Genomic DNA, 452358 nt, shown 5'->3' with positions numbered 1-452358 from the left:
CTGTCGGAGTCGCCCCCTCCTGGTCGCAAGCGCGACCTGTCCTCCCCGCGCGCCTTCGCACGCAGGGAGATGACGGTGGCGCTGGCCGACTATCCAAAATGCGCCCTCTCATGGCGGCAGGCGCCCAATGTGGGTACCGACGCGGACGCGGTGCGATATTGGGACCAGACGCGGGACTGACGCCGCACTCACCTCTCCGTTCGCGAAGGCGAACGGGGAGGACCGGCGGGAGCGTCAGCGAGCGCCAGGTGGGGGCGACGCGGTGTTTGACGCTGGGTCCGGTCATCACCCCTGTCTGAGTCGCCCCCTCCTGGTCGCAAGAGCGACCTGTCCTCCCCCGCCTTCGCGCGCAGGGAGGTGACTCCGGTCCCCCTCACGGAAACCGGTTTCGCGCTCACGCATTGTTACATCCGCCATGGCCAAGCCGGTTTTGCCGCGCTAGATCATGTTGCATCTGCGAGCGGGCCAACCCGCCGAACTTCTCCAAGCTCAGGGGCTAAAGATGACTCAGTGGGTGTACGGCTTCGGCGGCGGGTCCGCCGATGGCGATGCGTCGATGAAGAACCTTCTCGGCGGCAAGGGCGCGAACCTCGCCGAAATGTCTTCGCTGGGGCTGCCCGTCCCGCCCGGCTTCACCATCACGACCGAAGTCTGCACCTATTTCTACACCAACGGCGAGACCTATCCCGCCGATCTGGAAGACCAGGTGAAGGCCGCCCTGGCCAAGGTCGAGGCCATCGTCGGCAAGACCTTCGGCGATGTCGAGAACCCGCTGCTGGTCTCGGTTCGCTCGGGCGCGCGGGCGTCGATGCCGGGCATGATGGATACGGTGCTGAACCTGGGTCTGAACGACCAGACGGTCGAGGGTCTGGCCAAGCTGTCGGGCGACCGGCGCTTCGCCTTCGATTCCTATCGCCGCTTCATCACCATGTATTCCAACGTGGTTCTGGGCCTCAGCCACGATGACTTTGAAGAAGTGCTGGACGCGCACAAGGATCGGCTGGGCGTCAGCGTCGATACCGACCTGAAGGCCGAGGACTGGGAACGGATCGTCGTCGACTACAAGGCCGTGGTCGAACGCGAACTGGGCCATCCCTTCCCGCAGGATCCGCGCGACCAGATGTGGGGCGCGGTCGGCGCCGTCTTCGCCAGTTGGATGAACGACCGGGCGAAATTCTATCGCCGTATGCACGACATCCCCGAAAGCTGGGGCACGGCCGTCAGCGTCCAGTCGATGGTGTTCGGCAATATGGGCGAGACCTCGGCGACCGGCGTGGCCTTCACCCGCAACCCCTCGACCGGCGAGGCGCGGCTGTATGGCGAATTCCTGATCAACGCCCAGGGCGAAGACGTCGTCGCGGGGATCCGCACGCCCCAGTCCCTGACCAAGATCGGCCGCGAGGAGATGGGCGAGACCGCCCCCTCGATGGAAGAGGCCATGCCCGAGGTGTTTGGCCAGTTCGTCACGGTGGTGAACACCCTGGAGAGCCATTACCGCGACATGCAGGACATCGAGTTCACGGTCGAACAGGGCCGGCTCTGGATGCTGCAGACCCGCAACGGCAAGCGCACCGCCAAGTCGGCGCTGAAGGTGGCCGTCGATCTGGCGGCCGAAGGGGTGATCAGCCAGGAAGAGGCGATCAGCCGGGTCGAGCCGTCGGCGCTGGACCAACTGCTGCACCCGACCCTGGACCCGGACGCGGCCCGCACCGTGGTCGCCGCCGGCCTGCCCGCCTCGCCCGGCGCGGCGACCGGCAAGATCGTGTTCGACGCCGACGAGGCCGAGCGGCTGGCCGGTCTGGGCGAAGCGGTCATCCTGGTGCGCGAGGAGACTAGCCCTGAGGACATCCACGGGATGCACGCCGCCCGCGGCATCGTCACGGCGCGCGGCGGCATGACCAGCCACGCGGCCGTGGTGGCGCGCGGCATGGGCCGGGCCTGCGTCTCGGGCGCCGGCGAGATCCATATCGACGAGGCCAAGGGCGTCTTCACCGCACGCGGCCGCACCTTCAAGGCCGGCGAGATCATCACCATCGACGGCTCGAAGGGCGAGGTGCTGGACGGCGCCGTGCCCATGATCGAGCCCGAACTGACCGGCGACTTCCAGACCCTGATGGCCTGGGCCGACAAGGTGCGTCGCCTGAAGGTGCGCGCCAACGCCGAGACCCCGCTGGACGCCAAGACCGCGCGCGGCTTCGGCGCCGAGGGCATCGGCCTGTGCCGGACCGAGCACATGTTCTTCGACGACACCCGGATCGCCGCCGTGCGCGAGATGATCCTGGCCGACGACGAGGCGGGGCGCCGCACGGCCCTGGCCAAGATCGCGCCGTTCCAGAAGTCGGACTTCGTCGAACTGTTCGAGATCATGGCCGGTCTGCCGGTGACGGTGCGCCTGCTGGACCCGCCGCTGCACGAGTTCATTCCCCACACGGACGAGGACATCGACGCCCTGGCCGCCTCGTCGGGCATCGACGCAGAGAAGCTGAAGCGCCGGGCCAAGGAACTGCACGAGACCAACCCCATGCTGGGCCACCGCGGCTGCCGCCTGGGCGTGGCCTATCCCGAGATCTACGAGATGCAGGTGCGGGCCGTGCTGGAGGCCGCGCTGGAGGTGAAGCAAGCATCTGGTTTGGCGCCGATCCCGGAGATCATGCACCCGCTGGTCGCCCTGGGTCTGGAGATGAAATATCTGCGCGAGCTGACCGACCGCACGGCCAAGGCCGTGTTCGCCGACGCCGGCGACAGCGTCGACTATCTGGTCGGCACCATGATCGAACTGCCCCGCGCCGCCATCCGCGCCGGGGACCTGGCCGAATACGCCCAATTCTTCAGTTTCGGCACCAATGACCTGACCCAGACGACCTTCGGCATCAGCCGCGACGATTCGGGGCGGTTCCTCCAGGCCTATCTGGACAAGGGCATCTTCGAGACCGATCCCTTCGTGCGTCTGGACCAGGACGGCGTCGGCGGCCTGATCGAGATCGCGGCGGAGCGGGGTCGCGCGGTGCGGCCCGAGGTCAAACTGGGCATCTGCGGCGAGCACGGCGGGGATCCGTCGTCGATCGCCTTCTGCGAGAAGGCCGGCCTCGACTACGTCTCCTGCTCGCCCTACCGCGTGCCGATCGCCCGTCTGGCGGCGGCCCAGGCGGCGCTGAATGTGGAGCGTGAAAAGGACCGCTGATCCGTCAGCCAGGGTCTGAGCCAGGGGCGGCGTCGCGAGGCGCCGCCCCTTTTCGTTGCGCGCCACAAAGTCGCCAGTCTTGATGGAACACAGTATGTGTCTCAGCGCGCACAGACGGCGTCATGTGAATTCAGCCTATGGAACAGACGACGACGCCCCCCATTTAAACACTCGCTGGATGGGGCTGATGATCGAACCGGTCATCACATCTAGGAGTTAATAAGAAACAATGCGTAACATTCTTCTCGCCGCTGTCGCCGTCTCTGCAATCGCCGCGCCGGCCTTTGCTCAAACCAATCCTGAGCCGCGTGGATACGGTTCGCTTGGCTACACTCATCTTGAAGGCGACAATGCAACCACGGGCGCCGTCACCGGTCGTCTGGGCGTAAACCTGAACCGTTACCTCGCGCTGGAAACCGAAGCCTCGGTCGGCGTCAAGGACGACGACTTCACGGTCGCGGGCGTCGACGGCACGATCAAGCACGAGTGGGACGCCGCCGGTTATGTGGTCGGCAAGGTCCCGGTCTCCGACAAGCTGGAGCTGTTCGCGCGCGGCGGCTACGGCCACACCGAGCTGAAGCAGGAGTTCCCGGGCGCCAATACGGACGTGGGCGGCGACAGCTGGAACTACGGCGCCGGCGCCAACTACTACCTCGACGGCGTGAACGGCGTGCGGGCCGACTGGACCCGTCGCGACTACCGCGACGACGCGGGCAAGGCTGACGCCTATTCGGTCAGCTACATCCGCCGCTTCTGATCTATACGATCAGGCGAAATGACGAAGGCGCGCTCCGCAAGGGGCGCGCCTTCTGCATTGTGGTCTAGGCGAAATCGCCGGCTAAGGCCCAGCGTTGCGAGCCTTCGCCGAACGGACGCACGAACCAGTCGCGGTACTGCTCGAAGGTCTCGATGATCTTCTGACGCAGATCCGGCGTGTTGACCGCCTCGCCGCGCTGACGTCTGAGGGCCGCGACGCAATCCACGACCAGATTCTGATGGGCCGAACCGCCCATGCTCTTCAGCACGGCGGCGATATCCTGAGCCAGGCTTTCCAGCACCTTCTTCGGTGTCGTCTGAGCCATCTGGGAACTCCCCTGTTCTCGACAAAGAAAGGCGTCGCAAAAACCCGTACAGGATTCAAGCGTGGCCTGAGCAATTATCTTCTCAAATCAGGATTAACCTGGCGTAACGCCGGTCAAACTTTTTGGTTCTCCGACCCTGGACGCGTTTCGGCGCCAACACCGTCAGACCGAACGCCGACGACGAATAGCGGCCTAGGGCGATCCGGAATCGAGTGAAAACCAATCATAAGTTGCATGGATTAAAATTTCAGATATCGGTGTTCTCAACAATAATGGGGAGGACATCGCTATGCGTCGTTTCGGACCACTGGCGCTCGCCGCAGGCCTGATCAGCCTCGGCGGATGCGGAACCATGGGGATGCAAGGTCGGGCAGCCTCGCCTTATGACAGTCTTCCGGCCGTAACCTCGATGACCGAAGCCCACCATTTCGGACAGCAGCTGATCGGCTATTATGCGCAAGGGTTCGAGAGAGCGAACGGCCAACGCCGGATGTTCAATATCGGCATATGGGCCGCCACGACCTATACGACCGGCGCGGCAGGGCTGGGCGCCCACGCCGACAACATCTTCCTCGGCGCCCTGACCGGCACTTCGCTGGGGGCATTGGAGCCCTTGGTGAACGAGGGCGGCCCCGAGGCCTGGGTCAACGCCCTGGGCAAGACGGCCTGCCTCAGCCGGGCGGCCATGACGGGGATGGACGCCAAGACCCTTCAGGCCATCGCCCTGATCGAGCAGCGCGTGGCGGGCGGGATCGCCACGGACAAGGAGCGCACCGCCCTCGCCGTCTATCGCGGCGCCTATATGAGCGTTGGGAACGGCTATGACACCGTCTATTCCGAGTTCCTGACCCGTCGGACCGGTCGGGCGATCTCGAAAGAGGGGATCGAGGCCTTCATGAACAATGCGAGGGGCGAGGCGTCCCGGCTAAGCCAAGGCGCCGCCCCGCCGCCCCCGCCGCCACCCCCGCCGCCGGGGGCCGTTGGGGTCCTGGCCGTGGATAAGGCGCTGGCCGACGCCGCGGCGAACAACGCCGCAGAGCGCCTGGACGCCATGAACACCGCAGCAATCCAGCAGATCGACACCTGCCTGAAAGCCGCCTGACCGCGCCCCGCTCGCCTAGCCGCGCTTGCGCACGAACACCGTCCCGGCCGAATAGCCGGCGCCGAAGCTGCAGATCAGGCCGGTTTCGCCCGGCGCGAAGCCGTCGTTGTGCAGGTGGAAGGCGATGATCGAGCCGGCCGAGGAGGTGTTGGCGTAGTCGTCCAGGATGATGACGTTCTCATCCGACGTCGGTTCGCGGCCCAGCACCTTCTTGCCGATCATGGTGTTCATGTTGATGTTGGCCTGGTGCAGCCACAACCGCTTCAATTCCTGCGGATCAAGGCCCAGTTCGCCGGCGTGATCGACGATCATGTCCGACACCATCGGCACCACGTCGCGGAAGACCTTGCGGCCCTGCTGGATGAACAGCTTGTCGTTCTGGACGCTGTCGTCGGCGACCGGCGAATCCATCTGGTCGGTGTCGCGGGCGTTGCGGTTCAGGAAGCCGAAATTATTGCGGATATTGTTCGAGAAGACCGTCTTCAGCCGCGACCCCAGCACGTCCCAGCCGCCCGGTCCTGCGGTCTCTGACGACTCCACGATCACCGCCGTGGCCACGTCGCCAAAGATGAAATGGCTGTCGCGGTCGGTGAAGTTCAGGTGGGCCGAGCAGACCTCGGGGTTCACCATCAGCACGGCCTTGACCGAGCCGCCGGCGATGAAGTCCGCCGCCGTCTTGATGCCGAAGGTGGCGGAAGAACAGGCCACATTCATGTCGAAGGCGAAGCCCTCGATCCCCAGGGCCTGCTGGACCTCGATGGCCATGGCCGGATAGGGGCGTTGCATATTGGATGCGGCGCACAGAACGGCGCCGATCTCGCTGACCGGCTTGCCCCAGGCCTCGATGGCCTGACGCGCGGCCTTGACCGCCATCTCGGCCAGGATCGACATTTCCTCGTTGCTGCGTTCCGGCAGGCTGGGGGCCATGCGCTCGGGGTCGATCACCCCGGCCTTGTCCAGCACGAACCGCTGTTTGATGCCCGAGGCCTTTTCGATGAACTCGGGCGAGGAGTGCGACTTCGCCTCCAGCTCGCCGGCCTCGATCTGGGCCGCGTGGCGGGCGTTCCAGCCGTCGGCCCAGGCATTGTAGCTGTCGACCAGTTCGGCGTTGGAGACCGATTGTTCGGGGGTGAAGAGGCCGGTTGCGGCGATGACGGCGTGTTGCACTTAGTTTCTTGTCCTATCGCTCGGCCCACGGGGCCTCGCTGCTTGAGGACCGTCCTCACACTCGGCGCGCTGCGCCTCGCTGCGTGAGGAGGGTTTCCTTTACGAACGCCTCAATAGGACGGCGGCGGCCTGCGGTCGAGACTGGCGATGATCCCGGCGGCCCAGCGTTGAATCTGACCACGCGGCGCCTTGGGCGGCGGCTGGTCACGGGCGGCGATCAGGGCCTGGACCAGATCCTCGGCCTCGCAGGGCCAGCCCGTCGGCGTGACATAGAGGGGATAGTGGATCAGGGCGGCCAGGATCAGATGATCGACGGTCGCGCGCCGGGTGCGGCGCTCGAAGCCCAGCCGGTCATCGGTCAGGCCCCAGCCGGCGTAGAAGGGCCGACCATAGACCGACACCGCCTTGCCCCGCATCAGGGCCTCGAACCCGGTCAGGGAGGTCAGGGTCGCCACCCGGCGACAGGCGTTCAGGCAGTCGATGATGTCCAGCCCGTCCGCGCTGGCGTCCACCGAGGCCAGGGCCGAGGCCTCCAGCCGACCCGGCCGGTTGCCGGCCAAAACGTCGGGGTGGTTGCGATAGACCAGGAAGGCGTCGGGATGATCGGCCCGCGCGGCCTCGACCAGGGCGGAGTTGGTGGCCAGGTCGGGTTCGCAGCCCAGCAGGATCGACTTGTCGTTTTCGACCTGGCCGACGACCAGCAGGATGTCGCGATCCGCAGGCCAGTCGGCCGGCGCCTGGCCCTTCAGATTGTATTTCGACAGGCCCGCCTCGACGATGCGGGTCCGCAGGGCGCCGGCGCGGGCCAGCTGCTCCGGCGTCGCCTCGGTCGTCTCGATCAAGGTCTCCAGCCGCGACGGGCGCGACGGGTCGTAATAGACGCCCTGGTCGTCCAGGGCGACCGACAGGGCGCCAACGAAGTCCGACCCCAGGCCGCGCGACCGGATGAAGCCGTCCTCCATGCGGACGGTCGGGCCGCTAAAGTCGGCGGCGGCCTGACGCACGGCCTCGCTCTCCTTGCCCGCCCACCAGATCAGCCGGCCGTTGGTCGCGGCGGCATGGGCGGCGGCGCGTGACGGCGACATGAAATAGCGCATCCGCGCCTTGGGCGAGTTCAGCAGGCGGCGCACCGGCGGGCGTTTGGCCGGGGCGAAGCCGACGGCGGACCAGGCCCCCGCCAGACGGTCGGCGCGGTCACGGAGCGCAATCAACCGCTCCAGCGCCTGTTCGGCCTCGCACCGCTCGCCGGTGACGGGATCGACATAGCGGCTGTAGGCGATCAGGGCGGCGGCGGCGACCTGTTCCACCGTGCGCGCCACGCCGCGCCGGCCGGTGGCCACGGCGTCGGTCGTCAGCCCCCAGCCGGAATAGAAGGGCGCCCCGAAACAGCGCACCGGCAGGCCGCGCAACAGGGCCTCGAATCCGAGCGCAGAGGTGACGCAATAGACGGCGTCCACCGCCGCCAGCAGGTCGGCCGGCCGCACATCGGCGTCCACCAGGGTGACGCCGGACAGGTCCGTAACGCAGCCGCGCTTCCTGCCCGCCGCCACGGCTGGGTGGCGTTTGACGATCAGCTGGGCGTCGGGTTCGTCACGCCGGGCGGCGGCGACCATGGCGTCGAAACTGTCCTGGGTCGCCAGGCCGTAACCGATGGAGGCGTCGCCGAAGGTCTGGTCCACGATCAGGACGCGGCGGCCGGGCCGCAGCAGGCCGGGGTCGAGCGGCCCGCCCATATTGGTCTTCGACACGCCCGAGACGACGATCCGGTCGATCAGGGCGCGGGCGCGGGCGGTCATGGCGGCGTCGCACCAGGCGTCGGCCGTCTGGATCAGATGTTCGAGCCGGCTGGGCCGGGTGGCGTCATAATAGACGCCCAGATCATCGACGATCAAACTGAGGCTGGCCGCCCCCGCCTCCCCTATCCCGACCGAGCGCAGGAAACCGTCTTCCAGCGCGACATAGGGCCGGTTGTTCGCTTCCGCCCAGCGACGACCGGCGGCGGCGGTTGGCTTCATGCCCCAGCCCAGCACGGCCTGGGCCTCGGCGCCCGGCAGGCGACGCAGGTCGTAGTCGGACAGGAAGACGTCGAGAAAGGGGACCTTCAGCACGCCGGGCGCGCAGACCCAGGCGGGAGTTTTGGCGGCGATGTCCGAAACTGGGGTCAAGGCGGGTCCGACGATGAAAGACTGAGTCTAGATATACCTAAAGCCGCCCGCCCTTCCCTTCTCCCGTTGGGAGAAGGTGGCCCGAAGGGCCGGATGAGGGTCGGCCGGTGGGCCAAGTCGCACGGTCGCCCCCTCACCCTTTCGCGCAAGGACGACGGCTTCGCCGCCGTGCGCTCAAGCCCTCTCCCGCCGGGAGAGGGAGGCGGTTTTGATCAGCCCGCGATCTGGCCGAAGTCCGCCACCTGCCCCATCACGTCCCGCACCTGGCCCAGCAGCTTCAGCCGGTTGTCGCGTTCCTCGGCCACGTCGGAGTTGACCAGCACATCCTCGAAGAACCGGTCCACCGGGGCGCGCAGGCCGGCCAGGGCGGTCATGGCGGCGGCGAAATCCTCGGTCTCCAGCGCGGTCTCGACGGCGGTGCGGGCGGCGGCGACGGCGAAGGCCAGGACGGTCTCGGGCTCGGGCTGGTTCGGCAGGCCGGTCTGGACCATGCCGGTGGGGACAGGTCCCTTCTTTTCCTCGGCGCGCAGGATGTTGGAGGCGCGCTTGTAGCCGGCCAGCAGATTGGCCCCGTCGTCGGTGGCGAGGAAGGCGGCCAGCGCCTCCACCCGACGCACGATGCGGACGAGGTCGTCGTCGGCCTTCCCAGCAATGGGGGCGAAGACGGCGGCGACGAGGTCGTGGCGCTGGCCCTGGTCGCGGAGGAGGACGGTCAGGCGGTCGGCGAAGAAGGACACCAGTTCTGCGGACCGTGAGACAGCCAAATCGAACTGCTCATCGACCATCCGATTCACTTCATCTTCGGACACGGGGAGTTTTACTTGGCGAGCGGATATGGCGTTCCCGTGAGCCTGCAGAAGCAAGGCCATTCTTTCAGCCACCAACCGGAAATCAGCGATAAAGGGAGCCGTTAGCAGCTTGGACATGCGAAGAGGCATGCCGTCGCCCAGTCGCATCCGCACCCCGTTCTCCAGCACCAGCCGGATCACGCCCAGCGCCGCTCTCCGCAGTGCGAACGGGTCCTTCGACCCCGTGGGCTTTTCGTCGATGGCGAAGAAACCGACCAGGGTGTCCAGCTTGTCGGCCAGGGCGACGGCGACCGTGACGGGGGCGGTCGGGACCGTGTCGGCGGGGCCTTGCGGCTTGTAGTGGTCGCGGATGGCGTCGGCGATGCGGTCGCATTGCTCACGCCCCCACCCGCGGTCGGCTTCGCCTCCCGGTCCCTCCCCATGAAGGGGAGGGAGAGGATCGGGCGCGGCTTCTCCCTCCCCTTTATGGGGAGGGACGGCGGAGCGCAGCGAAGCCCGGGTGGGGAAGTTCGTTGCGGTGCGGGCGTAATAGCCGCCCATGATCCCCTGCAGTTCCGGAAATTCGCTGACCATGCCCGACAGCAGGTCGGCCTTGGACAGGCGGGCGGCCATCTCGGCTTCATCCGCGTCGGCGCCGACCAGGGGCGCGATCTCGCGGGCCAGGGCGGCGATCCGCTCGACCCGCTCGGCCAATGTGCCCAGTTTGGCGTGGAAGGTGACGCCGGACAGTTTGGCGTTCCAGGCGTCGAAGCCGACCTTCTGGTCCTCGTCCCAGAAGAAACGGGCGTCGTTCAGGCGGGCGGACAGGACGCGGCTGTTGCCGGCGGCCAGGGCCTTGCCGCCGTCGGTCGCCTCGACATTGGCGACGACGAGGAAGTTGGGGGCTAGCCCCTCTTTCGAGGCATCGCGGACGGCGAAATACTTCTGATGCACCTTCATCGACAGGCGCACGACCTCGGGCGGCAGGGCCAGGAACTGCGGGTCCATGTCGCCCAGGATCGGGGTCGGCCATTCGGCCAGGCCCGCAACCTCGTCCAGCAGGCCGTCGTCATCGACCAGCACCAGACCGCGCGCGGCGCAAGCGGTCTTGGCCTGTTCCAGGATACGCAGCTTGCGGTCGGCCACGTCCAGCAGAACGAAGTTCTTCTCCAGCTGGGTGCGGTAGTCGACGAAGTCGCTGACCTTCAGCAACTGGCCCGAACCGAGGAAGCGGTGGCCCTCGGTGATCGCATCGGACGGGATGCCGTCGATCTCGAACGGCACGACCTTGCCGTCAAACAGGCACAGGATGCGCTTGATCGGGCGGACCCAGCGCAGGGTGCCGGAGCCCCAGCGCATCGACTTCGGCCAGGGGAAGGTGCGGATGACCTGGTCCACCGTCTCGGCGACCAGATCGGTGGTCGCCCTGCCCTTGGACGACAGGACGGCGAACAGGACGCCGTCACGCTCGGTCAGTTGATCGCGGGTCAGGCCGGTCTTGCGCAGGAAACCTTCCAGCGCCTGTTCCGGCGCCGAGGCGCGCGGGCCCTTGACCTCTTCCTCGCGGTCGGGCGTGGCGGCGGGCAGGCCGTCGATCACCAGGGTCAGACGGCGCGGCCCGGCATAGGTGGTCAGCGCGTCCCAGGTCAGGCCGGCGGCCTTCAGCCGGTCGGACACCATGCGCTCCAGGTCGCGCGCGGCGCCCTGCTGCATACGGGCGGGGATTTCTTCGGAGAAGATTTCGAGGAGGAGTTGGGGCATCAGGGTCTCAAATCTGTCCGCTCATCCCGGCGAAAGCCGGGACCCAGTTCTGTCGCGAAGCACGATGTCTGGGATTGCGATCAAGGCCGAACCGGGAGTCATCAAGACGCCCAAAGCACTGGGTCCCGGCTTTCGCCGGGATGAGCGGATTGAAAATGCGGGTCATGCCTCGGCCCGCTCCCGTTCCACATAGGCCAGGGCGCAAGCTTTGCAGAGTTCGCGGATGCGGCCGATGTAGCTCTGGCGTTCGGCGACGGCGATGGCGCCGCGGGCGTCCATCAGGTTGAACAGGTGGCTGGCCTTCAGCACCTGGTCATAGGCCGGCAGGACCAGGGGCTGGCCCTGGGGTCCGGTCATGGCCAGAAGTCGCGAGACCTCGGCCACCATATCCTCGAACCGGCGCTTCAGACCGTCGACGTCATAGCCGTGAAAGTTGGCTTCCGACTGCTGACGCTCGTTTTCCAGGAAGACCTCGCCATAGGTCAGGTCCTCCTTGGTGAACTTGAGGTCATAGACGTTGTCCACGCCCTGAACATACATGGCCAGACGCTCCAGCCCGTAGGTCAGCTCGCCCGACACCACGTCCACCTCGATGCCGCCGACGCCCTGGAAATAGGTGAACTGCGTCACCTCCATCCCGTCGCACCACACCTCCCAGCCCAGGCCCCAGGCCCCCACGGTCGGGTTCTCCCAGTCATCCTCGACGAAGCGGATATCGTGCAGCTTCGGATCGATCCCAATCGCCGCCAGCGACCCCAGGTACAGCTCCTGAAGATTGTCCGGGTTCGGTTTTAATATCACCTGGTATTGGTAATAGTGTTGGAGGCGGTTCGGGTTTTCGCCATAGCGGCCGTCGCCGGGGCGGCGGCTGGGCTGGACATAGGCGGCCTTCCACGGCTTGGAGCCGAGCGCGCGCAGGACCGTGGCGGGGTGGAGCGTGCCGGCCCCGACCTCGATGTCATAGGGCTGGAGAATGGCGCAGCCCTGCTCGCCCCAATAGCGGTGCAGGGTCAGGATCAGATCCTGGAAGGCGAGCGGCTCGGTCGAGGTGGTCAAATCGGGCTCGGGAGGGGCTGGAAAAAGGACGGCGGACCATAGGGCCCGGCGCCGCGCGCTTCAACACGCGCTGGGGATTTATGGCTCAGACGGCGGCGAGCCGGGTCGCGGCGACCCAGGCCGTGGGATGGGCGGCGCTGAGGGCCGCAGCAGCGGCTGCGGCGTCTTCACGCGACAGGCACAGTCCAAAGACGGTGGCGCCTGAGCCGGACATCCGCGCCAGGGCGACGCCGGGCGCGGCCGCCACCGCCTGGACCGCATCGGCGATGGCGGGGGTCAGGGCCTCGGCGGGGGGCTGAAGATCGTTGCGGAGCCCCGCCAGCCAGTCGATGACCGCCGCCGGGCTCCAGTCGGCGGGCGGCGCGGGCCGGTCGGCGGCGCGGGGCGGACCGACGTCATAGGCCCGATAAACGGCCCCCGTGGGGGACGGGACGCCCGGATTGAACAGCACGGCCCACAGCGGCGGCAGGCGCGGTTCGTCGGTCAGGACATCGCCCCGGCCCTCGGCCCAGGCGGTGCGCATCCGCAGGCACATGGGGCCGTCGGCGCCGATCGCCCCCGCCACGGCCTCCAGGGCCGCGTCGTCGAGGTCCAGCCCCAGGGCCTGACGCGCCAGTTTCAGCGCCGCCCCGGCGTCGGACGAGCCCCCGCCCAGGCCGGCGGCGATGGGCAGACGCTTGTCCAGCGTGACCTTCAGTGGCGGTTCGCCGGTTCCTGTCGCCCCGCCCAAGGCGCGAAGGGCGCGCAGGATCAGATTGTCAGGCTCGGCCGCCAGGCCTGCGCCGAACGGGCCGGTCACGCTCAGCGACAGGCGCTCCGCCGGTTCGACCATCACCCGGTCGCCGACGTCCGCGAAGGCGACCAGACTGGACAGCGGATGATAACCGTCGGCGTCCACCGGGCCGACGTGCAGGAACAGATTGATCTTGGCCGGAGCCAGGGCCGAAAGCGGGGACATGGAGCAGGTCTTAGCGGCTTGGGTTGGGGTCAAAATATCAAATCCAGGCCCGCCGCACTGCTGTCCGGTTTAGATAACGGACAGGGTGCATCGGGTTGAGTCTACTCGTTTCCTGACACTTGCCGGTGATCGGGACACGAAAGAACCCACGCCACGCGCCATCATAATAGCGTTCTGCACGAACTTCCGAAGCATGCTCCCTAGTCTGAGTTCGACCGCCTTGTGGACGAACATGGCGCGGACGCTCGTGGCGGCTCCGTTTCCAAGGACTCTGAGCGTGAACCGAACATCGGCGCGACAGGCCTAAAAGGACGGAATGGAGCGAGCCCCCCGCACCCCGCACCCTGCTGCAACTCACCCCAGGGCTTCGAACTGATCCACCAGCCGTTCCAGCCGCTTGCAGCCCACGCTCCAGAAGGCCGGATCGCGCGGGTTCAGGCCGAAGGGCTTCAGCGCCTCGACGTAGGTCTTGGCCCCGCCCCCGGCCAGAAGGTCGCGGTACAGGGGGGTGAAGCCCGTCGGATCGGCCCGCCGCGCCTCCATCAGGGCCGCCACCAGCAGGTCGCCGAAGGCGTAGGCGTAGACGTAGAAGGGCGAGTGGACGAAGTGGCTGACATAGGCCCACCAGTGCTCGTAGCCGGGGTTCAGCGTCACCGCCGGCCCCAGCGAGGCGCCCATTTCGGTCAGCCACAGCTCATTGATCCGCTGCTGCGACACCTCGCCCTTCTGCCGCTCGTCGTGGAAGCGGGTCTCGAACCGGTGGAAGGCGATCTGGCGCACCACGGTGTTCAGCCCGTCCTCGATCCGCCCGGCCAGCAGGCCGCGCTGCTCGCGCTTGGGCGCCGTCGCCAGCAGACGGTCGAACGTCAGACCCTCGGCGAAGATGGAGGCGGTCTCGGCCAGGGTCAGGGGCGTATCGGCCAGAAGCGTGCCCTGGTCCGCCGCCAGGGTCTGGTGCACCCCGTGGCCCAGTTCGTGGGCCAGGGTCAGGACGTCGCGCCGCTCACCCATCCAGTTCAGGAAGACATAGGGATGGCGGTCGGCGGTGACCGGGTGGGCATAGGCGCCCGATTGCTTGCCCGGTCGGGCGCGGCCGTCGATCCACGGCTTGTCGAAGAAGCCGGCGGCCCGCTCGGCGAAGTCGCCGCCCAGGTCCGAGAAACTGTCCAGCACGATCTCGCGCCCCTGGCTCCAGGTGAAGGCGCGCGGGGCGGTGGTCTCGATCGGGGCGTTGCGGTCCCAGTGGTCCAGCCGCGCCTTGCCCATGGCCTTGGCCTTCAGCGCATAATAGCGGTGCGACAGCTGCGGATAGGCGGCGGCGACGGCCTCGGCCATGGCGTCCACCGCCTCGCCGTCGACCTCATTGCCCAGGTGACGGCCGTCGGCGGGCCGTTTGAAGCCGCGCCAGCGGTCCTCCATCGCCTTGTCGGCGGCGACGGTGTTCAGCACCAGGGCCAGGGTCGGGGCGCGGGCGGCCAGGGCCTCCGACAGCCCCTCGGCGGCGGCCTTGCGGCGCGCGGGCTTGGGGTCCGACAGCCGGTTCAGGGCCTCGGCCAGGGTCAGGCTTTCATTGCCCGCCTTCGCCCTAAGGGCCGCCAGCTGTTCGTCGAACAGGCGCGGCCATTGGGCCGTGATCGGGCCGCGTTCGGCGATGAAGGTCTCAAGCTCGCTCGACAGTTCGTGCGGCTTCATCGCCCGCACCCGCCGCAGCCAGGGCCGCCAGCGCGCGGCGCCTGCGTGGGCCTGAAGCGCGGCCTCAAGCGCGGCGTCGTCGATCTGGTTGATCTCCAGCGTCAGCCAGACGGTCGGGGTGGCGATGGCGGTGATCTTCTCACGCACATCCGCCTCGAACCCCTGCGCCCCCGCATCGTCGCGCGCCGTCGAGGCCGCCAGGAAGGCGTAGGCGCCCAGGGCCCCCAGCACGTCCGACGCCTGTTCATACAGGCTGATCGCCCGATCCAGCGCGGCGCCCAAGGCAGCTGGATCGCCCCCCTGCCCCGCCAGCCGGCCTTGCAGGCCGTTCATCTCGTCCACCAGGGCGCGGGCCTTGGCCAGATCGGCGGCGATCCGAACGTCGTCGCGCGAACCATAGAGGTCGGTCAGGTCCCATAGCGGGGCGTCGATGTCGGGGGTCTTGAAGGGGGCGTTCATGCCTGCCTTTGTGGGGGCGCGGCGAGGCCGATGCAACGGCCGGAAGCCGCCAGACGGCGCGCGCGGATCATCGCAAGGAGATCGCCTCACCCGGAGATCCCTCATGACCTACCGTATCGAAGCCCTGCCCCTGGCGCCCTTCGCGCCCTATTTCGCCATGTCCGATAAAGAGTTAGCCGCCGTCGGCGCGCGCCGCTGGGTCGCCGACGCCCCCGGTCGCGCCCCCTGCCGGGTCAGTCTGCGCGACGCCGACGCCGGAGAGGCGCTTGTGCTGGTCAATCACGCCCACCTGACCGATCCGACCTCGCCCTATCGCGCCGCCGGGCCGATCTTCGTGCGCGAGTCGGCGGTGGAACAGGCGCCGATCACCGGCCCGGCGCCCGAGATGCTGCGCAAACGGCCGCTGTCGCTGCGCCTCTATGACCGGCGCAACATGATGCTGGAGGGGTTGGTGATCGACGGCGCCGACTTGGACGCGCGGCTGGCCCAGGCGTTCGACCATCCGGCCCTGGACCAGGTCCACATCCATTTCGCCCCGCGCGGCTGCTATCTGGCGCGCGCCTGTCGGGTCGAGACGACGCTTCCCTGAACGCCACCGCTTCGGTTAGATGGCGCGCTCAGGTCGGTCGCCCACTCGGGCTCCGAGCCGAGCGAAGGGGCGCGTCATGACCACCGAAGCGGCGAATATTCTCGGCACGGGCTGGGGCGGGACCACGCCGGACGGCGACCGCCGCCGCATCGCCATCGTGCGACTGACCGTCGGTCTTTTGCAGGGTATCGTCCTGTACCTGCTGCTGCGCGCCACCGAGGGCGACAGCGCCAGCTGGTCGCAACGCCATCCCGACCTGTTCGCCCCATCCCTGCTGACCGCCCTGTTCCTGCCCGCCGTCCTGCTGACCGGCGTCGGCAAGCTGCGGCTCTGGGTCTTTGTCGTCTGGAGCCTGATCGCGGGGGCGGCGCTGGCCTTCCTGGCCTGGCACGACATCGCCCGCCAGGCCGACGGCGCGCGCGAGGCGACCTTCCCCCTGTTCGTCGCCGCCGCGGCGGCCCTGTTCATCGCCCACCATCTAGTCGTGCCGGCGGACCGTGAGCGTCGGCTGGTTGCGCCCTTCGCCGCCTATTTCGACGCCGCCTGGATGGCGGGGGTGCAGGGGGTGCTGTCCGTCGGCTTCGCCGGCGCCTTCTGGCTGTTGCTTCTGCTGGGAGCGGCCCTGTTCAACATCATCGGGCTCAGCTTCCTCAGCGACCTGCTGCAAGAGAGCTGGTTCTCCCTGCCCCTGACCGGCCTGGCCTTCGCCACAGCCGTGCATCTGACCGATGTGCGCGACGGCCTGATCCGGGGCGTACGGACCGTGGCCCTGATGCTGTTGTCCTGGCTTCTGCTGGTGATCACCGTGTTGGTCGGCGGCTTCCTCGCGGCCCTGCCCTTCACCGGTCTGGACGGCCTGTGGCAGACGGGCAGTGCGACCGCCCTGGTCCTGTCGGCGGCGGCGGCCCTGATCGTGCTGATCAACACCGCCTATCAGGACGGCCGCCCCGACCATCGCCCCCCGGTGGTCCTGCGCTACGGCGTCCGGGTCGCCTCGGCCCTGATCGCGCCGCTGATCGGCCTGGCCTTCTGGGGACTGGCGCTGCGGATCGGCCAGCACGGGCTGACGCCGGATCGGATCATCGCCACGGCCTGTGCTGTGATCGGCGCGGTCCATGGTCTGGGTTATCTGTTCGCCGCCGTCCGCCCCGGCCCCTGGATGAAGCCGCTGGAGCCGACCAACATCCTCGCCGCCGTCCTGTCAGTCGCCCTCATCCTGGCCCTGTTCAGCCCCTTGGCCGACCCCGCGCGGCTGTCGGTTGCGGATCAGGTCGCGCGGCTGGAACGCGGGGCGGTTAAGCCTCAGGCCTTCGACTATGAGTTCCTTCGCTTCGACAGCGGCAAGGCGGGGCTCGCGGCGCTGGATCGGCTGATGCGGTCGCCGGATGCGAAGACAGCCGAACTGGCGCGGGCGGCCCGTGTGCGCGTGGATCGGGAGCCCTATCCTGTTCCGGACCAGGCCGCACGTGTGGCGGACATCCGCATCCAGCCCGTCCCCGGCCAAACGACGCCGCCCAGTTTCACCGCCCAGCTGGATCGTCAGGACGCCCTGATGTACGCCTGCACCAGCGATAGACCCTGCCGGCTGCGCAATTTCGATCTGGACGGCGACGGCCGCATGGAGGTTCTGCTGGCGAACTCCAGCGCGATCCTGGCCTTCGCCCAGGACGCCCAGGGACAATGGTCGCAAAGCGGAACCTATGTCGCCGCCTGCGCGCCCCCATCGCCCGATGAACTGGCGAAGGCTTTCGCAGAAACCTTCGCCGTCGCCCCCGCCCGCCTGCCGGATCTGGTCGTGGGCGGTCAGAGACTGCAGGCCCAGCCCAAGATCAGCTGCCCGCCGCCGACGCCCCGTTAACCCCCCGCTCACCACGCCCTCTCACCCGATTTTCACCTCGTCCCCCTAGAAATCGTCCCGAAACGGGCCAGTCCGATCCACGGGCGGCCCCTCGGTGATGACAAGGGACGCCCCATGGCCAAGACCGTTCTGGTGGTCGACGACGATCCGACCCAGCGCCGCCTGTTGCAGGCTGTGCTCGAACGCGACGGTCACGCCGTGGTCCATGCGGCCGGCGGCGGCGAGGCCATCGATCGGATGACGCGCGGCGGCGGGGCCGATGTGATCCTACTGGACATGGTCATGCCCGAGATGTCGGGTCTGGAGTGCCTGGCCGAGCTGCGCAGCGCAGGCTTGACCACCCCGGTCATCGTCCTGACGGCCAACGGCGGCATCGACACCGTGGTCAAGGCCATGCAGGCCGGGGCTCAGGACTTCTTCGTCAAGCCGGTCGGGCCCGAACGCCTGCTGGTCGGGGTGCGCAACGCCCTGAAGCTGGATCAACTGACCGCCGAGGTCGGCCGGCTGACCAAGCGGGCCCAGGGCCGCGCCAGCTTCGACGACATCATCGGCGACAGCGCCCCCATGCGGACGGTCAAGGCCTTCGGCGCCCGCGCGGCCAAGTCCTCCATTCCCGTCCTGATCACCGGCGAGAGCGGCGTCGGCAAGGAGGTCATCGCCCGCGCCCTGCACGGCGCCAGCGACCGGGCCGGCAAGCCCTTCGTCGCCGTCAACTGCGGCGCCCTGCCCGCCAATCTGGCGGAATCCATCCTGTTCGGCCACGAGAAGGGCGCCTTCACCGGCGCCGTCGACAAGACCCTCGGCAAGTTCCGCGAGGCCGACGGCGGCACCCTGTTCCTGGACGAGATCGGCGAACTGCCGCTGGACCTCCAGGTCAAGCTGCTGCGCGCCCTGCAAGAGAGCGAGATCGATCCGGTCGGCGGCAAGCGCCCCGTGAAGATCGACGTCCGCATCGTCTCGGCCACCAATCGCGACCCCGCGCAACAGGTCAAGGACGGCGCCTTCCGCGAGGATCTGTTCTACCGGCTGAACGTCTTCCCGATCGAGGCCCCTTCCTTACGCGACCGCCGCGAGGACATCCCGGCCCTGGTCGATCATTTCATCGCCCGGTTCAACGCCGAGGAAGGCAAGCGGATCATGGGCTGCGCGCCCGAGACCCTGGCCATGCTCCAGGCTTTCGACTGGCCCGGCAATGTGCGCCAGCTCGAAAACGCCGTGTTCCGCGCCATCGTCCTGGCCGACTCGCCCTTCCTTCAGCCCTATGATTTCCCGTCGATCTCGGGCGTCGTGGCGCCGATGCCGGAGGCGGCGACGGCTGCGCCCAGAACCGAGGCTCCGTCCTACGCCGACCTGCCCCCCCTGCCGGAACAGCCGATCCGCATCCTGGACGACCGCGGCCATCTGCGTACCCTGGAAGACATCGAACGCGACCTGATCCAGCACGCCATCGAGGTCTACGCCGGCCACATGAGCGAAATCGCCCGCCGCCTCGGCATCGGCCGCTCCACCCTGTACCGCAAGGTCCGCGAACAAGGGTTGGAGGGGCAGCTGAAAGAGGCGGGGTGAGCGTCAGCCTCCTGATTCCAGCCGCTTCAGAAACGCCTTCACACTCCCCTCGCCGTCATCCTCGGGCTTGACCCGAGGATCGGGCGCCCAGCCGCACAGACTGGGGTAGAGGTCGACCCACTCAGGGTTCGTCCGCTCGATCAATTCGAGCTTCCACACGCGATTCCAACGCTTCAGCGCCTTCTCTTTGTGGATAGCGGCCGTGACCAGCTCGAACTGCTCGTACCAGACCAGCAGACCGCAACCATAGCGACGTGCAAAGCCTTCGAACGCGCCGTTCCGGTGTTGATGGCCGCGTTCATACAGGTTTGAGGTCATGCCGATGTAAAGGACGCCGTGTGGACGGCTGGCCTCGATATAGGTCGCGATGAAAGGTCGGCGCTCACTCATCAACGCTGAGTTGCGGACAACCCGATCCTCGGGTCAAGCCCGAGGATGACGATCTATTAGAGATCTTTTGGCTTCCTGCCCCACCGCCGCTTCGGCTCCTCGCCCTTCGCCTTGGCGGTGATCTCCTTCAGCTTGCGGCCTTGCATGGCCGACAGGGCCTGACCGGGCGCGCCCTTTTCGGGGTCGGCGAAGGCGCGGCCGTGGGTCTTGACCCGTTCGCCGACCGAATCGAGGAACTCACCCTCCCATTCGGACAGAGAAACGCCCGCCTTCTCTGCCGAGCGGCGGGCGCGTTTCAATGCGTTGAGCGCGGCCCGTTTCGCCGCTTCGCGCTGAATCTCAAACGGACTGGGTAGCGGCTTCTTGGGTGCGCTATCGCCCTTAGGGCTGCTTGAGCGCGTCTTCGGTGCGCTATCGCCCTTCGGGCTGCTTGAGCGCGTCTTCGGTGCGCTATCGCCCTTAGGGCTGCTTGAGCGCGTCTTGAATCCGCTACCGCCCTTCGGCCCGCTTGAGCGCGAAAGGCCGCCGCCTGGCTTGAAGGGGGTGCGCTTCAAGCCGGGTCAGCCTCAGATCTCGCCCAGAGCCGACATATAGAGGTCCAGGATGGCGTCCTCTTCCTGGCGCTTGGCCTTGTCCTGCTTGCGGATGCGGATGACCTTGCGCAGGATCTTGACGTCGTAACCCTCGCCCTTGGCCTCGGCGAAGACCTCCTTCATGTCGGTCATGACGGCCTGTTTGTCTTCCTCGAGGCGCTCCAGGCGCTCGATGATGGTGCGCAGCCGGCCCTGGGCCGTCGCGGTGAGAACGTCGGGACCACCGTCGAACGAGGCGTCGTCAGCCATGGGGAATACTCCAGAAATCAGGCGCGGACGCTAACCATGCCGCAAGGCGCGACTCAACCGCGAACACGAAAAAGGCCGCGGACAAAGCCCGCAGCCTGTGGATCGTCAGCAAAACACTGCGTGCGCACGCCGCCAACGCGGCGCGCAAACAGACGCAGCTTAGCCTTGCTTCGCCTTGAAGCGCGGGTCGGTCTTGTTGATGACGAAGACGACGCCCTTGCGACGCACGACCTTGCAGTCGCGGTGACGGGTCTTCAGGGACTTGAGCGAGCTGCGGACCTTCATGGTCGGACGTCCTGAGAGAAGCCAATAAGAAAGCCGCTGATCCGGGCGGATCGCGGCGGAGGCGGTCGTATAGAGAGCGGTCTTTCGAACGTCAACCCGCTACAAGGGAAATGAGCGGAAAAGCCAATCCCTGCCTGCCCGGCGGTCACTTCCCCACCCCGTGCTCAAGTAGCCCAAAGGGCGATAGCACCAAAAAACAGCTGGAGGCCTGACCTCCGAGTCGAACGGAGGGTTTCCGGGGTTGCACCCCCGTTGCGTCGCCACTCCGCCATCAGGCCGTCAGAGGACACTGCGCCGATACGACGCCGTTCGACGGCGCGTCGATCAAATTGAGGGTTAATGACGCCAAAGAGGGAGTCGCACAGCGCCCCTTTCGCCCCACAGGCGCTTTGTAACGCGCAGCTCACATTCGCGCGTATGTCATTTCCCCTATCGGCTCCGGGGCTGTAGTCTGAATCTCATGCGCTTTTCCTATCGTCTGCTCCTGATCGTCTCGGTCGCCGCCTGTGCGCCAATGCTGCCGGAACCGCCCGTCAGCCTGCCGACGCCCCAGCCGCAACCGGCGCCTCAGGCCGTCGTCCCGACGCCGACGCCCCCGGCGCCGCCCCTGGCCGCCTATGACCAGGAAGGGTTCGAAGGCTGGAAACAGGGCTTCCTGGCCCGCAAGGGCGGCGCCCGTCGCGCTGAGTACGAACGCGAACTGGCGGGACTGGCCCCTGACCCCTCGGTGGTGCGGCTGGACCGGAACCAGCCCGAATTCTCCAAGCCGGCCGGCGCCTATGTCCAGAACGCCGTGACCGCCTCGCGAATCGCCCAGGCCAAGCAGCGCATCGACCGCGTGCCGTGGCCGGTGGTTCAGAAGTTCGGCGTGCCGTCCGAAATCCTGGTCGGGGTCTGGGCCCAGGAAAGCGCCTTCGGTCAGGTTCAGGGCGACTATGACGTCATCCGCTCGCTGGCGACCCTGGCCTATGACGGCCGCCGCCGCGACTGGGCCGAGGCCCAGCTGAAGGACGCGCTGGACATCGTCGTCGACGGCCGCCGCGAACGCGCGGGCCTGAAGGGCAGCTGGGCCGGAGCCATGGGCCAGACCCAGTTCATGCCCGACAACTATCTGCGCCTCGGCGTCGATCAGGACGGCGACGGCAAGGTCGATATCTGGACCGACGACGCGGACGCCCTGGCGTCGGCCGCCAATCTGCTGGCCCAGGCCGGCTGGAAGCGCGGCCAGGGCTGGGGCTACGAAGTCGTCCTGCCCGCCGGCTTCAACTACGCCGAGGCCGAAGGGCCCAGGCACAACTGGACCTATTGGGCGGCCAAGGGCGTGCGCCTGGCCCAAGGCGGAACCCCGAACGGCGCCGAGGCGGTCGAGGACGCGACCATCCTGCTGCCCCAGGGCGCCAACGGCCCGGCCTTCCTGGCCCTGCCGAACCATTATGTGATCCGCAGCTACAATAACTCGGTCAGCTACGCCCTGGCCATCGGCCTGACGGCGGACGGGATCATGGGCAAGCCGGGCCTGACCAAGGCCTGGCCCAACGACGCCTCCATGTCCCGCGACCAGAGGATCGGCGCCCAGGCGGCCCTGACGCGGCTGGGTTATGACACCAAGGGGATCGACGGCGTGATCGGCTCCAACACCCGCGCGGCCCTGCGTCGCTGGCAACAGGCCAACGGCCGCATCGCCGACGGCTATCTGACCGCCGCCCTGGCCGACGAACTGATCCGCAAGACGAACTGAGGCTTCGGCTCACCTCCCCGTTCGCGAAGGCGAATGGGGAGGACAGGCGGGAGCGTCAGCGAGCGCCAGGAGGGGGCGACTCGGTGTCTGACGCTGGCGTGGTCATCACCACTGTCGGAGTCGCCCCCTCCTGGTCGCTGCGCGACCGGTCCTCCCCGTTCGCCTTCGCGAACGGGGAGGTGAGGATAAGCCTCAGGCCGCCTTGTCCCAGTTCAGCACCACCTTGCCCGACTGACCCGACTTCATCGCCTCGAAGCCTTCGCGATAGTCGGCATAGTCCAGCCGGTGGGTGATCAGCGGGCTCAGGTCCAGACCCGCCTTCAGCAGGCCCAGCATCTTGCGCCAGGTGGTGAACATCTCGCGGCCGTACACGCCCTTGATCGTCAGGGCCTTCAGGATGATCGCGCCCCAGTCGGTCTCCATCGGCTTGCCGGGGATCCCCAGCATGGCCATGCCGCCGCCCATGATCAGGGTGTCGACGCACTGTTTGAAGGCGATGGGCGAACCCGACATTTCCAGCGCCACGTCGAACCCGACCTTCAGGCCCAGCTCCTTCATGACGTCGTGGATGTCTTCCTTGGTCGTGTTCACGGTGCGCACGCCCGGCGCCACCTTCTGCGCCAGCTCCAGCCGGAAGTCGTTGATGTCGGTCAGGACCACGGTGCGCGCCCCCGCATGACGGGCCACGGCGGCGGCCATCATGCCGATCGGGCCTGCGCCGGTGACCAGGACGTCCTCGCCCAGCAGGTCGAACTGCTGCGCCGTGTGCACCGCATTGCCGAACGGATCCAGGATCGAGCCGATCTCATAGGGCACGTCGTCGGGCAGCTCGATGACATTGAAGGCCGGGGCCACCACGAACTCGGCGAAGGCGCCCTGGCGGTTGACGCCGATGCCGCGCGTCTTGGGGTCCAGGTGGAAATGACCGGCGCGGGCCGCTTCGGAGTTCAGGTCGATGACATGCCCCTCGGCCGAGACGCGCTGGCCGATCTTCAGCGGGCGATCCACATCCTTGCCGACGGCGACGATCTCGCCGGCGAACTCGTGGCCGGTGATCATCGGGGTCGGGACGTTCTTCTGGGACCACTCGTCCCAGTTCCAGATGTGGATGTCGGTGCCGCAGACGGCGGTGCGATGCACCCGGATCAGCACGTCTTCCGGCCCCGCCTCGGGGATCGGCGCGTCGATCAGTTCCAGGCCGATGCCCGGCGCGGTCTTGGCCAGGGCCTTCATTGTTTCGGCCATGATGGCGTCTCCCTCAAGCAGTGTTCAATTCGCCGCGCCCATCAGGTGCAGCGTAAACTTGGTAGCTGTCTCCCGCTCCGCGTCACGTAGCAGGCCGACCAACTTCTCAAAATCATCGCCCATCGCCTCCGCAGAAGCATCGGCGTTGAACCAATTCAGCGTGACCGGACCATCCAGCAAGCCCGTCAGCGTGTCCCAAAGCGCATCAAGATTTCGGCCGAACGATTGGGGCACGCCTTCGATCTGCGCGAACGCTTCGTAGAAGTCTGCGACAGTCCTAATAGTCAGCCCATCCATGTGCGCTTCCACCATGATTTGGGGCCTCAGATAACCCCCAGCTCCCGGCCCGCCTGCGTAAACGCCGCAACCGTCCGGTCGATCTGCTCGAACGAATGCGCCGCCGACATCTGGGTGCGGATCCGGGCCTGGCCACGCGGCACGACCGGGAACGAAAAGCCGATCACATGGACGCCCAGCTCCAGCGCCCGCGCCGCGAAATCCTGCGCCAGCTTGGCGTCGCCCAGCATGACCGGGATGATCGGATGCTCGCCGTCCAGCAGGGTGAAGCCCGCATCGGCCATGGCGTTGCGATAGCGGTGAGCATTGGCCGACAGGCGGGTGCGTAACACGTCGCCCTCCGACCCTTGGGCGATGCGGATCGCCTCCAGCGACGACCCGCACACCGCCGGCGCCAGGGCGTTGGAGAACAGATAGGGCCGCGCCCGCTGTTTCAGCAGTTCGACAACCGACTTCTTGGCGCAGATGAAGCCGCCCATGGCGCCGCCCAGGGCCTTGCCGAAGGTGCCGGTGACGAAATCCACCTCGACCCCGTGATAGGCGAACGAGCCACGCCCCTGCGGACCCAGGAAGCCGGTGGCGTGGCAGTCGTCCACCATGATCAGGGCGTCGTACTTGTCGGCCAGCACCCGGATCTCGTCCAGTTTGGCGATATAGCCGTCCATCGAGAAGGCGCCGTCGGTGGCGATGATGATGTCGCGGGCGCCGGCCTCGCGGGCCTCCTTCAGCCGTGTCTCCAGCTCGTCCATGTCGGAGTTGGCGAAGCGATAGCGTTTGGCCTTGCACAGCCGCACCCCGTCGATGATCGAGGCGTGGTTCAGGCTGTCCGAGACGATGGCGTCATTCTCGCCCAGCAGGGGTTCGAACAGGCCGCCGTTGGCGTCGAAGGCGGCGGCGAACAGGATGGCGTCCTCGAAACCCAGATAGTCGGCGATGGCCGCTTCCAGTTCCTTATGGATCTCCAGGGTGCCGCAGATGAAGCGAACCGAGGCCGTGCCCGCGCCCCATTTCTGCTGCGCGGCGATCCCGGCTTGGGTCACGCGCTCATCGCCCGCCAGGCCCAGATAGTTGTTGGCGCAGAAGTTCAGCACGTCGCGGCCCGCGACCTGAATCACAGGCCCCTGGCGCGAGGCGATGATGCGTTCGGGCTTGGTCAGGCCCTGGGCGTCGATCTCGGTCAGTTCGCCGGCGACGCGGTCATAGAAGCTCTGGGTCATGCGCCGCGACCTACGCCGATTTCGAGCGGGTTTCCACCCGTCTTAAGTGGCCATCTGGGGATCGGCCTCGGCCCGGATCGGGCTGACGCGGACCTTGCCGCCGCAGGGCTGGAAGGCGAAGTCCAGGCTGACCGTCGCCGTGTCGTTCGGCGCCGTGACGCGCAGGGTCGCCGCGCTCGGACAGGTCTTCTGCATCGTCTCGTCCGGCACGACGCTCCACGCCATCTCGAAATAGGCCTTGGACCGGGGCGCCAGTTCGACCGGCGTCGGCGCCTGGCCCTGGCGGAAATAGCTGCCGGGGCTCTGGTCGGCCCGGATCGTGGTCAGGGGCCGCCCCTGCCCGTCCAGCAGGGTCACGCCCGGATAGCCGGTCAGGCTGCACGCCTGGGCGCCGATGTTCTGGAAGCTGAAGTTGCGCACCCGATTGCCCGCGCCGGCGTCGCCACCCTCCGCCGCCAGCTTCAGCTGCGGCCCCTTGCACGGCGTGGACGCAGGCAGGACGCCGCCCGGCGCCGGTGTGGTCGTCTGTCCCGGCAAGGCTTGAGGAACCGGCGCCACAGTCGCCACCGGCCGCGCGCATTGTTCCAGCACAGCCACCCCGACCTCCTCGTTGGGACCAAGCCGGCTCAGGGTCGCCTTCTCCTGGCCGTCGCGCGGCGCAGTCCACCATTCGACGCCCGAGCCGACATAGCGGGCGCCGCTGGCGGCCTGGACTGAGCGCAGATCATAGGTCTGACCCTTGTACGCCAGCTGCGCCGTCGCCGTGTCGGGATACCGCGCCTCTACCATCGCCCCGCTCTCACAGGCGTAGCCGACAGCCGGAGCAGTGGACGCAGGCGCCGGCTGGGGCTCGACCGGAGCCGTCGGCTGCTCCGGCTCGGCCTGCTGACACGCGGAGACCCACGTCAGGGCGGCGATGGCGACGAAAGCGGTCAGGCGGCGCATCATGGTCAGGTCTTCCGTTCGGGTGATCAACGGTCAAGCTGACGAAAGGCTCCCGACCGCGCAAGTCGGCCGCGCCTCCGGGTGGAGACGCGGCCGGTCCTGGATCGTTAAATCAGCCGCGCAGGAAGGCCAGCAGATCGGCGCTCAGCTGATCCTTGTGCGTATCGGTCAGGCCATGCGGCGCGCCCGGATAGACCTTCAGTTCGGCGTGGGGGACCAGTTCCTTCGACGCGCGGCCGGCGCGGTCGATCGGCACCACCTGGTCATCGTCGCCGTGGACGATCAGGGTCGGGCGGTCGAACTTCTTCAGGTCTTCGTTGAAGTCGGTCTCCGAGAAGGCCTTTATCGAGTCATAGGTGTTCTTGAACCCGGCCATCATGCCCTGAGCCCAGAAGCTCTGGATCATGCCTTGCGACACCTTGGCGCCGGGGCGATTGAACCCGAAGAAGGGACCCGAGGCGAGGTCGAGATACAGTTGCGACCGGTCGGCGACGCTGCCGGCGCGGATGCCGTCGAACACCGCCATCGGCAGGCCGTCGGGATTGGCCTCGGTCTGCAGCATCAGCGGCGGCACCGCCGAGATCAGGCCCAGTTTGGCGACCCGGCCCGTGCCGTGGCGGCCGACATAGCGGGCGATCTCGCCCCCGCCGGTCGAGAAGCCGAACAGCGAGACGGCCTTCAGGTCCAGATATTCGATCAGCTGCGCCAGATCGTCGGCGTAGTGGTCCATGTCGTTGCCGCCCCACACCTGGGTCGAGCGACCGTGGCCGCGACGGTCATGGGTGATCACCCGATAGCCGTTGGAGGCCAGGAAGAAGGCCTGGTTGTCCCAGCTGTCCGAGTTCAGCGGCCAGCCGTGGCTCAGGATGACGACCGGGCCGTCCTTGGGCCCCCAGTCCTTGAAGAAGATGTCGACGCCGTCAGTGGTGGTGAAGGTGGTCATGGGCCTGCTCCGCTCTGATCTCTGGAACGGGCCAACCCCGTTCGACACAGGCAGAGTGACACCAGTAGCGAAGATCAGAAATAGAAACGATTGAAACTCATCGTTGCCGATCAGTGACCGTTCTTCGGCGTCTCCATCAGCTCGATCAGCACCCCGCCCATGTCGCGCGGGTGCAGAAAGACGACCGGCGTCCCGTGCGCACCGATGCGCGGCTCGCCCGTGCCCAGGATGGTGACGCCCTTGGCCCGCATCTCGGCGACGGCGGCGTGAATGTCGGTGACCTCGAAACAGACGTGGTGCTGGCCGCCCTTGGGGTTCTTGGCCAGAAAGCCGACGATGGGGCTGGTGTCGTCATAGGGTTCGATCAGCTCGATCTGGGCCGTTGGGGTGTCGATGAAACAGACCTTCACCCCCTGTGCGGGCAGGTCGAACGGCTCGCCGATCTTCGTTGCGCCCAGAATGTCGCGATACAGTTTGATCGAGTCCGCGATGGAGGGCGTGGCGACCCCGACATGGTTCAGGGCGCCGATCATGGCTTGTCCTTTGCGGGCGCGGGCTGGGCGTAACCCAGCCGCTGGTTCAGCTTCTCGATCAGGTCCACCGCCGTATCGGCGATGGCCGAACCGGGCGGATAGACGGCGGCGGCGCCCATATCGAGCAGGGGCTGGACGTCGGACGGCGGGATCACCCCCCCGACCACGATCATGATGTCAGGCCGACCCAGCCGTTCCAGCTCGGCCTTCAGTTCCGGCACCAGCGTCAGGTGCCCCGCGGCCAGAGACGAAGCGCCCACCGCATGGACCCCCTTGTCCACCGCATCGCGCGCAGCCTCGGCCGGGGTCTGGAACAGGGCGCCGGCGGTGACGTCGAAGCCCAGGTCGCCGTAGCCTGTGGCGACCACCTTCTGGCCCCGATCGTGCCCGTCCTGGCCCAGTTTGGCGATCAGGATGCGCGGCGGCCCGCCGTCATTCTCGACGAAGGTCGCCACCATCTCGCGGGCGCGGGCGAAGCGAGCGTCAGACCCCGCCTCCCTGGCATAGACGCCCGACACGGTCTGGACCGTCGCCACATGGCGGCCGAAGGCGGCCTCCAGCGCGTCCGAAATCTCCCCCACCGTCGCCTTGGCCCGCGCCGCCTGCACCGCCAGCTCGAGCAGATTGGCGCTGCCCCGCGCGCCCTCGGTCAGGGCCGCCAACGCCGCATCGGTCGCCGCCTGGTCCCGCTCGGCCCTCAGCCGTTTCAGCTTGTCGATCTGGGCCGCCAGCACCGCCGCATTATCAACCTTCAGCATCGGAATATCGTCGACGACGGGGTTCAGATATTTGTTCACCCCCACCACCGTCTGCTGGCCGGTGTCGATCCGGGCCTGGGTCTTGGCGGCCGATTCCTCGATCCTCAACTTGGGGATGCCCGCCTCGATGGCCTTGGCCATGCCCCCCAGGGCCTCGACCTCGGCCATGTGGGCGCGGGCCCGTTCGGCCAGTTCGTGCGTCAGCCGCTCGACATAGAAGCTGCCGCCCCACGGATCGATGACCCGCGTCAGCCCCGTCTCCGACTGCAGCAGGATCTGAGTGTTGCGCGCGATCCGGGCCGAGAAGTCGGTCGGCAGGGCCAGGGCCTCGTCCAGCGCATTGGTGTGCAGGCTCTGCGTCTGCCCGCCCGCCGCCGCCATGGCCTCGACCATGGTGCGCGGCACATTGTTGAACACGTCCTGCGCCGCCAGGCTCCAGCCCGACGTCTGGCAGTGGGCGCGCAGGGACAGGGACTTGGGATCGACCCCGCCCTCTTTCCGCACCGCCTCGGCCCACAGCAGGCGGGCCGCCCGCATCTTGGCCACCTCCATGAAATAGTTCATGCCGATGGCCCAGAAGAAGCTCAGCCGCGGCGCGAACCGATCAATGGCCATGCCCGCTGCTGTGCCCGCCCGCAGATATTCGATCCCGTCCGCCAGCGTATAGGCCAGCTCGATATCCGCCGAGGCCCCCGCCTCCTGCATGTGATAGCCGCTGATGGAGATCGAATTGAACTTCGGCGTCTCCTGCGCCGTCCAGGCGAAGATGTCGGCGATGATCCGCATCGAGGGCTCGGGCGGATAGATGTAGGTGTTGCGAACCATGAACTCCTTCAGAATATCGTTCTGAATGGTCCCGGTCAGGGCCGCGTGGGGCACGCCCTGTTCTTCCGCCGCGACGACATAGAGGGCCAGGATCGGCAGCACCGCCCCGTTCATCGTCATCGACACCGACATCTGGTCCAGCGGGATCCCGTCGAACAGGGTCCGCATGTCATAGATGCTGTCGATGGCCACGCCGGCCATGCCGACGTCGCCCTTCACCCGCGGGTGGTCGCTGTCATAGCCCCGGTGCGTCGCCAGATCGAAGGCGATGCTCAGCCCCTTCTGCCCCGCCGCCAGATTGCGACGATAGAAGGCGTTCGACTCCTCGGCGGTCGAGAAACCGGCGTACTGGCGGATGGTCCAGGGATTGCCCGCATACATGGTCGGATAGGGCCCGCGCACGAAGGGCGCGAACCCCGGCAGGCCGTCCTGGTGCCCCAGCCCCTCCAGCGCCTCGGCGCCGTATGCGGTCGCCACCGTCAGCCCCTCGGGCGTCGCCCACGGATCACGCGTCGGTCCGTGCCCGGTCGGCTCGAAGGTCAGGGCGATCTTGCTGAAATCGGGGAAGCTCCCAAAAGCGCTCATTGACCCGCCTCCTCGAACGCCGCCGCAAATCGGATCGGCGTCAGGGGGTCGCACACCCGCTCCACCGCCGCCCCCGCCTCACCGCCCGCCTCGACCGGAGCGGAACGCACGTCTGCGTCCACATATTTCGTCACCCCGATGATCTGGGCCACGCCGTTCTTCAACGCCGCCTCCCTCAGGGCCCGGGCGCGGGCGATGCGCGGCTGGATCACCGACCCCTTCAGGGCTTCGACCAGACCGCCCTCGGCCTCGATCATCTGGAACTCGGCCCAGCCGGCCTCGGCCAGATCCCGCGTCCGGGCGTCCAGATACCAGCTCCCCGCCGCCGGATCGTCGACCCGGCCCAGATTGGCCTCCTCCATCAGCACCAGCTGCGTGTTCCTCGCCTGCCGCCGAGCGAAAGCGTCGGACCGCCCGGTCGCGCGGGTGAAGCCGTCCAGCACCACCACGTCCGCGCCACCCACGGCGCCCGCAAACCCCGCCGCCGTCAGCCGCAGCAGATTGGGCCAGGGATCGCGCGCCGCCAACATCCGCCGCGACGACCGCGCCTCGATCACGGCCGGCGCCTCGACCCCGAAGGCCCGCGTCAACGCCGCCCAGATCAACCGCATGGCCCTGAGTTTGGCCAGGCTGTCGAAATATTCCGCATCGACCGACAGGCCGACCACCGTCCCCGTCAGCGCCGCCTCGACCGACATCCCCGCGTCCACCGCCGCCTTCGCATGGGCCACGACGCTGGCGGCCGCAAAGGCCAGCTCCTGCGCCGCCGATCCGCCCGCCTCGTGCGCTACACGCCCGCTGGCCATGAAGAAGCTCGCGTCGGGATAGGCGCCCGCATGGCGCGCCGCCGTATTGGCCGCCAGGCTCAGATGCTCTTCCACCGAACGCGGCGCCCCGCCCGCCTCGGCGAAGGCCGAGACCGGGTCCATGTGGAATCTCAGCTGGGCGCGCGGCGATCCCTTGGCCACGACCGCCAGGGCGTTGGCCGCATCCGGCCCGTCGATCCCCGCATCCAGCGCCACCGGCGCCAGCTCCAGCGCCACGCCTTCCAGCGCACGGCCCAAGGGCGCGGAATCCGCCAGCACCCGCCCCTTCAGCACCACCGAGGCGGCGCCGTTCTCCAGATCGGTCAGGACGGCGGCGTTGACCGCCTCGGGATCATCCCCCTCGACCAGGGTCCGCAGATCCCAGGCCCGGCCTTCGGAGTCCGACGGACGCGGAGCGAAGATGGGCTGGACGCCGGTGGCCCCGGCATACAGCGGTCGCGTCACCAGCTGGTCCGCGTCGAGGTGCATCAACGCCTCAATCGGCCGGTCCTTCAGCGCCTTCTGGGCCGCCTCGCGCCATTCGAGGGGGGTGGGTGTGGGGAAGGTCATGCGCCCGCCCCCACACACGCCGTCATCCTAGGCCTTGTGCCTAGGATCCATAGACTCGGTCGAGGACGGTGCGCACAGACGGACACCGAGCGTATGGATCCTCGCCACAAGGGCGAGGATGACGACGGAGAGAGTGGCGGCGGACCCACGCTCCGCATCACCCGAACTCCACCAGCACATCATCCGCCGCCACCGGATCCCCGTCCTTGGCCCCCACCGCCTTCACCACCCCGTCGCGCTCCGCCTTCAGGATGTTCTGCATCTTCATCGCCTCGATAATCGCCACCGTCTCGCCGGTCTTGACCTCCTGCCCCACCACCACAGGGATCGACACCACCAGCCCCGGCATCGGCGACAGCACCATCTTCGACGTATCCGCCACCGCCTTCTCCGGCAGGCGCGCATACAGTTCGGCGACATGCGGCCGCAGCACCCGCACCCGCGCCCGCGCCGCGCGGTGGCGGATGTCGAAGCCGTCGGCCACGCGTTTGACCTCGGCGGTGAAGGCCTCGCCGTCCAGCTCGGCCTTGAACTGGGCCAGGCCCGGCCGCCAGTCGATGTCCGACAGGCGGATGTCGCCGCCGCCCGTCAGGGTCAGGATCATCTCCTCGTCCTCGTCATAGGACAGGCCGACGCCGTGCGGAGTCTTGTCGATCATCACGATCCAGTCGGTCCGGTCCGACGGGTCGCCGTCCTGTTCGGCGATGACCTCGTGCATGGCCAGGGCCGAGGCGATCAGGATGCGTTCCTGCTCCACCGTCGGGCGCAGGCCGTGGAAGCCGTCCGGGAATTCGTCCTTGATATAGCTGGTCGACAGTTCGCCCGACTTGAACCGGTCCTGGTCCATCACCGCCGCCAGGAAGGGCACATTATGCCCCAGGCCCGACAGGTGGGTGTCCTCCAGCGCCCGGGCCATGCCCGTCACCGCGTCCTCGCGCGTCTCGCCCCAGGCGCACAGTTTGGCGATCATCGGGTCGTAGAACATGCTGATCTCGTCGCCCTCGCGGACGCCGGAATCGTTTCGGACCGTATAGTCGCCCTGATCGCCCTCTTCCGGCTGCTCGTAGCGGACCAGCCGCCCGATGGACGGCAGGAAGCCGCGATACGGATCCTCGGCATAGATCCGGCTCTCGATGGCCCAGCCGTTGATCGACAGGTCCTTCTGTTCGAAGGCCAGGGTCTCGCCCCAGGCCGACCGGATCATCTGTTCGACCAGATCGACCCCGGTGATCAGCTCCGTCACCGGATGCTCGACCTGCAGCCGGGTGTTCATCTCCAGGAAGAAGAAGCTCTTGTCCTGACCCGCCACGAACTCGACCGTGCCGGCTGAGTCATAGTTCACCGCCTGAGCCAGGGCCACGGCCTGCGCCCCCATGGCGGCGCGGGTGGCCTCGTCCAGCAGGGGCGAGGGCGCCTCCTCGATGACCTTCTGGTTGCGGCGCTGGATCGAACATTCGCGCTCGAACAGATGGACCACATGGCCGTGCTTGTCGCCCAGCACCTGGATCTCGATGTGGCGCGGGTCGATGATGAACTTTTCCAGGAAGACCCGGTCGTCGCCAAAGGCGTTCAGCGCCTCGGCCTTCACCGCCGCAAACCCCTCGGCCATGTCGGCGTCCGAATGGGCCACGCGGATGCCCTTGCCGCCGCCGCCGGCGCTGGCCTTGATCATGATCGGATAGCCGATCTCGTTGGCGATCTTCACCGCCTCCTCCGGCGTCTCGATCAGCCCCATATGCCCCGGCACGGTCGAGACCCCCGCCTCGGCCGCCAGCTTCTTGGAGCTGATCTTGTCGCCCATGGCCTCGATGGCCTCGGGGTTCGGGCCGATAAAGGCGATGCCCTCGTCCCTCAGCCGCCGCGCGAACCCGGCGTTCTCAGACAGGAACCCGAACCCCGGATGCACGGCCTGCGCCCCCGTCTGGCGCACCGCCTCGACGATCTTGTCCGCCAGCAAATAGGACTGCGCCGCCGGCGCCGGCCCGATCAGCACCGCCTCGTCAGCCATCTCGACCGCCAACGACCCGGCGTCCGCCTCCGAATAGACCTGAACGGTCTTAATGCCCATGCGGCGGCAGGTCTTGATGATCCGAACCGCGATCTCGCCCCGGTTGGCGATGAGGATTTTGGAGAACATGGCTATACTTCCTCTGCCAAGCGATGGGGAATGCGATGGTGACGGCGGACAGCCTGATCGGCTGCTACATGATGGCCAATCGGATGCACGGCGTCGTCTATATCGGCGTCAGCAGCCAGTTGATCACGCGTATCGGCCAGCATCGCGCGGGCGTCATTGACGGCTTCACCAAGCGCTACGGCCTGAAACGCCTGGTCTGGTACGAGTTCCACGAGACCATCGTCGGCGCGATCCAGCGCGAAAAAACGCTGAAACACTGGCCGCGCGACTGGAAGGCCAACCTGATCGAGCGGACGAACCCGCACTGGAACGACCTGTTCCCCGGCCTGGTCCGCGCATCGGGGGCGGAGCCTGACCCGGACGCCTATCGAAACTGGACGCCCCCGGAGGAGTAATCCCCCCCTCCAAAAGCCGTCATCCTCGGGCTTGTCCCGAGGATCCAGACTCCCGGTCTTCGAAGGAGCGCACCAGCCGATGACGCGGCGCCCGATCATGCTCGACCCGGCGCCGCGCGGCCGACGCCCGTGAGGCCGGTGGTCCACGCTCGATACCGGGAGTCTGGATCCTCGGGACAAGCCCGAGGATGACGACCGGGGGGTGATGGGCGAACGAGCGGGCTCCGACCGCCCCCAACGGGCTATATGATGAAATCCACTCATAGGAACGGCGTCACCTTCGTCTTCAACACCGCCACGAGCTCGGGCTGCATGAAGGCGTAATCATCCGGGATATCGAGGCAGACGACACGCGCATTGCGGAGCTGCGGCTTGAACCGCCGCGCCAGCTTCGCCCGGTGCTGCTTCTCCATCACAAAAATGATGTCCGCCTCCTCGACCATCTCCCCCGTCACCAACTCCTCGGCATCCGGCGCCAACCCCGCCGAAGCCACTTCGACATTCGGCCAATTGGCGAACACCTGTTCAGCTGTGGGGCTGCGCAGCCGATTGCGCGAGCAGATGAAGAGGACGTGTTTCATCAGCGACAGCGGGCCATGGTTTGGCGAGGAGGACGGCCGCCGACGCCGCCCCGGACGCCTATCGAAACCGGCCCCCGCCCGAGGCGTGACCCTCCCCTCCCCCCCGTCATCCTAGGCCTTGTGCCTAGGATCCATAGACTCCGTCGCGGCCGGGGCTCACCGGCCCACACCGAGCGTATGGACTCTCGGGACAAGCCCGAGGATGACGAATTGAGGGATGACGTCCGACATCCGGACGAAACATCAAGGCGACGCAACACACGCTCCCCCACCCCCGTCATCCCCGCACCCCTAACCGTCATCCTAGGCCTCGTGCCTAGGATCCATAGACTCCGTCGAAGCCGGTGCGCACCGGCCCCCACCGAGCGTATGGATCCTCGGGACAAGCCCGAGGATGACGAATTGAGGGATGACGTCCGACATCCGGACGAAACATCAAGGCGACGCAACACACGCTCCCCCACCCCCGTCATCCTAGGCCTTGTGCCTAGGATCCATAGACTCCGTCGCGGCCGGTGCGCACCGGCCCACACCGAGCGTATGGATCCTCGGGACAAGCCCGAGGATGACGGAAAGGGGGTGGCGGACAAACGAACGACCATCACAGCGGACCATTGCCGTGCGTCACCCAGGCGTTCCCCTGGAACCGATCCTTGTAATCGACCTCAGCACAGGCCCGCACCGTCTCGACGCCCATGCGGCGGCAGGTCTTGATGATCCGAACCGCGATCTCGCCCCGGTTGGCGATGAGGATTTTGGAGAACATTCAGGTGTCCTTACGGCTAAAAGCGGCCAACCAAACGGCTAGGCTTTCAGAGTCAGTATCGGGTGTTGCGATATAGAGGGGCAGCAGCGCGAGAACGGCTTCACGGTCAGCTTCGGCCCAGGTCGCGAAATGAGACCTCTCCAGCTTTTGGCGCACGACATCGCCACTGGTCATCCAGCCAGCGTAAGGCTCGCGGATCACTCGCCTCAAAAATTCGGGCAGTATCCGAGCAACTATCTTTTCCGACATTATGGTTGTCGTGGCGCGCCATATCGTGAGGTCGATATCTGTGTTGGACCATTCCTCGGGACGTGAAGCGTTCATTCGGATCAGCCGTTCGCTGTCCTCGTTTCGGGAGCAATAGATCGCCGCCGGATCAATATCGCCGAGCGTCCCCATCACAGCGGAATATTATCGTGCTTCTTCCAGGGGTTCTCCTGGACCTTGTTCTTCAGCGTCCGCAGCGCCTTCACCAGCCGCCGCCGCGTCCCATGCGGCATGATGACGTCGTCGATATAGCCCAGCCCCGCCGCCACGAACGGATTGGCGAACCGGTCCTTGTACTCCGCCTCGCGCGCGGCCAGGGCCGCCGGATCGCCGGCCTCCTTGCGGAAGATGATCTCGACCGCCCCCTTGGCGCCCATGACCGCGATCTCGGCGGTGGGCCAGGCGTAGTTGACGTCGCCGCGCAGGTGTTTCGAACTCATCACGTCATATGCGCCGCCATAGGCCTTGCGCGTGATCAGGGTCAGTTTCGGCACGGTCGCCTCGGCATAGGCGAACAGCAGCTTGGCCCCGTGTTTGATCAGGGCGCCGTATTCCTGCTTGGTCCCCGGCATGAAGCCCGGCACGTCCACCAGGGTCACCAGAGGAATGTCAAAGGCGTCGCAGAAGCGCACGAACCGCGCGGCCTTGCGGCTTGAATCGATGTCCAGCACCCCCGCCAGCACCTGGGGCTGGTTGGCGACGATCCCGACCGTCTGGCCGTCCAGCCGGCCGAAGCCGCAGATGATGTTCTTGGCGAAGTCGGCCCCGATCTCGAAGAAGTCGGCCTCGTCGACCACCTTCAGGATCAGCTCCTTCATGTCATAGGGCTGGTTCGGATTGGCCGGGATCAGGGTGTCCAGGCTCGGCTCGTCCCGCTCCGGCTCGTCATAGCTCTCGCGCACCGGCGGCTTTTCGCGGTTCGACAGGGGCAGGAAGCCGATCAGGCGGCGCACCTCCGACAGGGCCTCCAGGTCGTTCTCGAACGCCCCGTCCGCCACGCCCGACTTGCCGGCATGGACCCGCGCCCCGCCCAGGTCCTCGTGGCTGACCACCTCGTTGGTGACCGTCTTCACCACATCGGGGCCGGTCACGTACATATAGCTCGTGTCCTTCACCATGAAGATGAAGTCGGTAATGGCCGGCGAATAGACGTCGCCGCCCGCGCACGGCCCCATGATCACGCTGATCTGGGGAATGACGCCGCTGGCCAGGGTGTTTTGCAGGAAGATGTCGGCGTAGCCGGCCAGGCTCTCGACCCCCTCCTGGATCCGCGCCCCGCCGGCGTCGAACAGGCCGATGATCGGCGCCCCGGTGGTCAGGGCCATCTTCTGCAGCTTGACGATCTTGGCCGCATGGGCGCCCGACAGGCTGCCGCCGAACACCGTGAAATCCTTGGAGAAGACATAGACCAGACGCCCGCCAATGGTCCCGCGCCCCGTCACCACCCCGTCGCCGGGGATGCGTTGCGTCTCCATCCCGAAGTCGTGGCTGCGGTGTTCCACGAACATGTCGGTCTCCTCGAAGGAGCCCTCGTCCAGCAGAACGTCGATGCGTTCGCGCGCCGTCAGCTTGCCCTTGGCGTGCTGTGCGGCGATACGCTTTTCCCCACCGCCCAGTTTGGCGGCGGCGCGACGACGCTCCAGTTCTTCAAGGATGGCTTGAGTCATGATCGGTTTCGGCCTTGTGTTCGAATGGCAAGGCGTGGCGCCTTCATCGCAAATTGGCAAACGCAACTTTGCAAAAGGTGCGGAACTGCGCGGACTTGCAAAGGCGGGAACGATGAACTGCAAACTTGCGAATGGCTGAGAAGCTTTTTCTGGGCGCCAAACTGCGCAAGCTGCGCGAAGCGCGCGGCTGGACGCTGGAGGCCTGCGCCGAGCGTCTGGGCCTGTCGCCCTCCTATCTGTCGCAGATCGAGACCAATCAGCGCCCGGCCACCGCCCGCGTCCTGATCGCCCTGACCCGCGCCTTCCATATCGACGCCAGCCTGTTCGATCTTGAGGGCGACGCCCGCCTGATCGCCGACCTGCGCGAGGCCACCACCGACATCGCCGGCCCGGTCAGCGGCGGGGCCGAACCCCCGACGGCGGCCGAGCTGAAACAGGCCGTCGCCAACACCCCCCGCCTGGCCCACCAGTTCCTGGCCCTGCACCAGGCCTTCCGCCAGCTGGACGAGCGGGTGAAGGCGCTGGACGACACCCTGGGCCGCGACGAACTGGGCGCCCGCGTCGCCCTGCTGCCCTATGAAGAGGTGCGCGACTTCTTCCACTACCGCGACAACTACGTCGACGGCCTGGACACGGCGGCCGAGGCCCTGGCGGCGGCGGTCCCCCAGGACGGCCCGATCGAACGGGCGCTGGAGACCCTGCTGGCCGACCGGCACGGGGTGCGCACCGTCTATGTCGCCGGCCAGGAGGCCCTGCGCCGCTACGACCCCGCCAGCCGGATCCTGAGCCTGGACGCCTGGCTGCCCGGCGCGACCCGGTCCTTCCAGCTGGCCCACCAGCTGGCCCTGTTGTCCTTCCGCGACCTGATCGAGACCGAGCTGGACCAGGCCGCCTTCCGCACCCAGGCCGCACGCGACGTGGCCCGCGTCGGCCTGGCCAACTACGCCGCCGGCGCGCTTCTGCTGCCCTACCGCGCCTTCCTCGAGGCGGCGCGGGCCGAGAAACACGACATCGACCGACTGCGCACCCGCTTCCAGGTCAGTTTCGAACAGGTCTGCCATCGGCTGTCGAACTTGCAACGGCCCGGCTGGCGCGGCGTGCCCTTCTATTTCGCCCGCGTGGACATGGCCGGCAACATCACCAAACGCCACAGCGCCACCCGCTTCCAGTTCGCCCGCTTCGGCGGCGCCTGCCCTCTGTGGAACGTCCACGAAGCCTTCGCCACGCCCGACCGGATCGGGGTCCAGCTGGCCGAGATGCCCGACGGCTCGCGCTACATCTCCATTGCCCGCAGTGTGTCCAAGCCCAGCGGCTCCTACCTCGCCAACGACCGCCGCTACGCCCTGTCCCTGGGCTGCGAGGTCGAACACGCCGGGTCCCTGGTCTACGCCGCCGGCCTGGACCTGAACGGCCCCGCCGCCCGGATCGGCGTCAGTTGCCGCATCTGCGAGCGCACCGACTGCACCCAGCGCGCCTTCCCGCCCCTGGACCGCGCCCTGCACGTGCCCGAGAACGAGCGCGGGGTGGTGCCCTATGTGCTGGATGGACCGCGCCCGGACCGTTATTGATCGGGGCATGACCTCCCATCCTCCCATCGGCGTCGCCGTCGTCGGCTACGGCCTGGCGGGCCAGACCTTCCACGCCCCCCTGATCGCGGCGACCCCCGGCCTGACCCTGACCGCCGTCGTCTCGTCGCGGCCGAATGCGGTCCACGCCGACCTGCCGGACGTCGATGTCCTGCCCAACCTGGACGCCGCGCTCGCCCGCGACGACATCGGCCTGATCGTCGTCGCCACCCCCGACGCGCTGCACGCCGAACAGTCGATCGCCGCGCTTCAGGCCGACAAATCGGTGGTGGTGGACAAGCCCTTCGCCGCCACCCTGGCCGACGCGCAAGCCGTCGCCGCCGTCGTCGCCGATGCGCCCGGCGTGTTCAGCGTCTTCCAGAACCGCCGCTGGGACGCCGACTTCCTGACCCTGCGCCGCCTGATCGCCGGGGGTGAACTGGGCGATATCGCCGTATTCGAAAGCCACTACGACCGTTTCCGCCCCACCGTCACCGACCGCTGGAAGGACCAGCGCGACGGCGGCGTCTGGGCCGACCTGGGCCCGCACCTGATCGACCAGGCGGTGCAGCTGTTCGGCCCGCCCCTGGCCGTCTACGCCGACCTCCAGGCCCAGCGCGTCGGCGCCACCGCCATCGACTACGCCCACGTCCTGCTGCGCTACGACCGGCTGCGGGTCATCCTGAACATGAGCCACCTCGCCGCCGAGGCCAGCCTCCGCTACGTCGTCCACGGCACAGGCGGCAGCTTCATCAAACACGGCCTCGACGCTCAGGAGAGCCAGTCCAAAGCCGGGCTCCGCCCCGGCCACCCCGACTGGGGCCTCGACCCCTCGCCCGGCGTCCTGACGAAACAGATCGACGGCCAAACCCTCCGCACCACCCCCACGCCCGAACGCGGCGACTACCCCGCCTTCTACGCCGCCATGCGCGACGCCATCCGGAGCGAAGCGCCCCCGCCCGTCCCCGCCGCCCAGGCCCTGACCGTCATGCGCATCCTCGACGCGGGCTTGCGCAGCGCGGCCGAGCGGCGCGAGGTTTCGCTCTAGCCTTCACCTCCCGTCACCCTTCGCCAGCGAAGCAATCGCACGCGCCGCCCCCCACCCCACCCCCGTCACCCTCGGACTTGTTCCGAGGGCCCACGCCGGATGCGATCCGGAAAGGCGGGACAGTGCGACAACCCTAAGCGTCGTTGCGGCGGATAGGTGGGCCCTCGGAACAAGTCCGAGGGTGACGGAAGGTGGGGTGCGTATGCGCCCCCCTAGAGCGTGATTCCTTCACACGGAACCGTATCCTGAGTTGACGAGGTAGTTCGCACATTCGGCGGGGCTGAAGAGATTGATGATCTCTCCGGCCTTTCGCCACGTGGCTTCAATGGTTCTGGGCTGGGCGTTGCGCATGAGGTGTTTGAGCTTGGCGAAGACCTGTTCGATGGGGTTCAGGTCGGGGGAGTAAGGGGGCAGGAAGATCATGTGTGCGCCTTTGGCCCTGACAGCGGCGCGGGCGGCCTTGCCCTTGTGACTGCCGAGGTTGTCGAGGACGACGACGTCGCCAGGCGACAGGGTCGGAGCCAGTATTTTCTCGATGTAGACGAGGAAGATCGCACCGTTGATCGGACCATCGATAACCCAGGGCGCGTCGATCCGGTCATGGCGCAGGGCGGCGATGAAGGTCAGGGTTTTCCAGTGACCGAAGGGCGAGTGGCCCTTCAAGCGTCGCCCCCTCGGCCCCCAGCCGCGCAAGGGCGCCATGTTGGTCTTGACCCAGGTCTCGTCCAGGAACACCAGTCGCGACGGGTCGATCCGCCCCTGATGCGCCTTCCAGCGTGCGCGGCGGCGCGCGACGTCAGGCCGGGCCTGCTCCTCAGGCAGCAGTGTTTTTTTTGAAGCTCAGTCCTTCAGCGTGCACGAACACCCACACCGCTCGAGGGCCGGTCTTGATCCCGCGCGCGGCAAGTTCGGCCGTCAGTCCTCTGAGCGTGAACGGCCCTGAGGCGATGCGGGTGCGCAGCCATTCGGCGCAGTCTCCTGACAGCGTGCGAGGCTTGTGGCCGCCGACCTGGCCCGGCGCCACCGAACCTGTCTCTCCAACTCGCTTCGTCCACTTGGACACGCAAGACGGACTGATCCGAAGCGCCGCCGCGATCTCCCGGTGTGTCTCGCCCTCCGCCTTACGCGCCAACGCTCGCTCACGAAGATCCATCGAATAAGGAGCCGTCATCCGGGCTGGCCTCCCATCCAGCACGGATGTTGAATCAGATCACCGCAAACTTGGGAATCCCGATTCCGTCAAAGCGAGCCATGCTCTAAATGATGCGTGGGATTCCCACCCTACCGCGAGTTCATCCACCCGCCTCATTCCCGCCCCAATCCGCTACGCATGTAGCGCTACAAATGTAGCGTCAACAGCCACGGGAACAGCCTCATGATCGAATCCCTGCCCCGCCGCGAACGCGAGGTCTTCGAGACCCTGTGTCGGCTCGAGAAGGGCGCCGCCGCCGCCGTCCGCAACGCCCTGTCCGACCCGATCAGCGACTCCGCCGTCCGCACCCTGCTGTCGCGGCTGGAGGCCAAGGGTCTGATCGAACGCGCCCCTGGCCCCGACGGCTATGTCTACAGCCCGGTCCAGCGCACCGAGGCCGTCGCCGCCGGCGCTCTGCAACGGATGATCGACACCTTCTTCGCCGGCTCGGCCGCCAGCGCCGCCACCGCCCTGCTGGGCCTGGGCCAGAAGCTGACGCCGCAGGAAGCCGCCGCGCTCGAGCGCATCATCGACGAATCCGTGGAGCGCGAGTCGTGACCTGGGCCCTCCTCCTTTCGCTGCTGGTCAAGTCCAGCCTGATCGCCGGCGCCGGCCTGGTCTGTTCGCGTCTTCTGGCCCAGCGGCCGGTCGACCGGGTCGACATCCTGCGCGGCGTGACCTGTCTGCTGCTGGCCCTGCCGGTGATCATGGCGGTCCTGCCATCGCTGAAACTGGCCCTGCTGCCCGCCGCCGAGCCTCTCATCACGCCCCAAAATCTGCCCATGTGGCAGGGCGAGGTCGGCCCCGTCGCCGGTGTCGAAATCTCCGGCGCCCTGCCCTGGCCCACCCCCGCCCTGATCGTCGGCCTGGTCTGGCTGATCGGCGTCGCGGCGGTCGCCGGACGGCTGCTCTTGGGCCTGCACACCCTGGACCGTTGGACCCACGAAGGCCGCCCCGTCAAATGCCCCGCCTGGCGCACCGCGCTGGACACCCAGACCACCGGCCAACCGCCGCGCCTGATCGCCAACGACCGCCTGTCAGGTCCGCTCAGCTGGGGCGCCGCGCCCGGCGTCATCCTGGTCGATCCGACCAGCCTGGCCGAACGCCAGGCCGCCCCCGCCATCCTCGCCCACGAACTGGCCCATCTGCGGCGCAAGGACTGGGTCTTCCTGGTTCTGTCGCGGCTCAGCCTGGCCCTGTTCTGGTTCAATCCCCTGGTCTGGGCCCTCCACCTCGACCTGGTCGCCCGCACCGAAGAGGCCGCCGACGCCGACGCCCTGACCACCGTGGACCGTCAGGTCTACGCCCGCGCCCTGGTCCGCCTGGCCGCCCATCCCGTCCCCCGCTCCATCCCTTGCGCCGCCAGCCCCATGGCCGCCGACGCCCGCACCCTGAAGACAAGGATCGCCTGCATCATGTCGAACACAAACGCCCGCCGTCGCCCGCTGACCGTCGCCCTGACCGTCGCCGCCCTCGCCGCCGTCGCCACGCCTCTCGCCGCGCTCGAGCTGAGCCGCCAGGACTACGCCAGTCCGCCCCCGCCGCCTGAAACGCCCGAGCCGGCCCAACCTCCGGCCCCGCCCGCCCCGCCGGAACCGCCCGCACCGCCGTCCCTGGTCGTGCCGCCCGCGCCTCCCGCGCCTCCGGCTCCCCCGGCGCCCCCCGCTCCCCCGGCGCCGCCCGTCTTCCGCTCAAGCTACAGCTACACCTACAGCGGCGGCGTCCCCTCGCCGGAAGCGGAACGCGCCGCAGCCGACGCCCGCGCCCAGGCTGAGCAGGCCCGCGCCCACGCCGCAGAGGCCCGTCGCAACGCCGCCGAAAGCCGTCGCCAAGCCGAAGAAAGCCGCGCCCGGGCCGAAATCGCCCGCATCGACGGCGCCCAGGCCCGCGCTCACGCCGCCCAGGCCCGTGTCCGGGGCGAACAGGCCCGCGTCGAAGGCGAAAAGGCGCGGCGCATGGGTGAGCAGGCCCGGCTCCAGGCCGCCAGCGCCCGCGTGGACGCCCGCCGCCAGATGGCCCTGGGCGCCGAACAGATGCGCAAGGGCGCTCAGGAGATGCGAGCCGAAGCCGTCCGCCTTCGCGACCCCGCCTACCGCGCCCGTCAGATCGCCGACAACCGCTCGCGCGGCAACCGCATCACCGACGCCGAACTCCTCGCCGTCGCCGCCACCCTTCCCGCCAAAGCCGACGAAATGGACCGCGACGCGGACCGCATGGCGCAAGACGCGCGCCGCGCCGACTGAACTGGGCCCGCCCCCTACGTCCACCGCTCCACATCCGGCTGAAGGCCAATCAGCGCCAGCCCCATCCTCCCGTCACCCTCGGACTTGTTCCGAGGGCCCACCTTTCCGCCGCAGCGACGGTTAGAGCAAACCCACGGTCCCGCCGTTCCTGACCGGGTCCGACGTAGGCCCTCGGAACAAGTCCGAGGGTGACGGGCGGGGCGAGGGTGACGGGCGGGGGAGATAACGGACGGGGCGCGGGTGACAATCGGGGCTCACGCCCCCTGCGTCCACCGCTCCACATCCAGCTGAAGACAGATCAGCGCCAGCCCCATCTTCCCGTCACCCTCGGACTTGTTCCGAGGGCCCACCTTTCCGCCGCAGCGACGGTTAGAGCAAACCCACGGTCCCGCCGTTCCTGCCCGCGTCCAGCGTAGGCCCTCGGAACAAGTCCGAGGGTGACGGGCGGGGCGAGGGTGACGGATGGGGGGGATAACGGACGGGGCGCGGGTGACAAACGGGGCTCACGCCCCCTGCGTCCACCGCTCCACATCCGGCTGAAGACCGATCAAGGCCAGGCCGGCGGCGATGGATTCGAACTCGCCGCCGGTCTCGATCCGCTCCGTTCCGAACCGGCGATGGAACATTGTCCGCACGGCCGGGGTCAGGGAGGTGCCGCCGGTCAGGAAGACCCGGTCGATCCCCTCCGGCGCCAGGCCCGAAACGCGCATCGCCTCCTCCAGCGCCTCATCCAACGCGGTTTCGATGGCGGTCAGTTCGGGCGCGATCCAGGTCTCGAACTCGGCCCGCGTGACCGGCTTTTCGATCCGCACATCGCCGGCCACGAACGAAAAGTCCGCCGCCTCGGCCGCCGACAGATCCTGTTTCAGGGTCGAGACCGCGCGGTACAGGGCATGGCCGTGATTGTCGTCCAGCACCTCGATCAGCCGGTCGATCTTCTCGGGCTCCAGCGAGGTCGTGGCCAGGCCCCGGATGTCGCGCATGTCCCGCGACGCCCGCAGCAGGGCCAGCTGATCCCAGCGGGCGAAGGCGGAATAATAGCGCTGCGGCACCGGCAGGGTCTTGCCCACACTGGCGTAGAAACTGCCCTTGCCCAGTTCCGGCGAGACCAGATTGTCGATGATCCGATAGTCGAAGGCGTCGCCCGCCACCCCGACCCCCGACCGCGCCAGGGGCGTGGACTTCAGCCCGTCGGGCGTCCGTTCAAAGCGGATGATGGAAAAGTCGCTGGTGCCCCCGCCGAAGTCGGCGACCAGCACCGTCGCATCCTGCTTCAGGGTCCGCGCGAAATAGAAGGCGGCCCCGACAGGCTCATAAGCGTAGCGCACGTCCTCGAAACCCAGCCGGCGAAACGCGGTCTCATATCGCTCCAGCGCCAGGGCCTCGTCCGGCCGCGCCCCGGCGAAGGTCACGGGCCGGCCCACGATGACGCGCGGCGGCAGGTCGGCCATGGCCGCCCCCGCGTGCTGACGCAGCTTCAGCAGGAAGGCCGCCAGCAGGTCCTCGAACGTATAGCGCCGGTCGTGAATCCGCGTCTCGGTGAAGGCGGCGCTGGCGGCGAAGGTCTTGAACGACTGGATGAAACGGGTGTCGTGCGGATCGTCGACATAGGCCTCGATGGCCCAGGGCCCGGCCTCGACCACCCGCTCGGGCCGCCCCTCGCCCTCGGCCGCATGGAACTGGAAGCTCAGGGCCGAGCGGAAGGTCGAGCTTTCGCCCCCCTCCACCGCAAACTGCACCAGCACGGCGCCCGTCGTCGGGTCCGCCACCGCGACCACCGAATTGGTCGTGCCGAAGTCGATGCCGATCGTCAGCGGTTGTGGCGTGGTCATGACCCGGCTCCTTGAAGGGCGGGCTTCCTACAGCGTCCTCGGGGATTATGAAACTAGCCTTGGTGCGTCGTTGGGCACGAGGCCGAGATCGTCGCTCCATATTCGCAACGCCGCTGATGATCCGCGCCCTGCCCGACCAGCCAGAACACCGCCGTCCAGACCAGCAGCGAGACGATCAACGCGCCGCCCCAGCCGATCACCCGCCAGTAGGTTCGGCTCGCGTCATCCGGATCACGCTCAATGTCAGGGCCGCCCATGCCGACCTCCGATCGAAAACCCTTCCCTCCATTCGCCTGCCGAGCGAGTCTCTCAATCCGGGAAGATGCTTAACCGGCGCAGGACCTGTGGATTGGCGCCGCTGTAATCCGGCCGCGGTCTAGGTCTGCGCCTTGGCGTGTCGCGCCAGCACGGCCTCGGCCTGGGTCAGGTGCAGGCGCTCCACCATCGCGCCCCCCACCCGGATCGCGCCCCGCCCTTCGGCCTCCGGCGCGGCGAAGGCCTCGACCACGGCGCGGGCCTGGGCGACCTCCGCCTCAGACGGCGAGAAGGCGGCGTTGGCGGCGGCGATCTGCGAGGGGTGGATCAGGCTCTTGCCGTCAAACCCATACAGCCGCCCCTGCGCCGCCTCGACCGCCAGGCCGTCCACATCCTCGATCCGGTTGAACACCCCGTCCACCGCCAGCAGCCCATGCGCCCGCGCCGCCACCACCAGGGCCGCCAGCCAAGGCTTGAACGGCTCGCGATCCGGCGCTGCGCCCGTCCCCAGCGCCTTGGCCAGGTCGTTGACCCCCAGCATCAGCCCGTCCAGCCGCCCGCCCGCCGCCGCAATGTCGTTCAACGCGATCAGGCCGCGCGGCGTCTCGATCATGGCCCACAGCGCCGCCCCTGGCGCACGAGCCGAGATCGCATGGACCGTCTCCACCGTCTCCACCTTAGGCGCGACGATCAGGCCGGCGCCCGCCTGGGCCAGGGCGTCCAGATCGTCCTCGCCCCATTCGGTGTCCAACCCGTTGATCCGCACGCCCAGCCTCGGCCCGAAGCCCCCCGCTTTCACCGCCGCCACCGCCGCCGCTCGCGCCTCGACCTTGGCCTCGGGCGCCACGGCGTCCTCCAGGTCCAGAATGGCCACGTCGCAATCCAGCGTCCGCGCCTTCTCCACCGCCCGCGCGTTCGACGCCGGCAGATACAGGACGCTGCGGACCAGATCGCCCCGCATCAGACCCGCCCCGTCACGGGCACCAGCGCCCCGGTCATGGCCCGGCTCTCGGGCGAGGCCAGGAACAGGATCACCGCCGCCAGATCGACCGGCGCCACCCAGGTCGCCGGATCGGCGTCCGGCATGTCCTTGCGGTTGGCCGGGGTGTCGATGATCGAGGGCAGGACCGCGTTGACCGTCACCGCCGTCGTTTTCAGCTCCTCCGCCAGGGCCTGGGTCAGGGCGTGAACCCCCAGCTTGGCCGCCCCATAGGCCCCCATGCCTGCGCCGGGCTTCAGCGCGGCGGCCGAGCCGACATTGACGATCCGCCCGTCGCTCGCCGCCTTCAGATACGGCAGGGCCGCGCGGCTGGCGTTCAGGGCGGTGGTCAGGTTCAGCGCCTGCATCCGGTCCCAGGCCGGCGCCGCATCCTCCGTCGTCTGCCAGACGAAGCCGCCGGCGATATTGGCCAGCACGTCCAGCCGCCCGAACCGGCTGATCACAGAGGCCACGGCCCCCTCAGCCTGGGCCGCGTCGGTCAGGTCCACCCCGCCGATCTCCAGCACCCCGGCCGGGACCGGATGACCCTCGGCATGGTCGATGACCGCGACCGCCAGCCCCGCCGCCTGCGCAGCCTCCAGCACGGCCCGGCCCAGCATCCCGTGCCCGCCGGTAATCACCATCACCCGCTGCATCATCTCGTCCTCCATCCCTTCCCCCTGTTTCCGCTCAACCGGCGGCGAAGACCTTGGCCATCAGCCGCTCCAGCCCGGCCTGATCCACGGCGTCGAAGGCGGCCGGCGTCGTCGCATCCACGTCGAACACGGCGATCAGGTCGCCCGCCGCGTCCAGCACCGGCACGACGATCTCGCTGGCCGAGCGGCTGTCGCAGGCGATATGGCCGGGGAAGGCGTGAACGTCCTCGACCAGTTGGGTCCGCCGCGTCGCCGCCGCCGCCCCGCACACCCCGCGCCCGAAGGCGATCCGCAGGCAACCCAGCGTCCCCTGATACGGCCCGACCACCAGCTCGTCCGCCCCATCCGGCGTCTTGTCCGGCGCCACCACATAGAAGCCCGTCCAGAAATAATGATCGAAGGCGTCGGCCAGCATCGAGGCCACGGTCGCCATCCGCGCCGTCGCATTGGGCTCCCCGTCCAGCACGGCCAGAATCTCGGCCTCGACCTCGGCATAGCGGTCCGCCTTGTCGGCGGGGCGGTCGTCGCGGGCGACATAGGACATGGGCGGCTCCTTCGATTCGGAGCCGATATAGGCGGCGGGTCGCCCGGAAGCGAGCCTCGGCCCAGAAAGGTCAATTTCTTAAATATCAGAAATCGCACAACAAGGTTCGAAGACCCCGAAATTGGCGCTTGCTGTGGCGCCCCTTTGTCGCAAAACATCGTTAACCATGTTTGACGGTCTGACCTGTCGGCGCCTGCGCGCCGCCCTGCGTCGCGTCGATGAGTGGACTTTCGGGAGCGACAGGAACGTATGGGGGAGTACGACAATGCGGATCGCGGTCCGTCCCGGCTCCAGCGGCATCGCATGCCCCTGGCCGGCGGCGCCGTGGCGGTTCTGGTCCTGCTGATCGCCGTCCTGCTGCTGGCCAGCTGCGGCGACGGCGCCCCCGCCTTATGGCGGCGTGGCGGCCAGAACGAGGCCGCACTGTCCTGCCCCCGCCCGGCCTCGGTGACGGGGTCCGAGTTCAATGCCCAGGAGGCGGGCCTGCGCCATCTGCGCCGCGCCGCCTTCCGCGGCGACGTCTTCGCCCAGTTGGAGCTGGGCGCGCGCTACGCCGCCGTCCGCGCCACCGACAAGAATATCGAAGACCCGATCGAAAGCTCGGTCTGGTACGCCATGGCCCTGGCCAATGACGAGGGCTACGCCCCGATCAACGGGGTCGACCGCAAGGGCGGCCTGTTCGGCGGCGGCCTGCGCCCCCTGTCGAAATACGACGACTGCCGCGCCTTCGAACGCCACCGCGCCTATCAGGTGCTGGACCGCCAGCTGTCGCGGATGAGCCGCGAGGAGCAGGAGGCGGTGCGCGACCGCGTCATCTACATCCTGTCCACCCAGGACGCCGAGGGCTACCGCACCCTGGCCCGCCTGCACGACGGCCTCTACGGCCCGTTCGGCGAACCCGCCGACAATCGCGAGGCCCGCGAGGCGCTCGGCCGCAAGCCCGACGGCAAGAGCCTCAATCAGCCCCGCTCGCACGGCGGCTACTGGGCGGCGGTCAACCTGTTCCAGCGCAACGACGTAGACGCCTACCTCTACAACTATCTGGCGGTCCAGACCGGCGACGTCGGCGCCTATGTGCTGATGAAGGACTTCGAACGCTCCTCGCCCGGCCGCGCCCAGTACGCCGGCTTCGTCGAGGCCAAGGCCCGCCAGTGGACCCCGCCGTTCGAATTCTACCCGCTGGAGGCCCCGGCCTCGGGCGTGCCCTTCTCGGACGAGAGCCGCCCGCGCGGCGACGCCTATGAATACGCCCTATCGCGGCTTCAGGGCGAACTGCCCTTCGTCCATGTCGGCCGCGCCCTGCGCTATCTCGGCGTGACGCAAGAGGTCGTCGCGGCCCCCGAACAGCTGTCCCGCCAACAGATCGAGGCCTTCGAAGCCATGATCGGCCATGCGACCGAAAGCCGGCTGTCCCCGGTCGAACGGGTCCGCGCCATTCAGCTGGCGGCGGTCAACGGCTCGTCCGAGGCCCAGCTGGTCCTGGCGGTCATGTACGCCGAGGGGATCGGCCTGCCCGCCGACTACGCCCGCTCGTTCAAATGGTTCAGCGAGGCGGCCCGCCAGGGCAGCCCCGAGGCCAAGTTCGCCATGTCCACCTATTTCGCCCTCGGTGTCGCCGGGGTGGCGGATCAGGACAAGGCCGACGCCGTCGCCTTCCGCATCGAATCCGCGCTGTCGGGCTTCGGCCCCTCGGCCTCGCGCCTGCAGGCCCTGCTGTCCCAGGTGTCCCGCGCCCAACAACAGCGCCGTTAACAGGGAGGGTCTGGTCGCATGAACATCCGCTCGCTCGCGAAAGTCTCGCTCCTCGCGGCCTTCGCCCTATCCACCCTTTCGGCCCTGCCCGACCCGGTTCAGGCCCAGGTCGCCGCAAAAGTCGAGGCCCAGACCCGGCCCAACTTCGGCGTCCTGCTGGACCCGCCGACCCGCAGCCGGCCGCGCGCCCATCGCCGCTACGACTACGGCCGTTATCGCGGCCCCGACTGGCGTCCCCTGCCCCGCCCCCCTCATCAGGAAGAGGTCGTCCTGGTCGATTGCGGCGGCAATCCCGGCTCCGGCGCGATCGAAAGCGCGGTCCAGCGCGTGCGCCCCGGCGGCACCTTGATCATCCGGGCCAAGGCCGGCGCCTGCGTCGGCTGGCTGAACATCGACAAGCCGATGACCATCATCGGCGACAGCGGCTTTGATCCGCGCCGCTGGGATGCGGCGACCCCGACCCTCCAGGCGCCGGATGGCCTGCCCTGCCTGACCGTCGCCCCCGGCGTCCGGGTCGAGGTGCGCGACCTGGTCTTCGCCTCGCCCCGCGCCGGCGACGCCGCCTGCGTGGTCGGCTACAACGCCGAGATCGTCATGAGCCGGGTCGGCTTCCGCCACGCCGGGGACGAGGCCGCCATCTACGCCGACGGCGGCCTGCTGGACCTGCGCGACGTCCTGATCGACGCCCGCACCGTCTCGGCCGCCATCGTCGCCGACGGCGCCGCCGCCACCCTGTACGAACTGGCCATCACCGGGGCCCAGTCGGGCGTCGATCTGACGCCGGGCTCGGGCGCCCCCTCCACCCTGACCTCGGTCACCCTGCTCGGCTCGGACCAGCCGAACAATTTCGGCCCCCGCGCCATCGGCGTCATCGTCCGATCCTCGCGCGACTACGGCCAGGTCGCCATCAGCAACGCCAAGATCTGCGGCTATGTCGAGGGCGTGGCGGTCGAGGGCGCCTCGGTCTCGGTCTCCAACAGCCGGATCTGCAAGGGCGACAAGGGCGCCGTCCTCTATAACGGCGAGCTGCTGTTCGATCAGAACCGCGTCCGCGTGAACCAGGTCGGCGTCGCCGCCGCCTCGGGCCGCGCCGTCGTCACCGGCAACAGTTTCGCCGGCGTCCGCGACGCCATCTACGCCGAGGACCGCGCCAACATCGAAGCCCACGACAACCGCGTCTGGTCGCGCGACCTGTGCCGCCCCCGCTTCGAAAGCCGCTACCGCGACCGCTACGCCCCGTCCTGGGGCAATCGCAGCCGCGATTACGAGTGTCAGCAAACCCCCTACCCCCGCGACTGGTGGGAAGCCGAGGACGGCCAATACTACGACCACGGCTACGCCCTCGACGGCTACGACCGCTACCAACAAGGCTACGGCTGGTACGACCGCGACGGCCGCTACATCCCCGACGACCGCTACCGCGGCGACGCCCGCTGGCGCCGCAACGGCTGGTTCTAGGGCGCAGCGCGCTCAAGGCTCGAGAGCGAATTCGCGGCTAAGACCCCCTCCACCACCGCGCAAAGCGGGGAGGAGACGCACAGACCACCTGTCTCCTCCCCACGCAGTGGGGAGGTGGCTCGACGCGCAGCGGCGAGACGGAGCAACTGTGTTTGTCAGTGGGTTGCGATCCTCCATTCGGAACGGTCGCGGACGACGGCGTTGAGCAGGGTCATCAGCTTGTTGATCAGGGCGACAAGGATGACCTTTCCGGGTTTTCCCTTTGCGGCGAGGCGCTGTTTCATAACGGCCAGGACAGGGTTGTGGCGGGCCCCGATCAGGGCGGCCATATAGGCGACGTTGCGGACCACGGCGCGTCCGCCTCGGATCATGCTTCGGCCCTTCAAGGATCCGCTCTGGCGGTCATAGGGGGCGACGCCGACGAGGGCGGCGATCTGCTTGTGGCTCAGCCGACCAAGTTCGGGCAGGTGGGCCATCAGGGTCCAGCTCAACACCGGGCCGACGCCGGGGACCGAGCGCATCAACCTGTCGCGTTCGGCCAGGTCGGGATCGGCGGCGACGGTGGCGGCCAGACGCTTCTCCAGCAGCACGACGTCGGCCTTCATCCGGTTCAGGCGGCGGGCGGCCATGCGGCGCAGCATTGGGTCGCGCACCTGTTCGACCTGATTGCGGACCCGAACCTGTTCCTCGCACAGGGCGCGGCGGGCATCGACCAACTCAGCCAGAGCCTGGGCGCGGGCGTTGGGCTCCACCGTCCGTCCCGGCAGGGTCTGGACGAAGCGGGCGATCAGTTGGGCGTCGATCAGATCGGTCTTGGCCTTCAGGCCCAGAACACCCGCGAAGGCGCGCACCCGACCGGCCTCCACCCGCCGCACCGCTAGGCCGGCCTGCGTCAAGGCCTCGACCAGGTCCCGTTCGTAGCCGCCCGAAGGCTCCAGCCCGACGGCTTCAGGCCTGATCGTTTGGAGTTGGTCGATCAAGGCGCTCCAGCCCGCCCGATCATTGCTCACCGACCAGACCTCGCCCGTCGTCAGGGCGACATCCAGCCTCGCCTTGCTCACATCAATGCCGACAAACACTCTATCCTGTGTCATCTTGCGACCCTTCCTTGCCAGTGCGGGATCCTCGTCCCGTGCAACTGTTCGGGTTTGGAAGATCACAGCCTGACCCAGGCTCCGTCACGGTCTCTCGACCAGGGGGTATACGGGTTCAAGGCCGCGGCGGGCGGCTGCGTGAACAGCCGCCCGCATCCACATTCAATCACAATGCCAACACACAAGGGGCTCTTCGACGCCGCACCGCGCACAATGACGCTGCCTCCACACACTCACCTCCCCGTTCGCGAAGGCGAACGGGGAGGACAGGCGGAAGCGTCAGCGAGCGCCAGGAGGGGGCGACTCGGTGTGTGAAGCTCTTGGGGTCATCACCGCCGCCGGAGTCGCCCCCGCCTGGTCGCAAGCGCGACCTGTCTTCCCCCCGCGCCTTCGCGCGCGGAGAGGTGAGCGCGCACAATGACGCTGCCTCCCCCTCAACGATTTCAACGCCCTAACAGAATCTCACCCCCCTCTTCTAATCACCCCTCAAACCTCCCGCATAATCCTCTCATCCCCGCCGATGGGGAGGGCGTCGGATCCAGCGCCCTGACGGCGGCGGGGCTGTGGTCGAGCGATGAAGCCGGTGGGGAGGAGACCGCCGGGGTCCTTAGGGGCGGCGATGGATGCCGTCTCCTGCTCGCCGCACGCCTAGGAAAGCGGACCGCTGTCGACCTTCGTCGGCATGTCCGCCCCGGCGAAGCCGTCGCAAGGCGGCCCGCCGATCCGGCAAGGCTCTAAAAGGAGGGCCGCCAGCCGGAGTGCGTGTGGAAAACGACCGCGTGGGACGACGACTGCGCCGAAACGGTACTTAAAACTCAAAACCCCGGGTGCAGACCCGGCGTCCCACGCCCTCCCCGAACTTCGCCCCAAACCGGCGAAGGCGAAGACGCATGCCCCACGCGACACTGCGTCATCTTGTCAGACGCGCCGCCGCCCCCCACTTGAAACCCACCCCAAAATCGCCCCCCCGCCCGCGACAGGAGCCTTAATGCCGCATGCCGACAGCCTGATCCTCACCCTGGTCGGAGGATTCGTCCTCGCCTTCGTGTTCGGCATGTTGGCCAATCGCCTGAAACTGTCGCCCCTGGTCGGCTATCTGGTCGCGGGCGTCGTCGTCGGTCCCTATACGGGCGGCTTCGTCGCCGACACCCAACTGGCGCCCCAGCTGGCCGAGATCGGCGTCATCCTGCTGATGTTCGGGGTCGGGCTGCACTTCTCGCCCAAGGATCTGATGCAGGTCCGCAAGGTGGCCATCCCCGGCGCCCTGGTCCAGATCGGCGTCGCCACGGCCCTCGGCTGGGCCCTAGGCCGGTTCGTGCTTCAGCTCGGCGACGTCGAGGCCCTGTTGATGGGTTTCGCCCTGTCCGTCGCCTCCACCGTGGTCCTGCTGCGCGCCCTGGAAGAGCGTAAACAGGTCAAGGGCGAGATCGGCCGCATCGCCGTGGGTTGGCTGATCGTCGAGGATCTGGTCATCGTCATCGCCCTGGTCATGCTGCCGATGGTCATTCTGCCCGTCGGCGCCCAGACCGATCTGGCGGCCCTGGGCCTGAATGTCGGCTGGACCCTGCTGAAGGTCGTGCTGTTCGTCGTCGCCATGCTGGTCCTGGGCGGCAAGCTGGTGCCCTGGCTTCTGATCCGCATCGCCCATACCCGGTCGCGCGAACTCTTCACCCTGGGCGTCCTGGCCATCGCCCTCGGCATCGCCTGGCTGGCCTATTATCTGTTCCACTCGTTCGCGCTCGGCGCCTTCCTGGCCGGGCTGGTGATGAACGCCTCGCCTCTGGGCCATAACGCCGCCGAACGGTCCCTGCCCCTGCGCGACGCCTTCGCCGTGCTGTTCTTCGTCTCGGTCGGCATGTTGTTCGACCCGATGATCCTGGTGCGTCAGCCCTGGGCCGTGCTGGGCGTGCTGGGCATCATCATCATCGGCAAGTCGGCCGCCGCCCTGGTCATCACCAAGGCCTTCAAACTGGACCGCCCCATTGGTCTGACGGTGGCGGCCGCCCTGGCCCAGATCGGCGAATTCTCCTTCATCCTGGCCGCCCTGGGGGTCAACCTGGGGGCGCTGAGTCGCGAGACCCACGACCTGATCCTGGCCGCCGCCCTGCTGTCGATCTCATTGAATCCCTTCGTCTTCCTGTTCACCGACCGGATGGGCGGACGGCCCCGCCCCCCCGCCGCCGGCTCGCCCGAGGCCCATCAGGCGGCGATTGATCGCACCGCCGACCGGGCCGGCCCCAATCCAGCGACGACGTAAAACTCTCCTTGGCCTGAGGGGGCGATCATCGTTAACTGGCGCCATGGACACGACGACTTCGGCACAGGCGGTACTCCACTACGGCGACGGCGAGTTCGCCGTTCTGAAACCCGGACGGTTCGTCCGCTGCGCCGTCACCGAACGGCCGATCCCGCTGGAGACCCTCCGCTACTGGAGCCCCACCCGGCAGGAGGCCTATTACGGCCCGGCCGAGTTCATCGAAGGGACGAAGGCGGGGTGATCGGGCGCCGCTCCCTGTTGCTGGGCGTCGGCGCAGCCTTCGCCGTCCCGCACAGACTGGGAGCCTATGTCCCGGCTCCAGGCGAACTCAATCTGGCCCTGAACGGCGCCTGGCGTCAGGGCGGTTACGCCCTGGGCCGCACCGAACCCGGCGCCCTGATCTTCGTGGACGGCGAGGCCTTGTCTACCGCGTCTGCCGACGGCCTCTTCGTCGTCGGCTTCGACCGCGACGCCCCCGCCGCCGCCGAGATCGCGGTCCGCTCCGGCGACCGCACCACCCGCCGCGTCCTCGACATCGCGCGCCACGACTTCCCCTCGACCCGCGTCGACGGCCTGCCGCCCGCCACCGTCGAGCCCAGCGACCCGGCCCTCTTGGCCCGTATCCAGCAGGAACTGGCCCTCAAGACCGAAGCCTTCGCCAGCGACGCCGAGGCCGACGATTTCCGCGACGGCTTCATCTGGCCGCTGGAGGCCTATCGCATCTCCAGCGAATGGGGCGCTCAGCGCGTCCTGAACGGCACGCCGGCCCGGCCCCACTACGGCATCGACCTCGCCGCCCCCGCCGGAACCATGATCCGCGCCCCCGCCGACGGCCGCGTCATCTTCGTCCGCCCCGACATGCATTTCGAAGGCGGCCTGACCCTGATCGACCATGGACAAGGCCTGATCAGCGCCTATCTGCACCAGTCGCAGCAGGACGTCGCCGTGGGCCAGATCGTCCGACGCGGCGATCCCCTGGGTCGTGTCGGCATGACCGGCCGCGCCACCGGCCCGCACCTGTGCTGGCGCCTGAAGTGGCGCGCCCGCAACCTGGACCCCTCCCTCCTGGTCGGCGCCCACGCACCCTGACGCCGATCAGAAGACAACCGTAACGCTTGCGTACGTAAGGATAACTTCGTAATCTCACCGCTCTTTTCGGCGGGGGGGTCCGGATGTCACTGCTGCGTTCGCTGAACGTCCTGGTGGTCGATGATCACGACCACATGCTGGCCATCGCCGCCGCCATCTTGCGCGCCGCCGGCGTCCGCAGCGTTCACGAAGCGACCGACGGCGCTGCGGCGCTCGACATCCTGGGCGCCAAGCCGATCGATCTGGCTCTGATCGATTACAACATGTTCCCGCTGGACGGCGACGAACTGACCCGCCGGGTGCGCAGCGGCGCGGACGGCGCCAACATCTACCTGCCCATCATCATGATGAGCGGCCATGCCGAAAAGAGCCGCATCCACGCCGCCCGCGACGCCGGTGTGACCGAGTTCCTGGCCAAGCCGTTGACCGCCAATTCGATCATCGAGCGGATCAAGTCCGTGATCCTGAACCCCCGCCCCTTCGTCCAGATCGACACCTATTGCGGCCCCTGCCGTCGCCGCAAGGAGGCCGCCAACTACGACGGACCGCTGCGCCGCGCCGTTGACGCCGACCGGTCATTCAGCGCCGCATAGACCTTGTCGGGCCAGCGCCGGTGGACCCAGAACCAGTCTTCCGGAACCTCGCGAACCCGGTCCTCGACGAAGCGGTTCACGGCCTGAACCCCCGCCAGGATGTCGGCGTCACGGTCTCCGGTCTCGGCCACCCGGATCGGCTCATGCGCCGTCACCCGGAACCGCACCCCCGGCAGACGCACCACCGACAGAGGCTGGATCACGGTGTCGAACTTCAGCGCCAGCCGCGCCGCCCCCGGCGAGGCGTTGACCGGCTGATCGAAGAACTCGACCTCGGGCCCCTGATTATATTTCTGATCGACCAGCAGGGCGATCGAATCCCCCCGCTTCATCCCCGCCATCAGCTCGCGCGTCCCGTCGCCCTTCGGCGCGAACAGGCGGATGCCGTACCGCTCGCGGCTCTGGCGGATCAGGGCGTCGACATAGGGATTGTTCGCCGCCCGATAGGTCACCTGGCACGGCAGGCCCGAGGCCATGATCACCGCCGCCATCACCTCGAAGTTGGCCAGATGGCCCGAGATCAGCACCGCCGCCTTGCCGCTGTCGCGCAGGGCGTGCAGCCGCTCCATCCCCACCACCTCGACCCGCCCGCCCTCGGGCGTCAACCGGTCCATCACCGCCAGCTCGGAGAAGGTCCGGCCCGTCCGGTCCCACTGCTCCAGCGCCAGAGCGTCGCGCTCTGCGTCGCCCATGTCCGGGAAGGCGATCCGCAGATTGCGCATCACCGTCTTCTGCGTGCCCGTCTTCGGCCCCAGGGTCCGCAGCAGCCAGCCGCCCAGGCCCGAGGCCCGCTCCACGCCCAGGAAGCGCAGGAAACCAAACAGCGCCTGGAAGCCGAAGGCCTCCAGGCGCCAGATCAGATCTTGTCGCATGTCTCTTGCGCTGCCGCCCTTGGGGCTGCTTGAGCGCGTTTTCTTACCAGGCAATCGTCAATCCACCGTCCACCACAAGGGTCTGCCCCGTCACATAGGCCGAAGCAGGGCTGCACAGATAGACCGCCGTGCCGGCGATTTCATCCGGCTGGCCGATCCTTTTCAGCGGCGCGGGCTCCGTCACCGTCTTCAGCAGCTCGGGGTTCTCCCACAGATATTTGGCGAAATCGGTCTGGACCAGGCCCGGCGCGATACAGTTGACCCGCACATTCGACGGCCCCCACTCCACCGCCAGGTTCCGCACCAGCTGCATATCCGCCGCCTTGGAGATATTATAGGCCCCGATCAGGGCGTTGCCGCGCAGCCCTCCGATGGACGAGATCACCAGGATCGCCCCGTCCCGGCGCTCCACCATCTGGGGCGCGACCATCTGGATCAGCCAATGGTTCGAGATGACGTTGTTCTGAAGGATCTTCTCGAACTGATCGTCGGCGATCCCGCCCATCGGGCCGGCATAGGGATTGGTCGCAGCGTTGCAGACCAGGATGTCGATCCGACCAAAGGCGGCGTTCGTCTCGTCCACCAGCCGCTGCAGATCTTCCTTGGAGGCGATATTGGCGGGCACCGCGATGGCCCGGCCTTCGCCGTACTTGCCGTTGATCTCGGCCGCGACCTCGTCGCAGGGGCCGGCCTTGCGCGACGAGATGACCACCCGGGCGCCGTGTTCGGCCAGCCGCTCGGCGATCGCCTTGCCGATGCCCCGCGACGAGCCGGTGATGATGGCGACCTTGCCGGTGAGATCGAACAGTTCCATTGCGTTTCCCTTGGGTTCCGCCGGGTTATTTGCACCCCGGCTCTAGCCGAACGACATTGATAGCCTGATACTCAGGCGATTCCATCCGGGAGTGGCCACCGCCAGCCGATGCGTAACCTGACCACGGGCTTTTTGTATTTCGCCTACCTGTTCCTCGGCATGACCGTGGGCGCCTTCCTGTGGCGTGCGGGCCTGGGGGCCGGCGCGGGCGTGGCGGGCGCGCTCGGAGCCCTGGGGCTGCTGGGCGCCTTCCACGGCATCGTCACCGGCATGGTCGCCCGTCGCGCCCTGAAGAAGGAGATCGACCAGGTGCGCGAGGCGCACCGGTTGCTCGCCGATGCGATGGAATCGACCCAGGGCGCCCTGACCGAACTGGCCCACGCCATCGAAAGCGGCGCGTTGTCGGACACCGACGCCCTGACCGGCGAGGTGCGGATGCTGGAGACCCTGGTCCAGCAGATGAGCGACAGCATCGACCATCGCCTATCCAGCGCGCCGAACGTCGGCGTCGAGACCTTCGAAGGCCGCCGTCTGGCCCAGTCCAACGTCCTGCTGCGCACCATCCATGAGGCGCTGAGCGAGGGCCGGGTCGATCTGTACCTCCAGCCGGTCGTCTCCCTGCCCCAGCGTCGGACCATCTTCTACGAGAGCTTCACCCGTCTGCGGGATGCGACCGACCGGGTCATGATGCCGGCCGAATATCTGTCGCTGGCCGAGGGCGAGGGCCTGGTGCCGGCGATCGACAATCTGCTGCTGTTCCGCTGCGCCCAGATCGTGCGCCGGCTGGCGCGCCAGGACCGCAAGGTCGGGGTCTTCTGCAATGTGGCCCTGACGTCGCTGGGCGACGAGACCTTCTTCCCGCGCTTCCTCGACTTCCTCAATGAGAACCGCGACCTGAACCAGGCGCTGATCTTCGAGCTGGGCCAGGCCAATTTCGACGCACGCGGCGCCATCGAGGCCCGCAACATGGCCAAGCTGGCCGACCTCGGCTTCCGCTTCTCGTTGGACAAGGTTCAGACGCTGGACCTCGACTTCGCCGATCTGCAACGGGCGGACGTCAAGTTCATCAAGGTCTCTGCCGACCTGCTGATCGAACAACTGCTGGACCTGGACGGCGGGGCGCCACTGCGGTCCATGCCTGACATCCAGGCCGCCGACTTCGCCGGCCTGACCCGTCGTTACGGCGTCGAGGTGATCGCCGAGAAGGTCGAGTCGGAACGCCAGATCGTCGACATCCTGGAACTGGACGTCGGCATGGGACAGGGCCACCTGTTCGGCGAACCCCGCGCCATCAAGGAAAAGGTCCTGGCCGAAACCGACCCGCCGGCCGACTTCCTGCGCTCGACCCTGCGTAGCGCCGAACAGCGCCGCCGGTTCAGCTGACCAAGCTTCTCCCGCAAGGGGAGACGGGCTAAGAGGGCGTCATGACCCTCCCCCACGCTCTGCCTCACCTCGGCGCTGTCGCCGGCGACTACGACATCCTGCTCTGCGACGTGTGGGGCGTGATCCACAATGGGCGCGAGAGCTGGGCGGCGCCGTGCGAGGCCCTGATGCGGTTCAACCGCGAGGGCGGGCATGTGGTGCTGATCTCCAACTCGCCCCGCCCCGCCTCGGACGTGATCGCCCAGCTGGACGGACTGGGCGTGCCGCGCGAGGCGTGGAAGGCCTTCGTCACCTCCGGCGACGCCACCCGCGCCGAACTGGCCAAACGGGCGCCGGGGCCCGCCCTGCTGCTGGGACCTGAGCGCGACGCGCCGCTGTACGCCGGACTGGACCTGGACGTGGCGAGCGACGCCGCCGAGGCCGCCTTCGTCTCGGTCACCGGACTGGTCGACGACGAGACCGAGACGCCCGAGGACTATCGCGAACGCCTGACAGTCGCCGCCGCGCGGGATCTGGAACTGATCTGCGCCAACCCCGACCGGGTGGTTCAGCGGGGCGACAAGCTGATCTACTGCGGTGGGGCGCTGGCCGACCTGTACGAGTCGCTGGGCGGCCGGGTCGTGATGGCGGGCAAACCCTATGCCCCGATCTATGATCTGGCGATCAAGGAGGCGCAGGCCCTGCTGGGGCGGTCGGTCGATCGGTCGCGCGTCCTGTGCATCGGCGACGGCGTCGTCACCGACGTCATGGGGGCCAACGCCCAGGCCCTGGACTGCCTGTTCATCGCCCAGGGCATCCACGGCGACCAGGCCAAGGGCGAGGACGGGGCGCTGGATCCGGCCCGCGCCGGGGCGCTGTTGAAGGCTGAAACAACATATGCGCGGTACGCAGCGCTCGAACTGTCCTGGTAAGGCTCGCCATTTTGTCGCACCGCAGCTAAAGCCTGATCCATGGTCGAATTGGTACAGCAGCATCCGTCCGGTGGTTACATCCTGGACGAACTTCACGTCGGCATGGCCGCGGAGAAAATCGTCATCGCGACGGAGGATCGGATCCGGCTGTTCGCCGAGGCGTCCGACGACTTCAACCCCGTCCATCTGGACGAGGGCTTTGCGTCCAAGACCGCCTATCGCGGCCGGATCGCCCATGGCCTGCTGAGCGCCTCTTTCGGATCGGCCGTGGTGGGAACCATCCTGCCGGGCGCCGGGTCGATCTATATCTCCCAGACCCTGGCCTTCCATCAGCCGGTGCGGATCGACGACGTCGTCCGCATCCTGATCACCGTGATCGAGGTCGAGGCCGAGAGCGCCCGGGTCAAGCTGAGCTGCGAAGGCTTCGTCGGCGACACCATGATCATGGACGGCGTCGCGGTCGTCCGCGTGCCCCGTCGGCGCAAACCGTCCCAGCGCTGATGCAGATCGTCCGCGACTGGCGCGACGTGCCGGACGTCCTGAAGGGCGCAGCGGTCGCGGTCGGCGCCTTCGACGGCGTGCATCGGGGGCACCAGGCGGTCATCGCGGGCGCAAAGGCCGCCGCCGAACGACTGGGCGCGCCCCTGGGCGTGGTCAGCTTCGATCCCCATCCGCGCCGCTGGTTCCAGCCCGAGGCGGCGCCGTTTCGCCTGATGACGGCGGACCAGATGGCCCAGGCCCTGGCGCCGCTGGGCGTGGACATCCTGTATCTGCTGCCGTTCGACGGCGAGATGGCCGGCATGAGCGACGCGGACTTCGCCGAACGGGTGTTGGCGCGCGGGCTGGGCGTCCGCCACGCCGCCGTCGGTTTTGACTTCACCTTCGGCAAGGGCCGGTCCGGGTCGCCCGAGGCGCTGCGGACCTATGGCGAGCGGCTTGGCTTCACCGTGTCGGTGGCCGAGCGGCTGGACGACGCCCACGGGCTGAAACTGTCGTCCAGCGCTGTGCGCGAGGCGCTGAAGGCCGGAGACATGGACCGGGCCGCCGCCATACTGGGCCGCCCCTTCGCCCTCCAGGGCGAGGTGATCCACGGCGACAAGCGCGGCCGCACCATCGGCGTCCCCACCGCCAATGTGGCCTTGGGCGATTACATGCGGCCAGCCTATGGGGTCTATGCGACGCGCAGCCGGCTGGCCGACGGCCGGGTCATCGATGGCGTCGCCAGCCTGGGCGTGCGGCCCATGTATGCGCTGGAGACCCCGCTGCTGGAGGTCTGGCTGTTCGACTTCGACGGGGACCTGTACGGCCAGATCATCGAGACGGAACTGGTCGCCTGGCTGCGCGGCGAGGAGAGCTTCGACGGGCTGGAGGCCTTGAAGGTCCAGATCGACGCCGATGCGGCGGCGGCGCGGGCGGTTCTGGCTTCCTAATTTCCGCTCATCCCGGCGAAAGCCGGGACCCAGTGCTTTGGGCGACGAGTGGCGCCTCCAAATTCCGCTTGGCGTCCTACGCACTGCCTCGCGAAAGAACTGGGTCCCGGCTTTCGCCGGGATGAGCGGGACTAGAGAGGGCGCAGGTCCGCCGCGAACCGTTTCCAGTTCTGGACATAGTGTTCGGCCGACATCTGCAGCACGGCGATCTGATCGGGATCACGTTCGCGCACCACCTTGCCCGGCTGGCCCACCACCAGACTGTTGTCGGGAATGATCTTGCCTTCGGTCAGCAGGGCGTTCGCGCCGATGATGCAGTTGCGGCCGATCTTCACCCCGTTCAGGACCACCGCCCCAATGCCGATCAGGCTGTAGTCGCCGACCTCGCAGCCGTGCAGCATGGCCTGGTGGCCGACGGTGACGCCCCGGCCCAGCGTCAGGGGCGAGCCCATGTCGGTGTGAAGGACGCTGCCGTCCTGGATGTTGCTGTCAGGACCCACATTGATCGGCTCGTTGTCGCCGCGCAGGACGGCGCCGAACCAGACGCTGGCGTTGGGGTGCAGAATCACCTTCCCAATCACCGATGCGTTCGGCGCCACCCAGTATTCGCCTTGAGGCGGGAACTGAGGTTTGCTGTCGCCTAAGGCGTAGATTGTCATCAGAATGCCGCCTAATCTTCGAAAATTGAGGGCTTTAACAGATTTCTAACCACGATAGCATCTAACTGTTGATGCGATTCGTGGGTCGCCATTTCGGCCCCGGATCCGAAGCCGGATCAAGCCCGATCCGGTCAGTTGTCGGGGCTTTCGCTTGGCGCGTTGGGATCCTGGTTCGGTTGTTCGGCGGCGGGTCCATCCCGTTGCAGACGGCCCGGCCGTTGATCCCGGTGGTCGCCGTGACGCGGGCCGCGACCTTTTCCTCCCCAAGACCAGCCAAGGCGGAACCCGTGTGGGTCCGCCTTTTTTCATGCCCTGGAGGCGTCCATGACCAAGCGTGCGGCAATGAAGCGTCAGTCCCGTGAGAGCGGTATTCTCGACTCGCGGGAGTTCATCGAGGAGTCGAAGGTTCGCCGACTCCATGGCCCTCACAACGAACGATCGGGGTGGTCGCCCCACCCGTCGAACGACGACCGCGAGCAGGGCTATCTGAAGACGCTGAAGCCGAAGTCGGTGGGTCAGACCGAGCTGATGGAGGCCATCGACGCACACAATCTGGTCATGGCCCTGGGCCCGGCAGGCACGGGCAAGACCTATCTGGCGGTCGCCAAGGCGGTCGAGGCGCTGGAGGCCGGCAAGGTCGGCCGTATCGTGCTGAGCCGCCCCGCCGTCGAAGCCGGGGAGTCGATCGGCTTCCTGCCCGGCGACATGGAGGACAAGCTGGCCCCCTATCTGCGCCCGCTCTACGACGCCCTGTCGGACCGGCTGTCGATGAAGCGGGTCAAGGCCCTGATGGCCGAGGGTCTGATCGAGATCGCCCCCATCGGCTATATGCGCGGCCGCACCCTGAACAACGCCTTCATCGTCGTCGACGAGGCCCAAAACTGCACCTACGTCCAGCTGAAGATGCTGCTGACGCGGCTGGGCTGGCATTCGACCATGGTGGTGACGGGCGACCCGCAGCAGTCCGACCTGCTGCCGGGCATTTCGGGTCTGGCCGACATCTCGGCCCGGCTGGAGGCCATCGAGAACATCGCCGTGGTGCGTCTGGCCGAACGGGACATCGTGCGGCATCCGCTGGTGGCCTCGATGATCGGGGTGCTCTGAGCCAAAACTCGCGCGTCGGTTTCACCGCGACGACGCGAGCCAAGATCACAGAAGACGCCTGACGAGGGGCCGGGGATGAGAACCATCGCCGGCCCCTCAGTCGTTCGCACCCGTCTGGAGCCGCTTATTTTGCGCCTCAGGCAATTGTGTCCAAATCGACGCCATATGGATAAGGCTTAAACGTCAGCATTGGCGCCGGCTCACGCAGAACCGTCGAGCGAGACACAGGCGCATTATTCATCCGCCTGAAAGAAAAGCACAAATTCTGGTTTCGATGACCGCATGGATCCCGCACGGCTGAAACGACATGTGAACACGTAAGTTTCAGACCCGCGCCAAATCATGTCCATCTCGTGTTGTGAACGCTCTCAATCCATGCTTACCTAGGTGTGTGAGGGGCCGAAGAGCCTCCGCACAGGGAGCGGAAGATCATCGGCCATAGCGGTCGATGAACCTTGGCGTCATGCACGCCATCCGCAAACATGGTCGAAAAGCCTGCTGCCGCAGGCGATGCTGTCGGCTGTCCGCCGCCATCATGGATTGTGTTCGTCGTCTCCCAACTCTTGTCCTGACGGTGGTTGCCGTCACGGAGTCGGTCTTGGGGGATGTTTTGAAGTTTCGTACGCCGTCGCTGATCAGCCGTCTCGCCTTGGCCGTGGCCATTGGAGCGGCCCCGCTTGCTGCGCTTGCCCGTTCGCCTGAAGGCGTGACCGTCGCCGCCCCCGCTGCCGCAGCGGATGTGGCCGCGCGTGCGGACGCCCTGCTGGCGCAGATGACGCGCGACGAGAAGCTTCAGCTGATCCACGGCTATTTCCCGCCCATGGCGGAGCGCACGCCCGGCGCGCCCCTCGCCGACATGATCCCCTCGGCCGGCCATATCCCCGGCATTCCGCGCCTGGGCATACCGACCCTGCGCGAGAGCGACGCCAGCCTGGGCGTCGCCAACCAGGTCGAACAGCGCAAGGGCGACGTCGCCACCGCCCTGCCCTCCAGCCTGGCCACGGCCGCCACCTTCGATCCCGAAATCGCCTATGCCGGCGGGGCCATGATCGGGTCCGAGGCGCGGGCCAAACGGTTCAACATCCTGCTGGCTGGCGGCGTGAATCTGACGCGCGACCCGTGGAACGGCCGGAATTTCGAATATCTGGGCGAGGATCCGCTGCTGGCCGGGGTCATGGCCGGGGACCATATCCGCGGCGTTCAGTCCAATCAGATCGTCTCCACGATCAAGCATTTCGCCTTCAACTCGCAAGAGACCGGGCGGATGATCATGGACGCGCGGCTGGACGAGGCGTCCCTGCGCGAAAGCGATCTGCTGGCCTTCCAGATCGCCATCGAGCGGGGAAGTCCCGGCTCGGTCATGTGCGCCTACAACAAGATCAACGGCGACTGGGCCTGCGAGAACGACTTCCTGCTGAACCAGGTGCTGAAGCGCGACTGGGGCTATGACGGCTGGGTCATGTCGGACTGGGGCGCGGTCCACTCGACCGAGAAGGCGGCGCTGGCGGGGTTGGACCAGGCCTCGGGCCAGGAGTTGGACCGGGCCCTGTATTTCGAGGCGCCGTTCCGCGCCGCCCTGGACGCCGGACGGATCCCTGAAGCCCGGCTGGACGACATGGTGCGCCGCCTGCTGGTCGGCCTGATCGAGACCGGAGTGCTGGACGCGCCCGTGGTCACGACCGAACAGCCGATCGACTACGCCCGGAACGCCGAGGTCGCCCAGCGCGCGGCCGAGGCCGGGATCGTTCTGCTGAAGAACGAGGGCGGGGTCCTGCCGCTGGCCAAGACGGCGAAGCGGATCGTGCTGATCGGCGGCCATGCCGATGTCGGCGTCCTGTCGGGCGGCGGGTCGTCCCAGGTGCGGTCGGTCGGCGGGGCGCCGGTGGAGATCCCGCTGACCTCGGGGGCTGCGGCCTCGTTCGCCCGGATCACCTGGCATGCGTCGTCGCCGCTGAACGCCATTCGCGCCGTCGCGCCGGACGCGACCGTCACCTATGTGGACAGCAAGGATCCGGCGGCTGCGGCCGCTGCGGCGCGGGCTGCCGACATCGCCGTCGTCTTCGCCACCCAGTGGACCACCGAGGCCCAGGATGTCGAAACCCTGTCGCTGCCCGACGGGCAGGACAGCCTGATCGCGGCCGTGGCGGGGGCCAACGCCAAGACGGTGGTGGTGCTGGAGACGGGCGGGCCGGTGCTGATGCCCTGGCTGGAGAAGACCCCGGCGGTGATCCAGGCTTGGTACCCCGGCCAGCGCGGCGGCGAGGCCATCGCCCGCATCCTGTTCGGCGAGGTCAATCCGTCCGGCCGCCTGCCGATCACCTTCCCCGCCTCGGCCGACCAGGCGCCGCGTCCGACCGCGCCCGGCCTGGCGGAGATGAAGGCCGTGGACGCCGCCGCCGCTTCAAATCCGGGCGCGCCACAGGGGGCCGAACTGCAGCCCTTCGCCGTCGATTATCCGGAAGGATCGGACGTCGGTTATCGCTGGTACGCGCGCGAGGGCCGCAAGCCCCTGTTCCCGTTCGGACACGGGCTCAGCTACACAAGCTTCGCCTATTCCAACCTGGCCGTGTCCAGCACCGACGGGGTCAATGTCAGCCTCGATGTGACCAATACCGGCGACCGCGCCGGGGCCGAGGTTCCGCAACTGTATGTCGCCTCGGGCGATCAGCCCCGACGCCTGGCCGCCTTTGCGCGCGTGACCCTGTCGCCGGGCGAGACGCGCCGCGTCACCCTGGCGGCCGAGCCACGCATCCTGGCCGAATACGACGCGGCCCTGCCCGGCTGGCGCATCGCGCCGGGCGACTACCGCATCACCGTCGCCCGCGACGCCGCCGCGGCGGGGTTGAGCGCAACGGCCACGCTTTCAGGGTCGACCATCAAGCCTTGAACCAATGCCGCACAACAAAACGCGGCGCCAATGAGGAGGGAGAACGAGATGAGAATCCACAAGAGGCCCATGCTGGCGGCCTTGATGGCCAGTTCGGCGCTCGTCGCGCCGGCCTATGCCCAGGTCGCGGAACAGGCGCCGATCCCGGCGCCCCAGGACCCGACCGAGGTCGGCGAAATCATCGTCACCGGCATCCGGGCGTCGCAGACGCAGTCGATCAACGTCAAGCGCAACGAGACCGCGCTGGTCGATGCGATCTCGGCTGAAGACATCGGCAAACTGCCTGACGTCACCGTCGCCGACGCCCTGCAACGGATCGCGGGCATCCAGATCCGCCGCACCGCCGGCGAAGGCTCGACCGTCAATATCCGCGGCCTGCCGCAGGTCGTGACCCTGCTGAACGGCGAACAATATCTGAGCCCCGGCAACCTGGGGAGAGCCGAACCGAACCTGAACGACGTGCCGTCGCAGCTGATGAGCTCGATCGTCGTGTTTAAGTCGCAGGACGTAACGAACGCTCAGTCCGGGATCTCGGGTACGATCGACCTACGCACGCGTCGCCCGATGGACTTCAGCTACGGCACGACCGTCACGGGCGCGGCCGAATACCAGACGGGCGAACGCACCCGCCAAGACGACTATCTGGTCAACGGTCTGCTGAACTGGCGCGGCGACCGGATGGGCGTGATGGTCTCCGGCGTCATGAGCAAGTCGAACCTGGGCAGCAACTACGCCGGGGTCGCGGGCAGCCTGTTCGGCAGCAACGACTGGGGCGGGTCGGGCAACGCCTGGCTGGCGCCGCACGGCTACGAAATGTTCAACCGCGTGGTCGAGCGCGAGCGGGTCGGTCTAAACGCCGCCTTCCAGTTCGATATCGAGGACGGCATCCGTCTGACGGCGGAGGCCTTCTATACCAAGCAGGACGAGTATAACCGCGCCGCCGGCCTGAACGTCTCCAACCGCTGGAGCGGCTTGGGTTGGCTGACGCCGACGGAGTCGACCGACACCGGTCTCGGCTGGCTGGACGTCGAGGAATATGACGTCGATGCTTGGTGGGTGAACTCGTTTACCGTCAACCGGGTCACCAACAACGAGTCCAAGAACTTCAACCTCGAGCTGGACTACGACAAGGGCGGCCCCTTCACCTTTAACGCCAGGGCTGTCAAGGCGGACGCCTCGCTCCTGAGCATGAATGGCCAGGTGCAGGGCGATCTGTCGAACTGGCAGTACGGTTCGGATCGGGCTTTCACCCTGTTCCGCCAGGGCGCGGACCGCACGCGAGGCACCTTCTTCCCTGCCTCGATCGCCTCGCTTTATCCCGCCTCTCAATATTCCAACAACGTCGTCGGCAGCCAAGGCGGCCGCTACATCAACCCGAACCCGTTCGGTTATGGGGCTGACCCGCAACTGCACATCGACACCGGCGGCTCAAAGCTCGCCTGGAGCGGATTCGAAAACAACATCGTCGGCGGCCTGGGGAATGTCCCGCTGAGCCAGTACATGTCGAACCTCGACTCCTATACGGTGGGCGCCTATTCGTCGGAAGGCAACCAGCGCAACAACTCGGATCTGACCGTGGTCCGGTTCGACGGTTCGTACGAGTTCCAGGAAGCGCCGGCTTTCGGCTTCCTGACCCGCGTCGACGCCGGCGTCCGCCACAGCGGCCGCGAGGTCGAGATCACCAACTTCCACCTATTCTCGGACTTCTACGCCGGGCAGGGCGCGGGCAACCAGGCAGGTTGTTCAGCACAGTGGAAGGCCATCGACGTCGTGATGGACAACACGCAGTGCCAAGCAGGGGAGTTCGTCTCCAACCCCGGCTTCAACTCGGCCCTCGCGGTCGACGCGACTCCCAGTAGCTGCACCGCCGGCACGGTCTCAAACACCCCGACCTGCTTCCAGGGCTATACGGTCAACCGGCCGACATTGCTGCGCGAGAACAACAACACCTACTTCCTGACCGACTTCGGTTCGGTCGCCTCAGGCATTCCCGGGGTGTGGGTGGCGGATCCGCGCGACTTCGACGATCCCCGCGCCTTCCAGGAGCGGGTGTTCGGCAACGCCTTCGACGTGATCATTCCCGGCAACTCGTATGACGTCGACCTCTATGAGGACAGCGCCTATGTGAACGGGGCGATCGAGTTCGGCCAACTGCACGGCGACATCGGCGTGCGGATGGTCCGCACCGAGCTACGCGTTCGTCAGAACCAGACCGGTGACGTGCGCGCTTATGGCGACACGAACAACGACATCGGAGATACGATCGCGAGCCGCAGCTACACGGACTGGCTGCCGTCGGTGAACATGGCCTATGACTTCAGCGACAAGCTGCGTCTGCGAGCCGCCTACGCCAAGACAATGATCCCGCTGGATCTGGGAAGTTACGGCGGCGGGGTCACCATCTCGACCGCCGATTCCAACGGCCCGACACCGTCAGATCCGACGGCTCCGCCCCGCGGCATCCGTCGCGTGACCGGCGCCACCTTGGCCGGCAGCCCGGACCTAGATCCATGGCGTTCGAGCAACTTCGATCTAGCGCTGGAGTACTATTTCGGTCCCGCGACAATGTTCAACATTGCGGCCTTCCGCCTGAACATCGACAGCTTCGTCCGTCGCGGCACCGTGACTTGCGGCGCTGAATACCCGGACGGCGACGGCGTTATCCGTCGTTGTGTGGACGTCAACCGTCCCCTCCAGGGCGAAGGCGGTGAATTGCAGGGCATCGAGCTAGGCGCGAAGATCGGCCTGTCCGACTTCATCGACACGCCGATCTGGTCTGACTTCGGCTTCGACGGCAGCTACACCTTCTCCGATAGCTCTTCTAACGACGTAGCGTTGAACGGAGATCTTCTGCCCTTCCAAGACAACTCCGAGCAGTCTCTGAACGCCGCCGTCTGGTATCAAGGCGACAAGCTTCAGGCCCGCGTGGCCTGGAACTATCGCACGCCGCGCTTGAACAGCACATTCGGAAGCATTCCGATCTATCAGGACACGTCGCAGTACGTGGACGTCAACGTGACCTATGACGTCAACGAGATGGTGACGGTTTACGCCAACGGCTCGAACGTCCTGGGCGAAATCGAGGAATACTACCTCGAGTTCAAGGACGGCGCGAAACAGTTCCACAGCCGCAACGAGTTCGAGCCGCGTTACACCATCGGCGTGCGCGCTCGTTTCTGATCTCTTTCCTGAGCAGACTGGCCGGCGGCATTCGTGTCGCCGGCCTCTTTTTTCGCGTATTGGTATTCGGCCATGGATGAGATCGACGATCCTCGCATCCGTTCTGTCGTCATCATCGGCGGCGGCACCGCCGGCTGGATGACGGCTGCGGCCCTGGTTCAGCATTTCCGCACCACCCCGCTGAAGATCACGGTGGTCGAGTCCTCGGACATCGGCACGATCGGCGTGGGCGAGGCGACCATTCCCACCATCCGTCGGTTCTACGGGCAGCTGGGGCTGCGTGACGACGACGTGATGCGCGCCACCCAGGCGACGTGCAAACTGGGTATTCGTTTCATCGACTGGTCCGGCCCCGGCTCGGACTTCATCCATCCCTTCGGCCTGTACGGTCAGGACGTGAAAGGGATCGGGTTTCATCATTACTGGCTGAAACAGCGCCGCGCGGGCGATGCCGCGCCGCTGGCGGCCTATTCGCTGGGCGCGTCGCTGGCCGCCGGCGGCAAGTTCACCCTGCCCTCGCCCAATCCGCCGTCGCAGTTGTCGGTGTTCGACTGGGCGCTTCATCTGGACGCCGGCCTGTTCGCCCAGCATCTGCGCGCCTATGCCGAGGCCGGTGGCTGCGCCCGGATCGACGCCCGGATCCGCTCGGTCGAGCTGCGGCCCGAGGACGGTTTCGTCCGCGCCCTGACGCTGGACGACGGGCGCGAGGTCGAGGGCGATCTGTTCGTCGACTGTTCGGGCTTCAAGGGCCTGGTGATCGGCGAGGCCCTGGGCGTCGGGTTCGAGGACTGGGGCCGCTGGCTGCCGTGCGACGCCGCCTATGCGGTGCAGAGCGAGAACCGGCCCGGCGACGCGCCGGCGCCCTTCACCCGCGTCACCGCTCGTTCGGCCGGATGGCAGTGGGGCATCCCGCTGCGCCACCGCGCCGGCAACGGCCTGGTCTTTTCCAGCGCCCATCTCAGCGATGATCAGGCCCTGGCCGAGCTTATGCCCCATCTGCTGGGCGATCCGCTGACGGAGCCGCGTCGCATTCCCTTCCGCCCCGGTCGGCGGTCGCAGGCCTGGGCCAAGAACTGCGTCGCCATCGGCCTGTCATCCGGATTCCTGGAGCCGCTGGAAAGCACCAGCATCGCCCTGATCGAGACCGGGATCGAACGGCTGAAGGCCCTGTTCCCCGACCGCCGCTTCGCCCAGCCGATCCTCGACGAATTCAACGATCAGACCGCGCGCGAAATGGAGCGGGTCCGCGACTTCATCATCCTGCACTACAAGCTGAACCGGCGGACCGACACGGACTTCTGGCGCGACTGTCGCGAGATGGCGATCCCCGAGACGCTGGAGCGCAAGATCGCCCTGTGGACCGCGCGGGGTCAGTTCGTCCGCTATCGGTGGGAGATGTTCCACCCGGCCAGCTGGCTGGCCATCTATGACGGCTTCGGCCTGTACCCGGACCATCATGATCCCGCCGTGGACGCCATGGACCTCGCCTATCTGGCGCGCAGCCTGGCCGAGATGCGCGCCAATATCGCCGATCTGGTCGCTCGCACCCCCGACCATGCTCAATTCCTGGCGGGGCTCGATCCCGCCGCCCCCGCCTCAGCCGCATGAGACCCGACATGGACCAGCCCCGCCGCCCCCTGAAGAAGATCTGCATCGTCGGCGGGGGCACCGCCGGCTGGGTCGCCGCCGCCCTGATGGCCGAACATTTCAAAGGGCGGATGGCCGAGATCGAACTGGTCGAGTCCGACGATATCGGCACGATCGGCGTCGGCGAGTCCACCGTGCCGCCCTTTCTGGAAATGCTGAAGCGGCTGGGGATCGACGAGCGCGACTTCATCCAGAAGACCCAGGCCAGTTTCAAACTGGGCATCCAGTTCGAGGACTGGACGCAGAAGGGCGAGAGCTATTTCCACCCGTTCGGCGCCGTCGGGGTTCCGGTGGATATCAGCGACTTCTATCCGGTCTGGTTGAAGGCGCGGATGAACGGCTATGACCGACCGCTGATGGACTTCGCCGCAGCGGCGCGGATGGCGGCCCAGGAGCGGTTCATGCTGCCGTTCAAGGCCCAGCGCACCCCGGTCGGAGGCGCGTCCTACGCCGTTCACGTCGATGCGAAACGGGTAGCCCGCTATCTGCGCGACTTCGCCGAGGCGCGGGGCGTCAAACGCACCGAGGGGATCGTCGAGGATGTGATGACGCGGCCCGACGGCTTCGTCAGCGGCCTGAAGCTGAAATCGGGCCAGACGGTCGAGGCGGACTTCTTCATCGACTGCACCGGCTTCCGCGCCCTGCTGATCGGCAAGACCCTGGGCGTCGGCTATACGGACTGGTCCGAGTGGCTGATGTGCGACCGGGCCATCGCGGTCCAGACCGAGAATGTCGGCCCGCCCAAACCCTATACATTGGCCCAGGCTCAGGATTGCGGCTGGCGCTGGCGGATCCCGCTGCAACACCGGACCGGCAACGGCCATGTCTTCTGCAGCCGCTATATGTCGGACGACGAGGCGACGGCGCGCCTGTTGGCGCAGGTCGAAGGCCGGCCGGTGGTCAATCCGATGGTGGTGCCGTTCAAGACCGGGGTGCGCGAGAAGATCTGGGACAAGAACGTCCTGTCGCTGGGGCTGGCCAGCGGTTTCATTGAGCCGCTGGAATCGACGGCCATCCACCTGATCTATCGCGGCATGGACTTCCTGTTCCGGCTGATGCCCGACCTGGACTGCGATCCGAACCTGGCGGCCGAGTATAATCGGCGGATGACGGTGGACTATGAGGAGATCCGCGACTTCATCATCCTGCACTATGCCCTGACGCGACGGGACGACACGGCCTTCTGGCGGCAATGCCGGGACATGGTCCTGCCCGAAGGATTGCAGCACAAGCTGGAGGTCTTCCGCACCAACGGCAGCCTGGTCGAGGCGCTGGATCCGCTGTTCCGCAATGTCAGCTGGTATGCGGTGATGGACGGCATGGGGGTGAGGCCCCGGTCCTATCCGCCGCTGGTGGACCGGATCGATTTCGCCGGTCTGACCGACGAGATGGACCGGGCCGCCGATATTCTGAACGCCTTCGTCTCCGACCTGCCGACGCACCAGGCCTTCATCGACACTCATTGTCCGGCGCCGTCCGTAGAGACGCCCGCGCCGCTGGCGGTTCCGGCCTGACATCGGCGCGCTTGCCTTGGCGCAAACAAGCCTGACAGAATGGCGCTGGGGATAAGGGATCAGAGTTTGCGCCGCGCCGTCACCATCAAACACGTCGCCGCAGAGGCGGGCGTTTCGCTGCAGACCGTGTCGCGGGTCATCAACAACGAGCCAAATGTGCGCCCCGTGGTGCAGGAGCGGGTGCGCGCCGCCGTGGCCAAGTTGGGCTATGTGCCCAGCCTGGCGGCGCGGCGGATGGGCGGTTCGCGGTCCTATCTGCTGATGGCGCTGAACGACCGGGACAGGACCATCGAGGGCTGGAAGTCCGGCGAGGGCACCGACTGGGTCGATCAGATGCTGATGGGCGGCATGTTGAAGTGCGAGGCCCATGGCTATCGGATGATCTTCGAACTGGTCGACACCCATTCCGACCACGTTGATGCGGCCGTACGGGGGGCCATCGCCGCCCTGCACCCCGACGGCGTCATCCTGACCCCGCCGCACGGCGAGAACCCGGCCATCACCGGCCTGCTGAGCCGGCTGGGGCTGCCCTTCGCCCGCATCGCCTCCCTCGCCGAAGGAGACGGGTTCGCGGTGTCGATGGACGACGCCAAGGCGGCCGCCTTCTGCGTCGATCATCTGCTGGGCCTGGGCCATGTCCGCATCGGCTTCATCACCGGCAGCGGGGAATACGCCGTCAGCGGGGCGCGGCTCGAGGGCTATCGCCAGGCCATGACGGCCTCGGCGCACGGTCTGGACGAGGCGCTGATCGCCTGGGGCGATTTCTCGTACGAGTCCGGCGTCGCCGCCATGGAAACCCTGTTGGCCCTGCCGTCACGCCCCACCGCTGTTCTGGCCAGCAACGACCGTATGGCCCACGCCGCCCTATGCACGGCCAGACAAAGGGGGTTGGCGGTCCCCGGCGACCTGTCGGTCATCAGCTTCGACAACACGCCCCTGGCGCGGTTTGCCGACATGACCGCCGTCATTCAGCCGATCTCGGAAATGAGCGCCGTCGCCGCCGAACTTCTGATCCGCACGACGGCCGGCGTCACGGACCTGCCCCGGCAAAGCATGGTCGATTTCGGTTTCGCCTCAAGGGGCTCGACGGCGCCGCCGAAGACCTGAACCGTCGTCCGAGTTTACGGCGGTTAATGAAACGTACACGGCTTGAATGTCTTTCATCCGCCGCCTCAACGTCATGTATCAGCATTCCCAGCGTCGCCTTGGCGACATGGCCGCCGGTTACTGACCGCCGTTCAGGCCAACTTGGGGAAATACGATGGCGAATGAATTCAAGACGCGGCTTATGGCGGCGGCAGCGATAACCGGCGTGATGGCGGCGGCGCACGGGGCCCAGGCCCAGACGGCGGAACAGGCGACGCTGGACGAAATCGTGGTCACGGCCCAGCTGCGCGAACAGAAGACCATCGAGGTGCCGTTCGCCCTGACCGCCTATTCGGGCCAGTTCCTGGCGGACCTGGGCGTTCAGGATTTCGAACAGCTGTCGGCCTTCGTGCCGGGCTTCCTGGTGCAGAACCAGTCGCCGAACAACCCGGGCTTCGTGATGCGCGGCATCACCTCGGACGACGGCGCGGCCACGACCGAACCCCGCGTGTCGGTGTTCCAGGACGGCGTGTCGATTTCCAAGTCGCGCGGCTCATACGTCGAACTGTTCGACCTGGAGCGCGTCGAAGTGGCCAAGGGTCCGCAGTCGACCCTGTACGGCCGCGGCGCCCTGATCGGCGCGGTCAACCTGGTCCAGAACCGCGCCCAACCCGGCGAGACCGAGGCCTATGCCAATATCGAAGCGGGCAATGAAGACTATCGGATGGTCGAGGGCGCGCTGAACCTGCCGGTCGGCGAGACCGCCGGCCTGCGTCTGGCCACCCGGCTCAAGACCCGCGGCGGCTCGGTCGACAACCTGCTGGGCGGCGACGACTACAACGCCATCGAGACCAAGGCCGTGCGTCTGTCGGGCGCCTGGGAGCCGTCGGACGCCATGCGGTTCGACGTGATCGGCAACTATCAGAACGACCACGCCTCGGGCACTTCGTTCAAGTCCATCGCCTATGAACCGGCCGATGCCAACACCGGCGCCGTCCTGGGCGGCAAGGAACCCTGGGAGGGCGCGGCCCTGACGCCGGGCGCCGATTTCGACGGCGGCAAGTCGCTGGGTCTGGACCGCGAAGTCTGGGGCGTGACGGGTCTGGCCCGGATCGACCTGAACTCGGCCTGGAGCCTGAACTCGACCACGGCCTACCGCGAGTTCGACAACTACGAGACCTTCGACGCCGACGGCGTGTCCCTGCCCATCCTGACGGCGGCGGAAGAGACCCACGGCGAACAATGGAGCCAGGATCTGCGTCTGGGCTTCGACAACGGCGGTCGCCTGAGCGGTTTCGTCGGCGCCGGCTGGTTCCATGAAGAAGGCTATCAGCGCGGGGTCGCGCAATACGACGAGCGTCTGCTCCTGGCCCAGTTGTCCGGGGTTCTGGACGGATCGGCGACGACTGTCGGCGACAACACCCTGCCGCTCTCGGCCTATTCTACCGTGGCCAGCAACGTCCTGGCCTCCATGCTGACGCCGCTGGGCGCCGGCGCCTACGCCACCGCGATCGCCGCCAATCTGGACACGAACCATATCGAGGCCTCGATCAACAGTTCGGAACTGACGTCCTACGACGTCTTCGCCGACGCCACCTACGCCTTCACCGACCGGTTCGAGATGTCGGCGGGCGTGCGCTACACCCGCGACGACAAGACCACGGGCTATGCCAGCTCGGTCGAGAGCCGCTCTGCCCTCGGCGCGCTCTTGGCGATCCAAACGGGCGCCGTCACGGGGACCAACGCCCTGAACCTGATCGCCGCCTTGGCCAATCCGGCCTATCAGAGCCTGCCTGCCAGCGCCGTTCCGCTGTTCGGCCTGACGTCGCAGCCGACCGCCAACAACGGCGACTTCTCCTACTATGACTCGGAAGACGACGGTGTGACCTGGCGCGTCACGGCGCGCTACGAACTGACCGACAACGCCAATATCTACGCCAACTATGCCCGCGGTCGTCGTCCGGAAGTGATCAGCGCCTCGGCCCCCTCCACCCCCGGCGGCGCGCCGACCTTCAGTCCGGTCGATGCCGAAACCGTCGACAGCTACGAGATCGGCGCCAAGTCGGCCCTGCTGGACGGACGCCTGCGCGTCGATGGCGCGGTCTTCATGTACAACTACGAAAACTTCCAGACGACGGTCCAACAAGGCACGCAGTTCATCACCACCAACGCCGGCGAGGCCAAGTCCTACGGCTTCGAAGGTCAGGCCAACTTCGCCGTGGCGTCGATGCTCGACCTGTTCGTGACCTATGCCTACAACCACTCGCGCTTCGAAAACGGCATCTACGACGGCAACAGGTTCCGCCTGTCGCCGGACAACGCCGCCTCGATCGGCGCGACCTGGCGCCTGCCGGTCGCCGGCGGCGAGATCGAGGTCCAGCCGACCTACAGCTGGCAGTCCAAGGTCTTCTTCGACAACGACAATGACCGTCCCGATCTGCAAACAACCGCGAGCGGCGCCTTCGTCGCGGACGTCGTTCAGGACGAATATCAGGACGCCTATGGCCTGCTGAACCTGCGGGTTCGCTATACGCCGGCCATGGGCGGCTGGGGCGTCGAGGCCTTCGGCGAGAACATCCTCGACGAGGAATATATCAAGGACGCCGGCAACACCGGCGACGCCCTGGGCATGCCGACCTTCATCGCCGGCCGGCCCGCGTCGTACGGCCTGGCGTTCAAGCTGAAACTGTAAGGATCGAACGATGAATCTGGATCGCCGCAGTCTTCTGGGTCTGCTGGGCGCGGGGGCGGCGACGCCCGCCGTCGCCCAGGCCGCCCATGCCGGTAAGGTCGCCTTCCTTCACGGGGTGGCCAGCGGCGATCCGGATCAGCATTCGGCCATCTTCTGGACGCGCGTCACCCCGGCCGATCCGTCGGTCGGGGAGATTGCAGTGGTTCTGGAAGTGGCCCACGACGCCGGCTTCACCGACATGGTGCGCCGTCCCGCCGACCTGACCGCCAGCGCCGAGCGTGACTTCACCGTCAAGCACGACCTGCACGGACGCGGCCTGGAGCCGGGTCGTGAGTATTTCTATCGCTTCATCGCCAATGGGGTGACCTCGCCGGTCGGGCGGGTCCGCACCCTGCCCCACGGCCACACGCCCGACGTGGCTCTGGCCGTGGTGTCCTGCCAGCTTTATCCCGGCGGCCTGTTCAACGCCTATGAGGCGATCTCGCAGCTGGAGCGGTTGGATGCGGTCGTCCACCTGGGCGACTACATCTACGAATATGGCGCCGCGCCGAATGACTACGGCATGGCGACGGGCGCGCCGTTGAACCGGGCGCCGCAGCCGCCCCACGAGATCGTCAGCCTAGCCGACTATCGGACGCGCCACGCCCAGTGCAAGACTGACCCCGATCTGCAAGCCGCCCACGCCCGCGCCGCCTTCATCTGCGTGTGGGACGACCACGAGGTCGCCAACGACACCTGGATGATGGGCGCCGAAAACCATCAGCCGGCGACCGAGGGCGACTTTGCGACGCGCAAGGCGGCCGCTCTGCGTGCCTATTACGAATGGATGCCGATCCGCGAGGCCAAGGCCGGCGGCATGAAGGAGGCGATCAACCGCAGCTTCCACTTCGGCGACCTGGCCAGCCTGCATATGGTCGAGACCCGGCTGCTGGCCCGCAACGAGCAGATGGATTTCGCCAATCTCCCCAAGACCGCCGACGGCCGTCCCGACCTCGCCGCCTTCGAGGCCCAACGTCAGGAGCCTTCGCGCGATCTGTTGGGCGACAGCCAACGCCGCTGGCTGGGGGATGCGATGGCTCAGTCCAAGGCCGCCGGTCGCCCGTGGCAGATCCTGGGCAACCAGGTCGTCATGGCGCGGGTCAAGGGACCGAACATCGAACAGATGCTGCCCCCGGCCCAGGTGGCCCAGATGGTCGCCGGCTTGCCGGCCGACATCCGCCCCCAGGTCGAGGCCGCGATCCAGCTGTTCAAACTGGGCCTGCCGTTCAATCTGGACAGCTGGGACGGCTATCCGGCCGGCCGCGAGCGCCTGTACGAAACGATGAAACAGGCCGGGGTCGAGCCCATCGTCCTGGCCGGCGACAGCCACGCCTTCTGGGTCAACGAACTGTACGACAACGGCGGCCAGCGCCGGGCGGTCGAGTTCGGAACCTCGTCCATCTCCAGCCCCTCGCCGGGCGACCACGTCGGCGGCCTGCCGCTGGGCCTGGCGCTGGAAGCCGCCAACCCCGAGGTCAAATTCTGCGATCAGTCGGCCAAGGGCTATGTTCTGCTGACCTTGAACCGGGATCAGGCGGTCGGCGAGCTGCGCGCCGTCTCGACCATCCTGGCCAAGCCATATGAGAACAAGACCGTGAAAACCTATCGGCTGGCGCGGACCGACGCCGGTCTGGGTCCGTTGGAAGACGTCACCGCACCCGCCTGATCGAGGCCACCGCCAGGGTCGCCCCGCCGAAACAGGCGGTGGCGGCCAGGAACAGGCTGCGGAAGTCCAGACCCAGGGTCTCCAGCAGGACCAGGGCGATCAGGGGCGCAATCGCCTGGGGCAGGGTCACGGCCAGATTGATCAGGCCCAGGTCCTTGCCCCGGTCCTCGACCGACGGCAGGACATCGGTCATCAGGGCGATATCGATGGCGCCATAGCAGCCCTGGCCCACGCCATAGAGGGCGAAGGCGACGACGACGGCGGTCCAGTCCTGAGTGGTCGCCATGACCGCCGCCGCAATGGCCAGCAGCACCCCTCCGGTGATGGCGAGCGGCTTGCGCCGCGTGATCCGCGAGCCGCCCATGGCGACAATGGTGCTGACCCCGACCACCCCGACCACGGCGATGGCGGTCAGCAGCGAGTGGCCGGCTTCGGCCGAGCGTCCGGGGAAGAGGCGCGGAAAGCCGATGGCGTCGGCGATGTAGAAGAGCAGATAGAAGGCCACCAGCGAATAGCCGGTGACGACCAGGAACCGATACGACCAGGCCAGGGTGAAGTCGCGAACGGCGAAGGGCGCCATCAGGCTGGAGAGCGAAAACCCCGACAGGGGCGCCCGCCCCCGGTCGGCTGGCACGGGATCCTCGCGCGACAGCAAGGCGAAGGGGATGGTCGCGACCAGAACGACGGCGGCCAGGGTCGCGAACCGCGCCACCTCGCCCTGCGGCCCCCAGGCCATGACGACCGAGCCAATCATGGCGGCCAGCGGATAGCCCATGCCCATGACGGCCGACATGGCGCTGCGCCGGTTTTCGGGCACTCGATCCGCGAACAGGGCGATCAGCGGGGCCAGCAGGATGTTGAAGGTCAGCTGGAAACAGACCAGGCCCAATATCAGACCTAGCGGGGTAGAGGACTGTTGTATGACGACGTAGCTGCCCACCGTCAGGACGGCCCCGATCACGATCCAGGGGCGCCGCCGGCCGTGCCGCGACCGGGTCCGGTCGCTGAGGGCGCCGCCGATGATATTGCCGATCCCGGCCGCCATACAGCCCCAAAACAAGGCCTGACTAAGTAGCGCGCCCTTGGTTTCCCCGTCGATCAGGCCGGCGTGCAGGGGCGCGAGCACCTGAAGCAGCGGCGCCACCCCGATGAAGGCGCCGATATAGGCGACGGCGTAACCGATCAGGAAGGCCGACCCGACCGGCCGGGGAGACGCGCCGGCGGTCATGCTGCGGGTCTCAGGCCCTGGCGGCCCGCGCCGTCTCGACACCCAGAGCGCGCAGGGCGGCGGCGGCGATATGGTCTGCGTTGAGCCCGGCCTGGGCGTACATGGCGGCGGGCGCGTCCTGATCCTGGAAGACGTCGGGCAGGTTCAGGGTGCGGACCTTCAGGCCGCGATCCAACGCGCCTTTCTCAGCGAGCAGTTGCAGGACGAAGGCGCCGAAGCCGCCCATGGCCCCCTCCTCCACCGTGATCAGGGCCTCGTGCTCGCGCGCCAGACGCAGGATCATGTCAGCGTCCAGCGGCTTGGCGAAGCGGGCGTCGGCGACGGTGGCGGACACGCCCCGCGCGGCCAGCAGATCGGCGGCCTTCAGCGACTCCTGCAAGCGCGTGCCCAGGGACAGAATGGCGACGGACGTGCCCTCGCGCACGATCCGGCCGCGACCGATCTCGAACGGGGCGGCCAGTTCCGGGATCTCGACGCCGACGCCGTCGCCGCGCGGATAGCGGAAGGCGCTGGGGCGGTCGTCTATGGCCAGGCTGGTGGAAATCATGCCCGCCAGCTCGGCCTCGTCCGCGGCTGCCATCAGCACCATGCCGGGCAAGGCGCCCATGAAGCCGATGTCGAACGACCCGGCGTGCGTCGCCCCGTCGGCGCCGACCAGACCGGCCCGGTCCATGGCGAACCGCACCGGCAGCGACTGGATCGCCACGTCGTGAACCACCTGGTCATAGCCGCGCTGGAGGAAGGTGGAATAGATGGCGCAGATCGGCTTCATCCCGTCCGCAGCCAGACCGGCGGCGAAGGTGACGGCGTGCTGTTCGGCGATGCCGACGTCATAGGTCCGCTCGGGGAAGGCCTGGCCGAACAGGTCCAGACCGGTGCCCGACGGCATGGCGGCGGTAATGGCCACGATCGAGGGGTCGATCTTGGCGTGTTTGATCAGTTCGGTCCCGAACACCTTGGTGTAGCTGGGGGCGTTCGAAACGGACTTGGCCTGTTTGCCCGAGACCACATCGAACTTGACCACGGCGTGCAGTTTGTCGGCGCTGCTCTCGGCCGGAGCGTAGCCCTTGCCCTTTTGCGTGACGACATGGACCAGAACCGGCCGGTCCTCAATGGCCGCCGCCTTCTTCAGGATGGGGACCAGGTTTTCCATGTCATGCCCGTCGATGGGGCCGACGTAGTAGAAGCCCAGTTCCTCGAACAGGGTGCCGCCGGTGACCATGCCGCGGGCGTATTCCTCGGCCTTCTTGGCGGCGTTGCGGAAGGGGCGCGGCAGATGCTGGGCGACCGAACGGCCCAGGCGGCGGACGTTCTGATAGGCGCCGCCGGACACAAGACCGGCCAAATAGGCGCTCATCCCCCCGACCGGCGGGGCGATGGACATGTCGTTGTCGTTCAGGATGACCATCAGCTGACCATTGGTCGCCTCGGCCGCGTTGTTCATCGCCTCATAGGCCATGCCCGCGGACATGGAGCCGTCGCCGATGACGGCCACGACCTTGTTCTTCTCACCCTTCTGATCGCGCGCGGCGGCGAAGCCCAGAGCGGCGCTGATCGAGGTCGAGGCGTGGGCGGCGCCGAAGGGGTCGTATTCGCTCTCGCTGCGCTTGGTGAAGCCGGACAGGCCGCCGGGCTGGCGCAGGGTGCGGATCCGGTCGCGACGGCCGGTCAGGATCTTGTGCGGATAGCACTGGTGGCCGACGTCCCAGATCAGGATGTCCTTGGGCGTCTCGAACACATGGTGCAGCGCCGTGGTCAGTTCGACCACGCCCAGGCCGGCGCCCAGGTGGCCGCCCGTGACCGAGACGGCGTCGATGGTCTCGGCCCGCACTTCTTGCGCCAACTGCTTCAGCTGGGCGATGTCGAAGCCCCGCATGTCGGCAGGAAACTTGACGGTGTCGAGAAGCGGGGTGTCGGGCATCAGCCGGGAAAACCTTGAAAGTCTAATCGATCAACCCCTGAGGGAGATCGACGTTTCGTATCAGGACCGGCGCTTTAGCACAAAGTCCACGCTCGCCTTGAGGATTTCCGCCTCGTGACCGAAGGGCTCAAGATGGGCACGGGCCTGGTCGGAAAGATGCGCGACCCTCTGTCGCGCGGCGTCGAGGCCTAGCAGGGTGACGAAATTGGTCTTGCCCAAAGCCGCATCCTTGCCGCCGGCGGCCTTGCCCATTTCCTCGGGCGAACCTTCCGCATCCAGAAGATCATCAACGATCTGATAGGCCAGGCCGACGTCGTGGGCGAAGCTGATCAGGGCGTGCTGATGCTGGGCCGAGGCCTCGGCGATGATCAGCGGAATCTCGAAAGCGTAGGCGAACAGGGCGCCGGTCTTCAGCCGCTGCATCCGGGCGACCCCGCCCAGGTCGTCGCGCACGCCCAGCAAATCGATCATCTGGCCGCCGGCCATACCCCGCGCGCCCGAGGCCATAGACAGCCGCGCCGCCAGCTCGCAACGAACCGCCGCGTCGTCGTGGGTGTCCTCGTGCAGGATGATGTCGAAGGCCGCCGTCTGAAGCGCATCGCCGGCCAGAACCGCCGTGGCTTCGTCATAGGCGCGGTGGACGGTCGGGCGACCGCGCCGCATGTCGTCGTCGTCCATACAGGGCAGGTCGTCGTGGACCAGGCTGTAGGCGTGGACGCATTCCAGGGCGCAGGCGGCGCGCAGCACCGACCGCTCGTCGATGTCGAACAGCCGCGCGGCCTCCAGCGCGAAGAAGGGTCGCAGCCGTTTGCCGGGGCCCAGCGCCGCATAACGCATGGCCTCGGTCAGGCGGGCTTCGGGCCCCTCGGCGCGGGGCAGTAGTTCGTCGAGCGCCACGGTCACCAGATCGGCGACCTCGGCGACCCGGTCGATCACCGCCTGCTCGGGCGAATTGGCGGCCAGGATATGGTTCAAAACAGACGCCCGCCCAGCGGCAGGTCGCGAGCCTCGCCGACCACCCACAACCCGCCGTCCGCGTCGGGGAAGGCTTCAGCCGTGACGATCCGGCCGACGGTGCTGTCGATGTTCATGACGTCGTCGAAGGTGATGGTCTGCGTCATTCGAACGACGCCGCCTCGACGCCCTTGGCCTGGCCGTCGGGGCCGACCACAATCTTTTCGACGCGCAGTTGCGCCGCCTTCAGACGGGCCTCGCAATGGGCCTTCAGCTTGGCGCCCTCCTCGTACAGGGCGATGGATTCCTCCAGCGGCGCCTGGCCCGATTCCAGGCGCGAGACGATGGTCTCCAGGCGCTGCAGGGCGTCTTCGAAGCTGAGGTCGGCGGGGATGGCGGCGGCGGTATCGGTCATGGCGCGGACCCTAGAGGGGGTCGAAGCCTGCATCAACGGTGGATGCGGCTATCGCTTCTCGTAGCGGCGCTGGGACCAGTATTTGAAGCCCTGATTATGCACCAGTTTCCAGCCGTCGGCCTTCAGCCGCGCGCCGACCATGTGATTGAAATAGCCGTGGGCGAAGACCAGCACGTCCTGGCCGGTTTCGGCGCGGGCGATCAGTTTGCGCGCGGCCTGTTCGGCGCGGACCTCGGCCTGGGCGCGGGTTTCCTGGCCGCCGTGGTGATCGAAGGCGTGCCACCAGAAGCGCGACACCACGCCCCACCATTTCGGCGACAGCTTGATCCAGTCGGGGATCGGCGGCGGCGGCAGGGGCGCTTCGATGAACAGGACGTCCGACATCACCTCGCGCCCCGCAGCGACGGCGGCGGCGGTTTCCTGGGCCCGCTGACGGGTCGAAGCGTAGATGGCGCCGGCGCCCTGGGCCGTGGCCACCAGTTCCGGCGGCGGGGTCTGGCCGGCCAGCAGGCCGCCGATCTCGTATTTCGCCCACCAGTCGCCGTACTGACGCGCGGTGATCAGGCATTTGCGCGATAGAGCCGGCTCGCCGTGGCGCGTCAGGGTGATGGCGCCCGGCCGCACGCCGACCAAGGCGCGTGCCGCAGACCCGCCGGCCGGCTGGGCGGCAGAGTCTTCGGTCGAATCGAGGGATAGGGCGGGGGATGACATGGCGATCGGACGGGCCTTAAGTTTCAAGGCGTTGTACGTCCTATTCCTCCCCGAGCGCGGCGACATGTGCGACCGACGAGCGGCCTAGTCCTTCAAGGTCGTAACCGCCCTCGAGCGCGGACACAACCTTGCCCGAACATGTCTGCGCGCCGCCTGTCGGCGGTGACGCGCGCCTCGCCCCATTGTAGAGCCGGATCATGACCGAGACTCTGATCCGCCCTGCCCGCCTCGAAGACGCCGAAGCCCTGGGCGCCCTGGGTCGCCGGACCTTCATCGACACCTTCGTGACCGGTTTCGGCATCCCCTATCCAGAGATGGACCTTAAGGCCTTCCTGGACGCCAGCTTCGACCCCGAGCCGACGCGAAAGAAGCTGGCCGAACCGGGCTGCGCCTGGTGGGTGGCCGAGCGGGACGGCGAACTGCTGGCCTTCGCCAACGCGGGTCCCAACGGTCTGCCCCATCCCGAGGCCAGAGCGGAGCATATGGAGCTGCGGCGTCTGTATGTGTCGAAGGCCGCGCAGGGTCTGGGGCTGGGCACGAAACTGCTGACCCTGTCGCTGGACTGGATGGAGGCCCACACCCTGGGCCCGCTGTGGATCGGCGTCTGGAGCGGCAACGAAAAGGCCCAGCGCCTGTACGCCGCCTATGGGTTCGAGAAGGCGGGGGAGTACGAATACCCGGTCGGCGCCTGGCGCGACCACGAGTTCATCTTGCGGCGCGGATAGACTATGGTGCGGGCATGACCCGCGCCGAACTGCTGGAAAAGCTGCGCGACCTGAAGCCCTGGCTCGAGGAGCAGGGCATCGTCAACGTGCGCCTGTTCGGCAGCTACGCTCGGGACGAGGCGGGGCCGAACAGCGACGTGGACCTGCTGGTGGATACTTCCAAGCCCATGGGCATCGAGTTTCTGACAACAGAACGCCTGCTGGCGGAAAGACTGGAGACGCCGGTCGAGTTCTGTTCCTGGGAAGTCATGCGGCCCTATGTCAGGACGAAGGTCGAGAAAGACCTGATCCTTGTCTGACGAAGCCGACGCGAACCTCATCGCGGAGATCCTGGACGCCGCCGGTCGTGTAAAATTCTACATCGCATCTGAAGGCCGGGAGGGCTTCATGCGTCAGACGCTGGTTTACGACGCCGTCTGCATGAACTTGTTGCGGACGGGAGAATGCGCACGTTTCCTGAGCGACGGCATAAAGACTCGCCTGCCAGACATTCCGTGGCCCGACATCGTCAATCTGCGGAATCGTGTGGCGCACAGCTATGAGACGCTGAAGCCGGACGTTCTATGGCTGATCGCCAGCGTAAGCCTGCCAGAACTGGACCAGGCGCTCCGCAGCCTGGGCGACATTTAATGCTCCTGCCCTTCTTCACCGCCCTGCGCGACGCCAAGGTTCCGGTGTCGATGAAGGAATGGCTCCATCTGATGGAGGCGATGGATCGCGATCTGGCCGGGCGTGAGATCGAGGCCTTTTATCATCTTTCGCGCGCGGTGCTGGTCAAGGACGAGAAACACTATGACCGGTTCGACCAGGTGTTCGGGACCGTGTTCAAGGGCGTGGAATCGGTCGGCGCGGGCGAGGATCTGACCACCGAAATCCCCGAGGACTGGCTGCGGCTGCTGACCGAAAAATATCTGACCGACGAGGAGAAGGCGCAGATCGAGACGCTGGGCGGCTTCAACAAGCTGATGGAGACGCTGAAACAGCGGCTGGAGGAGCAGAAGGAACGCCATTCCGGCGGATCGAAATGGATCGGCACGGGCGGGACCAGCCCCTTCGGTCACGGCGGCTATAATCCCGAGGGCGTCCGTATCGGGGGGCCGGGTCAGCATGGCCGGGCGGTCAAGGTGTGGGAGAAACGCGAGTTCCGGAACCTGGACGACACGGTCGAGCTGGGCACCCGCAACATCAAGGTGGCCCTGCGTCGCCTGCGCCGCTTCGCACGCGAAGGGGCGGCCGAAGAACTGGACATCGACGGCACCATCGACGGCACGGCGCGCCAGGGCTGGCTGGACATCCAGATGCGGCCCGAGCGGCGCAACACGATCAAGGTCCTGCTGTTCCTCGACATCGGCGGCTCGATGGACGGCCATATCAAGCTGGTGGAGGAGTTGTTCTCGGCGGCCCGGACCGAGTTCAAGAACCTGGAGTTCTTCTACTTCCACAACTGCCTGTACGAAGGTGTCTGGAAGGACAACCGGCGGCGTCACACCGAGCGGATCGCGACCTGGGATCTGTTGAACAAATATCCCGGCGACTGGCGCGCCATCTTCGTCGGCGATGCGACCATGTCGCCCTATGAGATCACCATGCCGGGCGGTTCGGTCGAACACTGGAACGAAGAGGCCGGGGCGATCTGGATGCAACGCGCCCGGCGGCAGTGGGAAAAGTCCGTGTGGCTGAACCCGGTGCAGGAGCGGTATTGGAACTATACCGCTTCCGTCGGCCTGCTGCGCGAGGTGATGGACGACCGAATGTTCCCCCTGACGCTGGAAGGGCTCGACAAGGCGATGCGGGCGCTGACAAGGTAGGGTTCGCGTCCGGGGCGAAACGCTCCGTGGATAGTGCCCGCGGATAGTGAAAAGGCCTGAGACATGCTCGCCGCCTTCGCCCTGCTTCTTCTGGCCCAACAGGCCGCCCCGGCTGTGGTCTGGGAGGCGCCGCCCGTCGCCGAAGCCCCGCCGCCACGCCCTGCCCACAATGTCCCGGAATGGGGCCTCGCCGATCCCTTCGGTTATGAGCGGGCGCGGTGCAGCCCGCAGCTGCGGGGCGAACGGTCGCTGGAGGTGTGTCAGGCCGAGGTGCGGGCCCAGCTCGCCCTGGCCCTGGGCCCTGATCTGCCCGACGCCCTGCGTCCGGCAGGCATGGCGGGCGAGTGTCAGATGACCCAGGCGGCCGAGCCCGGCGGCTCGCCTTACGGACTGCAATGCGGCCCCCAGTCGCGCGCGCCGACAGATTCGCCTCTGCCCAAGGAGATGGATTGCCGCCCCCGGCCCGAACGCGGCGGCTTCAGCTCGGAATGCCGCCCGGTCGGGGCGACGGAGGAAAAAGGGTTGAAGCTGAAGTTGTGGGGCGACGACTGACCAAACGAAAACGCCGCCCGCTTTCGCGGACGGCGTCTGACGTATCAGGATCTTGTCGCGTCAGTTGCGATTGTCGCGGACGGTGTCCTTCACCCCGCCGACGGCGTTCTGGACCTTGCCTTCGACCTGATCGGCCTTGCCTTCGGCCTGCAATTTGGAATCGCCGGTCATCTTGCCCGCGCCTTCCTTGATTTTGCCGCCCATATTCTTGGCGGAGCCTTCGATACGGTCATGATCAGCCATGGGAACTCTCCTTTGCGAGCGGCGCTGCCATAGCGCCGTGACGTGCAGGAAGAACGGGATGGCCGAGAGGCTTGTTCCGTAAGGCTCAGCTTGCGCGGCGCAGCCAGACCGCGACAGCCCACGCGTGGGCGTCATGGCGCAGGCGCGACAGGGCCACGTTCGGCTCCAGCCAGACCAGGGTGTGATCGTCTTCGCATTTGGCGTCCGGGTTCTCGGCCACGACCGATGCGGTCCAGAAGCCGCCGACATTGTAGAGCGGCTCGCCATTGCTCTTCAGATGATACTGGCCCGCCTCGGCGATGCGGTTCAGGGGCGTCACCGAAAGGCCCGTCTCCTCGACAAACTCGCGCACCAGGGCCTCGACCTCGGTCTCCTCGCCGTCCACCGCCCCGCCGGGCAGGTCGAAATAGGCGCCGGCCGGTCGTTCGACCCGGACGCAGGCGATCAGGCCGTCACGCTCCACCACGCCGAAGGCCGTGGCGCGGTGGCGATAGTCGAGAGCGGGATTACGAAGACCGAACTGGAGCATGGCGAATGTCCGACCTCAGAGGTCGAAGGCCAGCCTGGCGCGCACGCCCTTGTGGGCCGAGTCGAACTCGACGGCCGAGCGCAGGCCCGAGGCCATGGCCGAGATGATCTTGCCCCCCAGGCCGGTGCCCTTGGGCGTGCCGTCGCCCAGACCGGGACCGTCGTCCTCTACGGTCAGTATGGCGCGATGTTCGCCGTCGGGCTTCAGGCTGATGCGGATCTCGCCGCCCTGCCCCGGCTGATAGGCGTATTTGACCGCATTGGTGACCAGCTCGGCGACGACGACGCCCAGGGACACGGCCTGGTCGGTCGTGACCCACATGGGGGCGGCGTCCACGACCAGACGGGGCGAGCCTTCGCCTGGGCCGAGCGACTTGGACAGCTCGTCCATCAGGCCTTCCAGATAGTCGTCCATAGCCACCCGGCTCATGTCCCCCGAGTTGTAGAGACGGCGATGGACGTGAGCCACGGCCTCGATCCGGGCCTGGCATTCGCGCAGGGCTTCGCGGGCGCGGTCGTCGTCGATGTGCCGCATCTGCAAGGACATGAAGCTGGACACCAGTTGCAACGAGTTGCCGACGCGGTGATTGACCTCGCGCAGCATGGCCTCGGCGCGGTCGCGGGCCAGGCGGATTTCCTCCTGCGCGATCTCGTTCTCACGCTCCAGACGGCGGCGCAGCAGGGCGTCATCCAGCGCGGACCGCAGCAGGGAGGTGAAGTCCTCGGACACGTCCTTGATCACATAGTCGGCAGCGCCGGCCCGCAGGGCGGCGACGGCGATCCGGCCGTCCTGGGCGCCGGTCACATAGACAATGGGCGGCGGCGCGGTCAGCGCCAGGATGTCCGGCAAGACGTCCAGCCCGTCGCGCGTCGGCATGTAATGGTCCAGGGCGCAGACGTCGTATTCATTGGCCGCGAGCAGCACCAGGCCCGCGTCCCCGTCAGGGGCGCAGGTCACGGCGTAACCGTGACGGCCCAACTCCTTCTCGACCAAGCGCGACAAGCCGCGATCATCGTCGATGTAGAGCAGGCGGATGGCGCCCGAGGTTTCGATCACTCGATCTCCGGCGCCTGCATCACGGACAAGAACAGGCCCAGCTGGCGGATTGCGCCGGCGAAGGACTCATAGTCGACAGGCTTGGTGATATAGACGTTGCAGCCCAGATCGTAGCAGCGCTGGATTTCGACCTTGTCGTCGGTGGTGGTCAGGACGACCACGGGGGCGCGCTTCAACCGATCGTCGGACTTCACCCGTTCCAGAATGTCCGTTCCCGACATGTCCGGCAGATTGAGGTCCAGCAGGATCAGCAGCGGGCCGTTGGCCAGTATCTCGGGGCTGAACAGATAGTCGAGCGCCGCCCCGCCTTCATCGAAATGCTTGATCTCGTTGTTGATGTTGGCGCGGCGAATGTTTTTCTCGATCAGCTTGGCGTGACCGTGGTCGTCCTCGACCATGATGATTTTGACGGCTTGCGTCACAATACGCCTCCGGGTTCGGACAGGATCAGTCGTTTGGGGAATTTCAGCAAGAAAGTCGAGCCCTTGCCAAGCTCGGACTCCACATCGATCGTGCCGCCGATACGGCGCACGCTGTTGCGCACGAAGGCCAGGCCCAGGCCCTCGCCGGCGCGGTCCTGTTTGCCGGAGCGGCGGAACAGTTCGAAAATACGCTCATGGTCGCGCGGGGCGACGCCGCGGCCGTTGTCGGCGACCCGATAGACGACCCAGCCGCCGGCGACCTCCTCGCCGGAGACGACGATCTCGCCGGGACGGGTCGCATCCAGATATTTGACGGCGTTATCGATCAGATTGCCGAGGATCTGCTCCATCGAAAGACGGTCGCTGTCGACCGAGGGCAGGTCTTCTACGACGATCCGCGCGCCCGAAGCCTCGGTCTGGTGGTGGACGCTGTCGGCGATGTTCTGGGCCATGGCGGTCATGTCCAGGGTCTCGGGCAGCAGGTTCCGCCGTCCCTCGCGCGACAGTTTCAGAATGGCGTTGATCAGCCGGTCCATCTTTTCAGTCGAGGCGCGGATGAAGCCGATAGCCTCGGGCATGTCCTCGCGAACCGCCATGACGACGTCCTGCGCCACGGGCCGTTCCGTCTCCGCCTCGGCGATGGCCTTGTCGATGATCTTTCCGGCCTGCTCCAGTTCGGAGGTGTAGCCCATCACATTGACCAGGGGCGCGCGCAGGTCGTGGCTGACGATATAGGCGAAGCGCTGGATCTCGTCGTTGGCGCGCGTCAGGGCGGCCGTGCGGTCCCGCACCGTGTCTTCCAGCCCCGCGTTCAGGGCGTCCAGCTCTTCACGGGCCCGCTGAATTTCGGCGACATAGCGACGAACGACCCAGGCCGACAGCAGCGCCAGAACCACGACCAACAGCCCCGCGATGGCGTTCATCGCCACGGTCAGGACGCCAAGCCGCTCTGACGTTCGCGTGCGCTCGGCGATGCGGCTCGACTTCAGGGTGTCGAACGCATCGATCGTCGCCCGCAGTTCATCCATATAGCGTTTGCCCTGTCCGGATCGCACCAACTGGATCGACTGGCCGATGCGGCCGGCTCGGGTCAGGGTCAAAGTCCTGTCCATCTCGCCGAGCTTGGCGTCGGCGAGGGCATGAATGCGCGTCACATAAGGCTGAAGCGATGGGTCCTTGGCAGCGCCTTCGTCCAATAGCGTCAACGCGGGGCCCAGTTCGCCACGCGCCGCCTCAAACGGCTCCAGAAAATCGCTTCGGCCCGTCAGAAGAAAGCCCCGTTGGGCCGTTTCGGCGTTCAGCATGGCGATCAGGGTAGTGCGTGACGCCCGGCGCATCTGTTGTGCGTTTTCGATGGCGTCGTTGATCGTGGCCGTCCGCTGGATCATCACGAAGCTGGCGACATTGACCGTCAGCAGCAGAACGAACGCCAGGGTGAGGAGCGCGGCAATCGAGCGCACCAGCGACGGCGTCCGCACGAAGTCGCTGAAACGCGACCAGTTCTGGCTTGAACGAGGTGTCATGGCGCGGAGCATTAACGGCGTGACCACGCACGTCAAACGCCTGTCGCACGAAACCTGCGGGCGTTTGGCGACTTACGGTTAAGATGGTCGCCTTGGACACTGCGGGGGGCAGGTCGAACAAGGGGAGCAGACAATGATCTGGTGGTGGTGGTTTTTGCCGACGGCTGCGGCGCTGATCGGCTTTGTCGTGTTGATCCGGGGCCTGAGGGCGCTGTTTGGGGGCAAGCCCGTGCGGGGCGTGGCGGGCTCGCTGTTCGGGGGCGGCGCGCTGTGGGCGGCGTCGCTGGCGGCCCTGTTCGGCATGAACCTCCAGACCTACGAGCGGCTGACCTATGAGCGTCCGGTGGCGACCCTGGCTCTGCGCCAGATCGGGCCGCAGTATTACGAGATCAACCTGACGCAACCGACGCCGTACGGACAGACAGCCGACGCCGGCGCTCTGTATCCGGTGCACGGCGACGACTGGCGGATTGAGGCCCAGGTTCTGAAGTGGAAGCCGTGGGCCAATGTCATGGGGCTGGATTCGCAGTACCGGCTGGACCGGCTGTCCGGCCGATATCGCACCGTTGAACAGGAGTTGCACGGCGAGCGCAGCGCCTATGACCTCGCGGCGGCGGCGTCTAACGCCCGCAACGGCGCCGTGCCCTTCAAGGTCGAGGCCTGGGACGCGATCCGCAAGTACCGCCCCTATGTCGACGCGGCGGACACCCTGTATGGATCGGCGGCCTATATGCCGATGGCCGACGGCGCTCGATACGAGGTGTGGATCACCCAGTCGGGCCTGGTTGCGCGACCGATCAATGATGTGGCGCGCAACGCCTCGGCGGGCGGTTGGACGGTGGCGAATTGAGCCTCAGTCCTGGCCCTTAGACCTGGCCAAGGGTCCGCAGCTTGGCGCGGGGGTGAATCTCGTTCTGACTCATGACCACGGTCTGCCCCCGGAACCGCTCGATGATCGAACGGACATAGGGGCGGGTCTGCGGGCCGGTCAGCAGGACGGGATTCTCGCCGGACATGGCGATCCGTTCGAAGGTGTCGCGCACGGAGCGGATGAAGTCCTGCAGCCGTGACGGCGCCATGGCCAGTTGCTTCTCCTCGCCGCCGCCGATCAGGCTCTCGGCGAAGGCGGCTTCCCATTCGGGCGACAGGGTCACGATCGGCAGGGCGCCGTCGCCGCCCTGATGCTGCCAGCACAGTTGGCGGGCCAGCCGCGCACGGACATGTTCGACCAGGGTGGTGACGCTGGAGCTATGCGGAGCCGCCTCGGCCAGACCTTCCAGGATGGCGGGCAGGTCGCGGATCGAGACCTTTTCACGCAGCAGGGACTGGAGCACCCGCTGAAGTGTGGTGACGGTGACGACGCTGGGGATCAGTTCCTCGACCAGCTTTTTCTCTTCGACGCCCAGTTCCTTCAGCAGCTTCTGGGTCTCGCTGTAGGACAGCAGGTCCGCCATATTCTCCTTGAGGATCTCGGTCAGGTGGGTCGTCAGCACCGTCGAGGGATCAACCAGCGTATAGCCGTGGAAGGTGGCTTCTTCGCGCAGGTTCTCGTTGATCCAGGTGGCGGGCAGGCCGAAGGCCGGCTCGCGCATATGTTCGCCGGGCAGCTCGACCTGACGGCCCGAGGGGTCCATCGCCATCAGGTGGCCCAGACGCACCTCGCCCTGCCCCGCCTCCATCTCCTTGATACGAATGGCGTAGCCCTGGGTCGGCAGGCGCATATTGTCGAGGATGCGAACCTGGGGGATGACGAAGCCATATTCCTGCGCCAGCGAGCGGCGCAGGGCCTTGATCTGATCCGTCAGGCGCCGGCCCTCGAGATCATTGATCAGGCTGAGCAGGGAGTAGCCCAGCTCGATCTTCACCTCGTCGATGGTCAGGACGTTGCTGATCGGCTCCTCGACCTCCTCCTTGGGCTTGGCGGCGGCGGCGATCTCCGCCTCAGTCGGCTGGGGCTTCAGCCGGTTTCGACCAAGACGCCAGGCCATGAAGCCTGAACCAATCGCCAGGGCGGCGAATGGAATCAGCGGCATGCCGGGGATCAGGCCGATCAGGCCGGCCGCGCCCGACACCACGCCCAGCGAGACCGGGTTGGTGGCCAGCTGGGTCACCATGGCCTTGTCCGCCGTGCCCTCGACGCCCGCTTTGGACACCAGGAAGCCGGCGGCGATCGAGATGATGATGGCCGGCACCTGGGTGACCAGGCCGTCACCGATGGTCAGCTGGACATAGGTGTTGGCGGCCTCCATCGCCGGCATACCGTGCTGCAGCGTGCCGATCAGGACGCCGCCGATGGCGTTGATGAAGGTGATGATGAGGCCGGCGACGGCGTCGCCGCGAACGAATTTCGAGGCGCCGTCCATGGCGCCGAAGAAGGTTGATTCCTGTTCCAGCTCCTTGCGGCGCAACTTGGCCTGGTCTTCAGTGATCAGACCCGACGACAGGTCGGCGTCGATGGCCATCTGCTTGCCCGGCATGGAGTCCAGGGTGAAGCGGGCCGAGACTTCGGCGATCCGGGTCGAACCCTTGGTGATGACGACGAAGTTCACCACCAGGATGATGGCGAAGATGATCACCCCGATGATGAAATTCCCGCCCATCATCAACTGACCGAAGGCGTTGATGACCTGGCCGGCGCTGTCGTGGCCTTCCTGGCCGTGGGTCAGGATCAGGCGGGTCGAGGCCAGGTTCAGGCCCAGGCGAAACAGGGTCGAGACCAGCAGCACCGTCGGGAAGATGGCGAAGTCCAGCGGCCGCTTCATCATCACGGCCGTCATCAGGATCAGCACGGACGAGACCAGCGAGATCGCCAGCAGCAGGTCCAGAAGCATTTTCGGGACCGGCAGGATCAGCAGCATGATCACACCGATCACGCCAACCGCCATCAGCACTTCGCCGCGATTGACCCAGCTGAGAACGTCGCGCCCGGTGGGGCGCGCCATGCCGTCCTTCATCATCAGGGGCGTATCAGTCACGGCCCAGCGCCTTCAGGGCGCGGCGGGCCGCCTCGGCGATCACGGCGTCGCGCTGATCTTCGGTCGCCTCGGTCGCGCCGGTGAAATAGGCGGCGATTATGACCGGCGAACCGCTCAGCGGCGTCAGCATGGCGACGTCGTTGGCCGTGCCGTTGGCGCCGCTTCCTGTCTTGTGGGCGACGGTCCAGCCTTCGGGCGCGGCGGCCTTGATCCGGTTCGCACCGGTCGGCGAGGTCGTCAGCCAGCCTTGCAGCAGGGCGTCGTTTTCCGGCGTCAGCCGATCACTGAATGCCATCTCGCGGATATTGGCCAGCGTCTGTTCGGGCAGGCAGGTGTCGCGCGGATCGTTGGGCAGGGCGGTGTTCAGGTCCGGCTCCAGGCGCGAGATGACGGTCGTGGTGTCGCCGAACGTCGGCCACCACGAACGCCATACGGCGATTCCACCCATTTCGCGGATCAGGATGTTGGCGGCGGGATTGTCGCTGACTTCCACCGCCGCCTGCATCAGTTCTCGGATCGTCAGGGTGCGGCCGACGGCCGCCTCGGTCACCGGCGCATGGGGGACCATGTCGGCACGGGTGATCCGCACGGGACGATCCAGCTGTTCCTCGTCGCGCTGCACCCGTTCCAGGGTTGCTGAGGCCAGGAAGGGCTTGAAGGTCGAGCAGAAGGGAAACCGCTCCTGGCCGCGCCACAGCGTGCGGCGGCCGGCGCCCACGTCCAAAGCGGCGAGACCCAGGCGGCCGCCATGGCGCGCCTCGAGATCGGAGAGGAAAAGATCCGGTTGCGCCTCGGCGGGGATCTCGGCCTCACGACGGGGCGAGCAGGCGGTCAGGGCCAGGCCCGCGCCGAAACCCAGGCCGCCTGCGATCAAGGCCCTGCGATCCACGCCGCCGCTCATGCTCAGGCCGCGTAGCCCGAGGCCGATACGCCCGACTGCGGCGCGGGAATGGTGGTGCCCTCATCGGCGTATTCGTTCAGCTTGTTGCGCAGGGTGCGGATCGAGATGCCCAGGATGTTGGCCGCATGGGTCCGGTTGCCCAGGCAGTGGGTCAGGGTGTCCAGGATCAGGGTCTTTTCCATCGCCGCCACCGTCTGGCCGACGAAGCTGCGCGTCACCGCATCGGCGGCCTGGGCCGCACGCGCCGCCACACCGCCGCCATAGGGATTTTCGTGCCCCGTCGAGGCCGCGCCCACCATGCCCGAGGTCGGGGTCAGGGGCTGGCCGTCCGGCAGGCGGATCGCATCGACGTCAATCTCGGGCCCGGTCGCCAGCAGCACCGCGCGGTGCATGGCGTTTTCCAGCTCACGGACGTTGCCGGGCCAGCGGTGGGCGCTGATCGCCTGGCGCGCCCGCGCCGACAGCGGCCGGACCGGCACGCCGTTGGCGGCAGCGTATTTCTTGATGAAATGCTCGGCCAGAACCCCGATGTCGCCCGGACGCTCGCGCAGGGCCGGCAGGCGCAGATTGACGACGTTCAGCCGGTAAAGCAGGTCTTCGCGGAAGGTGCCTTCCGACACGGCGCGGGCCAGGTCGCGGTTGGAGGTGGCGATGATGCGGATGTTGACGGGCACAGGCTTGGAGCCGCCGACGCGGTCGATCACCCGCTCCTGAATGGCGCGCAGCAGCTTGGCTTGAAGCCGGGCGTCCATTTCGCTGATTTCGTCCAGCAGCAGGGTGCCGCCGTCGGCCTCTTCGAACTTGCCGATGCGGCGCGCGACGGCGCCGGTGAAGGCGCCCTTCTCGTGGCCGAACAGCTCGGATTCCAGCAGATTGTCAGGAATGGCGGCGCAGTTGACGCTGATGAAGGGACGTTCCGACCGGCGCGAATTGTCGTGCATGTAGCGCGCCATCACCTCCTTGCCGACGCCGCTTTCGCCGGTGATCAGGATCGAGGCTTCCGAGCGCGCCACCTGGTCAGCCAGTTGCAGCACCGCCTTCATCGACGGGTCGGCCGAGATCATCGGCTTCTCGTCGTCAGCGACGGCGGCCAGAACGGCGGCGATCAGTTCCGCGTCGGGCGGAAGAGGAATGAACTCCTTGGCCCCGGCCTTGATGGCGGCGGCGGCCTCTCGCGCATCGGCATCGACACCGAAGGCGACGACCGGGACCGTGATCCGTTCGGCCTCGTTCGCGGCGATCAGGGCTGCGATGTCGAGCTGATAATCGACCATCAGAAGGTCGGCGCCCTGCCCTCGTCGCAACTGCTCGGTCGCTTGGTCCGTACGCTCGACGTGGCTGACCTTGGCGCCGTGCGCCATGGCCATCTTCACCGCCGAAGCGAGCTGTCCGCTCAGTCTGCCTACCACTAGAAGACGCATTGTTCTTCTCCTCTAAACTTTCATCCGGGTCGCCGTCGTTCAGCCGCGCAGAGCCTGCGCGGTGTCGCCTCAGCTCCCCGAGTCCTCGGTCTTGATGATTTCCGTCATGGTCACGCCCAGCCGATCGTCGACGACGACGACCTCGCCGCGCGCGATCAGGCGGTTGTTGACGAAGATGTCGATGGCCTCGCCGACCTTGCGGTCCAGCTCCAGCACCGAACCCTTGTTCAGCTTCAGCAGCTGGGCCACCGACATGTGCGACTTGCCCAGCACAGCCGAGATGTTCACCGGCACTTCGAACACCGTCGCCAGATCGGCGGCGGTCTTGTCTCCATGGTCATCGACCGTGGCCAGGGCGGTGGAGTCCGGGAACTCCTCGAGCGAAAGATCGTCGGAGGCCATCAGAAATCACTCCGGTCAGCATTGATTGGGGGTTCGGCGTGCCCGGCCTCGGAGGCCAGGGCGGCGGTAAGGGCTTCAGCAACGCGCTGGGCGGAACCTTCAGGATCATGGTCGGCGCGACCGTCGGCCCATTCCAGCTGGAAAGCCGCCGCGCCCATGCCCGGCTCTTCGCGGAAGGCGACGACGCCGGTGAAACCGCTGTCGGCGCAGGCCCGCTCGATCTGAGCGCGACCTTCGTCGTCCAGACCGGCGGCGCGCACGACCAGACGCGGCGAAGCGTCAATCTCTTGCGCCAGCGCCTCGAGCGCAGCGCGCAAAGGGGCCTGTGGGAACCGCTCCAGCGCCGCGCCGCCGATGGCGCGGGCCGCCGCCAGGGCCAGATCCGCAGACTGCTCGCGGTGGGCCTGAGCCACGCCGCGCAGCGAAGGCATGGCGGCCGCGACGCCCTGGGCGATGTTGGTCAGGGCCATGGCGCGAATATTCTCGATCTCGGCCAGCGCCTGTTGGCGGGCCTCCAGCTTGGCGTGCGCCACCAGCGCATCGACCTCGGCCGGCAGATAGCTGCGCTTGGCCGGCTTCCAGGTGCTCTGGCGCACCACCGAACCATCGGCGTCGAACTCTGTATCGAAGGCGAAGGGCGTACTCATGTCAGTAGATCAACTCGTCTTCGGCGCCTTGGCCGGCCAGCATGATTTCGCCGCGCGCCGCGAGATCCTTGGCGACCTGCACCATGGCCATCTGAGCGGTGTCGACGTCCTTGAGGCGGACCGGACCCATGGATTCCATGTCTTCGCGCATGATCTTCGAGGCGCGTTCGGACATGTTGGAGAAGAACATCTCGCGAAGAGGCTCCGACGCGCCCTTGAGGGCCAGGCCCAGCGAGTCCTTGTCCACCGCCCGCAGCAGCGTCTGCACGCCGCCGGGGTCCAGCTTGGACAGATCCTCGAACACGAACATCAGGGCGCGAATCCGTTCGGCGGATTCGCGGCTGCGCTCTTCCAGGGCGCCGATGAAGCGCGCCTCGGTCTGGCGATCGAAACTATTGAAGATGTCGGCCATCATCTCGTGGCTGTCGCGCTTGGAGGTGCGCGCCAGGTTCGACATGAATTCGGTGCGCAGCGTCGCCTCGATCTTGTCGAGGATCTCGCGCTGAACCGGCTCCATCCGCAGCATCCGCTGCACGCATTCCAGGGCGAAATCTTCCGGCAGAGCCGTCAGCACGCGGGCGGCGTGATCGGACTTCACCTTGGACAGGATGACGGCGACGGTCTGGGGGTATTCGTTCTTCAGGTAGTTGGCGAGGACGGCCTCGTTCACATTGCCCAGCTTGTCCCACATGGTCCGACCGGCCGGACCGCGGATTTCCTCCATCAGACCTTCGACGCGGTCTTTGGGCAGGAAGGAGGACAGCAGCTTCTGCGTCTGTTCGAAGCTGCCCACGACAGCGCCGGAGCCCGCCAGCCCCGAGACGAACTCGATCATCAGGGCTTCCACCGCTTCTGCGGTCACGGAACCCAGGGTGGCCATGGCCTGGGAGATCTCCTTGACCTCCTCGTCGTCCAGCCTTTCCCACAGGGCCGTATGGTCCTCGCCGAGCGCCAGCAGGATGACGGCGGCCTTCTCCGGCCCCGTCAGCTTGTTGGGGTCGTCAATAGAGTTCTTCTTGGTGACGAGCTTGGCCATCAGCCTTCCGCCACCCAGGTCCGCAGAATACCGGCCGCCTCATCGGGATGAGCCGCGACGAAATCCGCGACCTTCTTAACCGACGAGGCCTTCACCTGGCCCTCGATCCGGGCGATGTCGATCTTCTGGTCCATCTCGTTCGGGGCCGGGAGCTGGACCAGTTTGGGCTGGCCATCCGCGCCGATGACGGTGGTCGTCACCATCTCGACCGGCGTGCCGTCAGGACCGGGAAGCATTGCAGGGGCCGGCCCGCCGCCCGCCGTCTTCAACAGCGGACGCAGCACGAAGAAGATCAGCAGCAGGGCCACCACGGCCAGGATGGCCAGTTCGATCAACCGCATGATGTCGGTACGCGAGAAGTCGATCAGCGGCGCCTTGCCCTCCAGACCGCCGGCAATGCCCGTGTCGTGATTGAAGCGGACGTTGATCACCTCGATCTTGTCGCCCCGCGCCTCGTCGATCCCGGCGGCGGCGGCCACCAGCGACTTGATCTGGGCGATTTCCTCAGCGGTGCGCGGCGCATAGGTCGGCTCGCCCTTGCCGTCGGCGGCAGGGGTCCACTTGCCATCGACGGCGACCGCGACCGCCAGCTTCTTGACCTCGCCGGGCTCCTTGGTCGTGGTCGTGGTCGTGTTGGAGATTTCGTAGTTGGTCGTCTCGGCGTTTTCGGCGCTGGTCGCGCCGGCCGGGGTATTGGCAGGCGGTGCGCCGCCGGGGATGTTGTTGGCGGCCGTCACGCCGCCGTCGTTCTGGCCCGTGGTGTCCGAGGATTGCGAGCCGTTGGCGGTGGTCGAACGCACGACCTGACCATCGGGATCGAACTTCTGCTCCTGGGTGGTGGACCGGCTCTGGTCGATGTCGGCCGTGACCTGGACCCGCGCGGCGCCGATGCCGACGACGCCCTCGACGATATCCTTGATGCGGGCCTGCAACTGGGACTCGGTATTGCCCTTGGCCTCGGCGGCCGAGGCGGAAGAGAAGGTTCCGTCATCGGAGCCGGCCGCCAGGGTGCGATTGTTCTGGTCCGCGACGGTGACGCGGTCGGGCTTCAGGTTCGGCACGGACGAAGCCACCAGGTTGCGGATCGCCCGCACCTGATCCGGCGTCAGGTCCCGACCGCCCAACCCGACCAGGACTGCGGCGGTCGGCTCGCCAGCGGCTGCGGTGAACATCTCGCGACGCGGCATGGTGATGTGGACCCGGGCGGCGGTGATGCCCCGCATCGACATGATGGTGCGCGACAGCTCGCCCTGCAGGGCGCGTTGCTCGTTCAGCTGTTGCTGGAACTCGGTCTGACCCAGAACCGACTGATTATCGAAGATTTCGTAGCCGATGGACCCAGAGGTCACGAGCCCTTTCTCGGCGATCAACATCCGAGCCGTGCCAACGTCGTCGCGATTGACCATCACGGTCGAGCCGTCGCCCTTGGACACGTATTTGATGCCCGCCTGTTGCAGAGCGGCGGTGATCTCGCCGGCCTCGCGCAGATCGAGGTTGGAATAAAGCAGGGCGTCCGGCGCCTGCCCCATGCGCAGCATGACGGCGACCAGCACGGCGGTCACGCCTGCGGCCACGCCGAGAACCGCCGCCAGACGGCCGATCCCAAACTTCTGCAACGCCGCCGTAAAGCCGCCCACGCGTTCCCGCCCCAAACTCGCGGAAGACACTGACGCTCCGCTAGGCAGAAAATGCCGCCTGGATGGTAAACGTCACGTTAAGAGACGTTTACGCGGTGTCCTCGAGAACCGTGGTTAACGCCTGTTCGTTCTCGCTCTTGTGATCCCGAGCCGAGAACCTGAACGCCGACTCGGGCGTATGCTCCGTATACGCCCTCGTCAGAAGGGCATGGAGGAAGCTCATGACGGTCTGGTCCCACGGCCCCAATCGCTCTTCGACGCGTTTGCGCACCGCCTTAGGCTATATTGCTGCTGCAGTGGTCTCAGTCGGCGTATGGGCGGTTCTCGCAGGCCTCATGGCCTGACGTCGTTCGCCTTTTGGAGTTCCGGAAGGACCGCAGGCGCACCCGACGGAAGGGGAGCCGAAGGGTTTCTCAACCAGGACACGACGTCGCGATAGACGATCTCGGCGTCAAGGTCGCGGTTCAGCAGATGCCAGCCGTCAGGATACCAGGCCGTGCGCAAGTCGCCGCCTTCCGCCTCGGCGCGTTCGAGCGCGACCCGCATAGGACCCTTTTTGACGATCTCGTCGTGCGCCCCGTACATCAGGATGGCGTCACCGCGGATACGCCCCAGGCTAAGCGACGAGGCCTCCATCAGATCAACCAGACCATAGAGGGTGTCGAAGCGGGTGGAGAGAATACTCATCGGATCACGCCCGTTGCGGATCAGTTCCAGCGTATTGCTGGAGGCGTGAATGTCACGGGTGATGAACTCGGGCGGCTCCAGCGCAACATCACCGAGGGCGCGCGCGGCGATGTTCAGGGCTGCGCTGTTCAGCGGTCCCTGGGTCGACCAGCCCCACACCCCCGGCGCCAACAGCACCAACCGGTCCGCGTCGGGCGGATGGTCGGAACCGAAGGCGACGGCCGCCACCGATCCCCCCATGCTTTCGCCCACCACGGCGATGACTGCATCTGGATAGCGGGCGCGAGCCAGGGCCGTGATCTCACGCAGATCGTCCGTCATCCGCCGCTGTCCGGCCCAGACGCCCCGCCCCGGCGCAGCGCCGAAGCCGCGCTGGTCATAGGACCAGGTCTCGATCCCCTGCTCGGCCCACCACGGCCCCGCCAACCGGAAGCTGGCGTCGTGATCGTTCATGCCGTGCAGAGCCACGATCACCGCCCACGGCGCCCGATCGGCCGGTCCCCAGCGCAGATACGGCAACCGCGCCCCGTCGGACATGACCAGGGCGCGATCCTCGACGTGAGCGCCGGCGAAACCCGGCGGCGGCGTCATGGGCGGCTGGACATGGGGCGTGGCGCAGGCCGACAGGGCCAGCGCGACGATGAGTGGCAATCCCCTGAACCGCCCATCCCCGCAAAAGCGGGGACCCCGTGCTTTGGGCGAAAGGCGACTGCGCCAGTTCAACGTCATTCGTCCCACGCACAGCCTCACGAAAGAACTGGGTCCCCGCTTTCGCGGGGATGAGCGGAGCGCTTAATCCTCGATGTCATCCTCGACGACCGGCGGACGGCGGCTGAGAGCCAGGGCCGTCTCTTCTTTGGTCGCCTGACGCAGGCGGGTCACGCCGCGGAAGTCGTCCGGATCGACCGGCTTGCCCTTTTTGGTGATGGTCAGCTTGCCCTGACGCATCAGGCCCAGGGCCGTAGCCCGGACCTTGGGCAGCATACGCTGCCACTGCTCGGGCTGTAGCGCCTTGGCCACTTCTGCCGGCTCGATGCTCTTGCCGGGCTCAAGCGCGGCTATTTTGTTCAGGATTGCGGTTTCGATGGGATCGCTCATTTCGCCTATATGCGAGACCAGAAGTAAGGCCGAGTCGTCATGCCGAAGAAAATCACCGTCACCGAGGGCGAATTCGCCGGCTGGCAGACCTATGACCTCCACGACACTTTCGACGTGGTGGTCGGGCCCTTCTATGGCCGGCTGGACCCAGACGGCCATATGCGCTGCGCCTTCCGCGCCGAGCAGAAACACATGAACGCCGGCGGACGGATGCATGGCGGCTGCCTGATGACTTTCGCCGACATCGCCATGTTCCAGATCGCCTATCAGGAGATGGAAGGCGCCTCGGGCGTCACGGTGCAGCTGGATTCCACCTTCATCGACGGCGCCTATGTCGGCGAACTGATCGAGGCGACCGGCCAGGTCACCAAGGCGGGCAAGAGCCTGATCTTCGTGCGCGGCCAGATCAATACGGGGGAACGGCTGCTGATGACCTTCTCGGGCGTGATCCGCAAGTTCACGCCGCGCGGTTGAGCCGCACGATCAGGGCCATAAGCAGGGCGAATCCGGCGGCGGGCCAGAGGGCCGCCAGTCCCAGATAGCCGAAGGTAAGGGCGCCCAGCACCGCCCCGAAACTCAGGCCTGCCCATAGGGCCAGATAGGCTTTGTAGGCGTGTCGGTCTGCGCCCTTTACCGCGCCTGCCAGGGCCTGCCCCAGCTTGACCAGGGTTCCGGTCATATAGGTCAGGCTGACCCCGACCTCTCCGTTTCTCAGGAAGACCGAGTTCTCGGCGCCCATAGCCATGACCATCAGGCCGACGGCGGCAGGGGTCAGCCCCGCGCCCGCAAGAGCAGCGGCCAGGGCCAGCAGCAGGCCTTCGAACATCAAGACCCGGCTGCGCGACTGCGCCCCCTCTCCGCCCGCGACCAGGGCGCCGAGAAACGAGCCCAGCACGAACAAAGCCAATATGGCCGCCAGATGTGCGGCCGCCGGCCAATGCCCCTCGGCGAGGTTGGCGGCCAACCGCGTGGAGTTGCCGCTCATGAAGGAGACGAAGGCGCCGCCAAGGTGCAAAAAGCCGAGGCTGTCCACATAGCCGGCCAAGCCCGCCAGAAGCAGGGCCAACCAACGATCCGACGGCGTCAGCGATCGCAAGGCCGCTCAGACCCCCGCCTTGGCCGCCGGACGCGCCCGACAGGCGTCGAACCAGCGATGCAGGTTCTCGAACTCGGCGGGCGGCCGATAGCGGACCATCCGTGCGAAATCCAGGCCGACGGCGGCGACGATGTCGGCGATGGTGAACCGGTCCAGGGCGATGAACTCGTGCTGGGCCAGGTGTCGATCCAGGGTCTTCATGAACCGCTCGGCCGACAGTCGGTTGTAATCGGCCACCTGCGGGATCTGCACCGCCTCCAGCGCCGCGAGAGCCGGGTGCGAATGGCGTACATTCAGCATGATCGGATTGGACAGATAGAATTCGCAGCGACGCGTCCACATCTCGACCACCGCCTGTTCGCGCGCGTCGCGGCCGAACAGGTTCGGCTCCGGATACAGGGCCTCCAGATAGCGGCAGATGGCCACCGACTCCGAAATCGTCGTGCCGTCGTCCAACTCCAGCGCCGGCAGGTGCGGCACGCCGACCTTGTCGCGGTACTCGGCCTTCTTGTGATCGCCGGTCAGGATGTCGATCTCGATCAGTTCGACATCCTCGACGCCCTTTTCCGCCATGGCCCAACGAACCCGGCGCGGATTGGGCGCGCGGTGCGAGGTGTAGAGCTTCATGGCGACGTCTCCGTTGTTTTGGGAAACGCTACTGCCCGAACACCGCCGCTGGCAAGGCGCCGACGATGGCGGCGCTCATCAGGGTGGCCATGAAGCCAGCGAACAAAGCCTTCCAGATCAGGCCCAGAACCTCGTGACGCCGTTCAGGCATCAGCACCGACAGCCCGGTCACGGTGATCCCCACCGAACCGATATTGGCGAAACCGCACAGGGCGTAGGTCATCAGCATCCGCGTCCGCTCGCTCATCGCCTCCGCGGGCAGCTTGCCCAGGTCGATGAAGGCCACAAACTCGGTCAGGGTCAGTTTGACCCCCAGCAGCCAGCCGCCCAGCGCGGCCTCGCGCGCATCGACGCCGATCAGCCAGGCCAAGGGTGTGAACAGGACGCCCAGGATCCGCTCGACCGTCAGCGGCTCGCCGAAGACGATGAAGCCGCCCAGCATGATGTTGACCAGGGCCACCAGGGCCACGAAGACGATCAACACCGCAGAGATGTTCAGCACCACCATCAGGCCGTCCGACGTGCCCTTGGAAATGGCGTCGATGCTGCTGTCGTACTTCAGCGCCGAGTCATAGCTGATCGACTGGATGGCTTCCTTGTCCGGCTCGGGCACGATGATCCGCGCCAGCAACACCCCGGCAGGGGCCGAGACGATTGAGGCGACCAGGACGTGGCCGGCGGCGTTGGGCAGGGTCTGGGACAGGATGCTGGCGTAGGCGACCATGGTCGAGCCAGCGACCGTCGCCAGGCCCACAGTCATCATCAGGAAGATCTCGGACCGGCTCAGCTTGTCGAGATAGGCCTTGATGACGATGGGGCTCTCGATCGTGCCCAGGAATATATTGGCCGCCACCGCCAGGGCCGAGGCGCCGCCCAGGCCCATGGTGCGCTGGAACAGCACGCCGAAGCCGCGGATCAGCCACTTCAGGATCTTCCAGTGCCACAACAGGGCCGACAGGGCCGAGATGACCATGATCAGCGGCAGGACGTTGAAGGCGAAGGTGAACAAGGCGCCCTCGTTCTGAACCGCATAAGGCTGATCCCCCCCGGCCAGATAGCCGAAGACGAACCGCGTGCCCTGGGCCGTCGCGACCGCCAGGCCGTCGATAGCGCCCGTCACCGCCGCCAGAACGGTGCGCGACCCCGGAATGGCGAACAGGGCCAGCACCAAGGCGGCCTGAACCGCAACCGCGCCTATGGCGAGTTTCCACGGGAAGTCCCGCCGGTTCTCGGAGATGGCCCAGCACAGAGCGATGATGACGACCAGGCCGCACAGGCTCTGGAGGTTCAGAAGACTGAACATGAAACGGCGATCCCTGCCCGGCCCGCGCCGGTTTCATCCGCTTCAAGGACAAAGTGACGCGGCTGACAAGGGGCGCACGAAAAAGGGCGGCGCCGAAGCCCCGCCCTTCTCCACCTTAGACAGGTCGAACAGGCTTACAGCTGGCGACGCACCAGCTTGCCGTAGGTGTCCATCAGGTCCAGCGACAGGGCGCCGGGGGTGAAGCGATAGTCGCCCACCTCGGCCACCGGCGTCACCTCGACGGCGGTGCCGGTCAGGAAGCATTCCGAGAAGTCCGACAGTTCTTCCGGCAGGATGTCGCGCACCACGACCTCGATCCCCTTGGACTTGGCGATCTCGATCACCGTCTGACGGGTGATGCCGTCCAGGATGTGTTCGACCTTGGGCGTGTGCAGCACACCGTCCTTGACGAAGAAGACGTTGGCGCCGGTGGCCTCGGCCACATAGCCGCGCCAGTCCAGCATCAGGGCGTCGGCGAAGCCGTTCCGCTCAGCCGTGTTCTTGGACATGGTGCAGATCATGTACAGGCCGGCCGCCTTGGCCGTCGTCGGCGCCGTCGCCGGATCGGGGCGACGCCACTTGGACCATTCCAGCTTCAGGCCGCGCGCCTTGACCTCAGGGTCGAAATAGCTCGGCCAGTCCCACACGGCGACCGCCAGGTGAACCTTGTTGTTCAGGGCCGAAACGCTGGTCTGTTCCGGGCCCAGATAGGCGACCGGGCGCACATAACAGTCGGTCAGACCGTTCTTGGCGCAGGTTTCGTTACAGATGGCGTCGATTTCGGCGACGCTGTAAGGTATCTCGAAATCGAGCAGGTTCGCGGACCGCTTCAGGCGCTCCGAATGCGGCGTCAGCTTGAAGATTTCGCCGCCGTACATACGCTCACCCTCGAAGACCGACGAGCCGTAGTGGAGGGCATGGGTCAGAATGTGCGTTTTCGTTTCCCGCCAGGGCACGAATTCGCCGTCCATCCAGATCCAACCATCACGATCGTCGAAAGGAACCAAGGCCATTGAAACACGTCTCCCGCAGAATTGCCGGTGTTAGAGCCGCCCGAATCGTTCAGGTCAACGCCCTGATCGCGGGGAACGTCGCATGAGCATCACCGAATATCGTTCGCAAGGCCGTTCAGGCCCCATCGCCGGCCCCGGCGTCGGGCGCCACCTGCTGATCGTCGATGACGACGACCGCATCCGCGAGCTGCTGAAGGAATACCTGTCGCGCGAAGGCTATCGCGTCACCGGCGCCGCCCACGCGGCGGCAGCCAAGCGGATGATGGAGCTGATCGAGTTCGATCTGGTGGTGCTGGACGTCATGATGCCGGGCGAGAGCGGCCTGGACCTGACCTCCTGGGTTCGCGCCAAGGCCGAAACCTCGAAGACGCCGGTCCTGCTGCTGACCGCGCGCGGCGATCCCGAAGATCGGATCGAAGGCCTGTCGCGCGGCGCCGACGACTATATGTCCAAGCCGTTCGAACCGCGCGAACTGGTGCTGCGGATCGAAGCCATCCTGCGCCGCACCGGCGGCAAGCCCATCGGCCCGCGCGAGATCAAGCTGGGAACCGCCGTGTTCGACATGGAGCGGCTGGAGCTGATCCGCGACGGCGCGCCCCAGCGCTTGACCGAGGCCGAGGCGCAACTGCTGAAGACCCTGGCCCTGCACGCCCACGCCCCCGTCGAACGGATGAGCCTGTCGCCCGATACGGCCGACATCACCGGCCGCGCCGTCGATGTTCAGGTCACCCGCCTGCGCCGCAAGCTGGAAGCCGACCCCAAGAACCCGCGCTACCTCCAGACCGTGCGCGGCGTCGGCTATATGCTCGCGCCCGACTGAGCCGGCGACGAACACCATGCGGCTGCTGCCCGCCCAACTGTGGCCGCGCTTTCTGAAGCGGCGCCTGCCGACCTCGCTCTGGGGCCGGTCGCTGCTGATCATCGTCCTGCCGGTGCTGGTCATGCAGGTGGTGGTGACCTGGATCTTCTTCGACGCCCACTGGCAGACGGTGACCGCGCGCCTGTCCGAGGGCCTGGCCGGCGACATCGCCTGGGCCGTCGAAAGCTACGAAGATGATCCCAGTCCGCGAAACCTGGACCGGCTGGCCGACCGCGCCGAACGCTCCATGTCCCTGTCCATTGCGTTGCAGGAGGGCCGCAGCCTGCCCACCGAACAGAGGCGCGGCCCCATCGGCGTGGTTGATCGGGTACTGGACCGGGCGTTGGCGGCGCGGCTGGACCGCCCCTACTGGTTCGACACCACTCGCTACCCCGCCTATGTCGACATCCAGGTGCAGGAGCCGCAGGGCGTGCTGCGCATCATCGCCCCCCGCGAACGCGCCGTGGCGACCCAGGCCCACATTTTCGTGCTGTGGCTGACCGTCGCCACCGTCCTGCTGATGGGGGTGGCGATACTGTTCATCCGCAACCAGGTCCGCGCCATCGAACGTCTGGCAGACGCGGCCGAGGCCTTCGGTCGGGGCGAGACCGTGCCCCGGTTCAAGCCGCACGGCGCGCGCGAGGTCCGGGCCGCCGCCGTGGCCTTCCTGGCCATGCGCGATCGCATCCAGCGCCATATCGACCAGCGCACGGTCCTGCTCGCCTCGGTCAGTCATGACCTGCGCACGCCCCTGACCCGGCTTCGGCTGGAACTGGCGCTGGCGCCGCCGTTCAAGCGCCAAGCCGCCATGCGCGGCGACCTGGACGAGATGGAGCATATGATCGACGAATATCTGGACTTCGCCCGCGGCGAGGCCGGAGAACCACCCCAACCGGTGTCGATTCCCGACCTGCTGAAGGCCGCCGGCGAGGACGCGAAACGCGCCGGGGCCGAGGTCGAGCTGGAGGTCGCCGACGGCCTGACCGCCTCGCTGCGTCCGCTCGCCTTCAAGCGCGCCCTGGTGAACCTGGCCGGCAATGCCGCCGCCCACGGCGAGCGGGTGCGCCTGTCGGCCCGGTCCCTGACCTCGGGCGGGCTGGAGATCACGGTCGAGGACGACGGTCCAGGCCTTCCCGAAGATATGTATGACGAGGCCTTCCGCCCCTTCTCGCGGCTGGACGAGTCCCGCAATCAGAACCGCAAAGGAGTCGGCCTGGGCCTGGCCATCGCCCGCGATGTGGCGCGCGGCCATGGCGGCGACGTCACCCTGGATCGCAGCGACATGGGCGGACTGAAGGCGATCATCCGGGTGCCCGGCCAGGTCTCGATCGTCGCCCCCTCTAGCGAAACGTCGCCATAAGGGGCATCTTCAGTTCCGACAGGGCATGGAGACAAATACGATGCGTAAACTCGCCTTCTTCGCCCCCCTGGCCGCGACCCTCGCCGTCGCCGCCATGGCTCAGGCGCAAAATCCCACCGTCAACGTCACGGTCGGCCCCCAACTTCAGCGTGAGATGGAAAAGCTGGGCGACCGCGAGGTCAACGAACAGATCGCCGGCCTTCAGGCCGAGGTCGCCAAGGCCCTGGCGGAACGCTACCCCGGCGCCACGGCCAATCTGGTCCTGCTCGATCTGAAGCCGAACCGGCCGACCTTCGAACAGATCCGCCAGACCCCAGGCCTCGACCCGATCCGTAGCATCTCCATCGGCGGCGCCGCGATCAAGGGCGAAATCGTCACCGCCGACGGTCAGTCCCGGCCGGTGGAGTTCTCTTACTTCTCGCCGAACATCAACGATGTCTGGGGCTACAGCATCTGGCGCGACGCGGATCGGGCGTTCGAACGCTTCGGCGACCGGATCGAACAAGGCCGTTACTAGGCTCCCTCTCCCCGCGGGAGAGGGCTTGAGCGCCCGAGAGCGTAGCGATCGGTCTTGCGCAAAAGGGTGAGGGTTGCGGTGGTGCGAATTGGCCCACCGGCGGTCCCTCATCCGGCCCTGCGGGCCACCTTCTCCCCAAGGGAGAAGGAAATAGTCCTCAGCCCATCTCGCGGTTTCGCTTCACCGCCGCCGCGACCGTTTCATCCAGCATGACGCCCAAACGGCCGTCTTTCGCCATTGCGTCCAGCCCGGCTCGCGTCGAGCCGCCGGGCGAGGCGATCCGGCCGATCAGGGTCTCAAGCGCGTCCTCGCCCATGGAGTCCGCGGCCGACCGCAGGGTGGCGCGGGCCAGGATGTCGGCCGTCGTCGCGTCCAGCCCGGCCGCCTCGCCGGCGCGGGCCAAGGCCTCGGTGAAGGCGTAGAAATAGGCGGCGCCCGACCCGGCCACAGCCGTCGCCGCGTCCATCAGGGTCTCGTCCGTCAACACGACCGTCTCGGCCATCGGCTCGAACAAGGCACGCCCCAGCGTCCTTGCCCGGTCGTCCGCCGACCAGACCGAAGCTACGCCGCGCCCGCGCGACACGCCGGTGGTCGGCATCACCCGCACGATAGGCCAGCCGCCGATCCCCTCCGCCAGGGTCGGCGCCGTGACGCCGGCCATGACAGACAGGATCACGGTCTGGTCGCCGAGGAAGGGCAGCAGCGGCGTCATCACCTCGCGCCACATGGCCGGCTTGACCGCCAGCACGATGACGCTCGCCTCGACCAGGGCCTCCAGCGGCGGATTGATCCGCGCGCCTTGAACCCGCGCAGCATCGGACGCAGGCTTCTCGGAAGGCGTGAGAATAATCAGGTCGGCGGCCGCCACGGTCTGCGTCAGCAGCCAGCCTTCCAGAATGGCCGAGCCCAGACGGCCGCAGCCGACCAGGACGATGGGCCCTTCCACCGACATCAGGCGTTGCCGACCGTCTCGAACAGGCAGGCGTCAATCGCCTCCTGCGGCTTCTTGTTGCCGCGCACCATGAAGTCGAACGCGGGATAATAGCGATCCGCCGCCTCGATGGCCGCGTCGATCATTGAAGCCGCCTGGGCCAGGGTCGGACGCTCGCCCATCGGCAGGGCCAGCGAATGACGGAAGACGATCTCGCCGTCATCGGCCCAGACCTCGAAATGGCCCATCCAGGTGCGTTGGTTGATCAGGCCGACCAGTTCATAGGCGGCCGTCTTGCGGCTCTTGGCCACCTTCAGGTCCAGGGCGCAGCACAGTTGCAGACAATCCCCCTCCGGACGCCAGGCGAACCAGAGTTCGTAATCCTTCCAGTCCCCCGCCAGCGCAAAGGCCAGGTCGCCGTCGTCGGTGCGGTCAAAAGGCAGGTTCTCGGCCGTGAGAACATGCTCGACGACCTCCAGCGGGTCGAAGGGCACGTCCGTTTCCTCGGGCCGGGCGATGTCCATCAAGTCTCTCGATTCGCGGTGCGGCCGCGAGAATCGCGGCCGTTAACAGAGTGGTAAGCCTGTTCGCGGATTCGGCTCAACCGGCTGCGTCCCCGAGTTGAGTTCCATCTGTGGACGTTCCCGCTTTAGGCTTGCCGGCAGGCTTCTTCGTCGCCTTCAGTTCGGCGATTTCAGCTCGCAAGGCGGCGATTTCATCTCTCAGCACGTCGAACTCGTCGCGGCGGACCAAGTCCATCTCGGCGGCGATCCGGTCGGCCTGAGCGCGCCAGGCGGTTTTCGCCTCTTCACCGGCGGCCTGGGCCAGGCCCATGGCGCCGGTCGTCAGCTTGGCGAATTCATCCAGAAGGGGATTGCGGGTCTGCATCGAAGGCTCCGACTCAAACGTCGTTAAGACAGGATCACCAATCATGGTGAACGAAACCTTTCTTTCTGCTGCTTCGGAGGCGCCATCAAGGCGTCGTGATGCGTCTTCACAGGCGACGGCGGCGGCGGCGCTTGCTAAACCGCCCTTTGAGACAGGCCAGCACAGGAACGCCCCTTGCCCTTTCCCGAATTCGATCCGGTCCTGATCCATCTTGGACCGCTTCCGATCCGCTGGTACGCCCTGGCCTATGTCGCGGGCATCGTCCTGGGCTGGTGGTACGCCGCCCGCCTGATCAAGACCGAACGCCTGTGGACGCCGGGCAAGCCGCCGATCAACACGACCCAGCTCGACGACCTGGTGCTGTGGATCGTGCTGGGCATCATCCTGGGCGGACGTCTGGGCTACGCCCTCTTCTACAAACCGATCATGTACGCCCAGCTGTTCACCGGCCAGACCCTGGGCGAGCGGTTCGAGCTGTTCCAGCTCTGGACCGGCGGCATGAGCTTCCACGGCGGCTTCCTGGGCGTCTGCCTGGCCATCGTTCTTTATTCCCGCAGCCAAAAGATCGACATGCTGCGCCTCGGCGACGTCGTCGCGCCCGTCGTGCCCATCGGCCTAATGTTCGGCCGCCTGGCCAACTTCATCAATGGCGAGCTGTGGGGTCGTGAGACGACCGTCCCCTGGGCCGTGCGCTTCTGCAACGCCCGTATCCAGCAGATGTACGGCTTCTGCCCCGCCGGCGACGCGCCCCGCCACCCCAGCCAGCTCTATGAGGCCGGCCTGGAGGGGATCGTCCTCCTGTCCATCCTGTCGCTGGGCATCTGGAAGTTCGATCTGCTGAAGAAGCCCGGCTACATCACCGGTCTGTTCCTGGTCGGCTATGGCGTCTGCCGCGCCGCGCTGGAGAATGTGCGCGAGCCCGACTACGGCATGCCCGACTTCCCCCTGGGCCTGACCATGGGGATGATGCTGTCCATCCCGATGATCCTCGTCGGCGCCTGGCTGATCTGGCGCGCCTGGAAGCGGCCGCCCGTCTCGGCATGAGTTCGGCAGAAACCCTGAAGACCCGGCTAGCGCGCGAGATCGTCCTGACGGGGCCGATGACGGTCGCAGACTATGTCACCCGCTGCCTGCACGATCCCAAGGGAGGGTATTACGCGTCGCGTCCCGCCCTGGGTGAAGGCGGCGACTTCATCACCGCCCCCCTGATCAGCCAGATGTTCGGCGAACTGATCGGCCTGTGGGCGGTCGAGACCTGGAACCGCCTCGGCGCGCCCGAGCGTTTCCGCCTGGTCGAGGTCGGCCCCGGCGACGGAACCCTGATGAGCGACGCCCTGAGGGCCGCCCGCCTGGTTCCGGGCTTCCTCGAGGCCTGCGATCTGATCCTGATCGAGCCCAGTGGTCCTTTGCGCGATCTCCAGGCCAAGGCCCTGGCCGGCGCCGACCTGTCGCCCCGTTGGGTGCGCGACCTGACACGGATCGAAACCGACGCCCCCGTCATCCTGATCGCCAACGAGGTGCTGGACTGCCTGCCCGCGCGCCAGTTCGTCCGCACGGACGGCGGCTGGGCCGAGCGCCGCATCGGCGTCACCGACGACAACGACCTGATCTTCGGCCTGACCGCCATCTCGGGCGGTTTTGAAAAGCCCGCCTTCGACATCGCCCCCGGCGGGATTTTCGAGATTTCCGAACAGCAGGCCATCTTCGGCCGCGACCTGGCCCTGCTGATGAAGGCGGCCTCAGGCGCAGCCCTTCTGATCGACTACGGCCGCGCCCGGCCCGAGGCCGGCGACACCCTCCAGGCCCTGCGCCGCCACCAGAAGGTCGATCCGCTGGAAAGCCCCGGCGAGGCCGACCTGACCCAGTGGGCCGACTTCCCCCGCGTGCTGGAGGCCGCCGTCCGCGCCGGCGCCGACGTCACCGGCTGTCTGGGCCAGGGCGAGTTCCTGCGTCGTCTGGGGATCGAAGCCCGCGCCGAGCGGTTGAAGTCGGGACGGCCCGACGCCGCGCCCGTCATCGACCGCCAACTGAACCGCCTGACCGCAGAGGACCAGATGGGAAGCCTGTTCAAGGCCGCCGCGATCTTCTCGCCCCGCTCGCTGATCGTGCCGGGGTGGGAGCTGTGAGCGACCTCGCCCCCATCACCCATCCTCTGCTGAGCGCCGCCGGGATCGACCACGGCTTCTTCACCCGCGCGGGCGGCGTCTCGACCGGCATCTACGAAGGCCTGAACGCCGGCGTCGGCTCGAACGACGCTCCTGCCGCCGTGGCCGAGAACCGCCGCCGCGTCGCCGGTCATTTCGGCGCCGACGCCGATCATCTGAACGGCTGCTACCAGATCCATTCCGCCGTCGCCCGCGTCGCCGAAGCCCCCTGGCATGGGGACCGGCCCGAAGGCGACGCCGTCGTCTCGGCGGAGCCCGGCCTGTTGTGTTCGGTCCTGACCGCCGACTGCGCGCCCGTGCTGATGGCCGATCCTGAAACCCGCATCGTCGCCGCCGTCCATGCCGGCTGGAAGGGTGCCCTGGGCGGCGTGGTCCATTCCGCCGTCGTCGCCATGGAGGCCCTGGGCGCGGATCCGCGCCGCGTCCTGGCAGTGGTCGGCCCCTGTATCGCCCAGGCCAGCTATGAGGTCGGCGTCGACTTCCAGGATCGTTTCGCCCACCACGACCCCGGCAGCGTGCGCTTCTTCCGCCCCGGCGACACCGACGACAAACGCCAGTTCGACCTGCCGGGCTTCGTCCTGTGGCGGCTACAGCAGGCCGGCGTCGGCCAGGCCGTCTGGACCGGCCACGACACCTGCGCCGACGCGGATCGCTTCTATTCGAACCGCCGGGCGTTTCAGCAGGGCGAACCGGATTTCGGGCGGTTGATCAGCGTGATCGGGGTTTAACGCAGAGCGCACACCCTCATCACCCGTCATCCTAGGCCTTGTGCCTAGGATCCATAGTCTCGTTTGAAGACGGTGCGCACTCCCCTGGCACCGGGAGTATGGATCCTCGCCACAAGGGCGAGGATGACGACGTTAAGATACTCGACAGCCCGTTCGCCTGCGTTAGCAGCTGACGAGGATGAGACTCAGCCCGCCTGAGCCAGCTCCGGCACGCGGGTCACTTCCCGCCAGGCGTGGGGCGCAGCCAGAAGCGCGCGGACCAGCTTGTTATTCACAGCGTGACCGGCCTTATAGCCTTCGTATCGACCCAGCAGGGGCGCGCCCAGCACGTACAGGTCGCCAATGGCGTCCAGCGCCTTGTGCCGCACGAACTCACGTTCCATGCGCAGACCGCCGGGGTTCAGGATCTCGTCGCCGTCGATGACCACGGCGTTCTCCAGCGAACCGCCGCGCGCCAGACCGGCCTGACGAAGGGCCTCGACCTCATGGGCGAAACCGAAGGTGCGGCAGGCCATGATCTCCTTGCGGAAGGTCGGCTCGTCGACGACGAAGTCGATCACCTGGTTGCCGATCACGGCCGAGGGGAAGTCGATCTCGAACCGCATCTCGTAACGGTCGCACGGCAGCAAGGCCGCGTGCTTGTCGCCGTCGGTGACGTGAACAGTCTCCAGGATCTCGATATAGCGCTGCGGCTGCGCCTGGGGACGGAAGCCCGCCCGGTCCAGCAGTTGCACGAACTCCAGCGCCGACCCATCCAGAATCGGCAGTTCCGGCCCGTCCACCTCGACCACGGCATTGGAAACACCCAGGGCGCAGAAGGCGGCCATCAGATGTTCGATGGTCGACAAACGCACGCCGGCGGCGTTCTCGATCATGGTGTTCAGGCGGGCGTCCACGACGGCCTCGCCCGACACGGGGATACGGTTGTCGCGATCCGTGATGTCGGTGCGCACGAAGACGATGCCCGTGCCCGCTGCTGCGGGACGAACAGCCAGCCGCACCCGGCGGCCGGTATGCACCCCTACGCCAGCGATGATCGCCGGCGCGACGATGGTGCGTTCGTGATGGTCGTTCCTGACCGGCAAACTCAAACTCGCTTCAACCTGTGCGCTCCGCCTCGTTGTGCGGATTGCGCCTCACAGCCGATCTAGCGCGGGGCGCTCAAGCTCGAAATGAAAGTCGGGTTTCGGATTGTTTCGTTCCGGGATTCCCGCGCCCCGGCCATTCGCCAAAGAAAACGCCCCGGAGCCTGAGCTTCGGGGCGCGATCTTCAGAATTTCAGTCGGTCAGTTTGCGAGCCGGCGGAGAAAAGAAGGGATCTCCAGATCGTCATCCGCCTCGCTGGTCATCGGTTGCGACGCCGTCTGCGGCTGGTCCGAAGACCGCATCTGAGACGTCGGACGGGGGCTGTAGGTCGGCTCGGGCTGGGGCTGAGCGCGCTTTCCCCGTCCGAACAGGCTCCAGCCGCTGCGGCGGTGATCGCGGTCGTCATAGTCATCGACGGCCGGTTCGGGCGACCGGGCCTCATACAGGTCGCCCTGCGGCTCAGGCGCGCGGGCGGTCTGGGCCGACGGCGCACGGGTCGTCTCATATTCCTCCACCCAGGGATCGACGATCGGATCCAGGGCGCGCGGAGCCGGCTCCGCGACGCGGATCACCGGCTCGGGCCGGGGTTCCGGCGCGGGAGGGGCCTGAAAGGTGGGGACGACGGGCGCCGGCTCGATGCGCGGTTCGGGGCGGGCGTCAAAACGGGGCTCGGGCGCGCGTTCGGCGCGGGCCGGCTCGCGATAGGATTCGCGGGCGGGCTCAGCCGCAGGACGCGACGCCTGGGTTCCGTACAGGCCGCCGGCCGAACGGCGGGCGCCATGATCGGCCAGGGGCGCGGATTGGGGTGCAGCCGGAGCCGACGGCTCGGCGCGTTGCACCATGCCCTCGTCCATGCCGGTGGCGACCACTGAGACACGGATCTTGCCGTCCAGCGCCGGGTCGAAGGCCGCGCCGAAGATGATGTTGGCGTCGCCGTCCACCTCGGCCGAGATGGCGTTGGCGGCCTCGTCGACTTCCAGCAGAGTCATGTCCAGACCGCCGGTGATGTTCACCAGAACGGCCTTGGCGCCCTTCAGCGACGTCTCGTCCAGCAGCGGGTTGGCGATAGCGTTCTGAGCGGCCAGCAGAGCGCGATCGTCGCCCGAGGCCTCGCCGGTGCCCATCATCGCCTTGCCCATTTCGGACATGACGGCGCGCACGTCGGCGAAGTCCAGGTTGATAAGGCCCGGCAGGATCATCAGGTCGGTGATCGAACGCACGCCCGAGTGCAGCACCTGATCGGCCATGCCGAAGGCGTCGGCGAAGGTGGTGCGTTCGTTGGCGACGCGGAACAGATTCTGGTTCGGAATGACGATCAGGGTGTCGACGTAACGCTGCAGCTCGGCGACGCCCGCGTCGGCCAGGCGCATGCGGTGACGGCCTTCGAAGGTAAAGGGCTTGGTCACGACGCCGACGGTCAGGATGCCGCGATCACGCGCGCATTTGGCGATGACGGGCGCCGCGCCGGTGCCGGTGCCGCCACCCATGCCACAGGTGATGAACACCATGTGCGCACCTTCCAGGTGCTGATGGATCTCGTCGGCGGATTCCTCGGCGGCGTTCATGCCGACTTCGGGGTGGGCGCCGGCGCCCAGGCCCTGGGTGATGGTCTCGCCCAGTTGAATGCGACGATCCGTTTTGGCGAAGCTGAGGTGCTGCGCGTCCGTGTTGGCCACGACGAACTCGACCCCTTCGAGGCCGGCGTCGATCATATTGTTCACGGCGTTGCCGCCTGCGCCGCCGACGCCGAACACGACGATGCGGGGCTTCAGTTCAGTGTGTTGCGGCTTGACCAACGAGAGCGACATAATTTTTCCGACCTTCCGAGCCCTGGACCCTTCACACCAAAGCGAACCCCCCGCCGAATCGCTTTGGTTATGAGCGCGTTAATGATTGCGCCCACGAGGGTTAAGAGAAGGTTACGGCGATAATGTGAGTCGGGCGTCGGGACAGCACAAACTGCGAGCTTGGCCGCAGATTATAGGCGAAATTGATAAGGGGCGCCCCCTAAGAGCCGCCCCTCACCCCGTTCAGATAGATGTTCGCTTAGAAAGCAGTGTAGGACAAACCGAAGTAGAAGCGACGGCCGTAAGGATCGAAGTTGCTGTACAGCGTCGATCCGAGCCACGGAGCCTGCGACTTGTCGAACACATTCGTCACACCAGCCCGCAGGAGCAGATCGTCGCGGACCTTATAACGGACGGCGAAGTCGTTGCGCGCAAAGTTTCCGGTATCGAGCGTATCCAGAGGACGGCTGTCCGTATTTCCGCCGGAAACAAAGTCCCGCAGCTTCGTGATGTTCTGAGCCGACTGCCAGTCCGTGGTCCACGTCATAGCAAGAGCATCGGTCGGCTGCCACGTCAGGCGCGTGGAGAAGCGAACCCGCGGATAGTAAAGATAGCTTGCGGATTCGACGTAATAGGCGGGGTTCGTGATGTCAGTGAAGTTCTTCTGAGTGATCAGGTAAGAGCCGCTCACATCGACCGAGACCCGGCCGAAATCGCGACCGAAGGTTTCCGCCGTGTCGATGCCATAGCGGAGCTTGAAGTCCAGCCCGCGAACTTCACGCTTAGCGTAGTTCTGGGGCGCGGCGATGAAGCCCCCGATCGGATCGCCGGAAGGCGCCCCCACCTTGAAGACGTCGAACACGTCGCCCGTATTGGGGTTGGCGCGGTAAATGTTGCCGCACGCGAAGGTGTTCAGCGTTGGACCATCCACACACTGATTGGCCAGCACTTGAGCCGAAACCGACTGGATGACGTCATCGATCTCGATCTCATAGTAGTCGAGCACAGCCGAGAAGTTCGGGATGAACCGCGGCTGAATGACCGTAGAGAAGGTGAACGAAGTCGAGGTTTCCGGCATCAGCTCGGGATTACCGCCGTTCACGCCCGCGATGCCCGACGAATAGGTCGGCAGATAGTCATCGGTCGTGGAAGGCGTGCTGCCCGCGAAGTCATAGGTCAGGCCCCGTGCTGCCGCCAAGGTCGCGCAGTTGGCCAACCGATTGGTTCGCTCCTCTGCGGTGCGAGCCGCAGAAGTGATTTGGCGCGTATCGCAGGGATCGACGAAGCCGTTGGCAAACGTCTGGTTCAACGGCGAGTTGGTTTCGGACAGCGCAGGAGCGCGGAACGAAGTATTGTAGCTCGTCTTGAACGTGATGTCCTGAATAGGACGATAAACGAGGTTCACGCCATAGACGTCGCCGGTGCCGACGTTCGAGTAGTCGAAGTAGCGGTACGAACCACTAAGTTCAGCGAACTCGCCGAGACGGCTATTCTTCAACAACGGGATCGAAATTTCAGAGAAGCCTTCATTCGAGTCGTATTCCGACGGCAGGAAGTCGCCGCCGGTGTTCAACTGCAGGTAGCGACCATTGGTTGACGCCGAACGCCCCAGACCCTCTGCACTCTCCTTGCGGTACTCATAGCCGACTGCATAGCCCAGCGGTCCCGCACCAAGCACGTCCCAGAGCAGACCTGAGGTCGATGCGATGAAGTTATGTTCCTCGTTCTTCTCATCAAGGAAGATCGAGGCGCTGACGTAATCGAGAGCTTCAGCAGACTGATTGCCGTTGCCGAACACGTTCAACGGCTTGCAATCCCTCACCTCAGGGTCTGTGGCGGCAAGAGTCGCGCGCGGATCGTTCGGATTATAGTTAGCGACAGCGAGGCCTTGAGCGGCCAACAGCTGAGCCCGGCACACGATCTGACCATTTTGGCCGTTTACCTGCCCGAGCGTGTCGACAACGGCGTCCAGCGCGAGCGAAGTGCGCAGGATGTCCATGCCGTTTTCTTGGTTGTAGTTCTCCATCTTGCCGTAGGTGTACGACAGGTCCCAGTCCATCGACTTGATAAAGCCGACATTGTCATAAGAGCCGTGGAGCGCTGCAACATACCGCTGCAACTGGCGCTCGTTCTCTTGCGAGCGGTCAACGCCAAACGCGGCATGGCGCGCGTAGTTGCGCGTCACGTTGCCTGTCACCGCGCCGGGGTTGGTCGCAGTCGGAGTGCCGTAGGTCGCGACCTGGTTGTTCTGCAAGGCCGCGCGAACAATGGCCGGCAGGAAGGCGTTATCGTCGATGCGCGTAGAGAACGACGACGAACCCAGGATCGGCTGAACGGCCGTGGCTGAATAGGTATTCGAGATGTAGACGTCGAAGAAACTAGGCTGAGTGACCAGATACGTTTGCTCATCAACATATTTGGCTTCGACGTAAGCCGTTATGTTGTCGGTGACTTTAAAGTTGGCACCTAACTGAAAGCGAGCCGACTCAGATTCTGGCGTGCGGCTGAAGCCCGAGAAGCTCGTATTGGCGTTGTCGCCGTCTCCGCCGAGATTGTACGGGCGGTTGATGCCGGTGTTGCCGATCCGCGTGCCCAGGTTGATCAGGCGAGCCGTGCCGCCGTCATACCAGTAAGTCTTGGCGGGATCGATGGAGTAGCAGTTCGCAGATGTGAAGCTGGTGCAGTTCGCCAGCGGCACGTTTGGATTGGTCAGGTTGCTGGGCTGTTGGCTGTTGGCCACCACAGTGACGCCCCAGCGCGGGCGCCCGACATAGCGCGCGTCATAGAACAGCGCCTGGTCAACGATACCGTCCGAAGGCAGGCCAAAGGTCGTCGAAGTCGGATCTGCATCGACCCCGAGAACCTGGCGACCATCGTTCAGCCAGGCGATATCCGAACCAACGATTTCATTGATCCGCTCGTACTCACCGAAACCATACACATTCAGACGGTCGTCAAGCAGGTTCTTGCCGCCAAGGATCGAAATCCGGCGCGTCAGGGGCGCATCCGAGTCATCACCAGCGATCTGACCAATGTTGGCGTCGATTTCCAGACCTTCAAAATCCTTACGCAGCGTATAGTTCAACACGCCCGATACGGCATCAGCACCGTAAACCGAGGATGCGCCGCCGGTGATGATCTCGATGTTTTCAATCAGCAGACGCGGAATAGTGTCGACGTCCACAATCAATTGACCGACCTGGGAACCGACTTGGCGGCGCCCATCAATCAGAGTCAGCACACGGCTCGTACCGAGCGAGCGGAGGTTGGCCGCAGACAGGCCGCCCAAGTTCAACGAGCCGGTCGTATCGGACGGCACCAGCGAGTTCGACAGAGCCGGAATAGTGGCCAGATAGTCGATAACGGTAGGCAGGCCGGTTTCCAAAAGTTGGTCGCGGCCCACGATGATAATGGGGCTGGGAGAGTTGATCGGATCCCGTCGGATGCGCGACCCGGTTACGACGATTTCGTCAACGGCGTCAGCCGCTTGGTCGGACTGAGCACCCTGTGCCGGTTCGGATTGAGCGAACGACGGCGCGGATACGGCCAGCACGCCGGCGAGAATCGTCGTCCCGAACAGAATCTTGCGGTTGGAAATCATAGTGATGGAAAGCCCCCAGCAAAAACGCTCCGGCGAATGCCGATGCGAACATGAAGGCTTTTTAACAAGAAGATGGCAGACAGCCACCATCTCGGACACATTTGGACCAAGTTCAGGCCGGTGTGTATCTTGTCGGTCACAACTACGCAAACCGTGATACACGAAATACGATGCCTAACCCCGGTCATGAACGGTCGATTTCGGCAGATTAATCCATTTTTTGGATCTTATCTGACAATATTTTTTTGACTTCGGCGCCAACGAAAGAATAATATATCGTCGCAATCCGACCACGAACTTGCCGCGATACGGAGCGATTTTGACACGGTTCCTTCGGCACGCACTTGCCACTAACGCAAGGCGCGGGGTCGCTCCACTCGAGCTGGCGTTAGACTTCGACGTCGCAATGGGCCTGTAAAGGCGACCTACAGGTTATCCCGCAACCACCCGGCCACACGCCCCACCACATTGCCACGATGGATCCGCGGCGCATCCGCCGCCGTGATCTGCCGCGCCATCAGCTTGCGCGCCGACACCGCCTCGCGGGGCCCATAGGCCGCCCGCAACAACACCCCCGCGGTTGCGCAGAACGCCGGACCCGACGCGGCATCGGCCAGATGGGGGGCGCGTTGGGGTTTTCCCAGGCGGACCGGGCGGTCGAACACCCGCACCGCCAGTTCACGCACGCCGTTCAGCTGGCTGGCGCCGCCGGTGAGGACCAGGCCCGCGCCGGGCTCAAGCCCCACGCCGGCGTTCTTCAGCCGGTCGCGCAGCAGCTCCAGCGTCTCTTCGACGCGCGGGGCGATGACGGTCTTCAGCATGGCGCGGGGGACGATGACCGGGCCGGCCGAGGCGTCCTCGCCGCGCGGCGGGGCCTCCAGCATTTCGCGGTCTTCATTGGCGCTGGCCATGGCCGAGCCGTGCAGGGTCTTCAGCCGTTCGGCGCCGGCCTTGGACGTCGACAGGCCGCGCGCGATGTCGGAGGTGACATGGTCGCCGCCGACGTTCAGGCTTTCGATGTGCAACAGGGACCGGCCGCCCCAGACGGCGGCGCTGGTCGAGCCGCCGCCCATGTCGATGCAGACGGCGCCCAGGTCCATCTCGTCCTCTTCCAGCGCAGCCAGGGACGAGACGACGGGCGCGGCGGCCACGCCTTGCAGGTCCAGGTGCGCCAGCTCGAGGCAGTGGCTCAGGGTGGTGAAGACGTTCTCGGCCATGGAGACGACCAGCAGGTCGAGCCCCAGCGAGCCGCCGCGCATCGAACGCGGATCATGGACGCCGCGCGCGCCGTCGACCGACCAGGCGATGGGCAGGACGTGGATCGGGCGACGGTTGGGCAGGCGGATCTGGGCCAGGGCCATGCCGATGGCGCGCGCCAGGTCGGCGTCCCCGACCGGATTGGCGCCCAGGGACACCCGGGCCTGAACCCGGTGGCTGGCCATCTGGCCGATGGCGGTGGTGACGACGACGCCGGAGACCGGGCTCTGGGCCGCGCGCTCGGCCCGTTCGACCGCGTGGCCGATGGCCTGGGCCGCCTCATCCATATTGATGATGGCCCCGCCCTTCACGCCCTTGGACTGGACATGGCTGGCCCCGGCGACGCGAATGGTGCGGTCGGCGTGGCGCACGCCGTCAGGCTTCATGATGAAGCACGAGACCTTAGACTGGCCGATATCCAGGGCAGCGATCACGGGGGCGCGGCCGGCGCGGGGGTCCATGCCCCGGCCCTGGTCGTTCGCCGATCCGCGCTGCTTTCCCGCCATATCGTACTGGTCCTTTAAGCGTCGGCGGCGGGTCGCACGGCGACCTCGTCCGGCGTTCTGAGATCGACCCGGGCGAAGCCGAGGTCGAGCAGGCGTTCGCGCTGATCCAGCGCGTCGAGACGGATCAGGGCCGCCTCCTGTTCAACGGCGGGCAGCTGGATCAGGCTGCCGTCCTTCAGGCGCAGGTCCCAGCGGCGCTCGTCCACCCGCACCAGGGCGTCGATCCGGCTCATCAGGCGCGGACGTTGCGCCAGCAGGGGCAGAACCTCGCCGGCGGCCAGATCCGCGCCCTTGCCCACGACGAGAGGCAGGGTCGGATAACGGCGAGCGTCGGCGCCCTTGATGACCTGGCCGCGCGAGTCGATGACCTTGATCTGACCGCCCTCCTGCCAGACGGCGAGGCGATCATGTTCCTTGATTTCAACGATCAGGGTGTCGGGCAACAGGCGCACCACCCGCGCCTCCTTGACCCAGCCGACGCCCTGCACCCGGTCGCGGATGGCGTCCAGGTCCAGACTGGTGATCGGTTGGCCGGAATACAGACCCAGCGCCTGCTGGATGGCCGGCTCGGCCTCAGCCGAGGCGCCGGTGATATGAACCCGCTTCAGGGACAGGCCCATGCTGGCCGTCATCCCGTCGATTCCGTGGGAGACCGACTGGCCGATCCGCTCGGCGCGCGCGCCGGTCGCCAGAACCCCGACGACCAGCAATGCGCTGGCGCCCAGGGCGATCATGACGGTGCGGGGGGAAACATCGATACGGCCGATGGCGGCCATCTTGCCGGGGATGGCGGACACGGGCTTGGGCGCACCGCCGCGCGGCCGCCCGCCCTTCTTGGACGCCGCACCGCGCTGGGAACCCGTACTCTGTCGCCGACCGCCGCGAACTACCGCGGGCATGAGGCGTCCTCCACCATCCACCGAACCAGTTCTTCGTAGCTCATTCCGGTATGGGCGGCCTGCTCGGGAGCGAGCGAGGTCGGCGTCATGCCCGGCTGAGTGTTGACCTCCAACAGAACCAGATCGTCCTTAACATCATCATAACGGAAGTCGCTTCTGGACACGCCTCGGCAACCCATGGCGACGTGGGCCGCCTCCGCCTGACGCAGGGCCGCCTCGAAAACCGCAGGCGGCAGGACGGCGGGCAGGACGTGGACCGAACCGCCCGGCGCGTACTTGGCCTCGTAATCATAGAAGCCCTTGGTCGGGGTGATGTCGGTCACGGTCAGGGCGCGCGGCCCCGACTTTTCGCCGATCACGGCGACAGCCAGTTCCTTGCCGGCGATATAGGGCTCCACCATCACCTGCTCGCCATAGGCCCAGGCGGGATCGCCCACCTCAGCGACCGGCCGATTGGCGCCCTCGCGGACCAGATAGACGCCGACCGACGAGCCTTCGGCGTTCGGCTTGACCACATAGGGGGGCGCGATCACGTGGCGCGACGCCACCTCGTGCCGGTCGTACAGACCGCCGCCGGGCACCTTGACGCCTGCGGCCTTCAGCACAGCTTTTGACTTATCCTTGTCCATGGCCAGGGCCGAGGCCAGGACGCCGGAATGGGTATAGGGAATCCGCAGGGTCTCCAGCACGCCCTGGACGCAGCCGTCCTCGCCCCAGGCCCCGTGCAGGCAGTTCAACACCACGTCCGGCTTGATCAGACCCGACAGCACATTGGCCAGGTCGCGCCCGGCGTCCACCCGGCTGACGCGCACGCCCTGGCGTTCCAGCGCCTGGGCGCACTGCTCGCCGGAGGTCAGGGACACCTCCCGCTCGGCGGAAAGACCGCCCATCAGGACGGCGACATGAAGGTCTTTGAAAGCGCGCATGAAACGCTCCGGCTACTGGCCGGCCTCTATCACTTTAATCCGGTTAACCAGCTGGAAACGATAACGCGTCCAGCGGCAAATAAAATGTTGCTAGTTCGTTCGAGCGGCGCCACGCTCACATAACACGGGTCGATTTCCTTCCCGCGCTAGGACTAGAATCATGGCTTCGAATGAAAAATCCGGCTCGAAAGTCGGCACCATTGCTTCCAAGGCGCTTCAAAACCCCAAAAGCGTCACCCCCCCGCGAGATCAAATCCCTTGCTGGCTCTGTTCTAACGCAACGCCCCAGCAAGAAGTAAATCAGGCGCGCCGGCCGATCCGCTTGATCTCCCAGTCCAGCTGAACGCCGGTCTTCAACAGGACATCGGCGCGCACCGCCTCGCCCAGGCCTTCGATGTCGGCGGCGGTGGCCTCGCCGGGGTTGATCATGAAGTTAGAGTGGAGGTCGCTGAACATGGCGCCTCCCCCGGTTTCGGCGTGCAGTTTTCCGCGCCAGCCGGCCTCGTCGACCAGTTTCCACGACGAATGGCCGGGCGGGTTCTTGAAGGTCGAACCGCCGGTCTTTTCGCGGATAGGCTGGGTGGTTTCGCGGCGGCTGGTGATCTCGGTGATGCGGGCTTTGATCGCCGCAGGATCGCCCTGCTCCGTTTCGTAGAGAGCGGACAACACGATCACCCCCGAATCCTGAAGAGCGCTATGGCGATAGCTGTAGGCGAAATCCCCCCCCCCGATCAGGGACGTCTTACCCTTGCGGTCCATGACCGTTGCGGTCGCGATCACATCCGCTGTCTCGGAACCGTAGCAGCCGGCATTCATGATCACTGCGCCGCCGATAGTACCGGGAACACCCGCGTAGAACTCGAGCCCCGCTACGCCTGCGTCCGCAGCCTTTCGGGCCAAGATCGCATCCGGCACAGCCGACCCAACGGAAATGCTGATTGGATCGAGTATCTGAACCTTGTTGAATCCCCGGCCGAGCCGGATCACCACGCCCTCGACGCCGCCATCCCTAATGATGACGTTCGAACCGACGCCAAGCGTCGTGATCGGCATTCCGGAGTCAGTGTTGGCTAGAAAATGAGAAAGATCGTCCTCGTCTTCCGGCATGAACAGAACATCAGCGTTTCCGCCCACCCGAAACCAGGTGAAGGGCGCCAGGGGCTCGTCCCGCAGCAGCTTGCCGCGCACGGTAGGGAGTTTGTCACGCCAGGTCATCAGATCCTCATCTCTCACTTTCCTTCTCCCGTGGGGAGAAGGTGGCCCGCAGGGCCGGATGAGGGACCGCTGGTGGGCCAGCCCGCACCACCTTACCCCTCACCCTTTCGCGCCAGAACGACGGCTTCGCCGCCGTGCGCTCAAGCCCTCTCCCGTCGGGAGAGGGTATGGTTCACCCCAGCGCCTCCAACTGCGCCGGCAGGCCATAGGCCCAGCTGGTGATGTCGCCGGCGCCCAGCAGCACGACCACATCGCCCGGTTTGGCCTCTTCCTTGATCAGGCGCGGCAGGACGGCGGCGTTCTCCAGCGCCTGGACATGGCGGTGGCCATAGCGGCGGATGCCGTCGGTCAGGGCGTGCTTATCCACCCCCTCGATCGGCTGTTCGCCGGCCGGATAGACGTCGGCGACGATCACGCTGTCAGCGTCGGAAAAGGCGGTCGAGAAATCGTCCATCAGGTCGCGCAGCCGGGTGTAGCGGTGCGGCTGGACCACGGCGATGACCCGGCCTTCGGTCACCTGGCGCGCGGCCTTCAACACAGCGACGATCTCGACCGGATGGTGGCCATAGTCATCGACGATGCGCACGCCGTTCACGACGCCCGTGGTGGTGAAACGGCGCTTGACCCCGCCGAACCCGGCCAGGCCCTCGCGGATCGCCTCGTCCGACACGTCCAGCTCGCGCGCCACGGCGATGGCGGCCAGGGCGTTGGAGACATTGTGCCAGCCGGCCATCGGCAGGTGCACGCCCTTGATCGTATGTGTCTCGCCGTTCTGGATCAGGACATCGAACCGGCAACCGTCCGGCCCCATCTCCACATTGTCAGCCCGCACCATGGCCTGGGGATTGGTCCCATAGGTGACCAGCCGCCGGTTATCGATCGAGGCGACCAGCTTCTGCACCTCGGGATGGTCCAGGCAGACGGCGGCGAAACCATAGAAGGGGATGTTCTCGACGAAATCGACAAACGCCTTCCGCACCGCGTCGAAGTCGCCGTAGTGGTCCAGGTGTTCCGGGTCGATATTGGTCACGATGGCGACGGTGGACTTGAGCCGCAGGAAGCTGCCGTCGCTCTCGTCCGCCTCGACCACGATCCAGTCGCCGTCGCCGACCTTGGCGTTGGTGCCGTATGCGTTGATGATGCCGCCGTTGACCACCGTCGGATCCAGGCCGGCCGCATCCAGCAGGGCCGCGACCATCGAGGTCGTGGTGGTCTTGCCGTGGGTGCCGCCGACCGCGATGGAGAATTGCAGACGCATCAGTTCGGCCAGCATCTCGGCCCGGCGCACCAGGGGGATGCGACGCTCGCGCGCGGCCTTCATCTCGGGATTGTCGCCCTTGACCGCCGTCGAATAGACCACGGCCGACACGCCTTCGCTGACGTGAGCGGAATCGTGACCGATGAAGATCCGCGCGCCCAGCTTCTCCAGCCGTTCGGTATTGGCGCTGGCCTTGGCGTCCGAGCCCTGAACCGAATAGCCGATCTTCAGCATGATCTCGGCGATGCCGCTCATGCCTATGCCGCCGATGCCGACGAAATGGACGGGACCGAGGTCAAACGGGACGGGGCGAAGGCGAGCGATCATCCGATGCGCTTAGCAAGGGATTAAGCGGAATGCACGGGGGCGCGTGCATCCAAGTTTCGAACCTGGATGGACGGATGGCGTGTACGACTTTAGTCGATTGGCCTTCGGTCGGCCTATCGTGCAAACAGGCCGTGAAACCGTCAGCCTTTCGGTCGAGTAGGAGTTAGTTGTGGGCAAACTCAGCACCCCCTTAATCTTTGGCGCAATCGCCATCTTGGGGGCGGTGTCCCTCGGCGTTATCGCCCTGCACCAGGGCGAGAGCATCAGCGCGGTCTGGATGGTGGTCGCCGCCGTCTGCACCTACGCCATCGCCTATCGCTTCTACAGTCGCTTCCTGGCCAACAAGGTCATGCAGTTGCAGCCCTCGCGCCCGACCCCTGCCGTGCGGCGCGACGACGGCCTCGACTATGTGCCCACGCCCAGGAACGTCCTGTTCGGCCACCATTTCGCGGCCATCGCCGGCGCGGGGCCGCTGGTCGGACCGGTGCTGGCCGCCCAGATGGGCTATTTGCCCGGCGTGCTGTGGATCCTGGTCGGCGCCGTGCTGGCAGGCGCGGTGCAGGACATGATGGTCCTGTTCATGTCCACCCGTCGTGACGGCAAGTCGCTGGGCGACATGATCCGCACCGAGATGGGCAATATCCCCGGCATCATCGCCCAGGTCGGCGTGCTGATGATCATGGTCATTATCCTGGCCGTTCTGGCCCTGGTCGTGGTCAAGGCCCTGGCCGAGAGCCCGTGGGGCACCTTCACCGTCGCCGCCACCATCCCCATCGCCATCTTCATGGGCCTGTACACCCGCTTCCTGCGCCCCGGTCGCGTGGGCGAGGTTTCGGTCATCGGCGTCGTCCTGCTGATCCTGGCCATCATCGGCGGCGGCCATGTCGCAGCCGATCCGTACTGGGGTCCGGCCTTCACCCTGACCGGCCCGACCCTGGCCATACTGATGATGGTCTATGGGTTCATCGCCTCGGTCATTCCGGTCTGGCTGCTGCTGGCCCCGCGCGACTATCTGTCGACCTTCCTGAAGATCGGCGCCATCCTGGCCCTGGCCATCGGCATAATGATCGTGCGCCCGCACCTGCAGATGCCGGCCATCACCCCCTTCATCGACGGCACCGGCCCGGTCTTCGCCGGCGCCCTGTTCCCCTTCCTGTTCATCACCATCGCCTGTGGCGCCGTGTCGGGCTTTCACGCCCTGATCTCGTCGGGCACCACGCCCAAGCTGCTGGAGAACGAGAGCCAGATCCCGCTGATCGGCTATGGCGCCATGCTGTGCGAAAGCTTCGTCGCCGTCATGGCCCTGATCGCCGCCACGGTGCTGGACCCGGCCGTCTATTTCGCCATGAACAGCCCGGCCGCCATCATCGGTAAGGATGCGGTCTCGGCCGCCGCCGCCGTGGCCCAGTGGGGCTTCCACATCACCCCTGGCGAGCTGGAGCAACTGGCCCGCGACGTGGGCGAGCATTCGATCCTGTCGCGCGCGGGCGGCGCCCCGACCCTGGCGGTCGGCATGGCCCACATCCTGTCGGGCGTGATCGGCGGCAAGGCCATGATGGCCTTTTGGTACCACTTCGCCATCCTGTTCGAGGCCCTGTTCATCCTGACCACGGTCGATGCCGGCACCCGCGTCTGCCGCTTCATGATCCAGGACCTGCTGGGCGTCGCCGTGCCCAAGATGCGCGAGACCAAGTCCTGGGGCGCCAATGTCGTGGCCACCGCCCTGACCGTCAGCCTGTGGGGCTATTTCCTCTACACCGGCGTCGTCGATCCGCTGGGCGGCATCAACAGCCTGTGGCCCCTGTTCGGCATCGCCAACCAGATGCTGGCCGCCATCGCCCTGGTCCTGGGCACGGTCGTCCTGTTCAAGATGAAGCGCGAGAAGTTCGCCTGGGTCATGGTCGTCCCGGCGACCTGGCTGCTGATCTGCACCCTGACGGCCGGCTTCCAGAAGCTGTTCCACCCGGAAGTCCGCATCGGCTTCCTGGCCCACGCCCGCAAGTATCAGGAGGCCCTGGGCGCCGGCGAACTGATCGCCCCGGCCAAGAGTGCGGGCGACATGCACCGCATCGTCATCAACGACTACGTCAACTCCACTCTGACGGCGGCCTTCCTGTTCGTGGTCGTCACCATGGTCGTCTATGGCGTCCTGGCCTGCCGCAAGGCCTATCTGAACAACCGGCCGACCGTGCGGGAATATCCCGAGAGCCACGAGCTGACGGCGGCCGACGAAGCGGCGGATGTCGCCCGTGCCTAACGCCTCGAACGAGGACCTGCTCTGCCTGTGCCGCGACACCGCCCTGCGGTGGGGTCGCGGCGTCAAGCGGACGGCAGGCGCCATGATCGGCCAGCCCGATTATGACGCCTATGTCCGCCACGCGGCCACGACCCATCCCGATCAGCCGCCGCTGGACAAGGTCGCCTTCTTCCGCCTGCACGAACAGCGCCGCTTCGGCGGCTCGGGCGCCTTCAAATGCTGCTGATCGGATAGAGAGAACCTGGGCCTAGAGCCCGCTAGGCTGACCCGCAGCCTGCACATGTTCGGCCCTCAGAGCGGCGATGGCCGCCTCCAGGGTCGGATCCTCACCCGCGCGGCGCTGGGCCACGGTGCGCGGGGCCTCGATGTCCGGCGTGACCCCGTGCTTCTCCAGCCGCACCCCGCCCGCCGTGACGAAATTGGCCCGGCTCAAGGTCAGCCGCCCCCCGTCCGGCAACTCCGTCTCCTGGGCGATCAACACCGAGCCTATGGTCTTCTCGCCCACGACGATCCCCCGCCGCGCCTCTTGCAGGGCCGCCGGGGTCAGCTCCGCCGCGCTGCGGCTGCCGCGGTCCACCAGAACCGCGACCTCATTGGGCACAGGCTCGCGCCGGTCGCCGCAGTCGCCCGACGCGGTCAGGGTCACCGCCCGCCCGGTCCGCCCCGTCTGGGTCGCCCAGACCCGGTCGCGCGGCAGGAAACAGGTCAGCACCGACTCCGCCTCCGACAGCCGCCCGCCCGGATTGGCCCGCAAGTCCAGGATCACATCCACATCCGGCGACAGTCCATCCAGTTCACTGCCCAGCCAGCGTCCCAGGCCGGCGTCGAACTGCTCCACCGTCAGCACCAGGACCCCCGGCCGTGTCTTGTCCGCCGTAAACGGCTGCGGCCCGTCCATCAGGCGCGGAACCAGGGTCGTGTCGCGCCGCGCGCCCGTCTCGTCAGTCAGGACCAGATGCACAGCCCGCCCGTCCTGCACCTCGACATCCGGCCCCCAGGGACGCCCATCAACGCTGTTCAGGGTCCAGCCCAGCTGTACTCCGGCCTCCTGCGCCGGCGAGCCCTCGCGCACCCGCTCCACCGTCCAGATGTCCGGATCCTCGCCCCGCATCAGGGTCATGCCCATGACCGCACGCCGCTCATACTGGGTGTCCTGACGGCGCACGGCCGCCGGCGGGCTGGCCCCGGCATGACCGTCGTCCAGCAGGTCCAGCATTTCGTTCAGAACCCGGTACAGCGCCCGGTCGTCACCGGCCGCCGCAGCCTGGGGTCGGAACCGATCCCGCGCCGCGCCCCAGTCCACCCCGTGCAGGCCGGGGTCGTAATAGCCGCGTCGCACCTCGCTCCAGACCTTGTCGAACACCCGCTGGTTCATGCGGGCTCGGTCTCGCGACGGCCCCACCTGCACGATGTCGGAGAAGCGCGTCCCGGTCGTCGCCTGGGGCGCGCTCGACGCCGACCCGGCCGCCAGCATCAGGCTTAACGACAAGGCGCTGGAAACACTCAGGAAGCGACGACCGAACATGGGAGGATCCTTGGCCGAACCCCGCTCGCCGCGCAAATCACGAAGAGTCGCGCGCACCGCCCGCGTCTTGTCTTCGCCACAGGCTCGGGCCAAGAGCCCCGCACCTGATTTTCGGACCGCGCCCCGGACGACCCCCATGCCCATCACCACGGTCGGCCTCGATGCCGACGACACCCTCTGGCACAACGAAACGATCTTTCGTCTGACTCACGCCCGGTTCGTCGATCTGCTGGACGATCACGGCGACGCCGCCACCATCGAGGCGCGCTTGGCCGAGACCGAACAGCGCAACCTGCGTCTCTACGGCTATGGCGTGAAGGGCTTCACCCTATCGATGATCGAGACGGCCATGGAGCTGTGCGACGGCGGCGCCCCGCCCGAGGTGGTGCGCGAGATCCTGGCCGCCGGTCGTGAAATGCTGGCCCACCCGGTCGAGACCCTGCCCGGGGTGGACGAGGTGGTCGCCCAACTGTCCGAAAACTATCGTCTGGTCCTGATCACCAAGGGCGACCTGCTGGACCAGGAACGCAAGCTGGCGGCCTCCGGTCTCGGCGACCGGTTCGCGGCGGTCGAGATCGTCTCGGAAAAGGACCGCGCCACCTACGACCGCGTCTTCGCCCGCCACGGCACCGGCGCGGCCGAAGCCGTCATGGCCGGCAATTCGATGAAGTCCGACGTCCTGCCCGCCATCGCCGCCGGCGCCTTCGGCGTCCACATCCCCTACCACGTCACCTGGGCCCACGAACTGGCCGACGCCCCGGTGAACGAGCCGCGTTATGTCTCGCTGAGCCGGATCGGCGAACTGCCGGATTGGATTGCGGCGGTGGCGGATCAGGCGTAGCCTAACAGGGCCCTCAGTCCGGGAGCCTGGAAGTCAACCAACCGTTTCTGCTGTTCCGGCAGGGTCAATGGCAAAACCATCCCGTCCGGCAGTTGAAGATTCTCACGCGCGGTGCGGCTCAGCTTGCGGTCGGAACCCACGCGAATTCGGGCTTTCCAGTCCTTAGGCATGGCGATGCCGCACGCCTCAAGCAGATTGCGGAAATAAGCCTCGGCCTGCGGCGTTTCGATGGTCTTCAAGGCGTTCAGAATGTCTTCGTATCGCACCAGATAGACGCCTGTGCCTAACCAGGCTGCCGCGTTATGCGTGAAGATGTCGATCAACGCGGGCGTCTTCGCATGAACGCCGAAGATCATCATGTTGATCAGCGCCTCGGGGCTGAAGACGCCAGATTTCAGATGCGCCAGGTTTTCCTGGTGAAAGGCGTCGGAAACGAAAAACCGGGCTCGGGCTAGAACCCAGTCATACGGATCGCGCACCAGCAAGACATGCCGCGCGGTGCGCACATTAGCCAGCGACTGATCGCTGAAGAGCAGATGCGCGGCGGCCAGCATCGGCTGATGCGGATTGAAGGCGGCGAGGTGCAGATGCATGTTCGGCACCTGGACGAAGTCACGATCATAGTGCTGCTCAACCGGCACGAACATGCGAACGATGTTTCGCAGCAAGTGAGTACCGCCCTTGGGCACGCTGTTCAGCAACACCGGCTGCTTAAGCGGCGCCTGTTCGAATTTCGACACCTCTGCGTCGAGCGTGTCTTTGATGCCTGAGATGATAGCCATGAGCCGACCTTAGCACGCCATGATCCAAGGACGCTTCCCCGGATGAATCAGAAGGGGCGGCGGATCACTCCACCGCCCCTCCCGATGATTAAACCTTCTCCCTCAGACCGTCAGAACGACTTGGTCAGGCGGACGAAGACCCGGCGGCCATAGTAGGCTTCGGTGTACTGCGAGGCCAGGATCGAGTTGCCGGTGGTCGAATATTCACCGATCGTGGTCGAGGCTGCGGGCGGCTTCTCGTCGAACAGGTTGGCGACGCCGCCCATGATCTTCCAGTCGTCAACCTCGTAGCCCAGCGAGGCGCTGTGGAAGCCCGTAAACTCGGCCTCCGCCTTGACCTCCACCGTACGGCCGTCGATCGTGATGTACGGCGAACCGTTGCCTTCGAGGAATTCGCCGAAGCTGGACTGGTTGCCGATCCAGTCAAAGCCCCAGAACGCGGTCCAGGGACCGCGGGTGAAGCCCAGATTGATGTTGCCGACCAGCTCGGGATACTCCACCTCGCCGAGGGGATCGCTGAAGTTGCCGGCGAACAGCGACGTATAGTTCTCCAGGGTCCAGGTGGTCTGGCTGTCGAAGGTCAGCGTGCCCCACGGCGTGTCGTTGACGTAACGGACCGTGAAGTCGATGCCCCGGTTCTGTTGCTCAGCAATATTGATATAGCTGTCACGGACCTGCGTGATGCCAAGGTTAGGGTCACGATCAAACTGGTTGCAGATCGGGTCGGTCGGGAAGTTGTCCGACAGATAGCAGGCCGACAGGATGCCGCTGGCCCCCAGGTTGGTGACCTGATCGTTGATCTCGATCTCGTAATAATCGACCGCCAGGCTCAGGCCGCTGTCAGGCGGCGTGATGATCACGCCCAGGACCGTCGACTTGGAGGTTTCCGGCTCAAGCACGCCCAGACCGCCGCCCGTAGTGATCGTCGTGGACGAGTTGCCGCCGGTCCAGTCCCCGGCCACGCCGCCGCCCGGTCCGGCCGGATTGGTGCAGTTGTTGTACAGTTGCTGGGTGACGGCGCCGTCTTCCAGACGCTGATCCAGGTTCAGGCAAGGATCGATGTTGCGCTGACCGACGAAGCTGGTCTGATCGGCCAGATACAGTTCGAACAGGGCCGGGGCGCGGAACGAAGTGCCGTGCGTGGCGCGCAAACGAATCGCGTCCGTCAGCGCCCAGTTCAGCCCCACCTTGTAGGTCGATGCGTCACCCGAGGTCTTGGTGTCGGTATAACGACCCGAAAGCGACAGATCGAGGTTCTTGATGAAGGGGACGTCGGCGACCAGCGGAACCGCCAGTTCAACATAGGCTTCGCGGGTTTCTTCCGAACCCTCGGTGATGCCGGCGCCCGACAGACCCCAGCTGTTATTCGCCAGCGTCACCTCACCCGGCGTGTCGTTGATCTCGTCACGGCGGAGGTGGAAGCCCAGCGCCATGCCCAAGGGACCGGCAGGCAGCTCCATCAGGCTGCCGGCGATCGAGCCCTCGACATAGGCCTGCTCATAGACGGTATTGCCCGTCTCGGTGTCGAACAGGAAGGCGCGCTCCTCAGCCGTCAGATCGCCACGCAGGACGCGCGGATCCGTAAAGTCCATGTCGATACAGGGCCGGCCGCTGATGGGCAGATTGGTGCCCACGCAGCTCGAGGTCTTGAAGCTGGTCGAGTCGACGGCGTCATCCAGAATGACGTCCTGCGTGTAGTCGCCGTCGGAGTGGCTGTACTGTGCGAAGACGTCCCACTTCCAGTTTCCAAGCGAGCCGATCTTCAGATCGCCACGCAGACCGACGACGCCGCGGATATAGTCGACCCGCTGGGACTGATCGAAGTGATCGGTGACCGGCGTGGCGCTGAGCAGATTCAGGCCGGAAAAACCGGTGACCGGATCACCGCCCGAACCCGGACCGTAGTAAAAGTCCAGGAAGTCGTTCGTATAGGTGTAGTTCCAATACTGGCGATAGCTGTCGGTGCGGCTCTCGCGGCGGTTCAGCAGGAACTCACCGTAGGCTTCGACACCGCCCCCCAGTTCATAGGCGCCTTCGACGAAGACCGTGTAACGCTCGACCTCGGGAACGACGGTCTCGTCTTGAGCGAACGGATGGCTAGCGTTGACGACCGCTCGTGACGCGGCGTCATAGTTCACGACATAAAATCCGTCCGGAGCGGTCGGATACAGGGCGCTGGTGGCGGGGTTGGTCGGGCGCGTAGGAATATAATTCCCCAGATCGCCGTCATAATCGTACTGGAAACGACCAGCGCGACCCGAAAAGTCCGGACCATAGACAAAAACCTGTCCCCAGACGGTGTCGTTGCAGGTCGGCTCCCCCGTGCGCGGGTCGATGCGGTCAGCGCGGTTACGTGTGCCCGGCTCGAACACATACTGGTTCTTGCAAACTAGGTAATCGCGATCACCAGCCCTCAAGGCTTCCTGACGATAATAGTCCGCCGACAGGTTGACGTAACCGCGGTCGAACTTCTTACCGTAGGATCCGGAGATATTATACTGCTCGCCGCCGCCATCGACCGGCGCCGTGGCGAAGGCGCTCATTTCGCCGCCGTCCCGGGCGCGGTTGGTGATCAGGTTCACCACGCCGGCGACGGCGTCCGATCCATAAATCGAAGATGCGCCATCCTTAAGGATGTCGACGCGGTCGATGGCCGACTGCGGAATGACGTTCAGGTCGAAGGCCGAAACGCCGCCACGGGTGCCGGCCGGACCGGCGCGACGACCATTTAGCAACACCAGAGTGCGGTTGGCGCCGAGACCGCGCAGCGAAATGGTCGAGGCGCCCGGTCCACCGTCGGTAACGAAGGCGCTCGAGATGGTTGAGTTCACCTGAGGCGAGCCGGCCGCGATTGTGGACGATTGCAGAAATTGGGCTGTGTCGCTCAGTCCACGCTGCTGCGCCCGCTCGGATGTCAGAACCTGAACCGGATCGGAGCTCGTGAACTCATTGCGGGGGATGCGAGATCCCGTCACAACAACCTCGCCCACCTCCGCAGCGGTTTGGGCTGCGTCCTCTCCTTCAGCAGCCGCAGGCGTGTTCTGCGCAGCAGCAGGAACGGCGACCATAAGGCCAATAGCGGAGAACATGCTGCCTGCGAGCAACCGAGAACGACGATATGACAACTTCTATCCCCTCAAGAACATTTGGCAGCAACAAGCAATTGGCTGCACTTGTGCCACCAGCGGCAAGCACGTAACATTTACTACACTAATGCCACTTATCGGCCTCAGCCAAGCCCAAAACGTGCCTTGACTGCAACAGAGCCCCTGCAAACACGACCTATTGAAACACCCTTCCTGACTTCCGCCTTGATCGACCGCTTCACAAGGCCTCGATGAAATAACGCGCCCCCCTTCCGTGATGTTTCCGGTTGCCCCCCCGCCCCTCCCTCTCTAAACGGGCCGCTTAACCGACAACCCGACGCGAGCTCCGCACGGCGACGCCTTGCGGCGACTATGCGCGCGCAAACTACGAAGGATCAGGTCGCCCCTTGGACGCCTCGGACATCAGTCATGACGAACGCGACGCCATGGTGCGTGCGGCGCTGGCCGAACAGGGCGACAGCGGCGTGACTCCGCGCCACACGCTGTTCTTCTTCCTCGGCGACGAAGACGCCCACGGCGATCTGTGCGAGGTGGCGCGGCGCGCCGGCTTCATCGCGCGCGGCGACGGCGACATGACGATTCTCGAGACCACCATGGCCGTCGATGCGGAGAGTTTCGCTCCCGTCTCGTCCATGATGCAGACCTGGGCCGCGGCCTTCCAGCTGGAATACGACGGCTGGGAATGCGCGGTCGTGACCCATTAGCGTTCAATAAGAAGAAGAGCTGGCGATGCCCAAGCGCACAGACATTAAGTCCATCCTCATCATCGGCGCCGGCCCGATCGTCATCGGTCAGGCGTGCGAGTTCGACTATTCCGGCGTCCAGGCGTGCAAGGCGCTGAAGGCCGAGGGGTACCGAGTCATCCTGGTCAACTCGAACCCCGCCACCATCATGACGGACCCCGAGGTGGCCGACGCCACCTATATCGAGCCTATCACGCCCGAGATGGTCGAGAAGATCATCGCCAAGGAACGTCCCGACGCCCTGCTGCCGACCATGGGCGGCCAGACCGCGCTGAACACCGCCCTGGCGCTGGACGCCTCGGGCGCGCTGAAGAAGTACGGCGTTGAGATGATCGGCGCGAAGGCCGAGGTGATCGACAAGGCCGAGGATCGCCAGAAATTCCGTGACGCCATGGACAAGCTGGGCCTCGAGTCGCCCCGCTCCAAGGCCGCCCACTCGATGGAAGAGGCGCTGGACGGGCTGGAGTTCGTCGGCCTGCCCGCCGTGATCCGTCCGTCCTTCACCCTGGCCGGCACCGGCGGCGGCATCGCCTTCAACCGCGAGGAGTTCGAGGAGATCGTCCTGCGCGGCCTCGACCTGTCGCCGACCACCGAGGTGCTGATCGAGGAATCGGTGCTGGGCTGGAAGGAATACGAGATGGAGGTCGTCCGCGACACGGCGGACAACTGCATCATCATCTGCTCGATCGAGAACATCGACCCGATGGGCGTCCATACGGGCGACTCCATCACCGTCGCCCCTGCGCTTACGCTGACCGACAAGGAATATCAGCGGATGCGGACTGGCTCGATCAACGTCCTGCGCGAGATCGGCGTCGAGACCGGCGGTTCGAACGTCCAGTGGGCGATCAATCCCAAGGACGGCCGCATGGTCGTGATCGAGATGAATCCGCGCGTGTCGCGCTCGTCGGCGCTGGCGTCCAAGGCAACCGGCTTCCCCATCGCCAAGGTCGCGGCGCGTCTGGCGGTCGGCTACACCCTGGACGAACTTCAGAACGACATCACCCAGGTCACGCCGGCCAGCTTCGAGCCGAGCATCGACTATGTCGTCACCAAGATCCCGCGCTTCGCCTTCGAGAAATATCCGGGTTCGGAGCCCCTGCTGGGCACCTCGATGAAGTCGGTGGGCGAGGTCATGGCCATCGGCCGCACCTTCCAGGAATCGATGCAGAAGGCCCTTCGCGGGCTTGAGACCGGCCTGTCCGGCTTCGACGAGATCGAGATCGAAGGCGTCGCTGACGTCGAGGACGCCGGCGCCGCCCGCGCCGCCGTTGTCCGCGCCCTGGGCATCCCCACCCCCGACCGCATCCGCGTCATCGCCCAGGCCTTCCGTCACGGCCTGACGGTGGAAGAGGTCAACGCCGCCTGTTCCTACGAGCCCTGGTTCCTGCGCCAGATCGCCGACATCGTGCGCGAGGAAGGCCATGTCCGGGTCAAGGGCCTGCCGACCGACCCGACCGAGTTCCGTCGCCTGAAGGCCAAGGGCTTCTCCGACGCCCGTCTGGCCCATCTTGTCGGGTCCACGGAAAAGGCCGTGCGTCTGGCCCGTCGCGGCCTGAACGTCCGCCCCGTCTTCAAGCGGATCGACACCTGCGCGGCCGAGTTCGCCAGCGCCACCGCCTATATGTATTCGACCTATGAGACCGGCGCCCTGGGCCAAATCCCCGAGTGCGAGTCCCAGCCGTCGGACAAGAAGAAGGCCATCATCCTGGGCGGCGGTCCGAACCGGATCGGCCAGGGGATCGAGTTCGACTACTGCTGCTGCCACGCGGCCTTCGCCTTCGACGACATCGGCGTCGAGTCGATCATGGTCAACTGCAACCCCGAGACCGTCTCAACCGACTACGACACCTCCGACCGCCTGTATTTCGAGCCGCTGACGGCCGAGGATGTGCTGGAGCTGATCGAGGTCGAGCGTTCGAACGGCGACCTCATCGGCTGCGTCGTCCAGTTCGGCGGCCAGACCCCGCTGAAGCTGGCTCACGCCCTGCAAGAGGACAATATCCCCGTCCTGGGCACCAGCGTCGACTCCATCGACCTGGCCGAGGACCGCGAGCGCTTCCAGCAGATGTTGGAGGCCATCGGCCTGAAACAGCCCCCCAACGGCCTGGCCCGCAGCGCCGAAGAGGCCGCCCAGAAGGCCGAGGAAGTCGGCTATCCGGTCGTCCTGCGCCCCTCCTACGTCCTGGGCGGACGCGGCATGATGATCGTCCACGACCGCGAGCAGCTGGACCGCTACGTCCATGAGGCCATGCGCGTCTCGGGCTCGGACCCGGTCCTGATCGACCACTATCTGAACCGCGCCACCGAGGTGGACGTGGACGCCCTGTGCGACGACGAGACCGTCTTCGTCGCCGGCGTGCTGGAACATATCGAGGAAGCCGGCGTCCACTCGGGCGACAGCGCCTGCTCCATGCCGCCCTGGTCCCTGTCGGCCGAGACGGTGGCCGAGCTGAAGCGCCAGACCACCGAAATGGCCAAGGCCCTGAAGGTGCGCGGCCTGATGAACGTCCAGTTCGCTATCGAAGAGCCACACAGCGAGAACCCGCGCATCTTCGTGCTGGAGGTGAACCCGCGCGCGTCCCGCACGGCGCCCTTCGTGGCCAAGACCATCGGCCAGCCGATCGCCTCGATCGCCGCCAAGGTCATGGCCGGCGTGCCGCTGAAATCCTTCGGCCTGATCGACAAGCCCTACGACCATATCGCGGTCAAGGAAGCCGTCTTCCCCTTCGCCCGCTTCGCCGGGGTGGACACCATCCTGGGCCCGGAAATGCGCTCGACCGGCGAGGTCATGGGCCTGGACTGGAAGCGTGAGGGCGAGGCCGACATGGCCCCCGCCTTCGCCCGCGCCTTCGCCAAGTCCCAGATCGGCGGCGGCACCACCCTGCCCACCGCCGGCTGCGCCTTCGTCTCGGTCAAGGAGGACGACAAGCCCTTCATCATCGATGCGGTGAAGACCCTGCAATCCGAGGGCTTCTCCATCATCGCCACCAGCGGCACCCGCGACTATCTGGCGACCCAGGGCATCGAGGTCGGCCTGGTCAAGAAGGTGCTGGAAGGCCGCCCGCACATCGTGGACGCCATGAAGAACGGCGAGGTCCACCTGGTCTTCAACACCACCTCGGGCAAACAGTCGCTGCAAGATAGCTTCAGCCTGCGCCGCACCGCCCTGATGATGAAGATCCCGTACTACACCACCACCGCCGGCGCCCTCGCCGCCGCCCAGGCCATCGGCGCCATCAAGGCCGGCGACCTGGATGTCCGACCGATCCAGGACTACGCCTGATGAAAGCCGCCGGTCGCATTGTTCTGGCGACCGGCGGCTCCCTCGGGGATCTGCACCCCTTCATCGCCCTGGGCCGCGCCCTGCAATCGCTCGGCTATGACGCCGGGATCGCCACGGCTGTCGATTATCGCGTCAAGATCGAGGCTGCGGGTCTGACATTTCATCAGGTCGGCCCCAGCATCGCCGACCTGACGCGCGAAACCGGCATGGACCTGCCGGCCCTAACCGCCGCCATAGCCAGGTCTGATCGCTTCCTGTTCGGGGACATCCTTCTACCTCGGGCCGAAGACGCCACCCGACAGCTGATCGCCGTCACAGAAGGCGCCGCCGCCGTCGTGGGCTCCACCCTCGCCATCGGGGCGCAGTTTGCGGCCGAGCACTGGCGCATTCCCTGCGTGGCCGTGTCGCTCCAGCCGACCATGGTCTTCTCGCGTTACGACCCGCCCTTCCTTCCCGCCGCGCCTTGGCTGAAACCGGCGACCAGCGGGCCTCAACTCTGGCTGAATGATCTCACCAGAGCGCTGGGTCGGATGAGCACGGCCCGCTGGACCCCGCCGATGAACGCCATCCGCTCCTCGCTGGGTCTGCCGCAGACCAAGGACAACATCGTCTTCGACGCAGGCCGTTCGGCGGACCTGTATCTGGGGCTCTACTCACCCCTGCTGAGCCCCCGCCAAGCCGACGCTGCTCCCAACTTCGACGTCGTCGGTTACGCCGCCTACGACAGCGAGACCGGGGCGCCCTCCGCCCTTGCTCCCGAGCTAGAGGCCTTCCTGAAGGCCGGGCCGCCGCCGCTGGTCTTCACCCTCGGCAGCGCGGCGGTGAACATCCCCGGCGACTTCTATGTCGAGAGCCTCAAGGCCGCCCGCCGGTTGGGCTGTCGCGCCGTCCTGCTGGTGGGTCCTGACGGCGACCAAACCTTGGCCAAAGCCGACCCCGAAATCCATGTCGCGGCCTACGCCCCCTTCTCCCTTCTGTTCCCCCGCGCGGCGGCGATCGTGCATCAGGGCGGGATCGGCACCGTCCATCAGGCCCTGAGCAGCGGTCGCCCGCAACTGGTCGTGCCTCACCTCGGCGACCAGTATGACAACGCCGCCCGCGTGGTTCGGCTGGGCTGCGGTCGGTCGCTGGCGCGACCTCGCTACAGGTCTAACACGGTCGCTGCGGCCCTTCGCGCGCTGGCGGAGGATCCGCTGATTTCGGCCCGCGCCAAGGCGGTCGGCCCTCAAGTCCGCGCCCAGGACGGTGCCGCCAATGCGGCGGAGCGCATCAGCCGCCTCCTCGTCGGATCATGAGCAAAGCTTAACTGGACGCCCCCGGCGTCCCCATGATCCCCTTCCTGTAGATATCGACGAGGGGGACTTTCGATATGGCTGAGCCGCGCAAGGTTGGACCGGGCTTTTACGTCCTCCTGCTGTTGATCGCCGTCGCAACCTTCGTCCTTCACGAAGGGGCGCACTGGCTGGCCGGCGTCGCCCTGGGGCACGAGATGACGGTCACCCTGAACAGCAGCGCCCCGGTCGGCGCCGTACCCCGCGACCATGACCTGTTGATCGCGGCCGCCGGGCCCTTGGTCACCCTGGCCGGAGGCTTGGTCGCCTTCGCCCTGGTCCTGACCCGCGACAGCCTGGTCGCCTATGGCGTCCTGTTCTTCGCCCTGTTCATGCGGCTGATGGCGGCGGTGATCAGCCTGATCAACCCGAACGACGAGGCCCGGATCAGTCTGGCCATGGGACTGGGCCTCTATGTCCTACCCCTGATCATGGTCGGCGCGCTGTTGGTGCTGACGATCGTCGCCAGTCGGCGTCTGCGTCTGGGTTGGAAGACCAACCTGATGACCTATCTGGTCTCCACCCTCGCCATCACCGCCATCGTCGCGGCTGACCAGTTCATCATCGCGCCCGGCTGACGCCCTCTTGTCTCGCCGCTATCCCGGTCTAAGGTCGCGAAAGGGACAGGGGATTGAACATGAAACGCGCGATATTGACGACGGCAGCGATGGCTCTGGCCCTGGCGGCCGGGACGCCCGTCGTGGCGCAGGACGCCGGTCTGAAGGCGGCGGTGAAGGCGGATTATGACGCCAATCTCGCGACCCTGTTCGACTGGTTCCACCGCAATCCCGAACTGTCGGGGCAGGAAGTCCAGACCTCGGCGCGGCTGGCGCGCGAGCTGACGGCCCTGGGCTATGAGGTCACGACCGGCGTCGGCGGCACGGGCGTGGTCGCCGTGCTGAAGAACGGCGACGGGCCCACGGTCATGATCCGCGCCGACATGGACGGGCTGCCCTTGCAGGAACGCTCGGGCCTGGCCAACGCCTCGACGGCGCGCCAGCTGGACGCCGACGGGGTCGAAAAGCCCGTCATGCACGCCTGCGGTCATGATGTTCACATCACCGCCCTGGTCGGCACGGCCCGCCAGATGGCGGCGCGCAAGGCCAACTGGTCCGGCACCCTGGTCCTGATCGGCCAGCCGGCGGAGGAGCGGATCTTCGGCGCCCGCGCCATGATGCAGGACGGCCTCTATTCTCGCTTCCCCAAGCCGGACTACGCCCTGGCCTTCCACGTCTCGGCCGACACCCCGACCGGCAAGATCGAGGCCCCGCTGGACATCACCTCGTCCAGTTCGGACAGCGTCGATATCGCGGTGCGCGGCGTGGGCACGCACGGCGCCTATCCGCACATGGGGGTCGATCCGGTGCTGGTCGCGTCCCAGATCGTGGTCTCGCTCCAGACCCTGCGCAGCCGCGAGGTCAATCCGCTGGAGGGGGCGGTGGTCACCGTCGGATCGATCCACGGCGGCATCAAGCACAACATCATTCCCGAACAGGTCGATCTGCAACTGACCGTCCGCGCCGACAGCCCCGAGGTCCGGGCGCAGTTGCTGGACGGGATCGACCGGGTCGTCCGCAATACGGCCCTGGCCCTAAACGTGCCCGAGGACCGGCTGCCCGTCGTCACCCGTTCGGCGACAGAGACCACGCCGGCGACCATCAACGACCGCGAGACTGCCCAACGGGTGCGCGACATCTTCGCCTCGACCTTCGGCGCCGACGTGCTGCGCGACACCCCGCGCGGCGGCATGGGGGCCGAGGACTTCGCCTATTTCGTCCAGCCCGAGACCGGGGTGAAGGGCGTCTATTTCAGCGTCGGGGGCACGCCCGAGGCCGAGGTTGAGCAAGCCGCCGGCCACCACTCCCCCCTGTTCAAGATCACGCCCGAACCGGCCGTGACCCTGGGCGTCGAGGCCTCCGTCGCGGCGGCCGAAGGGCTGATGCCCAGGACGAACTAGGGACCAACTAGGCGGCTTGGGCCGCCTCTTCTTCCCCGTCCTCCTCCGCCACGATCCGCGTCGCGGCCAGGTCGCCGGTGACATTGCCGACGGTGCGGAAGATATCGGGGATCACTTCGACCGCCAGCAGCAGGGGCAGCACCCCCAGCGGCAGGCCCATGGCCAGGCAGATGGGGCCGACGCTGGCGAAGAAGCTGACCTGGCCCGGCAGGCCGACCGAGGCGATGGACACGGCAATCGCCGTCAGACCGCCCGCGACCAAGGCGGCCACACTCAGCTCCACCCCGTTCAGTTGGGCGACGTACAGACAGACGGCCAGATTGGCGACCGGGCTGGTGATGCGGAACACCGCCACCGCCAGCGGCAGGACCAGACCCGCCGAGGTCTGGGGCACGCCCAGCCAGTCGCGCGCCCGTTCGATCATGACCGGCAGGCTGGCCAGCGACGACTGGGTCGAGACAGCCACCACCTGGGCCGGGGCCACGGCGCGCGCGAACCGGCCCAGCGAGATCCGCCCCCAGACCGTCGCGACGACATAGATGAGCAGGATCAGGCCGATCTGGCTCAGGCAGACGATGGCGACATAATGGGCCAGGGTGCCCGCCACCCCGAGGCCGGCTCGCAAGCCCACGCCCAGCGCCAGGGCGAACACCCCGAACGGCGCGGCCAGCAGCACCCAGTGGACGATCACCACCAGGGTCTCGGCCACCGCCTCGAAGAAGCCCGCCAGGGGCCGGCGCAGGTCGGCCTTGATCCGGGTCGCGGCGAAACCGAAGGCCAGGGCGAAGACCACCACGGCCAGCACCCCGTCGTCCGCCGCCGCCTTGATCAGATTGGACGGCGCCAGACTGGCCAGGAAGGCCCTCAGCCCGTCGGTCCGCGCCGCCTCGCCTACCGCCGCCAGCGAGTCCGCCGGAACCCCGGTCAACAGGGCCCGCCCCGCCTCCGGATCGATGGGCCACAGCGCCAGCAGCCCCAGGCCCGCCAGGATCGCATAGACGGTCGCCCCGACCAGCAGCAGGCCGAACACCGTCAAGGCCCGCACCGCGATCCGCCCCGTCGCCGCCGCGTCGGCGATGGAGACGATGCCCGTCACCAGCAGGCTGAACACCAGCGGGATGACGGTCATCCGCAGCGCGTTCAACCACACCTGGCCCAGGCTCTCGACCACGCCCAGCGCGCCGGTCAGCCAGGGCGCGTTTACTTCCTGGGCCAGGGCGCCGACGACGACCCCGGCAGCCAAGGCCGCGATGACGAAAAAGCTCAGAGAGGTGAAGAAGGCGGCGACGCGAGATCTGTTCATGACGCACGGCTAGCACCGCTTTCGCCGTGGCGCGCGTCAAACTTCGTTCGTCTGCCGCAAGTTCATGGGGTCGCAGGCCGAAACGCGACGTCCGCCGGCGCGTTGAGGCCGGGAAGGAGCCCTCCCATGTCCCGTCTGCATAAACTCGTCCCGCTGCTCGGCGGCCTGCTGTTGTCCCGTGGCGGTCGCCGCGTCGCCGGACGGCACGCCGGCAAGCTGGCGCTCGCCACCCTGGCCTATGAGGTCTGGCGCAACCGCCGCGCCGGCGCCGCCCCCAAGGCGCGCCCCGAACCCCGCACCCGCTGGAGCGGCCGCACCCCGCGATAGGTCTGGACTTCCCCTACGGCGGCGCGGAATAGTCTGGCCCGTTCGAACGGAGCCGACCCATGATCAAAGTCCACCATCTGAACGACAGCCGCTCGCAGCGCGTGCTCTGGCTGCTGGAAGAACTGGGTCTGGACTACGAGGTCATCCGCTACGAGCGGGATCCCGGCAGCCGACTGGCGCCGCCGGCCCTGATCGCTGTCCACCCGCTGGGCAAGTCGCCGGTGATCGAGGACGGCGACATCAAGGTCGCGGAGACCGGGGCTGTCGTCGAATATCTGCTGGAAACCTATGGCGCAGGCCGGCTTCGCCCCGCCGCTGGGACCGAGGATGGGCGGCGCTTCACCTACTGGCTCCATTATGCCGAAGGCTCGGCCATGCCGCCCCTGCTGCTGAAGCTGGTCTTCTCCATGCTGCCGCAGCGCGCGCCCGGCCTGGTTAAACCCCTGGTCAAGGGGATCGCGGCCAAGACCCTGACCAGCTTCGTCGATCCGCAGCTGCGCACCCATGTCGGCTTCTGGGAAGACGAACTGGCCCGTTCCGAATGGTTCGCCGGCGACCAGTTCACGGCGGCGGACATCATGATGAGCTTCCCCGTAGAGGCCGGCGCAGACCGCGCCTTCGACGCGGAGACCAAGCCGCGGCTGAAAGCCTTCCTTGAGAAAATCCACGCGCGGCCCGCCTATCGCCGCGCGCTTGAGCGGGGCGGCGCCTACAGCTACGCCTGAGGCGAACGGACATGGGGGACGCAACTCGCCGAGGCCGGCGTCGTTAATGCTCTATGAAATTCCGAACCATCCAGATCGTAGCAGGCCTGACGGCGGCGGTAGCCTTTGTCTTGGCCTTCATGGCCGCCGGGGCGGCGCTCGTGTCCGGCCTTTTCATGCTGCTGGGCCTCGCGGCCATCGGCTGGCTGGCCTACAGCCTGATCAAGGGCATGACACGCCGCGTTTCCAAGGCCGAACCACCCGCCCGAGCCTGATTTCCGCCATCGACGCGGGGGCAGGCCTTGAATTTACGAGTGCGAAACCCTAGTATTGATGCCCGGCCGCGCCCGCCCCGCGGCCTTTTGTGTGCCTATTTCGCGTCTTTCCAGTCTCCGGGCGAACCAGAAAAATCACGACACCAATGGAAAAAGTGCCGATGACGGGCGAGGGCTATCGCGTCCTCGACGATCAACTGAAGCAATTGAAGTCGGTCGAGAGGCCGAGCGTCATCGCGGCCATCTCCGAGGCCCGCGAACACGGCGACCTGTCTGAAAACGCCGAATACCATGCCGCCAAGGAGCGTCAGGGCTGGATCGAAGGCCAGATCGCCGAGATCGAGGACAAGATCAGCCGCGCCCAGGTTATCGACGTATCGAAACTGTCGGGCAGCCAGGTCAAGTTCGGCGCCACCGTTACCGTGGTCGACGAGGACACCGAGGACGAGAGCCGTTACCAGATCGTTGGCGAACACGAGGCCGACGTGAAGAAGGGCAAGATCTCCATCGCCTCGCCCATCGCCCGCGCCATGATCTCCAAGGAGGTCGGCGACGTGGTCGAGGTCAACACCCCCGGCGGGGTGAAGGCCTACGAGATCCTGAAGGTCGAGTGGATATAAGCCCGATGGCGGGGACCGCATCCGCGCGTCCCCTTTCCATCTGGGTGGTCTCCGACGGCCGCGCCGGGATCGAGAACCAGGCCCTGGGCCTGGCCGAGGCCGTGCAACGCCTGACCCCAGCCGAGATCGTCGTCAAACGCGTTCAATGGCGAAGCCTGTTTGATCGCCTGCCTTCTGCGCTGAAGACCCAGTCGATGCTGGCCCCGATCTCCGACGCCCTGGCTGAACCCTGGCCCGACCTGTGGATCGCCACCGGCCGCGCCACTCTGCCGCTCTCGACCCGCGTCAAGGCCTGGAGCGGCGGCCGCACCTTCGTCGTCCAGACCCAGGACCCGCGCTGGGCCACCCCCCGCTACGATATGATCGTCGCCCCGGCGCATGACGACCTGTCGGGCGACAATGTCTTCGAGATCACCGGCTCGCCTCACCGCGTCACGCCCGAGCGGATCGCCCAGGCCGCCCCTGCCTTCGCCGACCGGATCGCCCCCCTGCCCCACCCGCGCGTCGCCGTTCTGGTGGGCGGTCGGTCCAAGGCCTTCGACCTGACCGAGGCCCATGCGGCGGATTTAGCCGACCAGATCGCCGACGCCGTCCGCGCCTCGGGCGGTTCGCTGATGCTGACCTTCTCGCGCCGCACGCCCGAGGCGGCCAAGGCCGTGATGACCGCCCGCCTTTCCGACCTGCCGGGCTGGATCTGGGACGGCGCTGGCGAAAACCCGATGTTCGGCTTCCTGCACTTCGCCGACCACATCCTGGTCACCGAGGACAGCGCCAACATGGCGGCCGAGGCCGCCTCCACAGGCAAGCCGGTCCACATCCTGCCCATGGTTCCGCTCAAGTCCGGCGACAAGTTCGCCCGCCTGCACGACGACCTGGCCGAACGCGGCGCCACCCGCCCGTTCGACGGAACCTTGGAAAGTTGGACCTACACGCCCCTCGCCGAAACCGAGCGGGCGGCGCGGGCGGTGCTTGAGGCCATGGGGACGCGCTAACCCAATTACATTCCGCTCATCCCGGCGAAAGCCGGGACCCAGAGCTTTGGGCGTTTAGATGTGAGGCGGACTCACCGCTTTTGATCCAGCGCAGTGCCGAGCGAAAGAACTGGGTCCCGGCTTTCGCCGGGATGAGCGGAATAGGGGCTTGTCAGTCCCCGCCTCCCCCGTCGCCGCCACCGTCGGAACCCCCGTCATGGCCATGATGATGCGTGTCCCCGCCATCCGGGATCACCGTCCCGCCACCATCCGAGCCGTCGCTCTTCTTTGACTTGGCTTTCGCGCTGAAGGCCACACCCAGCCCGGTCCCGATAGCAACCCCGGCCCCGATCCCAAGGGCCAGATTGTCCAGAGCCAAGCCCAGCGCGACGCCGATCGAAATCCCCACGCCTATGCCGACCGGCAAGAAAGCCGCTCTATTGTCGCTCATCCCCGTCTCCCTTTGCACCCAAGGCGAGACTAACATCGCGCAAACGGGAATCAGCCCCTAAATAGGCCCCATGACCCAAGCTCGTACCGTACGCGTCGCCATTATCGGTTCCGGCCCCGCCGGCTGGACCGCCGCCATCTACGCCGCCCGCGCCTCGTTGAATCCCGTCGTCATCGCCGGCATCCAGCCCGGCGGCCAGCTGACCATCACCACCGACGTCGAGAACTATCCCGGCTTCGCCGAGACCATCCAGGGTCCGTGGCTGATGGAGCAGATGCAGGCCCAGGCCCTGCACGTCGGCACCGAAGTCATCCACGACATCGTCGTCTCCGCCGACCTGTCGCAACGCCCGTTCCGGCTGAAGCTGGACGGCGGCGACGAGATCCTGGCCGAGACCGTCATCATCTCCACCGGCGCCCAGGCCAAGTGGCTGGGTCTGGAGTCAGAGGCCGCCTACCAGGGCTTCGGCGTCTCCGCCTGCGCCACCTGCGACGGCTTCTTCTACCGCGGCAAGGAAGTGGTCGTCGTCGGCGGCGGCAACACCGCCGTCGAAGAGGCGCTGTTCCTGACCAACTTCGCTTCCAAGGTCACGGTCGTCCACCGCCGCGACGAGTTCCGCGCCGAGAAAATCCTTCAGGACCGCCTGTTCGCCCACCCCAAGGTCGAGGTGATCTGGAACGTCGCGGTCGAGGAAGTCGTGGGCGTCGTGGACGGCATCGCCAGAAACGTCACCGGTGTTCGGCTGAAGAATGTCGAGGACGGTTCGACCCAGGAAATCCCGGCCGACGGCGTCTTCATCGCCATTGGCCACGCGCCGTCGTCGGAACTGTTCAAGGGCCAGCTTGAGACCAACTCGGGCGGCTATCTGCGGGTCAAGCCGGGCACGGCGCAGACCGCCATCGAGGGCGTCTGGGCCGCCGGCGACGTCACCGACGACGTCTATCGCCAGGCCGTCACGGCTGCGGGCATGGGCTGTATGGCTGCACTGGAGGCCAGCCGCTTCCTCGCTGAGGAAGACCACGCCAAGGCCAACCATCCGATCAGCCACAAGGAAGCCGAGAAGATCGGGGCCTGGTAGCAGGCCCCGCGCCTGTCGATCAGACGAACAGTTGCAGGCCGGGCGGCGCGTATTGCACAGGTTCGCCCTGACGGCGTCGCAGGGCGTAGTCGATGGCCGTGTGAACGGCGCCTTCGTCGGTCGGCTTGGACAGGACGCCTATCGCGCCGGCCACGCCGTCGCGCACCATGCCGGGGTTGGCGGTCATGAACAGGACCGTCACACCCATATCCTGTCCCAGCTCCCGCCCCAGGCCGATGCCGGTGGGGCCGTCGGACAGATGGATATCGACCAGCGCCAGATCGACGTCGGTCTCGCGCGCCATGTCTCGCGCCGACTTCGCCGTCGCCGCGACCCCGACCACCTCGTGGCCCAGATCTTCCAGCACGAAGCGCAGCTCCATCGCCACCAGGGCTTCGTCTTCGATAATGAGGATACGCGCGGTCATAATGGTCTGAACTTGTGTTCGGGAACGGACGCAACGCCGAAGATCCGGAAGGGTTTCAGGCGACGCTTCCTCAAATCGCCTTTTCCGCCGCGCGACGTCGGGAAAGCGCGGTTGATGGCAAATTCACTACAATTTTAAGGCCTTCCGGCGGCCATTCGGTTAACAGCCGCCCTCCCAACTGGCCTTCGACCGACAGCACGGCCAGCGAGGAGCCGAAGCCGGTCTTTGCCGGCTTGCCGTCCACGACCGGCCCTCCGGTCTCTGCCCAGGTCAGCACAAACCGGTCTTCGTCGCCTCGCGTCGTCAACCGCACCCGTCCGCTGTCGTTGGAGAGCGCCCCGTACTTGGCCGCATTCGTCGCCAGCTCATGAAACAGCAGGGCGACCGATGTGGCGGCCTGATCGTCGAACACCGCATCGTCCCCCGATATGATCACCCGCGCCGCCCCCGTTTCATCGACATAGGCGCCGAACAGGTCAGACAGGAAGGCGTGCAAGGTCGTCGGCCCCACCGTCGGCCTTGAGGTCTCCGTATGCGGCCGCACGAACTCGTGCGCCCGCGCCAGGGCTGCGATGCGCGTCCGCAGTGAGGCGGCGAAGGCCTTGGCCTCGGGATATTGCCGCGCCGACAGGGCGATAAGGGCCGTGATCACCGCGAAGATGTTCTTGATCCGGTGGCTCAGCTCCTGGCTGATCAGCTCCCGCCCCTGCTCCAGCCGTTTCAGCTCGTCGATATCGGTGCAGGTGCCGAACCACCGCGTGATCTCGCCCGCATCGTTCAAGACCGCCACGGCCCGCCCCAGCGTCCAGCGATAGACGCCCGAATGATGCTTCAGCCGGTATTCGATCTCATAGGGCTCACCCGTCTCCAGGGAGCGGCTCCACCGTTCCCAGGCCCGGGCCTGATCCTCGGGATGGAACATGCCGTTCCAGCCCTCTCCGTCGGTAGAGCCTGCGGGCACGCCGGTAAACTCGTACCAGCGCGCATTATAGTAGTCGTGGAACCCGTCCGGCCGGGTCGCCCACACCATCTGCGGCATGGCGTCGGCCAGGACGCGGAACTGCGCCTCGATCTCGTTACGCAGACGAAGCACGCGGCGCAGCTCCATGTGCGACATGACCTGACGAGCCATGGTCTCCAGGGCCATGGCCTGCAGATCGGTCAGACCTTCAGGACGGGGCTTGGTGTCCAGCACGCACAAGCTGCCCAGCGGCAAACCCTCAGGGGTTTTCAGAAGCCGACCGGCGTAGAAGCGCAGACCCGGCTCGCCGGTCACCAGCGGATTGTCGATGAAACGCGGGTCCAGCGCGGCGTCCGGCACGACCATGCCCTCTTTCTGCAAGATGGCGTGGGCGCAAAAGGAGGTGGCCAGCGGCGTCTCGCGCACGCCCAGTCCGGTTTCGGCCTTGAACCACTGCCGATCCGCGTCGATCAGATTGACGACCGCAATGGGCGTTTCGCAGATGCGGGCGACCAGAGCGACCACATCATCGAAGGCCGCCTCTCTTTCGGTATCCAGAACACCATAGTCCCGAAGGGTCGCCAGACGTTCGGACTCGTCCCAGCTCGAACTGTCTCTATCGGGCAGTGTCAATCAGGCGTCCTCGCTAGACCTCTGGTCCGGTCGATCCTCAATGCTTCTGCCTTCAAAGCGTTGCAATGCGAACCGACGTCAGGGTCAATTCGCCGGGCGGCCGACTTCTTCCACCGGCATCGTCGGCACGCCTTCGGGCGCCACGACGACCTTGGGCGTCGAGGGCGCAGCGCGTTCAAGGGCTTGAAGCCGGGCGTTGATGGCGACCACTTCGTCGTGCGTCGGCAGGCGGCGGCCGCCCAGGCTGACCACGCCGACGACCCGCTGCTGTCCATCGACCTCGGCGGTCGTCATGGCCGTCGTCAAGGGCTCGGAGAGGGGCGCATCCGGATCCGCGCCGCCGGTCGCCTGACCGGGCTTGACGCCGGGGCGCGGGCGCGAGAACCGCACCTCGTCGATGACCGGCTCATGGCCCTGGTAGGCGGTGCGGAAGGCGGCGGTCTCGCCATAGACGCCCTTCCAGCGATAGAAGATGTGGACGCCGATCTGGTTCACCTTGGCCACCGACGGCGCCCACCAGGGATCGACATAATTCGCGTGATAATGGGTGGCCGTTCCCACCTGCTGGGCGACTTCGCCGTTCAGCGCCTTCTCCGCCACCTTGCGCGCCCGTTCCCAGGCCCAGGCGACCGGCGCCTGAGACAGCGACCCATCGCAGGTGAAGCTGAACTGACAGCCGGTGATCCGCTCTGCGCCTTCGAACACCACGCCGCAGACGGTCTTGGCGTAGTTGGGATCGCGTACCCGGTTCAGCACCACCTGGGCGACCGCCGCCTGCCCCTCATCCGGTTCCAGCGCAGACTCGAAATAGACGGCCTGGGTCAGGCAGCGCAGCGCGCGCCGGCGGTCCTCGGCGCTTCCCTTGAACACGAAGGGGCGCGCGGGGCGCAGCGCGCCGGTCGCCAGCAGGGCGGTTTCGGATTTGTATAGGGCGGGTTGCAGACCAGGGTCGTGACGTTGCGCCAGGGCCAGCTGGGAAGGCGTCAGCCGCCCCTTCACCGCATCCAGGCCCGCCGCGCTCAGGTCCCCGCCGGTCACGCGCGCGACGGCCTCTGCCGTGCGATCCACATCGGGACGGACGGTCGAACCCGCCGCCATGGCGACGCCCAGCACCGCGCCGGCCGCGGGCAAGGCCGCCGCCGAGCGCTTCAGCGCTGTCCAGATCATCTTCCAATGCGTCAGCGTCATTCAGGTCCACAAAGGACGAGGCTCCGACCATGGAGCCTCGCTTCAAGGCAATCATGCCCCGACTTCGGGGCCGTTTTCAGGCGCCGGGAAGACCGGCGTTATCGCCCGCCCAATGTGGAGCGCAGCATCCAGGCGAACTTCTCGTGCGCGCCCAGCCTTTGGGTCAGTAGATCGACGGTCACGTCGTCGCCGTCGCCGTCCGCCACATCCAGGGCGGCCCGCATGGTGGCGATCAGGGTCTCGTGGTCCCGCATCAGCTCGCGCAGCATCTCGGGCGCCTCCTTCTCCGGATCGCCGTCGCGAATGCTCGTCAGATTGGCGAAGGTGCCATAGCCCTGCGGGGCGAACTCGCCCAGCGCCCGGATGCGCTCGGCGATGGTGTCCAGCGCCTCCCACTGGTCCCGGTACTGCTGCTCCAGCAGATTGTGCAGGGCGAAGAACTCCGGCCCCCGCACGTTCCAATGATAGCCGTGGGTCTTCAGATAGACCGCATAGGCGTCCGCCAGCACGCGCGTCAGCTGCTCGGCGACATCGCCGCGCTCGGCCTGGGACAGTTCGGTGTCGATCGTTGCGGTCATATTCGCTCCATCCATTGAATAGTCTTTACGTCGAACAGGCGCTGTCCGAGCATGACCGTGAGGAACGCGAATCACGAACAAGCGTTGCATGGACAAGCGCCGCGAGAGATCGGCGCAATGAGGGCGGGCGGCATGAACGCACATGCGTTCTTCACGCGATTTCTGGACGCTGATCGCAGTCTTCTGGCGCTCGCACGCCTGAAACGCGGGTCAGTCGGAATGCGTATTCTGGTCGGCGTGATCGGCGCCGGCGCCGCCCTGCTGTTGCGCGCGGCGGGCGCGGCCTTCTACGGCGAGATCACCGGCTTCATGATCCTGCTGCCGGGGGTGATCCTCGCCGCCCTGGCAGGCGGCCGGCTGTCGGGCGCGACGGCGGTCTTCACCGCCCTGATCGGCGGCTGGGGCGTGGTCATGCTCAGCAGCGGCTCGGGCGCCGTCGCCCCACCGGGCCTCAGCCTCATCGCTACGGTGAACTTCATTGTCGTCGGCCTGTTTTGCGCCTGGCTCGGCGCGTCCCTTCGCCGAACCCTGGCGCGGCTGGACGCGGTGGTCTCGGCCTTGTCCTTGTCCAACGCCCGCGTGGACGAGACCGAGGATCGCCTCCACATCATCAGCGAACTGGCCCCGGTCATGCTCTGGATGACCGACGCGAACGGCGACGTTATCCACCTGAACAGCGACCAGCGCCTGTTCTGGGACGACCTGGCGGACCTGCGCACGTTCGACGCCAACGCCATCCTACACCCGGACGACCGCGACCGGCTCCTGGCCGTGTCTCGACAGGCCAACCAAGCCCGCACGGGCTATGTGGTGGAGGGGCGCCATCGTCGCCACGACGGCGAATGGCGCGTGCTGCGCACCGAGGCGCGTCCTCGCCTGAACGCCGCCGGAGAATTCCTGGGCATGATCGGCGTCAACATCGACGTCACCGACGCCCGCGCCGCCGAAGCCGCCCTGCGCGACAGCGAGACCCGTTTCCGTCTCCTGGCCGACACGGCGCCGGTCCTGATCTGGGTCACGGACCAGAACCGACAACGGGCCTTCGTCAATCAGGCCTATGTCGCCTATTTCGGTGCGGATTATGAGACCGCTCGGGCCGCCGACTGGCAGGCCGCCCTCCATCCTGACGATGTGGAGCGCATCATCGCGGAGTCCATCGCGGGCGAAGCCACCGGCGAACCCTTCTCGCTCGAGGCGCGCTACCGCCGACACGATGGCGAGTGGCGCTGGCTGAAGTCCTTCTCTCGGCCCCGCCTGGCCGGAAAGACGTTTATCGGCTTCGTCGGCGTCGCCTTTGACGTCACCGACATGCGCGAAGCCCAGGCGCGCCTGGCCGAGTCCGAAGTCCGTTTCCGCACCGTCGCCGACAGCGCCCCAGCCTTGATCTGGATGACCGACGACAGCTCCCAGATCGTCTTCGCCAACAAACGCTACCGCCGCTTCTGCGGCATCCGCTCCCAGAAGCAGTTGGCCGACGCCTGGCGCAGGCTGATTCATCCCGACGACGAGATGGTGTTCGAGGCCGCCTTCCTCCGCGCCTTCCAGGCGCGCGACCGGTTCGAGGCGCTCAGCCGCGTCAATCATCCGACGCTGGGGCCCCGCTGGATCCGCACGGAGGGGGTGCCGCGTTTCGATGCGTCAGGCCGCTTCCAGGGCTATGTCGGCGCCAGCCTGGACGTCACCGACGCCAAGCGGGCGGAGGAGGACCTCAAACACATCAACGAACTGCTGGAAGTCCGCGTCGCAGAGGCCTTGGAAGAAAAAGCGGCCGCCGAAGCCCATCTGATGCACGCCCAGCGGATGGAGGCCGTGGGTCGCCTGACCGGCGGCGTGGCTCACGACTTCAACAATCTGCTGACCGTAGTCATCGGCGCGTTGGACATCATCCTGCGATCGAACGATCCGGCCAAGACGAAGAAGCTGGGCGAGGCCGCCCTGGCCGCCGCCAGACGCGGCGAAAGCCTGACCCACCAACTGCTGGCCTTCTCCCGCCGTCAGGCGCTGCGGCCCGAGCCCCTCGACCTGAACGGCCTGATCCGCGAAGGCGAGCCCCTGCTCCGCCGCGCTGTCGGCGAGGCGGTCGATTTCAAGGTCAAACTGAAGCGCGGCGGCGCCCGCGTGAAGGTCGACCCGGCCCAGTTCGAGGCCGCCCTGCTCAATCTGGTCGTCAACGCCCGCGACGCCCTCGGCGATGTCACCGGCGGCAATGGCGCGCGGATCACGATCCAGACCATGAGTTGCGCCATCGAGGCCGGCCAGATCGCCGAGCTGGCGCCCGGCGACTATGTCTGTGTGACGGTGTCCGACAATGGGTCAGGCATGTCGGCCGAGGTGATTGACCGGGTCTTCGAACCCTTCTTCACCACCAAGCCGGTCGGCAAGGGCACCGGCCTGGGTCTCAGCCAGGTCTATGGCTTCGCCCGACAATCGGGCGGCGGGGTCCATGTCATATCGACGGTCGGGCGCGGTTCGGAGGTTCATCTCTATCTTCCGCCGCTGCGCACTGAAGACACCGCCTCTCCCGTCGTCGCAAGCAGCGCCGTCGAGGTCGCTTCCACCCGTGGCGGGCGGCTGTTGCTGGTCGAGGACGACGCCAGCGTGGCCGCCGTGGCCCTGGACCTGCTGGAAGGTTTCGGTCTGGAGGTGCAACTGGCCGAGAGCGGCCCCGATGCGCTCGAGGCGCTGCGAAACGCCCGGTTCGACATCATGCTGACCGACATCGTCATGCCCGGCGGCATGAGCGGCATCGACCTGGCGCGTCAGGCGGCCAAGGACTGGCCCGACATGCGCATCGCGCTGACCTCGGGCTATGTCGGCGACGACGTGGACCAGGTTCTGGCCGGCACGCCCTGGCCCTTCCTGCGCAAGCCCTACTCCACCGAGCAACTGCGCGGCATCATCGACGGCCGGGCCGCCCTTCCGGCGGAATAGGCCGCTTCAGCCGCAGCCAAGCTCCAGGCAAAGAAAAGCGCGCCGCGAAACATCGCGACGCGCAAATCGATTGGTCAGCCGTCGAGGGACTAGCGACGCGCCTTGCGGGCGGCGTAGCGGGCGTCGCGCTTGGCCTTCTGCTCTTCCTTGGTCAGTTGCTTGCGCGCCTTGCGGTCGGCGCGCTTCTCGGCGTCGATCTCTTCCTGGGCGGCGAGTTCGGCCGCTAGACGGGCGGCCTCCTTTTCGGCCTTTTCACGGCGCTGCTCAGCCTTGGCCAGCTCGTGTTGCTGGCGCAGGGCTTCTTTCTCGGCGGCGCGCTTTTCAGCCAGGCGTTCGAATTCGGGGTCGGGGGCGGCGGCCTTCGGCTTGAATTTGGCGAGCAGGGCCTTTTTGGCTTCCTGCTGGGCGGTCAGGCGGTCGGTAAATCCGGTCTTCAGATCTTTCATGCGAAAGCGTCAGGGTTCCTTGTGATCGGCCAGGGGCGGCCATCGGGGGTCGGGCGGCGACTAGAAACGCACGACCCGAAGCGGGGCGCACAAACCCGATACGGGCGCTAAAAGCAAGGTTCGCCGCAGCGAAATCGAGCCGGCGCGCGATTTGAAGTGCGTATCGCGCGCCTCGGGCGGCTTAGTGATGCAGATAGGTCGCGCCCTCACGCTGGCAAGACCAGATCCAGCGCCTAGTTCGGCTTTTGGGACTGACCGACCGCCGTACCCGCCGCTCCGCCGACGGCTGCGCCCACCGGTCCGCCCACCAGGGCCCCGGCGACGGCTCCGCTGGCCGCCTTCTGTTCTATGGTCGTACCGCACGCGGCAAGGACCAGGGTTCCGGCGGCTACCGCCGACAGGACGGTGAATTTCGACATGGCTTCTCTCCAGATGGCAGAGCTTGAACGCCGTCGCACGAGTCAGGTTCCGCAACAGACGATAAGTTGCGAATACGGACGACGCCCAAAAAATGAACACGCACCTACCGCGCGTCAGCTGAATTGAGCGACGGCGGCATCAGCGAATGAAGACACACTCAAAAAGAATACAGTATTCGCATTTATGACTGTCACATTTCGGCCCGGATATCCGACAAGTCCGGCCGATACAGTGAAAATACCTAATCCTTTCGAAGCCTTAACCCCAGACTTGCGAATCAGCCACATTCAGGTCACAAACTTCACTATATAGGCCCGTCCTCGACGTCGGGCGGAATACGCCGTGCGTTGAAACGCCGTCCGGAACGCGACCGTCAGGGTCGCCCGGGAGGGCGAGACTACCCCGGGGGCAGCGTTTCTCGCCCTGCTGAACAGGACGAACCGTTGTCGCATTCCTCTCAGACGCGCGCCGCGTCGCGCGCCGATCGTGTGGCGAAGATCAAGCCCATGACGGCTGCTGCGGCCTTTGGCGGTCTGGTGGGACTGGCGATCGGCGGCGCCTATCTGGGCGGAACCCTGGCGCGCACGACGACGTTGCGCGCCCAGGCCGAGCGGATTCAGGGCGCCACCGCGGCCGGTTTCACCGAAGAGGCCCTGTCGGCGGCCGCCGGCGGGCTGGACGCCAGCGCCCTGTCCATCGCCCGACGCCATGATCCCTATACCAGCGCAGGCTCCGCTCAGCGCGACCGTCAGGCCGAACTCCTGGCCGCTCGCCTCGATCAGCTGGACGACAACCGCGATCCGAACCTGCGCCGCGCCAATCTGACCTCATCCATCGCCGCCAAGCCATTCCGCCTGGCCAATGCCCTGGACGCCAGCCGCGATCTCGATTGCCTGACCCAGGTCGTCTATTATGAAGCGCGCGGCGAAGGCCGCGACGGCATGCAGGCCGTGGCCCAGGTGGTCCTGAACCGCGTCCGCCACCCCGCCTTCCCCAAGACCATCTGCGGCGTCGTCTATCAGGGCGCGGCCCGACGGACCGGCTGCCAGTTCTCCTTCACCTGCAACGGCGCCATGCGCGGCCGGGTCAACACCGCCGCCTGGAACCGCGCCAAGACCATCGCCTCCAGAGCCCTGTCCGGATCGGTCTATTCCGGCGTCGGCAACGCCACCCATTTCCACACCACCGGCGTTTCGCCCGTCTGGCGCAACTCGCTGATCCAGGTGAACCAGGTCGGCAGCCACCTCTTCTACCGCTTCGGCGGTCGCTCAGGCTCCAGCGGGGCCTTCACCTATGCCGCGCGCCCCTCGACCTCGGACGATCAACCCCGTCTGATCCAGGCCGGTCTCAATCCGGTCGAGGCCGCCCGCCAGGCGGGCCAGGCCGTGGCCTATTCGCTGATCGTTGCCCAGGAAGGCCTGTCGGCGCCTGAACCGACCGCCCCCGCGCCTCAGCCGCGTCCGCAGGCCGCGCCACAACCGGAAGCCGGTGCATCGCGCGCCCAATCCACGCCCCAGCCGGCCGCCCAGGCTTCAGCCCGCACGGCCCGCCCTTCGGTCTCGCCCGCCAAGGCCGCCGCGAAGGTCGAGGCCACGGACGTCTCCAACCCGGCCTAAAGCCTCAAAGCGCGTCCAGGCCGATGTCCAGCACGGGCGCCGAATGGGTCAGTGCGCCGACCGAGATCACATCCACCCCGGTCTCGGCTATGGCGCGCACGGTCGTCAGATCGACCCCGCCCGACGCCTCGAGCGTCAGCCGCCCGGCGACGCGCGCCACGGCGGTCCTCAGGTCGGCCAGGCTGAAGTTGTCCAGCATGACCACGTCTGGCGCGACACCCTCGGCGATCAGGTCCAGCACGGCGTCCAGCTGATCCAGCCCGTCCACCTCGACCTCGACCTTCATCAGATGGGGCGCAAAGGCCCGCGCCCGGCGCACGGCCTCGGCGACGCCGCCCCCACCGCCACCAAAGACGGCCACATGGTTGTCCTTGATCAGGATGGCGTCATCCAGGCCGAAGCGATGGTTGATCCCCCCGCCGCACGCCACCGCATGTTTCTCCAGCGCCCGCAGGCCCGGCGTCGTCTTGCGCGTGTCCGCAATCCTGGCCTTCGTCCCGGCCACCGCCTGAACATAGGCCCGCGTCAGCGTCGCCACGCCCGACAGCCGCCCGACCAGGTTCAGCGCCGTCCGCTCGGCCGACAGGAACGCCCGCGCGTCGGCCTCGACCACCGCCAGCACCGCCCCCGCCTCGAACGCCGCCCCGTCCTTCAGCCGCACATCAACAGAAGCCTTCGGGTCCATCGCCAGTACCGCCAGGCGCACACAGTCGATCCCGGCCAGCACCCCCGGTTTGCGCGCCGCAAAGGCCGCCTTCATCCGCGCCCCCTCGGGAATACAGGCCATGGCGGTCATGTCGCCGGCCCGGCCCAGATCCTCGACCAGGGCCATCCGCACCACCGGCTCGATCATCACATCAGGCAGCACCCGGCTCATTCCGCCGCCTCCAGCACAGCCGCCCGCGTCGCCCTGACGCGCGTATGGCGCGCTTCAGCCTCCGCCTGCGGATAGTCCGAGCGATAATGCCCGCCCCGGCTCTCGTGCCTGTCCAGCGCGCCCTGCACGATCAGCCGCGCCGCCCCCAGCGACGCCGCCGTCCCGTGCTGGCCCTCCAGCCGGTCGATCAGGGCGATCAGCCCCGTCAGGCCTTCCGCAGTCCGCACCACCCCGGCATGATCCGTCATCCCCGCCCTCAGCTCGGCCAGGGCCCCCTCGGGCAGATCCGGCGCCACGACAACCGGCAGGGCCCGCCCGCCGCCTGTCTCGCCCGCGACCGCCCGTCCCGCGCGCCGCCCGAACGCTGCCGCCTCCAACAAGGAGTTGGACGCCAGCCGGTTTGCCCCATGCACCCCCGTCGCCGCGCACTCTCCCACAGCATACAGGCCCGCGACCGTGGTCCGCCCGTCCGCATCGGCGGCGATCCCGCCCATGTGATAGTGGCAGGCCGCCATCACCGGGATCGGGCTGAGGCGCGGGTCCAGACCGCTGCGCATACAGGCGGCGAAGACCGCCGGAAACTCGTGCGGAAACGCCTCGCCGATGGCCGTGCGCGCATCCAGAAAGGCGCCCCGTCCGTCAATCCGCGCCGCATGAACCGCCCGCGCCACCACGTCGCGCGGCTTCAGGTCGGCGTCGTCCTCAGGCCCCAACAGGAACCGCCCCTGCCCGTCGATCAACCGCGCCCCCTCGCCCCGCAGGGCCTCGGTCGCCAGGGGCGCGGGGTCCAGACCGACGTCTATGGCGGTCGGGTGAAACTGCACGAACTCGGGATCCAGGATCTCCGCCCCGGCCCGCGCCGCCAGGGCCATGCCTTCGCTCTTCAGCGCCGAGGGGGTCGTCGTGGCGCCGAACAATCCGCCCGCCCCGCCGGTGGCCAGCACCACCGCCGTCGCCGTGATCTCGACCAGCCGTCCGCCGCGCTCGACCACCGCGCCGACCACCCGACCGTCGGCGTCCTGCACCAGGCCCTTCAGCCGCGCGTCGTCCCAGACCTCGATCATCTTCTCGGCCCGCACCGCCGCGACCACGGCCGACAGGATCGCCCGCCCCGCCCCGTCGCCGCCGACCCGCGCCACGCGCGGCACCGAATGCGCCGCCTCCAGACTGACGACAAAACCCCCGTCCGCATCCCGGTCGAACGGCGCGCCCAGGGCCGCCAGCCATTCCACCGTCTCGCGCCCCGCGCCGGTCAGGGCCTGCGCCGCGCTCGGCTCGACCAGGCCCGCGCCCGCCGCCTCGGTGTCCTTGGCGTGCAGCTCGGCCGAATCCACAGCCGTCAGGGCCGCCGCCATCCCGCCCTGGGCCCAGGCCGAGGAACAGGCGTTCAGCAACGGCTCCGGCGTCACCACCAGCACCTTCGCCCCCGCCCGCGCCGCCTCCAGCGCGGCCGACAGCCCCGCAAGACCCGCGCCGACGATCAGAGGCCCGTCATGTCGCGTTCGGTTCATCACCGCACTCCGAGAGAGTTGAGGCCCAGGCGCACGGCGCTCGCGGGATCGCCTTCGACCATGGGCATCAGGGCGCCGACCGCCGCCGCCGCACAGACGGCCAGGGTCAGCAGATAAAGCGCCAGGCTCTTGCCCGCCTCGGGCCAGCTCAGCGTGCCCCAGGCCGCGCGCCACACGCCGCGCTTCAGATGGCTGAACACCGACAGAGCCAGGAAGGCGGCCAGGATGAACCGGCCCGTGGACAGTCCCCACCAGACCACGGCCACGCCGATGACCAGCAGCACGATCTGCTCCAGTCGCGGATGCACCCGCGTCAGCACCGGCCCCAGGGCCTTGGACCCGTCCAGCGGCGGCGCGGGGACCAGGTTCACCAGGTTCAGCATGGCGATGAAGAAGGCCCCCATCAGCCACTCCCCCTGCCCTGTGGCCAGCCAGACGCCGACAAACGGGATCATGGCCAACAGGCCGAACGCCGGCCCGGCCAGCGACACCAGAACCCCGTCCCATTCGCTCTTCGCCGCCCGCCGCGCCTTGGCCAGACCGCCCAGGAAGGGAATGATGTAGATCCGCGCCGGGCCCATGCCGAGCTTGTTCATCACCACGGCGTGCCCCGCCTCATGGACGAACAGGCCGATCAGAACCGCCCCGGCCACAATGGCGCTGCCCGTGATCCACCACAGGAAGCCGGCCATCAGGGCCGTGGACAGCAGGGCCCAAACCAGGCTCTGGTCCTTCTCGACCGGCTCCTCGAGGGCGGCGGGCTGGACCTGCGCCTCGCGAACGGCGACCTCCTCGGGTTTGATGTCCCAAGGACCCGGCGTGCGGTCGGGTGTGCGGGCGGGTGTGTCTGTGTTGTTCATGGCGTCCAGATGGGCGTCGCGCGCGCTCCCGGCGAGGGGACCGAACGCCGCGCCTCAGATCAGCTCCACATCGACGTGATGCCGCGCCTTGACCAGGTCATAGCGCGCTGGAACGGCGGGCGGCGGCAGGTCGATCATCCGCTGCACGGCCAGACGCCCGCGTTCGATCATGTCGGCCGGAACCGTGACCTCGAACTGCATGTGCAGCAGGCAGTCGTGGATGTTCTGCAGCGTGATCCGCTTCATGTGCGGGCACAGGTTGCACGGGCCGATGAACTGCACCCCCGGCACGTCCCCGGCGACGTTCGCGGCCATCGAACATTCGGTGATCATCACCACCTGTTTGGGCCGACGCGCCTCGACATAGTCGGTCATGGCCGCCGTCGAACCGGCGAAGTCCGCCGCCGCCAGCACGTCTTCCGGGCATTCGGGGTGGGCCAGAATTTCGGCCCCCGGATAGGCGGCGCGCATCTCGGCGATATCGTCCACCGTGAACCGTTCATGCACCTCGCAGCGGCCCTTCCAGGCGATGATCCCGACCGTCGTCTGGGCCGCGACATTGCGCGCCAGATATTCGTCGGGGATCAGGATGACCCGGTCCACGCCCCATTCCTTGGCCGCCCATTCCACCACCTGAACGGCGTTGGCGCTGGTGCAGCAGATGTCGGTCTCGGCCTTCACATCAGCCGTGGTGTTCACATAGGTCACGACCGGCAGGCCCGGATAGCGCTGCTTGATCAGCCGTACGTCCGCCCCCGTGATCGACGAGGCCAGCGAGCATCCCGCCCGCAGATCGGGGATCAGCACGGTCTTTTCCGGGCTCAGGATCTTCGAGGTCTCGGCCATGAAATGCACGCCCGCCTGGACGATCACCTTCGCATCCGACCGCGCGGCCTCCTTGGCCAGGCCCAGGCTGTCGCCGACATAGTCGCCGACCCCGTGGAAGATCTCGGGCGTCATATAGTTGTGGGCCAGGATCACCGCGTCGCGCTCGCGCTTCAGCCGGTTGATCTCGCTGATCAGCCGCGCCTGTTCGGGCCACTCCAGCGGCGTGACGTGGTCCTTGACCTTCGCCCACACCCCGGCGGTCTCCCGCTCCAGTTCCTTCGTCAGACCAAAGGCCCCAAGGGTCGAACCCTCCGCCATGACCGTCTCCCTAGACCCTTATGCTCAAAGTTAGCATAAGAACATTCAATGTAGGCCGATGGGGGCCGGACGCAAGCGGATTGTTCAGTCGATCAGTTCAAACAGATCGCCCAGCGGAACATCCAGAGCCTTCGCCAGGCTCAGGGCCACCACCACGGACGGGGTGAAGACACGGTTCTCGATCGTATTCACCGTCTTGCGCGACAGCCTGGCCCGGTCCGCCAACTCCTGCTGCGTCAGCCCGGCGGCCGTCCGCACCTCCTTCAGCCGCACGACCAGCCGAGGCTCAGCCACGCTCGGCCTCGCGGTCCAGCCACCAGTAGCGCAACACCGCCGCCGTGGCCGTTAGATAGAGCAAGGCCGGCAGGGCCGCGACCGCCGCAGCCGGCCGCCAGAGTCCCAGTGCAAAGACGCCCACCATCCCGACGGCAGCGACGCCCAAGGCCGTAGCCAGCGCCTTGTGCCGGAACGACAGGGTCAGCTCGTCCTCCAGCAGCCGCTTCATCCGCTTGTCGCGCGGATTATCCAGCCCGGCCACCATCAACAGCATGAGGCCGGCGACCATGGGGCCGACCGCCACCATCAAATAGTCCGATCCACCCGGCGCGCCCGAAGCCAGACCCCAGCCGGCCTTGACCGACATGAAGGTGAGATAGGCGCCTGTGATCGGCATGACGGCCATGGAATGCGCCCGCTGCCGCTGCACCTTGTCACGATAGGCGGAACCGGTCTGTAGCCTGTAGGTGTCTGCATTGGGTAAGAAGCGCCGCGCGAAGAAGGCGCTCGCAATGATGGCGACGACGCCCGCCGCCATCGTCACGCCGCCGATCAGACGCCCCATCTCGGGGTTCGCCGGCCACTCCTCCATGACCAGAAGGCCGGTCACCAGCAGGGCCAGTCCAACTCCACCCAGACCCGCGCAGGTCGCCAGACGCTGTGTGCGCCTCCGCTCTCTCGCCCGCACGTCTCGTCTTTCCTGATCGTCCATAACGGCCTCACGTCACCTACAGGTGACATATAACCTATGGGTTACTAGATGCGTCAAGAGGCTCTTGCCTGCACCCGCTCCTGACGCGGTCCTCCTTTGATAGGTTCAGCCGCCTGTCGCGCACAATGCCGCTGCTTGCCGCCCTGCAACTTCAACGCCTTGCCGAAATCCGGGAGGGAGTTTCGCGACCTGGTTTCGACCGCTCCTATAGTCGTCTGCATGGAAACACCCGCCTCACCGCCGCAAACCTCCCGCAGCCCCGAAACATGCGTTTCGTCCGGCGCATATTGGCGGTTTGGCGGTTTGTCGTATGGATTTACCGCCACGACACGCGGCAAGAACCGTTCCCAATTCGCCCGACTTCGCCTAGACGACAGCCCACTTCATTCCAAAACCTACCGACTTCGCGACATTTGAATGCAAGACACCATCCGCCGCATCCTCACCGCCCGCGTCTATGACGTGGCCGAGGAAACGCCCCTCGATCCGCTGCGTCGCCTGTCGGCGCGGCTCGAGCGGCCCGTGCTGCTGAAGCGCGAGGACCTGCAGCCCGTCTTTTCGTTCAAGATCCGCGGCGCCTACAACAAGATCGCCGGCCTGTCGCAGGCCGAGCTGTCCAAGGGCGTCATCTGCGCCTCGGCCGGCAATCACGCCCAGGGCGTGGCCCTGGCCGCCGCCCGCCGCAACATCCCCGCCGTCATCGTCATGCCGACCACCACCCCCGGCATCAAGGTGGCGGCCGTCCGCGCCCTGGGCGGCGAGGTGGTCCTGCACGGCGACAGTTTCGACGAGGCCTACGCCCACGCCCGTCATCTGGAGAGCCAGACCGGCGCGGCCTTCATCCACCCGTTCGACGACCCCGACGTGATCGCCGGCCAGGGCACGGTGGGGCTTGAGATCGCGCGCCAGCACGCCGACCCCATCGAGGCCGTCTTCGTGCCCATCGGCGGCGGCGGCTTGGCCGCCGGGATGGCGGCCATACTCAAATTCCTGCGCCCCGAGACCCGCGTCATCGGCGTCGAGCCGGTGGACGCCCCCACCATGAAGGCGTCCATCGACGCCGGCGAGGTCGTGACCCTGAACGAGGTCGGCCTGTTCGCCGACGGGGTCGCCGTGCGCCGCGCCGGGGATCACACCTTCCGCCTGTGCAAGGATCTGCTGGACGAGATCGTCCTGGTGGACACCGACGCCATCTGCGCCGCCATCAAGGACATCTTCGACGACAGCCGCGCCATCGCCGAACCCTCCGGCGCCGTGGCGCTTGCTGGATTGAAGGCCTGGGCCGCCGCCCATCCGGGCGCGGGCACGCTGATCGCCGTCAACTCGGGCGCCAATCTGAACTTCGACCGGCTACGCCACGTCGCCGAACGCGCCGAGATCGGCGAGGGCGCCGAGGCCCTGCTGGCCGTGGCCATGAAGGACAACCGCGACGACTACCGCCGCTTCCTCGACAGTCTCGACGGCCGGTCGGTCACCGAGTTCAACTACCGCTGGTCCGGCGACGGCGCGGCCCAGATCTTCGTCGGCGTCGCCCTGCGCAACGGTCCGCACGAGCGCGACGACCTGATCGCGACGCTCCGTTCCAGCGGCTACGCCGTCGAGGACATGAGCGACAACGAGACCGCCAAGCTGCACATCCGCTACATGGTCGGCGGCCGCACCGTCGGCCTGCCCCACGAACGGATCCTGCGCTTCCAGTTCCCCGAACGGCCCGGCGCCTTCCTGCGTTTCCTCAACAGCCTCCAGCCCGCCTGGGCCCTGACCCTGTTCCACTATCGCAACCACGGCGACGACGTCGGCCGGGTGCTGGCGGGGATCAGCGTCCCCCCCGAAGAACAGGCCCAACTGTCCGCCGCCCTCGCCGACCTGGGCTACCCCTACATCGACGAAACCACCAACCCCGCCTGCCGCCTGTTCCTGGACGGGGTATGAGCGGCCGTCTTCACACCACACTGCTCCATGCCGCCCTGACCGCTCACAATTATCTGGAGCAGGCCTCGTCAAATCCCTGTGATTGTGAACAAGCTGACCCAGGGAGAGGGAGACACCATCCATGTTGAAGGCTCTGGCTGCGGCCGCGGCGCTTGCGACCGCAATAATAGCGACCGGCCCCGCGCCCGCTCTTGCGGCGACGCCCGCCGCCAACGCGCAGGAGATGTCACGCCAGGAAAAGCAGGACCATGACCTGTTCCTCCGCGCCAGCGCCGACTTCCAGAGACGCGGACATTCGGCTCTCGCCCGGCACATTCTTGCCCTGCGTCAGGCGCTGGACCGAATGCCGGCAGACTATGGCCAGGTGGTGGAGCAGGACGGGCGTACCATCGTAAGGGTCAGCGATCCCGGCGACGTCCTGATCATGCTGACCGCCTTCGCCGCCTCCGACGAAAAGAGGCAGCAGTCGCCGGGCGGTGCGGCCGCCATGCCCAACGTCTATGGCGACATCACCTTGATGCTCGCCTCCGATGCCGTCGAAGCACGTCGCTACGAGGAAGGCATCGCCTATCTGGACCGAACGCTGAAGATCCAGCCGCAAAACTGGATGCTGCTGAGCGAAAAAGCCGCCGCCCTACAGGGACTGGCGCGTTGGGAAGAAGCCCTGACCCTGGCCGACGACGCCCTGGCCTCTCCTGACCTGCTGATGATCCTTCACCGCGGCCCCTTCTATCGCCGACGCGGCTTCAGCCTGATTGAACTGGGCCGACTAGACGAGGCCAAGGCGGCCTACGAGGCCGCCCTCGAGCTCGATCCCGAAGACGCCAACGCCAAGCGCGAACTGGAGTATATCGCCCAACTGAAGGCTGGGGCTCCGCCGACCGCGCCCCAGGTGGTCGCGCCGCTCCCGTCCGAAGCGCCCAAGACCTAGAGCAACCGCCCGCCGCCCTCGTGCGCCAACAGCCAGCGCTTCCGCTCCAGCCCGCCCGCATAGCCGGTCAGGGTCCCGTTGGCCCCGATCACCCGATGGCAAGGCACGATCACCCCGACCGGGTTGGAGCCATTGGCCAGGCCTACCGCCCGTACCGCCTTGGGCGAGCCGATCGCCGCCGCCAACTGCCCGTAGCTGCGCGTCTCCCCCGCCGGAATGGCCCGCAGCGCGGCCCACACCGCCTGCTGGAACACCGTCCCGCCGGTCTTGACCACCACCCCATCGAACGCCGCCAGGTCACCGCCGAAATAGGCCTCCACCGCCGTGCGCACCGCCTCCGGCGCCCGCCCCTCGATCAGTTCGACCGGGCCGTAGTGAAGCCGCAGCAGCCGCTGCATCCGCTCTTCGTAATCGTGGAAGTCCAGCGCCCGCACCGCCCCCTCGCCATCGGTCGCCACCAGCACCTCGCCCACCGGCGAGCCGATCCGGTCCAGGGTCAAGGTCATCGACTGTCTAGGCATCGCCCGTCTCCTTCATGGTCCAGTACAGCGCCCCATAGGCCCGCCACGGCCGCCACCGCTCGGCCCGCGCCGCCAGAGCCGCATCCGTCGTCGCCAGCCGGTCGCTGGGCGCATCCTCCCCGGCGTCGATCCAGTCGCCCGCCGGCCGCAGCCCCGGCCAGGCCTCGAGCGCCGCGCGCAGGTCCGGATCCGCCCACAGATCGCGCCGGATCGCCTCGGGATCGGCGGCGAGATCGAACACCCGCCGCACCCGCGCCAGCACGCCGGGCAGGGCTTTCAGCTCGTCCACCCGCGCCTCCACCACCGCCTTGCCTTCAGACCGAGGCCGCACCGAAACCTCGCCGTCCGTCCCATCCGTCGCGACCCGCAGCCGCCGCCGCCAGACCCCGTCGGCCACGGTCTCGTCCGGGTCGGCACGTCCCGCCAGCGCCAACATCATGACCGTCCAGTCGTAGGGTGGGCGATAGGCCAGGCCCAGCTTCACCACGCCCCCGCCTTCGCCCTCGACCCTGCGCCGGCGCAGCTCCGACGGCGGCCGCCCATACAGGGCCTGAAAGGTCTCATTGAACCGCCGCACGCTGCCGAAGCCGGACGCCATCGCCACCTCGGCCATCGACAGGTCGCTCTCATGGATCAGTTGCTTGGCCAGCAGCACGCGCCGCGTCTGGGCCACGCTGACCGGCGCCGCGCCCAGGTGCTGGCGGAACAGCCGCCGCAGATGCCGCTCCCCCACCCCCAGCCGCGCCGCCAGGGTATCAGCATCGCCTCCGTCCAGCGCCCCCGCCTCGATCAGGGCCAGCGCCCGACTGACGGTGTTCGACGTCCCCCGCCACGCCCCCATCTCCGGCGCCGTCTCGGGCCGACACCGCAGACAAGCGCGAAACCCCGCCGCCTCTGCAGACGCCGCCGTGGGATGAAACACCACATTCTCGCGCCGGGGCGTCCGCGCCGGACAGACCGGCCGGCAGTAAATCCCCGTCGAGGTCACGCCCGTGAAGAACCGCCCGTCGAACCGCGCATCCCGCGCCCCCAAGGCTCTCCAGCAGGCCTCCTGATCCAGCGTCTGTTCCATGGCCCGCAAGATGGCGGCTCAGCCCCGCGATGTCTCGCGGTTTTCGGACATCAATGAGCGTGCAGGCGCCATTTCCTTTTCCGACCCTCCGGTTAAGGTGACCGTCTCCCGGGGGTTCAGTTCATGTCCAGTCATCGTCATTCCGTGCGTCCGCTCGCCTTCGCCCTGGCCGGCGCCTGCGTCGCCGCCTTGCTGGCGGTCCAGCCCGCCGCCGCGCGCCAGACGACCCCCGACATCCCCACCGTGCGCCAGACCCTGGGCTACGACAGCGGTCAGGAGATCACCCGCGCCGCCGACGTCCGCCGCTATTTCGAGGCCCTGAAGACGGCCGCCCCGAACCAGGTCGTCATCGGCGACTACGCCAGGACCTGGGAAGGCCGCCCCCTGTTCTGGGCCGCCGTCGGCTCGCCCGCCAACATCGCCCGTCTGGACAAGATCAAAGCCCAGTCCCGCGCCCTTGCCGATCCGCGCCTGACGTCGGCCCAGCAGGCGTCCACCCTGATCGCGGATCAGCCGGTCCTGGTCTGGATGGCCTATTCGGTCCACGGCAACGAGATCAGCCCCGCCGACGCCGCGATGGAGGCCGCGCGCCGCTTGTTGACCGACCCGACCGCCCAGGCCTGGCTGGCCAATACCGTCGTCCTCTTCGTCCCGACCCAGAACCCCGACGGGCGCGAGCGTTTCCTCAACAGCTTCGCCTCCGGTCGCGGCTCCCTGCCCAATCCCGACCCGGCCTCGGCCGAGCGCGACGAGCCCTGGCCCAGCGGCCGCTACAACCATTATCTGTTCGACCTGAACCGCGACTGGTTCATCCAGACCCAGCCGGAGACCCAGGGCCATTCGGCCCAGGTCCGCGAATGGCGGCCCCAGGTGGTCGTCGACAGCCACGAGATGGGCTCGGACGAGACCTTCTTCTTCCCGCCCGAAGCCGAACCGCTGAACCCCTGGATCTGGCCGCGCACCCTGGAAAACCGCGCCCTGTTCGGTCGCAACACCGGCGCCCGGTTCGACGCGGCGGGCCTGCCCTACTTCAATCGCAAGGTCTATGACGCCTTCTATCCCGGCTATGGCGACGGCTGGCCCGGCTATCTGGGCGCCGTCTCCATGACCTACGAAGCCGGTTCGGCGCGGGGTCTGGCCGCGCGGCGCAGTTCGGGCGAGGTCTTCACCTATGCCGACACGGTCCGCGCCCACCTGACCGCCACCCTCGCCACCATCGAGACGGCCTCGCGCAATCACGACCGGCTGTTGAACGACTTCTACGCCTATCACCGCGACGGGGTGGCGGGACGCGGCGCCTATGTCCTGTCGCGGGCGTCGGATCCGGCCGCCGCGGACCGTCTTGCGGGCCTGCTGGTCCGCTCGGGGATCGAGGTCGGAGTCGCGCGCCAGGCCTTCGGCGCCTGCGGGGGCCAGTACCGGGCCGGCGACTATGTGGTGAACCTGGCCCAGCCCCAGCGCCGCATGGCCGAGGTGCTGCTGACCCGCGACGTGCCGATCCCGCCCGCCTTCCTGGCCGAGCAGGAGCGCCGTCGCGCGCGCGGCCTGGGCGACGAGATCTATGACGTCACCGCCTGGTCCCTGCCCCTGATGTTCGGCGTCGACGCCGCCCGTTGCAGCAGCGCGCCCGGCGTCGCCGTCGATGCGCGCGGCCCCGAACTGGTCACCCCCGCCGCCGTCCAGAACGCCGAGGCCCGCTACGGCTTCCTCGTCGCCCCCGGATCGAGCCAGCCCCGCTTCCTCGCCGCCGCGCTACAAGCAGGCCTGACGATCAGCTCCGCCGACCAGACCTTCACCCAGAATGGCCGTGACTGGCCCGCCGGCACACTGGTTCTGCCGAAAGCCGGCGCGCCCGCCGACCTGGTCGCCACCCTGAACCGTCTCGCCGCCGACACGGGCGCCGAGGTCGTGGGCGTGGACGAGTCCTGGGTCGAGCGCGGCGCCGGCTTCGGCTCCAGCGACGTGGTGCGGCTGCGCGCCCCGCGCATCGCAATCGCCTGGGACAGCCCGGCCGCCCCCGACGCCGCCGGGGCCACCCGGTGGGTGCTGGAACGCGACCTGGGTTATCCCGTCACCGCCATCCGCGCCGCCAGCTTCGGCGAGGCCGACCTGTCGCAATACCAGGTCCTGATCCTGCCGGAGGGCCGCGACTACAAGTCCGTCCTTGGCGAGGCCGGGGTCAAGGCCCTGCACGACTGGGTCTCGCGCGGCGGCACCCTGATCAGCCTGGGAACCGCCACCCGCCTGCTGACCGACCCCGACAGCGACATGCTGGCCTCGCGCCGCGAGACCGGCGCCTCCGGCAAGGATGACGACAAGCCCGAAGGCGCCGCACGGATCGCCAACCAGACCGACTACGCCGCCCTGCTGGCCCACAGCGACCACGGCCCGGACTCCGTCGCCGGCGTCCTGGCCCGCGCCCATGTCGATCCCGACCACTGGATCGGCGCCGGCCTGCCGTCCGAGTTGAACATCCTGGTGCGGGGCGCCGACATCTACGCGCCCCTGAAGCGCGGCGAAGGTGTCAACGCCGTGCGGTTCGAAAGCTCCGACCGCCTGCTGGCCTCGGGCCAGCTGTGGGCCGAGAACCAGGCCCAGCTCGGCTTCAAGCCCGTCGTCATGGTCGAGACGCTCGGATCGGGCCAGTTGATCGCCTTCACCCAGGACCCAACGGTGCGCGGCTATCTCGAAGGCCTGAAGCCCCTGTTCGCCAATGCGGTGTTCAAGGGGCCGGCCCACGTCTCGCCGCGCTGGTAACGACCCAGAGCCTGATCGCGATCAGGACTGGACACCGGCTCAGACAGGCATAACCTCGTTTTTCGCCCGCAGAGGCGCACATAGAAAAACGGGAGCTACGCCTTGATACGTCTGTCTGTTTCCACCCTCGCCACCATTGGCGCCGCCGTCGGGGTCGTCGGCCTGGTCGCCTTCACCGCCACGGCCCAGGATCGTCCGAACCCGGAACCCGCCGCCTCGGGCCGCGCCCTGCCGGTCGGCGCCTATCGCGAGACCTGCCGCAGCATCAGCCTCAATGGCGACCGCCTGCACGCGCGCTGTATCGCCAAGGACGGCCAGTCGGTCTCCTCGACCCTCAGCGTCCGCAGCTGCCGGGGGGCCCAGATCCAGAACGACAACGGCCGGCTGGCCTGCGCCGCCGCCGCCCCCACGCGTTCGACCTGATCGCCTTTAAGCGCCGGTCCCAGCTCACAGGGACCGGCGCATCCTACATTGGCCAGAACATCAGTATGGCCGGCGGACCGATCACCAGCACAAGCAGGCTCAACGGCGCCCCCAGCTTGGGATAGTCCGAGAACTTGTACCCGCCGGGGCCCATGACCAGCGTATTGCACTGGTGCCCGATGGGGGTCAGGAAGTCGCACGCCGCCCCGACCGCCACCGCCATCAGGAACGGATCGGGCCGATACCCCAACTGCTGGGCCAGGGTCGCGGCGATAGGCGCCACCACCAGAACCGTCGCCGCATTGTTCAGGAAGGGCGTCACCGCCATGGCCGCGAACATCATCCCCGCCACCGCCACCACAGGCGGTATGCCCTGGAACACCGACTTCAGCCCTCCGGCGATCAGATCCGCCCCGCCCGTCTGCTGGATCGCGTCCGACACCGGGATCAGGGCGGCGATCAGCACCAGAAGCGGCCCGTCCAACGCGGCATAGGCCTCGCGCATCTTCAGCCCGCCCATGGCGACGATCACCACCGCCGCGCCGAAGAAGGCGATGGACACGGGGATTACGCCGAACCCCACCAGCACCATGGCCACAGCCAGCACCACGGCGGGCAGGAACTTCCTGCGCTGGCCGCCCAGCCGCATCTCTCGCTCCGCCAGGGGCAAGAGCCCCAGGGTCGCCAGCCGCCCGGGCAGGCCGGCCTCGGATCCCTGCAACAACAGCACGTCCCCGGCCTGTAGCCTGGCCGTCCGCAGATGCTGTGTCAGCTCATAGCCGCTACGCGACACGCCCAGCAGGTTCAGCCCATGCTGGCCATACAGGTCCAGCGACCGCACCGACTGTCCGATCAGCAGCGAGTCCGCCCCGATCACCGCCTCCGCCAGACTGACCTCGTCCTTGGCCTCTTCCAACAGCACAGGCCGATCGCCCCGCACCAGCTTCAGCTTGGTGGCGTCGATAAACCCCTCCAGCGCCTCCTGATCGCCCTTGATCAGCAGGGTGTCGCCGGCCCGGACCAAGGTGTTGCCGCGCGGTCGGGTCTTGCGCTTGCCGTCGCGGATCAGGGCCATGACCTGGATCTCGTCGGGCGCCATCGCCTTCAACGCGCTGATCGGTTTGATCTCCAGCGTCCAGTCGTCGGGAACCCGCGCCTCGGTCAGATAGGCGTTGGCCGACAGGGCGGCCGACAGGCCTATGGTCCCGGTCCGGTCCTTGGGCAGCAGCCGATAGCCGAAGGCCAGAAAGGCCAGGGCCGCCCCGGTCAGGATCAGGCCCACCGGCGCATAGTCGAACATGCGGAACGGCTCGCCGGTTATGCCCTCGCGCACCTCGGCGACCAGGATGTTGGGCGCGGTCCCCACCAGGGTCACCATCCCCCCCGCCATGGCGCCGAAGGCCATGGGCATCAGCAGCCGCGACTGTTTGGTCCCCGTGCGCCTGCTGACCTGAAGCGCGACCGGCATCATGATGGCCAGGGCGCCGACATTCTTGGTCACCATCGACAGCACGGTCACGGCCGCAGTCAGAACCGGCACCTGCGACCGCTCGGTCTTCAGGTAGGGCATGATCCGCTTCAGGGCCATTTCGACGATGCCCGACTTGGCAAAGGCCGCCGACACCACCAGGGCGCAGGCGATGATTACGGTTACGTCGTTGGAAAAGCCTTCGAACGCCGCCTCGGCCGGGATCACCCCAATGGCCAGCCCCGCCACCAGCGCCGCCACCGCGACCAGGTCGTAGCGGAACCGGCCCCAGATGAAGGCCGCGACCGTCAGCCCGACCAGGCCGAAGGCCAAACCCTGTTGTAGTGTCACTCAGATGCTCTCGCCCCCGGCCGCCCAGCGCCGCCGATGGACAGCAACGGTGGAAGCGGCCGGAGGTTCAACGCCGCCTACTTCCCCGCGACCAACCGTCCCGCCGCCCGCACCATCCGCCAGATTTCGCCTAGGAAAGCCCAGACCACGATCAGCATCAGGATCGCCGCCAGCCCGCCCCCGTCGCCCGTCGTCCGATGGAAGGTCGACTGGAGGCGCTCGGCGAACTCCGTCACCGTGCCGACCCAGATCACCGGCGTCAGCGGCGACCAGAACCACAGCCACAGAAGGCCCCAGGCCGCCGCCGCCCCGAAGCCGATGTCGCCCAGCGCCGTCAGCCGCACATTGCCGCCCGACGCCGCCCGCATCAGGTCGAACACCACCTTGGCCGCCGCGAACAGCGTTACGGGCCAATAGGCGGCCGCCACGATCTGGCCCAGGATCCGGCCATAGTCGACGCCGTCCAGCACCCCCGCCACCTCGTCCGGCCGGATCGAGGCCACCGGCAGCAGGCCGGTCCACCACAGCAGCAGCACCGCCCAGGCGATGGCGCTGGACACCGCACGCGCGACCGGCGACATCTCGGCGCTCTTCTTCACCGCCGGTCCCGACTTGGCGGCCGCACCTTCGCGCAGCGTCGCCCCGCCGCGCGCCAACCGCTCGCCCCAGGTCTCGGCGTCGATATCGCCGCCCAGTTCGAACAGGCCCAGATCCTTGACCCGCCATTTGGCGATGAAGTCGGGCTTCTTCTCCTGCCGCTCCAGCACGAAGCCGATCAGGGTCACCACCCCGATCACCGTCACCGCCCCGCTGAACAGGCTCCCAAAGGCCTGACCAATGGCCTGACCCGCATAGACATCCCCGCTGACCACGCGCACCGCCAGCCCAATCAGGGTAACGCACGCCATCACCAGCAACGCCGTCTTCACCGCGAACAGCCACCACGGATACAGCTCCGGCCCGATCAGCGCCTGCGGCCCGGACCGATACCGCGCCGCCACCGTCAGCGGATGGCCGACCTCGCGCAGCAGGGCCTCGACCTCGTCGTCGCTCGGCGTCCGGCCCAGCCGGTCCTCCAGCGCCTCGAGCCGGCCCATGATCTCGTCGCGCAGCTCGGCGACGATGTCCTCGCGCGTCACCTTCGGCAGCTGCGCTGCCACGGCCTTCAGATAGGATTCAACCAGGTCCATCCCACGCTCTCCCTCTTTCCCGATGTTCACAGCATCTTCTCCAGCGAGGCCGACAGGCCCCGCCACTCGGCCGCCAGCCGCGCCAGCATGGCCTCCCCGCGCGGCGACAGGCGGTAGAACCGCTTCTTGCGCCGCTCCTCCTCGCGCCATTCGCTGTCCAGCAGCCCCTGGCTCTCCAGCCGGCGCAGCAGCGGATAGAGGGTGCTCTCCTCCATCTCGACCCCGACCTCGCCCAGCGCGACCCGCAGCGAATAGCCGTATTGCTCGCGCCGCAAGCTCGCCAGCACCGCCAGGATCAACGACCCCCGCCGCAGCTCCAGCCGCAGGCTCTCGAACAGCAGTTCCTCATCCTGACTCACCCGCTCGCCTCCGTGCGTCACATAGTGTGTGACACACAGTGTATGGGACATACTGTATGAGGGAGTCAAGACAGTGCAGGAGAGACGGGCGTGAACCTTCCCCTCCTGCGCGCTATAGCGTGACCCATCCCCGCGCACTAAGTTCTGTTCATGAACCGTTCTTCGACGCCGAAGCCCGCCGCCGCAAAGCCGGCCAAACCCGTCCATACGCCTGACCCCGGCGTGCGCGAGGCCGCCGCCGCCTTCAAACGCGACACCGGGAAGATGCCGATGTTCGCCCCTGTCGCCGGCCCACGCCTGACGCCGGAGGAGCCCGTCGCGGCCCCTTCCGACTGGGTGCCGCACCGCCCCTCGCACGAAGGCAAGAAGAAGGGCGGGCGTTTCCGGCTGGAGACGCAATACACCCCCGCCGGCGACCAGCCCGCCGCCATCGCCGAACTGGTGGCCCAGGCCGAGGCGGGCGACCGCGATCAGGTGCTGCTGGGCGTCACCGGCTCGGGCAAGACCTTCACCATGGCCAAGGTCATCGAACAGACCCAGCGCCCGGCGCTTATACTTGCACCCAACAAGACCCTGGCGGCACAACTTTACTCAGAGTTCAAGTCATTCTTTCCCGACAACGCCGTCGAATACTTTGTAAGCTACTACGATTATTACCAGCCAGAAGCATATGTACCAAGAACTGATACATATATAGAGAAAGATTCAAGTATAAACGAGCAGATCGACCGGATGCGGCATTCGGCGACGCGGGCGATCCTGGAGCGGGATGATGTGATCGTGGTGGCCAGCGTCAGCTGCATCTACGGCATCGGGTCGGTGGAGACCTATACGGCCATGACCTTCACGCTGAAGGTGGGGGACCAGATCGACGAGGCGAAGCTGCGGGCCGACCTGATCGCGCTGCAGTACAAGCGCAACGACCTGAACTTCGAGCGCGGCATGTTCCGCAAGCGCGGCGACGTCATCGAGATCTTCCCGGTCCACCTCGAGGACCGCGCCTGGCGCATCAGCCTGTTCGGCGACGAGCTGGAGGCGATCCAGGAGTTCGACCCCCTGACCGGCAAGAAGACCGCCGACCTGACCGAGATCACCGTCTACGCCGCCAGCCACTATGTGACCCCGCGCCCCACGCTGAACCAGGCCACCAACGGCATCAAGGCCGAGCTGAAGGAGACGCTGGACTGGATGATCGAGAACGGCAAACTGCTGGAGGCCCAGCGCCTGGAGCAACGCACCCGGTTCGACCTGGAGATGATGGAGGCCACCGGCAGCTGCGCCGGCATCGAGAACTACAGCCGCTGGCTGACCGGCCGCGCCCCCGGCGAGCCCCCGCCCACCTTCTTCGAATACATCCCCGACAACGCCCTGCTGTTCGTGGACGAGAGCCACGTCACCATCGGCCAGATCAACGGCATGTTCCGCGGCGACTACCGCCGCAAATCCACCCTGGCCGAATACGGCTTCCGCCTGCCCTCCTGCATCGACAACCGCCCGCTGAAGTTCGAGGAATGGGAGGCCATGCGCCCCCAGACCGTCCACGTCAGCGCCACCCCCGGCGCCTGGGAGATGGACCAGGCCGGCGGCGTCTTCGTCGAACAGGTCATCCGCCCCACCGGCCTGATCGACCCCCCCGTCGAGATCCGCCCGGTCTCCGGCCAGACCCGCAACCAGGTCGACGACGTCATCGACGAGGTCAAGGCCACCACCCGCGCCGGCTATCGCTCCCTGGTCACCACCCTGACCAAGAAGATGGCCGAGGACCTGACCGAATACATGCATGAACAGGGGATCCGCGTCCGCTACATGCACTCCGACGTCGACACCCTGGAGCGGATCGAGATCCTGCGCGACCTGCGTCTGGGATCCTTCGACTGTTTGATCGGCATCAACCTGCTGCGCGAGGGGCTGGACATCCCCGAGTGCGGCCTGGTCGCCATCCTGGACGCGGACAAGGAGGGCTTCCTGCGCTCCGAGACCAGTCTGATCCAGACCATCGGCCGCGCCGCGCGCAACATCGACGGCCGCGTCATCCTGTACGCCGACCGCATGACCGGCAGTATGGAGCGCGCCATCGCCGAGACCGACCGCCGCCGCGAACGCCAGATGGCCTACAACACCGAACACGGCATCACGCCCGAAAGCGTCAAGCGCGACATCAAGGAGCTGATGGACAGCCCCTATGAGTCCCGCGAAATGGACCGCCTGACCCGCCCCGGCGTCGCCGAAGCCTCCAAACCCTTCGTCGGCTCAAACTTCCAGGCCGCCCTCAAGGACCTGGAAGGCCGCATGCGCGAAGCCGCCTCCAACCTGGAGTTCGAGGAAGCCGGCCGCCTGCGCGACGAGATCAAGCGCATGAAGCTGCTGGACCTGGAATTCGCCAACGAGGCCCTGACGGGGGCGGGCGAAGAGGTGGACCGGTCGGCGCCGAAGAAGTGGCGCGCGGAAGCGGCGGCGGAGAAGGCGGAGGCGTTTAGGAAGGGACGGTTGTAGTAGAGAGGGTCGCTGCCAGTGAGCATGAAACCGAAGGACGCGCGGACCTCTTCCGCCATGTCGCGGGTACGACAAGCCAAGACCGCTCCGGAAGAACGTGTCGCGGCCGTCCTCCGCGAACTCGGCATTGCGTATCGACGCAACGCTAAGGCGCTGCCCGGCAAGCCCGATTTCACCAATCGCTCAAAGGGATGGGCCATTCAGGTGCATGGCTGTTTCTGGCATCAGCATGATTGCAAGCGAGGAACTTTACCGGCGCATAACCGCGAAGCCTGGGAGGCGAAATTCGCACGTAACCGCGCGCGTGACATTGAGGTCGATGAAGCGCTGAAAAAGCTGGGGCTGTCTGTGCTGACGCTTTGGGAGTGCGAGACGCGACAGCCGACTCGGCTCAAAGAGACGATAAGTGATCACTTAACGTCGGTAGCACTTCCAACGACGATTAACCATAGGTTGTAGCGTATTGACACAGCCGCGATGTTCGCGCTTTGTTTCAGCTCCAACCTTTTCGAGGCCCACATGTCTTTGCGACTGATTGATCTTTTCAGCGGCGCCGGCGGTATGAGCCTCGGCTTCTGTGATGAAAAATTCTGCGGCGGCTTTGAAACCGTTCTGGCGATCGACAATGACGCTGCGGCGGTCAAGACGCACGGTCTCAACTTCCCGGGACGTTCGATCAAGGCCAACATCGAAGAGTGGCTGCTCGAAAATGAAGTGCCTCAAGCCGACGTCGTCATCGGCGGGCCGCCTTGCCAGGGCTTCAGTCTCCTCAACAAGAAGCGCGACGGCGACGCTCGACGCGCCCTGTGGGAACCCTTCATCGAAATCGCTGAACGCTCCGGTGCTCGCGTCTTCGTCATGGAGAACGTGGCTGAGCTCTATCGTTCGCCGGAACGGCAGTTGATCGAGGCCAAGGCGAAACAACACGGCTTCCAGACGTCGGCCGCCATCCTGAACGCCGCCGATTACGGCGCGCCGCAGACACGGAAGCGAACGATCATCCTCGGCTGGCGCGGGGCGTTCACTCTCCCGACCTTCCCCCCCCTGCCCTCTCACGCCGACCCGAAACTGAACTCGAATCTGCCCCGCTGGAGAACCGTTCGGGACGAGATCGGAAATCTGCCGCTGGCGACAATCGGGACGGAAATCGGCTCGGAAAAAACGATAAACCTCCACTTCGGGCGCACGCCGACCGAAAAGAGCCTTCAGCGCTACAAGGCCGTGCCGCCCGGCGGAAATCGCTTCGACCTACTCGCCAACCGTCCCGACATCACACCCGACTGCTGGGTCCGTAAGACGAGCGGCGGCACGGATTTGTTCGGCCGCCTGTGGTGGGATCGCCCGTCGGTGACGATCCGCACGGAATTCTACAAGCCAGAGAAGGGCCGCTACCTGCATCCAGAGGCCGACCGCCCGATCAGCCACCGCGAAGCGGCGCGTCTCATGGGCTTCCCTGACGAGTTCCAATTCTACGGCACCAAGGTTGAAGTCGCCCGACAGATCGGCAACGCCGTGCCGCCAAACTTGGCCGGGGCGTTGGGGAAGGTGGTTCGTGAAATCCTGACCGACAGAGCTATGGCAGCCTAAATAGCCAAGTCGAAAGGTAGATCTGCTATATCCCTAAGACGGCGACCTTCGATAAGGGTTTCAAGAAGATCAAGATTGTTGGAAGCACCTTTATGAGCGCTTCCTACCTGCGTCGCGTACGACTGCGTTGCGTAGTATAGCTCGTCAAGACAAACATGATAAACACAGTCGATATCACCTGTACCTAGAGCTAAGGATGATATCCTGCCAGCGGTGGGCTCGGCAGTCACCATGGCTATATGGGGAAGCTTTCCTTTTCGACTTCTAATCAAATTTAGTGCTTCACTGCGCGCATTCTGCGCCCTATCCGACCGTAATGTTAATTTACAAGAAACGCTTGCATGCAACGTTGGACGAGCGCCATTTTCTTCAAACATAGGCGTACGTGATGCATCGACGGCATTTATTAGAATGTCGCCCTGACCAACATGCGATCGCTTGATTGGATTTTTGTAAATAACAACATCAGGCTTTATGACGTAGTCCATCCCAAATGCGATTTTTATCTCTCTCCGGTCCGAAGGAGATCCAACAGTTTGGGAAAGTCTAGATATATCGGCAATATGGCTATATTGATCAAACTCGCTGACGGGTATATTTCGACCTATTCCAAAATCTCCCGCCCTAATTGTAGATAATTTTGGAAACACCGAAGATATAAACTCTCCCACCTTATTTTCAAAAATGCTTCCCGCTGCCTGACCTTTAAGCTTGGGCATAGGCAAACCTAGACCAATACGGCCCATCATATCGCGCGCTATCCAAACACTGGACCTGCTATCCTTATCGGCCACGCTGGGAATACCCGATTCAGAAACGCTGAAGACGCCGGATTCAACCAGAGCAGCCAGTAGAGATTTTCGATCTGTGACAGTCATCATGAGTGTGACATGCAGCGAGAACGTCCAAGTGACAAGTAACTACTCGAACGGCATGTTGGACAGATTAGCTACGTAAACGAGGCCCGCGCCGAGGTTGCGGCGGCTGGCCCGATCTATCCACGCCAAATCGACCCTCATCCGGCCAAACCATACCCTGATCTTTCCTCCTCCTCCGGCAAGCCGCGCTTTCGCGGCGCAGACCGGGGGACCCAGCGGCGCGCGAGAGCGCGAAGCTGTCGCGGACTCGGTGTTCAGACAGTGTGCGGCGGATGGATTTCGCCTGACGGCGCCGCTGGGTCCCCCGGTCGCTTCGCGCCGGAGGATGACGAAAGGAGGGGCGGGTCAGGCCCTGGGCCTTCATCACCGTTCCGATCCCTTCTCCCCTTGCGGGAGAACGCAGCCGAGCGGAGCGAGGTCGGATGAGGGGTTACACCGGCCCTGACGATCCACGCCGAACCGACCCCTCATCCGGCGCCCATGATCTTTCGTCATCCTCCGGCAAGCCGCGCCTTCGCGGCGCAGACCGGGGGACCCAGCGGCGCGCGTGAGCGCGAAACTGTCGCGGACTCGGTGTTCAGACAGTGTGCGGCGGATGGATTTCGCCTGACGGCGCCGCTGGGTCCCCCGGTCGCTTCGCGCCGGAGGATGACGAAAGGAGGGGCGGGTTGACGGCTAAACCAGCTCCACCTTCAGCGAATGCCCCAGCACCCGCGCGGCGCGGCTGAGCGTGTCCAAGGTCACGTTCGACGCCTCCGGGTCGAGGACGCGGTTCAGTTGGGCGCGGCTTGTCTCCATTTCGGCGGCCATGGCGGCGCGGGTCAGACCCTGGGCCTTCATCGCCTGCTGGAGCTGGAGGGCGATCACGCTCTTGACCGCGCGCAGGGTCACCTCCTCGCGGATGCCGTCCTCGTCGAGGAAGTCGTCCAGGGTGGCGAGGTCCGACGGATCGCGGAACTTCATGTCTGTCGTCATTGGGCGCTTCCCAGGCCTGCGGCTGGATTCATCGTACCATAAATAATACGTTCGTCGTCACGCTAAGGGGAGAAGGAAGAGGGTTACGTCCGGGTTTGGCGTAACGGGGGTTTAGGTCGTGGGGGCATGAGCCAGGGCATTCACCGCAAGATCCGATCCGACGCCGTCTGGGCCGAGGTGCGCAAGGCATGGGAAGATGGAGAGACCACGCGGTCGGTGGCGCGGCGGTATGACGTCGGGGTTCACGCCCTGTGGAAGCGGCGCGAGGCGGAGGGCTGGACGCGGCCCGACCCGAAGGCGGGGCCGGTGGAGCCGGCCGAGGGCTGGGGCGCCTATGTTCAGGGGCGGCGTGACGCCTTCGAGGCGCGTCTGGAAGAGGCGCGGGCGCTGGCGGAGTGTCTGGTCGAGGCGATGAAGGACGAGCGGCTGACGCGGGCGCCGCACTGGCATATTCCGTGGCTGTATCGCTGGCGCGCCGACCATCTGGGGGCCGAGGCGGCGTCGCGGGACCGGGAACGGGCGGTGGAGGCGGGGCATCCGTGGGCCGAGCGGTTCTGGGACGAGGACGGGATGCTGAGGCCGCTGCGGCGGCTGGATGAAGAGATGGCGCGGCTGCACCCGCAGGACTGGCGCCGGGCGGTGGGGGTGCCGGAGGGGGTGGAGGTGGAGTGGCCGTAGCTCTCCCTCCCCTTCATGGGGAGGGGCGATCGCGCAGCGATCGGGGTGGGGCCCGAAGGGGCGCGAGCGGGGTGTGCGAAGGGGCCGTGCGGGCTGACACGGCCCCACCCGGGCTTCGCTGCGCTGCGCCGTCCCTCCCCATGAAGGGGAGGGAGAAGGTCAGTCCTCGTCCATCTTGAGCGCGGCGATGAAGGCTTCCTGCGGGATTTCGACCTTGCCGAACTGACGCATCTTCTTCTTGCCGGCCTTCTGCTTCTCCAGCAGCTTCTTCTTGCGCGTGGCGTCGCCGCCGTAGCATTTCGAGGTCACGTCCTTGCGGAGCGCGCGCACGGTCTCGCGGGCGATGATCTTGCCGCCGATGGCCGCCTGGATCGGGATGACGAACAGGTGGGGCGGGATCAGTTCCTTCATTTTCTCGACCATGCCCCGGCCGCGCGTCTCGGCGCGGGCGCGGTGGACCAGCATGGACAGGGCGTCGACCGGTTCGGCGTTGACCAGGATGGACATCTTCACCAGGTCGCCGACCTTGTATTCGGTGATCTCGTAGTCGAACGAGGCATAGCCCTTAGAGATCGACTTCAGCCGGTCGTAGAAATCGAACACCACCTCGTTCAGCGGCAGTTCGTAGACCACCATGGCGCGGGCGCCGACGTAGGACAGTTCGACCTGGGAGCCGCGGCGGTCCTGGCACAGCTTGATCACGCTGCCGAGGTATTCGTCGGGCGTCAGGATGGTGGCCTTGATCCAGGGCTCGGAAATGGTCTCGATCTGCATCACGTCGGGCAGGTCGGCCGGGTTGTGCAGGTCGATCTCGGAGCCGTCGCGCAGGCCGATCTTGTAGACCACCGACGGGGCGGTCGCGATCAGATCCAGGTTGAACTCGCGGCTGAGCCGTTCCTGGATGATCTCGAGGTGCAGCAGGCCCAGGAAGCCGCAGCGGAAGCCGAAGCCCAGGGCGGCGCTGGATTCCATCTCGTAGGTGAATGACGCATCATTCAGCCGCAGCTTGCCGATGGCGGCGCGCAGGTCCTCGAAATCGGCGGCGTCCACCGGGAACAGGCCGCAGAAGACCACCGACTGGACCTCCTTGAACCCCTTCAGCGGTTCGGCGGTCGGCTTCTTCTCGTCGGTGATGGTGTCGCCGACGGCGGCGTGGGCGACTTCCTTGATCTGGGCGGTGATGAAGCCGACCTCGCCGGGGCCCAGCTGGTCCACGGGGGTGTTCTTGGGCAGGAAGACGCCGACCCGGTCGATCAGGTGGGTCGAGCCGTTGCGCATCATCTTGACCTTCATGCCGGTCTTCAGCACCCCGTCGAAGACGCGGACCAGGACGACGACGCCGAGGTAGGGGTCGTACCAGGCGTCCACCAGCATGGCCTTCAGCGGGGCGTCGGGGTCGCCCTTGGGCGCCGGGAGTTTGGTGACGATGGCCTCGAGCACGTCCTCAATGCCGATGCCGGACTTGGCGCTGCACAGCACGGCCTCGGAGGCGTCGATGCCGATGACGTCCTCGATCTGGGCGCGGACCCGCTCGGGCTCCGCCGCCGGCAGATCGACCTTGTTCAGGACCGGCACGATCTCGTGGTTGTTATCAATGGCCTGATAGACGTTCGCCAGCGTCTGGGCCTCGACCCCCTGCGACGCATCCACGACCAGCAGCGAGCCCTCGCACGCCGCCAGGCTGCGCGACACCTCATAGGCGAAGTCCACGTGCCCCGGCGTGTCCATCAGGTTCAGAACATAGTCCTGCCCGTCCTTGGCGCGGTAGTTCAGACGCACCGTCTGCGCCTTGATCGTAATCCCCCGCTCCTTCTCGATATCCATATTGTCCAAGACCTGCTCGGACATCTCGCGCGCGGTCAGGCCGCCGGTGAATTGGATCAGTCGGTCGGACAGGGTGGACTTGCCATGGTCGATGTGCGCGACCACGCTGAAGTTCCGGATGTTCGAGATAGGGGGAGTCGTCATCCGCGCGCCCCTATCACGCGTAGAGGTCCGGGACCAGCGGGCGCGGCGATCCGCGCCACCGACAGTGTCAGATTAAGCCTTTGCAACAAAGCGTATCGGCGTTTGAGAACGGGTCGCGGACGCGGTATGGGTCGCGCCTCCCGATAACCGGCGCGAGCCGGCGATCCGCTTCGCCTGCAACCGAGGAACTCCCCGTGTCCAAGACGACCCGAACCGCTCTCAACGTCGGCGCCATTGCCGTGTCGGCCTTCCTGCTGGCGGGCTGTGGGGGGCATGGCGACGAGGCGACCGAAGAAAAGGCCGCCGGCGGCTCGCGCCAGACCGTCACCGCCGCCACCGTGGCCCAGACCAATCTGCGCCGCAGCGTCACCGCCTCGGGCACCGTCTCGGCCTGGGAGGAAGTGCCGGTCGCGGCCGAGACCGGCGGACTGACCGCGGTCGCCGTCTATGTGGATGAAGGCTCCTATGTGCGTCAGGGCCAGCCCCTGGTGCAGATGAACGACGTCCTGCTGCGCGCCCAGCTGCGCCAGCAGCAGGCCCAGGTGCAGCTGGCCGAGGCCAATGTGGCGCGCGACGACGCGGCCCTGAACCGGTCCCAGCAGTTGAAGGAGCGCGGCTTCCTGTCTCAGGCCTCGCTGGACACCGCCCTGGCCAACCAGCGGGCGTCGAACGCCAATCTGGCCGCCGCCCGCGCCACCCTGGCCCAGACCCAGACCCAGCTGTCCCAGGCCACCGTCCGCGCGCCCGTCGCCGGTCTGGTCATCAGCCGCAGCGTCACCAAGGGCCAGATCATCGCCGCCGGAACCGAACTGTTCCGCATGGTCCGCGACGGCCGACTGGAGCTGGACGCCCAGGTGCCCGAGACCGAGCTGGCCCAGGTTCGCGCCGGTCAGTCGGTGATCGTCGCCTCTAGCGAGGCGGGAACGACGACCGGCACGGTCCGGATCGTCACGCCCGAGGTCAACGCCAACACCCGCCTGGGTCTGGCGCGCATCTCGCTGTCGCCCAGCGCCCAGCTGCGGCCGGGCATGTTCGCCCGCGCCGACATCGATGTCGGCGACCAGCCCGCCAACACCGTGCCGACCGGCGCGGTCCTGTATCGCGACAACAAGCCGGGGGTCTTCACCCTGGTCGCCGAAGGTCGGGTTCACTTCCAGCCGGTCGTCATCCTGTCGCGGACCGACACCCAGACGGCCGTCACCGGCGTCAATGTCGGCGCACAGGTGATCGTTGACGGCGCCGGCTTCCTGAATGAGGGCGACCGCGTCAACGTCGCCCAGGCTCCCGGCGGCGCCCGTTCCGCCGTCCCGGCCACCGCCCAGCCTGCGACCAAGTAGGACCGACCCATGAACCAGATATCGTCTTGGGCGATCAAGAACCCGATTCCGATCATCCTGCTGTTCCTGCTGCTGACGCTCAGCGGCGTGGTCGGCTTCATGGGGATGCGGATCAATCAGAACCCCGACATCGACTTCCCGCTGGTCAATGTCACGGCCTCTCGTCCCGGCTCCGCCCCGGCGGAAATGGAGGTGCAGGTCACACGGTTGATCGAGGACTCGCTGGCCGGCCTGTCGGGCGTGCGCCATGTCACCTCGACGATCACCGACGGCTCTTCCTCGACCCAGATCGAGTTCGAACTGGGCACGGACACCGACCGGGCGACCAATGACGTGCGCAACGCCATGACCGGGCTGCGCGCCAGCCTGCCGCAGGATATGCAGGAGCCGGCGGTCCAGCGGATCGACATCACCGGCGACGCCCTGATCACCTATGTGGTCCGGTCGCCGACGATGACGCCGGAACAGATCAGCTGGTTCATCGACAACGAGATGAGCCGCGCCCTGCTGGCCCTCGGCGGCGTGGGCGAGGTCAACCGCTCGGGCGGGGTGGATCGCGAGATGCGGGTCGAGTTGGATCCCCAGCGGCTGGCCGCTTACGGCGTCACCGCGGCCGAGGTCAGCCAGGCCCTGACCAACGTCAACAACAACCTGCCCGGCGGTCGCGTCACCATCGCCGGGTCCGAACGCGCCGTGCGCACCCTGGGCGCCGCCACCTCGGTGGCGCAGCTGCGCGAGACCCTGGTGCCGCTGGGCGACGGCAAGACCGTGCGCCTGGATAATCTGGGCACGGTCGAGGACAAGTGGAGCGAACCGCGTCGCCTGGCCCGCTACAACGGACAGGAGGCCGTGACCTTCAACTTCCTGCGCTCGCGCACCGCGTCCGAGGTCAAGGTCGCCGAAAAGGTCCGCGAAGAGGTCAAGAAGATCGACGAGGCCCATCCCGAGCTGACCATCAGCCAGGTGACCGCCAGCGTCGAGGAGATCGAGGAAAGCTATCTGGCTTCGCTGGAGGCCCTGCTGCTGGGCGCCGTCCTGGCCGTCATCATCGTCTTCATCTTCCTGCGCGACTGGCGCGCCACCGTGATCGCGGCGACGGCCATGCCGATGTCGCTGATCCCGACCTTCGCCATCCTGGGCCCGCTGGATCAGTCGCTGAACGTCGTCACCCTGCTGGCCCTGTCGCTGACCATCGGCATTCTGGTCGATGACGCCATCGTGGAGATCGAAAACATCGTCCGCCACATGCGCGACGGCAAACCGCCCTATGACGCCTCGCTGGAGGCGGCGGACGAGATCGGCCTGGCGGTCGTGGCCACCACGGCCACCATCATCGCCGTCTTTGCGCCGGTCGGCTTCATGCCCGGCATCATCGGCCAGTTCTTCAAGGCCTTCGCGCTGGCGGCCTGCGTCTCGGTGGCCTTCTCGCTGCTGGTGGCGCGGACCCTGACGCCGCTGATGGCGGCCTTCATCCTGAAACACACCCACCACGAAGACCGCGACCCGTTCTGGATGAATGGTTATCTGCAGGCTCTGCGCTGGTGCCTGGGCAACCGGTGGAAGGTCTTCATCATCGGCATCCTGTTCCTGGTGGGGTCGATCGCGACCTCGGTCGCAGCCAAGATGTCGTTCGAGTTCATGTCGCCCGGCGACACGGCCCGTGCATCCTTCCAGGTCGAACTGCCGCCGGGTTCGACCCTGGGCCAGACCGACGCCGTGGTGCGGCAGATCACCCGCCAACTGGAAGCCCGCCCCGAGGTCACCTCGGTCTATGCCGCCATCGGCGGGCAGGACGTGACCCAGGCCAACATCTATGCCGACATGGTGCCCAAGGGCGACCGCGAGCTGAGCCAGCAGGCTTTCGCGCGCGTCATGGTCGATGAGATGAAACAGATCCCCGGCGCCCGCATCCGCGCCGGCATCGCCCAGTCGGGCGGCGGTCCCGGCGACGGCACCACCTATACCTTCTCGATCCTGAGCGACGACCCCGTCGCCCTGAACGCCGCTGCGCGCAAGGTGGAGGAAGAGATGCGCGCGGTTCCGGGCCTGGCCAATGTGGTCAACTCGGCCGCCATCGCGCGTCCGGAAATCCTGGTCACGCCGCGTACGGACGAGGCCGCCCTAGCCGGGGTTTCGGCCGGCGCCATCTCCCAGGCGGTGCGGGTCGCCACCATCGGCGACGTCGATCAGAACCTGCCCAAATACAATCTGGGCGACCGTCAGGTTCCAATCCGACTGCAGCTGACGGAAGAGGCTCGACAAGACCTGAGCGTGCTGGAGACATTGCGTGTTCCCGGCAACAACGGCGCCTCGGTGCCGTTGAGCGCCGTCGCCGACATCGAGTTCGGCGCCGGTCCGGCCACAGTGACGCGTCAGGACCGGTCGCGCATCGCCTCGATCAGCGCCGAGCTGGACGGCATGACCACCGGGGCGGCGGGCGTGGCGGTCAACCAGCTGCCCTCCGTCAAGAACCTGCCCGCCGGCGTGCGTCAGGTGGCGGCCGGCGACACCGAGTTCATCCAGGAGATGCTGACCGGCTTCGGCATCGCCTTCGCCTCGGGCATATTGCTGATGTATGCGGTTCTGACGCTGCTGTTCAAAAGCTTCGCCTATCCGATCACCATCATGGCGGCCCTGCCCCTGGCCATCGGCGGCGCCTTCATCGCCCTGGCCATCGGCGGCGCCAACTTCTCCATGTCGGCCCTGATCGGGGTGCTGATGCTGATGGGGATCGCGGCCAAGAACTCCATCCTGCTGGTCGACTATGTCATCATGGCCGAGAAGGACGGGATGACGCGCTTAGAGGCCATCATGGACGCCGCGCACAAGCGCGCCCGGCCCATCCTGATGACCACCTTCGCCATGGGGGCGGGCATGGTGCCGATCGCCATGGGCGTGGGGGCCGACGTCCAGTTCCGCTCGCCCATGGCCATTGCGGTGCTGGGGGGGCTGATCTCCTCGACCTTCCTGTCGCTGCTCTACATCCCGGCCATCTTCACCATCGTCGATGATGTGGCCCAGTGGGCGCGGCGTATCCTGCACCGGTCCACGGCGGGGCAGCGCGAGCTGGCGAAACCGAGGCAGGGGCCGTTGGTGGAGTAACCCCCCCGTCACCCTCGGGCTTGTCCCGAGGGCCCACGGCGGCATCAGATGCGGGCTTTAGACGCATCGCACGGCGTCGCCCCCTCCACCCGTGGGCGAGACGGAAAAGTGGCCCCTCGGGACAAGCCCGAGGGTGACGGGTTTAAGAGGCGCCCAAGAAAAAGGGCCGACCGGTTTCCCGGTCGGCCCTTCGTCGTTCCGCTCTGTCAGCCTGGAGGCCGCGGCGGCTGGACGATCAGTATTTGACCTTCAGCGTCACGCCCCAGGTGCGCGGGGCGCCCAGGTAGGCGTTGTAGGTCGCGGTGTCGGTGGCGACATTATAGTAGGTGCCGTTCGCCTGGGGCGTGGTCGTGTTGGTGAAGGCCGTGCCCTGCAGCGGGGCGGCGAAGGCGACCTGGGTGTATTTTTCCTGCAGCAGGTTTTGGGCCCAGATATCGACGGTCCAACGCTCGTCTTCCGAACCGATGGAGACACGGCCGTTGACGACGGTGAAGGCCTCCTGGTCCTTGTACGGCAGCAGGTCCGAGCCGGTGTTGTACTCGGTCGAATATTTGGCCGACAGGTTGAAGCCGCCGCGCAGGCCGCCGCCCAGCGAGCGGTCGAAGGCCAGGGCGCCGGTCAGCGACCATTCCGGGGCGAACGAGGCGCGGGAGCCCGGCAGCAGGGACAGCTGCGGGAAGCGCGCCGGGTTCGACAGGTCGTTGGCGGTGAAGTCGCCGTATTTGGCGTCGGTATAGGTGACGCCGCCCTGGAACATCAGGCCTTCAACAGGGGTGAACCAGACCATGTCGGCGTCGACGCCGCGCGAGGTCAACTCGGGGATCGACTCCACCACGAAGGCGGTGCCGAGGAAGGTGTTCAGCTGGAAGTTCTCGAACTTCTGATCGAAGTAGGTCAGGTTCAACAGCATGGTGCGGTTGAACAGGGTCGTCTTCACACCCGCTTCGTAGCTGTCCACCGTCTCGGCGTCGAAGAACAGCGAGGAGTCCGGCGTCACACCCGTCTGCACCCGGTCCATGTTGTAGCCGGCGCCCTTGTAACCGCGAGCGTAGGAGACATAGCCCATGACGGACGGGTTGAGCCGATAGGACGCCTTGAAGGTGCCGCTGATGTCGGTGTCGCTGAACTTCTCCTGGATGCGACGATTGTCATAGAGCGGGTTCGACCAGGGCAGGCAGAGCAGGCCCAGGGCCGACGTCGGCGTCGCCACCGTGCCAGGCAGGCGATTGGCCGGGTTCTGGTTGGCCAGAGCGCCGCCGCAGGCCGCGCCGTTGGTTCCCAGATTGTCCTGAAGGCCCAAAAGCCGCTTGCTGTCGTAGGTGTAGCGCAGGCCCAGGTTCAGATCGAAGGCCTCGGTCACCCGCCAAGTGTTGTTGGTGAACAGAGCCACCGATTCCGACTTCTGGCTGTAGTGATCCTCATAGGCCTTGCCGGCCGCGAACAGGGGCGCCGAGGCGCTGGGCGCCGTCAAGCCCAGGGCGCAGAGCGGCTGACCCAGCAGCGCGCCGCTGGTTCCGACCGCGAAGCCCTGCGGGTTGGTGAAGCAGCCCGTGCGGGCCGCGCTGGGTCCGCCGAAGGTCGCCGGCACCGTCGCCGTCAGCAGGAGAGAGGCGAAGCCGTTGTAGTCCGCGCCGTAGGAATAGGAGTCGTCGCGATAGACCCCTTCCTTGGTGGCGAACAGACCGACCAGCCAGTCGAACTTGTCGGTCGTCCCGGCCAGGCGGAACTCCTGGGTCAGGTTGTCGACGCCGTAGCCGTTGGACCCGTCATTGGCGCGATAGAGGAGGTCCGCGCCGGTATAGTCGAGGTCCATGCCTTGCTGGAACGACCAGTCGCGCCACGAGGTCTGGGACGTCAGGGTGGCGTTCAGGCTGGGTAGGTCGATGGTGGCTTCCGCCGACAGGCCCATGTCCTCGATTTCCTGGGGCGTCTCGCGGTTCGAATAGGCCGTGCGGCTGAAGGGCACCGTGCCGTAGCCGGCGACCGGCGCGGTCTGGCCGGGACCGTTCGGCGCGGTCAGGGCGGCGATGAAGGCCTGGGTCGGACCGACACGGGTCTGGACGGCGGCGCAGCAGTATTCGTCGCGCTTGGTGTAGTCGGCGATCAGGCGGATCGACACCTCGTCGCTGGGCAGGATCAGCAGCTGGCCGCGGCCGGTCCAGTAGTCCTGATTATTGTCCTCGGTCTGGGTGCGCGGGCCGTCGCCGACGTTGACGTTATAGAAGCCGTCACGCTCGCGGTGCGCCACGAAGATGCGGCCGGCGATCTGGTCGCTGAGCGGGCCCGTCGCCGAGACCGATCCGCCCATGGCGCCATAGTTGCCGGCGGTCAGTTCGGCCGAGACCGACGGATTGAAGGACGGGCGTTCGGTGATGATGTTGATGACGCCGGCCGAGGTGTTCTTGCCGAACAGGGTGCCCTGCGGCCCCTTCAGCACCTCGATACGGCTCAGTTCGCCCAGGTCGCCGAAGCCGACCGAGTTGCGCGAGCGATAGACGCCGTCGATGACCACGCCGACCGAGGACTCCAGGCCGGGGTTGTCGCCGACGGTGCCGGCGCCGCGGATGCGGACCGTGGTCGAGGCTTCGGACTGGGTCGAGGTGACGGTCATGCCGGGCGTCAGGATCTGCAGATCCTTGATGTCCTGCACCCCGGCGCCGTCCAGCACCTCTTGCGACAGGGTGGTGACCACGATCGGCACGTCCTGCAGGCTCTGTTCGCGTTTCTGCGCGGTGACGATGATGTCGTCGATGGTGGCCGGCGCTTCCTGGGCGGCGGCGATTCCGGCAAAGCCGAACACGGCGGCGCCGACGACGGCGGCGGACACAGTGGTCCTGAGATAGCGGTTAGTGTGGCGCACGAAGCGTCCTCCCGGCTCTGAAGCCCGGTCGCGCGGAGCGACCGCAGCGTTTCCTAGTTCCCATTCGGCCCGCCTCTACGTGGAGACGCGCTCAATACGGCAGAGGCTAAGCCCGCTTCGGGCCGGGGTACAAGCGAGCGTTGTTCGCCGCGACGATTTTTCGCCGCAGTTGGCCCTTCCTGTGACTAGGAAGCGACATAAAAGGCTGACGTTGCGTCAGTTTTGACCCGTTCCTGAGCCGAGTGGCTCGATTTCAGGCTTGAGAGCGGCGGGATCGATCTCGCGACGGCGACCGGCAAGCCCCAGCACCAGGGCGGCGGTCACCGCCGACAGGATCGAGCCGCCGATGGCGCCCAGCTTGACCTCGACCTGTTCGGGCGAATCCACGGCGCCGGGGAAGGCCAGGACGCCGATGAACAGGCTCATGGTGAAACCCACGCCGCACAGCAGAGAAACGCCATAGACCTGAAGCCAGCTGGCGTCGGTCGGACGAGCGCCGATCCTCAGCACCGAGGCCAGCCAGGCGGCGCCGAAGACGCCGATCTGCTTGCCGAAGAACAGGCCCAGGGCGATGGCGATGACCAGGGGCGCAAAGGCCTGGTCCATCGACAGGCCGGCGAAGGAGACGCCCGCCTTGGCGAAGGCGAACAGCGGCAGCACCAGATAGGCGTTCCAAGGGTGCAGGTCATGGATCGCCTCCTTCAGCGGGCTCTGATGGTCGTGTTTGCGGGCCTGGATCGGCACGATCATTGCGAAGGCCACGGCGGTCAGGGAGGTGCTGAGCCCCGACAGCACCGTCAGATACCAGACCGCCGCGAAACCAAGCGCCCAGAAGGGCGTCGGAATACGCATCCGGTGGGCGACCACGCCCCCGGCCGCGATCAGGCCCAGGGCCCAGAACAACGGCGTCCAGTTGGCGCCCTCGCTGAACAGGACCGCGATCAGGGCGATGGCGCCCAGGTCATCGACGATGGCCAGGGTCAGCAGGAAGACCCGCAGCGACGACGGCAGTCCCTTGCCGACGAAACCGAAGATGGCCAGGGCGAAGGCGATGTCGGTGGCCAGCGGAATGGGCCAGCCGGCATGTGGCGCCCCCATGGTTCCGGACAGCAGCAGATAGACCGCCGCCGGCCCGACCATGCCGCCGATGGCGGCCAGCACCGGCGTCGCCAGCTTGCGCGGGTCGCTTAGCTCGCCGCGCACGATCTCGTATTTGATCTCCAGCCCCACGACGAGGAAGAAGATCGCCATCAGACCTTCCTTGATCCAGTCGGAGATCGATTCTTCCAGCCGGATCGGGCCTAGCTGGAGCACATGATAGCTCTTCAGCCAGGCGAAATAGTCCGCCGACCAGGGCGAGTTGGCCACGATGACAGCCGCGATGGCGGCAAGCGCCAGGGCCGAGCCGGAGGCGGCCTCGGTCTTGAGGAAGTCGAGAGTGAATTTGCGCGCCACGGCGGCCTCCAGTCGAAAGGATGAGCTGTCGTGACGCCAGGTTATCGACGGGCGTCGGACCGGATTCGTCGCTTCAAAAAAGACGACGCCAGCCTGGCCGCAGGGCGCGACCTGATATCTGCGAACAATAATACGGAGGCGCGCGGGAGGTTCAATCAAAACCGTGGCCATATTCGCTTTCTAAAAGCAGGTTGCGAAACCCGACCGGGCGACGCACCTAGCCTCCATGCCCCCCTCTCCCGCCTACCGCCCCGAACCGCGCGTCTTCGATCTGGGACCGGATTTCGCCGACGCCGTCGCTGCGGCGGACTTCCCCCAAACGCTGCTGCGGTTCCGCAATGATCGGGCAGCGGCGGAGGTCGGGCTGGAAAGCCTGAGCGACGCCGAATGGATCGACGCCTTCGGCCGGTTCGCCCCCCTGCCCGGTCAGCCCGGCCCGCTGGCCATGCGCTATCATGGGCATCAGTTCCGTCAGTACAATCCCGACCTGGGCGACGGGCGCGGCTTCCTGGCGGCGCAGATGCGCGAAACGCCGCGCGCTCAAGCAACGAGCGACCGCGTCGCGAGTGATAGCGCCCCAGGTCGACTTCTCGACCTGGGAACAAAAGGCTCAGGCCAGACGCCGTGGTCGCGCGGCGGCGACGGGCGGCTGACGCTGAAGGGCGGGGTGCGCGAGGTGCTGGCCGCGTCGATGCTGGAGGCCCAGGGCGTGCCCACCAGCCGGGCCTTCTCCCTGATCGAGACCGGCGAGGCGCTGGAGCGCGGCGACGAGCCGTCGCCGACCCGCTCGGCCGTTCTGGTGCGCCTGTCCCACTCCCATATTCGGTTCGGGACCTTTCAACGCGCGGCCTATCTGGGCCGCGTGGATCAGATCGAGGCGCTGATCGAACACGTCCGCAGCCTGTATCACCCGACGGTCGCCGCCGGGGACGCGCCCGGCCTGCTGCGGGCCATCGTCGAGGCCTCGGCGAAGCTGACGGCGCGCTGGATCGCGGCGGGCTTCGTCCACGGGGTGCTGAACACCGACAATCTGAACGTCACGGGCGAGAGCTTCGACTATGGCCCTTGGCGCTTCCTGCCGTCCTATCAGCCCGGTTTCACCGCCGCCTATTTCGACCAGACCGGCCTCTACGCCTTCGCGCGCCAGCCCGAGGCGGTGTTCTGGAACCTGACGCAACTGGCCGGGTGCCTGAAGTTGGTCGCCGAGGCCGAGCCCCTGACCGAGGCCCTGAATGGTTTCGGACCCGCCTATATCCGCGAACTGCGCGCGGCCTTCCTGATGCGGCTGGGCGTGTTGAGCCTGGGCGAGGCGGCGGACCAGAGGCTGGTCGACGCCACCCTGGCCCTGTTGCGGGAAGGCGGCGAGGCCCTGCGCTGGGAGCCGCTGTTCTTCGACTGGTTCGGGGGTTTCGCCTCGTCCGCCCGCGCCCTGTCGGGGCCGCGCGCCAAACTGTACCAGGGCGAAGCCTTCGACGCCTTCCGTTTCGCCCTGATGGAGCACGAGCCCGACCGGATCGAACGGCTGGAGCATCCCATGTTCGCCGCCCGCGAGCCGGAGGAGACGCTGGTCGACGAGGTCGAGACGATCTGGGCCGCCATCGACGCCGGCGACGACTGGACGCCCTTCCAGGCCAAGCTGGCCCGTCTGGAGGCCGCGCGCACCGCCTGGCGCTTCACCGCCTGAGCCGAACCTTACGAAAGCTTCATCTCGTTTATCGATAATTATCTTGTCTGCTTATCGATAAATCCATATCGATAGTCGCCAAGGGCGTCGCGGAGGACGCCCCACATGGAGGGCTATCGGATGAAACTCGTCGGCAAATATTCGGCCGCCAGCGCGCTGCGGTGGTGCCTTGGCTTCCTGAATGTCTTCGTCATGTTGGCGACCGTGGCTGCCGGCGGCGCCCTATTGATCAGCCTTGTCTCGCCCGACTTCGCCGCCGGCTTGATCGACGGCTTGAGGGACGCGCCGAGCGACCCGAGGCCCCCTCTCGGCCTGGCCGAACGCCTCACCATTCTGGGCGGCTTCCTTGCCTGCGGCTTCACCTGGTGGATCATCAACCGTCTGCGCCGCATTCTGCTGTCGGTGAACCAGGGCGACGCCTTCGAGTTGGCCAATGTCAAACGGCTCCAGGCCGTCGGCTTCGGCCTGCTGGGCATCCAGCTGACCGCCCTGATGCTGGTCTTCGTCGCGCCCCAGGCCATCGGCCAGTCCGCGATCGACTATGACTTCGACCTCGGATCCTGGCTGGGGATCCTCGTGGTCTTCATTCTGGCCGAGGTCTTCCGCCAGGGCTCGGCCATGCGCGACGAACAGCTGACCACGGTCTGAGGGCGCGCCATGATCATGATCCAACTGGACCGACTGCTGCTCGAACGCCGCATGTCCCTGACCGAGCTGTCCGACCGCGTCGGCGTGACCCTGGCCAATCTGTCGATCCTCAAGACCGGCAAGGCCCGCGCCGTCCGCTTCTCCACCCTGGACGCCCTGTGCCGCGAGCTGGACTGCCAGCCCGGCGACCTGATCGTCCAGACGCCGGGGCCGCAACCGGACGAACCCTGATCCGTCGAAATATCCTGAGCCCCCATTGCCGGGGCGGCGCGAATCGGGCCACTCGCGCCGCCCCCTGAAACATAAAGTCATCAGCTGATGTCATCGATTGATGTCATCGCCTGATGACAAACGCGGAAAGGGTTGCTACATCCCATCTTGCGAACGGAGCCGCTTAGTCCGACCTCGCAACTGTTCCCAACCAGGCCTTTTCCGATGTCCACCACCCACCTCTCCGTCGCCCAGACCCGCAGTCACGCCGCGTACAGGAACATCACCCTGTGGACGTTGCAGGGCTGGGTCGCGATGTTCTTCATCGCCGCCGGCTACGCCAAGCTGACTGAGCCGATGACGAACCTCATCGCCCTGATGGGTTGGCCTGCCCTCGCGCCCGAAAACATGGTGCGCGGCGTGGGCGTGATTGAACTGGTGCTGGCCCTGGGCCTTTTGGCCCCTCTGATCTCGTGGCGGGTTGGTCGCCCCCTGCTGCTGACCGCCGCCGCCGGACTGGTCGTGCTGGAATCGACCATGCTGATCGTTCACGCGCTCAGCCAGGACATCGGCCTGGCCGTCGTCAACCTCATTCTGCTGGGTCTCACCCTTCCGGTGTTGCTGGGCCGCCGCGCGGCCTGACCCACTCATAAAGATCGATCGCCGGACCCCTCCCCCCCCTGTCCCGGTGTGTCGCGCCCGGAGCCTTCTCCCCCCAGGCTCCGGGCTTTTCTTTGCCCGCTCCCCAGCGCTCTCAGGACGCTTACCCTTACGCGCACGTAAAGCCTTTCCTTTACGCGCACGTAAAGTTATGGTGCCCGCATGGCCACCGCCGACGATCACCGCACCTATTCCATCCGCCAGCTGTGCCGCGAGTTCGACGCCACGGCCCGCGCCCTCAGATTCTACGAGGACAAGGGCCTGCTGACGCCGGCCCGCAAGGGTCAGACGCGCGTCTATGACGCCCGCGACCGCGCCCGGCTGAAGCTGATCCTGAGAGGCCGCCGCATCGGCTTCACCCTCCAGGAAATCCAGGAGATGCTGGACCTATATGACCGCAAGGATCACAACGTCCACCAGATGGCGGTGGCCCTGCGGCGTCACCGCGCCCAGATCGCGGCGTTAAAACAGCAGCTGGAGGACATCGAGGGCGCCATCCAGACGGCGGAAGACGCCTGCGCCTGGATGGAGTCAAAGCTGGGTGAACATCGCCCGGACCTGCTGCCCGGCGCCGAAGACTATGAGAAGCTGCTGCGCGCGCGTCTCAACCACGACCACCACCACCCCTTCAAAGCGAGAGCCTGACCCCCATGGCCTACAAGTCGCCCGTCCGCGATTTCACCTTCATCCTGAACGAGGTGCTGGAGATCGATCGCTACACCAACCAGCCCGGCTTCCAGGACGTGTCTTCGGACCTGGTCAACCAGATCCTGGAAGAAGGCGGCAAGTTCGCCGACGAAGTCATCGCCCCGATCAACAACCCCGGCGACAAGGAAGGCTGCCACTGGTCAGAGGGCGGCGTCGTCACCGGGCCCAAGGGCTGGAAGGAAGCCTACAAGACCATGTCGGAAGCCGGCTGGATGGCGCTGGCGGCGGACCCGGCCTACGGCGGCCAGGGCATGCCCAGCATAGTCTCCTCGGCCTTCGGTCAGATGACCGCCGGCGCCTCGGCGGCCTTCTCCATGTATCCGGGCCTGACCGCCTCGGCCTATGCCGGCATCCGCGCCAGCGCCTCGGACGAGATCAAGGCCAAATACCTGCCCAAGATGGTGTCGGGCGAATGGTCCGGCACGATGAACCTGACCGAGCCCCAGTGCGGCACGGACCTGGGCATGGTTCGGACCAAGGCTGTGCGCAACGACGACGGCAGCTTCTCGATCACCGGCCAGAAGATCTGGATCTCGGCGGGCGAGCACGACTTCTCGGACAACATCATCCACACCGTCCTGGCCCGGATCGAGGGCGCGGTTCCGGGCATCAAGGGCCTGTCGCTGTTCGTCGTGCCAAAATATCTGGTCAACGAGGACGGCTCGCTGGGCGAGCGCAACAGCCTCGAATGCGCCGGACTCGAGCACAAGATGGGCATCCACGGCAACGCCACCTGCGTCATGCAATATGACGGCGCCAAGGGCTGGCTGCTGGGCGAAGAAGGCCGGGGCATGAACAATATGTTCGTGGTCATGAACGAGGCCCGCCTGGGCACCGGCCTGCAAGGCCTGGCCATCGGCACCGCCGCCTATCAGGCCGCCGTCGAGTTCGCCAAGGACCGCCTGCAAGGCCGCAGCCTGACCGGACCCAAGAACCCGGAGGGCCCCGCCGATCCGATCATCGTCCACCCCGACGTGCGCCGTATGCTGCTGGAGGCCCGCGCCTTCGTCGAAGGCGGCCAGGCCTTCATCCTGTGGACCGCGCTGCACGCCGATCTGGAGAAGTCGGAAGACGAGGCCGTGGCGACCAAGGCCAAGGATTACATGGGCCTGCTGACGCCGGTGCTGAAGGCCTATCTGACCGACAAGGGCTTCCACGTCGCCTCGCTGGCCATGCAGGTTCACGGCGGTTCGGGCTATACCGAACACTTCCCGGCCAGCCAGTATCTGCGGGACGCGCGCATCACCATGATCTACGAGGGCGCCAACGGCATCCAGGCGCTGGATCTGGTCGGCCGCAAACTGCCCGCCAACGGCGGCCGGGCCATCATGACCTGGTTCGGCGAGATCGACGCCTTTGTGGCCGAGAACGGATCCAACGAGGCGCTCAAGCCCTTCGTCGACGGCCTGGCCGACGCCAAGAAGAAGCTGCAGGAAGGCACCATGTGGCTGATGCAGAACGGCATGGCCAATCCGGACAACGCCGGCGCCGCCTCGACCGACTATCTGAACGTCTTCGGCCTGACGGCCCTGGCCTATATGTGGGCGCAGATGGCCAAGGTGGCCCAGGCGCAGGTCGAGGCCGGCTCGACCGACCCCTACTACGCCACCAAGCTCCAGACCGGCCGCTATTTCGTCGAGCGCATCCTGCCCGACGCCGGCGCCCACCTGGTCAAGATGAAGACCGGCGCGGACGTGCTGATGGCCATGCCGGCCGAGGCGTTCTGATCTTACCCGTCACCCTCGGGCTCGTCCCGAGGGCCCACGGCTCCGCCGCACGATAAGGGACCGTGAGCACGACGACCTGAACTTCGCACCCCTCTGCTCGTGCGGCGGATGGGTGGGTCCTCGGGACAAGCCCGAGGATGACGACCATAAAAAACTTCAGGGACGAAACCGATGAACGTGCTGGGCAGCCCCGACCCCGATTTCATGCGTGAAGAAGAGATCACCCTCTTCTCCGACAGCGTCGGCAAATGGATCGACGAGCACGCGCCGCCCGAGAAGGTCCAGTCCTGGATCGGCAACTCGAGCGTGCCCCGCGACCTGTGGACCCAGGCCGGGGCCGACGGCCTGTTGGGCCTGTCGATGCCGGAAGAAGACGGCGGCATGGGCGGCGACTATCGCCATGAAGTCGTGCTGATGCGTCAGCTGGGCTGGAAGGGCGCGGACCATTTCGGCATCAGCCTGCACAACGCCATCGTCGCCCCCTACATCTGGCACTACGGCACGCCGGAGCAGAAGGCGCGCTGGCTGCCACGGCTCCAGTCCGGCGAACTGGTCGGCGCCATCGCCATGACCGAACCGGGCGCGGGCTCGGACCTGCAAGGGGTCAAGACCACGGCGGTCAAGTCCGGCAACGGCTATGTCGTCAACGGCTCCAAGACCTTCATCACCAACGGCCAGCTGGCCAACTTCATCATCGTGGTGGCCAAGACCGACCCGGCCGAGGGCGCCAAGGGCACGTCGCTGATCGTGGTCGAGACCGATGGGGCGGAAGGCTTCGAGCGCGGCCGGAACCTGCACAAGATCGGCATGGAGGGGAACGACACCTCCGAACTGTTCTTCAATGACGTGAAAGTCCCCGGCGACAACATCATCGGCGGGGCCGAGGGCCAGGGCTTCGTCCAGCTGATGCAGCAACTGCCCCAGGAACGGCTGAACATCGCCGTCCAGGGCGTCGCGGCGGCCGAGCGCGGACTTGAGACGACCCTGGCCTACGTCAAGGAACGCAAGGCCTTCGGCAAACGGGTGATCGACTTCCAGAACACCCAGTTCAAACTGGCCGAGGTCAAGACCAAGCTGACCGTCGCCAAGGTCTTCGTCGATCACTGTATCGGCCTGCACCTGAAGGGCCAGCTCGACGCCGCCACGGCCTCCATGGCCAAATACTGGGTCACCGACATCCAGGGCGAGACCATCGACGAAATGCTGCAACTGCACGGCGGCTATGGCTATATGAACGAATACGCCATCGCGCAGCTGTACAAGGACGCGCGGGTGCAGCGGATCTACGGCGGGACCAACGAGATCATGAAGCTCTTGATCGCGCGGACGTTGTAGCCATTTCCCCATCAAATCGGGGATGTGACGATGATGGAATGGATCGCTGCGGCGGTAGTGCTGATCGCGGCGCTATTACTCATGCCCACGTTGGTGGGCGGCATGAAGAGCCGCAGAAAAGGCCTGACGTCCAGCGGTTTTGGCAGCGCCTTGCTAGAACTACAGAAGATTGTCAGCCCGTCGGCGGAGCGATTGGTGGAGGCGCAGCGCACCAAGACGCCGGAAGAAGCGGGACAGGAAGGGGCGCGGGGTGACGATTGACGCCGCCTTGCCGGATCGTACAATATTCTGTACATCTCAATCATGAACGCGATGTCCGTCACTGAACTCCGCAAGAACCTCGCCTCGGCCATCGACCGGGTGACGGCGGACCACGACTACACCATCATCACCCGGGAGGGCGGCAAGCCGGCGGCGGTGTTGATGTCCTTGGAGGATTTCGCCTCCTGGCAGGAGACCGACTATCTGCTGCGCAGCCCGGCCAATCGCAAAGAGCTGATGGCGTCCATCGCCGAGCTCGAAGCAGGCGGCGGTGAAGTGCGCGAGCTTATCGAGTGAATGTCGTCTTCTCTGGCCGCGCTTGGAGCCAATATCTCCACTGGCAGGAAACCGACCGAAAGATTGTCGCCAAGATCAACGCCTTGATCAAGGAATGCTCCAGAACCCCGTTCACGGGATCGGGCCTGCCCGAGCCGCTGAGAGGCGACCTGAAGGGGTGGTGGTCCAGACGCATCAACCAGGAACATCGCCTCGTTTACCGCATGACCGAAACCGGCTTGGAAATCATCCAATGCCGCTACCACTATTGAGCCGATGATACGTTTGCACGTGAAGGCCGCATTGGCGGCAGGATCCCCCGTCGCCCCCACCCTCGACCAGTCGCGCTATCTGACCCAGGTAATGCGGCTGAAGCTCGGGGATGAACTGCTGGTCTTCAACGGCCGCGACGGCGAGTGGCGCTGCACCATCGCCGAGGTGTTGAAGAAGGGCGTGATCCTGCGGGCCGAGGCGCAGGTGCGGCCCCAGACCTATGGTCCGGATCTGGAGCTGATCGTCGCGGTGGTGAAGAAGGCCCGCGTCGAGACCATCGTCGAGAAGGCCGCCGAACTGGGCGCGCGCCGGGTTCGGCTGGTCCTGACAAAACGGACCAACGCAGACCGCATCCGCCTGGACCGGCTGGACGCCATCGCCGAGGAAGCCGCCGAACAGACCGGTCGTCTGGACGTGCCCCCCGTCGATGATCCGGTGAAGCTGGACGCCATGCTGGACGGATGGGAGGCGGGACGCCGGCTGATGTTCTGCGACGAGACGGGCGGCGCGCCGGCGATGGCGGCTTTGCGCGACGCCGGTGAGGGTCCGTGGTCCATCCTGATCGGCCCCGAGGGCGGTTTCTCGCCGGAAGAGGGCGAACGGCTACGGTCTCTGCCCTTCACCACCGCCGTATCGCTGGGCCCGCGCATCCTGCGCGCGGATACCGCCGCCATCGCCGCCATGACCTTGTGGCAGGCGGCGGTGGGCGATTGGGAAAAATAGGCCTTCTCCTGGTGGAAGAAGGTGGTCCGAAGGGCCGGATGAGGGTCGGGCGGTGGGCCAAGTCGCACGCCGCAACCCTCACCCTTTCGCGCAAGGACGACCGCTGCGCGCTCGTGCGCTCAAGCCCTCTCCCGACGGGAGAGGGAAGAACTCATAGGTCACCCCCTTGAGCCGGACCTCATCCTCGCCCATCTAGCCGCGACACACGGTCGCTCACAGATGCGCCGGAGGGGATCTGACGCATGACCGACAACGCGCCTCTGAGCCGGGATGTCCTGATCGAAGCCATGTCCAAGGGCGCCAAGCCCAAGGACCAGTGGCGGATCGGCGCCGAGCACGAGAAGTTCGGCTTCGACAAGACCACCCTGGCCCGCCCCGCCTACGAGGGGCCGAACGGCATCAAGGCCATGCTCGAAGGGCTGCAACGGTTCGGCTGGGCGCCCGTCGAGGAGAACGGCGTGCTGATCGGGCTGGAGCGCAGGAACGACGAGGGCTTCATCGCCTCGGTCAGTCTGGAGCCCGGCGGCCAGTTCGAACTGTCCGGCGCACCGCTGAAGACCATCCACGACATCTGTTCCGAGACCGGCCAGCACCTGATGGAGGTCAAGCAGGTGGCCGACCAGCTGGGCGTCGGCTTCCTGGGCGCCGGCTTCGACCCGCTGTGGACCCGCGAACAGGTGCCGGTCATGCCCAAGGGCCGCTACGACATCATGCGCGCCTATATGCCCAAGGTCGGGAACCTGGGCCTCGACATGATGCTGCGCACCTGCACCATTCAGGCCAATCTGGACTTCGATTCCGAAGCCGACATGGTGGCCAAGTTCCGCACCTCGCTGGCGCTGCAACCGATCGCCACCGCCCTGTTCGCCTGTTCGCCCTTCACCGAGGGCCGGCCCAACGGTTTCCTGTCGGCGCGGGCCAATGTCTGGACCGACACCGACGCCGACCGGACCGGAATGCTGGGCTTTGTGTTCGAGGACGGGTTCGGCTTCGAGCGCTATGCCGACTATGCGCTGGACACGCCGATGTATTTCGCCAAGCGCGACGGCAAATATGTCGACGCCTCGGGCCAGTCGTTCCGCGACTTCCAGGCCGGCAAACTGCCCGCCCTGCCCGGCGAATATCCGACGATCAAGGACTGGAACGACCATCTGACCACCCTCTTCCCCGAGGTGCGGCTGAAGGCCTATCTGGAGATGCGCGGCGCCGACGGCGGCCCGTGGAGCCGGATCTGCGCCCTGCCCGCCCTGTGGGCCGGCGTCCTGTACGACGCCCCTTCGCTGGCGGCGGCCTGGGACCTGGTCAAGGACTGGGACATAGCCGACCACGAACGCCTGCGCCGCGACGTCACCCGCCTGGGCCTGAAGGCCGAGGTGGCGGGCCGCAGCGTGCGCGACATCGCGGTGGACCTGGTGAACATCGCCAAACAGGGGCTGAAGAACCGCGCGCGCTTCTCGGGCGGCATGGTCGATGAGCGCGGCTATCTGTCGGAGCTGGAAGACATCGCCGACAGCGGCGTCACCCCGGCCGAGCGGCTGCTGGACCTGTATCACGGCGTCTGGCAGGGCGATGTGAAGCGGATCTACGCCGACTTCGCCTACTGAGGCCTAGGGGACCGTATAGTCCGAACAGTCCGGTAGAGGCCTATCCGCGCGATAAACGCCCGCCGCCGCATCGAAGACGAAGCGGCGGCGATAGCTGCATTTCTCGTCCCGCTCCGCCACCAGATCGGCCTTGGTCAGCGGCGCCTTCTCCAGCGAGTCCTCTGACCGCGAAACCCCGCGCGGGAAGGCGGTGGCGACGGTCTCATAGTCCAGCACCGGCCAGCCGTCCGCACCGCCCGCCGGCGTCAATGTGGCGTCGAAACTGTATTCGTCGTGGCAGGCGCCGGCGCGCTGTTTCATGTCGGCTTCGCTGAAACAGGCGCGGATCATCAAGGATCCCCGGATCGGCACGATCAGGACCGGCGCGGGGCCTGCATCACCGGCCGCGTCCAGCCGATAGAGACGCAGTTCCGACGCCTGGCCGCCCCCGCCGGAATACATGCTGCTGGACCCCATCTCCACCCCGGCCAGGAAGCCGCCGTCCGCCAGCGTCACCAGGCCGGTCCACGGCTGATAGGTTTCGACCTCGCCCCCCGCCGCCACGTCGCCCGCCGCCCCATCGCCCAACGCCCTGAAGACCGGCGTAACGACGACCTCGCCCTCGCGCGTCTGCCGGCTCAGGCCGACGCACCGGCCGCCATCAGGCGTGCAGGCGCGGTCGTCGGTCAGGATCAGGTTTTCCAGCAGACCCGCCGAGCCTTCGGCAGCAGTCTGGAGGGCGGCGAGCATCAGCAGTGTGGCGATCATGGACCGACACTAGCCGAGGCGACATTTGAAACCAGTTCAAACATCCTTGCCCACGCAAAGGCGGCCTTAACCGATAGGGCTTACGCGTCGTCGCACTTCGCGAGAGATTGCCCCAATGATCAGTTCGTCCGCAGAGGCGCTGTATCCTCCACCGACCCCAGTGAATCTGGACACCTTCTTCGAGGTGTCGCTGGACCTGTTGATCGTGCGTGACGTCGGCGGCCCCGTGCTGAAGGCCAGCCCGTCCTGGTTCACCGTGCTGGGTTATCGACCGGAAGAACTGTTGGGGGTCATGCTGCCCAGCCTGATCCACCCCGATGATCTGGAGTCCACGCACAAAGCCATTCTGGAAGTCACCCATCGGCGTCCCGGCGATCCGGTTATCGGCCAGGTCAACCGCTATCGGCACAAGGACGGTTATTACGTCACCCTGGAATGGCGCGCCCAGCGGTTCGGCGACCGCATCTACGCCGTCGCGCGCGACGTGACGGCCAAGGTCGCCGCAGAACAGGCCCTGATCGAGGCCAAGGCCGCCGCCGAGGCCGCCAGCCGCGCCAAGTCCGATTTTCTGGCCAATATGAGCCACGAGATCCGCACGCCTCTGAACGGGGTGATCGGCATCATCGACGCCCTGTCCCGCACCGCCCTGGACCCCGCTCAAACCGAGATGGTCAGTCTGATCCGGGCGTCCGGGGTCACCCTTGAACGGCTGGTGTCGGACATCCTCGACGTCTCCAAGATCGAGGCCGGAGAACTGACGCTGGAGACCCGTGCGTTCGACCTGGACGAAGCCCTGGACACGCCGCTGGAGGTGACGCGCCTGCGCGCCGACGAAAAGGGCCTGACATTCGACGTCACCCGCGACGCGGAAGCCCGCGGCGTCTTCGTCGGCGACAGCACCCGCATCCGTCAGGTGATCGGCAATCTGCTGTCCAACGCCGTGAAATTCACCCATCAGGGCGGCGTCACCGTCCGCATCACGCTGGGCGAGGACCACGACGGCCTGTGCCATCTGATCGTGGACATCCAGGACACAGGCGTAGGCTTCGACGCCCAGCACGCCACGCGACTGTTCGACCGCTTCAGCCAGGCTGACGCCACCATAACCCGCCGGTTCGGAGGCACGGGCCTGGGCCTGTCGATCTGCCGCGCCCTGGTCGAGATGATGGGGGGACAGATCATCGCGGATTCCACACCCGGCCTCGGAAGTCGCTTCAAGGTCGAGATCCCTGTGGCCCGCAGCACCTCCCTGTCCGACTATGTCGCCGGCGAACGCGCCAAGGCGGTCGAGGTCGCACGGCCGATGCCCACCATCCGGGTGCTGCTGGCGGAAGATCACCCGACCAACCAGCGCGTGGTTCAGCTGATCCTGGCCGGGCACCCGGTGGAACTGATCACGGTCGAGGACGGCGCCCAGGCCGTCGCCGCCTTCGAGGCCGGCAGCTTCGACGTGATCCTGATGGACATGCAGATGCCGGGCATGGACGGGCTGACGGCGACCCGCAAGATCCGGGCCCTGGAGGCCGAACGCGTCGCCAACACCCACACTCCGATCATCATGCTGAGCGCCAACGCCATGGCCCAGCACCGCGATCAGGCCATGGAGGCCGGCGCCGACATCCATGTGCCCAAACCCATCACCGCCGCCAGTTTGCTGGCGGGCATACAGTCCGTGCTGACGGCGTAACGGGAGCGCGCCTCAGGCGACGGCGGCGATCAGCGGCGGGCCGCTCTTGCGCCAGTCGCTGCCGATCCAGCTCAGGACCATATGGGTCAGTTCGACGATATTGATCGGCTTGGCCATACAGCCGTCCATACCGGCGGCGGCGTATTCGGCCTTCTGTTCCGCCAGGGTGTTGGCCGTCAGGGCGACGATGGGGACGGCGCCTCGGTGTCCGGGCAAGGCGCGAATGGCCCGGGCGGCGGCGACCCCGTCCATGACGGGCATCTGGATATCCATCAGGATCAGGTCCCAGTCGCCGGTGCGGGCGGCCTCCAGCCCCTGGGCGCCGTCCTCGGCCGTGGAACAGACGATGCCTTGAGCGTCGAGAACAGCGACGACCAGGGCGCGGTTGCAGTCGTGATCATCGACGTAAAGAACGCGCGGCCCGCCCAGCCGCCCGTCGCCCCCCTGCGGAACGAGGGCGCTTGCGTCGTTGGATACGGGGGAACACTCGGGCGGCAGAGGCTCTAGCGTCGCCCCCAGCGGCGCCGCTTCTTCTGTCTCATCGGCGGCGCGCGCCGAGTGTTCGATCATTTCATTGACCACCGACAGCAACTTCTGGCCGGCGTCGTTGATGCGCGCCACCTGGGCGGACTGCTCGTCATCCAATCGGGTGTTCGCCAACAGGGCCGAGAAGCCGATCACCGTGTTCAGCGGGGTGCGCAACTCGTGCGACATGTCGGTCAGGAAGATCTGGCGGGCTTCGGCCATGGCGGCCTTCTGCTCGGCGGCGGCATGGGCCTTTTTCGCCTCGACCCGTGCGGTGACGTCGTGTTCGTCCAATAGAACGGCGAGTTCGCCGGTCGCCGGATCAGTCGTCGGGCGAATGTCCAGCTGATGCCAGCGCACGCCCTCGCGCGTCACGACCTGGCAGACTTCGTTGACTGGAGCGCCAGCCAAGGCCGCCGCCAGCAACGAAGACGCGCGCTCTGGCTCCGCAAATCGCTCGGCGAAGTCGTGGTTGATCGATCCATAGGCCGCGAAGGCCGCGGGGTTGGCGAAGATCGGCCGTCCTTCGGTGTCGAACAGGCTGATCAGGGTGGAGGTGTGGCGCAAAGCTTCGGTGGCGCGGTTCTCGTCAACGTCCGAGACAAGCGGAGACGCTTCGAGCAAGAGCACGGGCGTGCCGTCTTCCAGGTGATAGGTCGAGATCACCGCCGAGACCGAAACCGGATGTCCGTTGGGGTAGAAGGTCCATTGTTCGCAGACGGCGCCGCCGTCGGCGGTTTCGCGCATCAGTCTTTCGACACGGGCCTCAGCGGCGGGAGAAAGCTGACCGAAACCCCGCGCCTCAAGGGTCTCCAGGCTGTCCGCCTCCCACAGGTCCAGAGCCGCCGGGTTGGCGTAGACGCCACGCCGCGTGGCGGGGTCGAACAACCATATCGGACGACGCAGATCGTCCCAGTCATGCATCGGCACGGCGCGTCCCTTCTGGACGTCGGTTAACGAACACCCGTTATCGATACAAAGGGCTAATGATCGGCTAAATCCCCAATAGCGGAAACCGCTTATCAGGCCCGCCACAGGGCGCGGCGGAAGGTCACACCACCGCGTAGCGGGTCGCGATTTCGTCCGGCTGGAAATCATGCTCCGCCAGCTTATCCAGCGACCGCAGCACCCGCCCCAGGAAGGCGGCGGGATCGCCCGCCTCCACCGCCGGGCGCAGCCAGTCGGTGACGACGGCGCGGGCGGGATAGGTCCCCACCGGGCCGGGAATGCTCAGCGCCACCTCGATCCCCTCGGCGATCCAGCCGGCGACCGCGGCGAAGAAGTCCGGCGAGGCCAGGAAGTCGGACGGCCGGATCACATACAGGGTGATGATCCCGTCCTCGATCCCGTCCGGCCGCACGATCACCCCGCTGAGGTCGGGCCGCCAGTCGTCCGACAGCTCGACCACCCGCCACAGGCAGAACCAGACCCGGCAGGTGTTCGGCCGGATCGCATGGACCGAGCAGCCGGCCGCCTCGACGCAATAGGCGCACAGCTCGCCGGTCGGCTTGGCCAGTTCGGGCAGATCCAGCGGAATGACCCGGCAGCATTCGACGCAGGCCCCGCAGGTCCGGTCGGGCAGCAGGGGCAGGCTCAACCGCCCGCCCGCTCCAGCCGGGCGATGCGGCGGTCCATGTCGGCGACCACGGCCTCCAGCCGCGTCTTCTCCGACGCCATGTCCACCGGCGTGCCGTCCTCATAGGCGATGGTCGCGCCTTGAGCGATCAGATCAAGGCGGTAGATGGCCGTCACGCGCTGGGCCTTGAACCGCTCGAGAGCGGCGTTGGCGGCGGCGTTGGCGGCGGGATCGGGCGCCGGATGGGGGGCTTGGGTCATGGCCGTGGCTCTATCCCATCGCGCCCGGCGGGGAAACCGGCCTGTGGATACGGGCGTTTGACGGTGAACCGCGAACAGAATCCCTGTATGACGCTCACGGATGATCGGGCGCTTTCCCATCCTCTATATCGCCGAGGCCGACGCCGAGGACGCCGTGCTGTCTTCGGGCGTTCTGGCGCATCTGGTCGAGAGCCTGCCGAACGCCGCCTTCACCATCGTCGGCTCGGCCGCCAGCGCCCCCCTGTTCGCCGATACGCCGCGCCTGGACCGGCTGCTGGTGCTGGAGCGCGAGGGTCATTTCGACTGGATCGCCCTGTGGAACCAGGTGCGCGGGACCAAATGGGGTCTGGTCGTCGATATGCGCGGCTCCACCCTGTCGGGTCGGCTGAGGCGTCACAAGCGGGCGGTGCGCGGCAAGGACGCGCCGGGCCTCCACGCCGTCGAGGCGGCGGCGGCAGTCTTGCAGATGGAGCCGGATGAGGCGCCGACGCCGCGCATCCACGTCTCGGATTTGACGATGGCCCAGGTCGAGGCCTTGATCCCGACCGGCGGCGGCCACGGCCCCATCCTGGCCATCGGCCCCGGCGTCGAATGGATGGGCCGGCGCTGGCCCGCGGAACGCTACGCCAAGGTGGCGACCAGGCTGTTGGCCGACGACGGTCCGCTGGCGGGCGGGCGGCTGATGCTGGTCGGCGAGGAGATCGACCGCGAGGCGGCGCACACCATCCGCTACGCCGTGCCGCGTGCGCGGGTCATCGAACTTCAGGGCAAGCTGACCCGGCTCCAGACAGTGGCGGCCCTGTCCAAGGCCCGGCTGTACATCGGGGCGGACTCGATCTGGACCCATCTGGCCACCGCCTCGGGCGCGCCGGTGGTGGCGGTGTTCGGCCCATCGGACGAGACGACGCGCGGCCCCTGGAAAGGCGTCTCCGTGCGCGGCCCGCGTTCGTTCGAAGAGTTCAAGACCCTGGACCCCCGGCTGAACCAGGCGATCCAGCACATGATGGACCTGCCGTGGGAACGGGTGCTGAAGGCGGCGCTGCGGGTGTTGAAGGAACGGGGCTGACTGAAAACTCGTCACCCTCGGGCTTGTCCCGAGGGCCCACCTTTCCGCATAAGCAAGCCTGAGAGACGTCGGTCGTGGCGTGCGGTCTCGGTGATCGTGCGGCGGCCGCCATGGGCCCTCGGGACAAGCCCGAGGGTGACGGTGAAGATGATGACCCAGACCTATGACCTGATCGTCCGTGGCGGCGAGGTGGCCAATCACGCCGGGCGGGGCCTGGCCGACGTCGGGGTGATCGACGGCAAGATCGCCTTCATCGGCGACCTGTCCCAGGCCTCGGCCGGCGAGACCTTCGACGCCACGGGCCTGACCGTCCTGCCCGGCGTCATCGACACCCAGGTCCATTTCCGCGAACCCGGCCTGGAGTGGAAGGAAGACCTGGAGACCGGGTCGCGCGCCGCCGCCCTGGGCGGGGTCGTCGCCGTGTTCGAGATGCCGAACACCAATCCCAACACCACCGACCCGGACACCATGGCCGACAAGCTGGCAAGGGCGAAGGACCGGATGTGGACCGACCACGCCTTCTACGTCGGCGGCACGCACGAGAACGCCGACTATCTGGGCGAGCTTGAGCGGCTGCCCGGCTGCTGCGGGGTCAAGGTCTTCATGGGCGCCTCGACCGGCGACCTGCTGATCGCCGACGACGAGGGGGTGCGCAAGGTTCTGTCGAACGTGCGCCGCCGCGCCACCTTCCATTCCGAGGACGAATACCGGCTGGTCGAGCGGCGCGGCCTGGCCCGCACCGGCGACTGGACCAGCCACCCCGAGGTCCGCGACGCCGAGAGCGCCATCCGCTCGACCCGACGCCTGGTCGGCCTGGCCCAGGAGACCGGCGCCCGCATCCACGTGCTGCACGTCACGACCAGGGACGAGATGGAGTTCCTGCGCTTCCACAAGGATGTCGCCACCGTCGAGATCACGCCGCAACACCTGACCCTGGCCGCCCCCGAAGCCTATGAGCGGCTGGGCGCCTATGCCCAGATGAACCCGCCGATCCGGTCGCAGGAGCATGTGGACGCCCTGTGGCTTTGGGGCATGCAGCAAGGCGTCGCCGACGTGCTGGGCTCGGACCATGCGCCGCACACGAAGGAAGAGAAGGCCAAACCCTATCCGGCCTCGCCGTCGGGCATGCCGGGGGTCCAGACCCTGGTGCCCCTGATGCTGACCCATGTGGCCCAGGGGCGACTGAGCCTGGAGCGGTTCATCGACCTGACCTCGGCCGGCGCCCAGCGGGTGTTCGGCACCGCCAACAAGGGGCGGATGGCGGTCAGCTATGACGCCGATCTGACCATCGTCGACCTGAAGGCCAAGCGCGTCATCACCCACGACCAGCAGGCGTCGCGCTGCGGCTGGACCCCCTTCGACGGGTTCGAGACGACCGGCTGGCCCATGGCGACCATCGTGCGCGGCCGGGTGGTGATGCAGGACGGCGAACTGATCGGCGCGGCCCACGGTCGGCCGGTGCGGTTCATGGAGACGCTGTGAGCCCGGGCATTTCAACAACCGTCACCCTCGGGCTCGTCCCGAGGGTGACGGGGGTAAGGGAAAAGCTCGGCCTGATCGGCTTCGGCGCCTTCGGGCGGCTGACGGCGCGACATCTGTCGCCCTGGTTCGACATCTACGCCCATGATCCCGCGGCGTCAGGCGGCGACGGCCACGCGACCCTGACCGACCTGGCCACCGCCGCCGCCTGTCCCACGATCATCCTTGCCGTGCCGGTCGAGGCGCTGGAAGCGACATTGACGGCCATCCGCCCCCACCTGCGCCCCGACGCTCTGGTGATCGACGTCGGCTCGGTGAAGGTCAAACCGGCCCGGCTGATGAAAGACCTGCTGCCCCCCGGCGTGCGGATCGTCGGCACCCACCCCCTGTTCGGCCCCCAGAGCGGCAAGGACGGCATCGCTGGCCTGCGCATCGCCATATGCGAGGTAAGCGGCGCCCCCAATGCGCGCAGAGACGCCCGCCGCGTCGCCGCCTTCTGCCGCCGCGCCCTGGCCCTAAAGGTGTTTCAGGTCAGCCCCGAGGATCACGACCGCGAAGCCGCCACGGTCCAGGGCTTGACCCATCTGATCGCCCGCCTGCTGCTGGCCATGGAGCCCCTGCCGACCCGCATGACCACCGCCAGTTTCGACCGCCTGATGCAGGCCGTCGACATGGTCCGCCACGACAGCCCCGCCGTCTTCCGCGCCATCGAACGCGACAACCCCTTCGCCGCCGAAGTCCGCAACCGCTTCTTCGCCCTAGCGGACGCGGCAAGGGGGGATCTGGACGCGGGGTGAGGGCTTCCAGTGGGCCTTTCTTCTCTTTCGTCATTCCGGGCGAAGGGCCTCTTGGCCCGGAGACCCGGAACCCAGCGGCGCGCGAGAGCGCGAACCTGTCGCGGATTCGATCTTCAAACAGCGTGCGTCGGATAGATTTCGCCTTCGGCGCCGCTGGGTTCCGGGTCTCCGCTGCGCTTCGCCCGGAATGACGAAGGAAGTGGCTCTCGCCGGCGCCTCCAGCAGCAATTGACAAAGTTTGCCAATACGCCACTCTGACCGGACAGGAGCTGACCCCATGGCGACGATGAACATCTCCCTGCCCGACCCGATGAAGGCCTGGGTCGAGGAACAGGCGAAATCAGGCCGCTACGCCAACGCCTCGGACGTGGTCCGCGACCTGATCCGCCGCGAACAGGTCAAGGCCGAGAAGATCGCCAATATGCAGCGGTTGGTGGACGAGGCGCGCGCCGGCGGGATCAGCGAAAAGACCCCACGTGAGATCTTCGAGGAAGTCCGCGCCGAATTCGAAGGACGCAAGGGCGCAGCGTGACCCGCCTGCGGCTGAGCGAAGACGCCGAAGCGGATCTGCGCCTGATTTTCTGGCAGGGCCTGGAAATGTTCGGCGCCCGCCAGACCGAAACCTATCTTTCAGGCTTGGAAGACCAGTTCCAGCAGTTGCTCCTGTTCCCCGATACTGGCCGACTACACACGGATATCCAGCCTTCCGTCAGGGTTCAGCCCTATGGCGCTCACGTCATCATCTATGAACACATCGACGACATCGTCGCTGTCCTCCGCATCCGCAGCGCACGCGAGGACTGGACGACCTCACCTCTGGGAAGCGACTGGCCATGACCCACCCCATCCACATCGGCGTCGGCGGTTGGACCTTCGAGCCGTGGCGCGGGGTCTTCTATCCCGAGGGTCTGGTTCAGAAGCGCGAGTTGGAATACGCGGCGTCGAAACTGACCAGTATCGAGATCAACGGCACCTATTATTCGACCTTCAAGCCCGACTCCTGGCGCAAGTGGCGCGATGAGACGCCGGACGGGTTCGTTTTCTCGGTCAAGGCCAGCCGCTATTGCACCAATCGCAAGATCCTGTCGGACGGCGGCGAGAGTTTCGACCGGTTCCTGTCCCAGGGCCTGACCGAACTGGGCGACAAGCTGGGGCCGATCAACTGGCAGTTCATGGGGACGAAGAAGTTCGATCCCGAGGATTTCGAAGGCTTCCTGAAACTGCTGCCGCCCGAGAAGGACGGCATCCGCCTGCGCCACGCCCTGGAGGTGCGCAACCCGAGCTTCGCCACCGAGCAGTTCTACGACCTGGCCCGCAAATACGGCGCCGCCATCGTCTACGCCGTCGATGACGAGGAGCCGACCTGGCCCCAGATCGACGAGGCCACCGCCGACTTCACCTATGCCCGGCTGATGTCCAGCCGCGAGGACGAGCCGGCCGGCATGACCGCCGCCGAACTGGCCGCCGTCGCCGACCAGGCCAGGGCGTGGGCCAAGCGCGGCGACGTCTTCGCCTATTTCATCTCGGGGGCCAAGGTGCGCAACCCGGCGGCGGCCCAGGCGCTGATCGCCCAGCTGAAATGACGCCGGCCGCCTTGCGGCCGGTCGTCTCGGGCCGCATCTGTCGGCCAAGCCCCAAGGCCTGCCCAAAGCCTTTTAAGGACTTCCCTATGCCGATCGCCACCCGCGCCTTCGCCGCGACCGGCCCCGACCAGATCAACGAGGCCTATGAGCGGATGCTGAAGTCCGACGTCCGCTATCGCTTCGTCATCGACATGGAAAAACTGGCGGCCTGAGCCTTCCGCGACATCAAGCCCGGTTTCCGCAACGGAAATCGGGCTTTGCCTGCAACCGAGACGTGGTTAAACCTCTAGGGGACGGCCCGCATCAGATGGGCTTCATGGGACAAGGAAGCAGCGATGCGCGTGGCGTTCGTGACCGGCGGGACCCGGGGTATCGGCAAGGCGATCGTGCAGCGCCTGACAGAGGACGGGATTCGCGTCGCCGCCGGCTATTCCGGCAATGACGAAGCCGCCTTCGCCACGGCCCAGGCCCTGGGCTGTATGGTGGTGAAGGGCAATGTCGGCAGTTTCGACGACTGCGCCCGCGCGGTGGCCGAGGTCGAGGCCCAGCTGGGGCCGGTCGACATCCTGGTCAACAACGCCGGCATCACCCGCGACGGCTTCTTCCACAAGATGAGCCATGACCAGTGGTCCGACGTGATCCGGGTGAACATGGACAGCGTCTTCAACACCACCCGCCAGGTCATCAACGGCATGCGCGAGCGCGGCCATGGCCGGATCGTCAACATCTCCTCGATCAACGGTCAGAAGGGCCAGGTCGGCCAGACCAACTATTCCGCCGCCAAGGCCGGAATGATCGGCTTCACCAAGGCCCTGGCGCTCGAAAATGCGAAGAAGGGCGTGACGGTCAACTGTATCGCGCCCGGCTATATCGACACCGAGATGGTGGGCGCGATGGACCCCAAGGTGCTGGAATCCATCGTGGCCCAGATCCCGGTCGGCCGGCTGGGCAAGGGCGAGGAGATCGCCGATATGGTGTCATGGCTGGTCGGAGAGCGTGCCGGATATGTCACAGGCTGCACACTGTCGCTGAACGGCGGTCAATACCTGGTGGGTTGAGCGGGCTTCGCCCAAAATCCGCCTCGTGACGGTTTCATCCACAGTCTCATGAAGTTGACGGAAACGGCTTGGGCGAAAAAATCGCCTCGCGTGACCGCGATGGCGCTCGCGGCCGTCGTGGGGCTCGCCCTGTCCGTCGCCGCGCCCGCCGTTGTGCCATCGGACAGCCACGCCCAGTCGCGCCGCGACCTGGAACCGTCCGCCCGCTATGTCTCGGGCACGGGTCAAGGGTTCGTGCTGGATGTGACGGGATCGCGCCCCCTGCTGCGGTTCGACCGTTCGACTGAAATCTGGGTGCTGCGCGCCACCCCCGCCCCGCGCGGCGACATCGTCTATCGCAACGACAACGGCGACCAGGTTCTGCGGGTCACGGCCGACGGCCGCATGACCCTGTACACGACCAACGCGCCCCAGGGGTCGCCCGTTTCTCCGTCCGGCGAGGCCGCGCCCTTGCTGGCGCCGGGCCTGACGGCGATGCAACTGTGGAACTACATCATCCGGCAGAGCGACCGGGCCAGCCGCGCCCTGGGCCGACTGGTGGTTGTGGATGTGGACATCCAGCCGGGGTCAGAAGCCGTGGCCGCCGACGCCCTGTCGACCGCCGTGGACGCCATCGCCCGCATGGCCCGCTCGCCGACCCTGCGACGCGAAGCGGACCGTATCCGCCGTATCGAGATCGTCGATCAGGGTCGGGGGCCCCAGGCGACCTTCTCTCGCGGCGTCCTGCGTATCGTGATCATGCCGCGCGCCGGCGTGGCCGGCCGGCCGTCTTCGGCCCGGATCGTCCGCGCGGTCGCGGACGACGCCCTCAGCCGCTGAAACCGTCCTTCGCCGCCCGACGCGCGGCGAACTGGGCCGCATCGGTCGCCGTCAGAAACGGATTGAACCGCAGCTCAGCCCCTATGGTGGTCGGAACCGTCGGCTCGCCCCGCGCCCGCGCCGCAAAGATCGCCTCGGCGTGAGCCTGGGTCTCGGGCCGGTCGTCCAGGCTCTGGGTGAAGCGGGCGTTCGAGGCCGTATATTCGTGGGCGCACCAGATCACGGTCGCCTCGGGCCAGGCGGCCAGCTTGCGCAAGCTGTCCCACATCTGCTCCGGCGTCCCCTCGAACAACCGGCCGCAGCCCAGGGCGAACAGGGTGTCGCCGACGAAGGCCTGTTGATCCTCGACCGAGCGGAACACCACATGGCCCAGGGTGTGGCCCGGCGTGGCCGTGACCTCAAACCGGGTCTCGCCGACCATGACCGCGTCGCCGTCCGCAACGACCCGGTCCAGCGGCGCGACGCGGCGCACCTCTTCCGGCCCCACGATCTCGCAGCCCGTCTCCGCCTTCAGCCGTTCGTTGCCCTCGGTGTGGTCCGGGTGCCAGTGGGTGTTCAGGATCAGGTCCAGTCGTCCCCAGCCCAGGGCCTCCAGCTCTTCCAGAATGCGCGCCGCATCGGGCGTATCGACCGTGGCCACGACGCCGGTGGCGGTATCGCGGATCAGAAAGCCGTAGTTGTCGCTGCGGCAGGGAAACAGGTGAACATCCAGGGTCATGATCGCATTCTAGCAGGCGGCCCCGACCCGGCCTATGGTGGAACCATGCGGCGCAGCATCGACGAGCTTCGAACCTTCTACGGCGAACCGACCGGGGCGCTGGTGCGGCGTCTTCTGGCGCGGCGGCTGGACGACGCCTGGGGCGAGACGCCGGATTGCGACGTGCTGGGCATAGGCTACGCCACCCCCTGGCTGGACGCCTTCGTCGGCGCGCGTCGCGTGGTCGCGGCCATGCCGGGCGGCCAGGGCGTCGAACACTGGCCCAGCGTGGGGCGCAACCGCACCCTTCTGGTGGACGACCGGCGCCTGCCCTTCCCCGCCGGCTCCTTCGACCGCATCCTGCTGGTCCATGCGCTGGAAGAGGCCGACGATCCCGCCGTCCTGCTGCTGGAGGCGGTGCGCGCCCTGGCCCCCACGGGACGCATCATCCTGGCCGCAGCCGCGCGCGGCGGCCTGTGGGCGCGGGCCGAAAACACCCCCTTCGGCCATGGCCGCCCCTTCACCCGCGGTCAGTTGGAGCGGCTGGTGCGCGAGGCGGGGCTGGAGCCTGCGGCCTGGTCCCAGACCCTGTATGTCCCGCCCTGGACGCCGCTGCTGCCCCTCGCCGACGGCTTCGAACAGGTCGGACGGAGGATCGCGCCAGGCACGGCTGGACTGATCCTGCTGGAGGCCTCGCGTCAGGCCTACGCCCGCATCCGCCCCAGCGGCCACGCCCAGCGGGCCCCCGCCAAGCCGGCCCTGACGCCCCAGCCCGCCGCCTCGGTCCCCCCGGAATGGCCGCGCTGACGGGGAGTTGAGACGGACCCATCTGGTCGTCGAACTCGAACGGCCTTATGGCGAAGCCCCATGCACCGACTGATCCTCATGCGACACGCCCAGGCCGAGGGCTCCAGCCCGTCCGGCGGCGATGAAACCCGCCCCCTGTCCGCCGTGGGACGCGGCGAGGCCCTGCTGATGGGCAAGGCCCTGGCCGAGCGCGGGCTGAAGCCCGACCTGGCCCTGGTCTCATCCGCCACGCGGACGCGCCAGACCTGGGAACAGATGCATGACGCCCTGGGCGACGTCGAGGTGCGCGAGGAGCCGCGCCTCTACAACGCCCCAGCCGAAGTGTTGCGCCGCTTCGTCGAGGACAGTGAGGATCAGGCCGGCTGCCTGCTGGTTCTGGCCCATAATCCGGGCGTCCATGTTCTGGCGGGCGAGTATCTGAGCGAGAGCGCCGCCTCCCCGGCCATCCTCGACCGTTTGAGCGGGGGCTTCCCGACCGGAGCCGCCGCCCTGTTCACCGTCGATGTCGCCGGCCGGTGCGCCTATGAAGGCTTCATCACGCCGCGCGGCCTGCCCTCATTCGGCCAGGGCGGCGCCGCATGACCGACACCGCCTACAAGATCCTCGCCGCCGACGAATGGCGCGCCGCCCTGGCCGAGGGCCGTTACGAAGGGTCAGCCGTCGATCTGGCGGACGGCTACATCCACATGTCGACCGGCGAACAACTGGTCGAGACCGCGCGCCGCCACTACGCCGGCCAGACCGATCTGGTGCTGCTGACCGTGGACCTGGGGCGGTTCGGAGACGAGCTGATCTGGGAGCCGTCCCGCGGCGGCGATCTGTTTCCCCACCTCTACGCCCCCCTGCCCGCGACCGCCGTCACAGCCACGCGCGCCTTTGCGGTGGCCGACGACGGGGCGATGATGTTCGAGGACCCGGCATGAGCCTGTTCGACAGTCTCACCGCCGGTCTGTCTGACGCGGGGGCGGCCGCCCTGCGTCGTCTCGATCCAGAGACCGCCCATCAGTTGGCCATCAAGGGTCTGGCCTTCGCCCCCCTGCCCACGCCGGCGGCTGACGACCCCGTCCTGCACACGACGCTGGCGGGTCTGACCCTGCCCAATCCCGTCGGCCTGGCCGCCGGTCTGGACAAGAACGGCGAGGCGCTGGGCGGCCTGTCGCGACTGGGCTTCGGCTTTGTCGAATGCGGCTCGGTCACCCCTCGCCCCCAGCCCGGCAATCCCAAGCCCCGCCTGTTCCGCCTGAGCGAGGACCGAGCGATCATCAACCGGATGGGGTTCAACAACCAGGGCCTGGAGGCCTTCGCCGCCCGGCTGGATCACCGTCCGTCGGGCGTGGTCGTCGGCGCCAACCTGGGGGCCAACAAGGATACGGAAGACAAGGCGGCCGACTATGTCGCCGGCCTGCAGAGACTGGTCGGCCGCGCCTCCTATTTCACCGTCAACATTTCCTCGCCCAACACGCCCGGCCTGCGCGCCTTGCAGGGGCGGGAACAGCTGGACGATCTGCTGGGCCGGATCGACGCCGCCCGACCGACCGACGGCGGCGCGCGCGTCCCGGTCTTCCTGAAGATCGCGCCCGATCTGGTCGCCGACGAGATCGGCATGATCGTCGAGGCCTCGCTGGCGCACCGGATCGACGGCCTGATCGTGTCCAACACCACACTGGAACGACCCGAGACCCTGCGGTCGCCGGATGCGCACGAGACGGGAGGCCTGTCCGGCGCGCCGATCCGCCCCTTTGCGGAAAAGGCCCTGCGCGCCGCTGCCGAGGCCGCACAAGGCCGCCTGCCCCTGATCGCCGTGGGCGGCATCGACAGCGGGGCCGAGGCCTATGCTCGGATCCGGTTGGGCGCCTCGGCCGTCCAGATCTATTCGGCCCTGATCTACGAAGGGCCGAGCCTGGTGGCGCGGATCAAGCGGGATTTGGCGGCGCGGCTGCGCGCGGATGGATTTTCTTCGATTTCAGAGGCTGTCGCCGCCGTCCGTTGACGGAGCGTTAGGCCCCTCGGGGGTCTAATGCGCGCAGGCGAACGAACACGGTTCGCATTGCGGGGAAGCTGGATGTCCAAGACGCCCACCAACGCGATCGCCGACAGCGGCTGGACCGTGGCCGCCCGCCATCGTCGCGGCACGCTGTTGCAGCGCGTCGGAATGGGCGCCGCTGTGGGCCTGGTGGTCATGCCCATGGTGGGCTGGCAGATATGCGTGGCCTGGTTCGCCGCCTATCTGTTGGTGCAGGGCCTGGAACGGCTCGCGCTGCCTTCGGCGCACGGAGACATCGACGAAATCGCCATGGGGCGAAGGATCGTCACCTGTCTGGTCCTGTTCGTCAGCGCCCTGGTGTTCGGCAGTCTGTCGATCCCGATGTGGCTGATCGGCGGTCCGCTGGGCGGCGTCTGCGCGGCGCTGATGCTGCCGGCGCTGATGATGTTCTCGATGATCAACTCGCCCCGGTCCAAGTCGGTGCTCGCCGCGTCGCTGACGCCGGCGATGCTCTATCTGCTGGCCGTTCCCTTCCTGGCCGCCCACTTCGGCGCCCCGCCGCCCATGGTGATGACCGCCGCAGCCGCCGTCATCCTGGTGGTCTTCTTCACCATCATCAGCTGGCAGCGGGTGAGCGAGGCCACCGAAAGCCAGATGCGCGCCCGCGCCGAGGCCGAGGCCCTCCGTCTCAAGGCCGAGCAGGATCTGGTCGCCCACACCGCCTTCCTCGCCGCCATAGGTCATGACCTGCGCACCCCCATCGGCGCCATTCTGACCGGCGCCGCCGAGCTTCAAAGCCTGCACCCCCAGTCGCGATCCACCACATTTTTGATCGCCGACGCCGGTCTGATGATGAAGTCCCTGCTGGACGACCTTCTGGATCATACCAAGATCGGCGCGGGACGGATGACGGTGGAGGCCGTCGATTTCGACTTCCGGGTCATGCTGGCGCAAACGCTTCGCCTGTGGCGCGGCCCGATGGAAGCCAAGGGCTTGAAGCTGCGCGTCGAGGGCGCGTCGCGTATGCCGCGCGGCGTCCGGGGCGACGCCATGCGCATCCGGCAGGTGTTGAACAACCTGCTGTCCAACGCCGCCAAGTTCACGCCGCACGGGCAGGTCACCCTGCGGCTGGACGCCTGGGCGGAAGAGCCTTCGGGCTACTGCCTGCTGCTTGAGGTGCAGGACACCGGGCCGGGGCTGACGGATCAACAGCTGACCCGCCTGTTCAACCCGTTCGACCAGACGGCCGTCGGCGTCAGCGCACGCCACGGCGGATCCGGTCTGGGTCTCGCCATCAGTCGCGACCTGGTCGAGTTGATGGGCGGCCGCCTGACCGCACGCAGCACCCAGGGCCAGGGCGCCTGTTTCACCGTTTCCTTGACGCTGCCGCGCGCCGAAGAAGCCGCCCCGCCCCCGATCGCCATCGACGAAAGCCGCCTCGACATCGCCCAGGCTTTGACGGCGCCATCGACTGAACCCGACCTCGTCGCAACGCCCGACGATGATCAGGACCGTCCGCTGCGCGTGCTGGTCGTGGACGACCACGACATCAACCGCCGCGCCGTGCAACTGATCCTTCAGCCCGTGGGCTGCGACATCGTCACGGCCGCAGACGGCCTGATCGCCCTGGAGCGCTGCGCCGAGGCCGTGTTCGACGTCATCTTCATGGATGTCCGGATGCCGGAGCTGGACGGGCGCGAGACCACGCGTCGCCTGCGCGCCGGCGGGGGGCCAAACGCCCGGACCCCGGTCGTCGCCGTCACGGCCGACACCGCGCCCGAGGATGTTGCGGCCTGCCAGGCCGCCGGCATGGCCTATTTCGTCTCCAAACCCCTGACGGCGCCGGCGCTATTGGGCGCCTTGCAGCATGTGCTGAACGAGACGGCCGCAGCCGCAGAAGACGTCGCCGCCTGAGCCGTGACGGCGGCGACCAGCCGTTCTGCCCCATCCGGCCGCCGCAGCTCGCATTCCCAGACCGTCAGAACCCGCCAGCCCATGGCCACAAGATCAGCGCTCACCCGGGCGTCGCGGGCGCGGTTGCGGGCGATCTTGGCGGTCCAGTATTCGGCGTTGGCCTTGGGGCGGCGCGCCCCGCGCGGGCAGTCGTGGCCGTGCCAGAAGCAGCCATGGACGAACAGCGCCAGCCGGCGCCCCTTCATCGTCACATCCGGCTTGCCGGGCAGGCCCATGCCGCCCAGCCGATAGCCGATCCCGGCCGTGCGCAGGATCCTGCGCACGGCCAGTTCCGGCGACGTGTCCCGCCCCTTTACGCGGCGCATCACGGCGCTGCGTTGTTCGGGCGTGAAGACGTCGGTCATTCGTTCATCAGATCAGAGCTGCGCCAGCAGATGTTCGGCCGACGACACCTTGAACTCGCCGCCCTGTTCGATGTTCAGCTGAGCGACCACGCCGTCCTTGACCAGCATGGAATAGCGCTGCGACCGCTGGCCCAGGCCAAAGCCCGAACCGTCCAGCACCAGACCCAGTTCGCGGGTCAGGTCGCCGTTGCCGTCGGCCAGCATGACGATGGACTCGTCCTCGATGCCCTGGCTTTTGGCCCAGGCCGTCATCACGAAGGCGTCGTTGACAGAGATACAGGCGACCACATCGACGCCCTTGCCCTTGATGGCGTCCAGATTGTCCTTGAAGCCCGGCAGATGGCGGGCCGAGCAGGTCGGGGTGAAGGCGCCGGGGACGGCGAACAGGGCCACAGTCTTGCCGGCGAAGATGTCAGCCGTGCTGACGGGCTTGGGGCCTTCGGCGGTCGCCTGGGCGAAGGTCGCGTCGGGGATGCGGTCGCCGATCTGGATGGTCATGAGGTCTCTCCGCGCGGGGTTGGTTGAATGCGCCCGAGACAGATAGACGCCCCCGCCGCCGCCGCAAGCATCAACGCCTTGCGCCGGAGCGTTTCGCACCCGATGATATGGTTATCATGACCGACGCCTCATCCCTGACGGGCCGTCTCCTGGTGGCCATGCCCGGCATCGGCGACTCGCGGTTCGAACACGCCGTCATACTGATCTGCGCCCATGGACCGGATCACGCCATGGGCTTGCGCCTCGACAGCCCGGCCCAGGGCGTCGATCTGAAGGCCGTGCTGGACAAGCTGGACGCGCCGGCGCCCGAACAGGCGATCGGCCGCCCGGTGCTGATGGGCGGTCCGGTCGAGCGCGAGCGCGGCTTCGTGCTGCACACCGACGACTGGAGCGTGGGCGCCGACACCCTGCCCTTCGGCGACGGCCTGGCCATGACCGGCACGCGCGAGGCCCTGGCCGCCATGACCGACGTCGTCGCCGGCCCGCGCCGCTCGACCCTGCTGCTCGGCTATGCCGGCTGGGGCGAGGGGCAGTTGGAGGATGAGCTGGCCGAAAACGTCTGGCTGACCGCAGACGCCGACCTGGATCTGATCTTCGACGGCGACCACGAGTCCAAATGGTCGCGCGCCTTGGCGGCGATGGGCGTCGACGTGGGCCGGTTGTCCAGCCAGGGCGGACGCGCTTGAGCCAGGCTCAAGAGCGACGCCCCGAGCAGGCCGGTCGGCGTCAGTCCATCTCGACGTCGGAATCGACCGGGCTGTCCATCCGCCCGGCCAGGGTCTCCAGCACCCGCAAAGCGGTGCGCAGATCCTCGTCCGCGATCCCTTGGAACAGCAGTTCCTGATCAAGAGACGCCGTGGTTTCGGAACCTTCGAGCGCTTCGAGGCCGGCAGGTTCCAGCTTGATCAGGTTCGCTCGCCCGTCGCCGGGAAGGCGATGTTTCGACACCAGGCCGTCGGCGAGCAGGCGCGCCACCCTGCGAGAAAGCGTCGGTTCCGACAGCTGCAAGCCCTCGGCGAGTTCCGACTGTGTCAGACCTTCAGGCGCGTTCTTCAGCAGATAAAGCGGCGCCCGCTGTGCGTTGGTGAATCCGTAGGCTTTGAAAAGCTTCCCCGCGCGCGTCGTCCAGCGGCGGGAGATGAGGGCGATCCTTTGCTTGATAAGGATCTGCACCGCCTCACGACTTCCTCCGCCCAGATCTGTCCCGACCAGGCGAATTAAGTCACTGCCTCCATCTACTTGCACATTTTCAGACATTGAAAGAATTCGTACTCACGCAAGCTAAGGCAACGTGAGTCGCCCAGCACATCTACGCAAAATCACGTAGTCTAGGGGCTATAGTTTCGCAAGCGCGCATATCCTGTCGGTTGAAAATTAACCACTCATCAAAGGTAAGCTTCGGTTAGCACCGCAACCATAATTGATGCTGAAATATTCGATACTTGTTTACACAAATTAGCCTCAAAGAGGCGCGCGCGAATGCGTGGCCTTAGTTTGTGACCACAAATCCCTCACCGCATTAACGAATTCGCTATGCACATGAGCGAGATTGTGTCCGGACGTGCAGGTTCGTGTCAGATTTAGCCCAACGGGCAAGCTCGGCGACCTTACGGCATCGAATGGAGAGGTTCTGAGATGACAGTTTCCAAGGGCGGCCGTCGTGAACTGGTCGGCTTTCGCGTCGGAGAGCAGGCCTTCTGCATCGACATCACCTCGGTGCTGGAAATCCGGGGCTGGACTCCGACCACGCCCCTGCCGCAAGCGCCGGACTATATGAAGGGCGTCGTCAATCTTCGCGGCCTGGTCCTGCCCATCATCGACCTGGCGGCGCGTCTCGGTCTGCCGACCAAGGAGCCGTCGGCGCGGCACGCCATCATGGTGGTCAAATGCGGTTCGCGGACGGTCGGACTGCTGGTCGAGGCCGTGTCCGACATCGTCGAACTGGATGACGCCATGCGTCAAGAAACGCCCGAACTCGGCGACTGCGTCGGCGGCCCCGGCGTGATCGCCGGCATCTTCGCCGTCGACGGCGAGATGATCAGTCTGCTGGATCTGGACAACGTCCTGCCCCCGATGGCCGAGGCCGCCTGAGCCGCCGTCTCTAAGCGCGGATGATCACGTCGCCAGGGCGACAATCAGCAGAACCGCCAGAAACAGGCATACGCCCTGCCAGAACCGCACGGGGTCGCGCTCCATCAGCGACAGCGGGCGAGGCGCGGGGGCGGCGGCGGCGCTGCCCGTCTCCAGCACATGGATCAGCTCCTCGACGTCCTCGAACCGCTCGTTCGGATCGACGGCGACGGCGCGCATGACGGCGGCCTCCAACCAGGCCGGTATGTCCGGGCGACGGCGCCCGAGCGATACCGGGGCGCGGTCAAAGCGCGGCGCGTCCGACGGATCCACCTCGCCCCACGGATAGGTCCCCGTGAACAGCCGATACAAGGTCACGCCGAGGGCGAACTGATCCGTGGCGACGCTCCCGCTCTCGCCGTCATACATCTCGGGCGCCTTGAAGCCGGGGGTGCCCGGCGCCTCGGCCTCGGCGAACTCCTCGGCCCGCTTCAGCCGCGCCACGCCCAGATCGACCAGCTTCAGCCCGCCGTTCGCCTCCAGGATCACATTGTCCGGCTTGATGTCGCGGTGGATCACCCCGGCCCGGTGCAGGACCGCCACCCCCCGCGCCAGCCTCAGGGCCACGCCGATCCCCTCGGCGATCTCGAACGGTCCGTCCTCGGCCAGGCGCGCGTGCAGGGTCTGGCCCTGATAGAAGGGCTGGACGATATAGAGCCGGCTCTGGCGTCCCGCATCCAGGCTCAGCACCTTGCCGACGAAGGGGCTGTCGATGCGTCGCCCGATAAAGGCCTCGCGCAGGAAGGCCGTCCGCGCGCCCCGCTCCGACACGGCCGCAGGCTTGGGAAACTTCAGCACCACCCGCTCTTCGCCGGACCGCGCCAGGAACAGCCGCGTATAGCGCCCGTCGGCGACCAGCCGTTCCAGATGAAACCCGTCCACCGTCTGCCCCTGTTTCGGCGGCGGCAGGATGGCCAGCCCCTCGGCCTCGGCCGTGATCGCCTCCCAGTCGGGCGCCCCGATCGCCATGACGTCGATGACCAGGGCCGTGGCGTTGTCGCGCGCCCCGATCTCGGCCACCTCGGCCAGAATGGCCTGGGCGTCGGCGTCCGGCGATCCGCGCCGCGCCAGCAACCGCGCCAGCGCAGCGTCCGACAGCACTCCATGAACCCCATCCGTGGTCAGCAGCAGCCGGTCGTGCGGGTGCAGCTCCACATGGCGGACGTCCAGCTTGACGTCCGCCTCGATCCCGACGGCGCGGTACAGCACATGGCTCAGCCCCTGCTGCGCCCGGGTGTGATCCTCGGTCAGCCGCGTCAGCACCCCGTCGCGGAAATGCCAGGCCCGGCTGTCCCCCACGTGCAGCGCCACCGCCTCCCGCCCGCGCAGGATCAGGGCGGTGAAGGTGGTCGCCGCCGCCTCCATGGTCGGATCGATCCGGCCCCGCGCATGGAGCCAGCGGTTAAAGCCCCGCAGCGCCTTGATCCCGTTGGCGGCGATGCCGTTCAGCGGGTTCTGATCCAGATAGCCGTCGATAAAGCTGCGCGTCGTCAGCTCGGCCGCCATACGCCCGGCCTTGGACCCCGACACCCCGTCGGCGATCACGGCGATGACCCCATGCTCGCGCTGCTCGGCCGCCGTGCCCAAATGCACGCCGCCGAAATCCTGATTGTCCGCCTTCGGCCCCTGGGCGGTAGCGAAGCCGGCGGCGATTTCCAGTCTGGCGTCGGTCATGGCGCCGAGTGTCAGTGATTTATGAAGACCTGACTAGCCTTGCCGTTTCGCGGCGACCTTAGCCCATCAGCGTCAGTATCGCCCGGATCGCGACATAGGCGGCGACGACGAGAATGAGGCCCGCAAACAGCACCCGACCCAGCGCGGCGTTTGCGCCCAGCCGCCGCGCCAGCGGCAGGCCCGCCGCCGTTCCCGCGACACCACCGACCGTCATGGCCGCCACCAGACCCAAATCGATCCAGCCGGACAGGGCGTAGTTGCCGGCCGTCGTGGCCCCGAAGGCCGCGACGCTGAGCAGCGACGTCGCCTGGGCGGTCGCCAGGCTCATGCCCGTCGACGCCATCAGGCCAGGCACGATCAGGAAACCGCCGCCGATGCCGAAGAAGCCGGCCGCCGACCCGACGCCCGCCCCGGCCAGCCCGACATTGGGGAACATGGCCCAGGTAAGCCGCGGCTCGGCGCGAACCACCACAGGCTTGGGCCGCAGCATCGACAGGCCCACCGCCGCCATGGCGACGGCGAAAATCAACAGAAGCTGATGGCCGCCGATCATCTTGGCCAGAGACGATCCGAACCAGGCGCCCGCCGCCCCGGTGACGGCGAACAGGATGGCGCAGGGCCAGCGCACGCGGCCAGCCTTCGCCTGGCCGGCTAGGGCGGTCAGGGCGTTCAGCGACACCCCCGCCGCCGACACGCCGATGGCGACATGCGGGTCTTTGACCCCGACGAGATAGAGCAGCAGGGGCACCGCCAGCACCGACCCGCCGCCGCCGAACAGGGTCAGCAACAAGGCGACGACGCCGCCGCTGAAGGCGGCCAGGCTCAGGGCCAGCAGGTCGGTCGTCATGGCTTCAGGCGCCCGTGAAGGCGTTTCTGTTCCAGGGCATGACGGCGAGCATCCGCGCCATGCCGCAGAAGCCGGTGGCCCCCGCGAAGACCAGGCCCGCGCCGATGAAGGCGGACAGACCCCAGAAGGCGGGATGCACCAGCAGGCCCAGACCCGCGCCGATCAGGATCAGACCACCGGCCGTCATCTGCACCTGCCGCATCAGCTCGATGGGCTTGGACCGGTCGGTGCGGGTCGCCAGGCCGTGCGCCTTCCAGGCTTCGAGACCGCCTTCCAGAACAAAGGCCTGGCCCGACACCCGGGCCGCCAGCCGATCGCAATTGACGCCCGTCCGGTTTCCGGTCCGGCAGGTGAAGATCACCTCGCGCCCGTCTGCAATGGTGCGCCAGGACTCGTCGAAGCTGGACAGGGGCGTGTGGACGGCGCCCACGACATGTTCTCGTGCGAACTCATCCGGTTCGCGAATATCGACCAGCACAGCGCTGTTGTTCATCAGGCGGCGCGAAACCTCGGCCGGGGACAGGGGAGCCAGGACGCTCATCGGATCATTCCTTCTCTGGAGCAGCAGGTGGGCAATAGATTTCGGCCAGCACGGCGATCACCTTCAGGACGGCCGGGTTGGCGATGCGATAGAAGACGGTCGTGCCGTCGCGCCGCGTGGACACCAGGGCCTCGTCCCGCAGCTTGGCCAGATGCTGGGACAGGGCCGATTGCGACAGGCCGACCAGCGGCAGCAGCTGACCGACCGACATTTCACCCTCGCCCAGCTGACACAGGATCATCAGCCGCTTCTCGTTGGACAGGGCGCGCAGCAGCGCCGCCGCCTCGCCCGCGCTGGCCTGGAACCGTTCAAGTCCGATGGTGTGAAGGTCGATCATGAGTCCCTATATATTCGCACTTGCTAAATTAGCAATAGCTAATATGTTGGAGCGCGAAAGGAGCCTTTCCCCATGGCCCAACACCCCGAAGTTCGCGGCTTCTTCGACCCCGCGACCCATACCGTCACCTATCTGGTCAGCGATCCGTCCACCGGCATGGCCGCGATCATCGACCCGGTGCTGGATTTCGACGCCGCCTCGGCGCGCACCTCCACCCGATCAATCGACGCCGTGATGGCGGCGCTGGAGTCGGCGGGCCTGACCCTGGCCATGACGCTGGAGACCCACGCCCACGCCGACCACCTGACGGCCGCCGCGCATCTTCGACGGGCGACGGGCGTCTCCATCGGGATCGGCGCCCACATCACCGAGGTCCAGTCGACCTTCGCCCCCCTGTTCAGCGCCGATGACGTCCGCAGCGACGGCCGGGTCTTCGATCACCTGTATGGCGACGGCGACTCCTTCGCCCTGGGCGACCTGTCGGTTCAGGTGATCCACACCCCGGGCCACACCCCCGCCTGCGTCAGCTACAAGATCGGAGACGCGGTCTTCACCGGCGACACCCTGTTCATGCCGGATTACGGCACGGCCCGCACGGACTTCCCCGGCGGCGACGCGCGCACCCTCTATCGGTCGATCCAGCGCCTGCTGGCCCTGCCCGACGACACCCGCATCTTCGTCGGCCACGACTATCTGCCGCAGGGCCGCAGCGACTATCGGTTCGAAACCACCGTCGCCGATCAGCGCGCCCACAACATCCACATCGGCGGCGGCGTTTCGGAACAGGATTTCGTGGCCATGCGCGAAGCCCGCGACGCCACCCTGAGCGCGCCCCAGCTGATCCTGCCGTCGCTCCAGGTCAACATCCGCGCCGGCGACCTTCCGCCGCCGGACGCCGGCGGACAGCGCTACCTGCGCCTGCCGCTGAACGCGATCTGAGGCTGGACAAGGCGACAAGCGCTCCTATCTCAACGTCACGCTTTGGAGCCGATCATGTCCCTGACATCCGATGACGCCATAATGACCGCCTATCTGACCCGGTTCGGCGCGCTCAAGCTCGAACAGAAGGTCGATCCCCAGGCCTTGCTTGAGATCCTGTATATGGCCGAGCGTTTCGAGGCCGGGGACGACCTTCAGCAGGCCAAGGCCGTCTATGATCCTGCCGTCTGGAAAGACGTCGAACCCAACGACATGAAGCGCCGCCTGATCGCGTTGGACGGCTTCATGCAGACGCTCGCCGAGCGTCGTCTGACCGCCTGGGGCGTCACCCACTAATAGCCTGGAAGCTCGGATCGGACCTGATGGGGTCATAGATCGGGTCTGTCGTTTCTTGACGCGCCCAGGCGGCGTTAAGACCGGCGAAGGCGCCCAGCGCCGTCAGCGCCGCTTCGCGCTCCCCCATTCGCATCTGCAGTCGGGCGATCCGCCGCCAGACCCGATCCCATCCGACGCCCAGCCTCGCCGCGTCCGCGATACGATCCATGGCCCGTGCGTGATCCCCCCCGCGCAGGGCGCGTTCTGCGGCCACGAGCGCGTCGTTCGCCTGGCGCAGACCGAACAGCCTTCTGAGCTCCGGGACAGGGGTGGAATGGGCGTCAATCCGAAGATCGACGTCCTGCCAGCCGCCCTCGGGCGTTCGGACCAGAAGCGCAGCGGACATGCGGCCGGTCGACTGGCCGCCACTCCTCTCACCCGCTTCCAGCGCGCGCATCAGCCGTTCCGCCAACGGGCCGGTCGTGGAGAGAAAGGCGTCCCGCATCGCCGCAAGGACCTCCGGGCCAACGAGACCGTTGCCCTGAACACTGTAGCCTTCCCCCACTATCGTCCCGGCCCAGCCGGACGCGAGGGCCTCTTCTCCCGTATAGGCCACGCCGCTTCCGGTTGCGGCGACAAGACCCACCTGACGATAGCTGACGTCTTGACCGTCGAAATCATTATCCGTGTCCAACAGACGCTGCAGGACCACTCGAGCGGGGCAGCCCGCCTGCATCTGGTCCAGACCGGCCAGCCCGTAGTTGGGGTTGGTCTCGAATTGAGTGGCCAGGGCGCCCACACCGGCCCGCGCGTAGATGACGCTGGCGCCGACCGCCAGATTATTGGTCGCCACGGCCGCCCCGCAGGTTCGGGTGGCGTCGCAAGCGACGATCGAAAAGGTCGCCCAGGCGGGCGACGAGGCGAACAGAGCGCAGACGCCGCTCATCAAGGCCAGCCACTTCATTTGATCGCTTCCCCCAGTAAAACCATAAAAGAAGCGGAAATCCGGGTCCGCTGACGGATCGCCCTCGTCAGGCCGACCGCTGCTTCAGCGGCGCCGTGCCGTCCGCCAGGCTCTCGGCCAGATAGACCTCGGCCTCCTGGGCGGGCAGCGCCGGCGCATAGCCGAAGCCCTGGCCATAGTGGCACTGGGCTTCCAGCAGCAGAGCGGCCAGTTCGGCGTTCTCCACCCCTTCGGCGACGACCTCCAGCGACAGGTCGCGGCCCAGGTTGACCACCGACTTGACGATCTTGGCCGAGCCCTCGTCCTTGTTCATCGTCAGCACGAAATAGCGGTCGATCTTCAGCGTATCGAACGGCAGGCGCGCCAGGTACGACAGCGACGAGAAGCCGGTGCCGAAATCGTCCAGCGCCAGCGAGGCCCCGACATCCTTCAGCGACTGAAGCACCTCGGCGGCGTGCGCGGTGTCGCGCATGATGTCGCCCTCGGTCACTTCCAGCTTCAGCGCCCCCTTGGGCAGGCCGCTTTCCTTGATGATCCGGGCCACGTCCTCGCACAGGTGCGGGCGTTCGATCTCGCCGACCGACAGGTTGACGCTGCAGAACATCTTGCCGGCCAGGGGGTGGCGCTGGATCCACTCGGCCAGCTGCCGCGCCGACTGGGTCATCATCAGCAGGCCCAGGTCATTCATCATGCCCAGGTCGGCGGTCAGGCCCAGGAACTCGTCCGGCGGCACCAGGCCGCGACGCGGGTGACGCCAGCGCGCCAGGGCCTCGAAGCCCGCCACTGCCCCGGTGTTCAGGTTCACGATCGGCTGGAAGAAGGGCACGATCTCGCCGCGCACGAAGGCGTTCCTCAGATCCGCCTCCAGCGCCAGGCGGCTCAGGGAATCGCTCTCCAGCGCCCGGCCATAGGCGGCCGATCCGCCGCGCCCGGCGCCCTTGGCCGATTCCACCGCCAGTTCGACCCGACGCAGCAGCTCGGAGGCGTCCGGCGCATCCGGCCCGCCCTCGACCACCACGGCGCCGATGGAGACGGTTGGATAGATGTCGAAGCCCGCAACCCTCAACGGCTGTTCCAGCGCCTCGCGCACGCGATAACTGGCGTGCGAGGTGGCCTTTTTCACGATGATCGCGAATTCGTCCTCGCCGATCCGCGCGGGCGAGGCCTCCTTGGAAAAGGCGGCGGCCAGGCGCGATCCCAGGGCCGACAGCACCAGGTCGGTCCGCTCGTGGCCCAGGGCCTCGTTCAGACGGCGCAGACGGTCGACGTCGCCGACCACGATCTCGTATTCGCCCGGTTGGGTCAGGACCTCGCCGACCCGCGCGATGAAGGCGCGGCGATCCAGCAGGCCGGTCAGCACATCCCGATCCGATCCGGCGAACTTGGTCTCCAGCGCCACCACCCCGGCGGCGCGCAACCCGTCTTCCAGCCAGACCCCCCGCCACAGGCAGGTCTCGGATCCGCGCATCCGCAGGCGCACGGCGACCTCGGTCCCCTCCTCCTGCGGCTTCAGCATTTTTTCGGCCAGCGACCGGTCCTGCGGCATGGCCGAGGCGACGAAGCCGGCGCCCGAACATTCCGGCGCCAGCGGCCCCAGCCCCAGGGCGCGAGTGGCGCCGGTGAATCGCAGCTGATCCAGGGCGGGCGTCCAGACCCACAGGGCCGTATCGGCGGCCGCCAGCGCCTCGATGGCGCTCGTGGCGTCCCAGGCCAGGGATCGGGGTCGCGCGTTCAAAGCTGTCGCCCTCTCAAGACGGCGTCCGGCCGCCGGGATTGATCTCGTCCTCGACGAGGCCGAACAGCAGATGATCTGCCCACTCGCCGTTAATTTTCAAATAAGCACGCGCCAAACCCTCGTTTCGAAAGCCGGATTTCTCCAGCACCCGCCGCGACGCCTGGTTGGTCGGCAGGCAAGCCGCCTCCAGCCGGTGCAGCTTCAGCCGGTCGAAGGCATAGCCGACCACCGCCTGCATCGCCGCCGTCGCATAGCCGCGCCCGGCGTAGGGCTGGCCGATCCAATACCCCAGGGTTCCCGTCTCTGCGACGCCGCGCCGCACGTTCGACAGGGTGACGGCGCCCGCCAAAGTCTTGCCCCCCTCGACGAAGACGAAGAAGGGCCAGGCGTTGCCCAGCTCCATCTCGCGCCCATAGATCGACAGCCGACGCCGGAACGCCGCCTTGCTCAGGTCGTCGTCCGGCCAGGCCGGCTCCCAGGGCTGAAGATAGTCGCGCGACCCATGACGCAGCGTGGACCAGGCCGAATAGTCGGACGCCCGCGGCGGCCTCAACAGCACGCCGTCGCCCCGGACCACCGGCCCAGCTACATCGCTCATCCAGTCGAGGAGGGCCATCGAGCCGCAACCTAGCGCGCAGATCGCCGCTTGGCGACAGACGCACGGGAATCTGATCTGCGACGGAATTTTATTTCCAAGCCGTTACAGTCAGACCGACGGACAAGGAGACCGCCCATGGCCGCATCTTCGACCGACGCCGCTGTCGCCGTCACCCGCCTAGGTCTCGGCGCCCGCCCCGGCGAGATCGCCCGCGTCGCCGCCGATCCGCGCGGCTGGGCCCTGGCGCAGATCCGATCCGGAGGCGCGGCCCAGCCGGACGGGGTCTTCCAGACCACGGACCAGCGCATGGCGGCCTTCCTCGCCTATCAGGCCCAGACCCAGCAAGACGAGGGCTCCGACCCCGAAGCCGCGCGCGCGGCGCGCCAGGCCGCCCGCCGCGCCATCATCGACGACACGGCCCAGGCCTTCCTGGCCCGCGCCCGCCATGGCGCGACGACGGACCAGGGCTTCGCCGAGCGCTGGGCTCTGTTCTGGGCCAACGTCCTGACCGTGTCGGCGGTAAAGTTCGACAGCGGCGCCTTCGTGGATTCGTACGAGCGCGAGGCCATCCGCCCGAACGTCTTCGGCCGGTTCGAGGATCTGGTCGTCGCCGCCGAACAGCATCCGGCCATGCTCCTGTACCTCGACCAGGCGCGCTCGGCCGGCCCCGGCAGCCGGGCCGGCGCGCGGCGCAAGATCGGCCTGAACGAAAACCTGGCCCGCGAGATGCTGGAGCTTCACACCGTCGGCGCCGACGCCGGCTATACCCAGGCGGACGTCACCGAACTAGCCCGCGCCCTGACCGGCTGGTCCATCCCCAGACCCCAGGATGCTCAAACTCAGGTTTCTCAAACTCAGGGCGCCTTCGTCTTCCGCGCCAATGTCCATGAGCCCGGCCCCCGCACCGTCATGGGCAAGACCTACCCGGCCGCCGGCCGAGCCGCCGGAAAGAATCAGGGCGAGGCGATCCTGCGCGACCTGGCGCGTCATCCGGCGACCGCGCGGCGCCTGTCGCACCGGATCGCCTCCCATTTCGTCGCCGATACGCCGCCCCCGTCCCTGGTCGCGCGACTGGAAACGGCCTGGACCCGCTCTGACGGCGATCTGGGCCAGGTCGCGCGCGCCCTGGTCGAGTCGCCCGAGACCTGGGCGGCCCCGCCGGCCAAGATCAAGACGCCGTATGAGTTCGTGGTCTCGACCCACCGAGCGCTGGGCGTCCCGCCCGAGCGTCTAGCGCCCCTGCGCCAGACCCTGGTCGCCATGGGCCAGCCGCCCTTCGCCCCGCCTTCGCCCGAAGGCTGGCCCGACACGGCGGCCGACTGGGCCGGGCCGGACGCCCTGGTCAAACGACTGAACTGGGCGCGGTCCGCCGCAGAGACAGCCCGCATGGCCGACATCGACGCCACGGCCAACGACGCCCTCGGCGACCGCCTGTCCGAGCGCACCCGCCTCGCCGTCACCCGCGCCGAGAGCCGCACCGAAGCCCTCACCCTTCTTCTGATGTCGCCGGAGTTCCAACGCCGATGACCCATCCCGTCATGAACCGTCGCGCCCTGCTGGGCGCCTCCGCCGCCGGAATCGGTCTGGCCTTCGCCGGCCGCGTCGCCGCCCAGAGCCGAGGTCCCGCCAACAAGCTGGTGGTCGTCATCGCGCGCGGCGCCATGGACGGCCTGTCCGTCACCGTCCCCTACGCCGACCCGAACTACGTCCCCCTGCGCGGCGGCCTGGCCCTGCCGGCGCCGGGCGAGACCGGCGGCGCGCTCGCGCTCGGCGAGGGTTTCGGCCTGCACCCCGCCCTGACCGGCCTGCACGGCCTCCATGGCCGCGGCCAGCTTCGCTTCGCCCCCGCCGTGGCCCTGCCCGTGCGGATCCGCTCGCATTTCGAGGCCCAGGACGTGCTGGAAAACGGCGGCGAGTCCCTGAACAGGCTGGACGACGGCTGGCTGAACCGCGCCCTGGTCGCGGCCGGCGGAACGCGACTGCGGGGCCTGTCGATCGGCGCCCAGACGCCGCTGATCCTGCGCGGCGACGCCCCGGTCTCCAGCTGGGCGCCGGGCGGGCGCGTGCGGGGCGGCGACCGAATCGTCTCCCTGTTGCAGGACCTCTATGTCGATGATCCGATTCTGGGTCAGAACCTGGCGCGCGGCCTGGCGACCGAGGCCCTGATCGCCATGGACGGTCCGGGCGAAACCGTCCGCCGCAACGATGTCCAGGCCCTCGGCCGCGCCACGGCCAAGCTGATGACCGGCCCCGAGGGCGCCGACATCGTCGCCGTCTCGCTTGACGGCTGGGACACCCATGCGGGTCAGCGCGGCCAGCTTCAGACCCGTCTCACAGGTCTGGATCAGTTGATCTCGGGTCTTGAGGCGGGTCTGGGCGACCAATGGGCCCAGACCGTCGTGGTGGTCGCCACCGAGTTCGGCCGCACCGCCCGCGCCAACGGCACCCAGGGCACCGATCACGGCACGGGCTCGTCCCTGTTACTGGCGGGGGGCGCGCTGAAGCCCGGCGGGCCGCTCGGCGACTGGCCGACCTTGGCCGACAACCGCCTGTTCGAGGGCCGTGACCTGGCGCCGACCCTGGACATCCGATCCGTGTTCAAGGGCGTGCTGCGCGACCATCTGGGCCTGGACCGCGCCGCGCTGGACGCCGGTGTCTTCCCCGACAGCGCGGCGGAGGCCCCCGCCCTTAACGGCCTGATTTGATCAGGCGGCCTCGGTCTGGACCGGGATCTTGCAGATGCGGTTCAGGTCTGCGCGGATGGAACTGCCCTGGAAATGGGACATCTCCGCGCCGGAATAGCCCTCGGCGGACAGCGCCTTGACGACGTCGCCGGTGTTCAGACAGTCGGGGGTGCGAGCGAGCTGATAGGCGCGCTCCACAACATGGATGCGGTTCATGGTGAAGCCTTTTCGTGTCCAGGTATAACGCGTTGCAAGCTGCACCGTTCCCTCGCCCGAAAAATCCTTCTCTGCGGCCGCGCTTGCATTTGTCACAAAGACCTGAGCACATAGGCTTCGTCGATCTCTCTGCGTAACGCCCACTCTCTCTGCGAACGCACGAGTCCAGGCCGCTCCCATTCAGACCCGACAGGCCGAACGGACGTTCCCTCGGTCAATTTCTAACGGAGGTCTCAAAATGGCTACCGGCACTGTTAAATGGTTCAACCCCACCAAGGGTTACGGCTTCATCCAACCCGACGACGGCGGCAAGGACGTCTTCGTCCACATCTCGGCCGTCGAAGGCGCTGGCCTGCGCGGCCTGGATGAAAACCAAAAGGTTTCCTACGAGCTGGAACGCGACAAGCGTTCGGGCAAGGAATCCGCTGGCCAGCTGCAAACCATCGGCTGATTTCAGCTTCACAGCTGATATGGCGACGGCGGCTCCGAAAGGAGCCGCCGTTTTCAATTGGGGCGCCCGCGCTCTCTAAGGCCCGTCATCCTAGGCCTTGTGCCTAGGATGACGAGAGGCGAGGCTATTTCGTCTTCTCGATCCACCCCGCGAACGCATCCATGAACCCCTTCAGGAAGTCCCGCGTCCCGTCGTTCTTCAGCGTCCCATCTTCCTCATTCAGCAGGCCGGCGACATTGCCGATATAGGCGTCGGGCTGGGCCATGGTCGGCATGTTCAGGAAGACCAGGGGCTGGCGCAGGTGGTGGTTGGCGCCGAAGGCGGCCAGGGCGCCGGGCGAGACGCTGACGATGGCGGCCGGCTTGCCCGCCCAGATGCTGTGGCCATAGGGGCGCGAGCCGACGTCCAGGGCGTTCTTCAGCGCCCCGGGGATCGAGCGGTTGTATTCCGGCGTCACGAACAGCACGGCCTGAACCGCCGCCATCTCCGCCCGGAACCGGGTCCAGGCGGCGGGCGGCGCGTCCGTATCCAGATCGGGATTGTACAGCGGCAGATCGCCGATCTCGACCAGCTCCACCTCCAGCACGGGCGCGGCCAGAGCCTTCATCTCCAGACCGATGGCGCGGGAATAGGAGCCTTCACGCAGGCTGCCGACGATCAGGGCGACGCGGACGGACATGGGGGCGCTCCGGGTTGAGGTTTCAAGCGCCAGCATAACAGATCACGACGCCGGATGTTCCCTCCCCTACCCGTCACCCTCGGGCTCGTCCCGAGGGTGACGGATGGTGGGGCGGGGTGGGGGAACTACCCCCCGAACAGCCCCGCCGCGAACGCCTCGCCCGCCGGCGCCGCCGCCTTCGGCCCCAGCACGGCGCTGGCCGCCTGGCCGCCCGACAAAATCCGCGCGCCGACGGCCCGCACGTCCTCGACCGTCTGGCCCTCCAGCTGTTCGGTCATCGACAGGCTTGAGCGGGGCGCGCCGAAGATCAGGGTCTGGGCGGCGTTGCGTCCGGCCCGGCTCATCGGGTTTTCGTCCGACATCCACAGCCCGGCCTTCATCACCGCCTTGGCCCGCGACAGTTCCTTTTCGGTCGGCCCGGTCTCGGCCAGGGCCCGCACCTCGGCCGCCGCCACCTGGGCCAGCTCCTTCGCCCGGTCCGCCGCCGCCCCGGCGTAGATGCCCAGCACCCCCGTATCCTCATACGGCTCCTGATAGGCGTCGATGGCGTAGGCCAGGCCCCGCTCCTCGCGCGCGCTCTGGAACAGGCGCGAGGCCATGCCCCCGCCCAGGATCTCGCCGAACAGCCGCATCGACGACAGGGCCGGATCGGTCGCCGACAGCGCCGGCAGCTGGAACACCAGATTGGCCTGTTCGATCTTGCGCGTCAGGGCCGCGTGGCCGCCGACAAACAGGGCCGGCGCCGGCGCCTCGACCGGGGTCGCCACCGCCGCGCCGAACCAGCGCTCGGCCAGGGCCAGCAGTTCGCCCTCCTCGACCGCGCCCGACACCGACACCACCATCCGGTCGGGCGAATACAGCCGCGCGCGCCAGGCCTCGACCGTCGCCTTGTCCGCCGGCTTCAGGCTGGCGACCGAGCCCAGGATGGGCCGGCCCAGCGGCTGGCCGGCGAAGGCCCGCGTCTGGACCATCTCGAACACATGGTCGTCGGGCGTGTCGAAGGCCTCGGCGATCTCCTGGGCCACCACGTCCTTTTCCCGCTCGATCTCGGCGGGGTCCAGCGTCGGCCGGAACACCAGGTCCGACAGCACCTGCATCGCCAGCGGCAGCGAGCCGTCCAGCCCCCGCACCTCGAAACTGGTCCGCTCATAGCCGGTGGAGGCGTTGATCGTGCCGCCCTCGGCCTCGATCCGCTCGACGATCTCGCGCGCGGCCATGTCGCCGGCGCCCTTGAACACCAGATGCTCCAGCAGGTGCGACCAGCCGGAGCGATCCTCCGCCTCCCACCGCGCCCCGCCCTTGACGGTGACGACGACGGCCAAGGTCTTCAGGCCGGGCATGGGGTCGCAGATGACGCGGACGCCGTTGGACAGGGTGTGCAGGGAAGCCGTCAGGGGATGTCTTTCTTGGTTCGACGTCGAAGCAGGGCCACATAGAAGCCCGCCAGGGCAATCGCCAGTCCGAACCACGTCAGGGCGTAGCCGAAGTGATTGTTGGAAAAGGCCGCCGGCGGCGCGGACGGCCTCAGGGCGGCGAACTCGGGATTGGTGGGCGTGACGGCGAACACCGCCTCGAGCCGCACCGCCCCTTCGACCTTCAAGGCCTTGGCCATGGCCGCCGTGTCGCGCGCATAGAAGCGCCCGTTCGCCGGGGCTGGCGTCATGCCGCCCGGCGGATCGAAGCTGCGGAACTCGCCGATCAGCACCAGCGGCAGGGTCGTCTCCACCACGCGCGGCCGCTCGGTCACCCCGTCGCCGACAAAGCCCCGGTCGATCAGCAGGCTGAACGCCGCACCGACCGGTTTGCACGCTGAGATCAGCCGCACCCCCGCCTCGCCGTCATGGATCGACTGCAGCTCGACATAGGGGGCGCTGGCCAGGCCGGGACAGACGATCAACGCCTTCCTGAACTCCAGATCGCCCTCACCTAAAACCTGATCCAGCGGCGCAGGCGGTTTCGCCGCCGCCGTCTCGGACGCCGCGATCAGCCCCTCTTTCCACCTCAGCCGCTCGACCTGCCAGACGCCCAGCCCGATCAGCAGCGCCAGGGCCGCCACCGTCAGCACGGTCAGGATCCAGGGAAACCGCTTCACGTCTGGTTCCTGTACTGCAAGCCGATCATCAGCCCCCGCCCCGGCCGCATCAGCGCCAGCGACAGGCCCACCACCAGCGGCAGCCAGAGGATCAGGTGCAGCCACATGGGCGGATGGAATTTGATCTCCACCACCAGGGCCGAAAACCCGACCACAAAGCCGGAGATCTGGATGATGAAACTGGCCGGCCCGTCGCCGGTCTGGATGGTGGTGTAATCAAGCCCGCAGGCTTCACACTCCGCCCGCACCTTCAGGAAGCCCGCGAACAGCCGCCCCTGGCCACAGCGCGGGCACCGTCCCTTTACGCCCGCCCGCACGGCGGAAACGGCGACGGCGGGAGACGATCCCTCGTCCCCCGCCGCCGCGATCTTGTCCGTGGTGTCCGGGATCAACCGAAGACGACGTAGACGAAGGCGAACAGGAACAGCCAGACCACGTCCACGAAATGCCAGTACCAGGCCGCCGCCTCGAAGCCGAAATGCTTCTGCGGGGTGAAGTCGCCGGCCAGCAGACGGAGCAGGCAGACCGCCAGGAAGATGGTCCCGATCAGGACGTGGAAACCGTGGAAGCCCGTCGCCATGAAGAAGATCGACCCATACAGGCCCGAGTTGACCGCTTCCTCATTGAAGAACAGGTGTTCGTGCAGGATGTGCTGATATTCGTAGGCCTGAACGCTGGTGAAGAAGACGCCCAGGGCCACAGTGATGACCAGCGCCAGCTTGGCGCCGCCGCGGTCGCCGACCTGGATGGCGTGGTGGGCCCAGGTCACGGTGCAGCCGCTCAGCAGCAGGGTCACGGTGTTCAGCAGCGGCAGCTGCCACGGCGACAGAACCTCGACCCCTTGCGGCGGCCAGGTCGACCAGGCCTTGGCCGTATCGGCCCAGGTCCCGACTTCCGGCGTCAAGGCCCGCGATTCATGGAACAGGGCCATGTCGAAGAACATCCAGAAGAAGGCGACGAAGAACATCACCTCCGACGCGATGAACAGGATCATGCCGTAGCGCAGGCCGATGGAAACGACCGGCGTATGATCGCCCGCCTTGGACTCCTTGATCACGTCCGACCACCAGCCGAAGGCCGAGATCAGCACCCCCGCCAGACCGGCGAAGAAGACCCCCTGGCGTCCCTCGGCCAGGAAGTTGGCGGCGATCGGCCCGTTCTCGACCGGGGCCAGCCCCTTCATCCAGATCACGGCGCCGATGAACATGAGGGTCGCCGCAATGGACGACAGCAGCGGCCACGGACTGGGCGGCACGAGGTGATAATCGTGGTGCGGAGCGGCGTGCGCGTCGGCCATGCGTTTCATCTCTATATTGGGCTGGCGATGAACTCGCCTTATGCGTCCAGCTATAACCCCGGCTTGTGCCCCGCGCCAGTGCCCCCAAGCCCCGTCACCCCACCTCCGTCACCCTCGGGCTCGTCCCGAGGGCCCACGCCGGATGCGGTCGCAAGCGGTGGGATGGCGATACCGGACCTCACCCCAACCGGAAGTGCGGCGGAAAGGTAGGCCCTCGGGACAAGCCCGAGGGTGACGGGATTTGGGTGGAATGGGCGACGAACACCCGCGCCCAACAACCTACACTTGCTCCACCACATCCCAGATGACACTCTCGCCCCATGCCCCGCGAGCGCCCGTTCATCGCCGTCTACATCATGACCAACGGCGTACGAGGCACACTCTACATCGGCGTCACCAGCGACCTCTATCAGCGGGTCAGCCAGCACAAGACCGGCCGTTTCGCCGGCTTCACCGACGTCCACGACCTGAAACGCCTCGTCTGGTTCGAACCCCACGCTTTGATGACCACCGCCATCCGACGAGAGAAACTGCTGAAACACTATGTCCGCGACTGGAAGATCAACCTGATCGAGCGCGACAACCCCCACTGGGACGACCTCTCCCTGACCTGGAACGCCCCGCCCGTGTGGAAACACGGCCCGACGGATCGATAACCCACGGTATATAATACACTTCCGTCACCCTCGGGCTCGGCCCGAGGGCCCACGCCAGATGCGGTCACAAACTGCGGAATAGAGCCACCGAACCCACCCCAACGGAAGTGCGGCGGACAGGTGGGCCCTCGGGACGAGCCCGAGGGTGACGGTTATAGAAAGTAGCTACCCCCGCGCCCTCAACGCCGCGAACGCCGTCTTCGAGAACACCGACAGCGGCTGGGGCAGATCATCCAGCGCGAACCAGCCGATCTCGGACAGCTTGTCCGGCTCAGTCAGCCACGGCTCCCCCGAAAAATCCCGCGCCAGATAGATCAGCGACACCCAGTGCTGGCGATCCGCCGCGATGATCTCTTCGGCCACGCACAGGAACTCGACCGCCCCGATCGTCAGCCCGCTCTCCTCCTCCGCTTCGCGACGCGCGGCCTCGGCGGACAGTTCGCCGTGATCGACCTTGCCGCCGACGATGTTCCAGTGCCCCGCCTCGGGCGCCTTCAGCCGTTTGCACAGCAGCACCCGCCCGTCGGCCCGTTGGATCACAAGCCCACAGCCGACCCCGGGAAAATCGACGCCGGGTCGCGCCATCAGGCCTTCGGCCCGGTCGGCGCATCGACCGACGGATAGAAGGTGTAGCTCAGAGTGATCTCGCGCGCCCCCTTGGCCTCGCGATCCGTCGCCAGTTCGGGGGCGATGAAATACTGAACCGGGAACTGGCGCGTCTCGCCCGCCGCCAGGGTCTGATCCTGGAAGCAGAAACATTGCAGCTTCTGGAAATAGGGGCCGGTGTATTCCGGCACGACATTATATCCGGCCCGCACCTGGATCGGCTGGTCCGAGGTGTTGGTGACGTCGAAATAGGCCAGGCCCGTCGCCCCGATCCGCACCCTTTGGGTCGTCTGTTCGGCGCGGAAACTCATGGGCAGGCCGCCGCGCACATTGGTGTCGAACCGCACCAGCACCGTCTGGTCCAGCACCCTGTCCGGCGCCTTGTCGGCCCGGCGCACCGTGCCGTCGAAGCCCGTCACCTGGCAGAACATCCGGTACAGCGGCACCGCCGCGAAGGCCGCGCCCGTCATCCCCATCACGCCCAGGACGCAGACGATGGCGATCAGGTTCTTGCGGCCGGCGGGATTCATCGCGGCGCCCCCGTCGCCTCTTGCAGCAGGGCGCGCTCGGCCGCCTGGTTCTGTTGCAGACGCAGGACCGTGGTGGTGAAGACCAGAACGATGAAGGCCACCAGGGCCGCCGCGATCCAGACATTGCGCCGCTTGCGGGCGCGCAGTTCCTCAGGGCTCAGACGCATCACTCAGCCTCCCAGGCCGGCCACGGCCTCGACCAGGAAGGCCGAGAACAGGGCGACCAGATACAGGATCGAAAAGGCGAACAGGTCACGCGCCGGTTTGGCCTGGGCCTTCACATCATACAATGCGGCCTCGCGTCCCACCGTGTCGGCCTTGTCCGGCTCGTCCCCGGCGCGCGACCGGTACAGCCGCCAGGCCAGACCGAGGAAGCCCAGCCCCCCGGCGACCGACACGGCGGCATAGATCAGCCCGCCCATGCCCACCAGGGCCGGCGCCACGGCCGAGGCGATGAAGACCAGCGAATAGATCAGGATCTGCAACCGCGTAGACTTCGCCCCCCGCGCCACCGGCATCATCGGTATGCCCGCCTTGGCGTAGTCGCCGGCCGAATACAGGGCCAGGGCCCAGGAGTGCGGCGGGGTCCACAGGAAGATGATCAGGAACAGCAGCCAGGCCTGCCACGGCGCGTCGCCCGTCGCCGCCGCCCAGCCGATCACTGGCGGAAAGGCGCCCGCCGCCCCGCCGATGACGATATTCTGCGGCGTCCGGCGCTTCAGCAGCAGGGTGTAGAAGCCGGCGTAGTAGACGATGGTCAGGGCCAGCAGACCGGCCGCGAACCAGTTGGTGTTCATGCCCAGCAACATGACCGAGAACAGGCTCAGAATGACGCCATAGGCCATGGCGTCATTCTTTCGGACACGCCCCGCCGCGACCGGCCGGCCGCGCGTGCGCCGCATCAGGGCGTCGGTCTCGCCCTCCAGCGCCATGTTCAGCGACCCGGCTGCGCCTGCGCCCACGGCGATGCACAGGATGGCGATGGCGGCGACCAGAGGGTTCATCGATCCCGGCGCCATCACCAGTCCGGTCGCGGCGGTGAAGACCACCACCGACATGACGCGCGGCTTCAGCAGCTGGAAAAAGTCTTCCGGCTGGGCGGTCGAAATCGAAGGACGGTCGTGAACGTCTTGGGACATGGGTGCGGGGGTCATGGATGGGGACCGAATAACACACCCGAAAGCAGAAGGCCGCCCCTTCCGTGGAAAGAGCGGCCCGCTGTTCAGGTTCGGCCTGGGATCAGTGTTCGTCGCCCTTGACCACCGGCAGCTCGTTGAACTGGTGCGTCGGCGGCGGCGAGGACAGGGTCCACTCCAGGGTCGTGGCGCCTTCGCCCCACGGATTGGCGACGCCCGGACGACGACGGATCGCCGCTTCGGCCAGCATGACCAGGAAGACGATCACGCCGACGATGGTGATCACATAGCCGATGGACGAGATCTGGTTCCACAGGGTGAAGGCGTCCGGATAGTCGATGTAGCGACGCGGCATCCCCTGCAGGCCCAGGAAGTGCTGCGGGAAGAAGACCAGGTTCACGCCCACGAACATGATCCAGAAATGGGTCGCGCCGAGGAACTCGTTGTACTTCACCCCGAACATCTTCTCGAACCAGTAGTAGAAGCCCGCGAAGATGGCGAAGACGGCGCCCAGCGACAGCACATAGTGGAAGTGGGCCACGACATAATAGGTGTCGTGCAGGCTGTAATCGATGCCGGCGTTCGACAGGACCACGCCCGTCACCCCGCCCACGGTGAACAGGAAGATGAAGCCGATGGCCCACAGCATGGGCGTCTTGAAGCTGATGGACCCGCCCCACATGGTGGCGATCCAGCTGAAGATCTTCACCCCCGTCGGCACCGCGATGATCATGGTCGCGGCGATGAAATAGGCGCGCAGATTGATGCTCATCCCGACCGTGTACATGTGGTGCGCCCACACGATGAAGCCGACGAAGCCGATGGCCACCATGGCGTAGGCCATGGCCAGATAGCCGAACACGGGCTTGCGGCTGAAGGTCGAGACGATGTGGCTGATGATGCCGAAGCCCGGCAGGATCAGGATGTAGACCTCGGGGTGACCGAAGAACCAGAACAGGTGCTGGTACATGATCGGGTCGCCGCCGCCGGCCGGGTCGAAGAAGTGGGTGTTGAAGTTGCGGTCGGTCAGCAACATCGTGATCGCCCCCGCCAGCACCGGCAGCGACAGCAGCAGCAGGAAGGCGGTGATCAGCACCGACCAGGCGAACAGCGGCATCCGGTGCAGGGTCATGCCCGGCGCCCGCATGTTCAGGATCGTGGTGATGAAGTTGATCGCCCCCAGGATCGAGCTGGCGCCCGCCACGTGAAGCGCGAAGATGGCCAGGTCGAAGGCGGGGCCGACGTGGCCGGTGGTCGACAGCGGCGGATAGGCCGTCCAGCCCCCCCCGAAGCCCTTGCCCGGCCCACCGTCGGTGAACATCGACAGCACCAGCAGGCACCAGGCCGCGACCAGCAGCCAGAAGGAGATGTTGTTCATGCGCGGGAAGGCCATGTCCGGCGCCCCGATCATGATCGGCACGAACCAGTTGCCGAAGCCGCCGATCATGGCGGGCATGACCATGAAGAAGATCATGATCAGGGCGTGGGCCGTGACGGTGACGTTGTAGCCGTGCTTGGACTGCTCAACGAGGCCCAGCAGCTGGATCGACGAGCCTTCCTTGAAGATCTGGATGCCCGGCTCGGCCAGTTCCCAGCGGATCAGGCCCGACAGGGCGCCCCCGACCACGCCCGCCATGATGGCGAACAGCAGGTACAGGGTGCCGATGTCCTTGTGATTGGTCGACAGGAACCAGCGGGTGAAGAAGCCCGGCTTGTGGTCGTCGTGATGATGGGCCTCGGGCGCGTGCAGGGTGTCGCGGGTCGAGATGATAGCGTCAGCCATGGAACTGCTCGCCTCTTACTGGGCGGCCGGCGCGGCGGGGGCCGCGGCGGGAGCGGGTTGAACAGTCGGCGCGGTCGGCGTCGTCGCAGTCTGTGCGGTTGGAATGCCGGTCGTCTGGCCGGCTTGGGGGCCGGTCGTGGCCGTGCCCACCACAGGCGCGCCCGTGGTTCCGGCCTCGACCTGGGCGGCGGTTCCACCCGGCGCGGCCTCGGCCGTCTTCGGCGTCATCGAACCGCCCTTGGAGGCGATCCAGCGCTCGAACTCGGCCTGGGTCACGACATTGATCTGGATCGGCATGAAGGCGTGATCGACGCCGCACAGTTCCGAGCACTGGCCGTAGAAGACGCCGGTGCGCTCGGCCTTGAACCAGGTCTCGTTGACCCGGCCGGGCACGGCGTCGGTCTTCAGACCAAAGGCCGGCAGGGCCACGGCGTGGATGACGTCGGATGCGGTGATCAGCAGACGCACGGTCTTGCCGACCGGCACCACCATCGGCTCGTCCGCCGCCAGACGATAGACGCTGTGCGGCAGGCCGCGCTCGCCCAGCTCGTCCTCGGGCACCATGTTGGAGATATATTCGGCCACGCCCTGGTCGGGATATTCATAGGCCCAGTTCCACTGGTTGCCCGTGACCTTCACCGTCAGGTCCGGCTCGGGCATGTCGTGATAGGCGAACAGCAGCCGGAACGAGAACAGCGAGATAAAGACCAGGATCACCACCGGCAGCACGGTCCAGATGATCTCGACCGTGGTGTTGTGGCTCCAGCGCGCGGGCGTCGGATTGGACTTCTTGTTGTAGCGGAACACGATCCAGGCCAGCAGGGCCAGAACCAGCAGCGTAATCCCGGTGATCACCGGCATCAGGATGATGTTGTGGAACCAGATGGCGTCGTGCTTCAGCGGCGCCGCGCCCGGTTGCAAGTCGATGCCGCCCGGCGTGGGCTGGCCCAACAGATCCTGCGCCCAGGTCGGCGCGGCCGAGAACAGCGCGATCCCGACGGCCGTAGCCGCCGCCTTCGCCCCTGCCTTCGCTCTTCCCAGGGCTCGTGTCCCCATTCCCATACGAAGTCCCTATATTGTCTTTTACAGCAGAGACTTGCGAGTGAATCGCAAGTCTTTACATGGGCATGTTGATCCACCCGGCACTTCCTTGAGTCCCTATCGGATCGCCCTTCGCTTGCCAAGCGATCCGCGCCGTCCTGCGCCGCAAACTCGCCCCAAACGCGTTCGCCTCGCCGAACCCCGTTGGATTAAACCTTCGTCATGTTTAAACAGGTACCTTGCGTCACAAGGTACCTTGTCGTACTCAATCTCCATCAAAGGAGACATCGAGGTGACCGAAACCATCGAGATACAACTGAAGAAGGGGGTTCTGGGACTGTGCGTCCTGGCGCTTCTGAACCGGGCCGACAGCTACGCCTACGAGATCGCCAGCCGCCTTTCGGACGCGATCGATATGGGGGAAGGCACCATCTACCCCCTGATGCGGCGGATGCAGTCGGACGGACAGGTCGAGACCTATCTGGTCGAATCCTCGTCCGGCCCGTCCCGCAAATATTATCGTCTGACCGACGCCGGACGGACGGCCCTCGCCGCCCAGACCGTCGAATGGTCGGCCTTCACCCAAGCCGTCGACGCCGTTCTGGCCAACGACGCAACCACGATCCAGACGCCGGCGCCCCAGGCGGCCGACGCTCAACCGGAGGAAACGGAACAATGACGCGCGCGGAATTCATCGCCCGTCTCAGAAGCGGCCTGGTCGGATTGCCGACCGCCACGGCGGCGGACATCGTCGCCGACTATGAGACCCATTTCGCCGACGGCCTGGCCGCCGGCCGCACCGAGGCCGAGGTGGCTGCGGCTCTCGGCGATCCGGGCCGGCTGGCCCGCGAACTGAAGGCCGAAGCCGGGATCCAGCGCTGGCGCCAGGAGAAGAACCCCTCCGCCGCCGCCGCCGCCGTCTTTGCGGTCCTGGGCCTGGGGGCCATCGACATCCTGATCCTCCTGCCCATCCTGATGGGCGTGGTCGGGACCCTCTTCGGCTTCTTCATCGCCGCCATCACCCTGTTCATCTCGGGCGGCGGGATCATGGTGGCCGGGCCCTTCTTCGGCTTCCCCGGCGGCCCGTTCGCCGCCATCCTGATGGGTCTGGGCCTGATGGCCGGGGCCGTCTTCATCGGCGCCCTGCTGACCGTCGTCACCATCTGGCTGGTCAACGGAATCGTCTGGTTCGCCCGTCTGCACTACCGGCTGCTGAAGCCGGCGCTTGAACCCCAATCCGAAGTCACGAGCACGGGAGGCTCGCAATGATCCGCACACTGTTCATCATCGCCGGCGCCGCCCTGGTGCTCTGCATCGTCACCCTGGGCGGGGCCGTCGCCCTCGGCGGCCACGACCTGCAACGCCACGGCTGGGCCTGGACCATCAAGGACCGCGACGGCGAAACCATCCGTTTCGAACGGATCAAGGGCGGCGGGACCGACGACCTCGGCCCCCTCACCACCCGCACCCTGGCCTGGACCGGCGGCGAGACCCTCAGCGTCGAATCCAGCATCGACGTCGAATATGTCCAGGGTCCGGCCAACACCGTGGTCATCACCGGGCCCAAGGGCCTGACCGACCGGGTCACCCTGACCGACGGCCGCCTGTCCCTGGGCGACGGCGACGAACGGATCGTGTGGGGCTGGGACAGCGGCAACTTCTCCGCCCGGTCGGAACGCGACGAACTGCGCGTCGTCGTCACGGCGCCCAACGTCCGCCGCTTCGCCACCCGCGGCTCGGGCGACCTGGACATCACCGGCTATGACCAGCCGTCGATGGCCCTGTCGATCTCAGGTTCCGCCGATGTCACCGCCGCCGGCCGCACCGACACCCTCGACATCGACATCGCGGGTTCCGGCGCCGGCGATCTGCGGGCTCTCGACACCCGCGACGCCAAGGTCGACATCGCCGGCTCCGGCGACGCCGACATCGCCCCCACCGGCGACGTCCAGGTCAACATCGCCGGCTCCGGCGACGTCACCCTGGCCACCCGCCCCGCCAAACTGACCAGCGAAATCGCCGGTTCGGGCGACGTGTACCAGGACTAAACCCACCTCCCCGTCGGCGAAGGCCGACGGGGAGGACAGGCGGGAGCGTCAGCGAACGCCAGGAGGGGGCGACTCGGTGTCTGAAGTCGGCCCGGTCACCCCCACCGCCAGCATCGCCCCCGCCTGGTCGCAAGCGCGACCTGTCCTCCCCCCGCGCTCCGCGCGCGGAGAGGTGACGCCGTCTAACTCACCTCCCCGTCGGCGAAGGCCGGCGGGGAGGACGGGCGGGAGCGTCAGCGAACGCCAGGAGGGGGCGACTCGGTGTCTGAAGTCGGCCCGGTCACCCCCACCGCCAGCGTCGCCCCCTCCTGGTCGCAAGCGCGACCGGTCCTCCCCACGCGCCTTCGCGCGCAGGGAGGTGAGCCAGCGCGCACAATGACGCTGCCTCGCTCTCAAGGAATTCAACGCTCTAAAAGAATCTCACCCCCCGCTTCTAACCACCCCTCAAAACCCCCGCATAATACCCCCGGTCTCGTCGCTAGGAGGGCTCGTAAGGCCTGCGACCTTGCGGCGGCGGGAGCGTATGGAACGGGGGCGGGGGTGGGATTCCCTCGCGCCGCATGACGGTGCATCGGTGGGCTCATCCCGCGCAGAAACGTCGGCGGAGGACACGGGGTTAGGAACCCGGTCGCACTCGGGACGATCCTTCGCAGGGATCGCCGACCCGTCGCAGGCCTTGGGGAAGAGGCATCACAACTGCCGCTTCAATATCCCCGGCCGGCAGAAACACCATGCGCGCGGAGCGTCTGTCTTCGTCGAAACGGTAAACACTAATCCATCCCGGGCGAGGCCCGGCGCTCCGTCCTGCCCTCCACAACTCCGCCGAAAGGACGGAGCGCTTCGTCACGCCTTCACCCTGTCCCCCATTCCGGCTAAGCCATGCCCATGACCTCCGCCCCCCTTCCCGACGCCGGCGCCAACTGGGTGGATCGCCATGCGCCGGAGCGGCTGAAGCCCTGGCTGAAGCTGGGTCGGTTCGACCGGCCCATCGGCATCTGGCTGCTGCTCCTGCCCGGCTGGCAGGGCATCACCCTGGCCCTGGCCCAGTATCGGCAAGCGCCCGGCCTCTATGACCTCTGGCTGTTCGTCGGTTTCGGCGTCGGGGCCTGTCTGATGCGCGCCGCCGGCTGCGCCTTCAACGACATCGTCGATCGCGACTTCGACGCCCAGGTGGCCCGCACCGCCCTTCGCCCCATCCCCGCCGGCCTGATCTCCGTCAAACAGGCCTGGGCCTTCGTCGTCGGCTGCAGCCTGATCAGCCTGCTGATCCTGCTGACCCTCGGCCCCGTGGCCATAGGCCTCGGCGTCGACTCCCTGGCCCTTGTCGCCGCCTATCCCTTCATGAAACGGATCACCTGGTGGCCCCAGGCCTGGCTGGGCCTGACCTTCAACTGGGGCGCCCTGATGGGCTTCGCAGCGGCGGTCCCGCTGGTAGCCGGAACTCTGAGCCCCGCCTTCCTCGCCTATGCCAATGGCGTCCTACACATCTCCGGCTGGTTGCCCGCCGTCCTCCTCTACCTCGGCGGCGTCTTCTGGACCCTGGGCTACGACACCATCTACGCGCTTCAGGACATCGAGGACGACGCCATGGTCGGCGTCAAATCCTCGGCCCGCCGCCTCGCCTCGGCCGTCCGCCCCGGCGTCGCCGTCTTTTATGTGATCAGCCTGATCCTCGCCGCCTCGGCCGGCCTCGCCGCCGGTCTCGGTCCGCTGTTCTGGCTGGGCCTGGCCCTCTACGCCGCCCATCTGGCCCGCCAGGTCCTCCGCCTCGACCGCACCGACGGCGTCCTCGCCCTGAAACTGTTCAAGTCCAACCGAGAGGCGGGCTTCATCCTGCTCGCCGCCCTCGCCCTCGGATCCCTCGGCCTGTGAAGGAGCCCCCCATGACCTCCACCGTTCGCATACTGCTGCTGTCCGCCGCCGTCGCCGCCACCTTGGCCGCCTGCCAGAGGCGCGAGGACAAGGCCGAGGCCCCCTCGCCGACCCCGACCGCCGCCGCCCCGGTCAATCCCGCCTCGGCCGGCGCCCCGATGGGCTTCGACTCCAAGACCCAGTACGCCACCGTCAAACTGACCCTGCCGGACGCGGTCAAATCCAAGCCCGACCTGCACGCCCCCCTCTACGCCGCCGCCGTGCGCGACCTGCGCCAGTTCTCCGAGGGCGCCCAGGCCGACCTGTCCGAGGCCGGCGGCGGCCCCGGCGGCTACGAGAAGACCATCGCCTTCGAACCCGGCGCCGAGACCGGCAAGCTGTTCAGCCTGGCCCGCACCGATTTCGAGTTCACCGGCGGCGCCCATCCCAACACCAGCTTCTCGGCCGTGCTCTGGGACAAGGCGATGAAGAAACAGCTGGGCTTCGCCGACCTGTTCCGCCCCGGCGCCGACCTGTCCGGCCTGAACAAGGCCCTGTGCGACGCCGCCAACGCCGCCAAACAGGCCCGGGCGCCCGGCTCGGAAACGGCGACCCTGGACGGCCAGCCCTGGACCTGCCCCAAGGCCGTCTCCACCCCCTTCGTCCTGGCCCCCAGCACCACGCCGGGCAAGGCGGGCGGGGTGATCTTCCTGATCGGCGCCTATCAGATCGGCCCCTATTCGGACGGCCCCTACCGGATCGCCGTGCCCCAGTCGGTCTTCCGGTCCCTGCTCAACCCGGCCTACGCCGACGAGTTCGCCGGCGCGCCGGTCAAGGCCGGGGACGTCACGCCCAAGGCGGGCTGATCAATCCGCCAGGAACTGATCCACCAGGTCCGCGAACCGCTCCGGCTGATCGGCCATGATGAAATGGCGGCTGCCGTCGACGCGGATCAGTTTGACGCCGGGCAGGGTCGCATACTCCCGCGCCCACAGGGCGTCGGCCCTGGCGGCCGGTACGCCGCCCTCGGCGTCCGAGGCGTACAGCGCCGTCACCGGCGTCGTCATCGCCGCCAGGTTCGGCCGCACATCCGTGGTCATCACCTCATGAATGGCGGTGGCCAGGGCCCGGCGATCCGACGCCATCGCCCATTCGACCATGGCGACCCGCGCCGCCGGATCCCGCGCCAGCCCGACCGCCCCCTGCTGCTGGGCGGCGCGCAGGCTGGCCTCATCCTGGCTCAACAGGCCCTGGGCCGCCTGATCGGCGAAGGGCCGGGCCGTCGCCGGCGTCACCTGCGGACCGAACAGGGCCGAAAAGAACGGCAGATTATCGACCGCCATCACCCGCCCCACCGCCTCGGGATGACGCTGGGCCAGCATCAGGGCCGACAGACCGCCCATCGAATGGCCGATGACCGCGGGCTTATTCAGCCCCGCCGACTGCACATATCCCGCCAGGGCCTCCACCGCCGGCTCCAGCAGAGGTCCGTCCCCATGCGTCCAGGCCTCCCCGGCAAAGCCCGCCAACTGGACCAGATGCACCCGGTGCGTCGCCTTCAGCCGATCCGCCGTGGCCCGCCACACCTCCCGCGAGCAGCTGTAGCCGGGGATCAGGATGACATCGGGGCCCGCCCCCACCACCTCGACCGACAGCCGGTCCGACACAAAGGCCGGCGCCTGGGCGCTTGGCTCGGCAAAGGCGGCGGTGACGCCGACCATCAGCGACGGGGTGCAGACCGCCAGACCGAACAGGGCGGCGCGCAGGCGCGGACGCGCCTTGAAGAAGGCGTTGAACATCGGATGTCTCCCTTGGATTTGAAGTTCGGTCCGCCGCCGTCAGGCGTGCGGGTTCTCGAAAATCTCCTCGACCGGTCGGTCGAAGGCCGCAGCAATGCGATAAGCCAGGTCCAGCGACGGATCGTGCCGCTCGGTCTCCAGAGCGATCACCGCCTGTCGCGACACGCCCAGCGCCTGGCCCAACTGCTCCTGGGTCCAGCCGCGCTCGACGCGCAGCAGTTTCAGCCGGTTCTTCATCGGCTGCTCCGGATGAAGACCGAGACGACCCCGAACATGCCCCAGAACAGCGGCAACACCAGCCAGGTCTCTATATGGGCTGCGCCGGCGAAGCTCTCGCCAAAACCCCAGAAGGTCGCGATCGCCAGGGTCAGGCCTGCGGCGACGATAAACTGTTTCGCCATCACGCCACGCACGAACTCATCGCTTTCCCGCATCAGGGACAAGACGGCCCAGATCTGGCCGATCACCGGCCCCGAAACCGCCGCCGCCAGCCCCCAGGCCGCCGGCTTTCCCATCACCTGGTCAAAGGCGTCGGTCGTCATCATGGCCACGCAAATGGCCACATAGGGTATGGTGAACGCCATCATGCGAATGACGTATCGCCGGTGCGCCGGGGTGGTCGATTTTCCGAAAGACAACATGTCCGCCTCCTTGTGTAAGGCGAACCTGACATCAGGCACGTGTCATGTCAACCTGACTTTTTGTCAGGCTGACGTTACTGCGTCGCCCTGCTGTTCCCGCAACGTCCGCACCGCTACCCTGACGCCATGACCATCCCCGACCCCGCCGCCTTCATCCGCGCCAATACGCGGCTCCAGCCCGTGCCCCACGCGCCGGAAATCTCGCTCTGGCTGGCCGACGAAGTGACGCCCATCTGGCGGCTGACGGAAGAAGAACTGGGCGAACTGGGCCTGCCCCCGCCCTTCTGGGCCTTCGCCTGGGCGGGCGGTCAGGCGCTGAGCCGCTACCTGCTGGATCACCCGCACGAGGTCGCCGGCAAACAGGTTCTGGATTTCGCCGCCGGCTCCGGCCTGGTCGGCGTCGCCGCCATGCAGGCCCGCGCCGCCTCGGTCCTGTGCGCCGACATCGACCCCTTCTGCCAGGCCGCCGTCGCCGCCAACGCTCAGGCGAACGGCGTAGCTCTGGCCTTCACCGATCAGAACCTGCTCGACGCCCCGCCGCCCCCGGTCGATGTCATCTGCGCCGGCGACATCTGCTACGAAAAGCCGATGACTGACGCCGTGCTCGCCTGGCTGGCCCAGGCCCGCGCCGCCGGAACCCGCGTCCTGATCGGCGATCCCGGTCGCACCTATTTCCCGCGCACCGGCCTGGACTTCCTCGCCGAATACAGCGTGCCCACCACGCGAGAACTGGAGGACCAGGAGATCAAACGATCCTCGGTCTGGGCCATGCCATAAAAGACCCGGCGGGACGTCGCCGCCCCGCCGGTTCCGTCAGATTTAGCCGTCAGGCCGCCGCCATCAGGCTGCCGGTCGTCTCCTCGGACGACAGGCGGCCGTAGGACTCGACTTGCTTGCTCATCATGGATTTGAACGCCGAAGTCAGTTCGTCGACGCTGAGGCCGCCATCGCTGTCGGTGTCCAGCGCCGTGAAGGTGTCGCTGACGCTCGAGGTCTCATCCTCTTGCAGCGACGCCATCAACTCTTCCAGGCTGACCGTGCCGTCTTCATTGGTGTCAGCGGCGTCGAACACTGTCTCGGAAGTCTCTTCGGCCGAGGCCGGCGCCGCGCCGCCGGCGCCGCCGGAAGGCGCACCGCCCGGTGGCGGCCCCATGGCTTGCAAGCCGGACTCCAATTCCTCGGCAGTCATCACCCCGTCGCTGTCGGTATCCAGCGAGGCGAAGGCGTCAGAAATTTCCGAGGTGTCGGAAACCCCGAGCGCGGTTCCAACCTCGGTCAGGCTCAAGCCGCCGTCCCCGTCGGAATCGAGATCCGAGACGAGATCGCTGGCGAAATCCTTACCCGTGGCGGCGCTTTCCTGACTTTCGAGCAAGGCAGACATTGTGTCCGAACTAAGTCCGCTAGAGGCCGAGCTTGCGGGTGGCGGACTGGACGACGACGAGGACGAGGACGTCCCCTGACTGGGGCTGAACAGCCCCTCGCTGGGCGAAGTTTGCCCAGTGGATTCGGCGCTCTGGGTCTGAAACAGGTCGCGCAGGGCCTGAAGCGACAGACCGGCAGAGGCCGAGGATGCGGATGATACCTGCATTCCTGGCTCCTGATCGGAGGCGACGATGTCCCGCCCGACCAAAGGCCGCACGTCCCGTCCGGGAGCACCCTGCAAGACTCATTGTGAATTTCGTGCAAATAGCTGTATTGGTTTGATTATTTCAATATCGCAACAATCTTCGACCCTCGTTAGATCAGGCAGCCATGAGCAAATCCTGGTCTGCACCGCCAAATGTGGTCAAGGCGACGCTTGGCCCCAGCGGCGGCCTTCCCCATCTCAAATTCATGCGACGTCTAATGCTCATCTACGTCTTGATCGCCGCCGGCTGGACCAGTTCGGCGCTGGCCCAAAGCTCGCCCTATCCGTCACCCTATGCCGCCTACCCCGGCGGAATTCCGGCCGCCATCGTCGATCAACATCGCAGTGCGAACGACCGACTTCGCCTTCAAGCTGAAAGCAACGCCGCTCTGGCCCGTCGGCAGCAGGTCGAAGCCCGACAGCGGCTGGTGGAACTCGAAGCGGCGCGGGAACCAAATGCGGCCCTCACCGTCCCGGTTCGTCCTCTCTACGACGTCGGTCAGGAACGGGACCTGCGGGAAGCCGCCGCCGCAACGAGAGAAACAACAGGTCGAAGCGTCACCGAGATCGATGACTGGCTGGATCGGCCGAACTGACACATCTCTTCCCTCTCAGTCGCGTTCATCCGCTGGCGGGGCGGCGAGACGAGCGGTCGCATACTGGATCGGCGTGACCTTGACGGGGGCGCCGTCTTAGGTGGCGGCATCCGCGTCGGCGTGCCGGTCAACACCCAGCCTCAAGCTGAGCCGTTGCGGGCTTTCAATCCCCCATCGCAAATGTCACTCATGAAAGACGCCGGAACGCCTCCCCGCTGTATCGGCTTAAGACCAGCCCTACTTCGAAGACGGATGGACTCCGCATGCACGCTCGCGCCGGCCAACAAGCCTTTCCGGAAGACCTGATCGATCTGGACGCCCTGCTGGGCGCGTACCAGTCGGGACGCCCGGATATGGCCGATCCCGCCCAACGGGTCGTGTTCGGCACCTCGGGCCATCGCGGCTCCAGCCTGGACGGCGCCTTCAACCAGACTCACATCCTGGCCATCGCCCAATCAGTTGCCGAGTACCGCGCCGCACAGGGAATCACCGGCCCCCTGTTCGTCGGTCGCGACACCCACGGCTTGTCGGAGCCGGCGTGGCGCACGACGCTGGAGGTTCTGGTCGCAAACGGCGTTGAGGTGTTGATCGACTCCCGCGACGGCTTCACCCCGACCCCCGCCGTGTCGCACGCCATCCTGACCTACAACCGGGCCAACACGCGCCAGGCGGACGGAATTCTGATCACCCCATCGCACAATCCGCCCCGCGACGGCGGCATCAAATACAATCCTCCCTCGGGCGGCCCGGCCGGCAGCGAGGCCACGAGCGCCATCGCCGCTCGCGCCAACAAGCTGATCGAGGGCGGCCTCGCGGAAGTGAAGCGCGTACCGTTCGACAACGCTTATGCGACCGCCGGCCGGTTCGACTTCCTGAGCGCCTATATCGACGACCTGCCCAGCGTGCTGGATCTGGACGCCATTCGCGACGCCGGCGTCCGCATCGGCGCCGATCCCCTGGGCGGGGCGGCTGTGGCCTATTGGGGCGAGATCGCCGACCGGCACCGTCTGAACCTGACCGTGGTCAACGACGCCGTCGACCCGCGCTGGGCCTTCATGCCGCTGGACGCCGACGGCAAGATCCGGATGGACTGTTCCTCGCCCTCGGCCATGGCCAATCTGATCCAGATGATGCAGGGCGGGTCGGCCTATGACCTGGCCTTCGGCAATGACGCCGACGCGGACCGCCACGGCATCGTCACCCCCGACGGCGGCCTAATGAACCCCAATCATTTCCTGGCGGCCTCTATCGCCTATCTGTTCGCCAATCGACCGGGCTGGGGCGCGGATGTGGCGGTGGGCAAGACCCTGGTCTCATCGTCGATGATCGACCGCGTCGTCGCCGGCATGGGCCGCCGTCTGCTGGAGGTGCCCGTCGGATTCAAGCATTTCGTGCCCGGCCTGCTGGACGGAACCGTCGGCTTCGGCGGCGAGGAATCGGCCGGCGCCTCCTTCCTGCGTCGCGACGGCACGGTCTGGTCCACAGACAAGGACGGCCTGCTGCTTTGCCTGCTGGCGGCCGAGATCCAGGCCCGGACAGGTCAGAGCGCCAGCCAGCTCTACGCAGGCCTGACCGACCAATACGGCGCCCCCGCCTATGCCCGGATCGACGCTCCCGCCGACCGGGCGCAGAAGGCGCGCCTCGCCGCCCTCAGCCCCGCCGACGTGACCGCGACCAGCCTGGCGGGCCAACCGATCATCGACATCCTGACCAAGGCCTCCGGCAATGGCGAAGCCATCGGGGGGCTGAAGGTCGTCACCGCCGACGCCTGGTTCGCCGCCCGCCCGTCGGGCACGGAGGACGTCTATAAAATCTATGCCGAATCCTTCCTGGGCGCAGATCACCTGGCCCAGGTCCAGACCGAAGCCAAGACCGTGGTGGCGGCCGCCTTGGCAAGCTGAGACGGGCGCGCCTGCTCCGGGACAAAGTCGTTCGGCTTGACTTTGTGTGCGCAAGCGCCCATTTGCGCTGCGTCGCACAATCGCGATCTCCGGCGTCTCCAGCGCGTGTAAGTCCGTCTCGGACCTGTCTGTAGAAGCCGCCGGCCCCTCAAGTTCATTCGCTGCCCGGACACGCGGGGCGGCGCCCGATCCACCCCGCAGGCTTCATTCCGAAGCCCCGTCGGGACTGGCGGAGCGCGGCCCGACGGCGTCATGCCATGGCCAATGCGCCCTGCCGCACGCGAAAGACACTGCTGTGAGCACCACTTTTGAATCCATGGGCCTGAACAAGGCCCTTCTCCAGGCGCTGGCGTCGGAAGGCTACACCAAGCCGACCCCGATCCAGGAAAAGGCCATCCCCGACGTCATGCAAGGCAAGGACCTGCTGGGCATCGCCCAAACCGGCACCGGCAAGACCGCCGCCTTCGCCCTGCCGATCCTGCACCGCCTGGCCGAGAACCGCATCGCCCCCAAGCCGCGCACGACGCGCGTGCTGGTCCTGTCGCCCACGCGTGAACTGGCCACCCAGATCGGCGACAGCTTCAAGGCCTACGGCGCCCACCTGGGCTTCCGGGTCGCGGTCATCTTCGGCGGCGTGAAATACGGCGCCCAGGAGCGGGCCCTGCAACAGGGTCTGGACATCCTGGTCGCGGCGCCCGGCCGTCTGCTGGACCACATCCAGCAGAAGAACCTGGACCTGTCCTCGACCGAGATCTTCGTCCTGGACGAGGCCGACCAGATGCTGGACCTGGGCTTCATCAAGCCGATCCGCCAGATCGTCAGCCGCATCCCGGCCAAGCGCCAGAACCTGTTCTTCTCGGCGACCATGCCGACCGAGATCGGCAAGCTGGCGGGTGAGCTGCTGAAGGACCCGGTCAAGGTCCAGGTCACGCCGCAATCCACCACCGTCCAGCGCATCAGCCAGTCGGTCGTCCACGTCGAACAGGGCCGCAAGCGCGCCCTGCTGACCGAAATGTTCAGCGATCCCGAGTACACGCGCTGCCTGGTCTTTACCAAGACCAAGCACGGCGCCGACAAGGTCGCGGCCTATCTTGAGGCCGGCGGGGTCGAGGCCGGCGCCATCCACGGCAACAAGTCCCAGCCCCAGCGTGAACGCACCCTGGAAGCCTTCAAGAAGGGCAAGCTGCGCGTCCTGGTCGCCACCGACATCGCCGCGCGCGGCATCGACGTCGACGGCGTCTCGCACGTCGTGAACTTCGAACTGCCGCACGTGCCGGAAAGCTATGTCCACCGCATCGGCCGTACAGCCCGTGCAGGCAAGGACGGCACGGCCGTCAGCTTCGTCGCCGGCGACGAGATGAAGCTGCTGAAGGACATCGAGAAGGTCACCCGCCAGAAGATCCCGGCCATCGACCGTCGTAACGACAAGGCCCTGGGTCAGTTGGACGCCACCATCATGGCGACCGGCGTCGGCAAGAAGGCGACCATGCCCGAACGCGAAGGCGGCGAGCGTGGCGAGAACGGTCGTGGCGGTCGCGGCCGTCGGGTGCCGCATCGCGACGGCGTCCGCCCGGAAGGCGGCGGTCAACCGCATCGCCAACGTCGCGCCCGTCCGGGTGAGACCCCGGCGGCGCCGCGTCCCGAACGCGCCTACAATCCTCTGGCCGGCGAACGCGTCGTCTCCACCGAGCCCAAGGCGGAGGGCGAAATGAAGCGCCGTCCCCGTCGTCGCCCGTCGAACGGCGGCAAGGGCTATGGCGGCGCCGCCAAGGGCTGATCCTTGGCCCGCGCCCCTCGGGCTTGTCCCGAGGTGACGGCTCGAAATCGGCAAAGAAAAACGGCGGCTCCTTCGCAGGAGCCGCCGTTCTCATGTCAGCCGATGGCGCTGGAGCTTAGAAGTTCCAGACTGCGCCCATCGAGAAGCCGACGCCGCTGCCCTTGGACTCGCCGCGCAGGTTCGAGATGACCAGGCCGTTGCCATAGATGTCGCGCGTGTCGTTGATCGTCGCGGTGTCGATGTCGATATAGGTGACGGCGCCGTCGAAGGTCATGGAGCCCATCGTCTTGGACAGGCCGGCGGTATAGAGGAACCGGTCGCCGTCCGGGATGCGGGCGGTGCGGTGATCGTCCGGCGTCGGGGTCGGATCGTAGCCCAGGCCCGCACGCACCGTCATGGTCGGATCGATCTTGTAATCAACGCCGATCGCGCCGGTGGTGACGTCGTTATAGTCCTGGATCATGGTCGAGGAACGGTTGACACCGTACGCGATACGGATGGCGTCAAACTCGCTCCAGCCGATCCGGTTGACCTGGGCGTTCAGGGTCAGACGATCATTGAGGGCGTAACGGGCCGAGACGGTGGCGTACCAAGGCGTGTTGAAGCTGGCGACGCCGTCAGCCGAGATGTTGGATGCCGCCAGACTGCCGGTCAAACCGGAGATGTTCACTTCACCTTCCAGCTCGTGTTCGATCTTGGAGCGGTAAGACAGACCCAGATCCAGCTTGCCGAAGTGCATTTGGGCGCCGGCGTTCCAGCCGTAGTCCCAGCCGTCGCCTTCCAGAGCGTTACGGCCGTCGGTGGCGGGAGAGATGGCGTAGGTCGAGGCCAGAACCGCAGCCGAAACGTTCGGCAGGGCCGAGCTGAGCGTGGCCTTGGCGTACTGGGCGTCGAAGCCGGCGCCGATATCGAGCCAGTCGGTAACCGTCATGGCGGCGACCAGGCTGACATTGACCGAACGCAGCTCCGAGGTCTGGGCGTCGTAACGGGCGAAGTCGGTCGACTCATATTTGGTGGTGAAGTTGTAGGGCGCCTGGACGGCCAGGCCGATGTTGAAGCGATCGCCGATGGGGGTCGAAACGGCGAAGTTCGGCAGAAGGCCGCTTTCGACCACGTCATGCACATGCGGATCGCCGTTCACCGGATAGGTGCGGCTGACAACGCCGACGCCGGAGACGGGGACATTGTAGGTCAGGGTCGAGCCACTGTTATCGACGTCAGAGTCCAAGATCAGGCCGTGCATGCCGACGTAGACCTGACGCTCGGTTCCGGCGATGGCGGCGGGGTTCCACCACAGCGACTGGACGCCCTTGTCGGCGCCCTCGCCCGAGTTGGCGCGGCCCTGGCCGCGTGTCGATTGTTCCTGAACATAGAAGGAGCCGGCCATGGCCGGCGCAGCGACGCCGGCCAGCAGGGCGGTAGTCAGCGCAATGCCGCCCATACGAGCGAAATTCCTGGGAGTCATAAAAGCCATTCCTATAGTTTTGCCCCCGCCATTTACGCAGCGGTGGGTATCGGGGAGGTCGATCACACGGCAGCGCTTTGGTCAGAAAAACGTTGCATGCGTGGCGGGTCTCCGCCCGGAAACGGGCGAAACTGTGTCTGAAAACCCGCACACGATCACACCGGCGAGAGGTGACGTAAGGGCAGGTTCATTCTGACGAACGACAGTGTCGGGCAAAACACAGTCCCCGCTTTCCGCATGGGGAGGAATCCGTCACCGCCGCACAATCGCCTTGCGTATCCATGATAGGATCGTCATCTGATCCCGTTGCCGCTGCTGATTGAGACCATGTACGAAACGCCCGAATTGGAAACCGACGCCCTGGTCCGCTCCAGCGCCATCCGCATTCATACTGCGGAGGACTTCGAGGGCATGCGCAAGGCGGGTCGTCTGGTCGCCGAGGCGCTGGACATGATCACCCCGCACGTGAAGCCGGGCGTGCTGACCAGCACCATCGACGACCTGATCCGCGAATTCACCCTGGACAACGGCGGCCTGCCCGCCTGCCTGGGGTACAAGGGTTACGAGAAGACGGTCTGCACCTCGATCAACCACGTCGTCTGCCACGGCATCCCCGGCGACCGGGTGCTGAAGGACGGCGACATCGTCAACATCGACCACACCGTCATCGTCGATGGCTGGCACGGCGACTCCAGCCGCATGTATGCGGTCGGCGAGATCAATGCTCGGGCCAAGAAGCTGATCGATGTCACCTATCAGTCGCTGGAACTGGGCCTGGAGCAGGTCAAACCGGGCAATACCTTCGGCGACATCGGCTTCGCCATCCAGAAGTTCGTCGAAGCCCAGCGAATGAGCGTGGTCCGCGACTTCTGCGGCCATGGCATCGGCCGCGTCTTCCATGACAGCCCCAATGTCCTGCACTACGGCCGCAAGGGCGAGGGTGCGGTGCTGAAGACCGGCATGTTCTTCACCGTCGAGCCGATGGTGAACCTGGGCAAGCCGCACGTGAAGGTGCTGTCCGACGGCTGGACCGCCGTTACGCGCGACAAGTCCCTGTCCGCTCAGTGCGAACACACCATCGGGGTCACGGAAGACGGGCTGGAAATCTTCACCGCGTCGCCGGCGGGACTGTTCCGCCCCAACTGAACCCTTGATCCCTATTCATCTTCCGCACAGGTTGTGGAAGCTGGAGGGGACATGCTGGACGACCTGACACCCGAGCCTAAACCCAAGCCGCGCCACAGCGGCCATCGCGACCGGCTGCGCGAACGCGCGGCCAAGGGGGGCCTGGGCGCCCTGCCCGACTATGAGTTGCTGGAACTCCTGCTGTTCCGCTCGATCCCGTACAAGGACGTCAAACCCCTGGCCAAGGATCTGTTGGCGCGTTTCGGCGGGCTGGAGGGGATTGGCGCAGCCAGCCATGAGGCGGTGGAAGATCTGGTGGCGCGAACCCTTGGCTATGTTCCCGGCAAGGCGACGCGGGCCGTGGCGCTCGATCTGCAACTGATCTTTGACGTTACGCGGCGGATCGCGCGGGAACCGACGGCCAAAAGACCCGTCATCTCGTCCTGGAGCGCCCTTCTGGCCTATGTCCGCGTCGCCTTGCAGCACGAACCCCGCGAGCAGGTCCGGGTCCTGTATCTCGACAAGAAGAACCAACTGATTCTGGACGAGGTTCAGAACCGCGGCACCGTCGATCACGCCCCACTCTATCCCCGCGAAATCGTGCGCCGGGCGCTGGAGCTATCGGCCAGCGCCCTGATCCTGGTCCACAATCACCCGTCCGGCGATCCGACCCCCAGCCGCGCCGACATCGATATGACGAAACAGGTTGTACTGGCCGGTCAGGCTCTTAACGTCGAGGTTCACGACCACCTGGTCGTCGGCCGCGAGGGGGTGGCCAGCTTCAAGCAACTGGGACTGATGTGAATTCTGCGATTCTGACGACCGATAGACTGGTGCTGACGCCGGTCGCTGTAACCGACTTCGACGATCTACTGGCCCTCTGGTCGAACTCGGACTTCACCCGCCACATCATGGGCCGCGCCCTGTCGGAGGAAGAAGTCTGGTTCCGGCTACTGCGCGACCTGGGCCACTGGGCGACGGTGGGGTACGGCAATTGGACGGTTCGATCAAAGGACGGCGGCGGCTATGTAGGCAGCGTCGGGGTATTTGATTATCATCGGGACTTGGATCCGCCGTTCGACGCTCCGGAACTGGGTTGGGGCGTCGCGCCCGCCTTTCAGGGCATGGGGTGTGCCGCAGAGGCCCTATCGGCCGTTCTGATCTGGGCGGATCGGACTCTGACCGCCCCCCGCACGGTCTGCATGATCGCGCCGGAAAATCTGGCCTCTTTGAAGCTGGCGGCGCGGGTCGGATTTCGCCCATACGCGACCACGACCTACAAGGATCATACCGTCCAGCTGTTCGAAAGAGCGAGCGTCGCTGACCAAGGCGGGGCGTAGTCCGGCATTAAGGTTTATCGGGCATGGTCGTCGGGAACGATCCGAGAGTCCGCCTATGCCTATGCCCGTCGAAACGCTGCGCCAGCATCTGGTCGACGCCTTTCCCGACGCCGAGATCGCCATCGACGATCTGGCCGGAGACGGCGATCACTATCGCGCCCGCATCGTTTCCAGCGTCTTCGAAGGCCTGCCCCGCGTGCGCCAGCACCAGCTGGTCTATGCGGCGCTGAAGGGACAGATGGGGGGCGAACTGCACGCCTTGGCGCTGGAAACCGCCGCACCGCCCAAGGAGGGCTGACCCCATGCGCTATCGCCCCTTCGGCGTATCCGGCGCCGCCATCTCCAACCTGACGCTCAGCTTCGGCCTGGACAGCCTGGCGCGCGGTCGCGAAGCCGCGCTGAACCTTCTGTATTCAGCCCTGGAAGCCGGGGTGAACTCCTATCGGCTGGAAACAGCCGACCCCGTCGTCGCCGAGGTGCTGGGCGAAGCCCTGGCCCATGTCGATCGCAAACTGGTCTGCGTCGGCCTGACCCTGGGTGTCGGGGCTGGACGCGAGGCGACGCGTGACTTTACGGCGGAAGGCATGACGGCCGCCATCGATCGGGCGCTGCACTTCTCCGGCCTAAGCTGGATCGATGTGGCGGTTCTGCATGAACCGGGCGAGCATGAGCTGCCGCAGTCGTCGCTAAATGCGCTGAAGGCCCTACGCGCCACAGGACGCATCAAACTGCTGGGCGTAGCGGGCGATGGCGAGGTGATGGACACCTATGTCTCGACCGGCGCTTTCGACGTCCTGCTGACGCCGTTCGACATCAACGCCGACTGGCGGCTGCGCAATCGCATACGTGCCGCCCGGGAACAGGACATGGCGGTCTTCGCCTATGACTATTTCACCGACCGCCGCTCCAAGCCGCGCGGTGGGGCTGAACCGGTCGCCAAAAAAGGATTGTTCGGCCTGGGCGGCGCACCCAAGCGCCCGCCGCAGTCTAGGCAGGCCGACGCCTTCGGCTTCCTGTATCGCACGCCCAACTGGCCGGCCGAGGCGATCTGCCTCAGCTATGTGCTGACCGATCCGACGATCTCGAGCGTGATCGTCCGGGCTAACGACGTGGAACGGCTGGATATGCTGGCCGCCACGCCGGAACGCGACCTGCCGCCGGGCCTCGCCGCGCAGATCGAAATGGGCCGGGTCACGGCCTCGGCGGCCGCCTGATCTCGCCTGATCGACACAACCACGCCTTGACCCGGCCGCCGGCTCTCCCTAGCTGACGACCTTCACGAAAGGCCTCCCCGTGACCGACACAGTTTCCGCAGATCCCGTTCACGCCTTTATCGGCGACACCGTCGCCCAGCACGACGTCGTGCTGTTCATGAAGGGCACGCCGGACCAGCCGCGCTGCGGCTTCTCTTCCAACGCAGTCCAGATTCTCGACCATGTCGGGGTGTCCTTCGTCGGCGTCGATGTGCTGCAGGACGAAGCCCTGCGCGAAGGCATCAAGAGCTTCACCGACTGGCCCACGATCCCTCAGCTGTATGTGAAGGGCGAATTCGTCGGCGGTTCGGACATCATCCGCGAGATGTTCCAGGCCGGCGAGCTTCAGGCCCTGATGACGGAAAAGGGCGTTCCACTCGGCGAAGCCTGATGGCGCGGTCGGTCCTGACGCCGCGCGAAGACCGCGAGGTCTTCGTCGTTCCACTCGAGGTTCGCCCCGAGCACATCGACGCCAACGGCCACGTCAACAATGTCGTCTATGTGGGCTGGCTTCAGGACGTCGGCACGGCCCACTGGACGGCCCGCTTCGACGAGGCGACCCGCGCCAGATGTTCCTGGGTCGCCCTGCGGCACGAGATCGACTATCTGCGCGCCATCGAACCAGGCGCGACCGGAGTGGTCGCCCGCACCTGGGTCGGCGATCCCCAGGGACCGCGTTTCAACCGCTATGTCCGGATCGAGGACGCCCAGGGCCGCGTCTGCGCCCAGGGCGTCTCCGAATGGTGTCTGGTCGACGCCGCGACCCTGAGGCCGCAGCGTATTCCCCCCGCCATGGCGGCGGTGTTCGGTACTATTTCAGCGGATTGAATATCCGCGCCGGCGTACCGGGCTCCAGGCCGAGGTCAGCGTAGGTCCACCGCAGCTCGACCCCGTCAGGAATCATAGCCCTACACAAATCTGGTTTGATGCGACGCAGGGTGATTTGGGCCGGCGAGTTGTCCGCCACCGAAACCTCAAAATCCGACGCCTGGGTGCAGCCGTTGGAATCGACCCGAGCGACCAGGGCGCCGTCAACGAAGCGAGCTTCGCGAATGGTCTCCACCGACGGGGCGTCATCGTGCCTGACATTGACCGAGACATTCTCCCCGGCGTCGCTGTCATAGATGACGCAGGCCGACAGCAGAGGCGCGGCAAGCGCCCCTGCCGCCAGCAACTTGAGGGCGGCGCGCATTACTGATCCGAGGCCGGCGTCGTAATCACCCGCGTGGTGGGCTTTTCAGTCGCGACGATGATGCAGCCCGACAGCAGCGGGGCGGCGATGGCGATAGCGAGAGCAAGACGAAGCATTGGTGTGATCCCCTAATGAAGCTTGAGGCTTTTGTGACGCGTGGCGGGCGCACAGGCACGTGAATTTTCAGCAAGCCAGGTGAACAATCGGAAAGGTCCGGTCTTGATCACGTCTCCCTGCCGACGGAAGCCTGGCTTAGGAGCCAGCTCTTCTCGCCTCGCGGCCTCGCCTCGGGGCCGTCAGGTCTGGGGCAGCTGGTAGGGGTTGTTGACGCTGACGGGCGAGCCGGGAGCCAGGCCCAGTTCCTCGAACGACCATTTCAGCTCGACGCCATGGACCAGAGGCTCCTTGCAGGTGTCCTCGTCGATCCGCCGCAGGGTAATGACCGCGTCGGCGCCCTTGATGCTGACGATGGGGATCAGGTCTTCCTTGTGGGTGCAGCCGTTGGAGCTGACCCAGAACACCGCAGCGTCCTTGGTGAAGGCGGCGGCGTGAATTGGCTCCAACGCCCCCGGCATTCCGGCGGTGGATACGCTGGGCGCGTCGGCGCCGACCGCACAGGCGGAGACGCCTGCCGACAAGGCCGCAACGATCGCTAGAGATTTGAAGACGGCGCGCATCGCTTGGCGGCCTCCCCTGTTCGTCGATCCCCGAATAGATCGAGGATGCGCCAGTTCGCCCTGGAAGGGAACCGGCTGAAAGATAAAGGGCCTCGGACGGATCCGAGGCCCTTTTAAACTCAACATCTCTGCGGCGGCGAAAGTCGCCCGAAGGACGACCCCCGCGCCGGAGACGCTTCCCTTAGGACGCGTAGTATTCGACGACCAGGTTCGGTTCCATCTTCACGGCGTACGGCACGTCGGTCAGTTCCGGCACGCGGACGTAGCGGACCGAGAACGAACGATCCGACAGTTCCAGGTAATCCGGCACGTCGCGTTCCGACGACTGCTGGGCTTCGAGCACCAGAGCCATGTTGCGCGACTTTTCCTTCACGGTGACGACGTCTTCCGGCTTCACGCGGTAAGAGGCGATGTCGACCTTCTTGCCGTTGACCAGGACGTGGCCGTGGCTGACGAACTGGCGAGCGGCCCAGACGGTCGGGACGAACTTGGCGCGGTAGACGATGGCGTCCAGACGCGATTCCAGCAGACCGATCAGGTTTTCCGAGGTGTTGCCCTTGCGGCGGGCGGCCTCGTCATAGGTCTTGGCGAACTGCTTCTCGGTGATGTTGCCGTAGTAGCCCTTCAGCTTCTGCTTGGCCTTCAGTTGCAGACCGAAGTCCGAAACCTTCGACTTGCGACGCTGGCCGTGCTGGCCGGGACCGTAGGAGCGCTTGTTGACCGGAGACTTGGCGCGACCCCACAGGTTTTCACCCATGGCGCGGTCGATCTTGTATTTGGCGCTGTGGCGCTTGGACATTCTATTCTCTTTTCGACGATACGGCCCGGCATCCCCTCGATTGGGAATGCGATCTCAACGGCGGTCCACGCATCTTCCGTCATCAATCCCCGCGTCCGGCGAACCGGAAACGTGGAAGGCGGCGCTTATCGCCACACAGCCGGCCAGAGTCAAGCCATGTGGATCGTTAAGCACGTTGGTCGGGAACCCCGCAGGCTTAGCCGTTTTCTTGTCGTCGGAGGCCTATCTCCGGATGCCGTTGCGGAGGGCGACATGACGTATTCGACCGGCCTGACCGATGAGGCCTTCGACGATCTGAAGCAAAAGCTGATCGATCTGGTGGAGCCTCTTTCCGACAACCAGCTGCTGGACCTCGCCGACGGCATCCACGATTTGCTGCGTCAACGCCGCGTCCTGCGCCGGCATCATGCCGAACGGATGACGGAACGATCACGCGAGGCGTCGCTGAGCTGAGCCCGCGACGCCCGGACCGTGATCAGGTCGCCGGCTGCGCTTCGGTGATGAAGACGGCCCGTCCCTCGCGGGTCTGCACCTTCCCCAGTCCCGGGAAGGGGAAATGATAGGCGTATATATGGGCGCCCGACGCCCGCAGAGCGGTGATCTGGTCGAGACGCGCCTTCTTGCCCGCCGCCGGATCGTCATCATAGCCGACAGCCCACTCCGGATGTTCGACCGACAGGACCCAATGGTGCATCAGGTCGCCCGTATACAGCAGCTGGTTCTGCCCATCGGCGATCAGATAGGCGACATGACCTGGGGTATGACCCGCCGTGTCCTGGGCGTTCACGCCCGGCGCAACGTCGTCGCCAGGACGGAAGGTCTGGATCTTGGGCGTAATGACGCGAACCAGCTCCGCCATTTCCGGATTGGCGCGGATCGACGCCCACTCGGCCTCCGACATCCGGATCGCCGCATTGGGGAAGGCCAGTGCGCCGTCGGCGATCAGACCGCCCACATGGTCGGGGTGACCGTGCGATATCATGACGTCGGTGATGCTGGCCGGATCGACACCGGCCGTTTTCAGGCTCTGCATCAACTGTCCCTTGCCCGCACCCAAGCCAGTGTCGAACAGCATGGTTCGAGCGCCGTTCCGCACCAGCAACGGATGGATCTCCAGCATGATGGGATCGGCCGGTTGTCCGGCGGCGGTCAGGGGGCCGGCGACCGCCTGGGGCGTCAGGCCGACGCCGAAGACCTTGTTGTCGTTCGGGACCGGATTCTGACCGTCGAACAGGGCGATGGCGTCTAGGGCGCCGATCTTGAACCGATAGACCGGCTTCTCCGCCGGAGCAGCGACCGTCTGCGTCGGGTTCGGCGGGGCCGGCTCGCCCGATTTCTGGTCGTTCCCCGCCGGAGAGCAGGCCGCCAGGGCCAGGGCCGTCACGGCCGCCGTCGCCATAAGAATCCGCATCGTTCCACTCCTGTGTGCAGGCTGAATCGAAAACGCCCGCCGGAGGTTCCAGCGGGCGTCATCCAATCGCCTAGGGCAGGCTTAGATAGCGGCGGCGTACAGCGCGTTGACCTTGTTCCAGTTCACCACCGACCAGAAGGACTTCAGATAGTCGGCGCGGCGGTTTTGGTATTTCAGATAATAGGCGTGTTCCCAGACGTCGGCGCCCAGGATGACTTCGCCACGCTCTTCCACGACGTCCATCAGCGGATTGTCCTGGTTCGGCGTGGAGGTGATCTTCAGCTTGCCGTTCTGGACGATCAGCCAGGCCCAGCCCGAACCGAACTGGGCGGCGCCGGCGGCGTTGAAGTCTTCCTTGAACTTGTCCATGCCGCCCAGGTCGCTGTCGATGGCGGCGGCGAGTTCGGCCGAAGGCTGGCCGGCTTGATCGACGGGAGCCAGCAGCTCCCAGAACAGGCTGTGGTTCCAGTGGCCGCCGCCGTTGTTGCGGACAGCCTTGGGGGCGGTGGAAATGCTGGTGAAGATTTCTTCCAGCGACTTACCCTGAAGCTCCGGATCCGCATCGACCGCCTTGTTCAGGTTATCGACATAGGTCTGATGGTGCTTGTCGTGGTGGAAGGTCATCGTCTCCTTGTCGATGGCCGGCTCCAGCGCATCATAGGCGTAGGGCAGCGGGGGCAGGGTGAAGGCCATTGGAGTTCCTCGCGACAGATTTCCGATGCGCCTCATCTAGGCGCCCGTTTGCATAACCCAAGCACCATCGCCCGGATTCGTTCCGACTTATCGGCCGGGAACGGCTAAGCTGGCAAGTTCGCCTTCAGGCATTCGCGCACGGCGCGCTTAACATCGCCCGGCGCATTCGGCTCGTCCACGCCCTCCGCAGCGAAGACGGCGCGAACGGCGGCGTCCAGCCCGTTCGGCAAGGCGGCGATCACGCGCTTCTGCCCCTTCTCGTGCAGGCAATAGCCCACCTCGCGGCACAGGGCGGAGAACATCGGCTCGTAGGGATCGGTGGCGCTCATCGCGCCCCTCTAGCATCAGGGGAGGATACGCGACAGCCAGTGCATAAGGTTCAGCGCAAACTGCTGGTCGTCATGACCGTCGGTGTTCAGGCCGAAGCGAGAGGGTTGGCGGTCCGGCTGATCGGAAAAGCGCACGATCTGCGCCGTCAACATGCCGGCCTCACCCAACACCACGACCCTGCCCGCGCCGAACGGGAAGGCGACGCCCTGGGCGAGAAGGGCGGGCCGCGTCAGCTCTGCCTTCACGACATCCGCATTCTCGCCCGCACGCAGGCGCTGCCGAATGACCTGAAGGGTCGCCAGATCCGGCGCTTCCAAAGCGTCGTCGCTCATCGCCAGCAACACGGTCGATCCGGCGGGGCCCTTGAGGGACTGGCCGGTAAAGGTCTTGACGACCTGGACGCCCTCGCCGCCCCCGCGACCGGCGATGATCGGGTGATCCCCCAGCGCCTGTCGTGGAAAGACCAGATTGGTCGTGACGTCGTGGAGCGCCGATTGAAAGGCGTAGCCCTTGCCCATCGTCACGCCGAACCTCATGCCCAGCGCCTCGGCCGCCGTTCCATGCGGCGCATGATCAGCCGCCAGCAGCAGCGAACCGCCACGTTCAACCCACTGCGCCAAGGCCTCGATCTCGGCCTCATCAAAGGCGGAGACACGAGAGCCGTTCTCGGGGCTGGCGGCGTTGGCGATCACCAGCACCGCGACGCCGTCCAGCGCGCCGGGCGCATCCAGCCGCCCTCGCCCGGCGTCTACTCGATAGCCGTCGGCCCGCATGAGAGCGGCAAACCCGGCGTAGCGGCCGTCGATGGTCTGAAGGCTTCCATGCCCCTCATCGACGCGGATCAGCGGCCCATCGGCTGTATAGGCCGGAGCGGCCACCTGCGGACGCCAGTCGAGATCGCCAACCTGCTCCTGCGCCGCCGCCAAAGAGGCGTGTAGGGCCAAGAACAGCCCGAGCATCAGGACCGGCCCGAGGCGCGTCATCCCCTCAGGCCTTCAACCGTTCAGCGTGGAAGGCGATGTGGTCTGCGATGAAGCTGGTCATGAAGAAGTAGGAGTGGTCGTAGCCGGGTTGCAGCCGGATGGTGACCTTCTGACCGGCGGCGTCGGCGGCGGCCTGGAGCAGTTCGGGCTTGAGCTGGTCGGTCAGGAAGCTGTCGGCGTCGCCCTGGTCGATCAGGATGTCGTCATAGACGTCTTTGGCCGCGCCGGCCTCGATCAGTCTGGCCGCGTCGTGACGATCCCAGGCGACGCGGTCCTCCCCCAGATAGGCGGTGAAAGCCTTCTCGCCCCAGGCGCAGCGGGTCGGCGAGCAGATGGGGGCGAAGGCCGAGACCGACCGGAACAGATCCGGATGGTTCAGCGCCAGGGTCAGGGCCCCGTGTCCGCCCATTGAATGGCCCGAAATCGACCGGACGCCGGTGGTCGGGAACTCCGCATCGATCAGGGAGATCAACTCGTCCGTGACATAGGATTCCATGCGGAAATGCGGCGCCCACGACGCCTGGGTCGCATCGACATAGAAGCCCGCGCCCTGCCCCAGATCATAGGCCGGATCATCCGCCACGGCCCGTCCCTCAAGATCGGGGCCGCGCGGAGAGGTGTCGGGCGCGACGATGATGACGCCATGCTCGGCGGCGGCGCGGTAGGCGCCGGCCTTGGTGGTGAAATTGTCCTCGGTGCAGGTCAGGCCTGACAGCCAGATCAACACCGGGAACGGCCCCTGCCCGCCCGGAACGAAGACCGACAGCGTCATCGGCGTGCCCGTGGTCGCGCTGTCGTGCTTCAGATAGCGCAGGGTTCCGCCGTGGACGATATGGGTCTTGGTGGTTTCAAGGGTCATTTGCTCTGCTCCAGAAGCGTCACTTCGAGGCCCAACAAATTCGCCTGGGCGGCCAGCCTCTTATCCACAGTCACCAGCGGGAGCCGTTCCCTTGAGGCCAAGGCCAGATACAGGCAGTCGTAAACGGGATGCTGCAGGCTCGCGCTCAGGCGCTGAGCGTCTTCCAGCAGGTCGATATCCGGCGTCGTCTCTATTCGGTCGGACACGCTGGCGACGACTGCGCAGGCCTCCTCGATATCGAGCAAGCCAGCGCGGACATATTTCCAAAGCGCATTCGCCAACTCCACAAGCATCAGGGCCGGCGCGACCGCATCCACGCCAAGCCTGATGCTGACGGCTCGCTCGAACAGCGCGTCGTCCGGCAAATACCATTTCAGGATCAGGCTGGCGTCGAAGACCGCCCGGCTCACCGATCACGATCCTCGCGAATGAGCGCCGTGCTGTCCAAGGTCGAGCCCTTCAGCTTTTCGCGAACGCGAGCAGCGACCTGTTCAAACCGCTCCTCGGCGAGTTGAACCTCACGCGCCGCCATGTCCCTGAATTTCTGCTCCAGGGAAATGTTCTGCGCCTTCGCCATCACCTTGAGACGGGCGACGATGCGGTCGTCGAGATCGCGTACGAGAACCTGGGCCATCCCTTATGATAGCACGACGCTATCACCGCACCAAGCGCCTCACCCCATACGGTGCATGGCGCAGATCTTGTTGCCCGAGGGATCGCGCAGATAGGCCAGCACCAACGTGCCGAACGCTCCCTGACGCTCACCCGGCGGATCCTCGATGGCGCGACCGCCGGCGGCGACGCCGGCGTCATGGAAGGCCTGGACCATCTCGGGCGTCTGGGCGGCGAAGCCGATGGTGCCGCCATTGGCGTGACAGGCCGGCTCGCCGTCGATCGGCGCGCCGACCGCAAAAGCGCCGCGCGGCGTGCGCCACCAGTAACGGCCCTTGGGGTCCGGTCCCTGCCCAGGGTCGACTCCCAAGGCGCCAAGCGCCGCATCATAGAATTGGCGCGACGCCTCGATGTCGTTGGCCCCGACAGTTACGTGGGTGAACATGGTCAAACCTCCCGATCCAAGTCCGTCTTCTTAGACAACTAACTGACCTGCACGCAAGCCGTCCTCAGGCGATCCGCGCCGATAGAGATTGGAGCGCAGCCGTTCGGTCCGCTGCCGTCACGACATGAAATCTCGCGTCAGGCCGCTTTTCGATGTCCGAGAGAATGCCCGGCCTCACGCGTTCCGGGAACCGCCAGATGATGCTGACCAGTTGCGGAACGATCAGGATTTCAGGACAGGCCTCCGGCAGACCGGGGCGACTGCGAAACAGATAACGCCAGTTCCGTCTGGCGCAGCGCAGCAGGCAGGTCCCGCGCGGCACATCCAGAAAGATGACGGCATCCGCCGCCTCGCGCACTCGCGCAGACACGCCGTCTATCACCCAGGCTGGCCTGGCGATCAAATCTCGCTCGGCCTTCTCGCGCTTCTCCGACGAAGCCTTGCGCCATCCGGCCTCCCAGACAACCGCATCCAGCCCGAAGACGGGCAGATCGAACAATCGGCCGATCTCCGAGGCTAGCGTGGTCTTGCCGCTGCTGGCATTGCCCGTGACGTGGATGCGTTGGATCAGAACACCACCACAGATCGAATGCTCTCGCCCGCGTGCATCAGGTCGAAGGCCTTGTTGATGTCCTCCAGCGGGAAGGTGTGGGTGATCATCGGGTCGATCTCGATCTTGCCGTCCATGTACCAGTCGACGATGCGCGGCGTGTCGGTGCGGCCGCGCGCGCCGCCGAAGGCGGAACCGCGCCAGACGCGGCCGGTGACCAGCTGGAACGGGCGGGTGGCGATCTCCTTGCCGGATTCAGCCACGCCGATGACGATGCTCTCGCCCCAGCCGCGATGGCAGGCTTCCAGCGCCTGGCGCATCACCACGGTGTTGCCGGTGCAGTCGAAGGTGTAGTCGGCGCCGCCACCGGTCAGTTCGACCAGATGGGCGACCACGTCGGAGACGTCCTTGGGATTGACGAAATGGGTCATGCCGAAGCGACGCCCCCACTCCTCTTTATCGCCGTTGATGTCCACGCCGACGATCATGTCGGCGCCGACCATCTTCAGCCCCTGGATGACGTTCAGGCCGATGCCGCCCAAACCAAAGACCACGGCGTTGGCGCCCGGCTCGACCTTGGCGGTGTTGACCACGGCGCCGACGCCGGTGGTCACGCCGCAGCCGACGTAGCAGGCCTTGTCGAAGGGGGCGTCCTTGCGGATCTTGGCGACCGCGATCTCGGGCAGGACGGTGTAGTTCGAGAAGGTCGAGCAGCCCATGTAGTGGGCGATGGCCTGGCCCTTGTAGCTGAAGCGGCTGGTCCCATCGGGCATCAGACCCTTGCCCTGGGTGGCGCGGATCGAGGTGCAGAGGTTGGTCTTGCGCGACAGGCACGACTTACACTGGCGGCATTCGGGCGTGTACAGCGGAATGACGTGGTCGCCGACGGCGACCGAGGTCACGCCCGGCCCGACCTCGACCACCACGCCGGCGCCCTCATGGCCCAGGATCGAGGGGAAGATCCCCTCGGAGTCCAGACCGTCCAGCGTATAGGCGTCGGTGTGGCAGATGCCGGTGGCCTTGATCTCGATCAGGACCTCGCCCGCCCGGGGCCCCTCCAGATCGACCTCAACGATCTCAAGCGGGCGTTTAGCTTCGAAGGCGACGGCGGCGCGGGTCTTCATGACGGGGGCTCCTTGGTTGGAGCCTGTTTGTCACGAGCGGCGGCCTGAACGCCAGCCGGGGAATACACTGTCTAATCACATTTTTTTTGAGTGTATTTTCGTACATTCTTGTCAGCTCGACCTGACATCGCCGACGCCAGAATCAACATAGCAGACGCTTGCGGCGAAAGTGAGGTTCGCTGGCGGGATTGCACACGACGGACTTGCATCATCCACGCGCCTCGATAGTCTCGTCCGGCAACGGAGAAGCGCTTCATGCTGGCCTGGTTCCTCGCCGCCGCCTTGAGCTTGGGCGACCTGTCCCCCGCCGCCGAAGCGGCGCTTCGTCCCTTGACCGAGGCCATCGCGACCGCGCGCGCCAAGCAGGCGATCCTGCCCCCGAATCCCACGCCGCGCGATCAGCTAGAGCTGGCGCTGACGCTGGATCAGGAACCACTGAAGGCGATGCACAGCGTCGATCTCTCGGCGCTCTCCGAAACGGATCGGCTCGCCGCCCGGACCGAGGCCGAAGCACGGCTGGACGCCATCAGCGACGAAACCGTGACCACCGTTCTGTCGCTGGTTCCGCCCGAAGGCTGGTTTTCCAATGCGACCTACGGCCAGGAGGCGGCGACCGGGGCCTTCTTGGTCATCCAGCACGCCGACACGGCCTTGCAAAAGCGGTTTCTGCCGGCGCTGGAAGCGATGGCCGACCGTGGCGAGGCGCTGAAGTGGCAGTATGCGATGATGTACGACCGCATCGCCGTCGCCGAAAACCGCCCACAGCGATACGGCACACAGATACAATGCGTCGCCGGCCGCATGGTCCCTGCACCGACGGAAGACCCGGAACAGCTGGAACAACGTCGCGCGCCGATGGGGTTTCGCTGGCCCGACTACCCCGCCTATCTGGCGAACTTCGGCGCTTGCTGAGCGAGCCACAGGTCAGGCAAACGATCACATCATGAACCTCGTCGTCCTGACCGGCGCCGGCATATCGGCCGAGAGCGGCGTGCCTACCTTTCGTGCGGACGATGGTCTGTGGTGCGGGCACAGGGTCGAGGATGTGGCGACGCCGCAGGGATATGCGGCGAACCCGGCCCTGGTGCAGGACTTCTATAATCAGCGGCGGCGGCAGTTGGCGCAGGTTCAGCCCAACGCCGCCCATCACGCCCTGGCCGAGCTGGCGGCGCGGTGGGAGGGGGAGTTCCTGCTGGTGACGCAGAACGTCGATGACCTGCACGACCGGGCGCACGCCGAGACGCCGCCGGCGGCGGGGTTCGAACTGATCCATATGCACGGCGAACTGCTCAAAGGTCGCTGCACCCGGTCGGGCGTGGTGATGGACTGGCCCGGCGACATGGCGGCGGACGAAGCCTCGCCGCATCATCCGCAGGGGCGGATTCGGCCGCATATCGTCTGGTTTGGAGAGACGCCGTTGGCCATGGAGCGGATCGAGGCGGCGCTGGAGGCCTGCGACCTCTTCGTCTCCATCGGCACCTCGGGCGCGGTCTATCCGGCGGCGGGGTTCGTACAGCTGGCCCGTCACGCCGGGGCGCGGACGGTGGAGATCAATCTGGAGCCGACGCAAGGCGCGCGCCTGTTCGACGAGGGGGTCTATGGCCCGGCGACGCAAGTCCTGCCGGCCTTCTTCGAGACCCTGTAGACGCGAAAACGGCGGCCGCTGCGAGGCGGCCGCCGGTCTCGGGCCGTCCGCCGGTTAGGCGAGGACGACGATGGTCACGCGGCGGTTCTGCGAACGGCCTTCCGGCGTGTCGTTCGAGGCCACCGGCTGTTCCTGACCATAGGAGATGGTCGCCATCCGGTTCAGGGCGACGCCCTGACGGTTCAGGAAGCGACGCACGGCCTCGGCGCGTTGCTCGCCCAGCTGGTCGTTATGCTCGGGCGTCCCGGTCGCGTCCGTATAGCCCTGGATCTCCAGATAGACGTTCTTGTTCTCGCCCTGCAGACGCTGGGCGAACTGGGCCAGGCGCTGCTCGGCTTCGGGCGACAGGGCCGCCGCGTCGGTCGGGAATTTCACCGAATCGTCCGACAGGACGACCTGATAGAGGAATTTGCCTTCCGCCAGCTTGTGCGCGTCGTTGGCGCGTTGGAGGGCCTGGCCCGCCGTGCCTTCGACGCCGGTCACCCGCGTATCCACCACCTCGACCTGATCACGCACGAAACGATGGCTGGCGCAGCCGCTGGCCGCGAAGCCGAGGGCGATGAGGGCGCCGCCGAGGACCGCCGTCCTGAGTTTCGATCTGCTCAAGTTCATGTCTCCTTCTTGCTGGGAGCGCCACGCCCAGTTCCATGCGCCAGATGAAACTGCGGTAGGCGAGAAGGCGGAGTAATGACGCGCTTTGGGCGGTAAAATGTCAGCTTAGCCGTTATATGAACGCGCATTTCTCACAAATATTGCGCCTTATCGGAACCATAGCGCGAGCCGGTACGTTGGCCCGCCAGCAGGCTACGCCGTATGGCGGACGACCGGATCTATCACTGATCTTTATCAGCAGTCAGTTGTATTAGAACCCATGCCACGTTCCTGACGCGACTGAATGTTTTCAACAGGTCGTCGTGATTTTTTACAGGGGTTCGTCGCGGATGAACATGCGAACGACGTCTCGCACCGTATCACGGATAGGCGATTGAGCGCGGCAGCGACGAGACGACGGGCGCTGGCGATCGCGCCGGTGCTGGTCGGACACGCGGCCCTGGTGCTGATAATGACCGCCGTCCAGCCTGAGACGCTGACCCTGCCGACGCCGGAACCGGTGATCGTGGTCGAACTGGTCGCGCCCCCTCCGCCGCCCCCACCCGCCCGCATCCCAGCGCCCGATCCTTCACCCACGCCAGACGCCCCGGCCGCAGCAGCAGAGAGCGCCGCCCCGGCCAAGCCCGCCCCCCGACGCGCCCCGCCCGCCGTCGCGGCGGCGCGGCCGCGAAAAATGGTGGACCGGGTTCCGCCCGAGGTGGAGCCCCTGCCCGCCGCCCCCGGGCCGCCAGGACCGCCCCTGCCCCTGCTCGGCGCGGCGCAGCTGGCGGGCGCGACGACGGTGGGCGCGGGACCAGGCGGTGGCAGGGGAAATGGGGTAGGCGGGAGCGGCGGCAGCGGCGGAACGGGATCAGGCCCCGGTTCGGGCGGCGGGTCCTGCGACATGGTGCGCTGGGTTCAGGACGCGGTGCGCGACGACGCCGCCGTGCGCCGCGCCGTGATTGCCGCCAGCCAGGAGATGAACGCTTCAGGCCGAGCCATGCTGGTCTGGGACGGCGACTGGCTGCAAAGCCGCAACCAGTCAGGCAAGGGCCTGGCCGGCGTGCGCCAGGCCATCGCCTTAGAAGTCGCCTTCGCTCCGGCCGAGTGCAAGAACCAGCGGATGACCGGCCTCGCCATCTTGAAGCTGGAGGACGGCGTCGACGGGGCGCGGATCGCCCTGGGCAAGGGGAGCTGGCGCTGGTCGGATTTGCTGGGGGCGAGGTGAGGCGCCTCCTGCTTTCGTCATTCCGGGCGAAGGGCCGCTTGGTCCGAAGACCCGGAACCCAGCGGCGCCGAAGGCGAAATCCTTACGCCGCTTGTTCGAAGATCAGAGTCCGCGACAGGTTCGCGCTATCGCGCGCCGCTGGGTTCCGGGTCTCCGCTTCGCTTCGCCCGGAATGACGAAAGAAGAAGAGGTCAGCCCCTTGGCCCGAACAGGATGATCCCCGCCCCGATCAGGCAGACCGCCCCGCCGATCAGGTCCCAGCGGTCGGGCGTCGTCTTCTCGACCACAGCCATCCAGACCAGAGACGCGCAGATATAGACCCCGCCATAGGCGGCGAAGGCCCGGCCTGCCGCGTCGCTGGGGACCAGGGTCAGCAACCAGGCGAAGGCGATCAAGCAGACCACGCCCGGCGCCAGCCATAGCGGCGACCGATCCAGCTTCAGCCAGGCCCAGAAGGCGAAACAGCCGCCGATCTCCGCCAGCGCCGCCAACGGATAGATCAGCAGCGGCTTCACTCGGGCGCGTCCGGCTTCTCAGTCTTCGCCGCCCGCTCGGCCGCCAGCTTGGCCAGCACCCGCCCCCGCCCTTTGGCCAGTGCGTGGATGGCGCCGCGCATGGTGGCGACCTCCTGTTCGGAGAAGGCGGCGCGGCCCAGCATGACGCGCAGGTTCTGGCTCATCGAACGCTTCTTCTCGGGCGGATAGAAGAAGCCGCCGTTCTCCAGCTCCGCCTCCAGATGTTCGTACATGCCGACCAGCAGGTCGTTCGAGGCCGGCGGCTCACTGTCGCGGAAGCGGGGCGGCGGGGCGTCCAGGATCAGGGTGCGCCACTCATAGGCGTTGATCGCCACCGCCTGGGCCAGGTTCAGCGAATGGTGTTTCGGATCGATGGGGATGGTGACGATGCCGGCGCACAGGGCGATGTCGGTCGTCTCCAGCCCCGCCCGCTCGCCGCCGAACAGCAGGCCGGTCTTCAGGCCGGAGGCGGTGTCATCGTACAGGATGCGGCCGGCCTCACGCGGGGTGCGAACGGGCTGGCGCGTCTCGCGCGGGCGGGCAGTGGTGGCGAAGACGGTGTTCAGGTCGGCGGCCGCCTCGGCGACGCTGTCGAACACCCGCACCCCCTCCAGCACCCAGTCGGCGCCCGAGGCCGTGGCCCAGGCCCGTTCCTGGGGCCAGCCGTCGCGGGGCGTGACCAGACGCAGGTCCGACAGGCCGAAATTGGCCATCACTCGCGCTACGGCGCCAATGTTCTCGGCCATCTGTGACTTGTCGAGGATGACGGCGGGGGGCGTGAAATCGGACATGGAGCGTGGGTACTGGCGAGGTGATGAGTGAAGAGCGCTAGTGAGCAAGAGGTGAGCCGAGACATTCACGCACGCGCGACACGCTCACTTCTCGCTCACTAGCACTATTCACCACCCCCGATCATCAGAACCGAGATCAGTCTTCACCGACCATGGCGATCCAGGGATCGACGGTTCCGGCCTCAACCTCGGCCACCTTGACGGCGGGCCAGCCGATGGAGGCGCTGCCCGAAGCGGTCCAGGCGGCGGTGATGAAGTCGCGCAGCTCGGCCGCGCCGGCCGCCAGACGTTGGTTGACGAAGGCCGCGCCGCGCGGGTCGCTGTCGCGGAAGGCGCCGGCCTTCTCCAGTCGGTAGAAGGGGATGACCGTACCTACAGTCGTGGTCAGATAGGAGACGGTGCGGGCCTTGACGTCGAAACCGTCCAGATTGGCGGCCGGCATGGCGGCCTCGACCGCGTCCAGACGGGCGACCCGGTTGGTGAACTCGCCTTCGAACAGGGCGTGGGTCTGGCGCGAATTGGTGAAACCTTCGGGGTTCGGGAAGTCGCCCCAGCCGTTGTAGTGGATCGTCGTGTGGTGCGGCTGAGACCCGTCGCCGACATAGTGGCCCATCACCCCGATGTCGCGCAGGATCAGCGCCTCGCGGCGCTGGCGGTCCGCCCGGTACCAGGCCTGGCGCTCCATATTGGTCTCGCGCTTCTCGGCGGCGTTCAGCACGCGCCAATAGGCGAAGTCGCGGCCCAGGTTCTGCCAGGCGTCGATCATGGCGTAGGGCAGGTAGCCGGCATCATCGACGTCCAGCCCCGCCTTGGTCAGGGCCGCGTCATATTCGGACTTCAGGCGCGGCAGTTCGCCCAGGGTCATGCCGCGTTGGTCGAAGACATGCCCCTCATCGTCCAGATCGATGAAGTGCGCGGTGTCTCGTTCGCGGTCATGCGGCTGGCCCGCGCCCTTCCAGCGGTCGGGTTCGCGCGCCAACTCGCCGACGTCGGCGATGGCGCCGGGAGTCTTCAGGAACGCGGGCAGTGCGTCAGGCAGAGCCCGCATCGCCGCCACGCCAATGAGCCGGTGTCCGGTATTGCCCCAGGCGTCGACGGTGACGGCGGGCGCGACGACGGCGAGGAGCGCCAGGGCGGCGATGGCGAGACGTTTCATGGAGCGACCTCGGAAGACGGGAATGGTCGCTCTAGCGCATCGTCGCGGCCGCCTCCACCACTAGGTGTCCGCCGTCTCGCGGGGAGACGGCGGGCCGGCTTCGTCCTCGTTCAGCAGACGACCTTCGCGGCGCGGTTTGACGTAGGGGGCGGGCTGCGGCGTCGGCATATTGCCGCGCATCAGCTGACGCCCGGCCTTGATGCCGCCGGTCAGTTGCAGGTCCAGCCGGGCCTCGTCGCGACGGCGGACGTCGCCGATGGTCTCGGCCGCCTGCCCTTCGTCCATGCCCAGCTCGACCAGGGCGCGCTCGCCGAACTTCAGCGCCGACTCGAAGGTCTCGCGGATCTGATAATCGACCCCGGCCTGGATCAGGCGCATCGAATGGCCCCGGTCGAAGGCGCGGGCCATGATCTTGGTCGTCGGGAACTCGGACTTGACCAGTTCGACGATGCGGTCGGCGACCTCGGGCTTGTCGACGCAGACCAGGACGATCTCGGCCTCGTCCGCGCCCGAGGCCCGCAGCGTGTGCAGCTGGGCGCCGTCGCCGTAATAGACCTTGAACCCGAACTGGGAGGCGGCCTGGATCATCTCGACGTCGTTCTCGATGATCGAGACGTCCACGTCGCGCGCGAGCAGGGGCTGGGACACGACCTGGGCGAAGCGGCCGAAGCCGATGATCAGGACCTGACCGCGCAGATCCTTGGCGAAGTCCACACCGTCGGCGTCCTCGGCCGACACGGTCAGCTTGGGCAGCAATCGTGCGGTGAACAGGCTGGTCAGGGGCGTCAGGGCCATGGACAGGATGACGATGGCCGACAGCATGGCGCCGATCTGGGCGTCGAACAGACCAGCTGTCACCGCCGCGCCGTAAAGGACAAAGGCGAACTCGCCGCCCTGGGCGAACAGGGCCGCCCGTTCAACCGCCTCGTGGTGCGAGGCCTTGAACAGGCGGGCCACAACATAGATGCCCGCCGCCTTGACCGCCATGAAGGCGACCACGCCGCCGACGACCAGACGCCAGTCGGCGACCACCACCGACAGGTCCAGCGACATGCCGACGCTGAGGAAAAACAGGCCCAGCAGGATGGCGCGGAAGGGCTCCACATCCGCTTCCAACTGATGGCGGAAGGTCGATTCAGACAACAGCACCCCGGCCAGAAAGGCGCCCATGGCCATCGACAGTCCGCCCAGGGACATGGCCCAGGCGGCGCCGACCACGACCAGAAGGGCCGCCGCCGTCATCACCTCGCGACCGCCGTATCGGGCCAGTAGGCGGAAGATCGGATTGACCAGATATTTGCCCGCCAGCAGCACGCCGCCGACCGCAGCAACCGCGAAGCCGATCGTCTGCCACAGCGGCGGCGCCTGCTCGTTCGCCACGCCCAGCACCGAGGCCAGAATGGCGACGATAGCCAGAAGCGGCACGATGGCCAGGTCCTCCAACAGCAGGATGGACACGGACCGCTGTCCGGGGCCGCCCGCGATCTCGCCGCGCTCTTCCAGCATCTGCATGATGACGGCGGTGGACGACAGGACGAAGCCCATGGCGCCGACAAAGGCGACCGGGGCGGAAAACCCGGTCAGCATGGCCGTCAGGGTCAGGATCAGCCCGCAGAACAACACCTGGGCCGCGCCCAGGCCGAAGATCTCCTTTCGAAGCCCCCACAGGCGTTTGGGCCGCATCTCCAGTCCGATGATGAACAGAAAGATGACCACGCCGAACTCAGCAACATGCAGGATGGTCTCGGGTTCGCGGAACAGCTTCAGTCCGAACGGCCCTATGGCCAGCCCGGCGGCCAGATAGCCGAGCACAGAGCCCAGTCCGACCCGCTTGAACACCGGCACGGCGATGACGCCCGCCGCCAGAAGAGCGGCAGCCGCCCCCAGATCCAGTCCCGTCGCCGCCTCGGCCATCGTGTCCCCTGATATGCGAGCGACAATATTGGGGAAGCGAACGCGATAATGCGAGCCCTATCCGCCCACACCGTCGCCGTGATCAACCAAAGACGATGCTGATTTTCGTCAAGCCGTCTCCGGCGGGCGACATCGCCGACCAATCTTCGGCCAGTCCGTCGGCCAGACCTTTCAACCGCTCCAGAATGGCGAGCATCGGGTAAGGACCAGTGCTGATCCGACAAGCGCCCGCCGCGAACAGCGCCGTCGCCGGCGGCGCGTCCGGCCCCGCCATCAGGCTGATCGGCCCGCCGACGCCATCGACCAGACGTTTCACGACGGCGGGATCGGTCACGCCCGGCAGGAAGACGACATCCGCCCCGGCCTCCAGCCAGGCACGACCCCGTTCGATCGCCATCCCGACGCGCATGGCCTCGCTGTCGCCTAACCCCAACAGGAAGACGTCCGTGCGGGCGTTGATGACAATTTCAGGCGCGGCGGCGCGCATTGCGGCGATGCGGGCCTGCTGATCGGAAACCGATGCGAGGGCGCCGGGGGCAGCATAGTCTGCGTCCTCGAAATTGACCCCGACGGCGCCGGCGGCCCAGGCCTGGCGCGCGGTCTCGGCCGCATCGACCGCGGTAGGGCCGTAACCAGCCTCAACATCGGCGTTCAGCGGCAGATCGAGGGCGCGGGCGACGGTCGCGATCTCCCGCATCATCTCAGCGCGCGTCAGACCCTCGCCGTCGCGAGCGCCGCGCGCCCAGGCGACGCCTGCGCTGGTGGTGGCCACGGCGGCGAACCCTGAGGTCTGAAACACCCGCGCGCTGGCGGCGTCCCAGGCGTTCGGCAGGATCAGACCGCCCTGTCGATGCAGGTCGCGGAAGACTTGGGCGCGGCGTGTCTGGTCGGTCATTCTGATCTCCTATCTGGATGAGTCATCTGACATCGAATCCACATCCAAGGGCTGGCGATTTTCGGACGCGGTCAAAAGACGGCGTGGCGGCCGGCGCCCGCCGCACAAAGGCGCGACACAGCGGAACCCCGCTGCTTGAGACGGGTTTTACTGACAAGCCTTCACAAGGAAATGCCATGAAGATCCGCGACGTGATGACCCGGGATGTCCACCTCGCCCGGCCAGGCGACACGATCCAGGAGGTTGCGGCGCGGATGGCGAAGGGCGATTTCGGCTTCGTGCCCGTAGTGGAGGGCGACCAGTTGATCGGCGCCATCACCGATCGCGACATCGTCGTGCGGGCCGTGGCGGCCGGAGCGGCTCCGACCGCCCCCGTGGTCGAATATATCACCCGCGATCCGCAGACTGTCCTGGACACCGATGACCTGAAGTCGGTTCTCGACCTGATGGGATCGCGCCAAATCCGACGCGCGCCCGTGGTGGACAAGCATGGCCGGATCGTCGGGGTGATCTCGCTGGGCGACCTGTCCACCCGGGTCAAGGAGAAGTACGCCGGCGAGACGCTGGAGAGTATTTCGCGTTAACCCAACCCTCACACCGGGCGCTAACGTCCTTGGTTCATCCTCTTGGAAATCGTTGGAGGGTGGAATGGCGCGCGCGCAGTTCCAGAAAGGTCAAAAGGTCTGGGTCGAATGCGTCGGCGCCTGGGCCACCATCGAAAAGGTCCAGCCCGTCTGGGCCAAGGGTTTCGACGAGCCGGTGCGGGTCACCTATGACGTCGGCCTGGGCCGCGAATTCGCCGCGACAGAACTGATGATGGCTGCAGAAGACGCCGCCGGCGCTGAAATCGGCGACTGGCGCCTGCTGCGGGCACGCAACAAGTGGCAGGCCGAGGAAGATTGCCTGCATCATCCCCAGCCAGGCACCTATCCCGTGGTCGTCACCGACACGGCCGACTGGGGCGGCTGGCGGGTGCCGGGCGCCGAGTACGACCGGGATCCGTCAAAGATCGAATTCCAGGCCCGGTTGATCGCCGCCGCCCCGCGTCTGATGCAACTGGCCGAGAGCCTGATGGATCTGGTGGCCGAGGCGCCGGACGACGCCCCGCCGGCCGTTCTGGCCCTGGCGCGACAGGCCCGTGAGACGCTGCGGCCTGTGACCGAGATCCTGGAAGGGGCGCCCGCGCGGATTTCATCCCCGGCGGCGGCGGCCTGAGGCCCAGAAAGCGTTAACCAAGCCTCGACAGGAATCCGCGACACAGCCTAGATTCCCCCCGAAGCTGATTTGGTCGGGAGAGCGCCTTGCGGGGCATGGAGCGGAGGCAGGAAGGACGGGGTCGCCGCGCCACCGACCACACCCCCGGCGCCCCGGCCTGGATTCGCATCGGAGTTCTTGCTCTCGCCCTGGGCGCAACCGCCTACGGCCTATTGCTGTCGCGCGAGGCCGGTCGCCCCGTTCGTGATGCGCTACGCCTGAGCGAGGAAAATCTGACCCTAAACGCGCAGTTGGCGGCCAGCGAGACCGCCGGCCTGATGCGTACCGCTCGCGAGGGCCTGAACGCAGGCGAGGCCGCCCTGGGCGAAGACGCCGAACCTATCGCCGTTGTGGAGGCCGCACGCCGGGCGGCGCCGGACATCGGTTTCACCGTCGTCGGCCCTGACGGCGCCGTTCTGGCGAGCCAGGGCGAAGGCCGTCTCGCCGTTCCGGGCGCAGACCTGTGGGAACGACGGCTGGAGGCGCGGATCGCGCCGCCCCTGGGCGAGACCCCAGGAATGCGGATCGTGTCCGGCGCCGGGGTCGTCCTCGCCTCTGCGAAGCTCGAAGAGCAGGGCCGATCCGCCCAGGCCGTGCTCGGTCTTGCGGTCGGCGACTTGGCGTCCTTCAAGCAGCCGCGCCAGGTCACGACGGACCGGGGCGAGCAGACGATCGTGGCGGTCCCTGTCGCACCCGGCGGTCCTTATGTGGTGGCCGCAGGCGAGCCCCCCGTCCACGGACTGGCCGCCCTGATTGACGACTCCTGGCTTCTGGGCGCCCCCATCGTCCTGGGCCTGGGCGTCATGGTTCTGTTCCTTTGGCAAGGCGTGGGACGGGCCCGCGCGAGCCGCGAATGGGCTTCGACAGAAAGGCGTTTCCGCGTCGCCGTGGAGGCCGCACGCTGCGGCGTCTGGGAATGGGACCTTGAGTCCGAAGAAGTCACCCTGTCCGACTATATGGCGACCCTGCTGGGCTTCGAGCGCGGCGGCGTGGTGTCGAGCGACGGGGTTATGAGCCGTATCCATCCGCGCTTCCGCGAAGAGGTACGCCACGCCCTGCACCAGGCCTCGGCCTATGGCGCCTTCGAGGTGACCTTCCCCGTGCCCGGCGAAGGCGGACGCACCCGCTGGATCGACGCCCGGGGCCAAGCGCGCGGCGCGCGCGGCGAGGCCGGATTTTCGGTCATTCTGGGGGTCGCCCTGGACATCACCGAGGCGCGCCGGGCCAAGGCCGCCGCCCAGTCGGCCGAGAGCCGCCTGCGGGACGGGGTCGAGAGCATTTCCGACGCCTTCGTGCTGTTCGACCGGCACGGCCGCTTGATCCTTTGGAACCAGGCCTTCGAGGACGCCTTCGGCTTCCAACGGGACGTGGTGCGGCGCGGCGCGGCCAAGGACGAACTGAACAGGATCGCCGCACTGGCTATCAAGGCCGAACACGCCCCGGCGCACGGCCGCGCGGGCCTGCGCGAGGTCGAGTTGCACGACGGGCGCTGGCTGCAGCTGTCGGAACGCTTCACCTCCGAGGGCGGGTCGGTCGTCACCGCCGCCGACATCACCGCCATCAAGCGTGAAGAGGCCGAGCGTCGCCGCGCCGTCGAGGATCTGAGCCGCACCGTGGCCCAGCTCGAATCCAGCCAGCAGATGCTGTCGCAGCTGGCGCGCAAGTACGAAGTCGCCATGACCCGCGCCGAGGCCGCCAACCAGGCCAAGTCCGAGTTCCTGGCCAATATGAGCCACGAGCTGCGCACCCCGCTGAACGCCATCAACGGCTTCTCGGAGATCATGGCCGCCGAGTTGTTCGGGCCCATAGGCGAGAAGTACAAGGGCTATGCCGGCGACATCCTGAAGTCCGGCCAGCACCTGCTCAGCCTGATCAACGACATCCTGGATATGGCCAAGATCGAAGCGGGCAAGATGACCCTGCACTACGAGGCCGTATCGCTGCGCGAGGTATGCGACGACGCGGTTCGCCTGATGCGCGGAAAGGCGCAGGACGCAGGCCTGACCCTGACGGTCGAGGCCGGCGATCTGCCCGATATCGAGGCCGACCAGCGGGGGGTGAAACAGATCTTGCTGAACCTGATCTCGAACGCGGTGAAGTTCACGCCCGACGGGGGCGCCGTCACCCTGTCGCTGACGCCGTTCAAGGGTACTGTCGGCGAGGATCGCGTCCGCATCGCCTGCACCGACACCGGCATCGGCATTGCGGCGGAGGATCTGACCCGGCTGGCGCGCCCGTTCGAGCAGGTCGAGGGCCAGCATTCGAAGACGACCCAGGGCACCGGCCTGGGCCTGGCCCTGACCAAGTCGCTGATCGAGCTGCACGGGGGTCAGTTGTCGATCCAGAGCGAACCCGGCGTCGGCACCGTGGTCAGTTTCGACCTGCCGACCCGAAGGCCCAATTCCACGGTGACGCCGATGAAAACCGCCTTCGCCGCCTGAGGCGGCGCGCCTCCCCAAACCTCCTCACGCGCAAACGAAAACGCCCCGGAGCCTGAGCTCCGGGGCGTTGCACGTCCGTAGGCGCACCGTCTTAGGACGGCGCGCCTGACCGATGATTAGAAGGCGTAGCGGATCGAGGCCTGGATCGTCCGCGGCGCGCCTTGCGACGCGTACGGACGGCTGGAGGCGCTATAACCCGGCTCGGTCGGCGTGACCGTCACAATCGTTCCGAGCGAGCCATAATAGTCCTCGTCGAACAGGTTGATCACGTTCAGCTGCGCATAGGTTCCGGCCATACCGAAATAGCCCAGGTCGAAGCGGGCGTCGGCGTTGACGGTCGTATAGGCGTCAACCTTCAGGTCGTTGACGTCGGTGACCCAGCGCTCGCCGACATATTTAACCTGGACGCCGGTTTGCAGCGGACCGGTCTCGTACTGGGCGCGCAGACCAAAGGTCCAATCCGGCACCTCGACCAGGGTCTTGCCAGCCGTGTTGTAGGTTGTGGTCGTGTTATAGACCACGTCATCCTTGATCTCGCTGTCGTTATAAGAGGCCGACAGATAGATCGACAACGGTTCGATCGGCGAGAAGCCCAGTTGGGCGTCGAAGCCCTTCAGGTCCACGTCGCCGACGTTGCGGTCGGCGTAGATGCCGGTCTCTTCGTCATAAGTCGAGAGGATGCGGTTTTCGAACTGGCTGTACCAGACGCTGGCCGAGGCGATCAGGGTTCCGCTCTGGTAACGATAGCCGAGGTCGAAGGTCTTGCTCTTCTCCGGATCGACGATCGGGCTGACCAGGTCGCCGTCGGCATTGTACGTCACGGTGTACAGGTTATCCGTCCGCGGCAGGGTCAGGCTTTCGGCGTAGGAGCCGTAGACGCTGTGGGCCGAGTCGAAGCGCCAGGTGGCGTTCAGGTTCGGCAGGATGTCGTCGAACGACTTCTCGCGGCTGTAGGGCGCGATGTAGTCGGTCGTCGAGGTTCCGAACCGGTAGTAGGTGTAGTTGGTGGTTGAGTTCGGCGAGACCGTCGCGGTCTGGGTGGTGCAGAGCACCGAGCTGGTGCCCTTGGCCGAGTAGCAGTTCTGGTTCATCTCACGCTTGAAGAAGGGCGCGCGGACACCCAGGCTCAGGCGCAGGTGGTCGTCGATGAACTTGCCGCGGTATTCCACGGCGAACTGGTTCAGTTCGGCATAGGACAGGCGGTCACGCGAACGCAGGGCGTAGCCGTCCAGGTTGACGACCCGGTTGTCCTCTTCCTTCAGACCGCCCCAGATGTCGGCGAAGACCGGAGCGGTCGGGTCCGAATAGTCGATATAGCCGTACTGGCCCGTCTGACGGTGACGCGCCCGATCATAGGTATAGGCGAGGCGGAACGAATGGTTCTCGCTGGGCGACCACAGCAGCGAGGTGTTGATGCCGTAGCGCTGGGTGTGGGTGTTCGACGGCGACATGACGCGGACGGTGTCCAGCGTATCGCCATCGCCGTTCAGGTCCACGCCGCCCGAGGTCTTGGAACCGCGCAGCACTGAGTTAGTCTCAGACAGAGTCGTTTGCTGGGAACCGCCGTTGGCCAGGGTGTACTGGAACGAGGGGTCAAACGTGAAGATCAGACCCTTGGCCAGGGTGAAGCGCGACTGCCCACGGATATTGCCGGTGTCGGACGGATTGATGCGCAGGCCGTAGTAGTTGGTCGTGTTGCTGTCGCTGTCCGCCGTGCCGTTGCGGAAGGTCGGCGCCGTGTAGGTGTTGGTGAAGTCCACGTCCCAGCCGTAGGGGCTGACCTCGACGTCAGAACGCGAATCCGTGGCCGACTGGATCAGATACGGGCCATTGTAGGCGTTGTTCCGGTTGCGGTTCCAGTGGAAGGCCAGCGAAACGAAGTCGCCGTTGTCGCGGATCGGCTGGTAGATCTTGGCGTTGTATTGGGTCTTGTTCAGGTCGCCGAGGCCCTTGAACTTGTCATAGGACTGGTCGGAATAGGCGAACCAGGCGCGCGTGCCCCAGGGGCCGACGGCGCCGGTGTTCAGCAGCATGGCGAAGCGCTTATAGTTGAAGTCGCCGAGCGAGCCCTGGACCCAGCCGCCGAAGTCTTCAGTCGGGTCGATGGACGAGATATTGATCGTGCCGCCCGTCGCCGAGGCGGTCGGGCTGTCGGCGTCGGTCGTGCCGGTGTTGACCGTCGCCTCATCGATCAGATCGCTGTCGAGCTGCTGGTTGGTATAGAGGGAATAGTTGCCCGAGTCGTTCAGCGGCATGCCGTCGAAGGTCTGTGCGATACGGGGGCCGTCAAAGCCGTGCAGACGGATGTTGCCGCCCGACGAGCCATAGGGGTCGTTGTTGGTGAAGTTCATGCCCGGAACCAGGTTCAGGACTTCGTTGATCGACTGGCCCGAGGCTTGGGTCGAAATCAGCTCCTGATTGATGGTCGAGCGGCTCTTGCCGACCTGCTCGGCGGTGATCACGCCGTCGATGGTGCGCGGACCGCGCTGACCGGTGACGACGATTTCCTTCAGTTCGGCGGCTTCCGTACCGGTCGACTGAGCATAGGCGGTTCCGGCGAGAGAAAGGACGCCGGCCAGGGCGGTCGTCGCCCAGATCAGCTGTTTGCGGCTTGTCATGTAATCGATCCCCGATTGATGCGTCCGGGCGGCCGTGTCGGCTCTCCCGTCGCTCGCCCGGTAATCGGTTCAGCAGAACAATTCTCGAAAATAATGTGAAGTATAAATGACAATCACGGTATTTTGCCTTAATATTTCAGATTAGAAATATAAGATCGCGCCACCTCTACTTTCCCGCATCTCAAATGAATAATTAACCCATCAATCGTGTCCATTCCGACAACTAACATGACCCCACGTGCCCCCGCACGGAAGTTGGTCGGTCCGAGTCGATAGAAGCGAGTAATCCCTTCAGGCCGTGCGAATGATCCCGCCCGCCGCCGTCACCGGCCAGGGCGTCAACCGCCCGCCTGCGCACGGACCGCCCCTGCACTCGCCCGTCAGCGGCTCGAACACCGCGCCGTGCCAGCCGCACAGGATCAGCGAGCCGTCAGGCGTCAGATAGCGGTCCAGTTCCATTGCGATGGGAAAGCCGGCGTGCGGGCAGCGATCGACCCAGCCGGCGACCTCTCCATCCTTGCGCACGACGAAGCCGTGAAAGAAGGCGTCGCCGATCTGGAGAACGAAACCGCGCGAGCCGGGATCGGCGATGTCGGGTTCGGCGCATAGAGCCACGCCGGGCGGCGTCTTCCAGACCCGCTTGCGCTCGGTCGCTTCGTCGGACACGGAGGTCAGACCCGCTCGGCCTTCAGCGGGCGCGACAGCAGGCCGTCGATCAGGCCGTCCACCGTGATTTCGCCGGCAAGAAGGGCGGCGATGCCTTCAGCGATGGGGGTCTCCACCCCCAGGCGCGCGGCCAAGGCGCGCACGGCCGGCGCGCTCTCATAACCTTCGGCCACAGAGCGTTTGCCGGCCAAGGCCTGCTCCACCGTCTGACCTTGGCCCAGGGCAAGACCCAGGCTCATGTTGCGCGACTGGGGACTGGAGCAGGTCAGGACGAGATCGCCCAGGCCGCACAGGCCGGCCACCGTCTCGGCCTGACCGCCCATGGCGACGGCGAGCCGGGTCATTTCCGCAAAGCCGCGCGTGATCAGGGCGGCGTGAGCGCTGCGGCCCAGTTGACGCCCCTCGGACACGCCGCAGGCGATGGCCAGGACATTCTTCAACGCCCCGCCCGCCTCGGCCCCGACCAGGTCGGTGGCCAGATAGGGCCGGAAGCCCGGCGCCGACAGGGTGTTCAGCAAGGCTTGGCCCAGCACGAGGTCAGCGCAGGCCAGGGTGACCGCCGTCGGCAGGCCGCGCGCCACCTCGCCCGCGAAACTGGGGCCGGACAAGACCGCCGCCGGGGCGTCCGGCAGAGTCTCAGCCAGCACCTCGGTCATCAGTTTCATCGTGCCGCGCTCGACCCCTTTGGAGCACAGGACCACCGGAACGCCGGCGCGATGATGGGGCGCAAAGGCCATCAGGGTCGCCCGCATATGCTGAGCCGGGGGCACGGCCAGGATCAGGTCGCAGTCGCGCAGTTCGGCCAGATCGGCGGTGAACTTCAGATCCTCGGCCAGGGGGACGCCTGGCAGATAGAGGTCATTGGCCCGCGTCGCCGCCAGAGTCTCGACCAACTGGGGCTCGCGCGCCTGCAGCGTCGTGTCCAATCCGGCGCGGACGCAGACCTGGGCCAGGGCGGTGCCCCAGGCGCCGGCGCCGATAACCCCCACGGTGCGGAATTCCATGCGCCCTCCCGAGGCGGTCTCGTTGGTCATGCTTTCGCGCCCTTGCGGCCCGGCTTGTGCGAAGGATCGGCCAGGGCGCGCGCTTCGTCCAGCGGCCATCGCGGCCTGGCGACCACGTCGATGTCGCTGGTCAGGCCCAGAGCCAGCCGTTCGGCCCCCGCCAGGGCGATCATGGCCGCATTGTCGGTGCAATAGGCCATGGGCGGCGCCAGGAAGTCGAAGCCGTGTTTCGCCGCCGTCGCCTGCAAGGTGGCGCGGATGGTCTTGTTGGCCGCGACCCCGCCCGCGACCACGAACAGCCGGTGATCATGGGTCTCGGCATAGGCGGCCAGGGCACGCTCGGAGCGATCCGACAATTGCCGGGCGATGGCGCTCTGGACCGCATCGGCCAGATCGGCCTTGTCCTGCTCGGTCACGCAGGTCTGGGCGATGCGGAAGGCAGCCGTCTTCAAACCCGAGAAGGAGAAGTCGCAGTCCTTGCGGCCCAGCAGGGCGCGCGGAAGATCGATCTTCGATCCGTCGCCCTGCTGCGCCAGTCGCTCCAGCGCCGGCCCGCCCGGATAGCCGAGGCCCAGGGCCTTGGCGATCTTGTCGAAGGCCTCGCCGGCCGCGTCGTCGATGGTGGCGCCGATCCGGCTCATGTCGCCGACGCCGCGCACCTCGAGCAGTTGGCAGTGGCCGCCGGAAACCAGCAGCAGCAGGAAGGGATAGGCGACCTCCTCGCCCAATCGGGCCGAGACCGCGTGCCCCTCCAGATGATTGACCGCCACCAGGGGCAGGCCGCGCGCCAGGGCCGCGGCCTTGCCGAAACTGAGGCCCACCATGACGCCCCCGACCAGACCCGGTCCGGCGGTCGCAGCGATCCCGTCGAGGCCCTCATAGCCCAGGCCGGATTCGGCCATGGCGCGCCGCGTGACCTCCGCGATCATCTCGACATGGCTGCGAGCGGCGATTTCGGGCACGACGCCGCCATAGGCCGCATGGTCGTCGATCTGGCTATGGACGACCGAGGACAGGACCTCGGCCCTGCCGCCCCGTTCGGACGGGTGCAGTCGCACCACCGAGGCGGCGGTTTCGTCGCAGCTGGTCTCTAGACCCAGCACCGTCAGGGTTTCACCAGGAAGGGGGGGGACATCCCGTCCAGTTGCCGCTGCGGCGCCGCTGCTATAGTCGGCGGAACTCTCCATCGGGTCGAGGTAGCGATCCGGCGTCCGGTAAGCAACGATCATGAACCTTCCTCTCCGCATCGGCACCCGGCGGTCCAAACTGGCCCTGGCCCAATCGGGCATGATGCAACTGGCCATCGGCCGGGCGCTGGGCGTGGCCGAGGCCGAGATCGAGGCCGCCGTACCCCTGGTCGAGATCGTCACCACCGGCGACCGGATCCAGGACCGCCGCCTGATGGAGCTGGGCGGCAAGGCCCTGTTCACCAAAGAGATCGAGGAGGCCCTGCTGGCCGGCCGGATCGACATCGCCATCCATTCGATGAAGGACGTCCCCGCCGAACAACCCGACGGCCTGTGCATCGCCGCCATCCCGGAACGCGAGGACGCCCGCGACGCCTTTATCAGTCGCGACTTCGAGAGTTTCGACGCCCTGCCCTTCGGCGCCCGCCTGGGCACGGCCAGCCTGCGCCGCCAGGCCCAGGCCCTAGCCCTGCGGCCCGACCTGAAGGTCGAGATGCTGAGGGGCAATATCGACACCCGGCTGCGACGCGCGGCCGAGGGGGATTTCGACGCCATTCTGCTGGCCGTCTCGGGCATGGCCCGGCTGGGCGTGACCGAGCACATCCGCGAGAAGCTGTCGCTGGACGCCTTCCTGCCGGCGCCAGGTCAGGGCGCCCTGGCCATCCAGACTCGCGCCGAGGACATTGACGCCCCCTGGGTCGCCGCCCTGAACCACCCCGAGACCGCCGTCGCCGTCGCCGCCGAGCGCGGGGCCATGACCGCGCTGGAAGGGTCGTGCCGCACCGCCGTGGGCGCCTATGCCCTGATCGAAGGCGACACCCTGCGCCTGACCACCGAAATGCTCAGCCCCGACGGCTCGGCCCGCTGGCGCCGCGCGGGCGAGCTGTTCCAACCGACCGAGGCCGACGCCCGCGCCCTGGGCCAGAGGCTGGGCGGCGAGGTCCATGCCTTCGCCGGCGATCAGGAGGTCGATCCCGCGAGCCTGGACGGATGACGCCCTCCCCGCCCGACAACCTGGCGAGACCGCGCGTCTGGGTCACCCGCGCCGAGCCGGGAGCCTCGCGCACCGCCGCCCGACTGCGCGACATGGAGTTCGAGCCGCTGGTCCATCCGCTGCTGGTGGTGGAGAATCTGACGCCAGCCCGACCAGACCTGGACCGGTTCGCCGCCCTGGCCTTTACCAGCGCCAATGGCGTCGCTGCCTTCGCCGCCCTGACACCGCGCCGCGACCGTCCCGTCTTCGCGGTCGGCGAGACCACAGCCCAGGCCGCGCGTCAGGCTGGTTTCGTCGCCGTCCGATCCGCTGATGGCAACCTGACCGCCCTAGCGCGATTGATCGCCGATGAATTGAACGACGCGGTCCTGCTGGCGCCCTTGGCCGAGACACCCGCCGGCGACCTGTCCGCCGCCCTGGAAGCCGCAGACGCCCGCAACATCACCGTCGCGACCCTGAGCGTGTATCGCACGACCCGCACACAGCTTATACCGCCCGTCTGCGACGCGGTGCTGATCCATTCCCCGCGCGCCGGAGAGGCGCTGGCGTCCTGCATGGCTCAGCCCGCCGACGTCATTTACGCCTGTATCTCGACCGCAGCCGCGGCTCCTCTGATCGCCCTCGGCCTGACCACGGTCGTGTCTGAACGACCCGACGAGGCGACATTGTTGGCGACCTTGAAAGCGGCGCTTGGCAAGCGCGATACGCCCGTATAAAGAGCCCCTCTCGCGCGGGCTGCTTCGCCTTCGCAACCGGGCCGCTTTAGCTCAGCCGGTAGAGCACCTCATTCGTAATGAGGGGGTCGCGTGTTCGAGTCACGCAAGCGGCACCATCTTTCAGTCTTTTCCACCGAAGATTCGGTTCGATCCTGAGCCGGGATCTCGAGCCTCAGCTTTGAAACACGAAAGCTCTGAGCCCGATTTTTTTGTTTTGCGCCCGACACATTAACCTTGATTATCGCTTCATGGTTGATAAGAATGACATTCTGGGTACGTAGCATTCCGCTAAAGCACAGCTACGACTTGACGCCCTCGACGATTTGGGGCCTGACGGCGGCATTATCGTCCTCTCCGAAGGCCAAGATGAGCGACACCGTAGACCCCATCGACATCGCCATCGGCGCGCGTATCCGCAGCCGTCGCGAAGAACTCCGTATAACCCAGGCTCAGCTGGCCGCCGGCGCCGGCGTGACCTTCCAGCAAATCCAGAAGTACGAGCGCGGCGTGAACCGCGTCTCGGCCGCTCGCCTGCTCCAGATCGCCGCCGTCCTGAAGTCGACCGGCGCCGCTCTCCTGGGCGAGTTGGACACGGCCGAAGGCGACGAGCTGGTCCTGGCCTCCCCCGGCGTGGCGGAGCTGCTAGCGGCCTTCCGCAGCATCCGTGACGCGGAAAAGCGGGACGCCCTGCTGGTCGTGGCCAAGGGTCTGCGCAGCTGAGATCAGGGGCGGGGTTGCAGCAGTCGTTCGATTGCCGGGCCCGCTCCTCTTCCGACCGTAATATCCGCCAGCCAGGACTGAACCGCTTCCAGCGCTTGAGTATCCAGGCTGTCTGAACGCCCCGCGTCGGCGATATTCTGACGGACAATTTCCAACAGGCAGGCGGCCTCAGTGGCGCTTGACGGGGCGTGGCTCAACAACCGCGCCTCGGCCTCAACCATGGGGCCGAGGTCGAGTTCCGCCAGCAGGTTGTCTCCGCTAGAGGCAAGACTGGAACCGCCGAGCTTGTCCGCCAGATGCGCTGTTTCCCACCACGACCGGAACAGCGGCAGAAAATTCGCAAGAGATTGAGCGTTCACAGTTAATACCTTTGTCGTTCAAGACGTCGCGCAGTGGCGCGCTCTGGTTTTTGACTGGCGTAGGGAGCGGCGTTCGCTTCCCATACGCCGAAGAGTCCGAGGACCATGATTTCGACCCAAGCCACCATGCGCGTGGTGACGATCGACCAGGTCAGAGCGTCCGGCCCAATCAGGGAGGACACATGGGTGCCAAGCGCAAGCAGCTGGGCGCCAGCAGCGAACAGCAGCCACCAACGATGGTAGCGAAGGCTGAGCTGGACGAGCCAAGCCAGAAGGCCGACCGATATCAGCGCCACCGCCCAGCGAAACTGTCCGATGACGAGATGGTCCACCCAAGTAGACAGGAGCTGCGCGAGATAAAGACCGACGGCCGCCTCACGTTCTGGACGTCTTCCCTTCCAGACCAGCAATCCCAGGGAAAGAACAGTGAGGCCGACGCCGAAGATCCAGAGCGGTGATGGCATGCCGTCGACGCCGATCAGGCGGCGAGCTGCAGCACGTCAGTCGAGGCGACGGACTTGGTCTTGCTCTCACCCATCCCCTCCATCCGCCAGCCGATCTGGTGTTCTTCGGCTATGGCGGCCAAGCCCGCATGACCGGCGGCCACGGCCGCTCGAACGGTAGCGAGCCGGTTCAGACCCGCCACTATGTCTTCTAGCGCGGATTGGCCGACCTCGGCCGCAAGACGCGCTTCGACGCGCCCCTCCAACGACGTCTGGATCAGCTTGCAGACCTCGATCATGGCCTGATCGACCGCCTGTTCCGCGGTTCTGACCTGACGTGCGACCCTGAGGCCGACTTGCATGCTTCTCATTGTCTCATCCCTCCAAAATGGTCCCCGCGTCAGCGGGCCCATTCGGGAGCGATCCGGTCAAACAGGGAGGGAACCACCATGCCTGCCGTCACGATCCCGATGGCGAGCAACAGGGCGACGGCGGCCCCCGCGACGATGACCACCAGTTTCCCACCGACACTCCGAGGCGGAGCCGGCAAGATCCAGGCAGTCCGAACTTCCGGACCGTCGTCGTCAGGCTGTTCAGCCGACGCCGGATCACCAGACCCGTCTTCACCAAGATCGGAAATGAGTATCGGCTCCCCTGAGTAATCATTACTCAGCCGTCGCGCCGCCAACCGGCGATCCGAAACGCCCAGCTTGCCGTAGGCGCGATGCAGGTGGTTGCCGACAGTCCGGGGAGATATGCCCAGACGCGCAGCGATCTCCTTGTCCTCAAGGCCCAGCCCGGTCAGGCGAACGCACTCAATCTCTCTTGGCGACAGGCTGTCAGACATTCACGCGCTCCCCAAGTTTCTCATAGCGGAATTTGCAATGACAACTAGATGCGACGTGCGGCTGGCGACCAAAGACGGAAGATCACTTGAACATATAAACATGTCTTTATATGTTTGTCCGATACCTTATCGGGCTGACACAAACAGGAGCCTCTATTGGCCGCTCGTTCCTCCTTCCTCTTCACCTCGGAAAGCGTGTCCGAGGGTCACCCGGACAAGGTCGCCGATCGCATCTCGGACACCGTCGTGGACGCCTTCCTGTCGAAGGACCCCGAGGCCCGCGTGGCGTGCGAGACCATGGTCACCACCCAGCGGATCGTCCTAGCCGGCGAGGTGCGCGCCACCCAGCCTGGCAATACCAAGGAACAGAACGAAGCCTTCACCCAGGCCATCATCGACAGCCTGGAGCCCTTGGTTCGCGCGGCGGTCAAGGACATCGGCTATGAGCAGGACGGCTTCCACTGGGAGACGGCGGAATACGCCTGCTACCTGCACGCCCAGTCGGCCGACATCGCCGTCGGCGTCGACTCGACCAATGAAAAGGATGAGGGCGCAGGCGATCAGGGCATCATGTTCGGCTACGCCTCAAACGAGACGCCGGAGCTGATGCCGGCGACCCTGCAGTACAGCCACAACATCCTGAAGCGTCTGGCCGAGGTGCGCCACGCCGGCGGTTCGCAACTGGAACCTGACGCCAAGAGCCAGGTCACGATTGAATACGAGAACGGCAAGCCCAAGCGCGCCGCCTCCATCGTCCTGTCGACCCAGCACGCCAAGGGCCTCAGCTCCGAGCAGGTCGCCGAGATCGTCAAACCCTATATCCTGGAAGTCCTGCCCGAGGGCTTCACCGACGAGAAGACCGTCTGGCACATCAATCCGACCGGCGTCTTCGAGATCGGCGGACCGGACGGCGACGCCGGCCTGACCGGGCGCAAGATCATTGTCGACACCTACGGCGGCGCGGCGCCCCATGGCGGCGGCGCCTTCTCGGGCAAGGATCCGACCAAGGTGGACCGTTCGGCCGCCTACGCTTGCCGTTACCTGGCCAAGAACGTGGTCGCGGCCGGCCTGGCCGACCGCTGCACCATCCAGATTTCCTACGCCATCGGCGTGGCCAAGCCCCAGTCGATCCACGTCGATCTGCACGGCACCGGCAAGATCTCGGAAGCGGTGCTGGAGGAGAAGATCCTGGACCTGATCGGCGGCGCCACCCCGCGCGCCATCCGCAAGCATCTGGGACTGAACAAGCCGATCTACGCCCGCACCACCGCCTATGGGCATTTCGGCCGCGAGCCGGACGCCGAGGGCGGCTTCAGCTGGGAAAAGACCGATCTGGTCGATCAGTTGAAGGCGCTGGCCTAAGGCTCAGGCGGCCTGGTCGTCTATGACCAGGCCGCAAACGCCCGTCAGATTGGCGCCCGTCAGATCCAGTTGTCGGGTCTGGGCGCCGTGTAGGGTCGCGCGCCCCAGATCGGCGCCCGTCATGACGGCGCGGCGCAGGTCGGCGCCCGACAGATCGGCGCCGCGCAGCACCGCCCCGCTCAGGTCGGCGGAAAGCAGCCGATCAGCACCGATCAGCAAGGGGCCCAGCTGGGCCCCGCGCATGTCCGCCCCGTTCAGCTTGGCGTTCTTCAACCGCGCGCCCCGCAGGTCGGCCCGGTAAAGCTTGGCCGAGCGCAGGTCGGCGTTTTCGAGGTGCGCGCCCTGCAGCTGCACCCCTTCCATATCCAAACCATAGAAGACCGCTCCCTTGGCCGACAGGGCGGTAAGGTTCAGGCCCGTAATCGACTTCAGCGGACGCAGATCGACGCCGTCAAAGACCGACGGCTGCCCCTCAGCCCCGCCCGTCTCGCACCACCGGGCATGGACGCGCAGCATCTCGGCCGCCGGCATTTGACTGACAGACTCGCCGACAGTGCTCTTGTCCGTCAGCGCGCCCTCCATATTGGCGCCATCAGCGCACCACATGGTCATTTTGCAGCCGACCAGAATGGCGTCGCGCATGTCCGCGCCGGACAGGTTGGCGCCCGACAGGTCGGCGCCGGCCAGGTCGGCGCCCCGGAAGTCAGCCTGTTTGAGATTGGCGCGGATCATCTTGCAATCCTTCATCACCGCGCCCGAAAAATCGGCCTTGATGGCGATGACGCCCGACATCTTGGAACGTTGAAGATTGGCGCCGGCCAAGCAGGCGCCGGTGGCCTCAGTCTCCTGGCGATGGCGCGGCTCGATGACCTTGAAACCCAGTTGCGCATCGGCGGCGGCGATGGTGCCCTCGCGCAGGTCGGCTTCAAAGAGGTCCGCCCCGGACAAGTCGGCGCCCCGCAGGCAGGCGCCGCGAAGGTCGGCGCGACGCAGGCTGGACTCGGCCAGGATCGCATCCTGCATGTCCGCGCCGAAGAAGTTAGCGTTGTCCAGCTTGGCGCCGGTCAGGTCGCAGCCTTCCAGGCAGGCGGCGGCGAAATCGGCGTCCGCCAGGTTGCGGCCGGTCAGTTTCAGGCCGGAGATATCCATCCAGGCGAAGACCGCGCGGGCGCCGCCGGGGCGAGCCTGGAACAATCGGTCGTGGCGAGCGCAGATGATGTCCACTTCCGCCTGGGTCAGGCGTTTGCGCACAATGGGTTCAGCTGCCTGGGCCATTGGACCAGATTAATGCCGCTCGACTTAAGAAAGCCTTGAGCAACAGGCGGTTGTCACTCGGTCAGCAGACCCTGATCGCGAAGCGCATCCGCCAGCTCGCCGGGCGAGGTCCACAGACGCGTATAGCCGGCCTCGCCCAGCCGCTTCAGCTCGGTCACCAGATCCGCCTTGGGCGAGGCGGCGAAGCGCCCGTCGAAACCGGCGCCGTCCTTGCTGATCCGCACCATCGGGCGTCCGGTCTCCAGCCGATGCAGGAACCCCTCGCACAGGGTCGCGCCCTCTTCGCACATCAGGCCGGTCTCAACCGTCAAACCCTTGGCGCGAAGGCGTTCCGTGCCGCGACCAGCGGCGAAGGGCGACGGATCGAGGCAGGCCACGACCACGCGCCCGACCTGGGCCTCGGTCAGGAAATGGGCGCAGGATTGGCGGCCGGACGAGCGTGCGCCGCACGGCTCAAGCGTGACATAGACGGTCGCGCCCTCAATCTCGGGGCCGGCGGCGGGAACAGCCTGTTCCTCGGCATGGGGCCGGCCGCCCGGCGCCGTGGCGGCCTGGGCGATGATCCGCCCGTCCTTGACGATGACGCAGCCGACAGCGGGATTGGGCCAGGTTTCGCCCATGCGGCCGGTCGCCAGCTCTATGGCCTGAGCCATGAAGGCGCGATCGGCGTCGGTCCAGCTCATGCGACGCCCGGCAGCTCTTCGGCGCGGGCGGCGTCGAGATAGCGGGCGGCGGTCGGCTTCAGGTCGGCGTCGAGGTCGATCTCCAGCGGATTGCCGGTCGGGATCTCCACGCCGACGATCTTGTCGTCGGGCACGGCGAACAACAGTTTGACGATGGCGCGCAGCGAATTGCCGTGGGCGGCGATCAGAACGTCCTCACCGGCCTTGAGGCGCGGTGCGATCTCGGCGTCCCAATAGGGCTCGACCCGCTCTAGCGTGGTCTTCAGGCTTTCGGTGTCGGGAATGGCTTTGCCCGCATAGCGGGGATCGGCGTTGAAATCGAACTCGCCGCCCGGCGCCAGCGGCGGGGGCGGCACGTCATAGCTGCGGCGCCAGACCTTGACCTGGTCTTCGCCGTGCTTCTGGGCCGTCTCGGCCTTGTTGAGGCCCGTCAGCCCGCCATAGTGACGCTCGTTCAGGCGCCAGTCCTCGACGACAGGGACATCCGCCAGGCCTGCCGACTGCAGGGCCAGGGCGCCGGTGCGCTTGGCGCGCGTCAGGACCGAGGTGAACATGACAGCAGGCGTAAACCCAGCCTCGGCGATCAGTTCACCGCCGCGACGCGCCTGGGCCTCGCCCTCGGCCGTCAGATCGACATCGACCCAGCCGGTGAAACGGTTTTCAAGGTTCCACTGGCTCTGGCCATGGCGGAGCAGGATCAGGCGCGGCATTCGATCAGTCCTCGGCAAAACAGTCTGTTCGGGTAAGCCGCCGTCATGAGCCGGTCAAGGCTTGCGCGCTCTGCTGTGTTGCAGCGCACAGCCAAGCCAAAGCGTGCCTGGCTTGTGGCGGTCAAGGGCGGCCGCTAGGCTGTCGCCATGTCCGACCGTCTGTTCTTTCCCATAGGCTTGGCCGCCGTCGCCGTCTTGATCGCTGTGGCCGTCGTCTGGCCCTGACTGTTCGGAAGGCCGACAGGGCAGAACGGAAGCCGCCCTGCCCTGTCCCTCAAATCAGTACAGGATCTTGCGCAGATTGATCCGGAACACCCGGCCCTGCGGGTCCAGGTAGTCGCGCTGATAATTGACCGGCGTCGTCCCGTCGCTGCTGGTGACGTCAATCCGGTCGTCGAAGATGTTCTGAACGCCCAAGCCGACACGCGCGCCCTTCAGGAAGGGGAAACGCTCCACCCAGGCGGTGCGCTGGGTCAGATCAGCGAAGGCGAACAGATTGATCGTCGTGCGATCAGAGAAGTCCAGATCGGCCGACCCCGCACTGTCGCCGTCAACCGTCGTGCCGGACTTCCAGTTGGCGTTGACGAAGGCGCCGAAGCCGTTCTTGAACATTCCGGTCTGGACCTGGACCTCGTGACGAGACTGGCCGCCCGAGCCGGAGATGGAATCCCCGTCCAGCAGGTCCAGCGGCGCCAGGCCGTCGCGGATCACCACCTCGTCCTGGACGCGCCAGGTGTGGGTCAACGAGAAGTTGAACATCCCTTGGCCGGGTTGCATGCCGGGGGCGGTGGATCCGCGTAGACGTCCGCCGCCGGGACCGCCCGGACCACCGGGACCACCGCCTGGGCCGCCGCCCATACGCACGGCGCCGCCTGGGGGCGGACCACCCGCGCCAGGGCCGCCGAGCCCGCCGGGTCGTTGACCCATCATGGCCGGATTGGGCTTGCCGAAGGGTTTGGAGAAGTTGAAGCCCCACTGCACGTCCTGCTGCTCGCGGCTGGCGAAGTTCAGCGGACGGGCGTCGATGGACGTCAGTGTGCCGTCGGCAGCGCGGGTGAACCGCTCAGGCAGGGCGGCTTCCAGGTCGGGGGTGATGGCGGGGAAGCTGGAAATCTCATCCTCGGCCTCGGTGCGGGTATAGGCCAGGTTCAGGCGCAGATCGGTGGCCGACAACGGTTGCCAGTTGACGCCCAGTTTCAGGATCCGGCGGTTCTCGGCCTTCAGGTTCGGATCGCCGCCGGTGATCTGAGTGACCTGGACGGTCTGGCTGGTCGAATAGTCGAAGACGGCGGTGTTCGGCGTCGAGATGGTCGGATCGTTCAGTTGCTGGATCGTCGGCGCCTTGTCCTCGTCCGAATAGTTGGCCGAGAGCGACAGTCGCGCGACCGGCGACCAGTTCAGACCGCCGCCGAGCGTGGACACGCCGCCGAAGTCCGACAGTTCCTGGTAGGCCAGGTTCATATTGGCGGACAGGTCGCCGATCTTCGGCAGGACGCCACGATCCACGCTGGAAATCGGCAGATCGAAATTGGCCTGCAGGCTGCCCAGGTCGCGGGACTGCGACCGATCCGTCGTGACGCCAGACAGTAAGCTTTCGGAATCCAGCGACTGATGCTCGCCACCCACCTTGAAGGTGGTAGTGACGCCGCCCGCCGGCAGTTCCCAGGCCGTGCCGTTCAGAACGACCTCGCCCTCGAGCGATTGAGACACCGAGTTGGCGGTGTCGCGGGCGGCCGTCGTGGCCGCTCCGCTCAGGTCGCCGTAGGGGTTCACAGTCGTGTCGCCCGCGTCGACCAAGGCCTGAAGAGCGTCCTCGTCGATACCGCGCCCTGTCGTCGTGTCCGTTTCGATGCGGCTGTACTCGCCCGTCGCCGTCCAACGCCAATCGCCCAGATAGCCGTCGAACACCGTGCCCAGTTCTGCGGTGCGGGTATTGGTCTGGCGTTGTAGGGCATCGGGCAGGCCGATGTAGCGATACAGATCGACAGCCGCACCGTCGGGCGACCAGGGATTGCCGGCCGGCAGGCTCAGACTGACGCTGGGCAGGCCCAGATAACTGCGGCTGCTGCTATCCTCCAGACTGCCGCTCAAGGTCATGCCGACCTTGTCGTTCAGGTCGTGCTTGTAGGTTCCCGCAACCGACGCCTCCGCCGCGCGCGGCAGGAGGGTGCGGTAGGCGTTCCGCTCGCCGTTGTCGCCCGTCGAGTCGGCTTCGTTCGATGCGGAGCGATCAATATTGCGTTCGGTTTCGTAGAGGGCGTTGCTGCTCTCGCCATTGACGTCCAGAGACCACCGGTCCGCGCCGGCGATGTTGAGGATGTTGTTCTCGCTCGCCGTCGTCGTCCGGCCGCCCTGATCGGAGCGGCTGACATTGACGGACGCGGTCAAGGATCGGAATTGGGCCTTGAGGACGATGTTAACGACACGCTGGTTGGCGCTGTAGCCATAGGACAGCGCCGTTTCTTCCGGCAGAATATCGAACCGATCGATCGCTTCCGGCGGGATCCCGCGGATTTCCCGGAAGCCGGAAATGCGACGGCCGTTGACGAGGAAGACCGGCGATCCGCCGCGCGCGCTGCGGGTCTGGGCCTCAAGCAGGGTCACCAGTTCCCCGATGTTGGTGGCGCCGAAGGCCTGGATCTGGGTGGAGTCATAGGAGACGATCGGCTCCTGCCCCCCCAGGGCCACGCCCCGCTTGGTCGCGGTCACCTCGATATCCGGCAGGACCGTGGCCGTTTCCTCCTGCTGCGGCGAGTGGATTTCAGTCCCGGCGGTGGGGGCGAGTGCGAGCAGCATGAGCGCGGTCGGGGTCATGAGAACCGTGTTCCAGAGAAAGAAATCAGCCCCCTTGGGACGGGACAATCATGGCCGGAAAGCGGCTAAATTCATGAAGTTTCAGAAAGCGTTGCACGTCTTCAACACCGGCAAAACTCTTGCGACGGAAACCGCCGTGACCGACGTTAAACAGTGTTTGGATCGAGCCGCAGAAATCCAAAAACAAAGGGCGGAACAGACGTCCCGCCCCTTGAACAACCTGTCAGAACTCTTCCCAGCCGTCCGAACTTGATCCAACCGTCAGATCGCGACCGTTCGCGACCTTGACCACGCGCTGCTCGACCCGCGGCGCCGGACGGGAAGGCGGGCTTGCCGGAGCGTCTTGGACAGACGAAGCCTTTCGGCCCGGCTTTCCACCGGACACCTGGAAGAAGGACACCTGGGCCGACAGTTCCGCCGTTTCCTGACGCAGCGAGTTGCTGGCCGCCGTCGCCTGCTCGACCATGGCGGCGTTCTGTTGCGTCACCTGATCCATCTGGTTCACGGCGATGTTGATCTCGTGCAGCCCGGTGGCCTGCTCTTTGGCGGAAGCCGCAATCTCGACCACCAGCGTGCTGATGTCGTTGACCTGAGAAGCGATGGCCTGCAGGGCTGAACCGGCTTCGCTGACGAGTCGGACGCCGTTTTCGACCTCGGCTCCGGAACTGGTGATCAGGGTCTTGATCTCCTTGGCGGCCTCGGCCGAGCGCTGGGCCAGGGCCCGAACTTCGGAGGCCACGACCGCAAAGCCGCGACCAGACTCGCCGGCCCGCGCCGCCTCGACCCCGGCGTTAAGGGCCAGGAGGTTGGTCTGGAAGGCGATCTCGTCAATCACCCCTACGATCTGACTGATCTGATGCGACCCGCCCTCGATCTTCTGCATGGCTTCGACGGCGTTCATGACGACCGCGCCCGAGGCTTCGGCGCTCTGACGGGCCCCGCTGGTGACGGCGGCGGCCTGGGTCGCGCCCTCGGCGGTCTTGCGAACCGTGGCGGTAATTTCGTCGAGAGCGGCGGCTGTCTGTTCCAGACTGGCGGCCTGTTGTTCGGTGCGTCGCGAAAGATCGTCCGACGCCTGGCTTATCTCGCCCGCGCCGGAGTCGATGCCGTGGACGGAGCCGAGAACGCCGGTAACAGTCTCTTCGAGACGGGCGATGGAGCGATTGAAGTCGGTCTTCAGAACCTCGCTACGCTCAGGGAATGGCGCCTCGATGCGATAGATCAGATCGCCCTCGGCCAGTGCGGACAGGCCCTTGCCCAGGCTTTCGATGACAACGGCGTTCTCGGCCGCCTCCTGTTTCGCGGCGGCTTCACGACGGCGACGTTCGGCTTCCGACTCGTCGCGCATCGATTCCGCCTCCTGCTCCAGCGCCTTGGCCCGAAGCCCGTTGTCGCGGAAGACCTGCATGGCCTGGGCCATGGCCCCGACCTCGTCCTTGCGGTCCGTATCGGGGATGGCGACGTCCAGCTTGCCCTGCGCCATGATCGACATAGCGCCGGTCATGCGGCGGACGGGCGCGACCATCAGGATCGACAGTTGAACGCCCAGGAAGACGGCAGCGGCGACCAAGATCAGGCCGCCGGCGGCGAGGGCGATGAAGGAGGCGGTAATCGCCGACGCCTGTTCGGCGTCTCGCAGTGTCATCCTCTCGACTTCGATGTCGCGGACCTGAGTGATGGACTTGGTGATGTGCGTCACTCGAACCTTGTCGCCCGAGTCGATCACGACGCGACGCGCGGCTTCGATGCGCGCGGGATCAAGCGCCGCTTCGGTCAGCGGCGTTCCGAACTCGGCCCGCCAAGCCGCCGCATCCTGCTGAGCCTTATCGACCAGCGCCTTTTCGTCGGCAGTGAGGTTGGAAGCTTGCAGAGCGGCGACAGACTCTTCGAACTGCTCCCAACCCTTGCGATAGACGTCCAGATAATCTTCGTTCCCGGTCAACAGGACGCCGCGCATCTGCGAGTTCAGGCGAATAAAGCCCTTTTCCGCAACATGGGTATGTTCGATGATCGCCTTGCTTTCCGCATTCAAGCCTGCGGCGCTCTTCATTTCGGAAAGTTGGAAGAACACGGCGCCGATCATTGCAGCCGCCACAGTCAGCAAAAGCGCGAAAGCAATCGCAAGCTTATGCTGCATCGGAACGTTCTTCAGATTCATCTAATCAGCCCATTTCTGCTGAAAAATGATTTGCATCTCAATTATGAATAAACCCGGAACGGCTAGCCGTTCCGGGTTATTGCCTCGACTTTAGAAGGCGGTCTGAACGCGAACCGTAGCGGTGTTGCCGCTGTCGTCGCCAGCAAAGGTTCCGGTCCTGTTATCGACTGACCAGGCGCTCCAGTGGGCGGAGATGCGCGTATTGTTGGTCGGGTACCAGTTCACGCCCAACAACCAGGTATCAGCCTCACCGCCAGTCAGGTTATCGCTGTAGTCGGCCGTGTCGTAGCGGCCGACGACTTCCACCGCACCATAGCCGTCGGCGCCGAGGGGGTTGAGAACCTTGGGGCGAGACCAGGTGCCGGTGCGGGCCGAAAGCGGCGGCTTCTCACCGGTGATGAAGAAGCCGGCCGAGATGCTGTAGGCGTCCTGGTCATAGTCACGCGTGGCGGTTTCCAGCACACGCTTGCCGCCCTCGGCCATCAGCCAGCCTGAGCGATGCACGCCGCCCAGTTCGAGGCCGAGGCCCTTGCTGCCCTTGGGATCGGTATAGGCGCCAGATGAAAGGCGCAGATTGTCGTTGCCGCGCGAGGTCACAACCAGACTGCGCGCCGCCACCGAGGCGTTCGGCGTCAGATCCTCGACAAAGCCCCAGCCGCCCAGGTGCAGGAAGCCGGCGTCCGTCTTGAACGGCGACCAGTGGGTGCGGCCCATCAAGGTGACGCTGTCGTTGGTCGTGCCGCCGCTGATGGCGTCGCCGGTCAGCGACAGCGAGGCGTGCCAGACGCTGCCGGTCAGTTTGGAGGTCACGCCGACGCCGTAGGCGCCGCGCTCCGGCCCCACGGTCGAGACCATCAGGCTGCGCTCCAGGAACGGAACGACATCCTCAGCCGTGCCGCCTTCGACGCCCCGGTCGTTCAGGCGCTGGCCCATCGACACTTCGAGGTCGCGACCGCCCAGCTTGGCGTTGTAGGCCATAAAGGCGTTGGCGACGCTGACCGCATTGTCTGCAAGATCGGCTTCAACCCAGTAGGTGAATCCGCCGGCGACCTTGCCCTGTCCGCCGATGCGCAGGCCGCGCAGTTCGGTCGTGGTCACGTTCCGGTCATCAAAGTCAGAGCCGAAGGTGTTCGACAGATCCGCCGTGATGCGCATACGCGGCTTGAAAGTGAAGTTGCCGTCCGGGCTGCGGAGCTCGGGCACGCCCGACGCCCAATCGACCGGCGAAGGCGTGCTTGCCGCCTGTGTCGCAGGACGCGGCGCAGCGGCCGGGGCGACCGTGGCGACCGGCGACGGGGTTCCCGCTGCGGCGGGCGCCGCAGCCTGGGCCTTCGATTGAGCCTCCAACTGCTCGAGGCGTGCGGACAAGGCCTGGACCTGAGCGCGCAGGGCGGAGATTTCGTCTGAGGACGGCGTCGATTGGGCGAAGGCCGACGAGCTGAGCGCGGCGAAGCCGACACCAGCCAGCAGGGCGCGTTGAATCATCATGGGACTGTACTCGTCGGTGAATGGGCGTTGACGCTAGACGTAAAGCCTGACCGTTAACGAAGGGCCAAACCGGCATAAGCAGAACTGCGTATCGCCGGTTGAACGAAATCCGAATGCAATACAGGCGCCGTGCTTTCGCGACGGCGCCTGTTTTTCGGGAGGAATTCAGTCGGCGGTGACCAGGTCCTTGTCACCCGGTCCGGCAGCAGGATCGGGTCGGGCCGCGATCGGCTGGGCTGGCCCGTTCAGCGCCGCCTTCAGGGCGTCCCTGTCCAGTTCGCCTTCCCATCGAGCGACGACGATCGTGGCGACCGCATTGCCGATGAAGTTGGTCAGGGCGCGGCACTCGCTCATGAAGCGGTCGATGCCCAGGATCAGGGCCATGCCCGCGACGGGAACGGAAGGAACCACCGACAGGGTCGCCGCCAGGGTGATGAAGCCGGCGCCGGTGATGCCGGCCGCCCCCTTGGACGACAGCATGGCGACCAGCAGCAACAGGACCTGCTGTTGCAGGGTCAGGTCAATGTTCAGCGCCTGGGCAATGAACAGAGCCGCCATGGTCATGTAGATGTTGGTGCCGTCCAGATTGAACGAGTAACCGGTCGGGACGACCAGGCCAACCACCGACTTCGACGCGCCGGCGCGTTCCATCTTGTTCAGCAGCGACGGCAGTGCGGCCTCCGAAGAGGAGGTGCCCAGGACCAGCAGCAGTTCTTCTTTCAGATAACGGATCAGCTTGAGAATATTGAAGCCGTTGGCCCAGGCGACCAGGCCCAGGACGCCGACCACAAAGATGATGGCGGTGATGTAGAAGGTGGCGACCAGGGCGGCCAGGTTGGCGATCGAACCGATGCCGTACTTGCCGATGGTGAAGGCGAAGGCCCCGAAGGCGCCGATGGGCGCCGCCTTCATCAGTATGGCCACCAGCTTGAAGAAGGCGTGGCTGATCGATTCCAGGAAGTTCAGCACCGGCTTGCCGACATCGCCGACCATGGCCAGGGCCAGGCCGAACAGGACCGAAACGAACAGAACCTGCAGGATATTGCCCTCGGAGAAGGCGGAAACCATCGTGTCCGGAATTATGCCCATCAGGAAGCCGGTGATGGTCGTCTCGTGCGCCTGTTCGGAGTATTTGGCGACCGCGCCCACATCAAGGGAGGCGGGGTCGATGTTCAGCCCGCGGCCCGGCTGGACGATATTGGCGATGATCAGACCGACGATCAGGGCCAGGGTCGAGAAGGTCAGGAAATAGGCGAAGGCCTTGGCCGCCACGCGGCCGACACGGCCGATGTCGCTCATGCCTGCGATGCCGGTGACGATGGTCAGGAAGATGACCGGAGCGATGATCATCTTCACCAGTTTGATGAAGGCGTCGCCCAGCGGCTTCAGGCTTTCCCCAAATGTGGGCCAGAAATGCCCTATGATGGCGCCCGCCACGATGGCGGTCAGCACCTGGAAATAGAGATGCCGGTAGAATGGCCGACGAACGGCCGGCTGAGCGGCTGAAGGAAGCGCGATCACGGGAGACTCCTGTCACTGCGGGACCATCCCGCGGTTTCCTCGGCGGCCCTCGCTACTGACGTCGAGGTTCCGATGACGAATGTCCCGCACGGCTTTCGAGCATCCAAGCGCATTCGAAGGATGATCTAAATATCTGATTTAGAGCAATAATTACCTAACGACACGCCCTTTCCCCTTACTGGAAGTGCGACCTGCCGCACAAAAAAGTCGCGCATTTGTGCGAACTATCGCACAAATGCGGAATGAAGCTGCGCGCGAGCCATAACCTTATCGAAAAAGCGTCGAGTATCGTCCGAAGTCCATGGGCGCTGCTGGCGGCCGGCTGGCTGGCAGCGAGCCTTGTTGTGGGGGGCGTGGCCGGCGAGGCCGCTCGGCGGGACGCGATCGATGAGCTGGAACGACAGGCGACCGCCGGCGCTGCGATGCACGCGGCCTTGTTGCGCAGCGAACTGGAAAAGCAGCGCACCATACCCGTCGTCCTGGCAGAGGATCCCGACGTTGCGGATCTACTGGCTAGACCCGACAGCCGCGCCGTGGATCGAGTTGACCGCAAACTGGAACGGCTGGCGACCCAGACGCGGGCAACCGTCATCTATGTGCTGGACGCCAAGGGCCTGACCCTGGCGTCCAGCAATTGGCAAACGCCCACCAGTTTCGTCGGCGTCCGCTATGATTTCCGGCCCTATTTCACCAACGCCATGCGCGACGCCAAGGGCGAATTCTACGCGCTCGGCACGCGCAGCGGACGACCCGGCCTGTACATTTCGCGCCGCGTGGACGCCGGAGACGGAACGCCCCTAGGCGTGGTGGTGCTGAAACTCGAGTTCGACGCCCTGGAGTCCGAGTGGCGAAGATCAGGCGAGCCCGCCTGGGTGGCCGATCCGGGCGGCGTCGTTCTTGTGACCAGCGTGCCGGAATGGCGTTTCCGCAGCACAGGACCGATGAACGAATCTCGGCGTCGTCTCAGCCTGACCGACCTGACCTTACGCCCCGACGCCCTCGCGCCCCTGCCCTTCCAGACCCCGCCCGGAGATCGTCCCCGGCTGGTGCGCGCGGCCGTTGGCGAAGGCCGCGCCCAAACCTGGATACATGCCGAAACCGGGACAGCCACGCCCGGATGGACCCTGCATCTTTTGACCCCGGAGCGAGGCGTGATCGGGACCGCCGTGGCGGGAGCGCGCGGGCTCGCCCTGCTGATCACCAGCCTGCTCGCTCTCGCTGCGGCCTTGATATTGCGACGACGGCATCAGGCCATTGTCCGCGCTCGGTCCGAGGAGGAAGGCCGACTGGAGCTTGAACGCCGCATCGGCGAACGCACCCATGAACTGCACAAGGCCAATCAGGCCCTGAACCGGCAGATCGAGGAGCGGCGGCGCGCCGAGGCCGCACGGGAGCTGCTGCGCGACGAACTGGTCCAGGCCAGCAAGCTGGCGGCGCTGGGTCAGATCGTCGCCAGCGTGGCCCATGAAATCAACCAGCCCGTCGCCGCGATCTGGACCCAAGCGGACACCGCCGTTCTGTTGTTGGAACGAGACCAGACGGACAAGGCGCGCGACGCGCTGCGAAAGATCGGCGACCTGACCCGTCGGATCGGGGCCATCACCCAGGATCTGCGTCTTTTCTCGCGCAAGGCCGCCCCCAGCATCGACGAAATCCGCCTGGAAGACGCCATCCAGGGCGGGCTGCAACTGACACGCGGAAGACTGGAGGAAGGTGGAATACGTCTGGAACGGGTCGGCGACGGCGACATCCGGATTCTGGCCGATCAGTTCCGGCTGGAACAAGTCATCGTCAATCTGATCAAGAACGCCGCCGAAGCCATGGCGGGCCAGGACGACGCCAGACTGATCCTGACGATAGAGCGTCTGGGAGAACGGGTGCGTCTGATCTTCGCCGACAACGGCCCCGGAGTAACGCCAGAGGTAGCCAGCCAGTTGTTCACCCCCTTCGTCACCACCCGCGCCAACGGCCTGGGCCTGGGCCTGGTCATCTGTCGTGACATCATCGCCAGTTTCGGCGGCGAGTTGGACCTGATCCCCACCGCCCGGGGCGCAACCTTTATCGCCTCGTTCAAAGCCGCCTGATGCAGCCTTTTTCTTCCCAAACCGTCGCCCTGGTCGAGGACGACGCCGATTTTCGCCAGGCTCTGGTGGAACGCATGACGCTGGAGGGGCTGGAAGTGAAAGCCTTCGCCGGCGCGGAACCGGCGTTGAAGGCTGTCACCGCCGGTTTTCCCGGCGTGGTCGTCACCGATCTGCGGATGCCCGGAATGGACGGCCGCCAGCTTCTGACACGGCTTCAGAACGTCGATCCAAGCCTGCCGGTCATCATGATCACCGGCCATGGCGACATAGCCGACGCCGTCGCCGCCATGCACGACGGCGCCTATGATTTCGTGGCCAAGCCGTTTCCATTCGAGCGGTTGCAGGACAGTCTGAACCGAGCCCTGGAAAAGCGCAGCCTGGTGCTTGAAAATCGGCGCCTCATAGCTCTGGCCGGGGCGGACGGCGGGCACGAACTGCCGCTGGCCGGCTCGTCGCGCGCGGTCACTTCGCTGCGGGCCACCATTGCGCAGATCGCCGACGCCCGCATGGATGTGCTGATCGAGGGAGAGACCGGCGTCGGCAAGGAGGCGGTGGCGCGCGCCCTGCACAACGGCGGCCGCCGCCGGCTGGCGCCCTTCGTCGCCGTCAACTGCGGCGCCCTGCCCGACGGTTTGATCGAGAGCGAGTTGTTCGGCCATGAACTGGGCGCCTTCGCCGGGGCTATGCGTCGCCGGGTCGGCCATGTGGAGCGCGCGCACAACGGCTCACTGTTTCTCGACGAGGTCGAGAGCATGCCGCTGGCGGTCCAGGTCAAGATGCTGCGGGTGCTCGAGGAGCGCGAGATCCACCCGATCGGCGCCAATGAGCCCAGGGTGCTGGATCTTCGCATCCTGGCCTCGGCCAAGATCGACCTGGGCGAGGCGGCGCGGCGGGGGGATTTTCGCGAGGACCTGTTCTACCGGCTCAATGTCGTGCGGCTGCGGGTGCCGCCCTTGCGCGAGCGTCGCGAGGATATTCCCTTGTTGTTCGCCCATTTTCTGCGCCGCGCCGCCGACCGCCACGGCGTCGAACCGCCGAGCGTGACCGATGGCGTCCGCCGCCGTCTGCTAGAGGAAGAGTGGCCCGGCAATATTCGCGAACTGGCCCATTTCGCGGAACGGGTCGTGCTGGACCTGGAGGAAGGACATGGCGGCCAGGAGACGGATTTAAGCCTGCCTGACCGGCTGCACCGGTTCGAGGGCGAATTGCTGCGCGGCGCGCTTCAGGCCCACCGCGGCGATATCGTCGCCGTGCTGGAAGAGATGAAGATCCCGCGCAAGACCCTGTACGACAAGTTACAGCGCCACGGGCTGAAACCCGCCGACTTCCGCAACTGAGCGTCAGGCGGCGACCAGACCCTTCATCCGCTCGACCGACCCCATAGCCGCCGCCACGCCGTCGAGCAGGGCGACCAGGGTGATCGGCTTGGACAGATGGCCGTCAGCGCCTGCGACACGCCCGGCCTCTATGTGATCAGGCAGGGCGTTCGCCGTCAGCATGATGATCGGCGTGCGTTCCCAACCTTTTTCCGCCTCGAGCGCGCGAATGGCGGCGGTGGCGGTCAGGCCGTCCATCACCGGCATCTGCATATCCATCAGCACAAGGTCGAAACCACCCTGTCTGGCGGCGTCCAAAGCCTGGCGACCATCTTCGACAATGATCAGTTCGGTCGGCAGGCCCGCAAGCATGATCTCGATGACCTTGCGGTTGGCCGGATGATCGTCCGCCAGAAGGACACGGGCGGGGAAGGCGACGTCGCCGCCATCCGCCGGCTCGTCCTGAACCTCTACGACGGCCGCAACTGTTTCGGCCTGCGCATGGGCCAAGGGGAGTTCGAACCAGAACTCCGCCCCCTCGCCCGCCTGCCCGCGACAGTCCAGAACGCCTCCCATCAACTCGACCAGCTCTCTCGAGATAGCCAGGCCCAGGCCCGTTCCGCCGAACCGGCGCGTGATGGAGCCGTCGGCCTGCTGAAAACGATTGAAGATGCGCGACTTCTGCTCATCGTCGAAGCCGCAGCCGGTGTCTCTGACCGTAAAACGCACCCGCCCTTGGTCCGCAACGGCCGCCGTGACCGTGACGGATCCCGACTCGGTGAATTTCAGCGCATTGGAGATCAGGTTCGAGAGCACCTGGCGCAGCCGGACTACATCGCCCTCCACCGCGCCTTCGACAGAAGGGTCGATCTGAACGCGCAGGGCGACGCCCTTTTCCTCCGACCTCGGCCGGTACAGGGCCGCAGCCCCGCGCACCGTGTCCCCCAGGTCGAATATCGACCGCTCCAGCGCGATCTCTCCAGCCTCGATCTTGGCGGAGTCGAGGATGTCGGAGAGCAGCCGCTCCAGCGTCACGCCGGAGGACCGGATAACCTCGACCATCTCGCGTTCACGCGGCTCCAGGCGGGCGCGCATCAGGGCGTCGGCCATGGCCACCACCCCATTCAGCGGGGTACGGATCTCGTGGCTCATATTCGCCAGGAACTCTGATTTGGACCGGCTGGCTTCTTCAGCGCGTCGACGCGCGACGCGCAGGTCCTTGGCCTGGATCCACATCCACAGCAAGGCGGCGACCGCCGACAAGACGAAGATCACGCAGAAGGCCAAAAGCACCCCCTGAAGTCTTGTATTCGCCCGCGCCGTCTCCAGTTGGGCGCGTCGCTCCGTCAGTTGGTGCTGCATATCGCCGGTGACCTGACGAATGCCGCCGCTAAAGCGTCGAGCGTCCGCCACGCGCTCCGCGCGGGCGTGATCCCGCAACTTGACGAAGGCTTCGGACAAGCGCCCCTCGGCGAACAGGATCTCCGCCTCGACATGGACGATGTCCGACCGGTCCTCTTCCCGGAAACGAGTAGCCCCGGCACGGCGGCGGATCTCCTCCAAATCGCTGCGCGCGCCGGCGATCTGGCCCGTCCGGGCGCGCGCTATCGCGCGGGCCGGCAAGAACTGCGCCGCGATAAAGGAAGCGTCTCCCCAGCTTTCGCCATAGGGTTCCAGACAGCGCAACACGTCCTGCGGCGCGTCGGCGGCCTCTGCCGTTATGGCGCAAAGCCGGGCGTCATAGACCGCCAAGCTGGGCAAGCCGGCGCGCAGGGTCAACCGATGGTGGACCTGATACAAATACTTCGCCTGCTCGACGTCGCCCAGCTGGGCCGAAAGCCGCGAAAGATTGTAGATGGCGTCGAAGTCCGGTCGTGGATAATCCGGGTTGGACAGATCGATCTCGAACTGACCGAAGGCGGCTGTGGCTCCATCAATGTCGTTCAACCTCATCAGACCGACGCCTGCGACTTCCCACAGACCGGCCCTGGCGACCTGCGCGTAGGGGGCTTTGTCGGGTACGAGGGTGTCGGCGTCCGCCAGAAGCTTCAGACCTTCGCCGATCTTGTCTCGGTCCATAAGGGCCAGCGCCCAGAGACGGATCGCGTGGATGCGTGCAAACCAGTCCGGCTCCATCGCCGCGAGCCGATGCATCTCTTCGGCGGCCGACGTCTCGCCCTTGTAATATCGCAGAGTCAGAAAGTTCAGCTGGGCGATCCGGACATAGCGCTGGTCTCGCTGATGGCGGGCAGCTTCGGCTAAGCGCTCGTTCCACTTCTGAGCCTTATCGAACTCGCCCTGGTTCAGAAAAACCCAGGCGACATGGTAGAGACGTTGCAGGCCTTCGCGATCATTGCGCCTCATCGCCTCCAGACCAAAGGCCTCCAGGGCCGCAAAATTGGTGGAGCCGGCCCGTCGCTCTACCGCCTGGGCCAACTCAAGGGGGGATCGCGCTACACTGTTCGCCTGAGCTGAGGCGTCAGCGACCACGGCCATGCCCCAAAGAGAACAGACGAGGGCGACAAGAAGGGGTAATCTGAACATGCGGCTTCCGATTTGAACGGATATTGGCCGGTATTTCGTTGAATAAGCTTTATCGCCCGCTTCCGGACAACGCCTAGGGCGCGGAAAGCAGACTCCGCGTTGACCGCCTCCGGGCTTTCGGCTATAGGCCCGCCCTCTTGAGATTTCCGCGCCGTGGACGTGTGCTCCGCGGCGTTTTCCGTTCGAAGGTTTGAAATGGCTAACAACCCCGGCGCCCGCAAGGCGATCCGCAAGATCGAAGCGCGGACCGAAGTGAACAAGGCGCGTCGTTCGCGCGTCCGCACCTATCTGCGTAAGTTCCAGGAAGCCCTGGCCGCCGGCGACGCCGCCGTCGCCAAGACCGCCTTCGTGGAAGCCCAGTCCGAACTGATGCGCGCCGTCTCCAAGGGCGTCGTTCACAAGAACACCGGGTCGCGCAAGGTCTCGCGTCTGGCCGCCCAGCTGAAGAAGCTTTCGGCCGCCTAAATCCCTTTCGGGATTCCCAGCATACGGAGCGGCTGTCGCCGTTCCGTTACGACATTAGTTCGCGTTTTCAACGGCGAGGGAGCGTCTGCTCCTTCGCCGTTTTGCGTTTGGCGGTTAACTCTCTTTACGCACGAATACGGACTTCGCACGCCCAAAATGGGGAATTTCCCAAGCAGGATTAGCGTTTGACGGAGTCAAACAATTTAACTGCGAATCGACCAACGAATCAGCGTTGACCCGACCGGCGCGCGGCGTAAGTTTTGGCCTCTAACGCACTTCCATCCCAATACGGATGAAGACGGCGCGGGACGATAGTTTCGCGTTGGCGGGAGATGTCTGTCCAGGAGCTCGGCCCCGCCCGAAAAGCATCGCTTTTCGGAGCAGGAGAAGTCGTCCCTGAACCATCGCCCTGAAGTGCCGAAGGTCGGAACAGTTTTTGAAGCGGGTGGCGGAATTATGGTTGGGGGTGCGACGGCGGCGGTGAGTGGCTTGAACGGATCGAATATGACCGACCCGGATCGTATCTGGAACGAGGCCTCCCTGCGTCTGCGGGCCGAAATCGGCGACGGCCCCTTCTCCTCCTATATCGCGCCCTCCGCCGTGCGGATGGATTCCGCCGGCCAGCTGATCCTGGTGACCCCCACCGCCTATGCCCGTGACTGGGTGCGCAAGAACGCTTTGCGCCGGATGAACGAACTGTGGCTGGGACTGGACGGCCTGAACCGCCGCCTGGACGTCCGCTGCCGCGCCGAAGTGGGTTCGGCGCCCCCCGCCTCGGCCATCATCACCGGCAATGTTCTGGACGCCACCCCGCGTCTGGCCGCCCTCGCCAACCCGACCGTCGCCCCCATCGCCGACGGGGCCCGCGCCGTCCGCGCCGCCGGCCTGCAGGACCGTCTAACGTTCGACAGCTTCGTAGAGGGCCAGGGCAACGCCTTCGCCCTGGCTATCGCCAAACAGGTGGCCAGCTGGGCCGACGGCCATTTCAACCCGGTCTTCTTCTGCGGCCCCTACGGCTACGGCAAGACCCACCTGCTGAACGCCATCGCCTGGGAAGCCCAGCGTCTGCGGCCCGAGGCCAAGGTCGTCTATCTGACCGCCGAACGCTTCCTGTCCACCTTCGTCAAGGCGATGCAGGACCGTTCGACCGCCGCCTTCAAGGAAAGCCTGCGCTCGGCCGACATGCTGCTGCTGGACGACGTCCAGTTCGTCGGCGGCAAGACCTCGACCCAGGAAGAACTGCTCTCGACCCTCACCGCCCTGATCGAGGACGGCAAACGGATCGTCTTCTCGGCCGACCGCGCCCCCATGGCCCTGACCGAGGTGGAGCCGCGCCTGCGCAGCCACCTGGCCGCCGGCCTGACCTGCCCGGTCGAGGCGGGCGACCGCGAACTGAAGATCGCCGTCGCCCAGAACCGTCTGAAGGCCCTGTCGGCCCTCGGCGTCGTCCAGGGCGAGGCCAATCCCGAGGTTCTGGCCCAACTGGTTGATCGCACGCCGGGCTCGATGCGCGAGCTTGAGGGCGCCGTGAACACCCTGGCCGCCGCCGCCGGGTCGCGCCTGTCCACCGTCTCGGTCGACGAGGCCTCCACCCTGCTGGGCGCCGCCCTGCGCGGCGGGCCGGAACGTCGCATCACGGTCGATGAGATCCAGAAGACGGTCGCCGACCACTTCAACCTGAAACAGGCCGACCTGCTCAGCGAGCGCCGCACCCGTTCGGTCGCCCGTCCGCGTCAGATGGCCATGTATCTGTGCAAGCAGCACACGACCCGCTCCTACCCCGACATCGGCCGTCGCTTCGGCGGGCGCGACCACACGACCGTTCTCCACGGCGTGCGCAAGATCGAGGAGCTGATGGGCCAGGACGACCAGATCGCCCGCGACGTCGAGGCCCTGACCCGCAAGCTGCGAGGCTGATGAATCTCCCTCCCCTTCATGGGGAGGGATGATCGCGTAGCGATCCGGGTGGGGCCGAAAGGGCGCGAACCCGAGCGCTTACACATTTCCCCACCCCGGCTTCGCTTTGCTTCGCCGCCCCTCCCCATGAAGGGGAGGGAGAATTAGAAATCTGTGAACGGCTTCCGTCGCCTTCCTTGCTCCTTGCGCCCAATCCGCTAGTGTCCAAGGCCCTCTATCGCGGCGCTCCAGCCTGAGTCGCCGCATCCGGGCGAGACGACATGCAACTGACCATCGAACGATCCGCGCTCCTGAAGGCCCTGGGCCATGTGCAGAGCGTGGTCGAACGTCGAAACACCATCCCGATCCTGTCCAACGTCCTGCTCAGCGCGGGCCGGGACCGGCTGGCCTTTGCGGCCACCGATCTGGACATGGAGATGGTGGACGAGGCCGAGGCGACGGTGAACGTCGAGGGCCAGATCACCGCCCCCGCCCACACCCTGTACGAAATCGTGCGCAAGCTGCCGGAAGGCGCCGAGGTGTCGCTGCTCTATTCGGGCGACGATCCCCGGCTGGTGGTTTCGGCCGGCCGGTCGCGCTTCAACCTGCCGATCCTGCCGGCGGGCGATTTCCCGGTCATGTCCACCGACAGCGCCGGCGCCTCCTACGTCATGCCCAAGGAAGACCTGGCGCGCCTGATCGACAAGACTCGGTTCGCCGTCTCGACGGAAGAGACCCGCTATTATCTGAACGGCCTGTACCTGCACACGGTGGCCGAGGCCGGCGTGCCCCTGCTGCGCGCCGTGGCCACCGACGGCCACCGCCTGGCCCTGGCCGAGACCCCGGCGCCCGAGGGCGCGGCCGGTGGTCCCGGCGTCATCGTGCCGCGCAAGACTATTGATCAGGTCCGTCGCCTGCTGGACGACGCCGGCGGCCCGGTCGAGATCACCGTCTCGGCTCAGAAGATCCGTTTCCAGATGGGCGAGGCGTCCCTGACCTCCAAGGTCATCGACGGCGCCTTCCCCGACTATCTGCGCGTCATTCCCAAGGGCAATGACAAACAGGCCGACATCGACAACGCCCTGTTCGCCAAGGCCGTCGACCGCGTCGCCACCATCTCGGCCGAAAAGAGCCGGTCGGTGAAGCTGGCCTTCGACAACGACCGGGTGAAGCTGACCGTCCGCAACATGGAGGCCGGCCAGGCCGAAGAAGAGGTCGAGATCGGCTATTCCGACGAACCGTTCGAGATCGGCTTCAACGCCCGCTATCTGCTGGACGTCGCCGGCCAGATCACCGGCGAAAACGCCGCCTTCCGCTTCGCCGACCCGGCGTCGCCCACCCTGGTCCTCGATCCGGGCGATCCGGGCGTGCAGTATGTGCTGATGCCGCTGCGGGTGTAGGCGAGAGATTTCCGCTCATCCCGGCGAAAGCCGGGACCCAGTTCTTTCGTTCGCACCGGAGACTGGCCTTGGCGTTCTTCACCTACATCATCGCCAGCCGCCGAAACGGAACGGTTTACACCGGCTCGACCGACGATCTGATCAAGCGGGTCGCCGAACACCGCGACAAGCTGCGTCCCGGCTTCACGCGTAGATATGGCGTCGCGCTCCTGGTCTGGTACGAGGTGCACGAAACGCGTCATGCGGCCTTCGTGCGCGAACGGCAGATCAAGGAATGGAAACGGATCTGGAAGCTGGAACTGATCGAGCGCAAGAACCCGGCATGGGCGGATCTGTTTCCGACGCTGCTGGGTTAGGTCGTGCCGAGCGAAAGGACTGGGTCCCGGCTTTCGCCGGGATGAGCGGATAGATTTGAGTCTTAACTCCCTCACCCTCACCGATTTCCGCTCCTATGCGGGCGCACGGCTGGAGCTCGCCTCCGGCCCGGTGGTGCTCCACGGCCCGAACGGGGCGGGAAAGACCAATCTGCTGGAGGCCGTCAGCCTGCTGACCCCCGGCAAAGGCCTGCGCGGCGCGACCGCCGCCGAGATGGGCCGGCGCGAACCCGGCGAAGCGACCGGCCGCGCCTGGGCCGTCATGGTCGAGCTGGACGACGAGACCCGGCTGGGCACCGGGGTCCAGACGGCGGGCGCGGCGCGGCGCATCGTCCGCATCGACGGCGAGACGGCCCAGCCGGGCCGGTTACTGGACTATCTGCGGCCCGTCTGGGCGACGCCCGAGCAGGACCGGCTGTTCTCCGACGCCCGGGCCGAGCGGCTGAAATTCTTCGACCGGCTGGTCTTCGCCGCCGATCCCGACCACGCCGCCGCCGTCTCCGCCTATGAAAAGGCCCTGCGCGAACGCTTGCGGCTTCTGAACGACGCACAGGATGGGCGCGAGGCCGACCCGGTCTGGCTGGACGCCCTGGAGGCCCGGTTGGGCGAGGCCGGCGCCCGCGCCGCCCTGGCCCGCGTCGCCGCCCTTCACGCGCTCCAGGCCGCCATCGACGCCCGCCGCGACCGCCCCTTCCCCCAGGCCGACCTGAGCCTGGACGGTCCCGCCGAACAGATGGCCGAGGCCGGCGCCGAAGAAGACGAGATCGCCGCCGCCATCCGCGAGGGCCTGGCCAAGGCCCGCGCCCGCGACGGCGCCGCCGGCCGCTCCCTGTTCGGCCCGCACCGCACCGACCTGACCGCCCTGCATCGCGAAAAGAACCGCCCCGCCGCCGAGGGTTCGTCCGGCGAGCAGAAGGCCCTGGTCCTGAACCTGATCCTGGCCCAGATCAGCCGCCTGTCGCACCATGACGCCGCCGGGGCCGCCCGCCCCGTCCTGCTGCTGGACGAGGCCCCCGCCCACCTGGACGAAGCCCGCCGCGCCGCCCTGTTCGACGAGATCGTCGCCCTGAACCTCCAGGCCTTCATGACCGGCACCGAACGCAGCCTGTTCGCCGGCCTGGACGGCCGCGCCCAGTTCGTCCGCGTCGCCGGCGGAGGCCTGGAAAACGACTAGGATTCCACGCCGGAATTCCTCGCTTTTTCGCCGCAAATTCCTATATGTTGCGGGCTTCGGCCCGGTGCGATCCCGGCGTCGATTCGAGCGCCCGAGGCGGCGCTCAATCCCCGTCCCGGTCGGGACTTCAGAGCCATAGATTTCATGACCGATCCGATTGCCGAAATGCCCGAATACGGCGCCGATTCCATTAAGGTTCTCAAAGGCCTGGACGCGGTGCGCAAACGTCCCGGCATGTATATCGGCGATACGGACGACGGTTCCGGCCTGCACCACATGGTCTATGAGGTGGTGGACAACGCCATCGACGAGGCCCTGGCCGGTCACGCCGACCTGGTCCAGGTCATCCTGAACGCCGACGGCTCGGTCACGGTGACCGACAACGGCCGCGGGATTCCGACCGGAATTCACGAAGGCGAGGGCGTTTCGGCGGCAGAGGTCATCATGACCCAGCTGCACGCCGGCGGTAAGTTCGACCAGAACTCCTACAAGGTCTCGGGCGGTCTGCACGGCGTGGGCGTGTCGGTGGTCAACGCCCTGTCCGACTGGCTGGAGCTGAAGATCTATCGCGACGGCAAGGCGCATCAGATGCGGTTCGAGCGCGGCGACACGGTCAAGTCGCTGGTGATCACCGGCGACGCCCCGATCCGCGAAGACACCGGCAAGCCGCTGAGCGGCACCGAGGTCACCTTCTATCCGTCGGTCACGACCTTCAGCCACATCGATTTCGACCTGAAGACGCTGGAACACCGCCTGCGGGAACTGGCCTTCCTGAACTCGGGCGTGGTCATCAAACTGGCCGACCAGCGTCATGCAGAGCCGATCGAGATGATCCTGCACTACGAGGGCGGGGTCGAGGCCTTCGTGCGCCACCTGGACAAGTCCAAGGCGCCGATCCTGAAGGACGTCATCGTCATTCGCGGCAAGAAGGAAGGGATCGAGCTGGATCTCGCCCTGTGGTGGAACGACTCCTACCACGAGACCATGCTGTGCTTCACCAACAACATCCCCCAGCGGGATGGCGGCACCCACCTGTCGGCCTTCCGCGCCAGCCTGACGCGCGTCATGGGCGGCTATATCGAGAGCTCGGGCGCCGGCAAGAAGGAGAAGGTCTCCGTCACCGGCGAAGACGCCCGCGAAGGCCTGACCTGCGTCCTGTCGGTCAAGGTGCCGGATCCCAAATTCTCCAGCCAGACCAAGGACAAGCTGGTCTCGTCCGAAGTGCGCCCGGCCGTCGAGGCTCTGTGCAGCGAGGGCCTGTCCACCTGGTTCGAGGAACATCCGGTCGAGGCCAAGATGGTCGTCGCCAAGATCATCGAGGCGGCGTCCGCGCGTGAGGCCGCCCGCAAGGCGCGCGACCTCACGCGCCGCAAGTCGGCGCTGGAGATCAGCAGCCTGCCCGGCAAGCTGGCCGACTGCCAGGAGCGCGATCCCGCCAAGTCCGAACTGTTCATCGTCGAGGGCGATTCCGCCGGCGGCTCGGCCAAACAAGCGCGCAACCGCGAGAACCAGGCCGTCCTGCCCCTGCGCGGCAAGATCCTGAACGTCGAACGCGCCCGTTTCGACCGGATGCTGTCGTCCGATCTGATCGGCACCCTGATCCTGGCCCTGGGCACCGGCATCGGCCGCGACGACTTCAACGCCGACAAGCTGCGCTATCACAAGATCATCCTGATGGCGGACGCCGACGTCGACGGCGCCCACATCCGCACCCTGCTGCTGACCTTCTTCTATCGGCAGATGCCCGAGCTGATTACCCGCGGCCACGTCTATATCGCCCAGCCACCCCTCTATAAGGTCTCGAAAGGCAAGCAATCGCGCTACCTGAAGGATCAGGCCGAGATGGACTCCTATCTGATCGAGGAGGGCTCGTCCGAGGCCGAGCTGGACCTGTCGACCGGCGAACGTCGCCTGGGTCTGGATCTTCAGGCCCTGGTGCGCGAGGCCAAGGCCTTCAAGGCCGGCGTCGATCGCCTCAGCCAGCGTGCGCCCGGCTTCGCCATCGAACAGGCGGCCCTGGCCGGTCTGTTCGCCGAACACTCTGACATGGCGACGACCTCTGCCGCCGCCGCCGTCCGCCTGAACCTGTACGCCGAAGAGGGCGACGGCGATTGGACGGGTGCGCCCGGCGAACAAGGCGCAGTGGTCTTCACCCGCACCCGTCGTGCGGTTCAAGAGACCATCGTGCTGGAAGAAACCCTGATCCGGTCGCTGGACGCCCGCCGTCTGGCCGAACGCGCCGCCGCCTTTGACGGCGTCTTCGCCGCCCCCGCCGTCTATCGCCGCAAGGAAAAGTCCACCACCATCCGCGGTCCGCTGGACCTGCTGAACGCGGTGCTGGACGCCGGCAAGAAGGGCCTGGCCATCCAGCGCTACAAGGGTCTGGGCGAAATGAACCCGGAACAGCTGTGGGAGACCACGCTGGACTCCAACGCCCGCACCCTGTTGCAGGTCTCGGTCGAGCACGAGGAAGACGCCAACGACCTGTTCGCCAAACTGATGGGTGACGTGGTCGAGCCCCGCCGCGAGTTCATCCAGGAAAACGCCCTGGACGCGGCGGTCGACGTCTAAACCAGTTCGACGCCCATGGCGGTGGCCTCGCCACCGCCGATGCACAGGGCGGCCATGCCCCTGGTCTTGCCGCGCGCCTTCAGGGCGGACAGCAGGGTGGTCAGCACCCGCGCGCCCGAGGCGCCCAGCGGATGGCCCAGGGCGCAGGCGCCGCCGTTGACGTTGATCTTGTCATGCGGGACACCCAGTTCCTGCATGGCGATCATCGGCACGATGGCGAAGGCCTCGTTGACCTCCCACAGATCGACGTCGTCGGCCGTCCAGCCCGCCTTGGCCAGGGCCTTCTTCAGGGCAAAGACCGGTGCGGTGGTGAACAGGCTGGGCTCATGGGCGTGGGCGGCCTGGCTGACGACGCGGGCGACCGGCGTCAGACCCAGGGCCTGGGCCGTCGATTGGCGCATCATGACAAGGGCCGCAGCGCCGTCCGAGATCGAGGCGGCCGAGGCGGCGGTGATGGTGCCGTCCTTGCCGAAGGCGGGCTTCAGATTGGGGATCTTGGACGGGTCGGACTTGGTCGGCTGTTCATCGCGATCGACCACCACCACGCCCTTTCGCGTCTTGACCTCGACCGGCGTGATCTCGGCGTCGAAGGCGCCGCTGTCCTGGGCGCGCTTGGCCCGGCCGGCGCTTTCGGTCGCGTAGGCGTCCTGCTGTTCTCGCGTGAACTGATAGGCCTTGGCGGTGTCCTCGGCGAACTGGCCCATCAGCTTGCCGGGCTCGTAGGCGTCTTCCAGCCCGTCCAGATACATGCTGTCGGAAATGACGTCGTGGCCGATCCGGGCGCCGCCCCGGTGCTTCTGCATCAGATAGGGCGCATTGGTCATCGACTCCATGCCGCCCGCCACGATCACCTCGGCGGATCCGGCCAGCAGGGCGTCGTGCGCCATCATCGCGGCCTGCATGCCCGAGCCGCACATCTTGTTGATCGTGGTGGCCTCGGTCGAAATCGGCAGGCCCGCGCCCAGGCCCGCCTGACGCGCCGGCGCCTGGCCCAGGCCCGCGGGCAGGACGCAGCCCATGATGATCTGTTCGACCTTGCTGGGATCGAGCCCCGCCCGATCAAGCGCCGCCTTTACCGCCGTCGCGCCCAGGTCGGTGGACTTGGCGTCCGACAGCGCGCCCTGAAAACCGCCCATCGGCGTGCGGGCGTAGGAGACGATGACGACGGGATCGGACATGACGGGTTTCCTCTTGATTGGCGTCTGAGATAGCGACCCGACCGCCCGATGTGAACCGGCGGCCCGCTGCGTCAGGCGAAATGAAGCCGACGGTAGCGCCCCCGAAAATAGAGCAGAGGATCGCGGCGCGGCTCGAACCGGGCGCGTGTCACCCGGCCGATGAAGACCAGATGGTCACCGGCCTCGACCACCTGATGGGTCGCGCATTCGAAACTGGCCAGAGAACCGGACAGGATGGGCGCGCCCGTGTCCCAGGTCTCCCAGACCACGCCGTCAAACCGCTCGGCCGAAGACCGGGCAAAGGCGCCCGACATCGGCTGCTGGCCGATGTGCAGAACGTTGATGGCGAAATGCTCCGCCCGCTGAAAACGCTCCAGATTGGACGAGCTGCGGGCCAGGCAGAACAGGATCAGCGGCGGGTCCAGCGACACCGAGGAGAAGGAGTTGGCGGTCAGGCCGACCGGTTGGCCGCCCTCGTCCAGCGTCGTCACCACCGTCACCCCGGTGGCGAAACAGCCCAGGGCGTCGCGCAGGGTGCGAGGGTCGGAACCAGCCTGATAATAGAGGGCGTCGCGCGGAGCATGACGTTCCAGAAAGCCCAGTATGGCCGCCTCTGCGGTCTCAGTTGGGTCGGCGGGATCCAGACAGAGGATCGGCAGGCCGTCGAGCATCGCTTCAGCCTGCGACGGCGTATCGCCGACGACGATCAGGCAACTCGCCAAGGCCGGCCCCGTGACGACCAGGGCGGGCGCGACATGGGCCAGGGTCTCGGACGCACACAGAATGGCGGGTCGCGACGAGATGTCGGTCAGCAAACCCCGCAGGGCGGCGGCTTCTTCGCCCGCCTCCAGCACGGGGGCCAGCAGCACGTGCCGCCCCGCCTCTTCCAGCGCCCGCACCCACTGTCGCCAGTCCGGCGAGAGGCGCTCGGGCGGTCCGATCAGCAGGACGACCGGATCCTCGGGATCGCCCCAACCCTGGACGTCCAGACCTCCGATCCGGGGCGGCGATACAGTCATGAAGCGGGGCGGTCCAATCCGAGGTGAAGAGGCGTCTAATAGGGCAGGTCCGGCCGCAGACGCCACGATTTACGTAAGCCCGCCCGTGTCGGATTACTTGAACCTGAGGTCCATCGACCGCCCTCACATGGCCGAGCCCGTGGAACAGGGCCTACAGGGCCTCGCCCTGACCGGCGCCGTCATCGTCGATGCGGCGCTTCGGCCAAAAGATAACGACAACAATTCTCAACTAGAAAGAACGACATCTCCCCCACGATGAAATATCGGCCAGCGCTAAAGAAACGCCCCTTATATGTTGCTATTGATTATCAGCAATACGAGATTCCACTATGTCGAAATGTTGTTCCATACGCCTCCTAGTTGATATATAGACTTTCCATTCAACCAACAGCGTCAACTCTCCCTTTAAGTGGCGAGACGTCTTTTGGGGGTGGGTGGAGACGAAAGATTGGAGTCCTTTGCACAGAGCATCCTCATGGATGCCCCTATGGCGATTGTGGCCGTCGATAAATCCGGCAAGGTTCGCTGCGCCAATGGCACGGCCGAGCGGTTCTTCGGCCGTAACTTGATCGCACCGGCAGCGGATATTGGCGATCTGATCGATGATTTCGATGTGGCGGCGCTTGCATCTCCGTCCGTAGTCAAAGACCTCAACGCATTGAGCTGGAGCGCCGGAAAGGACCTTCATCGGCGCGCACGACGTTCCAATGGTCGGCAAGCCTTCGTGGATTTACAGGCTGCGCGGTTCTCCAACGCCGGCGAAGACTTGGTCACGCTGTTCATTCAGGACATGACGGCCTCCGTAGCGGCCGAAAACGCGCTACAGGACGTCAAGCTTCAGATCATCCACAGTTGGAGGCTGAACTCGCTGGGAGAGTTCGCCTCGATGCTGGCCCACGAGCTCAATCAACCGCTTGGCGCAGCCATCACCTATCTGGCGGCGGCTGACTCGGCCGTCAGCCGACGCGGGGCCGATGCGAGCGAATTGAGTGAGATAATGTGCGCGGCCAAAGGACAGGTCGAGCGCGCGACCGACATCATCCGACGTCTTCGCTCACTCCTGACCCATGACAAGGGCTTCCAGACCCGCGAGAATGTCGCTGAGGTGATCGAGGAAATCATGCCGATCCTGCGTGTTCACGCGCGCGAAACCAGGACGGAAATCGTGGCGCGCCTCGCCCCCTCCGACTTCACGCGTTGCGACCGTGTCCAACTGCAGCAGGTGGTTCTCAACCTCGCCAGGAACGCGATGGACGCGCCTCCGAACGGGACGCCGCGGCAGGTGGAAATCTCGGGACGGCCGACTGCTGGCGGATATCGTATGGTGGTCAGTGATAATGGGCCCGGCGTGCCGACGGAAATGGCCAGCAAGCTTTTCGACCCCCTGGTCAGCAGCAAGCCGGGCGGAATGGGGCTGGGGCTTTCGATCTGCCGAACTATTGTAGAGGCCCACGGCGGCGCAATTGATCTCGCCCCGAGCACTCTGGGGGGCGCCGCCTTCGCCTTTACACTGAACGCCAATGTCCACGATCTGCATCTGCCCGAGGCCGCTTCCGAAAAGAACCGCAGCCAGAACGAAAATCGTCAAGACGATGCGAACGTCGCAGCCCGGCGCGCCTGAGCTTTTATCCCGCCTGATCAATCTCTACGCGCCAGTTCGCCAAGTAAGTACTTGTCACGATTGAAATCCGCATTCTCAGGATTAGAAATAATCCATGGGATCACGTGGAATCATCACCGCCGAACTGTCGTCGGTTGATGACGACGCTGGCGCGGCGCTGATTGGTTTTGACACGCTGGTTCAGAAGCTGGATCGGCTTCTCGATCATCTCCTCGTCGACAAGAGCCTCAACGAATCCGCGGTGCAGGCTCTGCGTGTCGTGGAAAGCGTCGGGCGAAGCGGCGTCAGGCAATGCGTCCTGGCGGAGGTGATGAACCAACCGGCGGCGACGATCTCCCGATTGGTCGACACCCTCGTCAAAGACGATCTGATCCGCCGCAGTTCCCATCCGACCGATCGGCGGGTGACCCTGCTGACGCTCACAGCGGTTGGAGAGCAACATCTCGCAAGACGTCGCGCCAACTACAGCCATCTCGCCGGTGTTCTGACGCCTCGAGCCGTCGAAGCCATGCGCGCCATATCTCCGTTGCTGGACCTTGTCGTCCAGACTTTAGAGGCCAGCGCACGGGACGAAGCCGCCTAGCCTGCTTGGCAGAAAGTTGCGTACAGCAACCTTTTCACAACCCAACTCTAATTAACCCTGCCGTAGGCCTAACCGGCCATCATTGCGAAAGCATAGGAAGGGCGAGCATGTCAGCAGATATGGAACTTCAGAAACGTCTGGATTTTCTGAAGTTGGACGCCCGAGCCAAGACGGCTCTGTCCGCCACGCGGCCGGCGATCGAAGCCGCCCTGGGGGAGAGCCTGGACGCCTTCTACAATCAGGTTCGCGCGACGCCGGAAGTCGCGCGCTTCTTCACTTCCGAAAGCCACATAGGCGGAGCGAAAAGCGCTCAGGCCCAACACTGGTCGCTGATCGCCGCAGGCGATTTCACGCCTGACTATATCGAGGGGGTCCGGCGGATCGGTCAGACCCATGCCCGGATCGGGCTTGAACCACGCTGGTACATCGGCGGCTACGGCCTGATCCTCAGCGGCTTGATCAAGGCGATCGTCAAGACTCATGAGGGCAAGCGCGGGCTGTTCAGCCGAAAAGACAACGGAGACGCCCTGGGTGAAGCCATCGGCAGCGTCATCAAGGCGGCCATGCTGGACATGGACATCGTCATCTCCCTGTATATCGAGGCGGCGGAGACCGCTCGACGCGAGGCGGACGACAAGCGCGCACAGGCCGAAGCCGAACAGAGCCGCGTCGTCGCCGCCACGGCGGACGCCCTGACCGCGCTGGCGCAGGGCGATCTGACAGCACGGATCCACACCGACTTCCCCGGCAGCTACGCGCGGCTGAAGGACGACTTCAATGAGGCCATGGCCCAGCTCGACGCCGCCATGGCGGAAATCTCGGGCAACACCCAGGCCATGCAGGCCGGGGCCAGCGAAATCAGCGAAGCCGCCGACGACCTGTCGCGGCGCACCGAACAACAGGCCGCGACACTGGAGGAAACCGCCGCAGCCCTGGACGAAATCACCGCCACGGTGAAGAAGACCGCCGAGGGGGCCAACCAGGCCGCTACGGTCGTCGAGACGTCGCGCGTCGCGGCGGAAAAATCTCGAGAGATCGTTCACCGCGCGGTCGACGCCATGGGCGAGATCGAGGCTTCGGCCGACAAGATCGGTCTGATCATCGGCGTCATCGACGAGATCGCCTTCCAGACCAATCTGCTGGCCCTGAATGCGGGCGTCGAGGCGGCGCGCGCAGGCGAAGCCGGACGCGGCTTCGCCGTCGTGGCCTCCGAAGTGCGGGCCCTGGCCCAGCGGTCCGCCGAAGCTGCGCGCGAGATCAAATCCCTGATCACAGAATCCTCCGTGCAGGTGAAGTCGGGCGTCAGTCTGGTCGGCGAGACCGGCGAGGCCCTGTCGGCGATCGTCGCGCGCGTGATGGAAATCGATCAGTTGATGTCCGAGATCACGGCCTCGACCCAGGAGCAATCGACGGCGCTTCACCAGGTCAACACAGCGGTAAACCAGATGGATCAGGTCACGCAGCAGAACGCCGCAATGGTCGAGGAATCCACCGCCGCCAGCCACACTCTGACGCAGGAAGGCGCGCGTCTGGCCTCGCTGCTCGCCCGGTTCCAGGTGACCGGCCAGAGCGCCGTAAGGCAACCGGGGAAGGCCGCGAATAGTGCGCCGCCGCCACGCACGCCCCGCGCGCCCTCCTCGCCGGCTCTGCGGCAGATGGGATCCGCCGCGCTCGCCGCAGCGCCTGAAGCGAACGAGTGGGAAGAGTTCTGACGCGGCGGCGTCACCATTCTATCGGCTTGCCGTCCCACGCAAAGAAACGGCCGCTGTCGGAAGGTTGAAGCCCATCGACGACCCGAAGCAGCGCCTGCGCCGATTCAGCTGGCGACAACCGGCCGGCGACCGGCGAACGGGCGGGAAAGGGTGCGCTGAGACGGGTTTCGACGGTACCCGGATGGAGCGCCACACACACTCCCAGTGGGTGAGTCCGTCGATGCTCGACCGCCAGCGTGGCGATGAACATGTTCAGCGCGGCCTTGGACGCCCTATAGCCGTACCAGCCGCCAAGGCGATTGTCGGACAGGCTGCCCACGCGCGCAGAAAGGGCCGCAAAGACGCTGGGCTGATCGCGGGGCGTCAGAGGCAGAAAATGCTTCGCCACCAAGGCCGGGCCGATGGCGTTGACGAGGAACAGTTGCTGGAGAGCAGAGGCGTCCAAAGCCCTCATGGTCTTCTCAGGCGCCACCCCCTGACCCTGTAGAAGACCCGTCGCAACAATGACGCGCGACGGGGTTCCCTGGAGCGCGACAGCCTCTGCGGCCCGCGCGATCTGCGCCTCGTCGGTAATGTCGGTCTCGATAAAGCGCCAACGGGACTCTGTAGGCCAGTCGGAGGGCCTGTTCCGCCCGAGGCCGATCAGGCCGTCAAAGCGGTTCTGCGTCGCCAGTCCTTGCAGCAAGGCGGCCCCTATGCCGCCTCCTGCCCCCACCACGACGGCGAGATTTCCCGTTACCCCGGTCATCGGTCCCTCGCTCATCGGCCCCTCACTCATCTGCCAGTATGGCGTCGATCCGCCGGGCGAGAACCTTCAGTTCGAAGGGCTTGGTCAGGATGTGCATTCCAGGATCGAGGTCGCCACCGCTCAGAACCGACGTCTCGGCATAGCCGGTGATGAACAGCACCTTCAGTCCAGGTCGGCCGACCCGTGCGGCGTCGGCCAACTGCCTGCCGTTCATTCCGCCCGGAAGACCCACATCGGTGATGAGAAGATCGATGTTCCGCCCGGAGTTCAGAATGGCCAGGCCCGCACGACCGTCGCCGGCTTCCAGAAGCTCATATCCGTCATCCGAGAGCCCCTCCGACAGCAACATGCGTATCGTGGCCTCGTCATCGACGACAAGCACCGTGCGCTGTCTCCGAGACGGGTTGGAGGCGGGGGCGTCTTCGATCAGCGCGGCGCCGTCGAGCGCGCCGAGATGTCGTGGTAGATAAAGGCAAATTTCTGCGCCCTCCCCCGGTCTGGAACAGATCTGAACCTGGCCGCCTGACTGCTGGACGAAGCCATAGATCATCGAGAGCCCCAGACCGGTGCCCTGACCGATCGGCTTGGTGGTGAAGAAGGGATCGAAGGCGCGCGCAATCACATCCTCGGTCATACCGACGCCTGTATCCGTCACGCAGACGCGGACGTACTCGCCAGCTTCCGAGTGAGGCCCGACGTCTGCCGACTTGTCTATCCGGCGATTGGACACTTCGAGCGTCAGCTGTCCGCCGTCCGGCATGGCGTCGCGCGCGTTGATGCAGAGATTGAGAAGCGCGTTCTCCAACTGGCCAGGATCGACCAGAACCGGCCAAAGCCCAGGGTGGTAGCGAGTTTCGAACTGGATGGCCGGTCCAATGGTTTGACGGATCAGGTCCTCCATGCCGCGCGACAGCGTCTCAACGTCGGTTCCCTTCGGCTCCAGCGTTTGGCGACGCGAGAAGGCGAGCAGCCGATGCGTCAGAGCGGTCGCCCTCTGAGCCGCCTCCTGCGCCGCTGAAATGAAGCGCCCCGCCTCAGCGGTCCGTCCCTGGGCGATCCGTTTGGCCAACAGTTCCAGGCTTCCCGAAATTCCGGTCAGAAGATTGTTGAAGTCGTGCGCAATGCCGCCGGTCAGCTGACCTACCGCCTCCATCTTCTGCGACTGGCGCAGGGCGGCTTCGCTGGCCAGCAGTTCCGCAGTTCGTTCTTCAACCGTCCGCTCCAGCGACGCCGCGAACCTGGCCAGATGGCGTTCTGCCTTGCGGCGTTCGCGCGCCGCCAGGGTGCGCTCGCCGACATCGCGGAGGAACTGCAGCTCGTCCTCTTGCCAGAGACGCGCCGAGGCATGGTTCAGATAAACCAGGGCCACCATTCCCGCCTGATCCCGCAAGGGCATGTTGACCACGGCCCGCGCCTTGACGGCCTCCAGCGTCGGCGCTGTCGCCACAGTGCGCGGATCCTCGCGGGCGTCGGAAAGGGCGACCGTCTCGCCCCGCTTCAAGTCTTCGATATAGGAGCCGTAGTCGCGGAAATTGTGCACGCCGGCCAGGCTCTGGACCCCCGGCATATTCCAGTCGCGGGCGATCGTGATGGTTTCCTGATCGCGGTCTACGATGCCGAACCCGGCACGGCAGACCTCGAGTGTGCGGCCCAAGATCTCCGCCGCAGTATAGGTGATCTCCTCGGGGTCCTCGAGGTCGCGCAGCACGTCTGAGAGCTCCACCATCGCCGTGCGCAGCCGTTCGGCCCGCACGCGCTCCGTGACATCGGTGGTTACGCCCGCGATGCGGCGCGGCCGGTCTTCGGCGTCAAGCACCAGTATGCCTCTCGCCTCCATCCAGCGCACGTCCTGCATCGGAGTGATGACCCGGTGGACGATGTGGTAGTCGGCGCCGTTCCGGATCGTCGCCTCGCTCTGCGCGAGCACCGCTTCCCGGTCATCGGGATGGATCATCTTCTGACGATCCTCATAGGTGAAGGGCGTATCGGCCGGCCAGCCCATCAGGGTCTTGTAGGCGTCGGAGGCGACAAGGGTGCGGGTCTGCACGTCGACGCTCCAGGCCCCAAGCCCGCCGGCCCGCATCGCCAGATCCAGCTCGCGCTTCCGTTCCTCGTCAACCCTCAGTCGCGCCGTCAGCTCGGCCTCAAGGGCGGCTTTGTCGATCTGCAACCCCGCAAGCCGCTCCCGCTCCATCGTCACATCGACCTGACTGGCGAAGAAATAGGTCAAGGCGCCATTGGCGTCGAAGACGGGGGCCATCAGCAGGCGGTTCCAGAACGGCTCGCCGTTCTTGCGGTGGTTACGGACGTCGATCTGGATCGGACGCACGCCGTCCACGGCTTCCCGTATCAGCAGCACTGTTTCCGGATCGGTCTCGCGTCCTTGCAGGAAACGACAGTTACGGCCCAGGATTTCCTCGCGGTCGTAACCGGTGAGCCGACAGAAGGAGTCGTTGGCGAACACCACAGGATTGTCGGGTTGGCGCGGATTGGTGATGATCATCGGCATCCGCGTCGCGCGAACCGCCGAGACGAAAGGATCGCCGCCGCCGTCCAGGCCCAGAACCTCCGCCGCAATCCGTTCGGCTTCTCGCCTTACGTGTTCGGGACTTTTTGGATCGTAAGGATCGGACTCAGTCAATCGCCTTCACCTCCGCCGCGCCTCAGCCAAAGGGACGCTCGGGCATCAAAACACACGAGAAGCTCTACGGTTCATCGACGCCAATGGATGTGGACCATGGACATCCAGCGCAGCGGGAGATGGACGGCGCCTCAATGATCGAATCCGTACAGAACGTCCCTTCCGACCTAAACTTAAGCTACCGGAACTACTAAAGAAAACAGCCCAAGCGCGGAACCTATTCGTCGTCCGGCCATTTCACTGCGCGGCCCGGCTTGGCGGGTCGGAGCACACATCATGAAGATCGCGCAGGTCACCCCGCTTTATGAGGCCGTTCCTCCGAAGCTATACGGCGGAACCGAGCGCGTCGTGGCGCATCTGACCGACGCTCTGGTGGATCTGGGGCACGACGTGACCCTGTTCGCCAGCGCGGACGCCCAAACCCGCGCGCGGCTGGTGCCGGTGCGGGACCAGGCGATCCGCCTGGATCCGGCGCGGCTGAAGTCCGATCTCGCCGCCCACCTGTCGATGGTGGGAGAGGTGCTGGACCGCGTCGATGAATTCGACGTCATCCATTTTCACACAGACATGATCCACTTCCCCCTTTTCCGCAGTCATGCGAACAAGACGGTGACGACGCTGCACGGCCGTCTGGACATGAAGGATTTGCCAGGCGTCTACGCGCGCTGGAGCGAGTTTGGCCTGGTCTCGATTTCAGACGACCAGCGCAAACCGCTTCCGCTGGCGAATTGGAAGGCGACGGTCCACCACGGGATGCCGGGCGAGCAGTATCTGTTCTCGCCCAAATCGCAGGGCTATCTGGCCTTCCTCGGGCGGATTTCGCCGGAGAAGCGGCCTGATCGCGCCATCGAAATCGCGACGAAACTGGGCAAGCGCCTGAAGATCGCCGCCAAGGTGGACGCCGCCGACAAGATCTATTGGGAAGAAACCATCCGCCCGCTGGTCGAGGGCAATCCGCTGATCGAGTTCGTGGGCGAGATCGGCGATCATCAGAAGTCGGCCTTCCTGGGCGGCGCCGACGCCCTGCTGTTCCCCATCGACTGGCCCGAGCCCTTCGGCCTGGTGATGATCGAGGCCATGGCCTGCGGCACGCCCGTAGTCGCCTTCCGTTGCGGCTCAACGCCGGAGATCATCGAGGACGGCGCGACCGGCTTCCTGGTCGACACGATGGAACAGGCCATAGCGGCGGCCGGTCGCGTCCATCTCCTGGACCGCGAGGCGGTGCGGGCGCGCTTCGACCTGCGTTTCTCGGCCACCGCAATGGCTCGGCGCTATCTCGACGTCTACGGCGACCTCCTGGCCCGCCGGCCCTTCGCGGTCGCAGGCTCGGGCGCCGGAGACGCCCTGAAAAACGAGGTTACGCCTCTGCGCCCCCTGAGCGAAGATCGAAGCTTCGCCGCAAGCGCCTAGCATCGCCTTACTGGTTTCATGAAGAAAAACAGGCGGCGGAGGTGAACCCTCCGCCGCCTTCGCCATTTGATCACTCAAGCGGCTCCTGAGCGCCGCAATAGGGTGGATAGGCTCAGGACAGGCCTCAAACGACAGGGAGAGACCGCGTGGACGACGCCTACACCACCCAATTGAGCGCAGGCGAAACGCTTGAGGCTTCGGGCCTTGAACAGTTGATAGCGCTAAAGGAAGGCGACACCTTCCTGGTCGCCGACGGCTGGGGCGATATGACCGGCGGCGCGGACGGCCTGTTCGCCGGCGATACCCGCGTCCTGTCGCGATGGACGATAACGGTGGGTCTGCTGAAGCCGTCGCGGCTGTCGTCAGGCGTCAGCCAGGACAATGTCTTCTTCTCCTGCCACACGACCAACCGCCCCCTGCCGCCGATGGGCGGACGTTCCGCGCCGGCCGGGGTTCTGCATATCGAACGGCGGCGCTTTCTGTGGGGGCGTCGGATGTTCGAGCGTATCCAGATGGTCAACCACGGGGTGGAGGACATCCTGCTGCCCCTGGCCTTCGACTTCGGCGCGGACTTCTCCGACATCTTCCAGGTTCGCGGCACGCACCGGGCCAAGCGCGGGACAATCCACACCCCCACCACCGACGGCCGCCGCGTCACCTTCCGCTACACCGGCCTGGACAAGGTGGATCGCGCCAGCTGTTTGGCCTTTTCCGAGCCCCCCGCCCGCCTGACCCATCAGCGCGCCGAGTTCATGTTCAGCCTTCCCAAGGGCCGGTCCATGGACCTGTTCATCGAATGCGGCGTGGACTCCTGCGAGACGCCGGACGCGCGGCGCTGGCGTGAGAACGCCGTCCAGGCCCGCCTGGCCATGCGCGCGAAACGCAGGCGTGGCGCCTCGGTGCGGGGGCCGCGCAGTCCACGGTTCAACGACTGGCTGGATCAGTCGCGGGCGGACATGGCTCTGCTGACCACCGACCTGCCCACCGGCCCCTACCCCTATGCCGGGACGCCCTGGTTCTCGACCCCGTTCGGGCGGGACGGGATCATCGCCGCCTGGCAGATGCTGTGGCTGGACCCGTCGCTGGCCAAGGGCGTCCTGACCTATCTGGCGTCGCGCCAGGCGACCGAGACCTCGCTGTTCCAGGACAGTCAGCCGGGCAAGATCATGCACGAGACACGCGGCGGCGAGATGTCGGCGTTGGGCGAGGTTCCATTCGGCCTCTACTATGGCGGGGTCGACACCACCTGCCTGTTCATCGCCCTGGCCGGCGCCTACGCCAGCCGCACCGGCGATCTGGACCTGGTCCGCACGCTCTGGCCCAATCTGGTCGCGGCCGCCGACTGGATGCGCGACTATGGGGATTCCAACGGCGACGGCCTGATCGACTATCAGCGTGGCGCGGACACGGGCCTGTCGAACCAGGGCTGGAAGGATTCCGAAGACTCGATCTTCCACGCCGACGGCCGCTTCCCCAAGGGGCCGATCGCGCTGCTGGAGGTGCAGGGCTACGCCTTCGCCGCCTGGCGCGCCCTGGGCGATCTGGGCGAACGCCTAAGTGACGACCGCGCGCCCGAATGGCGGATGCGGGCCGAACAGGTCCGCACCCTGGTCGAGGACAAATACTGGATGGAGGACGAGGGCTTCTACGCGGTCGCCCTGGACGGCGATGGCCAGCAGTGCCGCGCCATCGCCTCCAACGCCGGCCACCTGTTGTTCACGGGCCTGCCTTCGGTCGAGCGGGCGCGCCGGGTCACCAAACGGCTTTTGTCAGCCGAGTTCCGCACGGGGTGGGGCATCCGAACCCTGGAGCTGGGCCAGGCGCGGTTCAATCCGATGAGCTATCACAACGGCTCGGTCTGGCCGCATGACACCGCCATGGCCGCCGCCGGCATGGCCACCTATGGCGAGCGCGAGGCCGTCGCCGAGATCCTGGCCGAAATCTACGCCGCCGCCGCCCATTTCCACCTGCGCCTGCCCGAGCTGTTCTGCGGCTTTCCCCGCACGCCGGGTGAACCGCCCATCGCCTATCCGGTCGCCTGCCTGCCCCAGGCCTGGGCGGCGGGCTCGGTCTTCCTGATGCTTCAGGCGACGCTGGGCCTGTCCATCGACGCCTGGACCGGGTCCATAGATGTGGCGGACCCCGTCCTTCCCGCCGGGCTCGAACGGCTCAAGATCACGGGCTTGAAGGTCGGCGAGGCCGTGGTGGATCTTTCGATCCGGCACGTCGATGGCCGCGCCGTCGTCATCCCCGATCATCGCCAGGGCAGGCTCGCGGTTCGAACACTTCGGTGAGCGCTAGATGAACGGTGGCGGTCCGTGGAAACGCCCGGACCTCTGCGGCGTTAGGCCACAAAGGAGACCGACCATGGCCGCACGACCCACCTGGCAGGGACATCTGAAACTGTCCCTGGTGACCTGTCCGGTCGCCCTCTACACGGCGACCTCGTCCACCGCCCATGTCAGCTTCCACCTGATCAATCCCGACACCAACAACCGCATCCGGATGGTGCCCACCGATCCGGACACCGGCCCCATCGAGCGGTCGGATCTGGTCAAGGGCTATGAGGTGTCGAAGGACGAATACGTCCTGTTCGACGATGCCGACTTCGACAAGGTGAAGCTGGAGACGACCCGGACCATCTGTATCGACAGCTTCGTCGACGAAGACGAGATTGATCGGCTGTACTGGAACGACCCCTTCTACGTCGTGCCGGAAAAAGGCGTCGGGGCCGAGGCCTTCGCCGTTATCCGCGACGCCATGAAGAGCGCTGGAAAGATCGCCATCGGCACCCTGGTGCTGCGCGGTCGTGAACGTCAGCTGGCGCTGGAGGTGCGGGGCAAGGGCCTGGTCGCCTATTCGCTGCGCGCGCACGACGAAGTGCGCGAGGCCGACGACTATTTTGACGATATTCCGACGGTGAAGGCCGACAAGGACATGGTCGATATCGCCAGCCGGATCATCGCCCAGAAGCAGACCGACTTCGACCCCGCGACCTTCAAGGACCGCTACGACGACGCCCTGCGCGAGATGATCAAGGCCAAGCAGAAGGGCGGCAAGGACGTGATCGAGGCGCCCGAGCCCGACGACACCAATGTCATCGATCTGATGGAAGCCCTGCGCAACAGCCTGAAGGGCGCGGCGACCGGCGCCAAGCCGGCAGCGAGGAAGAAGACCGCCTGAGGCGGAGCCTTGGTGAATAGTGTTAGTGAGCAAGAGGTGAGCGAGGCGGACATGGTCAGCTCACCTCTTGCTCACTAACACTATTCACTGAAACCGCGACAAAGCCGCCTACAGCCCCATGGTCTTCAGCACGGGGCGCAGACTGACTTCCCCCGCGCGAAAATCCTTCCATGGGTCGGCCTTCTTCAGCAGGACGGACGCGTCGTGCAGGGTGAAGGCCTTGGGGTCCAGCCCCGCCTTCACCTGCCCCCAGGACAGGGGGAAGGCGATCCCCGCACCCGGCCGCGCGCGCACCGACCAGGGTGCCACCGCCGTGGCCATGCGGCCGTTGCGCAGATAGTCGATGAAGATCTTCCCGCCCCGCGCCTTCTTGGCCAGGGTGGTGGTGAACCGGTCGGGATCGGCGCGCCGCACCTCCTCCGAGATCGCCTTGGCGAAGGCCTTGCACTGGTCCCATTCGATGCGGCTGCGGCCGTCGGAACGGATCGGGACGACGACATGAAGCCCCTTGCCCCCGGTCGTCTTGACGAAGGGATGAAGGCCCCGTTTTTCCAGCTCGGCCTTCACCGTCTTGGCCGCCGCAATGACCGCCGCGAAATCCAGGCCTTCGTCCGGATCGAGGTCGAAGGTGATCTGTTCGGGGGTCTCGGGATCGTCCGGCCGGCAGCCCCAGGGGTGAAGCTCCAGCCCGCCCGACTGAGCGACGGCGACCAGGCCGCCGACATCCGTGACGGCCACATAGGGGTGGCGTTGCTGGACATCGATCAGCTTCAGGCGGGGGTTCGAGCCCGGCATGGCGTGACGCTGGAAGAAGGTCTCGCCCTCGATGCCGTCCGGCGCTCGAATGATCGATACGGGCCGGTCGGCGACGTGAGGCAGGATCCGCTCCGCCGCCGCCTCGTAATAGCGCGCCAGATCAGCCTTGGTGATCGCAGGCCGGCCGCCGGCGGCGGGCCACAGGATCTTGTCGGGCTTGGACAAGGTGACCCCGGCGACGACGACCTTGCCGGATGCGGAGGTTGAAGCGGTCTTGGTCTTCCGGACGGCGGGCTTGGCCGCGACAGGCGCCTGCGGATCGTCGGTCACGTCCTGGGCCGGCTTGTCCTCGCGCAGGCCCTTGAAGGCCGCGTGCCGCAACGATCCGCCCTCGGTCAGGCCGCCATGTTCCAGCTCGGCGACCAGCACCGGATTGACCCAGTGGATGTCCTTGCCACCCCGCGGCGCGCCCTTTCCGGTGAAGGGAGAGGTCTCGGCCGCTGCGTCCTTCAACGCCGGCAACAGGATCTTCAGCAGCGGCGCGGCATAGCCCGTGCCGACCCGGCCGAGGTAGCGCAGCCCGTCGTCACCGGCCACGCCGACCAGCAACGACCGAAACCGCGCCCCGCCTTCGGAAGACCAGCCGCCGATCACCACTTCGTCGCGGCCCCGGCATTTGGACTTGACCCAGGTCGAGGACCGACCCGCCCGATAGGGGGCGTCCAGCGTCTTGGAGATCACGCCTTCCAGATCCATACGGCAGGCGCTGTCCAGCACCGCCTGACCGGTCGAGGCGAAGTGATCGACATAGCGCAGCCGCTTGCGCGCCTTGGCCGGAACGCGGTCGATATGGGCTTGGAGCCGCGCCTTGCGATGCGACAGCGGCAGGTCCCGCAGGTCGTCCTCGCCCTCACGCAACAGATCGAAGGCGAAATAGACCAGGTCGTTCGTCTTCTGATCCGCGATGGCCGTTTGCAGGGCCGAGAAGTCCGGCGTGTGATCCTCGCTCATCGCGCACAACTCGCCGTCCACCACGCCGTCAGGCCAGGCCGCCGCATCCGCCGCCAGTTCCGGGAAGCGATCGGTCCAGTCGTGGCCGCGCCGGGTATAAAGCCGCGCCTGCCCGCCCCCGGTCGCGACCTGGATGCGATAGCCGTCGAACTTGATTTCATGCACCCAGCCCGCTCCGCCCGGCGGATGGTCGGCGACCTTGCAGAGCTGGATGGGGACGAAGGTCGGCGGTTTGGCCAGGTTCGCCTCGCTTGATTTGGCCTTAGGCTTGGCCGGCCCCTTGCGCGCCACGGGGCGAGAGGCGGTCCATTGCGTCTTGCCCTCGGCGATCTCCGCCAGGCTTCGGCCCGAGGCGACGGAGGCGTCGATCTCCATATTGGCGTCGCCCTCGCCCGGCACGGCCGCCTCGTCCTTTTCCTTGATCAGCAGCCAGTTGTTGCGCTTCGACGGTTTGCCCCGGTCGGACTTGAGCCGGACCAGAGCCCAGCCGCCGCTCAGCCGTTCGCCGTGCAAGATCATCTTCAGCGAGCCGCGTTTCAGAGCCGCCTCTATGTCCGGCTCCTGGGGCTCCCATTCCCCGCGATCCCACAGCTGGACGGTGCCGGCCCCATAGTTGCCGGAGGGGATGGTCCCCTCGAAGCCGCCATAGTCGAGCGGGTGATCCTCGACCTCCACCGCCAGACGTTTGACCGCGGGATCGCGCGAGGGGGCCTTGGTGACCGCCCAAGACTTCAACACCCCCTCATGTTCGATGCGGAAGTCGTAGTGAAGCCGCGTCGCGGCATGGCGCTGGATCAGATAGGTCAGACGCGCCTTGCGGGACGCCTTCGCCTTGCCGGAGGGCTCGGGCGTTCGGGTGAAGTCCCGTTTGGCCCGATAGGTGTCCAGTCCGTTCGCCATGCCGCCTCGACCAGCCCCTTACTGACGCGGGGCGATCCGCCAAACCGTATTGGACAGGTCGTCGGCGACCAGCAGGATCCGTCGCTGCGGGTCAAAGGTCACGCCGACCGGACGACCGCGCGCCTCGCCGTCCTTGATGAAGCCGGTGGCGAAATCGACCGGCGGACCGGCGGGACGACCACCCGAGAAGGGCACCCAGGTCACCTTGTACCCCGACAGATCCTGGCGATTCCAACTGCCATGCTCGCCAACGAAGGCGCCCTGGCTGAAGCCGCCGCCGAAACCGCCGTCGCGCGCGAAACTGAGGCCCAGAGCCGCGACGTGAGAGCCCAGAGCATAGTCCGGCTTGACGGCCGTCTGCACCAGATCGGGTTTCTGCGGATGAACGCGCGGATCGGTGTTCTGGCCCCAATAGGAATAGGGCCAGCCGTAGAAGGCCCCTTCCCGCACCGAGGTCAGATAATCGGGCACCAGTTGCGGGCCCAATTCGTCGCGTTCGTTGACCACGGCCCAAAGGGCGCTGGTCGTCGGTTCGATGGCCAGGGCGGTCGGGTTGCGAATGCCGGTGACGAAGGTGCGATGGGCGCCGGTCTGGCGATCGACGGCCCAGACGACCGCCCGATCCTGCTCCACCGCCATGCCGCGCTCGCCGATATTGCTGTTCGAGCCGATGCCGACATAGAGGGTCTGGCCGTCGGCGCTGGCGGTCAGCGACTTTGTCCAGTGGTGATTGATCGCCGACGGCAGTTTGGTGACTTCCTGACGCGGCGCGGTGATGCGGGTCTGGCCCGGCTGATAGTCGAAGCGCACCAGGGCGCCCTGTTCGGCGACATAGAGAACGCCGTCCACGAACGCCATGCCGTAGGGGGCGTCCAGATTGTCGATGAAGGTGGTGCGGACCTCGGGCCGGCCGTCGCCGTCCGCATCGCGCAACAGGGTGATGCGGTCGCCGCCTTCAACTGAGGTCTTGCCCTTGGCCTTGATGACGCCGGCGATGAAGTCCTTGGGCCGCAGCTTGGGGGCGTGACCGCCCGTGCCTTCAGCGACCAGAATGTCGCCGTTGGGCAGGACCAGGATTTGACGCGGAATCTTCAGGTCGGTCGCCATGGCCGTGACGACAAAGCCGTCGGGCACGACCGGGGTTTCATTATTCCAGCCCGTCGGCGTGGCGATCTTCATCGCCGGAACCAGGGTCTGATCCAGCCCCGGAAGATCGGGGGTGGCGCCGGTCTGGTTCAGGTTCGGATCGCTGCGGCTGCAACCGGCCAGGGCCAGGACCGCGACAGTGGTGCAAAGGAGTGTCTTGATCATCACGCGATCTCCCGCACGGTCTTATTGGAATAGGCGACCCATCCGGCGACCAGCACCAGAAGCATCGACAGGATCGACAGGGTCAGACCGAAGGCGCCGACCGAGCTCCAGGCGTCCTGGCTGTGCTTGAAGGCGTTGATCAGACCCAGGATCCAGGCCAGGGCCAGAGCGGCCACATGGATCACAGCGGCCCGCCGCGCAGGCGTCCGCCACGACAGGGCCAGATCGACAATGGCCCACACCCCCGCCAGACCGCCGAACACCAGCGCACCGACGATTAGCCAGGCTGAAAAGTTCGACCACTGCATCTGGGCGGAGTTCAGATAGGCGATGTCGCTGACGACCGCCGAAGTGAAAAGGGCGATGGGAAAGGCCATCAGAATTCCGCGTAACGGTTCGATTCGCGCGCGGAAGGCGGATGCGGCGTGCATATGAGGCTCCTCGGGCGTCGCTGACGACCGCGACCCAAATCCAACCCACAGCGGGGTCTTTAGTTCACCGGTATCGGTGGTCCGTTCGCTAGAGTCAGAGCCGACGCAAGACTCGGGTCGGGAAACTCCAGCTTGGGGTGAGCCAGAGAACAGGAACGCCCCCCCAGTCCCATCAGACTGGACACAAAATGATGATGCCCGGTCGATGTGGAGAATTGACTTGCTTGGGAACTCCGCACCATCGTCTGCACAATGAGACATCGGGCAGAAGACAGTGGACGCGAGGATGCGGCGGCGACGCGCGCTAAACTGCTGGACGCAGGCATCCGCATTTTTGCTTCTATGGGCTACGAGCAGGCAAGTGTTCGCGAAATCGCCAAGATGGCGGGCGTGAACGTGGCCATGGTGAGTTACCATTTTCAGGGCAAGGCAGGTCTATACAGCGCCGTCATTCAACGCATTGTTGAACTCGGAGAGGACGCCACCCATGGCATGTTATACTCGTTCCGGACCTTCTTGACCGATCCCGAACCAAATCCGCAAAGGGCCGCAGAGATGGCGCAATCTCTGCTCCTTTCGATATTGGAGACCACGCGCGACGCCGAGACATTTACCGCCGCACGGATCATGCTACGCGAACAGCTGGACCCGTCGCCCTTTGGGGGAGGGCTGCACGATCATTTGGTCAAGCCTCTGATTGAAATCCTGGCAGGATTGCTTGCCGTGGCTTCTGGCCGGCCCAAACCGGATCGTAGCGATATGGTCCACGCGATCGCCCTTTTGGGTCAGGTGACCGTGCTGCGTACTCTCCGTGACAGCACGATCCGTGTACTCGGCGGCCAGAACGCGACATCCGACGACATGTCCGTCATCATGAAGCTTGTGAAACGCCAGATAGCCGTGTGACGCGCATCGGAGCCGCCAGGTTCAATGCCGAGATCTGGGCTGATGCGCGTCAGGCCGCGCATTCGACGCCGGAGTAGGACGCCAGAGAGACGGTGTCGGTGCTGGACAACAGCCGGGGTAGGTCGATCAGGACGACGAAGCCGTCGTCCCGTCGTACGACGCCGGAGATATAGTCCGAGCGCCATTTGATGCCGATGTCGGGCGACGGCTCGATCTGGTCGGCGGTGAAGGCCGTGACCTCGAACACCCGGTCGGCGACCAGACCCAGGCTCAGGGTCCGGTCCTCCAGCGGGATGTCCAGCACCAGGATCCGGGTGTTCAGCGTCGGTTCGGTCGGCGCCATGCCCAGGCGGATCCGCAGATCCGCCGTAGGCACCCCCTGCCCCCGCACATCCGTCAGGCCCAGCAGATAGTCAGGGCTATTGGGAATGCGCGACGGCGATTGATAGGTCAGGATCTCCCGCACCAGTCCGACCGGGGCGGCGAAGACCTCGTCGCCCAGGCCGAAGCTGACATATTGCCCCTCGGCTGCTTCAGCCATCAGGCGCTCTCCCGGAAGTCCATGTCCTCGGCGTCCGCGCCGCCGACGGCCAGGTCCAGGGCGAAGCCCTTGGCGCGGGCCTGCTGGGCGTGGACGCTGGGCTTGGCCGGGGCCGCCTTGGCGACCGGGCGCGCGGCCGGCTTGGCGGCGGGCTTGAAGGTCGAGGCGCGGGCCGGAGCACGGGCCGGAGCGCGACCGCGAGCGCCGGCGGTATCGGTGCGGAAGAAGGCGATCGAGGTCTGAAGCTCCTCGGCCTGAGCCGCCAGTTCCTCGGAGGTGGCCGACATCTGCTCGGACGCGCCGGCGTTCTGCTGGGTCACCTTGTCCAGTTGCTGGATGGCGTCGTTGATCTGGCTGGCGCCGACGTCCTGCTCGCGGCAGGCGGCGCTGATCTCGGACACCAGTTCGGCGGTCTTGCGGATGTCCGGCACCAGGCGTTGCAGCATTTCGCCGGCTTCCTGCGCCGCCTTGACCGTGTCGCCCGACAAGTTGCCGATTTCGGCGGCGGCCGTCTGGCTGCGCTCGGCCAGCTTGCGCACTTCCGAGGCGACGACGGCGAAGCCCTTGCCGTGCTCCCCGGCGCGGGCGGCCTCGACCGCCGCGTTCAGGGCCAGCAGATCGGTCTGACGCGCAATCTCCTGCACGATGCCGATCTTGTCGGCGATGGTGCGCATGGCCTCGACGGCGCGGTTGACCGCCTCGCCGCTGGCCTCGGCGTCCCTGGACGACTGGCGCGAGATCTTCTCGGTCTGGGCGGCGTTGTCGGCGTTCTGTTTGATGTTGGCCGCCATCTCTTCCATCGAGGCCGAGGCCTGTTCGGCGGCGGCGGCCTGTTCGGTCGCGCCCTGGCTCATCTGTTCGGCGGTAGAGGACAGTTCCTGGCTGCCCGAGGAGACGTTGTCCGAAGCCGACAGAGCGTCGCCCGCAATGGAGCGAAGGCGCTCGATCATCAGATTGACGTTGCCCAGCATTTCGCCAATCTCGTCATTGGTGGTGATTTCCACCGTACGGGTCAGGTCGCCTTCAGAGACGGCCCGCACAGCTTCATTGGCGCCCGCTAGACCTTTGCTGATAATCACCGAGATCCAAACACCTCCGCCGACTGCAACCAACACGGCGACGACGGCGGCGATGATCAAGGTGGTGCGCGACGACTCGTAAAGCGCGTCTGTTTGCGCATCCGCTTCCTGCATCAGCTTTTCGTTCACTTCCACGATGGCATCCGAAGCAGCCTCCACTTCGGAAGCGATGGTCCGACCTTCGCTCAAGGTTATGGCGGCGGCGGCGGCGTTGTCGTTGGCGAGCGCAAGGCGGCGAATCTGATCGCTCAACGGCTTGTACCGCTTCCAACCATCACTCATCGTCTGCCAATGCGGCCTGCCCGCTTCAGACGCGGCTTCGATTCCCGTCTTGAGAATTTGCTCAAGTTCTTCTTCGTTTTTTTGCACTTGGGCGTCGAAGGTCTCCATAAGTTGAGTATCCGAGGTCAAAGCCATGCCGCGTTCGCGACGCACAATCGCACTGAACTGACTTCTGGCGGCCTGGGCTCGGCTAAGCTGGGCGGCGGGGCCATCGATCAAGTCGGCGATGGATTGGTTCAGACTTCCCAGTCTCATCACCGACAGCCCGACGACGCCGATAAGGGTGAGCACAAGGACCGTGAAGGTCAGGATGAGTTTCGCTTTTATGGTCAATCGCATGATTGGAGTTTCCTCAAAGAGCCGGTCAATGACGTGTTACGGACGCGGCGGTTTGTCGGGCGTCCTGGTGTTGGTTGAAGATGGTCTGGAGGTCGGGGACGACGATGAACTCGCCGCCTCGTTTCACCAGGCATTGGATGAACTCGGGCCGCCAGCGCATGCCGACGCTGGGCGGCGCCTCGGAGTCGGCGCGCGCCAGGCTAGTGACCTCGTGAACCTTGTCGGTGCGCAGACCGATCAGGGTCGGTTCGCCGGACAGTTCGATCTCGATGACCACGATCCGGCTGTCGATGGTGGGATCGCCGCGTTCCAGGCCGAAGGCCACGCGCAGATCCGCCAGCGGGATGACCTTGCCGCGGAAGTTGATCACCGAACCGGCGAAGGCGCCGGCGCCGGGCACCGCCGTCTCGGGCGTCAGGTCCATGATCTCCTGCACGGCGACGGCGTGCAGGGCGAACAGTTCGCCGTTCAGCTCGAAGGTCAGAACCTCGACCTGTTCGGCGCCGGTCCAGCCGGGGGCGGTGGCGAGTTCGGTCTGGGTGCTCATATGGCCTCGCGCATCTGCGCCTCCTGCTGCTGGCCCTTGGCGACCAGGTGTCCGACGTCCAGGATCAGGGCCACGCCGCCGTCGCCCAGGATGGTGGCGCCCGAGAAGGTCGGCAGGCCGGAATGGAGCTTGGACATCGACTTGATCACCGTCTGGTGGTCGCCGATGATCTGATCGACGACCAGGCCGATCCGCTCGGTTCCGGTCGAGACGACCACGACCTTCTGGTGCAGTTCGGGCGGGGTGCCGGTCTCGAACATTTCGCGCAGGCGCAGATAGGGCACCAGGCTGTTGCGCAGCGAGATGAAGCTGCGGCCACGCGAGCGCATGTCCTCGTCCAGCGACAGCTCCAGGCATTCCTCGACGGCGCCCAGGGGTATGACGTAGCGGCCCTGGCCGACGCGGACCAGCAGGCCGTCGATGATGGCCAGGGTCAGCGGAATGCGCAGCGACACCTCCGATCCCTCGCCCATGCGGCTGGTGATGTCGATGGAGCCGCGCAGGCTTTCGATGGTGCGTTTGACCACATCCATGCCGACGCCGCGGCCGGACAGATTGGTCACCGCCGCCGCCGTGGAGAAGCCGGGGTGGAAGATCAGCTGCAGCAGGTCATGGTCGCTCAGGACCGCGCCCGGTTCGACCAGACCCTGGGCCTCGGCCTTGGCGCGGACGCCGTCGCGGTTGATGCCCCGGCCGTCGTCGCGGATGGTGATGACCACCTCGCCGCCCGACTGATGGGCCGACAGACGGATGCGGCCCGTGGCGGGCTTGCCGGCGGCGGCCCGATCCTCGGCCGTCTCCAGCCCGTGATCCGCCGCGTTGCGGATCAGGTGGACCAGGGGGTCGGCCAGGCGTTCGATGACGGTCTTGTCGATCTCGGTGGTCTCGCCGTCGGTCGACAGCTCGATGACCTTGCCGGTCTCGCGCGCCAGGTCGTGGACCAGGCGACGGAACCGACCGAACAGGGTCGCGACCGGCACCATGCGCAGCACCATCATGGTGTCGCGCAGTTCGCCCGACAGCCGCTCGATCTCTTCCGACACGGCGCGCAGGGCGGTGTCGGTTCCGGAGTTGGAGATCTGGCTGAGGCGCGACTGGGCGATGACCAGTTCGCCGACCCGGTCCATCAGTTCGTCCAGGCGATCGGCGGGCACGCGCACGCTCTCGGCCGCCTTGGCCGTCTTGGCGGCGCCGGCCTCGACCGGATCATTGGCGACCGCCGCAGCCGAGACCGGGGCCGGGTTCGAGACCGGGGCCGGGGCCGCAGCGACGGGCGGCGAAACAGAAGCGGCAGCGGACTCTACGGAGGCGGGCGAAGCCTCGTCCAGCCCCTCGTCCAGCGCCTCTATCGACAGGTTCATCTCGTCGATGACGAAGATGAAGACGTCCTCAATGGCCCCACGTCCCTGATCCGTAGTCAGGGTCACGTCCCAGGCCAGATAATGGTCGGTGGGCTCGATCTGGCTCAGCGGCGGCACGCGCGAGGCGTCGGCGACGACGCGCGCCTCGCCCAGGTCGCGCAGCTCGCCCAGCAGGGCCAGGGGATTGGCTCCGTTCTTGAAGGCGTTGGCCGGCAGATCGAACTTGATCCGCCAGGTCGTCAGGCCGGGCGTCACGACGGCGGGCGGCCCCGCGCCGTCCGCCTCTTGCACGGCCCGCTCCAGATCGGCCAGCAGGACGTCGCCCGCCGCGCCGTGATCGCCCGACGGGTCCTCCATCAGCTGACGCATATGATCCCGCGCCGCCAGAACGGCCGAGACCAGATCGGTCGTCGCCGCCACCTCGCCCTTGCGGACCCGGTCGAAGGCCGTCTCGCAATGGTGGGTGAAGCCGGCCAGGGCGTCGAAGCCGAACATGGCCCCGGAGCCCTTCAGGGTATGAAGTCCGCGGAAGACGGCGTCGACCAGGTCGCGATCTTCGGGTCGGTCCAGCAGGTCCAGCAGTCCCTGCTCGATCAGCTCCAGATTCTCCCGCGCCTCCACCTGGAAGACGGCGATGGCTTCGTCACTCATCTGCCCAGCACCTTCTTGGCGACGCGCACCAGTTGATCGGGATCGAAAGGTTTGGTCAGCCAGCCCGTGGCTCCGGCGGCCTTGGCGCGCGCCTTGAAGCCTTCGTCGGATTCCGTGGTCAGGAAGACGATCGGCACGCCCATCTGGTCGGGCATCCGGCGCATCTCCTCGATCATGGTCAGGCCGTCCATGACCGGCATGTTGAGGTCGGTGATGATCAGGTCGAAGGCGCTGGCCTTGGCCTTCTCGATCCCCTCGGCGCCATTGACCGCCTCGGACACCGAATAGCCGGCGTTCGTCAGCGCGATCTTCAGCGCAACGCGGATGCTGGGCGAGTCATCGACCGTGAGAATCGAGGCCGTCATTGGGCGGATCCTTCGTGAAACCAGAACTGGAGATCGTCTGAGGCGGCCTCGGTCAGGAAGCCGGCCGCGTCGAGGACGGGCTTGAAACCGGTTACAGGACGCTCAAGAACCAGGGTCTTGCCGACAGCCCGCGCCTGACGCCGGGCGGACTCGATCAGCTGCAAACCACACAGATCAACAGCCTGATCATCAGACAGATCAAGACTGATCTCATCAGAAACATTAAATGCTTCGATTAGGTCTTGGCTTATTGCACTGACATTCTTCAGTACAATCGCCATATCGATCCGCACACGCCTGATCACATTAATTTCCTCATGCGCGTGAAGATTCATTCACGCAACGAAGATCAATGTATCCGAGAAGAGATTAACCCCTCACAAAACGAACAATAGGTAAAAATTACTAGAGACGAATTTTATTATGAGGAAATTTTGATTTCAGAGGTGAAATAAATTGCCACTCTTGGTGAAACGAAGAGTTTTAACAAATTAGTGGTTGAAAAAATTTCTATTCGAGCCGCCTGCATTGATTGTTTAGCTAACTAATTCGCATCGGCAAATTACAACGTCAAATTTACACATCTATAAAATAACAAAATAGACACATTATAGTACAGAAAATAAACGTTAATTATATTTGGAGATGTTACAGCGGCACAACGACCTCGGAAGCGTCAGGCCCCGGCTTGGTAACCCCGATAGAAACAGCCATATTAACCAGCACAGACACTCTACTCGCCTGCATCTTTTTCATTAAACCACTCCGAAATATCGCCACAGTTCGAGGACTAATATTTAGGCTGGATGCTATTTCTTTAGACGACTGCCCCTGCACAATCAGGTCAAACACCTGCCTTTCCCGACGCGTAAGAGATGAGAGCCGGTCAGCCACCTCGTGGCGCGTTTGATGCTCCACCGCCCTAAGCTCAATAGCGTCAAAACAATGACGCAGCACTTCGAACAGGCGCGCAGATGTAAAGGGCTTTTCGATTATATCGACAGCGCCAGACTTCATCAACTCAACTACAATTGGAACAGTCGCATCTCCGGTTACAACAATTACCGGCCACGGCTCTCGCAGTTCTCGAATATCTCTAATAAAATTAGCACCGCTCATCGCTGACATTCTAGAGCCAGTGATTACACATGCCATCTCGTCCTCTGGGGGCGAGGCCAGAAAGTCTATGGCGTTCGGAAACCCGCGAGCGCGGACGTCTTGGCTCCTCAAGAGACTTATCAGAGCTTCTCGCGAGGCATCGTCCTCATCCACGACGAAAACAGACGACTTATCCATATCCGTTAATGATCCGTCGAATGGCGGCCTCTGCGCCCATCGGTGGCGCGACGCCCAAATCACCGCCCGCAACTGCCCAACTAACCCAATGATGATCGCGCATCGGCTGCCTCCCCCTAAGGCAGCCCGTTCATTGCAGCGCAGCCTTCGTGATAATCCAGCACTTATGTCAAACGATCATTTAGCATAGGTTTAACATTTCAATTTCGACGGTATGGGAACGCCCGTCACTGACCGGATGATTTTCAGACTGTCCTACGCAAACGCGACACGGTTGCCCGCGTCGCCAAGGGCCGTCTGAGCGGCGTGCCGGCGCTCGGTTACGGCGGGAGAACTGTCAGCTTCAGCAAACGCCTGCGCTATGGCCGCTCCGTCAGCAGAAGCTCATTGAGAGGGCGTGTTCGGCCTGTGGCGGCCCTTCAGACCCGCCCTCCGGCGCCGCGCCTTCGCGTTTGAGGCAGGTCTCGCCTATATAGCGACCGCTCCTTCTGAGCTGGAACCGCCACGTTTCGGGCGGGGGCTTCAAATATGTCGTCATTTCCGGGTGCGCTCTGCGTTCACCGAAAGCTGGATAAACATCGCACCACGGCGGAAACACGCAGCACGCGCCGCCACATCACGTATTGATACCATTGAACAAATGACTCTCACTCAAGCGCGTAGACTATCAGTCGCCCCGATGATGGACTGGACGGACAGGCATTGCCGCGCCTTCCACCGGGCCCTGACGACGCGCGCCTTGCTCTATACGGAGATGGTGACGGCGCCGGCTGTGCTGCACGGAGACCGGGATCATCTGCTGGGGTTCGACGCCGTCGAACATCCGGTCGCCCTGCAATTGGGAGGGTCCAATCCGGTCGAGTTGGCCGAGGCGGCCAGGGTCGGAGCGGCCTATGGCTATGACGAGATCAATCTGAACGTCGGCTGCCCGTCGGACCGGGTCCAGTCCGGCCGGTTCGGCGCCTGTCTGATGCGCGAGCCGGAGTTGGTGGCCGAGTGTATGGCGGCGATCAAGGAAGCGGTCGCCGTTCCCGCCACCGTCAAATGCCGGATCGGCGTCGATGATCAGGACCCGGCGACAAGTCTGTTCGCCACAGTGGACGCCTGCGCCGCCGTCGGGATCGAGGTTTTCGTCGTCCATGCGCGCAAGGCCTGGCTGCAAGGCCTGTCGCCGAAAGAGAACCGCGACGTGCCGCCGCTGGACTATGATCTGGTGCGCCGGCTCAAGCGCGAGCGCCCGCATCTGAACATCTCCATCAACGGCGGGATCGCCAATCTGGACGAGGCCGAGGCCCATCTGGCGCAAGACAAGGACGGCGTTCGGCTGGACGGCGTCATGCTGGGCCGCGCCGCCTATCATGAGCCGGCCCTGCTGGGTCAGGCGGACAGACGCCTGTACGGGGCCGATACGGCGGACGTGGACGCCTTCGCCGCCCTGGAACGCTATCGTCCCTATGTGGCCGCCCGTCTGGACGAAGGGGTGCGGCTGGCGGCCATCACCCGCCATATGCTGGGCCTGATGCACGGCCGCCCCGGGGCGCGGGCGTTCCGTCGAATCCTGACGGTCGAGGCGATCCAGCCCGGCGCCGGGCTGGAGGTGCTGGATCGCGCCGCCGACGCCGTGCGAGAGGCCGAAGCACGTCGTGAAGACGCCGCCTGAGCAGGCGCTTAAAGAACGTCAGAGATTCAGCCGCTTAGCGCCTACCGCACAGACCGCCACAGCGGCGGGGCGCGGCGCGCCCCTTTCTGGCCACAAGTTATGGCGACAAAACCGGCGCCGGCGGCGTTGGGAGCCGGTGCTTTCATGAGCAAATCGGATGATCGGCGCTTCCGCTGCCTTCGCCATTCTGTGGGCTGCACTGTCTTCGCTGTCGAGCGAACCGGTCCCCTACAATGTCGCTGTTGCGGCGGATCCAGTCAGGGCTGAAACCCCGGCGCCCGAGATCGGTTCCACCGACGCCTCGTCCGAAATCGCCCCGGAACAAAGCGCCGACCTCAGCCCCGATCAAGCCGAACTGATGGCCGGCGATCCGGACTGGCGCGCCTCGGCCCGCCTCTATCATGCGGGCGGCGGCGGTGCGACGGGCAACGATTCCCTGGGTTGCCGTCCGATCGCCATGCGCACAGTCGCGGTCGATCCCCGCGTCATTCCCCGCCGCACCAAGCTGTTCATCCGCGAGACGGTCGGAATGCGTCTGGCCGACGGCTCGATCCACGACGGCTACTGGTATGCGTCCGACACCGGCGGCGCGATCAAGGGCCAGAAGGTCGATCTGTTCACCGGAAACGGCCGCGGTTCGATGGCCCAGGCCCGCCGTCTGAACATGCAGACCCTGTCCATCGCCGACGCCGGTCGGTTCGACGGCTGCCCCCCCGCCTGGGAAAACGCCTCCAACTGATCCCGTTGCGGAACGAAAAACGCCGGCGCGCCTCGCGGCCGCCGGCGTCTTTGTGTTCGCTCTCTAGTCCAGCTCGCTGACCTTCAGCGTGGACTGCACCATGTCATCCCCGTAGGTCCCCACCCAGACGTCATAGCGACCGCCTTGGGGATTGGTGATCAGGACCTTGGGGTTCACCCCGCCGCCGCTGTCGTCGTCGCAATACCAGCGACCATTCGGGGCGTTGATCAGCAGGGTGGTGTCTTCGGACGCCTCAACCAGGAAGGTCAGGTCCAGGTCGCCCGCTTCGAAGAAGACCTGATAATCCGCCGCCGCGCTGACCTTGCCTTCGCAGCCGGCCTTTGCGTTGGCCGCCGGTACGGAGCCGCCGGCGAGGATCGCCATCTCGTGCGGGTCGGGCGTGAAGCCGGTCCGCAAATTCACTGAACCAAAATTAGGCTCAAGCTCGGTATTCGGCGCGCCTTCGTCCGCCCCGTCCGACCCGCCCAGTTCGCTGATCTCCAGCGTCGATTGCACCATTTTGTCGCCATAGGCGCCCAGCCAGATGTCGTAGCGTCCGCTCTGCGGATCCGAGATCAGCACCATCGGGTCCAGATCACCGCCGCTGTCGTCGTCGCACAGCCATTGTCCGCCCGGCGTGTTGACCAGCAGGGTGGTGTCCTCGCCTGCGCGCGCACGGATCGTCAGATCGAACTCGCCGGCTTCGAAATTCAGTTTCAGGTCCGGGGCTGCGCTGACCGAGCCTTCGCAGCCCGACTCCGCGGCCGAAGCGGGCACGGAGCCGCCGGCCAGGATGGACCGGGTCCACGGGTCCGGCGTGAAGCCGGTCTCCAGGTCAACCTCGCCATAGTTGGGATCAAGCGTGAAATCCGGCTTGGCGACGGTCTTTTGCGCGACGCTGACGCCAGGTGTGAGCGCGAGCGCGGCGCTGGCCGCGATAGCGATGAGCTTCATGGGCGATTTCCCTCCGCTGCGGCCTCCCGCCGCACGGCGATCCTATCCGCTTCCAACGCACGGCACAGCTTCAAATCACAGCTGTCGAGTTCAGAACCGCCGCCGGCCGGACGCCGTCTCGAAGAACAGGCGGAAGTCGCCCATCAGGCTCCACAGCGGATATTTGAAGGTCGCCGGTCGGTTTTTCTCGAAGAAGAAATGGCCGACCCAGGCGAAACCGTAGCCGACCAGCGGCATGGCCAGCAGCCACCAGGGGTTCAGCGTCAGCAGGAAGGCGAGGAAGGCCAGGATCACCAGACCGGTGCCCACGACGTGGATCCGCCGACAGGTCCGGTTCGAATGCTCGTGGATGTAATAGGGATAGAAGGCCTCGAACGAGGCGTATCGTCCCTGGGGTTCGGACGGCGTGCTCATGGGCGGAGGGTGCGCCCGGATGGAGCGGGCGGCAAGAGCAGCCCCCCTACCCCTCTCGTCATCCTAGGCCTTGTGCCTAGGATCCATACGCTCGGTCTCGCAAGGGGCGCACGACGGCCGACACCGGGAGTATGGATCCTCGCCACGAGGGCGAGGATGACGGAACTTGTAGTGCGATGCCTCAGCCCTTGGGCTTGCCCTTGAAGCCTTCCTTCTTGAAGCCCGGCTTGGCCTTGAACGGCTTCTTGGCGAACGGCTTGTCGCCGGCCGCGTTCGAGCGCGGGTTGGCGCCGCCGCCATCGGACTTGGGCGCCCAGGGCTTCTTCTTGAACGGCGGGCGGGCGTCGCCCTCGCCGCCGTCGGCGCGCTTGTAGGGGGTCTTCTTGAACGGACGGTCGCCTTCGTCACGGTTCGGCTTGCCGGAGAAGCGGCCGGCCTTCATCGAACCCGGCGTCGGGGCCTCCGACGGCGTGATCTTGACCTCGTCGTTCGAGGCGGCGACGGCCTCGCGGAAGGCCTTTTCGTGGGTCTTGGCGATCTCGAACCGGGTCTCTTCCGGGAAGGTGCGGATGGCGCCGATCTGGGGCTTGGAGATGCCGCCGATGCGGCAGATCAGCGGGATCAGCCATTTGGGGTCGGCGTTCTTGTTGCGGCCCACGTCCAGGCGGAACCAGACCACGTCATCGGCGCCCAGGCGCTCGCCCGGCCAGGGCTGGGCGGCCGTGCCGTCGTCGTTGCGGACGGTGCGTTCGCGCTTGGCGGGCGCGCGGTCGGCGCCCGGATCGGACAGTTCTTCCGGCGCCGGCTGTTCCTTGCGCAGCAGGCGCACCAGGGCGGCGGCGATCTCGTCGGGCGTGCGCTCGGCGATCATCCGCTTGGCGACGATCATGTCCTCGTCGGACACATCGGCCTCGAAGAACTCGGGCGACAGCAGGCGGCCTTCATCGGCCTTGCGGATCTCGTCGAAGGTGGGGGCGCCGGACCAGACGGCGTCGACGCCGGCGTCGTCCATCAGACGCTCTGCCTTGCGGCGACGCGAATGCGGCACCAGCATCACGGAGACGCCCTTCTTGCCCGCCCGGCCGGTCCGGCCCGAACGGTGCAGCAGGCCGGCGCGGTTCATCGGCAGTTCGGCGTGGATGACCAGACCCAGGTCCGGCAGGTCCAGACCGCGCGCGGCCACGTCGGTGGCGACGCAGACGCGGGCGCGGCCGTCACGCAGCGCCTGAAGCGCATCGGTGCGTTCGCGCTGACCCATCTCGCCCGACAGGCTGACGGTCGAGAAGCCGCGCTCCAGCAGCGAGGCCTGGAGGTGGCGCACGGAATCCCGCGTCGAGCAGAAGACCATGGCGCGCGGCGCCTCGTACCAACGCAGGGTGTTGACCACCGCGTGTTCGATCTCGTTCGGGGCGATGCGATAGGCGCGGTATTCGATGTCGGCGTGCTGACGCGTCTTGTCGGTGGCGTCGATCCGCACCGCGTCCTTCTGATAGCGCTTGGCCAGGGTCGCGATCTCGCGCGCGATGGTGGCCGAGAACAGCAGGGTGCGGCGTTCGGCCGGCGCATGGTCCAGGATGAACTCCAGGTCCTCGCGGAAGCCCATGTCCAGCATCTCGTCGGCCTCGTCGAGGACGGCGACCTTCAGCTCGGACAGGTCCAGATTGCCCCGGTCGATGTGGTCCTTCAGACGGCCGGGCGTGCCGACGACGATATGGACGCCGAAGCCCAGGGCGCGCGCTTCACGCCGCGCATCCATGCCGCCGACGCAGGTGGCGATCTTGGCGCCGGAGTCGGCGTACAGCCATTGCAGCTCGGCCGCGACCTGCATGGCCAGTTCCCGCGTCGGGGCGATAGCCAGGCACAGGGGGGCGCCGCCGGGGCCGAAGATCGGCTTGTCACCCAGCAGGGTCGGGGCCGCGGCCAGGCCGAAGGCGACCGTCTTGCCCGATCCAGTTTGGGCCGAGACCAGCAGGTCGCGATCCGCATGTTCGCCTTCCAGGACGGCGGCCTGGACCGGGGTCGGCTCGGCATAGCCCTTGTTGATCAGTGCGCGGTCGAGCGCGGGATGGACGGCGGGAAAGGGCATCGGCTACCTGGAATGACGAACAAGGGCGGTCGCCGAAACGACCGCGCCCGGCCGAGGACAGACCTCAGGCCGGGCGAATGATGGGCGCTCTATACACGGATAAAGGCGCAAGCGGGGCGGAAAACACCGTTCACCCTGTTTGTTGCCGGGGCGTTGACCGGGACGGGTCCAGAGTGCGGCTTGAAGGAGACCGCCCATGCAGGCCCTGTCTATCGCCGCCGTCGGAATGCTCGGCGCACAATCCCGGTTTGAAGCCAGCGCGCGGCGCACCGCCTCGGCCCCGCTCGACAATCTCGCCGAGGAAACCGTCGAGCGCATCCAGGCCAAGACCGCCTTCACAGCCAACGCCGCCATGGTCCGGACCGCAGACGAGATGAGCGGAACCCTGCTGGACACGCTGGCCTAGCTGTCGGTCGCCGGTTCGGGCCCCAGGATGCGCCGGATATAGGGCCAGGCCTTGGCCACGGCCGAGATCACGCCGACCAGGCTGGCGAAGAACTGGAAGCCCGCCCACACCGCGCTGAACACCGCCCCGCCGAGAAACAGCGCGGACAGGGGGTAGAGCACGGACGCGATCGCGATCTGGAAATCGGCATAGGCCACCGAATATTCGATCGACCGGTCAGCGAAGAAGGCGATCACCACCGCCGCCGACACCGGCGACCAGAGCAGCGGCAAAGCCAACAGCAAGGCCGCCGTCAGCACCGCCAGTTTGGTCCCAAGCGTTCGCCCCGACAGAAAACTGGCGACCACCCCGACGCCCAGGATCAAGGCGACCAGGGCTAACAACACCGGCAGGACCAGGTCCGCCGCCGCCATCAGGTCCATGAACAGCATACCGACCAGTATGGCCGCGCCGCTGATCAGGAAGCCCCCCACCCACAGGGCGGCGTACTGGCTGAACCGCTGCTTCAGATGACCGATGTCGAACATGACGACCCCCAGACGGCCTCCCCCGAGGCCGCCTTAAGGATACTCGCCTTCGACGCGAAGTCGACTCAGAGAACAATGATCAGCGGAACATCGCGACCCGGATATGGCCGAGGATCAGAATTCTTCCCAGCCGTCCGTCGTCGGCGCTGCCTGGATCTTGGGGGCCGCTCCGCCGTGCCCGAGCGTCTTCAGGGCTGCGGCCATGTGGGTCGAGCGTGACGGCTCAGGCGCCTTGGGCGCAGCGCGAGAAGCCGGCGCCGAGTCGCCCACCTTGAACTGCGACATCGAGGCTTGCAGGGCCTCGGCGTCCTGGGCGAGGGCCTGGCTGGCGGCGGTCGATTGTTCGACCATGGCCGCATTCTGCTGGGTGACCTGATCCATCTGGTTCACGGCCGTGTTGACCTGGGCCAGGCCCACAGCCTGTTCCTGAGCCGTGGCCGCGATTTCCGACACCAGGCCGTCGATTTCGGCGACCCGGTCCACGATCCGTTGCAAGGCCTCCCCGGTCTGGCCGACCAGGGTGACGCCGGAGCCCACCTGGGTCGTCGAGGTCGAGATCAGGGTCTTGATCTCCTTGGCCGCATCAGCCGACCGCTGGGCCAGGGCGCGAACTTCGGAAGCCACCACCGCAAAGCCGCGGCCGGCTTCGCCTGCACGGGCGGCCTCGACGCCGGCGTTCAGAGCCAGAAGATTGGTCTGGAAGGCGATCTCGTCGATGACGCCGATGATCTGGTTGATCTGGCTGGACGAGCCCTCGATGGCCTGCATGGCCTCGACCGCATCGCGAACGATGACGCCCGAGGTCTCCGCGTCGCCCTTGGCCGCCTGGACGACTTCCGACGCCTGGCGGGCGCCCGAGGCGGTCTTGTTCACCGTGGCGGTGATCTCATCCAGGGCGGCGGCGGTCTCTTCCAGCGAGGCCGCCTGTTGTTCGGTGCGGCGCGACAGGTTGTCGGCGGCCTGCGAGATCTCGTCGGCGCCGGAGCGGATGCTCGACACATTGCCCAGCACCACGCCCATGGCCTGCTGAAGCTGGACGATGGCGGTGTTGAAATCGGTCTTCAACTGTTCGGCGCGCGGCGCGACAGTGGTGGTGAAGCGGTGGGTCAGATCCCCGCTCGACATGGCGGACAGGCCTTCGGCCAAGGCCGTCAGAGCCACCCGATCCTCCTCGGCGATCCGCGCCTTTTCGGCCTCGTTGGCGCGATGCTCGGCCTCGCTGACGGCGCGCTGCGATTGGGTCTCGGCCTCAAGCCGGATCTTTTCCGCCGCATTGTCACGGAAGGTTCCGACGGAGATGGCCATGCGGCCGATCTCGTCTGTGCGGCCCTGGGCGGGAATCGTGACATCGAGGTCGCCGCCCGCCAGCCGGTCCATGGCGCGGGTCATGGCGACGATCGGCTGGCTCAAGGCCCGCATCAGCCACAGGGTCATTGCGCCCGCGACCAGCAGGGCCAAGATCCCGCCAACGATAAGGGCGGCGTAGCCGGCCTCAAACGCCCTCTTCTTGTCGGTCGCCCGTTGGCTCAGGACAAGCTGCGCCGCCTCGTCCACAGCCGCCACCGCGGCGCGGATGTCGTCCAGCCCCGCCGTCTGCAGCATCTGCTCTCCCGCCTGGGGCCGGGTCGCCGGATCGCGGGCCAGGTTCATCAGGCTTTCGGACTGTTGGTGGAAGGCTGCCGTGGCGGCGCTCAGCACCTTGTGCTGGGCGGCGTAGACATGGGTCGGGTCGCTGGCGTCCAGGGCCGCGACCGCCTGGTCGAAGGCGGTCTTGCGCGCCGTATGATCCTGAAGCGCCTCGTCGCGTCCGGTCACGACATAGGCGCGCATGGCGTTCTGTTCCTCGACCGCCGCAGCCATGGCGTGGTCTGCGGCTTCGCTGATTGCTCGCGCGGATCGTTCGGCCGTATCGGACTGCTGAAGCGTCACCAGGCTGAACAGGACGACCAGGGTCGCTACGCCGCACGCGCTCATCATCGCCCCCAGGGCGATCATCAGCTTGATGGATATAGACAAGGACCTAAACACGTCCGCCTCCGAGCACTGAGAAGGTCAGGGTCTAGAAGATACTCCTTACCAAACCTTCTAAGGCACAGCTTCCAATGCCGCCTTTTCGGGCAGGTGGAAGACGTCGACGAACCGCTCGAAGACGCGCAGATCGCCCTTGATCGCCCAGTCCCCCTCCGCCTCCAGCGCCGCCAGCGGCGCCTTGCCGTAGACCGCCGCAGCGACCCGCCGCGGGTGAGTGATCAGAGTGACCTCCGCATCCTCAATCTCTCCCCGACGGGCGTCCAAAACGCCGTCCACGATCTCGACGCGAAAGGCGGTTTCATCGAACACGAAACCCAGCACCATGGCGGCCTTTCCGGCGCGCGCGGGGTCGAACATGGTCTTGAAGGACAGCATGATCGAGACGGCGCTGATCGGCAGGGTGGGATCATGCTGTGGCGAGCGCGCAGCCCAGCGGCCCAGAACCATGAAGACCGGCTCGATCTCGCGACCCCACTCCGTCAGCTCATAGACCTGGACCGAGGCCGGGGGCGGCAGTTTACGACGGCGCACGACGCCCGAGGTCTCAAGCCCCTCCAGCCTCTGGGTCAGAACATTGGCCGAGATCCCGTGCAGATCCTTCTTCAGATCGCCGAACCGGCGCGGCCCCATCATCAGTTCACGCACCACCAACAGGGCCCAGCGCTCGCCGATCAGGTCCAGCCCATGCGCGGCGCCACACGCATCGTGATATCGGCGACCCGGCTTTTCGGTTATCTTTTCTAACTTCATAGTTGACTAATCTAATCTCGCGCGGCACGGTTAGCAAACATAGGGAGAGGAAAGACGTATGACCCAGTTGATTTTCATCAATCTGCCCGTCGCCGACCTGAACCGGTCCATCGCCTTCTACGAAGCGGTCGGCGCCACGAAGAACCCGATGTTCAGCGACGACAAGGCGGCCTGCATGGTCCTGTCGAACGTGATCCACGTCATGCTGCTGACCCACGACAAATGGCGCAGCTTCACGGATCGCCAGATCCCCGACGCCCATGTCTCGGCCCAGATGTGCCTTTGCGTGTCCTGCGAAAGCCGCGAAGCGGTCGATGCGGTGGTCGAACGCGCCGGGGCTACAGGCGGCCTGATGGACCCCAACCCGATCCAGGACCACGGCTTCATGTACAGCCGCGGCTACGCCGATCCCGACGGCCACATCTGGGAGCCGATGTGGATGGACCCCGCCGCCATCGCCGCCGGCCCCGAAGCCTTCGCCGCCCATGAACTGACGCCCGCCTGACCGGAAGGCCGATATGTCCGACCACTTTGAACTGAGTGTCACCCGCCTGATCCAGGCCTCGCCCGAAGCCGTGTGGAAGATCTACGTTGAGCGGACAGGCGAATGGTTCTGCCCCCGCCCCTGGACCACGCCCGTCGTCGATTGGGACCTTCGCGCCGGCGGGCGCGCCAATGTGGAGATGCAATCGCCCGAGGGCGAGCGCCACGCCTATTCCGGCGTCTTCCTGGAGGTGGTCCCCGGCCGGCGACTGGTCTCGACCGGCGCCCTGACCGAGGGCTGGGTCCCGCAGCCGGGCGAGATGAACTTCGTCCGTATCGACACCTTCGAACCGGAAGGCGACGCCACCCGCTACACCGCCGTCGCCCGCCACTGGGACGAAAGGGCGATGCAGACCCACCGCGATATGGGTTTCGAGCAAGGCTGGGGCGCCGTCGCCGATCAACTGGCCGAACTGGCCGAAACCAACAGCTGAGGAGAACGACCATGACCTATGTGACCGGCTTCGTGACCCCTGTGAAAACAGCCGACAAGGACGCCTATCTGAGATGCGCCCAGGCCGCCGCGCCCATCTTCAAGGAGTTCGGCGCCCTGGCCGTCGTCGAGAACTGGGGCGTCGATATTCGCGACGGCAAGGTCACCGACTTCAAGATGGCGGTGAAGCTGGAGCCCGGCGAGACCGTGGTCCTGTCCTGGATCATCTGGCCCGACAAGGCGACCGGCGACGCCGCCGAGAAGAAGATGATGGAAGATCCCCGCTTCCACGAGATGGAAATGCCCTTCGACGGCAAGCGGATGGTCGTCGGCGGTTTCGAGACCATCTTCGAGGCCTGATGCGTTCAGGCGCGCGCGGCCTTGAGCGCCGCCGTCAGGTCCTTGCGGCGCTTGGCGTGGCTGCGCTCCAGGTCCGCGCGTTCGGCTTCCAGGGCTTTCAACCTTTCGGCCAAGGCCGCGTCAGCCTTTTGATAGTCGGCGTCCAGCGCCTCCAGCTCGGCCCGCAGACGCTCGATCTTGTCGATCCGCGCCTTCGACGGGCCGGCGTCTTTCTTCGGCTTTGCCGCCTTGCCGATCTTGCCGACGTCGATGGACAGGCCGCGCTCGATCACCTCGCCCGGCGCCGCCAGGGCTGCGTCATAATCGGGTCCGCCGCTCAGTTCGCTGGCAAGGCCCGTCGCGAACAAGTCCTGCTTCGATCCCCAGGCCTCCAGCGCCTTGGGTCGCGAGCTGACGGCGACCGTGAAGGCGTGAAACCCGTCCGACCAGGTGAAGACCTTCAACCTCGGCGCCATACGACCGTCCCTCCGGCGACTGGATCGGCGCCTTAGCGGCAGAAACGCGTGTCGGTCGCTTCCAGATGCAGATGGTCATAGTGGACGGCGTTGTAGTCGGGGCTCAGCACCGTGCCGAAGATGCGGCAGGCGTCGTCGCGGATGCGGCGCAGGAACCTGGCCTCGGGCGCATCGCCATTCCAGTCGGCGGTGACGCTGATCCGCCGCCCGTCGCGCAGTCGCACCCCTGCGAAATCCAGGGCCGCCGCCTGGGCGTGGGCGCTGATCCGGGTCGAGCCGGCGCCATTGTTCACATTGCGACAGGCGTAGGCGCCCATATGGTCGATCTGGACCACGTCCGATCCCAGGATCTCGCGCGCCGCCGGCTCCAGCGACTGACGCCGCCAGATGCTCAGCGCCAGAGCGGTCTGGCAGGTCATCTCGACATCCCCCGGCGCCATCCGCGCCACCGTGCCCATGTCGGCGCCCAGCACCCCGCCCTGATGCAGGCCGCAGACGGGCGTGTTCTGCCGATCCGGCACAGGACTGAACCGCACCCGCGCCGCCGTCAGCTGGGCCATGCACCGCCCCAGCTCGCCCCCCTCGCGCACCACCGCGCCCTGCGTCCCGCCGTCAATCGGCCGGTCGATCAAGCCCCCCACCAGGGGCGCCGCCGACTGCCCCGGATAGGGCGATGGCCGCAAAGGTTCGGGCGCGCGGCGAATACAGCCGCTGAGGACGGCCAGCACAGCCAGACCCGCCAAGAGACGCGTCAGGAAAGGGGTCGAGGACATGGCCTCATCTCCTATCCGATTCCCCGCGAAACGCAGGTCACGAGGCGGAGAGCCGCCTATCGCCGTTCCGCCTGCGGCTGCTGCCCGGCGCCGACGCCGACGCCGACGGTAGAACCGAACCATATGGGTTGGCGATGTCCATCACGCGCCACACGCGCAGCCATTGTTGCGACCCACTCTCAATCTTGCTAGAAGTCGGCGTCGCCTCGGCGACCGTAAGCGTCTCACGTCAGGCAACGCATCCATCCCGGTCTTCGGCCGGAGCCGGCTGGCCCGGCGGATGCCCGTTGCCGAAGCCCCATTCTAGAGACGCACATTATGCCCCCTCATCCCGCCATCATTCGCTTTCGCCGCTTGCCCGCTCGCTATGGCCCGGTCGTCCTACCCTTGATCCTGTCGCTGTTCATGACCTTCGTGGTCTCGGCGATCGCCACGGCGCGAAACCTGGGATTCGTCCCAGCCTTTCCCGCCGCATGGATGCAGGCCTGGGGGCTGTCCTGGCTGATCGCCTTCCCGGTTCTGCTGCTGATCCTGCCGCTCGTCCGGCGCATCGTCGGCGCCCTGGTCGAAGCGCCCCGCTAAAGAAAAGGGGCGGCCCTGTCGGAGCCGCCCCTGATCTTTTTAGCTGTCCAGGAAGGACCGCAGTTTCCGCGACCGGCTGGGGTGTTTCAGCTTGCGCAGCGCCTTGGCCTCAATCTGACGGATCCGTTCGCGGGTCACCGAGAACTGCTGGCCGACTTCTTCCAGCGTGTGGTCGGTGTTCATGCCGATGCCGAACCGCATCCGCAGGACCCGCTCCTCGCGCGGCGTCAGCGACGCCAGGACGCGAGTCGTGGTTTCGCGCAGGTTCGACTGGATGGCGGCGTCGATGGGCAGGACGGCGTTCTTGTCCTCGATGAAGTCGCCCAGGTGGCTGTCTTCCTCGTCCCCGATGGGGGTTTCCAGCGAGATCGGCTCCTTGGCGATCTTCAGGACCTTGCGCACCTTCTCCAGCGGCATGGCCAGCTTTTCGGCCAGTTCTTCCGGGGTCGGCTCGCGGCCGATCTCGTGCAGCATCTGGCGGCTGGTGCGGACGATCTTGTTGATCGTCTCGATCATGTGGACCGGGATACGGATGGTCCGCGCCTGGTCGGCGATGGAGCGCGTGATCGCCTGACGGATCCACCAGGTGGCGTAGGTCGAGAACTTGTAGCCGCGGCGGTACTCGAACTTGTCGACCGCCTTCATCAGGCCGATGTTGCCCTCCTGGATCAGGTCCAGGAACTGCAGGCCGCGGTTGGTGTATTTCTTGGCGATGGAGATCACGAGGCGCAGGTTGGCCTCGACCATTTCCTTCTTGGCTTGCCGTGCTTCGCGCTCGCCCTTCTGCACCGTCTGGACGATGCGGCGATAGTCGTCGATCGGCAGGCCGGCTTCCAAGGCCACGGCGGCGACGTCAGCGCGGATGGTGGCGATCTGGTTGGCTTCATTGTCGCTGAACTTGGTCCAGCGCACGCCCTGTTCCTTGATCCGCTCGGTCCAGGTCGGGTCCAGTTCGGCGCCGAAATAGGCCTTCAGGAATTCAGGCCGCGAAATGCCGTAGCTGTCGGCCAGGCGCAGCAGACGGCCTTCCAGACCGATCAGGCGCTTGTTGATCGCATAAAGCTGCTCGACCAGAGCCTCGATGCGGTTGTTGTTCAACTTCATCGTCTTCAGACGGTCCGAGATGGACAGCGTCAGCGCCTGATAGGCCTTCTCGTCCTTGGCGCTCAGCACCTCGCCCTTCAGCCGGGTCTGGACCAGCTTGTCCTGAAGCGCGCGGAAGGCGCCGAAATCCGCAGCGATGAGGTTCAGAACCTCCATCACCCCGTCGCGCAGCTCGGCTTCCAGCGCCGAGATCGACATGCCGCCGCCGTCGTCGAAGTCGTCGTCGTCGTCGTCGTCGGATTCAGGCTTCTCTTCAGCGACCGGCTTTTCCTCGGCCTCTTCTTCCTCTTCGCCCTCGGGCTGGGCGGCGCCCGGCAGGGACGAGGGGTTCAGCACGCCATAGGTCGCGTCCAGGTCGATGACCTCGCGCAGCAGGATGCGGTTGTTCTCCAGCTCGTCGCGCCACACCATGATGGCCTCGAAGGTCAGGGCGCTTTCGCACAGACCCGAGATCATGGCGTCACGGCCGGCTTCGATCCGCTTGGCGATGGCGATTTCGCCCTCGCGGCTCAGCAGTTCGACCGAACCCATCTCGCGCAGATACATGCGCACGGGGTCGTCGGTGCGGTCATAGGCGGCCTTGGCGGGCGCTTCGGCCACGCCCGTAGAGGCGGTAGCGGCGACGTCGGTGGACTGCTGCTCCTGCGCGTCCTCTTCGGCCTCGACGACGTTGACGCCCATTTCCGACAGCATGGCCAGGGTGTCTTCGATGGCGTCGGGGGTGACTTCTTCCGAAGGCAGGACCTTGTTCAGCTCCTCCATCGTCACATAGCCGCGCGCCTTGGCCTGTTTGATGAATTTCTTGACGCCGGCGTCGGTCAGATCGAGCAGGGGCCCGTCGGTCGTAACCTCGGCGTCCTGCGTCTCGGTCTGTGCGTTCATAGTCAGTTCGTCTCCAGCCGGAGGGGGTGATCAATCCACCCCGGCGAAAAATACAATGCCTGGCGAGGCGTAAGGTTACGCGCCCGCGCTGTCTTCCCAATTCGTCCCGGCTTTGATCGCACGACGAAGCACATCCCGCTCGACCCAGGCCGGCGGAACTCTTCATCCTGACCCGGCGCATCTCACGCCAGGACCGAGGCGTCATCGACGCCTGCGACCATCGGACCCTTGCCTCGGCGAGGGGCGCATTTGCGGCCTGGAATGGCGCGCCGGACTTCGCCGCCGCCTTCTCGACCTCGCGCACTAAGGCATCATGACCCGATTGCGCCAGATGGCGTCGCAGGCGGGCAGAGTCAAGCGTATCCGCCTCAATCCGCGCGCAACCAGTTCTCGACCCGCAAACCCGGCACGCGCGCGAACTCGCGTTCATTGTCAGTGACGAGGATGCAATCCAGCGCCAGGGCGTGGGCGGCGATCAGCAGATCGTTGGCGCCGATGAGTTGACCTCGCCTCTGCAAGTCGGCGCGGATGTCGCCGTAGATGTAGTCGGCGGGCGCTTCCCACGCCCTGACGGACAGACCCGAAAGCACGGTCTCGAGTTGCGCGGCGATGCGGAGGGAACCGGACTTGGCGACACCAAACCGCAACTCCGCCACGACGATCAGACTGATACAGACATCGCCCGTAGCGACCATCGCCATCCGCTGCCCGACGGGACCGAGAGGATCGTACATGAGATCCGACACCGCATTGGTGTCCAGCATATAGCCGCTCAAAGATCGACCGGTTCTGGCGGTGGGTCGTCGAAGGCGTCGAGCCGTTCGTCGATCGGCTCCATGGTCGCCAGAACGGCCAGCAGTTTTTCGACCGACCCCATCCGCGGCCCCGCCCGTTCGATGATCAGCCGCTCACCCTCCTGACGCACCACGGCGTCCGCCGGAACGGCGACGCCGCTCGGCAGGTGGACGACCTGATGGTCGCCTTCGCGTGTGATCCTGACAGGCTGGGAACCATCCATGGCGACGAGACTACTCCAGATCGTGGAGCCCGCCAATCGGCGCGCCTCAGACCAGGGTGGTCCAGAAGTCGGGGGCCGCGAACGATCGGGTGATGGCGTCGCGCTCGGCCTTCAGCCGGATCAGGGCTTCGATGCCCGTCCCCTGGCCCAAGTCCTGTTTAGCGGTCTCTATGGCGCGCGACAGGGCGGCGAGATGGGTCATCAGGCCGAATACCTTTCGCCATTGAACGCACGCCTCAGCGACGGAGAGGTCGGAAGACAGAAAGGAGGCGCCGGATTTCGCAGCCGCCTTCTCGATCTCCCACAATACGGGATCGAAGCCAGAATCGCGCAACCGGTGCCGAACCACCGCCGCGTCGGACGCGTGACCGGACAGCCGCAGCCGCACCAGTTCCTGCGCCAGTCCGTCCAGCGCGCGGTCTCCGAACCCATGCGTGTTTACTTCTTCAAGACTGTCATCGACAACTTCTGGGCAAGCTATGGCGAAATAGGCAAGCGCGGCAGGAATAGAGTCGACCTTCAAAGATACGCTACGATCTCCGATAATTACCGTCTTGTCTGGATAATACTGCGAACCGCGCAACGTTGGCACCTGGACGGGACCGTCCAACGTCGCAACCGTCTCGGTCATAGGCAAAGGTCCGCCGAAGCGGCCGCCGCGTTTGCCTGACCAACTTCCACTGACAAGTCGCGGAAACAGGGCGTCGAACCGGTCGAACAGGTCGCGGCGATACTGTTCCGCCAGATCCTTGTCCTGAATGGCCGAGGCGGCGGTTCGCAATCGCGCCTTGAACCCGGCCTTGCGCTCCGGCGTGTCCAGCGGTTCGACATCCTGCTCACGGCGGAACAGCACTTCGGCGAAACCATGGGTGTCGGCCAGGGCCTGGCGCAGGGCCGGCGCCCCCTTGTCGCGCAGGATGTCGTCGGGATCCTGCCCGCTGCTGAGCAGCGAGAACCGGAACGACCGACCCGGCTTCAGCAGCGGCAGCGACCGTTCGATGGCGCGATAGGCGGCGCGCAGCCCCGCCGCATCGCCGTCGAAACACAGCACCGGCTCATGGCTGACCCGCCACAGCCGCTCCATCTGTTCTTCGGTCAGGGCCGTGCCCATCGGCGCCACGGCCGGCAGGCCCGCGCGTTGGCAGGCGATGACGTCCATATAGCCTTCGACAACGATGATGGCCTGGTCGTTCTTGCTCTCGGCGCCGAGGATGCGTCGCGCCTCAGGCAGGCCATAGAGGGTGGCCCCCTTGTGAAACAGCGGGCTCTCGGGGCCATTCAGATATTTGGCCCGGTCGTCGGGATTCATGGCCCGACCGCCGAAACTGACGATCCGCCCCCGCGCGTCCAGAATGGGGAACATCAGCCGGTCGCGGAATCGGTCATAGGGGTGGCCGCCGCTGTCGGGCGAGATAAGCAACCCGGCCTCGACCAGTTCCGCCGGTCGCGCCCCGCGCTGGACCAGGGCCTGTTTCAGCCCCTCACGGTCATTGGGCGCATAGCCCAGGCCGAACCGCTCCCACTGATCCTCTGGCAGGCCGCGCTTATCAAGATACTCGCGCGCCGCCTTGCCCGGCGTGCGGCGCAGATTGGCGGCGAACCATTTCTGGGCCAGGTCCATCCAATCGGACAGCCCCTGACGCTTCTGCTCGCGCTCGGCCTCCTTCGGGTCTTCGGCCGGCAGTTGCATGCCCGCCTCACCGGCCAGCCGCTGCACCGCCTCGACGAAGCTCAGCCGCTCCGTCTCTTGCAGGAAGGAGATGATGTCGCCGTGCTTGCCGGACGAGAAGTCGTGGAAGAAGCCCTTGTCGTCATTGACGAAGAAGGACGGCGACTTCTCCTTCGAGAAGGGCGACAGACCGACATATTCCCGCCCCTGCCGCTTGAGCTTCACCGTCCGCCCGATCACGTCGGACGGGCGAAGGCGGGCCTTCAGTTCATCAATGAATCTTTCGTCGAAACGCACCCGGCGATCCTTAAGCCTTGCTGCGCTTCACGTCGATGATCGGGCATGTCGATGATCGCAGAACGATCAGGCGGTTCGTCCGGGCATCCCCCGAAGTCCGAACGAACCGCCGCATCGCAGAAGGCGTAAACCGCAGCGTCCCCCAACGCCTTGGCTAACGAAGTCCTAACGCCTCGCGGACCTGCATCTGACGTTCACTCGCACCGACTGTCGAGGGGGCGACGACCGGCGTGATGCGGATCGTGGCCGGACTGTGTCTTTCTCGCCGCGCCCGCTTTTCATCGCCGGCGGCCGAAGGGCACCACCTTGTTGGCGTGATCGTGTCCGATATCCGCCGGCCCTAAGAATTCTATACCCGATCTCAGACACCAGTAGCGCACGATCTCGTCCGGAGACTGGCCAAAATCGGGATCGTTTGGCGTGACATCTGAAACACGTCCGAGGCGAATTCCGGCCACACGTCGGATAGAGTCCTGACCCGTCAAGTGAAACATCATTCGGTCGATCCGGTAGGCCGCCTCCGACACCTCCTCCAGCATCAGCACGTGCCCGGACAAGTCGGGCTCCAGGTCCGTGCCGAGCAACTGGTCGATGATGGTCAGGTTGAAGGCGACGGCCGGTCGGGGGTCGGTCGCCAGCGACGGCTCGATCCAGTCCGTCCGCCCGGTCGTCAGCCAGGCCAGGGCGCCCGCAGCCGTCGCATCGTCCCCCACCGAATCCGAGGCCATCGGCCCGTGGGCCAGATGTTCGAACCCGGCCTTGTACATTCCCGCCAGCAGGCTGCCCGCGTCGGAATAGCCCAGATAGCGTTTCTTGCGGGCCACGGCATTCAGGCGCGGGATCACCGAATCGGCGATGCGGCAGGATCCATAGCCGCCGCGCGCGAACCAGATGGCGTCGATGCGCGGGTCGTTGGCGAACTCGACGAAGGCGTCCGCTCGCGCCCGATCGTCCCCGGCGAAATGGCCGTGCTTCAGGAAACAGGCGGGATGAAACACCACCGCCACGTCGCGATCCGGATGGCGCCGCGCCATCCAGGCTTCGACCGCATCGGCCCGCTCCTTGGAGAAGCGCGAACTGGCGCAGACCACGCCGATCTTGAAGCTGTTGCTGGTCACATCCGTCTTCTTCGTCGAATATTGCGATCCTGCACTGGCGGACCGGCCCGATCCCCTGTTCTAAGGGGGCATGAACCAAGACGCCTCCTATTTCTTCTGCGGCATCGGCGGGTCGGGCATGTTGCCCCTGGCCCTGATCGTCCAGGCCCAGGGCCACCGTATCGAAGGCTCCGACCGGGCGCTGGACCAGGGCCGTACGCCCGAGAAGTTCGACTGGCTACGCGCCCACGGCGTGACCCTGCATCCCCAGGACGGATCGGGCGTGACCCGCGCCGCCCAGACCGTGGTGGCCACGGGCGCGATTGAAGAGACTGTGCCCGATATCGGCGCCGCCCGCCGCGTCGGCGCCGTCATCAAGACCCGGCCCCAGTTGCTGAGCCAGCTGTTCAACGCCGCCCCGACCTCGGTCGGCGTCGCCGGCACCAGCGGCAAGTCCACCATCACCGGCATGATCGCCTGGATCCTGAGCCAGGCCGAACACAATCCCACCGTGGTCAATGGGGCGGTGATGAAGAATTTCGCCGACGCCGATCATCCGTTCGCCAGCGCCCTGGTGGGCGGCACCGACCTGTTCGTGGCCGAGGTGGACGAGTCCGATGGCTCCATCGCCGGCTATGACCCGACCGTCGCCGTCGTCTCCAACATCTCGCTGGATCACAAGTCGATGGAGGAGTTGCGCGACCTGTTCGGCGGCTTCACCGCCCGCGCGACCACGGCGGTGCTGAACCTCGACAATCCCGAGACGGCGGCCCTGGCCCAGACCCTGCCGGCGGAGAAGGCGATCACCTTCGCCCTAGGCGAAGAAAAGGCCGACCTGTCCGCCCATGACCTGGTCCCCCTTCCGACCGGCATGAAGTTCCGTCTGATCGAGGGCTGGAGCGAATATGACGTGGTCCTGAACGTCCCCGGCGCCCACAATGTCGCCAATGCCCTGGCGGCGCTGGGTGCGACCAAAGCTCTGGGCGTGCCGACAGCCCAGGCGGTCAAGGCGCTGGAGACCTTCGCCGGCATTCGTCGCCGGATGGAGGTGGTCGGGACGGTGAACGACATCACCGTCATCGACGACTTCGCCCATAACCCGGACAAGATCGCCGCCACGCTCAAGACCCTGCACGCCTTCGACGGCCGCCTGCTGATCCTGTTCCAGCCCCACGGCTTCGGCCCGCTGAAACTGATGCGGCAGGAGTTCATCGACGGTTTCGCCGGCCTGATGCGTCCCGACGACGTGCTGCTGATGCCCGAGCCGGTTTATTACGGCGGCACCACCGACCGCAGCGTCGGGTCCGAGGACATCGCCTCCGGCGTCCGCGCCGCCGGCCGCACCGCCGAGGCCCTGCCGACCCGCGCCGACTGCGGCGACCGGATCGTGGAGTTGGCGCAACCGGGCGACCGGATCATCGTCATGGGCGCCCGCGACGACACCCTGTCCAGCTTCGCGGCTGACCTGTTGGAACGACTGGATCAGTCGGCCGGCTGATAGACCCGGACGTAGTCGACCTCCATCCGCTGCGGGAAGACGGCGTCGTCGACGCCCTCCTCGCCGCCCCAGGTTCCGCCCACGGCGACGTTCAGGATCAGGTGGAACGGCTTGTCGAACGGCCAGGTCTCCACATCGCGCGCCTGATCGTTGGCGAAGCGGTGGAAGGGTTGGTCGTCGATCAGGAAGACGATCTCGTCCGGCGTCCAGCGCACCTGATAGCGGTGAAACGCGTCGCAGGCGTCCGCGACCTGGCGCGTCGCCGTGCTCTGGGTGCCCTTCACATGGTTGTAGGCCTCGGTGTGGATCGAGCCGTGCACCACGCCGGGGCGATGGCCGACATGCTCCATGATGTCGATCTCGCCGCCGAGGGGCCAGCCGGCCGCCTTTTCGGGCAACATCCAGATGGCCGGCCAACTGCCGCGTCCGCAAGGAATCTTGGCGCGAGTCTCGATGAAACCGCGTGACCAGGCGGTGGTCGAGATCATCCGCACCGAGGTGTAGGCCTGTCCGCCCCAGTCGGCCGGGGGCGGGTTGAGGGCCTCTCGCCGCGCCTCGATGATCAGGACGCCGTCCTCGATCCGGGCGTTCTCAAGCCGCGCGGCGGAATAGTATTGCAGCTCTTCGTTATACCAGCCGGTCTTGTTGGCCTGGGTGTCGTATCGCCACCTCAAGGCGTCGGGCAGGCCGTCGCCAGAGAACTCGTCGGACCAGGTCAGTGCGTATCCAGCCGGAGCGTCGGGCGTTTGCGGCAGGGTCGAAAGCGCTGCCGCCAGCAGCATGGAAATCATCGGTTCCTCCCATTCTTTGCCCTATTGATGGCAGGAAGGCCCGGCGGGCGGCAGCCCTAATAGACGTCGCGGCGGTAACGACCGGTTTCGAGCAGGTCCAGCAAAGCCTCGTCGCCCAAGGCGGTCTCCAGCGCCGCATGGACGCCTGCGGCCATGCCCTCCAGACTGCCGCAGACATGGATGGTGGCGCCGCGACCGATCCAGTCGCGCAGTTCGTCCGTCGCCCCGGCGACCAGATCCTGCACATAGCGGCCGTCGCCCGGATCGCGCGAGAAGCTCCGGTCCAGCCGACGCAGTACGCCCGCCTCCAGCCATCCCTGAAGCTCGGCGTCGAAGAAGGCGTCGTGCGCCTGCGTCCGTTCGCCGAACAGCAGCCAGGCCCCGCCCCCGGCCGGGCTCCGCGCCTTCAGATGCGCCCGCAATCCCGCGATCCCGGTGCCGTTGCCGATCAGGATCATCGGCGTCTCGTCCGCCGGCCCGTGGAAGCTGCGGTTGGTCCTCAGCCGCATGCCGATCTCTTCGCCGACCGCCAGATCCTGGGTCAGCCAGCCGGACGCCAGGCCCGGCGTTCCGTCGGGGTGACGCATCAGGCGGATCAAGCATTCGACCCGTCCGTCCGACGGCAGGGAGGCGATGGAATATTCTCGCGCGCCGGGCGTCGCCCCGTCCCGTTCCGGCAGGCCGACCTCGGCGATGTCGCCCGCGGCCCAGTCCGGGCTCGACCCGACCGGTTCGAACGCCAGGTGATAGGCCGCCCCGCCGGGGCTGCCCGGATTGACCAGGGTCCGCTCGACCAGCCGCCACGGATAGAAGGCCGCCGGCGCCCAGTCCGGGGCCGCGATACTGCCGGTGACCTGGTTCAGCTGATGCTGCCAGTGGCGGATCGCCCCGGCCTCGCCGTTGTCCACCTCGACCGTATCGAACAGGGGCTCTGCGCCCGACCGCCGCAGCCAGCCGTCCACCGCATGGCCGAAGCCGCAGAACTGGTCATAGCTGCGGTCGCCCAGAGCCAGCAGGCCGAACCTCAAGCCCGGCAGGTCCGCCGCCTCGCCCATCAGCTTACGCACGAACCGCGCTGCAGGGTCGGGCGGGTCGCCCTCCCCGGTCGTCGAGACGATCAGCAGAGCCCGCGTCGCCGCTTTCAGCGCCGCCTCATCCAGATCGGCGAACGACAGCACCCGCGCCCCGACGCCGCCGTCCTGCAAGGCCTTGGCCGTCATCCAGGCCAGTTCCTCGGCGAAGCCCGTCTGGCTGGCGAAGGCGACCAGGACCGCCTCCCCCTCTCCGGTCATGGCCGCCGACCGCGCGCTCGCTGCCGCCTTCGCCCGGCGCTCACGCCAGACGACAAGGCCCGTCAAGACCAGCCACAGGGCCACCGCCCCGGCGGCCCAGAGCCAACGCATCGGCTCGCCTGTCACCAGGGCTCTTCCATCATGGCGGCCAGGGCCGGCGTCATCCGCTCGACCGGCCCACGCGGCGTCCGCTCTACGAACAGGGCCGCCAAGCCGATGGCCTCGGCGTGTTCAGGCCCGTCGAACGGCCCCATGACCGTCAGGGCCGTAGCGTAGGCGTCGGCCTTCATGGCCGAGGGGTGCAGCACCGTCACCGACGCCACAGCATTGGCCACCGGCCGCCCGGTTGAGCCGTCGATCGTATGCGGATAAACCCGTCCATTATGTTCGAAGGCGCGGCGGTAGTCGCCGCTGGTCGCCATGGCCATGTCGTACAGGGCCGCCACGGTGCGCGGCTCGGTCGAGCCCTCGACCCGTTCGATCTCGACCCACCAGGGCTGGGCGTCCGGTTTGACGCCGCGCCCCTTCAGCTCGCCGCCGATCTCGACCAGGTGCGAAGTCGCCCCGATGGCCGTCAGCCGATCCGAGACCCGGTCCACCGCATAGCCCTTGGCGATGCCGGAGAAGTCCAGCTTCATCCCGCCCATCTGCATCAGGCCGCGCGCGTCGCGGTTCATTCTCAACCGGCGCCAGCCCGACACCGCCAGCGCCGCCTCGACCTCTTCGTCGGACGGCACCGGCAGAAGCACGCCGCGCGGTCCCGGAGGGCCGAAACCCCACAGATCAACCAGGGCGCCCAGGGTCGGATCGACCGCGCCATTGGTCTCGTCCCCCAGGTCCATGGCGGCGTCCAGCAGGCCCCAGAAGGGCTCGGACACCGACCACATGCCTTCTGGCGCGGCGTTGAAGCGACTGATCTCGCTGTTCGGCTCCCAGGGGCTGAAGGCGGCGATCACCGCCGCCAGCTCCTGTTCGATCGCCGCCCGCGCCTCGACCGGCCCCAAGAGGGGCGGGCCGATCAGGCGCACGCTCCAGGTCGTGCCCATGGTTTCGCCGTCCAGCGCCAGGACCACATCGCTGGGCGGACGAGGCGGCACCCCGTCCATAGGCGGAATCAGAACCCGGTTGTCGGCGCGGTCCGCGAGCGGAACCGGGTCGCCGAGCGTGACCGTGGGCGGGGCGGCGCGGGATCCGCGCGAGAAGGGACTGTCAGACATGCCCGTGGCTTAGGGCAGGACTTCCATCACCGCCACATAGCTGGCGTTCGAACCCAGGGTCTCGCCCTGGGCCGGCGCGCGGACCGAGGCGTTCAGCCAGTACATGCCTGCTGCCGGCCAGGTGACGGTGAAGGCGCCGTCAGCGCCGGTCTTGACCGTCATCTCTTCGGGATTGTCACGATAACGCAGGCCGCCGCGCGCGATGGTCACATCCAGATCGGCGGCGGGTTGACCGTCCTTCATCAGCTTGAAGGTCGCGGCTTCGCCGGCGGCCAGGTCGTTGGGATGGGTGACGGGAACCAGCTCCAGACCCTCGCCCGTGGGCTTGAACACGCCGTCGGTGGCGTTGTTCAGGGTGACGAAGGTTTCGATCCGGCTGGCGGTGCGGGTCGCCTGGACCTCGGTCGCGCCCGCCGGGATCGCCGCCGGGAACTCGGCCGCCGAACCGCGCCAGCGCTTCTGTTCCCCGTCCAGCTTGTAGCTGGCCATGACGCCGCCCATGACGTTGGCGACCTTGTAGGTGCCGTTCTGCGTCAGATGAACGTCAAAGGTGGTGCGGTACTGGCCCTGCATCAGGTGCTCAGGCTGAACGGCCGAACCGTCCGGCGCCGTCACGACCAGACCGTTCATCCGCATGGCGGCGTGATCGGGGATGAAGACCCCGTTCGACATGCCGGCGTCGAATCCGACCCAGGCGTCATTGCCCGACAGGCTGGTCGAGGTGGGGGCCATCCAGGCGCGGTGAGCCTGGGCGGCCATCGGCGCGGCCAGGGCGGCGGCGAAGGCCAGAAGCGTGATCGTCTTTTTCATGGGTCAGTTCCTCAGCGAGAGACGGTGACGCGCACGGCGCCCAGTTCGGTTGAGCCGGAAGCATCGGCGGTGTTGGCGCCGCCCCAGCGGAAGGGCACGCGCACGACTTCACGCCCGCCCAGTTCACGGGCCGCCTCGACGACGACCGTATACTGGCCGGGCTGAAGGCCGCGCAGGCGGGCGGCGGGCACGGTGATGGTCTGGCGGCCCGGCGCGCGGGTGGCGCCCGAGACACCGTCGGCCGGCAAGCTCATGGCCCGGCCGCCCTTGCGCCACCAGGTGCGCAGGTCCTTCAGCCAGTCCTTGCCGTCGCCCTCGTTGTTGCGGGTCTGCTGGTACCAGACCGCCAGGGTCTGGACCGCCGTCTGGTCCGGTCGCTCGATCCACACCGCGACATAGGGCCGGTGGTAGGAGGCGGTGTTCAGACGCGGCACATCGACGGTGACCGACAGGTCCGCCGCCAGGGCCGGCGCTGCGGCGGCCAGGGAAAGCCCGGCCGTGGTGATGACGATGGGGAGCAGGCGCATCCGGAAAACTCTCACGAGGTTCAATGAATGAAGATCAGGGCGATGACGACGGGCACGAGCAGCCCAAGCGCCGCCAGCGGCCAGGTGGACGGCCGCCCCTTGGCGTGCAGCCACATCAGGCCCAGCCCCGTCAGGGCGAAGATGACGCAGGCGACGGCGAAGACGTCGATGAACCAGAACCAGACGCCGCCGGCGTTGCGGCCCTTATGCAGGTCGTTCAGGTAGGCGATCCAGCCGCGCGTCGTCGTCTCGTGCAGCACATCGCCCGTCGCACGGTCGATGGTCACCCATCCGTCGCCGCCGGGCGTGGGCAGGGCGACGTAGACTTCTTCGGCTGTGGTCTCGGTCGGCTTGCCGGCGATCTCGGCCTTCAGCGTCTGCGCCGACCAGCGGGCGACGGCGTCAGGGACGGGGTCGGTCGTCTCCTCGGGGAAGTCCGCCAGCCGCGCCACCAGGGGCGCCGGCAGGGCGGCGGTCTGTTCCACCGTCACCGGCTCGGCCGGGATCGAGGCCGCGTGGTTCAGGGTGATGCCGGTGAAGGCGAACAGGACCAGGCCGACCAGACTGACCGCCGCCGAAATCCAATGCCAGGAATGAAGCTGTTTCAGCCAGAAGGACCGCGCGCCGTTCAGCGCCGCCTTGGGCTTCTTCGAGCCCTTGGCAGGGGGCTCGACCGGATGTTGTGCGGCGAGTTCGGTCACAAGGTGGCTGTGCCACTGTTGCGAACCGTTTTCAATAGCAGTCCGTGCGACGAAATCGCCGCACCGATCGTCAGTAGCTGAATCTCACCCCGGCCCGCACCGTGCGCGGCGGGGCATAGCCGGCGACGTCGGTCCCGGTCATCGACACCTCGACCTCTTCATCAAAGGCGTTGTCCAAAGCGGCCCAGACCATGACGCCTTCGCGCGCCGCCCACTCCGCCCGGGCGTCCAGGGTCACGGCGGGATCCAGGCTCCGGCTGTTCAGATCATCGTCGAACCGCGCCGATTCATAGCGCGCGGCCAGGCCCAGGGTCAGACGGTCCGTCGCCCGCCAATCCAGACCCGCCGTCGCGCTCCATTCCGGCGCCTGGGCCGGACGCAGGCCGGTCAGCTGCGGCGCCGCCGCCCCGCCGTCCACCTCGGCGTCGGTCCAGGACAGGGCGGCGTTCAGCGACAGGGCCTCGGTCGCCTGGACCGACCCATTCAGTTCGACGCCCCAGGCCTCGATAGTCCCGGCGTTCTGGCGTTGGCGCAGCACGCCCCCGGCCGGAACGAAGCCCGCGCGGGGGAAGGTCCCCGGCCCCTCGCCGATGGTGACGTTGACGATGGCGTCCTCGATCTCGTTCCAGAACACCGTCGCCCCCCAGGCGACCCCGTCCCGGTCGTAGGCCAAGCCCGTCTCGATCCCGCGCAGGGTCTCGGGCTCCAGCGCCGAATTGGCCTCTGTGATGTCATTGCCGACCCGGAACGGCCGGTGCAGTTCGTTCAGCGTCGCCGGCCGGAAGCCGGAATAGGCCGCCGCGCGCCAGGCGTAGCCCGCGCCCAGCAGGCTGCTGAGATCGCGCCGCGCCGCCAACCGGGCGCTGAACACCTCGCCCGACCGGTCCTCATCCGTCTCGTCCAGGATCGGCGCGCCGGTCGCCAGCGTGTATTCGTAGCGGAAGCCCGCCTCATTCTTCCACTGGTCGTAGCGAAGCCCGCCCGCGACCAGCCAGTCTCCACCGGTCCACGACCCGTCCACATAGGCCCCGGCCACCGACGTCTCGCCGCCCGCGCGCCGTCCACGGGCGAAGCCTGCGCCGGTGGGATTGCTGAAGAACTCGTTGGTCGCGCCCTCGTTGAACCGGGCGTCGGCGCCGACTTCCCATTCCAGCCGTCCCCCGGCGAATTCGGATGTGCGGCGGCGCAGGGCCGCGTTCACCCCCCAGCCCGTCGCCGGGGTCTTGTATTGATCATTGGCCGGAGTGGTGGTCGACCGGTCCGCCGCCACCGAGGCCGAGCTGTTGGCGAAATCGCTCTCGATCCGCCAGGCTTGCAGCCGCCAGCCATAGCCGTCCGCATCCGGAGCCTTGGCCGCGGTGGCGCTGAGGCTGTGTCCGCTGGCGTTGGACCGGGCGTTCAGCAGGCCGGACCCGCGATCCTCCTCCCAGGTCGCCGCCCGCAGCGACAGGTTCGCCCCGTCGAGACTGAGTCCGTCCAGCGGCGCATCGACCCGCAGGGCCGCGCTGCGGCTGTCCATATCCAGCGGCCTATCCGCCGCCCCCGCCGCCGGCCCGCGCACCGGCGTATAGCCGTCGCTGGTCTCGTACAGACCCGACAAGGTCACGCCGACCGGCCCCAGCATGGTCGATCCCGACCCCGCCGCCCGCGCCCCGCCGCGCTCGGCGACCGAGAAGTCCAGCACTCCGCCGCTGTCCCGTTCTGTCAGGCCGATGACCCCGGTCAGGGCGCCGGCGCCATAGGGCCCTGCCCCCGCGCCGCGCACGATATCCACCCGCTCCAGCGATTCCGGCGCGACCTGGGACCAGATCACCCAGCCTCCGAACGGATCATTCAGCGGAACCCCGTCCAGCGTGACCAGGGTCCGCCCCGCGCCCGACGGCGCGATGGCTCGCAGCGAAATCCCCTGGGTCGTCGGATTGGCGGCCAGGCTGGAGGTGCGGCGGAACAGGGACACGGCCGGCACGGTTCGCAGCGCCTCGTCCAGACGGACGGACCGCTCCAGCACCCTCTGGTCCAACCGCACGACCGAAAAGGCGGCGTCGGCGGCGGCGGGCGGCAGACGGGCGGCCGTCACCACGATTTCTGACAATTGGGCGGGCGGAGCGGGGGGCGCGTCTTGGAACATCCCGGTCACAATAGACCAGCTCCGCCTTGGTTCACCCCTGCGACCTTATAACCTCGATTGAGGCCCCGAAGTCACAGGCGAAGGCGGTGTCAAACCTCGGACCAGCGCCGCAGAAGGTTGTGATAGACCCCGGTCAGCTCGATCACCGCCTGATCCTTGGGGCCCTTCTCGCTCGCCACGCGCTGGGTCGCCACGTCCAGGCGGAACAGCATTTCCCGGTCACTGTCGTCGCGGATCAGGCTCTGCATCCACATGAAGGACGAGACCCGCGCCCCGCGCGTCACCGGCATGACCTTGTGAAGGCTCTTGGACGGATACAGCACCAGATCCCCGGCCGGCAGTTTGACCGACTGGGGTCCGTACATCTCCTCGATGATCAGTTCCCCGCCGTCGTAATCCTCGGGCTCCGACAGGAACAGGGTCGCCGACAGGTCGCTGCGGATCCTGATCGAACCCCCGCCGCGCTGCTGGCGGATGGCGTTGTCCACGTGCAGGCCGAACTCGCCCCCGCCTTCGTAGCGATTGAACAGGGGCGGAAAGATCGTGTGCGGCAGGGCCGCCGCGACGAACATCGGATTGGCGTTCAGGGCCTGGACGATCAGGGCCGAGACCTCCCGGGCCACGTCCGAATCTTCCGGCAGTTGCTGGTTCCGCTTCGCCGTCGCCGACTGGTGGCCCGAGGTGAGGTTGCCGTCGGTCCAGGGGCCGGCGTCCAATCGTTCCCTCAGGGCCTTCACTTCGGCCTTGGAGAAGACTTCGGGAATCTGCAGCAGCACGACGGATCTCGCTCAAAAGAAAACGGCCCCGCCGTAAGGACGGGGCCGTTGAGGATAGGCCGGGGATCGGGCCTTTAGAAGCGCAGGTTCAGCGCCAGGATCGCCTGCCGCGCCGGGGCGACGTCGGCGTGGTGAACCCCGTTGGTGCGGATGATATATTCCTCGTCCGTCAGGTTCTTCACATTGAGCTGCAGGCTGGTGCGATCCGTCAGGTCATACGAGGCGAAGGCGTCCACACGCGTCCATTCCGGCGCATAGATGCGGTTGGTCCCGCCGCCGGCGCCGCCCTGGTTCCCGCCGAAAGACTCCGACGTGTAATAGACGCCGCCGCCCAGGGTCAGCTTGCGCGTGACGCGATAGGTGCTGAACAGGCTGGCGGTGTGTTCCGGCGTATTGGCCAGCGGATCGCCTTCGTTGACGCTGTTGTAGGCCCCCTCGACCAGTTCGGAGTCCATATAGGTATAGCCGCCGAAGACCGTCCAGGCGGGCGTGATGCTGCCCGACACGCCGAGCTCCAGCCCTTTCACCTCGACCTCGCCGGCCTGTTCGTAGTCCGTCGTGCCGGACACCAGGATGATGGCGTTCTTGCGCGTGGTCTGGAACAGGGCGGCCGACAGAGCCAACCGGTCGCTGAAGACATTGGCCTTGGCGCCGATCTCGAAGCTTTCGCTGTCCTCCGGGTCAAGAACCTCGTTGGCTAGATCACCCGACCCCGTGCCGGTGGACGTGTTCTGATCGCCGGACGAGATGGTCGGCGGCGTCGAGGAGGTGGACCAGGAGGCGTAGACGCTGGTGCTCGGCGTCGGCTTGAACACCAGACCGACCTGATAGTTGGTGAACTCCCAGGTGCGCTTGGGTACGATCGTATAGGTCGTCGCGCCCCATACGCCGGCAGACTGGCTCGCCGTCGCATTGATCCCGTCCACCGCATACTGATCCCAGCGCACGCCCAGGTTCAGGATCAGCCGCTCGCTCAGGGTGATGCTGTCGTTGGCGTAGACGCCGATGGTCTCGGTGGTGTTCGAGCTAATCGGCCCGCGATTGATGACGCCCGTCCAGGCGTCGTCGGCGTTAGGATTATAGACCTGGGTGCAGTCGCCGGCGCCAAGCGCGCTCGTCGCCGTCGGATAAGAGCCGCTGACCGTGGTCAGGCCCGTGGGACAGGCGGCTCCTGAGGTGGTGTAGGTCGAATAGGTAGCGTTGCGGTTCCGCTCGCGCGACAGTTCCACGCCGACGTCATAGCTGTGCTTGATCGAGCCGGTCGCGAACTGACCATAGACGTCAGTCACATTGGCCAGGGTGGTGACCGGGTTCCAGCGGGTCTTGGTGCCCCGCTTCATCCAGTAGGTCCCATCGGCCGCAAGCCCCACATAGCCGCCGTCGCCGGGGTTGGTGACGATATAGTCGTTCAGAGTCTCAGAATAGCGGCTGACGTTGCGGATCGTGGCCACGTCGTTCAGGCGGTGCTCGGCCTTGAAGGTGAAGGTGTCCACCTCATTAGTCAGGAAGTCCCGACCCTTGACGCCGTAGAAGCTGTCGTAGGGCACGTCCAGAATGCCGCTGTCGGTACGCGACCGAACCGGCGCCGTCGAGGTCGCCGACGGAACCAGCTTCGTGAACAGCGGGATGCCGTAATCGGGCATCTGGTCGCTGGTCAGGTGATAATAGCTGAACACCATCGACGACGGCGTGCCCAGACCGGCGCCCAGGCTGATCGCCGCGCCCCACTTGTCATAATCGACGCTGTCGCGACCGGGCACATCGCCCTGCGCGCCCATCAGATTGACCCGCAGCGCCGCTGTCCCGCCCAACGGCATGTTGGAATCGATCGTACCGCGCAGATAAGAGTCCGTGCCGACGCTGGCGCCGATATTGGTGAACTCGGTCAGCTGGGGCGCCTTGGAGCCCATATTGATGCTGCCGCCGCCGGAGCCCCGACCGGAATAGACTGCGTCAGGCCCCTTGATGACCTCAACCTGTTCCAGGTTGAAGACCTCGCGCTGCTGGCCGCCCGTGTCGCGCAGGCCGTCCACGAAGATGTTGTTGCCCGACGACTGGCCACGGATGAACGGCCGGTCCGCCAGCGGCTGCCCGCCTTCGCCCGCGCCGAAGGTGATGCCGGGCGAGTTCATCAGCACGTCCTGCAGCGACGACGCCGCCGTCTGCTCGATGATCTGCTGGGGAATAATGGTTACAGCGCGCGGCGTGTCCAGCAGTGGAGCGACGAACTCGGGGCTGGCGGGCTCGCGGCGAATGCGGCGGCCGGTGACGTCGATGGCCTCGAGCCCGTCGTCCTTGGTGGTCTGCGGCGCCGTCACGACCGGGCCGTCAGCGGCGGGAACCTCGGCCGCCAGGGCCGGCGCGGCGACCAGCATGCCGGCGGCGCTGGAAGCGAACAGGAGCGAACGGAGCGCTGCGGCGCGAGACTCGGACATATTGAGGCGACCTTTTGGCCTGATTTTGCGATGCGGTCGCATTAGCCAGCTTCACGCCTTCACACAAGCACAATTGCGACTTAATCGCAGTCAGGGCCGCAAAGTTCAGCTCACCGCCGTCATTCGCGCGCCCTTCGCCGGGGTCAAATCCAGCCAGGTCGGGTCCGGCATCGCCTTGTGCGCCGCGGCCAGGGCTTCGGACCAGCGGCGGCCCAGGTCGCGGAAATAGGGGTCGTCCGCATCGATGCGCCGCTCCATCCCCGTCAGTCCGTCACGCGGAATGACGATCAGATCCAGCGGCGGCCCCACGGCGATATTGGAGCGAATGGTCGAGTCGAACGAGATCAGCCCCAGCTTCACCGCCTCGGACAGGGGGGTGTAGTCATGAAGGGCGCGATCCAGGATCGGCTTGCCGTATTTCAGCTCGCCGATCTGAAGATAGGGGGTGTCCGCCCCGCACTCGATGAAATTGCCCTGACCATAGATCAGGTAAAGGCCCATCTTGCCCCCGCCGATCTGGCCGCCCAGCAGCATGGAGGCGTTGACGTTCAGGGCGTCGGCGGTGGGCGAGGCCGGCGTATTGATCGTGGCTCGCACCATGGCCATGGCATGGCCCAGGATCTGGGCCGCGCGGAACAGGCTGGGCGCGGTCTCCAGCGTCTCCGGCCCGGTCGAGTCGGGCAGCTTGACCCCCTCGGCCACCATGGCCAGGGCGGTCTGGGTCACCGACAGATTGCCGGCCGTGGCCACGGCCAGGATCCGTTCGCCCGGCGCCTTGAACACGTGCAGCTTGCGATAGGACGAGATGTTGTCCACGCCCGCATTGGTGCGGGTGTCGGCGATCATCGCCAACCCCTCGTCCACCAGCATGCCTACGCAATAGGTCACTTGCCTCTATCCGCTCCCCAGCCTGCGAATCGTTCGACGCTAACAGATTCCTGCGACATGGCGATCAGGACCATCCCCGGCTCTGATGTTGTTGCTGGCTCTGTTGCACAGGCCGCACATGAAGGGCGACCGTCAGGCTGCCGACCCCGCCGCCATAGCTGGTCCCCCGGATCGGCGTCGCCCCCAGCGAGTCCAGCCCCACGGCGATACGGACATAGTTCTCGGTCGGGCAGATGCCGTTAGCCGCATCGAACCCGACCCAGCCCAACCCCTCGATCCAGGCCTCGGCCCAGGCGTGGGCGGCGTCCTGATCGTGCTGGCCGTCCGACCGGTTCAGATGGCCCGAGACATAGCGGGCCGGCACGCCCAGAGCGCGGGCGCAGGCGATGAAGATCTGGGCGTGGTCCTGACAGACGCCGCGCCGAATGTCGAAGGCCTCGGCCGCCGTATGGGTGGCGGACGTCGCCCCCACCTCGAAGGCCACCCCGCCATGGATCGCCCCCATCAGCCGGTGCATCCGCTCCAGCGGCGCGCCCTCGCCGACCTCTCTCGCAAACTCGACCAGGGCGGGATTGGCCTGGGTCAGGCGGGTGTCGCGCAGATAGACGCCCGGCTGCAGCCGGTCGTTCTGGCCCCGGATCACCCCGCCGGTGTCCACGGTCGAGACCTCGCCCGTCACCCGTATGGTCAGGGCGTCAGTCGGCCGCTCGGTATAGAGGCTGTGAACGATGTTGCCGAAGGCGTCCTCGCTGCGCCGCAGACGGGCGTCGACGTCGGTCTCGATCCGCCATTCGCGCACCTGCTGGCTCTCGCACGACTTGGGCGTCAGCCGCAGCATCTGCACGATGAACCGCGCCGGTCGGGCGTAGGCGTAGCGGGTGGAGTGGTCGATCCGTATCCGCATGGTCAGACCAGATATTGTTCGTGGACGGCGGCGGCCAGGGCGTTGTTCTCGTTTAGGAAGCCCTGGATGTATTCGTGCAGACCGGACTGGAAGATGTCCTCGATCCGGGCCTCGTTGAACTGGGTCAGGCGGTTGGAGGCCAGCCGCTGCGCCGGGCCACGCCGGCCGTAGTCCGTGGCCAGCCGCTCCAGATAGCTGACGATCATGCCCTGGCACGACGCCAGGGACCGCGGCATCTGCCGGTTCAGCACCAGCAGGTCCGCCACCAGCCAGGGCCGCACGCTCTCGCGATAGACCCAGCGATAGGCGGTCAGGGCCGAAACCTCGCGCAACAGGGTGGTCCACTGGAAATAGTCCAGCTGTCCCCCCACCCGTTCGCCAGGCGGCAGCAGCAGGTGATATTTGACGTCCAGCAGGCGGGCGGTGTTGTCGGCCCGCTCGATCGCCATGCCCAGACGCAGGAACCAGTAGGCGTCGTTGCGCAACATGGTCCGCGACGAGGCCCCCTCGACCGCCAGCGAGGTCGACTTCACGAAGTCGAGGAAGTTGGTGAAATCATCCCGCTTGGTCGGCTCGCCCAGCTCGTTCAGCCCGTTCCAGGCGCCGTTGATCGCCTCCCACAGCTCGATGGTCAGGGCGGTGCGCACCGAGCGGGCATTGGTCCGCGCCCGGGTGATGCAGGCCTTGATCGAGGTCGTATTGTCGGCCCCGAACGCCAGGTATTCACGAACGGACTTCTCGGAAACCGTACGGCCGGTTGCGTCGAACGCTGACTTCACCCCCGACGAGGCGATGGCGCCGGCCCAGGCCGTGACGGTGGCCTGATCCTTGGCCGGCAAGGCCGCCAGGCGGATCGCCGCCTCCAGAATGCGCGCGAGAAAGTCCGCCCGCTCCATATAGCGGCCGGTCCAGTACAGGCTGTCTGCGGTGCGAGAAAGCATCAGTTGTCCAGCACCCAGGTGTCCTTGGTTCCGCCGCCCTGGCTGGAATTCACCACCAGCGACCCCTCTTTCAGCGCCACCCGCGTCAATCCGCCGGGCGCGACCCGCACCCCCGCCGGACTGGACAGGACGAACGGCCGCAGATCGACGTGCCGCGGCGACAGATCCCCCCCGTTCAGGGTCGGCGCCGTCGACAGGCTCAGCGTCGGCTGGGCGATGAAGTCGTCGGGGTCGGCGATCAGCTTGGCCCGGAACGCCTCGATCTCGGCCTTGGTCGAGGTCGGCCCGACCAGCATACCGTAGCCGCCCGATCCGCCGACCTCCTTGACCACCAGTTCGTCCAGCTTACCCAGCACCTCCTTCAGCGCATCCGCCTCGCGGCAGCGCCAGGTCGGCACATTCTTCAGGATCGCGTCCTCGCCGGTGAAGAAGCGGATGATCTCGGGCATGTAGGTATAGACGGCCTTGTCGTCGGCCACCCCCGTCCCGACCGCATTGGCCAGGGTCACACGTCCGGCGAAATAGGCGGACATCAGCCCCGGCACCCCGACCGCCGAATTCGGCATGAAGGTCAGGGGGTCGATGAAGTCGTCGTCGATACGGCGATAGATGACATCGACCCGCTTGGGCCCCTCGGTCGTGCGCATATAGACGGTGTCGTCGTTGACGAAGAGGTCGCCGCCCTCGACCAGTTCCACCCCCAGCTTGTCGGCCAGGAAGCTGTGCTCGTAATAGGCCGAGTTGAACGGCCCTGGCGTCAGCACGACGATGGTGGGATCCTCGCCCGCCCCCGACGGCGCCGAGGCCTGGAGCGACCGCAACAGCATGTCGGTATAGATCTCGACCGGCCGCACCGCATGTTCGGCGAACAGGTCGGGGAACAGCCGCATCATCATCTCACGGTTCTCCAGCATATAGGAGACCCCCGACGGCGTGCGGACATTGTCCTCCAGCACATAGAAGCCGTCCTCGCCCGTGCGGACCAGATCGACCCCGGCGATATGGCACCAGACGTCGCCCGGCGGCCGGCGGCCCTGCATCTCGGGCCGATAGTGAGGATTGGTCAGGATCAGGTCGGCGGGCACGATCCCGGCGCGGATACAGTCCTGCGGCCCGTAGATGTCCTTCAGGAAGGCGTTGATGGCGGTGACCCGCTGCTTCAGCCCCTTCTCCAGCCCGCCCCATTCATCGGCGCCGATGATGCGCGGCACCACGTCGAACGGGATCAGCCGTTCGTTGGACTCCTCGTCGCCATAGACGGCGAAGGTCACGCCCATACGGCGGAAGAACAGCTCCGCCTGGCGCGAGCGCGCCTGCAACAGATCCGGCGGGGCGTTTTCCAGCCAGGCCGCCAGGGTCTTGTAGCTGTCGCGGATCGTGCCTGATCCGCCGCCGTTCATTTCGTCGAAAGCTCTCGTCATTCGCCCCCGCCGCGTTGAGATCGCAGCTTGGTCTATCCCCAACGAAAAGCGCAACAGTTTTGTTGCACTGCGGCGACGACGAAGCGGCGGAGCGCCTCTCCCTCCCCCTGCGGGGGAGGGGGGCTGAGCCGAAGGCGAAGCCGGGTGGGGGCGGCAGGACGACACGGGACATATCTCGCGAGGCAGAACCCGTGCAGCCCTGCCGGGCCGCCCCCACCCGGTCGCTCCGCGACCGCCCTCCCCCGCAGGGGGAGGGAGAAGGCCTGTGTCACACCCCCACCGCCTTCATCGAAACCGAGACGTCCGCCAGCTTCGCCACATCCACCGGCGTCCCCTTCCCGATCAGCTGTTTGCCCGCCATGAACTCCGGCGGCGCATTGACCGCCTCGACGCAGACCACTCGGTCCCCGTTCAGGTGAAACACCGCAAATCCCCCCGCCGTCGGATCGCCCCGCACCACCTGACGATCCGCATCGAACGTCAGACCCGCGATCTGAAGCTTGAAGTCATATTGATCGGACCAGAACCACGGAACCTCGGCCGCCGGCCCCGGTCGTCCGACGATGGCCGCCGCCGCCTGCTTGGCCTGTTCCAGCGCATTGGACACGCTCTCCAGCCGGCGCGACACCCCGCCGTGAACCGGAACCGGCCGCCGCGTCATGTCGCCGACGGCGAAGACGGCCGGATCGCTGGTTCGCGCCTGATCGTCCACCACCACCCCGTCGTCGCATCTCAGACCCGCCGACCGCGCCAGGCTGTCGCACGCCAGGGCGCCGACCCCGACCAGCACCGCATCCGCTTGCACCACCGATCCGTCCGCCAGGGTCACGCCGTGAGGGGCCACGGCGACCACCTCGGCCCCGGTCATAATCTCGACCCCGTGCGCCCGATGCTGGGCGATGAAGAAGGCCGACAAGGTCTCGGACGCCACCCGCGCCAGCACGCGCGGCGCGCGTTCGATCACCACCGCCTCGGCGCCCAGGGCCCGGGCCGAAGCCGCCGCCTCCAAGCCGACATAGCCGCCGCCGACCACCGCCAGCCGCTTGCCCGGCCCCAGCACGGCCTTCAGCCGTTCCGCGTCCTTCAGTGTCCGCAGCTCCAGCAGTTCGGGATGATCCCCGCCCGGCACCGGCAGTTTGCGCGCCGTCGATCCCGTCGCCAGCACCAGGACGTCATAGGTCTCGGACGCCCCGTCATGGAAGGCGACCGTCTTCGCCTCCGGATCCACCGACACGGCGACCGTCGACGGCCGGAACTCGATGCCCTGTTCTTCATAGAAGCTCAGCGGCCGCAGCAGCAGCGCCTCCAGATCCGCCTCGCCCTTCAGCCAGGCCTTGGACAGGGGCGGCCGCTGATACGGCGGCGCATCCTCCTCGCCCGCCAGCACGATCGGGCCTTCATGGCCGTATTGCCGCAGAAAGGCCGCGACGGAGCCGCCGGCGTGGCCGGCGCCGATGATCAGGATCTTGGTCATAAGGTGTGATGTAGAGCGGCGAGTGGCGAGTGGCGAGTGGCGGATCAGTGAAGAGTGCTAGTGAGCAAGAGATGAGCCCTCCTCCCCGACCGTCATCCTAGGGCTTGTCCCTAGGATCCATACACCCGGTGTCGCCGACCGCGCACTCTGCGGACACACCGGGCGTATGGATCCTCGCCACGAGGGCGAGGATGACGGAATTGGGTGGACCGCCCCCGCTCACTCCTCGCTCACCCCTTGCTCACCAAACGCCCCTTGACCGTTCCACTGTTACAGCATAGTGGAACGCGCATGACGACCCCGCCCGCCCGCGACGCCCTCCATGACGCCCTGCTGTCGATGCAGACGCGCGAGGAGATCGACGCCTTCCTCGCCGATCTGTGCACCCCGGCGGAACTGCGCGCCTTCACCGAGCGCTGGCAGGTGGCGCGCCTGCTCGACGCCGGCGGCAAATCCTATCGCGAGATCGCGGCCGAGGCTCACGCCAGCCCCACCACCGTCGTCCGCGTCGCCCGTTATCTCAAAGACATGCCGCACCAGGGCTACCGCATCGCCCTAGACCGCCTGAAGAACACGAACTGAGTATCCGAACATGAGCACCGTCCAAGGCCGGCTTCGCATCGCCGTCCAGAAATCCGGCCGTCTGGCCGACCGCAGCCTCGACCTGATCCGCGACGCGGGTCTGAAATGGGTCAAGGGCCACAACGACCTGCTGTATCGGGTCGAGAACTATCCAATCGACCTGCTGCGGGTCCGCGACGACGACATCCCCACCTTCGTGGCCGACGGTGTCTGCGACCTGGGGATCGTCGGCGAGAATGTGCTGGAGGAAGGCCGCAACGGCGGCCCCAACGCCTCGGTCGTCATGCCCCTGGGCTTTGGCCGCTGCACCCTGAAGATCGCCACCCCCCCGAGCCTGGCCTATGAGGGCCCGGCCTCGCTGGACGGGCTGCGCATCGCCACCTCCTATCCCAAGATCCTGCGCCGCTTCCTAGACGAGCGGGGGGTCAAGGCGGACATCGTCGTCATGCGCGGCGCCGTCGAGGTCGCCCCCCGGCTGAAACTGGCCGCCGCCATCTGCGACCTGGTTTCGACCGGCGCGACGCTGGAGGCCAACGGCCTGGGCGCCAAGGACATGGTGCTGGAAAGCCAGGCCGTCCTGATCCAGTCCCCCGTCGCGCCCGAGCCCGCCCTGCAACACCTGCTGGACAGCGTCATCGAGCGGATGTCGGGCGTCGTGTCCTCGCAAGGCGCCAAATACGTCATGCTGAACGCCCCGCGTTCGGCGCTGGATGAGATCACCGCCATCCTGCCCGGCGCCGGTTCGCCCACCGTCATGCCGCTGATGGGCCGCGACGACGCCGTCGCCGTCCACGCCGTCTGTCAGGAGGCCGTCTTCTGGGAGACACTGGAGAAGCTGAAGGCCGCCGGCGCCTCGGCCATCCTGGTCCTGCCCATCGAGAAGATGATGTGATGAAGCTGATCGACTGGTCTTCTCTCGACGCCGCCGGAAAGAAGGCGGCTCTCGCCCGCCCGGCCCAGCGCACCGCCGGCGACGTGACCGAGGTGGTCCGGACCATTCTGGACGACGTGCGGATGCGCGGCGGCGCCGCGGTCACCGACTGGTGCCTGAAGCTGGACAAGGCCCCGCCCCGTCGCGTCGCCATCACGCCCGAGGCCGTGGCCGAGGCCCGCAACGCCCTGCCCCCCGGCGACGTGCGCGCCCTGCGCATGGCGGCCGAGAATGTCCGCGTCTTCCACCAGGCGACCAAGCCGGAGGACACCCCCTTCGTCGAGACCACCCCCGGCGTGCGCTCCAAACTGGCCTGGCGTCCCATCGCCTCGGCCGGCCTCTATATCCCCGGCGGCACCGCGCCCCTGTTCTCGTCCCTGCTGATGCTGGCCATCCCGGCCGGCGTCGCCGGCGTGGGCCAGCGCGTCGCCGTCACGCCGCCCTCGAAGGACGGCGGCGTTCACCCCGCCATGATCCTGGCCGCCGCCGAGGCCGAGCTGGACGCGATCTGGCTGATGGGCGGGGCCCAGGCCATCGCCGCCCTGACCTTCGGCGTCGAGCTGGAGGACGGGATCATCCCCGCCTGCGACAAGCTGTTCGGCCCCGGCAACGCCTATGTCGCCGAGGCCAAGAAACAGGCGTCTGCTCTTCCGGGCGGCCCCGCCGTCGACATGCCCGCCGGCCCGTCTGAACTGATGGTCATCGTCGACCGCGACGCAGCCCCCGAGATCGCCGCCGCCGACCTGCTCAGCCAGGCCGAGCACGACGCCGACGCCCAGGTCATCCTGGTCTCCACCAGCCGCGCCACCATCGACTACATCCTGTCGGAGGTTGAGGTTCAGGTCGCGACCCTGCCGCGCGAAGCCATCGCCCGCGCCTCGCTGAACGAGGCCCGCGCCATCCTGGTCCGTGACCTAGACGCCGCCGCAGAGGTCGCCAACCTGTATGGCCCTGAACACCTGGCGATCCAGATCGACGACCCCGAACCCCTGGTGGATTCGATCAAGGCCGCCGGCGCCGTCTTCGTCGGCCGGTTCGCCGCCGAGACCCTGGGCGACTACGCCGCCGGCCCCAGCCACGTTCTGCCGACCGACGGCGGCGCCCGCACCCTGGGCGGCGTCACCACGTCCAGCTTCATGACCACCATGTCGGTCCAGCTGGTCAGCGAAGCCGGCGCCCGCGCCCTGGCCCCCATCGCCGCCCGCCTGGCCCGGATGGAGGGCCTCGAAGCCCACGCCCGCGCCGCAGACCTGAGGGCCGAAGGATGAGTGTCGTCAGAGCGGGTTCAGTGAGGAGTGCTAGTGAGCGAAGAAGTGAGCGAGATCGCGCCGCCTTCACCGCTCTGAAGCTCACCTCTTGCTCACTAGCACTCCTCACCCAGACAAGCCTCACCCCGGCCCTCCCCTACGGAGCCGCCCAATGACCCTGCCCGCCCCCTATCCCCCGCTGGTCTCCGGCGGCGACGGCCTGGACCGCTATCCCGGCGAGCCTGCCGCCCTCGCCGCCCGCATGGCTGCGATCTACGCCGTGCCCGCCGACCAGGTTCTGCCGGTGCGCGGCCTGACCCACGGGCTGGAACTGGCCTATCGCCTCGCCGCCCGCGACGGCGGTTCGGTCGAGGCGCCCAAGGCCGAACCCTATGACAGTCTCGCCGCCATCTATCCGGCCAAGGGCGAACCCGCCCCAGAAGCAAGTATCGTCGTCATCCGCGCCCTCGGCTCGCCCGAGGCCGTCGCCGAAATGGCCGCCCGCGTCGCCCCCGCCCTGCTGGTGGTGGACGAGGGCCTGATCGAATTCTCCGACAGCGTCTCGGCCGCCACCGTCGTCGCCGACCAGCCGAACCTGGTCGTGCTGCGCAGCCTTTCCCTGGCCTATGGTTTAGCCGGCGCCCGCGTCGGCGCTGCCATAGCCCAGGCCCCGACCCTGGACCGCCTGGCCTCGGTCCTCGAACCCTACGCCCTCCCAGAACCCCTGGTGCGGTTGGCGCAACAGGCGCTGGACCCGTCGCGGATGATCGAGACCGCCGAGCGGATCGCCTCGGTCCGGCGTGAGCGCGAGCGGATCGCCCGCGAACTGGCCCGCCAGATGCCGGTCGAACCCGGCGTCGGCCCCATTGTCATGGCCCGGCCGGAAGACCCCGCCGCCGCCCTGGCTGCGTTGGCCACCTATGGCGTCGCGGCCGACCTGTCCGGCGAGCGCCTGCGCCTGCCCGTCTCGATCAAGCCCGAGGTCAACGACCGGCTGCTGGCCGCCTTCGGCCTGACGCCCGCCAAGCGCCGACCCGCCCGCGTCGGCCAAGCCGTGCGCGATACGAAAGAGACCCGTATCGTCTGCGCCGTCGATCTGGACGCCCCCAGCCCCATCAAGATCGAGACCGGCGTCGGCTTCTTCGACCATATGCTGGAGCAGATCGCGGCCCACGGCGGCTTCTCCCTGCGGCTTCAGTGCGAGGGCGACCTGCACACCGACCCGCACCACACGATCGAGGACAGCGCCATCGCCCTGGGCCAGGCGCTGAAACAGGCGTTGGGCGAGCGCAAGGGCATCGCTCGCTACGGCTTCGTCCTGCCGATGGACGAGGCCAACGCCACCGTCTCCATCGACCTGTCCGGTCGTCCCTATCCGCTGTTCGAAGGGACGTTCGACACCCCCTTCATCGGCGACTACCGCACCGACCTGACGGCCCACGTCTTCCGCTCCCTGGCCGAGGCCATGGGCGCCGCGGTCCACATCTCGGTCACGGGCCAGGACGACCACCACAAGACCGAGGCCGTCTACAAGGCCTTCGGCCGCGCCCTGCGCCAGGCCATCCGGGTCGAGGGCGACGCGGTGCCGTCCACCAAGGGGGTGCTGTGATGGGTATTCAAGCTCCGCTCATTCCCGCGAAAGCGGGGACCCAGTTCTTTCCGATCACCACCGCCTGGATCAACGTCCTGCGCTTCACCACCGCCTATCGCCCAAAACACTGGGTCCCCGCTTTCGCGGGGATGAGCGGACATGGGTGAAGTCGCAATAGTGAGCTATGGCGCCGGCAACGTCGCCTCGGTCCAGTTCGCGCTCGAGCGTCTGGGCGCAACCGTGCGCCTGACCGACGATCCCGCCGTAATCGCCGAGGCCGAACGGGTCATCCTGCCCGGCGTCGGCGCGGCCGGCTACGCCATGAGCCGCCTGTCGGAACTGGGCCTGATCGAACCGATCCGCGCCTTCCCCCGTCCCCTGCTGGGCGTCTGCCTGGGCCAGCAACTGCTGTTCGAAACCAGCCAGGAGGGCGAGGGCGTCGATCTGCTGGGCTTCATCCCCGGCGCCGTGTCCCGGCTGGAGCCGGCGGGCGCCCTGCCCGTGCCGCATATGGGCTGGAGCCGGCTGACGCGCGACCGCGACGACCCGCTGCTGGAGGGGGTGGCCGACGGGGCCTACGCCTATTTCGTCCATAGCTATGTCTGTCCCGACGGCCCCGCCACCCTGGCCCGCGCCGACTATGGCGGCCCGGTCCCCGCCATGGTCCACGCCGCCAACCGCTGGGGCTGCCAGTTCCACCCCGAACGCTCGGCCGAGGCCGGGGCCATGATTTTGCGGAACTTCCTGCAGGTCGCCGCATGACCCGCGCCGCCTCCCCCTCCCCGTCATCCTCGGGCTTGACCCGAGGACCGGACCATCCGCCGCTCGTGCGAACGAGGCCCCGCACGAACCGATCCACGCCCGATCCTCGGGTCAAGCCCGAGGATGACGAACGGAAGCCGACCCCATGCTGATCTATCCCGCCATCGACCTGAAGGACGGCGTCTGCGTGCGCCTGATGCACGGCAAGTTCGACCAGGTGACGCAATATGACGAACAGCCCGCCGCCCGCCTCAGCGCCTTCGCGGCCGAGGGCGCCGAGTGGATTCACATCGTCGATCTGGACGGCGCCGAGGCCGGCGAGGCCATGCAGCACGCCCTGATCGGCGACCTGACCAAGGCCATCCAAGTCAAGATCCAGTCCGGCGGCGGCGTCCGCGGCGCCAATGACGTGGCCAAGCTGCTGGAAGCCGGGGTGTCGCGTGTCGTCGTCGGCTCCCTGGCGGTGACCCAGCCCAATGACGTCGCCGCCTGGCTCAAGGGTTTCGGCGTCGAGCAGATCACCCTGGCCCTGGACGTCAAGATCGAGGACGGCGTGCCCGTTCCCGCCCTGAAGGGCTGGACCCAGTCGTCGGGCGTCACCCTCTGGGAGGCGCTGGATCGTTATCCCAAGGGGACGGCCAAACACCTGCTGGTCACCGACGTCGGCCGCGACGGCGCCATGACCGGCCCCAATCTGGAACTGCTGGCCGAAATCCGCCGCCGTCGCCCGGATTTGGTGCTGCAGGCCTCAGGCGGCGTCTCGTCGCTGGAGGATCTCGCGGCGGTCAAGGCCCTGGGCTGCAACGGCGCCATCGTCGGCCGCGCCCTGTACGAGAACCGCTTCACCCTGCCCGAAGCCATAGCGACGGCGGCATGACCGCCCATTCTTTTGACAAGAGGGCGGTCCGATGACCGCCCGGCGTATAATCCCCTGCCTGGACGTCAAGGACGGCCGGGTGGTCAAGGGCGTGAAGTTCGTCGGCCATACCGACATGGGCGACGCCGCGGAGCTGGCCGCCCGTTACCGCGACGCGGGCGCCGACGAACTGGTCTTCTACGACATCACCGCCAGCCCCGAGGGCCGGACGCTGGACTATGGCTGGATCAAGGATATCGCCCGGCTGCTGGACATCCCCTTCTGCGTCGCCGGCGGCATCCGCAGCGTCGATCAGGCCGCCCGCTGCCTCGACCACGGGGCGGACAAGGTGTCGATCAACTCCCCCGCCCTGGAACGTCCCGAGCTGATCGCCGAAATGGCCGCGCGCCTGGGCAGCCAGTGCGTCGTCGTCGGCGTCGACAGTCGTCTGGAAGACGGCGAATGGGTGGTCCACAAATACACCGGCGACCCCGACGCGCGCCGCCGCGCCGGCAAACGCACTCTGGACTGGCTGGACGAGGCCCAGGGCCTGGGCGCCGGCGAGATCGTGCTGAACTGCATCGACCAGGACGGGGTTCGACGCGGCTACGACATTGAACAACTGTCCGCCGCCCGCGCGCGCCTGACCATCCCCCTGATCGCCTCGGGCGGCGCCGGCGCCCCCGAGCATTTCAAGGCCGTGTTCGAACAATCGGACGTCTCCGGCGCCCTCGCCGCCAGCGTCTTCCACACTGGCGCGATAGCCATCCCCGACTTGAAGGCCTATCTCGCGGGCGAAGGCCTGGAGATGAGATTGTGATTTTAGATCTCCGCTCATCCCCGCGAAAGCGGGGACCCAGTGCTTTGGGCGATCATCCTCGCCCCTTTGGCACAGAGCCCTATCCAAGACCCGTCAGACAACAGAACTGGGTCCCCGCTTTCGCGGGGATGAGCGGTGAATAAAATGATCGACCCCAACACCATCGACTTCACCAAGGGCGACGGCCTGGTCCCCGTCGTGGTGCAGGACGCCGCCACGCTCCAGGTCCTGACCCTAGCCTATATGGACCGCGCCGCCCTGGACGAGACCATCCAGTCCGGCGAGGCCACCTTCTTCTCCCGCTCGCGCGGCGGACGCTGGCGCAAGGGCGAGACCTCGGGCGACCGGCTGCACGTCGTCGGCATCACGGCCGACTGCGACAGCGACGCCCTGGTCCTGGCGGTCAATCCGGTCGGCGACGCCTGCCACCTGCACCGCACCAGCTGTTTCGGCGAGGCTGACGCGCCGGGCCTGGGCCGCATCGCCCGGCTGGAACGCACCATCGCCGAACGCGCGGCCGCCGATCCGTCCGAAAGCTGGACCGCCCGGCTGATCGCAGAAGGCCCGAAACGCATCGCCCAGAAGGTCGGCGAAGAGGGCGTCGAGACGGCTCTTGCCGGCGTCGCGGGTCCCGACGAGGAACTCGCCAGCGAGGCGGCGGATTTGATCTATCACCTCTTGGTGCTTCTCCACGTCCGTAACATGGTGTTTCAGGACGTGCTGGACGTGTTGGCCTCCAGAGCGGAAGCGGGCAAAGCGACGCCCAGACCATAAAAGGCGATGGGTTCCGGAAAACGGGACCGTTCAGGGGACAAACATGGCGGCTCTCATTCTGTTCGGCGGCGGCGGCGATCTGGCGATGCGCATGCTGTTGCCGTCGCTCTATTTCCTCGAGCACGACGGGCTCCTGCCGGACGATCTCAAGATCATCGGCGCCGCCCGTTCCGAAGAAACCGCCGACGAATATGTCGCCAAGGTCCATGACGCCGTGAAGGCCAAGGCCGAGGCGGACAAGGCCTGGGACGACCATAGCTGGGCCAAGATGAAGGCCCGCCTCGACTATCTGGCCGTTGACGCCACCGATCCCGCCAGCCTGAAGGGCCTGAAGGATCGCGTCGGCGACGGCGAGGTCACCTCCTTCCTGGCCGTCTCGCCCTCGCTGTACGGTCGTATCGTCACGGCGATGAAGACGGCGGGCCTGGCCGAGCGCAACTGCCGCATCGTGCTGGAAAAGCCGGTCGGCCGCGACCTCAAGTCCTTCCTCGAGATCGACGACGCCGTGGCCCACGCCTTCCGCGAGGACCAGGTGTTCCGCATCGACCACTATCTGGGCAAGGAGACGGTCCAGAACCTGACGGCGCTTCGCTTCGGCAACACCATTTTCGAGCCGCTGTGGAACAATCTGACCATCGACCACGTCCAGATCACCATTGGTGAGACAGTCGGCGTCGGCGACCGCTGGCCCTATTACGACGAGTACGGCGCGCTGCGCGACATGCTCCAGAACCACATGCTCCAGCTGCTGTGCCTGGTCGCCATGGAGCCGCCCTCGGACCTGGATCCGGAATCGCTCCGCAACGAAAAGGTCAAGGTGCTGCGGTCCCTGCGCCCCATCACCCACGAGGAGGCGGAACGCGTCACCGTGCGCGGCCAGTATGTGGCGGGCGTGTCCGAGGGCAAGCCGGCCAAGGGCTATGACGAGGAGCGCGGCGCCGATTCCGACACCGAGACCTTCGTCGCCATCCGCGCCGACATCGACAACTGGCGCTGGGCCGGGGTGCCCTTCTTCATGCGGACCGGCAAGCGGCTGCCTGAGAAGCGCACCGAGATCGTCATCCAGTTCAAGCCCGTCCCCCATTCCATCTTCGACAACGAAGAGGGCGAGGCGCCGGCCAACCGCATGATCATCGAGCTTCAGCCCGAGGAAGACATCTCCCTGACGGTGATGAACAAGCGCCCTGGCCTGGACAGCCGGATGCAGCTCCAGCCCATCACCATGAGCCTGTCCTGGGGGGTGGACGGCAAGTCCGCCGCCCCGCCGCGCCGCCGCATCGCCTATGAGCGTCTGCTGCTGGACGCCATGCACGGCGACTCCACCCTGTTCGTCCGTCGCGACGAAGCCGAACAGGCCTGGAAATGGGTGGACGAGGTCGCCGAGGCCTGGGCCGAGTCCGGCCTGAAGCCCGACGAATATGTCGCCGGCACCTGGGGCCCCGACAGCGCCGACATGCTGATGATGCGCACCGGCCGCGACTGGAACACGACCGATGCGTGATCCCCTTCTTTCGTCATCCTCCGGCCGGCGCAGCCGGACCGGGGGACCCAGCGGCGCGCGAGAGCGCGAACCTGTCGCGGACGAATTCGTATCCGCCATTTCGCCTGCGCTGCGCTACGGCGCCGCTGGGTCCCCCGGTCTGCGCCGCGAAGGCGCGGCTTGCCGGAGGATGACGAAAGGAAGGAAGAGCCAATGACCCATCCCATCGAAACCTTCCCCACCGTCGACGCCTGGGCCGAGGCCATCGCTGCGCGCCTGTCCGAGACCCTGGGCGCCGCCGTGCGCGACAACGGCCGGGCCGTCTTCGCCGGTCCCGGCGGCACGACCCCCGCCCCCGTCTATCGCCGCCTCGCCGCGACCGACCTGGACTGGGCGAAGATCGCCGTCACCCTGGTGGATGAGCGCTACGTCCCCGAGACCTCCCCTGAGTCCAACGCCCGGCTGATCCGCGACGTCCTGCTACAGGACAAGGCCGCCGCCGGCCGCTTCATCCCCCTCTATACGCCCGAGGTCACGGTCGATCGCGCCGCCATCGTCGCCGCCCACGCCCTGGCCGACGCAGGCGGACGTTTCGACGCGGTCCTTCTCGGCATGGGGGAGGATGGCCATATCTGTTCCATGTTCCCCAACAGCCCCACCCTGAAGACCCTGCTGACCCCGACGCTAAAGCCGACGGTCCTGGGCGTGCCCCACGGCCGCGACGGCGCCGCGCCGACCATCGAGCGCCTGTCGATCAACCTGCCCTATCTGATGTCCGCCGGTCGGGTGATCCTGGGCCTGAAGGGCGAGGCCAAACGCCGCGTGTTCGAGCAGGAGGCCCAGGGCGATCCCAAGGTCCAGCCCATCGCCGCCCTGATCGCCGCAGGCGTCCCGCTTGAAGTTCTGTACACGGAAGCCAGCTGACATGACCCTGCACCCCACGGTGGCCGCGGTCACCGCCCGGATCGTCGAGAAGAGCCGCGCCACCCGCGCCGACTACATCCGTCGCATGGACGCCGCCCGCGACAGCGGGACCGGCCGCGCCAAGCTGAGCTGCGCCAACTGGGCCCACGCCTTCGCCGGCCAGACCATCGCCGACAAACTCACTTCGATGGATGGGTCCAAGCCCAATCTGGGCATCGTCACCGCCTATAACGACATGCTGTCGGCCCACCAGCCGTTCGAGCGCTTCCCCGCCGTGGTCCGCGAGGCGGTGCGTCAGGTCGGCGCCACGGCCCAGGTCGCCGGCGGCACCCCCGCCATGTGCGACGGCGTGACGCAAGGCCGCCCCGGCATGGAGCTGTCGCTGTTCAGCCGCGACGTCATCGCCATGTCCACCGGCGTGGCCCTGACGCATGACGCCTTCGACGCCGCCCTGATGCTGGGCGTCTGCGACAAGATCGTGCCCGGCCTGTTCATGGGGGCCCTGGCCTTCGGCCATCTGCCGGTCGTCTTCGCCCCCGCCGGCCCCATGCCCTCTGGCATTCCGAACGCTGAAAAGGCCCGCGTCCGCGCCGAGTACGCCCAGAACAAGGTCGATCGCCAGACCCTGCTGGAAAGCGAGATCGGCTCCTACCACTCGCCCGGCACCTGCACCTTCTACGGCACGGCCAACTCCAATCAGATGATGATGGAGCTGGCGGGCCTGCACATGCCCTCGACCGCCTTCGTCCATCCGGACACCGGCCTGCGCGACGCCCTGACCGCCGCCGCCGCCAAACGCGCCGTCGAACTGGCCCGCAGCGGCGAATGCCGCATGGCCGACGTCATCGACGAGAAGTCCATCGTCAACGCCATCGTCGCCCTGCTGGCCACCGGCGGATCGACCAACCACGCCATCCACCTGGTCGCCATGGCGCGGGCGGCGGGCGTGCTGATCGACTGGACCGACATGGACGAGCTGTCGTCCGTCACCCCCCTGCTGGCCCGCGTCTATCCCAACGGCTCGGCCGATGTGAACGCCTTCCAGGCCGCCGGCGGCGTCGCCTTCGTGGCCCGCGAACTGGCCCAGGCCGGCCACATCCACTCGGACGTCACGACCATTATGGGCAAGGGCATAGAGCCCTATTTCCAGGAGCCGTCGATGGTGGACGGACAGCTGGTTTGGCGCGACGGGGTCAAGGAAAGCCTCGACCTCGACATCCTGCGCCCCGCCTCCAACCCCTTCGACAAGGAGGGCGGTCTGCGCCTGGTCAAGGGAGACCTGGGCCGGGCGGTCATCAAGGTCTCGGCGGTCAAGCCCGAGAACCGCATCGTCGAGGCCCCCGCCGCCGTCTTCGAGACCCAGGAAGACGCGCTGCAAGCCTTCAAGGACGGCAAACTGTTCCGCGACGTCGTCGTGGTCCTGCGCTTCCAGGGACCCAAGGCCAACGGCATGCCCGAACTGCACAGCCTGTCGCCGGCCCTGTCGGTCATCCAGGACAAGGGGTTCAAGGTCGCCTTCGTCACCGACGGCCGCATGTCGGGCGCCAGCGGCAAGACCCCCGCCGCCATCCACGTGTCGCCTGAGGCCCTGGCCGGCGGCCCCCTGGCCCATGTTCAGGAAGGCGACATCATCCGCCTGGACGCCGAGGCCGGGGTTCTGACCACGGTGGGCGTCGGCGACCTGTCGGCCCGCCCCGCCGCCGCACGCTCCTCCGCCAATGCGGCGGGCACGGCCTGGGGCTATGGGCGAGAGCTATTCGGCGCCTTCCGCCACGTCGTCACCACCGCTGAAGAAGGCGCGACTGTCTGCTTCGCCTTCCCCAGCAGCGCCCAATCGCATACGGACACACCTCCCGATCCCAACTTCGTCGACCGGACCGTGGACGCCTGATCCGCCGCACCGACCGCAGGAAACGCCTCATGAATGACAAGACCCTCCTCGTCGGCGACGTCGGCGGCACCAACGCTCGCTTCGCCGTCGCTCGCATGATCGACGGCCGGCCCGTGCTGGACCACCACGAGAGCTTCCCGGCCGAACGCTATCCCACCTTCCTGAAAGGCGTCGCCGCCTTCATCGAGGGCTGCGAGGTCAAGCCGACCGGCGGCGTCATCGCCGTCGCCGGCCCCGTCACCGACGGCGCCATCGACCTGACCAACTCGCCCTGGCAGGTGTCCGAGAGCGAGCTTCAGACCCTGGGCCTCAAGCCGGTCAAGCTGATCAACGATTTCGAGGCCCTGGCCTGGGGCGCCCCCGTGGTGCCGGAAGATCAGCTGGAAAGCCTGGGCGGGCCGGTCGACGGCGATCCGCACGCCACCGTCGCCGTCCTCGGCCCCGGCACCGGCTTCGGCGTCTCGGCCCTGATCCGCGACGCCCACGGCAAGGAAATGGCCATGCCGTCGGAAGGCGGCCACGCCTGCTTCCCCCCCGGCGATCCGGTCGAAGATGAGATCCTGCGCATCCTGCGCCGCCGCTATGACCGCGTCTCCATCGAGCGCCTGATCTGCGGCCCCGGCCTGCTGAACATGCACCGGGCCCTGGCCGAGATCGACGGCCGCGAGACCCATATCGAGGATCCGGCTGAAATCACCAAGGACGCCCTGGCCGATCCCAACAGCCCGTGCGGCGCCACCCTGGCCCGCTTCTGCGCCATCCTGGGCGCGGTCGCCGGCGACATCGCCCTGACCACGGGCGCGCGTGGCGGCGTCTATATCGCCGGCGGCATCGTTCCGCGCATCCTGCCATTCATCAAGGCCAGCCCCTTCCGCCAGCGGTTCGAGCGCAAGGGCCGGTTCAAGGACTATATGTCCGAGATTCCGACCAAGGTGATCATGCACAAACATGCGGCCCTGCTGGGCGCCGCCCGCGTCGCCTTCGCCGAAGCCGAGGGCTGAGGCCTCACGAAAAGCTCACGGCGGCGTGAACCCATCCGCCGCCGTGACGTTTCCTCCGCTCCAAAACGGAAGGAAACGCCATGAAAAAGTTCGCCATCGCCGCCGCCTCGCTGTTCGCTCTGTCGGGCGTCGCCGCCTGCGGTGAAAGCGCCGCGGACCGCGCCGCCGAAAGCCGCGCCGACGCCGTCGAGGCCCAGGGCGAAGCCCGCGCCGACCAGCTGGAAGCCCAGGCCGACGCCGCCCCGACCGACGCCCAGGAAGACGCCCTGAACCGCCAGGCCGACCAGGTCGAGGAAAACGCCGACCGGCGCGCCGACCAGATCGAACAACAGGGCGGCAACCCCGACCGCGGCATGACCACCCACAACACCCCGACCAAGAACTAAGGTCGGCGTCTGGCGTGATCCGCCTACCCCGTCATCCTCGGGCTTGTCCCGAGGACCCACGGCGGCTTCGGATTCGATAGGGAAGGTTTCAAACCACCGTATGCAACGGGCTAAGACTCGGGGGCCGAACCGTGGGCCCTCGGGACAAGCCCGGGGGTGACGGAATAAAGCGAACCTCACGCCTTCTTCGGCCACCACGGCACAAACGCACTCGTCCGCTTCACATAGTCCGCATACCCCGGCCGCGACTTGTTGATCGCCTTCTCCGTAATCCCGATCCCCGACCAGCGCGTCAGGGTGAAGGTCAGGAAGATCGGCCCCGCGATCGACCACAGGCCGACGCCCGTCTCCGCCGCGATCAGCCACAGCCCCCACCAGACGCAGGCGTCGCCGAAATAGTTCGGATGCCGGGTATAGCGCCACAGGCCGCTGTCCAGCACCTTGCCCTTGTTGGCCGGATCGCGCTTGAACGCCGCCAGCTGAGCGTCACCGACGCTTTCGAACACGATCCCGACCACAGCCAGCACCGCCCCGACCCCGGCGATCACGCCCACGGGCTGAGCCTCCACCTGCCCCAGCTGCACCGGCAGCGACGTCAGCCAGGCCAGCACCGCCTGGGGCAGAAACACGAACAACAGCGCCGTCTTGCCGAACGACCAGCCCTTGTTCCGTTCCTGGTCCTCGACGATCTGCACATACCGCCCATCCGCCCCGCTGGCCCGCCAGCGCCGGAACAGTTGCAGGCCCAGCCGCAACGCCCAGACCGCGCACAGCCCGACCAGCAGCGCCTTGCGCGCCGGATCGCCGTCCGCGCGCGGCAGGGTCGCCACCGCCAGCAGCAACATCCCCAGCGGCCAGACCGCATCGATGAAACTGACATCCTTCAGCTTCAGGGCGACCAGCCACAGCCCCAGCATCACGGCGACGATGAGGGCCAGGTTCAGTCCCAGCAGGATGAGGATGTCGGTCAGGGTCATGGGCCTGATACGGCGGCGGGGCGGATGTGGATCGCGGCTAAGCCGGCTCGACCACCGTCAACTCCGGCCAACGCCCCCGCGCATTTTCGATGGTCTTGGCCCACCCCCTGGCCAGCGGCCGGTTCGGGTTCGGCCGCACGACCATGGCGAACACATCGTCCAGCCCGAACGGCGCCGCCACGGTGATCGCGTCGTCCGCTTCCAGCCGCACCCCGACGGCGAAGGTCGGCGCCACGAACCGGCCCAGGGCTTCGTCGGTCGCGTGCAACGGCTCATAGGGCTCGCCGAACCGGTTCTGGAACCACAGGTGGACCCGCGCCTGATTGCGCACCTCGACCTGGCTGCGGAAGGGCTCGTCGAAGGCGGCGGCGACCTGTTTGATCACGACGTCCTCGGCCTCGTACGACAGGTCCGCGCCGTCGAAATAGGCCAGGTCATAGTCCTTGATCCCGTATCCGGACGGCCGCCCCGTCCTGGCGTTCCAAACCGCCTGATAGACGGCGCCCGACACCAGCCGCCAGTCGGGCAGACCCAGCCCCCGCACCGTCCGCAGGACGTGCATCAGGCCAGGATCGGCGCGGACGATTTCGATTAGCGATTGGGCAAGTGGATCTGTTTCAGTCATCGGCGTGCAATATCAAACTTCGTCATCCTAGGCCTTGTGCCTAGGATCCATAATCCCGGTGTCTCCGCAGAGCGCGCCTCTTTGGGCGCGGAGCGTATGGATCCTAGGCACAAGGCCTAGGATGACGGCAGACTGCGTGCCGGCCTTGCCCCGCATCGGCCAGCCGGCGGCCCGTGACGCGCACAATTTCCGAGACAAGCTCTCACCAATTCAAAGGCTTGCAGATTCTATTCGACGAAATACCCGGCGCCCCTTCAGCCCCGCTTATAATGCCGGCTCGGTCTTTGACATCGCGAGCCTCTCGGCGACACATCCGCCCCCAATTGCACTCTATTGCAGAGTGCAATTGGATCTGGAAAACTTCCCCTTTAAAAACAGCAGGATCCTGCCGAAATTAGACTCATTGCACTGATTTTATTCGAGTCCAATTCGGCGGCCTCGCCGCCCCTACCCCCGTACAGGCCATCCGTGATCCAACGGCCCATGCCCGCCGCCCAGCACCGGCGCGCGCCGGATGGCCTCGCCGACATAGGCCCAGGCTTCCGCCACCGCGACCTCCAGCGGCCGGCCCAGGGCAAGGCCCGCCGCGCAGGCGCTGGCCAGAGTACAGCCGGTGCCGTGGGTATGCCGAGTGTCGATCCGCTCGGCCTCCAGCACCGTCTCCCCGTCGGCCGTCATCAACAGGTCGATCACCGTCGGCCCGTCCACATGGCCGCCCTTCATCAGCACGGCCCGGGCGCCCAGTTTCAGCAGGGCCTCGCCCGCCCGTCGCTGGCCGTCGATGTCGCGCACCGCCAGCCCGGTCAGGGCCTCGGCCTCGGGCGCATTGGGGGTCAGCAGGGCCGCGCGCGGGATCATCAGGGTACGAACCGCCTCCACCGCCGCATCGGGCAGCAGCGGATGCCCGCCCTTGGCCACCATGACCGGATCGACCACGGCCGGGGCCTTGGCCTCGTCCAGCAGGGCCGCCACCGTCTCGACCACCTCGACCGAGCCCAGCATGCCGGTCTTGACCGCATCGGTCCCGATATCCTCCAGCACCGCCCGCGCCTGGGCCGCGATCAGGTCCAGCGGCAGGGGATAGACCCCGTGGACCCCCAGGGTGTTCTGCACCGTGATCGCCGTGATCGCCGTGGCGGCGAACCCGCCCATCATCGTCACCGCCTTGATGTCGGCCTGAACGCCCGCGCCGCCGCCGCTGTCCGACCCCGCCAGGATCAGGACCCGTCCTTGATAAAGCCCGCTCATGCCTGCGCCCCCGAGAACAGCTTCAGCCCGACGATTCCCGCCACGATCAGCAGGATGCACACCGCCCGCACCGCCGTCGCCGGCTCGCCATAGAGGACGATCCCGACCAGGGCCGCGCCCACCGCCCCGATCCCGGTCCAGATCGCATAGGCCGTCCCGATCGGCAGCTTCTGCGTCGCCACCCACAGCAGGACCATGCTGGCCGCCAGCGCGACCAGAACGCCCAGCGACGTCAGCGGCCTTTGCAGGCTGACGTTCTTCAGGCCGGACGCCCACAGGACTTCCAGCAGACCGGCGACGACCAGCGTCACCCACGGATTGATCGACATGACCCAGGACATGGGGACCAGATGGCCCAGTCGACGCATCGGGGCAAGCGTGGGCGAGGCAGGCGTGTCACTCCGTCGCCAAGACGCCTCACCCTATATATTGCCATACTGCAATATAGCTGATAGACGATGGATATGAACACCGCCCTCCAAGCCCCCCTCATGGCCCTGTCGGAGCCACACCGGATGGCCATCGTCGCCATGCTGGCGGACGGCGAACGTCCTGCGGGAGACTTCGTCGACGCCCTGCCCATCGGCCAGCCGACCGTGTCGAAACACCTGTCCGTCCTGCGCGAGGCCGGCCTGGTCTCTGTGCGCAAGGACGCCAACCGCCGCCTCTACAGCCTGAACCCCGCCCCGCTGGCCCAGCTCGACGCCTGGCTGGCCCCCTATCGCCGCTTCTGGGCGTCGCGCCTCGACGCCTTGGAAGCCCACCTGGACAGAGAGTTTCCACAATGACCAGCACCGACCTCCTCAACACCATCGACCAAGGCGAACTGACCGAGATCAACGACGGATGGGAGCTGCGTTTCGAGCGCCGACTGCGCCATTCGCCCGAGCGGGTCTGGAAGGCCCTGACGACGCCCGAAGGGCTGAGATGCTGGCTGGCCGAAGCCGACATCGAAACCGTGCCCGGCGGCCGGATGAACCTGAACTTCCGCCAGCCCGACCACGAGTTCATGCCCGACCGGCCCGAGGTCCGCACCCAGGCCAACGAGGTTCTGCTGGTCCAGCCCTTCACCCGGTTCGAACACACCTTCGGAAGCAATCCGGACTCGGTCGTCTCCTGGCGGCTGACACCCGACGGCGACGGCACGCGCCTGACCCTGGTTCACCGCATCCCAGCCACCTGGAAGGACTCGCGCCGCAACGTCCTCAGCGGCTGGCACCACCATATGGAGGGCCTCGACGACGCGGCTCAGGGCGTCGCCCACCCCTGGGATTGGGACCGCTGGTTCGCCCTGCGCGACGCCTACGCGGCCCGGATCGAGACGATGGAGGACGCATGAGCGCCGACGGACAACTTTAGCTTCGCATGGGTTCAGGATCTGGTAGCCGCCGCCACCGCCGCCTGAAGCTTCAGCGCCTGGACCGTCTCGCGCACGTCGTGGACCCGCACCATCCGCGCGCCCCGGCGCGCGCCCTCCAGCGCCAGGGCCAGCGAGCCGCCCAGCCGGTCGGTGGCCTCCACCGCCGTCGCATCGACCGCCTGGATCGTCCGCTTGCGGCTGGCGGCGTACAGCACGGGGAAGCCCAGCCCGACCAACTCGCCCAGCCGCGCCGTCAGCGCCATATTGTGGTCAAGCGTCTTGCCGAACCCTATGCCCGGATCCAGCCAGATCCGCTCGCGCGCCACGCCCGCCGCCATCGCCGCCTCGGCCCGCTCGCGCAGATAGGCGACCACATCGCCCACCACCTCGCCATAGCGGGGATCGGCCTGCATGGTCCGGGGCTCGCCCCACATGTGCATCAGCACCACCTCGCACCCCAGTTTGGCCGCCACCGCCAGGCTGTCCGGCGCATGGGTCAGGGCCGTCACGTCGTTCCACATCGTCGCCCCGGCCGCGACGGCGGCGCGGGCCACGGCCGGCTTCATCGTGTCGACGCTGATCGCCCCGTCCCAGCGCGCGCGAACGGCGGCGATCACCGGCGCGACCCGGTCGATCTCCTCGGCCTCGCCCACCGGCTCCGCCCCCGGTCGGGTGCTCTCGCCGCCGATGTCCAGCACCTGCGCCCCCTGTTCGACCAGCCGCATCGCCTGGTCCACGGCCCCCGCCGTCGACGCCCACCGGCCCCCGTCGGAGAAGCTGTCGGGGGTGACATTGACGATGCCCATGACCTGAACCGTCATCCCGGCCTCCCGATCAGCCCGCCCAGGGCTTCCAGATAGACGCCGAAAGCCTTGCGCCCCTCAGGCGTGATCGACACCCGCGTCAGGGGCTTGTTGTTCACAAAGCTCTTGGCCACGGCGACATAGCCGGCCTCCTCCAGCTTCTTGATATGGACCGACAGATTGCCCTGCGTCGCCTCCAGCACCGTCTTCAGCTCGGTGAAGTCGGCCGCTTCGGCATCGGCCAGATAGACCATGATCCCCAGCCGCATACGGCCGTGGATGACCTCGTCGATCCGCCCCAGGTCGTTCAGCCCCATGGATCAGCCGGCGTCCGCATTGAGATCGCGCTTCCTCAACGACTCACGGGTGATGATCCAGCCCGGCCCCGCGAACAGCAGGAACAGCGCAGCCGTCGCCACATACAGGTAGATCAGCGGCTGGCGCACCAGCAGGCCCAACGCCACCGCCGTCGCCCATCCGCCCAGCGACGCCGCCAGCATCCAGCCCTTCTTCTTCAGGGTCCAGGCCACATACCAGGCCGCCGACTGAAGGGCGAAGATCATGGCCGGGTAATAGAGCCAGACGGCGAAGTCCTGGTCCCGCGCCGCGCCGAAGCCGAAAACGATGATGATGGCCAGATTGGCCATGCCCGCCCCGCTGAAGGCCGCGTTCAGGGTCCGGGTCACGATGGGGCTGGCCTTGACCCGCTTGCGGTCCTCGCGGATGGCCCAGACCATCACCACCAGGAAGGCGACGGTGATCCCGGCGACGAAGGCCAGGCTGACCGGCCCCGGCCAGCGGACAACGCCCACCGACTGGCCGATGTGGACCAGGCACTGAAGCCCGTACAACAGGCCGCCAGCCAGATACATGACCCCCATGGTCAGGGTCGCGCGCGGATCGCCCCCGCCCTGGACGATCGAACGGAGAAAGGCCAGGTCGGCCTCGGGCGTGCTGCGGGACGTGTCGATCATCGATGATTCCTCTGCGGCGGGCGCGCCCCTCGGATGGACGCGGCGGCCGGGGTTGGCAAGCTATTCGGCGGGAGACAGGGCGGAGGCGGGGCTGCGTCGCCATGGAACCCGGCGGCCGTTCAGCCAGCGGCCCATGAAGCTATGGCGGATCAGAAGTTCATAGCTGGCCAGCGAGACGGCCAGCACCCCGCCGACGACCAGCGCGAGCTTGACCGGCCAGGGCCAGGCCAGATGCTGAACCCAGACCTGTGCGGCCATCACCAGCGGCAGATGGACGATGTAGATCCAGTATGAAGCGTCGGCGACATAGCGCCTTACAGGACTGTGTCCCGAGAAGAAGGTCAGGGCCAAACCGACGACGGCGAAGACCGAGGCGTACACCCCCACGCCGAAGGCGGCGGCCGCAAGGGCCTTGGTCTGCGGGTCGGTCAACGGCGTCAGCTGCGGCGTCGGCCCGCCCGCTGCGGTCATCGCCGCTGCGCCCGCGCCGATCGCTAGGACCAAATAGGCGGGGGCCCACCCTCTGATCCGCTCCAGCAGGTCGCGGCGACGGTCCAGCAGCGCGCCGAAGCCGAAGGCCAGACCGAAACCGACCAGGGCGGGCGTGTTAGGGATCAGACCGGCGTCCGGCGTCGGCACGCCGAAGAAGGCGATCCAGTTCGGATGAAGCCACAGGGCCAGAGCCAGCGGCGCCCCCAGTACGAACGGCCCCCACGGCCAAACCAGACCCGCTGTGACTCGGTCCGCCGTCGGCCCCCAGCCCCCCGACCGGTCCAGGACCGTGGACAGCAGGCGCAGCCCCGCCAACCCGGCGTAGAAGATCAGCAGCACCCACAGGAACCACAGGTGCGTCAACGGGAAGCTGGCTATGGTGAAGGCCGGCGGCGGCGGCGCATCCGCGGCCGTCAGGTTCATACGTACACCGATCCAGATCGCCACAGCGATGATGCCGGCCATGGTCAGCGGCCAGAAAACCACCAGCGGTCCCGCGATCCGGATCAGTCGGTTGACGACGAAGCCCCACAGGCCGCGCCGCTGAACCAGCGCATGGGCGAACAGGCCGGCGATCAGGAAGAAGGTCGCCATGCGGAACAGGTGGATGACGAAGAACAGCCCGCTGGCCCAGACCGAGCGCTGATCGTCGGCGACGATCCAGATCTGGGTCGGAAAGAAGGACATGGCGCCGTGAAGCACCACGCCCAGCAGCAGGGCGCCGCCCCGCAGCGCGTCGAGCCCGTGAAGACGCTCGGACCTATCGTTTTCAGACGCCGACATGAGACCCTCCCCTTCGTGGATAAGGGAGCATCCCATAGACTGGTCTATAATGCAAACTTGTTCGCCGTAATCGCGGCCTGAGAGGAGCGCGTCGCCCGGCGACCGAGCGACCCCAAAAGAAAAACCCGCCGGGAGATCGCTCTCCCGGCGGGTTTTTGCTTTCAGACCTCGCCCCGTCTCAGTGAACCGTCGGCACGCTCGTCGCAGCCGGGGCGGCGACCGGCACCTCGATGTCCGTCCCGTCCGACACCGGCGTCACCGGCGTCACCGGCACCGAGACGGAAGGCCCGGCGTTGGGGAAGTTGTTTTCGTCGCGGTTGGGGGCGACGCCCTTCTCCAGCAGGTCCTTGATCTCTTCGCCGGACAGGGTCTCGTATTCCAGCAGGGCCTGGGACAGCTTCTCGTGGTGATCGGCCTTGTCGGTCAGGATCTTCCGGGCCTCGTCCCAGCCCGAGGCGACCAGACGACGGACTTCCTCGTCGATGGTGCGGGCGGTCTCTTCCGAGACGTTCTGGCTGCGCGCGACCGAGTGGCCCAGGAAGACCTCTTCCTGGTTGTCGCCGTAAGCCACCGTGCCCAGCTTCTCGGAGAAGCCCCAGCGCGTGACCATGGCGCGGGCCAGCTTGGTCGCCTGTTCGATGTCCGACGACGCGCCCGAGGTGATGTTCTCCTTGCCGAAGATCAGCTCCTCAGCCACCCGACCGCCGGCCATGATGGCGATCCGGTCGATCATCTGCTGGTACTTCATCGAATAGCGGTCGCCTTCCGGCAGCTGCATCACCATGCCCAGGGCCCGACCGCGCGGGACGATGGTCGCCTTGTGCACCGGGTCGGCCATCTTGACGTTCATGGCGACGATGGCGTGACCGGCCTCGTGATAGGCGGTCAGGCGCTTCTCTTCCTCGTTCATCGCCATCGAACGACGCTCCGAGCCCATCAGCACCTTGTCCTTGGCGTCTTCGAAGTCGCGGTGCGTGACCATGCGACGGTCCTTGCGGGCCGCCGTCAGGGCCGCCTCATTGACCAGATTGGCCAGGTCGGCGCCCGAGAAGCCGGGCGTGCCGCGCGCGATGGTCTTGACGTTGACGTCGGCGGCCAGGGGCACGTCCTTCATGTGGACGCGCAGGATACGCTCGCGACCCGAGACGTCGGGGTTCGGCACCACCACCTGGCGGTCGAACCGGCCGGGACGCAGCAGGGCCGGGTCCAGCACGTCGGGACGGTTGGTGGCGGCGATCAGGATGATGTTCTCGGAAGCTTCGAACCCGTCCATCTCGACCAGCAGCTGGTTCAGCGTCTGTTCGCGCTCATCGTTGCCGCCGCCCAGGCCGGCGCCGCGATGACGACCGACGGCGTCGATCTCATCGATGAAGATGATGCAGGGGGCGTTCTTCTTGGCCTGTTCGAACATATCGCGCACGCGGCTGGCGCCGACGCCGACGAACATCTCGACGAAGTCCGAACCCGAGATCGAGAAGAAGGGGACGCCGGCTTCACCCGCGACGGCGCGGGCCAGCAGGGTCTTGCCGGTGCCGGGAGGGCCGACCAGCAGGGCGCCCTTGGGGATCTTGCCGCCCAGGCGCTGGAACTTGCCCGGATCCTTCAGGAAGTCGACGACCTCCTGCAGTTCGTCCTTGGCCTCGTCCACGCCGGCGACGTCGTCGAAGGTCTTGCGCCCCTTGTGCTCGGTCAGCAGTTTGGCCTTGGACTTGCCGAAGCCCATGGCCCCGCGCGCCCCGCCCTGCATCTGGCGCATGAAGAAGATCCACACCCCGACCAGAAGCGCGATGGGCAGAATCCCCATCAGCAGGCTCATCCAGATCGACTGGCGCGTGGTCTTGGCGTCCACGTTGACGCCGGCGGCCAGCATGGAATTGACCAGCTGCTCATTCGGATAAGGGGTGGTGGCGGTGAAGCGTCCTTCGTTCTTGTAGACGCCGGTCACCTGGTCGCCGCGCACGGTGGCTTCCTTGATGTCTCCAGCCTCGACCCGCTGCACCAGCTGGGAATAGGTGATGGTCTCGGGCCGGGCGGCGCCGGGGCCCTGGGCCGCCATGCCGGTCATGGCTCCGCCTTGCGATACGGCGGCATAGGCCGCAAGCAGGGCCAGGATGATGACGCCCGTGATCGCCAGATTACGCAGGTTCATTGAGGTCCTCGGTCGTCCGCCGGCTCCAACTGGACCGACGGTCTGGATTGTCTGTCACGGAAAATAGGCGCTTCCGCCGCATTACGCTATGGCGTCGCATTCAGATCGTCTTCATGCGTCGTTTCGTCCAGCGCCAGCCTGACCCGTTCAGAGACCAGTTCGCGCCGTTCGATCTGCGGGTTTGCAAGAACCGGTCCCGCTTCTGCGTCCCGGATCAGGACCGGAAATGCGCCCCGCGTCCCGACCGGCAGCGCGCCGATCACCGTCCGGTCCACCGCCAACAGATCAGACAGACGCCCCCGCGCCGGAACGACGGACCAGCCCGGCGTCCGCGCCACGAAGACGAACCGCCCGTCCCATACCGCTTCAGTGCCGGACGCCAGAACCAGAGGCGCCGGCGGACGGCGCACAATTTCCCCGGCCTCTCGCATCAGCACCGCCGCCGCGCCACTCGCCTCGATCCGCGTTCCGCAAAGGGTCGCCGCAAAATCTTCGCCCATCCGCAGTCGTTGCATCAGCCTCGCCAGCCGATCTCCGCGCGGCGGCGTCTCCCCTCCCCCGATGCAAACGAGGGCCGCCGCCAGCGCCCTGGCTCCGACATCGCGCGCCACATGGGCGATCCCGTCAGCGGTCACCGAGACTCCGGTGCTGACACCGCTGCCTTGCGCGCCCGCCGCGTCGCCGACACGCCTCTCCGGCGTCGTTCCCGCCAGCGCCTGTCGCGCGCGGCTGCGGCCAAAGCGCGGATCGGCGTTGGCCGGGTCTTCGATCCACTCCGCACCCTGCTCATCCAGCCAGGCCCGCAAGGTCTCGCGGCGCTCATCCAGCAGGGGCCGCAGCAGCATCAGCCCCCGTCCCTGCGGCCAGACCGGCGACGGCGACCATTCCCGCACCCGTCCCAGGGTCGAACCCTCGGCCCGCATCAGCTCGGCCTCGGCGACGTCATCGGCCGTATGGGCGAACAGGATGACCCGCGCGCCGGCCGCGCGCGCCGCCTCCGCGATCAGCCGGTGCCGCGCCGCGCGCGCCGCCGCCGTGAGACCCGTCGTCGGCTTTTCACCATCCCAGGCCAGCGCTCGCCAATCGGCGCCTACAGCGCGCGCCGCAGCGCCGGCGAACCGGGTCCAGTCCGCGCTTGAGGGGTTCAGTCCATGATCGACAGTCAGGGCCAACAGGGGCCGCCCGCGTTCGCCCGCCCAGGCGGCCGCCAGCCTCAACAAGGCCATGGAATCGCCGCCGCCGGACAGGGCGAGAGCGACCGGGCGGTCGTCATCCCGTCTCAGCCGTCGATCCAGCCCAGCAAAGACCCGGGCCGTCAGACCCGCGTCGTTTGCAGCGCCGTCAGGCGTCAGCTGCACCCGTTGGCGGTCTTCATCTGGGCCGCACGGGCCTTCTGCGGGTCGGAGGCGGCAGGGGCGTAACGACGCGTGAATTCGCCCAGGGCCGCGCAGCCCTGTGTCTTGCGATCAGTGGCGAACAGGGCGTCGGCCAGTTTCAGCGTGGTGTCGGCGGCCCAGCCGATGCGCGGCCAGTCCTTCAGCGCGGCGGCGTAGAAGGGCACGGCGCCTGCCTTGTCGTTCGAGGACACGCGGACGTCGCCCAGGCGCGAATTGGCCTCGCGCGCCTGGGGCGTGTCGGGCCAGGTGACGACCAGGGTCTCCAGCGCCCGCGCGCCGCGCGGCCGGTCGCTGCCCATCAGGCGCACAGCGGCGGCCAGATCCTGAACCGCGTCGCCGGTCGGCGAATTGGCTTCGATGGGGGCGTTCAGCTCGGCCGCCGTCTCCAGCTTCTCGATCCGGGCTTCGGCGTCCAGAAGTCGGGTACGCAGAGCGGCGCTGTCGCGCTGGGCCTCGTCCAGTTGGAAGGTCAGCCGCTCGTTGTCGCCGTTGATCCGGCGCACCGTGGCCTCAAGATCCTCCAGCCGCTGGTTCATCAGCCCGAACTGCCCCTGAAGCGTGACCACCTCGGGATCGGGCTCCACCAGCACCGGCTCGCCCGCAGCATTACGCTGGGTCAGCGCCCGCTCCAGCCGCCGGACATTGCGGTCCAGCTGCTCGAGGCGACGTTTGTCCCATTCGATCGGCTGCATGATATTGGGCGCCGCCTGTTGGGCGACAGCGCCCCCGGCGATCAGGACCAGACCGACGGCGGTGGCGGCGAAGGCGCGGGAGCGCATGAACGAGAGCTTGAGCATCATGGGTCGCTAGGTTCCACCGATTTGGGGCCGCCGCAAGGCGCAGTCAGTGCCCGAGGCCCAGATAGAGGATCGACATGATGAACAGAACCACCACGATGTTGCAGAAGAACAGCAGCAAGATCGTCCGCCACAGCGTCGAAAAGATCGACAGGCTGTAAGCCCCCTTCAGTTGGGCGAAGACATGGACGGGCATGGCCAGCAATCCGAGCCCGCTGACCCATGCGCCCAGGGTGCTGTTGATCGTGCCGGCCAACACCATGGCCATCAGCAGCAGGGCCATAAAGGTCAACGAGTACAGGACGAACACCCCGTGATCATACAGGGTGAAGCCTCGTCGCCACAGGAACAGAAGCGCCAGGAAAGGGATCGAGAACGGCACAAGCAGGAAGGCGAACTTGTACATCGTCTGTTGCAGCTTATAGACCGCCAGATCCGGATTCTGCAGCTTCTTCAATAAGGTCGCACCGAAGCCGTGATCGTTCTCGTCAGCCTCCTTGCCCATGACCTTCAACTTGGTCGAGCCGCCTGACGCCTTGTCGCCCGACGCGATGTCCTTGATGCTGGCCTGCCAACTGCCCGGCTTCAGTCCGTCGGCACGGCCTTCGCGCTGCTCGGTTTCCAGCCGCGCCAGTTCGGCCTGTTTTTGAGTCACCAGCGCCTGAGCGCCTTCGATGCCGATACGAGCCATGCCGGACGGCTCTGTGGCCGCCTCGGCCCGTACCTCGGCCAGGGCCCGTTCGGCCTCGGCCAACTCCTGCCGCTGCTCCTGAATGTCGTCGGCCAGCACGGCCGGCGCCTCGTGCTGGGGCATGAAGCTCAGCGCGAAGAACATGACGAACAGGGTGAACAGGAAAATCGCCAGCGGCGAGACGTATCGCGTCCGCTTGCCCTCGACCCATTCCCGCGTCAGCCGGCCGGGATTGAAGGCCAATAGCGGCAGGGTCCGCCAGATGCGGGCGTCAAAGTGCATGACGCCGTGAAGCAGTTCTTCGCCCAGGTGGAGCAGGGTGCGGTGGACGTGGGTGGGCTGGCCGCAGTTAGCGCAGAAATTGCCGCTGGTCGGCGCGCCGCAGTCGGAGCAGAGCCCGTGTCCGGCCTCGCCCGCATGGCCGGTCGGCTTTTCAATCGCCCCCGCAACCAATCCCCCGGTGATCGCCCCACCGGCCCCTTCGATATCCAAACGCCAATCCCCCGACTGAACCAGCCGCCACCTTGAGGACATGGGGCGCAAAAGAAAAGAGGCGCCGGCTTTCGCCGACGCCTCCCTTCGTTCAGCCTGTCGTTCGTCTTAGCGCGGGGCGCCCGAGACGATGGCGGTGTGGGCGTTGCGGTTACGCGCCCAGCTGTCCTCGCTGGAGCCCTCGGCGATCGGACGTTCCTTGCCGTAGCTGATGGTGTCGATGCGGCCGGCCGGCACGCCGCGATTGATCAGATAGGTGCGCACTGCCTCGGCGCGGCGGGCGCCCAGAGCCAGGTTGTACTCGCGGGTGCCGCGTTCGTCGGCGTTACCTTCGATACGGACCGTGACCTGCGGATAGCGCGCCAGCCACTGGGCCTGGGCGTCCAGGCGCGGCATGGCTTCGGGACGGACGTCATAGGAGTCCAGGTCGAAATAGATCCGGTCGCCGACGTTGACGACGAAGTCCTGCTCGGAACCCGGCGCGGCGGCGCCCATGTTGCCACCCGAGACCGGGCCGGTCGGCGCGGTCGGATAGGCGGGACCGGTCGGGGCGGTCGGGGTCGTCGGCACGACGCTTTCCACCGGCTTGCGGGCGCAGGCGGCCATGGCGGCAACGGCGCAACCGACCATGGCCAGGGTGATGATGCGGGAAGTCTTCATTGGGTCGTCTCCTGAAACAATCGGGTTGAGGACGGCGGCCTCAAGCATGGCCGTATATTGTGACGGTTATCGTTTTCATATGACAGGGGGAATAACGGCTTGTTGACCGCGCCCCGGTCAGCTCGGGCAGCTGTCCGCCCCCTGGCCCAGGCCGATGTTCGACGGCGGCGCGTCCAGCAGCGGCGACCAGGCAGGGTCTGTGCCCCGGCCGTTGTAGCCCGCCTGGGCCACGACACGTCCTGACAGGTCCACGGTCCACAGCCGCGTGTCGCCGCCCCGCGTCTGGCGGGCGAACATCACATAGCGGCCGTTGGGGGCCCAGTTCGGCCCCTCCTCAAAATAGCTGGACGACAGGATACGCTCGCCCGATCCGTCGGCGTTCATCACCCCGGTCGAGAACCGGCCGCCGCCCTGTTTGGTGAAGGCGATCAGATTGCCGGTCGGGCTCCAGGACGGGGCCGTATAGACGCCGCCGCCGCGCGAAATCGGCCGCTGGCCCGAGCCGTCGGCCCGCATCACATACAGACGCGCCGTGCCGGACCGGTCCGAGTTGAACACGATCTGGCTGCCGTCGGGGCTAAAGGACGGCGAGGTGTCGATGCCCGGATCCGAGGTCAGGCGCGACAGCTGCCGGCTGCGCAGGTCCATCACATAGATGTCGGTATTGCCGCCCCGGATGATGGAGAAGGCGATCTTGTTGCCGTCGTTCGAGAAGCGCGGCGCCAGCACCTGGCCGTCGAACTCGCCCAGGCTTTCGGTGCGACCGGTCGTCAGATTGCGCAGATAGATCCGGCTGTAATCCTTGCCCAGCGCCACATAGGTGATCTCGTCCGGCTTCGAGATCGAGAAACGCGGCGACATGATCACCTCGTCGCCCTGGGTCAGATAGGTGGGGTTGAACCCGTCCTGGTCGGCGATGGTCAGGCGGTTGATCCGGTTCAGCTGCGTGCCTTCTTCTGAGACGAACAGGACGCGGGAATCGAAGAAGCCGGCCTCGCCGGTCATCCGCTGATAGATGACGTCCGAGATCTTGTGCGCGATCCGGCGCCACTGCTCCTGGGTGGCGGTGAACTGATAGCTGACCAGCTGGCACTGACGGTAGGGATCATACAGGCGGAATCCCACGTCCAGCCGGTTATCCGCCCGCGGCGTCACCGCCCCATAAAGCACCGCCTGAGCCCCGATCTGGGTCCACTGCGGGAAGTTGGGCGCATTCGCCAGGGTCAGCCCGGTCTCGATAAAGCCGGCCGGGTCCAGGGGTTCGAAGAAGCCCGAACGCCGCAGATTGCCGCCGACCACGTCGGAGATTTCCCGCCCGTGATCGCCGGTGAAGGGGACGATGGCGATCTGAAGGGGCTTCAGCACGCCTTGATCGATCTCGACCTCGACCGGTTGCCCCGCTTGCGCCGGGGCGGTCTGGGCCTGGGTCTGGGCCTGGGTCTGGGCCGAAGACACGGTCATCGCCAAGGCGGCGGCCGAGGCCAGAAGAAGGTTCAGACGCATAGATTGCTCCCGTAAATCTCGAAGGATCGCCGCCCCTTATCGCCGGGTCGTGTGACATTCGCCAGCTTCAAGGCGAATGGGGCGACTTTCAGGACGACACGATCACGTTGATGCGTGATGCGTGATGCACTATATTAGAAGGATGCGCACCACCCTCGCCATCGACGACGATGTCCTAAACGCCGCAAGGGCTATCGCGGTCCATCAACGGCGGCCGATCGGTGCGGTAATTTCCGAATTGGCGAGGCGGTCCATCGCCCAAGCCGATCCGGCGGCGCCCGCTTTTCGCAACGGCATAAGGCTATTGCCGCTCCGACCCGGCGCTGTGGTGACAACCGAACATGTCAACGCTCTTAGAGATGAACTGCCGTGATCGCCTTGCTGGATGTCAGCGTGTTGATCGCCCTGATCGATCCGGCCCACACGCAGCATCTGGCGGCTCACGACTGGTTCGCACGCGAACATAGCACCGGCTGGGCCACATGTCCGCTGACGGAAAACGGCGCGCTGCGAATCGTCAGCCATCCCAAGTATTCCAACTCGGCCGGAGCGCCGCATCTCGTGCTGCCGGCGTTGCACAGCCTGATTGGACAGCGGGGTCATATATTTTGGCCTGACGACCTCAGCCTGCTCAATGACCCGCTGATCGATCCTTCGCGCCTGCTGACGTCGGGCCAACTGACCGACACCTATTTGCTGGCCTTGGCCGTCGCAAAGGGCGGACGTCTGGCCACCCTTGACCGCCGTCTTTCGCCCGACGCCGTCGCGGGCGGACGCAAGGCCCTCCACCTAATCGCAACGCGCTAAATTCAGCCTACCGATTACGGCAGGCCCGTTCCGTGTTGAAGGTCGGCCGATAGGCCCCGCCGGGGAAGCCTTGAGGCACGTCGAACGGCGCGGTCTGGCGCAGGGCGCGCAGGGCGCCGTCGGCGGCGGCGCGATAGACCGAAGACGACTGCGGATTGATCAGTGTCGGCCCTCGGGTGATCCGCCCGTCCGCCGACAGCGTCAGCTCCACCTGAATACGAAGCTGGTCTGCGCCGGGGATGTCACAAGGCAGGACCCAGTTCGGATAGACCTGGTTGAAGATGGCCGTCACCTGCGGCCCGGTCGCCTGGGAGGCGCTGCCCGAGCCCTGCTGGCCCGTCGCCGGGCGCCCGCGTTGGTTGGTGTTGCGCGTCGGTCCCGCCAGGGCGTCCAGATCCAGGCTGGGCTCATCCCGCTTTGGCGCGGGCCGGGCGGGGGTCGGCGGGGTCGGACGGGGCGGGGTCGGACGCGCCTTTTCCGGGGTGGGCGGCGCCGGCCGGGGCGGCGTGGGTCGCGGCGGCGTCGGCGTCGGCCGTGGGGTCGGACGCGGCGGCGCGGACGTCGGGGTCGGCGGTGGCGGCGTAGGCTGCGGGACCGGCGGCGTCGGCGTTTCCGGCGCGCTGACCGGCGCGGTCGCGGCGTCGTCGGGCGAGGGTTCCGGCTGGGGATTGTCGGCGGCCGCCGCCTCGATCACCGTCTCCGAGACGATGGACACCGGCACGGAATTCACCAGCGGCTTGGGCTCGTCCGCCTTGTGTGAAAACGAAACGAAGGCGAGCGCGACCACACCCGCGTGCAGGGCGATGGATCCCAGAATGGCAGGGCTGGGACGACGCAAGCGATCAGGCCTCCGGCGCCGTGTCGGTGATCAGGTTCAGCTTGGTGAAGCCCGAGACCGACAGCCGCGCCATCACCCGCGCCACCGCCTGATAGGGGGCCCGGCCGTCGGCCCGCACGAAGACCGGACGCTCGGCCGCCTTGTCCGATCCACCCGCCTCGGTCAGCAGGCGCATGGCCAGATCGTCGAAGGCCGTCTCGCTCTCGCCGATGAAGATGGCGCCCTGCTGGTCGATGCTGACCGACAGGGGTTCGTTGTCGGTATCGACCGCGCTGGCGTCGGTCTTGGGCGGCTCGATGGGAACGCCCACAGTCAGAAGGGGCGCCGAGATCATGAAGATGATCAACAGCACCAGCATCACGTCCACCAGGGGCGTGACATTGATCTCGGTCAGGGGGCCTCTGCGCCCCCGCCGCCCGCGACGCGACCCGCCGCCGCTCGCACCGCCGCCCAGCGCCATGACTCAGACGCCCCGCTTGAGGTTGAGACCCGAGGTCGGCGTCGGCGCCGGCGGCGTCGCCGAACTGCCCAGGCGCCGCGCCACGGCCGCCTGAAGATCGTCGGCGAAGGCCTCCAGTCGGCCGGTGAACTTGCCCGCGTCGATCGAGAACTTGTTGTAGGCGATATAGGCCGGGATGGCCGCCGCCAGGCCGATGGCCGTGGCGAACAGGGCCTCGGCGATGGCCGGCGCCACAGTGGTCAGATTGGTGTTGCCCGCCGCCGCGATGCGCCCGAAGGCGTTCATGATGCCCCAGACCGTGCCGAACAGGCCGATGAAGGGCGAGGCGGTCGCCACGACCGACAGCACGCCCAGACCGTTCTCGATCCGCTGGCCTTCACGCGAGATCAGGCTGTTCAGCGCCCGGTCGATGCGGGTCATCAGCAGGTCGCCCTGGTGGTCGTTCAGCGCCCCGCGCTGACGCGCTTCGCGCCAGTCGGACAGGGCGATGACCAGCATACGCGGCAGGGCGTGTTCCGGCGCCGGCCCGGCCTGGGTCGCCACGTCCTCCAGCGACCGGCCCGACTGGACCGCCTTTTCGAAGTCGTCGGCCTGTTTGTTCAGAGCCGTGAAGCGGAAGGCCTTGTCGATGATGATGGTCCAGGACCACAGCGACGCCGCCGCCAGGCCGATCATCACCGTCTTCACCACCCAGTCGGCGGTCAGGAACAGCTCGACAGGGTTCATCATCGAGGCGTCGACGGGCGTAGTCATTCAGGCGCTCCGGGCGGAATCGGGTTCGTTCACGTTCTCTTCGACCGAGCGGACGTGACCATTGTGTGGCGGCAGCTCCGTTTAGCGCCAGCCCGACCGCTCGTCATCTGACAGGCGCGTCATAAGGGTTAACATGAGATTATTCCCATCCCGACAGCCCCGCCAAACAGGGGAAAACTAGACGATCAACGAGAACGCATTACCGAAATTGTGCAGAAGAATGGGCAGCAACAGGCTTCCCGTCCGCAGACGCAGCCAGACGGCGATGAACGCTGGCAGAGCCGTCAGCGCCATCGTCATGGGATCGAAGGAGAACTCTCCGTGCGAAAAGCCGAAGGCATGCGCCATTCCGAACAAAAGACACGACAGAATGGCTCCCCAGCTCCAGTCGACGCCAAGGAAGCGCTTTGTGCCGGTAAACGCGTGACACAAGGCGAACAAGAGGATGCCGCGGTAGAAGGGTTCCTCCTCCAGGCCGGGCATGGTCAGTTGGAAGGCAATGTCCTCGCCCGTGGAGGGCCCTCCAGAAAAGGCCACGGCGATGACGACGAAGAAGGCGCAATAGAGGGCGGCGACCGGCAAAGCGGCCTTCAAGCTGCCCGGCGTTTGGGAGAAGGAGAAACCGCTGCGACGCCACCCGAACGCAGGCGATGCGGCGATCGCCAGGGTGGCGGCCAGTGCGAGAAGCTTGCCCTGCCAGTTCCACGCCCCGCCGATCACATCCGGCAGCAGACCGTAAAGGCCCGTAAGAAGCGCGTCGTTGACCGCCACCAGCAGCGCCGCGACCAGTAGCCAACGCCATGAAAAGCGTGTGCGATCGATCAATCCGATCCCTGTTCCCAGCACGAGCAGAAGCGCCAGAACGCCCCCCAAACCGATCAATCCGTTCACGCGTCCAACCTCATCCCATTGACGGGGCGATTGCTATCGGCGGAGGGGCGATGCGTCTCCTCAGAACCGGGCTTTTCGCTTCTCAAAACCGGCCGTCATCCGATGCGGGGCCAGGTTTGACCTGCCGGGCGACGGCTCGATACTGACTGGGCGCGCATCCTTGGACCGCCCGGAACGCCCGGTTGAAGCTGGCCAGAGAAGCGAATCCGCTGTCCAAGGCGATGGCGACCAGCTTGTCGTCAATTCGCCCCTGCTCGCTCAACAATCGACAGGCTTCCGCAACCCGGTAGTGGTTCAGGAAGCTGCGGAAGTGATCGTGTCCCAGCTCCCGGTTGACCAGAATTCTCACAGTGCGTTCCGGCGCACCCATCCGCGCGACGAACGCCGAAAATGTCAGTTCGGGATCGAGAAAGACCCGCTCCGTTTCCATCAAAGCGGACAAGCGACGATGCAATTCGTCATCGTGGTCGCGACCTGATCGCGCCGGCGGCGCCACCGAGGCGCCTTGCTCGGCGGCGCCGAAGGTCAGCGCCTCGGACCGCACGGTCACCAGCGTTCCGGTTAGCCAGAGGCTGAACGCGAGGATCCCCAAGTTCTGGGTCATGGCGAAGCCGAGCGGGCGCCACGCAAAGCCGAACAGAACATCCACCGCCAGATCGACGAACAGCATCCCGCCCAAAAGGACCGCGACCATGATCCGTGCATCATGACGCCGTTGGATCAGGTCGCCCTGGCGTTCGGCCAAAAGGCGCCAGACCAGATGGCCTACGATGGCGAACCCCAGCGGCACGAGCAGCAGGGACCATGGCTTTTCCGCCAGCGCATCTCCGAACAGTCCACGATCCAGCGCGGCGATGAGTCCCCAGACCAAACCGACGCCGAGAACGCCCCCCCTCAGCCTGACCCGACTATCGAAACACGAAAGACAGAACCACCACAGGAAAATGACTGTGAAACCGCTCACCGAATTCGCGACGGCGCCGACGAGACCATCCGGCTTCAGTCCGGTCAGGGGCGTATTGCCGATGACGAAACCGGAGAGGCACAGGGCCATCGGCGCGAACAGGACGGTGGGCATGCCGATCCGCCGTCGTTGACGCATTAGCAGCCACGCCAGCAGCAGAATCGTCACCACAGCGCCGGCCCGGACGGCGACGTCGATCTGACCGGTGATCATGCCGTCATGACGATGGACGACGACGCATCAAGCTCACTCCGACGCCGGACGGCGGTTCGGATCGACCGCGACGGAGACCGGCGCGCCGAGGCTGATGATCACGCCCTCATGGCCTTCCTTGGCGATGGAATAGGTGGCGGCGTCGCGAACCAGCTGTTCCTCGCAGGCGCGATCGCCGGGTCGGCCCAGGGCCTCGCAGCCGCGCTTGGCCGCGTCGGTCCAGCCCAGCACCCGGCGCGTCGCCGCCTCGGCCCGCTTGATCGCCGCCTCGTCCTCAGCCGCCGCCTGGGCGATCAGGGCCTGACGCGCGCCCTGCTGATATTGCAGCTCGGCCTGGCCCGCCATCTTGCGTTCCCAGACCTTGTAATAGGGACAGCCGGCCAGGCCGCCGCCGATCACAAGGACAAGCAGTAGGAAGGTCACGATGACCGCGCTGGCGGTCATTCCCTCGTTTTGCATGGTCTTCCCCTCCCCCGAGTTCGCCCGATCCTAGTCGGCGGCGTCGCCTTTCGCCAGCCAGGGCGTCACCTTCTCGACCAGCCGCTTCGACGGCCGGCGCGGGCGGCCGTCCAGATGGATGCAGACGGCCGTCACATCGGCCCGGCACAGCACTTCTCCGGCCCGTTCCACCGTCTGGCGGATGATCAGCCGCACGCCCTTCACCTGCTCGTAAATGGTGCGCACCACCAGGGCGTCGTCGATCCGCGCGGGCTTCAGGTAGCGGATGTTCAGTTCGGACACGACGAAGGCCAGAGGCTCGTCCTGCTCCAGCAGATCGACATGGCCGATGCCGATGGCCCGCAGGAAGTCCGACCGCCCCCGCTCGAAATAGCGGACATAGTTGGCGTGATAGACTAGGCCGGTGAAATCCGTGTCCTCGTAATAGACGCGCACCGGCAACAGGTGGTCGCGTCCGTCGAAGCGGCCGGCTGTAGGCAGATCGGTCATGACCCCAGTCTAGCGCGTCGGCGGGGTGGTCAGGAAGCCGGGGCAATAGCGTTCGCGCATTTCACGGAACTCCATCGGCAGGGGATCGTCGCTGAACAGGATCCGATTGGGCAGGGAGACGAAGCCTACCGCAGGGCCGCCGCGCGCGCGCCCGACATAGCCGCAGGCGGCGCGCTTCTCGCCCAGTTCCGCGTACCGCAGTTCCGCCCCTGCCCCCAACTGCTCTCGGGTCTGGCGAGCGATCCGCTGCAAAGGCGCCTCGGGCGGCGCGATCCGTTCCCGATAAGCCATCATCCAGACGCCCGCTCCGACCCAGATGACAAGGATGAACAGGCCCGCGATGGCCGCAACCGGGGATAGGGGAAGAAGCCTTCGCCTCTGCATGATCAGGTCGCAGCGGCGTCCTCTATGAAGTCCAGCGGCGTGTCGGCGGCCGGCAGACAGCTGCGGTCCACCGGCGCCGACGGATCGCGCAGGAAGTCGCGCGCCATCCGCCGCGTACAGGGGCTGGCGTCGATCACGCCGTGGGTGGCGTTGGTGACGATCACCACCTGGCTGTTCGCATAGCCCTTGGCTGCGGCCTCGGTGAGGTGCGGCGGACAGCCCGGATCGATCTCGGCGGCGACGAACAAGGTGGGGATGTCGGTCTGGACGGGCAGATTCTCGACCGGATCGGCCGCGCCCACATCGACGGCTGCGCAGACATCGAACAGGCGCGCCAGCGACGGGACCAGCACCTGGGCCACCGGATCGCCCTCGGCTCCCGCCGCCAGCCGCGCCTTGGACTCGAACGGCAGTTCTTCCTTGCACAGGTGAGCCATGTGCTGGCCTTCGGAATAATAGGTCCGATTTTCCGCGACCTCGGCCACCGGCGTCAGGTCGCCGGCGATGATCCGGTCCAGGTCGGCGGGCAGGCTGCGCACGCCCTGGCCGCTGTAGGTGGTGTCCATCAGGAAGGCGGACAGGTCGTCGACGGTGAAGGTGCGGCCGTCCTTGCCCGTGACCGGTCCAGCCAGCCATTTGCGCGCCTCAGCCTCGAACCGGGACTGGATCTCGGGATGGCGCGCGGCGCAAGCCGGTTGCGCAGCGCATTTGCTCAGGATCAGCCGCACGGCCGTGGACACCTGCTCGGGCGTGCCGACGGCCCAGTTGCCTTCGGGCGGCCAGGGGCTGTCCATCACGGCGGCGCGGACGATCTGCGGCTGGTGGGTGATCACGGCCGCCTCGATCCGCGGACCGTAGGAGCCGCCGCGCAGGTCGATCTTCTCCAGCCCCAGGGCCTGGGCCAGGTCGCGCACATCATCGGCGATGGCGGCGGCGTTGTACCAGCGCAGATCCACGCCCTGGGCCTGATAGGATTTCAGACAGGCGATCAGGCCGTCGCGATCCTTGTCCGTCGGCGGGCCGGCGTCGGTCAGTTCAACCCCCGGACAATCCATCGACGGATCGCTGCGGCCGCCGCCCCTCTGGTCGAACAGGATCACGTCCTGATCGACTGCCGTCAGGTCCGGCCGGCGCGACAAAGCGCCCAGCAGGCGACCAGCGCCGGGCGTCAGCGCCCCGCCCGGTCCGCCGTGGAACATCACCACCGGCGGCAGGAACCGGCCCGAGGCGTCCTTGTAGGGTTGGCTGGCTTTCAGGATCACCACGGCGACACCGATGCGCCGATCGGTCGATCCGTCGCGCGCCTCGTCCACCGTCAGGGTTCCGCACCGCACCTCGCGCACGCCCGTCGGCCAGTCCGCCGGACAGGGCGTGTCGGTGAACACCGGGGCCGAAGCCTTAGCGGGCGGGGCAAAGGCCGTCAGGCCGGAGACGACCGCAAGAACGGCCAGGGTGCGCAGGATCATGAAACGGCTCCGGTTCGGCGACAGCAAACCCCCGCCGGCCCCGCTTGGCAACCGCCTATCGTAGATCAGGCCCCGATCAGGCCGCGTGCTTCTTGCGCGCCGCTTCCGTCAGCGCATCGGCCATCCGCTCGCGCCAGTCCTCACCTTCTTCGGCGAAGGCGCGAATGGTTGCGGCGGGCAGCTTCAGGCCCACCTCGCTCAGCCCCACGTCGCTCCCCCCGGTCAGGCGAGCATAGGCTTCCGAAGACAGGACCTCCCGCGCCGGACGCATGCGCGCGATGTCGGCGTCGGTCAGCTCGGGGTTGTCGTCATCGACAGGATCAAACGGTGCGGAGTTCGTCATACTTTCTGACCTCGCGGGGGTTGGCCCGCCTGAGACTGATCATCCAGATCACATCGTCTCGTTCGGTGTATACGGCGACGTGAACCCGATCATTGATCGGCAGATAAGCATACCACCGAAACTCGCCGTAGTCCCGACGGTTGTCCAGGGCGACGAAGGCGGCTGTCCAGTCCCCCTGCTCGGCAGCGGCCAGAGACAGACCATGTTTCTCCCGATTGCTCGCATCCTTGCCCGGATCGAACGCGATCTTCATTCGAACAGGTCGCCCGGGACGGGTCCGGCGGCGGGCGGGGGCGGCGCGCTGAGACCCAGGTGGGCATAGGCCTTGGCGCAGGCCATGCGGCCGCGCGGGGTGCGCATGATGAAGCCCTGTTGCAGCAGATAGGGTTCGATCACGTCCTCGACCGCGTCGCGCGCCTCGGCGATGGCGGCCGCCAGGGTGTCCATACCCACAGGCCCGCCGCCATAGTTTTCGATCAGGGCCTTCAGGAAACGGCGGTCCAGACTGTCCAGTCCGGCCTCGTCTACCTCCAGCCGGGCCAGGGCCTTGGCCGCGACCAGTTTCGAGATGGTCTCGGCGCCGTCGGCCGATGCGAAGTCGCGCACCCGGCGCAACAGCCGTCCGGCGATCCGGGGCGTGCCGCGCGCCCGCGACGCGATCTCGCGCGCCCCGGCCTCGTCGATCGCCGCGCCCATCTTTCGCGCCGTGCCCCGCACCACCGCCGTCAGTTCGTCGGGGCTGTAGAACTCCAGCCGCAGGGGAATGCCGAACCGGTCCCGCAGCGGCGTGGCCAGCAGGCCCGCCCGGGTCGTGGCCCCCACCAGGGTGAAGGGCGCCAGATCGATCCGCACCGAACGCGCCGACGGCCCCTCGCCGATGATCAGATCCAGCACATGGTCCTCCATGGCCGGATACAGGATCTCCTCGACGTTGGGGCTCAGCCGGTGGATCTCGTCGATGAACAGGACGTCGCGGGGCTCCAGATTGGTCAGGATCGCCGCCAGATCCCCCGCCTTGGCCAGGATCGGACCGGATGTGGCCCGGAACCCCACGCCCAGCTCGCGCGCCACGATCTGCGCCAGAGTGGTTTTGCCCAGTCCGGGCGGTCCGAACAGCAACACATGGTCCAGCGCCTCGGCCCGCCCCCGCGCCGCATCGATAAAGACCTTCAAATTGCCCTTGGCCTGCGACTGACCGACGAACTCGGACAGGGTCTGGGGCCGCAGGGCGCGGTCGAAGGCTTCGCCCGTCTCGGCTTCAGGGGAGATAATGCGGGTCATGGCTGAACCGAGTGGCGCGTGGCGAGTGGCGAGTGGCGAGGCGTGAGAAGTGCTAGTGAGCAAGAGGTGAGCTGCGACCGGTCTAGGTTCACACAGGCTCGCTCACCCCTGCGCTCACTTCTCAGCTCACTATTCACTCGCCACTTGCCAGCCCGCCACTCCAGAGTCACCGCCCCAACTCCTGTAGGGCCGCCCGGATCACCGCCGGCAGTTCGGCCTCTTCGCCCAGCCGGATCAAGGCCTGATCCACCGCTCGCCGCGCATTGACCTCGGCCACGCCCAGGCCCAACAGGGCCGAGACCGCCTCTCCGGTCAGGGACGGCGGGGGCGGCGCGATCTCGACGTGAACGCCCGGCGCCGTGGGCGCAAAACTGACGTCCCCCAGCGGCTTGCCCTTCAGCTCGGTGACGATCCGCAGCGCCAGTTTCGGCCCCACGCCATTGGCCCGCGCCACCGCCGCCTTGTCTTCGCGCGCCACCGCGCCCGCCAGTTCACCCGGCGGCAGCACGTCCAGCACCGCCAGCGCCGCCTTCGGCCCCACGCCCTGAATGGCCAGCAGGGTGGTGAAGGCCCGCCGCTCGTCTCGCGTCAGAAATCCGTACAGACGCGGCCCCGCGTCCTCGCTCCACTGCGAATGGACATGGACCGTGGCCTCGTCGCCCGGCGCCGGCAGCCGGCCCAGGGTCCGCGCTCCGCACGACACGACATAGCCGACCCCGCCGCAGTCGATCAGGCAGTCCGCCTCCCCGACCTCGGCCAGCACGCCTCTCAATCGCCCGATCACGACTGTCTCCTCCCTGTTCGCGCAGCGAATGGGGAGGGGGACCGCCGGCGTAGCCGGGGGTGGAGGGGCTCTTGACGCCCCACTGACACCTGCCGCGCGAAAAGAACCCCTCCGTCACGACGCGAAGCCGCGCCGCGCCACCTCCCGATTGCAAGCAATGGGGAGGAGACATGGTCCGCCGCCCTCACGCCGCCCCCCGGTGCATGGCTTCCAACAAGGACCGTTTCCTCAGTTGCGCATGGGTGACCGCCACGGCCAGGGCGTCGGCGGCGTCCGCCTTCACGTCCCCCGCTGTCGGCAACAGCCGCTTGATCATAAATGCGATCTGGCTCTTGTCGGCATGGCCCGCCCCGACCACCGCCTTCTTGATCAGATTGGGCGAATATTCCGCGACCGCCAGGCCCAGCTTGGCCGGGGCCAACATCACCGCCGCCCGCGCATGGCCCAGTTTCAGGGTCGAGGACGGGTTCACATTGACGAACACCTCTTCCACCGCCGCCTCCTCGCAGCCGTGGTCGGCGCAGATCGTCCCCAGGGCCTCGAACAGGAACAGCAGCCGCTCGGAAAAGGGTGCAGCCTCAGGCGGGGCCACCACCCCGTGCGCCACCCACCGCAGACGCGCGCCGTCTGAGACGATCACCCCCCAGCCGGTGCGTCGCAGACCCGGGTCCAGCCCGATGATTCTGACAGGTTCGTTCGCCATCCGTTCCCCTCATGCCGCAAAGAGGGTTATCGGGCAATGAACGGTTTCAATCGTCGCGTGGATCGAGACGATACGAGGTCACGCCGGGTACGGCGCACAACTGTTCAGCCAACCGTTTCAGCTGGCCTTCTTCGGCCGATTTCAGCCGCCAGGTCCGCCGCACCGACCGCCCCTCGTCGGTCAGCTCGAATCTGTCGTAACGCACCTGCGCATCGATGGCGCGCAGGGCCGACTCGACCGCCGGTTCGGGGGATGGGTCGCGCCTTTCCCAGCACACTTCGGCGTCCACCACCGTGCGCGCGGGCAGCCGCCCGCTGATCAGTTTCAGCCCGATCAGGATCAGGGCTGTAACGCCCGTCGCTGCGGCGCCCAGCGCATACAGACCCGCCCCGAACAGCAGGCCGATCGCCGAGGTGATCCACAGCGAGGCCGCCGTGGTCAGTCCATGGATCGAAAATCCGGTGCGGAAGATCACGCCCGCGCAAAGGAAGCCGATGCCCGTCAGCACCCCATGCGCCATCCGGGTCGGATCGGTGACGATGTTCTCGTCCGGCAAGGCCCGGAACGCCCAGTCCGCCTGCGACATGGCCGCCAGCATCAGCAAGGCGGAGGCCAGGCTGACCAGGATGTGCGTCCTCAGGCCCGCCGCTCGCCCGCGCCATTCCCGCTCGAAGCCGATCACCCCACCCGCGATCACCGCGCCCAGGATCGGAAAGACTGCACCTTCGAGACTACCCAGATTCATTCGCCCTCAACGACAACCTAGACCCTAGCGTTCCGCAGGCTGGCGCTCAGCCATGCGCCTCCACATAGGTCTCGGGGTCCTTGTTGACTGGCTTGACCCCGGTGATGTGCTCGGCTTCGAAAGCGGCGAACTTCACCGCCAGCGCGTGTCGCGTCGCCACGTCGGCATTCAGGCGGAAGTCGGTCAGACCCTGCCGCTCCTCCTCGCCCATATGTTTGGAGTTGACCACATTGGCCTCGCCCACGGCCGCGAACCAGGCGGGGCTGCCGACCTCGTAGGCCTCAACGGCCTTGACCGCGTCGCGCAGCTTGTTGTGATCCTCGATGGCGTCCTCGGTCTCGCCCTCGACCGTGCCGTCGTCGGCGTCGTTGGCGCCCTCGCCCAGCTTGATCAGGTCGGGATAGAAGAACCGCTCTTCGGCCTCGGCGTGAACGTCCAGAAAAGCCGACAGCCTCAGCCAGACCGCGCTCAGCGCATCGACGTCCTTCGGCTCGATCTGTTCGATGATCGAGAACAGCCGGCGTTGTTCGGCATGGTCGTCGAGGATCAGCTGGGTGATATCCATAGGCGGTCGTCGTCTCTACGACCCCGGATGTCATCCGCTCGACAGACGGGCGGCCGCCGGGATCGGCGGGTTTTGCGGTTCCCGCCTAAATCCCGTTCGCCGGCGCAGGTTCCGCGCCGGCTCCAATCATCCGCCCCCGATCAGCCGACGATGGCCTGCAGCTGGGCTGCGGCCTCGGCGATGGTCGCACGACCTCCGCGCCCGCGACGCGCAGCGTCCAGAGCGGCGGCGGACATGGCGCCCTCGGCCCGTGCGCTTTCCAGATCCTCGCGCAGGGCGTTGATCTGCTGGGTCAGGGCCTGAATGCGGGCCTCGTGCTCGTCCTGGGCGGCGGCCAGCTTGGCCTGCAGCTTGGCGGTCCGTTCCTCGGCGCGGGCGATGGCCTTGTCATGGGCCATGGCCGCCTTGGTCAGGGCCTCGGCGCGGTCGACGGCGGCGACGCGCGCCACCTCCATCGAGGCCTGGCGCTGACGCGATTCCTCGGTCTCGATCTCCAGGGTGCGGACCCGCTCCACGGCGCGGTCCAGCGTGACCTGAAGCGTGTCGGCGCGCCGTTCGACGGCGTGGGCTCCGGTCTGCAACTCGTTCAGGCGCGAAGCCTGTTCGCTGTTCAGCACCTCCAGGCCGTTGGCGCGGGCAGTCGCCGTGTCCAACCGGGCGGTCAGGGCGGCGATTTCGGCGCGGGCCGATTCCACCTGGGTTTCCAGCGAGCGGATCGCGCGAGCGGCCTCGGCCTGTTCGGAGGCGGCGCGGGCGCGTTCGGTGGCCAGCTGGCCTTCGCCGGCGGCGGCGGCGCGGGCCAGGCCCGCCACTTCGGCGCCGACCTCATCGACCCGGCGGCGCAGGGCGGTGTTCTCTTCCAGCGCCAGGGCCAGGTCGCGCTGCACCTGGCCGCGCGTCTTGTCCGACTCGGCGCGGCCGGCCTCGGTCTGTTTCAACTGATTGCGCAGCGAGTCCTGGTCCTGCTCCAGCTCGCGGATCCGCTGGGCCGAGGCGCGTTCGGTCGTCTCCAGCCCTTCCAACCGCGTGGCCGCCTGAGACAGTTCGTTTCGCAGACGGCCCAGTTCCACCCGGGCTTCTTGCAGATTGGCCGTCGCTTCGCCGCCGCGCGCCGCCAGGTCGTCCGCCTTGGTTTCGGACTCGGCCAGGGCGTCCGACAGCTTGCGGACCTCGGCGTTCAAGGCGCCGACCTGCTTCATCGCCGACGCATTGGCGTTGCGCAGATTCAGCAGTTCGATGTGGTTGTCGCGCCGCGACTTGAACTCGGCGTCCAGCGGTTCGCGCAGCTGGCCCAGCAGGCTTTCGAACGTGCCGAACCGCTGCGCCATTTCCGACAGCTGATCGAGGTTGTCCTGGATCGTCTCGAACCGTTCGCCGATCAGACCCGCGACATCCTGTTCGGACGCACGATCAAGCGCGGCCGGCGCGTCCTTGCTCTGTTCGCCCTTACCGCCCCGCGACAGCACCCTGTCGATTCTGGTCAGTTTCATGATCGTGCCCGCCTCGATATCTCGCTTCGCGGCGGGCGTCTTCAATTCCGGCCCCGAAAGGCGAATCGAACCGCTCACCGTCCTTGGCGAGAGGTTAATCGCGGGTTACGAAAGTGTCGAGACCTCCGTTCGCCGATCACCCCGTATAAGTATTATCCGGCGTACTTGGCGGCGTCTTCGTCCGAGATATCCTCGTTCGAATAGACGTTCTGCACATCGTCTTCGGCGTCCAGCGCGTCCAGCAGCTTGAACAGGGTGCCGACGGCCTCGCCCGTGACCGTCACTTCCGACTGGGGCTTCCAGACGATGGCGGTCGATTTGGGGTCGCCCAGCACCTTGGACATGGCCTCGGCGACTTCGTTCAGGTCCTCGAAGGCGGTCCAGATCGTGTGGCCCGGCGCGTCCTCGTAGATGTCCGGCTTGACCAGATCGCTCTCGACGTCCTGGGCGCCGGCCTCGATGGCGGCTTCCATGACCTCGTCCTCGGTGCCCGCCTCGGCCTTGTAGATGATCTGGCCGACCTTATCCCACATGAAGGCGACCGAGTTCATCTCGCTCAGCGCGCCGCCGTTCTTCTTGAAGGCCGCGCCGATGTTCGAGGCCGCACGGTTGCGGTTGTCGGTCAGGGCTTCGACGATGATGCCGACGCCGCCCGGGCCCCGGCCCTCGTAGCGGACCTCTTCCATCGTATCGACGTCGCCGCCGGCGGCCTTGTTGATGGCGCGCTGGATCACGTCCTTGGGCAGGCTCTCGGCTTTGGCGTTGTTGACCGCCAGGCGCAGGCGCGGATTGGCCGCCGGATCGGGCAGGCCCGACTTGGCCGCCACCGTGATGTCGCGCGACAGTTTGGAGAACAGCTTGGAGCGCTGCGCATCGGCGCGCCCCTTGCGGTGCATGATGTTCTTGAATTTCGAGTGGCCGGCCATGGGGATCGTCTTCGAGAGTCTGAAACCTGAGCCGCGCCTCCTAGCCGATGCGCGGCGGGCTGTCACGATGGGCCGACAACAGGCTTGTGGGGTGGAACCGCGACGGTTTGCGGGTATTGATCCTTGGAAGCCGACGAAGGAGCCCCCGATGAACACCACCGACATCTACGAAGCCGAGGGCCGCGCCGATGACGATCTGCACGAGGCCGACATCGTCGAATGGTACGAGACCCGCCCCGTCACCGTCCCCGCCGCCGTCGCCGCCGGCTCCATCATCACCGCCTTCACCCTGGGCGCCCTGACGGCTGTCGGCGTGCTGTTCCTGACGGGGCGGCTGGACGACTGAGTCACCCCGCCTTCAGGTTTTCCACCACCGCCCTCAGCTTGGCCGGCAGGGGCTTGGGTCGGCGGGTCTCGGCGTCGACATAGACGTGGACGAAATGGCCGACGGCGGCGGGCACGTCGGCGCTGCGCTTGAACACGGCGAAGCCATAGCTGACGCTCGAGGTGCCGATCCGGTCCACCTTGATCCCGACCTCGATCACATCGGGGAACTTCAGCGCCGAGGTGTATTGGCAGCCGCTGTCCACCACCAGGCCGATGGACTCATCCAGCGCATTGGCGATCAGCAGGTGGGCGTTCACCGCCGAGTCCACGAACTCGTAGAATTTGGCGTTGTTGATATGGCCGTACTGGTCGTTGTCGGCCCAGCGTGTCGAGACCATGTGAAAGGCCTTGTAGGTCGCGCGTTCGGCCAAGGGCCCCAAATCACTCTTGGGCATCGTTAGTCGTCCTCCCTGGCGACCGTCCGCGTCGCCTTCGCCCCGACGCTCGGGCTTGGACGACCTTGCGTCAAGCGCCTATCGATAGGGGGCAGATGACGAAGGCTTGACCAGGTTCCGCCCGCAGCGATCCACTGCAGGCGGTAGCCCCGTCACGCCGCCGGTCGCGGCGGCGCGTTCTTCACATACTGGTCCATCCAGCGGGTCATCTCCCACAGGGTATGGCCCACCGATTCCCGCGCGCGATAGCCGTGCGCCTCCAGCGGCAGGGTGACATACCGCGCCGTCGCCCCCAGCCCCTTCAGCGCCGCGTAGAACCGCTCGCTCTGCACCGGGAAGGTGCCCGAGTTATCGTCCGCCTCGCCATGGATCAGCAGGATCGGCTCGTTCAGCTTGTTCGCATAGGTGAAGGGCGACATCTCGGTATAGACCTCGGTCGCCTCCCAATAGTTGCGTTGCTCGGCCTGGAAGCCGAACGGCGTCAGCGTCCGGTTATAGGCCCCCGACCGCGCGATGCCGGTCCTGAACAGGTCGCTGTGCGCGAGCAGGTTGGCGGTCATGAAGGCGCCGTAGCTGTGGCCCCCGACCGCGATCCGGTCGCGATCCGCCACCCCCATGCCGACCACTGCATCCACCGCCGCCTGGGCGTCGGCGACCAGTTGTTCGACATAGGTGTCGTTCGGCTCGGCCCCGTCCTTGCCGATGATGGGCATGGAGGGGTTGTCGAAGATGGCGTAGCCCTGGGTCAGCAGGAACAGGTGGCTGGACCCGCCCGGCCGCACGAAACGGTTCTGCACATCCACCGTCTGGCCCGCCACCGCCGCATCGGTGAACTCGGCCGGATAGGCCCACATCAGCATCGGCAACGGCCCGTCGCGATCCTTGTCGTAGCCGGCCGGCAGATACAGGGTCCCCGACAGCTTGACCCCGTCGGCCCGCTCGTACGTCACCAGCTGGCGCGTCGCCCCGGCCAGTTGCGGCGCCGGATCGGGGAAGTGGGTCAGGGCCGTGGTCTGGCCCGTCGTCAGATCGCGGATCTGCAGGTTCGGCGGATCCAGCCGCGTCTCGCGCTGCGTCACCACCCGTTTGCCGTCCGCATCCAGGAAGCCGACCACCGCCTCGTAATCCGTATCGGCCGAGGTCCACAGCCGCTCGCTGCGCCCCGTCGCCGGGTCCATGGCGGCCAGGAAGGGGAACTCGCCCTGCGGCGTCGCCCCGGCGCCCGACATCAGGATCCGCCCCTGCGGATCGAAGCGGATCACCGACCGGCCCGCCGCATTCGGCTGGGTCACCGGCTGGCCCGGATTGTCGTAGCGCGCCTGATAGTTCCGCTCCAGCAGCACCCGACCCTCGCCGGGGTTCGACGGATCGACTACGAACCGCGTCTCGTGCCGGGTGTTGAACCAGCGGCTGTTGACGATGGCCAGATTGTCCCTGCCCCACACGATCCCGCCGTAGCGTTCCTTCAGGTCGATCAGCTTGACCGGCTCGGCCGTGAACGGCGCCGCCTGCATGAAGACCCGGTCGCGGAACACGGCCTCGCGCTTGATGTCGCCGCCGTCCAGGGCCTCGACCCAGGTCAGGGTCGCCGGCGCATCGGCCCGCCAGCCCACCGAACGCGGCCCCGGCGCCACGGCGTCGAAGGCGGTCGGCACGTCGTCGCGCAGCGGCAGGTCGGCGATGGTGCGCACCACCCGCCCGGCCATGTCCGTCACCACGATCTCGGTCGGGAACAGGTCATCCGGCACGGCATAGGAATAGGGGCGCTTGGCAACCTCATGCAGGATATATTTCCCGTCCGGCGACACCGCGCTGTCCAGATAGACGGCAGGCGCCCCAATCGTCCGAGCCCGGCCGTTCAGCGGAACCAGCGTCAGCTGCGACGTGAAATAATGATCGAACAGGGCCTCGTCGCCGGGGTTGGACAGCAGGTCCTGATAGGTCCGCACCGGCGCCACGCGCCCGGCCGTCTCCTCGATGTTCGGCCCCGTCGGCGCGGTCGTCACATCCGGCGCCGGACCGCGCCCGGCCGGAACCGCCTCGACCAGCAGGCCCGAGCTGTCGGGCAGCCATTCATAGCCCGTCCCACCCGTCATATTGACCACCGGCTCGGTCAGTTTCCGCGCCCGCGCCGTCGCCACATCCACGACCCACAGCTCCAGCCCCGTCGGCCGGTCCAGCACAAAGGCCAGGGATTTCGCATCAGGCGAGAAGCGCGGCGCCGTGAACCGCGCCTCAGCCGGCAGGGCCACGACCCGCGCGGCTCCCCCATCCACCGCCTGAAGGCTCAGCCCCGTCAGCCACGACACCCGGCTTTCCGCCATCCCGTTGTTGCGCGGATTGATCCGCGCCCCCGCCAGCCGCAGCATCGGCTCGGCCAGGGCCTTGATGCTGGGCAGGTTCGACCGGTCCATCAGCACCAGGGTCTTGCGATCCGGGCTCAGCATCGGCGACGGCGTCGGCTTGGCGTCCAGGATGTCGGCGATGGGCGCCGGCGGCTGCTGATAGACCGAGACCGCCGGCGCGCTCTGACTGGCGCTCTGGGCCAAAGCTCCGCCAGCTGTCGACGCCATCAACACCGCCGCCAGTGCAATACCGGCCCCACGAACGCGCATCATCATCGGAAGTCCCCCACAAAACTCAGGCGGGCAACTAAGAGCGTCCTGACCCAGGCGGCAAGACCTTACGACGTTACAGTGTCACATTGCCGCCAGCAGCGCCTCGACCTCTTGCCGTTCCGGCGCTGACGGCTGAGCGCCCGCGCGTGTCGCGGCGAAGGCCCCCGCCGCGCAGGCGAAGCGCAGGGCCTGAGCCGGGTCCATGCCTTCCAGCAGGGCCACGGTGATGGCGGCGACGAAGGCGTCGCCGGCGCCGGTGGCGTCGACAGCTTCGACCACGGGCGGGGTCGCCCAGGCCATTTCGACGCCGCGCTGGTACATGGCCGCGCCCTTGGCGCCCTTGGTCACCACCACCCGGCCGCCGCCGCGGTGCAGGCCGTCGCCGTAGAAGGCGGCCTCGGTCTCGTTGACGACGATCAGGTCGGCGCGGCGCAGCAGCATCTCCGACACCGGCGCGGCGGGCGCCAGGTTGGCGCAGACGAAGCCTGTGGCCCGACCCACCGCCGCCTCGACCGTCTCGACCTGCAGCTCCAGCTGAACGATCAGGGCGCCCTCGATCCGCTGGGGCAACTGCTCTGGCGTGACCATATGATTGGCGCCGGCCGCCACCACGATCTGGTTCTCGCCGCTGGGATCGACGGCGATCAGGGCGACGCCGGTCGGCGCCGCCACATCCACCTCCACCCCCGCCAGATCGACGCCCAGGTCCGACATCAGGGCCAGGGCCTCGCCGGCCAGGGAGTCGTTACCGACCCGGCCGATCAGGCTGACTTCGGCGCCCAGTTTCTCGGCGGCATAGGCCTGGTTCGCGCCCTTGCCGCCTGGATAGCGGGCCAGGGTCGCCCCCGTCACCGTCTCGCCCGGCGCCGGCAGGCGGGGGGCCGCCGCGACCAGGTCCAGGTTGATCGAGCCGACGACGGTAATCCTCATCACTTGGCCTTCAGCGTCTCGGCCAGCAGGTCGAACACCCCCTGCGCATCGGCGGCCGTGGCCCAGCGGTGGCGCGCCGTGGCGGGATCGACGCGGAACTCCACCGCCGTATGGCCGCGCGTCAGCTCCGAGTTGGTCTCGACCTCGATCCGGCAGGGCTTCAGGGTGAACAGCTCCGGCTTCATCAGCCAGGCGATGGGACAGGGGTCGTGCAGGGGCGGCGCCGCCTCTCCGGTAGCCTGACGTTCGGTGCGTTGCGAGAAGCGCAGCAGGGCCGCCGTCGTGCGCGCCGGTTCAGTGCGGATCTTCTCGATGGTGCGGATCCGGTCTTCGGTGGCCCGCACCTGGTGCGTCACATCCAGGCCGAAGGCGATCACCTCGCAGCCCGAGCCGAACACCACCGACGCCGCGTCCGGATCGGCCCAAATGTTGAACTCGGCCGAGGCGGTGATGTTGCCGCCCTCCGACCGCGCCCCGCCCATGACCACGACCGGGCCCAGGTGTTCGGCCAGCCGCCGTTCGCGCTTCATGGCCAGGGCCAGGTTGGTCATCGGGCCCAGGACGGCGACGGCGACCGATCCGGACGGGCGTTTCATCACCAGATCGACGATGGCGTTGGCCGCCGGGCCGTCGCCGATGATGCCCTTGGGGGCGAAGGGCTCCAGGTCGCCCAGACCTTCCGGCCCGTGGAAGTCGCCGGCCCCGGCCGGGGGGCGTTTCAGCGGGCGTTCGGCGCCGCCGAACACGGGCACGTCTTCACGGCCGGCGATCTGGCGCATCATCCGGGCGTTGCGCTGGGTCAGGTGGGCGGGGACATTGCCGCCCACGGTGGTGACGGCCAGCAGCTCCAGCTCGGGGGCGGCGAAGGCCAGGAAGAGCGCCACGGCGTCATCCACGCCGGGGTCGCAGTCGATAATCAGGGATTGGATAGACACGGGCCCCGTTTGCCGATCCCGCGCCCGGCGGGCAACCCCGTTCTGTCCCTTATCCCACGCGAATCCGGCGTCTTTTCCAGCCAAGCTTGCCCCCGGCTTGACGTCACCCTCCCCCCGCGTCACCCTGAGGCCGTTCTCCGGGGTGTCGCAATCGAGCGGCTGAGATAGAGGTTTTTCCTCTGACCCGTCGAACCTGATCCGGGTCATGCCGGCGAAGGGATGAGTACGCTTTCCGGTCCCCGTTACAGGACCTTCGCGCCCGACGTCGGCGGACCTCTCGAACACAGAGGCCGTCATGAATATCCAAGTCACCCCGCCCGTCCTGCCCGAAGAACCCAATGTGGATCTGGCGCTGAAGGATGCGCGCGAGCAGGTGATGAAGGAGACCGGCGCCATCCCGACCGGCGAGCGCGCCGGGTCGCGCAAGGTCTATGTCGCCGGCGAACTCTACCCCGACATCCGCGTCCCCTTCCGCGAGGTCGCCGTCCACCCCTCGGCCAACGAGCCGCCGGTGACCATCTATGACAGCTCCGGCCCCTACACCGATCCGACCGTGACCATCGACATCAAGCGGGGCCTGCCGCACGTGAAGTCGTCGTGGCAGCTGGATCGCGGCGACATCGCCCCCGTGGCGAACCCCCGCGAGGTCAAGCCCGAGGACAACGGCCACGCCAGCGGCAAGAACCTGGCCCCCCGGTTCGACACCTCGCACCACCGCGTCTTCAAGGGCGTCGAGGGCCGCCCCGTCACCCAGTACGAATACGCCCAGGCCGGGATCATCACGCCCGAGATGGAATATGTCGCCATCCGCGAGAACCTGCGGCGGCAGCAGAACAGCCCCTGCATCCGCGACGGCGAAGACTTCGGCGCCTCCATCCCCGACTTCGTCACGCCCGAGTTCGTCCGGCAGGAGATCGCGCGCGGCCGCGCCATCATCCCGCACAACATCAACCACCCCGAGGTCGAGCCGATGATCATCGGCCGCAACTTCCTGGTGAAGATCAACGCCAACATCGGCAACTCCGCCGTCCTGTCGAGCGTGGACGACGAGGTCGACAAACTGGTCTGGGCCACCCGCTGGGGCGCGGACAATGTCATGGACCTGTCGACCGGCCGCAACATCCACAACATCCGCGACTGGATCATCCGCAACTCGTCCGTCCCCATCGGCACGGTGCCCATCTATCAGGCGCTGGAGAAGGTGAACGGCATAGCCGAGGACCTGACCTGGGAGGTGTTCCGCGACACCCTGATCGAACAGGCGGAACAGGGCGTCGACTATTTCACCATCCACGCCGGGGTGCGCCTGCCCTTCGTGCCGATGACGGCGAAACGCGTCACCGGCATCGTCTCGCGCGGCGGCTCCATCATGGCGAAGTGGTGCCTGGCCCACCACAAGGAGAGCTTCCTCTACGAGCATTTCGAGGACATCTGCGACATCATGCGGGCCTATGACGTCAGCTTCAGCCTGGGCGACGGCCTGCGCCCCGGCTCGATCGCCGACGCCAATGACGAGGCCCAGTTCGCCGAGCTGCGGACCCTGGGCGAACTGACCAAGATCGCCTGGGCCAAGGGCTGCCAGGTCATGATCGAAGGCCCCGGCCATGTGCCGATGCACAAGATCAAGGCCAACATGGATGAGCAGCTGAAACACTGCCACGAGGCGCCCTTCTATACGCTTGGCCCGCTGACCACCGACATCGCCCCCGGCTATGACCACATCACCAGCGCCATCGGGGCGGCCATGATCGGCTGGTTCGGCACGGCCATGCTCTGCTACGTCACGCCCAAGGAGCATCTGGGCCTGCCGGATCGTCAGGACGTCAAGGACGGCGTCATCACCTACAAGATCGCCGCCCACGCCGCCGACCTGGCCAAGGGCCACCCCGCCGCCCGGTTACATGATGATGCGCTGTCGCGCGCCCGGTTCGAGTTCCGCTGGGAGGACCAGTTCAACCTGGGCCTGGACCCCGAAACCGCCCGCAAATACCACGACGCCACCCTGCCCAAGGAAGCCCACAAGACCGCCCACTTCTGCTCCATGTGCGGCCCGAAATTCTGCAGCATGAAGATCAGCCAGGACATCCGCAGGGATGCGATGGCGCAGAATGATGCGGGGGCGAGTTTGGTGGAGGCCGAGGCCGGGATGGCGGAGATGAGCGCGAAGTTCCGGGCCGGAGGCGGGGTGGTGGAGGTGAAGGTCTAATCGGTCACGCTAGGGCTGCCCCAGAGCGCAGACATCATCAAATAGGCGCTTAAGGTGCTCACTAGACATATCGAGGATAGGCTCGAACATGAACGAATTCAGGTGAATATTTTCTGGCGTCATGAGATGCACCTGCTTTAGGATCCGCTGTTCTTGTTTCCCGCCAAGCCCTTTGTCTTTAAACATCTTCATCAGCTTGAAAGTCTGATTGGTCTTGATGGCTTCGACCGCAGCCTGATCGTTTATTTCCTTGATCATGTACTGCTCGGCCTTAATCCTAATGGCGATCGCCAGCAGAATTTTAGCTTCCAGTTCGAGGCCTTGCGGCGGCACCGAACAAGCTAATTTTGCGCGCTCAAACAGCAGATCGAAGAACAAGCGGTCATTCTTCGGGAGGGTGATCGCCGGATCCGGTGCCATGATCTCGTTGATTGGGCTCTCGAGGTCCGCCAGCTTCAGCTTGTCTGAGCCCGGCTTGACGTGGAGAAATGCGGTCAGCGCATCAACCGTCGCTTGACGACCCGTATATTCAGCCATGTTCCGAAGGAACGGAACGGACGCGATAATAATGTCATCGCAGTCCACTTTGTCGATTTTGTCTTTCCACGTGACGAACGGGTTCTTCTGATAGGTCTCTTGGCGGAAAGTCACCTCCGCATCCGACTTGTCCGCATGAAGGATGTTGTCCCGCGCCAAATCGAGCCGTCCAGAGAGAGTTCTGAAAAAATCGTAGTTGTGTGTGAGTATGATTTGCTTAAACAGTGGCTTTTCTGAAATATCGCTGATATACTCAACGATGGCATACTTATTCTTATAATCAAACGAGTCAGCGATGTCGTCCATAATGAATAAAGTTTCTAGACCAGCCTCTTCGCGTGCGATCACTTCGAAAATTATGTTGAGCAGATAAAGAGCACGCAGCTCTCCGTTGCTTAGGACTTTCATCAGGTCTGCCTCTTCGACAGCGACCTCTTCAGACCCTTTCCCTTGGAAGCGAAAACGAACGCTGGGAGCTTCGAGCTTCAGAATTACATCCGTTTGATTTTCAATAGTGACAACGAACGGCACAGCAAACCGATCATTGAACTCGTCGATGACAGCTTTCCAGCGAGTGCTTTCGTCGTTCGCGGCAGCTACGATCTTTTCGATTTCCCCCCGCCCCCGCTCGTATGTGTCGCGGAGGTCTTGGTACGCGGACTGATGAGCACTGAGGTAAGACGCCCAGAGACGCTGCTTCAGGCGGTCAACCTTTCCTAGCTCAGGCAGCAGCTTATCGTTTTCCGCCAGGTAAGAGCGAAACTCCTTCGTATCCACATTCTTCACGAGCATCTTGTCGATCTTTTCGAACGCGCTCGACAGGGCCGGATTGGATAGAATTGAGTCTTTCTCCGCTTGGATATATTTCTCTAGATCCTCGACGGTCTTTATCTCTTCTCGTACGTCCTTATTGTTAACGTATACCGAGTGGCTTGCTTTAAAGAAGCCGTTTTGCTTCAGGCTCTTAGCGACATCCGCCGCGTTGTTGTGATTGAAGATTCCCCGCTTGAAGAACGATGAGTTGCTCGTGAGGCTGTCGTACGCAGCCATGTAGTCAGCAATGTTCTTTTGCATCTCCGGGTCGGCTAGGAGCGCTTCCGTCTTGTCGTTGAAAACACTTGCGTACTTGATGTCCGAGAGATTTTCGTAGGGATTCGCCGCGACTTCATCCGCGAGACGGCCCAAGGCAGTCATCATCCCCTTTGAGTCAGCAACAACGTCGGAGGCCATCTTCTCCGACGCCCCTTTTTTGAGACCGGAGGCCGACGCCAGCATTTTTCCAAGCGTTTCGGACTTCTCATCGATCTCCTTGCGCACGGCATCATATCGTTGGCGAAGCTCGTCGTTGACGAGCAACGTCGACATTCGGTTGGACTTGTAGCGCTCGTTGTAGGGCTCAACGACGAAGATGTTTTCGGGAGCGATTTCCGCTCCGTTCTCGTCGAGAAACCGGCGCTCTGTCTGCCGGTCTTTGTAGATGCGATCAGAGGAGTTCTGCCCTTCGGAAAAATCCTTGAAGCACTTGGCCAAGGAACTCTTCATGACGCCGTTAGGTGCGTAAACGACGTACTGGCGCTTCTTCGAAAAATCGAAGGTATAGTCCAGCTTGGGTATGCCATAGCAATACCGCAGCTCAACCTGCAATTTTTGCATCTCGCTCTCCGAAGTCATTCCACCTTATAACGCCGCGATACGTCAGAATCGGACATATCGAGCGCTGCTGACTCAAGGGTCAGTGAGGCGTTACCACACTGGGAATCGAGCGGATAAAAATCTATCATGCTGTAGTAAGGATGGCGCGTCCCCCCTTCATTGCTCGCAACACCCCCTCTCCTTTCGTCATCCTCCGGCAAGCCGCGTCTTCGCGGCGCAGACCGGGGGACCCAGCGGCCTGCGCGAGCAGGACCCTGTCGCGGACTCGGCGTTCGAGATCCGTGCGGCGGACGGATTTCGCCTTCGGCGCCTCCCCTGGTCCAAGCTTCGCTTGGCCAGAGGATGACGAAGGGTCCCCCGGTTCCGCTGCGCGGCCCGGAGGATGACGAAAGGAAGGCGAGGCCATGCGCTCTGACCACCCCAGCGCAGCAAGCCCTCGCCGCCCGCCTCCGAACGGCGTAGCCTGAACTCCATGATCACGCTCGCCCTTGCCCTCGCTTTCGCCGCAGCCGGGCCCCTGCAACCCGCCGACCCACTGGGTCCGGCGCGTGAGGATCAGTTGCAGTGCCATTCGCCCGATCCAGCGCGAAAGACCTGTGCCGCCCTGGCGGGTTATACCTTCGCGGCAGACGGAACGATTTCGAACCAGGCCGAGGTGATGCTGAATCCCTCGCCGCTCATCGTCATGCGGGACCAATCCCCCGTCGTGGTCCGCGACGGCGCCGTCTGCGGGACGATGACCGGCTTTGAGGACGCCGTCTTCACCATCGAAGGCCAGCCGGCGGACCCCCAGACGGCAGAGATGATCCGGGGTCAGGTGAGCACCGCCTTCGCCCAACTGGGGACGGAAGCCTGCACCCGCTATGCGCCCCAGGGCGAGGGCTGGCTGGCCGAGGCCTTCATCGACGGCCACCCCCGCCCCGACCTGAACCAGCCGGTGATCTGGGTCTCCCCCACGGACGGCTATTCCGTCCGGCCATAGTTTCAGGGGTTCGCGGCCCATGCGTCTTGGCGGCGCAGACCGGGGGACCCAGCGGCCTGCGCGAGCAGGACCCTGTCGCGGACTCGGCGTTCGAGATCCGTGCGGCGGACGGATTTCGCCTTCGGCGCCGCTGGGTCCCCCGGTTCCGCTGCGCGGCCCGGAGGATGACGAAAGGAAGGGGAGCGGCTCGAAGGATTACGGAAGAAGGAGACGTGGTAGATTGGGATCCGCAATGAACACGATCTTCGACCGCGAAACCACGCTGAAGGCCCTACGCGACGCCGCCCTGATCGCGCGCACCGGCACGCGCGAGGAGAAGTCCGGCAAGTTCCTGCCCCCGCCCGGCTGGAAGGGACATCTGGTCACCGCCGCCGATGCTCCGGCCGCGCCCCGGAAGAAGCGGGTCTGACCCCAAAAAACCCGTCACCCTCGGGCTCGTCCCAAGGGCCCACGGCGGATGCGGATGCGGGCTTCGCCGCTTCGACCCGCCGTCGCCAGCCCCCCCACACCTCACTCATTGAACGGTAGGCCCTCGGGACAAGCCCGAGGGTGACGGAGGTGTGGTGTTGGCTGGGGTGACGGGGTTAGGAGTGGCGACGGAGCGTCCGCCGTGAAGACGCGGGCGTGCCCCCAAAGCCCGTCACCCTCGGGCTCGTCCCGAGGGCCCACGGCGGATGCGGATGCGGGCTTCACCGCTTCGACCCGCCGTCGCAAGCCCCCCCCACCTCACTCGTTGAACGGTGGGCCCTCGGGACAGGCCCGAGGGTGACGGGGGTGTGGTGCGGGTTGGGGTTACAGGGCTGGGTGTGGCGACGGAGCGTCCGCCGTGAAGACGCGGGCCTGACCCAAAAAACCCGTCACCCTCGGGCTCGTCCCGAGGGCCCACGGCGGATGCGGATGCGGGCTTCGCCGCTTCGACCGCTGTCGCAAGCCCCCCACGCCTCACGCGCGGAACGGTGGGCCCTCGGGACGAGCCCGAGGGTGACGGAGGTGTGGTGCGGGCTGGGTGACGGGGTTGAGTTTGGCGGCGGATCGGCCGGATTGAGCGGCTGGCCCCCTCCGTCTCGTCGCCGCGCGCCAGAATAGACGAAAATAGACTCACTTTTTTTCGAGTCGAATGAGTCTATTTCGCCGGCCGTCAGACCTCGGCCGCGATCTTCCTCAGGGCCTCTTCGAACACCTGGGCCGGCTGGCCGCCGCTGATCAGATATTTGCCCTCGACCACCACCGCCGGGACCGAGGTGATCCCCCGCGACCGCCACAGGTCCTCGGCCCCGCGCACGGCCTGGGCATAGCGGCCCGAGGCCAGGACCTCGCCCGCCTCGGCCCGGTCCAGGCCGGCGGCCTCGGCGGCGCTGGTCAGGACGCCGGCGTCGGTCAGGTTGCGGTTCTCGGTGAAGTGGGCCGTGAACAGGGCCTGTTTCAGCGCCTTTTGCTTCTCAGGCGCGGTCTCGTGCGCCCAGTGCAGCAGGCGGTGGGCGTCGAAGGTGTTCCAGATGCGGCTGTCGTCGGTCATGCGCATGTCAAAGCCGCTCTCGGCAGCGCGCTCGCGGATCATGGCGCGGTTGGCGGCCGACTGTTCCGGGGTGGCGCCGTATTTGCGGCCGATGTGCTCGACGATGTTCTCGCCCTCGGGCGCGATCTGGGGGTTCAGTTCGAAGGGCTGAAACGCAATATCGGCGCCGATCCCCTCGCCCTCCAGCCGGGTCAGCGCCGTCTCCAGCCCGCCTAGGCCGACCACGCACCAGGGGCAGACCACGTCGGAGACGAAGTCGATCTTCAGGGTCTTCATCGGCACGGCTTGGGTCATGGCGAGGGCCTTCTGGAACAGGATGTGTTGCGGAGCATATGGGCAAGGCCGCCCCGAAAGCCAGACCGTCTCCTTCCCAAGGCGTCGGCGGGGTCCCTAGTGAGAAGTGCTAGTGAGCAGGAGGTGAGCGGCGCGGTTCAGGCTCTTGCGATCCTCGCTCTGTCGCGTCGCCCGAAGACCACGCTCACCCCTTGCTCACTCGCACTGATCACTCGCACCACCGGCCTCAGCGGTTCGACGCCTTCGCCCGCCGATGGCTCTCGCCCTAACCGGCTTGGGCCGCCGGCAGCTCCAGCACCACCTTCAGCCCGCCCATGTCGCTGTCGCCCAGGGTCAGCCGCCCGCCATAGGCCCGCGTCAGGTCCTCGACGATCGACAGGCCCAGGCCTGAGCCGGGCGCGCTTTCGTCCAGCCGGGCGCCGCGCTTCATCACCGTCTCGCGCTGGTCCGCAGGCAGGCCGGGGCCGTCGTCCTCGACCACCACGATCATCTGACCCAGGCCGCTGCTTCCGGCCGTAACGCGGACGCGACGGGTGCTGAACTTGGCCGCGTTCTCGATCAGATTGCCCAGGATCTCCTGCAAGTCCTGGCGTTCGCCCAAGAAGGCCAGGTCGTCGGGCGCGCGCCAGTCGATCTCGGCGCCCTTGTCGCGGAAGACCTGTTCGATCATCACCGCCAGCTCGTCCATCACCTCGGGCACGGGCGTGGTCTCGCCCAGGCCGTGGGCGGCGCGGGCGGCGGCGCGGGCGCGGCGCAGGTGGTGGTCGACCTGGCCCTGCATGACCTTGGTCTGGCGCCGCACCAGTTCAGGCAGTTGCCCTTCGGACGTCCCCGCCTCGGCCAGCATGACCGAGATCGGGGTTTTCAGGGCATGGGCCAGGTTGCCGACATGGGTGCGCTGGCGCTCCACCACCTCCTGGTTATGGTCCAGCAGGCGGTTGACCTGTTCGGCCAGGGGCTGGATCTCCAGCGGATAGGACCGTCCGATCCGCGCCGCCTTGCCGTGGCGCACGGCCGCGATCTCGTTGCGCAGATCATAGAGGGGGCGCAAGCCGACCTGGACCTGGATGAAGACCGCCGACACCAGGCCCAGCCCCAGGATCAGCAGGGCCACCCAGGTGACTGTGGCGAACTGGCGCGTATCGGCGTCCACCTCCGACCGGTCGATGGCGGCCAGGAAGATGACCGGATTGTCGCGCCGGGGGATGGATTTCATGCTGGCGGCGACCCGCAGGGGCTCGCGCGTGGTCGGGTCGTTCTTGGGGCCGCGGGTGTTGTAGGTGATCACCTCGCCGAAGGCCGCATCCAGCCGGGACGGCAGGTCCGCCGGCAGGGCCAGATCATAGGTCCACAGCGAGGTCGAGCGGGCGATGCTGACCATGGTCCCGTCCGGACGGACCTCCAGGATCTGCCAGTATTTGCCCGACAGCAGCCGCAGGGTGCGGGCGTCCTGGATCTGGGGCACGATCTCGCCCTCGCCGGTGCGGCTGGCCGCCACCACGATCTCGTCGATGGTCTCGTCCAGCATGTCGCCCAGGCGCCGCAGCGCCGATTCCTGGAAGGCCTGGGTCAGGACGATGGCGGCGATCACCAGAGCCACCAGGATCCAGGCCGAGGCCAGCCAGATCAGCCGGCGCGTCAGGGATCGGCCGGGACGGCCCAGATAGCGGCCCCAGTCGGCGCGTCGATCGCCAGAGGGAAGCTCGGGCGTCGCCGCCTCGCTCACGCCGCCTCGGACTCGCCGGCCAGGGGCGTCAGCCGATAGCCTAGGCCGCGCACGGTCTCGATCCGGTCCGGCCCGACCTTCTTGCGCAACCGGCCGATAAAGACCTCGATGGTATTGGAATCCCGGTCGAAGTCCTGATCGTACAGGTGCTCGACCAGTTCGGTGCGACTGATGACCCGGCCCTGGTGCATCATCATGTAGTGAAGCAGCCGGTACTCCAGCGAGGTCAGCCGCAGCGGCTCGCCGTTGACGCTGGCGCGCGCCGCGCGCGGGTCCAGCCTCAGGCCGCCGCACGCCAGGGTCGCCGAGGCGATCCCGGCCGAGCGGCGCAGCAGGGCCCGCAGGCGCGCGAGCAGTTCCTCGGTGTGGAAAGGCTTGGTCAGATAGTCGTCGGCGCCGGCGTCGAAGCCCGCCACCTTGTCCGACCAGGCGCCGCGTGCGGTCAGGATCAGCACGGGCGTGGTCTTGCCCTCGCGCCGCCACCGCTCCAGCACCGACACCCCGTCGATCTTGGGCAGGCCCAGGTCCAGCACGACCACGTCATAGGGCTCGTTCTCGCCCAGATAATGGGCTTCCTCGCCATCTGGGGCGTGGTCCACGGCATAGCCGGCGTCGGACAGGGCGGCCTTCAGCTGGCGCGACAGATCGACGTCGTCTTCAACGAGAAGGACACGCATCAGTCTGGCCTGCGACGCTGGTTGTTGTTGGAGCCGCCGTCGCGCGTGCGGCCGGTCTGACCATCGACCACGACCTCGCGGACGCGGCCGTCGCGTTCCACTAGGACAGAGTAGTCGCCGTCGCCGCGCGGGCGGGTGTCGATGGGGCGCCCCCCCACGGCCTCGCCGCCACGGCGACGGGCCTCGTCCGGGCTGACGCGCGGTTGGCGCGGCTGAGGCTGGGGTTGGGTCTGCTGACGCTCATCGCGCGACTGCGCACTCGCCGCCGGAGTGAGGACCGGGACGAGGACCAGGGTCGCGACGGCGACGATCAAACTGGCTGACTTGCTGAACATGGGCGTCAATCTGGCGCCGTTCTCCTGAACAGGCCCTGAATGATCCGTATAGAATAGGGCGGACCGAAACGCCATTGCGCGAACGCCGGAACGCTCCGCACCTGACGCATTTCTCATCTAGATGAACCGAACCTGAGCGGCTCTGTTCAGATCGGGCTCAGCCCCCGCGTCGTCAAATCTCCCCATCGCCGGTCACCCCGACCGGCCCCAAACCGAGGAGAAACATCATGCGGAAGTTCATCATCCCCGCCGTCGTCCTGGCCGCCGCCTCGGCCGCCCTGCCTGCCGCGGCCCAGTCCTACGGCCACCACGGCCGCCCGCCCGTGCATCAGGTCGCCTACGGTGAATGGCAGTCGATCAACGCCCGCCAGGACAATCTGGACCGTCGTATCGATCGCGGCGTCCGCACCGGCCAGCTGAGCCGCCGCGAGGCGAACCGTCTGCGCGGCGAGTTCAACGGCCTGCTGCGCCTTGAGGCCAACTACCGCCGCGGCGGTCTGACCGCCTGGGAGCGCGCCGATCTGGACCGTCGCTTCGACCGCCTGTCAGCTCAGGTCCGCTATGAGCGCAACGACTGGGACAACCGTCGCGGCTAAGCCGGTCCACCGTCCCGAAACGCGTAGAGCGCGGTCCGCCAGGGCCGCGCTCTTTCGTTGGTGCAATCGCGGTCCCGCCTACAGCTTGATGAAGGGCTGGATCAGCTTGCCCAGCCAGCCGTCCAGCTGGATCTGCCCGTCCAGGGCCACGACACACAAGCAGGGCTCGGCCGACACCACGCGCGGCTGGTGCAGGACCTCGTCGTCCGCCTCCTCGAAGTCGCCCACATCGAACCGCGCCGTCTCGGTGGCATAGGCGCCGTGGATGACGCAGGTCAGTTCAACGCCGCCGTGGGTGTGTTTGGGCGTTTCGCGGCCCGGCCCGATCTCCAGCAGGATGACCCGGCAATCGCCGTCGCGCGGCGCATGGACGTCTCTGGCCCGCATACCCGGCCCCAGCCATCGCCACGGTCCCAGCGCATAACGGCGCAGAGGTTCCGGCAAGCCGGCCATGTCGTTCAGCGGCGTGGAGGCCAAGACCTGTCCGGCGTCCGCCTCGGCGCGCGCCAGGACACGCGCCAGGGCGTCATCCGGCATGGGCGCGGGCTCCAGCTCGTCCAGCAGACTGCCGCCCACGGCCTGAAGCCGGCGAACCCAGGCGTCGTTCTGGGGCCGCATCGCCAGATGGGCGGCGACCACCACCGCCTCGGGCGGGCTCAGCGTGCCGGCGGCATAGGCCAGCAGTCGTTCTTCGGAGGGGTTGTGACGGGCGCTCATGCCTCGCCTCCGTCGTCGTCAAGCAGGGTGCGCAGTTTGATCATGGCCTTGCGTATGCGGGATTTGACCGTACCGAGCGGCAGGTTCAGCCGACGGGCGATTTCGGAATGGGGATTGTCCTGGAAGAAGGCCAGGCGAAGAACCTCGATCTGGTCGGCCGAAAGCCGCGCCATGGCTGTCTTCAGCCGCGCGGCGTCCTGGGACATCGACAGAATCTGGTCGGGTCGTTCCGGCTCGTCCTGGGACAGTTCGATCTCCGGCATCGGGGTCCGGCGCGCATCCTGGCGCAGGACGTCCAGCCGCCGGTTGCGGGCGATAGTGAAGATCCAGGTCGCGGCGCGGGCCTTGGCGCTGTCGAACAGCTCCGCCTTGCGCCAGACCGTCAGCATGGCGTCCTGGGCGAAGTCCTCGGCCGCGCCTGCGGGCGCCCCGGCCTTCATCAGATAGGCTTTCAGGCGCGGAGCGAAATGTTCGAACAGGCGCGCGAACGCCTCGCGGTCCCGCCTCAAGGCCACCGCCTCGATCAGCCGATCATACTCGCCGTCCGCCGGCGTCACGGGCGGCCGAATCCGCTGAAGATCTGAGACCTGTCCATACATGGACCCTAATACGGTTCCGGTGAAAGTCTGGATCATTTCGTGATCCGGCTGCCGTATCACCGCGTATCTTCAACGTCTTTTCGTCCTTTGCCGGAGTCCCCATGCCCCTGTCGTCCCCCACCGAGATCGGTCCGCGGCTGCGGATCGCCGTCGTGGGCTCGGGGATCGCCGCCCTGTCCAGCGCCTGGCTGTTGTCCAAGCGCCACCACGTGACGATCTATGAGCGCGACGACCGGTTGGGGGGCCATTCCAACACCGTCGACGTCCGCACATCGACCGGCGAGACGGCGGTGGACACCGGCTTCATCGTCTTCAACGACGCCACCTATCCCAACCTGATCGCCCTGTTCGCCCATCTGGGGCTTGAGACGCGCGCCACCGACATGTCCTTCGCCGTGTCGCTGGACCAGGGGCGGTACGAATACGCCGCCCCCGCCCTGTTCGCCCAGCGCCGCAACATTTTCCGCCCGCGTTTCTGGTCGATGCTGAAGGAGATCCTGCGCTTCTATCGCTCGGCGCCCGCCGGCATGGCCGCCCTGGGCGACAGCGATCTGACCCTCGGCCAATACCTGAAGCGGGAAGGTTTCAGCGAGGCCTTCCGGGACGATCACCTGCTGCCGATGGCCGCCGCCATCTGGTCGTCGCCGGCCCATACGCTGATGGACTATCCGGCCGAATCCTTCCTGCGCTTCTGCGGCAACCATGGCCTGCTGAAACTGGTCGGTCGCCCCCTGTGGCGCACCGTCGTCGGCGGCAGCCGGGTCTATGTCGAGGAACTGGCGCGCCAGATCGGAGAGGGGGTGCGTCTGCGCCGGGGGGTGGACCAGGTCCGGCGCATCGACGGCGGCGTGGTGGTTCAGGACTCGACCGGCGCCGAGGAGCGGTTTGACCATGTCGTCATCGGCGCCCACGCCGACCAGGCCCTGGCCATGCTGGCCGAGCCGACGGCGCGCGAGCGCGAACTGCTGGGCGCGTTCAAATACAGCCGCAACCTGACCATTCTGCACACCGACGCCGGCCTGATGCCGCGCCGCCGCCGCGCCTGGGCGTCCTGGAACTATATCGGCGCCGAAGGCGGCCTGTGCGTCACCTATTGGATGAACAAGCTCCAGGGCCTTCCGGGCCAGGACCTGTTCGTCACCCTGAACCCGCCGCGTCCGCCCGCCGCCGGAACCCTGCTGCGCAGCGAACTGTACGAGCATCCGATCTTCGACCCGGCGGCCATCAAGGCGCAGAAGGAACTATGGAGCCTGCAAGGCCAGGGCGGCGTCTGGTTCTGCGGCGCCCATTTCGGCGCCGGCTTCCATGAGGACGGGCTTCAGTCGGGCCTGGCGGTCGCCGAACAGCTGGGCGGCGTCCGCCGTCCCTGGACGGTCCAGAACGAGAGCGGCCGCATCCACCTTTCGGCGCCGGCGACCGAACTCGAGCGGGCGGCGTGACCCAGGCCTCGGCCCTTTATGTCGGCGGCGTCTTCCATGCACGCCTCCGCCCCAAGCCGCACCGGCTCAACTATCGCGTCTTCTGGTTGATGCTGGACCTGGGCGAGATCGACGCCCTTGACGACCGGCTGAAGGTCTTCTCTCGCAACCGCTTCAACCTGCTGTCCTTTCACGACCAAGACCACGGCGACGGGTCGGACGCCGCCCTGCGGTCACAGGTCGAAACCCGCTTGGCGGAGGTCGGCGTGGACATCGGCCGGGGTGCCGTGCGTTTGCTGACCATGCCGCGGGTCCTCGGCTTCGTCTTCAACCCGATCAGCCTCTACTTCTGTCATCACGAAGACGGTCGACTGGCGGCCATGATCTATGAGGTCACCAGCACCTTCGCCGAGCGGCGATCCTACGTCCTGCCCGTGCTGGCGGCCGACGCCGACGCCGGCCGTTTCCGACAGCAGGTCGCAAAGGGCCTCTATGTGTCCCCCTTCATGGGCATGGACATGGACTATGACTTCAAGGGCCAGCCGCCGGGCGAGACCCTGGCCCTCGCCATCAATGGCTCGGACGCCCAAGGCCTGCTGATCGCCACCACCATGAGCGGCCAGCGCAAGCCCATGACAAACCGAGCCCTTGCCGCCGCCGCCCTCGCCATGCCGCTGCTGACCCTGAAGGTGGTCGCCGCCATCCACTGGGAGGCGCTGAAGCTCTGGCTGAAAGGCGTACCCCTGACCCGCAAGCCCGCACCGGGACCGGGCGTGCTGGACTTGCGCCACAGGGGATAGGACCGATCCGCTCAACCGCCCAGGGTAAAGGCCCGCACCAGGTCGGCAATCTCGTCGCGCGTGACGAAGCCGTCGCGATTGCGGTCGGCGGCGGCGAACCGTTGCCCATTCAGGGCGCGGAACTCGTTCAGGTCGATCGCGCGGTCGTTGTTGCGGTCGATGGCGCGCAGCTTCTGGAGCTGCTCGCGGCTGGGACGACGTTGGGGCGCGGGTGCGCCGTCCGGCCGCAAGGCGCGCAGCTCGGACATCGTCAGGCGACCGTCGCGGTCGGCGTCGGCGCGAGCGAACACGCTCTCACGCGCAGCGTCGAACTCCACTCGGGACAAGCGTCCATCATTGTTCACATCCGCCTGCTGGAACATCGCGCGACCCGCGTCGGCCGGGGTCTGCGCCGGGGCGGGCGAGACGAAGACCGTCAGGGCTGCGGCGACCAGGGCGGAAAGGACAAGGCTTTTCATAGAGGCTCTCGAAGAAGGGGCCCCGGCCGCGAGGTTGGGGGAACACGGCCGGGGCGACGGGCGGAGGCCAGGATGAAAGGTCCGCCCGAACCGGAAAAGGGGTCAGTTAGGACGGGTGACCGTTGAACTGCGGCTGGCGCCATTGTTGGCGGAGACAGTACGATTCACGGTGACGCCGTCATCATCGCGATAGGCCTCGACCTCGCGATCATAGCCGTAGCCGTTCGAGGTCTGCACGCTCGACCCTCGGCTATAGTTGTCGTCTCCATAGGCGGTGGAGGCGGTGCGGGTCTGGGTATTGCCGGCCGGGCCGGTGCGTACGGCCGTGGTGGCGTAGCCGTTTCCGGTATCGACCGTGGTGCGGTTGCGGGCGCTGGACCAGGCTTGATCATCGACAGATCCATAACGAGAGACCGACGCCGAGCCGGGGCTGCGATAGATGTCCGCGCCACGCGTCGCGCTGTGATAGGGGCCGCTGACGCTGGTCGAGCGATGCCGCGACCGCGACTGGGCTTCGGCGCTGTCGGCGGCGGCGGCTACGCCCGCGACGGTCAACAGACCCGCGACGGCGGCGATGACGAAGGAACGATGGACGGTCATGGGCAGGCTCCTTTTGCGAGGTCCGGCCTGTTCCGGACGACTGCAGACTGACAGACCCGGCCGCCAGGGGTGTGTCGCCTCGGCGCCTGCGCGTAACAGCATGTATCCCCTACTGGCGGGGCGAGAGCGGTTGCGCCAAAGCTTGGCCCATGACGACGGTTCTGATCCATCTGGTCGAGGACGACCCTGAAATCCGCGATCTGGTCTGCGCCCTGCTGGCGCGCGAGGGGCTGGACTGCGCGGCCTTCCCCGACGCCGTCGCCTTCTGGGCGGCCTGGGCGGTTCGCCGGCCGGACCTGGTGATCCTGGACCTGATGATGCCGGGCGAGGACGGTCTGTCGATCTGCCGCCGCCTGCAAGGCGCGGTCCCCGTGCTGATCGCCTCGGCGCGGGGCGAGCCGATGGACCGGGTCGTCGGGCTTGAAGTCGGCGCCGACGACTATATCGCCAAACCGTTCGAGCCGCGCGAGCTGGTCGCCCGGATCAAGGCCCTGCTGCGCCGTCGCGACCGCGCGGCGCCTCCCTCTCCGGCTCGCCGCATCGCTTTCGACGGTTGGCGCCTCGACCTCGCCTCGCGCGCCCTGGCCGACGCAGACGGACAAGCGGTCGAACTGACCGCCGGCGAGTTCGACCTGCTCTCCGCCTTCGTCAAACGCCCGCAACAGGTGCTGTCCCGCGACGACATCATGGACGTGTTGAAAGGCCGCCAGGCCGACGTCTTCGACCGCTCCATCGACATCCAGGTCTCGCGCCTGCGCCGCAAACTGGGCGACCACCCGCGCGAGCCCCGCCTGATCCGCACCGTCCGCAACGCCGGCTATCTGTTCACCGCCGACGTCCAGGCCGTCTCATGAGGCGGCTCGGTCTCGCCAACCGCCTGACCCTGACCCTGGTGCTGGTGGTCGTTGTCTTTCAGGCGATCAGCGTCCTCGGGCTCTTACGGCTGCAACGCTCCAGCCAAGACGACTGGCGCCTGCCCGTGCCGGTGCGGATCGCCGCCGCCGCCGCCGCCCTGGACCGCACGCCCTCGGCCCAGCGCGACGATCTTCTGGTGGCCCTGAACGGCGACGCGACCCGGTTCTTCATCGCCGACGGCACGCCCGCCGGTTATCGTCCACGCGGCGGCCCTCTGCCGGTTCTGCTGCGCAGCTATGGAGCCGCGCTGGAAGACCGCGATGTCCGTTTACTGGTTCCCGAGGAGAAGCGGCGGTTTCGGCCTCGGCTGGCAGCTCGACGCACTGCCGTCTATGCGATCTCGGTGGCCCTGGCGGATGGGCAACGGCTGGTGGTCGCGCCGGGCCTGAGCCAGCGACGGCGCAGCATCGCTCTGGCCGCCTTGGTCTTTAACCTGGTGGTGGGGTTGGCGGCGGCCTTCCTGGTGTGGCGCACGGTGCGCCGCGCCACTCGCGATTTTCAGGCCATAGCCGAGGCGTCGGACCGGTTCGCCGTCGATCTCGCCGCCCCACCGATGGACGAGACCGGCCATGCCGAGGCCCGTCGCGTCGCCTCGGCCTTCAACCGAATGCGCGCCCGCATCCAGGCCCTGATGGGAGAGCGGATGCGAATGCTGGCGGCGGCGGCCCACGATCTGAAGACCCTGATGACCCGTCTGCGACTGCGGGTCGCCCTGATCGACGACCCGGACCAACGGGCTCGCGCCGACCGGGACGTCGCCCTGATGGCTACCCTGATCGAGGACGTCCTGCTGGTGGCGCGCGGCGAGGAACGGCCGGTCGTCCTGGCGCCCGTCGATGTCGGGCGGCTGCTGACCGATCTGGTGAGCGAGCGTCAGGCCCTGGGCCAGTCGGTCTCGCTGGACGTCCCCGCGCCCGGACAGATCCAGGCCGACGCCGGGGGGCTGCGCCGGATCATCGAAAACCTGGTCGAAAACGCTGTCGCCTACGCCGGCGCCGCAGAGGTCAGTTTCCGTCGTGACGAGGACCGGTGGCGATTGGCGGTCGTCGATCACGGGCCCGGCCTCAGCCCCGGTTTCGCAGACCAGGCCTTCGAACCCTTCGCGCGTGGAGAGGCCTCCCGCAGCCGCGCCACCGGCGGCTCGGGCCTCGGCCTGTCGATCGCCCGCGCCCTGGCGCACCAGATGGACGCCGAACTTCGACTTGAGACCACGCCTGGCGGAGGCCTGACCGCGGTCCTTCTTTTCGATCTCGCTTAGTCCAACCCTGTGTCGCGGGAAATTACACCCCCGCGTAACGCGCTAACCCATGTAAATGCCTTGGCCTTTTGCGGCGGGCCAAGATCGCCGCATGTTGGACGCCGTTTCCTACGCGGGGGATCGCCCCGCCGAATCCAGTCAGGACGAGGGCATCGCTCGCGCGGTTCTCGATCATCCTGTGCTTCGGCTTATGCCCGACGAGGTGCAGGACCTGATCCGCGAACGGGGTCAGTCCCGCAGCCTACGCGCCGGCGAGTGCGCGACGGGCCGCGCGGCCATCGGTTTCGTAGTGGAAGGCGCGCTGGCCGCCTTTGATCGCCGGAACATCGCCTGCGTCGGCTTGCACGGCCGGGGTTCGATGTTCGGATGGGAAGCGTCCCTGGCGAGTACATTCGTGCCTGCTCAGTTTCTTCCAATGCTGGATACGCGGTGGATCGAGGCCCCGGCCGAAGACCTGGCGAACCTCATGGGGCGGACCTGGGTCGAGCATGTCTTCGCCCGACACGCTCTTGACCGGCTCACGCGCGTCCAGGCCGAGGCGGCCTGTAATGCGGTTCATCAGGTGCCGCACCGCACCGCGAAATGGGTGCTGCGTCTCTATCAGATCGCAGGGTCCGAGCTGCGCACCACTCAGGCCATCCTGGCCCAGGCCATGGGCGTTCAGCGCACCAGCATCAATGCGGCGGTCAAGGCCTTGGAGCGCGACGGCGCAGTGCGGCTGTCGCGGGGCCGGCTAATCGTAACCGACCCCGCGCGGCTTGAGCGCTTCGCCTGCGGCTGCTGACCGCTACGGCTTCAGGACCACCTTGGTCCATTCGTTCTGGTTTTCCTTGAAGTTCTTATAGCCTTCCGGCGCCTGTTCGAGAGGCAGGCGATGGCTGATCAGATCAGTGGTGTCGATCTTGCCGTCGAGCACCAGTTGCAGCAGTTGCGGCAGATAGCGCTGCACATGGGTCTGGCCCGTCTTCAACGTCAGCCCCTTCTCCATGAAGGCGCCCACGGGCCATTTGTCGGCGACCCCGCCATAGACGCCGGGGACCGAAACCGTGCCGCCCTTGCGCACCGCCATGATGGTCTCGCGCAGTACATGCGGGCGATCAGTCCCGAGCCGGGTCTCCTGCTTGACCGCGTCGATGATATTGTCGGGCGAGAAGCCATGGCTCTCCATGCCGACCGCATCGATACAGCTGTCGGGGCCCAGACCGGCGGTCATTTCCTGAAGGGCCTCGCGCACCTTCACCTCGTGATAGTTGAGCACCTCGGCGCCGTTAGCCTTGGCCAGGGCGAGCCGGTTCGGATGGCGGTCGATGGCGATGACGCGACCGGCCCCTTGCAGGATTGCGCTCTTGATCGCGAACAGGCCCACCGGGCCGCAGCCCCAGATCGCCACCGTATCGCCCGGCTGGATCTGCGCATTCTCGGCCGCCATCCAGCCGGTCGGATAGATGTCCGACAGGAACAGCACCTTCTCGTCTTCTATCCCGTCGGGGATCTTGATCGGGCCATAGTCGGAATAGGGCACGCGGGCGTATTCCGCCTGGCCTCCGGCAAACCCGCCCGTCAGGTGCGAATAGCCGAACAGGCCGGCGACGGGGTGGCCATAGGCGATCTCGGTGGCGTCGGACTTGTCGGCGGGGTTTGAGTTGTCGCACGCCGCCGGCAGCGACCGCTCGCAGAAGAAGCATTGTCCGCAGGCGATGACGAAGGGCACCACGACCCGGTCGCCCTTTTTCAGGCTGGTGTTTCCTCGGCCGACTTCCACCACCTCGCCCATGAACTCGTGGCCCAGAATGTCGCCGTTCGACATGCCGGGGATCATGCTGTCGTAAAGGTGCAGGTCCGAGCCGCAGATGGCGGTGGCTGTGATCTTGATGATGGCGTCGCGCGGATTGACGATCTGGGGATCAGGGACGGTGTCGACCTGAACATTGTGTTTGCCGTGCCAGGTGAGGGCGCGCATGGGCGGTTCCTTATCGAAGAATGGACTGGGATCAGAAGTGGCGCGAGGCGCGCGGCGCCGCGTCCGGCGCCTTCGAGGTCGAGATTTCCCCGTTCTCCATCAGCTGTTTGAAGCGACGGAGTTCGCGCCGCGCCTGAACGCGGGGTTCGCGCTGCATGACCTTGGCGACGACCTTGCCGACGACGCCGGCGGGCGGTCGTAGCTGATGAAGACCCGGACCTCCGTGCCCCGGCCGAAGGCGTTGTTCTTGAACTCGACCCACCCTTCATGGTCGATGTCCGAGCCTTCGGTGGAGGTCCAGGCGATCCGGTCGCCAGGTGAATCCTCGGTGATTTCGGACACCAGATCGATCTCCGCCCCAGCCGGTCCGGCGATGGTCCACTGGGACCGCTGGTCGTCCAACACCTCAACCGCCTTCACGTTTTCCATGAAGGCCGGCAGGTTTCTGAAGTCGCGCCAGAAGGCGTAGAGGTCCTGCTTCGGCCGATTGATGAGCACGGCTTGAAGGCTCGACGCATCATGGTCGCCTTCCCTTCGATCACTATCGATAAAGGCTGTGGAACCGACGTCGGCGTCGGTCGAAACTTCACTGTGAGACATGGCTCTCGCTCCGATCAGCTGAACCTCGTCAACCGCGCCCTCCGCCCTTCGTTCCGTCGCTTTTTGAACGGAACAGCGCCTCGTCGCCGGAGTTGCCCGCCAAGATCGCCCACAGATCATCAGGACCGACGCCCTCGACGAGACCTCTGCCGAGACCGCCCGTCTCTTCGCCGCCGACACATCCCTGACCGAAGCGTTTCAGAGGCTTGAGAGCCTCGGCGCACCGGTCGATCTCGTGCAGTCGGACTTGGCGCCCGCCCCGTCAGACCGGCTCCTTCCACAATCGAAGATACATGGGGTCAAACTCGGCGATGCGGACCAGGCGCCGCCAGTCGTTGAGGACCACCCGCCCCTCTCTCCAATCCATCAGGCCCGCCGACCGCAAGGACATCAGAGTGCGGTTCACATGGACCGAAGACAGGCCCAGCACATCCGCCAACTCGACCTGACTGAGGGGGAAGTCGAAGCCGTTCTCGTTCGCTAACCCAACCGCCTACAGCCGGACCTGGGTCTCGCAGAACAGATGCGCCATGCGCGCCTGCGCGTCCTGACGCCCCAGGCCGACCAGCCAGGCCCGGTGGATGGCCGCGTCCATCACCGTCTCGAGCCAGAAAAGGCGCGCAAGATGCGGATCTTCCGCCATCAGGTTTCGCAGGGCTGCGTGTGGGATGGCGGCCAGTTCACAGGCTGAGATCGCCATCACGCTGTGGTCCAGACGCTTCATCACCAGACTGTGCAGGTCCATGAAGTCCCCAGGCAGCCCTAGCTCGGTGAACTGACGCCCCCCATTGCCCAACAGCGCAAACCGACCCGCAACGCCGGACACGAGAAGCAGACTGACGGTCTGCCGCTCCCCCTCCCTTACGATCAAGTCGCCCGCCTGCACGGACCGACGTTCGAGCGGCAGCCTGCGAATGGCGTCGCATTGTTCAATCGACAGGTCGTCGCGACGCTCAAGCTTGCGAACCAGGACGTCTGACGATGGGCGATCTGCTGCGGGACCAGGCCATTCGGGGCGTCTATGGAGCCAGCCTCGACCTCGTGCTGTTCAATGCGGTCGGCGGCCGCCTCTATGAGGTGCACGTCGCGGCGGCGTAGAAGCGCCTCCAGATTCGGCCTCGCCTCCGCCGCTTCATAGGATCCGCCAGCCACGGATGAACCGATACGCCGTTATCGAGTTCCGTCGGCAGCCGCCCTGTCGCGGCCGAGGATCCGCCCCATGCTAGCGAACAAACTCGAGCCGCACGCGCGGACCCTAGGCGACGACACGAGGCGACCGGCCCCTGCCAATCCTTTGCATACAAGCTGATGTCGACCTCGCCGATCAGTCCGCCCCCCGCCCATGGCCCCCGAAATGGCGACCTGCCCGCCTATGTCAGCAACGGCATGATCGGGCTACGCGTCAGGGAAATGCCGTTGCAGAGCGGCATGACCCTGGTCTGCGGTCTAGCCGGCGAACACCCGGACCGGCGGATCGCCCGCTACAACGAAGAGTACAAACGCTATGTCGACTGAGCCCGCTGCGAGTCGCTCCGGCGTCGCCCAGGGCGGGCTCGGCGGACCGGAAGATGAGCTGCTGGAGGCGGGGCAGGAAGAGGTCTTCTCACGCGCCGAGGTTGAGAGCGGGCGCATCGAACATCACACCGACACCCAGACCCGACCGTCGCCCGACGAGGTGGAGCCCTCATCGCCCAACGCCGACGTCGATGGACACGAGGACGCCCCCATGGCTAAGGCGGGCTGGCGGCATGGCGGAGGGTCTGAACGCCGGCATCCCCGCCTCGGCGGTGCACCTCTGCGTCGATATGCAGAGGATGTTCGTCGAAAACACGGACTGGCGAACGCCTTGGGCCGAACGGGTCATGCCCGTGATCGTACGCCTGTGTGAACAGCGGGCCGACCGCACCTGTTTCACCCGTTTCATCCCCGCCGCACGGCCCGGCGAAGGTGGGGGACATGGCGCAAATATTGGGATCGCTGGGCGTCCATGACCCTTGAGACGTTGGGCGAGCCGATGGTGGACCTGGCCTCCGAGCTGCAGCGGTTTGCGCCGCCAGGCTGGACCCTGGACAAGACCCTCTATTCGCCCTGGATCGAAACCGACCTCGACGCCCGCCTTCGTCGCGATGGCGTAGATACGCTGGTGGTCACGGGCGCAGAGACCGACGTCTGCGTTCTGGCGACCGTGCTGGGAGCTGTAGACCTCGGCTACCGCGTCGTGGTCGCGACGGACGCGCTGTGCAGTTCCTCGGACGAGGATATCGTCGCTACGGCCAGCAGATCGAGACTGCAGAGGTCGAGGCCATCCTGTCGGCGTGGCGGCCCGGCTAAGGCTAAGGCTGAGGGCTGAGGGCTGAGGGCTGAGACGGGGCGGATCATAGCCCCCCTCTATCCTGAGATCTGGGCGGTAGATCAGGCCGCGTCGGCGCGACCGCCTGCTTCAGCACCCAGCCACCGCCGTTGTAGGGCGTCTTGCGTTGCCTTCTCGGAGGACTGGAGGCGGCACACGTGCCAAATGAAGGGCACTGCAGGCAGCAAAAAGCCGCCGGATCATTGATCCGGCGGCTTATTTGTTTGGGTGCGGGAGTAGGATTTGAACCTACGACCTTCAGGTTATGAGCCTGACGAGCTACCGGGCTGCTCCATCCCGCGGCAAACGGTAGTGTCGTGAGGAAGAACGGTTCGAGAAGGCCGCGTGTGCGGTGATTTGTTTTTCATCATCGGCTGTCCGCCTTGTAGACCCGGCGGCGACCTACTCTCCCGCGCCTTGAGACGAAGTACCATTGGCTCTGGAGGGCTTAACGACCGAGTTCGGAATGGGATCGGGTGGGGAACCTCCGACATAGCCACCAGGTCAACAAGGCGGACAGCGGATGATGAGAAGACATTGTCTTGGATTGCTTCGGTCAAGGAGCAATCATCGAATGAGTTTTGCTGAGAAACGATCAAACCGATCGGATTATTAGTACCAGTAAGCTTCATGGGTCGCCCCACTTCCACACCTGGCCTATCAACGTGGTAGTCTTCCACGATCCTCAGCGAAGCCTTGTTTTGAGGTTAGTTTCCCGCTTAGATGCTTTCAGCGGTTATCTATTCCATACTTAGCTACCCTGCTGCACAGCTGGCGCCATGACAGGTACACCAGAGGTATGTCCATCCCGGTCCTCTCGTACTAGGGACAGATCCTCTCAAGCTTCGAACACCCACGGCAGATAGGGACCAAACTGTCTCACGACGTTCTGAACCCAGCTCACGTACCACTTTAAATGGCGAACAGCCATACCCTTGGGACCTGCTCCAGCCCCAGGATGTGATGAGCCGACATCGAGGTGCCAAACTTTGCCGTCGATATGGACTCTTGGGCAAAATCAGCCTGTTATCCCTAGAGTACCTTTTATCCGTTGAGCGATGGCCCTTCCACTCGGGACCACCGGATCACTATGGCCGACTTTCGTCTCTGCTCGACTTGTCAGTCTCGCAGTCAGGCGAGCTTATGCCATTGCACTCGACGAGCGATTTCCGACCGCTCTGAGCTCACCATCGCGCGCCTCCGTTACACTTTGGGAGGCGACCGCCCCAGTCAAACTACCCACCACGCCATGTCCCGGGACCGGATAACGGCCCTCGGTTAGACGTCAACGACAGTAAGGGTGGTATTTCAAGGACGACTCCACCAGAGCTGGCGCCCCGGTTTCATAGTCTCCCACCTATCCTACACATACGGTCGCTAACGCCAAGGCGAAGCTATAGTAAAGGTTCATAGGGTCTTTCCGTCTGACCGCGGGAACCCCGCATCTTCACGGGGAATTCAATTTCACTGAGCCTATGCTGGAGACAGTGGGGAAGTCGTTACGCCATTCGTGCAGGTCGGAACTTACCCGACAAGGAATTTCGCTACCTTAGGACCGTTATAGTTACGGCCGCCGTTTACCTGGGCTTCAGTTCGACGCTTTCACATCTCCCTTTAACCTTCAGGCACCGGGCAGGCGTCAGACCCTATACGTCGCATTGCTGCTTCGCAGAGCCCTGTGTTTTTGCTAAACAGTCGCTACCCCCTGGCTTGTGCCACTCAGTCCTGGTTGCCCAGGGTGAGTCACGCTTATTCCGAAGTTACGCGTGCAATTTGCCGAGTTCCTTCAGCATAGTTCTCTCAAACGCCTTGGTATGCTCTACCTGACCACCTGTGTCGGTTTCGGGTACGGTCTCTGCTGGAGTTATTTCCTGGGACAACGCCCCCGCACACACAATCCAATAAGTGGGTACGAGTTAAGCCATCCGTCACTTCCAGCTGGTGCAGGAATATTTACCTGCTTCCCATCGACTACGCTTTTCAGCCTCGCCTTAGGGGCCGACTAACCCTGCGCAGATTAGCTTTACGCAGGAACCCTTGGTCTTTCGGCGAGAGTGTCTCTCACACTCTTATCGTTACTCATGTCAGCATTCTCACTTCCGATACCTCCAGCCAGGCTCACGCCTGACCTTCACCGGCCTACGGAACGCTCCGCTACCGCTTGCAGTAAACTGCAAACCCATATCTTCGGCGCACGGCTTGAGCCCCGTTACATTTTCCGCGCAGGATCGCTTGATCAGTGAGCTGTTACGCTTTCTTTAAAGGATGGCTGCTTCTAAGCCAACCTCCTGATTGTCAAAGCAATCCCACATCGTTTCCCACTTAGCCGTGACTTGGGGGCCTTAGATGATGGTTAGGGTTGTTTCCCTTTTCACGACGGACGTTAGCACCCGCCGTGTGTCTGCCCGATAGTTCTCTTGGGTATTCGGAGTTTGGTTAGTATTGGTACCGCTCGCGCAGCCCGCAACCATCCAGTGCTCTACCCCCCAAGGAATTCGTCGGACGCTCTACCTAAATAGATTTCGCGGAGAACCAGCTATGTCCAGGTTTGATTGGCCTTTCACCCCTATCCACAAGTCATCCCAGAATTTTTCAACATTCACGGGTTCGGTCCTCCAGTTGGTGTTACCCAACCTTCAACCTGCTCATGGATAGATCACCTGGTTTCGGGTCGTCATACGTCGAACTTAGCGCCCTATTCAGACTCGCTTTCGCTGCGCCTACACCTAACGGCTTAAGCTTGCTCGACACATGAAGTCGCTGACCCATTATACAAAAGGTACGCCGTCACCCCGCTTGGGGGCTCCGACTGCTTGTAGGCTTCCGATTTCAGGATCTGTTTCACTCCCCTTGTCGGGGTGCTTTTCACCTTTCCCTCACGGTACTTGTTCACTATCGGTCGTAGAGGAGTACTTAGGCTTGGAGGGTGGTCCCCCCATGTTCAGACAGGATTTCACGTGTCCCGCCCTACTCGAGTCTCTTGCTGTTTGATGACTACGGGGCTTTCACCCACTATGGCCGACCTTTCCAGATCGTTCGTCTTTATTTCACAAGAGCACTGGCCTGGTCCCGGTTCGCTCGCCACTACTACGGGAGTCTCGGTTGATGTCCTTTCCTCCGGGTACTGAGATGTTTCAGTTCCCCGGGTTCGCTTAATGAAGCCTATGTATTCAGCTCATTATACCTTTCAACAATCCGCCAATCGCTGACCCGACCGAAGCCGGAACAGAGTTGGAAGACTGTAAAGGTGGGTTTCCCCATTCGGAAATAACCGGATCAAAGGGTGCTAGCGCCTCCCCGGTTCTTATCGCAGCTTGCCACGTCCTTCATCGCCTCTCTACGCCAAGGCATCCGTCAGAAGCCCTTCAACGTTTGATCGTTTCTCAGCAAAACTCATGCTTGGTTTATTCCGCCCGACTGGAAAGTTGCCGGGGGACCAAGCCTGATTTTTGTCAGACAATGTCTTCTTCTCGAACAAGACCTACAAGCTCAGGGGAGCCGGTCACGTTCTTCCTTCACGATTTCAATGCCAGTCGCCATGCGGCGACGGGCAATTCCTGATGCGATCTGCGAGCTTTGGCAGGATGCGCCACCGCTTCCAAAGCGGGGCCTCCGGTCATTCGCCGCCCCGCGCTTGCGGGATGGTGGAGCCAGACGGAGTCGAACCGACGACATCCTGCTTGCAAAGCAGGCGCTCTACCAACTGAGCTATGGCCCCATTCCAACAGGAACAGTGCGAAGCCCAGGAGAGCTGTCGGCGATGCCGTCTTGAGGCTGAGAACCCCCAGCGAACCAGAAGTCCTGGTAGGCCCGGGCAGACTCGAACTGCCGACCTTACGCTTATCAGGCGTACGCTCTAACCACCTGAGCTACGGGCCTATGGCAGCGACAGCCGGGCTAAAGGCCCAGGCTCGCGATCGCGTCACCAATACATCAACCCGTATGGCCGATGCGTCGATGACGAAAGTGGAAAGAGAAACGGAGACGGCGGCATTCCGCAGTTTATTGGAGCCTCAATAGACAGCCTCGTGAGAGACGGCCTGGAGAAGCATCCTTAGAAAGGAGGTGATCCAGCCGCAGGTTCCCCTACGGCTACCTTGTTACGACTTCACCCCAGTCGCTGACCCTACCGT

At 66.6% G+C, this 452358-nt stretch carries 437 protein-coding genes, 4 tRNA genes, 3 rRNA genes, 2 pseudogenes and 1 riboswitch (1 of these 447 cut by a window edge); of the genes and pseudogenes, 186 read left to right on the top strand and 260 right to left on the bottom strand.

The window, feature by feature from the left end:
- Positions 1 to 502: 502 nt before the first annotated feature.
- Positions 503 to 3181 carry a pyruvate, phosphate dikinase gene (ppdK, locus tag ACW177_RS05890; RefSeq protein ID WP_492027681.1) on the top strand — a complete coding sequence of 893 codons (2679 nt, stop codon included), beginning with the start codon at positions 503 to 505 and terminating at the stop codon, positions 3179 to 3181.
- Positions 3182 to 3410: 229 nt separating this feature from the next.
- Positions 3411 to 3938, top strand: coding sequence for a porin family protein (locus tag ACW177_RS05885; RefSeq protein ID WP_492027680.1), 528 nt, complete (start codon positions 3411 to 3413; stop codon positions 3936 to 3938).
- A 64-nt stretch (positions 3939 to 4002) separates the two neighbouring features.
- On the opposite strand, the gene ACW177_RS05880 is transcribed toward ACW177_RS05885, so the two are convergent.
- A complete protein-coding gene (locus tag ACW177_RS05880) occupies positions 4003 to 4263 on the bottom strand; it encodes a hypothetical protein (RefSeq protein WP_492027679.1) in 261 nt (86 codons plus the stop codon).
- A gap of 289 nt (positions 4264 to 4552) precedes the next feature.
- Between ACW177_RS05880 and ACW177_RS05875 the strand changes: the two genes are divergently transcribed.
- On the top strand, positions 4553 to 5365 hold the full coding sequence (locus ACW177_RS05875; RefSeq protein WP_492027678.1) for a hypothetical protein: 813 nt from the start codon (positions 4553 to 4555) through the stop codon (positions 5363 to 5365).
- Between the two features lie 15 nt (positions 5366 to 5380).
- On the opposite strand, the gene ACW177_RS05870 is transcribed toward ACW177_RS05875, so the two are convergent.
- From ACW177_RS05870 to ACW177_RS05845, 6 genes are all read right to left on the bottom strand, one after another.
- The gene (locus ACW177_RS05870) at positions 5381 to 6532 is read right to left on the bottom strand and encodes a beta-ketoacyl-ACP synthase III (protein ID WP_492027677.1); all 1152 of its coding nucleotides are present in this window, start codon (positions 6530 to 6532) and stop codon (positions 5381 to 5383) included.
- 110 nt (positions 6533 to 6642) lie between these two features.
- Complete coding sequence (locus ACW177_RS05865) at positions 6643 to 8697, bottom strand: capsule polysaccharide biogenesis protein (RefSeq protein ID WP_492027676.1); 2055 nt, start codon at positions 8695 to 8697, stop codon at positions 6643 to 6645.
- 212 nt (positions 8698 to 8909) lie between these two features.
- Positions 8910 to 11246, bottom strand: a complete 2337-nt coding sequence (gene glyS / locus ACW177_RS05860; RefSeq protein WP_492027675.1) for a glycine--tRNA ligase subunit beta — start codon at positions 11244 to 11246, stop codon at positions 8910 to 8912.
- Positions 11247 to 11408: 162 nt separating this feature from the next.
- On the bottom strand, positions 11409 to 12302 hold the full coding sequence (locus tag ACW177_RS05855; protein ID WP_492027674.1) for a glycine--tRNA ligase subunit alpha: 894 nt from the start codon (positions 12300 to 12302) through the stop codon (positions 11409 to 11411).
- A gap of 85 nt (positions 12303 to 12387) precedes the next feature.
- Positions 12388 to 13260: a 4-(cytidine 5'-diphospho)-2-C-methyl-D-erythritol kinase gene (locus ACW177_RS05850; protein WP_492027673.1), complete on the bottom strand. Its 873-nt coding sequence runs from the start codon at positions 13258 to 13260 to the stop codon at positions 12388 to 12390.
- A gap of 354 nt (positions 13261 to 13614) precedes the next feature.
- Complete coding sequence (locus tag ACW177_RS05845; protein WP_492027672.1) at positions 13615 to 15411, bottom strand: M3 family oligoendopeptidase; 1797 nt, start codon at positions 15409 to 15411, stop codon at positions 13615 to 13617.
- 103 nt (positions 15412 to 15514) lie between these two features.
- On the opposite strand from ACW177_RS05845, the gene ACW177_RS05840 reads away from it, so the two are divergent.
- From ACW177_RS05840 to ACW177_RS05830, 3 genes are all read left to right on the top strand, one after another.
- Complete coding sequence (locus tag ACW177_RS05840) at positions 15515 to 16000, top strand: DUF1203 domain-containing protein (protein ID WP_492027671.1); 486 nt, start codon at positions 15515 to 15517, stop codon at positions 15998 to 16000.
- Positions 16001 to 16076: 76 nt separating this feature from the next.
- Positions 16077 to 17858 (top strand): FG-GAP repeat domain-containing protein, encoded by a 1782-nt coding sequence (locus ACW177_RS05835; RefSeq protein WP_492027670.1) that lies wholly within the window; start codon positions 16077 to 16079, stop codon positions 17856 to 17858.
- A 114-nt stretch (positions 17859 to 17972) separates the two neighbouring features.
- Positions 17973 to 19424 carry a sigma-54-dependent transcriptional regulator gene (locus ACW177_RS05830; RefSeq protein WP_492027669.1) on the top strand — a complete coding sequence of 484 codons (1452 nt, stop codon included), beginning with the start codon at positions 17973 to 17975 and terminating at the stop codon, positions 19422 to 19424.
- Between the two features lie 3 nt (positions 19425 to 19427).
- Here ACW177_RS05830 and ACW177_RS05825 read toward each other — a convergent pair whose 3' ends face one another.
- From ACW177_RS05825 to ykgO, 4 genes are all read right to left on the bottom strand, one after another.
- Entirely contained in the window at positions 19428 to 19814 is a 387-nt protein-coding gene (locus ACW177_RS05825; RefSeq protein WP_492027668.1) for a GIY-YIG nuclease family protein, read from the bottom strand.
- A gap of 56 nt (positions 19815 to 19870) precedes the next feature.
- The gene (locus ACW177_RS05820) at positions 19871 to 20152 is read right to left on the bottom strand and encodes a hypothetical protein (protein ID WP_492028090.1); all 282 of its coding nucleotides are present in this window, start codon (positions 20150 to 20152) and stop codon (positions 19871 to 19873) included.
- A gap of 228 nt (positions 20153 to 20380) precedes the next feature.
- Positions 20381 to 20656, bottom strand: a complete 276-nt coding sequence (gene gapR / locus ACW177_RS05815) for a nucleoid-associated protein GapR (protein WP_271164237.1) — start codon at positions 20654 to 20656, stop codon at positions 20381 to 20383.
- Positions 20657 to 20815: 159 nt separating this feature from the next.
- Positions 20816 to 20941, bottom strand: a complete 126-nt coding sequence (ykgO, locus tag ACW177_RS05810; RefSeq protein ID WP_008263184.1) for a type B 50S ribosomal protein L36 — start codon at positions 20939 to 20941, stop codon at positions 20816 to 20818.
- A gap of 460 nt (positions 20942 to 21401) precedes the next feature.
- On the opposite strand from ykgO, the gene ACW177_RS05805 reads away from it, so the two are divergent.
- Positions 21402 to 22679 (top strand): lytic murein transglycosylase, encoded by a 1278-nt coding sequence (locus tag ACW177_RS05805; RefSeq protein ID WP_492027667.1) that lies wholly within the window; start codon positions 21402 to 21404, stop codon positions 22677 to 22679.
- Between the two features lie 192 nt (positions 22680 to 22871).
- On the opposite strand, the gene tdh is transcribed toward ACW177_RS05805, so the two are convergent.
- From tdh to ACW177_RS05760, 9 genes are all read right to left on the bottom strand, one after another.
- The gene (tdh, locus tag ACW177_RS05800) at positions 22872 to 23924 is read right to left on the bottom strand and encodes an L-threonine 3-dehydrogenase (protein WP_492027666.1); all 1053 of its coding nucleotides are present in this window, start codon (positions 23922 to 23924) and stop codon (positions 22872 to 22874) included.
- 24 nt (positions 23925 to 23948) lie between these two features.
- Complete coding sequence (locus ACW177_RS05795; protein ID WP_492027665.1) at positions 23949 to 24236, bottom strand: barstar family protein; 288 nt, start codon at positions 24234 to 24236, stop codon at positions 23949 to 23951.
- Positions 24237 to 24247: 11 nt separating this feature from the next.
- Positions 24248 to 25438 (bottom strand): glycine C-acetyltransferase, encoded by a 1191-nt coding sequence (locus ACW177_RS05790; RefSeq protein WP_492027664.1) that lies wholly within the window; start codon positions 25436 to 25438, stop codon positions 24248 to 24250.
- 42 nt (positions 25439 to 25480) lie between these two features.
- Positions 25481 to 26413, bottom strand: coding sequence for a DUF4232 domain-containing protein (locus tag ACW177_RS05785; RefSeq protein ID WP_492027663.1), 933 nt, complete (start codon positions 26411 to 26413; stop codon positions 25481 to 25483).
- 82 nt (positions 26414 to 26495) lie between these two features.
- Entirely contained in the window at positions 26496 to 27326 is an 831-nt protein-coding gene (locus ACW177_RS05780) for an alpha/beta fold hydrolase (RefSeq protein ID WP_492027662.1), read from the bottom strand.
- A gap of 110 nt (positions 27327 to 27436) precedes the next feature.
- Positions 27437 to 27859, bottom strand: a complete 423-nt coding sequence (gene mce / locus ACW177_RS05775) for a methylmalonyl-CoA epimerase (RefSeq protein WP_492027661.1) — start codon at positions 27857 to 27859, stop codon at positions 27437 to 27439.
- A complete protein-coding gene (scpA, locus tag ACW177_RS05770; RefSeq protein ID WP_492027660.1) occupies positions 27856 to 30027 on the bottom strand; it encodes a methylmalonyl-CoA mutase in 2172 nt (723 codons plus the stop codon). Before scpA ends, mce begins: the two co-directional genes overlap by 4 nt.
- Entirely contained in the window at positions 30024 to 31403 is a 1380-nt protein-coding gene (locus ACW177_RS05765) for a methylmalonyl-CoA mutase family protein (RefSeq protein ID WP_492027659.1), read from the bottom strand. Before ACW177_RS05765 ends, scpA begins: the two co-directional genes overlap by 4 nt.
- A 157-nt stretch (positions 31404 to 31560) precedes the next feature.
- Positions 31561 to 33540 (bottom strand): acetyl-CoA carboxylase biotin carboxylase subunit, encoded by a 1980-nt coding sequence (locus tag ACW177_RS05760; protein ID WP_492027658.1) that lies wholly within the window; start codon positions 33538 to 33540, stop codon positions 31561 to 31563.
- 35 nt (positions 33541 to 33575) lie between these two features.
- Here ACW177_RS05760 and ACW177_RS05755 point away from each other — a divergent pair, with 35 nt between their 5' ends.
- A complete protein-coding gene (locus ACW177_RS05755; RefSeq protein ID WP_492027657.1) occupies positions 33576 to 33935 on the top strand; it encodes a GIY-YIG nuclease family protein in 360 nt (119 codons plus the stop codon).
- 260 nt (positions 33936 to 34195) lie between these two features.
- Here ACW177_RS05755 and ACW177_RS05750 read toward each other — a convergent pair whose 3' ends face one another.
- The 4 genes and pseudogenes from ACW177_RS05750 to ACW177_RS05735 all read right to left on the bottom strand — a co-directional run bounded on the left by ACW177_RS05750 (position 34196) and on the right by ACW177_RS05735 (position 37216).
- Positions 34196 to 34516 (bottom strand): low molecular weight protein tyrosine phosphatase family protein, encoded by a 321-nt coding sequence (locus ACW177_RS05750; RefSeq protein WP_492027656.1) that lies wholly within the window; start codon positions 34514 to 34516, stop codon positions 34196 to 34198.
- A gap of 658 nt (positions 34517 to 35174) precedes the next feature.
- Positions 35175 to 35282: pseudogene (locus ACW177_RS05745) on the bottom strand (biotin carboxylase N-terminal domain-containing protein); the annotation flags it as partial.
- Positions 35283 to 35681, bottom strand: a complete 399-nt coding sequence (locus ACW177_RS05740) for a hypothetical protein (protein WP_492027655.1) — start codon at positions 35679 to 35681, stop codon at positions 35283 to 35285. It abuts the pseudogene before it with no gap.
- The gene (locus ACW177_RS05735) at positions 35681 to 37216 is read right to left on the bottom strand and encodes an acyl-CoA carboxylase subunit beta (RefSeq protein ID WP_287104231.1); all 1536 of its coding nucleotides are present in this window, start codon (positions 37214 to 37216) and stop codon (positions 35681 to 35683) included. Before ACW177_RS05735 ends, ACW177_RS05740 begins: the two co-directional genes overlap by 1 nt.
- Between ACW177_RS05735 and ACW177_RS05730 the strand changes: the two genes are divergently transcribed.
- The 3 genes from ACW177_RS05730 to ACW177_RS05720 are packed head-to-tail and all read left to right on the top strand — an operon-like array spanning position 37215 to position 39829.
- Positions 37215 to 37355, top strand: coding sequence for a hypothetical protein (locus ACW177_RS05730; protein ID WP_492027654.1), 141 nt, complete (start codon positions 37215 to 37217; stop codon positions 37353 to 37355). The genes ACW177_RS05735 and ACW177_RS05730 overlap by 2 nt on opposite strands.
- On the top strand, positions 37348 to 38784 hold the full coding sequence (locus ACW177_RS05725) for a helix-turn-helix domain-containing protein (protein WP_492027653.1): 1437 nt from the start codon (positions 37348 to 37350) through the stop codon (positions 38782 to 38784). Before ACW177_RS05730 ends, ACW177_RS05725 begins: the two co-directional genes overlap by 8 nt.
- A 7-nt stretch (positions 38785 to 38791) precedes the next feature.
- Positions 38792 to 39829: an oxidoreductase gene (locus ACW177_RS05720; protein ID WP_492027652.1), complete on the top strand. Its 1038-nt coding sequence runs from the start codon at positions 38792 to 38794 to the stop codon at positions 39827 to 39829.
- Between the two features lie 228 nt (positions 39830 to 40057).
- Here ACW177_RS05720 and ACW177_RS05715 read toward each other — a convergent pair.
- Positions 40058 to 41000 (bottom strand): IS630 family transposase gene (locus ACW177_RS05715; RefSeq protein ID WP_267515012.1). Its coding sequence is split into 2 segments (ribosomal slippage): positions 40058 to 40663 and positions 40665 to 41000, totalling 942 coding nucleotides; the frame shifts between segments, so codons are not numbered across the junction.
- Between the two features lie 204 nt (positions 41001 to 41204).
- Between ACW177_RS05715 and ACW177_RS05710 the strand changes: the two genes are divergently transcribed.
- Complete coding sequence (locus tag ACW177_RS05710; protein WP_492027651.1) at positions 41205 to 41579, top strand: BlaI/MecI/CopY family transcriptional regulator; 375 nt, start codon at positions 41205 to 41207, stop codon at positions 41577 to 41579.
- On the top strand, positions 41576 to 43264 hold the full coding sequence (locus ACW177_RS05705; protein ID WP_492027650.1) for a M56 family metallopeptidase: 1689 nt from the start codon (positions 41576 to 41578) through the stop codon (positions 43262 to 43264). Before ACW177_RS05710 ends, ACW177_RS05705 begins: the two co-directional genes overlap by 4 nt.
- 503 nt (positions 43265 to 43767) lie before the next feature.
- On the opposite strand, the gene ACW177_RS05700 is transcribed toward ACW177_RS05705, so the two are convergent.
- The 5 genes from ACW177_RS05700 to ACW177_RS05680 form a co-directional block, all read right to left on the bottom strand.
- On the bottom strand, positions 43768 to 45096 hold the full coding sequence (locus tag ACW177_RS05700; RefSeq protein ID WP_492027649.1) for an Hsp70 family protein: 1329 nt from the start codon (positions 45094 to 45096) through the stop codon (positions 43768 to 43770).
- Between the two features lie 53 nt (positions 45097 to 45149).
- Positions 45150 to 45353: a hypothetical protein gene (locus ACW177_RS05695; RefSeq protein WP_492027648.1), complete on the bottom strand. Its 204-nt coding sequence runs from the start codon at positions 45351 to 45353 to the stop codon at positions 45150 to 45152.
- A gap of 119 nt (positions 45354 to 45472) precedes the next feature.
- Positions 45473 to 46312, bottom strand: coding sequence for an HpcH/HpaI aldolase/citrate lyase family protein (locus tag ACW177_RS05690; protein WP_492027647.1), 840 nt, complete (start codon positions 46310 to 46312; stop codon positions 45473 to 45475).
- Positions 46312 to 46989, bottom strand: a complete 678-nt coding sequence (locus ACW177_RS05685; RefSeq protein WP_492027646.1) for an SDR family NAD(P)-dependent oxidoreductase — start codon at positions 46987 to 46989, stop codon at positions 46312 to 46314. Before ACW177_RS05685 ends, ACW177_RS05690 begins: the two co-directional genes overlap by 1 nt.
- Before the next feature lie 31 nt (positions 46990 to 47020).
- Positions 47021 to 47530 carry a GAF domain-containing protein gene (locus tag ACW177_RS05680; RefSeq protein ID WP_492027645.1) on the bottom strand — a complete coding sequence of 170 codons (510 nt, stop codon included), beginning with the start codon at positions 47528 to 47530 and terminating at the stop codon, positions 47021 to 47023.
- Between the two features lie 249 nt (positions 47531 to 47779).
- Between ACW177_RS05680 and ACW177_RS05675 the strand changes: the two genes are divergently transcribed.
- Together ACW177_RS05675 and ACW177_RS05670 are read left to right on the top strand one after the other, a co-directional pair.
- On the top strand, positions 47780 to 49282 hold the full coding sequence (locus ACW177_RS05675; protein ID WP_492027644.1) for a tetratricopeptide repeat protein: 1503 nt from the start codon (positions 47780 to 47782) through the stop codon (positions 49280 to 49282).
- Positions 49283 to 49300: 18 nt separating this feature from the next.
- Entirely contained in the window at positions 49301 to 50740 is a 1440-nt protein-coding gene (locus ACW177_RS05670) for a right-handed parallel beta-helix repeat-containing protein (RefSeq protein ID WP_492027643.1), read from the top strand.
- A 155-nt stretch (positions 50741 to 50895) separates the two neighbouring features.
- On the opposite strand, the gene ACW177_RS05665 is transcribed toward ACW177_RS05670, so the two are convergent.
- Positions 50896 to 51834: an IS110 family RNA-guided transposase gene (locus ACW177_RS05665; protein WP_492025775.1), complete on the bottom strand. Its 939-nt coding sequence runs from the start codon at positions 51832 to 51834 to the stop codon at positions 50896 to 50898.
- Positions 51835 to 52822: 988 nt separating this feature from the next.
- Here ACW177_RS05665 and ACW177_RS05660 point away from each other — a divergent pair.
- The 4 genes from ACW177_RS05660 to ACW177_RS05645 all read left to right on the top strand — a co-directional run bounded on the left by ACW177_RS05660 (position 52823) and on the right by ACW177_RS05645 (position 55773).
- Entirely contained in the window at positions 52823 to 54091 is a 1269-nt protein-coding gene (locus ACW177_RS05660) for a cation:proton antiporter domain-containing protein (protein ID WP_492027642.1), read from the top strand.
- Positions 54092 to 54134: 43 nt separating this feature from the next.
- Positions 54135 to 54332 carry a DUF2093 domain-containing protein gene (locus ACW177_RS05655; RefSeq protein ID WP_492027641.1) on the top strand — a complete coding sequence of 66 codons (198 nt, stop codon included), beginning with the start codon at positions 54135 to 54137 and terminating at the stop codon, positions 54330 to 54332.
- The gene (locus ACW177_RS05650) at positions 54329 to 55180 is read left to right on the top strand and encodes a M23 family metallopeptidase (RefSeq protein ID WP_492027640.1); all 852 of its coding nucleotides are present in this window, start codon (positions 54329 to 54331) and stop codon (positions 55178 to 55180) included. The genes ACW177_RS05655 and ACW177_RS05650 overlap by 4 nt, the downstream gene beginning before the upstream one ends.
- A gap of 83 nt (positions 55181 to 55263) precedes the next feature.
- Complete coding sequence (locus tag ACW177_RS05645) at positions 55264 to 55773, top strand: response regulator (protein ID WP_492027639.1); 510 nt, start codon at positions 55264 to 55266, stop codon at positions 55771 to 55773.
- On the opposite strand, the gene ACW177_RS05640 is transcribed toward ACW177_RS05645, so the two are convergent.
- Both ACW177_RS05640 and ACW177_RS05635 read right to left on the bottom strand, forming a co-directional pair.
- The gene (locus ACW177_RS05640; protein WP_492027638.1) at positions 55716 to 56645 is read right to left on the bottom strand and encodes a lysophospholipid acyltransferase family protein; all 930 of its coding nucleotides are present in this window, start codon (positions 56643 to 56645) and stop codon (positions 55716 to 55718) included. The genes ACW177_RS05645 and ACW177_RS05640 overlap by 58 nt on opposite strands.
- Before the next feature lie 43 nt (positions 56646 to 56688).
- Complete coding sequence (locus tag ACW177_RS05635) at positions 56689 to 57459, bottom strand: SDR family NAD(P)-dependent oxidoreductase (protein WP_492027637.1); 771 nt, start codon at positions 57457 to 57459, stop codon at positions 56689 to 56691.
- A gap of 108 nt (positions 57460 to 57567) precedes the next feature.
- Here ACW177_RS05635 and tipF point away from each other — a divergent pair, with 108 nt between their 5' ends.
- Genes tipF through ACW177_RS05615 form a run of 4 tightly spaced genes read left to right on the top strand, consistent with a single transcriptional unit; the run spans position 57568 to position 61183 of the window.
- Positions 57568 to 58842, top strand: a complete 1275-nt coding sequence (gene tipF / locus ACW177_RS05630) for a flagella assembly cyclic-di-GMP phosphodiesterase TipF (protein WP_492027636.1) — start codon at positions 57568 to 57570, stop codon at positions 58840 to 58842.
- A gap of 41 nt (positions 58843 to 58883) precedes the next feature.
- Positions 58884 to 59753, top strand: coding sequence for a TIGR01459 family HAD-type hydrolase (locus ACW177_RS05625; protein WP_492027635.1), 870 nt, complete (start codon positions 58884 to 58886; stop codon positions 59751 to 59753).
- 39 nt (positions 59754 to 59792) lie between these two features.
- On the top strand, positions 59793 to 60254 hold the full coding sequence (locus tag ACW177_RS05620) for a MaoC family dehydratase (protein ID WP_492027634.1): 462 nt from the start codon (positions 59793 to 59795) through the stop codon (positions 60252 to 60254).
- Entirely contained in the window at positions 60254 to 61183 is a 930-nt protein-coding gene (locus ACW177_RS05615) for a bifunctional riboflavin kinase/FAD synthetase (protein ID WP_492027633.1), read from the top strand. Before ACW177_RS05620 ends, ACW177_RS05615 begins: the two co-directional genes overlap by 1 nt.
- A gap of 131 nt (positions 61184 to 61314) precedes the next feature.
- Here the strand turns inward: ACW177_RS05615 and ACW177_RS05610 are convergent, their stop codons facing one another.
- The gene (locus ACW177_RS05610) at positions 61315 to 61842 is read right to left on the bottom strand and encodes a gamma carbonic anhydrase family protein (protein WP_492027632.1); all 528 of its coding nucleotides are present in this window, start codon (positions 61840 to 61842) and stop codon (positions 61315 to 61317) included.
- Between the two features lie 312 nt (positions 61843 to 62154).
- On the opposite strand from ACW177_RS05610, the gene ACW177_RS05605 reads away from it, so the two are divergent.
- The 8 genes from ACW177_RS05605 (at position 62155) to ACW177_RS05570 (ending at position 77657) form a co-directional block, all read left to right on the top strand.
- Complete coding sequence (locus tag ACW177_RS05605; protein WP_492028089.1) at positions 62155 to 62946, top strand: PhoH family protein; 792 nt, start codon at positions 62155 to 62157, stop codon at positions 62944 to 62946.
- A 535-nt stretch (positions 62947 to 63481) separates the two neighbouring features.
- A complete protein-coding gene (locus ACW177_RS05600; RefSeq protein WP_492027631.1) occupies positions 63482 to 65833 on the top strand; it encodes a beta-glucosidase family protein in 2352 nt (783 codons plus the stop codon).
- 48 nt (positions 65834 to 65881) lie between these two features.
- Positions 65882 to 69013 (top strand): TonB-dependent receptor, encoded by a 3132-nt coding sequence (locus ACW177_RS05595; protein ID WP_492027630.1) that lies wholly within the window; start codon positions 65882 to 65884, stop codon positions 69011 to 69013.
- A gap of 72 nt (positions 69014 to 69085) precedes the next feature.
- Entirely contained in the window at positions 69086 to 70621 is a 1536-nt protein-coding gene (locus ACW177_RS05590; RefSeq protein WP_492027629.1) for a tryptophan halogenase family protein, read from the top strand.
- An 8-nt stretch (positions 70622 to 70629) separates the two neighbouring features.
- Positions 70630 to 72174 carry a tryptophan halogenase family protein gene (locus ACW177_RS05585; protein WP_492027628.1) on the top strand — a complete coding sequence of 515 codons (1545 nt, stop codon included), beginning with the start codon at positions 70630 to 70632 and terminating at the stop codon, positions 72172 to 72174.
- Positions 72175 to 72240: 66 nt separating this feature from the next.
- Positions 72241 to 73281: a LacI family DNA-binding transcriptional regulator gene (locus ACW177_RS05580; RefSeq protein WP_492027627.1), complete on the top strand. Its 1041-nt coding sequence runs from the start codon at positions 72241 to 72243 to the stop codon at positions 73279 to 73281.
- Between the two features lie 154 nt (positions 73282 to 73435).
- Complete coding sequence (locus tag ACW177_RS05575; RefSeq protein ID WP_492027626.1) at positions 73436 to 75952, top strand: TonB-dependent receptor; 2517 nt, start codon at positions 73436 to 73438, stop codon at positions 75950 to 75952.
- Positions 75953 to 75962: 10 nt separating this feature from the next.
- Complete coding sequence (locus ACW177_RS05570; protein ID WP_492027625.1) at positions 75963 to 77657, top strand: alkaline phosphatase D family protein; 1695 nt, start codon at positions 75963 to 75965, stop codon at positions 77655 to 77657.
- On the opposite strand, the gene ACW177_RS05565 is transcribed toward ACW177_RS05570, so the two are convergent.
- Genes ACW177_RS05565 through ACW177_RS05540 form a run of 6 tightly spaced genes read right to left on the bottom strand, consistent with a single transcriptional unit; the run spans position 77641 to position 82886 of the window.
- Positions 77641 to 78885 (bottom strand): MFS transporter, encoded by a 1245-nt coding sequence (locus ACW177_RS05565; protein WP_492027624.1) that lies wholly within the window; start codon positions 78883 to 78885, stop codon positions 77641 to 77643. The two genes, ACW177_RS05570 and ACW177_RS05565, sit on opposite strands and share 17 nt — an antisense overlap.
- Positions 78886 to 78895: 10 nt before the next feature.
- Complete coding sequence (gene dxs, locus ACW177_RS05560; protein ID WP_492028088.1) at positions 78896 to 80809, bottom strand: 1-deoxy-D-xylulose-5-phosphate synthase; 1914 nt, start codon at positions 80807 to 80809, stop codon at positions 78896 to 78898.
- Between the two features lie 57 nt (positions 80810 to 80866).
- Positions 80867 to 81742, bottom strand: coding sequence for a polyprenyl synthetase family protein (locus ACW177_RS05555; protein WP_492028087.1), 876 nt, complete (start codon positions 81740 to 81742; stop codon positions 80867 to 80869).
- 35 nt (positions 81743 to 81777) lie between these two features.
- The gene (locus ACW177_RS05550) at positions 81778 to 81927 is read right to left on the bottom strand and encodes a hypothetical protein (RefSeq protein ID WP_492027623.1); all 150 of its coding nucleotides are present in this window, start codon (positions 81925 to 81927) and stop codon (positions 81778 to 81780) included.
- On the bottom strand, positions 81924 to 82175 hold the full coding sequence (locus ACW177_RS05545; protein WP_008260204.1) for an exodeoxyribonuclease VII small subunit: 252 nt from the start codon (positions 82173 to 82175) through the stop codon (positions 81924 to 81926). The genes ACW177_RS05550 and ACW177_RS05545 overlap by 4 nt, the downstream gene beginning before the upstream one ends.
- 48 nt (positions 82176 to 82223) lie before the next feature.
- Positions 82224 to 82886, bottom strand: coding sequence for a histidine phosphatase family protein (locus ACW177_RS05540; RefSeq protein WP_492028086.1), 663 nt, complete (start codon positions 82884 to 82886; stop codon positions 82224 to 82226).
- A 197-nt stretch (positions 82887 to 83083) separates the two neighbouring features.
- Here ACW177_RS05540 and ACW177_RS05535 point away from each other — a divergent pair, with 197 nt between their 5' ends.
- From ACW177_RS05535 to ACW177_RS05515, 5 genes are all read left to right on the top strand, one after another.
- Positions 83084 to 83611 carry a GNAT family N-acetyltransferase gene (locus tag ACW177_RS05535; RefSeq protein WP_492027622.1) on the top strand — a complete coding sequence of 176 codons (528 nt, stop codon included), beginning with the start codon at positions 83084 to 83086 and terminating at the stop codon, positions 83609 to 83611.
- A 14-nt stretch (positions 83612 to 83625) separates the two neighbouring features.
- Positions 83626 to 83910, top strand: coding sequence for a nucleotidyltransferase family protein (locus tag ACW177_RS05530; protein ID WP_492027621.1), 285 nt, complete (start codon positions 83626 to 83628; stop codon positions 83908 to 83910).
- Positions 83903 to 84241 (top strand): HepT-like ribonuclease domain-containing protein, encoded by a 339-nt coding sequence (locus ACW177_RS05525; RefSeq protein ID WP_492027620.1) that lies wholly within the window; start codon positions 83903 to 83905, stop codon positions 84239 to 84241. The genes ACW177_RS05530 and ACW177_RS05525 overlap by 8 nt, the downstream gene beginning before the upstream one ends.
- Positions 84241 to 85419, top strand: a complete 1179-nt coding sequence (locus ACW177_RS05520) for a vWA domain-containing protein (RefSeq protein WP_492027619.1) — start codon at positions 84241 to 84243, stop codon at positions 85417 to 85419. Before ACW177_RS05525 ends, ACW177_RS05520 begins: the two co-directional genes overlap by 1 nt.
- Before the next feature lie 63 nt (positions 85420 to 85482).
- Positions 85483 to 85971 carry a hypothetical protein gene (locus tag ACW177_RS05515; RefSeq protein ID WP_492027618.1) on the top strand — a complete coding sequence of 163 codons (489 nt, stop codon included), beginning with the start codon at positions 85483 to 85485 and terminating at the stop codon, positions 85969 to 85971.
- A gap of 60 nt (positions 85972 to 86031) precedes the next feature.
- Here ACW177_RS05515 and ACW177_RS05510 read toward each other — a convergent pair whose 3' ends face one another.
- The 5 genes from ACW177_RS05510 to ACW177_RS05490 form a co-directional block, all read right to left on the bottom strand.
- Complete coding sequence (locus ACW177_RS05510; protein WP_492027617.1) at positions 86032 to 86214, bottom strand: CsbD family protein; 183 nt, start codon at positions 86212 to 86214, stop codon at positions 86032 to 86034.
- An 85-nt stretch (positions 86215 to 86299) separates the two neighbouring features.
- Positions 86300 to 86743, bottom strand: a complete 444-nt coding sequence (locus ACW177_RS05505; protein WP_492027616.1) for an NUDIX domain-containing protein — start codon at positions 86741 to 86743, stop codon at positions 86300 to 86302.
- Positions 86744 to 86758: 15 nt separating this feature from the next.
- A complete protein-coding gene (locus ACW177_RS05500; RefSeq protein WP_492027615.1) occupies positions 86759 to 87799 on the bottom strand; it encodes a sensor histidine kinase in 1041 nt (346 codons plus the stop codon).
- Positions 87796 to 88197, bottom strand: a complete 402-nt coding sequence (locus ACW177_RS05495) for a response regulator (protein WP_492028085.1) — start codon at positions 88195 to 88197, stop codon at positions 87796 to 87798. Before ACW177_RS05495 ends, ACW177_RS05500 begins: the two co-directional genes overlap by 4 nt.
- Positions 88198 to 88217: 20 nt before the next feature.
- Positions 88218 to 89744 (bottom strand): sensor histidine kinase, encoded by a 1527-nt coding sequence (locus ACW177_RS05490; protein WP_492027614.1) that lies wholly within the window; start codon positions 89742 to 89744, stop codon positions 88218 to 88220.
- Positions 89745 to 89877: 133 nt separating this feature from the next.
- On the opposite strand from ACW177_RS05490, the gene ACW177_RS05485 reads away from it, so the two are divergent.
- Positions 89878 to 90594, top strand: a complete 717-nt coding sequence (locus ACW177_RS05485) for a hypothetical protein (RefSeq protein ID WP_492027613.1) — start codon at positions 89878 to 89880, stop codon at positions 90592 to 90594.
- A 16-nt stretch (positions 90595 to 90610) separates the two neighbouring features.
- Here ACW177_RS05485 and flhA read toward each other — a convergent pair whose 3' ends face one another.
- From flhA to ACW177_RS05440, 9 genes are all read right to left on the bottom strand, one after another.
- Positions 90611 to 92701: a flagellar biosynthesis protein FlhA gene (flhA, locus tag ACW177_RS05480; RefSeq protein ID WP_492028084.1), complete on the bottom strand. Its 2091-nt coding sequence runs from the start codon at positions 92699 to 92701 to the stop codon at positions 90611 to 90613.
- Positions 92702 to 92711: 10 nt separating this feature from the next.
- On the bottom strand, positions 92712 to 93608 hold the full coding sequence (bla, locus tag ACW177_RS05475) for a class A beta-lactamase (protein ID WP_492027612.1): 897 nt from the start codon (positions 93606 to 93608) through the stop codon (positions 92712 to 92714).
- 14 nt (positions 93609 to 93622) lie between these two features.
- A complete protein-coding gene (gene flbD, locus ACW177_RS05470; RefSeq protein ID WP_492027611.1) occupies positions 93623 to 95041 on the bottom strand; it encodes a sigma-54-dependent transcriptional regulator FlbD in 1419 nt (472 codons plus the stop codon).
- Positions 95042 to 95110: 69 nt separating this feature from the next.
- Entirely contained in the window at positions 95111 to 95443 is a 333-nt protein-coding gene (fliN, locus tag ACW177_RS05465; protein WP_492027610.1) for a flagellar motor switch protein FliN, read from the bottom strand.
- Positions 95443 to 96090 (bottom strand): FliH/SctL family protein, encoded by a 648-nt coding sequence (locus tag ACW177_RS05460; protein WP_492027609.1) that lies wholly within the window; start codon positions 96088 to 96090, stop codon positions 95443 to 95445. The genes fliN and ACW177_RS05460 overlap by 1 nt, the downstream gene beginning before the upstream one ends.
- 1 nt (position 96091) lies before the next feature.
- Positions 96092 to 97126 (bottom strand): flagellar motor switch protein FliG, encoded by a 1035-nt coding sequence (fliG, locus tag ACW177_RS05455; RefSeq protein ID WP_492027608.1) that lies wholly within the window; start codon positions 97124 to 97126, stop codon positions 96092 to 96094.
- The gene (gene fliF, locus ACW177_RS05450) at positions 97126 to 98763 is read right to left on the bottom strand and encodes a flagellar basal-body MS-ring/collar protein FliF (RefSeq protein WP_492028083.1); all 1638 of its coding nucleotides are present in this window, start codon (positions 98761 to 98763) and stop codon (positions 97126 to 97128) included. The genes fliG and fliF overlap by 1 nt, the downstream gene beginning before the upstream one ends.
- 333 nt (positions 98764 to 99096) lie before the next feature.
- Positions 99097 to 100101 (bottom strand): alpha/beta fold hydrolase, encoded by a 1005-nt coding sequence (locus tag ACW177_RS05445; protein WP_492027607.1) that lies wholly within the window; start codon positions 100099 to 100101, stop codon positions 99097 to 99099.
- 141 nt (positions 100102 to 100242) lie between these two features.
- Positions 100243 to 100548: a DUF3253 domain-containing protein gene (locus tag ACW177_RS05440; protein WP_492027606.1), complete on the bottom strand. Its 306-nt coding sequence runs from the start codon at positions 100546 to 100548 to the stop codon at positions 100243 to 100245.
- 39 nt (positions 100549 to 100587) lie between these two features.
- On the opposite strand from ACW177_RS05440, the gene ACW177_RS05435 reads away from it, so the two are divergent.
- Positions 100588 to 101022 (top strand): PaaI family thioesterase, encoded by a 435-nt coding sequence (locus ACW177_RS05435; RefSeq protein WP_183198120.1) that lies wholly within the window; start codon positions 100588 to 100590, stop codon positions 101020 to 101022.
- Here the strand turns inward: ACW177_RS05435 and ACW177_RS05430 are convergent.
- The 4 genes from ACW177_RS05430 to ACW177_RS05415 all read right to left on the bottom strand — a co-directional run bounded on the left by ACW177_RS05430 (position 101006) and on the right by ACW177_RS05415 (position 104587).
- Positions 101006 to 101614 (bottom strand): YoaK family protein, encoded by a 609-nt coding sequence (locus tag ACW177_RS05430; protein ID WP_492027605.1) that lies wholly within the window; start codon positions 101612 to 101614, stop codon positions 101006 to 101008. The genes ACW177_RS05435 and ACW177_RS05430 overlap by 17 nt on opposite strands.
- A gap of 36 nt (positions 101615 to 101650) precedes the next feature.
- Entirely contained in the window at positions 101651 to 102271 is a 621-nt protein-coding gene (locus tag ACW177_RS05425) for a glutathione S-transferase family protein (RefSeq protein WP_492027604.1), read from the bottom strand.
- Between the two features lie 28 nt (positions 102272 to 102299).
- Positions 102300 to 103574 carry a NupC/NupG family nucleoside CNT transporter gene (locus tag ACW177_RS05420; RefSeq protein ID WP_492027603.1) on the bottom strand — a complete coding sequence of 425 codons (1275 nt, stop codon included), beginning with the start codon at positions 103572 to 103574 and terminating at the stop codon, positions 102300 to 102302.
- 134 nt (positions 103575 to 103708) lie between these two features.
- A complete protein-coding gene (locus ACW177_RS05415; RefSeq protein WP_492027602.1) occupies positions 103709 to 104587 on the bottom strand; it encodes a branched-chain amino acid aminotransferase in 879 nt (292 codons plus the stop codon).
- Positions 104588 to 104669: 82 nt separating this feature from the next.
- On the opposite strand from ACW177_RS05415, the gene ACW177_RS05410 reads away from it, so the two are divergent.
- From ACW177_RS05410 to ACW177_RS05400, 3 genes are read left to right on the top strand one after another with little or no spacing between them, the layout of a single operon-like run.
- Positions 104670 to 105407, top strand: a complete 738-nt coding sequence (locus tag ACW177_RS05410; protein WP_267514271.1) for a response regulator — start codon at positions 104670 to 104672, stop codon at positions 105405 to 105407.
- Positions 105408 to 105423: 16 nt separating this feature from the next.
- Positions 105424 to 106806 (top strand): sensor histidine kinase, encoded by a 1383-nt coding sequence (locus ACW177_RS05405; RefSeq protein ID WP_492027601.1) that lies wholly within the window; start codon positions 105424 to 105426, stop codon positions 106804 to 106806.
- Positions 106807 to 106846: 40 nt separating this feature from the next.
- Positions 106847 to 107323, top strand: coding sequence for a hypothetical protein (locus tag ACW177_RS05400; RefSeq protein ID WP_492027600.1), 477 nt, complete (start codon positions 106847 to 106849; stop codon positions 107321 to 107323).
- 157 nt (positions 107324 to 107480) lie between these two features.
- Here ACW177_RS05400 and ACW177_RS05395 read toward each other — a convergent pair whose 3' ends face one another.
- The 3 genes from ACW177_RS05395 to ACW177_RS05385 all read right to left on the bottom strand — a co-directional run bounded on the left by ACW177_RS05395 (position 107481) and on the right by ACW177_RS05385 (position 109142).
- Positions 107481 to 108275, bottom strand: a complete 795-nt coding sequence (locus ACW177_RS05395) for a pyrroline-5-carboxylate reductase family protein (protein ID WP_492027599.1) — start codon at positions 108273 to 108275, stop codon at positions 107481 to 107483.
- Entirely contained in the window at positions 108275 to 108778 is a 504-nt protein-coding gene (locus tag ACW177_RS05390; RefSeq protein ID WP_492027598.1) for a type III secretion system chaperone family protein, read from the bottom strand. Before ACW177_RS05390 ends, ACW177_RS05395 begins: the two co-directional genes overlap by 1 nt.
- Before the next feature lie 76 nt (positions 108779 to 108854).
- A complete protein-coding gene (locus ACW177_RS05385) occupies positions 108855 to 109142 on the bottom strand; it encodes an accessory factor UbiK family protein (RefSeq protein WP_492028082.1) in 288 nt (95 codons plus the stop codon).
- Positions 109143 to 109316: 174 nt separating this feature from the next.
- Between ACW177_RS05385 and lgt the strand changes: the two genes are divergently transcribed.
- The 3 genes from lgt to pgeF are packed head-to-tail and all read left to right on the top strand — an operon-like array spanning position 109317 to position 112035.
- Complete coding sequence (gene lgt / locus ACW177_RS05380) at positions 109317 to 110186, top strand: prolipoprotein diacylglyceryl transferase (RefSeq protein ID WP_492027597.1); 870 nt, start codon at positions 109317 to 109319, stop codon at positions 110184 to 110186.
- Positions 110183 to 111268 carry a class I SAM-dependent methyltransferase gene (locus ACW177_RS05375; RefSeq protein WP_492027596.1) on the top strand — a complete coding sequence of 362 codons (1086 nt, stop codon included), beginning with the start codon at positions 110183 to 110185 and terminating at the stop codon, positions 111266 to 111268. Before lgt ends, ACW177_RS05375 begins: the two co-directional genes overlap by 4 nt.
- Positions 111265 to 112035 carry a peptidoglycan editing factor PgeF gene (pgeF, locus tag ACW177_RS05370; protein ID WP_492027595.1) on the top strand — a complete coding sequence of 257 codons (771 nt, stop codon included), beginning with the start codon at positions 111265 to 111267 and terminating at the stop codon, positions 112033 to 112035. Before ACW177_RS05375 ends, pgeF begins: the two co-directional genes overlap by 4 nt.
- A 185-nt stretch (positions 112036 to 112220) precedes the next feature.
- On the opposite strand, the gene lpxC is transcribed toward pgeF, so the two are convergent.
- From lpxC to murC, 8 genes are all read right to left on the bottom strand, one after another.
- The gene (gene lpxC / locus ACW177_RS05365; protein WP_492027594.1) at positions 112221 to 113120 is read right to left on the bottom strand and encodes a UDP-3-O-acyl-N-acetylglucosamine deacetylase; all 900 of its coding nucleotides are present in this window, start codon (positions 113118 to 113120) and stop codon (positions 112221 to 112223) included.
- Positions 113121 to 113321: 201 nt separating this feature from the next.
- Positions 113322 to 114929 carry a cell division protein FtsZ gene (gene ftsZ / locus ACW177_RS05360; RefSeq protein ID WP_492027593.1) on the bottom strand — a complete coding sequence of 536 codons (1608 nt, stop codon included), beginning with the start codon at positions 114927 to 114929 and terminating at the stop codon, positions 113322 to 113324.
- 238 nt (positions 114930 to 115167) lie between these two features.
- Positions 115168 to 118599: a TonB-dependent receptor domain-containing protein gene (locus tag ACW177_RS05355; RefSeq protein WP_492028081.1), complete on the bottom strand. Its 3432-nt coding sequence runs from the start codon at positions 118597 to 118599 to the stop codon at positions 115168 to 115170.
- Positions 118600 to 118934: 335 nt separating this feature from the next.
- A complete protein-coding gene (gene ftsA / locus ACW177_RS05350) occupies positions 118935 to 120227 on the bottom strand; it encodes a cell division protein FtsA (RefSeq protein ID WP_008263640.1) in 1293 nt (430 codons plus the stop codon).
- A 59-nt stretch (positions 120228 to 120286) separates the two neighbouring features.
- Positions 120287 to 121171, bottom strand: a complete 885-nt coding sequence (locus ACW177_RS05345) for a cell division protein FtsQ/DivIB (RefSeq protein ID WP_492027592.1) — start codon at positions 121169 to 121171, stop codon at positions 120287 to 120289.
- A complete protein-coding gene (locus ACW177_RS05340) occupies positions 121159 to 122097 on the bottom strand; it encodes a D-alanine--D-alanine ligase (RefSeq protein ID WP_492027591.1) in 939 nt (312 codons plus the stop codon). Before ACW177_RS05340 ends, ACW177_RS05345 begins: the two co-directional genes overlap by 13 nt.
- Before the next feature lie 300 nt (positions 122098 to 122397).
- Positions 122398 to 123312: a UDP-N-acetylmuramate dehydrogenase gene (gene murB / locus ACW177_RS05335; RefSeq protein ID WP_492027590.1), complete on the bottom strand. Its 915-nt coding sequence runs from the start codon at positions 123310 to 123312 to the stop codon at positions 122398 to 122400.
- A gap of 172 nt (positions 123313 to 123484) precedes the next feature.
- A complete protein-coding gene (gene murC / locus ACW177_RS05330; protein ID WP_492027589.1) occupies positions 123485 to 124897 on the bottom strand; it encodes a UDP-N-acetylmuramate--L-alanine ligase in 1413 nt (470 codons plus the stop codon).
- Between the two features lie 223 nt (positions 124898 to 125120).
- Between murC and ACW177_RS05325 the strand changes: the two genes are divergently transcribed.
- Together ACW177_RS05325 and ACW177_RS05320 are read left to right on the top strand one after the other, a co-directional pair.
- The gene (locus ACW177_RS05325; RefSeq protein WP_492027588.1) at positions 125121 to 127154 is read left to right on the top strand and encodes a carbon starvation CstA family protein; all 2034 of its coding nucleotides are present in this window, start codon (positions 125121 to 125123) and stop codon (positions 127152 to 127154) included.
- Positions 127138 to 127380, top strand: coding sequence for a YbdD/YjiX family protein (locus ACW177_RS05320; protein ID WP_492027587.1), 243 nt, complete (start codon positions 127138 to 127140; stop codon positions 127378 to 127380). The genes ACW177_RS05325 and ACW177_RS05320 overlap by 17 nt, the downstream gene beginning before the upstream one ends.
- Positions 127381 to 127401: 21 nt before the next feature.
- On the opposite strand, the gene ACW177_RS05315 is transcribed toward ACW177_RS05320, so the two are convergent.
- Entirely contained in the window at positions 127402 to 128679 is a 1278-nt protein-coding gene (locus tag ACW177_RS05315) for a S41 family peptidase (RefSeq protein ID WP_492027586.1), read from the bottom strand.
- Positions 128680 to 128815: 136 nt separating this feature from the next.
- Between ACW177_RS05315 and ACW177_RS05310 the strand changes: the two genes are divergently transcribed.
- Entirely contained in the window at positions 128816 to 129520 is a 705-nt protein-coding gene (locus tag ACW177_RS05310; protein ID WP_492027585.1) for an HAD family hydrolase, read from the top strand.
- Here ACW177_RS05310 and ACW177_RS05305 read toward each other — a convergent pair.
- Positions 129511 to 130302 carry a hypothetical protein gene (locus tag ACW177_RS05305; RefSeq protein ID WP_492027584.1) on the bottom strand — a complete coding sequence of 264 codons (792 nt, stop codon included), beginning with the start codon at positions 130300 to 130302 and terminating at the stop codon, positions 129511 to 129513. The two genes, ACW177_RS05310 and ACW177_RS05305, sit on opposite strands and share 10 nt — an antisense overlap.
- Before the next feature lie 110 nt (positions 130303 to 130412).
- The gene (locus tag ACW177_RS05300) at positions 130413 to 133370 is read right to left on the bottom strand and encodes a TonB-dependent receptor plug domain-containing protein (protein ID WP_492028080.1); all 2958 of its coding nucleotides are present in this window, start codon (positions 133368 to 133370) and stop codon (positions 130413 to 130415) included.
- Between the two features lie 425 nt (positions 133371 to 133795).
- Between ACW177_RS05300 and ACW177_RS05295 the strand changes: the two genes are divergently transcribed.
- The 5 genes from ACW177_RS05295 (at position 133796) to ACW177_RS05275 (ending at position 140726) form a co-directional block, all read left to right on the top strand.
- Positions 133796 to 134113, top strand: a complete 318-nt coding sequence (locus tag ACW177_RS05295; protein WP_008261382.1) for a ribonuclease E inhibitor RraB — start codon at positions 133796 to 133798, stop codon at positions 134111 to 134113.
- Between the two features lie 25 nt (positions 134114 to 134138).
- Positions 134139 to 137438: a carbamoyl-phosphate synthase large subunit gene (gene carB, locus ACW177_RS05290; RefSeq protein WP_492027583.1), complete on the top strand. Its 3300-nt coding sequence runs from the start codon at positions 134139 to 134141 to the stop codon at positions 137436 to 137438.
- Positions 137438 to 138733, top strand: a complete 1296-nt coding sequence (locus ACW177_RS05285; RefSeq protein ID WP_492027582.1) for a glycosyltransferase — start codon at positions 137438 to 137440, stop codon at positions 138731 to 138733. Before carB ends, ACW177_RS05285 begins: the two co-directional genes overlap by 1 nt.
- Positions 138734 to 138807: 74 nt before the next feature.
- Positions 138808 to 139347, top strand: a complete 540-nt coding sequence (locus ACW177_RS05280) for a hypothetical protein (protein WP_492027581.1) — start codon at positions 138808 to 138810, stop codon at positions 139345 to 139347.
- A 59-nt stretch (positions 139348 to 139406) separates the two neighbouring features.
- Positions 139407 to 140726, top strand: coding sequence for a M20 metallopeptidase family protein (locus ACW177_RS05275; protein WP_492027580.1), 1320 nt, complete (start codon positions 139407 to 139409; stop codon positions 140724 to 140726).
- Between the two features lie 7 nt (positions 140727 to 140733).
- On the opposite strand, the gene ACW177_RS05270 is transcribed toward ACW177_RS05275, so the two are convergent.
- On the bottom strand, positions 140734 to 142029 hold the full coding sequence (locus ACW177_RS05270; RefSeq protein WP_492027579.1) for a dicarboxylate/amino acid:cation symporter: 1296 nt from the start codon (positions 142027 to 142029) through the stop codon (positions 140734 to 140736).
- A 126-nt stretch (positions 142030 to 142155) separates the two neighbouring features.
- Between ACW177_RS05270 and ACW177_RS05265 the strand changes: the two genes are divergently transcribed.
- From ACW177_RS05265 to ACW177_RS05245, 5 genes are all read left to right on the top strand, one after another.
- Positions 142156 to 142356, top strand: a complete 201-nt coding sequence (locus ACW177_RS05265) for a cysteine protease (protein ID WP_492027578.1) — start codon at positions 142156 to 142158, stop codon at positions 142354 to 142356.
- Positions 142357 to 142415: 59 nt separating this feature from the next.
- A complete protein-coding gene (locus ACW177_RS05260) occupies positions 142416 to 143081 on the top strand; it encodes a glutathione S-transferase (RefSeq protein WP_492027577.1) in 666 nt (221 codons plus the stop codon).
- A gap of 53 nt (positions 143082 to 143134) precedes the next feature.
- On the top strand, positions 143135 to 143335 hold the full coding sequence (locus ACW177_RS05255; RefSeq protein ID WP_492027576.1) for a hypothetical protein: 201 nt from the start codon (positions 143135 to 143137) through the stop codon (positions 143333 to 143335).
- A gap of 146 nt (positions 143336 to 143481) precedes the next feature.
- Entirely contained in the window at positions 143482 to 143955 is a 474-nt protein-coding gene (gene greA, locus ACW177_RS05250) for a transcription elongation factor GreA (RefSeq protein WP_492027575.1), read from the top strand.
- A 5-nt stretch (positions 143956 to 143960) separates the two neighbouring features.
- Positions 143961 to 144947, top strand: coding sequence for a mitochondrial fission ELM1 family protein (locus ACW177_RS05245; RefSeq protein WP_492027574.1), 987 nt, complete (start codon positions 143961 to 143963; stop codon positions 144945 to 144947).
- Between the two features lie 151 nt (positions 144948 to 145098).
- Here the strand turns inward: ACW177_RS05245 and ACW177_RS05240 are convergent, their stop codons facing one another.
- Complete coding sequence (locus ACW177_RS05240) at positions 145099 to 145377, bottom strand: glycine zipper domain-containing protein (RefSeq protein ID WP_492027573.1); 279 nt, start codon at positions 145375 to 145377, stop codon at positions 145099 to 145101.
- A 70-nt stretch (positions 145378 to 145447) separates the two neighbouring features.
- Here ACW177_RS05240 and trxB point away from each other — a divergent pair, with 70 nt between their 5' ends.
- The gene (trxB, locus tag ACW177_RS05235; protein ID WP_492027572.1) at positions 145448 to 146455 is read left to right on the top strand and encodes a thioredoxin-disulfide reductase; all 1008 of its coding nucleotides are present in this window, start codon (positions 145448 to 145450) and stop codon (positions 146453 to 146455) included.
- A gap of 19 nt (positions 146456 to 146474) precedes the next feature.
- Here the strand turns inward: trxB and ACW177_RS05230 are convergent, their stop codons facing one another.
- The 4 genes from ACW177_RS05230 to ACW177_RS05215 all read right to left on the bottom strand — a co-directional run bounded on the left by ACW177_RS05230 (position 146475) and on the right by ACW177_RS05215 (position 150242).
- A complete protein-coding gene (locus tag ACW177_RS05230; RefSeq protein ID WP_492027571.1) occupies positions 146475 to 146882 on the bottom strand; it encodes a response regulator in 408 nt (135 codons plus the stop codon).
- A gap of 70 nt (positions 146883 to 146952) precedes the next feature.
- Complete coding sequence (locus ACW177_RS05225) at positions 146953 to 148476, bottom strand: sensor histidine kinase (RefSeq protein ID WP_492027570.1); 1524 nt, start codon at positions 148474 to 148476, stop codon at positions 146953 to 146955.
- An 84-nt stretch (positions 148477 to 148560) separates the two neighbouring features.
- Positions 148561 to 149664, bottom strand: a complete 1104-nt coding sequence (locus tag ACW177_RS05220) for a cell wall hydrolase (protein ID WP_492027569.1) — start codon at positions 149662 to 149664, stop codon at positions 148561 to 148563.
- A 98-nt stretch (positions 149665 to 149762) separates the two neighbouring features.
- Positions 149763 to 150242 (bottom strand): Dps family protein, encoded by a 480-nt coding sequence (locus tag ACW177_RS05215; protein ID WP_492027568.1) that lies wholly within the window; start codon positions 150240 to 150242, stop codon positions 149763 to 149765.
- Between the two features lie 132 nt (positions 150243 to 150374).
- Here ACW177_RS05215 and ACW177_RS05210 point away from each other — a divergent pair, with 132 nt between their 5' ends.
- Entirely contained in the window at positions 150375 to 153173 is a 2799-nt protein-coding gene (locus ACW177_RS05210; RefSeq protein WP_492027567.1) for a hybrid sensor histidine kinase/response regulator, read from the top strand.
- 89 nt (positions 153174 to 153262) lie between these two features.
- Here the strand turns inward: ACW177_RS05210 and ACW177_RS05205 are convergent, their stop codons facing one another.
- Positions 153263 to 153619: a DUF6481 family protein gene (locus ACW177_RS05205; protein WP_492027566.1), complete on the bottom strand. Its 357-nt coding sequence runs from the start codon at positions 153617 to 153619 to the stop codon at positions 153263 to 153265.
- 233 nt (positions 153620 to 153852) lie between these two features.
- Entirely contained in the window at positions 153853 to 154038 is a 186-nt protein-coding gene (locus ACW177_RS05200; RefSeq protein WP_492027565.1) for a hypothetical protein, read from the bottom strand.
- Positions 154039 to 154482: 444 nt separating this feature from the next.
- Here ACW177_RS05200 and ACW177_RS05195 point away from each other — a divergent pair, with 444 nt between their 5' ends.
- Positions 154483 to 155655: a cell wall hydrolase gene (locus ACW177_RS05195; protein ID WP_492027564.1), complete on the top strand. Its 1173-nt coding sequence runs from the start codon at positions 154483 to 154485 to the stop codon at positions 155653 to 155655.
- Positions 155656 to 155659: 4 nt separating this feature from the next.
- Here the strand turns inward: ACW177_RS05195 and nadC are convergent, their stop codons facing one another.
- The 6 genes from nadC to ACW177_RS05165 all read right to left on the bottom strand — a co-directional run bounded on the left by nadC (position 155660) and on the right by ACW177_RS05165 (position 161037).
- On the bottom strand, positions 155660 to 156532 hold the full coding sequence (nadC, locus tag ACW177_RS05190) for a carboxylating nicotinate-nucleotide diphosphorylase (protein WP_492027563.1): 873 nt from the start codon (positions 156530 to 156532) through the stop codon (positions 155660 to 155662).
- The gene (locus ACW177_RS05185) at positions 156529 to 158043 is read right to left on the bottom strand and encodes an L-aspartate oxidase (protein WP_492027562.1); all 1515 of its coding nucleotides are present in this window, start codon (positions 158041 to 158043) and stop codon (positions 156529 to 156531) included. Before ACW177_RS05185 ends, nadC begins: the two co-directional genes overlap by 4 nt.
- A complete protein-coding gene (locus tag ACW177_RS05180; protein ID WP_492027561.1) occupies positions 158043 to 158903 on the bottom strand; it encodes a metalloprotease in 861 nt (286 codons plus the stop codon). The genes ACW177_RS05185 and ACW177_RS05180 overlap by 1 nt, the downstream gene beginning before the upstream one ends.
- A gap of 54 nt (positions 158904 to 158957) precedes the next feature.
- On the bottom strand, positions 158958 to 160049 hold the full coding sequence (gene nadA / locus ACW177_RS05175) for a quinolinate synthase NadA (RefSeq protein ID WP_304936426.1): 1092 nt from the start codon (positions 160047 to 160049) through the stop codon (positions 158958 to 158960).
- Between the two features lie 84 nt (positions 160050 to 160133).
- Complete coding sequence (locus ACW177_RS05170) at positions 160134 to 160343, bottom strand: helix-turn-helix transcriptional regulator (protein WP_492027560.1); 210 nt, start codon at positions 160341 to 160343, stop codon at positions 160134 to 160136.
- Complete coding sequence (locus tag ACW177_RS05165; protein ID WP_492027559.1) at positions 160336 to 161037, bottom strand: hypothetical protein; 702 nt, start codon at positions 161035 to 161037, stop codon at positions 160336 to 160338. The genes ACW177_RS05170 and ACW177_RS05165 overlap by 8 nt, the downstream gene beginning before the upstream one ends.
- A gap of 417 nt (positions 161038 to 161454) precedes the next feature.
- Between ACW177_RS05165 and ilvA the strand changes: the two genes are divergently transcribed.
- Positions 161455 to 162969 (top strand): threonine ammonia-lyase, biosynthetic, encoded by a 1515-nt coding sequence (gene ilvA / locus ACW177_RS05160; protein ID WP_492027558.1) that lies wholly within the window; start codon positions 161455 to 161457, stop codon positions 162967 to 162969.
- A 121-nt stretch (positions 162970 to 163090) separates the two neighbouring features.
- Entirely contained in the window at positions 163091 to 163900 is an 810-nt protein-coding gene (locus ACW177_RS05155) for a tetratricopeptide repeat protein (RefSeq protein ID WP_492027557.1), read from the top strand.
- Here the strand turns inward: ACW177_RS05155 and ACW177_RS05150 are convergent.
- Positions 163897 to 164421: a methylated-DNA--[protein]-cysteine S-methyltransferase gene (locus ACW177_RS05150; protein ID WP_492027556.1), complete on the bottom strand. Its 525-nt coding sequence runs from the start codon at positions 164419 to 164421 to the stop codon at positions 163897 to 163899. The genes ACW177_RS05155 and ACW177_RS05150 overlap by 4 nt on opposite strands.
- Positions 164414 to 165493, bottom strand: coding sequence for a bifunctional transcriptional activator/DNA repair enzyme AdaA (locus ACW177_RS05145; protein ID WP_492027555.1), 1080 nt, complete (start codon positions 165491 to 165493; stop codon positions 164414 to 164416). The genes ACW177_RS05150 and ACW177_RS05145 overlap by 8 nt, the downstream gene beginning before the upstream one ends.
- A 123-nt stretch (positions 165494 to 165616) precedes the next feature.
- Here ACW177_RS05145 and ACW177_RS05140 point away from each other — a divergent pair, with 123 nt between their 5' ends.
- Both ACW177_RS05140 and ACW177_RS05135 read left to right on the top strand, forming a co-directional pair.
- Complete coding sequence (locus tag ACW177_RS05140) at positions 165617 to 168250, top strand: M14 family metallopeptidase (protein WP_492027554.1); 2634 nt, start codon at positions 165617 to 165619, stop codon at positions 168248 to 168250.
- A gap of 102 nt (positions 168251 to 168352) precedes the next feature.
- Positions 168353 to 168673, top strand: a complete 321-nt coding sequence (locus ACW177_RS05135) for a CVNH domain-containing protein (protein WP_492027553.1) — start codon at positions 168353 to 168355, stop codon at positions 168671 to 168673.
- A gap of 43 nt (positions 168674 to 168716) precedes the next feature.
- Here ACW177_RS05135 and ACW177_RS05130 read toward each other — a convergent pair whose 3' ends face one another.
- The 3 genes from ACW177_RS05130 to ACW177_RS05120 form a co-directional block, all read right to left on the bottom strand.
- The gene (locus ACW177_RS05130; protein WP_492027552.1) at positions 168717 to 170492 is read right to left on the bottom strand and encodes an SLC13 family permease; all 1776 of its coding nucleotides are present in this window, start codon (positions 170490 to 170492) and stop codon (positions 168717 to 168719) included.
- Between the two features lie 77 nt (positions 170493 to 170569).
- On the bottom strand, positions 170570 to 171682 hold the full coding sequence (locus ACW177_RS05125; protein WP_492027551.1) for an HAAS signaling domain-containing protein: 1113 nt from the start codon (positions 171680 to 171682) through the stop codon (positions 170570 to 170572).
- A gap of 26 nt (positions 171683 to 171708) precedes the next feature.
- Positions 171709 to 172041, bottom strand: a complete 333-nt coding sequence (locus tag ACW177_RS05120) for a PadR family transcriptional regulator (RefSeq protein WP_008261789.1) — start codon at positions 172039 to 172041, stop codon at positions 171709 to 171711.
- A 150-nt stretch (positions 172042 to 172191) separates the two neighbouring features.
- On the opposite strand from ACW177_RS05120, the gene uvrB reads away from it, so the two are divergent.
- Genes uvrB through ACW177_RS05105 form a run of 3 tightly spaced genes read left to right on the top strand, consistent with a single transcriptional unit; the run spans position 172192 to position 176121 of the window.
- The gene (uvrB, locus tag ACW177_RS05115) at positions 172192 to 174534 is read left to right on the top strand and encodes an excinuclease ABC subunit UvrB (RefSeq protein WP_492027550.1); all 2343 of its coding nucleotides are present in this window, start codon (positions 172192 to 172194) and stop codon (positions 174532 to 174534) included.
- Between the two features lie 24 nt (positions 174535 to 174558).
- Positions 174559 to 174993 (top strand): very short patch repair endonuclease, encoded by a 435-nt coding sequence (locus ACW177_RS05110; protein ID WP_492027549.1) that lies wholly within the window; start codon positions 174559 to 174561, stop codon positions 174991 to 174993.
- Positions 174994 to 175053: 60 nt separating this feature from the next.
- Positions 175054 to 176121, top strand: a complete 1068-nt coding sequence (locus tag ACW177_RS05105) for a DNA cytosine methyltransferase (protein WP_492027548.1) — start codon at positions 175054 to 175056, stop codon at positions 176119 to 176121.
- Here ACW177_RS05105 and ACW177_RS05100 read toward each other — a convergent pair.
- Both ACW177_RS05100 and ACW177_RS05095 read right to left on the bottom strand, forming a co-directional pair.
- A complete protein-coding gene (locus tag ACW177_RS05100; RefSeq protein ID WP_492027547.1) occupies positions 176118 to 177002 on the bottom strand; it encodes an NgoMIV family type II restriction endonuclease in 885 nt (294 codons plus the stop codon). The two genes, ACW177_RS05105 and ACW177_RS05100, sit on opposite strands and share 4 nt — an antisense overlap.
- A gap of 672 nt (positions 177003 to 177674) precedes the next feature.
- A complete protein-coding gene (locus tag ACW177_RS05095) occupies positions 177675 to 177974 on the bottom strand; it encodes a helix-turn-helix domain-containing protein (protein ID WP_492027546.1) in 300 nt (99 codons plus the stop codon).
- A gap of 126 nt (positions 177975 to 178100) precedes the next feature.
- Between ACW177_RS05095 and ACW177_RS05090 the strand changes: the two genes are divergently transcribed.
- A complete protein-coding gene (locus ACW177_RS05090) occupies positions 178101 to 178652 on the top strand; it encodes a hypothetical protein (protein WP_492027545.1) in 552 nt (183 codons plus the stop codon).
- Between the two features lie 159 nt (positions 178653 to 178811).
- On the opposite strand, the gene lepA is transcribed toward ACW177_RS05090, so the two are convergent.
- Positions 178812 to 180620, bottom strand: coding sequence for a translation elongation factor 4 (lepA, locus tag ACW177_RS05085; protein WP_492027544.1), 1809 nt, complete (start codon positions 180618 to 180620; stop codon positions 178812 to 178814).
- A gap of 194 nt (positions 180621 to 180814) precedes the next feature.
- Here lepA and ACW177_RS05080 point away from each other — a divergent pair, with 194 nt between their 5' ends.
- Positions 180815 to 181957, top strand: a complete 1143-nt coding sequence (locus ACW177_RS05080) for an efflux RND transporter periplasmic adaptor subunit (RefSeq protein ID WP_492027543.1) — start codon at positions 180815 to 180817, stop codon at positions 181955 to 181957.
- A gap of 9 nt (positions 181958 to 181966) precedes the next feature.
- The gene (locus ACW177_RS05075) at positions 181967 to 185059 is read left to right on the top strand and encodes an efflux RND transporter permease subunit (protein WP_492027542.1); all 3093 of its coding nucleotides are present in this window, start codon (positions 181967 to 181969) and stop codon (positions 185057 to 185059) included.
- Between the two features lie 235 nt (positions 185060 to 185294).
- Here the strand turns inward: ACW177_RS05075 and ACW177_RS05070 are convergent, their stop codons facing one another.
- Both ACW177_RS05070 and nhaA read right to left on the bottom strand, forming a co-directional pair.
- Positions 185295 to 187919, bottom strand: a complete 2625-nt coding sequence (locus ACW177_RS05070) for a TonB-dependent receptor (RefSeq protein WP_492027541.1) — start codon at positions 187917 to 187919, stop codon at positions 185295 to 185297.
- 216 nt (positions 187920 to 188135) lie between these two features.
- The gene (nhaA, locus tag ACW177_RS05065; protein WP_492027540.1) at positions 188136 to 189374 is read right to left on the bottom strand and encodes a Na+/H+ antiporter NhaA; all 1239 of its coding nucleotides are present in this window, start codon (positions 189372 to 189374) and stop codon (positions 188136 to 188138) included.
- A gap of 226 nt (positions 189375 to 189600) precedes the next feature.
- On the opposite strand from nhaA, the gene ACW177_RS05060 reads away from it, so the two are divergent.
- From ACW177_RS05060 to ACW177_RS05005, 12 genes are all read left to right on the top strand, one after another.
- Entirely contained in the window at positions 189601 to 191058 is a 1458-nt protein-coding gene (locus tag ACW177_RS05060; protein ID WP_492027539.1) for a protein adenylyltransferase SelO family protein, read from the top strand.
- 120 nt (positions 191059 to 191178) lie between these two features.
- The gene (locus ACW177_RS05055) at positions 191179 to 191706 is read left to right on the top strand and encodes a DUF2975 domain-containing protein (RefSeq protein ID WP_492027538.1); all 528 of its coding nucleotides are present in this window, start codon (positions 191179 to 191181) and stop codon (positions 191704 to 191706) included.
- Between the two features lie 9 nt (positions 191707 to 191715).
- The gene (locus ACW177_RS05050; RefSeq protein ID WP_492027537.1) at positions 191716 to 191937 is read left to right on the top strand and encodes a helix-turn-helix domain-containing protein; all 222 of its coding nucleotides are present in this window, start codon (positions 191716 to 191718) and stop codon (positions 191935 to 191937) included.
- A gap of 204 nt (positions 191938 to 192141) precedes the next feature.
- Entirely contained in the window at positions 192142 to 192558 is a 417-nt protein-coding gene (locus ACW177_RS05045; protein ID WP_492027536.1) for a DoxX family protein, read from the top strand.
- A 180-nt stretch (positions 192559 to 192738) separates the two neighbouring features.
- Complete coding sequence (locus ACW177_RS05040; RefSeq protein ID WP_492027535.1) at positions 192739 to 193221, top strand: MerR family transcriptional regulator; 483 nt, start codon at positions 192739 to 192741, stop codon at positions 193219 to 193221.
- A gap of 5 nt (positions 193222 to 193226) precedes the next feature.
- A complete protein-coding gene (locus ACW177_RS05035) occupies positions 193227 to 195011 on the top strand; it encodes an acyl-CoA dehydrogenase C-terminal domain-containing protein (protein WP_492027534.1) in 1785 nt (594 codons plus the stop codon).
- A 171-nt stretch (positions 195012 to 195182) separates the two neighbouring features.
- Positions 195183 to 196346, top strand: coding sequence for an acyl-CoA dehydrogenase family protein (locus ACW177_RS05030; protein ID WP_492027533.1), 1164 nt, complete (start codon positions 195183 to 195185; stop codon positions 196344 to 196346).
- 30 nt (positions 196347 to 196376) lie between these two features.
- Positions 196377 to 196607, top strand: a complete 231-nt coding sequence (locus ACW177_RS05025; RefSeq protein ID WP_492027532.1) for a hypothetical protein — start codon at positions 196377 to 196379, stop codon at positions 196605 to 196607.
- Between the two features lie 42 nt (positions 196608 to 196649).
- Positions 196650 to 196904 (top strand): type II toxin-antitoxin system prevent-host-death family antitoxin, encoded by a 255-nt coding sequence (locus ACW177_RS05020; RefSeq protein ID WP_183198520.1) that lies wholly within the window; start codon positions 196650 to 196652, stop codon positions 196902 to 196904.
- Positions 196901 to 197155, top strand: coding sequence for a Txe/YoeB family addiction module toxin (locus tag ACW177_RS05015; protein ID WP_492027531.1), 255 nt, complete (start codon positions 196901 to 196903; stop codon positions 197153 to 197155). Before ACW177_RS05020 ends, ACW177_RS05015 begins: the two co-directional genes overlap by 4 nt.
- Positions 197156 to 197159: 4 nt before the next feature.
- The gene (locus ACW177_RS05010) at positions 197160 to 197879 is read left to right on the top strand and encodes a 16S rRNA (uracil(1498)-N(3))-methyltransferase (protein WP_492027530.1); all 720 of its coding nucleotides are present in this window, start codon (positions 197160 to 197162) and stop codon (positions 197877 to 197879) included.
- 242 nt (positions 197880 to 198121) lie between these two features.
- The gene (locus tag ACW177_RS05005) at positions 198122 to 199483 is read left to right on the top strand and encodes a glutamate--cysteine ligase (RefSeq protein ID WP_492027529.1); all 1362 of its coding nucleotides are present in this window, start codon (positions 198122 to 198124) and stop codon (positions 199481 to 199483) included.
- Between the two features lie 3 nt (positions 199484 to 199486).
- Here the strand turns inward: ACW177_RS05005 and ACW177_RS05000 are convergent, their stop codons facing one another.
- Positions 199487 to 200230, bottom strand: coding sequence for a hypothetical protein (locus tag ACW177_RS05000; protein ID WP_492027528.1), 744 nt, complete (start codon positions 200228 to 200230; stop codon positions 199487 to 199489).
- A 115-nt stretch (positions 200231 to 200345) separates the two neighbouring features.
- Here ACW177_RS05000 and ACW177_RS04995 point away from each other — a divergent pair, with 115 nt between their 5' ends.
- Positions 200346 to 201917 (top strand): ATP-binding protein, encoded by a 1572-nt coding sequence (locus tag ACW177_RS04995; protein WP_492027527.1) that lies wholly within the window; start codon positions 200346 to 200348, stop codon positions 201915 to 201917.
- Positions 201918 to 201929: 12 nt separating this feature from the next.
- Here the strand turns inward: ACW177_RS04995 and ACW177_RS04990 are convergent, their stop codons facing one another.
- The 3 genes from ACW177_RS04990 to ACW177_RS04980 form a co-directional block, all read right to left on the bottom strand.
- Entirely contained in the window at positions 201930 to 203366 is a 1437-nt protein-coding gene (locus ACW177_RS04990; RefSeq protein ID WP_492028079.1) for a response regulator, read from the bottom strand.
- Positions 203367 to 203493: 127 nt separating this feature from the next.
- On the bottom strand, positions 203494 to 204039 hold the full coding sequence (locus ACW177_RS04985) for a hypothetical protein (protein ID WP_492027526.1): 546 nt from the start codon (positions 204037 to 204039) through the stop codon (positions 203494 to 203496).
- The gene (locus ACW177_RS04980; RefSeq protein WP_492027525.1) at positions 204036 to 204278 is read right to left on the bottom strand and encodes a hypothetical protein; all 243 of its coding nucleotides are present in this window, start codon (positions 204276 to 204278) and stop codon (positions 204036 to 204038) included. Before ACW177_RS04980 ends, ACW177_RS04985 begins: the two co-directional genes overlap by 4 nt.
- A 100-nt stretch (positions 204279 to 204378) precedes the next feature.
- Here ACW177_RS04980 and ACW177_RS04975 point away from each other — a divergent pair, with 100 nt between their 5' ends.
- The 9 genes from ACW177_RS04975 (at position 204379) to ACW177_RS04935 (ending at position 211080) form a co-directional block, all read left to right on the top strand.
- Positions 204379 to 205344 carry a glycosyltransferase family 9 protein gene (locus ACW177_RS04975; RefSeq protein WP_492027524.1) on the top strand — a complete coding sequence of 322 codons (966 nt, stop codon included), beginning with the start codon at positions 204379 to 204381 and terminating at the stop codon, positions 205342 to 205344.
- Between the two features lie 150 nt (positions 205345 to 205494).
- On the top strand, positions 205495 to 206826 hold the full coding sequence (locus ACW177_RS04970; RefSeq protein WP_492028078.1) for a dihydroorotase: 1332 nt from the start codon (positions 205495 to 205497) through the stop codon (positions 206824 to 206826).
- Between the two features lie 44 nt (positions 206827 to 206870).
- Positions 206871 to 207620, top strand: coding sequence for a prephenate dehydrogenase/arogenate dehydrogenase family protein (locus ACW177_RS04965; RefSeq protein WP_492027523.1), 750 nt, complete (start codon positions 206871 to 206873; stop codon positions 207618 to 207620).
- A gap of 277 nt (positions 207621 to 207897) precedes the next feature.
- A complete protein-coding gene (locus ACW177_RS04960) occupies positions 207898 to 208152 on the top strand; it encodes a type II toxin-antitoxin system ParD family antitoxin (protein ID WP_492027522.1) in 255 nt (84 codons plus the stop codon).
- Positions 208149 to 208457, top strand: a complete 309-nt coding sequence (locus ACW177_RS04955) for a type II toxin-antitoxin system RelE/ParE family toxin (RefSeq protein ID WP_492027521.1) — start codon at positions 208149 to 208151, stop codon at positions 208455 to 208457. The genes ACW177_RS04960 and ACW177_RS04955 overlap by 4 nt, the downstream gene beginning before the upstream one ends.
- On the top strand, positions 208454 to 209203 hold the full coding sequence (locus ACW177_RS04950; protein ID WP_492027520.1) for a DUF72 domain-containing protein: 750 nt from the start codon (positions 208454 to 208456) through the stop codon (positions 209201 to 209203). The genes ACW177_RS04955 and ACW177_RS04950 overlap by 4 nt, the downstream gene beginning before the upstream one ends.
- 86 nt (positions 209204 to 209289) lie before the next feature.
- A complete protein-coding gene (locus tag ACW177_RS04945) occupies positions 209290 to 209415 on the top strand; it encodes a hypothetical protein (RefSeq protein ID WP_492028135.1) in 126 nt (41 codons plus the stop codon).
- 123 nt (positions 209416 to 209538) lie between these two features.
- A complete protein-coding gene (gene phbB, locus ACW177_RS04940) occupies positions 209539 to 210261 on the top strand; it encodes an acetoacetyl-CoA reductase (RefSeq protein ID WP_492027519.1) in 723 nt (240 codons plus the stop codon).
- A 99-nt stretch (positions 210262 to 210360) separates the two neighbouring features.
- Positions 210361 to 211080, top strand: a complete 720-nt coding sequence (locus tag ACW177_RS04935; RefSeq protein ID WP_492028077.1) for a DUF4908 domain-containing protein — start codon at positions 210361 to 210363, stop codon at positions 211078 to 211080.
- Here ACW177_RS04935 and gloB read toward each other — a convergent pair.
- Positions 211070 to 211798, bottom strand: coding sequence for a hydroxyacylglutathione hydrolase (gene gloB / locus ACW177_RS04930; RefSeq protein WP_492027518.1), 729 nt, complete (start codon positions 211796 to 211798; stop codon positions 211070 to 211072). The genes ACW177_RS04935 and gloB overlap by 11 nt on opposite strands.
- Positions 211799 to 211843: 45 nt before the next feature.
- Between gloB and ACW177_RS04925 the strand changes: the two genes are divergently transcribed.
- From ACW177_RS04925 to ACW177_RS04905, 5 genes are all read left to right on the top strand, one after another.
- Positions 211844 to 212584, top strand: a complete 741-nt coding sequence (locus ACW177_RS04925; protein WP_492027517.1) for a class I SAM-dependent methyltransferase — start codon at positions 211844 to 211846, stop codon at positions 212582 to 212584.
- Between the two features lie 60 nt (positions 212585 to 212644).
- Positions 212645 to 213166: a SixA phosphatase family protein gene (locus tag ACW177_RS04920; protein ID WP_492027516.1), complete on the top strand. Its 522-nt coding sequence runs from the start codon at positions 212645 to 212647 to the stop codon at positions 213164 to 213166.
- Positions 213163 to 213507, top strand: coding sequence for a DUF952 domain-containing protein (locus tag ACW177_RS04915; RefSeq protein ID WP_492027515.1), 345 nt, complete (start codon positions 213163 to 213165; stop codon positions 213505 to 213507). The genes ACW177_RS04920 and ACW177_RS04915 overlap by 4 nt, the downstream gene beginning before the upstream one ends.
- Positions 213504 to 214574 (top strand): quinone-dependent dihydroorotate dehydrogenase, encoded by a 1071-nt coding sequence (locus ACW177_RS04910; RefSeq protein WP_492027514.1) that lies wholly within the window; start codon positions 213504 to 213506, stop codon positions 214572 to 214574. The genes ACW177_RS04915 and ACW177_RS04910 overlap by 4 nt, the downstream gene beginning before the upstream one ends.
- 72 nt (positions 214575 to 214646) lie before the next feature.
- Positions 214647 to 216482: an ATP-binding protein gene (locus ACW177_RS04905; protein WP_492027513.1), complete on the top strand. Its 1836-nt coding sequence runs from the start codon at positions 214647 to 214649 to the stop codon at positions 216480 to 216482.
- Here the strand turns inward: ACW177_RS04905 and ACW177_RS04900 are convergent.
- Together ACW177_RS04900 and ACW177_RS04895 are read right to left on the bottom strand one after the other, a co-directional pair.
- Positions 216383 to 216886 carry a very short patch repair endonuclease gene (locus ACW177_RS04900; RefSeq protein ID WP_492027512.1) on the bottom strand — a complete coding sequence of 168 codons (504 nt, stop codon included), beginning with the start codon at positions 216884 to 216886 and terminating at the stop codon, positions 216383 to 216385. The genes ACW177_RS04905 and ACW177_RS04900 overlap by 100 nt on opposite strands.
- A 12-nt stretch (positions 216887 to 216898) precedes the next feature.
- Positions 216899 to 217384, bottom strand: a complete 486-nt coding sequence (locus tag ACW177_RS04895; RefSeq protein ID WP_492027511.1) for a peroxiredoxin — start codon at positions 217382 to 217384, stop codon at positions 216899 to 216901.
- A 116-nt stretch (positions 217385 to 217500) separates the two neighbouring features.
- On the opposite strand from ACW177_RS04895, the gene ACW177_RS04890 reads away from it, so the two are divergent.
- Positions 217501 to 218070, top strand: a complete 570-nt coding sequence (locus tag ACW177_RS04890) for a YqgE/AlgH family protein (protein WP_492027510.1) — start codon at positions 217501 to 217503, stop codon at positions 218068 to 218070.
- 40 nt (positions 218071 to 218110) lie between these two features.
- Here ACW177_RS04890 and ACW177_RS04885 read toward each other — a convergent pair whose 3' ends face one another.
- On the bottom strand, positions 218111 to 218641 hold the full coding sequence (locus ACW177_RS04885; protein WP_492027509.1) for a MarR family winged helix-turn-helix transcriptional regulator: 531 nt from the start codon (positions 218639 to 218641) through the stop codon (positions 218111 to 218113).
- Positions 218642 to 219019: 378 nt separating this feature from the next.
- Here ACW177_RS04885 and ACW177_RS04880 point away from each other — a divergent pair, with 378 nt between their 5' ends.
- Positions 219020 to 219475: a chemotaxis protein CheW gene (locus ACW177_RS04880; RefSeq protein ID WP_267515579.1), complete on the top strand. Its 456-nt coding sequence runs from the start codon at positions 219020 to 219022 to the stop codon at positions 219473 to 219475.
- A gap of 24 nt (positions 219476 to 219499) precedes the next feature.
- On the opposite strand, the gene ACW177_RS04875 is transcribed toward ACW177_RS04880, so the two are convergent.
- The 4 genes from ACW177_RS04875 to ACW177_RS04860 are packed head-to-tail and all read right to left on the bottom strand — an operon-like array spanning position 219500 to position 222913.
- Positions 219500 to 221188: a bifunctional protein-serine/threonine kinase/phosphatase gene (locus ACW177_RS04875; protein WP_492027508.1), complete on the bottom strand. Its 1689-nt coding sequence runs from the start codon at positions 221186 to 221188 to the stop codon at positions 219500 to 219502.
- A 58-nt stretch (positions 221189 to 221246) separates the two neighbouring features.
- Positions 221247 to 222035 carry a sulfite exporter TauE/SafE family protein gene (locus ACW177_RS04870; RefSeq protein WP_492027507.1) on the bottom strand — a complete coding sequence of 263 codons (789 nt, stop codon included), beginning with the start codon at positions 222033 to 222035 and terminating at the stop codon, positions 221247 to 221249.
- Positions 222036 to 222039: 4 nt separating this feature from the next.
- Entirely contained in the window at positions 222040 to 222576 is a 537-nt protein-coding gene (locus tag ACW177_RS04865; protein ID WP_492027506.1) for a rhodanese family protein, read from the bottom strand.
- 4 nt (positions 222577 to 222580) lie between these two features.
- Complete coding sequence (locus ACW177_RS04860) at positions 222581 to 222913, bottom strand: ArsR/SmtB family transcription factor (protein WP_492027505.1); 333 nt, start codon at positions 222911 to 222913, stop codon at positions 222581 to 222583.
- Between the two features lie 72 nt (positions 222914 to 222985).
- Here ACW177_RS04860 and ACW177_RS04855 point away from each other — a divergent pair, with 72 nt between their 5' ends.
- Together ACW177_RS04855 and ACW177_RS04850 are read left to right on the top strand one after the other, a co-directional pair.
- Positions 222986 to 223852 carry an MBL fold metallo-hydrolase gene (locus ACW177_RS04855; RefSeq protein ID WP_492027504.1) on the top strand — a complete coding sequence of 289 codons (867 nt, stop codon included), beginning with the start codon at positions 222986 to 222988 and terminating at the stop codon, positions 223850 to 223852.
- A gap of 54 nt (positions 223853 to 223906) precedes the next feature.
- Positions 223907 to 224188, top strand: a complete 282-nt coding sequence (locus ACW177_RS04850) for a hypothetical protein (RefSeq protein ID WP_492027503.1) — start codon at positions 223907 to 223909, stop codon at positions 224186 to 224188.
- Here ACW177_RS04850 and ACW177_RS04845 read toward each other — a convergent pair.
- The 3 genes from ACW177_RS04845 to ACW177_RS04835 form a co-directional block, all read right to left on the bottom strand.
- Positions 224178 to 225131 carry a DUF1028 domain-containing protein gene (locus ACW177_RS04845; protein ID WP_492027502.1) on the bottom strand — a complete coding sequence of 318 codons (954 nt, stop codon included), beginning with the start codon at positions 225129 to 225131 and terminating at the stop codon, positions 224178 to 224180. The genes ACW177_RS04850 and ACW177_RS04845 overlap by 11 nt on opposite strands.
- A 67-nt stretch (positions 225132 to 225198) precedes the next feature.
- Positions 225199 to 226866, bottom strand: coding sequence for a putative bifunctional diguanylate cyclase/phosphodiesterase (locus ACW177_RS04840; RefSeq protein WP_492027501.1), 1668 nt, complete (start codon positions 226864 to 226866; stop codon positions 225199 to 225201).
- A gap of 13 nt (positions 226867 to 226879) precedes the next feature.
- Complete coding sequence (locus tag ACW177_RS04835) at positions 226880 to 227482, bottom strand: GNAT family N-acetyltransferase (protein WP_492027500.1); 603 nt, start codon at positions 227480 to 227482, stop codon at positions 226880 to 226882.
- Positions 227483 to 227599: 117 nt separating this feature from the next.
- Between ACW177_RS04835 and ACW177_RS04830 the strand changes: the two genes are divergently transcribed.
- Together ACW177_RS04830 and ACW177_RS04825 are read left to right on the top strand one after the other, a co-directional pair.
- Positions 227600 to 228991: a DUF1800 domain-containing protein gene (locus ACW177_RS04830; protein WP_492027499.1), complete on the top strand. Its 1392-nt coding sequence runs from the start codon at positions 227600 to 227602 to the stop codon at positions 228989 to 228991.
- Positions 228988 to 230169: a DUF1501 domain-containing protein gene (locus ACW177_RS04825; protein WP_492027498.1), complete on the top strand. Its 1182-nt coding sequence runs from the start codon at positions 228988 to 228990 to the stop codon at positions 230167 to 230169. Before ACW177_RS04830 ends, ACW177_RS04825 begins: the two co-directional genes overlap by 4 nt.
- On the opposite strand, the gene ACW177_RS04820 is transcribed toward ACW177_RS04825, so the two are convergent.
- Positions 230170 to 230364 (bottom strand): hypothetical protein, encoded by a 195-nt coding sequence (locus ACW177_RS04820; protein ID WP_492027497.1) that lies wholly within the window; start codon positions 230362 to 230364, stop codon positions 230170 to 230172.
- Between the two features lie 238 nt (positions 230365 to 230602).
- Between ACW177_RS04820 and ACW177_RS04815 the strand changes: the two genes are divergently transcribed.
- On the top strand, positions 230603 to 230815 hold the full coding sequence (locus tag ACW177_RS04815; RefSeq protein ID WP_008260410.1) for a cold-shock protein: 213 nt from the start codon (positions 230603 to 230605) through the stop codon (positions 230813 to 230815).
- A 124-nt stretch (positions 230816 to 230939) separates the two neighbouring features.
- Here ACW177_RS04815 and ACW177_RS04810 read toward each other — a convergent pair whose 3' ends face one another.
- From ACW177_RS04810 to ACW177_RS04790, 5 genes are all read right to left on the bottom strand, one after another.
- A complete protein-coding gene (locus ACW177_RS04810) occupies positions 230940 to 231494 on the bottom strand; it encodes an NADPH-dependent FMN reductase (protein WP_492027496.1) in 555 nt (184 codons plus the stop codon).
- Between the two features lie 125 nt (positions 231495 to 231619).
- A complete protein-coding gene (locus tag ACW177_RS04805; RefSeq protein ID WP_492027495.1) occupies positions 231620 to 232834 on the bottom strand; it encodes a M16 family metallopeptidase in 1215 nt (404 codons plus the stop codon).
- Positions 232835 to 232884: 50 nt separating this feature from the next.
- Entirely contained in the window at positions 232885 to 233586 is a 702-nt protein-coding gene (locus ACW177_RS04800) for an SURF1 family protein (RefSeq protein ID WP_492027494.1), read from the bottom strand.
- Positions 233583 to 233978: a DUF983 domain-containing protein gene (locus ACW177_RS04795; protein ID WP_492027493.1), complete on the bottom strand. Its 396-nt coding sequence runs from the start codon at positions 233976 to 233978 to the stop codon at positions 233583 to 233585. Before ACW177_RS04795 ends, ACW177_RS04800 begins: the two co-directional genes overlap by 4 nt.
- Positions 233975 to 234883: a cytochrome c oxidase subunit 3 gene (locus ACW177_RS04790; RefSeq protein WP_492027492.1), complete on the bottom strand. Its 909-nt coding sequence runs from the start codon at positions 234881 to 234883 to the stop codon at positions 233975 to 233977. The genes ACW177_RS04795 and ACW177_RS04790 overlap by 4 nt, the downstream gene beginning before the upstream one ends.
- A 320-nt stretch (positions 234884 to 235203) precedes the next feature.
- Here ACW177_RS04790 and ACW177_RS04785 point away from each other — a divergent pair, with 320 nt between their 5' ends.
- On the top strand, positions 235204 to 235539 hold the full coding sequence (locus ACW177_RS04785; protein WP_492027491.1) for a GIY-YIG nuclease family protein: 336 nt from the start codon (positions 235204 to 235206) through the stop codon (positions 235537 to 235539).
- A gap of 165 nt (positions 235540 to 235704) precedes the next feature.
- On the opposite strand, the gene ACW177_RS04780 is transcribed toward ACW177_RS04785, so the two are convergent.
- The 6 genes from ACW177_RS04780 to coxB form a co-directional block, all read right to left on the bottom strand.
- On the bottom strand, positions 235705 to 236124 hold the full coding sequence (locus ACW177_RS04780; RefSeq protein ID WP_492027490.1) for an NUDIX domain-containing protein: 420 nt from the start codon (positions 236122 to 236124) through the stop codon (positions 235705 to 235707).
- A complete protein-coding gene (locus ACW177_RS04775; RefSeq protein ID WP_492027489.1) occupies positions 236124 to 236675 on the bottom strand; it encodes a cytochrome c oxidase assembly protein in 552 nt (183 codons plus the stop codon). The genes ACW177_RS04780 and ACW177_RS04775 overlap by 1 nt, the downstream gene beginning before the upstream one ends.
- A complete protein-coding gene (locus tag ACW177_RS04770) occupies positions 236672 to 236842 on the bottom strand; it encodes a cytochrome c oxidase system small membrane protein (protein ID WP_271164431.1) in 171 nt (56 codons plus the stop codon). The genes ACW177_RS04775 and ACW177_RS04770 overlap by 4 nt, the downstream gene beginning before the upstream one ends.
- A gap of 3 nt (positions 236843 to 236845) precedes the next feature.
- On the bottom strand, positions 236846 to 237814 hold the full coding sequence (cyoE, locus tag ACW177_RS04765) for a heme o synthase (protein ID WP_492027488.1): 969 nt from the start codon (positions 237812 to 237814) through the stop codon (positions 236846 to 236848).
- Between the two features lie 100 nt (positions 237815 to 237914).
- The gene (gene ctaD / locus ACW177_RS04760; protein WP_492027487.1) at positions 237915 to 239594 is read right to left on the bottom strand and encodes a cytochrome c oxidase subunit I; all 1680 of its coding nucleotides are present in this window, start codon (positions 239592 to 239594) and stop codon (positions 237915 to 237917) included.
- A gap of 15 nt (positions 239595 to 239609) precedes the next feature.
- Complete coding sequence (gene coxB, locus ACW177_RS04755; protein WP_492027486.1) at positions 239610 to 240656, bottom strand: cytochrome c oxidase subunit II; 1047 nt, start codon at positions 240654 to 240656, stop codon at positions 239610 to 239612.
- A 271-nt stretch (positions 240657 to 240927) separates the two neighbouring features.
- On the opposite strand from coxB, the gene ACW177_RS04750 reads away from it, so the two are divergent.
- The 5 genes from ACW177_RS04750 to ACW177_RS04730 all read left to right on the top strand — a co-directional run bounded on the left by ACW177_RS04750 (position 240928) and on the right by ACW177_RS04730 (position 245400).
- A complete protein-coding gene (locus tag ACW177_RS04750; RefSeq protein WP_492027485.1) occupies positions 240928 to 241314 on the top strand; it encodes a PadR family transcriptional regulator in 387 nt (128 codons plus the stop codon).
- Positions 241311 to 241904: a DUF1700 domain-containing protein gene (locus ACW177_RS04745; protein WP_492027484.1), complete on the top strand. Its 594-nt coding sequence runs from the start codon at positions 241311 to 241313 to the stop codon at positions 241902 to 241904. Before ACW177_RS04750 ends, ACW177_RS04745 begins: the two co-directional genes overlap by 4 nt.
- Entirely contained in the window at positions 241901 to 242683 is a 783-nt protein-coding gene (locus ACW177_RS04740; RefSeq protein WP_492027483.1) for a GIN domain-containing protein, read from the top strand. Before ACW177_RS04745 ends, ACW177_RS04740 begins: the two co-directional genes overlap by 4 nt.
- Positions 242684 to 243568: 885 nt before the next feature.
- Positions 243569 to 244555, top strand: coding sequence for a 4-hydroxybenzoate octaprenyltransferase (gene ubiA / locus ACW177_RS04735; protein ID WP_492027482.1), 987 nt, complete (start codon positions 243569 to 243571; stop codon positions 244553 to 244555).
- Positions 244556 to 244566: 11 nt separating this feature from the next.
- Positions 244567 to 245400 carry a DUF3298 and DUF4163 domain-containing protein gene (locus ACW177_RS04730; protein WP_492027481.1) on the top strand — a complete coding sequence of 278 codons (834 nt, stop codon included), beginning with the start codon at positions 244567 to 244569 and terminating at the stop codon, positions 245398 to 245400.
- Here the strand turns inward: ACW177_RS04730 and ACW177_RS04725 are convergent, their stop codons facing one another.
- Genes ACW177_RS04725 through ACW177_RS04715 form a run of 3 tightly spaced genes read right to left on the bottom strand, consistent with a single transcriptional unit; the run spans position 245401 to position 246974 of the window.
- A complete protein-coding gene (locus tag ACW177_RS04725; protein WP_492027480.1) occupies positions 245401 to 246333 on the bottom strand; it encodes an alpha/beta fold hydrolase in 933 nt (310 codons plus the stop codon).
- Positions 246334 to 246372: 39 nt separating this feature from the next.
- A complete protein-coding gene (locus ACW177_RS04720) occupies positions 246373 to 246570 on the bottom strand; it encodes a helix-turn-helix transcriptional regulator (RefSeq protein ID WP_008264044.1) in 198 nt (65 codons plus the stop codon).
- Positions 246567 to 246974 carry a hypothetical protein gene (locus ACW177_RS04715; protein WP_492027479.1) on the bottom strand — a complete coding sequence of 136 codons (408 nt, stop codon included), beginning with the start codon at positions 246972 to 246974 and terminating at the stop codon, positions 246567 to 246569. The genes ACW177_RS04720 and ACW177_RS04715 overlap by 4 nt, the downstream gene beginning before the upstream one ends.
- A 126-nt stretch (positions 246975 to 247100) precedes the next feature.
- Between ACW177_RS04715 and ACW177_RS04710 the strand changes: the two genes are divergently transcribed.
- Entirely contained in the window at positions 247101 to 247751 is a 651-nt protein-coding gene (locus ACW177_RS04710) for a class I SAM-dependent methyltransferase (protein ID WP_492027478.1), read from the top strand.
- A 49-nt stretch (positions 247752 to 247800) separates the two neighbouring features.
- On the opposite strand, the gene ACW177_RS04705 is transcribed toward ACW177_RS04710, so the two are convergent.
- Positions 247801 to 248562 carry an EF-hand domain-containing protein gene (locus tag ACW177_RS04705; protein ID WP_492027477.1) on the bottom strand — a complete coding sequence of 254 codons (762 nt, stop codon included), beginning with the start codon at positions 248560 to 248562 and terminating at the stop codon, positions 247801 to 247803.
- 164 nt (positions 248563 to 248726) lie between these two features.
- Here ACW177_RS04705 and ACW177_RS04700 point away from each other — a divergent pair, with 164 nt between their 5' ends.
- The 3 genes from ACW177_RS04700 to ACW177_RS04690 all read left to right on the top strand — a co-directional run bounded on the left by ACW177_RS04700 (position 248727) and on the right by ACW177_RS04690 (position 252875).
- Positions 248727 to 249197 (top strand): hypothetical protein, encoded by a 471-nt coding sequence (locus tag ACW177_RS04700; RefSeq protein ID WP_492027476.1) that lies wholly within the window; start codon positions 248727 to 248729, stop codon positions 249195 to 249197.
- 263 nt (positions 249198 to 249460) lie between these two features.
- Positions 249461 to 251098 carry a phosphoglucomutase (alpha-D-glucose-1,6-bisphosphate-dependent) gene (gene pgm / locus ACW177_RS04695; protein WP_492027475.1) on the top strand — a complete coding sequence of 546 codons (1638 nt, stop codon included), beginning with the start codon at positions 249461 to 249463 and terminating at the stop codon, positions 251096 to 251098.
- Positions 251099 to 251414: 316 nt separating this feature from the next.
- Positions 251415 to 252875 (top strand): DEAD/DEAH box helicase, encoded by a 1461-nt coding sequence (locus tag ACW177_RS04690; RefSeq protein WP_492028076.1) that lies wholly within the window; start codon positions 251415 to 251417, stop codon positions 252873 to 252875.
- Between the two features lie 115 nt (positions 252876 to 252990).
- Here the strand turns inward: ACW177_RS04690 and ACW177_RS04685 are convergent, their stop codons facing one another.
- A complete protein-coding gene (locus ACW177_RS04685; protein WP_492027474.1) occupies positions 252991 to 254340 on the bottom strand; it encodes an OmpP1/FadL family transporter in 1350 nt (449 codons plus the stop codon).
- A 327-nt stretch (positions 254341 to 254667) separates the two neighbouring features.
- Here ACW177_RS04685 and map point away from each other — a divergent pair, with 327 nt between their 5' ends.
- From map to ACW177_RS04650, 7 genes are all read left to right on the top strand, one after another.
- Positions 254668 to 255486 carry a type I methionyl aminopeptidase gene (map, locus tag ACW177_RS04680; RefSeq protein ID WP_492028075.1) on the top strand — a complete coding sequence of 273 codons (819 nt, stop codon included), beginning with the start codon at positions 254668 to 254670 and terminating at the stop codon, positions 255484 to 255486.
- A gap of 51 nt (positions 255487 to 255537) precedes the next feature.
- Complete coding sequence (radC, locus tag ACW177_RS04675; RefSeq protein WP_492027473.1) at positions 255538 to 256269, top strand: RadC family protein; 732 nt, start codon at positions 255538 to 255540, stop codon at positions 256267 to 256269.
- A complete protein-coding gene (locus tag ACW177_RS04670; protein ID WP_492027472.1) occupies positions 256266 to 256805 on the top strand; it encodes a GNAT family N-acetyltransferase in 540 nt (179 codons plus the stop codon). The genes radC and ACW177_RS04670 overlap by 4 nt, the downstream gene beginning before the upstream one ends.
- A gap of 55 nt (positions 256806 to 256860) precedes the next feature.
- Positions 256861 to 257103: a BolA/IbaG family iron-sulfur metabolism protein gene (locus tag ACW177_RS04665; protein WP_492027471.1), complete on the top strand. Its 243-nt coding sequence runs from the start codon at positions 256861 to 256863 to the stop codon at positions 257101 to 257103.
- Between the two features lie 4 nt (positions 257104 to 257107).
- Positions 257108 to 258019: an aldo/keto reductase gene (locus ACW177_RS04660; RefSeq protein ID WP_492027470.1), complete on the top strand. Its 912-nt coding sequence runs from the start codon at positions 257108 to 257110 to the stop codon at positions 258017 to 258019.
- 79 nt (positions 258020 to 258098) lie between these two features.
- Positions 258099 to 258449 carry a Grx4 family monothiol glutaredoxin gene (gene grxD, locus ACW177_RS04655; protein ID WP_492027469.1) on the top strand — a complete coding sequence of 117 codons (351 nt, stop codon included), beginning with the start codon at positions 258099 to 258101 and terminating at the stop codon, positions 258447 to 258449.
- Positions 258449 to 258886, top strand: coding sequence for an acyl-CoA thioesterase (locus tag ACW177_RS04650; RefSeq protein WP_492027468.1), 438 nt, complete (start codon positions 258449 to 258451; stop codon positions 258884 to 258886). Before grxD ends, ACW177_RS04650 begins: the two co-directional genes overlap by 1 nt.
- Here ACW177_RS04650 and ACW177_RS04645 read toward each other — a convergent pair.
- The 3 genes from ACW177_RS04645 to rpsD form a co-directional block, all read right to left on the bottom strand.
- Positions 258870 to 259250 (bottom strand): hypothetical protein, encoded by a 381-nt coding sequence (locus ACW177_RS04645; protein ID WP_492027467.1) that lies wholly within the window; start codon positions 259248 to 259250, stop codon positions 258870 to 258872. The genes ACW177_RS04650 and ACW177_RS04645 overlap by 17 nt on opposite strands.
- A gap of 296 nt (positions 259251 to 259546) precedes the next feature.
- Complete coding sequence (locus ACW177_RS04640; protein WP_492027466.1) at positions 259547 to 259927, bottom strand: hypothetical protein; 381 nt, start codon at positions 259925 to 259927, stop codon at positions 259547 to 259549.
- A gap of 181 nt (positions 259928 to 260108) precedes the next feature.
- Positions 260109 to 260726, bottom strand: a complete 618-nt coding sequence (gene rpsD, locus ACW177_RS04635) for a 30S ribosomal protein S4 (RefSeq protein ID WP_271164458.1) — start codon at positions 260724 to 260726, stop codon at positions 260109 to 260111.
- Between the two features lie 252 nt (positions 260727 to 260978).
- On the opposite strand from rpsD, the gene ACW177_RS04630 reads away from it, so the two are divergent.
- On the top strand, positions 260979 to 261179 hold the full coding sequence (locus ACW177_RS04630; RefSeq protein ID WP_492027465.1) for a hypothetical protein: 201 nt from the start codon (positions 260979 to 260981) through the stop codon (positions 261177 to 261179).
- A gap of 22 nt (positions 261180 to 261201) precedes the next feature.
- On the opposite strand, the gene ACW177_RS04625 is transcribed toward ACW177_RS04630, so the two are convergent.
- The 10 genes from ACW177_RS04625 to ACW177_RS04580 form a co-directional block, all read right to left on the bottom strand.
- Positions 261202 to 262137 (bottom strand): MBL fold metallo-hydrolase, encoded by a 936-nt coding sequence (locus ACW177_RS04625; protein WP_492027464.1) that lies wholly within the window; start codon positions 262135 to 262137, stop codon positions 261202 to 261204.
- 81 nt (positions 262138 to 262218) lie between these two features.
- Complete coding sequence (locus tag ACW177_RS04620) at positions 262219 to 262830, bottom strand: superoxide dismutase (protein WP_492027463.1); 612 nt, start codon at positions 262828 to 262830, stop codon at positions 262219 to 262221.
- A 104-nt stretch (positions 262831 to 262934) separates the two neighbouring features.
- A complete protein-coding gene (locus tag ACW177_RS04615; RefSeq protein ID WP_426024789.1) occupies positions 262935 to 263159 on the bottom strand; it encodes a hypothetical protein in 225 nt (74 codons plus the stop codon).
- 15 nt (positions 263160 to 263174) lie between these two features.
- Positions 263175 to 264143, bottom strand: a complete 969-nt coding sequence (locus ACW177_RS04610) for a DUF4350 domain-containing protein (protein ID WP_492027462.1) — start codon at positions 264141 to 264143, stop codon at positions 263175 to 263177.
- Between the two features lie 4 nt (positions 264144 to 264147).
- Positions 264148 to 265002: an S-formylglutathione hydrolase gene (gene fghA / locus ACW177_RS04605; protein WP_492027461.1), complete on the bottom strand. Its 855-nt coding sequence runs from the start codon at positions 265000 to 265002 to the stop codon at positions 264148 to 264150.
- Positions 264999 to 265412: a type II toxin-antitoxin system VapC family toxin gene (locus ACW177_RS04600; protein WP_372705153.1), complete on the bottom strand. Its 414-nt coding sequence runs from the start codon at positions 265410 to 265412 to the stop codon at positions 264999 to 265001. Before ACW177_RS04600 ends, fghA begins: the two co-directional genes overlap by 4 nt.
- Complete coding sequence (locus tag ACW177_RS04595; RefSeq protein ID WP_372705154.1) at positions 265409 to 265636, bottom strand: FitA-like ribbon-helix-helix domain-containing protein; 228 nt, start codon at positions 265634 to 265636, stop codon at positions 265409 to 265411. The genes ACW177_RS04600 and ACW177_RS04595 overlap by 4 nt, the downstream gene beginning before the upstream one ends.
- Before the next feature lie 39 nt (positions 265637 to 265675).
- The gene (locus ACW177_RS04590) at positions 265676 to 266059 is read right to left on the bottom strand and encodes a VOC family protein (RefSeq protein ID WP_492027460.1); all 384 of its coding nucleotides are present in this window, start codon (positions 266057 to 266059) and stop codon (positions 265676 to 265678) included.
- Positions 266060 to 266123: 64 nt separating this feature from the next.
- Positions 266124 to 266558: a P-loop NTPase family protein gene (locus ACW177_RS04585; protein WP_492027459.1), complete on the bottom strand. Its 435-nt coding sequence runs from the start codon at positions 266556 to 266558 to the stop codon at positions 266124 to 266126.
- Between the two features lie 68 nt (positions 266559 to 266626).
- Complete coding sequence (locus tag ACW177_RS04580) at positions 266627 to 267733, bottom strand: S-(hydroxymethyl)glutathione dehydrogenase/class III alcohol dehydrogenase (RefSeq protein WP_492027458.1); 1107 nt, start codon at positions 267731 to 267733, stop codon at positions 266627 to 266629.
- Between the two features lie 255 nt (positions 267734 to 267988).
- On the opposite strand from ACW177_RS04580, the gene ACW177_RS04575 reads away from it, so the two are divergent.
- Together ACW177_RS04575 and ACW177_RS04570 are read left to right on the top strand one after the other, a co-directional pair.
- On the top strand, positions 267989 to 268645 hold the full coding sequence (locus ACW177_RS04575) for a DUF6624 domain-containing protein (protein WP_492027457.1): 657 nt from the start codon (positions 267989 to 267991) through the stop codon (positions 268643 to 268645).
- 31 nt (positions 268646 to 268676) lie between these two features.
- Positions 268677 to 269378 carry an NAD-dependent deacylase gene (locus tag ACW177_RS04570; RefSeq protein ID WP_492027456.1) on the top strand — a complete coding sequence of 234 codons (702 nt, stop codon included), beginning with the start codon at positions 268677 to 268679 and terminating at the stop codon, positions 269376 to 269378.
- A gap of 54 nt (positions 269379 to 269432) precedes the next feature.
- On the opposite strand, the gene ACW177_RS04565 is transcribed toward ACW177_RS04570, so the two are convergent.
- Positions 269433 to 269990, bottom strand: coding sequence for an OmpA family protein (locus tag ACW177_RS04565; protein ID WP_373878070.1), 558 nt, complete (start codon positions 269988 to 269990; stop codon positions 269433 to 269435).
- 373 nt (positions 269991 to 270363) lie between these two features.
- On the opposite strand from ACW177_RS04565, the gene ACW177_RS04560 reads away from it, so the two are divergent.
- On the top strand, positions 270364 to 271197 hold the full coding sequence (locus ACW177_RS04560; protein ID WP_492027455.1) for a hypothetical protein: 834 nt from the start codon (positions 270364 to 270366) through the stop codon (positions 271195 to 271197).
- A gap of 191 nt (positions 271198 to 271388) precedes the next feature.
- On the opposite strand, the gene ACW177_RS04555 is transcribed toward ACW177_RS04560, so the two are convergent.
- The 5 genes from ACW177_RS04555 to ACW177_RS04535 form a co-directional block, all read right to left on the bottom strand.
- Positions 271389 to 271712, bottom strand: a complete 324-nt coding sequence (locus tag ACW177_RS04555) for a YnfA family protein (protein ID WP_492027454.1) — start codon at positions 271710 to 271712, stop codon at positions 271389 to 271391.
- Positions 271709 to 272503 (bottom strand): RNA methyltransferase, encoded by a 795-nt coding sequence (locus ACW177_RS04550; protein WP_492027453.1) that lies wholly within the window; start codon positions 272501 to 272503, stop codon positions 271709 to 271711. Before ACW177_RS04550 ends, ACW177_RS04555 begins: the two co-directional genes overlap by 4 nt.
- Positions 272504 to 272639: 136 nt before the next feature.
- Positions 272640 to 273659, bottom strand: a complete 1020-nt coding sequence (locus tag ACW177_RS04545) for a phospholipase C/P1 nuclease family protein (protein ID WP_492027452.1) — start codon at positions 273657 to 273659, stop codon at positions 272640 to 272642.
- 60 nt (positions 273660 to 273719) lie between these two features.
- Entirely contained in the window at positions 273720 to 275573 is a 1854-nt protein-coding gene (locus tag ACW177_RS04540) for a monovalent cation:proton antiporter-2 (CPA2) family protein (protein WP_492027451.1), read from the bottom strand.
- Positions 275574 to 275655: 82 nt separating this feature from the next.
- Positions 275656 to 276468: an isocitrate lyase/PEP mutase family protein gene (locus ACW177_RS04535; RefSeq protein ID WP_492027450.1), complete on the bottom strand. Its 813-nt coding sequence runs from the start codon at positions 276466 to 276468 to the stop codon at positions 275656 to 275658.
- A 176-nt stretch (positions 276469 to 276644) separates the two neighbouring features.
- On the opposite strand from ACW177_RS04535, the gene ACW177_RS04530 reads away from it, so the two are divergent.
- The 3 genes from ACW177_RS04530 to ACW177_RS04520 all read left to right on the top strand — a co-directional run bounded on the left by ACW177_RS04530 (position 276645) and on the right by ACW177_RS04520 (position 280163).
- Positions 276645 to 277052: a CBS domain-containing protein gene (locus tag ACW177_RS04530; protein WP_492027449.1), complete on the top strand. Its 408-nt coding sequence runs from the start codon at positions 276645 to 276647 to the stop codon at positions 277050 to 277052.
- Positions 277053 to 277116: 64 nt separating this feature from the next.
- The gene (locus ACW177_RS04525; RefSeq protein WP_492027448.1) at positions 277117 to 277683 is read left to right on the top strand and encodes a hypothetical protein; all 567 of its coding nucleotides are present in this window, start codon (positions 277117 to 277119) and stop codon (positions 277681 to 277683) included.
- A gap of 95 nt (positions 277684 to 277778) precedes the next feature.
- A complete protein-coding gene (locus ACW177_RS04520) occupies positions 277779 to 280163 on the top strand; it encodes a PAS domain-containing sensor histidine kinase (RefSeq protein ID WP_492028074.1) in 2385 nt (794 codons plus the stop codon).
- A gap of 116 nt (positions 280164 to 280279) precedes the next feature.
- Here ACW177_RS04520 and ACW177_RS04515 read toward each other — a convergent pair whose 3' ends face one another.
- From ACW177_RS04515 to tsaD, 4 genes are all read right to left on the bottom strand, one after another.
- The gene (locus tag ACW177_RS04515; RefSeq protein ID WP_492027447.1) at positions 280280 to 282781 is read right to left on the bottom strand and encodes a TonB-dependent receptor; all 2502 of its coding nucleotides are present in this window, start codon (positions 282779 to 282781) and stop codon (positions 280280 to 280282) included.
- A 291-nt stretch (positions 282782 to 283072) separates the two neighbouring features.
- Positions 283073 to 283447, bottom strand: coding sequence for a Rieske (2Fe-2S) protein (locus ACW177_RS04510; RefSeq protein WP_492027446.1), 375 nt, complete (start codon positions 283445 to 283447; stop codon positions 283073 to 283075).
- Positions 283448 to 283452: 5 nt separating this feature from the next.
- Positions 283453 to 284451, bottom strand: coding sequence for an NAD(P)H-dependent glycerol-3-phosphate dehydrogenase (locus ACW177_RS04505; RefSeq protein ID WP_492028073.1), 999 nt, complete (start codon positions 284449 to 284451; stop codon positions 283453 to 283455).
- Positions 284452 to 284477: 26 nt separating this feature from the next.
- A complete protein-coding gene (gene tsaD / locus ACW177_RS04500; RefSeq protein ID WP_492027445.1) occupies positions 284478 to 285680 on the bottom strand; it encodes a tRNA (adenosine(37)-N6)-threonylcarbamoyltransferase complex transferase subunit TsaD in 1203 nt (400 codons plus the stop codon).
- On the opposite strand from tsaD, the gene hemC reads away from it, so the two are divergent.
- The 4 genes from hemC (at position 285679) to ACW177_RS04480 (ending at position 288068) form a co-directional block, all read left to right on the top strand.
- Positions 285679 to 286632: a hydroxymethylbilane synthase gene (gene hemC / locus ACW177_RS04495; RefSeq protein ID WP_492027444.1), complete on the top strand. Its 954-nt coding sequence runs from the start codon at positions 285679 to 285681 to the stop codon at positions 286630 to 286632. The two genes, tsaD and hemC, sit on opposite strands and share 2 nt — an antisense overlap.
- The gene (locus ACW177_RS04490) at positions 286629 to 287348 is read left to right on the top strand and encodes a uroporphyrinogen-III synthase (protein ID WP_492027443.1); all 720 of its coding nucleotides are present in this window, start codon (positions 286629 to 286631) and stop codon (positions 287346 to 287348) included. The genes hemC and ACW177_RS04490 overlap by 4 nt, the downstream gene beginning before the upstream one ends.
- Positions 287349 to 287388: 40 nt before the next feature.
- Positions 287389 to 287464 (top strand) — tRNA-Thr (locus ACW177_RS04485).
- A gap of 250 nt (positions 287465 to 287714) precedes the next feature.
- The gene (locus tag ACW177_RS04480; protein ID WP_492027442.1) at positions 287715 to 288068 is read left to right on the top strand and encodes a helix-turn-helix domain-containing protein; all 354 of its coding nucleotides are present in this window, start codon (positions 287715 to 287717) and stop codon (positions 288066 to 288068) included.
- A 2-nt stretch (positions 288069 to 288070) separates the two neighbouring features.
- On the opposite strand, the gene ACW177_RS04475 is transcribed toward ACW177_RS04480, so the two are convergent.
- From ACW177_RS04475 to ACW177_RS04460, 4 genes are read right to left on the bottom strand one after another with little or no spacing between them, the layout of a single operon-like run.
- Positions 288071 to 288427: a hypothetical protein gene (locus tag ACW177_RS04475; RefSeq protein ID WP_492027441.1), complete on the bottom strand. Its 357-nt coding sequence runs from the start codon at positions 288425 to 288427 to the stop codon at positions 288071 to 288073.
- 2 nt (positions 288428 to 288429) lie between these two features.
- A complete protein-coding gene (locus ACW177_RS04470) occupies positions 288430 to 288891 on the bottom strand; it encodes a hypothetical protein (protein ID WP_492027440.1) in 462 nt (153 codons plus the stop codon).
- A 14-nt stretch (positions 288892 to 288905) separates the two neighbouring features.
- Positions 288906 to 289241 carry a hypothetical protein gene (locus ACW177_RS04465; protein ID WP_492027439.1) on the bottom strand — a complete coding sequence of 112 codons (336 nt, stop codon included), beginning with the start codon at positions 289239 to 289241 and terminating at the stop codon, positions 288906 to 288908.
- Between the two features lie 29 nt (positions 289242 to 289270).
- On the bottom strand, positions 289271 to 289717 hold the full coding sequence (locus ACW177_RS04460; RefSeq protein WP_492027438.1) for a helix-turn-helix domain-containing protein: 447 nt from the start codon (positions 289715 to 289717) through the stop codon (positions 289271 to 289273).
- A gap of 156 nt (positions 289718 to 289873) precedes the next feature.
- On the opposite strand from ACW177_RS04460, the gene metK reads away from it, so the two are divergent.
- Complete coding sequence (gene metK / locus ACW177_RS04455) at positions 289874 to 291079, top strand: methionine adenosyltransferase (protein WP_492027437.1); 1206 nt, start codon at positions 289874 to 289876, stop codon at positions 291077 to 291079.
- A gap of 3 nt (positions 291080 to 291082) precedes the next feature.
- On the opposite strand, the gene ACW177_RS04450 is transcribed toward metK, so the two are convergent.
- The 7 genes from ACW177_RS04450 to ACW177_RS04420 all read right to left on the bottom strand — a co-directional run bounded on the left by ACW177_RS04450 (position 291083) and on the right by ACW177_RS04420 (position 301728).
- Positions 291083 to 292354, bottom strand: coding sequence for a pentapeptide repeat-containing protein (locus ACW177_RS04450; protein WP_492027436.1), 1272 nt, complete (start codon positions 292352 to 292354; stop codon positions 291083 to 291085).
- 53 nt (positions 292355 to 292407) lie between these two features.
- Positions 292408 to 293037 (bottom strand): bifunctional diaminohydroxyphosphoribosylaminopyrimidine deaminase/5-amino-6-(5-phosphoribosylamino)uracil reductase RibD, encoded by a 630-nt coding sequence (locus ACW177_RS04445; protein WP_492027435.1) that lies wholly within the window; start codon positions 293035 to 293037, stop codon positions 292408 to 292410.
- Positions 293034 to 293747, bottom strand: a complete 714-nt coding sequence (gpmA, locus tag ACW177_RS04440) for a 2,3-diphosphoglycerate-dependent phosphoglycerate mutase (RefSeq protein ID WP_492027434.1) — start codon at positions 293745 to 293747, stop codon at positions 293034 to 293036. The genes ACW177_RS04445 and gpmA overlap by 4 nt, the downstream gene beginning before the upstream one ends.
- A gap of 279 nt (positions 293748 to 294026) precedes the next feature.
- Positions 294027 to 296561 carry a TonB-dependent receptor gene (locus ACW177_RS04435; protein WP_492027433.1) on the bottom strand — a complete coding sequence of 845 codons (2535 nt, stop codon included), beginning with the start codon at positions 296559 to 296561 and terminating at the stop codon, positions 294027 to 294029.
- Between the two features lie 223 nt (positions 296562 to 296784).
- A complete protein-coding gene (locus ACW177_RS04430; protein ID WP_492027432.1) occupies positions 296785 to 298698 on the bottom strand; it encodes a methyl-accepting chemotaxis protein in 1914 nt (637 codons plus the stop codon).
- Between the two features lie 111 nt (positions 298699 to 298809).
- A complete protein-coding gene (locus ACW177_RS04425; RefSeq protein ID WP_492027431.1) occupies positions 298810 to 300207 on the bottom strand; it encodes an OprO/OprP family phosphate-selective porin in 1398 nt (465 codons plus the stop codon).
- 165 nt (positions 300208 to 300372) lie between these two features.
- Positions 300373 to 301728: a dicarboxylate/amino acid:cation symporter gene (locus ACW177_RS04420; protein WP_492027430.1), complete on the bottom strand. Its 1356-nt coding sequence runs from the start codon at positions 301726 to 301728 to the stop codon at positions 300373 to 300375.
- A gap of 344 nt (positions 301729 to 302072) precedes the next feature.
- Here ACW177_RS04420 and ACW177_RS04415 point away from each other — a divergent pair, with 344 nt between their 5' ends.
- Together ACW177_RS04415 and ACW177_RS04410 are read left to right on the top strand one after the other, a co-directional pair.
- On the top strand, positions 302073 to 303812 hold the full coding sequence (locus tag ACW177_RS04415; protein ID WP_492027429.1) for a sensor histidine kinase: 1740 nt from the start codon (positions 302073 to 302075) through the stop codon (positions 303810 to 303812).
- Positions 303812 to 305149, top strand: coding sequence for a sigma-54-dependent transcriptional regulator (locus tag ACW177_RS04410; RefSeq protein ID WP_492027428.1), 1338 nt, complete (start codon positions 303812 to 303814; stop codon positions 305147 to 305149). Before ACW177_RS04415 ends, ACW177_RS04410 begins: the two co-directional genes overlap by 1 nt.
- 3 nt (positions 305150 to 305152) lie before the next feature.
- On the opposite strand, the gene ACW177_RS04405 is transcribed toward ACW177_RS04410, so the two are convergent.
- On the bottom strand, positions 305153 to 307672 hold the full coding sequence (locus ACW177_RS04405) for an ATP-binding protein (protein ID WP_492027427.1): 2520 nt from the start codon (positions 307670 to 307672) through the stop codon (positions 305153 to 305155).
- Between the two features lie 195 nt (positions 307673 to 307867).
- Between ACW177_RS04405 and rpsT the strand changes: the two genes are divergently transcribed.
- The 6 genes from rpsT to gyrB all read left to right on the top strand — a co-directional run bounded on the left by rpsT (position 307868) and on the right by gyrB (position 315552).
- Positions 307868 to 308137, top strand: coding sequence for a 30S ribosomal protein S20 (gene rpsT / locus ACW177_RS04400; protein WP_492027426.1), 270 nt, complete (start codon positions 307868 to 307870; stop codon positions 308135 to 308137).
- Between the two features lie 504 nt (positions 308138 to 308641).
- Complete coding sequence (gene dnaA, locus ACW177_RS04395; RefSeq protein ID WP_492027425.1) at positions 308642 to 310054, top strand: chromosomal replication initiator protein DnaA; 1413 nt, start codon at positions 308642 to 308644, stop codon at positions 310052 to 310054.
- 260 nt (positions 310055 to 310314) lie between these two features.
- Complete coding sequence (gene dnaN, locus ACW177_RS04390) at positions 310315 to 311433, top strand: DNA polymerase III subunit beta (protein WP_492027424.1); 1119 nt, start codon at positions 310315 to 310317, stop codon at positions 311431 to 311433.
- Between the two features lie 68 nt (positions 311434 to 311501).
- Positions 311502 to 311789, top strand: coding sequence for a GIY-YIG nuclease family protein (locus ACW177_RS04385; RefSeq protein ID WP_426026538.1), 288 nt, complete (start codon positions 311502 to 311504; stop codon positions 311787 to 311789).
- 49 nt (positions 311790 to 311838) lie between these two features.
- Positions 311839 to 312981: a DNA replication/repair protein RecF gene (gene recF, locus ACW177_RS04380; protein ID WP_492028072.1), complete on the top strand. Its 1143-nt coding sequence runs from the start codon at positions 311839 to 311841 to the stop codon at positions 312979 to 312981.
- Positions 312982 to 313125: 144 nt separating this feature from the next.
- Positions 313126 to 315552 carry a DNA topoisomerase (ATP-hydrolyzing) subunit B gene (gene gyrB / locus ACW177_RS04375; protein ID WP_492027423.1) on the top strand — a complete coding sequence of 809 codons (2427 nt, stop codon included), beginning with the start codon at positions 313126 to 313128 and terminating at the stop codon, positions 315550 to 315552.
- Here the strand turns inward: gyrB and ACW177_RS04370 are convergent.
- Complete coding sequence (locus ACW177_RS04370) at positions 315549 to 316730, bottom strand: acetyl-CoA C-acyltransferase (protein WP_492027422.1); 1182 nt, start codon at positions 316728 to 316730, stop codon at positions 315549 to 315551. The two genes, gyrB and ACW177_RS04370, sit on opposite strands and share 4 nt — an antisense overlap.
- A gap of 71 nt (positions 316731 to 316801) precedes the next feature.
- On the bottom strand, positions 316802 to 317749 hold the full coding sequence (locus ACW177_RS04365) for a flavin reductase family protein (protein WP_492027421.1): 948 nt from the start codon (positions 317747 to 317749) through the stop codon (positions 316802 to 316804).
- A 487-nt stretch (positions 317750 to 318236) separates the two neighbouring features.
- Between ACW177_RS04365 and ACW177_RS04360 the strand changes: the two genes are divergently transcribed.
- The 3 genes from ACW177_RS04360 to ACW177_RS04350 all read left to right on the top strand — a co-directional run bounded on the left by ACW177_RS04360 (position 318237) and on the right by ACW177_RS04350 (position 321665).
- Entirely contained in the window at positions 318237 to 319370 is a 1134-nt protein-coding gene (locus tag ACW177_RS04360) for a sensor histidine kinase (protein WP_492027420.1), read from the top strand.
- A 94-nt stretch (positions 319371 to 319464) separates the two neighbouring features.
- A complete protein-coding gene (locus ACW177_RS04355; protein ID WP_492027419.1) occupies positions 319465 to 319953 on the top strand; it encodes a MarR family winged helix-turn-helix transcriptional regulator in 489 nt (162 codons plus the stop codon).
- Positions 319954 to 320060: 107 nt separating this feature from the next.
- Positions 320061 to 321665, top strand: a complete 1605-nt coding sequence (locus ACW177_RS04350; protein ID WP_492027418.1) for a globin-coupled sensor protein — start codon at positions 320061 to 320063, stop codon at positions 321663 to 321665.
- 10 nt (positions 321666 to 321675) lie between these two features.
- Here the strand turns inward: ACW177_RS04350 and ACW177_RS04345 are convergent, their stop codons facing one another.
- Positions 321676 to 322350, bottom strand: coding sequence for an SDR family NAD(P)-dependent oxidoreductase (locus tag ACW177_RS04345; protein ID WP_492027417.1), 675 nt, complete (start codon positions 322348 to 322350; stop codon positions 321676 to 321678).
- Between the two features lie 85 nt (positions 322351 to 322435).
- Positions 322436 to 325054: a PAS domain-containing protein gene (locus ACW177_RS04340; protein WP_492027416.1), complete on the bottom strand. Its 2619-nt coding sequence runs from the start codon at positions 325052 to 325054 to the stop codon at positions 322436 to 322438.
- A gap of 276 nt (positions 325055 to 325330) precedes the next feature.
- Between ACW177_RS04340 and ACW177_RS04335 the strand changes: the two genes are divergently transcribed.
- From ACW177_RS04335 to ku, 3 genes are all read left to right on the top strand, one after another.
- On the top strand, positions 325331 to 326464 hold the full coding sequence (locus ACW177_RS04335) for a glycosyltransferase family 4 protein (RefSeq protein ID WP_492027415.1): 1134 nt from the start codon (positions 325331 to 325333) through the stop codon (positions 326462 to 326464).
- Between the two features lie 146 nt (positions 326465 to 326610).
- Positions 326611 to 328758, top strand: coding sequence for an amylo-alpha-1,6-glucosidase (locus ACW177_RS04330; RefSeq protein WP_492027414.1), 2148 nt, complete (start codon positions 326611 to 326613; stop codon positions 328756 to 328758).
- A 73-nt stretch (positions 328759 to 328831) separates the two neighbouring features.
- A complete protein-coding gene (ku, locus tag ACW177_RS04325) occupies positions 328832 to 329647 on the top strand; it encodes a non-homologous end joining protein Ku (RefSeq protein WP_492027413.1) in 816 nt (271 codons plus the stop codon).
- 108 nt (positions 329648 to 329755) lie between these two features.
- On the opposite strand, the gene ligD is transcribed toward ku, so the two are convergent.
- From ligD to ACW177_RS04310, 3 genes are read right to left on the bottom strand one after another with little or no spacing between them, the layout of a single operon-like run.
- The gene (gene ligD, locus ACW177_RS04320; protein WP_492027412.1) at positions 329756 to 332314 is read right to left on the bottom strand and encodes a DNA ligase D; all 2559 of its coding nucleotides are present in this window, start codon (positions 332312 to 332314) and stop codon (positions 329756 to 329758) included.
- 18 nt (positions 332315 to 332332) lie between these two features.
- Positions 332333 to 333625, bottom strand: a complete 1293-nt coding sequence (locus ACW177_RS04315; protein ID WP_492027411.1) for a PQQ-dependent sugar dehydrogenase — start codon at positions 333623 to 333625, stop codon at positions 332333 to 332335.
- Positions 333625 to 334002 (bottom strand): DUF2231 domain-containing protein, encoded by a 378-nt coding sequence (locus tag ACW177_RS04310; protein WP_492027410.1) that lies wholly within the window; start codon positions 334000 to 334002, stop codon positions 333625 to 333627. Before ACW177_RS04310 ends, ACW177_RS04315 begins: the two co-directional genes overlap by 1 nt.
- Before the next feature lie 306 nt (positions 334003 to 334308).
- Here ACW177_RS04310 and ACW177_RS04305 point away from each other — a divergent pair, with 306 nt between their 5' ends.
- Positions 334309 to 334962: a CerR family C-terminal domain-containing protein gene (locus tag ACW177_RS04305; protein ID WP_492027409.1), complete on the top strand. Its 654-nt coding sequence runs from the start codon at positions 334309 to 334311 to the stop codon at positions 334960 to 334962.
- 49 nt (positions 334963 to 335011) lie between these two features.
- On the opposite strand, the gene ACW177_RS04300 is transcribed toward ACW177_RS04305, so the two are convergent.
- The 8 genes and pseudogenes from ACW177_RS04300 to ACW177_RS04265 form a co-directional block, all read right to left on the bottom strand.
- Positions 335012 to 335503 (bottom strand): chemotaxis protein CheW, encoded by a 492-nt coding sequence (locus tag ACW177_RS04300; protein ID WP_492027408.1) that lies wholly within the window; start codon positions 335501 to 335503, stop codon positions 335012 to 335014.
- A complete protein-coding gene (locus ACW177_RS04295) occupies positions 335503 to 336696 on the bottom strand; it encodes a methyl-accepting chemotaxis protein (protein WP_492028071.1) in 1194 nt (397 codons plus the stop codon). Before ACW177_RS04295 ends, ACW177_RS04300 begins: the two co-directional genes overlap by 1 nt.
- Before the next feature lie 24 nt (positions 336697 to 336720).
- Positions 336721 to 337203, bottom strand: a pseudogene (locus tag ACW177_RS04290) (MCP four helix bundle domain-containing protein); the annotation flags it as partial.
- A gap of 25 nt (positions 337204 to 337228) precedes the next feature.
- Positions 337229 to 337750 carry a chemotaxis protein CheW gene (locus tag ACW177_RS04285; RefSeq protein WP_492027407.1) on the bottom strand — a complete coding sequence of 174 codons (522 nt, stop codon included), beginning with the start codon at positions 337748 to 337750 and terminating at the stop codon, positions 337229 to 337231.
- The gene (locus ACW177_RS04280) at positions 337747 to 339762 is read right to left on the bottom strand and encodes a chemotaxis protein CheA (protein ID WP_492026558.1); all 2016 of its coding nucleotides are present in this window, start codon (positions 339760 to 339762) and stop codon (positions 337747 to 337749) included. The genes ACW177_RS04285 and ACW177_RS04280 overlap by 4 nt, the downstream gene beginning before the upstream one ends.
- Positions 339759 to 340127 carry a response regulator gene (locus tag ACW177_RS04275; protein WP_492026559.1) on the bottom strand — a complete coding sequence of 123 codons (369 nt, stop codon included), beginning with the start codon at positions 340125 to 340127 and terminating at the stop codon, positions 339759 to 339761. Before ACW177_RS04275 ends, ACW177_RS04280 begins: the two co-directional genes overlap by 4 nt.
- The gene (locus tag ACW177_RS04270) at positions 340124 to 340462 is read right to left on the bottom strand and encodes an STAS domain-containing protein (RefSeq protein ID WP_492027406.1); all 339 of its coding nucleotides are present in this window, start codon (positions 340460 to 340462) and stop codon (positions 340124 to 340126) included. Before ACW177_RS04270 ends, ACW177_RS04275 begins: the two co-directional genes overlap by 4 nt.
- A gap of 313 nt (positions 340463 to 340775) precedes the next feature.
- Positions 340776 to 341423, bottom strand: a complete 648-nt coding sequence (locus tag ACW177_RS04265) for a response regulator transcription factor (protein WP_492027405.1) — start codon at positions 341421 to 341423, stop codon at positions 340776 to 340778.
- Positions 341424 to 342102: 679 nt separating this feature from the next.
- On the opposite strand from ACW177_RS04265, the gene dusA reads away from it, so the two are divergent.
- Positions 342103 to 343083: a tRNA dihydrouridine(20/20a) synthase DusA gene (gene dusA / locus ACW177_RS04260; protein ID WP_492027404.1), complete on the top strand. Its 981-nt coding sequence runs from the start codon at positions 342103 to 342105 to the stop codon at positions 343081 to 343083.
- 157 nt (positions 343084 to 343240) lie between these two features.
- Positions 343241 to 343822, top strand: a complete 582-nt coding sequence (locus ACW177_RS04255) for a 3D domain-containing protein (protein ID WP_492027403.1) — start codon at positions 343241 to 343243, stop codon at positions 343820 to 343822.
- Between the two features lie 63 nt (positions 343823 to 343885).
- Here the strand turns inward: ACW177_RS04255 and ACW177_RS04250 are convergent, their stop codons facing one another.
- The 3 genes from ACW177_RS04250 to ACW177_RS04240 form a co-directional block, all read right to left on the bottom strand.
- A complete protein-coding gene (locus ACW177_RS04250) occupies positions 343886 to 344776 on the bottom strand; it encodes a hypothetical protein (protein ID WP_492027402.1) in 891 nt (296 codons plus the stop codon).
- Positions 344777 to 344866: 90 nt separating this feature from the next.
- The gene (locus tag ACW177_RS04245; RefSeq protein ID WP_492027401.1) at positions 344867 to 345190 is read right to left on the bottom strand and encodes an Mpo1-like protein; all 324 of its coding nucleotides are present in this window, start codon (positions 345188 to 345190) and stop codon (positions 344867 to 344869) included.
- A gap of 181 nt (positions 345191 to 345371) precedes the next feature.
- On the bottom strand, positions 345372 to 347276 hold the full coding sequence (locus tag ACW177_RS04240; protein ID WP_492027400.1) for a DEAD/DEAH box helicase: 1905 nt from the start codon (positions 347274 to 347276) through the stop codon (positions 345372 to 345374).
- A gap of 196 nt (positions 347277 to 347472) precedes the next feature.
- Between ACW177_RS04240 and ACW177_RS04235 the strand changes: the two genes are divergently transcribed.
- A complete protein-coding gene (locus tag ACW177_RS04235; RefSeq protein WP_492027399.1) occupies positions 347473 to 347682 on the top strand; it encodes a flagellar basal body rod C-terminal domain-containing protein in 210 nt (69 codons plus the stop codon).
- Here ACW177_RS04235 and ACW177_RS04230 read toward each other — a convergent pair.
- The 3 genes from ACW177_RS04230 to ACW177_RS04220 all read right to left on the bottom strand — a co-directional run bounded on the left by ACW177_RS04230 (position 347679) and on the right by ACW177_RS04220 (position 350990).
- On the bottom strand, positions 347679 to 348209 hold the full coding sequence (locus ACW177_RS04230; protein ID WP_492027398.1) for a hypothetical protein: 531 nt from the start codon (positions 348207 to 348209) through the stop codon (positions 347679 to 347681). The genes ACW177_RS04235 and ACW177_RS04230 overlap by 4 nt on opposite strands.
- Positions 348210 to 348323: 114 nt before the next feature.
- Positions 348324 to 350204, bottom strand: a complete 1881-nt coding sequence (locus ACW177_RS04225) for a methyl-accepting chemotaxis protein (protein WP_492028070.1) — start codon at positions 350202 to 350204, stop codon at positions 348324 to 348326.
- A gap of 90 nt (positions 350205 to 350294) precedes the next feature.
- On the bottom strand, positions 350295 to 350990 hold the full coding sequence (locus ACW177_RS04220) for a winged helix-turn-helix transcriptional regulator (protein WP_492027397.1): 696 nt from the start codon (positions 350988 to 350990) through the stop codon (positions 350295 to 350297).
- Between the two features lie 58 nt (positions 350991 to 351048).
- Between ACW177_RS04220 and ACW177_RS04215 the strand changes: the two genes are divergently transcribed.
- The 3 genes from ACW177_RS04215 to ACW177_RS04205 are packed head-to-tail and all read left to right on the top strand — an operon-like array spanning position 351049 to position 352326.
- Positions 351049 to 351495 (top strand): VOC family protein, encoded by a 447-nt coding sequence (locus tag ACW177_RS04215; RefSeq protein WP_492027396.1) that lies wholly within the window; start codon positions 351049 to 351051, stop codon positions 351493 to 351495.
- Between the two features lie 13 nt (positions 351496 to 351508).
- Positions 351509 to 351967, top strand: a complete 459-nt coding sequence (locus tag ACW177_RS04210; RefSeq protein WP_492027395.1) for an SRPBCC family protein — start codon at positions 351509 to 351511, stop codon at positions 351965 to 351967.
- 11 nt (positions 351968 to 351978) lie between these two features.
- Entirely contained in the window at positions 351979 to 352326 is a 348-nt protein-coding gene (locus ACW177_RS04205) for a DUF1428 domain-containing protein (RefSeq protein WP_492027394.1), read from the top strand.
- A 5-nt stretch (positions 352327 to 352331) separates the two neighbouring features.
- Here the strand turns inward: ACW177_RS04205 and ACW177_RS04200 are convergent, their stop codons facing one another.
- Together ACW177_RS04200 and ACW177_RS04195 are read right to left on the bottom strand one after the other, a co-directional pair.
- Positions 352332 to 352781 carry a hypothetical protein gene (locus tag ACW177_RS04200; RefSeq protein WP_492027393.1) on the bottom strand — a complete coding sequence of 150 codons (450 nt, stop codon included), beginning with the start codon at positions 352779 to 352781 and terminating at the stop codon, positions 352332 to 352334.
- 32 nt (positions 352782 to 352813) lie between these two features.
- Positions 352814 to 353554 carry an extensin-like domain-containing protein gene (locus ACW177_RS04195; RefSeq protein ID WP_492027392.1) on the bottom strand — a complete coding sequence of 247 codons (741 nt, stop codon included), beginning with the start codon at positions 353552 to 353554 and terminating at the stop codon, positions 352814 to 352816.
- Positions 353555 to 353872: 318 nt separating this feature from the next.
- On the opposite strand from ACW177_RS04195, the gene ACW177_RS04190 reads away from it, so the two are divergent.
- Complete coding sequence (locus ACW177_RS04190; protein WP_492027391.1) at positions 353873 to 354136, top strand: DUF2798 domain-containing protein; 264 nt, start codon at positions 353873 to 353875, stop codon at positions 354134 to 354136.
- 39 nt (positions 354137 to 354175) lie between these two features.
- On the opposite strand, the gene rpoD is transcribed toward ACW177_RS04190, so the two are convergent.
- The 5 genes from rpoD to ACW177_RS04165 all read right to left on the bottom strand — a co-directional run bounded on the left by rpoD (position 354176) and on the right by ACW177_RS04165 (position 360224).
- Positions 354176 to 356122 (bottom strand): RNA polymerase sigma factor RpoD, encoded by a 1947-nt coding sequence (gene rpoD / locus ACW177_RS04185; protein ID WP_492027390.1) that lies wholly within the window; start codon positions 356120 to 356122, stop codon positions 354176 to 354178.
- Between the two features lie 368 nt (positions 356123 to 356490).
- Positions 356491 to 356886, bottom strand: a complete 396-nt coding sequence (locus tag ACW177_RS04180) for a type II toxin-antitoxin system VapC family toxin (protein ID WP_492027389.1) — start codon at positions 356884 to 356886, stop codon at positions 356491 to 356493.
- Positions 356887 to 356894: 8 nt separating this feature from the next.
- Positions 356895 to 357176, bottom strand: coding sequence for a hypothetical protein (locus tag ACW177_RS04175; RefSeq protein WP_492027388.1), 282 nt, complete (start codon positions 357174 to 357176; stop codon positions 356895 to 356897).
- Positions 357177 to 357186: 10 nt separating this feature from the next.
- Positions 357187 to 359106, bottom strand: coding sequence for a DNA primase (dnaG, locus tag ACW177_RS04170; protein ID WP_492027387.1), 1920 nt, complete (start codon positions 359104 to 359106; stop codon positions 357187 to 357189).
- Positions 359107 to 359384: 278 nt separating this feature from the next.
- The gene (locus ACW177_RS04165) at positions 359385 to 360224 is read right to left on the bottom strand and encodes an LD-carboxypeptidase (RefSeq protein WP_492027386.1); all 840 of its coding nucleotides are present in this window, start codon (positions 360222 to 360224) and stop codon (positions 359385 to 359387) included.
- Positions 360225 to 360294: 70 nt separating this feature from the next.
- Between ACW177_RS04165 and ACW177_RS04160 the strand changes: the two genes are divergently transcribed.
- The gene (locus ACW177_RS04160) at positions 360295 to 361701 is read left to right on the top strand and encodes a UDP-N-acetylmuramate--L-alanine ligase (protein ID WP_492027385.1); all 1407 of its coding nucleotides are present in this window, start codon (positions 360295 to 360297) and stop codon (positions 361699 to 361701) included.
- On the opposite strand, the gene ACW177_RS04155 is transcribed toward ACW177_RS04160, so the two are convergent.
- The 14 genes from ACW177_RS04155 to ACW177_RS04090 all read right to left on the bottom strand — a co-directional run bounded on the left by ACW177_RS04155 (position 361686) and on the right by ACW177_RS04090 (position 378006).
- Positions 361686 to 362492 (bottom strand): glycoside hydrolase family 16 protein, encoded by an 807-nt coding sequence (locus tag ACW177_RS04155; RefSeq protein ID WP_492027384.1) that lies wholly within the window; start codon positions 362490 to 362492, stop codon positions 361686 to 361688. The two genes, ACW177_RS04160 and ACW177_RS04155, sit on opposite strands and share 16 nt — an antisense overlap.
- 56 nt (positions 362493 to 362548) lie before the next feature.
- Positions 362549 to 363895, bottom strand: a complete 1347-nt coding sequence (locus tag ACW177_RS04150; RefSeq protein ID WP_492027383.1) for a sulfite reductase subunit alpha — start codon at positions 363893 to 363895, stop codon at positions 362549 to 362551.
- 11 nt (positions 363896 to 363906) lie between these two features.
- Complete coding sequence (locus ACW177_RS04145) at positions 363907 to 365001, bottom strand: FAD:protein FMN transferase (protein ID WP_492027382.1); 1095 nt, start codon at positions 364999 to 365001, stop codon at positions 363907 to 363909.
- A gap of 9 nt (positions 365002 to 365010) precedes the next feature.
- Positions 365011 to 365811, bottom strand: a complete 801-nt coding sequence (locus ACW177_RS04140; RefSeq protein ID WP_492027381.1) for a DUF4198 domain-containing protein — start codon at positions 365809 to 365811, stop codon at positions 365011 to 365013.
- 11 nt (positions 365812 to 365822) lie between these two features.
- Complete coding sequence (locus ACW177_RS04135; RefSeq protein ID WP_492027380.1) at positions 365823 to 366338, bottom strand: DUF2271 domain-containing protein; 516 nt, start codon at positions 366336 to 366338, stop codon at positions 365823 to 365825.
- A gap of 20 nt (positions 366339 to 366358) precedes the next feature.
- A complete protein-coding gene (locus ACW177_RS04130; protein ID WP_492027379.1) occupies positions 366359 to 367039 on the bottom strand; it encodes a PepSY-associated TM helix domain-containing protein in 681 nt (226 codons plus the stop codon).
- A gap of 70 nt (positions 367040 to 367109) precedes the next feature.
- On the bottom strand, positions 367110 to 369167 hold the full coding sequence (locus ACW177_RS04125; protein ID WP_492027378.1) for a TonB-dependent receptor: 2058 nt from the start codon (positions 369165 to 369167) through the stop codon (positions 367110 to 367112).
- A gap of 89 nt (positions 369168 to 369256) precedes the next feature.
- Positions 369257 to 369943 (bottom strand): Fe2+-dependent dioxygenase, encoded by a 687-nt coding sequence (locus ACW177_RS04120; protein ID WP_492027377.1) that lies wholly within the window; start codon positions 369941 to 369943, stop codon positions 369257 to 369259.
- Positions 369944 to 370017: 74 nt separating this feature from the next.
- Positions 370018 to 372378: a TonB-dependent receptor gene (locus ACW177_RS04115; RefSeq protein WP_492027376.1), complete on the bottom strand. Its 2361-nt coding sequence runs from the start codon at positions 372376 to 372378 to the stop codon at positions 370018 to 370020.
- Positions 372379 to 372483: 105 nt separating this feature from the next.
- Positions 372484 to 373266, bottom strand: coding sequence for a proteasome-type protease (locus ACW177_RS04110; RefSeq protein ID WP_492027375.1), 783 nt, complete (start codon positions 373264 to 373266; stop codon positions 372484 to 372486).
- Between the two features lie 64 nt (positions 373267 to 373330).
- Entirely contained in the window at positions 373331 to 374170 is an 840-nt protein-coding gene (locus tag ACW177_RS04105; RefSeq protein ID WP_492027374.1) for a transglutaminase family protein, read from the bottom strand.
- Between the two features lie 2 nt (positions 374171 to 374172).
- Positions 374173 to 375111, bottom strand: coding sequence for an alpha-E domain-containing protein (locus ACW177_RS04100; protein WP_492027373.1), 939 nt, complete (start codon positions 375109 to 375111; stop codon positions 374173 to 374175).
- Positions 375111 to 376532, bottom strand: coding sequence for a circularly permuted type 2 ATP-grasp protein (locus ACW177_RS04095; RefSeq protein WP_492027372.1), 1422 nt, complete (start codon positions 376530 to 376532; stop codon positions 375111 to 375113). Before ACW177_RS04095 ends, ACW177_RS04100 begins: the two co-directional genes overlap by 1 nt.
- A 268-nt stretch (positions 376533 to 376800) precedes the next feature.
- Complete coding sequence (locus ACW177_RS04090; protein ID WP_492027371.1) at positions 376801 to 378006, bottom strand: NAD(P)/FAD-dependent oxidoreductase; 1206 nt, start codon at positions 378004 to 378006, stop codon at positions 376801 to 376803.
- Positions 378007 to 378297: 291 nt separating this feature from the next.
- Between ACW177_RS04090 and ACW177_RS04085 the strand changes: the two genes are divergently transcribed.
- The 14 genes from ACW177_RS04085 (at position 378298) to ACW177_RS04020 (ending at position 391251) form a co-directional block, all read left to right on the top strand.
- A complete protein-coding gene (locus tag ACW177_RS04085; protein WP_304936221.1) occupies positions 378298 to 378588 on the top strand; it encodes a YerC/YecD family TrpR-related protein in 291 nt (96 codons plus the stop codon).
- Between the two features lie 10 nt (positions 378589 to 378598).
- Positions 378599 to 379480, top strand: a complete 882-nt coding sequence (gene hisG, locus ACW177_RS04080) for an ATP phosphoribosyltransferase (RefSeq protein WP_492027370.1) — start codon at positions 378599 to 378601, stop codon at positions 379478 to 379480.
- The gene (gene hisD / locus ACW177_RS04075; protein WP_492027369.1) at positions 379480 to 380787 is read left to right on the top strand and encodes a histidinol dehydrogenase; all 1308 of its coding nucleotides are present in this window, start codon (positions 379480 to 379482) and stop codon (positions 380785 to 380787) included. The genes hisG and hisD overlap by 1 nt, the downstream gene beginning before the upstream one ends.
- 151 nt (positions 380788 to 380938) lie before the next feature.
- The gene (gene hisB / locus ACW177_RS04070) at positions 380939 to 382375 is read left to right on the top strand and encodes an imidazoleglycerol-phosphate dehydratase HisB (protein ID WP_492027368.1); all 1437 of its coding nucleotides are present in this window, start codon (positions 380939 to 380941) and stop codon (positions 382373 to 382375) included.
- Positions 382375 to 382524 (top strand): hypothetical protein, encoded by a 150-nt coding sequence (locus ACW177_RS04065; RefSeq protein WP_492027367.1) that lies wholly within the window; start codon positions 382375 to 382377, stop codon positions 382522 to 382524. The genes hisB and ACW177_RS04065 overlap by 1 nt, the downstream gene beginning before the upstream one ends.
- Complete coding sequence (gene hisH / locus ACW177_RS04060) at positions 382517 to 383119, top strand: imidazole glycerol phosphate synthase subunit HisH (RefSeq protein WP_492027366.1); 603 nt, start codon at positions 382517 to 382519, stop codon at positions 383117 to 383119. Before ACW177_RS04065 ends, hisH begins: the two co-directional genes overlap by 8 nt.
- 145 nt (positions 383120 to 383264) lie before the next feature.
- Positions 383265 to 383996, top strand: coding sequence for a 1-(5-phosphoribosyl)-5-[(5-phosphoribosylamino)methylideneamino]imidazole-4-carboxamide isomerase (gene hisA / locus ACW177_RS04055; protein WP_492027365.1), 732 nt, complete (start codon positions 383265 to 383267; stop codon positions 383994 to 383996).
- A gap of 31 nt (positions 383997 to 384027) precedes the next feature.
- Positions 384028 to 384795 carry an imidazole glycerol phosphate synthase subunit HisF gene (gene hisF / locus ACW177_RS04050; protein ID WP_492027364.1) on the top strand — a complete coding sequence of 256 codons (768 nt, stop codon included), beginning with the start codon at positions 384028 to 384030 and terminating at the stop codon, positions 384793 to 384795.
- Between the two features lie 144 nt (positions 384796 to 384939).
- Complete coding sequence (hisIE, locus tag ACW177_RS04045) at positions 384940 to 385569, top strand: bifunctional phosphoribosyl-AMP cyclohydrolase/phosphoribosyl-ATP diphosphatase HisIE (protein WP_492027363.1); 630 nt, start codon at positions 384940 to 384942, stop codon at positions 385567 to 385569.
- Between the two features lie 43 nt (positions 385570 to 385612).
- On the top strand, positions 385613 to 387070 hold the full coding sequence (gene zwf, locus ACW177_RS04040; protein ID WP_492027362.1) for a glucose-6-phosphate dehydrogenase: 1458 nt from the start codon (positions 385613 to 385615) through the stop codon (positions 387068 to 387070).
- A 192-nt stretch (positions 387071 to 387262) separates the two neighbouring features.
- Complete coding sequence (pgl, locus tag ACW177_RS04035) at positions 387263 to 387973, top strand: 6-phosphogluconolactonase (RefSeq protein ID WP_492027361.1); 711 nt, start codon at positions 387263 to 387265, stop codon at positions 387971 to 387973.
- A 1-nt stretch (position 387974) separates the two neighbouring features.
- Positions 387975 to 389864 carry a phosphogluconate dehydratase gene (edd, locus tag ACW177_RS04030; protein ID WP_492027360.1) on the top strand — a complete coding sequence of 630 codons (1890 nt, stop codon included), beginning with the start codon at positions 387975 to 387977 and terminating at the stop codon, positions 389862 to 389864.
- Between the two features lie 29 nt (positions 389865 to 389893).
- Positions 389894 to 390865, top strand: a complete 972-nt coding sequence (glk, locus tag ACW177_RS04025) for a glucokinase (RefSeq protein ID WP_492027359.1) — start codon at positions 389894 to 389896, stop codon at positions 390863 to 390865.
- Positions 390866 to 390945: 80 nt separating this feature from the next.
- On the top strand, positions 390946 to 391251 hold the full coding sequence (locus ACW177_RS04020; RefSeq protein WP_492027358.1) for a hypothetical protein: 306 nt from the start codon (positions 390946 to 390948) through the stop codon (positions 391249 to 391251).
- A gap of 176 nt (positions 391252 to 391427) precedes the next feature.
- Here the strand turns inward: ACW177_RS04020 and ACW177_RS04015 are convergent, their stop codons facing one another.
- The 4 genes from ACW177_RS04015 to ACW177_RS04000 form a co-directional block, all read right to left on the bottom strand.
- Complete coding sequence (locus ACW177_RS04015) at positions 391428 to 392228, bottom strand: DUF1295 domain-containing protein (protein ID WP_492027357.1); 801 nt, start codon at positions 392226 to 392228, stop codon at positions 391428 to 391430.
- Positions 392229 to 392265: 37 nt separating this feature from the next.
- Positions 392266 to 392853: a nucleotidyltransferase family protein gene (locus ACW177_RS04010; protein ID WP_492027356.1), complete on the bottom strand. Its 588-nt coding sequence runs from the start codon at positions 392851 to 392853 to the stop codon at positions 392266 to 392268.
- Positions 392854 to 393300: 447 nt separating this feature from the next.
- Positions 393301 to 394101 (bottom strand): bifunctional hydroxymethylpyrimidine kinase/phosphomethylpyrimidine kinase, encoded by an 801-nt coding sequence (gene thiD / locus ACW177_RS04005; RefSeq protein ID WP_492027355.1) that lies wholly within the window; start codon positions 394099 to 394101, stop codon positions 393301 to 393303.
- Positions 394098 to 394442 (bottom strand): DMT family transporter, encoded by a 345-nt coding sequence (locus ACW177_RS04000; RefSeq protein ID WP_492028069.1) that lies wholly within the window; start codon positions 394440 to 394442, stop codon positions 394098 to 394100. The genes thiD and ACW177_RS04000 overlap by 4 nt, the downstream gene beginning before the upstream one ends.
- Before the next feature lie 123 nt (positions 394443 to 394565).
- Here ACW177_RS04000 and ACW177_RS03995 point away from each other — a divergent pair, with 123 nt between their 5' ends.
- The gene (locus tag ACW177_RS03995) at positions 394566 to 394889 is read left to right on the top strand and encodes an ArsR/SmtB family transcription factor (RefSeq protein WP_492027354.1); all 324 of its coding nucleotides are present in this window, start codon (positions 394566 to 394568) and stop codon (positions 394887 to 394889) included.
- Entirely contained in the window at positions 394886 to 395440 is a 555-nt protein-coding gene (locus tag ACW177_RS03990; RefSeq protein ID WP_492027353.1) for an SRPBCC family protein, read from the top strand. Before ACW177_RS03995 ends, ACW177_RS03990 begins: the two co-directional genes overlap by 4 nt.
- Positions 395441 to 395472: 32 nt before the next feature.
- Here the strand turns inward: ACW177_RS03990 and folP are convergent, their stop codons facing one another.
- The 10 genes from folP to tolB all read right to left on the bottom strand — a co-directional run bounded on the left by folP (position 395473) and on the right by tolB (position 406202).
- Positions 395473 to 396282: a dihydropteroate synthase gene (folP, locus tag ACW177_RS03985; protein ID WP_492027352.1), complete on the bottom strand. Its 810-nt coding sequence runs from the start codon at positions 396280 to 396282 to the stop codon at positions 395473 to 395475.
- A complete protein-coding gene (locus tag ACW177_RS03980; RefSeq protein ID WP_271164614.1) occupies positions 396279 to 396581 on the bottom strand; it encodes a winged helix-turn-helix domain-containing protein in 303 nt (100 codons plus the stop codon). The genes folP and ACW177_RS03980 overlap by 4 nt, the downstream gene beginning before the upstream one ends.
- Before the next feature lie 3 nt (positions 396582 to 396584).
- Complete coding sequence (locus ACW177_RS03975) at positions 396585 to 397238, bottom strand: hypothetical protein (RefSeq protein ID WP_492027351.1); 654 nt, start codon at positions 397236 to 397238, stop codon at positions 396585 to 396587.
- Between the two features lie 60 nt (positions 397239 to 397298).
- Positions 397299 to 398513 carry an acyltransferase family protein gene (locus ACW177_RS03970; RefSeq protein ID WP_492027350.1) on the bottom strand — a complete coding sequence of 405 codons (1215 nt, stop codon included), beginning with the start codon at positions 398511 to 398513 and terminating at the stop codon, positions 397299 to 397301.
- 178 nt (positions 398514 to 398691) lie between these two features.
- Positions 398692 to 400662, bottom strand: coding sequence for an ATP-dependent zinc metalloprotease FtsH (gene ftsH, locus ACW177_RS03965; RefSeq protein ID WP_492027349.1), 1971 nt, complete (start codon positions 400660 to 400662; stop codon positions 398692 to 398694).
- 86 nt (positions 400663 to 400748) lie between these two features.
- Positions 400749 to 402020, bottom strand: coding sequence for a tRNA lysidine(34) synthetase TilS (gene tilS, locus ACW177_RS03960; RefSeq protein WP_492027348.1), 1272 nt, complete (start codon positions 402018 to 402020; stop codon positions 400749 to 400751).
- Positions 402011 to 402838 (bottom strand): tol-pal system protein, encoded by an 828-nt coding sequence (locus ACW177_RS03955; protein ID WP_492027347.1) that lies wholly within the window; start codon positions 402836 to 402838, stop codon positions 402011 to 402013. Before ACW177_RS03955 ends, tilS begins: the two co-directional genes overlap by 10 nt.
- 64 nt (positions 402839 to 402902) lie before the next feature.
- Complete coding sequence (locus ACW177_RS03950; RefSeq protein ID WP_492027346.1) at positions 402903 to 404039, bottom strand: DUF3667 domain-containing protein; 1137 nt, start codon at positions 404037 to 404039, stop codon at positions 402903 to 402905.
- Positions 404040 to 404147: 108 nt separating this feature from the next.
- Positions 404148 to 404699 (bottom strand): peptidoglycan-associated lipoprotein Pal, encoded by a 552-nt coding sequence (gene pal / locus ACW177_RS03945; protein WP_492027345.1) that lies wholly within the window; start codon positions 404697 to 404699, stop codon positions 404148 to 404150.
- A 117-nt stretch (positions 404700 to 404816) separates the two neighbouring features.
- Positions 404817 to 406202 carry a Tol-Pal system beta propeller repeat protein TolB gene (tolB, locus tag ACW177_RS03940; protein ID WP_492027344.1) on the bottom strand — a complete coding sequence of 462 codons (1386 nt, stop codon included), beginning with the start codon at positions 406200 to 406202 and terminating at the stop codon, positions 404817 to 404819.
- A gap of 369 nt (positions 406203 to 406571) precedes the next feature.
- On the opposite strand from tolB, the gene ACW177_RS03935 reads away from it, so the two are divergent.
- The gene (locus ACW177_RS03935) at positions 406572 to 407009 is read left to right on the top strand and encodes a TA system VapC family ribonuclease toxin (protein WP_492027343.1); all 438 of its coding nucleotides are present in this window, start codon (positions 406572 to 406574) and stop codon (positions 407007 to 407009) included.
- Positions 407010 to 407016: 7 nt separating this feature from the next.
- Here the strand turns inward: ACW177_RS03935 and ACW177_RS03930 are convergent, their stop codons facing one another.
- From ACW177_RS03930 to ACW177_RS03845, 18 genes are all read right to left on the bottom strand, one after another.
- The gene (locus ACW177_RS03930; RefSeq protein WP_492027342.1) at positions 407017 to 407847 is read right to left on the bottom strand and encodes a hypothetical protein; all 831 of its coding nucleotides are present in this window, start codon (positions 407845 to 407847) and stop codon (positions 407017 to 407019) included.
- Positions 407848 to 407851: 4 nt separating this feature from the next.
- Positions 407852 to 408307 (bottom strand): ExbD/TolR family protein, encoded by a 456-nt coding sequence (locus ACW177_RS03925; protein ID WP_492027341.1) that lies wholly within the window; start codon positions 408305 to 408307, stop codon positions 407852 to 407854.
- A 3-nt stretch (positions 408308 to 408310) separates the two neighbouring features.
- On the bottom strand, positions 408311 to 409060 hold the full coding sequence (tolQ, locus tag ACW177_RS03920) for a protein TolQ (protein WP_492027340.1): 750 nt from the start codon (positions 409058 to 409060) through the stop codon (positions 408311 to 408313).
- A 177-nt stretch (positions 409061 to 409237) separates the two neighbouring features.
- On the bottom strand, positions 409238 to 409951 hold the full coding sequence (locus ACW177_RS03915; RefSeq protein WP_492027339.1) for a CPBP family intramembrane glutamic endopeptidase, BDIM_20840 family: 714 nt from the start codon (positions 409949 to 409951) through the stop codon (positions 409238 to 409240).
- 82 nt (positions 409952 to 410033) lie between these two features.
- On the bottom strand, positions 410034 to 411128 hold the full coding sequence (locus ACW177_RS03910) for a helix-turn-helix domain-containing protein (RefSeq protein WP_492027338.1): 1095 nt from the start codon (positions 411126 to 411128) through the stop codon (positions 410034 to 410036).
- Between the two features lie 33 nt (positions 411129 to 411161).
- Positions 411162 to 411572, bottom strand: coding sequence for a hypothetical protein (locus tag ACW177_RS03905; protein WP_492027337.1), 411 nt, complete (start codon positions 411570 to 411572; stop codon positions 411162 to 411164).
- Between the two features lie 45 nt (positions 411573 to 411617).
- Positions 411618 to 412076 carry a tol-pal system-associated acyl-CoA thioesterase gene (gene ybgC / locus ACW177_RS03900; RefSeq protein WP_492027336.1) on the bottom strand — a complete coding sequence of 153 codons (459 nt, stop codon included), beginning with the start codon at positions 412074 to 412076 and terminating at the stop codon, positions 411618 to 411620.
- A gap of 9 nt (positions 412077 to 412085) precedes the next feature.
- A complete protein-coding gene (locus tag ACW177_RS03895) occupies positions 412086 to 412370 on the bottom strand; it encodes a hypothetical protein (RefSeq protein WP_492027335.1) in 285 nt (94 codons plus the stop codon).
- Between the two features lie 92 nt (positions 412371 to 412462).
- Complete coding sequence (locus tag ACW177_RS03890) at positions 412463 to 413926, bottom strand: alpha/beta hydrolase (RefSeq protein ID WP_492027334.1); 1464 nt, start codon at positions 413924 to 413926, stop codon at positions 412463 to 412465.
- A gap of 76 nt (positions 413927 to 414002) precedes the next feature.
- A complete protein-coding gene (locus ACW177_RS03885; RefSeq protein ID WP_492027333.1) occupies positions 414003 to 414269 on the bottom strand; it encodes a BrnA antitoxin family protein in 267 nt (88 codons plus the stop codon).
- Entirely contained in the window at positions 414247 to 414522 is a 276-nt protein-coding gene (locus tag ACW177_RS03880) for a BrnT family toxin (protein ID WP_492027332.1), read from the bottom strand. The genes ACW177_RS03885 and ACW177_RS03880 overlap by 23 nt, the downstream gene beginning before the upstream one ends.
- Complete coding sequence (ruvB, locus tag ACW177_RS03875; protein WP_492027331.1) at positions 414519 to 415550, bottom strand: Holliday junction branch migration DNA helicase RuvB; 1032 nt, start codon at positions 415548 to 415550, stop codon at positions 414519 to 414521. The genes ACW177_RS03880 and ruvB overlap by 4 nt, the downstream gene beginning before the upstream one ends.
- Positions 415551 to 415716: 166 nt before the next feature.
- Positions 415717 to 416334, bottom strand: coding sequence for a Holliday junction branch migration protein RuvA (gene ruvA / locus ACW177_RS03870; RefSeq protein WP_492027330.1), 618 nt, complete (start codon positions 416332 to 416334; stop codon positions 415717 to 415719).
- Positions 416335 to 416518: 184 nt separating this feature from the next.
- A complete protein-coding gene (ruvC, locus tag ACW177_RS03865) occupies positions 416519 to 417037 on the bottom strand; it encodes a crossover junction endodeoxyribonuclease RuvC (protein WP_008259243.1) in 519 nt (172 codons plus the stop codon).
- Between the two features lie 46 nt (positions 417038 to 417083).
- Positions 417084 to 417782, bottom strand: coding sequence for an MgtC/SapB family protein (locus ACW177_RS03860; protein WP_492027329.1), 699 nt, complete (start codon positions 417780 to 417782; stop codon positions 417084 to 417086).
- Positions 417783 to 417828: 46 nt separating this feature from the next.
- Complete coding sequence (locus tag ACW177_RS03855) at positions 417829 to 418347, bottom strand: hemerythrin domain-containing protein (protein WP_492027328.1); 519 nt, start codon at positions 418345 to 418347, stop codon at positions 417829 to 417831.
- Positions 418348 to 418487: 140 nt separating this feature from the next.
- Positions 418488 to 419837 (bottom strand): hypothetical protein, encoded by a 1350-nt coding sequence (locus ACW177_RS03850; protein ID WP_492027327.1) that lies wholly within the window; start codon positions 419835 to 419837, stop codon positions 418488 to 418490.
- A gap of 152 nt (positions 419838 to 419989) precedes the next feature.
- Positions 419990 to 420763: a YebC/PmpR family DNA-binding transcriptional regulator gene (locus ACW177_RS03845; protein WP_492027326.1), complete on the bottom strand. Its 774-nt coding sequence runs from the start codon at positions 420761 to 420763 to the stop codon at positions 419990 to 419992.
- Between the two features lie 148 nt (positions 420764 to 420911).
- Here ACW177_RS03845 and ACW177_RS03840 point away from each other — a divergent pair, with 148 nt between their 5' ends.
- Complete coding sequence (locus ACW177_RS03840; RefSeq protein WP_492027325.1) at positions 420912 to 421109, top strand: hypothetical protein; 198 nt, start codon at positions 420912 to 420914, stop codon at positions 421107 to 421109.
- 1 nt (position 421110) lies between these two features.
- Here the strand turns inward: ACW177_RS03840 and ACW177_RS03835 are convergent, their stop codons facing one another.
- The 4 genes from ACW177_RS03835 to ACW177_RS03820 form a co-directional block, all read right to left on the bottom strand.
- Positions 421111 to 421545 (bottom strand): acyl-CoA thioesterase, encoded by a 435-nt coding sequence (locus ACW177_RS03835; RefSeq protein WP_492027324.1) that lies wholly within the window; start codon positions 421543 to 421545, stop codon positions 421111 to 421113.
- 152 nt (positions 421546 to 421697) lie between these two features.
- Complete coding sequence (locus ACW177_RS03830) at positions 421698 to 424118, bottom strand: S9 family peptidase (RefSeq protein ID WP_492027323.1); 2421 nt, start codon at positions 424116 to 424118, stop codon at positions 421698 to 421700.
- 126 nt (positions 424119 to 424244) lie between these two features.
- Positions 424245 to 425093, bottom strand: coding sequence for a ribokinase (locus tag ACW177_RS03825; RefSeq protein WP_492027322.1), 849 nt, complete (start codon positions 425091 to 425093; stop codon positions 424245 to 424247).
- Complete coding sequence (locus tag ACW177_RS03820; protein WP_492027321.1) at positions 425093 to 426028, bottom strand: nucleoside hydrolase; 936 nt, start codon at positions 426026 to 426028, stop codon at positions 425093 to 425095. The genes ACW177_RS03825 and ACW177_RS03820 overlap by 1 nt, the downstream gene beginning before the upstream one ends.
- Positions 426029 to 426156: 128 nt before the next feature.
- Positions 426157 to 426266, top strand: a riboswitch (TPP riboswitch).
- A gap of 138 nt (positions 426267 to 426404) precedes the next feature.
- On the opposite strand from ACW177_RS03820, the gene thiC reads away from it, so the two are divergent.
- On the top strand, positions 426405 to 428234 hold the full coding sequence (thiC, locus tag ACW177_RS03815) for a phosphomethylpyrimidine synthase ThiC (RefSeq protein WP_492028068.1): 1830 nt from the start codon (positions 426405 to 426407) through the stop codon (positions 428232 to 428234).
- Positions 428235 to 428243: 9 nt separating this feature from the next.
- On the opposite strand, the gene ACW177_RS03810 is transcribed toward thiC, so the two are convergent.
- Positions 428244 to 430424: a hypothetical protein gene (locus ACW177_RS03810; protein ID WP_492027320.1), complete on the bottom strand. Its 2181-nt coding sequence runs from the start codon at positions 430422 to 430424 to the stop codon at positions 428244 to 428246.
- A gap of 472 nt (positions 430425 to 430896) precedes the next feature.
- On the opposite strand from ACW177_RS03810, the gene ACW177_RS03805 reads away from it, so the two are divergent.
- Together ACW177_RS03805 and ACW177_RS03800 are read left to right on the top strand one after the other, a co-directional pair.
- Positions 430897 to 431406: a hypothetical protein gene (locus ACW177_RS03805; RefSeq protein WP_492027319.1), complete on the top strand. Its 510-nt coding sequence runs from the start codon at positions 430897 to 430899 to the stop codon at positions 431404 to 431406.
- A gap of 232 nt (positions 431407 to 431638) precedes the next feature.
- Positions 431639 to 431815, top strand: coding sequence for a hypothetical protein (locus ACW177_RS03800; protein ID WP_492027318.1), 177 nt, complete (start codon positions 431639 to 431641; stop codon positions 431813 to 431815).
- Positions 431816 to 432544: 729 nt separating this feature from the next.
- On the opposite strand, the gene ACW177_RS03795 is transcribed toward ACW177_RS03800, so the two are convergent.
- The 4 genes from ACW177_RS03795 to ACW177_RS03780 all read right to left on the bottom strand — a co-directional run bounded on the left by ACW177_RS03795 (position 432545) and on the right by ACW177_RS03780 (position 435954).
- Positions 432545 to 433216, bottom strand: a complete 672-nt coding sequence (locus ACW177_RS03795; RefSeq protein ID WP_492027317.1) for a DsbA family oxidoreductase — start codon at positions 433214 to 433216, stop codon at positions 432545 to 432547.
- Between the two features lie 265 nt (positions 433217 to 433481).
- On the bottom strand, positions 433482 to 434942 hold the full coding sequence (locus ACW177_RS03790; RefSeq protein WP_492027316.1) for a sensor histidine kinase: 1461 nt from the start codon (positions 434940 to 434942) through the stop codon (positions 433482 to 433484).
- Complete coding sequence (locus tag ACW177_RS03785; protein ID WP_267515102.1) at positions 434939 to 435619, bottom strand: response regulator transcription factor; 681 nt, start codon at positions 435617 to 435619, stop codon at positions 434939 to 434941. The genes ACW177_RS03790 and ACW177_RS03785 overlap by 4 nt, the downstream gene beginning before the upstream one ends.
- Positions 435619 to 435954, bottom strand: a complete 336-nt coding sequence (locus tag ACW177_RS03780) for a PepSY domain-containing protein (protein WP_492027315.1) — start codon at positions 435952 to 435954, stop codon at positions 435619 to 435621. Before ACW177_RS03780 ends, ACW177_RS03785 begins: the two co-directional genes overlap by 1 nt.
- Positions 435955 to 436181: 227 nt before the next feature.
- Between ACW177_RS03780 and ACW177_RS03775 the strand changes: the two genes are divergently transcribed.
- Entirely contained in the window at positions 436182 to 436550 is a 369-nt protein-coding gene (locus tag ACW177_RS03775; protein WP_492027314.1) for a hypothetical protein, read from the top strand.
- A 78-nt stretch (positions 436551 to 436628) separates the two neighbouring features.
- On the opposite strand, the gene chrR is transcribed toward ACW177_RS03775, so the two are convergent.
- Both chrR and ACW177_RS03765 read right to left on the bottom strand, forming a co-directional pair.
- Positions 436629 to 437267, bottom strand: a complete 639-nt coding sequence (gene chrR / locus ACW177_RS03770) for a cadmium/peroxide/UV radiation responsive anti-sigma factor ChrR (RefSeq protein WP_492027313.1) — start codon at positions 437265 to 437267, stop codon at positions 436629 to 436631.
- Positions 437264 to 437902 carry a sigma-70 family RNA polymerase sigma factor gene (locus ACW177_RS03765; RefSeq protein WP_492027312.1) on the bottom strand — a complete coding sequence of 213 codons (639 nt, stop codon included), beginning with the start codon at positions 437900 to 437902 and terminating at the stop codon, positions 437264 to 437266. The genes chrR and ACW177_RS03765 overlap by 4 nt, the downstream gene beginning before the upstream one ends.
- Before the next feature lie 65 nt (positions 437903 to 437967).
- Here ACW177_RS03765 and ACW177_RS03760 point away from each other — a divergent pair, with 65 nt between their 5' ends.
- Both ACW177_RS03760 and ACW177_RS03755 read left to right on the top strand, forming a co-directional pair.
- On the top strand, positions 437968 to 439305 hold the full coding sequence (locus ACW177_RS03760) for an NAD(P)/FAD-dependent oxidoreductase (protein WP_492027311.1): 1338 nt from the start codon (positions 437968 to 437970) through the stop codon (positions 439303 to 439305).
- Entirely contained in the window at positions 439302 to 440084 is a 783-nt protein-coding gene (locus tag ACW177_RS03755; protein ID WP_492027310.1) for a DUF1365 domain-containing protein, read from the top strand. Before ACW177_RS03760 ends, ACW177_RS03755 begins: the two co-directional genes overlap by 4 nt.
- Positions 440085 to 440095: 11 nt before the next feature.
- Here the strand turns inward: ACW177_RS03755 and ACW177_RS03750 are convergent, their stop codons facing one another.
- Positions 440096 to 440542 (bottom strand): EF-hand domain-containing protein, encoded by a 447-nt coding sequence (locus tag ACW177_RS03750; protein ID WP_492027309.1) that lies wholly within the window; start codon positions 440540 to 440542, stop codon positions 440096 to 440098.
- 102 nt (positions 440543 to 440644) lie between these two features.
- Entirely contained in the window at positions 440645 to 441142 is a 498-nt protein-coding gene (locus tag ACW177_RS03745; RefSeq protein ID WP_492027308.1) for a hypothetical protein, read from the bottom strand.
- A gap of 149 nt (positions 441143 to 441291) precedes the next feature.
- Between ACW177_RS03745 and ACW177_RS03740 the strand changes: the two genes are divergently transcribed.
- The 3 genes from ACW177_RS03740 (at position 441292) to ACW177_RS03730 (ending at position 444099) form a co-directional block, all read left to right on the top strand.
- Positions 441292 to 441996, top strand: a complete 705-nt coding sequence (locus ACW177_RS03740; RefSeq protein WP_492027307.1) for a response regulator — start codon at positions 441292 to 441294, stop codon at positions 441994 to 441996.
- A complete protein-coding gene (locus ACW177_RS03735) occupies positions 441993 to 443315 on the top strand; it encodes a sensor histidine kinase (RefSeq protein ID WP_492027306.1) in 1323 nt (440 codons plus the stop codon). The genes ACW177_RS03740 and ACW177_RS03735 overlap by 4 nt, the downstream gene beginning before the upstream one ends.
- A gap of 91 nt (positions 443316 to 443406) precedes the next feature.
- Positions 443407 to 444099, top strand: a complete 693-nt coding sequence (locus tag ACW177_RS03730; RefSeq protein ID WP_492027305.1) for a Crp/Fnr family transcriptional regulator — start codon at positions 443407 to 443409, stop codon at positions 444097 to 444099.
- Between the two features lie 3 nt (positions 444100 to 444102).
- Here the strand turns inward: ACW177_RS03730 and ACW177_RS03725 are convergent, their stop codons facing one another.
- The 4 genes from ACW177_RS03725 to ACW177_RS03710 all read right to left on the bottom strand — a co-directional run bounded on the left by ACW177_RS03725 (position 444103) and on the right by ACW177_RS03710 (position 446761).
- On the bottom strand, positions 444103 to 445275 hold the full coding sequence (locus ACW177_RS03725; protein WP_492027304.1) for a zinc-dependent alcohol dehydrogenase: 1173 nt from the start codon (positions 445273 to 445275) through the stop codon (positions 444103 to 444105).
- 99 nt (positions 445276 to 445374) lie between these two features.
- On the bottom strand, positions 445375 to 445875 hold the full coding sequence (locus ACW177_RS03720; RefSeq protein WP_492027303.1) for an SRPBCC family protein: 501 nt from the start codon (positions 445873 to 445875) through the stop codon (positions 445375 to 445377).
- 262 nt (positions 445876 to 446137) lie between these two features.
- Positions 446138 to 446305 (bottom strand): helix-turn-helix domain-containing protein, encoded by a 168-nt coding sequence (locus ACW177_RS03715; protein WP_492027302.1) that lies wholly within the window; start codon positions 446303 to 446305, stop codon positions 446138 to 446140.
- Between the two features lie 63 nt (positions 446306 to 446368).
- The gene (locus tag ACW177_RS03710) at positions 446369 to 446761 is read right to left on the bottom strand and encodes a Crp/Fnr family transcriptional regulator (protein WP_492027301.1); all 393 of its coding nucleotides are present in this window, start codon (positions 446759 to 446761) and stop codon (positions 446369 to 446371) included.
- 422 nt (positions 446762 to 447183) lie between these two features.
- Here ACW177_RS03710 and ACW177_RS03705 point away from each other — a divergent pair, with 422 nt between their 5' ends.
- From ACW177_RS03705 to ACW177_RS03695, 3 genes are all read left to right on the top strand, one after another.
- Positions 447184 to 447390 (top strand): hypothetical protein, encoded by a 207-nt coding sequence (locus ACW177_RS03705; RefSeq protein ID WP_492027300.1) that lies wholly within the window; start codon positions 447184 to 447186, stop codon positions 447388 to 447390.
- On the top strand, positions 447380 to 447763 hold the full coding sequence (locus tag ACW177_RS03700; RefSeq protein WP_492027299.1) for a hypothetical protein: 384 nt from the start codon (positions 447380 to 447382) through the stop codon (positions 447761 to 447763). Before ACW177_RS03705 ends, ACW177_RS03700 begins: the two co-directional genes overlap by 11 nt.
- Before the next feature lie 99 nt (positions 447764 to 447862).
- Positions 447863 to 448225: a cysteine hydrolase family protein gene (locus ACW177_RS03695; RefSeq protein ID WP_492027298.1), complete on the top strand. Its 363-nt coding sequence runs from the start codon at positions 447863 to 447865 to the stop codon at positions 448223 to 448225.
- A gap of 225 nt (positions 448226 to 448450) precedes the next feature.
- Here the strand turns inward: ACW177_RS03695 and ACW177_RS03690 are convergent.
- From ACW177_RS03690 to ACW177_RS03665, 6 genes are all read right to left on the bottom strand, one after another.
- A tRNA-Met gene (locus ACW177_RS03690) sits at positions 448451 to 448527 on the bottom strand.
- Positions 448528 to 448614: 87 nt separating this feature from the next.
- Positions 448615 to 448729 (bottom strand): 5S ribosomal RNA (gene rrf, locus ACW177_RS03685).
- Positions 448730 to 448816: 87 nt separating this feature from the next.
- Positions 448817 to 451603: ribosomal RNA gene (locus ACW177_RS03680) — 23S ribosomal RNA — on the bottom strand.
- Between the two features lie 264 nt (positions 451604 to 451867).
- Positions 451868 to 451943, bottom strand: a tRNA-Ala gene (locus tag ACW177_RS03675).
- Positions 451944 to 452027: 84 nt separating this feature from the next.
- A tRNA-Ile gene (locus tag ACW177_RS03670) sits at positions 452028 to 452104 on the bottom strand.
- 179 nt (positions 452105 to 452283) lie between these two features.
- Positions 452284 to 452358 (bottom strand): 16S ribosomal RNA (locus ACW177_RS03665); it runs 1386 nt beyond the window's last position.
- The 16S, 23S and 5S rRNA genes sit together here with 3 tRNA genes alongside, the layout of an rRNA operon.

It is taken from the genome of Brevundimonas sp. AVps23W (assembly GCF_058681395.1).
This window is presented reverse-complemented; position numbering and strand designations above follow the sequence as displayed.

Bases quoted from the DNA above. Each gene is read 5' to 3' on its own strand.
- ppdK (WP_492027681.1), top strand. From the start codon at position 503: ATGACTCAGTGGGTGTACGGCTTCGGCGGCGGGTCCGCCGATGGCGAT.
- ACW177_RS05885 (WP_492027680.1), top strand. From the start codon at position 3,411: ATGCGTAACATTCTTCTCGCCGCTGTCGCCGTCTCTGCAATCGCCGCG.
- ACW177_RS05880 (WP_492027679.1), bottom strand. From the start codon at position 4,263: ATGGCTCAGACGACACCGAAGAAGGTGCTGGAAAGCCTGGCTCAGGAT.
- ACW177_RS05875 (WP_492027678.1), top strand. From the start codon at position 4,553: ATGCGTCGTTTCGGACCACTGGCGCTCGCCGCAGGCCTGATCAGCCTC.
- glyS (WP_492027675.1), bottom strand. From the start codon at position 11,246: ATGCCCCAACTCCTCCTCGAAATCTTCTCCGAAGAAATCCCCGCCCGT.
- ACW177_RS05850 (WP_492027673.1), bottom strand. From the start codon at position 13,260: ATGTCCCCGCTTTCGGCCCTGGCTCCGGCCAAGATCAATCTGTTCCTG.
- ACW177_RS05845 (WP_492027672.1), bottom strand. From the start codon at position 15,411: ATGAACGCCCCCTTCAAGACCCCCGACATCGACGCCCCGCTATGGGAC.
- ACW177_RS05840 (WP_492027671.1), top strand. From the start codon at position 15,515: ATGACCTACCGTATCGAAGCCCTGCCCCTGGCGCCCTTCGCGCCCTAT.
- ACW177_RS05835 (WP_492027670.1), top strand. From the start codon at position 16,077: ATGACCACCGAAGCGGCGAATATTCTCGGCACGGGCTGGGGCGGGACC.
- ACW177_RS05830 (WP_492027669.1), top strand. From the start codon at position 17,973: ATGGCCAAGACCGTTCTGGTGGTCGACGACGATCCGACCCAGCGCCGC.
- ACW177_RS05825 (WP_492027668.1), bottom strand. From the start codon at position 19,814: ATGAGTGAGCGCCGACCTTTCATCGCGACCTATATCGAGGCCAGCCGT.
- gapR (WP_271164237.1), bottom strand. From the start codon at position 20,656: ATGGCTGACGACGCCTCGTTCGACGGTGGTCCCGACGTTCTCACCGCG.
- ykgO (WP_008263184.1), bottom strand. From the start codon at position 20,941: ATGAAGGTCCGCAGCTCGCTCAAGTCCCTGAAGACCCGTCACCGCGAC.
- ACW177_RS05805 (WP_492027667.1), top strand. From the start codon at position 21,402: ATGCGCTTTTCCTATCGTCTGCTCCTGATCGTCTCGGTCGCCGCCTGT.
- tdh (WP_492027666.1), bottom strand. From the start codon at position 23,924: ATGGCCGAAACAATGAAGGCCCTGGCCAAGACCGCGCCGGGCATCGGC.
- ACW177_RS05795 (WP_492027665.1), bottom strand. From the start codon at position 24,236: ATGGTGGAAGCGCACATGGATGGGCTGACTATTAGGACTGTCGCAGAC.
- ACW177_RS05790 (WP_492027664.1), bottom strand. From the start codon at position 25,438: ATGACCCAGAGCTTCTATGACCGCGTCGCCGGCGAACTGACCGAGATC.
- ACW177_RS05780 (WP_492027662.1), bottom strand. From the start codon at position 27,326: ATGACCACCTTCACCACCACTGACGGCGTCGACATCTTCTTCAAGGAC.
- mce (WP_492027661.1), bottom strand. From the start codon at position 27,859: ATGATCGGCGCCCTGAACCATGTCGGGGTCGCCACGCCCTCCATCGCG.
- scpA (WP_492027660.1), bottom strand. From the start codon at position 30,027: ATGAGCGCTTTTGGGAGCTTCCCCGATTTCAGCAAGATCGCCCTGACC.
- ACW177_RS05765 (WP_492027659.1), bottom strand. From the start codon at position 31,403: ATGACCTTCCCCACACCCACCCCCCTCGAATGGCGCGAGGCGGCCCAG.
- ACW177_RS05760 (WP_492027658.1), bottom strand. From the start codon at position 33,540: ATGTTCTCCAAAATCCTCATCGCCAACCGGGGCGAGATCGCGGTTCGG.
- ACW177_RS05755 (WP_492027657.1), top strand. From the start codon at position 33,576: ATGGTGACGGCGGACAGCCTGATCGGCTGCTACATGATGGCCAATCGG.
- ACW177_RS05750 (WP_492027656.1), bottom strand. From the start codon at position 34,516: ATGAAACACGTCCTCTTCATCTGCTCGCGCAATCGGCTGCGCAGCCCC.
- ACW177_RS05740 (WP_492027655.1), bottom strand. From the start codon at position 35,681: ATGGGGACGCTCGGCGATATTGATCCGGCGGCGATCTATTGCTCCCGA.
- ACW177_RS05730 (WP_492027654.1), top strand. From the start codon at position 37,215: ATGATCGGTTTCGGCCTTGTGTTCGAATGGCAAGGCGTGGCGCCTTCA.
- ACW177_RS05735 (WP_287104231.1), bottom strand. From the start codon at position 37,216: ATGACTCAAGCCATCCTTGAAGAACTGGAGCGTCGTCGCGCCGCCGCC.
- ACW177_RS05725 (WP_492027653.1), top strand. From the start codon at position 37,348: ATGGCTGAGAAGCTTTTTCTGGGCGCCAAACTGCGCAAGCTGCGCGAA.
- ACW177_RS05720 (WP_492027652.1), top strand. From the start codon at position 38,792: ATGACCTCCCATCCTCCCATCGGCGTCGCCGTCGTCGGCTACGGCCTG.
- ACW177_RS05710 (WP_492027651.1), top strand. From the start codon at position 41,205: ATGATCGAATCCCTGCCCCGCCGCGAACGCGAGGTCTTCGAGACCCTG.
- ACW177_RS05700 (WP_492027649.1), bottom strand. From the start codon at position 45,096: ATGACCACGCCACAACCGCTGACGATCGGCATCGACTTCGGCACGACC.
- ACW177_RS05695 (WP_492027648.1), bottom strand. From the start codon at position 45,353: ATGGGCGGCCCTGACATTGAGCGTGATCCGGATGACGCGAGCCGAACC.
- ACW177_RS05690 (WP_492027647.1), bottom strand. From the start codon at position 46,312: ATGCGGGGCGATCTGGTCCGCAGCGTCCTGTATCTGCCGGCGTCGAAC.
- ACW177_RS05685 (WP_492027646.1), bottom strand. From the start codon at position 46,989: ATGATGCAGCGGGTGATGGTGATTACCGGCGGGCACGGGATGCTGGGC.
- ACW177_RS05680 (WP_492027645.1), bottom strand. From the start codon at position 47,530: ATGTCCTATGTCGCCCGCGACGACCGCCCCGCCGACAAGGCGGACCGC.
- ACW177_RS05675 (WP_492027644.1), top strand. From the start codon at position 47,780: ATGGGGGAGTACGACAATGCGGATCGCGGTCCGTCCCGGCTCCAGCGG.
- ACW177_RS05670 (WP_492027643.1), top strand. From the start codon at position 49,301: ATGAACATCCGCTCGCTCGCGAAAGTCTCGCTCCTCGCGGCCTTCGCC.
- ACW177_RS05665 (WP_492025775.1), bottom strand. From the start codon at position 51,834: ATGACACAGGATAGAGTGTTTGTCGGCATTGATGTGAGCAAGGCGAGG.
- ACW177_RS05660 (WP_492027642.1), top strand. From the start codon at position 52,823: ATGCCGCATGCCGACAGCCTGATCCTCACCCTGGTCGGAGGATTCGTC.
- ACW177_RS05655 (WP_492027641.1), top strand. From the start codon at position 54,135: ATGGACACGACGACTTCGGCACAGGCGGTACTCCACTACGGCGACGGC.
- ACW177_RS05645 (WP_492027639.1), top strand. From the start codon at position 55,264: ATGTCACTGCTGCGTTCGCTGAACGTCCTGGTGGTCGATGATCACGAC.
- ACW177_RS05640 (WP_492027638.1), bottom strand. From the start codon at position 56,645: ATGCGACAAGATCTGATCTGGCGCCTGGAGGCCTTCGGCTTCCAGGCG.
- ACW177_RS05635 (WP_492027637.1), bottom strand. From the start codon at position 57,459: ATGGAACTGTTCGATCTCACCGGCAAGGTCGCCATCATCACCGGCTCG.
- tipF (WP_492027636.1), top strand. From the start codon at position 57,568: ATGCGTAACCTGACCACGGGCTTTTTGTATTTCGCCTACCTGTTCCTC.
- ACW177_RS05625 (WP_492027635.1), top strand. From the start codon at position 58,884: ATGACCCTCCCCCACGCTCTGCCTCACCTCGGCGCTGTCGCCGGCGAC.
- ACW177_RS05620 (WP_492027634.1), top strand. From the start codon at position 59,793: ATGGTCGAATTGGTACAGCAGCATCCGTCCGGTGGTTACATCCTGGAC.
- ACW177_RS05615 (WP_492027633.1), top strand. From the start codon at position 60,254: ATGCAGATCGTCCGCGACTGGCGCGACGTGCCGGACGTCCTGAAGGGC.
- ACW177_RS05610 (WP_492027632.1), bottom strand. From the start codon at position 61,842: ATGACAATCTACGCCTTAGGCGACAGCAAACCTCAGTTCCCGCCTCAA.
- ACW177_RS05600 (WP_492027631.1), top strand. From the start codon at position 63,482: ATGGATTGTGTTCGTCGTCTCCCAACTCTTGTCCTGACGGTGGTTGCC.
- ACW177_RS05595 (WP_492027630.1), top strand. From the start codon at position 65,882: ATGAGAATCCACAAGAGGCCCATGCTGGCGGCCTTGATGGCCAGTTCG.
- ACW177_RS05590 (WP_492027629.1), top strand. From the start codon at position 69,086: ATGGATGAGATCGACGATCCTCGCATCCGTTCTGTCGTCATCATCGGC.
- ACW177_RS05585 (WP_492027628.1), top strand. From the start codon at position 70,630: ATGGACCAGCCCCGCCGCCCCCTGAAGAAGATCTGCATCGTCGGCGGG.
- ACW177_RS05575 (WP_492027626.1), top strand. From the start codon at position 73,436: ATGGCGAATGAATTCAAGACGCGGCTTATGGCGGCGGCAGCGATAACC.
- ACW177_RS05570 (WP_492027625.1), top strand. From the start codon at position 75,963: ATGAATCTGGATCGCCGCAGTCTTCTGGGTCTGCTGGGCGCGGGGGCG.
- ACW177_RS05565 (WP_492027624.1), bottom strand. From the start codon at position 78,885: ATGACCGCCGGCGCGTCTCCCCGGCCGGTCGGGTCGGCCTTCCTGATC.
- ACW177_RS05550 (WP_492027623.1), bottom strand. From the start codon at position 81,927: ATGACGCAGACCATCACCTTCGACGACGTCATGAACATCGACAGCACC.
- ACW177_RS05545 (WP_008260204.1), bottom strand. From the start codon at position 82,175: ATGACCGATACCGCCGCCGCCATCCCCGCCGACCTCAGCTTCGAAGAC.
- ACW177_RS05540 (WP_492028086.1), bottom strand. From the start codon at position 82,886: ATGTCATCCCCCGCCCTATCCCTCGATTCGACCGAAGACTCTGCCGCC.
- ACW177_RS05535 (WP_492027622.1), top strand. From the start codon at position 83,084: ATGACCGAGACTCTGATCCGCCCTGCCCGCCTCGAAGACGCCGAAGCC.
- ACW177_RS05530 (WP_492027621.1), top strand. From the start codon at position 83,626: ATGACCCGCGCCGAACTGCTGGAAAAGCTGCGCGACCTGAAGCCCTGG.
- ACW177_RS05520 (WP_492027619.1), top strand. From the start codon at position 84,241: ATGCTCCTGCCCTTCTTCACCGCCCTGCGCGACGCCAAGGTTCCGGTG.
- ACW177_RS05515 (WP_492027618.1), top strand. From the start codon at position 85,483: ATGCTCGCCGCCTTCGCCCTGCTTCTTCTGGCCCAACAGGCCGCCCCG.
- ACW177_RS05510 (WP_492027617.1), bottom strand. From the start codon at position 86,214: ATGGCTGATCATGACCGTATCGAAGGCTCCGCCAAGAATATGGGCGGC.
- ACW177_RS05505 (WP_492027616.1), bottom strand. From the start codon at position 86,743: ATGCTCCAGTTCGGTCTTCGTAATCCCGCTCTCGACTATCGCCACCGC.
- ACW177_RS05495 (WP_492028085.1), bottom strand. From the start codon at position 88,197: ATGGTCGAGGACGACCACGGTCACGCCAAGCTGATCGAGAAAAACATT.
- ACW177_RS05490 (WP_492027614.1), bottom strand. From the start codon at position 89,744: ATGACACCTCGTTCAAGCCAGAACTGGTCGCGTTTCAGCGACTTCGTG.
- ACW177_RS05485 (WP_492027613.1), top strand. From the start codon at position 89,878: ATGATCTGGTGGTGGTGGTTTTTGCCGACGGCTGCGGCGCTGATCGGC.
- flhA (WP_492028084.1), bottom strand. From the start codon at position 92,701: ATGATGAAGGACGGCATGGCGCGCCCCACCGGGCGCGACGTTCTCAGC.
- flbD (WP_492027611.1), bottom strand. From the start codon at position 95,041: ATGCGTCTTCTAGTGGTAGGCAGACTGAGCGGACAGCTCGCTTCGGCG.
- fliN (WP_492027610.1), bottom strand. From the start codon at position 95,443: ATGGCCTCCGACGATCTTTCGCTCGAGGAGTTCCCGGACTCCACCGCC.
- ACW177_RS05460 (WP_492027609.1), bottom strand. From the start codon at position 96,090: ATGAGTACGCCCTTCGCCTTCGATACAGAGTTCGACGCCGATGGTTCG.
- fliG (WP_492027608.1), bottom strand. From the start codon at position 97,126: ATGGCCAAGCTCGTCACCAAGAAGAACTCTATTGACGACCCCAACAAG.
- ACW177_RS05440 (WP_492027606.1), bottom strand. From the start codon at position 100,548: ATGAGCGATCCCATCGAAACCGCAATCCTGAACAAAATAGCCGCGCTT.
- ACW177_RS05435 (WP_183198120.1), top strand. From the start codon at position 100,588: ATGCCGAAGAAAATCACCGTCACCGAGGGCGAATTCGCCGGCTGGCAG.
- ACW177_RS05425 (WP_492027604.1), bottom strand. From the start codon at position 102,271: ATGAAGCTCTACACCTCGCACCGCGCGCCCAATCCGCGCCGGGTTCGT.
- ACW177_RS05420 (WP_492027603.1), bottom strand. From the start codon at position 103,574: ATGTTCAGTCTTCTGAACCTCCAGAGCCTGTGCGGCCTGGTCGTCATC.
- ACW177_RS05415 (WP_492027602.1), bottom strand. From the start codon at position 104,587: ATGGCCTTGGTTCCTTTCGACGATCGTGATGGTTGGATCTGGATGGAC.
- ACW177_RS05410 (WP_267514271.1), top strand. From the start codon at position 104,670: ATGAGCATCACCGAATATCGTTCGCAAGGCCGTTCAGGCCCCATCGCC.
- ACW177_RS05405 (WP_492027601.1), top strand. From the start codon at position 105,424: ATGCGGCTGCTGCCCGCCCAACTGTGGCCGCGCTTTCTGAAGCGGCGC.
- ACW177_RS05400 (WP_492027600.1), top strand. From the start codon at position 106,847: ATGCGTAAACTCGCCTTCTTCGCCCCCCTGGCCGCGACCCTCGCCGTC.
- ACW177_RS05395 (WP_492027599.1), bottom strand. From the start codon at position 108,275: ATGTCGGTGGAAGGGCCCATCGTCCTGGTCGGCTGCGGCCGTCTGGGC.
- ACW177_RS05390 (WP_492027598.1), bottom strand. From the start codon at position 108,778: ATGGACATCGCCCGGCCCGAGGAAACGGACGTGCCCTTCGACCCGCTG.
- ACW177_RS05385 (WP_492028082.1), bottom strand. From the start codon at position 109,142: ATGCAGACCCGCAATCCCCTTCTGGATGAATTCGCCAAGCTGACGACC.
- ACW177_RS05375 (WP_492027596.1), top strand. From the start codon at position 110,183: ATGAGTTCGGCAGAAACCCTGAAGACCCGGCTAGCGCGCGAGATCGTC.
- ftsZ (WP_492027593.1), bottom strand. From the start codon at position 114,929: ATGTCGCTCTCGTTGGTCAAGCCGCAACACACTGAACTGAAGCCCCGC.
- ACW177_RS05355 (WP_492028081.1), bottom strand. From the start codon at position 118,599: ATGGTGGCTGTCTGCCATCTTCTTGTTAAAAAGCCTTCATGTTCGCAT.
- ftsA (WP_008263640.1), bottom strand. From the start codon at position 120,227: ATGGACCCCCGCGCCGGCCGCGCCCCCGTGATCGCTGCCCTGGATATC.
- ACW177_RS05345 (WP_492027592.1), bottom strand. From the start codon at position 121,171: ATGCCCGCGGTAGTTCGCGGCGGTCGGCGACAGAGTACGGGTTCCCAG.
- ACW177_RS05340 (WP_492027591.1), bottom strand. From the start codon at position 122,097: ATGCGCGCTTTCAAAGACCTTCATGTCGCCGTCCTGATGGGCGGTCTT.
- murB (WP_492027590.1), bottom strand. From the start codon at position 123,312: ATGACCTGGCGTGACAAACTCCCTACCGTGCGCGGCAAGCTGCTGCGG.
- murC (WP_492027589.1), bottom strand. From the start codon at position 124,897: ATGATCGCTCGCCTTCGCCCCGTCCCGTTTGACCTCGGTCCCGTCCAT.
- ACW177_RS05320 (WP_492027587.1), top strand. From the start codon at position 127,138: ATGTCGCCCGTGCCTAACGCCTCGAACGAGGACCTGCTCTGCCTGTGC.
- ACW177_RS05315 (WP_492027586.1), bottom strand. From the start codon at position 128,679: ATGTTCGGTCGTCGCTTCCTGAGTGTTTCCAGCGCCTTGTCGTTAAGC.
- ACW177_RS05310 (WP_492027585.1), top strand. From the start codon at position 128,816: ATGCCCATCACCACGGTCGGCCTCGATGCCGACGACACCCTCTGGCAC.
- ACW177_RS05305 (WP_492027584.1), bottom strand. From the start codon at position 130,302: ATGGCTATCATCTCAGGCATCAAAGACACGCTCGACGCAGAGGTGTCG.
- ACW177_RS05300 (WP_492028080.1), bottom strand. From the start codon at position 133,370: ATGGTCGCCGTTCCTGCTGCTGCGCAGAACACGCCTGCGGCTGCTGAA.
- carB (WP_492027583.1), top strand. From the start codon at position 134,139: ATGCCCAAGCGCACAGACATTAAGTCCATCCTCATCATCGGCGCCGGC.
- ACW177_RS05285 (WP_492027582.1), top strand. From the start codon at position 137,438: ATGAAAGCCGCCGGTCGCATTGTTCTGGCGACCGGCGGCTCCCTCGGG.
- ACW177_RS05280 (WP_492027581.1), top strand. From the start codon at position 138,808: ATGGCTGAGCCGCGCAAGGTTGGACCGGGCTTTTACGTCCTCCTGCTG.
- ACW177_RS05275 (WP_492027580.1), top strand. From the start codon at position 139,407: ATGAAACGCGCGATATTGACGACGGCAGCGATGGCTCTGGCCCTGGCG.
- ACW177_RS05270 (WP_492027579.1), bottom strand. From the start codon at position 142,029: ATGAACAGATCTCGCGTCGCCGCCTTCTTCACCTCTCTGAGCTTTTTC.
- ACW177_RS05265 (WP_492027578.1), top strand. From the start codon at position 142,156: ATGTCCCGTCTGCATAAACTCGTCCCGCTGCTCGGCGGCCTGCTGTTG.
- ACW177_RS05260 (WP_492027577.1), top strand. From the start codon at position 142,416: ATGATCAAAGTCCACCATCTGAACGACAGCCGCTCGCAGCGCGTGCTC.
- ACW177_RS05255 (WP_492027576.1), top strand. From the start codon at position 143,135: ATGAAATTCCGAACCATCCAGATCGTAGCAGGCCTGACGGCGGCGGTA.
- greA (WP_492027575.1), top strand. From the start codon at position 143,482: ATGGAAAAAGTGCCGATGACGGGCGAGGGCTATCGCGTCCTCGACGAT.
- ACW177_RS05245 (WP_492027574.1), top strand. From the start codon at position 143,961: ATGGCGGGGACCGCATCCGCGCGTCCCCTTTCCATCTGGGTGGTCTCC.
- ACW177_RS05240 (WP_492027573.1), bottom strand. From the start codon at position 145,377: ATGAGCGACAATAGAGCGGCTTTCTTGCCGGTCGGCATAGGCGTGGGG.
- trxB (WP_492027572.1), top strand. From the start codon at position 145,448: ATGACCCAAGCTCGTACCGTACGCGTCGCCATTATCGGTTCCGGCCCC.
- ACW177_RS05230 (WP_492027571.1), bottom strand. From the start codon at position 146,882: ATGACCGCGCGTATCCTCATTATCGAAGACGAAGCCCTGGTGGCGATG.
- ACW177_RS05220 (WP_492027569.1), bottom strand. From the start codon at position 149,664: ATGACGCTGACGCATTGGAAGATGATCTGGACAGCGCTGAAGCGCTCG.
- ACW177_RS05215 (WP_492027568.1), bottom strand. From the start codon at position 150,242: ATGACCGCAACGATCGACACCGAACTGTCCCAGGCCGAGCGCGGCGAT.
- ACW177_RS05210 (WP_492027567.1), top strand. From the start codon at position 150,375: ATGAACGCACATGCGTTCTTCACGCGATTTCTGGACGCTGATCGCAGT.
- ACW177_RS05205 (WP_492027566.1), bottom strand. From the start codon at position 153,619: ATGAAAGATCTGAAGACCGGATTTACCGACCGCCTGACCGCCCAGCAG.
- ACW177_RS05200 (WP_492027565.1), bottom strand. From the start codon at position 154,038: ATGTCGAAATTCACCGTCCTGTCGGCGGTAGCCGCCGGAACCCTGGTC.
- nadC (WP_492027563.1), bottom strand. From the start codon at position 156,532: ATGAGCCGGGTGCTGCCTGATGTGATGATCGAGCCGGTGGTGCGGATG.
- ACW177_RS05185 (WP_492027562.1), bottom strand. From the start codon at position 158,043: ATGAACCGAACGCGACATGACGGGCCTCTGATCGTCGGCGCGGGTCTT.
- ACW177_RS05180 (WP_492027561.1), bottom strand. From the start codon at position 158,903: ATGAACAACACAGACACACCCGCCCGCACACCCGACCGCACGCCGGGT.
- nadA (WP_304936426.1), bottom strand. From the start codon at position 160,049: ATGGCGGAGGGTTCGACCCTTGGGGCCTTTGGTCTGACGAAGGAACTG.
- ACW177_RS05165 (WP_492027559.1), bottom strand. From the start codon at position 161,037: ATGGACGATCAGGAAAGACGAGACGTGCGGGCGAGAGAGCGGAGGCGC.
- ilvA (WP_492027558.1), top strand. From the start codon at position 161,455: ATGCAAGACACCATCCGCCGCATCCTCACCGCCCGCGTCTATGACGTG.
- ACW177_RS05155 (WP_492027557.1), top strand. From the start codon at position 163,091: ATGTTGAAGGCTCTGGCTGCGGCCGCGGCGCTTGCGACCGCAATAATA.
- ACW177_RS05150 (WP_492027556.1), bottom strand. From the start codon at position 164,421: ATGCCTAGACAGTCGATGACCTTGACCCTGGACCGGATCGGCTCGCCG.
- ACW177_RS05145 (WP_492027555.1), bottom strand. From the start codon at position 165,493: ATGGAACAGACGCTGGATCAGGAGGCCTGCTGGAGAGCCTTGGGGGCG.
- ACW177_RS05140 (WP_492027554.1), top strand. From the start codon at position 165,617: ATGTCCAGTCATCGTCATTCCGTGCGTCCGCTCGCCTTCGCCCTGGCC.
- ACW177_RS05125 (WP_492027551.1), bottom strand. From the start codon at position 171,682: ATGGACCTGGTTGAATCCTATCTGAAGGCCGTGGCAGCGCAGCTGCCG.
- uvrB (WP_492027550.1), top strand. From the start codon at position 172,192: ATGAACCGTTCTTCGACGCCGAAGCCCGCCGCCGCAAAGCCGGCCAAA.
- ACW177_RS05110 (WP_492027549.1), top strand. From the start codon at position 174,559: ATGAAACCGAAGGACGCGCGGACCTCTTCCGCCATGTCGCGGGTACGA.
- ACW177_RS05105 (WP_492027548.1), top strand. From the start codon at position 175,054: ATGTCTTTGCGACTGATTGATCTTTTCAGCGGCGCCGGCGGTATGAGC.
- ACW177_RS05100 (WP_492027547.1), bottom strand. From the start codon at position 177,002: ATGATGACTGTCACAGATCGAAAATCTCTACTGGCTGCTCTGGTTGAA.
- ACW177_RS05095 (WP_492027546.1), bottom strand. From the start codon at position 177,974: ATGACGACAGACATGAAGTTCCGCGATCCGTCGGACCTCGCCACCCTG.
- ACW177_RS05090 (WP_492027545.1), top strand. From the start codon at position 178,101: ATGAGCCAGGGCATTCACCGCAAGATCCGATCCGACGCCGTCTGGGCC.
- lepA (WP_492027544.1), bottom strand. From the start codon at position 180,620: ATGACGACTCCCCCTATCTCGAACATCCGGAACTTCAGCGTGGTCGCG.
- ACW177_RS05075 (WP_492027542.1), top strand. From the start codon at position 181,967: ATGAACCAGATATCGTCTTGGGCGATCAAGAACCCGATTCCGATCATC.
- ACW177_RS05060 (WP_492027539.1), top strand. From the start codon at position 189,601: ATGCCCCCCTCTCCCGCCTACCGCCCCGAACCGCGCGTCTTCGATCTG.
- ACW177_RS05055 (WP_492027538.1), top strand. From the start codon at position 191,179: ATGAAACTCGTCGGCAAATATTCGGCCGCCAGCGCGCTGCGGTGGTGC.
- ACW177_RS05050 (WP_492027537.1), top strand. From the start codon at position 191,716: ATGATCATGATCCAACTGGACCGACTGCTGCTCGAACGCCGCATGTCC.
- ACW177_RS05045 (WP_492027536.1), top strand. From the start codon at position 192,142: ATGTCCACCACCCACCTCTCCGTCGCCCAGACCCGCAGTCACGCCGCG.
- ACW177_RS05040 (WP_492027535.1), top strand. From the start codon at position 192,739: ATGGCCACCGCCGACGATCACCGCACCTATTCCATCCGCCAGCTGTGC.
- ACW177_RS05035 (WP_492027534.1), top strand. From the start codon at position 193,227: ATGGCCTACAAGTCGCCCGTCCGCGATTTCACCTTCATCCTGAACGAG.
- ACW177_RS05030 (WP_492027533.1), top strand. From the start codon at position 195,183: ATGAACGTGCTGGGCAGCCCCGACCCCGATTTCATGCGTGAAGAAGAG.
- ACW177_RS05025 (WP_492027532.1), top strand. From the start codon at position 196,377: ATGATGGAATGGATCGCTGCGGCGGTAGTGCTGATCGCGGCGCTATTA.
- ACW177_RS05020 (WP_183198520.1), top strand. From the start codon at position 196,650: ATGAACGCGATGTCCGTCACTGAACTCCGCAAGAACCTCGCCTCGGCC.
- ACW177_RS05010 (WP_492027530.1), top strand. From the start codon at position 197,160: ATGATACGTTTGCACGTGAAGGCCGCATTGGCGGCAGGATCCCCCGTC.
- ACW177_RS05005 (WP_492027529.1), top strand. From the start codon at position 198,122: ATGACCGACAACGCGCCTCTGAGCCGGGATGTCCTGATCGAAGCCATG.
- ACW177_RS05000 (WP_492027528.1), bottom strand. From the start codon at position 200,230: ATGATCGCCACACTGCTGATGCTCGCCGCCCTCCAGACTGCTGCCGAA.
- ACW177_RS04995 (WP_492027527.1), top strand. From the start codon at position 200,346: ATGATCAGTTCGTCCGCAGAGGCGCTGTATCCTCCACCGACCCCAGTG.
- ACW177_RS04990 (WP_492028079.1), bottom strand. From the start codon at position 203,366: ATGCATGACTGGGACGATCTGCGTCGTCCGATATGGTTGTTCGACCCC.
- ACW177_RS04980 (WP_492027525.1), bottom strand. From the start codon at position 204,278: ATGACCCAAGCCCCCCATCCGGCGCCCGATCCCGCCGCCAACGCCGCC.
- ACW177_RS04975 (WP_492027524.1), top strand. From the start codon at position 204,379: ATGATCGGGCGCTTTCCCATCCTCTATATCGCCGAGGCCGACGCCGAG.
- ACW177_RS04970 (WP_492028078.1), top strand. From the start codon at position 205,495: ATGACCCAGACCTATGACCTGATCGTCCGTGGCGGCGAGGTGGCCAAT.
- ACW177_RS04960 (WP_492027522.1), top strand. From the start codon at position 207,898: ATGGCGACGATGAACATCTCCCTGCCCGACCCGATGAAGGCCTGGGTC.
- ACW177_RS04950 (WP_492027520.1), top strand. From the start codon at position 208,454: ATGACCCACCCCATCCACATCGGCGTCGGCGGTTGGACCTTCGAGCCG.
- ACW177_RS04945 (WP_492028135.1), top strand. From the start codon at position 209,290: ATGCCGATCGCCACCCGCGCCTTCGCCGCGACCGGCCCCGACCAGATC.
- phbB (WP_492027519.1), top strand. From the start codon at position 209,539: ATGCGCGTGGCGTTCGTGACCGGCGGGACCCGGGGTATCGGCAAGGCG.
- ACW177_RS04935 (WP_492028077.1), top strand. From the start codon at position 210,361: ATGGCGCTCGCGGCCGTCGTGGGGCTCGCCCTGTCCGTCGCCGCGCCC.
- gloB (WP_492027518.1), bottom strand. From the start codon at position 211,798: ATGACCCTGGATGTTCACCTGTTTCCCTGCCGCAGCGACAACTACGGC.
- ACW177_RS04925 (WP_492027517.1), top strand. From the start codon at position 211,844: ATGCGGCGCAGCATCGACGAGCTTCGAACCTTCTACGGCGAACCGACC.
- ACW177_RS04920 (WP_492027516.1), top strand. From the start codon at position 212,645: ATGCACCGACTGATCCTCATGCGACACGCCCAGGCCGAGGGCTCCAGC.
- ACW177_RS04915 (WP_492027515.1), top strand. From the start codon at position 213,163: ATGACCGACACCGCCTACAAGATCCTCGCCGCCGACGAATGGCGCGCC.
- ACW177_RS04910 (WP_492027514.1), top strand. From the start codon at position 213,504: ATGAGCCTGTTCGACAGTCTCACCGCCGGTCTGTCTGACGCGGGGGCG.
- ACW177_RS04905 (WP_492027513.1), top strand. From the start codon at position 214,647: ATGTCCAAGACGCCCACCAACGCGATCGCCGACAGCGGCTGGACCGTG.
- ACW177_RS04900 (WP_492027512.1), bottom strand. From the start codon at position 216,886: ATGACCGACGTCTTCACGCCCGAACAACGCAGCGCCGTGATGCGCCGC.
- ACW177_RS04895 (WP_492027511.1), bottom strand. From the start codon at position 217,384: ATGACCATCCAGATCGGCGACCGCATCCCCGACGCGACCTTCGCCCAG.
- ACW177_RS04890 (WP_492027510.1), top strand. From the start codon at position 217,501: ATGACCGACGCCTCATCCCTGACGGGCCGTCTCCTGGTGGCCATGCCC.
- ACW177_RS04885 (WP_492027509.1), bottom strand. From the start codon at position 218,641: ATGTCTGAAAATGTGCAAGTAGATGGAGGCAGTGACTTAATTCGCCTG.
- ACW177_RS04880 (WP_267515579.1), top strand. From the start codon at position 219,020: ATGACAGTTTCCAAGGGCGGCCGTCGTGAACTGGTCGGCTTTCGCGTC.
- ACW177_RS04875 (WP_492027508.1), bottom strand. From the start codon at position 221,188: ATGACCGACGCCAGACTGGAAATCGCCGCCGGCTTCGCTACCGCCCAG.
- ACW177_RS04870 (WP_492027507.1), bottom strand. From the start codon at position 222,035: ATGACGACCGACCTGCTGGCCCTGAGCCTGGCCGCCTTCAGCGGCGGC.
- ACW177_RS04865 (WP_492027506.1), bottom strand. From the start codon at position 222,576: ATGAGCGTCCTGGCTCCCCTGTCCCCGGCCGAGGTTTCGCGCCGCCTG.
- ACW177_RS04860 (WP_492027505.1), bottom strand. From the start codon at position 222,913: ATGATCGACCTTCACACCATCGGACTTGAACGGTTCCAGGCCAGCGCG.
- ACW177_RS04855 (WP_492027504.1), top strand. From the start codon at position 222,986: ATGGCCCAACACCCCGAAGTTCGCGGCTTCTTCGACCCCGCGACCCAT.
- ACW177_RS04850 (WP_492027503.1), top strand. From the start codon at position 223,907: ATGTCCCTGACATCCGATGACGCCATAATGACCGCCTATCTGACCCGG.
- ACW177_RS04845 (WP_492027502.1), bottom strand. From the start codon at position 225,131: ATGAAGTGGCTGGCCTTGATGAGCGGCGTCTGCGCTCTGTTCGCCTCG.
- ACW177_RS04835 (WP_492027500.1), bottom strand. From the start codon at position 227,482: ATGGCCCTCCTCGACTGGATGAGCGATGTAGCTGGGCCGGTGGTCCGG.
- ACW177_RS04830 (WP_492027499.1), top strand. From the start codon at position 227,600: ATGGCCGCATCTTCGACCGACGCCGCTGTCGCCGTCACCCGCCTAGGT.
- ACW177_RS04825 (WP_492027498.1), top strand. From the start codon at position 228,988: ATGACCCATCCCGTCATGAACCGTCGCGCCCTGCTGGGCGCCTCCGCC.
- ACW177_RS04820 (WP_492027497.1), bottom strand. From the start codon at position 230,364: ATGAACCGCATCCATGTTGTGGAGCGCGCCTATCAGCTCGCTCGCACC.
- ACW177_RS04815 (WP_008260410.1), top strand. From the start codon at position 230,603: ATGGCTACCGGCACTGTTAAATGGTTCAACCCCACCAAGGGTTACGGC.
- ACW177_RS04810 (WP_492027496.1), bottom strand. From the start codon at position 231,494: ATGTCCGTCCGCGTCGCCCTGATCGTCGGCAGCCTGCGTGAAGGCTCC.
- ACW177_RS04805 (WP_492027495.1), bottom strand. From the start codon at position 232,834: ATGCCCGGCCTGAAGACCTTGGCCGTCGTCGTCACCGTCAAGGGCGGG.
- ACW177_RS04790 (WP_492027492.1), bottom strand. From the start codon at position 234,883: ATGGCCGACGCGCACGCCGCTCCGCACCACGATTATCACCTCGTGCCG.
- ACW177_RS04785 (WP_492027491.1), top strand. From the start codon at position 235,204: ATGCCCCGCGAGCGCCCGTTCATCGCCGTCTACATCATGACCAACGGC.
- ACW177_RS04780 (WP_492027490.1), bottom strand. From the start codon at position 236,124: ATGGCGCGACCCGGCGTCGATTTTCCCGGGGTCGGCTGTGGGCTTGTG.
- ACW177_RS04775 (WP_492027489.1), bottom strand. From the start codon at position 236,675: ATGAATCCCGCCGGCCGCAAGAACCTGATCGCCATCGTCTGCGTCCTG.
- ACW177_RS04770 (WP_271164431.1), bottom strand. From the start codon at position 236,842: ATGCGTCTGAGCCCTGAGGAACTGCGCGCCCGCAAGCGGCGCAATGTC.
- cyoE (WP_492027488.1), bottom strand. From the start codon at position 237,814: ATGTCCCAAGACGTTCACGACCGTCCTTCGATTTCGACCGCCCAGCCG.
- ctaD (WP_492027487.1), bottom strand. From the start codon at position 239,594: ATGGCTGACGCTATCATCTCGACCCGCGACACCCTGCACGCGCCCGAG.
- coxB (WP_492027486.1), bottom strand. From the start codon at position 240,656: ATGGGAATGGGGACACGAGCCCTGGGAAGAGCGAAGGCAGGGGCGAAG.
- ACW177_RS04745 (WP_492027484.1), top strand. From the start codon at position 241,311: ATGACGCGCGCGGAATTCATCGCCCGTCTCAGAAGCGGCCTGGTCGGA.
- ACW177_RS04740 (WP_492027483.1), top strand. From the start codon at position 241,901: ATGATCCGCACACTGTTCATCATCGCCGGCGCCGCCCTGGTGCTCTGC.
- ubiA (WP_492027482.1), top strand. From the start codon at position 243,569: ATGACCTCCGCCCCCCTTCCCGACGCCGGCGCCAACTGGGTGGATCGC.
- ACW177_RS04730 (WP_492027481.1), top strand. From the start codon at position 244,567: ATGACCTCCACCGTTCGCATACTGCTGCTGTCCGCCGCCGTCGCCGCC.
- ACW177_RS04725 (WP_492027480.1), bottom strand. From the start codon at position 246,333: ATGTTCAACGCCTTCTTCAAGGCGCGTCCGCGCCTGCGCGCCGCCCTG.
- ACW177_RS04720 (WP_008264044.1), bottom strand. From the start codon at position 246,570: ATGAAGAACCGGCTGAAACTGCTGCGCGTCGAGCGCGGCTGGACCCAG.
- ACW177_RS04715 (WP_492027479.1), bottom strand. From the start codon at position 246,974: ATGTTGTCTTTCGGAAAATCGACCACCCCGGCGCACCGGCGATACGTC.
- ACW177_RS04710 (WP_492027478.1), top strand. From the start codon at position 247,101: ATGACCATCCCCGACCCCGCCGCCTTCATCCGCGCCAATACGCGGCTC.
- ACW177_RS04705 (WP_492027477.1), bottom strand. From the start codon at position 248,562: ATGCAGGTATCATCCGCATCCTCGGCCTCTGCCGGTCTGTCGCTTCAG.
- ACW177_RS04700 (WP_492027476.1), top strand. From the start codon at position 248,727: ATGAGCAAATCCTGGTCTGCACCGCCAAATGTGGTCAAGGCGACGCTT.
- pgm (WP_492027475.1), top strand. From the start codon at position 249,461: ATGCACGCTCGCGCCGGCCAACAAGCCTTTCCGGAAGACCTGATCGAT.
- ACW177_RS04690 (WP_492028076.1), top strand. From the start codon at position 251,415: ATGGGCCTGAACAAGGCCCTTCTCCAGGCGCTGGCGTCGGAAGGCTAC.
- ACW177_RS04685 (WP_492027474.1), bottom strand. From the start codon at position 254,340: ATGACTCCCAGGAATTTCGCTCGTATGGGCGGCATTGCGCTGACTACC.
- map (WP_492028075.1), top strand. From the start codon at position 254,668: ATGTACGAAACGCCCGAATTGGAAACCGACGCCCTGGTCCGCTCCAGC.
- radC (WP_492027473.1), top strand. From the start codon at position 255,538: ATGCTGGACGACCTGACACCCGAGCCTAAACCCAAGCCGCGCCACAGC.
- ACW177_RS04665 (WP_492027471.1), top strand. From the start codon at position 256,861: ATGCCTATGCCCGTCGAAACGCTGCGCCAGCATCTGGTCGACGCCTTT.
- ACW177_RS04660 (WP_492027470.1), top strand. From the start codon at position 257,108: ATGCGCTATCGCCCCTTCGGCGTATCCGGCGCCGCCATCTCCAACCTG.
- ACW177_RS04650 (WP_492027468.1), top strand. From the start codon at position 258,449: ATGGCGCGGTCGGTCCTGACGCCGCGCGAAGACCGCGAGGTCTTCGTC.
- ACW177_RS04645 (WP_492027467.1), bottom strand. From the start codon at position 259,250: ATGCGCGCCGCCCTCAAGTTGCTGGCGGCAGGGGCGCTTGCCGCGCCT.
- ACW177_RS04640 (WP_492027466.1), bottom strand. From the start codon at position 259,927: ATGCGCGCCGTCTTCAAATCTCTAGCGATCGTTGCGGCCTTGTCGGCA.
- rpsD (WP_271164458.1), bottom strand. From the start codon at position 260,726: ATGTCCAAGCGCCACAGCGCCAAATACAAGATCGACCGCGCCATGGGT.
- ACW177_RS04630 (WP_492027465.1), top strand. From the start codon at position 260,979: ATGACGTATTCGACCGGCCTGACCGATGAGGCCTTCGACGATCTGAAG.
- ACW177_RS04625 (WP_492027464.1), bottom strand. From the start codon at position 262,137: ATGCGGATTCTTATGGCGACGGCGGCCGTGACGGCCCTGGCCCTGGCG.
- ACW177_RS04620 (WP_492027463.1), bottom strand. From the start codon at position 262,830: ATGGCCTTCACCCTGCCCCCGCTGCCCTACGCCTATGATGCGCTGGAG.
- ACW177_RS04615 (WP_426024789.1), bottom strand. From the start codon at position 263,159: ATGAGCGCCACCGATCCCTACGAGCCGATGTTCTCCGCCCTGTGCCGC.
- ACW177_RS04610 (WP_492027462.1), bottom strand. From the start codon at position 264,143: ATGACGCGCCTCGGGCCGGTCCTGATGCTCGGGCTGTTCTTGGCCCTA.
- fghA (WP_492027461.1), bottom strand. From the start codon at position 265,002: ATGACCCTTGAAACCACCAAGACCCATATCGTCCACGGCGGAACCCTG.
- ACW177_RS04595 (WP_372705154.1), bottom strand. From the start codon at position 265,636: ATGGCCCAGGTTCTCGTACGCGATCTCGACGACCGCATCGTCGCCCGT.
- ACW177_RS04590 (WP_492027460.1), bottom strand. From the start codon at position 266,059: ATGTTCACCCACGTAACTGTCGGGGCCAACGACATCGAGGCGTCGCGC.
- ACW177_RS04580 (WP_492027458.1), bottom strand. From the start codon at position 267,733: ATGAAGACCCGCGCCGCCGTCGCCTTCGAAGCTAAACGCCCGCTTGAG.
- ACW177_RS04575 (WP_492027457.1), top strand. From the start codon at position 267,989: ATGCTGGCCTGGTTCCTCGCCGCCGCCTTGAGCTTGGGCGACCTGTCC.
- ACW177_RS04570 (WP_492027456.1), top strand. From the start codon at position 268,677: ATGAACCTCGTCGTCCTGACCGGCGCCGGCATATCGGCCGAGAGCGGC.
- ACW177_RS04565 (WP_373878070.1), bottom strand. From the start codon at position 269,990: ATGAACTTGAGCAGATCGAAACTCAGGACGGCGGTCCTCGGCGGCGCC.
- ACW177_RS04550 (WP_492027453.1), bottom strand. From the start codon at position 272,503: ATGTCCGATTTCACGCCCCCCGCCGTCATCCTCGACAAGTCACAGATG.
- ACW177_RS04545 (WP_492027452.1), bottom strand. From the start codon at position 273,659: ATGAAACGTCTCGCCATCGCCGCCCTGGCGCTCCTCGCCGTCGTCGCG.
- ACW177_RS04540 (WP_492027451.1), bottom strand. From the start codon at position 275,573: ATGGCCGAGGCGGCGACGGGACTGGATCTGGGGGCGGCTGCCGCTCTT.
- ACW177_RS04535 (WP_492027450.1), bottom strand. From the start codon at position 276,468: ATGACCGACCAGACACGCCGCGCCCAAGTCTTCCGCGACCTGCATCGA.
- ACW177_RS04530 (WP_492027449.1), top strand. From the start codon at position 276,645: ATGAAGATCCGCGACGTGATGACCCGGGATGTCCACCTCGCCCGGCCA.
- ACW177_RS04525 (WP_492027448.1), top strand. From the start codon at position 277,117: ATGGCGCGCGCGCAGTTCCAGAAAGGTCAAAAGGTCTGGGTCGAATGC.
- ACW177_RS04520 (WP_492028074.1), top strand. From the start codon at position 277,779: ATGGAGCGGAGGCAGGAAGGACGGGGTCGCCGCGCCACCGACCACACC.
- ACW177_RS04515 (WP_492027447.1), bottom strand. From the start codon at position 282,781: ATGACAAGCCGCAAACAGCTGATCTGGGCGACGACCGCCCTGGCCGGC.
- ACW177_RS04505 (WP_492028073.1), bottom strand. From the start codon at position 284,451: ATGGAATTCCGCACCGTGGGGGTTATCGGCGCCGGCGCCTGGGGCACC.
- hemC (WP_492027444.1), top strand. From the start codon at position 285,679: ATGAACCTTCCTCTCCGCATCGGCACCCGGCGGTCCAAACTGGCCCTG.
- tsaD (WP_492027445.1), bottom strand. From the start codon at position 285,680: ATGATCGTTGCTTACCGGACGCCGGATCGCTACCTCGACCCGATGGAG.
- ACW177_RS04490 (WP_492027443.1), top strand. From the start codon at position 286,629: ATGACGCCCTCCCCGCCCGACAACCTGGCGAGACCGCGCGTCTGGGTC.
- ACW177_RS04480 (WP_492027442.1), top strand. From the start codon at position 287,715: ATGAGCGACACCGTAGACCCCATCGACATCGCCATCGGCGCGCGTATC.
- ACW177_RS04470 (WP_492027440.1), bottom strand. From the start codon at position 288,891: ATGCCATCACCGCTCTGGATCTTCGGCGTCGGCCTCACTGTTCTTTCC.
- ACW177_RS04465 (WP_492027439.1), bottom strand. From the start codon at position 289,241: ATGAGAAGCATGCAAGTCGGCCTCAGGGTCGCACGTCAGGTCAGAACC.
- ACW177_RS04460 (WP_492027438.1), bottom strand. From the start codon at position 289,717: ATGTCTGACAGCCTGTCGCCAAGAGAGATTGAGTGCGTTCGCCTGACC.
- ACW177_RS04450 (WP_492027436.1), bottom strand. From the start codon at position 292,354: ATGGCCCAGGCAGCTGAACCCATTGTGCGCAAACGCCTGACCCAGGCG.
- ACW177_RS04445 (WP_492027435.1), bottom strand. From the start codon at position 293,037: ATGAGCTGGACCGACGCCGATCGCGCCTTCATGGCTCAGGCCATAGAG.
- gpmA (WP_492027434.1), bottom strand. From the start codon at position 293,747: ATGCCGCGCCTGATCCTGCTCCGCCATGGCCAGAGCCAGTGGAACCTT.
- ACW177_RS04435 (WP_492027433.1), bottom strand. From the start codon at position 296,561: ATGACCCCGACCGCGCTCATGCTGCTCGCACTCGCCCCCACCGCCGGG.
- ACW177_RS04430 (WP_492027432.1), bottom strand. From the start codon at position 298,698: ATGCAGCATAAGCTTGCGATTGCTTTCGCGCTTTTGCTGACTGTGGCG.
- ACW177_RS04425 (WP_492027431.1), bottom strand. From the start codon at position 300,207: ATGATGATTCAACGCGCCCTGCTGGCTGGTGTCGGCTTCGCCGCGCTC.
- ACW177_RS04410 (WP_492027428.1), top strand. From the start codon at position 303,812: ATGCAGCCTTTTTCTTCCCAAACCGTCGCCCTGGTCGAGGACGACGCC.
- ACW177_RS04405 (WP_492027427.1), bottom strand. From the start codon at position 307,672: ATGTTCAGATTACCCCTTCTTGTCGCCCTCGTCTGTTCTCTTTGGGGC.
- rpsT (WP_492027426.1), top strand. From the start codon at position 307,868: ATGGCTAACAACCCCGGCGCCCGCAAGGCGATCCGCAAGATCGAAGCG.
- dnaA (WP_492027425.1), top strand. From the start codon at position 308,642: ATGACCGACCCGGATCGTATCTGGAACGAGGCCTCCCTGCGTCTGCGG.
- dnaN (WP_492027424.1), top strand. From the start codon at position 310,315: ATGCAACTGACCATCGAACGATCCGCGCTCCTGAAGGCCCTGGGCCAT.
- gyrB (WP_492027423.1), top strand. From the start codon at position 313,126: ATGACCGATCCGATTGCCGAAATGCCCGAATACGGCGCCGATTCCATT.
- ACW177_RS04370 (WP_492027422.1), bottom strand. From the start codon at position 316,730: ATGTCCGATCCCGTCGTCATCGTCTCCTACGCCCGCACGCCGATGGGC.
- ACW177_RS04365 (WP_492027421.1), bottom strand. From the start codon at position 317,749: ATGACTGTATCGCCGCCCCGGATCGGAGGTCTGGACGTCCAGGGTTGG.
- ACW177_RS04360 (WP_492027420.1), top strand. From the start codon at position 318,237: ATGGCGATTGTGGCCGTCGATAAATCCGGCAAGGTTCGCTGCGCCAAT.
- ACW177_RS04355 (WP_492027419.1), top strand. From the start codon at position 319,465: ATGGGATCACGTGGAATCATCACCGCCGAACTGTCGTCGGTTGATGAC.
- ACW177_RS04350 (WP_492027418.1), top strand. From the start codon at position 320,061: ATGTCAGCAGATATGGAACTTCAGAAACGTCTGGATTTTCTGAAGTTG.
- ACW177_RS04335 (WP_492027415.1), top strand. From the start codon at position 325,331: ATGAAGATCGCGCAGGTCACCCCGCTTTATGAGGCCGTTCCTCCGAAG.
- ku (WP_492027413.1), top strand. From the start codon at position 328,832: ATGGCCGCACGACCCACCTGGCAGGGACATCTGAAACTGTCCCTGGTG.
- ligD (WP_492027412.1), bottom strand. From the start codon at position 332,314: ATGGCGAACGGACTGGACACCTATCGGGCCAAACGGGACTTCACCCGA.
- ACW177_RS04315 (WP_492027411.1), bottom strand. From the start codon at position 333,625: ATGATCAAGACACTCCTTTGCACCACTGTCGCGGTCCTGGCCCTGGCC.
- ACW177_RS04310 (WP_492027410.1), bottom strand. From the start codon at position 334,002: ATGGCCTTTCCCATCGCCCTTTTCACTTCGGCGGTCGTCAGCGACATC.
- ACW177_RS04305 (WP_492027409.1), top strand. From the start codon at position 334,309: ATGAGACATCGGGCAGAAGACAGTGGACGCGAGGATGCGGCGGCGACG.
- ACW177_RS04300 (WP_492027408.1), bottom strand. From the start codon at position 335,503: ATGGCTGAAGCAGCCGAGGGGCAATATGTCAGCTTCGGCCTGGGCGAC.
- ACW177_RS04295 (WP_492028071.1), bottom strand. From the start codon at position 336,696: ATGCAGGAAGCGGATGCGCAAACAGACGCGCTTTACGAGTCGTCGCGC.
- ACW177_RS04285 (WP_492027407.1), bottom strand. From the start codon at position 337,750: ATGAGCACCCAGACCGAACTCGCCACCGCCCCCGGCTGGACCGGCGCC.
- ACW177_RS04280 (WP_492026558.1), bottom strand. From the start codon at position 339,762: ATGAGTGACGAAGCCATCGCCGTCTTCCAGGTGGAGGCGCGGGAGAAT.
- ACW177_RS04275 (WP_492026559.1), bottom strand. From the start codon at position 340,127: ATGACGGCCTCGATTCTCACGGTCGATGACTCGCCCAGCATCCGCGTT.
- ACW177_RS04270 (WP_492027406.1), bottom strand. From the start codon at position 340,462: ATGAATCTTCACGCGCATGAGGAAATTAATGTGATCAGGCGTGTGCGG.
- ACW177_RS04265 (WP_492027405.1), bottom strand. From the start codon at position 341,423: ATGGATAAGTCGTCTGTTTTCGTCGTGGATGAGGACGATGCCTCGCGA.
- dusA (WP_492027404.1), top strand. From the start codon at position 342,103: ATGATGGACTGGACGGACAGGCATTGCCGCGCCTTCCACCGGGCCCTG.
- ACW177_RS04255 (WP_492027403.1), top strand. From the start codon at position 343,241: ATGATCGGCGCTTCCGCTGCCTTCGCCATTCTGTGGGCTGCACTGTCT.
- ACW177_RS04250 (WP_492027402.1), bottom strand. From the start codon at position 344,776: ATGAAGCTCATCGCTATCGCGGCCAGCGCCGCGCTCGCGCTCACACCT.
- ACW177_RS04245 (WP_492027401.1), bottom strand. From the start codon at position 345,190: ATGAGCACGCCGTCCGAACCCCAGGGACGATACGCCTCGTTCGAGGCC.
- ACW177_RS04240 (WP_492027400.1), bottom strand. From the start codon at position 347,276: ATGCCCTTTCCCGCCGTCCATCCCGCGCTCGACCGCGCACTGATCAAC.
- ACW177_RS04235 (WP_492027399.1), top strand. From the start codon at position 347,473: ATGCAGGCCCTGTCTATCGCCGCCGTCGGAATGCTCGGCGCACAATCC.
- ACW177_RS04230 (WP_492027398.1), bottom strand. From the start codon at position 348,209: ATGTTCGACATCGGTCATCTGAAGCAGCGGTTCAGCCAGTACGCCGCC.
- ACW177_RS04225 (WP_492028070.1), bottom strand. From the start codon at position 350,204: ATGATCGCCCTGGGGGCGATGATGAGCGCGTGCGGCGTAGCGACCCTG.
- ACW177_RS04220 (WP_492027397.1), bottom strand. From the start codon at position 350,990: ATGAAGTTAGAAAAGATAACCGAAAAGCCGGGTCGCCGATATCACGAT.
- ACW177_RS04215 (WP_492027396.1), top strand. From the start codon at position 351,049: ATGACCCAGTTGATTTTCATCAATCTGCCCGTCGCCGACCTGAACCGG.
- ACW177_RS04210 (WP_492027395.1), top strand. From the start codon at position 351,509: ATGTCCGACCACTTTGAACTGAGTGTCACCCGCCTGATCCAGGCCTCG.
- ACW177_RS04205 (WP_492027394.1), top strand. From the start codon at position 351,979: ATGACCTATGTGACCGGCTTCGTGACCCCTGTGAAAACAGCCGACAAG.
- ACW177_RS04200 (WP_492027393.1), bottom strand. From the start codon at position 352,781: ATGGCGCCGAGGTTGAAGGTCTTCACCTGGTCGGACGGGTTTCACGCC.
- ACW177_RS04195 (WP_492027392.1), bottom strand. From the start codon at position 353,554: ATGTCCTCGACCCCTTTCCTGACGCGTCTCTTGGCGGGTCTGGCTGTG.
- ACW177_RS04190 (WP_492027391.1), top strand. From the start codon at position 353,873: ATGCCCCCTCATCCCGCCATCATTCGCTTTCGCCGCTTGCCCGCTCGC.
- rpoD (WP_492027390.1), bottom strand. From the start codon at position 356,122: ATGAACGCACAGACCGAGACGCAGGACGCCGAGGTTACGACCGACGGG.
- ACW177_RS04180 (WP_492027389.1), bottom strand. From the start codon at position 356,886: ATGCTGGACACCAATGCGGTGTCGGATCTCATGTACGATCCTCTCGGT.
- ACW177_RS04160 (WP_492027385.1), top strand. From the start codon at position 360,295: ATGAACCAAGACGCCTCCTATTTCTTCTGCGGCATCGGCGGGTCGGGC.
- ACW177_RS04155 (WP_492027384.1), bottom strand. From the start codon at position 362,492: ATGATTTCCATGCTGCTGGCGGCAGCGCTTTCGACCCTGCCGCAAACG.
- ACW177_RS04150 (WP_492027383.1), bottom strand. From the start codon at position 363,895: ATGCGTTGGCTCTGGGCCGCCGGGGCGGTGGCCCTGTGGCTGGTCTTG.
- ACW177_RS04145 (WP_492027382.1), bottom strand. From the start codon at position 365,001: ATGTCTGACAGTCCCTTCTCGCGCGGATCCCGCGCCGCCCCGCCCACG.
- ACW177_RS04140 (WP_492027381.1), bottom strand. From the start codon at position 365,811: ATGAAAAAGACGATCACGCTTCTGGCCTTCGCCGCCGCCCTGGCCGCG.
- ACW177_RS04135 (WP_492027380.1), bottom strand. From the start codon at position 366,338: ATGCGCCTGCTCCCCATCGTCATCACCACGGCCGGGCTTTCCCTGGCC.
- ACW177_RS04125 (WP_492027378.1), bottom strand. From the start codon at position 369,167: ATGTTCCAAGACGCGCCCCCCGCTCCGCCCGCCCAATTGTCAGAAATC.
- ACW177_RS04115 (WP_492027376.1), bottom strand. From the start codon at position 372,378: ATGTCCGAGTCTCGCGCCGCAGCGCTCCGTTCGCTCCTGTTCGCTTCC.
- ACW177_RS04105 (WP_492027374.1), bottom strand. From the start codon at position 374,170: ATGCGGATACGGATCGACCACTCCACCCGCTACGCCTACGCCCGACCG.
- ACW177_RS04100 (WP_492027373.1), bottom strand. From the start codon at position 375,111: ATGCTTTCTCGCACCGCAGACAGCCTGTACTGGACCGGCCGCTATATG.
- ACW177_RS04095 (WP_492027372.1), bottom strand. From the start codon at position 376,532: ATGACGAGAGCTTTCGACGAAATGAACGGCGGCGGATCAGGCACGATC.
- ACW177_RS04090 (WP_492027371.1), bottom strand. From the start codon at position 378,006: ATGACCAAGATCCTGATCATCGGCGCCGGCCACGCCGGCGGCTCCGTC.
- ACW177_RS04085 (WP_304936221.1), top strand. From the start codon at position 378,298: ATGACGACCCCGCCCGCCCGCGACGCCCTCCATGACGCCCTGCTGTCG.
- hisG (WP_492027370.1), top strand. From the start codon at position 378,599: ATGAGCACCGTCCAAGGCCGGCTTCGCATCGCCGTCCAGAAATCCGGC.
- hisD (WP_492027369.1), top strand. From the start codon at position 379,480: ATGAAGCTGATCGACTGGTCTTCTCTCGACGCCGCCGGAAAGAAGGCG.
- hisB (WP_492027368.1), top strand. From the start codon at position 380,939: ATGACCCTGCCCGCCCCCTATCCCCCGCTGGTCTCCGGCGGCGACGGC.
- ACW177_RS04065 (WP_492027367.1), top strand. From the start codon at position 382,375: ATGGGTATTCAAGCTCCGCTCATTCCCGCGAAAGCGGGGACCCAGTTC.
- hisH (WP_492027366.1), top strand. From the start codon at position 382,517: ATGGGTGAAGTCGCAATAGTGAGCTATGGCGCCGGCAACGTCGCCTCG.
- hisA (WP_492027365.1), top strand. From the start codon at position 383,265: ATGCTGATCTATCCCGCCATCGACCTGAAGGACGGCGTCTGCGTGCGC.
- hisF (WP_492027364.1), top strand. From the start codon at position 384,028: ATGACCGCCCGGCGTATAATCCCCTGCCTGGACGTCAAGGACGGCCGG.
- hisIE (WP_492027363.1), top strand. From the start codon at position 384,940: ATGATCGACCCCAACACCATCGACTTCACCAAGGGCGACGGCCTGGTC.
- zwf (WP_492027362.1), top strand. From the start codon at position 385,613: ATGGCGGCTCTCATTCTGTTCGGCGGCGGCGGCGATCTGGCGATGCGC.
- pgl (WP_492027361.1), top strand. From the start codon at position 387,263: ATGACCCATCCCATCGAAACCTTCCCCACCGTCGACGCCTGGGCCGAG.
- edd (WP_492027360.1), top strand. From the start codon at position 387,975: ATGACCCTGCACCCCACGGTGGCCGCGGTCACCGCCCGGATCGTCGAG.
- glk (WP_492027359.1), top strand. From the start codon at position 389,894: ATGAATGACAAGACCCTCCTCGTCGGCGACGTCGGCGGCACCAACGCT.
- ACW177_RS04020 (WP_492027358.1), top strand. From the start codon at position 390,946: ATGAAAAAGTTCGCCATCGCCGCCGCCTCGCTGTTCGCTCTGTCGGGC.
- ACW177_RS04015 (WP_492027357.1), bottom strand. From the start codon at position 392,228: ATGACCCTGACCGACATCCTCATCCTGCTGGGACTGAACCTGGCCCTC.
- ACW177_RS04010 (WP_492027356.1), bottom strand. From the start codon at position 392,853: ATGACTGAAACAGATCCACTTGCCCAATCGCTAATCGAAATCGTCCGC.
- thiD (WP_492027355.1), bottom strand. From the start codon at position 394,101: ATGAGCGGGCTTTATCAAGGACGGGTCCTGATCCTGGCGGGGTCGGAC.
- ACW177_RS04000 (WP_492028069.1), bottom strand. From the start codon at position 394,442: ATGTCCTGGGTCATGTCGATCAATCCGTGGGTGACGCTGGTCGTCGCC.
- ACW177_RS03995 (WP_492027354.1), top strand. From the start codon at position 394,566: ATGAACACCGCCCTCCAAGCCCCCCTCATGGCCCTGTCGGAGCCACAC.
- ACW177_RS03990 (WP_492027353.1), top strand. From the start codon at position 394,886: ATGACCAGCACCGACCTCCTCAACACCATCGACCAAGGCGAACTGACC.
- folP (WP_492027352.1), bottom strand. From the start codon at position 396,282: ATGACGGTTCAGGTCATGGGCATCGTCAATGTCACCCCCGACAGCTTC.
- ACW177_RS03980 (WP_271164614.1), bottom strand. From the start codon at position 396,581: ATGGGGCTGAACGACCTGGGGCGGATCGACGAGGTCATCCACGGCCGT.
- ACW177_RS03975 (WP_492027351.1), bottom strand. From the start codon at position 397,238: ATGATCGACACGTCCCGCAGCACGCCCGAGGCCGACCTGGCCTTTCTC.
- ACW177_RS03970 (WP_492027350.1), bottom strand. From the start codon at position 398,513: ATGTCGGCGTCTGAAAACGATAGGTCCGAGCGTCTTCACGGGCTCGAC.
- ftsH (WP_492027349.1), bottom strand. From the start codon at position 400,662: ATGAACCTGCGTAATCTGGCGATCACGGGCGTCATCATCCTGGCCCTG.
- ACW177_RS03955 (WP_492027347.1), bottom strand. From the start codon at position 402,838: ATGCGCTCCCGCGCCTTCGCCGCCACCGCCGTCGGTCTGGTCCTGATC.
- pal (WP_492027345.1), bottom strand. From the start codon at position 404,699: ATGAAGACTTCCCGCATCATCACCCTGGCCATGGTCGGTTGCGCCGTT.
- tolB (WP_492027344.1), bottom strand. From the start codon at position 406,202: ATGCGTCTGAACCTTCTTCTGGCCTCGGCCGCCGCCTTGGCGATGACC.
- ACW177_RS03925 (WP_492027341.1), bottom strand. From the start codon at position 408,307: ATGGCGCTGGGCGGCGGTGCGAGCGGCGGCGGGTCGCGTCGCGGGCGG.
- tolQ (WP_492027340.1), bottom strand. From the start codon at position 409,060: ATGACTACGCCCGTCGACGCCTCGATGATGAACCCTGTCGAGCTGTTC.
- ACW177_RS03910 (WP_492027338.1), bottom strand. From the start codon at position 411,128: ATGATCACCGGTCAGATCGACGTCGCCGTCCGGGCCGGCGCTGTGGTG.
- ACW177_RS03905 (WP_492027337.1), bottom strand. From the start codon at position 411,572: ATGACCGCCAGCGCGGTCATCGTGACCTTCCTACTGCTTGTCCTTGTG.
- ybgC (WP_492027336.1), bottom strand. From the start codon at position 412,076: ATGACCGATCTGCCTACAGCCGGCCGCTTCGACGGACGCGACCACCTG.
- ACW177_RS03895 (WP_492027335.1), bottom strand. From the start codon at position 412,370: ATGATGGCTTATCGGGAACGGATCGCGCCGCCCGAGGCGCCTTTGCAG.
- ACW177_RS03890 (WP_492027334.1), bottom strand. From the start codon at position 413,926: ATGATCCTGCGCACCCTGGCCGTTCTTGCGGTCGTCTCCGGCCTGACG.
- ACW177_RS03885 (WP_492027333.1), bottom strand. From the start codon at position 414,269: ATGACGAACTCCGCACCGTTTGATCCTGTCGATGACGACAACCCCGAG.
- ACW177_RS03880 (WP_492027332.1), bottom strand. From the start codon at position 414,522: ATGAAGATCGCGTTCGATCCGGGCAAGGATGCGAGCAATCGGGAGAAA.
- ruvB (WP_492027331.1), bottom strand. From the start codon at position 415,550: ATGACCCGCATTATCTCCCCTGAAGCCGAGACGGGCGAAGCCTTCGAC.
- ruvC (WP_008259243.1), bottom strand. From the start codon at position 417,037: ATGGCGAACGAACCTGTCAGAATCATCGGGCTGGACCCGGGTCTGCGA.
- ACW177_RS03860 (WP_492027329.1), bottom strand. From the start codon at position 417,782: ATGAATCTGGGTAGTCTCGAAGGTGCAGTCTTTCCGATCCTGGGCGCG.
- ACW177_RS03855 (WP_492027328.1), bottom strand. From the start codon at position 418,347: ATGGATATCACCCAGCTGATCCTCGACGACCATGCCGAACAACGCCGG.
- ACW177_RS03850 (WP_492027327.1), bottom strand. From the start codon at position 419,837: ATGAAACTGACCAGAATCGACAGGGTGCTGTCGCGGGGCGGTAAGGGC.
- ACW177_RS03845 (WP_492027326.1), bottom strand. From the start codon at position 420,763: ATGGCCGGCCACTCGAAATTCAAGAACATCATGCACCGCAAGGGGCGC.
- ACW177_RS03840 (WP_492027325.1), top strand. From the start codon at position 420,912: ATGAACACCACCGACATCTACGAAGCCGAGGGCCGCGCCGATGACGAT.
- ACW177_RS03835 (WP_492027324.1), bottom strand. From the start codon at position 421,545: ATGCCCAAGAGTGATTTGGGGCCCTTGGCCGAACGCGCGACCTACAAG.
- ACW177_RS03830 (WP_492027323.1), bottom strand. From the start codon at position 424,118: ATGGCGTCGACAGCTGGCGGAGCTTTGGCCCAGAGCGCCAGTCAGAGC.
- ACW177_RS03825 (WP_492027322.1), bottom strand. From the start codon at position 425,093: ATGAGGATTACCGTCGTCGGCTCGATCAACCTGGACCTGGTCGCGGCG.
- thiC (WP_492028068.1), top strand. From the start codon at position 426,405: ATGAAGGAGACCGGCGCCATCCCGACCGGCGAGCGCGCCGGGTCGCGC.
- ACW177_RS03810 (WP_492027320.1), bottom strand. From the start codon at position 430,424: ATGCAAAAATTGCAGGTTGAGCTGCGGTATTGCTATGGCATACCCAAG.
- ACW177_RS03805 (WP_492027319.1), top strand. From the start codon at position 430,897: ATGATCACGCTCGCCCTTGCCCTCGCTTTCGCCGCAGCCGGGCCCCTG.
- ACW177_RS03800 (WP_492027318.1), top strand. From the start codon at position 431,639: ATGAACACGATCTTCGACCGCGAAACCACGCTGAAGGCCCTACGCGAC.
- ACW177_RS03795 (WP_492027317.1), bottom strand. From the start codon at position 433,216: ATGACCCAAGCCGTGCCGATGAAGACCCTGAAGATCGACTTCGTCTCC.
- ACW177_RS03785 (WP_267515102.1), bottom strand. From the start codon at position 435,619: ATGCGTGTCCTTCTCGTTGAAGACGACGTCGATCTGTCGCGCCAGCTG.
- ACW177_RS03780 (WP_492027315.1), bottom strand. From the start codon at position 435,954: ATGTTCAGCAAGTCAGCCAGTTTGATCGTCGCCGTCGCGACCCTGGTC.
- ACW177_RS03775 (WP_492027314.1), top strand. From the start codon at position 436,182: ATGCGGAAGTTCATCATCCCCGCCGTCGTCCTGGCCGCCGCCTCGGCC.
- chrR (WP_492027313.1), bottom strand. From the start codon at position 437,267: ATGAGCGCCCGTCACAACCCCTCCGAAGAACGACTGCTGGCCTATGCC.
- ACW177_RS03765 (WP_492027312.1), bottom strand. From the start codon at position 437,902: ATGATCCAGACTTTCACCGGAACCGTATTAGGGTCCATGTATGGACAG.
- ACW177_RS03760 (WP_492027311.1), top strand. From the start codon at position 437,968: ATGCCCCTGTCGTCCCCCACCGAGATCGGTCCGCGGCTGCGGATCGCC.
- ACW177_RS03750 (WP_492027309.1), bottom strand. From the start codon at position 440,542: ATGAAAAGCCTTGTCCTTTCCGCCCTGGTCGCCGCAGCCCTGACGGTC.
- ACW177_RS03745 (WP_492027308.1), bottom strand. From the start codon at position 441,142: ATGACCGTCCATCGTTCCTTCGTCATCGCCGCCGTCGCGGGTCTGTTG.
- ACW177_RS03740 (WP_492027307.1), top strand. From the start codon at position 441,292: ATGACGACGGTTCTGATCCATCTGGTCGAGGACGACCCTGAAATCCGC.
- ACW177_RS03735 (WP_492027306.1), top strand. From the start codon at position 441,993: ATGAGGCGGCTCGGTCTCGCCAACCGCCTGACCCTGACCCTGGTGCTG.
- ACW177_RS03730 (WP_492027305.1), top strand. From the start codon at position 443,407: ATGTTGGACGCCGTTTCCTACGCGGGGGATCGCCCCGCCGAATCCAGT.
- ACW177_RS03725 (WP_492027304.1), bottom strand. From the start codon at position 445,275: ATGCGCGCCCTCACCTGGCACGGCAAACACAATGTTCAGGTCGACACC.
- ACW177_RS03720 (WP_492027303.1), bottom strand. From the start codon at position 445,875: ATGTCTCACAGTGAAGTTTCGACCGACGCCGACGTCGGTTCCACAGCC.
- ACW177_RS03705 (WP_492027300.1), top strand. From the start codon at position 447,184: ATGTCGACCTCGCCGATCAGTCCGCCCCCCGCCCATGGCCCCCGAAAT.
- ACW177_RS03700 (WP_492027299.1), top strand. From the start codon at position 447,380: ATGTCGACTGAGCCCGCTGCGAGTCGCTCCGGCGTCGCCCAGGGCGGG.
- ACW177_RS03695 (WP_492027298.1), top strand. From the start codon at position 447,863: ATGACCCTTGAGACGTTGGGCGAGCCGATGGTGGACCTGGCCTCCGAG.